Annotated in this window: 330 protein-coding genes, 4 tRNA genes and 4 pseudogenes; 144 read left to right on the top strand and 194 right to left on the bottom strand. The window is 62.7% G+C overall.

Annotation, left to right across the window (positions count from 1 at the left end; genetic code table 11):
- Positions 1–194: 194 nt before the first annotated feature.
- Positions 195–605: a VOC family protein gene (locus QM596_RS09490; RefSeq protein ID WP_003945103.1), complete on the top strand. Its 411-nt coding sequence runs from the start codon at positions 195–197 to the stop codon at positions 603–605.
- A 72-nt stretch (positions 606–677) separates the two neighbouring features.
- On the opposite strand, the gene QM596_RS09485 is transcribed toward QM596_RS09490, so the two are convergent.
- Positions 678–1,652, bottom strand: coding sequence for a sigma-70 family RNA polymerase sigma factor (locus tag QM596_RS09485; RefSeq protein WP_020970164.1), 975 nt, complete (start codon positions 1,650–1,652; stop codon positions 678–680).
- A 53-nt stretch (positions 1,653–1,705) separates the two neighbouring features.
- Positions 1,706–2,437 carry a GNAT family N-acetyltransferase gene (locus tag QM596_RS09480; protein WP_020908411.1) on the bottom strand — a complete coding sequence of 244 codons (732 nt, stop codon included), beginning with the start codon at positions 2,435–2,437 and terminating at the stop codon, positions 1,706–1,708.
- 216 nt (positions 2,438–2,653) lie between these two features.
- On the opposite strand from QM596_RS09480, the gene QM596_RS09475 reads away from it, so the two are divergent.
- Both QM596_RS09475 and QM596_RS09470 read left to right on the top strand, forming a co-directional pair.
- A complete protein-coding gene (locus QM596_RS09475) occupies positions 2,654–3,424 on the top strand; it encodes an HD domain-containing protein (RefSeq protein ID WP_021344949.1) in 771 nt (256 codons plus the stop codon).
- 508 nt (positions 3,425–3,932) lie between these two features.
- Positions 3,933–9,416 (top strand): ATP-binding protein, encoded by a 5,484-nt coding sequence (locus tag QM596_RS09470; protein WP_283308790.1) that lies wholly within the window; start codon positions 3,933–3,935, stop codon positions 9,414–9,416.
- A 69-nt stretch (positions 9,417–9,485) separates the two neighbouring features.
- On the opposite strand, the gene QM596_RS09465 is transcribed toward QM596_RS09470, so the two are convergent.
- From QM596_RS09465 to QM596_RS09455, 3 genes are read right to left on the bottom strand one after another with little or no spacing between them, the layout of a single operon-like run.
- Entirely contained in the window at positions 9,486–9,767 is a 282-nt protein-coding gene (locus tag QM596_RS09465) for a hypothetical protein (protein WP_283308742.1), read from the bottom strand.
- Between the two features lie 11 nt (positions 9,768–9,778).
- On the bottom strand, positions 9,779–13,885 hold the full coding sequence (locus tag QM596_RS09460; RefSeq protein WP_283308741.1) for a cation-translocating P-type ATPase: 4,107 nt from the start codon (positions 13,883–13,885) through the stop codon (positions 9,779–9,781).
- An 11-nt stretch (positions 13,886–13,896) separates the two neighbouring features.
- Positions 13,897–14,322 (bottom strand): hypothetical protein, encoded by a 426-nt coding sequence (locus tag QM596_RS09455; protein ID WP_020908416.1) that lies wholly within the window; start codon positions 14,320–14,322, stop codon positions 13,897–13,899.
- A 183-nt stretch (positions 14,323–14,505) separates the two neighbouring features.
- On the opposite strand from QM596_RS09455, the gene QM596_RS09450 reads away from it, so the two are divergent.
- Positions 14,506–15,453: an aldo/keto reductase gene (locus tag QM596_RS09450; RefSeq protein WP_007732210.1), complete on the top strand. Its 948-nt coding sequence runs from the start codon at positions 14,506–14,508 to the stop codon at positions 15,451–15,453.
- Between the two features lie 2 nt (positions 15,454–15,455).
- Here QM596_RS09450 and QM596_RS09445 read toward each other — a convergent pair whose 3' ends face one another.
- Both QM596_RS09445 and QM596_RS09440 read right to left on the bottom strand, forming a co-directional pair.
- A complete protein-coding gene (locus QM596_RS09445) occupies positions 15,456–16,226 on the bottom strand; it encodes a hypothetical protein (protein ID WP_019749294.1) in 771 nt (256 codons plus the stop codon).
- A gap of 136 nt (positions 16,227–16,362) precedes the next feature.
- On the bottom strand, positions 16,363–17,592 hold the full coding sequence (locus QM596_RS09440) for a hypothetical protein (RefSeq protein WP_283308739.1): 1,230 nt from the start codon (positions 17,590–17,592) through the stop codon (positions 16,363–16,365).
- 104 nt (positions 17,593–17,696) lie between these two features.
- Between QM596_RS09440 and QM596_RS09435 the strand changes: the two genes are divergently transcribed.
- A complete protein-coding gene (locus QM596_RS09435) occupies positions 17,697–19,043 on the top strand; it encodes a DUF5691 domain-containing protein (protein WP_283308737.1) in 1,347 nt (448 codons plus the stop codon).
- A gap of 58 nt (positions 19,044–19,101) precedes the next feature.
- Here QM596_RS09435 and QM596_RS09430 read toward each other — a convergent pair whose 3' ends face one another.
- From QM596_RS09430 to QM596_RS09410, 5 genes are all read right to left on the bottom strand, one after another.
- On the bottom strand, positions 19,102–20,232 hold the full coding sequence (locus QM596_RS09430; protein WP_069146303.1) for an acyl-CoA dehydrogenase family protein: 1,131 nt from the start codon (positions 20,230–20,232) through the stop codon (positions 19,102–19,104).
- An 8-nt stretch (positions 20,233–20,240) separates the two neighbouring features.
- Complete coding sequence (locus QM596_RS09425; RefSeq protein WP_007736177.1) at positions 20,241–21,416, bottom strand: acyl-CoA dehydrogenase family protein; 1,176 nt, start codon at positions 21,414–21,416, stop codon at positions 20,241–20,243.
- Positions 21,417–21,523: 107 nt separating this feature from the next.
- A complete protein-coding gene (locus QM596_RS09420; protein WP_020970172.1) occupies positions 21,524–21,970 on the bottom strand; it encodes a hypothetical protein in 447 nt (148 codons plus the stop codon).
- A 67-nt stretch (positions 21,971–22,037) separates the two neighbouring features.
- Positions 22,038–24,572 carry an ABC transporter permease gene (locus QM596_RS09415; RefSeq protein ID WP_019749299.1) on the bottom strand — a complete coding sequence of 845 codons (2,535 nt, stop codon included), beginning with the start codon at positions 24,570–24,572 and terminating at the stop codon, positions 22,038–22,040.
- A gap of 4 nt (positions 24,573–24,576) precedes the next feature.
- Positions 24,577–25,350, bottom strand: a complete 774-nt coding sequence (locus QM596_RS09410) for an ABC transporter ATP-binding protein (protein WP_092763254.1) — start codon at positions 25,348–25,350, stop codon at positions 24,577–24,579.
- Between the two features lie 260 nt (positions 25,351–25,610).
- On the opposite strand from QM596_RS09410, the gene QM596_RS09405 reads away from it, so the two are divergent.
- The 4 genes from QM596_RS09405 (at position 25,611) to QM596_RS09390 (ending at position 30,244) form a co-directional block, all read left to right on the top strand.
- Complete coding sequence (locus QM596_RS09405) at positions 25,611–27,173, top strand: long-chain-fatty-acid--CoA ligase (RefSeq protein WP_283308735.1); 1,563 nt, start codon at positions 25,611–25,613, stop codon at positions 27,171–27,173.
- Positions 27,174–27,195: 22 nt separating this feature from the next.
- Positions 27,196–27,606: a YchJ family protein gene (locus tag QM596_RS09400; protein ID WP_020970175.1), complete on the top strand. Its 411-nt coding sequence runs from the start codon at positions 27,196–27,198 to the stop codon at positions 27,604–27,606.
- Between the two features lie 56 nt (positions 27,607–27,662).
- Positions 27,663–28,253 carry an AMIN-like domain-containing (lipo)protein gene (locus QM596_RS09395; protein ID WP_283308733.1) on the top strand — a complete coding sequence of 197 codons (591 nt, stop codon included), beginning with the start codon at positions 27,663–27,665 and terminating at the stop codon, positions 28,251–28,253.
- A gap of 92 nt (positions 28,254–28,345) precedes the next feature.
- The gene (locus tag QM596_RS09390) at positions 28,346–30,244 is read left to right on the top strand and encodes an ABC transporter ATP-binding protein (RefSeq protein ID WP_283308732.1); all 1,899 of its coding nucleotides are present in this window, start codon (positions 28,346–28,348) and stop codon (positions 30,242–30,244) included.
- Between the two features lie 102 nt (positions 30,245–30,346).
- Here the strand turns inward: QM596_RS09390 and QM596_RS09385 are convergent, their stop codons facing one another.
- Complete coding sequence (locus QM596_RS09385) at positions 30,347–32,122, bottom strand: DEAD/DEAH box helicase (protein ID WP_003945121.1); 1,776 nt, start codon at positions 32,120–32,122, stop codon at positions 30,347–30,349.
- A gap of 102 nt (positions 32,123–32,224) precedes the next feature.
- Here QM596_RS09385 and QM596_RS09380 point away from each other — a divergent pair, with 102 nt between their 5' ends.
- The 4 genes from QM596_RS09380 to QM596_RS09365 all read left to right on the top strand — a co-directional run bounded on the left by QM596_RS09380 (position 32,225) and on the right by QM596_RS09365 (position 36,486).
- The gene (locus QM596_RS09380) at positions 32,225–33,052 is read left to right on the top strand and encodes a carbon-nitrogen hydrolase family protein (protein WP_060939475.1); all 828 of its coding nucleotides are present in this window, start codon (positions 32,225–32,227) and stop codon (positions 33,050–33,052) included.
- Between the two features lie 55 nt (positions 33,053–33,107).
- A complete protein-coding gene (locus QM596_RS09375; protein WP_283308731.1) occupies positions 33,108–33,734 on the top strand; it encodes a phosphoribosyltransferase in 627 nt (208 codons plus the stop codon).
- A gap of 126 nt (positions 33,735–33,860) precedes the next feature.
- Positions 33,861–34,559, top strand: a complete 699-nt coding sequence (locus QM596_RS09370; protein WP_283308730.1) for a DUF8548 family protein — start codon at positions 33,861–33,863, stop codon at positions 34,557–34,559.
- 139 nt (positions 34,560–34,698) lie between these two features.
- Positions 34,699–36,486: an AMP-dependent synthetase/ligase gene (locus tag QM596_RS09365; protein ID WP_283308729.1), complete on the top strand. Its 1,788-nt coding sequence runs from the start codon at positions 34,699–34,701 to the stop codon at positions 36,484–36,486.
- A 56-nt stretch (positions 36,487–36,542) separates the two neighbouring features.
- Here QM596_RS09365 and QM596_RS09360 read toward each other — a convergent pair whose 3' ends face one another.
- The 3 genes from QM596_RS09360 to QM596_RS09350 all read right to left on the bottom strand — a co-directional run bounded on the left by QM596_RS09360 (position 36,543) and on the right by QM596_RS09350 (position 39,685).
- Complete coding sequence (locus tag QM596_RS09360) at positions 36,543–37,538, bottom strand: NAD-dependent epimerase/dehydratase family protein (RefSeq protein WP_283308788.1); 996 nt, start codon at positions 37,536–37,538, stop codon at positions 36,543–36,545.
- A 78-nt stretch (positions 37,539–37,616) separates the two neighbouring features.
- Positions 37,617–38,987, bottom strand: coding sequence for an FAD-binding oxidoreductase (locus QM596_RS09355; protein WP_283308728.1), 1,371 nt, complete (start codon positions 38,985–38,987; stop codon positions 37,617–37,619).
- A complete protein-coding gene (locus tag QM596_RS09350; protein ID WP_047888039.1) occupies positions 38,984–39,685 on the bottom strand; it encodes a FadR/GntR family transcriptional regulator in 702 nt (233 codons plus the stop codon). Before QM596_RS09350 ends, QM596_RS09355 begins: the two co-directional genes overlap by 4 nt.
- Before the next feature lie 92 nt (positions 39,686–39,777).
- Between QM596_RS09350 and QM596_RS09345 the strand changes: the two genes are divergently transcribed.
- Positions 39,778–40,395 (top strand): cysteine hydrolase family protein, encoded by a 618-nt coding sequence (locus tag QM596_RS09345; RefSeq protein ID WP_042952418.1) that lies wholly within the window; start codon positions 39,778–39,780, stop codon positions 40,393–40,395.
- Positions 40,396–40,400: 5 nt separating this feature from the next.
- Here the strand turns inward: QM596_RS09345 and QM596_RS09340 are convergent, their stop codons facing one another.
- Positions 40,401–41,042: an alpha/beta hydrolase gene (locus QM596_RS09340; protein ID WP_080910917.1), complete on the bottom strand. Its 642-nt coding sequence runs from the start codon at positions 41,040–41,042 to the stop codon at positions 40,401–40,403.
- 83 nt (positions 41,043–41,125) lie between these two features.
- Between QM596_RS09340 and QM596_RS09335 the strand changes: the two genes are divergently transcribed.
- On the top strand, positions 41,126–44,569 hold the full coding sequence (locus tag QM596_RS09335) for a TM0106 family RecB-like putative nuclease (protein WP_283308725.1): 3,444 nt from the start codon (positions 41,126–41,128) through the stop codon (positions 44,567–44,569).
- A gap of 28 nt (positions 44,570–44,597) precedes the next feature.
- On the opposite strand, the gene QM596_RS09330 is transcribed toward QM596_RS09335, so the two are convergent.
- Positions 44,598–45,773: an amino acid deaminase/aldolase gene (locus tag QM596_RS09330; protein ID WP_020970184.1), complete on the bottom strand. Its 1,176-nt coding sequence runs from the start codon at positions 45,771–45,773 to the stop codon at positions 44,598–44,600.
- A gap of 70 nt (positions 45,774–45,843) precedes the next feature.
- Complete coding sequence (locus QM596_RS09325; RefSeq protein ID WP_020908434.1) at positions 45,844–46,491, bottom strand: TetR/AcrR family transcriptional regulator; 648 nt, start codon at positions 46,489–46,491, stop codon at positions 45,844–45,846.
- Positions 46,492–46,569: 78 nt separating this feature from the next.
- Between QM596_RS09325 and QM596_RS09320 the strand changes: the two genes are divergently transcribed.
- Positions 46,570–47,883 carry a D-arabinono-1,4-lactone oxidase gene (locus QM596_RS09320; RefSeq protein ID WP_080910913.1) on the top strand — a complete coding sequence of 438 codons (1,314 nt, stop codon included), beginning with the start codon at positions 46,570–46,572 and terminating at the stop codon, positions 47,881–47,883.
- A 3-nt stretch (positions 47,884–47,886) separates the two neighbouring features.
- Here the strand turns inward: QM596_RS09320 and QM596_RS09315 are convergent, their stop codons facing one another.
- From QM596_RS09315 to QM596_RS09300, 4 genes are all read right to left on the bottom strand, one after another.
- Positions 47,887–48,852, bottom strand: a complete 966-nt coding sequence (locus QM596_RS09315; RefSeq protein ID WP_283308722.1) for an adenosine deaminase — start codon at positions 48,850–48,852, stop codon at positions 47,887–47,889.
- 7 nt (positions 48,853–48,859) lie between these two features.
- Positions 48,860–49,621 carry a crotonase/enoyl-CoA hydratase family protein gene (locus QM596_RS09310; protein ID WP_019749317.1) on the bottom strand — a complete coding sequence of 254 codons (762 nt, stop codon included), beginning with the start codon at positions 49,619–49,621 and terminating at the stop codon, positions 48,860–48,862.
- A gap of 35 nt (positions 49,622–49,656) precedes the next feature.
- Positions 49,657–50,850 (bottom strand): class I adenylate-forming enzyme family protein, encoded by a 1,194-nt coding sequence (locus tag QM596_RS09305; RefSeq protein WP_283308721.1) that lies wholly within the window; start codon positions 50,848–50,850, stop codon positions 49,657–49,659.
- 93 nt (positions 50,851–50,943) lie between these two features.
- Complete coding sequence (locus QM596_RS09300; RefSeq protein ID WP_031332045.1) at positions 50,944–51,744, bottom strand: enoyl-CoA hydratase/isomerase family protein; 801 nt, start codon at positions 51,742–51,744, stop codon at positions 50,944–50,946.
- Between QM596_RS09300 and QM596_RS09295 the strand changes: the two genes are divergently transcribed.
- Positions 51,743–53,143, top strand: coding sequence for an FAD-binding oxidoreductase (locus QM596_RS09295; RefSeq protein WP_283308719.1), 1,401 nt, complete (start codon positions 51,743–51,745; stop codon positions 53,141–53,143). The genes QM596_RS09300 and QM596_RS09295 overlap by 2 nt on opposite strands.
- Here QM596_RS09295 and QM596_RS09290 read toward each other — a convergent pair.
- A complete protein-coding gene (locus QM596_RS09290; RefSeq protein WP_019749321.1) occupies positions 53,103–54,587 on the bottom strand; it encodes a DHA2 family efflux MFS transporter permease subunit in 1,485 nt (494 codons plus the stop codon). The two genes, QM596_RS09295 and QM596_RS09290, sit on opposite strands and share 41 nt — an antisense overlap.
- 2 nt (positions 54,588–54,589) lie before the next feature.
- Complete coding sequence (locus QM596_RS09285) at positions 54,590–55,213, bottom strand: PadR family transcriptional regulator (protein ID WP_019749322.1); 624 nt, start codon at positions 55,211–55,213, stop codon at positions 54,590–54,592.
- 144 nt (positions 55,214–55,357) lie between these two features.
- On the opposite strand from QM596_RS09285, the gene QM596_RS09280 reads away from it, so the two are divergent.
- Positions 55,358–56,047, top strand: coding sequence for a GNAT family N-acetyltransferase (locus QM596_RS09280; protein WP_283308717.1), 690 nt, complete (start codon positions 55,358–55,360; stop codon positions 56,045–56,047).
- A 35-nt stretch (positions 56,048–56,082) separates the two neighbouring features.
- On the top strand, positions 56,083–57,117 hold the full coding sequence (locus QM596_RS09275) for a glutathione S-transferase family protein (RefSeq protein WP_020970189.1): 1,035 nt from the start codon (positions 56,083–56,085) through the stop codon (positions 57,115–57,117).
- 10 nt (positions 57,118–57,127) lie between these two features.
- On the opposite strand, the gene QM596_RS09270 is transcribed toward QM596_RS09275, so the two are convergent.
- Positions 57,128–57,538, bottom strand: a complete 411-nt coding sequence (locus QM596_RS09270; protein WP_019749325.1) for a VOC family protein — start codon at positions 57,536–57,538, stop codon at positions 57,128–57,130.
- A gap of 154 nt (positions 57,539–57,692) precedes the next feature.
- Between QM596_RS09270 and QM596_RS09265 the strand changes: the two genes are divergently transcribed.
- The 5 genes from QM596_RS09265 (at position 57,693) to QM596_RS09245 (ending at position 68,065) form a co-directional block, all read left to right on the top strand.
- Positions 57,693–58,442 carry a hypothetical protein gene (locus tag QM596_RS09265; RefSeq protein WP_080910925.1) on the top strand — a complete coding sequence of 250 codons (750 nt, stop codon included), beginning with the start codon at positions 57,693–57,695 and terminating at the stop codon, positions 58,440–58,442.
- A gap of 68 nt (positions 58,443–58,510) precedes the next feature.
- Positions 58,511–59,512 (top strand): ABC transporter ATP-binding protein, encoded by a 1,002-nt coding sequence (locus QM596_RS09260; protein ID WP_283308787.1) that lies wholly within the window; start codon positions 58,511–58,513, stop codon positions 59,510–59,512.
- Positions 59,509–60,282: an ABC transporter permease gene (locus QM596_RS09255; protein WP_019749328.1), complete on the top strand. Its 774-nt coding sequence runs from the start codon at positions 59,509–59,511 to the stop codon at positions 60,280–60,282. Before QM596_RS09260 ends, QM596_RS09255 begins: the two co-directional genes overlap by 4 nt.
- Before the next feature lie 36 nt (positions 60,283–60,318).
- Positions 60,319–64,128 (top strand): ABC transporter ATP-binding protein, encoded by a 3,810-nt coding sequence (locus QM596_RS09250; RefSeq protein ID WP_283308715.1) that lies wholly within the window; start codon positions 60,319–60,321, stop codon positions 64,126–64,128.
- Between the two features lie 175 nt (positions 64,129–64,303).
- A complete protein-coding gene (locus QM596_RS09245) occupies positions 64,304–68,065 on the top strand; it encodes a multifunctional oxoglutarate decarboxylase/oxoglutarate dehydrogenase thiamine pyrophosphate-binding subunit/dihydrolipoyllysine-residue succinyltransferase subunit (protein WP_019749330.1) in 3,762 nt (1,253 codons plus the stop codon).
- Positions 68,066–68,164: 99 nt separating this feature from the next.
- Here QM596_RS09245 and QM596_RS09240 read toward each other — a convergent pair whose 3' ends face one another.
- Positions 68,165–68,794, bottom strand: coding sequence for a TetR/AcrR family transcriptional regulator (locus QM596_RS09240; protein WP_019749331.1), 630 nt, complete (start codon positions 68,792–68,794; stop codon positions 68,165–68,167).
- A gap of 71 nt (positions 68,795–68,865) precedes the next feature.
- On the opposite strand from QM596_RS09240, the gene QM596_RS09235 reads away from it, so the two are divergent.
- The 3 genes from QM596_RS09235 to QM596_RS09225 all read left to right on the top strand — a co-directional run bounded on the left by QM596_RS09235 (position 68,866) and on the right by QM596_RS09225 (position 72,289).
- Positions 68,866–70,440, top strand: coding sequence for a flavin-containing monooxygenase (locus QM596_RS09235; protein ID WP_019749332.1), 1,575 nt, complete (start codon positions 68,866–68,868; stop codon positions 70,438–70,440).
- Positions 70,437–71,267 carry an SDR family NAD(P)-dependent oxidoreductase gene (locus QM596_RS09230; RefSeq protein ID WP_113683136.1) on the top strand — a complete coding sequence of 277 codons (831 nt, stop codon included), beginning with the start codon at positions 70,437–70,439 and terminating at the stop codon, positions 71,265–71,267. The genes QM596_RS09235 and QM596_RS09230 overlap by 4 nt, the downstream gene beginning before the upstream one ends.
- An 80-nt stretch (positions 71,268–71,347) precedes the next feature.
- Complete coding sequence (locus tag QM596_RS09225; protein WP_019749334.1) at positions 71,348–72,289, top strand: alpha/beta hydrolase fold domain-containing protein; 942 nt, start codon at positions 71,348–71,350, stop codon at positions 72,287–72,289.
- A 51-nt stretch (positions 72,290–72,340) separates the two neighbouring features.
- Here the strand turns inward: QM596_RS09225 and QM596_RS09220 are convergent, their stop codons facing one another.
- On the bottom strand, positions 72,341–73,225 hold the full coding sequence (locus QM596_RS09220; RefSeq protein WP_283308712.1) for an ABC transporter substrate-binding protein: 885 nt from the start codon (positions 73,223–73,225) through the stop codon (positions 72,341–72,343).
- Positions 73,226–73,428: 203 nt separating this feature from the next.
- Between QM596_RS09220 and QM596_RS09215 the strand changes: the two genes are divergently transcribed.
- Genes QM596_RS09215 through QM596_RS09200 form a run of 4 tightly spaced genes read left to right on the top strand, consistent with a single transcriptional unit; the run spans position 73,429 to position 76,891 of the window.
- Positions 73,429–74,367: an ABC transporter substrate-binding protein gene (locus tag QM596_RS09215; protein ID WP_019749336.1), complete on the top strand. Its 939-nt coding sequence runs from the start codon at positions 73,429–73,431 to the stop codon at positions 74,365–74,367.
- 4 nt (positions 74,368–74,371) lie between these two features.
- The gene (locus QM596_RS09210) at positions 74,372–75,517 is read left to right on the top strand and encodes an ABC transporter ATP-binding protein (protein ID WP_020908449.1); all 1,146 of its coding nucleotides are present in this window, start codon (positions 74,372–74,374) and stop codon (positions 75,515–75,517) included.
- A 4-nt stretch (positions 75,518–75,521) separates the two neighbouring features.
- Positions 75,522–76,205 carry an ABC transporter permease gene (locus QM596_RS09205; protein WP_019749338.1) on the top strand — a complete coding sequence of 228 codons (684 nt, stop codon included), beginning with the start codon at positions 75,522–75,524 and terminating at the stop codon, positions 76,203–76,205.
- A complete protein-coding gene (locus QM596_RS09200; protein ID WP_003945081.1) occupies positions 76,202–76,891 on the top strand; it encodes an ABC transporter permease in 690 nt (229 codons plus the stop codon). Before QM596_RS09205 ends, QM596_RS09200 begins: the two co-directional genes overlap by 4 nt.
- Positions 76,892–76,960: 69 nt before the next feature.
- Here the strand turns inward: QM596_RS09200 and QM596_RS09195 are convergent, their stop codons facing one another.
- From QM596_RS09195 to QM596_RS09180, 4 genes are all read right to left on the bottom strand, one after another.
- Positions 76,961–78,154: an NAD(P)-dependent malic enzyme gene (locus QM596_RS09195; RefSeq protein ID WP_060939465.1), complete on the bottom strand. Its 1,194-nt coding sequence runs from the start codon at positions 78,152–78,154 to the stop codon at positions 76,961–76,963.
- Between the two features lie 419 nt (positions 78,155–78,573).
- Positions 78,574–78,948 carry a hypothetical protein gene (locus QM596_RS09190; RefSeq protein WP_020908450.1) on the bottom strand — a complete coding sequence of 125 codons (375 nt, stop codon included), beginning with the start codon at positions 78,946–78,948 and terminating at the stop codon, positions 78,574–78,576.
- Positions 78,949–78,951: 3 nt separating this feature from the next.
- Positions 78,952–79,566 carry a MarC family protein gene (locus QM596_RS09185; RefSeq protein WP_164490628.1) on the bottom strand — a complete coding sequence of 205 codons (615 nt, stop codon included), beginning with the start codon at positions 79,564–79,566 and terminating at the stop codon, positions 78,952–78,954.
- Positions 79,563–80,417 carry a PHP domain-containing protein gene (locus tag QM596_RS09180; protein WP_283308710.1) on the bottom strand — a complete coding sequence of 285 codons (855 nt, stop codon included), beginning with the start codon at positions 80,415–80,417 and terminating at the stop codon, positions 79,563–79,565. The genes QM596_RS09185 and QM596_RS09180 overlap by 4 nt, the downstream gene beginning before the upstream one ends.
- 169 nt (positions 80,418–80,586) lie before the next feature.
- Here QM596_RS09180 and QM596_RS09175 point away from each other — a divergent pair, with 169 nt between their 5' ends.
- Complete coding sequence (locus QM596_RS09175) at positions 80,587–81,657, top strand: magnesium and cobalt transport protein CorA (protein WP_019749341.1); 1,071 nt, start codon at positions 80,587–80,589, stop codon at positions 81,655–81,657.
- A gap of 133 nt (positions 81,658–81,790) precedes the next feature.
- Complete coding sequence (locus QM596_RS09170; protein ID WP_007736117.1) at positions 81,791–82,237, top strand: SRPBCC family protein; 447 nt, start codon at positions 81,791–81,793, stop codon at positions 82,235–82,237.
- A gap of 25 nt (positions 82,238–82,262) precedes the next feature.
- On the opposite strand, the gene QM596_RS09165 is transcribed toward QM596_RS09170, so the two are convergent.
- Complete coding sequence (locus QM596_RS09165) at positions 82,263–82,847, bottom strand: suppressor of fused domain protein (protein WP_019749342.1); 585 nt, start codon at positions 82,845–82,847, stop codon at positions 82,263–82,265.
- A gap of 71 nt (positions 82,848–82,918) precedes the next feature.
- Here QM596_RS09165 and QM596_RS09160 point away from each other — a divergent pair, with 71 nt between their 5' ends.
- Together QM596_RS09160 and QM596_RS09155 are read left to right on the top strand one after the other, a co-directional pair.
- Positions 82,919–83,617, top strand: coding sequence for a metallophosphoesterase family protein (locus QM596_RS09160; protein WP_283308786.1), 699 nt, complete (start codon positions 82,919–82,921; stop codon positions 83,615–83,617).
- A complete protein-coding gene (locus tag QM596_RS09155) occupies positions 83,607–84,470 on the top strand; it encodes a hypothetical protein (protein ID WP_003945080.1) in 864 nt (287 codons plus the stop codon). The genes QM596_RS09160 and QM596_RS09155 overlap by 11 nt, the downstream gene beginning before the upstream one ends.
- Here QM596_RS09155 and QM596_RS09150 read toward each other — a convergent pair.
- Both QM596_RS09150 and QM596_RS09145 read right to left on the bottom strand, forming a co-directional pair.
- Positions 84,463–85,569 (bottom strand): winged helix DNA-binding domain-containing protein, encoded by a 1,107-nt coding sequence (locus QM596_RS09150; RefSeq protein ID WP_283308709.1) that lies wholly within the window; start codon positions 85,567–85,569, stop codon positions 84,463–84,465. The two genes, QM596_RS09155 and QM596_RS09150, sit on opposite strands and share 8 nt — an antisense overlap.
- A 10-nt stretch (positions 85,570–85,579) precedes the next feature.
- Positions 85,580–86,845: a sensor histidine kinase gene (locus QM596_RS09145; protein WP_283308708.1), complete on the bottom strand. Its 1,266-nt coding sequence runs from the start codon at positions 86,843–86,845 to the stop codon at positions 85,580–85,582.
- A gap of 126 nt (positions 86,846–86,971) precedes the next feature.
- On the opposite strand from QM596_RS09145, the gene QM596_RS09140 reads away from it, so the two are divergent.
- Positions 86,972–87,208, top strand: a complete 237-nt coding sequence (locus QM596_RS09140) for a hypothetical protein (protein ID WP_202022982.1) — start codon at positions 86,972–86,974, stop codon at positions 87,206–87,208.
- A 3-nt stretch (positions 87,209–87,211) separates the two neighbouring features.
- Here QM596_RS09140 and QM596_RS09135 read toward each other — a convergent pair whose 3' ends face one another.
- The 6 genes from QM596_RS09135 to QM596_RS09110 all read right to left on the bottom strand — a co-directional run bounded on the left by QM596_RS09135 (position 87,212) and on the right by QM596_RS09110 (position 93,308).
- Positions 87,212–88,381, bottom strand: coding sequence for an ABC transporter ATP-binding protein (locus QM596_RS09135; RefSeq protein WP_084325868.1), 1,170 nt, complete (start codon positions 88,379–88,381; stop codon positions 87,212–87,214).
- Positions 88,382–88,385: 4 nt separating this feature from the next.
- Positions 88,386–89,216, bottom strand: a complete 831-nt coding sequence (locus tag QM596_RS09130; protein WP_019749348.1) for a carbohydrate ABC transporter permease — start codon at positions 89,214–89,216, stop codon at positions 88,386–88,388.
- 1 nt (position 89,217) lies between these two features.
- Positions 89,218–90,099, bottom strand: a complete 882-nt coding sequence (locus tag QM596_RS09125) for a carbohydrate ABC transporter permease (protein ID WP_044480569.1) — start codon at positions 90,097–90,099, stop codon at positions 89,218–89,220.
- Positions 90,100–90,179: 80 nt separating this feature from the next.
- Positions 90,180–91,517 carry an ABC transporter substrate-binding protein gene (locus QM596_RS09120; RefSeq protein ID WP_029538448.1) on the bottom strand — a complete coding sequence of 446 codons (1,338 nt, stop codon included), beginning with the start codon at positions 91,515–91,517 and terminating at the stop codon, positions 90,180–90,182.
- A gap of 227 nt (positions 91,518–91,744) precedes the next feature.
- Complete coding sequence (locus QM596_RS09115) at positions 91,745–92,239, bottom strand: general stress protein (protein WP_003945065.1); 495 nt, start codon at positions 92,237–92,239, stop codon at positions 91,745–91,747.
- Between the two features lie 106 nt (positions 92,240–92,345).
- Positions 92,346–93,308: an HpcH/HpaI aldolase/citrate lyase family protein gene (locus tag QM596_RS09110; RefSeq protein ID WP_019749351.1), complete on the bottom strand. Its 963-nt coding sequence runs from the start codon at positions 93,306–93,308 to the stop codon at positions 92,346–92,348.
- A 72-nt stretch (positions 93,309–93,380) separates the two neighbouring features.
- On the opposite strand from QM596_RS09110, the gene QM596_RS09105 reads away from it, so the two are divergent.
- The 5 genes from QM596_RS09105 (at position 93,381) to QM596_RS09085 (ending at position 98,913) form a co-directional block, all read left to right on the top strand.
- On the top strand, positions 93,381–94,667 hold the full coding sequence (locus QM596_RS09105; RefSeq protein ID WP_019749352.1) for a magnesium transporter MgtE N-terminal domain-containing protein: 1,287 nt from the start codon (positions 93,381–93,383) through the stop codon (positions 94,665–94,667).
- Complete coding sequence (locus QM596_RS09100) at positions 94,664–95,206, top strand: DUF1003 domain-containing protein (protein WP_003945067.1); 543 nt, start codon at positions 94,664–94,666, stop codon at positions 95,204–95,206. Before QM596_RS09105 ends, QM596_RS09100 begins: the two co-directional genes overlap by 4 nt.
- 115 nt (positions 95,207–95,321) lie before the next feature.
- Entirely contained in the window at positions 95,322–96,743 is a 1,422-nt protein-coding gene (locus QM596_RS09095; protein WP_283308707.1) for a lytic transglycosylase domain-containing protein, read from the top strand.
- A gap of 145 nt (positions 96,744–96,888) precedes the next feature.
- Entirely contained in the window at positions 96,889–97,752 is an 864-nt protein-coding gene (locus QM596_RS09090; protein ID WP_003945171.1) for a lytic transglycosylase domain-containing protein, read from the top strand.
- Between the two features lie 24 nt (positions 97,753–97,776).
- Positions 97,777–98,913 carry an Mrp/NBP35 family ATP-binding protein gene (locus QM596_RS09085; RefSeq protein WP_003945178.1) on the top strand — a complete coding sequence of 379 codons (1,137 nt, stop codon included), beginning with the start codon at positions 97,777–97,779 and terminating at the stop codon, positions 98,911–98,913.
- Between the two features lie 63 nt (positions 98,914–98,976).
- Here the strand turns inward: QM596_RS09085 and tatB are convergent, their stop codons facing one another.
- From tatB to sigE, 4 genes are all read right to left on the bottom strand, one after another.
- Positions 98,977–99,369, bottom strand: a complete 393-nt coding sequence (gene tatB, locus QM596_RS09080) for a Sec-independent protein translocase protein TatB (protein ID WP_003945177.1) — start codon at positions 99,367–99,369, stop codon at positions 98,977–98,979.
- Positions 99,370–99,443: 74 nt separating this feature from the next.
- Positions 99,444–100,922 carry a S1C family serine protease gene (locus QM596_RS09075; protein WP_046378902.1) on the bottom strand — a complete coding sequence of 493 codons (1,479 nt, stop codon included), beginning with the start codon at positions 100,920–100,922 and terminating at the stop codon, positions 99,444–99,446.
- Between the two features lie 97 nt (positions 100,923–101,019).
- On the bottom strand, positions 101,020–101,379 hold the full coding sequence (locus tag QM596_RS09070) for a hypothetical protein (protein WP_020970204.1): 360 nt from the start codon (positions 101,377–101,379) through the stop codon (positions 101,020–101,022).
- Positions 101,380–101,431: 52 nt separating this feature from the next.
- Entirely contained in the window at positions 101,432–102,028 is a 597-nt protein-coding gene (gene sigE, locus QM596_RS09065; RefSeq protein WP_029255812.1) for an RNA polymerase sigma factor SigE, read from the bottom strand.
- A gap of 330 nt (positions 102,029–102,358) precedes the next feature.
- On the opposite strand from sigE, the gene QM596_RS09060 reads away from it, so the two are divergent.
- Positions 102,359–102,994, top strand: coding sequence for an O-methyltransferase (locus tag QM596_RS09060; RefSeq protein ID WP_007736091.1), 636 nt, complete (start codon positions 102,359–102,361; stop codon positions 102,992–102,994).
- Here the strand turns inward: QM596_RS09060 and glgC are convergent.
- Positions 102,991–104,205, bottom strand: coding sequence for a glucose-1-phosphate adenylyltransferase (gene glgC, locus QM596_RS09055; RefSeq protein ID WP_003945185.1), 1,215 nt, complete (start codon positions 104,203–104,205; stop codon positions 102,991–102,993). The genes QM596_RS09060 and glgC overlap by 4 nt on opposite strands.
- Before the next feature lie 132 nt (positions 104,206–104,337).
- Between glgC and glgA the strand changes: the two genes are divergently transcribed.
- Complete coding sequence (glgA, locus tag QM596_RS09050; protein WP_070386685.1) at positions 104,338–105,510, top strand: glycogen synthase; 1,173 nt, start codon at positions 104,338–104,340, stop codon at positions 105,508–105,510.
- A gap of 6 nt (positions 105,511–105,516) precedes the next feature.
- Here the strand turns inward: glgA and QM596_RS09045 are convergent, their stop codons facing one another.
- From QM596_RS09045 to dapE, 10 genes are all read right to left on the bottom strand, one after another.
- A complete protein-coding gene (locus QM596_RS09045; protein WP_020970207.1) occupies positions 105,517–106,356 on the bottom strand; it encodes a putative RNA methyltransferase in 840 nt (279 codons plus the stop codon).
- Between the two features lie 115 nt (positions 106,357–106,471).
- On the bottom strand, positions 106,472–106,639 hold the full coding sequence (locus QM596_RS09040) for a DUF3117 domain-containing protein (RefSeq protein WP_003945169.1): 168 nt from the start codon (positions 106,637–106,639) through the stop codon (positions 106,472–106,474).
- A 151-nt stretch (positions 106,640–106,790) separates the two neighbouring features.
- Positions 106,791–107,360 carry a DNA-3-methyladenine glycosylase I gene (locus QM596_RS09035; RefSeq protein ID WP_283308706.1) on the bottom strand — a complete coding sequence of 190 codons (570 nt, stop codon included), beginning with the start codon at positions 107,358–107,360 and terminating at the stop codon, positions 106,791–106,793.
- Complete coding sequence (locus tag QM596_RS09030; protein ID WP_020908467.1) at positions 107,360–107,737, bottom strand: DivIVA domain-containing protein; 378 nt, start codon at positions 107,735–107,737, stop codon at positions 107,360–107,362. The genes QM596_RS09035 and QM596_RS09030 overlap by 1 nt, the downstream gene beginning before the upstream one ends.
- Before the next feature lie 32 nt (positions 107,738–107,769).
- Positions 107,770–108,711: a glucosyl-3-phosphoglycerate synthase gene (locus QM596_RS09025; RefSeq protein WP_019749363.1), complete on the bottom strand. Its 942-nt coding sequence runs from the start codon at positions 108,709–108,711 to the stop codon at positions 107,770–107,772.
- Entirely contained in the window at positions 108,708–109,607 is a 900-nt protein-coding gene (gene folP / locus QM596_RS09020; RefSeq protein WP_037249509.1) for a dihydropteroate synthase, read from the bottom strand. Before folP ends, QM596_RS09025 begins: the two co-directional genes overlap by 4 nt.
- 30 nt (positions 109,608–109,637) lie before the next feature.
- Positions 109,638–111,410 carry a long-chain-acyl-CoA synthetase gene (locus tag QM596_RS09015; RefSeq protein ID WP_019749365.1) on the bottom strand — a complete coding sequence of 591 codons (1,773 nt, stop codon included), beginning with the start codon at positions 111,408–111,410 and terminating at the stop codon, positions 109,638–109,640.
- Between the two features lie 112 nt (positions 111,411–111,522).
- Complete coding sequence (locus QM596_RS09010; RefSeq protein WP_020908470.1) at positions 111,523–112,080, bottom strand: LOG family protein; 558 nt, start codon at positions 112,078–112,080, stop codon at positions 111,523–111,525.
- Positions 112,074–112,877 carry an LOG family protein gene (locus QM596_RS09005; RefSeq protein ID WP_003945176.1) on the bottom strand — a complete coding sequence of 268 codons (804 nt, stop codon included), beginning with the start codon at positions 112,875–112,877 and terminating at the stop codon, positions 112,074–112,076. Before QM596_RS09005 ends, QM596_RS09010 begins: the two co-directional genes overlap by 7 nt.
- Before the next feature lie 16 nt (positions 112,878–112,893).
- Positions 112,894–113,964: a succinyl-diaminopimelate desuccinylase gene (gene dapE / locus QM596_RS09000; RefSeq protein WP_021332795.1), complete on the bottom strand. Its 1,071-nt coding sequence runs from the start codon at positions 113,962–113,964 to the stop codon at positions 112,894–112,896.
- A 49-nt stretch (positions 113,965–114,013) separates the two neighbouring features.
- Between dapE and dapD the strand changes: the two genes are divergently transcribed.
- Positions 114,014–114,967: a 2,3,4,5-tetrahydropyridine-2,6-dicarboxylate N-succinyltransferase gene (gene dapD, locus QM596_RS08995; RefSeq protein ID WP_021332794.1), complete on the top strand. Its 954-nt coding sequence runs from the start codon at positions 114,014–114,016 to the stop codon at positions 114,965–114,967.
- Entirely contained in the window at positions 114,967–116,349 is a 1,383-nt protein-coding gene (locus QM596_RS08990) for an amino acid permease (protein ID WP_020908472.1), read from the top strand. Before dapD ends, QM596_RS08990 begins: the two co-directional genes overlap by 1 nt.
- 9 nt (positions 116,350–116,358) lie before the next feature.
- Here the strand turns inward: QM596_RS08990 and QM596_RS08985 are convergent, their stop codons facing one another.
- Together QM596_RS08985 and QM596_RS08980 are read right to left on the bottom strand one after the other, a co-directional pair.
- Positions 116,359–117,117 carry an ABC transporter permease gene (locus QM596_RS08985; RefSeq protein WP_020908473.1) on the bottom strand — a complete coding sequence of 253 codons (759 nt, stop codon included), beginning with the start codon at positions 117,115–117,117 and terminating at the stop codon, positions 116,359–116,361.
- On the bottom strand, positions 117,117–118,106 hold the full coding sequence (locus tag QM596_RS08980; protein ID WP_205907607.1) for an ABC transporter ATP-binding protein: 990 nt from the start codon (positions 118,104–118,106) through the stop codon (positions 117,117–117,119). Before QM596_RS08980 ends, QM596_RS08985 begins: the two co-directional genes overlap by 1 nt.
- Before the next feature lie 211 nt (positions 118,107–118,317).
- Between QM596_RS08980 and QM596_RS08975 the strand changes: the two genes are divergently transcribed.
- Positions 118,318–119,538, top strand: a complete 1,221-nt coding sequence (locus QM596_RS08975) for an HNH endonuclease (RefSeq protein WP_283308703.1) — start codon at positions 118,318–118,320, stop codon at positions 119,536–119,538.
- Between the two features lie 15 nt (positions 119,539–119,553).
- On the opposite strand, the gene QM596_RS08970 is transcribed toward QM596_RS08975, so the two are convergent.
- The 8 genes from QM596_RS08970 to QM596_RS08935 all read right to left on the bottom strand — a co-directional run bounded on the left by QM596_RS08970 (position 119,554) and on the right by QM596_RS08935 (position 128,741).
- Complete coding sequence (locus QM596_RS08970) at positions 119,554–121,155, bottom strand: substrate-binding and VWA domain-containing protein (protein WP_031331081.1); 1,602 nt, start codon at positions 121,153–121,155, stop codon at positions 119,554–119,556.
- A gap of 213 nt (positions 121,156–121,368) precedes the next feature.
- Positions 121,369–122,781, bottom strand: a complete 1,413-nt coding sequence (locus tag QM596_RS08965) for an acyl-CoA synthetase (protein ID WP_283308784.1) — start codon at positions 122,779–122,781, stop codon at positions 121,369–121,371.
- A gap of 12 nt (positions 122,782–122,793) precedes the next feature.
- Entirely contained in the window at positions 122,794–123,474 is a 681-nt protein-coding gene (locus QM596_RS08960) for a rhomboid family intramembrane serine protease (protein ID WP_020908478.1), read from the bottom strand.
- Between the two features lie 64 nt (positions 123,475–123,538).
- The gene (dapC, locus tag QM596_RS08955) at positions 123,539–124,642 is read right to left on the bottom strand and encodes a succinyldiaminopimelate transaminase (RefSeq protein WP_283308702.1); all 1,104 of its coding nucleotides are present in this window, start codon (positions 124,640–124,642) and stop codon (positions 123,539–123,541) included.
- 5 nt (positions 124,643–124,647) lie between these two features.
- Positions 124,648–124,971 carry a ferredoxin gene (fdxA, locus tag QM596_RS08950; protein ID WP_003945248.1) on the bottom strand — a complete coding sequence of 108 codons (324 nt, stop codon included), beginning with the start codon at positions 124,969–124,971 and terminating at the stop codon, positions 124,648–124,650.
- A gap of 146 nt (positions 124,972–125,117) precedes the next feature.
- Positions 125,118–125,876: a hypothetical protein gene (locus tag QM596_RS08945; RefSeq protein WP_283308701.1), complete on the bottom strand. Its 759-nt coding sequence runs from the start codon at positions 125,874–125,876 to the stop codon at positions 125,118–125,120.
- Entirely contained in the window at positions 125,876–128,434 is a 2,559-nt protein-coding gene (locus tag QM596_RS08940; RefSeq protein WP_283308783.1) for a bifunctional FO biosynthesis protein CofGH, read from the bottom strand. The genes QM596_RS08945 and QM596_RS08940 overlap by 1 nt, the downstream gene beginning before the upstream one ends.
- A gap of 118 nt (positions 128,435–128,552) precedes the next feature.
- Complete coding sequence (locus tag QM596_RS08935) at positions 128,553–128,741, bottom strand: Rv3202a family protein (protein ID WP_003945217.1); 189 nt, start codon at positions 128,739–128,741, stop codon at positions 128,553–128,555.
- A gap of 82 nt (positions 128,742–128,823) precedes the next feature.
- Here QM596_RS08935 and QM596_RS08930 point away from each other — a divergent pair, with 82 nt between their 5' ends.
- Together QM596_RS08930 and QM596_RS08925 are read left to right on the top strand one after the other, a co-directional pair.
- On the top strand, positions 128,824–129,327 hold the full coding sequence (locus QM596_RS08930; protein WP_020970221.1) for a PH domain-containing protein: 504 nt from the start codon (positions 128,824–128,826) through the stop codon (positions 129,325–129,327).
- On the top strand, positions 129,324–130,895 hold the full coding sequence (locus QM596_RS08925; protein WP_283308700.1) for a PH domain-containing protein: 1,572 nt from the start codon (positions 129,324–129,326) through the stop codon (positions 130,893–130,895). Before QM596_RS08930 ends, QM596_RS08925 begins: the two co-directional genes overlap by 4 nt.
- Here QM596_RS08925 and QM596_RS08920 read toward each other — a convergent pair.
- The 6 genes from QM596_RS08920 to typA all read right to left on the bottom strand — a co-directional run bounded on the left by QM596_RS08920 (position 130,855) and on the right by typA (position 137,252).
- Positions 130,855–131,700, bottom strand: a complete 846-nt coding sequence (locus QM596_RS08920) for a uroporphyrinogen-III synthase (protein WP_019744520.1) — start codon at positions 131,698–131,700, stop codon at positions 130,855–130,857. The two genes, QM596_RS08925 and QM596_RS08920, sit on opposite strands and share 41 nt — an antisense overlap.
- Positions 131,701–131,751: 51 nt before the next feature.
- Positions 131,752–132,168 carry a hypothetical protein gene (locus QM596_RS08915; RefSeq protein ID WP_019744521.1) on the bottom strand — a complete coding sequence of 139 codons (417 nt, stop codon included), beginning with the start codon at positions 132,166–132,168 and terminating at the stop codon, positions 131,752–131,754.
- 93 nt (positions 132,169–132,261) lie between these two features.
- Complete coding sequence (locus tag QM596_RS08910) at positions 132,262–132,420, bottom strand: hypothetical protein (RefSeq protein ID WP_019744522.1); 159 nt, start codon at positions 132,418–132,420, stop codon at positions 132,262–132,264.
- Positions 132,421–132,527: 107 nt separating this feature from the next.
- The gene (gene mshB / locus QM596_RS08905; RefSeq protein ID WP_205906508.1) at positions 132,528–133,412 is read right to left on the bottom strand and encodes an N-acetyl-1-D-myo-inositol-2-amino-2-deoxy-alpha-D-glucopyranoside deacetylase; all 885 of its coding nucleotides are present in this window, start codon (positions 133,410–133,412) and stop codon (positions 132,528–132,530) included.
- A complete protein-coding gene (locus QM596_RS08900; protein WP_019744524.1) occupies positions 133,409–135,193 on the bottom strand; it encodes an ABC transporter family substrate-binding protein in 1,785 nt (594 codons plus the stop codon). The genes mshB and QM596_RS08900 overlap by 4 nt, the downstream gene beginning before the upstream one ends.
- Positions 135,194–135,344: 151 nt before the next feature.
- Positions 135,345–137,252: a translational GTPase TypA gene (gene typA / locus QM596_RS08895; protein WP_019744525.1), complete on the bottom strand. Its 1,908-nt coding sequence runs from the start codon at positions 137,250–137,252 to the stop codon at positions 135,345–135,347.
- Between the two features lie 324 nt (positions 137,253–137,576).
- Here typA and QM596_RS08890 point away from each other — a divergent pair, with 324 nt between their 5' ends.
- Complete coding sequence (locus tag QM596_RS08890; protein WP_019744526.1) at positions 137,577–137,753, top strand: hypothetical protein; 177 nt, start codon at positions 137,577–137,579, stop codon at positions 137,751–137,753.
- Here QM596_RS08890 and QM596_RS08885 read toward each other — a convergent pair.
- The gene (locus QM596_RS08885) at positions 137,731–138,156 is read right to left on the bottom strand and encodes a (deoxy)nucleoside triphosphate pyrophosphohydrolase (RefSeq protein WP_024487314.1); all 426 of its coding nucleotides are present in this window, start codon (positions 138,154–138,156) and stop codon (positions 137,731–137,733) included. The two genes, QM596_RS08890 and QM596_RS08885, sit on opposite strands and share 23 nt — an antisense overlap.
- Positions 138,157–138,172: 16 nt before the next feature.
- Here QM596_RS08885 and QM596_RS08880 point away from each other — a divergent pair, with 16 nt between their 5' ends.
- The 3 genes from QM596_RS08880 to QM596_RS08870 all read left to right on the top strand — a co-directional run bounded on the left by QM596_RS08880 (position 138,173) and on the right by QM596_RS08870 (position 139,970).
- Entirely contained in the window at positions 138,173–138,475 is a 303-nt protein-coding gene (locus QM596_RS08880) for a 4a-hydroxytetrahydrobiopterin dehydratase (protein ID WP_019744528.1), read from the top strand.
- A 271-nt stretch (positions 138,476–138,746) separates the two neighbouring features.
- Positions 138,747–139,490, top strand: coding sequence for an Rv1157c family protein (locus QM596_RS08875; protein ID WP_029255827.1), 744 nt, complete (start codon positions 138,747–138,749; stop codon positions 139,488–139,490).
- A 78-nt stretch (positions 139,491–139,568) separates the two neighbouring features.
- Positions 139,569–139,970, top strand: coding sequence for a hypothetical protein (locus tag QM596_RS08870; RefSeq protein WP_021332779.1), 402 nt, complete (start codon positions 139,569–139,571; stop codon positions 139,968–139,970).
- Here QM596_RS08870 and QM596_RS08865 read toward each other — a convergent pair.
- Positions 139,961–140,425 carry a MarR family winged helix-turn-helix transcriptional regulator gene (locus QM596_RS08865; protein WP_024487315.1) on the bottom strand — a complete coding sequence of 155 codons (465 nt, stop codon included), beginning with the start codon at positions 140,423–140,425 and terminating at the stop codon, positions 139,961–139,963. The two genes, QM596_RS08870 and QM596_RS08865, sit on opposite strands and share 10 nt — an antisense overlap.
- Before the next feature lie 80 nt (positions 140,426–140,505).
- Between QM596_RS08865 and QM596_RS08860 the strand changes: the two genes are divergently transcribed.
- Together QM596_RS08860 and QM596_RS08855 are read left to right on the top strand one after the other, a co-directional pair.
- On the top strand, positions 140,506–141,951 hold the full coding sequence (locus QM596_RS08860) for an MFS transporter (protein ID WP_283308699.1): 1,446 nt from the start codon (positions 140,506–140,508) through the stop codon (positions 141,949–141,951).
- 235 nt (positions 141,952–142,186) lie between these two features.
- Positions 142,187–142,687, top strand: coding sequence for a nuclear transport factor 2 family protein (locus QM596_RS08855; RefSeq protein ID WP_283308698.1), 501 nt, complete (start codon positions 142,187–142,189; stop codon positions 142,685–142,687).
- On the opposite strand, the gene QM596_RS08850 is transcribed toward QM596_RS08855, so the two are convergent.
- The gene (locus tag QM596_RS08850) at positions 142,674–143,456 is read right to left on the bottom strand and encodes a DUF1906 domain-containing protein (protein WP_069146332.1); all 783 of its coding nucleotides are present in this window, start codon (positions 143,454–143,456) and stop codon (positions 142,674–142,676) included. The genes QM596_RS08855 and QM596_RS08850 overlap by 14 nt on opposite strands.
- Positions 143,457–144,344: 888 nt before the next feature.
- Here QM596_RS08850 and QM596_RS08845 point away from each other — a divergent pair.
- On the top strand, positions 144,345–144,575 hold the full coding sequence (locus QM596_RS08845) for a PLD nuclease N-terminal domain-containing protein (RefSeq protein ID WP_029255832.1): 231 nt from the start codon (positions 144,345–144,347) through the stop codon (positions 144,573–144,575).
- On the opposite strand, the gene QM596_RS08840 is transcribed toward QM596_RS08845, so the two are convergent.
- The 8 genes from QM596_RS08840 to QM596_RS08805 form a co-directional block, all read right to left on the bottom strand.
- Complete coding sequence (locus QM596_RS08840) at positions 144,563–145,504, bottom strand: antibiotic biosynthesis monooxygenase (RefSeq protein WP_283308697.1); 942 nt, start codon at positions 145,502–145,504, stop codon at positions 144,563–144,565. The genes QM596_RS08845 and QM596_RS08840 overlap by 13 nt on opposite strands.
- A gap of 1 nt (position 145,505) precedes the next feature.
- A complete protein-coding gene (locus QM596_RS08835) occupies positions 145,506–146,906 on the bottom strand; it encodes an amidohydrolase family protein (protein WP_283308696.1) in 1,401 nt (466 codons plus the stop codon).
- A 69-nt stretch (positions 146,907–146,975) separates the two neighbouring features.
- Entirely contained in the window at positions 146,976–147,674 is a 699-nt protein-coding gene (locus tag QM596_RS08830; protein ID WP_020908494.1) for a CPBP family intramembrane glutamic endopeptidase, read from the bottom strand.
- A gap of 168 nt (positions 147,675–147,842) precedes the next feature.
- Positions 147,843–148,805, bottom strand: coding sequence for an ABC transporter substrate-binding protein (locus tag QM596_RS08825; RefSeq protein ID WP_223257893.1), 963 nt, complete (start codon positions 148,803–148,805; stop codon positions 147,843–147,845).
- Between the two features lie 110 nt (positions 148,806–148,915).
- Positions 148,916–149,395 (bottom strand): VOC family protein, encoded by a 480-nt coding sequence (locus tag QM596_RS08820; RefSeq protein ID WP_042952467.1) that lies wholly within the window; start codon positions 149,393–149,395, stop codon positions 148,916–148,918.
- 85 nt (positions 149,396–149,480) lie between these two features.
- Positions 149,481–150,467 (bottom strand): alpha/beta hydrolase, encoded by a 987-nt coding sequence (locus tag QM596_RS08815; protein WP_020908496.1) that lies wholly within the window; start codon positions 150,465–150,467, stop codon positions 149,481–149,483.
- Entirely contained in the window at positions 150,464–151,468 is a 1,005-nt protein-coding gene (locus tag QM596_RS08810) for an alpha/beta hydrolase (RefSeq protein WP_283308695.1), read from the bottom strand. Before QM596_RS08810 ends, QM596_RS08815 begins: the two co-directional genes overlap by 4 nt.
- Before the next feature lie 333 nt (positions 151,469–151,801).
- Positions 151,802–151,933, bottom strand: coding sequence for a hypothetical protein (locus tag QM596_RS08805; protein WP_255246888.1), 132 nt, complete (start codon positions 151,931–151,933; stop codon positions 151,802–151,804).
- Between the two features lie 271 nt (positions 151,934–152,204).
- On the opposite strand from QM596_RS08805, the gene QM596_RS08800 reads away from it, so the two are divergent.
- Together QM596_RS08800 and QM596_RS08795 are read left to right on the top strand one after the other, a co-directional pair.
- Positions 152,205–153,326, top strand: coding sequence for a winged helix DNA-binding domain-containing protein (locus tag QM596_RS08800; protein ID WP_283308694.1), 1,122 nt, complete (start codon positions 152,205–152,207; stop codon positions 153,324–153,326).
- A 114-nt stretch (positions 153,327–153,440) separates the two neighbouring features.
- The gene (locus tag QM596_RS08795; protein ID WP_003945198.1) at positions 153,441–155,138 is read left to right on the top strand and encodes a fumarate hydratase; all 1,698 of its coding nucleotides are present in this window, start codon (positions 153,441–153,443) and stop codon (positions 155,136–155,138) included.
- A gap of 60 nt (positions 155,139–155,198) precedes the next feature.
- Here QM596_RS08795 and QM596_RS08790 read toward each other — a convergent pair whose 3' ends face one another.
- From QM596_RS08790 to QM596_RS08760, 7 genes are all read right to left on the bottom strand, one after another.
- Positions 155,199–155,549 carry a hypothetical protein gene (locus QM596_RS08790; RefSeq protein WP_283308693.1) on the bottom strand — a complete coding sequence of 117 codons (351 nt, stop codon included), beginning with the start codon at positions 155,547–155,549 and terminating at the stop codon, positions 155,199–155,201.
- Between the two features lie 53 nt (positions 155,550–155,602).
- Positions 155,603–156,166, bottom strand: a complete 564-nt coding sequence (locus tag QM596_RS08785; RefSeq protein ID WP_283308692.1) for a mismatch-specific DNA-glycosylase — start codon at positions 156,164–156,166, stop codon at positions 155,603–155,605.
- Between the two features lie 20 nt (positions 156,167–156,186).
- Positions 156,187–157,515 carry a WS/DGAT domain-containing protein gene (locus QM596_RS08780; RefSeq protein WP_283308691.1) on the bottom strand — a complete coding sequence of 443 codons (1,329 nt, stop codon included), beginning with the start codon at positions 157,513–157,515 and terminating at the stop codon, positions 156,187–156,189.
- A gap of 32 nt (positions 157,516–157,547) precedes the next feature.
- Complete coding sequence (locus QM596_RS08775) at positions 157,548–158,042, bottom strand: SRPBCC family protein (protein WP_019744550.1); 495 nt, start codon at positions 158,040–158,042, stop codon at positions 157,548–157,550.
- 75 nt (positions 158,043–158,117) lie between these two features.
- The gene (locus QM596_RS08770; RefSeq protein ID WP_019744551.1) at positions 158,118–158,483 is read right to left on the bottom strand and encodes a VOC family protein; all 366 of its coding nucleotides are present in this window, start codon (positions 158,481–158,483) and stop codon (positions 158,118–158,120) included.
- Entirely contained in the window at positions 158,480–158,866 is a 387-nt protein-coding gene (locus QM596_RS08765; RefSeq protein ID WP_019744552.1) for a phage holin family protein, read from the bottom strand. Before QM596_RS08765 ends, QM596_RS08770 begins: the two co-directional genes overlap by 4 nt.
- Before the next feature lie 40 nt (positions 158,867–158,906).
- Positions 158,907–159,872 (bottom strand): L-lactate dehydrogenase, encoded by a 966-nt coding sequence (locus QM596_RS08760; protein ID WP_019744553.1) that lies wholly within the window; start codon positions 159,870–159,872, stop codon positions 158,907–158,909.
- 107 nt (positions 159,873–159,979) lie between these two features.
- On the opposite strand from QM596_RS08760, the gene QM596_RS08755 reads away from it, so the two are divergent.
- On the top strand, positions 159,980–160,849 hold the full coding sequence (locus QM596_RS08755; protein WP_031331067.1) for a PE-PPE domain-containing protein: 870 nt from the start codon (positions 159,980–159,982) through the stop codon (positions 160,847–160,849).
- A 95-nt stretch (positions 160,850–160,944) separates the two neighbouring features.
- Positions 160,945–162,009, top strand: a complete 1,065-nt coding sequence (locus QM596_RS08750) for a glycerophosphodiester phosphodiesterase family protein (RefSeq protein WP_070796100.1) — start codon at positions 160,945–160,947, stop codon at positions 162,007–162,009.
- Positions 162,010–162,309: 300 nt separating this feature from the next.
- Here the strand turns inward: QM596_RS08750 and QM596_RS08745 are convergent.
- A tRNA-His gene (locus tag QM596_RS08745) sits at positions 162,310–162,382 on the bottom strand.
- 188 nt (positions 162,383–162,570) lie between these two features.
- Here QM596_RS08745 and QM596_RS08740 point away from each other — a divergent pair.
- Entirely contained in the window at positions 162,571–163,533 is a 963-nt protein-coding gene (locus QM596_RS08740) for a pseudouridine synthase (protein ID WP_283308689.1), read from the top strand.
- Between the two features lie 16 nt (positions 163,534–163,549).
- Here the strand turns inward: QM596_RS08740 and ychF are convergent, their stop codons facing one another.
- Both ychF and QM596_RS08730 read right to left on the bottom strand, forming a co-directional pair.
- The gene (ychF, locus tag QM596_RS08735) at positions 163,550–164,629 is read right to left on the bottom strand and encodes a redox-regulated ATPase YchF (RefSeq protein ID WP_019744568.1); all 1,080 of its coding nucleotides are present in this window, start codon (positions 164,627–164,629) and stop codon (positions 163,550–163,552) included.
- Between the two features lie 70 nt (positions 164,630–164,699).
- Complete coding sequence (locus QM596_RS08730; RefSeq protein WP_113683162.1) at positions 164,700–165,203, bottom strand: CD225/dispanin family protein; 504 nt, start codon at positions 165,201–165,203, stop codon at positions 164,700–164,702.
- A gap of 89 nt (positions 165,204–165,292) precedes the next feature.
- Here QM596_RS08730 and QM596_RS08725 point away from each other — a divergent pair, with 89 nt between their 5' ends.
- The 3 genes from QM596_RS08725 (at position 165,293) to QM596_RS08715 (ending at position 169,467) form a co-directional block, all read left to right on the top strand.
- Complete coding sequence (locus QM596_RS08725) at positions 165,293–166,870, top strand: FMN-binding glutamate synthase family protein (protein WP_283308686.1); 1,578 nt, start codon at positions 165,293–165,295, stop codon at positions 166,868–166,870.
- Positions 166,871–166,981: 111 nt separating this feature from the next.
- Positions 166,982–169,264, top strand: a complete 2,283-nt coding sequence (locus QM596_RS08720) for a carbon starvation CstA family protein (RefSeq protein ID WP_019744571.1) — start codon at positions 166,982–166,984, stop codon at positions 169,262–169,264.
- A gap of 2 nt (positions 169,265–169,266) precedes the next feature.
- On the top strand, positions 169,267–169,467 hold the full coding sequence (locus QM596_RS08715; protein ID WP_019744572.1) for a YbdD/YjiX family protein: 201 nt from the start codon (positions 169,267–169,269) through the stop codon (positions 169,465–169,467).
- 6 nt (positions 169,468–169,473) lie between these two features.
- Here the strand turns inward: QM596_RS08715 and QM596_RS08710 are convergent, their stop codons facing one another.
- The gene (locus QM596_RS08710; protein ID WP_019744573.1) at positions 169,474–169,878 is read right to left on the bottom strand and encodes a hypothetical protein; all 405 of its coding nucleotides are present in this window, start codon (positions 169,876–169,878) and stop codon (positions 169,474–169,476) included.
- Between the two features lie 152 nt (positions 169,879–170,030).
- Here QM596_RS08710 and QM596_RS08705 point away from each other — a divergent pair, with 152 nt between their 5' ends.
- Complete coding sequence (locus QM596_RS08705) at positions 170,031–171,224, top strand: AI-2E family transporter (protein ID WP_003945249.1); 1,194 nt, start codon at positions 170,031–170,033, stop codon at positions 171,222–171,224.
- Here QM596_RS08705 and QM596_RS08700 read toward each other — a convergent pair whose 3' ends face one another.
- Both QM596_RS08700 and QM596_RS08695 read right to left on the bottom strand, forming a co-directional pair.
- A complete protein-coding gene (locus tag QM596_RS08700) occupies positions 171,225–174,203 on the bottom strand; it encodes an AAA family ATPase (protein WP_283308682.1) in 2,979 nt (992 codons plus the stop codon).
- Complete coding sequence (locus QM596_RS08695) at positions 174,200–175,375, bottom strand: exonuclease SbcCD subunit D (RefSeq protein ID WP_020908513.1); 1,176 nt, start codon at positions 175,373–175,375, stop codon at positions 174,200–174,202. Before QM596_RS08695 ends, QM596_RS08700 begins: the two co-directional genes overlap by 4 nt.
- Positions 175,376–175,592: 217 nt before the next feature.
- Between QM596_RS08695 and QM596_RS08690 the strand changes: the two genes are divergently transcribed.
- The gene (locus QM596_RS08690) at positions 175,593–176,549 is read left to right on the top strand and encodes a DUF6542 domain-containing protein (protein ID WP_283308679.1); all 957 of its coding nucleotides are present in this window, start codon (positions 175,593–175,595) and stop codon (positions 176,547–176,549) included.
- Positions 176,550–176,616: 67 nt separating this feature from the next.
- Here QM596_RS08690 and QM596_RS08685 read toward each other — a convergent pair whose 3' ends face one another.
- Positions 176,617–177,630, bottom strand: coding sequence for a 4-hydroxy-3-methylbut-2-enyl diphosphate reductase (locus QM596_RS08685; protein ID WP_003945273.1), 1,014 nt, complete (start codon positions 177,628–177,630; stop codon positions 176,617–176,619).
- 153 nt (positions 177,631–177,783) lie between these two features.
- Here QM596_RS08685 and QM596_RS08680 point away from each other — a divergent pair, with 153 nt between their 5' ends.
- Genes QM596_RS08680 through QM596_RS08670 form a run of 3 tightly spaced genes read left to right on the top strand, consistent with a single transcriptional unit; the run spans position 177,784 to position 179,866 of the window.
- Complete coding sequence (locus QM596_RS08680) at positions 177,784–178,383, top strand: lipid droplet-associated protein (RefSeq protein ID WP_259121096.1); 600 nt, start codon at positions 177,784–177,786, stop codon at positions 178,381–178,383.
- Entirely contained in the window at positions 178,380–179,645 is a 1,266-nt protein-coding gene (gene xseA / locus QM596_RS08675; RefSeq protein ID WP_003945258.1) for an exodeoxyribonuclease VII large subunit, read from the top strand. Before QM596_RS08680 ends, xseA begins: the two co-directional genes overlap by 4 nt.
- Complete coding sequence (locus tag QM596_RS08670; RefSeq protein WP_019744579.1) at positions 179,642–179,866, top strand: exodeoxyribonuclease VII small subunit; 225 nt, start codon at positions 179,642–179,644, stop codon at positions 179,864–179,866. Before xseA ends, QM596_RS08670 begins: the two co-directional genes overlap by 4 nt.
- Positions 179,867–179,887: 21 nt before the next feature.
- Here the strand turns inward: QM596_RS08670 and QM596_RS08665 are convergent, their stop codons facing one another.
- Positions 179,888–180,457: a DUF4245 domain-containing protein gene (locus QM596_RS08665; RefSeq protein WP_029255848.1), complete on the bottom strand. Its 570-nt coding sequence runs from the start codon at positions 180,455–180,457 to the stop codon at positions 179,888–179,890.
- 180 nt (positions 180,458–180,637) lie between these two features.
- Between QM596_RS08665 and glpX the strand changes: the two genes are divergently transcribed.
- On the top strand, positions 180,638–181,672 hold the full coding sequence (glpX, locus tag QM596_RS08660) for a class II fructose-bisphosphatase (protein ID WP_019744581.1): 1,035 nt from the start codon (positions 180,638–180,640) through the stop codon (positions 181,670–181,672).
- Positions 181,673–181,773: 101 nt separating this feature from the next.
- Positions 181,774–183,177, top strand: coding sequence for a class II fumarate hydratase (locus QM596_RS08655; protein WP_019744582.1), 1,404 nt, complete (start codon positions 181,774–181,776; stop codon positions 183,175–183,177).
- A gap of 49 nt (positions 183,178–183,226) precedes the next feature.
- Here the strand turns inward: QM596_RS08655 and QM596_RS08650 are convergent, their stop codons facing one another.
- Complete coding sequence (locus QM596_RS08650; RefSeq protein ID WP_020908517.1) at positions 183,227–183,946, bottom strand: NADPH-dependent F420 reductase; 720 nt, start codon at positions 183,944–183,946, stop codon at positions 183,227–183,229.
- A gap of 59 nt (positions 183,947–184,005) precedes the next feature.
- Positions 184,006–184,461 (bottom strand): nitroreductase family deazaflavin-dependent oxidoreductase, encoded by a 456-nt coding sequence (locus tag QM596_RS08645; RefSeq protein WP_283308675.1) that lies wholly within the window; start codon positions 184,459–184,461, stop codon positions 184,006–184,008.
- Between the two features lie 340 nt (positions 184,462–184,801).
- On the opposite strand from QM596_RS08645, the gene QM596_RS08640 reads away from it, so the two are divergent.
- The 5 genes from QM596_RS08640 (at position 184,802) to QM596_RS08620 (ending at position 189,626) form a co-directional block, all read left to right on the top strand.
- Entirely contained in the window at positions 184,802–185,368 is a 567-nt protein-coding gene (locus QM596_RS08640; RefSeq protein WP_003945239.1) for a TetR/AcrR family transcriptional regulator, read from the top strand.
- A 97-nt stretch (positions 185,369–185,465) separates the two neighbouring features.
- Positions 185,466–187,037: an MFS transporter gene (locus QM596_RS08635; RefSeq protein WP_283308781.1), complete on the top strand. Its 1,572-nt coding sequence runs from the start codon at positions 185,466–185,468 to the stop codon at positions 187,035–187,037.
- A gap of 97 nt (positions 187,038–187,134) precedes the next feature.
- A complete protein-coding gene (locus QM596_RS08630; protein ID WP_020970255.1) occupies positions 187,135–188,748 on the top strand; it encodes a serine hydrolase in 1,614 nt (537 codons plus the stop codon).
- 17 nt (positions 188,749–188,765) lie between these two features.
- Positions 188,766–189,191: a limonene-1,2-epoxide hydrolase family protein gene (locus QM596_RS08625; RefSeq protein ID WP_019744587.1), complete on the top strand. Its 426-nt coding sequence runs from the start codon at positions 188,766–188,768 to the stop codon at positions 189,189–189,191.
- Positions 189,192–189,221: 30 nt separating this feature from the next.
- Positions 189,222–189,626: a carboxymuconolactone decarboxylase family protein gene (locus QM596_RS08620; protein ID WP_019744588.1), complete on the top strand. Its 405-nt coding sequence runs from the start codon at positions 189,222–189,224 to the stop codon at positions 189,624–189,626.
- Positions 189,627–189,686: 60 nt separating this feature from the next.
- Here QM596_RS08620 and phoH2 read toward each other — a convergent pair whose 3' ends face one another.
- The 5 genes from phoH2 to QM596_RS08595 form a co-directional block, all read right to left on the bottom strand.
- Positions 189,687–191,054 carry an RNA 5'-3' helicase PhoH2 gene (gene phoH2, locus QM596_RS08615; protein ID WP_003945274.1) on the bottom strand — a complete coding sequence of 456 codons (1,368 nt, stop codon included), beginning with the start codon at positions 191,052–191,054 and terminating at the stop codon, positions 189,687–189,689.
- A 275-nt stretch (positions 191,055–191,329) separates the two neighbouring features.
- Positions 191,330–192,046: a helix-turn-helix transcriptional regulator gene (locus tag QM596_RS08610; RefSeq protein ID WP_007726367.1), complete on the bottom strand. Its 717-nt coding sequence runs from the start codon at positions 192,044–192,046 to the stop codon at positions 191,330–191,332.
- Positions 192,047–192,072: 26 nt separating this feature from the next.
- Positions 192,073–193,506 (bottom strand): amidase, encoded by a 1,434-nt coding sequence (locus QM596_RS08605; protein WP_019744590.1) that lies wholly within the window; start codon positions 193,504–193,506, stop codon positions 192,073–192,075.
- Positions 193,507–193,658: 152 nt separating this feature from the next.
- Positions 193,659–194,966 carry a serine hydroxymethyltransferase gene (glyA, locus tag QM596_RS08600; RefSeq protein ID WP_020970258.1) on the bottom strand — a complete coding sequence of 436 codons (1,308 nt, stop codon included), beginning with the start codon at positions 194,964–194,966 and terminating at the stop codon, positions 193,659–193,661.
- A gap of 76 nt (positions 194,967–195,042) precedes the next feature.
- Complete coding sequence (locus QM596_RS08595; RefSeq protein WP_283308673.1) at positions 195,043–196,239, bottom strand: DUF885 domain-containing protein; 1,197 nt, start codon at positions 196,237–196,239, stop codon at positions 195,043–195,045.
- Positions 196,240–196,411: 172 nt separating this feature from the next.
- Between QM596_RS08595 and coaA the strand changes: the two genes are divergently transcribed.
- The gene (gene coaA / locus QM596_RS08590) at positions 196,412–197,344 is read left to right on the top strand and encodes a type I pantothenate kinase (RefSeq protein WP_003945270.1); all 933 of its coding nucleotides are present in this window, start codon (positions 196,412–196,414) and stop codon (positions 197,342–197,344) included.
- 6 nt (positions 197,345–197,350) lie between these two features.
- Here coaA and QM596_RS08585 read toward each other — a convergent pair whose 3' ends face one another.
- Positions 197,351–198,118, bottom strand: a complete 768-nt coding sequence (locus QM596_RS08585) for an isoprenyl transferase (RefSeq protein ID WP_003945211.1) — start codon at positions 198,116–198,118, stop codon at positions 197,351–197,353.
- A 172-nt stretch (positions 198,119–198,290) separates the two neighbouring features.
- Here QM596_RS08585 and trhA point away from each other — a divergent pair, with 172 nt between their 5' ends.
- On the top strand, positions 198,291–198,959 hold the full coding sequence (gene trhA, locus QM596_RS08580; protein WP_020970260.1) for a PAQR family membrane homeostasis protein TrhA: 669 nt from the start codon (positions 198,291–198,293) through the stop codon (positions 198,957–198,959).
- Here the strand turns inward: trhA and QM596_RS08575 are convergent.
- Genes QM596_RS08575 through mca form a run of 3 tightly spaced genes read right to left on the bottom strand, consistent with a single transcriptional unit; the run spans position 198,926 to position 202,162 of the window.
- Positions 198,926–200,953 (bottom strand): thioredoxin domain-containing protein, encoded by a 2,028-nt coding sequence (locus tag QM596_RS08575; protein WP_283308672.1) that lies wholly within the window; start codon positions 200,951–200,953, stop codon positions 198,926–198,928. The two genes, trhA and QM596_RS08575, sit on opposite strands and share 34 nt — an antisense overlap.
- A 19-nt stretch (positions 200,954–200,972) precedes the next feature.
- Complete coding sequence (locus QM596_RS08570) at positions 200,973–201,287, bottom strand: hypothetical protein (protein ID WP_007726381.1); 315 nt, start codon at positions 201,285–201,287, stop codon at positions 200,973–200,975.
- Complete coding sequence (mca, locus tag QM596_RS08565; RefSeq protein WP_020908526.1) at positions 201,284–202,162, bottom strand: mycothiol conjugate amidase Mca; 879 nt, start codon at positions 202,160–202,162, stop codon at positions 201,284–201,286. Before mca ends, QM596_RS08570 begins: the two co-directional genes overlap by 4 nt.
- Positions 202,163–202,465: 303 nt before the next feature.
- Here mca and QM596_RS08560 point away from each other — a divergent pair, with 303 nt between their 5' ends.
- Together QM596_RS08560 and greA are read left to right on the top strand one after the other, a co-directional pair.
- Positions 202,466–202,891, top strand: coding sequence for a DUF4307 domain-containing protein (locus QM596_RS08560; RefSeq protein WP_029536816.1), 426 nt, complete (start codon positions 202,466–202,468; stop codon positions 202,889–202,891).
- Positions 202,892–203,118: 227 nt separating this feature from the next.
- Entirely contained in the window at positions 203,119–203,613 is a 495-nt protein-coding gene (gene greA, locus QM596_RS08555) for a transcription elongation factor GreA (RefSeq protein WP_007726385.1), read from the top strand.
- Between the two features lie 86 nt (positions 203,614–203,699).
- Here greA and QM596_RS08550 read toward each other — a convergent pair whose 3' ends face one another.
- Entirely contained in the window at positions 203,700–204,800 is a 1,101-nt protein-coding gene (locus QM596_RS08550) for a C40 family peptidase (protein WP_051636488.1), read from the bottom strand.
- A 205-nt stretch (positions 204,801–205,005) separates the two neighbouring features.
- Between QM596_RS08550 and QM596_RS08545 the strand changes: the two genes are divergently transcribed.
- Positions 205,006–205,251: a hypothetical protein gene (locus tag QM596_RS08545; protein WP_153211881.1), complete on the top strand. Its 246-nt coding sequence runs from the start codon at positions 205,006–205,008 to the stop codon at positions 205,249–205,251.
- Complete coding sequence (locus tag QM596_RS08540; RefSeq protein WP_283308671.1) at positions 205,248–206,042, top strand: FAD:protein FMN transferase; 795 nt, start codon at positions 205,248–205,250, stop codon at positions 206,040–206,042. Before QM596_RS08545 ends, QM596_RS08540 begins: the two co-directional genes overlap by 4 nt.
- A gap of 6 nt (positions 206,043–206,048) precedes the next feature.
- On the opposite strand, the gene ilvA is transcribed toward QM596_RS08540, so the two are convergent.
- The 3 genes from ilvA to QM596_RS08525 all read right to left on the bottom strand — a co-directional run bounded on the left by ilvA (position 206,049) and on the right by QM596_RS08525 (position 209,950).
- A complete protein-coding gene (gene ilvA, locus QM596_RS08535; protein WP_230544056.1) occupies positions 206,049–207,212 on the bottom strand; it encodes a threonine ammonia-lyase in 1,164 nt (387 codons plus the stop codon).
- A gap of 135 nt (positions 207,213–207,347) precedes the next feature.
- Entirely contained in the window at positions 207,348–208,520 is a 1,173-nt protein-coding gene (locus QM596_RS08530) for a cystathionine gamma-synthase (RefSeq protein WP_007728802.1), read from the bottom strand.
- Between the two features lie 44 nt (positions 208,521–208,564).
- Positions 208,565–209,950, bottom strand: a complete 1,386-nt coding sequence (locus tag QM596_RS08525; RefSeq protein WP_003943292.1) for a cystathionine beta-synthase — start codon at positions 209,948–209,950, stop codon at positions 208,565–208,567.
- Positions 209,951–210,021: 71 nt separating this feature from the next.
- Between QM596_RS08525 and QM596_RS08520 the strand changes: the two genes are divergently transcribed.
- A complete protein-coding gene (locus tag QM596_RS08520; RefSeq protein ID WP_502943371.1) occupies positions 210,022–210,993 on the top strand; it encodes an SGNH/GDSL hydrolase family protein in 972 nt (323 codons plus the stop codon).
- A 121-nt stretch (positions 210,994–211,114) separates the two neighbouring features.
- Positions 211,115–212,332 carry an acetyl-CoA C-acetyltransferase gene (locus tag QM596_RS08515; protein ID WP_019744600.1) on the top strand — a complete coding sequence of 406 codons (1,218 nt, stop codon included), beginning with the start codon at positions 211,115–211,117 and terminating at the stop codon, positions 212,330–212,332.
- Between the two features lie 66 nt (positions 212,333–212,398).
- Here the strand turns inward: QM596_RS08515 and QM596_RS08510 are convergent, their stop codons facing one another.
- The 8 genes from QM596_RS08510 to QM596_RS08475 form a co-directional block, all read right to left on the bottom strand.
- A complete protein-coding gene (locus QM596_RS08510; RefSeq protein WP_283308669.1) occupies positions 212,399–213,154 on the bottom strand; it encodes an enoyl-CoA hydratase/isomerase family protein in 756 nt (251 codons plus the stop codon).
- A gap of 120 nt (positions 213,155–213,274) precedes the next feature.
- Positions 213,275–214,126 carry a Bax inhibitor-1/YccA family protein gene (locus tag QM596_RS08505; RefSeq protein WP_283308668.1) on the bottom strand — a complete coding sequence of 284 codons (852 nt, stop codon included), beginning with the start codon at positions 214,124–214,126 and terminating at the stop codon, positions 213,275–213,277.
- 177 nt (positions 214,127–214,303) lie between these two features.
- A complete protein-coding gene (locus QM596_RS08500) occupies positions 214,304–215,440 on the bottom strand; it encodes a class I SAM-dependent methyltransferase (RefSeq protein ID WP_283308667.1) in 1,137 nt (378 codons plus the stop codon).
- A 73-nt stretch (positions 215,441–215,513) separates the two neighbouring features.
- Positions 215,514–216,200: a nitroreductase gene (locus QM596_RS08495; protein WP_020908534.1), complete on the bottom strand. Its 687-nt coding sequence runs from the start codon at positions 216,198–216,200 to the stop codon at positions 215,514–215,516.
- Between the two features lie 68 nt (positions 216,201–216,268).
- Positions 216,269–217,174: a TIGR03619 family F420-dependent LLM class oxidoreductase gene (locus QM596_RS08490; RefSeq protein WP_283308666.1), complete on the bottom strand. Its 906-nt coding sequence runs from the start codon at positions 217,172–217,174 to the stop codon at positions 216,269–216,271.
- Positions 217,175–217,177: 3 nt separating this feature from the next.
- Positions 217,178–218,029, bottom strand: coding sequence for an SDR family NAD(P)-dependent oxidoreductase (locus tag QM596_RS08485; RefSeq protein ID WP_021332745.1), 852 nt, complete (start codon positions 218,027–218,029; stop codon positions 217,178–217,180).
- Positions 218,030–218,075: 46 nt separating this feature from the next.
- On the bottom strand, positions 218,076–220,451 hold the full coding sequence (locus tag QM596_RS08480; protein WP_283308665.1) for a putative bifunctional diguanylate cyclase/phosphodiesterase: 2,376 nt from the start codon (positions 220,449–220,451) through the stop codon (positions 218,076–218,078).
- Positions 220,444–222,747: a putative bifunctional diguanylate cyclase/phosphodiesterase gene (locus tag QM596_RS08475; protein ID WP_283308664.1), complete on the bottom strand. Its 2,304-nt coding sequence runs from the start codon at positions 222,745–222,747 to the stop codon at positions 220,444–220,446. Before QM596_RS08475 ends, QM596_RS08480 begins: the two co-directional genes overlap by 8 nt.
- Positions 222,748–223,044: 297 nt before the next feature.
- On the opposite strand from QM596_RS08475, the gene QM596_RS08470 reads away from it, so the two are divergent.
- The 6 genes and pseudogenes from QM596_RS08470 to QM596_RS29780 form a co-directional block, all read left to right on the top strand.
- On the top strand, positions 223,045–223,722 hold the full coding sequence (locus QM596_RS08470; protein ID WP_007728823.1) for a TerD family protein: 678 nt from the start codon (positions 223,045–223,047) through the stop codon (positions 223,720–223,722).
- A gap of 290 nt (positions 223,723–224,012) precedes the next feature.
- On the top strand, positions 224,013–224,207 hold the full coding sequence (locus QM596_RS08465; protein ID WP_046378942.1) for a hypothetical protein: 195 nt from the start codon (positions 224,013–224,015) through the stop codon (positions 224,205–224,207).
- Between the two features lie 548 nt (positions 224,208–224,755).
- Positions 224,756–225,442, top strand: a complete 687-nt coding sequence (locus QM596_RS08460) for a DUF8020 domain-containing protein (protein ID WP_060939524.1) — start codon at positions 224,756–224,758, stop codon at positions 225,440–225,442.
- A gap of 759 nt (positions 225,443–226,201) precedes the next feature.
- Positions 226,202–226,300, top strand: a pseudogene (locus QM596_RS29785) (DUF2510 domain-containing protein); the annotation flags it as partial.
- A 36-nt stretch (positions 226,301–226,336) separates the two neighbouring features.
- Positions 226,337–226,957 carry a DUF4352 domain-containing protein gene (locus tag QM596_RS08455; RefSeq protein ID WP_283308663.1) on the top strand — a complete coding sequence of 207 codons (621 nt, stop codon included), beginning with the start codon at positions 226,337–226,339 and terminating at the stop codon, positions 226,955–226,957.
- A 127-nt stretch (positions 226,958–227,084) separates the two neighbouring features.
- Positions 227,085–227,297 (top strand): annotated as a pseudogene (locus QM596_RS29780) (site-specific integrase); the annotation flags it as partial.
- A gap of 14 nt (positions 227,298–227,311) precedes the next feature.
- Here the strand turns inward: QM596_RS29780 and QM596_RS08445 are convergent.
- A tRNA-OTHER gene (locus QM596_RS08445) sits at positions 227,312–227,396 on the bottom strand.
- 238 nt (positions 227,397–227,634) lie between these two features.
- Between QM596_RS08445 and QM596_RS08440 the strand changes: the two genes are divergently transcribed.
- Complete coding sequence (locus QM596_RS08440) at positions 227,635–228,108, top strand: hypothetical protein (RefSeq protein ID WP_230814211.1); 474 nt, start codon at positions 227,635–227,637, stop codon at positions 228,106–228,108.
- 107 nt (positions 228,109–228,215) lie between these two features.
- Here the strand turns inward: QM596_RS08440 and QM596_RS08435 are convergent, their stop codons facing one another.
- Positions 228,216–228,719: a DUF6301 family protein gene (locus QM596_RS08435; protein ID WP_502943370.1), complete on the bottom strand. Its 504-nt coding sequence runs from the start codon at positions 228,717–228,719 to the stop codon at positions 228,216–228,218.
- Between the two features lie 359 nt (positions 228,720–229,078).
- On the opposite strand from QM596_RS08435, the gene QM596_RS08430 reads away from it, so the two are divergent.
- The 7 genes from QM596_RS08430 (at position 229,079) to QM596_RS08405 (ending at position 234,090) form a co-directional block, all read left to right on the top strand.
- The gene (locus QM596_RS08430; protein WP_230814214.1) at positions 229,079–229,366 is read left to right on the top strand and encodes a hypothetical protein; all 288 of its coding nucleotides are present in this window, start codon (positions 229,079–229,081) and stop codon (positions 229,364–229,366) included.
- A gap of 243 nt (positions 229,367–229,609) precedes the next feature.
- On the top strand, positions 229,610–230,188 hold the full coding sequence (locus QM596_RS08425) for a hypothetical protein (protein ID WP_283308660.1): 579 nt from the start codon (positions 229,610–229,612) through the stop codon (positions 230,186–230,188).
- Between the two features lie 157 nt (positions 230,189–230,345).
- Positions 230,346–230,675, top strand: coding sequence for a DUF2510 domain-containing protein (locus tag QM596_RS08420; protein ID WP_230814216.1), 330 nt, complete (start codon positions 230,346–230,348; stop codon positions 230,673–230,675).
- A 49-nt stretch (positions 230,676–230,724) separates the two neighbouring features.
- Positions 230,725–231,159 carry a hypothetical protein gene (locus QM596_RS08415; RefSeq protein ID WP_283308658.1) on the top strand — a complete coding sequence of 145 codons (435 nt, stop codon included), beginning with the start codon at positions 230,725–230,727 and terminating at the stop codon, positions 231,157–231,159.
- A 274-nt stretch (positions 231,160–231,433) separates the two neighbouring features.
- Positions 231,434–231,985 (top strand): DUF4365 domain-containing protein, encoded by a 552-nt coding sequence (locus QM596_RS29775; RefSeq protein ID WP_502943369.1) that lies wholly within the window; start codon positions 231,434–231,436, stop codon positions 231,983–231,985.
- A 118-nt stretch (positions 231,986–232,103) separates the two neighbouring features.
- On the top strand, positions 232,104–233,138 hold the full coding sequence (locus tag QM596_RS08410; protein ID WP_283308656.1) for a hypothetical protein: 1,035 nt from the start codon (positions 232,104–232,106) through the stop codon (positions 233,136–233,138).
- A gap of 352 nt (positions 233,139–233,490) precedes the next feature.
- Entirely contained in the window at positions 233,491–234,090 is a 600-nt protein-coding gene (locus tag QM596_RS08405; protein WP_283308655.1) for a DUF4236 domain-containing protein, read from the top strand.
- 238 nt (positions 234,091–234,328) lie between these two features.
- Here the strand turns inward: QM596_RS08405 and QM596_RS08400 are convergent, their stop codons facing one another.
- The gene (locus QM596_RS08400; RefSeq protein WP_283308654.1) at positions 234,329–234,832 is read right to left on the bottom strand and encodes a hypothetical protein; all 504 of its coding nucleotides are present in this window, start codon (positions 234,830–234,832) and stop codon (positions 234,329–234,331) included.
- A 1,528-nt stretch (positions 234,833–236,360) separates the two neighbouring features.
- Here QM596_RS08400 and QM596_RS08395 point away from each other — a divergent pair.
- Positions 236,361–236,798 carry a hypothetical protein gene (locus tag QM596_RS08395; RefSeq protein ID WP_283308653.1) on the top strand — a complete coding sequence of 146 codons (438 nt, stop codon included), beginning with the start codon at positions 236,361–236,363 and terminating at the stop codon, positions 236,796–236,798.
- A gap of 435 nt (positions 236,799–237,233) precedes the next feature.
- A pseudogene (locus tag QM596_RS08390) lies at positions 237,234–237,488 on the top strand (tyrosine-type recombinase/integrase); the annotation flags it as partial.
- A gap of 15 nt (positions 237,489–237,503) precedes the next feature.
- Here the strand turns inward: QM596_RS08390 and QM596_RS08385 are convergent.
- From QM596_RS08385 to QM596_RS08360, 6 genes are all read right to left on the bottom strand, one after another.
- Positions 237,504–237,577 (bottom strand) — tRNA-Leu (locus tag QM596_RS08385).
- A gap of 34 nt (positions 237,578–237,611) precedes the next feature.
- Entirely contained in the window at positions 237,612–238,577 is a 966-nt protein-coding gene (locus QM596_RS08380) for a Ppx/GppA phosphatase family protein (RefSeq protein WP_283308652.1), read from the bottom strand.
- On the bottom strand, positions 238,574–239,119 hold the full coding sequence (locus QM596_RS08375; protein ID WP_020908542.1) for a DUF501 domain-containing protein: 546 nt from the start codon (positions 239,117–239,119) through the stop codon (positions 238,574–238,576). The genes QM596_RS08380 and QM596_RS08375 overlap by 4 nt, the downstream gene beginning before the upstream one ends.
- Positions 239,116–239,847: an FtsB family cell division protein gene (locus QM596_RS08370; RefSeq protein ID WP_283308651.1), complete on the bottom strand. Its 732-nt coding sequence runs from the start codon at positions 239,845–239,847 to the stop codon at positions 239,116–239,118. The genes QM596_RS08375 and QM596_RS08370 overlap by 4 nt, the downstream gene beginning before the upstream one ends.
- 20 nt (positions 239,848–239,867) lie before the next feature.
- Entirely contained in the window at positions 239,868–241,154 is a 1,287-nt protein-coding gene (gene eno / locus QM596_RS08365; RefSeq protein ID WP_019744628.1) for a phosphopyruvate hydratase, read from the bottom strand.
- 214 nt (positions 241,155–241,368) lie between these two features.
- Complete coding sequence (locus QM596_RS08360) at positions 241,369–242,181, bottom strand: lytic transglycosylase domain-containing protein (protein WP_029255866.1); 813 nt, start codon at positions 242,179–242,181, stop codon at positions 241,369–241,371.
- A gap of 140 nt (positions 242,182–242,321) precedes the next feature.
- Between QM596_RS08360 and efeU the strand changes: the two genes are divergently transcribed.
- From efeU to efeB, 3 genes are read left to right on the top strand one after another with little or no spacing between them, the layout of a single operon-like run.
- On the top strand, positions 242,322–243,224 hold the full coding sequence (gene efeU, locus QM596_RS08355; protein WP_283308780.1) for an iron uptake transporter permease EfeU: 903 nt from the start codon (positions 242,322–242,324) through the stop codon (positions 243,222–243,224).
- Positions 243,225–243,238: 14 nt separating this feature from the next.
- Complete coding sequence (efeO, locus tag QM596_RS08350) at positions 243,239–244,369, top strand: iron uptake system protein EfeO (RefSeq protein ID WP_019744631.1); 1,131 nt, start codon at positions 243,239–243,241, stop codon at positions 244,367–244,369.
- Positions 244,370–245,650 carry an iron uptake transporter deferrochelatase/peroxidase subunit gene (gene efeB / locus QM596_RS08345; protein ID WP_283308650.1) on the top strand — a complete coding sequence of 427 codons (1,281 nt, stop codon included), beginning with the start codon at positions 244,370–244,372 and terminating at the stop codon, positions 245,648–245,650.
- A gap of 15 nt (positions 245,651–245,665) precedes the next feature.
- On the opposite strand, the gene QM596_RS08340 is transcribed toward efeB, so the two are convergent.
- A complete protein-coding gene (locus QM596_RS08340; protein ID WP_283308649.1) occupies positions 245,666–246,943 on the bottom strand; it encodes a DUF7159 family protein in 1,278 nt (425 codons plus the stop codon).
- A 330-nt stretch (positions 246,944–247,273) separates the two neighbouring features.
- On the opposite strand from QM596_RS08340, the gene QM596_RS08335 reads away from it, so the two are divergent.
- Together QM596_RS08335 and QM596_RS08330 are read left to right on the top strand one after the other, a co-directional pair.
- The gene (locus tag QM596_RS08335; RefSeq protein WP_283308648.1) at positions 247,274–248,917 is read left to right on the top strand and encodes a serine aminopeptidase domain-containing protein; all 1,644 of its coding nucleotides are present in this window, start codon (positions 247,274–247,276) and stop codon (positions 248,915–248,917) included.
- Positions 248,914–250,146: a lipase family protein gene (locus QM596_RS08330; RefSeq protein ID WP_283308647.1), complete on the top strand. Its 1,233-nt coding sequence runs from the start codon at positions 248,914–248,916 to the stop codon at positions 250,144–250,146. Before QM596_RS08335 ends, QM596_RS08330 begins: the two co-directional genes overlap by 4 nt.
- Here the strand turns inward: QM596_RS08330 and QM596_RS08325 are convergent, their stop codons facing one another.
- From QM596_RS08325 to QM596_RS08295, 7 genes are all read right to left on the bottom strand, one after another.
- Positions 250,147–251,478: a glycoside hydrolase family 71 protein gene (locus QM596_RS08325; RefSeq protein WP_283308779.1), complete on the bottom strand. Its 1,332-nt coding sequence runs from the start codon at positions 251,476–251,478 to the stop codon at positions 250,147–250,149.
- A gap of 308 nt (positions 251,479–251,786) precedes the next feature.
- Entirely contained in the window at positions 251,787–253,568 is a 1,782-nt protein-coding gene (locus tag QM596_RS08320; RefSeq protein ID WP_283308646.1) for a tyrosine-protein kinase domain-containing protein, read from the bottom strand.
- Entirely contained in the window at positions 253,565–254,980 is a 1,416-nt protein-coding gene (locus QM596_RS08315) for a hypothetical protein (protein WP_283308645.1), read from the bottom strand. The genes QM596_RS08320 and QM596_RS08315 overlap by 4 nt, the downstream gene beginning before the upstream one ends.
- Positions 254,977–255,780, bottom strand: a complete 804-nt coding sequence (locus QM596_RS08310; RefSeq protein WP_283308643.1) for an SGNH/GDSL hydrolase family protein — start codon at positions 255,778–255,780, stop codon at positions 254,977–254,979. Before QM596_RS08310 ends, QM596_RS08315 begins: the two co-directional genes overlap by 4 nt.
- Entirely contained in the window at positions 255,777–257,213 is a 1,437-nt protein-coding gene (locus tag QM596_RS08305; protein WP_283308642.1) for an oligosaccharide repeat unit polymerase, read from the bottom strand. Before QM596_RS08305 ends, QM596_RS08310 begins: the two co-directional genes overlap by 4 nt.
- Positions 257,210–258,514 (bottom strand): MATE family efflux transporter, encoded by a 1,305-nt coding sequence (locus tag QM596_RS08300; protein WP_283308641.1) that lies wholly within the window; start codon positions 258,512–258,514, stop codon positions 257,210–257,212. The genes QM596_RS08305 and QM596_RS08300 overlap by 4 nt, the downstream gene beginning before the upstream one ends.
- A gap of 192 nt (positions 258,515–258,706) precedes the next feature.
- Positions 258,707–259,969: a hypothetical protein gene (locus QM596_RS08295; protein WP_283308640.1), complete on the bottom strand. Its 1,263-nt coding sequence runs from the start codon at positions 259,967–259,969 to the stop codon at positions 258,707–258,709.
- 380 nt (positions 259,970–260,349) lie between these two features.
- Between QM596_RS08295 and QM596_RS08290 the strand changes: the two genes are divergently transcribed.
- From QM596_RS08290 to QM596_RS08265, 6 genes are read left to right on the top strand one after another with little or no spacing between them, the layout of a single operon-like run.
- Positions 260,350–261,741 carry a glycosyltransferase family 4 protein gene (locus tag QM596_RS08290; protein WP_283308639.1) on the top strand — a complete coding sequence of 464 codons (1,392 nt, stop codon included), beginning with the start codon at positions 260,350–260,352 and terminating at the stop codon, positions 261,739–261,741.
- A complete protein-coding gene (gene gmd / locus QM596_RS08285) occupies positions 261,738–262,775 on the top strand; it encodes a GDP-mannose 4,6-dehydratase (protein ID WP_060939758.1) in 1,038 nt (345 codons plus the stop codon). The genes QM596_RS08290 and gmd overlap by 4 nt, the downstream gene beginning before the upstream one ends.
- Positions 262,772–263,752: a GDP-L-fucose synthase family protein gene (locus tag QM596_RS08280; RefSeq protein ID WP_029255880.1), complete on the top strand. Its 981-nt coding sequence runs from the start codon at positions 262,772–262,774 to the stop codon at positions 263,750–263,752. The genes gmd and QM596_RS08280 overlap by 4 nt, the downstream gene beginning before the upstream one ends.
- Positions 263,749–264,285: a DapH/DapD/GlmU-related protein gene (locus tag QM596_RS08275; protein ID WP_029255881.1), complete on the top strand. Its 537-nt coding sequence runs from the start codon at positions 263,749–263,751 to the stop codon at positions 264,283–264,285. The genes QM596_RS08280 and QM596_RS08275 overlap by 4 nt, the downstream gene beginning before the upstream one ends.
- Positions 264,282–265,403: a glycosyltransferase gene (locus QM596_RS08270; RefSeq protein WP_029255882.1), complete on the top strand. Its 1,122-nt coding sequence runs from the start codon at positions 264,282–264,284 to the stop codon at positions 265,401–265,403. Before QM596_RS08275 ends, QM596_RS08270 begins: the two co-directional genes overlap by 4 nt.
- Positions 265,404–265,436: 33 nt before the next feature.
- Positions 265,437–265,991: a YdcF family protein gene (locus QM596_RS08265; protein ID WP_029255883.1), complete on the top strand. Its 555-nt coding sequence runs from the start codon at positions 265,437–265,439 to the stop codon at positions 265,989–265,991.
- Between the two features lie 14 nt (positions 265,992–266,005).
- Here QM596_RS08265 and QM596_RS08260 read toward each other — a convergent pair whose 3' ends face one another.
- The 11 genes from QM596_RS08260 to QM596_RS08210 all read right to left on the bottom strand — a co-directional run bounded on the left by QM596_RS08260 (position 266,006) and on the right by QM596_RS08210 (position 280,573).
- Positions 266,006–267,487: a sugar transferase gene (locus QM596_RS08260; protein WP_283308638.1), complete on the bottom strand. Its 1,482-nt coding sequence runs from the start codon at positions 267,485–267,487 to the stop codon at positions 266,006–266,008.
- 320 nt (positions 267,488–267,807) lie between these two features.
- Entirely contained in the window at positions 267,808–268,644 is an 837-nt protein-coding gene (locus tag QM596_RS08255; RefSeq protein WP_020970287.1) for a nucleoside triphosphate pyrophosphohydrolase, read from the bottom strand.
- Positions 268,645–268,651: 7 nt separating this feature from the next.
- A complete protein-coding gene (gene mfd / locus QM596_RS08250) occupies positions 268,652–272,278 on the bottom strand; it encodes a transcription-repair coupling factor (protein WP_031331022.1) in 3,627 nt (1,208 codons plus the stop codon).
- 128 nt (positions 272,279–272,406) lie between these two features.
- Complete coding sequence (locus QM596_RS08245) at positions 272,407–274,992, bottom strand: glycosyl hydrolase 2 galactose-binding domain-containing protein (protein ID WP_283308636.1); 2,586 nt, start codon at positions 274,990–274,992, stop codon at positions 272,407–272,409.
- A gap of 2 nt (positions 274,993–274,994) precedes the next feature.
- Complete coding sequence (locus QM596_RS08240) at positions 274,995–275,981, bottom strand: DUF1839 family protein (protein ID WP_019744648.1); 987 nt, start codon at positions 275,979–275,981, stop codon at positions 274,995–274,997.
- Positions 275,981–276,937 (bottom strand): amino acid--[acyl-carrier-protein] ligase, encoded by a 957-nt coding sequence (locus QM596_RS08235; RefSeq protein WP_283308635.1) that lies wholly within the window; start codon positions 276,935–276,937, stop codon positions 275,981–275,983. The genes QM596_RS08240 and QM596_RS08235 overlap by 1 nt, the downstream gene beginning before the upstream one ends.
- A complete protein-coding gene (locus QM596_RS08230; protein WP_283308634.1) occupies positions 276,934–278,124 on the bottom strand; it encodes an acyl-CoA dehydrogenase family protein in 1,191 nt (396 codons plus the stop codon). Before QM596_RS08230 ends, QM596_RS08235 begins: the two co-directional genes overlap by 4 nt.
- Positions 278,121–278,363 (bottom strand): acyl carrier protein, encoded by a 243-nt coding sequence (locus QM596_RS08225; RefSeq protein ID WP_003946296.1) that lies wholly within the window; start codon positions 278,361–278,363, stop codon positions 278,121–278,123. Before QM596_RS08225 ends, QM596_RS08230 begins: the two co-directional genes overlap by 4 nt.
- Positions 278,356–278,802, bottom strand: a complete 447-nt coding sequence (locus QM596_RS08220; RefSeq protein WP_060939765.1) for a holo-ACP synthase — start codon at positions 278,800–278,802, stop codon at positions 278,356–278,358. The genes QM596_RS08225 and QM596_RS08220 overlap by 8 nt, the downstream gene beginning before the upstream one ends.
- 286 nt (positions 278,803–279,088) lie before the next feature.
- Positions 279,089–279,730 (bottom strand): ScbR family autoregulator-binding transcription factor, encoded by a 642-nt coding sequence (locus QM596_RS08215; RefSeq protein WP_003946317.1) that lies wholly within the window; start codon positions 279,728–279,730, stop codon positions 279,089–279,091.
- A gap of 189 nt (positions 279,731–279,919) precedes the next feature.
- A complete protein-coding gene (locus QM596_RS08210; protein WP_019744652.1) occupies positions 279,920–280,573 on the bottom strand; it encodes a TetR/AcrR family transcriptional regulator in 654 nt (217 codons plus the stop codon).
- A gap of 154 nt (positions 280,574–280,727) precedes the next feature.
- Here QM596_RS08210 and QM596_RS08205 point away from each other — a divergent pair.
- From QM596_RS08205 to QM596_RS08180, 6 genes are all read left to right on the top strand, one after another.
- A tRNA-Gln gene (locus tag QM596_RS08205) sits at positions 280,728–280,798 on the top strand.
- Positions 280,799–280,888: 90 nt separating this feature from the next.
- Positions 280,889–282,337 (top strand): bifunctional UDP-N-acetylglucosamine diphosphorylase/glucosamine-1-phosphate N-acetyltransferase GlmU, encoded by a 1,449-nt coding sequence (gene glmU / locus QM596_RS08200; RefSeq protein WP_080909203.1) that lies wholly within the window; start codon positions 280,889–280,891, stop codon positions 282,335–282,337.
- A gap of 91 nt (positions 282,338–282,428) precedes the next feature.
- Entirely contained in the window at positions 282,429–283,409 is a 981-nt protein-coding gene (locus QM596_RS08195) for a ribose-phosphate diphosphokinase (RefSeq protein WP_020970292.1), read from the top strand.
- Between the two features lie 239 nt (positions 283,410–283,648).
- The gene (locus QM596_RS08190; RefSeq protein WP_024487329.1) at positions 283,649–284,305 is read left to right on the top strand and encodes a hypothetical protein; all 657 of its coding nucleotides are present in this window, start codon (positions 283,649–283,651) and stop codon (positions 284,303–284,305) included.
- 78 nt (positions 284,306–284,383) lie between these two features.
- On the top strand, positions 284,384–285,964 hold the full coding sequence (locus tag QM596_RS08185; RefSeq protein ID WP_019744656.1) for an SLC13 family permease: 1,581 nt from the start codon (positions 284,384–284,386) through the stop codon (positions 285,962–285,964).
- Positions 285,964–286,851 carry a cyclase family protein gene (locus QM596_RS08180; RefSeq protein ID WP_283308632.1) on the top strand — a complete coding sequence of 296 codons (888 nt, stop codon included), beginning with the start codon at positions 285,964–285,966 and terminating at the stop codon, positions 286,849–286,851. The genes QM596_RS08185 and QM596_RS08180 overlap by 1 nt, the downstream gene beginning before the upstream one ends.
- 3 nt (positions 286,852–286,854) lie before the next feature.
- On the opposite strand, the gene QM596_RS08175 is transcribed toward QM596_RS08180, so the two are convergent.
- Positions 286,855–288,060: a PQQ-dependent sugar dehydrogenase gene (locus QM596_RS08175; RefSeq protein ID WP_283308631.1), complete on the bottom strand. Its 1,206-nt coding sequence runs from the start codon at positions 288,058–288,060 to the stop codon at positions 286,855–286,857.
- Positions 288,061–288,168: 108 nt separating this feature from the next.
- On the bottom strand, positions 288,169–289,710 hold the full coding sequence (locus QM596_RS08170; RefSeq protein WP_283308630.1) for an HNH endonuclease signature motif containing protein: 1,542 nt from the start codon (positions 289,708–289,710) through the stop codon (positions 288,169–288,171).
- A gap of 96 nt (positions 289,711–289,806) precedes the next feature.
- Between QM596_RS08170 and QM596_RS08165 the strand changes: the two genes are divergently transcribed.
- On the top strand, positions 289,807–290,151 hold the full coding sequence (locus QM596_RS08165; protein ID WP_283308629.1) for a DUF4288 domain-containing protein: 345 nt from the start codon (positions 289,807–289,809) through the stop codon (positions 290,149–290,151).
- Between the two features lie 12 nt (positions 290,152–290,163).
- Here the strand turns inward: QM596_RS08165 and egtD are convergent, their stop codons facing one another.
- From egtD to QM596_RS08140, 5 genes are all read right to left on the bottom strand, one after another.
- Complete coding sequence (gene egtD / locus QM596_RS08160) at positions 290,164–291,135, bottom strand: L-histidine N(alpha)-methyltransferase (protein WP_070795938.1); 972 nt, start codon at positions 291,133–291,135, stop codon at positions 290,164–290,166.
- The gene (gene egtC, locus QM596_RS08155) at positions 291,132–291,878 is read right to left on the bottom strand and encodes an ergothioneine biosynthesis protein EgtC (protein ID WP_020908572.1); all 747 of its coding nucleotides are present in this window, start codon (positions 291,876–291,878) and stop codon (positions 291,132–291,134) included. The genes egtD and egtC overlap by 4 nt, the downstream gene beginning before the upstream one ends.
- Position 291,879: 1 nt before the next feature.
- Positions 291,880–293,187: an ergothioneine biosynthesis protein EgtB gene (egtB, locus tag QM596_RS08150; RefSeq protein ID WP_279163671.1), complete on the bottom strand. Its 1,308-nt coding sequence runs from the start codon at positions 293,185–293,187 to the stop codon at positions 291,880–291,882.
- Positions 293,184–294,407: an ergothioneine biosynthesis glutamate--cysteine ligase EgtA gene (egtA, locus tag QM596_RS08145; protein WP_283308627.1), complete on the bottom strand. Its 1,224-nt coding sequence runs from the start codon at positions 294,405–294,407 to the stop codon at positions 293,184–293,186. Before egtA ends, egtB begins: the two co-directional genes overlap by 4 nt.
- Before the next feature lie 78 nt (positions 294,408–294,485).
- Positions 294,486–295,760 carry an APC family permease gene (locus QM596_RS08140; RefSeq protein ID WP_283308626.1) on the bottom strand — a complete coding sequence of 425 codons (1,275 nt, stop codon included), beginning with the start codon at positions 295,758–295,760 and terminating at the stop codon, positions 294,486–294,488.
- A 14-nt stretch (positions 295,761–295,774) separates the two neighbouring features.
- Between QM596_RS08140 and QM596_RS08135 the strand changes: the two genes are divergently transcribed.
- Together QM596_RS08135 and QM596_RS08130 are read left to right on the top strand one after the other, a co-directional pair.
- A complete protein-coding gene (locus tag QM596_RS08135; RefSeq protein ID WP_283308625.1) occupies positions 295,775–296,956 on the top strand; it encodes an aminotransferase class V-fold PLP-dependent enzyme in 1,182 nt (393 codons plus the stop codon).
- Positions 296,957–297,038: 82 nt separating this feature from the next.
- The gene (locus tag QM596_RS08130) at positions 297,039–298,499 is read left to right on the top strand and encodes an FAD-dependent oxidoreductase (protein ID WP_283308624.1); all 1,461 of its coding nucleotides are present in this window, start codon (positions 297,039–297,041) and stop codon (positions 298,497–298,499) included.
- Here QM596_RS08130 and QM596_RS08125 read toward each other — a convergent pair.
- Positions 298,496–299,701, bottom strand: coding sequence for a GAF domain-containing protein (locus QM596_RS08125; RefSeq protein ID WP_030244335.1), 1,206 nt, complete (start codon positions 299,699–299,701; stop codon positions 298,496–298,498). The two genes, QM596_RS08130 and QM596_RS08125, sit on opposite strands and share 4 nt — an antisense overlap.
- A 290-nt stretch (positions 299,702–299,991) precedes the next feature.
- On the opposite strand from QM596_RS08125, the gene QM596_RS08120 reads away from it, so the two are divergent.
- Both QM596_RS08120 and pth read left to right on the top strand, forming a co-directional pair.
- Positions 299,992–300,600: a 50S ribosomal protein L25/general stress protein Ctc gene (locus QM596_RS08120; RefSeq protein WP_020908579.1), complete on the top strand. Its 609-nt coding sequence runs from the start codon at positions 299,992–299,994 to the stop codon at positions 300,598–300,600.
- 105 nt (positions 300,601–300,705) lie between these two features.
- Positions 300,706–301,278, top strand: a complete 573-nt coding sequence (gene pth / locus QM596_RS08115) for an aminoacyl-tRNA hydrolase (protein WP_003946229.1) — start codon at positions 300,706–300,708, stop codon at positions 301,276–301,278.
- Between the two features lie 3 nt (positions 301,279–301,281).
- On the opposite strand, the gene QM596_RS08110 is transcribed toward pth, so the two are convergent.
- Complete coding sequence (locus tag QM596_RS08110) at positions 301,282–302,916, bottom strand: fatty acyl-AMP ligase (RefSeq protein WP_020970304.1); 1,635 nt, start codon at positions 302,914–302,916, stop codon at positions 301,282–301,284.
- A 353-nt stretch (positions 302,917–303,269) separates the two neighbouring features.
- Here QM596_RS08110 and QM596_RS08105 point away from each other — a divergent pair, with 353 nt between their 5' ends.
- Entirely contained in the window at positions 303,270–304,874 is a 1,605-nt protein-coding gene (locus QM596_RS08105; protein ID WP_135000451.1) for a peptide chain release factor 3, read from the top strand.
- The gene (gene pnuC, locus QM596_RS08100) at positions 304,874–305,524 is read left to right on the top strand and encodes a nicotinamide riboside transporter PnuC (RefSeq protein WP_283308621.1); all 651 of its coding nucleotides are present in this window, start codon (positions 304,874–304,876) and stop codon (positions 305,522–305,524) included. The genes QM596_RS08105 and pnuC overlap by 1 nt, the downstream gene beginning before the upstream one ends.
- Before the next feature lie 92 nt (positions 305,525–305,616).
- Here pnuC and QM596_RS29710 read toward each other — a convergent pair whose 3' ends face one another.
- Positions 305,617–305,808, bottom strand: coding sequence for a hypothetical protein (locus tag QM596_RS29710; protein WP_306294056.1), 192 nt, complete (start codon positions 305,806–305,808; stop codon positions 305,617–305,619).
- Between the two features lie 55 nt (positions 305,809–305,863).
- Here QM596_RS29710 and QM596_RS29705 point away from each other — a divergent pair, with 55 nt between their 5' ends.
- Positions 305,864–306,172 (top strand): hypothetical protein, encoded by a 309-nt coding sequence (locus QM596_RS29705; RefSeq protein WP_283301934.1) that lies wholly within the window; start codon positions 305,864–305,866, stop codon positions 306,170–306,172.
- 15 nt (positions 306,173–306,187) lie between these two features.
- Here the strand turns inward: QM596_RS29705 and QM596_RS08090 are convergent, their stop codons facing one another.
- The 7 genes from QM596_RS08090 to QM596_RS08060 form a co-directional block, all read right to left on the bottom strand.
- Positions 306,188–306,862 (bottom strand): pyridoxine/pyridoxamine 5'-phosphate oxidase, encoded by a 675-nt coding sequence (locus tag QM596_RS08090; protein WP_283308618.1) that lies wholly within the window; start codon positions 306,860–306,862, stop codon positions 306,188–306,190.
- Positions 306,863–306,887: 25 nt separating this feature from the next.
- Positions 306,888–307,388 carry a nuclear transport factor 2 family protein gene (locus QM596_RS08085; RefSeq protein ID WP_020970307.1) on the bottom strand — a complete coding sequence of 167 codons (501 nt, stop codon included), beginning with the start codon at positions 307,386–307,388 and terminating at the stop codon, positions 306,888–306,890.
- Between the two features lie 97 nt (positions 307,389–307,485).
- Positions 307,486–308,127, bottom strand: coding sequence for a TetR/AcrR family transcriptional regulator (locus tag QM596_RS08080; protein WP_019744674.1), 642 nt, complete (start codon positions 308,125–308,127; stop codon positions 307,486–307,488).
- Between the two features lie 21 nt (positions 308,128–308,148).
- On the bottom strand, positions 308,149–309,885 hold the full coding sequence (locus QM596_RS08075; RefSeq protein ID WP_283308615.1) for an ABC transporter ATP-binding protein: 1,737 nt from the start codon (positions 309,883–309,885) through the stop codon (positions 308,149–308,151).
- Entirely contained in the window at positions 309,882–311,771 is a 1,890-nt protein-coding gene (locus QM596_RS08070) for an ABC transporter ATP-binding protein (protein ID WP_283308613.1), read from the bottom strand. The genes QM596_RS08075 and QM596_RS08070 overlap by 4 nt, the downstream gene beginning before the upstream one ends.
- Positions 311,768–312,757 carry an ABC transporter substrate-binding protein gene (locus tag QM596_RS08065; protein ID WP_283308612.1) on the bottom strand — a complete coding sequence of 330 codons (990 nt, stop codon included), beginning with the start codon at positions 312,755–312,757 and terminating at the stop codon, positions 311,768–311,770. Before QM596_RS08065 ends, QM596_RS08070 begins: the two co-directional genes overlap by 4 nt.
- A gap of 55 nt (positions 312,758–312,812) precedes the next feature.
- Positions 312,813–314,195, bottom strand: coding sequence for an MFS transporter (locus tag QM596_RS08060; RefSeq protein ID WP_283308610.1), 1,383 nt, complete (start codon positions 314,193–314,195; stop codon positions 312,813–312,815).
- A gap of 84 nt (positions 314,196–314,279) precedes the next feature.
- Here QM596_RS08060 and QM596_RS08055 point away from each other — a divergent pair, with 84 nt between their 5' ends.
- Both QM596_RS08055 and QM596_RS08050 read left to right on the top strand, forming a co-directional pair.
- Positions 314,280–314,918, top strand: a complete 639-nt coding sequence (locus QM596_RS08055) for a TetR/AcrR family transcriptional regulator (RefSeq protein WP_283308608.1) — start codon at positions 314,280–314,282, stop codon at positions 314,916–314,918.
- Positions 314,919–314,989: 71 nt separating this feature from the next.
- Positions 314,990–315,964: an ABC transporter substrate-binding protein gene (locus tag QM596_RS08050; protein ID WP_283308606.1), complete on the top strand. Its 975-nt coding sequence runs from the start codon at positions 314,990–314,992 to the stop codon at positions 315,962–315,964.
- A gap of 1 nt (position 315,965) precedes the next feature.
- Here the strand turns inward: QM596_RS08050 and QM596_RS08045 are convergent, their stop codons facing one another.
- Genes QM596_RS08045 through QM596_RS08025 form a run of 5 tightly spaced genes read right to left on the bottom strand, consistent with a single transcriptional unit; the run spans position 315,966 to position 320,935 of the window.
- On the bottom strand, positions 315,966–317,006 hold the full coding sequence (locus QM596_RS08045) for an ABC transporter substrate-binding protein (protein WP_197941884.1): 1,041 nt from the start codon (positions 317,004–317,006) through the stop codon (positions 315,966–315,968).
- Complete coding sequence (locus QM596_RS08040; RefSeq protein WP_044479581.1) at positions 317,003–317,854, bottom strand: ABC transporter ATP-binding protein; 852 nt, start codon at positions 317,852–317,854, stop codon at positions 317,003–317,005. Before QM596_RS08040 ends, QM596_RS08045 begins: the two co-directional genes overlap by 4 nt.
- Before the next feature lie 23 nt (positions 317,855–317,877).
- Positions 317,878–318,927: an iron-enterobactin ABC transporter permease gene (fepG, locus tag QM596_RS08035; protein WP_019744683.1), complete on the bottom strand. Its 1,050-nt coding sequence runs from the start codon at positions 318,925–318,927 to the stop codon at positions 317,878–317,880.
- On the bottom strand, positions 318,924–320,051 hold the full coding sequence (locus QM596_RS08030; RefSeq protein WP_020970315.1) for a Fe(3+)-siderophore ABC transporter permease: 1,128 nt from the start codon (positions 320,049–320,051) through the stop codon (positions 318,924–318,926). The genes fepG and QM596_RS08030 overlap by 4 nt, the downstream gene beginning before the upstream one ends.
- On the bottom strand, positions 320,048–320,935 hold the full coding sequence (locus QM596_RS08025; RefSeq protein ID WP_020970316.1) for a siderophore-interacting protein: 888 nt from the start codon (positions 320,933–320,935) through the stop codon (positions 320,048–320,050). Before QM596_RS08025 ends, QM596_RS08030 begins: the two co-directional genes overlap by 4 nt.
- Before the next feature lie 258 nt (positions 320,936–321,193).
- On the opposite strand from QM596_RS08025, the gene QM596_RS08020 reads away from it, so the two are divergent.
- Positions 321,194–322,852: an ABC transporter ATP-binding protein gene (locus QM596_RS08020; RefSeq protein WP_021345123.1), complete on the top strand. Its 1,659-nt coding sequence runs from the start codon at positions 321,194–321,196 to the stop codon at positions 322,850–322,852.
- Positions 322,849–324,606 carry an ABC transporter ATP-binding protein gene (locus QM596_RS08015; protein ID WP_283308602.1) on the top strand — a complete coding sequence of 586 codons (1,758 nt, stop codon included), beginning with the start codon at positions 322,849–322,851 and terminating at the stop codon, positions 324,604–324,606. The genes QM596_RS08020 and QM596_RS08015 overlap by 4 nt, the downstream gene beginning before the upstream one ends.
- Before the next feature lie 43 nt (positions 324,607–324,649).
- Here the strand turns inward: QM596_RS08015 and QM596_RS08010 are convergent, their stop codons facing one another.
- Complete coding sequence (locus tag QM596_RS08010; RefSeq protein WP_003946247.1) at positions 324,650–325,474, bottom strand: helix-turn-helix domain-containing protein; 825 nt, start codon at positions 325,472–325,474, stop codon at positions 324,650–324,652.
- A gap of 139 nt (positions 325,475–325,613) precedes the next feature.
- Between QM596_RS08010 and QM596_RS08005 the strand changes: the two genes are divergently transcribed.
- Positions 325,614–327,104, top strand: coding sequence for an acetyl-CoA acetyltransferase (locus QM596_RS08005; protein ID WP_283308601.1), 1,491 nt, complete (start codon positions 325,614–325,616; stop codon positions 327,102–327,104).
- Between the two features lie 66 nt (positions 327,105–327,170).
- On the opposite strand, the gene QM596_RS08000 is transcribed toward QM596_RS08005, so the two are convergent.
- Positions 327,171–328,409, bottom strand: coding sequence for an HNH endonuclease signature motif containing protein (locus QM596_RS08000; RefSeq protein WP_283308600.1), 1,239 nt, complete (start codon positions 328,407–328,409; stop codon positions 327,171–327,173).
- Between the two features lie 218 nt (positions 328,410–328,627).
- Here QM596_RS08000 and QM596_RS07995 point away from each other — a divergent pair, with 218 nt between their 5' ends.
- A complete protein-coding gene (locus tag QM596_RS07995) occupies positions 328,628–329,047 on the top strand; it encodes a TetR/AcrR family transcriptional regulator (RefSeq protein ID WP_020970320.1) in 420 nt (139 codons plus the stop codon).
- On the opposite strand, the gene QM596_RS07990 is transcribed toward QM596_RS07995, so the two are convergent.
- The 4 genes from QM596_RS07990 to QM596_RS07975 form a co-directional block, all read right to left on the bottom strand.
- Complete coding sequence (locus tag QM596_RS07990; protein WP_003946255.1) at positions 329,044–330,852, bottom strand: ABC-F family ATP-binding cassette domain-containing protein; 1,809 nt, start codon at positions 330,850–330,852, stop codon at positions 329,044–329,046. The genes QM596_RS07995 and QM596_RS07990 overlap by 4 nt on opposite strands.
- On the bottom strand, positions 330,852–331,787 hold the full coding sequence (locus tag QM596_RS07985; protein ID WP_024487798.1) for a 4-(cytidine 5'-diphospho)-2-C-methyl-D-erythritol kinase: 936 nt from the start codon (positions 331,785–331,787) through the stop codon (positions 330,852–330,854). Before QM596_RS07985 ends, QM596_RS07990 begins: the two co-directional genes overlap by 1 nt.
- An 81-nt stretch (positions 331,788–331,868) precedes the next feature.
- Positions 331,869–332,645: an ABC transporter permease gene (locus QM596_RS07980; RefSeq protein WP_020908602.1), complete on the bottom strand. Its 777-nt coding sequence runs from the start codon at positions 332,643–332,645 to the stop codon at positions 331,869–331,871.
- A gap of 37 nt (positions 332,646–332,682) precedes the next feature.
- Complete coding sequence (locus QM596_RS07975; RefSeq protein ID WP_283308598.1) at positions 332,683–333,678, bottom strand: ABC transporter ATP-binding protein; 996 nt, start codon at positions 333,676–333,678, stop codon at positions 332,683–332,685.
- A 96-nt stretch (positions 333,679–333,774) separates the two neighbouring features.
- On the opposite strand from QM596_RS07975, the gene QM596_RS07970 reads away from it, so the two are divergent.
- Entirely contained in the window at positions 333,775–334,743 is a 969-nt protein-coding gene (locus tag QM596_RS07970; protein WP_060939755.1) for a helix-turn-helix transcriptional regulator, read from the top strand.
- A gap of 97 nt (positions 334,744–334,840) precedes the next feature.
- Here QM596_RS07970 and QM596_RS07965 read toward each other — a convergent pair whose 3' ends face one another.
- Positions 334,841–335,044, bottom strand: coding sequence for a cold-shock protein (locus QM596_RS07965; protein ID WP_003946232.1), 204 nt, complete (start codon positions 335,042–335,044; stop codon positions 334,841–334,843).
- A 314-nt stretch (positions 335,045–335,358) separates the two neighbouring features.
- Here QM596_RS07965 and QM596_RS07960 point away from each other — a divergent pair, with 314 nt between their 5' ends.
- Genes QM596_RS07960 through QM596_RS07950 form a run of 3 tightly spaced genes read left to right on the top strand, consistent with a single transcriptional unit; the run spans position 335,359 to position 338,751 of the window.
- Complete coding sequence (locus tag QM596_RS07960; protein WP_003946267.1) at positions 335,359–335,568, top strand: heavy-metal-associated domain-containing protein; 210 nt, start codon at positions 335,359–335,361, stop codon at positions 335,566–335,568.
- A 7-nt stretch (positions 335,569–335,575) separates the two neighbouring features.
- Complete coding sequence (locus QM596_RS07955) at positions 335,576–336,490, top strand: DUF8832 domain-containing protein (RefSeq protein ID WP_020908605.1); 915 nt, start codon at positions 335,576–335,578, stop codon at positions 336,488–336,490.
- The gene (locus QM596_RS07950; protein WP_151531999.1) at positions 336,490–338,751 is read left to right on the top strand and encodes a heavy metal translocating P-type ATPase; all 2,262 of its coding nucleotides are present in this window, start codon (positions 336,490–336,492) and stop codon (positions 338,749–338,751) included. Before QM596_RS07955 ends, QM596_RS07950 begins: the two co-directional genes overlap by 1 nt.
- Before the next feature lie 58 nt (positions 338,752–338,809).
- Here the strand turns inward: QM596_RS07950 and rsmA are convergent, their stop codons facing one another.
- From rsmA to QM596_RS07935, 3 genes are read right to left on the bottom strand one after another with little or no spacing between them, the layout of a single operon-like run.
- Entirely contained in the window at positions 338,810–339,709 is a 900-nt protein-coding gene (rsmA, locus tag QM596_RS07945) for a 16S rRNA (adenine(1518)-N(6)/adenine(1519)-N(6))-dimethyltransferase RsmA (RefSeq protein WP_003946263.1), read from the bottom strand.
- Between the two features lie 9 nt (positions 339,710–339,718).
- The gene (locus QM596_RS07940) at positions 339,719–340,846 is read right to left on the bottom strand and encodes a resuscitation-promoting factor (RefSeq protein WP_020908607.1); all 1,128 of its coding nucleotides are present in this window, start codon (positions 340,844–340,846) and stop codon (positions 339,719–339,721) included.
- Between the two features lie 33 nt (positions 340,847–340,879).
- Positions 340,880–342,004, bottom strand: coding sequence for a resuscitation-promoting factor (locus QM596_RS07935; RefSeq protein ID WP_019744700.1), 1,125 nt, complete (start codon positions 342,002–342,004; stop codon positions 340,880–340,882).
- A gap of 236 nt (positions 342,005–342,240) precedes the next feature.
- On the opposite strand from QM596_RS07935, the gene QM596_RS07930 reads away from it, so the two are divergent.
- Positions 342,241–343,689 carry an amino acid ABC transporter substrate-binding protein/permease gene (locus QM596_RS07930; protein ID WP_019744701.1) on the top strand — a complete coding sequence of 483 codons (1,449 nt, stop codon included), beginning with the start codon at positions 342,241–342,243 and terminating at the stop codon, positions 343,687–343,689.
- Entirely contained in the window at positions 343,686–344,453 is a 768-nt protein-coding gene (locus QM596_RS07925; RefSeq protein ID WP_019744702.1) for an amino acid ABC transporter ATP-binding protein, read from the top strand. The genes QM596_RS07930 and QM596_RS07925 overlap by 4 nt, the downstream gene beginning before the upstream one ends.
- 36 nt (positions 344,454–344,489) lie before the next feature.
- Here the strand turns inward: QM596_RS07925 and QM596_RS07920 are convergent, their stop codons facing one another.
- Together QM596_RS07920 and QM596_RS07915 are read right to left on the bottom strand one after the other, a co-directional pair.
- Positions 344,490–344,915 carry a DUF6578 domain-containing protein gene (locus QM596_RS07920; protein WP_113683217.1) on the bottom strand — a complete coding sequence of 142 codons (426 nt, stop codon included), beginning with the start codon at positions 344,913–344,915 and terminating at the stop codon, positions 344,490–344,492.
- Between the two features lie 189 nt (positions 344,916–345,104).
- Complete coding sequence (locus QM596_RS07915) at positions 345,105–345,932, bottom strand: TatD family hydrolase (RefSeq protein WP_133727881.1); 828 nt, start codon at positions 345,930–345,932, stop codon at positions 345,105–345,107.
- 21 nt (positions 345,933–345,953) lie between these two features.
- Between QM596_RS07915 and metG the strand changes: the two genes are divergently transcribed.
- Together metG and QM596_RS07905 are read left to right on the top strand one after the other, a co-directional pair.
- Positions 345,954–347,552: a methionine--tRNA ligase gene (gene metG / locus QM596_RS07910; RefSeq protein WP_070385507.1), complete on the top strand. Its 1,599-nt coding sequence runs from the start codon at positions 345,954–345,956 to the stop codon at positions 347,550–347,552.
- An 81-nt stretch (positions 347,553–347,633) separates the two neighbouring features.
- Positions 347,634–348,881, top strand: coding sequence for a DUF2786 domain-containing protein (locus QM596_RS07905; protein WP_202022975.1), 1,248 nt, complete (start codon positions 347,634–347,636; stop codon positions 348,879–348,881).
- Here the strand turns inward: QM596_RS07905 and rsmI are convergent.
- Positions 348,878–349,708 (bottom strand): 16S rRNA (cytidine(1402)-2'-O)-methyltransferase, encoded by an 831-nt coding sequence (gene rsmI, locus QM596_RS07900; protein ID WP_021332320.1) that lies wholly within the window; start codon positions 349,706–349,708, stop codon positions 348,878–348,880. The two genes, QM596_RS07905 and rsmI, sit on opposite strands and share 4 nt — an antisense overlap.
- A 74-nt stretch (positions 349,709–349,782) precedes the next feature.
- On the opposite strand from rsmI, the gene QM596_RS07895 reads away from it, so the two are divergent.
- Complete coding sequence (locus QM596_RS07895) at positions 349,783–351,291, top strand: dolichyl-phosphate-mannose--protein mannosyltransferase (protein ID WP_019744708.1); 1,509 nt, start codon at positions 349,783–349,785, stop codon at positions 351,289–351,291.
- A gap of 54 nt (positions 351,292–351,345) precedes the next feature.
- Here the strand turns inward: QM596_RS07895 and QM596_RS07890 are convergent, their stop codons facing one another.
- From QM596_RS07890 to QM596_RS07875, 4 genes are all read right to left on the bottom strand, one after another.
- Positions 351,346–352,980, bottom strand: coding sequence for a BCCT family transporter (locus tag QM596_RS07890; RefSeq protein ID WP_283308592.1), 1,635 nt, complete (start codon positions 352,978–352,980; stop codon positions 351,346–351,348).
- An 84-nt stretch (positions 352,981–353,064) separates the two neighbouring features.
- Positions 353,065–353,496: a DoxX family protein gene (locus QM596_RS07885; protein WP_283308590.1), complete on the bottom strand. Its 432-nt coding sequence runs from the start codon at positions 353,494–353,496 to the stop codon at positions 353,065–353,067.
- 48 nt (positions 353,497–353,544) lie between these two features.
- Complete coding sequence (locus QM596_RS07880; RefSeq protein WP_020970329.1) at positions 353,545–353,904, bottom strand: GntR family transcriptional regulator; 360 nt, start codon at positions 353,902–353,904, stop codon at positions 353,545–353,547.
- 25 nt (positions 353,905–353,929) lie between these two features.
- Entirely contained in the window at positions 353,930–354,613 is a 684-nt protein-coding gene (locus QM596_RS07875) for an SDR family oxidoreductase (protein WP_020970330.1), read from the bottom strand.
- Positions 354,614–354,707: 94 nt separating this feature from the next.
- Here QM596_RS07875 and arsC point away from each other — a divergent pair, with 94 nt between their 5' ends.
- Positions 354,708–355,061 (top strand): arsenate reductase (glutaredoxin), encoded by a 354-nt coding sequence (gene arsC / locus QM596_RS07870; protein ID WP_020970331.1) that lies wholly within the window; start codon positions 354,708–354,710, stop codon positions 355,059–355,061.
- A gap of 10 nt (positions 355,062–355,071) precedes the next feature.
- Here arsC and arcA read toward each other — a convergent pair whose 3' ends face one another.
- Positions 355,072–356,289, bottom strand: a complete 1,218-nt coding sequence (gene arcA / locus QM596_RS07865; RefSeq protein WP_019744713.1) for an arginine deiminase — start codon at positions 356,287–356,289, stop codon at positions 355,072–355,074.
- A 99-nt stretch (positions 356,290–356,388) separates the two neighbouring features.
- Here arcA and QM596_RS07860 point away from each other — a divergent pair, with 99 nt between their 5' ends.
- Both QM596_RS07860 and soxR read left to right on the top strand, forming a co-directional pair.
- Entirely contained in the window at positions 356,389–356,877 is a 489-nt protein-coding gene (locus QM596_RS07860) for a heme-binding beta-barrel domain-containing protein (RefSeq protein ID WP_020970333.1), read from the top strand.
- A gap of 5 nt (positions 356,878–356,882) precedes the next feature.
- Positions 356,883–357,362, top strand: coding sequence for a redox-sensitive transcriptional activator SoxR (soxR, locus tag QM596_RS07855; RefSeq protein WP_019744715.1), 480 nt, complete (start codon positions 356,883–356,885; stop codon positions 357,360–357,362).
- On the opposite strand, the gene QM596_RS07850 is transcribed toward soxR, so the two are convergent.
- The 3 genes from QM596_RS07850 to QM596_RS07840 form a co-directional block, all read right to left on the bottom strand.
- Positions 357,348–357,830 (bottom strand): DUF2505 domain-containing protein, encoded by a 483-nt coding sequence (locus tag QM596_RS07850; RefSeq protein ID WP_172933042.1) that lies wholly within the window; start codon positions 357,828–357,830, stop codon positions 357,348–357,350. The two genes, soxR and QM596_RS07850, sit on opposite strands and share 15 nt — an antisense overlap.
- Before the next feature lie 48 nt (positions 357,831–357,878).
- Entirely contained in the window at positions 357,879–358,724 is an 846-nt protein-coding gene (locus QM596_RS07845; protein ID WP_019744717.1) for an SDR family oxidoreductase, read from the bottom strand.
- A 142-nt stretch (positions 358,725–358,866) separates the two neighbouring features.
- A complete protein-coding gene (locus QM596_RS07840) occupies positions 358,867–359,010 on the bottom strand; it encodes a hypothetical protein (RefSeq protein WP_162267916.1) in 144 nt (47 codons plus the stop codon).
- Between the two features lie 492 nt (positions 359,011–359,502).
- On the opposite strand from QM596_RS07840, the gene QM596_RS07835 reads away from it, so the two are divergent.
- Positions 359,503–359,919: a helix-turn-helix domain-containing protein gene (locus tag QM596_RS07835; RefSeq protein ID WP_003946231.1), complete on the top strand. Its 417-nt coding sequence runs from the start codon at positions 359,503–359,505 to the stop codon at positions 359,917–359,919.
- 42 nt (positions 359,920–359,961) lie between these two features.
- On the opposite strand, the gene QM596_RS07830 is transcribed toward QM596_RS07835, so the two are convergent.
- Both QM596_RS07830 and QM596_RS07825 read right to left on the bottom strand, forming a co-directional pair.
- Positions 359,962–360,963 (bottom strand): hypothetical protein, encoded by a 1,002-nt coding sequence (locus QM596_RS07830; RefSeq protein WP_060939738.1) that lies wholly within the window; start codon positions 360,961–360,963, stop codon positions 359,962–359,964.
- Positions 360,960–361,460: an ImmA/IrrE family metallo-endopeptidase gene (locus tag QM596_RS07825; RefSeq protein ID WP_003946241.1), complete on the bottom strand. Its 501-nt coding sequence runs from the start codon at positions 361,458–361,460 to the stop codon at positions 360,960–360,962. The genes QM596_RS07830 and QM596_RS07825 overlap by 4 nt, the downstream gene beginning before the upstream one ends.
- Positions 361,461–361,638: 178 nt before the next feature.
- On the opposite strand from QM596_RS07825, the pseudogene QM596_RS07820 reads away from it, so the two are divergent.
- Positions 361,639–362,113 (top strand): annotated as a pseudogene (locus QM596_RS07820) (hypothetical protein); the annotation flags it as partial.

The following is a 362,113-nucleotide window of genomic DNA, read 5'->3' as shown; positions in this document are numbered from 1 at the left end:
TGGACAAAGTTACGCGAAGATCAACACAACACCAAATCGCCAGGTCAGAGCACTGACGCGGGTTAACAGCCGATAGTTTCCTCGAATTTTTGCCTCTCGCGATGACTTTCTGCGCCCACTGCGGTCTGTATGAGCAGGAACCAACAGGAACCGAAGCGTTCAGTAATCAGTCAACCGACTTCAAGGAGCACCCAATGTCTCGCCTTCTCTTCGTCAACATGCCGGTCAAGGACGTCGCCGCTACCCGGGCGTTCTTCAGCGGCCTCGGCTTCGAGTTCAACGACATGTTCAGTGACGAGAACACTGTCTCGATGATTGTCAGCGATTCCGCCACCGTCATGTTCCTGAACGAACCGCGTTTCGGGGACTTCATCGCCGACGACATCTGTGACACGTCGAAAGCTCGAGAAGCACTGATGTGCGTGTCAGCCGACAGCAGGGAAGAAGTCGACACCTTCGTCGACGCGGCGATCGCTGCCGGCGGTAGCAAGTGGATGGAGCCCCAGGATCACGGCTTCATGTACGGACGCGCGTTCCGCGACCTCGACAATCACGTCTGGGAGGTCATGTGGATGGACCCGGCTGCGACTGTTCCCCAGCAGTAACGCAGAACAACAGCAGTAACGAGTAGGCGCGCGGGTCCCTCCATACCGGAGGGCTCGCGCAACTCCTTGCCCCTACAGCTCTGCAGGCAATCCGAACCGTGCGAACAGACTCAGATCGAAGAAACACGTGACGTGCGAGATCCCGGACTCGGTGACATCGAGAACGTGCAACTGGAAAGCACGGTGAACCCCATCGGGCTCGCGCATATAGAGGCCGAACGCCGGCTGGCCGTTGGCGGCGGTCGGTAGCAGCCGCATCGCTCCTGGTCCGTCCGCCGGGCATTTGGTTCCGATGAGCTGCCCGATTGCCTCGGGGCCCTGGTACCAGCCCTCGAACGGAGGCATCTCCCAGATGGCTTCACGCGTGAACAGCTCAACGATGGCCTCGACGTCGTAGCTCTCGAAGCTGTGCACGTAGTCGCGAAGCAACTTCCGGGCAGCCTCGGTAGTCGGTTCCACGAGATCGTCCTCAGTGGGCCCGATGTGATTGATCTGCGCGCGAGCCCGCTGCAGCAGGCTGTTCACCGCAGTGGTTGTGGTGTCCAGCGCCTCCGCAACTTCTGACGCCTTCCACTGGAGAACGTCACGCAGAACCAGAACCGCACGTTGGCGGGCGGACAAGTGCTGCAGCGCGGCAACCAGCGCAAGCCTGACCGAATCGCGATTGACGACCATGACGGCGGGATCATTGACGTCGCCCAACGCAGAATCCGCGATCGGTTCCAACCAGGCAATCTCGTTGCGCTCGATCAAATCGTCGGCCGGGTCCGAACTAGGTGCACCGAGGCCGGTCGGGAGTGGACGCCTCGATCTCCCCTCCAGCGCGGTCAGGCACGTGTTCGTCGCGATGCGATAGAGCCAGGTCCTGAGCGACGACTGGCCTTTGTAACCTTCGAACCCGCGCCAAGCCCGGATGAACGTCTCCTGGACCTGGTCTTCGGCGTCGTGAATCGACCCCATCATGCGATAGCAGTGCGCCAGCAACTCGCGGCGGTACGGATCGGCAAGAGTGAGGAAATCACTGTCCAACGCCTGATCGACTGTCATTTGTTCAGACTAGTGGCCGAGCGCCCGAAACACAGGCGTCGGCGAGAATTCGATCAGGCCGGCGCCTGCACCGCGGTCAACCGGGATCTCTTCCGCAGAACGAACCCCAGCGATTCGTAGAGTCTGATCGCATTCGTATTCGATTGCACTGCATGGAGAAACGGCAGCTCGCCGCGTTCGCGAATCCCGGCAGCGACGGCACGGATCAGCGTCGTACCCAGGCCTCGACCTCGGAAGTCGCTGTCGGTGCACACCGCACTGATTTCCGTCCATCCCGGAGGGTGCAACCGCTCCCCCGCCATGGCAACAAGTCTTCCGTCGACGCGAATGCCGTAGTAGCTCCCCATCTCGACGGTACGAGGAAGAAACGGTCCGGGCTTGGTGCGCTCGATCAACGCCAGAATTTCGGGGACGTCGCCCCTTCCGAGAAGTTCGACCGATGGATCAACGGAGACTTCGAGTGCTGAACCGTCCATCTGCACCGAGCCGAACTGATCCACAACGCGCCACCCTTCCGGCGGCTGATGATCAAATCCTCGTAAACCTACTGTGCCGCCTGGACCTACGAGTGTGCGTAGGTTCTCCCAGTCTTCGGCGTCCAACTCGGGCGGATGACCGACAAACGGAGCGACTGTCGGGTCGTATCGCGCAACTCTCCCCGCCCAGTGAGCGAATTGCGCATGATGTCCGCGAAGACCTTGTCGCACAGGATCGTCCAGTGGATGGATGTCGACATCCGTGTCAACCGTCTCGACAAACGACGCCAGGGTCGCCTCCGTGGTCATCGAACCTCTTCCTACCCAAGTCTGCCAGTGATGGAGGCGACCGAAACTCCCCGCCCACCTCGATCACAACGCTAGGAACACTTACTGTCGTAGTCGCCGGATAGAATCAAGATGATTCTGACTTCCGCCCCACGCCCGGTGACGACCACGGTTCGAGGGCAGATTCTCATAAAGACTTTCGTCGCGACACCTACACCAAACGAAAGGCTGTTCGCCATGAGCCACTCCGACCCGATCAGATCCGCATTCGACCAGCTACCCCTGAAGGAAATGGACGCCGCGACGCTGGTCTTCGCGATCGAGAGCGCCGTCGACGAGATGGCACTCCCGGGTGAAACCTTGCGACTCGCCATGGAGGTCGCGACCCTCGCGCACCTCGATCAGTTCAGAAAGAACGGGATCAAGTCCGACGAGGATCCCTACATCGTTCATCCCCTACGAAATGTGTTGCGGCTGCTTCGGTACGGGTGCTCCGATGTCGAGATCCTGAGCGCAACCGCGCTTCACGACACGGTCGAGGACCGACCACACGCCGTCATCGCACTCCTCGGTGGCCGGACTGCGGACGACATGTCTGCATCCGAAGCGCAAGAACGTGCGTCAACACTCATCGCCTCGCACTTCGGCCACAGAATCTCCGAACTTGTTGAGGCAGTGACCAATCCAATCGACTACCCGCACGACAACACCACCGGCTACCAGGATCACGTCATCCGCGCGATCGCGGATCCCGCAGTGTTCCTCGTGAAGTTCAGCGACTTCGTCGACAACGCGGGAAGCGTGAAGTACCTGAGCGAGACCGACAGGCTGAGGCTGGTCACGAAGTACGAACCACTCGTGGAGCACTTCAAGCGGGCTTCGCTTGCTCTCGCCAACGCATTGCAGCTCCCTCCCGCAGGACTCGACGCGATCGCACAGCACATTGCAACCATCGAAGGCGATTTCTCGAATACGGTCCGAGGGGACATAGAAAATACTCGCCAGTAGTACCGATCAGTAATAATCGAGCAATCGGGAGAATTCTCCGAATACGCGATTTTGTTACCAGTGAGTATTCACTTTCTTGCCAATTTCATTACCATCGTGATCCGTGTCACAGGGTCGAATTCCATTGCACTGCAATGATTTAACGCCATACGTGTAACCGTGGTTCACGTTGACTAATATTCTTCAATTCGCCCAGGTGACATGAGCGTCGACATACTGCATTCTTAGATAAACCAGGGATTCCCTGGAAGCAGACACAATATGTTGCTGATTCGTGATTGGAGCGGTTCTGAGTCCACGCCTGCAGGGTGGCGTACAAGGCACGCCGTGCCTGAGCGCAGGGGACTCTACGAACCGGAAGGGCAATCACTTGCCGACGCGCAACCGGGGGAAACACAGCGCATCGCGGCGTAGTTCACGAACCAGGTAATCCGGGTATGTGGGACACGGTCGGCTCATATCGCAACGTACGTGACGAAGAATCTCATCAAGGACGGTGGCAGTGACAATGTTCAAACGAATCGCAGTGGTCAATCGAGGTGAGGCCGCGGTCCGGCTGATCAGGGCTGTACGCGAACTGAACGCCGAACACGACTACGGCATTCGCGTCATTGCACTGCACACCGAGGCCGAGCGCCGCGCCATGTTCGTCCGCCAGGCAGACGAGGGTGTGACCCTGCGCAGCAGCGGCACCGGCAGCCCGTATCTCGACTACGCCGAACTCGAGCGAGCACTCCTCGCGGCCAAGGCCGACGCAGTCTGGGTCGGCTGGGGCTTCGTGGCCGAGGATCCCGCCTTCGCCGAGATCGTCGCGAAACTGGGCATCACGTTCATCGGCCCGAGCGCCGACGCGATGCGCCTGCTCGGCGACAAGGTTGCCGCCAAGATCCTGGCCGAGAAGGTCGGCGTACCTGTCGCCCCGTGGAGCGGCGGACCGGTCGAAACGCGCGCCGACGCTCGTCGTCATGCTCAGTCCATCGGATATCCCCTGATCATCAAGGCCCGAAGCGGCGGCGGTGGACGCGGTATCCGCAAGGTCTGGGCCGAAGACGAACTCGAAGTTGCACTCGAGCGCACGCAGGGCGAAGCAGAGCGGTCCTTCGGCGACCCCGTCGTCTTCCTCGAACGGCTTGTCACCGATGCACGCCACGTCGAGGTACAGGTCATCGCCGACAACCACGGCAATGTCTGGGCTCCGGGCGTTCGCGACTGCTCGATTCAGCGTCGCAACCAGAAGGTCATCGAAGAATCCTCTTCCCCCGTCCTGACCGAAGAACAGTCTGACCACCTCAAGAAGGTGTCCGCCGAACTGGTCAAGGCAGCCGGATACCAGGGCGCAGGCACGGTCGAATACCTCTACCAGCCCGAGAACAAGCTCTTCACGTTCCTCGAGGTCAACACCCGTCTGCAGGTCGAGCACCCGATCACCGAGGTCACAACCGGAATCGACCTCGTCAAACTGCAGATTCTGGTCGCCAGTGGTGACGAATTGGTCGGTGACTGCCCGCCCGCATTCGGCCACGCCGTCGAAGCCCGCCTCAACGCCGAGGACGCGGACAACGATTTCGCGCCGGCACCCGGCACGGTTCAGCTCCTCAAGTTCCCGCTCGGCTCCGGCATCCGGGTCGACACCGGCATCGCTGCCGGGGACGTCATTCCGCCCGACTACGACTCGATGGTCGCGAAGGTCATCGCCTGGGGCCGCAACCGCTCCGAGGCACTTGCGCGCCTGCGTACCGCCCTTCGTGAAACCACAGTCGTACTCGACGGCGGCACCACCACCAAGTCGTTCCTCCTCGATCTACTCGATCGCGACGAGGTCATCTCCGCATCCGCGGATACCGGCTGGCTCGACCGCACAGGCGCCCTGACCGGCACCACTCGCCGCGCGGACGTCGCACTGATCGCCACCGCCATCGATGCTTACGACGCCGAGGAGTCCCTCGAGCGTGCGGCCTTCCTCGCCTCGGCACGCGGCGGCCGTCCCCGCGCCAACCACGCGATCGGCCGTACCGTCGAGCTCAACTACCAAGGTCAGGCATACAAACTGACCGTCGGGCGTATCGGCCCGCACCGCTACCGCGTCGACGGAGACGCCGGCGACATCGAGGTCGACGTCGATCGTCTCGGTGACTTCGAGTCACGGCTGGTGATCGGTGATCGGCGCTTCCACGTCGTTTCCGTCGTGAGCCCGGCTCGCTATCTCGTCGAGGTCGACGGCATCAGCCACCAGATCAGCCAGGACGACGCCGGAGTGGTCCGCGCACCGGCGCCCGCCGTCGTGGTGGCCGTACCGGTCGCGGTCGGCGACGACGTCGAAGCCGGCTCCACCCTGGTCGTGCTCGAATCCATGAAGATGGAGACCGCAGTTCGCGCACCGTACGCGGGCAAGGTGCGTGAAGTTCTCGCTACCGTCAACTCTCAGGTCGATGCCGGCGCGCCGCTCCTGCGCGTCGACCAGGTCAGCGAGGAAGCTGTCACAGAGAAGGCTCCGCGAGTCCAATTCGATCTTCCGGCAGCAACTTCCGGTTCCGACGCCCGCGACGACGCATTGGCACAGCTCGAAGCACTGACCGCGATGATCAGTGGCTACGACGTCAGCGGTAAGCACGCAAACGCTGTTCTGGCCGAGTACGACGCACTTCGCAGCGCACTCGAATCCGAGGACCGCGAACTGGTACAGGCCGAACTGGCTGTGCTGACCACCTTCGCCGACATCTGCGAACTCTCGCGCAACAAGCCCACCTCGGGTGAGTCCGCGAAGGACGAATCCGTCCACAGCCCCCGCGAGCACTTCCACACCTTCCTGCACTCACTCGACTCCGAGCGCGAAGGTTTGCCGGCGTCGTTCCGCACGAGACTCGAACGGGCACTTCGCCACTACGACGTCACCGATCTGGAAGATCGCCAGGCCGTCGAGGAAGCGGTGTACCGACTCTTCCTGGCTCTGCAGCGCATGGAAGCCCAGATCCCGGTCATTGCAGCACTTCTCGAAGGCTGGCTGGTCGGCGACAAGGCTCCCGGTTGCTCGGCTCAGGAGCTCAACGAGGTTCTCGATCGACTCATCGTCGCGACGCAGGTCCGCTACCCCGTCATCGGCGACGTCGCCCGCAACCTTCGCTTCCGGTTCTTCGACGAGCCGCGCATCCGCAAGGTTCGCGAAGACGTCTACGACGGAGTACGCGGCAACCTCGCCTACCTCGAAGAGCAGCCGGACGCTGCCGATTTCGACGAGCGAATCGCCAACCTCGTCGCCACTCCCGAACCGCTCCTGGACCTGTTGGGTCGAAAGATCGGCCTTGGCAACCGCGATGGCGGCCCTCTGCTCGAGGTCATCACGCGTCGCTACTACAAGATTCACTCCTTCGAAGACGTCCGCGTTTTCGAGCACGTCGACCGCCGTTTCGTGACCGGTAACTTCGACCTCAAGGGCGACGGGCTACATCTGGTCTCGACGGTGGCCGAATTCGACGCTCTCGGAACGGCTCTCGACGATGTCGCCACAATCGCGCAGGATGCTCCATCCGGTCGCGGCCTGGTAGTCGACATCTACCTCGACTGGCCGAATCAGCCCGCCGACGGCGACACGCTCGTCGAGACGCTGCGCACCGAACTCTCGCGCAACGAGACGATCACCCGGTCCCGCCGCGCGACTGTGATCATCTGCAATCCGAATGGGGAGCCGGTCCGCTGGGTCACCTTCCGCCCGATCGACGGTGAACTGGTCGAGGACAACATCATCCGCGACATGCATCCGCTCACGGGTCAGCGTCTGGACATGTGGCGCCTGAAGAACTTCAACGGCAAGCGTCTGCCGGCTCCGGAGAACACCTACCTGTTCCACCTCTCCGCCAAGGAGAACCCGAAGGACGAGCGCCTGATCGCTCTCGCGGAAATCCGTGACGTGACACCGCAGCTCGACGACGAAGGCCAGATGGTTGCGCTTCCGGCCATCGAGCGCACACTTGCCGCGTGCCTCGACGGCATCCGCCGTGCGCAGTCTCAGCGCGGCGACAAGCGTCGACTGGCAGCCAACCGCGTCGTGCTCTACGTGTGGCCGGTCGCCGACGTTCCCAGCGAACGCTTCTCCGTGATCGCTCAGAACGCAGCCCGACTGACCGTCGGCGCCGGGCTCGAAGAGATCACACTCATCACCCGCCTGAAGGACCGAAAGGGCGGCGCGCCCAAGGAAGTTGCGCTGCGATTCTCCTACCGCGCAGGTGCCGGTGTGGTCATCAACAAGACCACGCCTCCCACTGAACCGCTGCTCCCCCTCGACGCGTACGCCCAGAAGGTCCAGAGTTCGCGGGCACGCGGCACGGTGTACCCGTACGAGCTGATTCCGCTCCTGACCGGCACCAAGGGCACCTTCGTCGAGCACGACTTCGACGAAGCGGGCGTCCTCTCACCTGTCGAGCGTCCGTACGGGCTCAACAAGGCCGGCATCGTCGTCGGCCTCGTGAACACTCCGACGCCGCGCTATCCCGAGGGAATGACCCGTGTCGCGCTCTTCGGTGACCCCACCAAGGCGCTCGGTACCGTGGCCGAGGCCGAATGCTCACGCGTGGTCGCTGCCATCGACCTGGCCGAGAAGTTGAACGCTCCGGTCGAGTGGTTTGCGCTGTCCTCGGGTGCCACCATCTCGATGGAGAGCGGCACCGAGAACATGGACTGGGTCTCCCGTGGCCTGCGCCGGATCATCACCTTCACCCAGAACGGTGGCGAGATCAACATCGTCGTCACGGGAATCAACGTCGGCGCTCAGCCCTACTGGAACGCCGAAGCCACCATGTTGATGCACACCAAGGGCATTCTGGTGATGACCCCGGACAGCGCGATGGTGCTGACCGGCAAGCAGTCTCTCGACTACTCCGGTGGCGTGTCGGCCGAGGACAACTTCGGTATCGGTGGCTACGACCGCGTCATGGGCCCCAACGGCCAGGCGCAGTACTGGGCCCCCGACCTCACTGCGGCGTGCGAGATCCTGTTCCGTCACTACGCACACTCGTACCTCGCTCCCGGCGAACGGTTCCCGCGTCGCGCAGCGACGACGGACCCCGTCGATCGCGACGTGCGTAGCTTCCCGCACACCCACCCGTCGAGCGACTTCGAGACGGTCGGCGACATCTTCTCCTCGGCGAAGAACCCGGATCGCAAGAAGCCCTTCGACATTCGCACCGTGATGCGTTCGGTGGTCGACCAGGACCACTCGGTTCTCGAGCGTTGGGCCGACATGGCCGGCGCCGACACCTCGGTCGTTCTGGACGCGCACCTCGCCGGACATCCGGTCACAGTGGTGGGCATCGAATCCCGCGCGATCCCGCGTAAGGGTCACTTCCCCGCCGACGGTCCCGACACCTGGACGTCGGGAACGCTGTTCCCGAACTCGTCGAAGAAGACGGCCCGCGCGATCAATGCTGCGAGCGGCAACCGTCCGATCGTGGTGCTGGCCAACCTGTCCGGCTTCGACGGTTCACCGGAGTCACTGCGCAACATCCAACTCGAGTACGGCGCCGAGATCGGCCGCGCCATCGTCAACTTCGACGGACCGATCGTGTTCTGCGTCGTTTCCCGCTACCACGGCGGCGCGTTCGTCGTATTCTCCGGTGCGCTCAACGACAACATGGAAGTTCTTGCTGTCGAAGGTTCGTTCGCCTCGGTACTCGGCGGCGCCCCCGCCGCCGCAGTGGTCTTCACCCGTGAGGTGAACACCCGCACCAACAACGACCCGAAGGTGCAGCAACTGGAAGCAGACTTGGCAGCAGCCAAGGACGACACGGAGAAAGCACACCTGCGCGTCGAACTGAACGCTCAGCGCATCGCCGTCCGCTCCGACAAGCTCGGCGAAGTGGCATCCGAATTCGAAGCGATCCACAACATCCAGCGGGCCCGAGAGGTCGGCTCGGTGGATGAGATCGTCCCTGCCGCAGAACTGCGTCCGCAGATCATCGCAGCAGTCGAACGCGGCATGAAGCGCGCACTCGCGCAGTAAGTTTCTCCGCACGTCGAGCGGTCCCGCGAAATGCGGGGCCGCTCGATTTGTGTCCGCACCGCGCTGGCTTCAGACGCCCTCGAGCGCCTCTCCGATCTCTTCGAGGACGTGATTGTGCTGCTCTGTTGCGAGCAGATGCCCCGCCGCGATGGTGACTGCCACGGGCCACTCGATGATCTCGAACGCAACCATCAGTCCCATCGCCGCAAAATAGGCGATCTGCTCGGGTCTCGGAACCGGAATGGCACCGACGATCGGTAGCTCCAACTCGAAGCTCCGAGCCGAACGCACGGATTCCACTACCGCGCGGTGATCGACGGGGTTCGTGTGGTCGACGGTGTTCTGGGACATGTCACGATTCCTCAGGATTCATCTCGGGTCGCCCGGGAGTTCGGCGACGTGTCACTTCCAGCAGCGACGCTCACAAGCGTGTCCGATTCACCGGTTTCCGCTTCTTTGATTTCCGCTTCGCTGATTTCCACGCTGTCGCGAGCGCTGACTCCCCCGGTTCGGGAGGTGTACGCGGTACTCGTCCGCGTCGGGATCTTGCGAATCGTCGACTGACCTTCCGCGCTCTCCTCAGTTCCAGTCTCCTCAGTTGCGGCGATCCGCTCCAACACCCGCGGAGCCAGCGCCGCCAGCAGCGTCGCTGCCGACGCACAGCCCACTGCTTGGCCCCACCCAATCGGACCGAGCGGCGTGCAACCGAGAAATTGGCTCACCACCGGTGTGCTGACGAGCGTCGCCAGCGCCGCAGCGGACCCGGCAACGGTTGCGACCACCAGCGGACTGCGCGATTCGAGCAGCGTCTGCCCCAGTTGGGTGCCCACCAGGGCAACCAACGCCACCGTCGACGCTCGCCGCCTCCTGCCGCTCGTCCGGGCCAGAAGCCACGCTGCCAGCGCACCGATTGCCGTGGCACCGCCGCGGACAGCGATCGTCTGCCACAACGCATGAGTGTCCATCTGTTCGGACTTCTCGGATCCGTTCTCGGACGGGGTGCTCACCGCAAGCGCAGCAGCGGGCAAGGCGTCCGTCATCAGATTGACCAGTAGCAACTGCCTTGCGTTGAGCGGTGATTCGCCGGACAGCGCAGAACCGACCAGAGCGAATGCGACTTCACCCGCGTTGCCTCCGAGCAAAACCCCCACCGCTGATCTGACCCGCCGCCACAATTGACTGCCCTCGTCCAATGCGTCGGTCAATCCGCCGACACGGCCGTCGAGGAGCACGATGTCTGCGGCGCCGCGCGCCGGATCGCTGTCAGTCGACGCCACCCCGATTCCCACGCTGGAAACTCGGATCGCCGCAGCATCGTTCGCGCCGTCACCGACCATGGCGCACACGCGCCCGTCAGTCTCCAACGCTTGCACGATCTCGACCTTCTGCTCGGGTGTCACGCGCGCAAAGACGCTGCTGCCGCGGACGGCGTTCCGTCGTTCTGCGCGAGAGAAGTTCTCCCAGTCCGGACCGGTGACCACGTCCTCACGCGCCACATCCATCCCCAGTTCGGTGGCGACCGCCGCCGCTGTTGTCGGATGATCCCCGGTCAGCACGCGCACTTGCTGTCCGTTGCCTTGAAGTTCTCGAACAAGTTGCGTTGCTTCGGGTCTCAGCGTGTCCGAGAGTCCGAGAAGGCCGACCGCTTCCAACCCCTCGGAGCAACACTGTTCGAGAAATTCCGAGTCCTCCGCAGCGCGTCGCGCATCGTGTTCCGACAACTCGCGCTGTGCGACGGCAACCACCCGCAGTCCGCGTCCGGCCATGCTCTGAACGTGGCTCGCCGACACAGCATTCGGATCCCGCCCTGCCTCCGCCACGAATTCCGGTGAACCCTTCAGTGCGATCCGTCTGCCCAGTAGGGCTGCCGAGTACGGCCGCCCAGACCTGAACGGAACGAGGTTGAGCGCGTCGGCATCACCGAAAACCCGAGCCTCGTCCAGAGCTTGTTCGGCTGCATCGACGACGGCGGCGTCCGTCGAATGAAACACGCGATCGTCGCGACTTCCCAGAGCACTGCGCGCCGCAACTTCCAAAATCTCACTTTCGCCCCAACCGTCGACGCGTTCGACCGCGGCCACCCGTAGCTTGTTCTCACTGAGGGTTCCGGTCTTGTCGAAGCAGACCACGTCGACACGCCCGAGCGCTTCGATCGAACGTGGAGCACGCACCAACACTCCTGCTGCAGTGAGCCTTCGAGCTGCCGCCTGCTGAGCCAGGGTCGCAACCAGAGGCAATCCCTCCGGCACGGCGGCCACGGCAACGGCCACGCCTCCGGTGACGGCGCGGCGCAGACCGGTACCACGAATCAGACCCGCGACTGTCACCAACGCTCCGCCGCCGATACTGGCCGGCAGAGTCGCCCTGGTGAGTTCGCGCAGTCTGTTGGTCAGGCCCACAGCAGGTCCGGATCGGGATACACCGACATCGGCGCGCCTGGTCACCGTTCGAGCTCCGGTGGCCGTGACCACGCCACGACCGGAGCCGGCAAGCACTGTTGTCCCGGCATAGGCCATGCACCTTCGCTCGGCCAGGGGCATCCCAGGGGTCGGGTCGGTCTGCTTGTCGACGGGCATGGACTCCCCCGTCAACGACGACTCGTCGACTTCCAGCGATTCGGCGATCAACAGTCGACAATCGGCGGGCACGATGTCCCCGGACTCGAGGGCCACGACGTCACCGAGTTCGAGCGCGTCTGCCGCAGTCTCGACCTCGCCAATGTTGGTTACTCGCCGAGCTACCGGTTCCTGAGTCCGCAAAAGTCGCTGCACTGCCCGTTCCGAATGAAGTCGTTGAACAGCGGACATCGCGGCATTGCCGACCAAAACCGAACCGACCAGGACGGCGTCTACCGGTGAACCGAGGACTGCACTGGCCGCCGAGCCGGTTGCCAACACCGGCGTGAGTGGATCCGCCAATTCTGTTCGCAACGCCGACAATCCGTCACGGATCAACCTGAAGCGTGCGGGCGCTCGCACACGAGCGTCGGCGCGCTGCGGCGTATGCCGGACGGATTCGGCGAGTTCGCGAACGACAGAATCACCGTCCATCTCATGCCAGCTATCGCTCGGAGCACCGACAGGGGCGGGAGCCTGAATCACAGATCGGGACAGGGTGTATCCGGTCCACAGTCCCGCGGCCGAACCAGCCGTGACCGGCCCCGGCCCAGCCCCTCGAATTCCCGGAAGCATAATCAAGGCACCCAATGCCGAAGAACCCGAGGAGAGTTCGACGCCGCGCCTCGTCGCTGTTCGGGCAGCCGAGAGCGCATGGACGACCCGCCACGCCCCGGCCAAGTCGGTGTGGATGTCGGCACTCACGTGCTCGCCACTCGGTGGTGAAATCCCGATGCGTAGCACTGCCTGCCCCGCTATCGCCCTACTCGACACGATCGCAACTGTCCGACCCTCGGCCACCAGTGCCGAGAGAGCTTCGCGCAGGCCGGCTTCGGGAGTCGATGGCGCCGGATAGAGCTCGTCGAATCCGCTTCGCAGTGATCCGAGCCCGTCGTCGTCGATCGTGGCCGCTGCGACTCCGCTCGCGCGTATCTCACCTATCAGTGATTCCGCCAACCCTTTTCGCACCGGTCTTACGACAACTTCGGCGCCGTCGATGCGGTGTCTGCCGACCCCGAGCGAGCCGGCGTCAAGCGCTTCCCTGGCATGTGCCCACACCACGACGCGGTCCGACTCGGACACCTCTCGTATGTCGGAAACCCGGAGCGCGTCTTCGAAAAGGACACTCGGATCGACGAGGACGGTATCGACACGATCGAGCATGCGTAGAGCCGCGGGGTCCGAAACGGCGACGTGGTGCGTCCGGCACAGACCGTATGACAAACCAGCAGCGAACGATTCGCGCGATATCCGAAGCGGCCGCGGCGCCGAAACCTTGATGCTCGTCGCAACGGTGTCACCGCCGGCAGACACGGTAGCCAGTGCAGCCCCAGCCGCCAGCTGAACCCCAGCGATCCTGTCGGCATAACGCTCCCCCGGACCACTCGGGTCACGCCTCGTGGAAGAACCGCGAGCGCCAGGTTCGAGTGGCCACACCAGCCGAGAGTTTCGCGCCGCCAGAGTTTCGCGCAGCAGCATCGTCCGCAGCCCGAAATCCACGCCCAATGACGCAGGCGCATAGGTCAGAACATCCGCGAACGACGTCGCCGACTCCAATGCGAAGTCGGTGAGCGAACGGCCAAGGCGCTGTTCGATTCGCCGACGCACCCGGGGTTGATAATTGATCGCCGACGCCGCCGCCGAGACATAGGCGGAACCCGGCATTCGCGGCACACGAAGAATCGATCCCGCTGCTGCAGGAATCATCCCGACGCCCGCCAGCGCAAGAGTGCCAGTCCGCAGCGCCACGTCACTGACAGCGGTTCGCGGAATCGTCGAACCACCGACCAACGCCAGACCCGACAACGCCAGGCGCGGCGGCAAAGTTGCCACCGACACCGCACGCCGGGCCATCGCTGAGAACATCAGGAAGTGGATCGAGTGTGCGAAGAACTGTGAGTTCGATCCTGCGACCGACTGGCCGCCTTGTGGGAGTTTCCGCTCGATTCCTTCTTTGCCGGTTCCGTCTTGGTCGCGCGCCCAACCGCCTTGACCGCACGATCGGGCCGCGCGCTCTTGCGATCCCATTCGTGAAGTACCAGGGCCGTGCCGCCGACCGCCAAGAGCACCGGCCACTCCACCAATCCCGCCGCGCCGACGGCGGCCATCGTGAGAACCGCGGTCGGCGTCGAGGAACTACCCGCACGAATTCCGTCTCGGACGCCCTCCGCCGTTCCGCGTATCCCGCCCGTCACTCCACCGATCACTCCACCACCGACGGCTCCAGCCACCGTCGTCGTTGCGTCTGCCACACCACGAACGACGCGGGTGGCTTCGTCGACAATCATCATCGGACGCTCCTATCAGCAGTCCATCGAAGAATTCAGTATTTGAGGCCATACCCAACACCGACGGCGGCAATCAGGATCCGATACATTTTTCGGCGAACCTGGCGAGGGCGCGCCATCGTCAGCGCCGTGAGAGGGTACGGTGCGGGATGCAGCGACCACCTTCATCGACGGGAGTTCCACACAGTGGCGATCATCGGAAATTCGGACCTCGACATCTTCCGACTTAGCTTGGGCGGCAACCCTTTCGGATGGACAGCAGACGAGAAGACGTCCTTCGAGATCCTCGACTCGTTCGCCGAAGCCGGTGCAAACTTCATCGACACCTCCGACTCGTACACGGCGTCGGCTCCCGGCAATTCCGGCGGGGAATCCGAAACGATCATCGGGAAGTGGATCACCGATCGGGGACTGCAGAACGACATCGTCGTCGCCACCAAGGTGGGTAGCCATCCCGATTTCAAGGGATTGAAGGCCGACAACATCGCGGCCGCAGCTGAGGCGTCGCTGCAGCGCCTGCAGACGGACTGCATCGATCTGTACTACGCACATTTCGACGACCCGCAGACTCCGCTTGAGGAAACTCTCGAAGCCTTCAATGCGTTGGTCGTCGCGGGCAAGGTTCGCTATCTCGGAATCTCCAACTACAGCCCCGACCGCGTCCGGGAGTGGCTGCGGATCACCGAGGAGAACGGTTACGCCGCGCCCATCGCGCTGCAACCGCACTACAACCTGGTGCACCGCAAGTCGTACGAACCCGAACTCGCGCAGATCGCCACCGACAACAACATCAGCGTCTTCCCGTACTTCGCTCTCGCTTCCGGCTTCCTGACCGGAAAGTACAAGACCCGCGCGGACATCGAAGGCAGCTCCCGCGAACGGCTGACCGCCGGATACTTCAGCGACGCCGGACTCGACGTCGTCGCGGAACTGGCAACAATCGCGCAGGCACACGACAGCGAGATCTCGACCGTCGCGCTGGCCTGGCTGCTGACTCGACCTGGCATCACCGCACCGATCGCGAGCGTCAGCCGGCCGGAGCAGCTCCCGGCGCTACTGGACGCCCCGAATCTGGTGCTGTCGTCGAATGAACTGGACACTCTCGAACGGGTGTCGGCGGCAGTCGGCGCCTGAAATCAGGCAGTTTTGAGATGAGCGCCGAGGGCCGTGTTGTTGATCGTCCAAAACGACCAGCCGTCATGGCTCTCGGTGTCGCCTGAAATGTGACCGGTCACGGCATTGGCGGCCGCGGTCGGATCAGGGAATCGGCGGCCTTCCATCGGTCCGCGCATGATCTCGACGACCTCGGTGCTTTCGTCGAAGCGTCCGACCCAGCGGTATCCATGGCAATCAGCCGTCATCTCGAGGCGATTGTCGACAACTTCGATCTCCTCGACACCGCTGGCGCGACGCTTCTTCGCGGCGACCGGCGACGTCTTGCGCTTGGTCGCAACCGGGGCCTCCACGTAAATGCTCGGATCCTTGACCGCGGCCAGGCCCAGCGCATCCCAACGATCGTGACCGTGTACGACGCGTCCGCGCGGAATCGCGTGATGTCCGGTGCGATTGCGTCCGGGGCTGTCCATGATCCACAGGTCGACCTCGGCACGGATGTCGTCCGCGACCTCGTTGGAGGGCAGCATGAAGAACTCGTGCGGGTCTGCAGCCAGGTCGACGAACACCCAGAACTCGGAGCGCGTGTCGTCGCTCTCGAGCGACTCGTCCTGACGCCTGGCCTGCCAGTCACCGTCGAGCTTGGAACGCACTCGGACGATTCGGCTGATGCCGTCTGCGCCCGTCACCTCGACGGGATTACGACGTGAGTGCGTGAGGCGGACAGCCTTGCCCCCACGCTGCGTAGCTTCGGAAATGAACGCATTGATGCCGCGGCTTGCGGTGTCTTCCATGATCGACCTGTCTCGAGCGGGTACGCCCGCATCACCGGATCGGCATCGGGGTCGAGCAAAGAGCGAATTCTCGGCCTGTTCTTCGATCGTGCGGCCGGTCAGTACCTTCGACCTTACAGCTCCGGCGACAGCCTGACTACGGCGCCCGACGCTCGTTCCCGGAGGTCAGCAGTGCAATGTCCCCGTAAAGAGCCGCCCGGTGAGCGAACATCAGTTCTTCCACACCGTCGAATTGATCCCCGACGTAGTGCGTGTTGGCAGCCGAAAGTTCACGTGAACCAGAGCGCGCGAGTAGGTCGTCGATCCGGCTGTCGAGGCTCGCTGCATGCGCAACCGCGCGCTGCGAACTCAACTGATCCTCGGCCCGTGCGACCAGGTCACCGATCCGCGCGAGCGCCGCGACGCGCTCGACCAGCTGGTCCCAGACCGTGCCGAGTGCTTCCCTTCGCGAAGCGATTCCGGCTCGGGTTCCCTCGTCGCGTGCCAGCGCAGCCGCGTCGTCCAGCTCTGCGAGTATCGAACGCAGCGCTACGGTATCGACCGCGATCTGCGTGATCTCGTCTGCCAAGTCCAGTTGATTACGTTGAATGACGAAGTGATCGGAATGCCACGCGCTGGAACTCTCGATCCGGTCGAAAAGATTCCCGGCGAGGTAAAGCAGTGCGTCGTACTCACCGGCGCGTCCTTCGGGTTCGGAATCGACCAGTCCGTCGAGGACTTCCGCGATGCGTCTTCCGGCATCGGCGATGACACCGGTTCCCTGGACCTTCCCGAACTGGGCGGCGAGTTTGTCGAGTGCTGCGTTTCCACTGCTGGCCACGACACCGAGACCCACCGGCAGCTTGGCTGGAACCGGCGTACAGGTGAGCCCGGCAAAGAGAGCCTCGCGCTGCTCGACGTCGAGATGGAGACCGTCGCGGCGGTCCTTGCGGATGGCACGGACGCTGCTCGCGAAATGACGATTGGAATGCACGATCGCCGATCGCATCGACTGAACGCGCTTGTCCAGCGTGTGCACCCGCCGTTCGAGGACAACCTGAACGGGACCGATGCGTGTCGCGAGCAGTCGACGCCTGGTGCGGGCCAGCTCGTCGGTGAGATACCTCAACTCCGAAAAGCCGCCGATCTCGGGGAACGAACGTCCGACACCGCGCCGGTTCGCCAGGATCGACCGCGTCGACTCGTCCGCATAGCCGCCGGCGATCAGCAGTGCGACATCGTCGGACAACTCCGGCCGGTTCGACTCGACGGTCCCCGCCGCACACCACTCCCTGACTCGGGTGGAGATGAGCGTTCGCCGTTCGGTCACCGACGCCACGACAAAGACGTCGCCATTTCCGTCTGCCATCTCACGGCCATCCGTCATCTCACGCCTCCTGCTGGGTGCCGGTTACCACTGTTCCAGAATCTGCCGACACGCGCCCGACCCCTGCTCCCGAAGTCGACGCACCTCTGCCATACCGTAGGCGGGTGACCTCCCTGCGATCAGACGCGCAAGCAGGTCACTCGCGCGCACCGCGGACTCCTCCAGCGGTTCAACCACTACTTCCCGATCTCGCGATCGAACAACTCCAGTCGTTGTTGCAGGTACGTTCCTGGACTCTCGCGGAATGGTTCGCGATGGCCGACCAACGCGGATTCCTCGCGCCCGCGGCCAGTGTTCCGCTCTTCATGGAAGCCGCGCTGAAGTATCCCGAGCACCGCGAGGCGCTCCTTCGCCTCGCCGGTCGACGCGGGCAGTACCTGGCGGAGCAGAATCCCGATTGGGCCCAATTGCGGCGGATCGGGTCACGCCGGGACGAACTGTGGCTATCGCCCGATCCGAACGACCGTACGGCCTGGTTCGATTACATACGTACGGTCGACCCGGAACTGGCGAGCGAGGAGCTCGAGATCGCCTGGGACGACGAGCCCACCGCAAACCGCCTGCACTTCCTCGATCACCTCGAGGTCGGACTGGGTGAACACGATCACACCCTCCTCGAGCGTGCACTCGACGATCCAGCCGTGCGGGTTCGTGAGCGTGCAATTCAACTACTACGGCAACTCCCCCGATCTCCTTTTGCCTCTCGCATGGTCACTCGGGCTAAGTCGTGGGTCCGGCTCGAAACGAAGCCGTTGCGACCGCGCCTTGCCGTCCGGTTGCCAGGCTCGCTCGACGACCACGCATTTCGTGACGGCATCGAAGACGTCCACTACAAGAACAAAGGCATCCGGCGCTGGTGGTTACGGCAAGTCGTGACCGCCACTCCACTGACGCTGTGGGAATCGATGGCCGGTTCGCCACGCGAGGCCCTCACCATCCCCATCGAGAAGCAATGGCGCACCGTGATGATCGAATCATGGACTGCCGCAACAGTTCTTCAGAAGAACACAGCGTGGGCGTCGGCATTTCTGGAGCGGGACGGGCGCACGACCGACCGGAGAATCGTCGCCATCGCGGACCCACGCGAGCGCGTCGAATACATCGTTGCCGGCCACGCGGACGAATACCTTCTGGGCGTCGACGGCAGCGCACTACTCGACGGCATCGACCGTCCATGGCCCCTGGCCGTCGCCGAAAAGTTGTTGAACGCCTTGGAGAACGAAGCGATGGAGCATGCTGCTACGGGTGAGGACTTGGGCATTCACTCGCGGCACAGTCACTTTTCCACTCTGCGAAGCGTGCAGGCGCGCTTCCCTTTCGACGCCGTACCGCTTCTGCAGGACGCGGCGGCACGAACGAGTGACCCCGGGTGGCAACAAGCATTCACCGACAGCGCCGTCAACATCGAGCAGCGCCAACTCCGCTTGGACGTTCTACGTAATCACCACTGAACGACAAAGGGGCCGCATCCCTCGAACAGAATGCGGCCCCTCTGTCGATGGTGAAAGATCAGACCACGCTGACCATCTCGTGATCAGCCACACCGGCGGCCAACACCCGGAGGTGATCTTCGGTGCTGCCGAGGGTGTGCTCGATGGCGACGAGACGGCTCACGTAGTGACCCACCGGGTACTCCGCGGTCATACCGATGCCACCGTGCATCTGGATCGCTTCCTGGCCGATGAGCCGAGCCGAACGCCCGATCTGCAACTTCACCCGCGAAGCGATCACCGGATCGACGACGCCGTCGGCAAGGGACATCGTTGCGTACAGACTCATGCTGCGTGCCAACTCGAGCGAGACGTACAGGTCGGCGGCGCGGTGCGTCAGCGTCTGGAACTTCGCGAGCGGAACTCCGAATTGCTTACGCGTCTTCAGGTATTCGGTGGTCAGGCGTAGCGCCTCTTCCATCGCTCCGACAGCCTCGGCACACAGAGCAGCCTGCTCACGGATCTGAGCGGCCTGGATCAGAGCAGAAGCGTCACCGCCCTCACCGAGTGCTTCGGCTGGAGTATCGGTGAACTCGATCTGCGCCCCGCGCAAACCGTCGTGAGTGGCGTAGGACTTGCGTACCAAGCCCGAGGCATCACCCTTGACGAGGAACAGTCCGACGCCGCCATCGGGGAGCGCAGCGCTCACGACGAGGATGTCCGCCGTCGCGCCGTGCCCGACCGGATTCTTGATGCCGGTGACGGTCCAGCCGCCGTCGACCTGCGCCGCCGCGGTGGCCCGTTCGGTTGCCGGCCAACGGATTCCGGGTTCCTGATCGGCGAAGGCGAGGAACGTGGTGCCCTCGGACACTCCGGGAAGAATCGACGAGCGCTGCTCTGCACTGCCCCCTTCGGCTATGAGCCCGCCCGGCGTCACGACCGCGTCGAGTAACGGTTCGGGTGCCAAGCGTCGACCGATCTCGGTCATGACCGCACCGATTTCCACCGGGCCCGCGTCCATGCCGCCGTCGTCCTCGGAGAACGTCAGGCCGAGCAAGCCGACCTCGGCCAACTGCTTCCAGACCTGCGGACTCCACCCTGGATCGGAGTCGATGATCGCGTTGCGCTTTTCGGCGTCGTAGCTACGCGAGAGGAGGTCCTTGGTGGTGTCGCGGAGAAGCTTCTGTTCGTCGTTCAGTTCGAAGTCCATGCCACGCCTCACAATCCGAGGATCGAGGAGGCGATGATGCTGCGCTGCACTTCGCTCGATCCGCTGTAGATGGATACCTTGCGGTAGTTCAGGTACGTCGGGGCAGTGTGCTGCGCCCAGCTCGCGGAGGCGATGTCGCTGCCCGCGTCGTACGGCAGTGAATCAGGGCCGGCCACGTCCATCAGCAATTCGACGCTCGCCTGCTGCAATTCGGAGCCACGAAGCTTGAGCAGAGACGACGCCGGGTTCGGCTGGCCGTCAGCGGAACTGGCGACCACCCGGAGCTGAGTGAGCTCGAGGGCAAGCAATTCGTTTTCGAGTTCGGCGAGGCGAGCAGCGAAGAGCGGATCTTCGAGCAGGGTCCCGTTACCGACCTTGACCTCGGCAGCGCGTGCCTTGGCCTGGGCCAGACGAACCTTCGAGAAACCGACGCGGGTGACACCGGTGCGCTCGTTGCCGAGCAGGAACTTGGCGTAGCCCCAGCCCTGGTTCTCTTCACCGACCAGGTTCTCTCCCGGAACGCGGACGTCCTCGAAGAACACTTCGTTAACCTCGTAGCCGCCGTCGATCAGCTTGATCGGGCGGACCGTGACTCCAGGCGTCTTCAGGTCGACCAGAATGAACGAGATACCTGCCTGGCGCTTGGGCGCATCGGGATTGGTACGCACGAGGCAGAAGATCCAGTCGGCGTACTGTCCCAGCGTCGTCCAGGTCTTCTGACCGTTGATGACCCAGTCGTCGCCGTCGCGGACCGCGCGGGTCTTGAGCGAAGCGAGGTCGGAGCCGGCCTCGGGTTCGGAGAATCCCTGGCACCACCAGATGTCGAGGTTCGCGGTCGCGGGAAGGAACTTCTCCTTCTGCTCCTGCGAGCCGAAGGCTGCGATGACCGGACCGACCATGTTGGCGTTGAACGCCAACGGTTCGGGGACCGACGCAAGCTGAAGTTCGTCGAGCCAGATGTTGTGCTGGACCGGGGTCCAGTCCTTGCCGCCCCACTCGACCGGCCAGTGCGGTACCGCCAGACCGTGAGCATTGAGGATCTGCTGCGCCTCGACCATACGGTCGCGCCCCAACTCCTCGCCGTGGGCGTACGCCTCCCTGATGTCCGCGGGGATTTGCGTACGGAAGAACGTCCGCATCTCGTCGCGGAACGCTAGTTCCTCGTCGGTCAATGCCAGGTTCATCGGGATTCCTTCGCACTCGAAACCGGATTCATGTTCGGTTCGACCGTACCCCGACGACACTGGAGGCGGAACAGGTACCGCGAAAGACGGCACTCGGAACCGAGCTACTACACGGTTTTGAGGACCAGCAGGTAACCCCCGCCCGCGGCGTCGATGCTCGTTTCCACGTTCAGCGACGGAGCCAAACGTGACAACCGGTCGATCAGCCAGTCCGACGCTTCCTGGGCGTCGTCTTTGCCGGGGCAGCGAGCGACGGCGACGCGGCCACCCTTGCGCTCGAGTTGCTCCACGACCCCGATGATCGGAGCGGGATCCACGACGAACAGCCGATCCGGCCATTCCACAACAGGTTTGACCGCACCCTTCTTGGTGTTGCATGCGCGGTGCGCCAAGCGTTCGACGCCACCTTTTGTCTTGCCACCCTTTTTTGCGGTGTTGATGCTGTCGATGCTCGGGCCGCGCGGATCATTGACGGACATGTCGGGATCGACCGGTTCGTCACACAGCCAGCAGCGCCAGGATTCACGTTCGCCGACTTCTTGAAGGGTGCTCATGTGGCAACGGTACCGTGCGCACTTTCGGCTGCTTCCGCTACCAAAAGTGCGCACGGGGCCGAAGGCCCTACATGTCTGCAATCGCCTCCAGCGGCTTCGTCTTGGCCGCTCGGTTGGCCGGCCACAGCGCCGCCAAGACACCGACCACACCCGAGCCGATCAGCATTCCGACCACCTGACCCCACGGGATCGTGATCTTGTCGAGGCCCTGATCCGCGAGAGTGCTCACGAAGGCCCAACCGAACGCGATGCCGAGAACAACTCCGACCGCCGCGCCGTACACCGCGATGAGCACCGACTCGAGGTAGATCGTGCGTCGCATCTGTCCGCGCTGCATGCCGACAGCTCGCAGCATTCCGATTTCTCGTCGCCGCTCGACCACCGACAGCGCCAAGGTGTTGATGATGCCCAGGATTGCGATCACGACCGCGAGTGCAAGCAGTCCGTAGAGGATCGCCAACAAGGTGTTGATCTGCTGGCCCTGAGTTCCCTTGAACTCCTCACGATCCTGCACCTGGACGACGACGTACTTCTCCGTGGCCGTTTCCAGCTCGGATCGCAGCGTAGTCAGATCCGCACCAGGCTTCGCCTTCACCAGCACCACGAAGTCCGGGAGACTCTCGGCCGGCATCAGTTTCCGGTACGCCTCGTCCGAGACGATCCACGAGCCGATCAGCTGGTTGTCCTCGAACACTCCCGCGACAACGGTCTGGTACTCGACGCCGCCAGGACCGGTCAACGTCTGGGTCGAGCCGACAGTCCAGCCCTTGTCATCCGCAGTCGACTTCGAGACGAGCATGTTGTTGCCGGTCAGATCGACAGTGCCCTCGAGGATCTTGTACTCGAGCACGCCTTCGATCGGTCCGTCGAACGAAGCACCCTGCTCGTCCTCACCGTCGACCTTCGCGCGCACCCCGTGCAAGGACGTGGCGCTCTGTACGTCGGGTACCTGCCGGACCGCGTCGGCCGCACCTCGCGGCACACCGATCGCGTTGGGACCGGTCAGGATGTAGTCGGCCGAGACACCCACGTCCACAAGAGCATTGATGCTCGCCTTGGCCGAGGAACCGAACACTCCGATGACCGTCACCAGCATCAGACCGAGAGTCAGCGCGAATGCCGTTGCGGCCGTACGGCGAGGATTACGCACCGCATTGGTACGGGCCAATCGCCCGATGGCGCCGAACGGCTTGGCGAACACGGCACCGAGCGCGCCGACGATCGGTCGCGACAGCGCCGGAGCCCCGAGAAGAACCGCGATGATCAACGAGAACGCACCGAGTCCGACTATCAACGCAGCCCCACCACCGGTACCGCGAGAGCCGAACACGAGCAGTGCCACACCGATCACGCCGAGAATCGCACCGATCAACGTCCGCACTCGCAGTGAGTCACCGGTAGAGGCGAACTCCTCACGCATGGCCGCTACCGGCGGGATCTTCGACGCACGACGAGCCGGGGCGTAAGCGCTGAGCGTCGTGACGACGACGCCGACTACCAACGCGACGATGATCGTGCGGGCACCCACCTGGAGCGGGCCTTCCGGCAGACCGACGTCGAATGTGTTGAGCAGACTGCGCAATCCGTAGGCGAGACCGATACCGCCGAGCAGACCGATGATGCTGCCGATGAGTCCGACCACGAGCGCCTCGGTGACCACCGAACGGCCGACCTGCGCTCGGCTCGCACCGATCGCACGCAGCAGCGCCAGCTCACGAAGACGCTGCGCCACGATCATCGAGAAGGTGTTGTAGATGATGAACGTTCCGACGAGCAGAGCAATCGCGCCGAACGCCAACAGGAAGTAGTTGATGAAGCTCAGCGCCGAGTCGACCTCGGCCTTGGTCTCCTCACGAACCTGGTCGCCGGTCTGCACCTTGAGATCGGGGAAAACCTGCTCGACGCGTTGCTGTAGTTCCGTCTGCGACACCCCGTCGCCCGCGACGTCGATGTACTCGACGTGTTGGCCGTCGGTGAATAGTCCACGGGCCTGCTCGTCGGTGAAGAGCGCGCCGATGAACCCGCCGGTGTCACTGCCCGCCCCCTCGTAGATGCCGGACAACGTCACGTCCACGATTCCGCGGGCCGGTGCCAGAACCTTGGCGGAGTCCCCCACCTTCAGTCCGGCTCGCTCGGCGGCGCTGGTGTTCAGCGCGACCTGACCGGTCTGCGTCGGAGGCGCGCCCTCGACGAAGGTGTCGGGTTCGGCAATCGCCTGGCCCGGCGGTAGGTAGGACTGCCCGATACTCGGCGCGCCGCCGGTCTGAACAGCGCCGCCGTCTGCGTTGATCAGGACGATCTGTCCACTGACGGCCGGGGCTACCGCTCGGACGCCGTCGACCGCCGCAAGTTTGTCGACATCCTCCACCGGAACACCACTGGTGTTGCGTTCTTCCATCGATACCCGGACGTCGACGCCCTGGGCGGTGTTCTCGAAGATCGAATCGAAAGTCTTCTGGAGGGTGTCGGTGAAAACGAACGACCCCGCGACAAAAGCCGTGCCAAGCACCACGGAGAGAACCGTCAGCGCAAGTCGCACCTTGTGTGCCGCCAAGTTGCGCAGGGAAACCTTGCGCATCGGCGAGTTGCTTACCGAAGCCATGTGCTCAAGCCCCGGCTTCCACGTTCACGACCGCCTGCGGAGCGTCCAGACGCTTCATCCGGTCGAGGACCGAATCCGCCGTAGGCTCGCGCAATTCGTCGACGATCTTGCCGTCCGCGAGGAACACCACCCGGTCGGCATACGCCGCTGCCCGCGGATCGTGCGTCACGATCACCACGGTCTGGTTGAACTCGTCGACGGCCGCCCGCAGGATCGAGAGCACCTCCCCGGAGGACTTCGAATCGAGGTTTCCGGTCGGCTCGTCGCCGAAGATGATCTCCGGCTGACCCGCCAGGGCACGCGCACACGCCACACGCTGCTGCTGACCACCCGAGAGCTCTCCCGGCCGGTGATCGAGGCGATCCCCGAGACCCAGCTTGGTCAGGACGCTGTTCAGCCAGGTCTGGTCCGCTTTGCGTCCCGCGATGTCGAGCGGCAACGTGATGTTCTCGAGCGCCGTCAGCGTCGGCACCAGGTTGAACGCCTGGAAAACGAAACCGATGCGATCGCGTCGTAATTGGGTCATCTGTTTGTCGGAAAGCGTCGTGAGTTCCGTGTCGCCGATGAGAACGGAACCCGAACTTGCGGAATCCAGACCGGCGAGGCAATGCATCAGCGTCGACTTACCGGAACCGGACGGCCCCATGATCGCCGTGAACTCACCGCGGGCGAAATCTGCGGACACCGAACTGAGTGCGTGCACCTGGGTATCTCCGGTGCCGTAGGTCTTGGACAGGCCGACTGCGCGGGCCGCGACATCCTGGGCGTGCGAACTCATGATCGCCTTTCCTGTTCACTTCGGTACTACTTGTGGGCGTGACGGGCGCCCGTGAAAACACGGACGCCCGCAATGGTTGGTTCCATCCTGTCGGGTGTCGGGCGCGCTCGCCATCGGGGACCACCCTGATATCTGCAGCCGAGCCGGTCAGGGTCGCGGGAATGTGCTCTTTCTGCTTGTGCGCATTGACGAGAAACAGCGATACGAAGACCGGGCGCACATTAACCTTGTGACACCAATCACACGAGAGAGGCGGCCGAATGTCCGACGCCACCGCTGGAATCATTTTCGATCGGCTAGAGCACTGGGCGACGGTCAAGCCTGATCAAACAGCGATGACCTTCCAAGGGACCGAATACACGTGGGCCCAGTGGCGAGACCGCATCTTGCGTATCGCCGCCGCCCTCGCTGAATCCGGCATCGGCGCCGGCGACACTGTCGCGTTCGTCGACAAGAATCATCTGTCCTGCCTCGAAGTCACCTACGCCGCCTCACTGCTCGGCGCCGCGAATGTCATTCCCAACTGGCGACTTTCGGGCGAAGAGCTGGATTACGTCCTCGCGGACTGTGGCGCTCGCATTCTGTTTGTCGGCAGCGAACTACTCCCCCAGATCGTCGCCATGCGCGACCGCTTGACGGCCGTCGAATCGATCTTCGCCGTCGGCGGGGAACACGACGAGTTCGAACCGTGGATCGACGAGGTCGCACCGCTGCACTCCCGCCCCGGGGTGAGCCCCGATGCCACCGCTCTGGTTCTCTACAGTTCCGGGACGACCGGTCGGCCCAAAGGCGTACAGCTCACGCATCGAAACCTGTTCGCGCACAGCAACAATGTGCTCGAAATCCTGCCGGCCCACGAGGATCACCGATTCTTGATCGCGATGCCGATGTTTCACGTCGGCGGAACGTGCTACGCCATCATGGCAATTCACACGGGTGGGCGCTGTTACTTCACGAGAGAAGCCGACGGACCGTCGATCTTCGCCGGTCTCGCCGCCGGAGCCAACATCGCCTTTCTCGTCCCACCGGTCATTGCCGGAGTCCTGGCCGCAGGCGAGCAGGCCGTCGCCGCCTTCAAGGCATTCAAACGCATTACCTACGGCGCCGCCCCCATGCCCCTTCCGTTGTTGCGAGCAGCACTCGCGGCTTGGCCGGACACCGAATTCGTCCAGGTCTACGGCATGACCGAAATGGCAGGTGTCATTACCGCGTTGATGCCGGACGTTCACCGCGACGAGTCGCAGGTCGAGCGCATGGCATCAGCAGGCACGGCGATCCCCGGCGTCGAGATGCGTGTGGTGGACCCCGTCACGCTCGAGGACGTGCCCACCGGAACGACCGGCGAACTGTGGTGGCGATCCGAACAGTGCACCCCCGGATACCTGGGCAAGCCCGAGGCGACGGCCGAAACGATTACCGCAGATGGGTGGCTGCGTAGCGGCGACATGGGCCGCGCCGACTCCGACGGCTTCGTCTTCATCGAGGACCGCCTCAAGGACATGATCATCACCGGCGGCGAGAACGTCTACTCCCCCGAGATCGAACGAGTACTGGTGGAGCATCCGGCAATCGCCGAGGTCGCGGTCATCGGCGTTCCCGACGACCGTTGGGGTGAAACCGTCAAGGCAGTCGTGGTTCTCACTGCCGAAGCGCAGATCGACGAAGCCGAACTGATCACCTACACACAGGAACGCCTCGCAAAGTTCAAGTGCCCGACCAGTATCGACGTCGTCGAGATCCTTCCCCGCAATCCCACCGGAAAGATCCTCAAGCGCGACCTCCGCAAACCGTACTGGGACAACCGCGAACACAAACTGGTCTGAGTTCGCGTGCTGTAATGGGGCGGTGACTTCGCGCCGCCCCACCACACCCAATCCGACCGATCCGTGCCCGTGCGGCAGCGGCAACGCGTTGGCCGAATGCTGCGGAAAGTACATCAGCGGCGAAGCGCACGCACCGACTGCCGAAACCCTGATGCGTTCGCGTTACACGGCCTTCGCTGTGATGGACGACGAATATCTCACGCAGACTTGGCATCCCGACCATCGCCCCACCGAACTCGATCTCGACCCCGACCAGACATGGCTCCGGTTGGAGATCCTGGACACCGAACGGGGCGGGCTGTTCGATTCCGACGGCGTCGTGGAATTTCGCGCTCACTACACATTCGGGCGCGAGCGGGGAATGCTCCACGAACGCAGTCGATTTGCGCGAACAGAGGGTAAGTGGCTCTATGTCGACGGCGATATCGGTTAGGTAACTGCGGGCACCGCCGCCGCGGATCCCGATAACGCGAGCCCTACGATCGAGTCATGACAACGAACCGGACGAGATCATTTGCCGCTGTCGCTGCCATCGCAGTGGGCGTGAGCCTGACTGCCTGTTCGCAGGACGCGGAGACCACTCCCACGGCAGCCACCTCGGCCGTCACCTCGACCTCGAGTGCAGCAGCGTCGACCACAGAACCAGTCCCGACGGACAGCTCCGACAAGACGTCGGCTGCGGGAACCGAATCCAAGCTCACCGTCGTCGACATCCGAGTGGGCGAGCACGACGGATTCGATCGCGTCGTCTACGAAATGGGCGGAACCGGCACACCCGGATGGCGCGTCAAGTACGTCGACGCGGCGACACAGGAAGGCAGCGGTAAGCCCGTGGACATCAAGGGTGCCGCAGTGATCCAGGTCCTGATCGACGGTTCCGCCTATCCCTTCGACAGCGGAGTCGAGCAGTACTCCGGCCCCAACCCGGTCCCCGGCGTCGGCGGAGTCGTGAACGAGGTCAACGGGTCCAACGTCTTCGAGGGAGTCACCCAGTCGTTCATCGGCGTGACCGAGAAGCAGCCGTTCACGGTCACGACGCTCAGCGACCCTCCGCGAGTGGTGGTCGACGTGGCCCGCTGAGGCCGCACTTGACCTGAAGTTTGGTTGAGGTTCTACCTTCGTGTCGTACCGGCCACGTAATCTTCGTGGCCGGCGACCGGAGGGGCGAAGTCATGAGTATGGAAGTCACCGCGTGGAACGCGATGTACAACGCGATGCACGCGCAAGAAGATCGACGCCCGTTCTCGAAGGCGACACTGAAGCGGATCGCGACGTTCGCAGTTCCACAGAAACGCAACCTCAGCTGGTACCTCGTACTGAGTGTCGTCACTGCTGCGCTTGCCGTGGCAACACCCGTCCTGGCCGGGCGCGTGGTCAACGCGATAGTCGGCGGCGACGCCGTCGACGTGGTCGTCAAACTTGCCGCCCTGATCGCACTGGTTGCACTTCTCGAAGCCGCTCTGGGCCTGTTGACCCGGTGGCTCTCGGCCAGCATCGGCGAAGACCTGATCCTGCATCTGCGCACCACCGTCTTCGATCACGTCCAGAAGATGCCCATCGCGTTCTTCACCAGAACTCGAACCGGAGCACTGGTCAGCCGTCTCAACAATGACGTCATCGGCGCTCAGCGCGCCTTCAGCGACACCTTGTCCGGAGTGGTCAGCAACCTGGTCACCCTGGTGATCACGCTGATCGTCATGCTCGGGATCTCCTGGCAGATCACCGTCCTCGCGCTGCTACTTCTCCCGATCTTCGTCATCCCCGCACGGCGCATGGGCGCAAAACTTGCAGCACTCAATCGTGAAGCAGCCAACCATAATTCGCTCATGAGCACCCAGATGACGGAGCGGTTCTCCGCTCCCGGCGCGACTCTGGTCAAGCTGTTCGGCCGCCCGTCGCAAGAGTCGGCGGAGTTCGCGGTTCGCGCCAGGCGTGTGCGCAACATCGGAGTCCGGACCGCAATGCTGCAGTCCGTCTTCGTCACAGCGCTGACCCTGGTCTCGGCCCTTGCTCTTGCCCTCGTCTACGGACTCGGCGGCTTCTACGCGCTGCGCGGACAATTGGACGCAGGCGCCGTCGTGGCGATGGCACTGTTGTTGACGCGGCTGTACTCACCGTTGACCGCACTGGCCAGCGCCCGGGTCGATGTCATGAGCGCCCTGGTCAGCTTCGAGCGGGTATTCGAGATTCTCGATCTGGCACCGCTCATCACCGAGAAGCCCGATGCACGCACGGTGCCGGATGGCCCGGTGTCCGTCGAGTTCAAGAACGTCACTTTTGCGTACCCATCCGCGGACAAGGTGTCACTAGCTTCTCTGGAGGAAGTCGCGATCCTCGACACCCGCGGCGGCGAGGACGTGTTGCACAACCTGTCGTTCCGCACCGAAGCAGGACAGATGGTCGCCCTGGTCGGCACGTCCGGTGCCGGAAAGTCGACCGTGGCGCAGATGATTCCCCGCCTCTACGACATCGACTCCGGTGCGGTCGAGTTGGGCGGCGTCGACGTCCGCGACCTCAGTGCCGATTCCATTCGCGAGACCGTCGGCATGGTCACGCAGGACGGGCACCTGTTCCACGAGAGCCTTCGATCCAACCTGCTCCTTGCGCGACCGGATGCCACCGAAGAAGATCTGCGCGAGGTTCTGGAGCGAGCACGGCTCACCGACCTGGTTGCGTCGCTGCCCGACGGACTGGAGACCGTGGTGGGTGAACGCGGTTACCGCCTCTCGGGCGGCGAGCGTCAACGCCTCACCATCGCACGACTGCTCCTGGCCCAGCCTCGCGTCGTCATCCTGGACGAGGCCACCGCGCATCTCGACTCGACGTCGGAAGCCGCGGTTCAGGAAGCACTCGGCGAAGCACTCGCCGGGCGGACTGCGGTGGTGATCGCTCACCGGTTGTCGACGATCCGTTCCGCCGACCTGATCCTTGTCGTCGAAGCAGGCCAGATCGTCGAGCGCGGCAACCATGAGGAACTGCTCGCGCACGGTGGCCGCTACGCCGAGTTGTACCGTACGCAGTTCGACACCAACGCCCGGAAGAACGGCGCCCTCGCACCGACGCCGATCTGATACCGCGCAGCGCCTTGCCCCCCACACACAGAAACAGGCGCTGTCCTCCTCGCGGAGGGCAGCGCCTGTTTCAGTCTTTATGTCAGTCGTTGAAGCTGTAGGTCAGTCATTGTAGCGATCGCGTCCGCCACCGCGGCGGTCGTCACGTCCACCGCGATCGTCCCGGCCACCACGGTCGCCACGGCCACTCGGACGTCCCTGCGGCGGGCCGAAATCAGGCTGCAGCTGGATCAGGACGCCGGAGATGCGTGTGCGACGCAAAGCTTCGAGAGTCTCGTTGGAGAGGTCGGCCGGCAGCTCGACGATGCTGTGATCCGGGCGAATGCTGATGTGCCCGAAGTCGCTTCGACGAAGTCCACCCTCGTTGGCGATGGCACCGACGATGGCACCCGGAACGACGCGGTGACGCTTGCCGACTGCAATGCGGTATGCAGCCAACTCCTGGCCCTCGGGTCCACGCGAGCGAGGAGCCGGGCCGTCGTCGAAACGACGAGGGGGACGCGGTTCACGCGGCTCGCGCTCACGGCGCGGCGGTGCCGGCGGCTCGGGAGAAAGCAAGAATGCTTCGCCGTCGCGCGACTGCAATGCCAGAGCGGCAGCAATGTCGATGAGCGGAACATCGTGTTCCTGGTCGTAGTCCTCGATCATCTTGCGGAACATCGCGAGATTCTCCGAGGCCAGGCTCTCGGTGATGGAGTCACCGAACTTGGCCACGCGCTGGGCGTTGACGTCGTCGACACTGGGAAGCTGCATCTCCGCAAGCGGCTGACGCGTCGCCTTCTCGATGGACTTGAGCAGATGACGCTCACGCGGAGCGACGAACAGCAACGCGTCACCCTGACGACCGGCGCGGCCGGTACGACCGATGCGGTGAACGTACGACTCCGTGTCATGCGGGATGTCGTAGTTGACGACGTGGGAGATTCGATCGACGTCGAGGCCTCGAGCGGCAACGTCGGTCGCGACAAGGATGTCGAGGGCGCCGTTCTTGAGCTGACCGATGGTCCGCTCACGCTGTGCCTGGACGATGTCGCCGTTGATCGCGGCGGCCGAGTGCCCGCGGGCCCGCAGCTTCTCCGCCAGGTCTTCGGTGGCCTGCTTGGTACGGACGAAGATGATCATCGCCTCGAATGCCTCGACCTCGAGGACTCGGGTCAGTGCATCGAGCTTGCGCTGATGAGCAACCTGAATGTAGCGCTGCGTGATGTTCGAGGCGGTCGACGTCTTGGACTTGACGGTGATCTCTACCGGATTGTTCAGGTACTGCTTCGAGATCCGGCGAATCGAGCCGGGCATCGTTGCGGAGAACAGGGCGACCTGCTTGTCGCCGGGGGTGTCGCGGAGGATGCGCTCGACGTCCTCCTGGAACCCCATCTTGAGCATCTCGTCGGCCTCGTCGAGAACGAGGTACTTGAGATTGGTCAGATCCAGGGTGCCCTTTTCGAGATGGTCGATGACACGACCCGGGGTACCGACGACGACGTGTGCGCCGCGGCGCAGGCCCGACAGCTGGACGCCGTAGCTCTGGCCACCGTAGATCGGCAGCACGTTGAGTCCGGGGATGTGCGCGGAGTACTTGCCGAATGCCTCGGCAACCTGAAGCGCCAGCTCACGCGTGGGAGCAAGCACCAGCGCCTGGGTCTGCTTGATCGACGTGTCGATCCGCGACAGGACTGGAACTGCGAAAGCTGCGGTCTTGCCGGTACCGGTCTGTGCGAGACCGACGACGTCCTTGCCTTCGAGCAGCGGCGGAATGGTGGCAGCCTGAATCGGCGAGGGCGACTCGTAGCCCACGTCTGACAGTGCCTTCAGTACCCGATCATCGATGTCGAGGTCGGCAAATGTTGGGGGTTCGGGGTCACGCTCAATATCACTCATTTGACCAGCAGTTTAGCGGATAGAGTATAGACACGACGACATACCGGGGGTGCATTTACGACAGATCCACCCTCCCAGCGGGTTTCGCCTAGCGTATGGAGCATGACCGAAGCCACCGTTGCCACCCCCGCCCAGACCGTTGTCGCGATTGCCCAATTCGCCCCGGGGACGGACAAGAAAGCCAACCTCGAATCACTGCGATCACTGGCTTCCGATGCAGCAGCACGGGGCGCGAAAGTTGTCGTGGCGCCGGAATACTCGATGTTCACCGCACCGAAGACGGATGAACGACTGATCGAGTCCGCGGAGGACCTGGACGGCGAATTCGGTTCGGCATTGGCGGCGGTCGCCGCGGAGTTCGGAATCTTCCTCGTAGCGGGAATGAACGAGCGGATCGACGACGTGAGCAGAATCTCCAACACCCTCGTCGCGATGGACCCGAACGGCGAACTGGTGGCGACCTACCGGAAGCTGCATCTCTACGACGCATTCGGTTACCAGGAGTCGGCCGTGATCCGTGCCGGCAACATCACGGAACCGCAGACTTTCGGGTGCGACGGCCTGACCTTCGGCCTCCAGACCTGCTACGACCTGCGCTTCCCGGAAGTCACCCGGCGCATCGTCGACGTCGGCGCGGACATCCTGCTCCTGCCCGCCCAGTGGGTGCCCGGGCCACTCAAGGAAGACCACTGGACCACTCTCGTACGCGCCCGGGCCATCGAGAACACGATGTACATCGCAGCGGCTGACCAGAGCGCGCGCGGCGGCGCGGGTGCCAGCATGATCGTCGACCCGATGGGCGTCGTGATGTGTTCACTGGGCGAGCAGGTCGGGGTTGCCGCCGCGACTGTTTCGGCCGCTCGCATCGCCGAAGTACGCGAGAAGAATCCCGCTCTCGCGCTGCGGAGGTTCACAGTCTCGTCGCGGTGACCTGCAGCGGGTAGCGTCGAACAGGTCGGGGTTCGAGCTTCTCGAGGACAACGCAGTGACCCAGTATCGGGATCGATCTTCCGCCGGCAAATTTCTGGCCGGGCGGCTCGAGTCTTTGCGTCTCGACAAGCCTGTCGTTCTCGGACTCCCACGCGGCGGAGTACCGGTCGCAGCCGAGGTGGCTGCGGCACTGAACGCTCCGCTGGACATTCTGGTGGTGCGCAAGCTCGGCAGTCCGTACAACCCGGAACTGGCGATGGGCGCCATCGGTGAGGGTGGCGTGCGGGTCCTCAATCACGACGTCATCGCAGCGGTTCGCGTCTCGAAAAGAGAACTCGCCGCCGTCGAACGCGACGAACGAACCGAATTGGAACGGCGAGCGCGGCTCCTGCGCGAGGGACGGACCCCGGTTTCCCTCCACGGATGCACCGCAGTGATCGTCGACGACGGAATGGCCACGGGTGCGAGTGCCGCCGTTGCCTGCCGCTGCGCGCGCACCGCGGGTGCTGCGTCCGTCATCGTCGCTGTCCCAGTTGCCTCCCCTGAAGCAATGAGAGTGATCGCGTGCTCAGCCGATCGGGTCGTCTGCCCCTTCGTTCCTGCCCTACTGGGCGGCGTCGGTGCTGCATTCGAGGACTTTCATCAACTCAGCGACGACGAAGTGCTGACCTTCCTCGCCTGAGAGGACGCCCCTCCAGCCTGAGCGCAGTCCAAGAGATCTCTGAGAATTTGTGATGTGTGCAACATTTCGCTCCTCGGTGCCGATAGCCCAAATGGAACAAAAAGAATTCGGCTTTCTGGAGGAACCGTGACCATCTCGTCCGATACCGTCGACGCCGTCGCAGCTGCGTGCCGTGACCGCCTGGGCGACCCTTCCGCCTGGGTTGCGTCAGACGCTTATCGACAGAGCCTCGCCCTGTGCATCATCGAATCCGTTCAGTCCACGTCGGGTCACAGCGAAGTGACCGTCGTAGATCGCTACCTGGCCTACCGGAAAGCCCGCGAAGACAAACCCGTCACGGACGGCGCACGCGAACTACTCCGCACCTTCGAGGAAGCCGGGAGTTCGGACCAGTGGGCAGGCAAGATCGGCTCGTACAAGCGTCGCTACACGGCGACGGGTGTCCCGATCGAGGCACGTCACATCCAACAGGTCGCCGAGAAACTCCATCACTTGCGGATCAACAGCGTCGAGGACCTGCTCTCTGCTGCCGATTCCGACAACGCTCTCGATGCGGTTCACCTTGCCTGGGTGGACGCCTGCGGAGACGGTTCCGAAGTGACCTGGGCACACCTGTTGATGTTGGCCGGAATTCCACACACCGATCTGGGTACCGCTGCCGACACGTTCATCAGCGCAACACTCGGCACCACCGAGTTGCCAGGAGACACCTCGGAGATCCTTGCAGCTACTGCAGAGCAACTCGGAGTGGATCCGGACCGATTGGACTACGCAATTCGCCGGTGGTTGTCCGTGCACGGCCGCATGCTCCAACACGTCGCCTGAGTACCTGTAAACAGGCGGTCACACTAAACTGCAGGTCAGCGCCCGACCAGTTCTACCGAATAGTAACGACAGTGCAAAATGACGACTAATGTGATGCAATGCACATCAGAAATGTCAGTAGTCACTGGAGGGGTCAATAGTGCGCGAGTTCTCAGTTCCACAGTCGTTCTCAATTCCGGAGAACGTATCCATGGCCGACTCCGTGTTCCGTCACGCCGAAGAAGACCCCACATTCGTGCCGTTCAAGAGGCCGTCGAACGGTGGATGGGTCGACGTCACTGCAGCTGAATTCGCGAAGCAGGTCTCCGCAGTTGCCAAGGGCCTGATCGCTTCGGGCGTCGAGCTCGGCGACCGCGTCGCTATCCTGTCAGCAACTCGCTACGAGTGGGTCGTTCTCGACTACGCCATCTGGACTGCCGGCGGATGCACCGTCGCGATCTACGAGACCTCCTCCCCTGATCAGGCGCAGTGGATCCTCGAGGATTCCGCGACAACACTTCTGGTCGTCGAAACAGCCGAGCACGCGGAGACTCACAAGGAAGTCACCGACGGTGCAGAAGCCCTCCGCGAGGTTCTGGTCATCGAGTCAGGTGCTATCGACGAGCTGTCCAGTCGCGGTTCGGCAATCACCGACGAAGAACTGCACACTCGTCGTCACCAGGTCACCGCTGCCTCGCCCGCGACCCTGATCTACACCTCCGGAACCACCGGACGCCCCAAGGGTGTCCAGCTGACGCACTCCAACTTCTACGCCGAGTCCAACGCCTGCCGCCTGGCGATGCCGGAGTCGATGGTCCCCGGCAAGAAGACGCTGATGTTCCTGCCGCTCGCCCACGTATTCGCGCGAGCGATCTCCTTCGGCGCTTTCGACGCCAAGGTCACCGTCGCCCACACGTCGGATCTGACGACGCTCCTCGAGCAGTTCGCCGGTTTCAAGCCCAACTTCATCCTCTCGGTACCGCGCGTGTTCGAGAAGGTGTACAACTCGGCTCGCCAGAAGGCAGTCGACGGCGGTAAGGGCAGCATCTTCGACAAGGCTGCCGCCACTGCCATCGAATACAGCGAGTCCCTCGAAAAGGGTGGACCCGGGCTGGCACTCAAGCTCAAGCATGCGGTATTCGACAAGCTCGTCTACTCGAAGTTGCGCGCAGCTCTGGGCGGCGAGTGCGAGCGTGCAGTCTCCGGTGGCGCAGCCCTCGGCGCGCGTCTCGGCCACTACTTCCGCGGCGTCGGCATCCCGATCTACGAGGGCTACGGACTCACCGAGACCAGCGCCGCAATCACCGTCAACACCTCGAGCGCGCAGCGCGTCGGCACCGTCGGCAAGCCGATCAACGGCCATGCAGCACGGATCGCCGAGGACGGCGAACTCCTCCTGCAGGGCCCGGTCGTCTTCGCCGGCTACTGGCACAACGACAAGGCGACGGCCGAATCGATCGTCGACGGCTGGTTCCACACCGGCGACCTCGGATCGATCGACAACGAGGGCTACGTCTCCATCACCGGGCGCAAGAAGGAAATCATCGTCACGGCCGGAGGTAAGAACGTCGCACCGGCAGGCCTCGAGGATTCCCTGCGTGCGCACGCTCTGATCAGCCAGTGCCTCGTCGTCGGCGACGGTCAGCCGTTCATCGGTGCACTGATCACCCTCGATCCGGAGACTCTGCCCGGTTGGGTCGAGCGCAACGGCCTGCCCGCCGGCACCGCGATCGCGGATCTGGTGAAGAACGCCGACCTGATCGCCGAGATCGACTCGGCCGTTGCCGACGCGAACAAGAAGGTCTCCAACCCCGAGCAGATCAAGAAGTACACGATCCTCGAGGTCGACTTCACCCAGGAGACCGGTGAATTGACGCCGACGCTCAAGCTCAAGCGCAACATCATTCACGAAGCTCACAAGACCAAGATCAGCGACCTGTACGCCTGATCGATCGTCTTTCACGAGTCTGGCCCGGTTCGAATGCGAACCGGGCCAGACTCGTTTCACTCACCGGCGGAGAGTAGTTCCTTTTCGATCTCGGATGGAAGGCCGTGCACCGCACGATCCTCCCGCTGGGTCGGCAGAGTTTCCCGTTGCATCCATTCCCAGGTATCGCGCACGGTGTCTTCGACGGGACGGCACCGCAACCCTGCCCGCGCCGCCTTGGCAGTGTCGGCTTCGAGGAAACCCGCGAACTCGCCCTCTTGCGGGACCCAACACGGCAGTTGTGTCCACGGTTGCACTCCCGCTGCTGCAAGTCGGTCCTCGTCGATCCACACCAACTCCGCACCCGAACCGGTGGCGTCCACGCACGCCTCGAGGAGCCCGGAGGTAGTGGTGTGCCCGGACGCACTGATGACGTCGTACGTCCCGCTGATTTCGGCCGCCAGTCCGGACAGGACAAACGATGCGATGTCGCGGGCATCGACGTACTGCAACGGTCTGGTCGGCGCTCCGGGAGCAACGACGCGTCCGCTCTCAGCGATGCGCTGCAACCACCACGGCAACCGCCCGATGTCCTCGTGCGGGCCGAGGATCAACCCTGCCCTCGCGAGCAGCGCGTCCGGGAAGGATTCCAGGACAGCGAGTTCGGCCCCGCGTTTGGCGGACGCGTAATCGCTGTAGTCATCGGACGTCGCAGATGCGGCAACCACCGGCGAGCCCTCGTCCACGTGCAAGCCCCATTGGTAGACGGATCCACTGGAGATGTATGCGTACCGGTCGACGTGACCGTGCAAGACGCGTGCATTCTCACCGACCACTCGGGGGCTACCCGACCAGGTGTCGACGACAAAATCCCATCGACGATCACCGAGCGCCTCAACCATCGCTCGCTGATCGGTGCGATCCGCGAACAGAACCTCCGCGGTAGGTGGTGGCGCTCCGGTGAGCCCCCGATGGAGCACTGTCACTTCCCAGCCCCGCGCCAGGGCGTCGTCGACGAGGGCACGGCCGAGGAACCGTGTTCCTCCGAGCATCAGCAGCTTCATGACGGCCATCGTCACTCGAAAAGCGTCGTGCAGCAACAAGTTCGTCTGGTAGCGCAATTTCCGACGAGTGAGGGTCGGACGAAGCGCTCAGATACCCCGTCCGGGATTGAGAATGCTCTTCGGATCGAATGCGGCCTTCACCGCAAGCATCAACTGGCGTTCGGTCTGGCCGACCATATCTGCCATGTACGGCGCTTTGAGAACCCCGATACCGTGTTCACCGCTGATCGTTCCGCCCAACGCCAGTGCGCCGGCAACGATATCGTCGAAAGCTCCGCGCGCACGATCCTGCGCTCCCGATTCGGCAGCGTCGAACACGATGGTCGGGTGAAGATTGCCGTCGGCGGCGTGGCCGAAGGTTCCGATCGTGACACCGTGGCGATCGGCCGCTTCACGAATGCATTCCAACATGGACGGCAACGCTGGCACCGGCACCGCGACGTCGTCGAGAAGTACCGTGCCCAACGCCTCGAGAGCTGGCAACGCCATCCGGCGGGCGGCAGTGAACTCTTCACCTTCCACGGGATCGTCGGTGTGGAAAACCTCTCGAGCCCCGGCACTTTCGCACGCCGCGGCGCAGTCCGCTGCCTCGGCGGCCGCCGACCTACCGTCGCACTGGATGAGCAGCATCGCCCCGGCCGATTCGTCCAACCCCATCTTCGTCAGCCGATTGACCGCGCCGATGGTGACGTCGTCCATCAACTCCATCTGACACGGTTCGGCCACTGCCGACACGGCGAGGACGGCATCGATCGCGGACTCCGCGGAATCGAAGAAGGCGACGACGGTGGTCGCCGCAGTGGGCGCCGTACGCAACCGCATCGTGGCTTCGACGATGACCGCGAGCGTTCCCTCCGAGCCCACGAGCAGATGTGTCAGGTCCAGCCCCGCAACATTTTTGCGCGTCCGTGCACCGGTACGGATCACACGCCCGTCGGCGAGTACCGCCGTCAGGGCCGCGACGTGATCACCGGTGACGCCGTACTTGGCGCAACAGATGCCGCCTGCATTTGTCGCCAGATTGCCGCCGATACTCGAGATGGCCCGGCTTCCCGGATCCGGTACGTACCAAAGACCCTGCTGTGCAGCAGCTTCCGCCAGGTCACCATTGATCACTCCGGGCTCCACCGTGGCGGTGCGCGCGGCAGGATCGATCTCGAGAATGCGATCCATGCCCGCGACGCTCAAGACGATGCACCCGTCGAGCGCATTGGCAGCGCCGGCCAACCCGGTACCTGCCCCTCGTGTCACCACCGGAACGGAGAGTTCGTGCGCCACTGTCATAACCGCGACGACGTCGTCGACCGTCTTCGCCTTGACCAGCGCGGCGGGCCTTCCGGCTGCAGTGAGCAGTGATTGATCCCGGACGTACGCGCCCATCCTGTCGGGATCGGTTGTCGCCCTGTCCCCCAGCGCTGTCTGCAAGCGTTCGCCCAACAGATCGATACTCGTGGTCATTCCGTTCGTCCTTCGTAGAATCCGCGCACATGGCGCTCGACCAAATCGGCGGCCTCGTCAGCTGCGCCGCGCTCGATCGCGTCGGCGATACCCTCGTGCTCGGCCAGCAGTGCGCCGAGCGTGGCCGCCGAGTTCTCGCGCGAGTCCAGTTCGCTCAGCAGGTAGCCGGCGATGCTGTCGCGGAGAACCGTCATGACCAACCCGAACGCCTTGTTCCCGCCCGCTCCGGCGAGCGCAACGTGAAAGTCGACGTCGGCGTCGTGGAATGCGACCGAGTCGTCGGCCCGGGTTGCGATGCGCATTCGCTCGATCGCAGCCCGGGCGTCGTCTGGCACGGCGGTGACGGTTCGTAGCGCAGCAGCTTCGAGCAGCACTCGCAATTCGACAAGATCGCCGAGCGGAACCGCGCCCACTTGCAGTGCCGTACTGAGAGCGGTGGCCGCAGAATCGGCCGTGTGCTCGTGCGTCACCCGAGGCCTGGCAGTAGAAGTGGTGTCCGCGCCGGTCAACAATCCCTGTGCTTGCAGGACACGAAGTGCCTCGCGCACCGTCGATCGACCCACCGAGAAGGTCTGCGCGAGTTCCTGTTCGGTCGGCAACGCCTCGCCGACGGGAAGCGAGCCGTCGAGTATGGCAGCACGGATTCTTCCCGACACGGCAAGGCTGAGCGGCATGCGCGACAACGGAGTCGTATCCATGCCGCGACGCTACCACCCCTTGCCTGCTTGTCTGACAAACTGTTTAATTGAGGAGATTCGTGACCCGGACCACAACAGACAAGGTGTCGACCATGACCGACAAGCTCGAATTGGATCCAGCAACCACAGCCGTCGTGCTCATCGAGTACCAGAACGACTTCACCACCGAGGGCGGTGTTCTTCACGAGGCCGTCGCTCCGGTCATGGAATCGAACGGACTCCTCGCGAACACCACTGCGCTGGTCGATGCGGCTCGGGCGGCAGGTGTCACCGTGATGCACGCACCGATCACCTTCGCCGAGGGATACAACGAAATCACCTCGCATCCGTACGGCATCCTCAAGGGCGTCGTCGACGGCAAGGCTTTCGTGAAGGGTTCCTGGGGAGCTGCGATCGTCGACGAACTCGCCCCGAAAAACGGCGACATCGTCATCGAGGGCAAGCGCGGACTCGACACTTTTGCCAGCACAAACCTCGATTTCATTCTGCGCAGCAAAGGAATTCGCACGATCGTTCTCGGCGGCTTCCTGACCAACTGCTGCGTCGAATCGACCATGCGCACCGGATACGAGAACGGTTACCGGGTCATCACACTCACCGATTGCGTGGCAGGCACCTCGGTCGCCGAACACGAGAACGCAATCACCTACGACTACCCGATGTTCTCGCACCCCGTCACGTCGAAAGAGGTGCTCGGCGCGCTCTCCTGAGAGGACTACCTGGAATGCGCGAGAAGGAATTCACGGCTGACGTTGGTGACACTGGCGTGAACCTTCTCGTGCAGCAGGTCGTGACCGGCGTCCTCGAACTCGCGCATCTCGACGTTGCGCAGCGTCCGCGCCCAATCCCGGACGGGATCGACCGGGGCGATCCGGTCGTCGGTACCGTGAACGACCAGGACTGGGATGCCCGCGTCGGAGAGTTCCGCCCACCCGTGTTGCTCCACCGCGCTGCGCGGAATGCCGCACAACACCGCGGACGCGAATTCGTGATCGCGATGAGCCAGCACCGTCAGCGCAGTCACAGCACCTAACGAATGACCCATCACCGCCTGCGGAACGTCGGGCAGTTCCGCCAAGGCGATGTCAGCCAGCGCGGCTGCATCGGCAGCAAGATCGGAGAGCGGAGCCCCGACTCCCGGATCACCCTCCGACAAACCGTGCCCGGTGTGATCGATCGCCCACACGTCAATCCCCGACGCCGTCATTGCGCCCGCGAAACGGTGATACTGCCCGCTGTGCTGACCGAGGCCGTGCAGAAAGACCAAAGACACAGTGGGCACTGCGCCCCCTGCCGCCGGCCAATGCCGAAAGTGCACCTGACCGGTTCGTCCGTCGAAGAAGGGCATGCTCGTCATTCTGCACTCTCCTACGGGTATCCGCGGGCGGTGGGCGATTACTGGTGGGTTGCCTTGTCGGTGAGCGATGGCACAATCTCCGTGTGTTCCTACTCGATGATCAGATCGTCTACAGCGCCAGCGACCTCTCGGCCGCGGCCTCGTGCGAGTTCGCACTGTTGCGACAACTCGACGCCCGAACCGGTCTGATCTCAGCCGAGGCGGCCGAGGCGGATCCGATGCTCGAGCGGACGTCGAGCCTCGGCGACTCGCACGAGCGCGAACAGCTTCAGAAGTTCATCGATCAACACGGAGACGGCGTCGTCGTCATGCCGCGACCGGAACACTCACGCGCAGGCCTGACCGCCGCCACGTTGGCCACCGTCGAGGCAGCCCGATCGGGCGCGCCAGTCATCTATCAGGGAACCTTTTTCGACGGCCGATTCCTCGGGTTCTGCGATTTCCTCGTCCGCGAAGGCAACACCTACGCGGTCTACGACAGCAAGCTCTCCCGGCACGCCAAGGTGTCGGCACTTCTACAACTCGCCGCATACGCGGATGCGTTGGAGCGCAATGCAATTGCCGCCTCCGATCAGGTTCATCTACTGCTCGGCGACGGCAGCACGTCGTCGCACGACATCGGAGACATCGCGCCGGTATTCGCAGCACGCAGAGCTGAACTCGAACGAGTCCTCGACGAGCACCGTGCTGAGGGGAAACCGACACAGTGGCTCGACGATCGGTACCTGCGTTGTGGTCGATGCGACACCTGCAGCGTCGAAGTCGAAAGCCATCGGGACCTGCTGCTGGTTGCGGGCGTCCGCGGCAATCAGCGTGAACAACTGATCGTCTCGGGGATCACGACAATTGACGAACTCGCCGCGAGCACCGGCCCTGTCGAGGGAATTCGACGGGAAACACTCGACAAACTCCGTGCACAGGCCGCGGTTCAACTTCGTCAGGAACAATCCGGCGACGCCGAATTCGAGGTCTACGAACCCTCGGCGCTCGGAGGACTACCCGTCCCCGACGACGGCGACATCTTCTTCGACTTCGAGGGCGATCCGCTCTGGGCCGAGGACGGATCCACCGACTGGGGGTTGGAATACCTTTTCGGTGTGGTCGAAGGACCGGCGGACGACTACGTGTTCAAGCCGTTCTGGGCACACGATCGCGACGGTGAACGCCAGGCACTCCTCGACTTCCTCGACTACGTCACCGCGCGCCGAGAAGCTCACCCCGGCATGCACATCTATCACTACGCCGCGTACGAGAAATCGGCGCTGTTGCGCTTGGCCGCACGTCACGGTGTCGGCGAGCAAACGGTGGACACGCTGCTCAGCGAGAACGTGCTCGTGGACCTGTACCCGATCGTCCGTGCCTGCCTGCGGATCGGACAACGCTCGTACAGCATCAAGAAACTCGAGCCGCTATACATGGGTGAGCACGGCCGCGACGGCGACGTGACCAATGCCGCCGCTTCGGTTGTCGCTTATGCCGACTACTGCCAATTGCGCGACGGCGGACAAGCCGACCAGGCCAGGGAACTTCTTCAGGGCATCTCCGACTACAACGAATACGACTGCGAATCCACTCTGCGCCTGCGCGATTGGCTTGCCGAGCGCGCCGCAGAACACGGCGTCGAACTTCGTGAGCCGACCGGGCAGATCAAGATTCCACTCGAGGAGCTCACCGAATCGGAGATCGCGCTCCGCGAATTCGCAGGACACAAGGCAGGTTCGGCGCGTACCCCCGATCAGCAGGCAGCTGCTCTACTGGCTGCTGCGGTGGGGTACCACAATCGTGAGCGGAAGCCGTACTGGTGGGCCCACTTCGACCGATTGGTCACACCGATCGAAGACCTGGTGGACATCCGCGACGTCATGGTGGTCGAACAGTCCGAAATCGAGGCGGACTGGCACAAGAGCACCCCACGTCAGAAGAAGTTCCGTCGACACATTCAGCTGACCGGAAGTTTCGGCACCGGAACGTCTTTGAGCCCGGGCAGTGATCTGTTCGCTCTCTACGCAACCCCCTCCCCCGATGCTGTTGCCAGCGAGAACCCCACCCAACGCGGCACCAGCAGCGTCAAGGTCACGGCCGTGGTCAAGTCCGAAGGACTCGACGTGGTCACCGTCGAAGAACTGCTCGGCGGTGACGAATACCTCGATGCTCCAGTCGCATTGGCACCTGGTCGTCCGATTCCCACCGGACGCATGGAGAAGTCCATCGCCGCTGCCGCATCCGGCGCCAGCGAGATCCTGCCCGAACTGCCACCCGTAGCAGCGGTCGACATTCTCCGGCGCAGCACCCCGAGGACACGCTCGGGTTCACCGCTCCCGCCCGTCGGCACCGACAACAACTACGCGGACGCCATCACCGCCGCACTTCTCGACCTCGATGATTCCTACGTGGCAGTACAGGGTCCCCCTGGTACGGGCAAGACCTACACGGGTGCTCGTGTCGTCAAGACACTGATCGAACAACATCAGTGGCGAATCGGAGTGGTGGCTCAATCACATTCGGTGGTCGAGAACATGCTCGGCGGCATTCTGAAGGCCGGAGTGGACCCTGCGCTGGTCGCGAAGAAGGGCAGCCGCAGCAAGACCGCAGAATGGCAGGACATCGCTTCCGAAGAATATGCGGGATTCATCGCAGAGGCCGAAGGCGTCGGCTGCGTCATCGGCGGCACTGCGTGGGACTTCGCGAACACCGATCGTGTTCCAGCGGGCAGCTTGGACCTGCTCGTGGTGGATGAGGCGGGCCAGTTCGCGCTCGCCAACACCATTGCCGTCGCGATTTCCGCGCGAAACCTGTTGCTGCTGGGCGATCCGCAGCAGTTGCCGCAGGTGAGCCAAGGTACTCACCCCGAACCTGTCGACGAATCGGCGCTCGGTTGGCTCGCCGAGGGACACGGCGCACTGCCACCCGAACTCGGCTACTTCCTCGAGAAGACTTGGCGGATGCACCCGGATCTGTGTGCGCCCGTGTCCGCATTGTCGTACGAGGGCAAGCTGCATTCCCAGGAAACCGTGAGTGCGGCAAGAAAACTCGACGGACTCGCTGCCGGAGTGCACACGGTGTTCGTCGATCACCGCGGCAATTCCACGTACTCCCCGGAAGAGTCGCAGGAAATCGTTCGCCAGATCCAGGGCCTTCTCGGTACGCCATGGACCGATCCGAGCGAGTTCGAGGGAACCCGGCCCCTGGAGCAGTCGGACATCCTCGTGGTCGCGGCATACAACGCCCAGGTCGGTACCGTTGAGCGCGATCTCACCGAAGCCGGTCTCACGGAGGTCGAGGTCGGGACCGTCGACAAGTTCCAGGGCCGCGAGGCCGCGGTGGCAATCGTGTCGATGGCCGCATCTGCCGTCGAGGACGTCCCGCGAGGAATGTCGTTCCTCCTGTCGCGGAACCGCCTCAATGTTGCTGTCTCCCGCGGCAAGTGGTGCGCGATCATCGTCCGATCACACGCGTTGACGCAGTACATGCCGAGCACGCCCGCAGGGTTGGTGGAGCTGGGCGCGTTCATGAGGTTGACGAGCTAGCCAAATATTTTCACACCCAAAGCCTGTCCTACCCGAAACACTGCCCTTCGCCGCGGTAGGTGGGAACCGAGGTTCGGGTGCCGTCGGCTTCGACCACATACACGCGGTCGAAGCGCTCGCACAGCTCGCCGGCCTTGGCGTGACGGAACCATACGCGGTCGCCGATCGCGATGTTTCCGGCTTCCTTCCCGGTGACCGGCGTCTGGACTTCGCCGGCACCTTCGTTGCGGAGCAGTTTGAGACCAGCGGGCCAGACCGGTGACGGAACGCGGGTGGCTCCGGCAGGTCCCGACGCGATGTATCCGCCGCCGAACAGGGTCGTGACGGACGGCGTCGGCTTGCGCACGGCCGACAGTGCGAAGAACAGCGCCGGATCGGGACGGAAGGCGCGGTAGCGGTCGAACAGGGTCGGTACGTACAGTCCGGAGCCTGCTGTTACCTCGGTCACCACAGGATCGGCCGAGCTGACCTCCAGCGATCCCGTACCGCCGCTGTTGACGATCTCGAGTGCACCCACGGCATCGGTGACGGCCGCGACCACAGCGCCCCTTCTGGACGCCAGTTCGCGGGCAGAGGCCTTCTTGACCCAACCGATCGGAGCGCTGGTGTCCGGGAGGCCGGCGATCTGGGCTTCGTAGAACATCACTCCGACGACGGAGAATCCGCGCTGACGAGCACGCGCCGCGAGTGCGGCGACCGCGGCAGGTTCGCGCAGCGGCGAGCGTCGTACGCCTAGATGGATCGGACCGATCCGCAGTGACGCATCGACGTCGAGACATACCCGGACAGGCGCATCTCCCGTCGACGCCGAACGAATGAGATCCAACTGCGCATCGTCGTCGACCATCAAGGTGATCGATTGGAGGGCGGTGTCATCGGCAGCGAGATCCGCGATGGCGCCACGATCGGCGGTCGGGTATCCCATCAGGATGTCCCGTGCGCCGAGCCCGACCAGCCACAGAGCCTCGCGCAGTGAGTACGCCATGATTCCGCGGAACCCGCCGGATGCAGTCAGTGTGTCACCGAGAGTTTCAGTCAGAACCGTACGACAACGAACCGATTTGCTCGCCACTCGCACCGGGGTTCCACCGGCGCGGCGCACCAGGTCGGCTGCATTACTGCGCAGTGTGGTCAGATCCAGAGCAGCCAGAGGCGGGTCGAGTTCTCGCGTGGCAGCAGTGAGTCGATCGAGGGTCCTGGTCACAGATGATCCAATCGTCGCGGCGTGCGACCAGTCAATCACCAATCCTGGACGTATGTCCAGGATGGCGGTTCTACTGAGGCGCGACCACTGCTTTATTGGCGATTACCTGAACCATTTCTCCGAACTCGGCGATAGTCGCGTCGGAGTCACGATCGACCAGCCATCGCAGAACAAGGCCGTCGATCATTGCAAGACTCAGTCGCGCAATCGAACTCAACGGCTCCGTCCACACCGTGCCCGATATCTTGGCGCACTCTTCGAGAAACGACACCGCGAGCTCATCCATGATTCGGTACTGCTCAAATGCAACTGCCCCAGCACGTTCGGCTCCGAGATTGCGACTACGCAGTGCCTGCGCGGTAATTTCGTAGGTCAACAACTGGCGATCCGGGGTTGCTTCGATGGTCGGCCACATTCCGGTCAGGCCGATATGCAGCAATTCCCTGAGCCCCTGCACGCCACTGAGATCCGGCGCATGGCGGACCTGCGCGAACGCATACTGCATCGACGCGCTGAGCTGCAGAATGAGCGTTTCACCCATTGCCGCGATCAGCGCTTCCTTGCTCTCGAAGCAGTAATGAACGACGCCGAGCGATACGCCGGCCTCCTCTGCCACCGCCCTTACCGTCACAGAACTGACACCGCGCTGTTCCGCAATAGACAAAGCGGACTCGACCAATTGTGTGCGGCGTTCGTCCGCCGGAAGCCTGTTCAGCATCCAATGATCGTAGAACGCAAATGACAAAATCTTCGCGCAATACTTGCCTGGACGACCGTCCAAGTACATTATTGCGTAATGGCTTCGGACACTTGGCAGAACTGGGCGGGCACTCAAAGTGCCGCGCCGCGTCGCTTTGCGACGCCGACAAATACCCGTGAACTTTCGTCGTTGGTCGCCGAGGCCGCGGCGCGCGGCCAACGTGTGAAGGCCGTCGGCGCCGGCCATTCGTTCACCGGTGTCGCGGTCACCGACGGTATCCTCGTCAGCCTGGACAACTTGAGCGGAATCGACTCGATCACGCCGACCGACGACGGTGCGCTGGTCACTGTTTTTGCAGGCACTCGCCTTCATGCTCTCAACGAGGCCTTGTGGCAACGCGGATATGCGATGGCCAATCTCGGTGACATCGACGTCCAGTCACTGGCCGGCGCGACGTCCACCGGCACACACGGCACCGGCGCACGATTCGGCGGTATCGCCACACAGATTCGCGGAATCGAGATCGTTCTCGCCGACGGATCCGTCGTTACCGCAAGCGCTGACGAAAACGTCGAATTGTTCGAAGCAGGCCGCCTCGGATTGGGCGCAATCGGCATCATTTCGAAGATCACTCTCGCCTGCGTCCCGCGATTCACACTTCGCGCAATCGAGGAACCCGACACGCTGTCTCACATACTGGACACCCTCGAGAGCGATCGTCTGGGCTTGGACCACTTCGAGTTCTACTGGTTTCCCCACACCGACCGTGTCCTGACGAAGAGCAATACGCGACTGCCCGGAGATACCGAACCCGATCCAGTGGGCAAGGTCCGCGCGTTCGTCGACGACGAACTCCTCTCGAACACACTCTTCGAAGGTGTCAACCGCGTTGCCACCCTGGCACCGGCCGCGATCCCGAGAATCAACAACGTGTCGTCTCGATTGCTCGGCGCCCGGGAGTTCACCGATCGCAGCTACCGAGTATTCGCGTCTTCGCGCCGGGTGAAGTTCAAGGAGATGGAATACGCGATTCCCCGCGAACACGTCACCGAGACACTCCACGAAATCGACCGCTGGATGAAGAAGTCCGGAACTAACGTCGCGTTCCCCGTCGAAGTACGTTTTGCTGCCGCCGACGACCTCTGGCTCTCGACTGCTCACGGACGCGACACCGCATACATCGCCGTACACCAGTACCACCGACGACCCGAAACCGAATACTTCGCCGCAGTGGAAGCCATCGCCCGCGCCGTCGACGGCCGGCCGCATTGGGGAAAAATGCACAACCGGACCGTCGACGACCTGCGTCCTACGTACGACCGACTCGACGACTTTGTCGCCGTGAGAGACAAGTACGACGCGAATCGTGTGTTCGACAACGAATACTTGCGTCAGGTACTCGGCGACTGACGGTCAGCGCCGCAGCAGTTCCGCTTTTCGTGCATCGCTCGCAAACGAGGCTTTGATCGAGTTCCGGGCGAGGGTGTCTCGCTCGGCCTCGGTCAGACCCAAGGCTCGGCCCACTTCGGTGAAATTGTCGTCGACGTATCCCCCGAAGTAGGCCGGGTCGTCGGAGTTGACCGTGACGATCAAACCCATCTCGAGCATCGATCGAAGCGGATGATCCGACAGCGAATCGAACACCCGCAGACGAACGTTCGACAACGGGCAGACCGTCAGTGGAATCTCCTCGTCGACCAGACGCTCGATCAGGGCAGGATCCTCGAGTGCCCGGACTCCGTGGTCGATCCGCTCGGCGCCGAGAATGTCGAGTGCCTGCCAGATGTACTCGGGCGGTCCCTCTTCACCGGCGTGAGCGACAACGTGCAAACCCTCGGCACGCGCACGGGCGAACACGTCCTCGAACAGTGACGGTGGGTTGCCTACCTCTGCGGAGTCGAGTCCGAGCCCGACGATCGGAGCCTGCAGGCGAATTATCTCGGAGAAGATCTCCTCGGCGTCCTTGACGGGCTGATCTCGGAGGATGGCGGCGATTGCCGCGCTGCTGAGCCCGAACTCGCGCTCGCTCGATGCCACCGCATCCATGATCCCGTCCAGGACCTCGGTCAGCGGAACACCACGGACTACGTGCGCCTGTGGATTGAAGAAGAACTCGGCATGCGCGACGCCGGCCGCAGCCGCCCGGCGGAAGTACGCTCGCGTCAGGTCGGCAAAATCCTCCGCGGTGCGCAGGACGGCCATGTTGGCGAAGTAGAGATCGAGGAACGACTGCAAGTCGGTGAACTCGTACCTCGACTTCAGATCGTCGATGTCCTTGTACGGCAGATCCATTCGATTGCGCTCGGCAAGTCGGTAAATCTGTTCGGGCTCCAGAGAACCCTCGATGTGCATGTGCAGTTCTGCGACAGGTGTAGCCATGTCGGTGTTACCGCCCCTTCCAGACCGGGGCGCGCTTCTCGGCGAACGCCGTCGCACCCTCGCGTGCATCTTCGGATGCGAACACCGGCGCCATGACCTGCAACTGCTTCGCGAAAGCTTCGTCGTCGGACCAACCGCCGGCCTTGACGATGATCTCCTTGGTGACCGCTACCGCGAGCGGTCCGTTGCGGGTGATTCGATCAGCCAGCTCCAGTGCGCCGTCGAGCGCCTTGCCCGGTTCGGTCAACGTGTTCACGAAGCCGTAGCGGTATGCCTCCTCGGCGGTGAAACTGTCGCCGGTAAGCGCCAGTTCCAGAGCCTTCTGGTACGGAATCCGCTTGGGCAGGCGCAACAATCCGCCGCCACCTGCAACCAGTCCTCGCTTGACCTCCGGGATACCGAACTTCGCTTCGGACGACGCCACCACCAGGTCGGTGGCAAGCACGAGTTCCGTGCCGCCTGCCAACGCGAAGCCCTCGACCGCCGAAATGATCGGCTTACGCGGTGGCCCTTCCGTGAATCCGAGACCGCGTCCCGGCACGAGGACGTTCTCGCCGGCCACGAATGCCTTCAGATCCATACCGGCACAGAAGTTTCCGCCGGCTCCTGTCAGCACGGCCAAGGACAGATCGTCGTCCGCATCGAGCTCTTCGACCGCGGCGGCCAACGCGTGACTGACCGCCGAGTTGATGGCGTTGCGCGCCTCGGGCCGGTTGATGGTGATGATCAGTGTCCGCCCGCGCCGCTCGGTGAGAACCTCGTCCGCCATGATGTCCCTCTCGTTTGTCGACCACGCTCGCGTGACTACGCGACGTTGCGTTCGACAATACGGACGAAGCCATCGGGGTCGATCTGCGCGGTGTCGTGAGTGCAGAACCACCCCTGGGTGAACCTCGTCGAGGTCGCTTGCGGCGAGTTCCAATACCGACGCGTGACACTCGGCCCACGGCACAGCAACTCACCGAAACCACCTGGCGCATCCGGGCCGTACAACGCCACTTCCATTCCACCGAAAGCGATTCCGACGCTTCCGAGGTGGGTGGGCGCCGACTCGGTTGGCAGAATGAGACCAGCCCCACAGGTTTCGGTTTTACCCCACCCGATCACATGCCGAGCAGCCGGGAACAGGGTCAGCAGCTTGGATTCCTGTTCGGCCGTGATCGGCGACCCGCTGCAATCGATCCACTGCACCGACCTCGAACCGGCACGCGCCGCCGGTCCGAGCGTGAGCAACCGTGGCTCGAGCAAGTCCTCGGGCCGCCCGGTCACGATGTCGACGGTATGCACACTCTCACGCCAGAAGTCCCCGGCGAGGACCACCGTTCCACCGACCACCAACGTCGCGAGCACGTGCACGAACTGCCGCACCGACTTGAAGTCGTTGTCCACCAGCAGATTCCGCACACCTTCGACGCCGTAGTCACGCGAGTGCAGAATTCCGACGATGGCAGAAAGCACGTTCTCGTTGCTCAACTCGACGCCAAGCATCTCGCCCGAAGAATCCGCGGTGTACGCGAGGACCGCCATCTCGTCCGGGGCGGCGCCGTCGTCGATGAACGGAACACCGTGCGGGAGTTCCCCGTCGAGCACCAACACCGAGCCACTGTCCGCGATGACGAAGTCCGCCGCGTCATCACTCAAGTGCACACCGACGGAGACCGGAACACCGCCGGCGAGGATGACGCCGAGGCACGCCTCCATCCACCTCACCCCAGCGGGGACACGAATGGCCACACGGTCACCGATCTCGACGCCTCGCGACTTCAGCCCTCCCGCGACCCGCGACGCCTCGGCCCACAGCTCCGCAAAGGTGACCTGCTCGCCGTCGACCTCCTCGACCGCGACGCGTGAGGAGAACCGATGGACGGCGATGTCCAGTAGTTCGGACAACGACGGGTCCAGTTGGCTGTACCGAAGCACCCCGTCACCGGCGCGGGTGACGCGGGCGTCGGCGAGGAGCTGATTCGAACACGGGTATTCCACAAGCGTCGACCGCATCGATACCTCCACGTCACTGACAACCCACCGGCCATTCGACTATATGACGTGGATCACAGTTCGTGGAGGTCTCTGGCGATAATCGTCGCAAACTTACTTTCCGGAGTAGACCGCTTTGCCCGGTCCGACGTCGAGGAAACTGCGGACAGCGCCGCGTAGGTCATCGGTGGCGAACAGCGCACCGGACACTCCGGGAGTCACCGAATCCGCATGAGCGATCCCGCCGGAACGCCAGGCCGCGACGATCTGCTTGGTGGCGTCGTGGGCTCGCGTGGGTCCGTCCGCCAGCCTGGTCGCCAGGGCACGCGCCGCAGCATCGACATCGTCGTGAACTGCATTGACGACGCCCCACGAGTGCAGGGTTACGGCGTCGTAGAGATCGCCGGTCATGACCAACTCCCGAGCTCGTCCGGAACCGGCACGCTCGGCCAAACGCTGCGGTCCACCCATGGACGGCGTCAGACCGACCACTGTCTCGACCAGTCCGAACTTCGCCTTGGGCGCCGCGAGGATGATGTCGCAAGCCAAGGAGATCTCGAATGCAGCAGTCAGCGTCAACCCGTGCGCCGCATAGATCACCGGGCACGGCAATGCCTCGAGCGGATGGCAGATCTGGGCGAACAGTTGGCGCCACAACTCCGCGCCCTGCTCCGGGTCGAGGCCGTCGAACACATGGACGTCGACGCCGGCCGAGTTGACCTTGCCCTCGGCGCGCAGAAGCACCGCGCGCGGTGGGTTTTCGGTCAGCGTCGCAACATCGGCGATGACCGCGTCGAACATGGCCTGATCGAACAGATTGAGTGGTCCGTGTGCGAACGTCAGGACAGCCACCTCGGCACCACCATCGGTGGTGAAGCGCTCGAGACGGGTGGGATGCGATTCGGGAGCAGTCATGCCGCCACACTGCCACATCGAACCGGCCTACGATCGTCGGGTGGACGGTCTGAGAAATGCGCTCGCGGACGTTGTGGGACACCGGTTCGTCGTCACCGACGCCGACGTGTTGGCGACCCGTTCCACCGATCAGACAGGGCGGTACACGGGCCGTGCCTGCGCCCTGGTCCGACCGGCCGATACAGCCGAAATCGCTGCACTGCTGAACGTGTGCCGCTCCCGCGGTGTACCGGTCACCGTTCAGGGCGGGCGAACGGGCCTGGTCGCCGGCACGGTGCCAGAACACGACGACGTCCTGCTCTCCACCGAACGCCTCGCGGCGATCGGCGACGTCGATCTTGCCGCCGGGCGGATCACCGTCGGGGCGGGAGTGACACTCGCGCAGGTACATTCCGCGGCGGCCGCCGCCGGTTTGAAGTTCGGTGTCGACATAGCCTCGCGGGACACTGCGACGATCGGCGGCATGGTGTCCACCAATGCCGGTGGCCTGCACACAGTTCGATACGGGAACATGGCCGAACAGGTGCTCGGACTCGAGGTGGTACTCCCCGACGGAACAACGGTGCGCCGGTCCCCGAAAGTGCTGTCGGACAACTCCGGATACAACCTGCCCGCGCTGTGGGTCGGTAGCGAAGGAACTCTTGGTGTGGTCACTTCCGTCGACCTGAAATTGCGGAAGATACCGACCTACCGCGTCACGTCGCTGACCGGTTTCGACACACTCCAGGACGTCGTCGAGGCGGGGCGAGTCTTGCGCGCTCTCGACGGCGTCGACGCACTCGAATTGTTGGACGGGCGCGGTCTCGAACTGGCCGCACGCCATTTGAACGCCGCGGTTCAGACGGGGCGACCGTGGTACCTCCTCGCCGAGGTGTCCGCGGCCCACGATCCGCTGGAAGACCTGGCCGAGCTGCTCGAACGCATCGGCCCACCGCAGACCCCGGCCGTGGCGGTCGACGCCCCCGGCTCGACGCGCTTGTGGGCGGCCCGCGAATGCTTCGCCGAGGTGGTCGGATTGTTCGGTCCCCCACTGAAATTCGACGCGGCGCTACCGCTGGACTCGCTTGCCACCTTCACCGAGGACGCAACGGCGGTGATCGCGAGCCGAGCGCCCGAGGCAATTCCGATCCTGTTCGGACACGTCGCCGAGGGAAACATCCACCTCAACGTCCTGAACTGTCCGAACGCCGACACCGTGTATCGCAGTGTCCTCGAACTGGTTCGCGATCACGGCGGAAACGTCAGTTCCGAGCACGGGGTGGGCTCGCTCAAACGCAACTATCTGGACCTGGCCCTCTCGGCGCAGGACATAGCCACGATGTGGGCGATCAAGCGAGCCCTTGACCCGAGCGACTATCTCAATCGCGCAGTGATGTTTCCCGACGCGCTTCGGCACTGACGGCCATCGCGTCGTCGTGCGCGTCCCCGCGTAAAGGCCGGGCGAAGCACACCGACGCGACGAAACCGATGAGCAGCACACCCGCAGGTAGCCAGATCGACTCCGACATCGCCGTGCTGAACGGTTCACGGACGAACTCTGGGAGGTGACCCACGCCGGCTTCCGAACTGCCGCCGGTCAGTCCCTGAGCCGCCAATCGTGCAGTGATCAGAGCGCCGATCGCAGCGCTGCCGAGAACCGCACCCACCTGCCGGGTGGTGTTGTAGACGCCGGCGCCCGCGCCCGCCTGCATCGGAGGCAGGTTGTGTGTGGCGGTGGCCGCGAGCGGAGACCAGATGCACGCGTTCGCGAAGCCGATCAGGCCGATCGGCAGGAGCAGTTCCCAGATCGCGACGTCGGGAGACATCACCAGTGCCAGCCAACCCAAGGCGACGGCGAACAGCAAGAAGCCGGTGCCGGCGATGTAGCGCGGATGTGTCTTGTCGACGAGCTTGCCGATGATCGGGGCGAAGATACCGGTCAGCACTGCCATCGGAACGAGCAGCAACGCCGACTGCGTCGGGGAGAGGCCACGAACTGCCTGTGTGTAGAACATCAGCGGAAGGACCATCGACGTGATCGCAAAGCCCATCGCGGTGATGGCGACATTGGCGAGTGAGAAGTTGCGATCCTTGAAGAGTTCCAAGGGAAGCAAGGGTTCGTTCTTGTTGCGCGACTGGTAGAACACGAACACCGCGAGCAACACCACACCGGCGCCGATCAGGCTCCAGACGAATCCGTTCCAGTCGTACGAACTGCCTTCCTGGATTCCGAACACCAGAAGGAACATGCCTGCGGCACTGAGAATCACGCCGGGGATGTCGAACTTGTGCTCGCTGGTCGGCAACGACGGAACGAGCTTCCACGCGAGCAGGAAGGCGATGACACCAACCGGGACGTTGACGATGAAGATCCATTCCCAGCCGAGATTGTCCACCAGGACGCCACCGGCAAGCGGACCCACCAGGGTGGCAACACCGGCAACGGCGCCCCACAGACCCATTGCGGCGCCACGCTTGTTCGGCGCGAACGTGCGTGTGATGACGGCCATCGTCTGAGGCGTCATCATTGCAGCACCAAGACCCTGGAAAGCCCTTGCGACGATGAGCATCTCGACGCTGCCGGACAGACCGCACCACAGTGATGCGCCGGTAAACAGTACGAGGCCGATCATGTACAGGTTCTTCGGACCGAACCTGTCACCGAGTCGGCCCGTGACGAGCAGCGGCACCGCGTACGCCAGCAGGTACGCGCTGGTGACCCAGACGACCTTGTTGATGTCGGTGCCGAGGTCCTCCATGATCGCGGGGTTGGCGACAGCGACGATGGTGCTGTCCACCAGAATCATGAAGAACCCGATACACAGCGCCCACAGCGCGTGCCAGGGATTGACCTGCTTTTCCATCTTCAGTCCTTAGGTAGTGCGGACGAGCCTGCGGAGCCGGCCAGCCGGTCGAGAAGTTCTTGTGAGAGCCAGGGCATTTCGCCGCTCTCGATGTCTGTCACCAACGCGCCGATCCACTCTCTTTCGGCGACGGTCAGTGCGTGGGCGTAGTCCGCGCCCACCGTGAAGATTCGTGGTTTCTCCGCGGCCTTCACCGCTTCGTAGTCCACCTCGAATTTCGCAATCGTCTTGTCGAGGTGCGCGAGACGGATCCGAAGCATCTGACACGCAGTCGATGCGGAGAGGTTGTGCATCTCGGCAAGCGCGAGTGGCAACCGCGGATACTCCCGCACCGGAACCGCCAACATCTCGCGTAGTTGATGTTCGAGGGCATCACGGCCGCGGGCAGTGATCTCGTACGTCGTCCGCTCCGGGCGGTTGCCCTCACGATCGGTCCCGATCGAAGCCAGAAGTTCCTGCTTCTCCAACCGGGAAACCGTGTGATAGAGCGATCCCGGCTTGATTTTCACCAGCTGATCGCCCCGCCGCACCGAGGCGAGTTGGTACATCTCGTACGGGTGCATCGAACGCTCGGACAGCAGGCCCAGCACGGTGATTCCCAAAGGCGTCAGTGACACGTCACCCATGAGTCCCCCTCCCTGACAAGCCGTAGTTGACTGACGAGCCGCAATTGACCATTTCTTGACTATTCCACCCGAAATAGTCCACATGGAATATACGACCTCTGTCCGTCTCGATCAACCCGTTCGAATCGGACTAGCCTGTAGCGAGTGGACGATCATCACCTCGACATCATCCGACTTGCCTGGGCGCGTGAGCTGGGACTCGGCGACTCGGCACTGCGTCCGGCGCACACGGCCCGCGTCGTCGGCGACGACATCCACGTTCTCGATCTGGCAGGCTCCGGTGCGATCGTCGGGCCACAGTGGTTCATCGAGCGCACAGAGGGCATCTCCGTCGACGCACTACTGCAACCGACACGTCTCCTCGAGATCGCCGGCGATCACGGCGGGCGAATCACCGGTCCCGTCGATCTCGCTTTCCTCGGCGACTACACGGACGCGCCACCCGACGAGCAACTGCTGATTTCCCACGAGGTCGACGACGCCCTCGCCGTCGCTGCGCTGTGCCCACCCGACGACAGCACCACGGCCGACCTCGAGAACCGGACGCGGTGGTTCACCGCCGTCACCGATTCCACCGAGGTGCTCGGATGCGCGGCATACTCCGAATTTCAGGGATTCGTGGCAGATCTCACGACCCTGACTGCTCCTGCGCATCGCCGTCACGGAATCGGCTGTGCAGTAACGTTTCTCGCCGCGGAGGACGCTCTCGATTCCGGGTTGATCCCGCAGCTACGCACGAGTCGCGGCAGCGCGATCGCCGCGACGCTTCCACGTAAAGCCAAATTCGACGTTCTGGGGGCATACGCTCGGGTACACGTGCACCTGCCCAGTTGACACTCGAAATGACACTCGAACGAGAGGGACCGCAGATGAGTACGGAAGACGGCGCGAGCGAACCGACATTCGTCGAAGAGGGTCGTGAATTCAAACGCGACACCAACTACATCCCGACCCGGATCACCGAGGACGGTCGCGACGGTTACCCCGTCGAACCGGGGCGATACCGGTTGATCGTGGCACGTGCCTGCCCGTGGGCAAACCGCGCCATCATCGTCCGCCGTCTGCTCGGCCTCGAAGACGTACTGTCGATGGGCATCTGCGGTCCGGTTCACGACAAGCGAAGCTGGACTTTCGATCTCGACCCGGGCGGCGTCGATCCCGTACTGAAGATCCCGCGACTACAGGACGCGTACTTCGCCCGAGATCCCGAATACCCCAGGGGAATCACGGTGCCCGCCATGGTGGAGATCGCGACGGGCAAGGTGGTCACGAACGACTACCCACAGATCACCCTCGACTTCTCGACGCAATGGAAGAAGTACCACCGCGAAGGCGCACCGGATCTGTACCCGGAGCCTCTGCGAAACGAAATCGACGAAGTGGCCGAGTACGTGTTCCGCGACGTCAACAACGGCGTCTACCGCTGCGGTTTCGCCGGTTCACAGCAGGCGTACGACGAGGCATACGACACGCTGTTCGCCCGCCTCGACTGGCTCACCGAACGTCTTGCCCGGCAACGCTTCCTGGTGGGAGACACCATCACCGAGGCCGATGTGCGCCTGTTCACCACGCTTGTGCGATTCGATCCCGTCTATCACGGCCACTTCAAGTGCAACAGAAGCAAACTCAGCGAGATGCCGGTGCTGTGGGACTACGCACGCGATCTGTTCCAGACTCCCGGATTCGGTGACACCATCGACTTCACACAGATCAAAGCGCACTACTACATCGTGCATTCCGAGATCAATCCCTCCGGAATCGTGCCCAAGGGACCGGAATTGACGCACTGGCTCGAACCGCACGGCCGCGAACAGTTGGGTGGCCGACCGTTCGGGGACGGCACACCGCCTCACCCGCCCATCCCGTCGGAAGTGGTTCCAGCAGAGCACTGGGCCACCAGATAGGTCGCGGCGGCTACTCCCCTGCGTACGTGCCGAAACTCCAGTACACACCTTCGGGATCACGGCAGGTGAACCCCCGCGAACCGTAGTCCTCGTCACGCAATCCCTGCGTGATCGTGGCGCCCGCCGCGACAGCGCGTTCGTGGAGTGCATCAGCTGCGTCCGCGTCGTCCACGACGATGTACACCGAACCGATTCCAGGCGGCAGGCCGGCGATCGCCGAATCGGTGCGCGGCGAACCCAGCATGATGCCGCCACCGCCCGGCCAGTCGAGTTGGGCGTGGTCCACCACGTCTCCCTCGCCGTAGACGACCTTCTCCACGAAACCGAAGGTGCTCACCAGAAAGTGGATTGCAGCCCGGGCGTCGAGGTAGCGCAGTGTCGGCCAGATGGTCGTCGAACGAGATTCCGAAGTGGCGGTCATAACACTCGAACTCCTGCCTGGGAAAACTCACGAAGAAAACCGAGTCTCGTACGAGCCTATGGCCCCTGCGATCACCGCCGCTACCGAAAACTTCACCTATTCTCGAGATACGGTCCACCTCGCTTCAGAGGAGGACAACTGTGGAGGGGCAGCAATGAGCAAGTCGACGAACAACGACAGCGGGCGTATCGAGAAGGTCCTCGTTTCCGTTCTCGACAACGGAAGCCGCCTGCAAGCGCCCGCAGTGGCCAAATACGTCAACCACGTCCGTAAGGCGCACCCCGACGAGTCACCTGCTCAGATCGTCGAGCGGATGGAGAAGATGTTCATTCTCGCCGTGACCGGAAGCGGCAGTGCCGTCGGCGCCACGGCCGCGGTGCCGGGCGTCGGAACAGTCGCGTCCATCGCTGCAGTCGGTGCGGAATCGGCTTTCTTCCTCGAAGCGTCGGCGCTGCTCACATTGGCAATAGCGTCTGTCCACGGAATCTCCGTGCAGGATCATCAGCAACGACGTGCCCTGGTACTGGCAGTCGCACTCGGCGAATCCGGCATGGAGATCGTCCAGAAGGCCACCGGGATCACGGCCAAGAACTGGGGAACGGCAATCACGAGCAAGATTCCCGGACCCACGATGAGGGGAATGAACAGCACCCTCGTGCGGAAATTCGTGACCAAATACGCCGCCAAGCGCAGCGCACTGATCCTCGGCAAGCTCGTTCCCGCCGGAATCGGTGCGGTCATCGGCGGTGCGGGTAACCGAGCCATCGGCAAGGGCGTCGTCAAGAATGCGCGCGAAGCCTTCGGACCGGCACCGGCCAGGTGGACCGATCACCTGATCGTGATGCCTGCCGACGATGCCGCAGTGCTTCCCCAGACGCAGACACGCCGGGCCATCCGCAGATAGCCGTCCGGGCCGTAGGCTCGCATCACGTATTCGCCGCCGACCCGGGAGCAGCATTGACGAACACCGCAATGGGATCCTTCTCTGCCCCCATCGAGATTCGTGGGTTGACGAAGACGTTCAAGGCGGCGCGCGCGGTCAACGACCTGAGCTTCGACGTTCAGGCGGGCTCGATCACCGGGTTTCTCGGCCCGAACGGTTCGGGCAAGACGACCACGTTGCGGATGCTCCTCGGACTGGTGTCACCGACGTCGGGATCGGCCACGATCAACGGCACCCCGATGCGTTTGCTGCCCAACCCGGCCCGGACCGTCGGCGCAGTACTCGACGTCGGCAGTCTCCATCCGAAACGAACGGCGCTCGGACACCTCGAGATCTACGCGGCCGCTATCGGCATACCGACTCAGCGCGCAGCGCAGGTTCTGGACATGGTCGGTCTGAGTTCGGTCGGAGCCCACAAGACCGGCACCTTCTCACTCGGGATGCGCCAACGCCTGATCCTTGCCACCGCGATGCTCGGTGATCCCGAGATCCTCGTCCTCGACGAACCCGCGAACGGACTCGACCCCGAAGGCATGGCGTGGCTACGTCAGTTCCTGCAGACCTTCGCCGGTTCCGGCCGAACGGTTCTGATCTCGAGCCACGCGCTTCGTGAAGTGGAAGCGACCGTCGACAGCGTGGTCATCGTCAGCGCCGGCTCACTCGTCTACCAAGGGACCATGGACGAACTTCGTCGCTCCCAGCGCAGTCGACTGCTCGTCTCGTGTTCCAACCCAGCGCTCCTCGCCACGGCATTGGCCGCTCGCGGAATCATCGACGCCCAGATCACGCAGGACGGACGGCTCGCCGTGGGCGGCACCGACACGTCGGTGCTCCCACCTGTGGCATCCGCCGCCGGTGTCACGATCTTCGGTGTCGCGACCGAAGGCGCAGATCTCGAGCAACTGTTCCTCGCGATGACAACACCGCAGTACGCGGTTCCCCAGGTCGGATACCACCGCCCACCCGGTCCCGGTTCCGGACCGGGCTATTACGGCCCTGCCGCATACGGACCTTCCGGAGGACACAGATGACCACGCTCGTGCGCGCGGAGACACTCAAAGTTCTCACCCTGCGCTACTGGTGGGCACTGGCCATCGCACCGGTCGTCGTGGCCGTGCTGATTGCTGCCTCGACTCGGACGTTCGTCGAAGTCGTGGCCGATTCGGCCGACACCACTTTCGACGTCGATGTCGTGTCCACCGGCGTCAGCCTCGGTGTCTCCAACACGCTTGTCCTGGTGTTCGCGGCCGTCTTCGGAGCACTCACCGCCGGATCCGAATTCGGCTACAAGACTCTCACCACGACGTTCCTCACAGCTCGCGGCCGCGACGGAGTTCTCGGCGCAAAACTTGCCGTCGTCGCGGTATTCGCCGTCGGCTACGCATTGGCGGTCGAAGTAGTCAGCATCGGCGCGATGTTGCTCTTCGGCCGGGACTTCAGTTTCACCACCGATCTCTTCGCCATCTGCGCCGCAGGCATTCTGGCGTGCGCGCTGTGGGCACTGCTCGGCGCCGGGGTGGCCCTGCTCACCGGTTCGTCGATGGCCGGTGCCCTCTCGGTCATCCTGTGGTTCGTCTTCGGTGAATGGATCGTCCGCGCCGTGCTGCTCGCGATGGATCTCGGTGGGATCGGGGCCGCGCTTCCGGTGTCGGCCACGATCGGCACCATCGTCAATGCGGCACCGTCGATCGACGTCGACGCGTTTGCGTCCTGGCCGAGCGGCCCGATGATGCTGGCCGCTTGGGTAGTTCTGTTCTGCGGGCTCGGTTGGCTACGGACCAGGACCCGCGACATCACCTGAAAAAGCTGTCTGGGGCCGGGTCTACCGTGGATCTCGATGAACACGATCAACACGGACAGTCCGGTAGCTGGAGAGGTGGATCGAGCTCCGGGCTGGATCCGCCGCTTGGCCCACGCATGCTGGTTGCACCGAAGAGTTGCGATCGGCGCGCTACTCGTTACGGTCATCGCCTCTGCGATCGACATCTCGTTTCCTCTCCTGACCCGCTATGCGCTCGACGCCGCAAGCCAGGAGAACCCGGGCAAGGTGATCGGGTTCGTCGCGATGGCGATCGCGTTGCTCTCGATCGTCCGCTTCGCGTGCCAGTACGGCCGACGGATGCTTGCCGGCCGACTCTCGCTCGACGTTCAACACGACTTGCGGCTCGCCCTGCTCGGTTCGCTGCAACGCCTCGACGGACGGGGGCAGGATCAGATCCGCACAGGCCAGGTCGTCTCCCGGTCCATCACCGATCTGCAGCTCGTCCAGGGTTTGCTCGCGATGGTGCCGATGTCCGCAGGAGCGCTCCTGCAATTCGTGCTGGCGATCGGCATCATGGCGTGGCTCTCGCCGCTGTTGACTCTCGTTGCTGTCGCCGTCATCCCAGCAGTAGGGCTGGTGGTGTTCCTGATGCGACCGATGCTCTTCGCCGCAACATGGTCCGCGCAGCAGCGGGCCGCCGACCTCGCCCAACACGTCGAGGAAACCGTCACCGGCGTTCGCGTCGTCAAGGGATTCGGGCAGGAACAACGAGCCGTCGACCAGCTGGAGAAACATAGCCGCACGCTGTACTCCGAGCGCCTTCGCGCCGCGTGGTTGAACGCGAAATTCGCGCCAACCATGGCCGCCTTGCCCCAGCTCGGGCAGGTGGGAGTGATCGCTCTCGGCGGGTATCTCGCACTGCACGACAAGATCACCGTGGGAACGTTTCTCGCGTTCGCCACCTACATCGTGACGATGACCGGAGTCACCCGAACTCTGTCGTCGGTCATCGTCATGGCGCAGCTGGCGCGCGCCGCTGTAGAGCGTGTCTACGACGTCATCAACGCTCAGCCGGACATCGCCGATCCAGACCATCCGGTGGACCTGCCCGACGGTCCTCTCGGAGTCACCTTCGACGACGTGGCATTCGGATTCGACACCGAACGCGACGTCCTGACCGGGCTGAACCTCCGCATAGAACCGGGCGAGACCGTCGCCGTCGTGGGTCCGGCCGCGTCGGGCAAGACCGCGTTGTCCTTGCTTCTCCCCCGGTTCTACGCACCGACTTCGGGTGCGGTGACCGTCGATACCGCCGGCGAGACGTTCCCCATCGGCGAACTGCGCAGTGAGCAGCTTCGTGCCGCCGTCAGCCTCGTCTTCGACGAGCCCTTCCTGTTCTCGGACACCATTGCCGCCAACATCGCACTTGGCCGCGAGGACGCCTCCGACGAGGACATCCGCGACGCAGCAGCACTGGCACAGGCAGATTCGTTCATCGAGGCACTCCCGGACGGATACGACACCGTTGTCGGTGAACGAGGTCTGACGCTGTCGGGCGGCCAGCGTCAGCGCATCGCACTTGCCAGGGCACTGCTCGTCGACCCACGGATCCTGGTCCTCGACGACGCGACCTCCGCAGTCGATGCGGCTACCGAAGCCGCGATCTTCGACGCGTTCCGGGCCAGACGGCGCCAGACCACGCTCATCCTCGCTCACCGGCGGTCCACCCTGACGCTCGCAGACCGGGTCGCGGTTCTCGACGGCGGACGGATCATCGACTCCGGAACCGTGGACGAACTGGAAGCGCGATGTCCGCTCTTTCGTGCGCTGTTCTCCTCGCCGCCGGAACTACCGGCCGAACTCGACGATGTCGACTCCGATGCTTTCGGACGTGACCGCAGGAAGCCGACAACCGAGCAGTTGTGGCCGCAGGCACCGGAATCCGAAGCCGACAGCACAGCCGCTACGACGCAGGGTGCGGGCGGACCGATGGCCGGAGCGCTCAGCGGAATCGCGGTGACGCCGTCCCTGCGGGCAGCAGTCGACGCTCTCCCACCCGCACGCGAAGACCCCGGAATCGCTCCTGAGAGCCTGCGCGAATCGAATCCACAGTTCTCACTCCGACAGATCTTGACGCCGGTCCGCTGGGTTCTACTGGCGGTTGTCGTGTGCCTTGCCCTGGACTCCGCAGCGGCGATCGCATTTCCCTCCCTCGTCAGATACGCGATCGACCACGGAGTCGTGACCGCGGACAGCAGCACGCTCTGGATAGCGACGGCATTCGGCGCCCTCCTGGTCGCCGCGGACTGGGTCGTCGTCGCGGTCATGACGGTGCTCACCGCCCGGGCCGGCGAACGCGTGTTGTTCGGGCTCCGCGTGCGCAGCTATGCACACCTGCAGCGCCTGGGCCTGGACTACTACGAACGTGAATTGTCCGGGCGCATCATGACGCGCATGACCACCGACGTCGACGCGCTGTCGTCGTTCATCCAAACCGGCATGTCGACGGCGATCGTGAGCGTCCTGACCGTCGGCGGAATTTCGATCGCACTCCTGGCGACCGACGTGACGCTCGGGCTGGTGGCGCTGGCCGTCATCCCACCGCTCGTGGTTGCGACCGTGATCTTCCGCAAGATCTCCTCGGTTGCCTACAGCCAGTCCCGCGAACGGATCTCGCTCGTCAATGCCGACTTCCAGGAGAACATCGCCGGTCTGCGAGCGGCTCAGGCCTACCGCCGCGAAGAAGGTGCGGCGCGTAGGTTCGCAGAACGCTCCGAAAGCTACCGCCGATCGCGGATGCGGTCGCAGCGAGCCATTTCGATCTACTTCCCGTTCATCTCGTTCCTGTCCGACCTCGCGTTGGCCGCAGTGGTGTTCGTCGGCGCGCACCAGATCGCCAACGGGTCGACGTCACCCGGCGTACTGATCGCGTTCGTGCTCTACCTCGGCCTGCTGTTCGGACCGATTCAGCAACTCTCACAAGTGTTCGATGGTTACCAACAGGCAAACGTCGGATTGCAACGAATCGGTGACCTTCTGCGTACTCGGAGTTCGATCGAAACAGCCGACAGCGAGGATCTGATCGCGATCTCCGGACGGCTCGACGGCGCCGTTTATCTCAACGGGGTCGGGTTCCGGTACTCGGGTGCGGACGTCGACGCCCTCTCCGATTTCGATCTGCAGATTCCGCCGGGCACGACGGTTGCCCTCGTCGGCAGAACCGGTGCCGGGAAGTCGACGGTGGTGAAGTTGCTCGCCCGCTTCTACGACCCGACGTCCGGATCCGTCGACGTGGACGGAACCGACATCCGGAACTTCCACCTCTCGCAGTACCGACGTCGCCTCGGCGTGGTCCCGCAAGAGGCGCATCTGTTCACCGGCACGGTCGCCGACAACATCGCGTACGGGAGGCCGTCGGCGTCGCACGCGGAGATCGAGGAAGCGGCGCGTTCCGTCGGCGCACTGAATTCGATAGCCGACATGCGTGGAGGCATGAATCATCCCGTCGGCGAGCGCGGCCAGGGGCTCTCGGCGGGCCAACGCCAACTGATCGCATTGGCCCGTGCCGAACTGGTCGACCCGGACCTTCTGCTCCTCGACGAGGCGACCGCGACGCTCGATCCCGCGACCGAACGAATGGTGCTCGAAGCAAGTCGGTCGGTCACCCGGAAACGGACTTCCGTCGTCGTAGCTCACCGCCTCGCGACTGCTGCCCGAGCGGACCTCGTTGTCGTAGTTGACCGGGGACGTATCGTTGAATACGGCCCGCACGATGTTCTGCGGTATGCCGGTGGTCACTACTCGGGACTCTGGGATGCATCGCAGGCGCGTGAGGGGAATAATCTGACGTCGAGAACTGTCATCGAAGGCAACCCCGTCGCGTGACAGTCGGCACGGATTTGTACCGCCGAGAGGTAGTGCGCGATCGCAAGATCACGGACTTCCGTGAGACAGCTCACAAATTGTGTGCCGCACAATTGCTCGTCACACGCTCGGGCTAATCTCATATATATAGGCGCTCTGATCGGGTACCGAAATAGAAACGAGGCGAACACCTGCCGTGAGCAGCAGTTCTACATCCCAATTCGGACAGAACCAGTGGCTGGTTGACGAGATGTACCAACGCTTCCAGGACGATCCGTCGTCCGTGGATCCCAGTTGGCACGAATTCTTGACCGATTACTCGCCGGACTCGGCGAACACGGGAGGTGGAAACGGGACTGCCTCGAACGGCAACGCGGCTGCACCCGCCGCTGTTGTAGCTCCGCCTGCTGCTCCCAAGGCCACGCCTCCCGCCCCCAAGACCGCACCTCCTGCGCCGCCTGCCAAGGCTGCCGCACCGGCCCCCGCGAAGACGGCAGCGCCCGCCGCGAAGGCCGCCCCCGCCAAGCCTGCAGCAGCCAAGCCTGCGGCCGCTCCCGCGAAACCCGCTCCCGCCGGCGGAGCCGAGGAAACCAAGGTTCTCCGCGGCGCCGCAGCAGCAGTCGTCAAGAACATGTCGCTCTCGCTCGAGATTCCGACAGCAACCAGCGTGCGTGCCATCCCCGCGAAGCTGATGTTCGACAACCGCATCGTCATCAACAACCACCTCGCACGTACCCGCGGCGGCAAGATCTCGTTCACCCATCTCCTGGGTTACGCGATCGTCCAGGCAGTCAACGCGTTCCCCAACATGAACCGGCACTTCGCCGAAATCGACGGCAAGCCGAACGCGGTCACCCCCGAGCACACCAATCTCGGACTCGCGATCGACCTTCCCGGCAAGGACGGCAACCGCTCACTGGTTGTTGCCGCCATCCGGAACACCGAGTCGATGAACTTCGTCCAGTTCCACGCGGCGTACGAGGACATCGTCCGACGCGCCCGTGAAGGCAAGCTCACCGGCGAAGACTTCACCGGCGTCACCATTTCGCTGACCAACCCGGGCGGCATCGGCACGGTTCACTCCGTTCCTCGCCTGATGAAGGGCCAGGGCGCCATCATCGGTGCCGGCGCGATGGAATACCCCGCCGAGTTCCAGGGCGCCAGCGACGAGAAGCTGGCCGAGATGGGCGTCGGCAAGTTGATGACCCTCACCTCGACCTACGATCACCGCATCATCCAGGGTGCCGAGTCGGGCGATTTCCTGCGCACGATCCACAACCTGCTGATCAGCGACGAGTTCTACGACGAGATCTTCCACGCGCTCGGCAACCCGTACGAGCCGGTGCGTTGGCGCAAGGACGTGCCGGAAGGCGCTGTCGACAAGAACACCCGTGTTCTCGAACTGATCGCTGCATACCGTGACCGCGGCCACCTCATGGCCGACACGGACCCGTTGCAGTTCGTCAAGGACAAGTTCCACAGCCACCCCGACCTCGACGTCATCAGCCACGGCCTGACGTTGTGGGATCTGGACCGCGAGTTCAAGGTCGGCGGCTTCCACGGCCAAGAGAAGATGAAGCTGCGCGACGTGTTGAGCGTGCTGCGCGACGCGTACTGCCGCCACGTCGGCGTCGAGTACACGCACATCCTCGAGACGGATCAGCGTCAGTGGATCCAGGACCGCGTCGAGGGCCATCACGCCAAGCCTTCGGTCGCTCAGCAGAAGTACATCCTGAGCAAGCTCAACGCCGCCGAGGCCTTCGAGACGTTCCTGCAGACCAAGTACGTCGGCCAGAAGCGCTTCTCGCTCGAAGGCGCCGAAGCCGTCATCCCGATGATGGACGCCGTGATCGACCAGGCCGCCGAGCACCAGCTCGACGAGGTCGTCATCGGAATGCCGCACCGTGGCCGTCTCAACGTGCTCGCCAACATCGTCGGCAAGCCGTACTCCAAGATCTTCACGGAGTTCGAGGGCAACATGAACCCGGCAGCCGCTCACGGCTCCGGCGACGTGAAGTACCACCTGGGCGCCAGCGGAACGTACATCCAGATGTTCGGTGACAACGACATCGCTGTCTCCTTGACCGCAAACCCGTCGCACCTCGAGGCCGTCGACCCGGTTCTCGAAGGCCTGGTCCGCGCCAAGCAGGACATCCTCGACAAGGGCGAAGAAGGCTTCACCGTCCTGCCGCTCATGCTGCACGGTGACGCTGCATTCGCCGGTCAGGGTGTTGTCGCCGAGACGCTCAACCTCTCGCTGCTTCGCGGTTACCGCACCGGTGGCACCGTGCACATCGTCGTGAACAACCAGGTCGGCTTCACCACCGCTCCGGAACATTCACGCTCGTCCGAGTACTGCACCGACGTCGCGAAGATGATCGCCGCACCGGTCTTCCACGTCAACGGCGACGACCCCGAGGCTTGCGTCTGGGTTGCTCAGCTGGCCGTCGACTTCCGTGAGAAGTTCGGCAAGGACGTTGTCATCGACCTCATCTGCTACCGCCGTCGCGGTCACAACGAGGGCGACGACCCGTCGATGACCCAGCCGGCCATGTACGACGTCATCGACACCAAGCGCAGCGTTCGTAAGAGCTACACCGAGTCCCTCATCGGCCGCGGTGACATCTCGCTCAAGGAAGCCGAAGACGCACTTCGCGACTACCAGGGCCAGCTCGAACGGGTCTTCAACGAGGTCCGTGAACTCGAGAAGTTCCAGCCCGAACCGTCCGAGTCCGTCGAACTCGACCAGACTCCCCCGGCTCGCCTGACCACGGCTGTCGCTCCCGAGGTCCTCGAGCGCATCGGTGATGCGTTCGTCAACGTCCCCGACGGCTTCACCGTTCACCCGCGCGTCAAGCCGGTTGCCGAGAAGCGCCGCGAGATGGCTCGTGAGGGACATGTCGACTGGGCGTTCGCAGAATTGCTAGCGTTCGGCTCGTTGGCCGAGCAGGGTGCCTTGATCCGCCTCGCGGGTCAGGACTCCAAGCGTGGAACGTTCACGCAGCGTCACTCGGTCCTCATCGACCGCAAGACCGGCAACGAGTACAGCCCGATCGCCAAGATCGCTGCCGACGCCGAAAACGGCGGCAAGTTCATGGTCTACGACTCCGCACTCACCGAGTACGCAGGTCTGGGCTTCGAGTACGGCTACTCGGTGGGTAACCCCGACGCTCTGGTCCTGTGGGAAGCGCAGTTCGGTGACTTCGTCAACGGCGCGCAGACCATCATCGACGAGTTCATCTCTTCGGGTGAGGCCAAGTGGGGTCAGCTCTCCGACGTCGTGCTGCTCCTGCCGCACGGTCACGAGGGTCAGGGTCCGGACCACACCTCCGGTCGCATCGAGCGTTTCCTTCAGCTGTGTGCAGAAGGCTCGATGACCGTTGCGGTTCCGTCGACTCCGGCCAGCTACTTCCACCTGCTGCGTCGCCATCACCTCGACGGCATCCGCCGTCCGCTGGTGGTCTTCACGCCCAAGTCGATGCTGCGTAACAAGGCTGCAGTCAGCAACGTCGAGGACTTCACGACGGGCAAGTTCCGTTCCGTCTTCGAGGAGCCTGCATTCGAGAGCGGCGAAAGCGCCCGCGAATCGGTCAAGCGGGTTCTGCTGGTCAGCGGCAAGCTGTACTGGGAGCTTCTGGCGAAGAAGCACAAGGACGAGCGTGACGACATCGCAATCGTGCGCATGGAGCAGCTCTACCCCGTGCCGAAGCGTCGTCTCAAGGAGACCCTGGACCGTTACCCGAATGCGGATCAGTTCCGTTGGGTTCAGGAAGAGCCCGCAAACCAGGGTGCGTGGCCGTTCCTCGGACTGGCTCTGCCGGATCTTCTGCCGGAGACCTTGACCGGCATCAAGCGCATCTCGCGTCGTCCGATGTCCGCTCCCTCTTCGGGATCGAGCAAGGTGCACGCGGTGGAGCAGCAGGAGATCTTGGACGAGGCGTTCCTGCCGACCAACTGAGCAGTGGCGTTCCTGCCGACCAAGTAAGCAGTGGCAGTACCCAAAGGCCGGGCCCCACATTCCGCAAGGAGTGTGGGGCCCGGCCTTTCTGCGTTCACGTCAATTCGATTGCAGCAGACCCAGATCCGGCCCGGCATCGAAGCCGACGGCGGCCAGTGCCAACGCGGGCAACGACTGAACCGTCAGGTCGATCAGTTCCTCGCGGGTGATTGCGGGCGCGCGGAGCCAACTGATGGTGGCTTCCTCGACAAACGCGATCCAACCTCGAACGGCCAACTCCACCTGAGGCGTTCGAGTCAGGCCGATCTTGGGGAGCTGATCGAGGGTTCTCTTGGCCATGATGTCGCGAGTCTGCTCGAACACCTCACGCATCTGGGGATCCCCGCTGGCGGTCCCCCGGAGCAGCGAGACGTAGGTATTGCGGTTCTCGGTCACGTAGTCGACGTACGACGCCAGCACCGAGCGGAGGGTGAGCATCGGATCGTCCGACTGACTCGGCTCGGTGCGCTGGAGCATCTGTTCACTGCTGTGTCGGACGATGGCGAGATGGAACTCGCTTTTCGACGCGAAGTAGTGGAACAGAAGCCCACGCGACACCCCCGCTTGATCGGCGATGTCCTCGACGGAAATCTGCTCGAGCGGCCGTTCGGCCAGCATGCGCGCCCCGAGGTCGATGAGTTGCGCTCGGCGTTGCGCAGGGTCGAGCCGCGTTCGCTTTACTGCGTCCATGCCCAATAGACTACTGAATATCCGTCAATAAGCTATTGACCGTGACTCAATAAAGGCATATCGTTCCCTACATGAGTCTTCCAGTTACAGATACCTCAGCACCTGCCGCGGATACTCGCCACGTCGGCACACTGATCATCGGCAGCGGTTTCGCCGGTCTCGGTGCGGCGATCAAACTGGCACAGGCCGGCATCACCGACTATGTCGTTCTCGAGCGCGGCAACGACGTCGGTGGAACCTGGCGTGACAACAGCTACCCGGGCGCCGCGTGTGACGTGCCGTCGCATTTGTACTCGTACTCTTTTGCACTCAATCCGGAGTGGACGCGCTCCTTCTCCACCCAGCCCGAGATCTACAAGTACATCCAGTCGGTGGCCAACCGCCACAAGGTGCTCGACAAGCACATCTTCGACTGCGACGTTCTCTCAGCCCGATGGGACGAGTCGTCGGCTCAGTGGCACGTCAGCACCAACAAGGGTGAATTCGTCGCAAAGATCGTCGTCTCGGCCGTCGGCGCACTGTGTGAGCCTTCACTTCCGGACATCAAGGGCATCGACGGATTCAAGGGCGAGATCTTCCACTCCTCGCGCTGGAACCACGATGCCGATCTGACGGGCAAGCGCGTGGCCGTCATCGGAACCGGCGCCTCCGCCATCCAGATCGTGCCCGCTATCGGCAAGAAGGTCTCACACCTCGACGTGTACCAGCGCACGGCGCCGTGGATCCTGCCCCGCGCAGACCGCGAGTACACCAAGATCGAGCACCTCGCGTTCAAGTACCTTCCCGGCTTCCAGAAATTGTGCCGCACCGGTATCTACTGGATGCGAGAGACGCAGGTCGTCGGCCTGGCCAAGGCGCCGGTCTTCATGAAGCCGCTGCAGTTCGCCGCCGAGCGTCACCTGAAGGCTCAGATCAAGGACAAGGATCTTCGTAAGAAGGTCATGCCCAACTTCCAGATCGGCTGCAAGCGCATGCTGATCTCGAACAACTACTTCCCCACCCTCGCCCAGGACAATGTCGACCTGGTGACCGAAGGCATCGAGGAGGTCACCGCCAACGGGATCGTCTCGAAGACCGGCACCACCCGTGAGATCGATGCCATCGTCGTGGCGACCGGATTCCACGTCACCGACTCCCCCACCTTCGCGGGAATCTTCGGCAAGGACGGACGCTCGCTCGCCGAGGTCTTCGAAGAGACCGGCATGCAGGGATACAAGGGCGCGGCAGTTGCCAACTTCCCCAACATGTTCTTCCTGGTCGGCCCCAACACCGGCCTCGGACATTCGTCGATGGTCTTCATGATCGAGTCGCAGATCAACTACCTGGTCGACGCGATCGCCACCATCGACAAGTACGACATCGGCACCATCGAGGTGCGCAAGGACAAGCAGGACAAGTACAACAAGGACCTGCAGGCAGCTATGTCCAAGAGCGTGTGGAACAACGGCGGTTGCGCCAGCTGGTACATGGACAAGCACGGAAACAACACCACCCTGTGGCCTGGCTTCACCTTCCAGTTCCGCAATGCCACCAAGCATTTCGACCTCGCGGCATACCGCAGCGTCGCCACCTCGGATCTCGGCGCCGTCGGCACCGCGACCACTTCACAGATCGACCTCGACGACGAGAAGGCAGTAGCACAATGAGTGATTTTGCAGGCAAGGTCGTAGTCATCACCGGAGCGGGATCGGGCATCGGTCGCGCACTCGCACTGAACCTGGCCGGCCAGGGCGCCAAGTTGGCGATCTCCGACGTGGACACCGTCGGGCTCGCCGAGACAGCACGTCTGGTGGAGGCCATCGGCGCCGCGGTGAAGTCGGACCATCTCGACGTCACCCAGCGCGAGGCGGTTCTCGAGTACGCCGACGCGGTTGTCGCCCATTTCGGCAAGGTCAACCAGATCTACAACAACGCCGGAATCGCGTACCACGGCACCTTCGAGAAGTCCGAGTTCAAGGACTTCGAACGTGTCATGGACGTCGACTTCTGGGGAGTTGTCAACGGCACCAAGGCATTCCTTCCCCACGTCATCGCCTCCGGTGACGGGCACATCGTGAACGTGTCGAGCCTCTTCGGTCTGCTGTCGATGCCGGGTCAGAGCGCCTACAACTCGGCCAAGTTCGCCGTTCGCGGTTTCACCGAGTCGCTTCGCCAGGAAATGCTGATCGCCAAGCACCCGGTGAAGGTGACCTGTGTGCACCCGGGCGGAATCAAGACCGCCATCGCACGCAACGCCACCGCAGGTCCGGGCGAAGATCTTGCGGTCTTCTCCGAGTTCTTCGACCGCAAGCTCGCGCGCACCACTCCGGAGGACGCCGCCAAGACGATCGTCAACGGTGTTCGCAAGAGCAAGCCGCGAGTTCTCATCGGGATGGACGCAATCGCACTCGACGCCTGGGTTCGCCTCGTAGGATCGGGCTACCAGCGCATCGTCGCGATCGTCGCCGGCCGAATGATGCCCAAGTCCAGCTGAGTTCGTTTCACAGCGTCGTTCGTTTCACAGCGTCGTTCGTTTCACAGCGCAGTTCGCATAAAGAGTCAGGAGCCCTGCCGGTGAGCACGTTCACCCTTCCGCTGCCCGTGGTCGCATTCTTGTTGAAGCCGTACTTCCGTCTGGCTTTCAACTCGCGGCTGCCGTATCGGATTCAACGTCTGTTGCTCGAGGCCGGGGCACCGCTACAGCAGGTTCCAGCGGGCGCCGTCGTGCGCCCGCTGGAGCTGGCTTGCCGACCGGCTGAGAAGATCACCGTCGGCGCAACCGAGCGCCCCACCGCAGTTCTCTACCTGCACGGCGGGGCGTACACGCTGGGTTCGCTGGCCACACACCGTTCTCTCGCAGCTCATCTCGCCCGTGAGTCGTCCAGTGCGGTCTTCACCTTGGACTACCGTCTCGCGCCGGAGAATCCGTATCCCGCCGCTCTCGACGACGCGGTCTCAGCCTTCATGCAGTTGGTCACCGAGTTCGACTATTCGGAAGACCGCGTTGCCATTGCCGGCGATTCGGCCGGTGGCGGTTTGGCCGCGGCGACCGCTCTGCGTCTGATCGAGCGTCACGGCGTGACCCCCGGCGCGCTCGCACTGATCTCGCCGTGGGTCGATCCCGGCGATCGGGGTGCTACCAAAAAGGCCGACCTGGTGGTCAACACAGCTTGGTCCTTCGATGCCGCCGACGCTTACCTTGCCGGCGGCGACCGTACTGATCCTGGCTACGCGCCGATGCACGGCAAGCTCGACGGGTTGCCGCCCACCAGGATTCACGTCGGTTCCGAGGAGGTCCTCTACCCGCAGATCATGACGTTCACCGACAAGCTCTCCGCTGCCGGCGTCGACGTGTCCCTGGTGGAGTACGCACGACTGTGGCATGTGGCTCACGCACAGGCGTCACTGGTGAAGGAAGCAGCAGACGCCGTTGCCGACCTCGGCCAGTTCATCGCATCGAAACTGATTCGTGCCAAGGATGATTCGAGTTCAGCAGTGGGATCGAACAGTCACTGACGGGTGGCCCACTCCGTCCATGTCACTGACGGGTGGCCCACTCCGTCCATGTCACTGACGGGTGTCCCACCAGGTTCGTGCCACTTCCGAGGCTGACGCCTTGCCGGTCCGCACCTGCTCGATCATTGCGGCGAGATCGGTGGTGGACAGTTCACCCGCAACGACGCTGAGCGCCTTGACAGCCGAATCTCCCAGTGCGCCCGCCCGAAAGAGCGGAACGACATTCTGCGCAGCCAGAACGTGATTCGAATCAGCGAGCACTGTGACGGCGTCGGATTGTGCCAGCGCTGACAGCGTCGTGGTTCCGAATACCTGTGCACCGGGTACGTCTGCCGGCGTTGCCTGATCGACGCCGGCGAAGACACACTCGGCGCCCTCGGCCAACTGTTCCACTGCCCCGTCCTCGACGAATCTCGCGGAGACGAGCGGCGTCGCCGCGGCGCACGAAGGAGCAAAGGCTTCTATCGTCTTCACTCCCAACGACTGTGCGTATGCGGTGTCGAGTGCGAGGACCGCACGATCTTCGGCCATCGCATAGTCGGAGACCGAAAGACCCTCCGGCAGAGAGCGACTCAAGGCTTCGAAGACGTCGTCGGCCTTGCGGGCCGGGGATGACGGGTCGTAGTGATCGAGCAGCGCACCGGTGAACTCGGGCACCAAGGTGACTCGCGCTGCGTCCAGAGCCTCGAGTGATTGGGTTCTGCCTCCACCCACCGATTCGACGCGAGCCGACAGACCGGAGGATGAGAGCACCGTCGAATACACCTCGGCCAACACCGAACTCTCCACTGATGCGTCAGCAGCCACCACGATCTGGTCACGAGACTCCGCTCCGGCGCTCTCTACCACCGAATCACCGTTTGCGCATCCGCTGAGAATTGGCAGGACCATCAGTGCTGCAACAACAGTCGAATACTTCGTGCGTGTGCTCTTCACCGAAATCCTCACATCCAATCCCATGGATCGAAAACCGTGCCATGTCGGTACCTATCGTTACACTTGTCGGGCGATGCGCGGTAACCAGTCCTGACGCAGCCACTCGGTGGCGGCGCCGTCGAAGCCACTCGGGTGGCTTCGCCACAAGGGGATGGTTTCCGACGCCCGAAACACGGGACGCCCGAAAAACCGGAAGGACGCTCATGCGCACCTCACGATTTCGTTCCAACCGTTGGCTCGTAGCCGCGGCAACCGTTGTCTCTCTGACTGCACTGACAGCGTGCGGTAGCAGTGACGGTGACTCCAACAGCGATCCCAACGCGGTTGTCGTCGGCTCCGCCAACTTCACCGAATCCGAGACGATCGCCAACATCTACGCCGAAGCACTGCGTGTCAACGGGTTCGATGTGTCCACGTCGTTCAACGTCGGCAGCCGTGAGGCGTACATTCCGGCGCTCAAGGACGGGTCGATCAGCGTCATTCCGGATTACACGGGAAATCTCCTGCAGTACTTGGATCCCGACAGCACGGCCACCAGCTCCGCTGATGTCCTCGCCGCTCTTCCCGCAGCTCTCGGGTCGGAATTGGCCATTGCGACGCCTGCATCCGCCGAGGACAAGGACGCCGTCGTCGTCACCAAGGAAACCGCTGACAAGTGGAACCTGAAGACGATCGCCGATCTGGCTCCGCATTCCGCCGAGGTCAAGTTCGGCGCTCCGGCCGAGTTCCAGGAACGTCCAGCCGGATTGCCCGGTTTGAAGTCCAATTACGGTCTCGACATCTCGGCAGCCAACTTCGTCCCGATCGCCGACGGCGGTGGACCGGCAACAGTGAAGGCTCTCTCGTCCGGCGACATCACGGCGGCAAACATCTTCACGACGTCTGCCTCCATCCCGGCAAACAACTTCGTGGTTCTCGAAGACCCGAAGAACAATTTCCCGGCTCAGAACGTGGTGCCGGTGCTGCGCGCGTCGAAGTCTTCCGACAAGTTGAAGACAGTCCTCGATGCGGTGTCCGCCAAGCTCACCACCGAAGAGTTGTTGGCACTCAACGTCCAGGTGTCCGGCGACACCAAGACGGAGCCGGCAGCGGCGGCCAAGGCGTGGGTGACGGCGCAGGGCCTCGACAAGCCGGTCTCGTAGTCACGTGATCACATTCGAGGGCGTCACCAAGCAGTATCCGGACGGCACCACCGCCGTCGACCGTCTCGATCTCACCATCGAGGCCGAGTCGTTCACGGTGTTCGTGGGGCCGTCCGGGTGCGGCAAGACGACGTCGATGCGCATGATCAACCGGATGATCACACCGACGTCGGGCAAGATCTTCGTCGACGGTCGTGACATCGCCCAGACCGACGCGGTGAAGCTGCGTCTCGGCATCGGGTACGTCATCCAGAACGCCGGCTTGCTTCCGCATCGCACCGTGATCGACAACGTCGCAACAGTTCCGGTACTGCGCGGTGAGTCCCGCCGCGCAGCGCGCAAAGCCGCGTTGGGGGTACTCGAACGAGTCGGTCTGGACATCTCCCTTGCCACCCGCTATCCCGGGCAACTCTCGGGTGGGCAGCAACAACGTGTGGGAGTTGCGCGAGCATTGGCTGCCGATCCGCCGATCCTGTTGATGGACGAGCCCTTCAGCGCCGTCGACCCGGTGGTGCGTGAGGATCTGCAGACCGAAATGCTCCGTCTTCAAAGCGAACTGAAGAAGACGATCGTCTTTGTCACCCACGACATCGACGAGGCAGTCAAACTCGGTGATCACATTGCCGTCTTCGGTCCCGGCGGGCGGCTTCAGCAGGTTGCGGCACCTCGCGACGTGTTGGCCGCACCGGCAACGGACTTTGTCGCCGGATTTGTCGGACGCGATCGCGGATATCGGGGATTGTCGTTCCGCGCTGCCGACGAGGTTCCGTTACACCCCGTACGCACGGCCGTCGAGAACGAATTGAAGGCTCTGCGTCTCGAATTGGGCGAGTGGGTTCTCGTGGTCACGGACAGCGGAAGTCCGCAGGGATGGATCGACGTGACCGGCGTCGAAGGCCTGCGCTCGGGACGCACTCTCGCGCAGTCGACGTCGGCCGGTGGTTCGTTGTTCTCCCCCGGCGGTGATCTACGCCAAGCACTCGATGCGGCAATCTCGTCCCCTTCCGGTATCGGCGTTGCCGTCGACGGCGAGGGAGCGGTCATCGGCGGGATCCTCGGGTCCGAAGTCGTGGCGAAATTGGCAGATCAGCGTCGACGCGAGGACGAGGAACGCAACCGAGTCGCCTTCACCGAGGGATTCGGGGCGTAGCGGCATGCGCTGGCTCATCGACAATTTCTCGACGGTCGTGGACTACTCGAAGACCCATCTGTATCTGGCGCTGCTGCCCTTGTTGATCGGTCTCCTGATTGCCGTTCCGGTCGGAACAGCGATCCGCAACGTCAGATGGCTGCGCCGAATCACGTTGACCCTGGCGAGCATTGCGTTCACGATTCCGTCGCTCGCGCTGTTCGTCACCATCCCCCAACTGTTCGGACTCAAGACCCTTGATCCGCTCAACGTCGTGATCGCACTGAGCGTCTATGCGACGGCACTGCTCATCCGGGCCGTGCCCGAAGCACTCGATTCGGTGCCGGACAACGTCATCGACGCTTCCACCGCCGTCGGGTTCACACCGCTACGACGCGCTCTGACGGTCGAGTTGCCGTTGGCACTGCCGGTGATGATCGCGAACATCAGAGTTATTGCCGTTACCAATATTTCGCTGGTTTCGGTCGGATCGCTGATCGGAATCGGCGGGCTGGGAGTTCTGTTCAAACAGGGCTACGACCGCGACTACCCGGACCAGATCGTTGCCGGCATCATCGCGATTGTCGTGCTGGCCCTGGCGCTCGACCTGATCCTGTATCTGATCGGCCGATTCCTGACCCCGTGGACCAGAACATCGACCTCGTCGAAGGTCCCCGCCGTCGTGGCTGCCGAGGGGGAACCCGTATGAGCATCTTCACCGGAGCCTGGGACTTCATCGTCGATCCCGGAAATTGGAGCGGCGACACCGGAATCGGCACCCGCATCCTCCAGCACCTCTGGTACAGCGTTCTGGCCGTGGCACTTTCGGCTGTGATCGCGGTGCCCATCGGATTACTCATCGGCCATCTGCGTCGCGGTGAGATCGTGGTCGTCAGTCTGGTCAACGCACTGCGGTCGCTGCCCACTCTCGGCCTGCTGACCTTCCTCGTTCTTCTCATGGGACTCGGGGTGATGCCGCCGATTCTCGCCCTCGTCATCCTCGGCATTCCCCCACTACTCGCCGGCACGTACGCCGGAATTGCCAGCGTCGACCGCGGCGTCGTCGAGGCCGCGCGGGCGATGGGTATGACCGAACTCCAAGTGCTCTTCCGCGTCGAGATACCCAATGCGCTGCCATTGATTCTCGGCGGACTGCGTAACGCGACACTGCAGGTGATTGCCACGGCAACGGTCGCCGCCTACGTCAACCTCGGCGGCCTCGGCCGGTACATCTTCGACGGTCTCGCGCTCTACAAGTACGACCGAGTGGTCGTCGGCGCAATCCTGGTCGCGGTTGTGGCTCTGGTCGTGGACGGCCTACTGGCGCTGGTGGTCTGGGCATCGGTTCCCGGGACCGGCAGGCTGCGCCGAACACCCGACCTCACTCGTCTGTAGATCGGTACACACGAAAGCCCCGATCGGAACCTTGTGTGCGGGTTCCGATCGGGGCTTTCGTAGTCCCTCTTAGCTGGTCACGCCCTCAGCATGCGCTGCGGCCGCGACGGCTTCCGCTACTGCGGGTGCCACGCGAGGGTCGAGTGGGCTGGGGACGATTTTGTCCGCCGCCAACTCGTCGCCGACCACCGACAGGATTGCCTCGGCGGCAGCGAGCTTCATACCTTCGGTGATGCGACGGGCGCCGGCGTCGAGCGCGCCCTTGAACACACCGGGGAAGGCGAGAACATTGTTGATCTGGTTCGGGAAATCACTGCGACCCGTAGCCACGATCGCCGCGTACTTCGACGCGGTTTCGGGGTGAATCTCCGGGTCCGGGTTGGAGAGCGCGAACACGATCGACTCGGGAGCCATCGAAGCGATGAGCTCCTCGGGGATCTTGCCCGCCGAGACACCGAGGAACACGTCGGCACCTTCGAGAGCCTCGATGGCACCACCGTGCAGGTCGCGGGGATTGGTGCGGGCCGCGAGTTCTGCCTTCACGTCGTTGAGGTCGCTGCGCTCACCCGAGATGATGCCCTTCGAATCCAGCACGATGACGTCGCTGATTCCGGCGGCGAGCAGGATGTTCGCGCAGGCAACACCCGCAGCGCCGGCGCCGGAAATGACGACCTTGAGTGCGGTGATGTCGCGGCTCTGAACCTTGACGGCGCCCTTGAGGGCAGCGAGGACCACGATGGCGGTTCCGTGCTGATCGTCGTGCATGACGGGGCAGTCGAGGGCTTCGATGACGCGCTTCTCGATCTCGAAGCAACGTGGCGCCGAAATGTCCTCGAGGTTGACCGCGCCGAAGCTCGGGCGCAGACGGATGAGCGTCTCGACGATCTCGTCGGGATCCTTGGTGTCGAGAACCAGCGGAATGGAGTTCAGTCCGGCGAAGTTCTTGAACAGTGCCGACTTGCCCTCCATGACGGGCAGCGACGCGCGGGGGCCGATGTCGCCGAGTCCGAGAACCGCGGTGCCGTCGCTGACCACGACGACGAGTCGGTTGGTCCACGTGTATCGATCGGCGAGGGTTTCGTCTGCAGCGATGGCGCGGCTCACCTGAGCAACACCCGGCGTGTAGGCGATCGAGAGGGCCCGCTGCGTATCGAGCGGCGCGGTGGTCTCGACCGAGAGCTTGCCACCGACGTGAGCGGCAAAGATTTCTTCGTCGGTCAACTCGACCTTGGGTACGTTGATGGCTTCAGTCACGAGGGACACGATGACACTCCTGATTAGTCCAGCCTCAAGCGGGGCTGGGTTACTGGGAAGTAATCCTTCGGACCGCTGCGAAACTACGTTCACAACGGTCAGAGATCATTTCTTCCGCGAACGACTACTGAGAAGAAGAGCATTCGGCGTGCGCGAGAAAGTGGGCCGCAATACATCCGAAGCGTCATGGTGTGGGGCGGGTGAGCCCTGGCGTATCCATGCAATCTAGGTTTCGGGAGAAATTCTGACGAAACCTGCACTTCGGGGCCGGGCTGTGGCGCCGCCTCGAAGTAACTCCAGTTTGCCACCAGAGTCGGATCACAATCAAATCCTCCAAGCGGTCGGATTCCTCACCACACTCGAACCCGAGCCGTCATCCCCACCGTGTCATCCCACCCAGTCATCCCCACCGTGTCATCCCCACCGTGTCATCCCCACCACTGCGTCACCAACAACAGCCCCGCCACCACGAGCACGACCACCGATCCGGCAACCGCCGCGATACCCCGCCTGCGGTCGCACCAGATCTGCGCGGCCAAAGCAACCACCGAGGCCGCAATGTGCGCGGTGATCGACGTTGTTCCCGGACCCGGGAATCCGCGGTTGCCGCCCAGATATGCCGAACCGATGATCACGAGTGTCAAGACCACGATTCCGGCCGCCACGGTGCCGCTCAGGGCGCGTAGAGCGCGAACCAGCAGCCATTGTCGTTTGTCGGCGGGATAGTCGTAATCGTCTTCGTACTGATAATCCTGATAATCCTGGTACCGGTAGTCGTCCTCGTACCTGTCGTCGTATGTCATCTCTTACGCTCCCGCGACGAATCCGCGGACTGATTCCGCAATGAGTTGAACTGCGATGGCGGCGAGCAAAAGACCGGCGATGCGTGCCAGCAGGCTGATGCCACCCTCACCCAGTATCCGGATCAGTGCCGTCGAGAAGCGCAGGACCACGAACAGCACGAGGTGGATGGACAGAATCGCCAACGCGATCGCCAGATACGACGCCGCTTCACCATCGGCCTGGGCGACAAAGACGATGACAGCCGCAATTGCACCGGGACCGGCCATCATCGGCGTTCCCAGAGGAACGAGTGCGACGTTGACGTCGTCGGCTCCCTGCGGACGGTTGGAGGCCTTCCCGGTCAGCAGTTCGAGTGCGATGAGAAGCAGCAGTAATCCGCCTGCGCCCTGCAACGCCGGAATGCCGATGTGAAGGTAGTTGAGTATCGCCTGACCGCCGATGGCAAAGACCGAGATGACCGCAAGGGAGACGGCGGGGGCCTGCCATGCCGCTCGGTTGCGATCTTCACGGCTCTTGCGGCCGACCAGTGACAAGAACACCGGGATGACTCCGGGCGGGTCCATGATCACGAACAGCGTGATGAACACGGTGAGGTAGAGCGTGGTGTCGAGCATCAGCGCCCAAGTACCTCCACGCCGGTGGCAGCCGAGACGAGTTTGTCGAACTCGGCCTCGTCCGTGAGCTCGTCGCCGAGTCCGATCGTCTTGTTCTCGCCGTGGTAGTCCGAGGATCCGGTGACTGCCAAGCCCAGGTCGACGGCCAGGCGGCGCAGGACGTCACGATCGTCGCTGCGATGGTCCGGGTGATCGACTTCGAGACCCCCGAGACCCAGATCGGCCAGATCACGGATGTGGTCGAGCGCAAGCAATCCGCCGCGCGAACGGGCACGTCCATGCGCAAGGACAGTTACTCCCCCGGCCGCTGCCACCAGTTCGACGGCGTACTCGAGCGGAGTGTCGTACTTGGGAACGTCGTATTGCCCTCGACTGGACAACAGGTCGGAGAAAGCCTCACTGATGCTCGACACCACTCCCGCTCGCATCAAGGCCGCTGCGACGTGCGGGCGTCCGACGGACGGACCGGCGTCAGCCAAGATCTGATCGGGATCGACGGGCAGACCGTCGCGCGCCATCATGGTTGTCATCACCCGGATACGTTCGACGCGTTCGGCGCGCAGCCGCTCACGTTCCTTGGCGAATTCGGGGTGCGTCGGATCGAACAGGTACGCCAGAAGATGAACAGCGACCGGCCAGCCACGCTCACCTCGACCTTCGCACGACATCTCCATCCCACGAACCAGGCTGACGCCGGCCGGCAAGGCGTGCGCCGCCTCGGCCCAGCCCGAAGTCGTGTCGTGATCGGTGATGGCGACGACGTCGAGTCCGGCGTCGGCTGCGGCGCGCATGAGGGCAGCCGGGGTATCGGTGCCGTCCGATGCGTTGGAGTGGGTGTGAAGGTCTATTCGCACTGTTCCAGTGTGTCAGCAATCGGCAACTTCATCGCGCTCCGGTGGGCGAGCCGGAAGCTGACGTACGATTACGCCGCAGCGGCAGCGCAATTCGATCACGTGTCGCTGCAGTGCCGTTCCCCTGCCGTTCCACTGCACTACAGACCGAGAAGGAGCGAGCGTGCCAACCATGCCGTCACTGCCGAATTGGTCGAACGGCAAATCGACGCAAGCCGATGCGCCCAAGATCCCCGTTCCGGCAGCCCGCGCGATCGTCGACTGCGCGGTCTACGTGGACGGCGTGCGGTTGCCGGGCAAGTACACGCACCGCGCCGCGTTGGCCGAGGTCCGTAGTCGAGACAACGCGTTCGTCTGGGTGGGCATGCATGCACCCGACGAAGGCCAGATGCAAGATGTCGCAGCAACTTTCGGACTCCACGAGTTGATGGTCGAGGATGCCGTCCATGCACACGAGCGCCCGAAACTCGAACGCTACGACGACGTCATGTTCCTGGTGCTGCGCACGGTCGTCTACGTACCGCACGAGTCCGTGGCGACGGCGAGCGAGATCGTCGAAACCGGCGAGATCATGGTGTTCGTCGGTCCCGACTTCGTGGTGACCGTCCGTCACGGGGATCACTCCGAACTGGCAAGCGTGCGCAAGTCACTCGAGCAGAATCCCGAGCGCCTCGCCATGGGCCCGTTCGCGGTGCTCCACGCGATCACCGACCACGTCGTCGACAGCTATCTCTCCGTCATTCAACTCGTCGAGCAGGACGTCGACAGCATGGAAGAGTTGGTGTTCAACCCGCGGAACACCGTTGCCGTCGAGCATATCTACCTGCTCAAACGTGAAATCGTCGAACTACGACGCTCGGTCACTCCACTCGGATTGCCGCTGCTCCAGCTCACCCAACCCGCGGGCGGCCTCGTCCCGAAGGAGATCCGGCGATACTTCCGTGACGTAAGGGATCACCACACGATCGTGGCCGAACGTATCTCGGAATACGACGAGGTGTTGAGTTCTCTCGTCGATGCCGCACTCGCGAAGATCGCGGTGCAACAGAACACCGACATGCGCAAGATCTCGGCTTGGGTCGCTATCGCCGCCGTGCCGACGGGCGTTGCCGGTATCTACGGAATGAACTTCGAGAACATGCCGGAACTCGGTTACAAGTACGGATATCAGTCCATCCTGTTCCTCATCGCGTCGGTGTGTGTCGGCTTGTTCTTTCTCTTCCGTCGCAACAACTGGCTGTGAACCTCGCACGCTGACTCCCTGTACTTGCCACCGTCGCAGGCGGACAATGGATATGGGTACGCATTTTCATTCCGTTCCCGAAATTCATTTTGCGACAAGCAAATTCAGATCCAGGAGAGATGGAGGAACAACCATGCCTACAGTCGAGCAGTCTGTAGAGATCGCGTTGCCACCCAAGGACGTCTGGGAGTACATCGCCGTCGCCGAGAACTGGCCCAACTGGGAGAATTCGATGGTCGAGTGCAAACAGATCACCGACGGCCCGATGGGCGTGGGAAGCCGTTGGCACGGTGTCTCGAGAATCCTGGGCAAGCGTCTCGAGTGGACATCCGAATTCACCGAGTACGACCCACCGAGATCGTCGAAATCGACGTCCGTCGAAAGTCCGGTCAGCTTCTCGCAGACCACGACCTGCGAAGAAGTCGGTGACGGCACTCGGGTCACCTACCGACTCGACAGCGAAAGCGGACTCGGCGGCGTATTCGGCAAGATGGCAGACCCGATCGTGACGAAAGCATTTTCACGGACCGTTCGGGTAAGTCTCGAGAACTTGGCGGACATCCTCGTGCACGCCGAATGATCTGACGGACAAAGCGCCGGCGCAGCTAGAGCGAGGCAGCGGAACGGTGCGGATCGCGAATGTCGATCCCCGCCTCGGTCCACGCTTCCCGCAGCGCCTCCGCGCCGCGCAGACGCACCCAGGCGGCTTCGGTACCGGTCAGGGGGACCACACCAAGGAAGCGCACCGGATCGAACGGCTCCGGCAGCGTCAGGTCGGCGATCCCGCTGTCACCGAGAAGCACCGCCGTGAACGCAGTGTCCTTCCACAGCGGCTCGCCCAGGTCCAACAGTGCGTCCTCGAGCAGCACGACCCCTTCGACGGACGGCGCCGCAGCCAGCACCGCGAGCGTCCTGGCCACACCCGACGCGACACCCGTGCCACCGCGCAGGGTGAGCACCAGCTCGGCGCGAGGACCGCGTGTGGGGTCTGCGACCAGTTCATTGGGGTCGCCCATCGGATGACGCGAGCACCCCAGTGTGACGTAGCGGACCAGGCCGTCGGGTGATTCGAAACGCAGCACGTCCAGCGGTTCGACACCGAGGAACGTCACTGAGGCCGCGGTGGGGTCCGGCCCCTCGATGCTGCTGACGAGATGGGCCCGGACGGAAGATACGACGCTGTCTGACACTCGTCCATCTAAACACCGTGCCCGCGAGGTTCGCAGCGCAGATACCTCGCGGTGGCGGTAGCGTCGTCGAAATGGTCTCCGTTCTCGCTGTCAGCGACGAGACCGTCGAATTCCTGTGGAGCAGTCAAGTTCGTTCACTCGGAGTCGACGTGATCCTGGGCGCGGGCGATCTGCCGTTTGCGTATCTGGAGTACCTGTCTGACCAACTGAATGCGCCGTGCGTGTTCGTTCCCGGAAACCACGACGTCGATCTGTCCGGATATTCGAACAAGAGATCCGGTTGGATGCGGGCAGGTATGCCGGCGCAGTGGCCCGGCCCGACCGGCGCAGTCAACGCCGACGGACGCATCGTGACCGTCGCCGGTCTGCGGATCGCGGGCCTCGGTGGTTCCATCCGATACAACACGGGTCCCAATCAGTGGTCCGAGCGCCAGCAGAGCCGACGCGCCCGCTCGCTCACCTGGCGAAACGCCTGGCAATCGAGGCTTCCCGGCGGCCGGGCGGGCGTGGATGTGCTGCTCACCCACAGCCCCGCCCGCGGTGTCGGCGACGCCGAGGATCGGCCACATCGTGGGTTCGAATGCTTCACCCCCTTGATCCGCACCCTCGATCCGACGGTCATGATTCACGGACACATCCACCCGCACGGGCGAACACCTCTCGATCTGGAGGTAGCCCGGACTATCGTGCTCAATACCGTCGGCTTCACGCTGATGGAGATTTCCCCAGGTACTCCGCCGACGATCGTGAGGCGCCGACATGGCTCGTGACACCGGATTTCCCACAGCCGACGCGGAAAACGACTTCGCTCGTCAGCGTCGACGCGCCGACGTTGCCCGTCTGGTCAGTTGGCTACGACGCGAACCGGACGACGTCAACGCGATCCTGCCGTTCGACGAGGTTGTCGCAGCGCTCGGCAAGGTTGGTGAGAAGTCTCTGGGTCTACAGGTCGTCACCATCGAATCGATAGTCGGAAGTGTCGACCGCACAGGTGATTTCGACAGGTACTTCCGTCCGACGTCCACTCATTCGCGCGCTCGTTGGGAGCGACTTGCGGTGGCGCAACGCCGCGGCGAATCGGTACCACCCGTTCAGTTGTATCGCGTCGGCTCCATGCATTTCGTGATCGACGGACACCACCGAGTGTCCATTGCTTGTGCGATGCACCAGAAGACAATCGACGCGTACGTCACCGAGATCATCACGCGTATCTCGCCGGAAGGCATCACTCAGCGCGCCGATCTGCTCATCAAGGACCATCGCCGACTCTTCCTCACTCGCGTTCCGCTGCAGGGCTCGCAACGCGAAGCCGTCCAGGTCACCGACCCGTGGGAGTACGCCGAACTCAGTGAGTGCGTGGAGGCGTGGGGTTTTCGGCTCATGCAGGAAAAGGGCGAGTTCCTCGGCCGAGACACGGTCGCCCGGCGCTGGTTCGGCGAGGAGTTTCTCCCCGTCGTGCGAATGCTGAGGGGCGCCGACATGTTGCCCGAGCACACCGACGCCGAAGCGTACTTGTGGATCGCCCGGGAGCGGTACCGACTGGTGCGGCGGCACATGTGGAATGACGAGATCGTGGCCGAACTACGCGATCGAGCACCGCGAAAGCACAAGCCTGCTACGTAGCGACAGCGAACCGCACCTCTCGGGTCGAGATCTTCGGGTGCATGAACTTCAGCAACGAACGCGCTTCTTTCTCGATGGACCCGAGCGCGGTCTTCGGTTGCTGCGCAAACAGAGTCGCGCTCAACTCGACCGTCTCCTTTGCCGGCGTCACCGTCGCGAATCCCACCACCTTTCCGCGCACCAGGATGGCGGGCTTGATGATGCCGTTGACGGTGAAGACGCGAGTTCGGTACTGCTCGTCCATGATTCGCGAGCGGTCGGCGTGCGAGAGCAGGATGTTGTCGAACGGAGCAAGGATTCTGACCGGCGGTGTTCCGGAGTTCGGTCGTGGCGCATCCGGCAGGTCGAACACCTCGGCCCCTTTCGCGTTGACAAAGTTGATCAGGCCGGGACGTAGCCTCTCGAAGACTTCGGCGAGTCTCGTGAGCCCCGACCACGCTTGCGCATCCTTCACGCTCGCGGGCCCGAAGGCAGCCAGATAGCGCAGCACCATCGCGTCGGGATCTGGAGTTGAACTCACCTCTGCGCCAAGCCAATTCTCCAAGGTCGTCAGTGCCGGCGCTCCGGATCGTCCCCACAGACCTCGCGGTGGGACCTGCACCATCGGCAGAAGCCCTCGAACTCCGTGCGCCAGTCCCTCGGCCGCGTGGCCGGGAAAGCGCTCTGCCAGTAGCGGTCTCATCTGCATCTGAGTGAGCGGCCCGTCCGCTACCAGGTCACGGCCCGCCTGCGCAAGCGCGTCGAGATCCAACCCGGTGAGCGCCGCACGCTGAGTGCTGTTGGTGTGGAGGTCGCGTTCCATGATCGTCTGAACCGTGGCACGGAAGGGACCCGCATCGGCGGCCGAGAGGGCAAAGACCGTGCCCCGCATGGCAACCAGCCGCACCACCTGGCGCTTCTCGACAAGGGTGGAGAGGTCTTCTGCCGCAAAGTTCTTCAGCCGCGCCCACAGTGCCAGGTAGGGCGGATTCGGCGCCTGGGCCTGCAGACCTGCCAGATGCTCGATCGCATCCAACGCGCTGACCTCGGCCCGCCGCAGCAGGAACTGCCGCGCCAGAGTCGCCAGGTTGAGCTCGCGATCGGTGATCAGTGCAGCCATCGACAACTCCTCAACGATCGTGGTCAGGGGCGGTGACGATCTCGAACGGTATCTCGACTCGCGCGAGCGTTCCGGACTCTTCACCCGGTCCGACCGAGAACGAGCCACCAGCGGCAACCACACGCAGTTCGTGCGAGAGCAGTCCGATGTGCCCGGCGGCCCGTCGTTGGGCAATCCGATCGGCGCTGATCCCCCGACCGTCGTCCGAGACCACGAGCACCGCACGGTGGTCCAGCCGCGCAAGCTCGATCCGGACGTTCTGCGCGCCGGCATGTTTGACGACGTTGCCCAGAAGCTCTCGGGTGGCGCCGAACAAGACCTCGTCCGCGGACGTGCGTAAATCGTCGTTCCAGCCCGAAGTGTCGACGTCGACCACCACTCCGCCGCGTCCCTGCGCCGAGCGCGCGAGGTCCCCGATCGCGCGGGCAAGACCAACGTGGACGAGAACTGTGGGATGCAGTTCCGAGACGGACGATCTCAGCAGCGTTGTCGCTTCACCGAGCGCTTTCCCGGCTCGCGCCAACGCGACGGGTTCCGCACTGCCTGCCAATTCGTCGAGATCCATCCGCGCCGCGAGAACGTACTGGAGCGCCCCGTCGTGCAATTGCTCGGACAGTTCTGTGCGCTCACGCTGCTCGAGCACCATGAGTTCGGCCAGAAGGCTCGTGCGATGCCCGACGAGGTGCCCGATGGTCAACACTCGCGACCTTTGAATCCGAGTCAATCCGATTGCGCCCGCACCCACCCCGGCCAAGGCCATGGTACTCAGCAGGATCGACGGCCACGGCTCGGAATTCGAAGTCATCGTTGCCCAACTGGAAGCAAAAAACACACCGATCGTGCAGGCAACGACGCCGACACACACGTCCGTCCGCAGTTGCGTACACGCAAGAACCGGAATGACGAAGAGCCCGTTGCTCAAGATGTCGGCGGTCCAACTCTGCTCGGCTGCGAGACCGGTCAGCAATGTCAGAGTTGCGAGCACGGCGAGGTCGACGAACAAGCCGAGCCAGATCATCGTCACCGGGCCGGTGCCGCCTTTGCGGATCCACAGCGCCACGGCTGCCGACCAGAGGGCATAGGCGCCCAGAATCGCGAAACACCATCCCGCGTCGTTCATCGGCGGGACGAAGATCAGTGTCAGGGCGATGAACAGCACCAGAGCGCCGCGCACCGTCAGTTGGAGGTACGCACCGCGGTAGGCGTGTTCGCGCATGATCCGTTCGAGGTCCGGGCCGCCGGGCAGGTGCTCGGTTCGTACCGAGGATTCGTTCATCTGTCCTCCTGTGCCGCCCATCCCAGTTCCCTGTGAATGAGCTTCGCACACGAGATTTCACAATCAACCCGCAATACCGTGAATGGCACAGCATTCACCGAACCTCGAAACCACGCAGGAGTGCTCATGATCTCGACCCGAGCAAGCAAGCGCCGCATCGCCACTCGATTTGCCGTCGCCGGCGCCCTGGCAGCGGCGCCGATCGCCGTGGTGGCCGGGACAGCGCAAGCCGCCCCGGCCTCCACCCATCACGAACAATTCGGCCGCCTGATCCCCCTACCCGAGCCGGCCGACGCTGCGCCCGGCCCCGAACAGGTACCGCTCCCCTGGGGCGCGACGTATTCGGTCACCTTGCCCGGGTAACGGTCACAGCAGCAGATTGGCTCCCGTACCGCCGTCGAACACTGCGATCTTGGCGGGATCGAACCACAGATCGATAGACCTGCCCTGGGCCACGTTGGACTCGGACGAGAGCCTGGCAACCAGTTGACCGCCACCAGCGACGGCCGTTCCCGAATCGGCGGCGAGTTCCTCGAGTTCACGAGAATTGACGGCGGGGCCACCAGCGAGGAAGTACGCGTACTTGTCGGAACCCATCGATTCCAGCACGTCGACGTCGACGGTGAACGTCCCACCGTGTGGCTTCTGCGATGCATCGACCAGCGCCACGTCCTCGAAATGTTCCGGCCTGATACCGACCACGACGTCCTTGCCCGAGCCGCTGCCCGAGATCTTCGACTGCGCCGCCGCGGGCAGGCGAACATCGCCGATCGGCGTGCTGACGCCGTCCGCCGTCAACTGTCCGGGGAAGAAGTTCATGGACGGGGACCCGATGAACCCCGCCACGAACAGATTGTTCGGACGATCGTAGAGTTCCTGCGGCGCACCGATCTGTTGCACGATTCCGCCGCGCAGCACGACTACCCGATCGCCGAGCGTCATCGCCTCGGTCTGGTCGTGGGTCACGTAAATCGTTGTCGTACCGAGTCGCTGCTGCAGACGGGCGATCTCCGTCCTCATCTGCACGCGCAGTTTGGCGTCCAGGTTGGAAAGCGGCTCGTCCATGAGAAACGCCTTCGGGCTGCGCACGATTGCGCGTCCCATCGCGACACGCTGACGCTGACCGCCCGACAGGTTCGCCGGTTTGCGATCGAGATGCTGGGTGAGGTCGAGCACCCGCGCTGCGTCGTCGACCTTGGCGTTGATCTCGTCCTTGGACATCTTCGCCAAGGTCAACGGGAACGCGATGTTCTGGCGCACCGTCATGTGCGGATACAGAGCATACGACTGGAACACCATCGCGATGTCGCGGTCCTTGGGGGCGCGTTCGTTGACGCGTTCACCCGCAATCCTCAGCTCGCCGGTCGAAATGTCTTCCAGCCCGGCAATCATGTTGAGAGTCGTGGATTTTCCACAACCGGAGGGGCCCACGAGAATGATGAATTCTCCGTCGGCGATGGTGATGTCGACATCACTGACCGCCTTGGCTCCGTCCGGGTACAGCTTGGTCACCTTGTCCAGCACGATCTCGGCCACAGGCTTATCCCTTCACTGCGCCGGAAGTAAGCCCGGCCACGATACGACGTTGGAAGAACAGAACAAAGATGATGATCGGAATGGTGATGACCATGGCGGCCGCGGCGATCGACCCGGTGGGCTCCTCGAATTGTGAAGCGCCGGTGAAGTTCGCGATGGCCGCAGGGGCGGTGATGGAGCGTTCGGTCGACGTCAACGAGATCGCGAACAACAGATCGTTCCAGCAGAAGATGAAAACCAAGATGCCCGCAGTGACGATACCGGGTGCGGCCAGTGGAGCCACCACCTTCCGGAACGCCTGACCCGGCGTCGCGCCGTCCATCTGAGCCGCCTTCTCGAGTTCCCACGGAATCTCTTTGAAGAACGCCGAGAGCGTATAGATCGCCAACGGCAACGCAAAGGTGATGTACGGCAGGATGAGTCCGGCCCAGGTGTCGAAGAGTCCGAGCCGTCGTTCGATGTCGAACAGCGGGCTCACCAATGAAATCTGCGGGAACATCGCGATCAGCAGTGCAACACCCACCAGCAGCTTCTTGCCCGGAAAATCCAGGCGCGCAATGGCGTACGCTGCCATGGTCCCGATCACCACGGCGATGACCGTCGAGATGAGTCCGATACCGATGGAGTTGATCAGAGCACTGGTGAAGGCGCTGGTGTCGAAGATTCCTCGGTAGTTGTCCAGGGTCCACTTCTCCGGAATGAACTTGCCGTCCTTGATCGTTCCGGCCGGTTTGAAGGACAGGCTGGCGATCCACAGGACGGGAACCAGCGCGTACAGCAAGACCAGAAGGTTGACGACGGACCAGCTGATCTTGAGTCTGGGAGTCACGGTCATGTCAGCGTCCTTCCGTATCGGATCCGGGAGCCGAAGCACCGAAAAGTTTGATGAAGATGAACGCGATCACGGCCACACACACGAAGATCAGCACGCTGATCGCGGATCCGATGCCCAGGTTGAATGCCTTGAACAGATTGTCGTAACCCAGAATCGACACCGACCCGGTGTCGTTCGCTCCCTTCGTCAGCACGTAGATGTTGTCGAAGATGCGGAATGCGTCGAGTGTGCGGAACAGCAGAGCGACGAGGATGGCGGGCTTCATCAGCGGAAGGATGATGCGTACCAACCGGGTCCACGCGCCGGCGCCGTCCACCTGAGCCGCCTTGAGAAGGTCATCGGGCACGAGCGCCAAGCCGGCCAGCAGGAGCAGCGCCATGAACGGCGTCGTCTTCCAGACCTCGGCAAGGACGATGATCGCGAGCGACGGGATCTGGTCGGTGAGCGGCGCACTGCCGTCGGGCAGGAGATTGGCGAGGTAGCCGGTCCCCGGCGTCCACGCGTAGTACCAGCTGTATGCCGCCGCGACGGTGACGATGCCGTACGGGATGAGCACAACGGTGCGGACGAGCCCCTTGCCCACGATCGTTCGGTGCATCACCAGTGCGATGGTCAGTCCGAGAACGAACTCGATGACGACCGAGACGACAGTGATCGACGTCGTCACCGCGAACGCTTGCCACCAGTAACCGTCGGTCAGCACCGACACGTAGTTGTCGAACCACACGAACTTTCGTTGATCCGGGAAGCGCAGGTCGTAGCGCTGCAAACTCAGCCAAACGGCGTAGACCACCGGATATGCGGTCACCGCGATCATGAGAATCGCGGCCGGGGCCACCAGCCAGAGACCGAGGCGACGCTCGGCCGCCTTTCCGTCCGACATCTTCGACTTCGCGGAGTGCTTCGGCTCCGGCGAGGGCGTCGCGACTGTTGGTGCAGCTCCCGAATTTTCGCTGTCGATCGTCACGGAATCAGCCCCTCGGAATTGACTGCCTTACGTACCTGCTCGGCAAGATCGTTCACGGTCGATTCCGGATCGATGTTTCCTACAGGGTTCAGCGTGGCAGTGATGAGCGTCGAAATACTCTGATAGGCAGGAGAAACCGGACGAACCGAAGCGGTGTCCAGGCTGTCGCGAACCTCACGCCACGCCGGGTACGCCTCCTGGAACGCCGGGTCGTCGTACAGGCTCTCGAGAGTCGGCGGAACGCCACCGGCTACCGCGTTGTTGCGCTGATTCTCCTCGTTACGCAGACAGGTGAGCGCCTCGAACGCGAGGTCCGGATGCTGGCTGGTCTTGGCCACCGCTACGTTGAAGCCGCCGATCGTGACCTCGGCCGGCTTACCCTCGATAACCGAGGGATACGGAGCGGCAAGGAAATTCCGTTCTCCGTTCACCGTGAGCACCGTGTTTCCGGTGTTCTCACTGGTGACGTTGCCCTTGTCGTCGATGTACGGCAGATCGCCCTTCTCGGCGTTCTCCATGATGCCGGGCAGCACGAACGGCCAGTTGACCTGGAAGGCAGATTTGCCGCTCTCCATACCCAGTCGCGACGACGCTTCATCCCCCTGCGAGATCGAGGGATCCGCACCCTTCGCGGTAGCGACGCGCTTCATGACGGTCAGCGCCTGCTGGGCAGCATCACCGTCGGCCACCGTCACGGTTGTTCCGTCGGGCCCCACCACCGATCCGCCGGCACTGGCGAGAAGGGTGTTGAACCAGACCATCAATCCTTCGTACTGCTTGCCCTGCACACCGATCCAGCTGGGGCGCCCCTCCGCGGCCAGGCCTTCGGAGATGTCGATCATCTGATCCCAGGTTTGGGGTGGTTGCCCGTCCGGCATCAAATCCTTTCGATACCAGAGCAATTGGGTGTTGGTGTTCAATGGCGCCGCATAGAGCTGGTCCTGCCACTTCGCCGACTCCAGCGGACCCTCGAGAGTCCCGTTGCTGACCTCGGCCGCCACGTCGTCAGGAAGCGGCAATGCCCATCCGGCTTCGGCGAATTCGGCAGTCCACACCACGTCGAGCGTCATCAGATCGAGTGACTTGTCATTGCCGGTCAGACGCCGGGCCAACTGAAGTCGCTGGTCGTCGGCACCCTTGGGCAGAGTTTTCTGCTCGACCCGGTACGCGCCGTTCGACGCCGCCGAACAATTGGCGGCAGCCTCCGCATACTGCTCGGCGCCGTCGGCGGCGGTGTAGAAGGACAGCACCACGCCGTCGTCATTGTCTGATCCACACGCACTGAGCAAGGGCGCCAACAACAATGTCGCCGCGCCGAGCAGCCCCACCCTCAATTTCTTCTTCTGCCCCGCCTGCAATCTCTTGTTCTGCACAGCCGTCCTCCTCGGGCGGCGAGACGGCGCAGTCGATTCGGCTGGCCGACGCACCACACATCGGCACTTTTGCCGGAGAAGGGACCTATTTCCTTGTCCGGCAAACGGTCACGGGAAGCGAGTACTGCCTCGCCCGCGTGTACATAAAGTAACCGAGATCACACAAGTTGGCAGCCCGAGCGAGAATGTCAGATGGCGAGCTTGGCGAGCAGGTCGCGCGCAGACTCCGCCGTCTTGGGCTCACACAGTACGTCGTAACGTCCGGCGACCAACTGCATCGTCGAGGCGAAGTCCCGCTGCCCACGCGTCGCGGCGTACGGGATGGTCGTGGAGATGACACCGAAGATGATGCCGCCCACGATGCCCGCGATCAGCGGAGCGAGGAACCCGCCGGTGACGATTCCGAGCACCAGGCCGAAGAAGACACCGAGCCAGGCACCGGAGACGATGCCACCACCGATCACCTTGGCCCACGTCAACCGGCCGAGAACGCGCTCGACCTGCATCAGGTTCACGCCGACGATCGTGACGTCCTGAACCGGGAATTCTTGATCGGAGAGGTAATCGACTGCGCGCTGCGCCTCGGCGTAGGTGGGATACGACCCGATGGGCCATCCCGAAGGCGGTGTCGGCAACGCTCCACGGCGCGACCCATTCGACGATTGACCGAGCGGATTGGACATGGCTGGCAGCGCTCCTCTTTTCGGGCACGTCATCCACGCGGATGACGCAAGTACATCTACCCCTATTGTGCCCTTTACAGACCTGATTCGTTCGGCTATGCGAGCGTCAGGCGTGTTCGGGCGGCGTGAATTCCGACGTGCGCGTCATCCCCGCGGCGCGGCCCTTGGCCGAAATCACCAGTGCCATCTTGCGACTCGCCTCGTCGATCATCTCGTCGCCGAGCATGACGGCGCCCCGCCCTCCTCCGGCGGCCGAGGTGTGGAACGCGTACGCGTCCAAGATGAGTTCTGCACGGTCGTAATCGGATTGGCGCGGACTGAACACCTCGTTGGCCGCCTCGATCTGCGTGGGATGCAGAACCCACTTGCCGTCGAAGCCGAGCGCTGCCGTCCGCGCCGCCGACCGAGCGAAAGCCTCGACGTCGCGAATCTGGAGGTACGGACCGTCGATCGCCTGGACGCCGTGTGCACGTGCGGCCATCAAGATGGTCATCAAGATGTGGTGATACGCGTCACCGCGGTCGTAGCCGTCCGGTTGCTCACCGACGACCAGAGTTCGCATGTTCAAGCTCGCCATGAAGTCGGCCGGGCCGAACACGAGTGCCTCGACGCGGGGGCTCGCGGTGGCGATCGCGTCGATGTTGGTCAAGCCGATCGCGTTCTCGATCTGCGGCTCGATTCCGATCTTGCCGACCTCGAGACCGTTGGCCTTCTCGACCTGCGTCAACAACAAATCGAGTGCCTGGACGTGACTCGCGTCGGGAACCTTGGGCAGCAGAATGGCGTCCAGATGCGCTCCGGCGCGGCCGACCACCTCCACGACGTCGGCATACGTCCATTCGGTCGTCCAGTCGTTGACCCGGACGACCTTGACCTGTTTGCCCCACCCGTCCTCGGCCAACGCGTCGCCGATCGACTCTCGTGCCGCCTGCTTCGCCAACGGCGCCACCGCGTCTTCGAGGTCGAGGAAGATCTCGTCGGCGGGCAATCCCTTCGCCTTGTCGATCATCTTCCGACTGCTGCCGGGAACTGCCAATACCGATCGACGGGAACGGTTGCGTGAAGTCATTGCGGACTGCCCTTCTCGATTTTCGGTGGCGCCGTTGCAGATTTTGACGCTGGACGAATTAGCCTTGCAATCATGGCAGCAGCAGGCAAGGTATTTGCAGCCAGGCTTGCCGGCCTGGTTGTACTCGGCCCGGACGGCGAATCGATCGGTCGTGTGCGCGACGTCGTCATCACGGTCCGTATCGGACGCCAGCAACCGCGGGTTCTCGGTCTGGTGATCGAAATGTTCACGCGCAAACGCATTTTCGTTCCGATGCTCCGCGTGACAGCCATCGAGCCGAGTGCGGTCACCCTGACCACGGGCAACGTCAGTTTGCGGCGCTTCAACCAGCGGCCGGGTGAAGTACTCGCGCTGGCGCAGGTACTCGATTCGCATGTGCGCGTGGACGACCCGGAACTCGAGGAGCTTCACGGCGTCGACACGATAGTCGTCGACCTCGGGATCGAATCGACGCGAACGCGAGACTGGGTCGTCTCGAAGGTCGCCGTTCGCGGCCATCGCGGACGCCTCGGTCGACGCGCGGCGATTCACATCGTCGACTGGCAGCACGTCGCCGGCCTCACCCAGAGCGATCTCTCGCTCCCCGGCCAGGGCGTAGCTCACCTCCTTCTGCAGTACGAAGGCATGCGACCCGCCGATGTGGCCAACGCCATGCGGGAACTGCCGGAGAAGCGCCGCCACGAACTGGCCGTGGCACTCGACGACGAACGCCTCGCCGACGTCGTGCAGGAACTGCCGGCGGACGACCAGACCGATCTGCTGATGCACCTGGAAGTCGAACGTGCCGCCGATCTACTCGAAGCGATGGATCCCGACGATGCCGCCGACCTGTTGGGCGAGCTGCCCGAGACCGAAGCCGAATCACTGTTGCAGTTGATGGACCCGCAGGATTCCGAACCTGTTCGACGCCTGCTCGAGCACTCCCCGGACACTGCCGGTGGCCTGATGACGCCCGAACCGGTGGTACTGACGGCCTCGACGACCGTCGCCGAGGCCCTTGCCCGCGCCCGCAACTACGACGTGACCCCGGCGCTGTCGAGCATGGTCTTCGTCGTACGTCCGCCGACCGCGACTCCGACCGGGCGGTATCTCGGCTGCGTCCACTTGCAGAAGCTTCTCCGCGAGCCTCCCGCCAGCCTTGTGGGCGGAATACTCGACACCGACATGCCCCGGTTGGCGCCGGACGACTCGCTGGCGTCGGTCACCCGATACTTCGCGACCTACAACTTGGTATGCGGGCCGGTCGTGGACGACGAGAACCACCTGATCGGGGCCGTGACAGTCGACGACGTGCTCGATCACCTCCTGCCGGAAGACTGGCGTGAGGATTACTCCGACGACGAGGAACTACTCCGATGAGCGAACGGGCGTCGAGCACGACCGCACGGCAACGACTGGAAACGCCTCGCGGAAGCCGCCGGTTCAATCTCGATTTCGACGTCGAAGCTGTCGGACGCGTCAGTGAACGCATCGCCCGCTTCCTCGGTACCGGGCGTTATCTCGCGATCCAGACGATCATCGTGATCGTCTGGATCCTGATCAACGTGTTCGCGGTGGCGCTGCAGTGGGACCCGTATCCGTTCATCCTGCTCAACCTCGCCTTCTCCACCCAGGCTGCCTACGCGGCGCCGCTGATCCTCCTGGCCCAGAATCGTCAGGAGAATCGCGACCGGGTCTCGCTCGAGGAGGACCGCTCACGCGCCGAGCAAACCAAAGCGGACACTGAATTCCTCGCTCGCGAACTCGCAGCGCTGCGCATCGCCGTCGGCGAGGTCGCCACCCGCGACTACCTGCGGCGGGAGCTCGAGGAGATCAAGTCGATCCTTGCCGCCGACGGCGAACCGACCCCGAAGAAGAAGCACCGTGACTCGAATACTGCGAAACAAAGTCACAACTAGCTGAGCGTTCGCTGAGTTTTGCTGCACGCACCGTGACCGATATGTAACGTAAGTCACAGCAGGATGGATTATCACGGTGGGTACTCCGAGGCGGGAGCACCAGCAAAGGGGAATCGTGCGAGTACGCGGAATGATTGCAGCATCCACACTGGTGGGGGGACTGCTTGTCGTAACAGGTCCAGCAGCCCTCACGGCCGGAAGCGCACCATCCGGCGGGTCGCAGGTCCCCATTGCCCTTGCAGGCTCCGCCTCCGTTGCGCAGCCGGACTCTGTCGACTTCCTCCCGACGCCCCGCACCGTCCGAACGCAACGATCGGCCCCACCCAGCGATACGGTCGCCGGCGCTCCGGCAGCGCCCCACGCTGCGGCCGTCGTCCTCACTTCTCTGGGCATCCCCGAGATCGTTCTGAACGCGTACCGATCCGCCGAACTGGTGATGATGACCGAGGCGCCGGGCTGCGGCATCCCCTGGCATCTCCTGGCCGGCATCGGACGCATCGAATCCGGTCACGCCAACGGCGGCAAGACGACCTCGGTGGGTACGACGGTCACCCCGATCCTCGGCCCCGTCCTCGACGGACGGTTGGCAGGCAACGAAGTCATTCGGGACACCGACAAGGGCGCGATCGACGGAGACCCGACCCACGACCGCGCTGTCGGGCCGATGCAATTCATTCCGGCCACCTGGGCCGGTTATGCCAGCGACGGCAACGGGGACGGAATCAAGGACCCCAACAACGTCTTCGATGCGGCGCTCTCGGCAGCGAAGTACCTCTGCAGCGGCGGACTCAACCTGCGCGATGTCGCCCAGGAGACCAAAGCTGTTCTGCGGTACAACAACTCGGCCGCCTACGCGGCAAACGTGATCATGTGGTCGACGGCATACAAGAACGGTGTCATTCCTTCCGGCCAGCTCCCGTACACCACCGGCATCAACACCGGCAGCTCGGCGATCAACGCCGCCGCCTCGGCAGACTCCGCCGCTTCGGCCGTTCTCGCCGCTGCTGCAGCTACCGACCCGGCGGCAGGCGACAAGGAATCTGCGTCGACGACTCCGACCACCACCCCCCCTCTCTTCCCAGGCCTGCCCGGCATGCCCGCGCTCTCACCCGAGATCCAGGCACTGATCCCGCCGGGAGTAACGCCGACCAGCCCCACTCCGGGACCCAACGCCGCCCGGAACGCGGCTCCCGGTCCGATCATCCCGCTCCCCGTCCTCACCTCACGGGGTCTCGTCTGGCCGATTCTGACGGCTGAGGGATGGCGCTGGCCCGACGACATGTGCGTGATCCTTCCGGATCCAGCAGCACTCGACGCCTTGCAGGACGGCATCCTTCTGCCGTGCACGGTCCCAGGAATGGCAGTAGCCGCCACGGCACCCGCCACCACCGACGCAGCGCCCGCGGAATCTTCGCCGCCGGCTGCCCCGTCGCCTGAGCCCGCTCCGTCACCCGCACCGGCCCCCGCACCGGAACCGGCCCCGGCTCCGGCATTCGCGCCGTTCTTCCCGGGCCTTCCCGGCATGCCCGCTCTGTAACCAAAAAATCACGAAAGAACAGTGCATATGCCCCAAACTGCCCTTCCAGATCACGGTTGAATAACGGAAGCGCAACAAATCAGGTAGCCTCGACTCCGTCAGTTGAACGGAAAACCTCCTCGCGGAGGTTCAGGAGGCATACACAGTGGGTCGGCACAGCAAGAAGACAGATTCGCACATCCGTCGAAATTCGGTCATCGCGCTCACCGGACTCATCCCTATCGGACTCGTCACCGCAGCCAACACGGCCGGCGCCGCTCCCAAGGTTCCGTTCTTCAACACCAGCTCCGCCGAAACGGTGGACACTGCCGCGCAAGCCACGCAGGAACCGCAAGCGCAGATTCTGCCCGCCGTCGAAGCAATCGCCGAGCCTGCTCCCGCCCCCGCGCCGGAACCCGCGCCGTTGGCTCCCGTGCAGGCGACTCCCCCGCTCCCAGCCTCCATGGCCGAGGGCGCACTCGGAATCCCGAGCGTGAGCGTCGCCGCATACCAGAACGCCGAGCGGATCCTCGCCGTCGAGAAGCCCAACTGCAACATGCACTGGACACTCCTGGCCGGTATCGGCCGCGTCGAATCCGGCCACGCCAACGACGGCAAGGACGCCGACGCGAACGGCAACCTCTACAAGCCCGTGATCGGCCTGCCACTCAACGGCAGCCTTCCCGGCCAGGCCGTCATCATGGACACCGACGGCGGCGCCCTCGACGGCGACACCGTCTACGACCGCGCGGTCGGCCCGATGCAGTTCATCCCGTCCACCTGGAACCAGTACGCCGGCGACGGCAACGGTGACGGAATCGCCGACCCCCAGAACCTTTTCGACTCCGCACTGACCACCGGCAAGTACCTGTGCGACGGCGGACTCAACATGCAGGACGTCACCCAGGTTGCCTCCGCGATCCACCGCTACAACAACTCGGCCGCCTACGTTGCCAACGTTCTGGCCTGGTCGCTCGGGTACTCCACCGGCATCGTGCCCGCCGCATCGGACCTGCCGCGCATCCACTGACCTACCTGGACTTACCATGGAGTCATGTCTGTACTGACCGAGTCCGACGTTCGCTCCGCGCTCGCGCGAGTTCTGGACCCAGAGATCCGCAAACCCATCACCGAGCTGGGGATGGTCAAGGGGATCTCCCTCTCCAGTGACAACAGCGTCGACATCGGCATCTATCTCACGACCGCCGGTTGCCCGATGCGCACCGAGATCACCGAACGCGTCACCAAGGCCGTCGCCGACGTCGCCGGGGTCGGTGCGATCCGCGTCGAACTCGACGTCATGGACGACGCCCAGCGGACCGAGCTCCGCAAGTCGCTTCGCGGCGATTCCGCCGAACCCGTCATCCCGTTCGCCCAGCCGGGTTCACTCACCCGCGTCTACGCCGTAGCCTCCGGCAAGGGTGGCGTCGGAAAGTCCAGTGTGACAGTCAATCTCGCGGCAGCAATGGCCGCGCGCGGACTGTCTGTCGGCGTACTCGACGCGGATATCTACGGTCACTCGATCCCCCGCATGCTCGGCACCGACGCCAAGCCCACTCAGGTCGAGCGCATGATCATGCCGCCGGTTGCACATGACGTGAAGATGATCTCCATCGCGCAGTTCACCCAGGGCAACACTCCTGTCGTCTGGCGCGGACCGATGCTTCACCGCGCGCTCCAGCAGTTCCTCGCCGACGTGTTCTGGGGCGATCTGGACGTGCTGCTTCTCGATCTGCCGCCAGGCACCGGTGACATCGCCATCTCGGTGGCTCAGCTCATCCCGAGCGCCGAGATCCTGGTCGTCACCACACCGCAGCAGGCCGCTGCCGAGGTCGCCGAGCGAGCGGGCGCCATCGCCCTGCAGACCCGCCAGCGCGTCGCCGGCGTCGTCGAGAACATGTCGTGGCTCGAACTTCCCGACGGCACCCGCATGGACGTCTTCGGCGAAGGCGGCGGGCAGACCGTCTCCGATCGCCTCACGAAGGCCGTCGGCGCCAAGGTTCCGCTTCTCGGACAGATTCCGCTGGACCCGTCCGTCCGCGAGGCAGGCGACGCCGGGACGCCGATCGTCCTCAGCGCTCCCGATTCACCCGCGGCCATCGCACTCAAGGACATCGCCGACAAGTTGGCCGTCCGTCAGCGCGGGCTGGCCGGAATGTCGCTCGGTATCAATACGGTTCGCAACTTGTAGAACCCCGCATGCGAAAGGGCGCCTGTCACCGATCGGTGAGAGGCGCCCTTTCGTATGTCGAATCTAGGTTGCGTCGAAGTCCACAGGAGGACGTTCGCCCGCGGTGAGTGGCTTGTCCTTCGACAGCGTCTTCGGCTCCTGCACTCCGCTCTGCGGCTTCTTGTCGAAGTTGCCTGTGAAGATGGAGTCGTCGCCGTCGAGGAGGTGCTGGGTGATCACAGCGCGCGGCGTCATTCCGCGCAGCTTGTTCAGATCTGCGAGTGGTTTACGCAGATCCTCGAAATCGGTGCCCAGTTCTTCCTTGAGCTGATTGGAAGCGCCCGAAGCATATTCGCGCACCTGCCTCAGGGACTTCGTGACCCAGGAGACCGCACCAGGAAGCCGCTCAGGTCCCAAGATGACCAGAGCCGCTACGAGGAGGATCATGAACTCGCCCCAACCGATGTTGCCAAACACAGGGTCAGCCTACTGTGTGCTCGCTCGGTGCGCGCATGTCCGGATCAACCTCACAGGAAGATCGCAGGGTCCGATCAGTCGGACACCGGCGTGACCGAAATGTCGACCTGCCGTCCGTCGCGGATCAACTGGACGTTGACCGGCTGATCGACGGTCGTCGCGTTGACCGCAACCACCAGTTCGTCGGCACTCGTCACCGGTCGGTCACCGACCTTGACGATGACGTCACCCTCGACGATTCCCGCACGTTGAGCTGGGCTGCCGTCGCGGACGTTGGCCACCGCAGCACCGCTGGTCGCGTCGTTGACCGCGGTGCGGGCATTCACGCCGATGTCGGGGTGATGAACCTTGCCGTCGCGAATGATGGTCTGCGCCACCTCGGTGACCGTATCGATCGGAATCGCGAAGCCGAGCCCGACCGAACCACCGGACTCGCTGAGCATGGCCGTGTTGATACCGATGACGCGGGCTTCGTCGTCGACGAGTGCACCACCCGAGTTGCCGTGGTTGATCGCCGCATCGGTCTGGACGGCGTCGATGACGGCGTTGGTGTCGGTGCCTTCACCCGACAAACGCAGAGGCCGGTTCAGCGCACTGACGATTCCGCGGGTGACGGTCTTGCTCAATCCGAGCGGTGAGCCGACGGCGACGACGTCGTCGCCGACCTGAACATCCTCGGATTTTCCGAGCTGAGCGACCGTCAGATTGTTGGCCGACACCTTGAGCACCGCGAGGTCTGTCTTGACGTCACGTCCGACGATCTGGGCGTCGGTCTTGGTTCCGTCGGAGAAGATCACCTGGATCTTCGCGTCCTGAGCGGGCGGTACGGCCGAGGAGATCACGTGGTTGTTGGTGACGATGTACCCCTCACCCGAGATGACCACACCGGAACCCGTACTGCCCTGGTCACCGACGGCGACCTGAATCGACACCACGGAAGGCAGCACTGCGTCGGCGACCTTCGCCACCTGCGACTCCGGCTGTTCCCCGCCGCCGGATTGAACCAGCGTGACACGTGAGCTGGTGAGTGAACTGCGATCGGCGGTGATGACAGTGGCGAGCAAGCCACCGACAAGAGCGATGACAAGTGCCATGCCCGCAAGCGCGGCCAGTGCGGAGGGGGCGACCTTGCGACCGAACAACAGCTCACGCACGTCGAGCTTCTGGGCGGGAGGCAACCGCACCGGCGCCTCGGACTCTGCAGGCTTGCCCAGCGAGACCTCGGATTCAGGATCGCGCCACGGATCACGCGGGGGTTCTTCGTCGGGTGTGTTGTTCGCCGACGCCTCGGGATCGCGACCGATCGACTCGGTGGCGTCTGCCGGTCGACCGAACGCTTCGGCCAGAACCGGGTCCGGATTCCCGATCACGACGTCGGAAGACGGGGTCGATCGCGTGGCAATCGGAGTGAACGAGCCCTCGACTCCACTCGGCCGACCGAACACCTGGCGCGAGGCCGGATCGATCTGAGGTCGGTACACCGGCCGGGGGTCGAGCACCGGCGCATCTGCCGGTCGATCCGCCGAACCGCTTGCCGAAGAATCCGAGCTCACTCCGGAGTGCCCCCTCTTTCCGTCAGTCACGTTGTCCAGTATCACTGATCCGTGCCGGGAAGCTGGCGCGCGGCGTCATTTGCGCCAGCGCGCGGTGTCATTTGCGCCAGCGACGGGACAACCGCTTGCTGATGGTGGAAAAGCCTGCGGGCTGATTGCCGACGGAACCGTCGGCGTTTTCCGAATTGGGTCCGGTGGTCGGACTGTTGCACGAGGGAATCTGACTGAGAAGTCCCACCAGGGACAACGGCATCGTCATCTCGCCGCTTCGACGCAGCGCACCACGTGCCTGCTGCTGAGCATCGACGGCCGCAGCGCACTCGGCGCAGATCGAGATGTGATGCGAAGCCCGCAAGTAGGCCTGCATTCGGAGTTCTCCGTCGACGTAGGCAGCGATTGCCTCGCTGGCCAGATGTTCGGTCGAACCGAACTGGCGATGTGCCCGCGCCTCCGTCATTCGTCCCTCCAGGTGATTGACCACGTCCCGCTCTGTAGCTCGAACCCGACCGTCAGAAACCGACGAGTTCGGATTCGGCTGCGCGCTGCGCTGCCAGATGATCACGAATCGCCTGTCGCCCACGATGGATACGGCTACGAACCGTTCCGAGCTTCACTCCCAGTGTGGCACCGATTTCCTCGTACGACAGACCTTCGATGTCACAGAGCACAACAGCGGCGCGAAATTCAGGTGCGAGTGAGTCGAGTGCGGCCTGCAGACCTGCGTCGAGGCGCGCGTCGTGGTAAATCTGCTCGGGGTCCGGACCGGGTGAGGGAACGCGGTCGTAGTCCTCGGGCAGCGCTTCCATACGGATGCGGTTGCGTCGGCGAACCATGTCGAGGAACAGGTTTGTGGTGATGCGGTGCAACCAGCCCTCGAAAGTTCCGGGCTGATAGTCGGAGAGCGAGCGGAACACCCGAATGAAGGTGTCCTGCGTCAAGTCCTCGGCGTCCTGGGCATCGCCTGACAACCGGTAGGCCAGGCGGTACACCCGGTCACCGTGCTGACGCACGAGTTCGTCCCAAGACGGCATGGAGGACTTCTCACCAGTTGCATCGAACACAGCAGTGCCGATCAATTCGGAATCCACAGCCGATTCCGTCGTCAAAACTTCCGACTCTCGAGGGCGAGGCTCGTCGTTGACCTGGTAAATAAGTTGATCCTCCTGCTCGGGATCGCGTAGTTCGATCACCGCGTTGTCCGAATCACGTAATGCGCGATATTCGGGAGAACCAGCCGTTGCTGTGATTTGTTCCCGATCACCGAGCTGCGAAAGACCAACTTGGTAAAAATCGATACCGCCGTGCGATCTTCGATCCGGCGATGTATACACCTTTTCTCATCGCGGTGTGCACGCCATATGAGGAGCCTGAGGGATTCCTGAGAATCCTGGTGACTGCGCGCCTTGCAGCGACAATCCGAACCGCCCGATAACCTCATGAGCGTGACCCACGCCGAACAGATACTCCGCCACGTCGAGGACGTAGTTTCCGAGGACGAGATTTTGACCGCGGCGCGAGATCGAGCGCTGGATCTCGGAGCCCATCCGGTGACGCCCGCCGTCGGTGCGACGCTCGCGATGTTCGCGAGGATGCTCGACGCGAAGACGGCCGTCGAGGTGGGTACCGGAGCCGGCGTGAGCAGCCTGTGGCTTCTGCACGGCATGCGCGACGACGGCGTCCTGACCACGATCGACAGTGAGCCCGAACACCAGCGGGCGGCCAAGCTGACCTTCCGCGAAAGCGGAATCGCTCCGGCACGCACTCGCCTGATCAACGGACGGGCTCTCGACGTACTTCCCCGGCTCGCGGACGGCGGCTACGACCTGGTGTTCGTCGACTGCGCCGCGATCGACCACCCCCACTACGTCCGCGAAGGTGTCCGCCTGCTGCGCTCCGGCGGTGTCATCGTTCTGCACAACGCCCTGGCCGACGGCCGCGTTGCCGACAGCTCCGCTCGCGACGCGACAACGGTTGCGGTCCGAGAAGCAGCAAAGGCCGTGACCGAGGACGAGCGACTCATTCGAGTCCTCCTCCCCCTCGGCGACGGCCTCCTCTGCGCGAGCAAGCTCTAGATCCAGACGCCCTTACCGATGGCGACGACGCCACCCTGACTGACGGCAAATCGTTCGCGGTCACGTTCGAGATCGACGCCGATGATTTCGCCGTCACCGACCACGACGTTCTTGTCGAGGATCGCGCGCCGCACGACGGCGCCCTTGCCGATGCGCACACCCGGCATCAGCACGCTGCCCTCGACGGTCGCACCGTCCTCGATCATCACGTTGGAACTGAGTACCGAATTGCGCACGGTCGCCGCGGACAGGATCGACCCCGCACCGACCACTGATTCCTGAGCGAGTCCGCCCTTCACGAACTTGGCGGGCGCGAGATTCTCGGTGGCGCCGCGGATGGGCCAGCGACGGTTGTAGAGATTGAAGATCGGGTGCACCGACACGAGGTCCATGTGAGCGTCGTAGAAGGCGTCGAGGGTACCGACGTCACGCCAGTAACCGCGGTCTCGATCGGTAGCGCCGGGAACGACGTTGTCCTTGAAGTCGTAGACCGACGCCTCACCCGCCGCGACCAAGGCGGGAATGATGTCTCCGCCCATGTCGTGGTCGGAATCGGAGTTCTCGGAATCAGCCCGGATGGCGTCCACGAGCACTTTGGTGGTGAACACATAGTTACCCATGGACGCGAACGTGGAATTTGGGTCGTCCGGTGTGCCGGGAGGATGGGCGGGCTTTTCCAGGAACTGCGTGATGCGTCCGGACTCGTCACTGTCGATGCAGCCGAAAGCGAAAGCCTCACTTCGCGGTACACGAATACCCGCGACCGTCACGCCTGCCCCGGATTCGATGTGGTGCTGCACCATCTGTTCCGGATCCATCCGGTACACGTGGTCGGCACCGAAAACCACGATGTACTCGGGGTCCTCGTCGTAAACGAGATTGAGCGACTGCAGGATTGCGTCGGCGCTGCCGGTGTACCAGCGCGGCCCGAGCCGCTGCTGGGCCGGGACCGGAGTGATGTACTCACCCGCGAACCCGGACAATCGCCACGTCTGCGAAATGTGACGGTCGAGTGAATGTGACTTGTATTGCGTCAACACACAAATACGCAGATATCCCGCGTTGACAAGGTTGCTCAACACGAAGTCGATAAGTCGATATGCACCTCCGAAGGGCACTGCGGGCTTCGCTCTGTCCGCGGTCAGCGGATACAAGCGTTTGCCCTCGCCCCCGGCGAGCACGATTCCAAGCACATGCGGCTGGCTTCTCACACCGCTAACCTATCCGCACTGGTGAACTCCCGCTAGCGAAGCAGTCCGAGAGGTCCGATCGTGTCCCCCTCCGAACGGTCGGGGATAACGCGATCGGTAGCCGGATCGACCACGGGCGGTTAGGTTTAGCGCGTGCGAGTCGCAATGATGACCAAGGAATACCCGCCGGAGATCTACGGCGGTGCAGGAGTACACGTAACCGAGCTCGTCGCTCAGATGAAGCGGTTGTGCGAGGTCGACGTGCACTGCATGGGCGCCCCGCGCGAAGGCGCGATCGTCCACTCTCCCGACCCCGCTCTCGCCGGATCCAACCCAGCCTTGACGACGCTCTCCACCGAGTTGCGGATGGCGGACGCCGCGGCCGGTGTCGACATCGTCCACTCCCACACCTGGTACACCGGACTGGCCGGGCATCTCGCGTCAGCTCTCTACGACGTGCCGCACATCCTCACCGCGCACTCACTCGAGCCCAGACGCCCGTGGAAGGCCGAACAGCTAGGCGGCGGCTATCGGATCTCGTCGTGGTCCGAACGCAACGCCGTCGAGCACGCAGACGCGATCATCGCCGTCAGTTCAGGTATGCGACTCGACGTCCTCGACGCGTACCCCGCCGTCGATCCGAGTCGCGTTCACGTAGTGCGCAACGGAATCGACACCGAGGTATGGCATCCCGGGGGATCTGCGCCGGGAGCGCCGTCCGCACTCGCGTCGATCGGCGTCGACCCCGCAAAACCCATCGTGGCCTTTGTCGGACGGATCACTAGGCAGAAGGGCGTCGGGCACCTCGTCGCGGCAGCACACCACTTCGACCCGGAGATTCAGCTCGTGCTGTGCGCCGGCGCTCCCGATACGCCGGAGATCGCCGCCGAAACGGAGAAGGCAGTGGCCGAACTCGCCAGACATCGGGGCAATGTCTACTGGGTGCGCGAGATGCTCCCGACCGAGCAGATCAGGGAAATACTTTCGGCAGCAACGGTATTCGTCTGTCCTTCGGTGTACGAGCCCCTCGGAATCGTCAATCTCGAAGCCATGGCGTGTGAGACCGCCGTGGTCGCTTCCGATGTCGGCGGTATCCCCGAGGTGGTCGCCGACGGCGTCACCGGACGACTCGTGCACTACAACGCCTACGAGCCGAACGCATTCGAGGAATCACTCGCTGCCACCGTCAATGCCGTTGTCGCCGACCGAGAAGGCGCCGACGCGATGGGTCGTGCGGGCAGAATCCGTGCTATCGACGAGTTCTCCTGGGCCGAAATCGCCAAGCAGACGCTCGAGGTCTACGCGGACGCCGTCACGAGACGCTGATCCGCGTCAGATCTTGCGATAGGTCGAGACCGTCGCCGACGCGGTGACGGTGCTCGGCTGCGGCAGCTTCGCCACGGCGGCAGCCAGATCGGCGGGCGTCAGGTGCCTCGCCGACGGTCCCATCCCCACCAAGTCGAGGACGTCCTGGTGTGAGAGTGACATCGTGAACTCGACCTCGTCGCTGCTCACGCGCTCGAACAAGCCGGCCATCGACGATTCGAGACGTTCCACCTTGCGATCGTCGACCTTGACCATCTCGAGAATGTCGATCAGCTCGCGCAGATGCCTGTCGGTGGGCGTCAGGACCACCAGAACGCCGTCATCGGCGAGAACTCGATGGGACTGCGGACCGTTGCGTGGAGCGAACACACAGAGCACGTGGGAGAGCACTCCGTCTCGAATCGGAAGTGGTTGCCAGACGTCCGCGACGATCGAGCCGATCCTTTCGTGGATCTTCGCCGCTCGCCGTGCCGCGAACTTGGACACGTCCAAGGCTATTGCCCGAGAATCAGGCAGCGAATCCACGACGTGTGCGAGGTATTGTCCTGTGCCTGCACCGATTTCGACGATCCGCGCAGGATCCGCCCCTGCCGTCGTCGCGCAGGCCCGGGAAACGGCATCCATCAGCGGGCCGAAGTGGCCGGCGCCGAGAAGTCGTGCACGCGCGGCGATCATCTCGGCACTGTCGCCGGTGAACTTCGTGGCACCGCCACTGATCAGGCTCACGTAACCCTGGCGAGCCACGTCGAATCGATGTCCGCGATCGCACTCGGCGGCGCCGTCCACCAATTCCAGCTCTGCGGCGCACTGCGGACAGGACAGTAGATCGACCACGGCGGCAAGCATTGATCCGTCCTTTCGGCTACCGGCGGTGCGCACACTTCAGGCCCCGTACCGAAACGGATACGGAGCCTGCGTGCAATCACGTGCTGTTGTTCGTACTGCTACAACCTGGACCCGACTAGCTGGTGACGTTCGTGAGTTCCACACCGAGCGCTGCAGCTTCATCCGGGGTCAGCTCGACGACGAGGCGTCCGCCACCCTCGAGTGGAACCCGCATGACGATTCCTCGTCCCTCTTTGGTTGCTTCGAGGGGACCGTCCCCGGTCCGGGGCTTCATGGCCGCCATCCTCTGCTCCCTCCAGATCTGCGCTGCATTGCTCTGCGCCTCGACTAACGGTGCGCCCCGCCAACAATCAGCGAGGCTCGTACCCTCCATTGTTCCCTATGGATGCAGGAACCGGGAATCTGAGTCACATTTAGGGGTGTTCAGTCGACCGTCACACCTGCGCCGGAACCCAGCAATCAGCCACGTGATCGTCGACCATTCCGGTAGCCTGCATGAGCGCATAAGCCGTGGTAGGACCCACAAACTTGAACCCGCGTCGCTTGAGTTCCTTAGCCATGGCAGTCGACTCGGGAGTGACCGCCGGAACCTCTGCAATTGATGTCAGTCGTCTGGTGCGTCGAGGCGGCGAGAACGACCAGAGTAACGAATCGAGGTCCAGATCGGGTGAATTCACGAGCACTCGGCCGTTGGAAATCGTCGCCTCGATCTTCGCGCGATTGCGGACGATCGCGGCATCGGAGAGCAATCTCTCCACATCCGCAACTCCGTACGCTGCGACCTTGTCCGGATCGAACCCGTCGAAGGCTTCGCGGAACGCCTCGCGTTTGCGCAGAATCGTGATCCAAGAAAGCCCCGATTGGAATGCTTCGAGGGCGAGCCGCTCGAACAGTTCGTCGCGCCCGTGCAGCGGACGCCCCCACTCCTCGTCGTGATAGTCGCGGTACAGCGAGTCACCGGGCGTCTCGACCACCCAGCCGCACCGAACCAGTCCGTCTGCCATCAGCCCTGGGAATCCTTCGCTTCGGATTCGGTCTCAGGCGCCTCCTGCGTTGCTTCGGCCTTGGCCGGAGCATCCACCTTCACCAGAACCTCGGACTTCTCGTCACGGCCCAGTTGCGCACGCAGAGAATCGATTTCCAACCCGAGGCGATGCAGGGCCCAATCCACTTCACTCGCCTTGTATCCACGCAACACCTGCTGAAAACGAAGAGCGTCGACATCCGCCCCGGTGACGTCCTCTGCCGGGAGTACGGTCGCCGTCGTGCCAGGAGGCAGCGGCGGCAGCTCTTCCGAGCGCCCGAACACAGCGCTGGCGGCGAGGAAGATCATCGCGCCGACCAGTGCCATGACAATCAGGTACAGGAGGATCGTCATCATGAACCGATACTCCCATACCCGAGTGTGAGCGGTCAGACCCCCGCGGTGCGCACTATCGAATTCATCGGGGGTCGATCGAGTAGCGAAACCTCAGTGGTCTCGGGCACGAAAGAATCGCCGTCGACCAGGAATTGGGTCAACCCGGCACCCGAATCCTCGATCCCGCACCGCCGGAGCATCGTTCCGATGATCTGCCGGCTCATCACGCCGAGGTCGGCGAGCGGCCGGTTGCGATGCTTGCGCACACCGAGATTGACCTGACCGATCGCCGCCAGCCCCAACGTGTCGTACGTGTCGAGCAGAAGGCCGATCTCGACGCCGTAGCCGGGCGCAAACGGAACAGCCGACAGCAGCTCACGGGTGCCCGCGTATTCACCGCCCAATGGTTGCAGTACCGACGTGAGTTCGGGCCGCAGCGCAGCCAACATGGGCCGCGCAACCAATTCCGTGACTCGTCCGCCGCCGTTGGCGTCCTCCGTGCCGCTCACGCGCAGCGGACGGCGGTAGTAGCCCTTCACCAGATGGATGCCGTCCACCGTGAGCAGCGGCCCCAGCAGTTTGGGCACGAACGCCGGATCGGGATTGATGAGATCGGAGTCGACGAATGCGATCAGATCGCCGGTCGTTGCGGCGACCGAACGCCACAGCACCTCACCCTTGCCCGCGGTCGGCGGGATGGACGGGACTGCGCTCTCACGACTGATCACCGTCGCCCCCGCCGCGCGAGCACGCTCGGCGGTACGGTCGGTCGAACCGGAATCGAGAACGATCAACTCGTCGACCAAACCACCGAGCAACGGGTGAATGGTGTCGACCACCGCAGCAACGGTGTCCTCTTCATTGAGCGCGGGCAACACCACCGAGACGGTTCGGCCACCCTTCGCCCGTTCGAGTTCGGCGACCGTCCAACTCGGATGGTCCCAACTGTTGGCTTCTGCCCATACGCGGGTCGGGCCCGCACCGGTGATGCTCATGCCAGACCTCGAACCGTACGTACCGGGGCACGGCGTCCTTGGATCGCAGCCACCATGTCGACTACTCGACGGGTGGACGCCACCTCGTGAACACGGAACACCCGGGCGCCGCCAGCCGCGGCCATTGCTGTCGCTGCCAATGTTCCCTCCAACCTCTCGGAAAGCTCCACACCAAGAGTCTCCCCGATGAAGTCCTTATTGCTCAGCGCCATCAGCACTGGCCACCCGGTGTTTACAAGAACGTCCACTTTTCGCAACAACTCGAGCCCGTGGAAGGTGTTCTTACCGAAATCGTGAGTGGGATCGATCAGAATCGCGTCACGCGGCACTCCGAGTGCCAGGGCGCGTTCTGCCGCCGACACGACCTCGGTGACCACATCTGCGACGACGTCGTCGTAGCGGACACGGTGCGGGCGGGTGCGCGGAACCGCACCACCCGTGTGCGAGCAGACGATCCCGGCACCAGTCTCGGCGGCAACCACAACGAGTTCCGGATCCGCACCCGCCCACGTGTCGTTGATCAGGTCGGCGCCTTCGCCGCGTGCCAACCGCGCGACGCCGCTCCGCCAGGTGTCGACGCTGATGATCAGCTCGGGGTACTTGGCTCTGATCGCGGCGACAAACGGAACCACCCGCCTGACCTCTTCGTCGGCGTCGACGAGGTCACCTGGCCCGGCTTTCACTCCCCCGATGTCCACCAGATCGGCGCCCTCGTCGACGGCCCTGTCGACGGCAGCCATCGCTGCCGAATCCGAGAACGTCGCGCCCTGGTCGTAGAAGGAATCGGGAGTGCGGTTGACGATCGCCATCACCAATGCACGGTCGACCGCGACCGGACGCCCACACAGGGTGGGCGCCGGACCTGGCTGCGCGGTCGAACCGGAGAGTGAAGACATGCCACTCATACTGGCATGACGGAACTCGGTCTAGCCCTTGGGTACCGAGCCCGCCGCGACCTTTCCGACGTATTCGTCGTACGAGTCCACGTAACCACCCTCGCGGCCTTCGAGAACGTGCAGAGTGTCGGCGCCGACGTCGTAACCCTCGTTGCGCAATTCCACCTTGCGCGACTTGAAAGTGCTGGTGTGTTCGAGTGAGTCGACGATGCGGATGAACAGCGGGACCGCGTAGTTGGGAAGCTTGCCGTAGAGGTGAGCTGCAACTTCGCTTCCCTCGAAGCTCTGCCCGTCCCGCAGCTTGACCGCCGCCATTCCCGCGCGACCGTCGGTGCCCGGAATCTCGACGCCGTAGACAACCGCTTCCTCGACGGCCGGGTGCGAACTCAGCGCGCCCTCGACCTCCGTGGTGGCAACGTTCTCACCCTTCCAACGGAAGGTGTCGCCGAGACGGTCGACGAAGGCGACGTGGCCCCATCCCTGCTTGCGCACCAGGTCTCCGGTATCGAACCAGGTGTCGTCGTCCTTGAATCCGCCGCGCACCAGCTTGCTGTTGCTCGCAGCTTCGTCGGTGTAACCGTCGAAAGGCGCTCGGTCGGTGACCTTCGACAGCAGGAGCCCGACCTGACCCGTGGACACCTTGCGAAGGCGACCGTCGGCTCCACGCAACGCTTTTCCGGTGTCCTCGTCGAACTCGACGACGGCGTGCGGCAACGGACAGATCCCGGCCGTCTTGTCGACGTTGAGTGCGTTGACGAACGCGATGTTGCATTCGCTCGCACCGTAGAACTCGGCGACGCGGGGAATGCCGAAGCGCTGGGTGAATTCGGCCCAGATCTCCGGGCGCAGACCGTTACCCACCATCAGCCGAACAGCATTGTCGCTGTCGGTCGGCTTGACCGGTTGGTTGAGCAGATAGCGGCACAGTTCGCCGATGTAGGTGAACGCGGTCGCCTTGTTGAGTGCGATGTCGTCCCAGAACCGCGAGGCGGAGAACTGACGTCCGATCGCGATTGTCGCACCGGACGCGAGCACCGAGGACAACGAGACCGTCAACGCATTGTTGTGGTAGAGCGGCAGGCAGCAGTACAGAGTGTCCGAGCCGCGCAAGCGCACGCCCATCAACCCGAGGCCCGACATCGACTTCAGCCAACGGAAGTGAGTCATCAAGCTGGCCTTGGGCATTCCCGTGGTACCCGAGGTGAAGATGTAGAACGCCTTCTCCTTCGCGAGCACCTCGGCGGTGACCGCCGGGTTGGCGGCATCAGCCGTCTTCGCCAGATCCGCGAGTTCACTGACGAGAAGCTGCTTCGGTCCGGTAAACCCCGCCGGCAAGGATTCGAGGGCCTCTTCGCACTCGTCGGCGACCACCAGGACGCGCGCGTCGAGCAGCGTAAGGCTGTGTGCCAGAACGTCGTCGCGCTGGTTGTAGTTCAACATGCCCGCAGCCGCGCCGAGTTTGACGGCGGCCAACGCGATCAGCAGGGCTTCGGGGGTGTTCTTTGCCAGCACTCCGACGACGTCTCCGCGATCGACTCCTCGTCCGCGGAGGACGTCGGCGTAGCGGTTCACCAGTTCGTTGGCCTCCGCGTAACTGGTCGCGTGGCCCTCGAACCGGATGAACGGGCGCGACGGGTGCGCGTGCGCGGCCTTCTGGAAGATCAACCCGATCGATTCCTTGGCCGAAGGCTTGCGGGTGAGCCCGGCGGCCCCCCGCGCCAGGATCGGCACCTCGGTGATCATCGACGGCAGTTTTGCCGCCAGATCCAGCAGGCCGACGGTCGAACGGGCTTCCGAACTCATGGCTCCCCTAACACGTATCCGGCGCCCATTCGGCCGCCCAGTCTGCGGCCACCTTACTTCACGGTAATAAAGCCCGCCATGCCCCAGGTCAGGGTTTCACGCAGGCGTCTGATCAGGATCTGACGCACGCGTCGAGCGCAGCCTCGACGTCCGTCCGCACCAACAGAGTGTCCAAAGCCTGACGCCCGACGAAGCCGGTCCCGTCGAGCTTGTTCAACCACTCGAGCAGGCCGGTGAAGTGCCCGACGGGATCGAGCATCACCACTGGCTTCTCGTGCATTCCGAGGTAGCCGGCGGTCCACGTCTCGAACAGCTCTTCCAGCGTCCCGATTCCGCCCGGCAGCGTGATGAACGCGTCGGCGTGATCTTCCATCAGCTTCTTGCGCTCGCGCATGGTGTCCGTGACGATCAGCTCGTCGGCATCGACGTCGGCTACTTCCTTGTGCACCAGGGCCTTCGGAATGACGCCGACGGTCCAGGCGCCCGCCGCGCGAGCGGACTCGGCGACAGCGCCCATCATCGAGACGTTGCCACCGCCCGAGACCAACTGCCATCCGCGTCGACCGATCGCGGTTCCCACCTCGGCAGCCAATGCCAGGAACGATTCGTCCACCGGACCCGACGCGCAGTAGACGCAGATCGAGTACTTCTTGTCGGAATCGGTCACCATTCTTCTTCTTTCCCCAGATCTGCGGCCTCGTCGACGCCCTTGTCGGCGTTGAGGACGATTCGTACTGCTTCTTCCACACTGTCGGTGACGTGCAGCAAGTTCACGTCGCCCTCGGAAATCTTGCCGTCACGCTCGAGGGTGCCGCGAATCCAGTCGACGAGTCCGGACCAGTACTCGGTACCGAACAGGACGATCGGGAAGCGCGTGACCTTGTGGGTCTGCACCAGGGTCAGTGCTTCGAACAGCTCGTCGAGTGTTCCGAAGCCACCCGGCAGGCAGATGAATGCCTGGGAGTACTTCACGAACATCGTCTTGCGTGCGAAGAAGTACCGGAAGTTGATTCCGAGATCCACCCACTCGTTGAGTCCCTGCTCGAACGGCAGCTCGATGCCGAGACCGATCGAGTATCCGCCCGCCTCGCTGCAACCGCGGTTGGCAGCTTCCATGACTCCCGGTCCACCGCCGGTGATGACGGCGTATCCGGCTTCGGCCAAAGCCGTTCCCAGCTCACGGCCGGATTGGTACTCGGGATGATCGACCGTGGTGCGTGCCGAACCGAACACCGTCACCGCACGCGGGACCTCGGCGAGTGCGCCGAAACCTTCGATGAATTCGCTCTGGATACGCAGCACACGCCACGGATCGGTGTGTACCCAGTCCGTGGGTCCGCGCTTGTCGAGCAAGCGCTGATCGGTCGTGGTCTTCTCGTCTTTGCGCTTGCGTCGAAGCTGAACGGGCCCGCGGTGCTTGATCGACGAGCTCTGCTTCTTCGAAGCCGAATTCTTCTCTGGTGCCATGCGGCAAGGCTAACGGTCAGGCCGACAGATACTTCCTCAGCACGGCCGCGACGTCGGTGATCTGCTGCACCGGAACGTGCTCGTCGCGCTTGTGTGCGAGGTTCGGATCACCCGGTCCGTAGTTCACGGCAGGAATGCCGAGCGCCGAGAACCTGGACACGTCGGTCCACCCGTACTTCGCACGGAACTGACCACCGGCCGCCTCGATCAGGGCGGCAGCGGACGGGTTCGCCAAGCCAGGCAGCGCGCCGGGTGAGGAGTCGGTGACCTCGAATCCGAGGCCCAGACCGTCGAACACTTCGCGCACGTGCGACTCGGCTTGCGCCTCGCTGCGATCGGGCGCGAATCGGAAGTTGACGTCCATCTCGGCTTCGTCCGGGACGACGTTTCCGGCGACCCCGCCAGAAATCCGCACCGCCGACAAACCTTCGCGGTAGCCGCAACCGTCGATGTCGACCGAGCGCGGCTGGTAACTCGACAACCGCTCCAACGCACCGCCGAACTTGTGAATGGCGTTGTCCCCCAGCCAGGACCTGGCCGAATGTGCGCGAGTTCCCGAAGCCGTCAACCGAACCCGCATCGTGCCCTGGCACCCGGCCTCGATGAAACCGGCCGTCGGCTCACCGAGAATTGCGACGTCGGCCGCGAGCCATTCCGGGATCTCACGTTCGATCCGTCCCAGGCCGTTGAAGGTTGCGGCGATCTCTTCGCAGTCGTAGAAAACCAGGGTCAGATCGTGGGCCAGGTTCTCGATGGTGGCCGCCAGGTGCAGAAAGACCGCATCGCCCGACTTCATGTCCACGGTCCCGCAGCCGTGCAGGATGTCGCCGTCACGCCGCGAAGGGACATTGTCCGCGATGGGCACCGTATCCAGATGTCCGGCGAGCATGACGCGACTGGGCAAACCACGCGAGGTCCGCGCCAACACGGCGTTGCCGTTGCGGATGATCTCGAAGCCCGAAGTCTGCTCACGCAGCGCATCCTCGACGGCCTGCGCGATGACGGATTCGTCGTGCGAGACGCTGGGGATGTCGACCAGGGCGGCCGTCAAGTCGATGGGGTCCGAAGCAAGATCGAGGATGCTCACACGCACCAGCCTAGGCCGGTGCACCCACCACCCAGTAATCTCTAGTCCCGTGAGCGCACAGGGAGCAACAGCAGTAGGTATCGCCAACGTGACCGCGGACGGAACCGTCCTCGACACCTGGTTCCCGGCACCGGAGCTGGGAACATTCGACAAGACCGGTACCGAGAACGTCGAGGGAACAGACATTCCTTCCGATCTTGCACTGCTGGCAGGCACTGACGACGCTCGCGAGGTCTCGCAGGTCGTCGTCCGCACCACCATCGCCGATCTCTCCACGGCGCCGGTCGACGCACACGACGTCTACCTGCGCCTCCACCTCCTCTCGCACCGTCTCGTCGCACCCCACGGCGTCAACCTCGACGGCCAGTTCGGCCTGCTCAGCAACGTCGTGTGGACCAACTTCGGCCCGTGCGCCGTCGAAGGCTTCGAGCAAGTTCGCTCACGTCTGCGCATCCGCGGCGTCGTGACCGTGTTCAGCGTCGACAAGTTCCCCCGCATGGTCGACTACGTCGTGCCGTCCGGAGTGCGTATCGGTGACGCGGACCGTGTCCGACTCGGTGCGCACCTCGCCAGCGGAACGACCGTCATGCACGAAGGCTTCGTCAACTTCAACGCCGGCACCCTCGGTAACTCGATGGTCGAAGGCCGCATCTCCGCGGGCGTCGTCGTCGACGACGGATCCGATGTTGGCGGCGGCGCCTCGATCATGGGCACCCTCTCCGGCGGCGGCAAGGAAACCATCTCCCTCGGCAAGCGCTGCCTCCTCGGCGCAAACGCCGGCCTCGGCATTTCGCTCGGCGACGACTGCGTCCTCGAAGCGGGCCTCTATGTCACCGCGGGCACCAAGGTCACCGGCCCGGACGGCACCGTCGTCAAGGCCAAGGAACTCAGCGGCAAGTCGAACCTTCTCTTCCGTCGTAACTCGGTCTCGGGTGCCGTCGAGGTCGTGCCGTGGAAGGGCACCGGCGTCGAACTGAACGCTGCTTTGCACGCCAACGACTGATGACTGACACCGACGTCTCCGACGGAACAACCACTGCTCTCGGCCACGGTCTCAAGGTCCGCCATCTGACGATGATGGGCCTGGGCTCGGCCATCGGCGCCGGCCTGTTCCTCGGAACCGGCGTCGGTATCGCCAAGGCCGGCCCGGCCGTCCTGATCTCCTACATCCTTGCGGGCGCCGTCGTGGTGTTCGTGATGCGCATGCTCGGTGAGATGGGAGCTGCGATCCCGGCGAGCGGTTCCTTCTCTCACTACGCGCGCCTGGGGATCGGCGAGTGGGCCGGCTTCGTGATGGGCTGGCTCTACTGGTTCATGCTGATCATGGTGCTTGGCGCCGAGATCACCGGAGCCTCGGCGATCGTGAACGACTGGGTGCCGTCGATCCCGCAATGGGTTGTCGCCCTGGTCTTCGTGGTGTTCTTCGCCGTGGTGAACCTGGCGAAGGTCAGCAACTTCGGTGAGTTCGAGTTCTGGTTCGCCGCAATCAAAGTCACCGTCATCATCGCCTTCCTCGTCATCGGCGTCCTGCTGGTGTTCGGCATCCTCCCCGATACCGATCCGGTCGGTACGAGCAATCTGTTCGGGCAGGGCGGCTTCATGCCCAATGGGTTGTCTGGCATTGCCGCAGGACTGCTCGTCGTGGCGTTCGCCTTCGGTGGGATCGAGATCGTCACCATCGCCGCAGCCGAATCCGAGAATCCGGAACGCTCCATCGCCGTCGCTGTCCGCTCCGTGGTGTGGCGCATCAGCGTCTTCTACATCGGTGCCATCTCCATCATGGTTCTGGTGCTGCCCTGGAACGACCCCGAACTCGAGAGCGGCCCGTTTGTGGCCGTCTTGAACAAGGCGAACATTCCGGGCGTTGCCGGGTTCATGGAACTCGTCGTAGTGGTGGCGTTGCTTTCCGCCTTCAACGCCAACATCTACGGCACCTCCCGGATGGCGTTCTCACTTTCGCGCCGCGGCGACGGACCCGCTTTCATGGCGAAACTGTCGAGCACCGGAGTTCCGACCAATGCCGTTCTGCTGTCTGTGTTCTTCGGCTTCGTCAGCGTCCTGCTCAACTGGCTGCTCCCCGACGACCTGCTCGGCATCCTGCTCAACGCAGTCGGCGCCGCGCTGCTCGTCATCTGGATCTTCATCGTCGTCTCGCATCTGCGACTGCGTAAACAACTCGAAGCGTCGGGCAAGCTGACAGTTCGTATGTGGCTGTTCCCGTATCTGAGCTACGCGACTCTCGCGATGCTTGGCGTCTTCGTCGTCCTCATGCTCTTCGACGCCGATGCCCGTGCACAGTTGATCTCGACCACCGTGTTGTTCCTCGTGATCGCGGCATTGGGTTTCCTGAACGCCCGCTGGCGTAAGCAGAATCAGCCCGCCTGATCCGTGTGCCTATGCATCCCGCCTGTTCACGACGACGATGCTGAGGCCGAATACGACGAGCACGAAGAGGGCGAAGTAGACCAGGCTGCCCCAGGGTCCCCAGTGGAAGTCGACGCTACCGCCGGAACCGAGAAAGTTGTTGGCGTTCATGAACGGCAGGAACGGCATGATCTTCTCGCCGATACTTCCGAACAGGTTGAAAAGATTCTCGATCAGCAAGGGCCACAACAGCAGTAATGCGATCGCACCTGCAGACTGCCGGAGCAACGCGCCCACTCCTACGGCTAGAACTACGCAGAAGAACGCGTAGATCGGTGTTCCGTAGACGACCCGCCAGTTATCGTCGCCAGACAGAGTCAGGAATCTTCCGGCGTCACCTGATGTGGCCTTCGTGAGAGCGAAAGCGCCGAACGACAATACGAGAGTCAGTACCGCTCCGAAACCACCGATGAGGCCCGCTTTGGCGATGAGCACCGAAGCGCGGTTCGGAACTGCCTGGAAGGTGGTGCGGATTGTCCCGAAGCGATATTCGCTGGTGATCGCGAGAGCCGCCATGATCATCAGAACCAACACACCGAAGCCGGTCACTCCACTGAGTGCCCCCGACACTGTCGGCATCATTGCACCGTTGGGGCTGCTGAGCGACGACTTGGCGCTGAGTCCGAAAACGGTAGCGAGTCCCAGCCCGAGCACGATGATGATGATCGTGCACCACAACGGTGATTTGGTCGTGGTGATCTTGATACGTTCAGCACTGAGAACAGCCATTACAGTGCACCTCCCATAGCCTGCTGTGTGTTTGCCTGCTGCGTACTTGCATGGTGTGCACCAGCACCCGGATCGATACCGGACGCGTGGTACTGGACATCGTCTCCGGTCAACTTCATGAACGCATCCTCGAGCGAACCCTGCTGAGACGCCAACTCGTACAACACGATTCCCTGCGAACCAGCCAAACCACCGATCACATCAGTCGTCGAATCCACGACCACCAACGCCGGCGCAACACCGGAACCGTCCTCACGCACCGTCAACCCCTGCGAGAGCAACACACTGCGCAACGCATCGAGCTGAGGACTACGCACGCGCACCGTCGACTCCGACGAACGATCCACGAACTCCGCCACCGTCGAATCCGAAATCAACCGACCCCGACCGATCACCACCAACTGCTCCGCCGTCAACGCCATCTCCGAGAGAAGGTGACTCGACACCAGCACCGTGCGACCCTCGGCCGCCAACCGCTGCATGAACTTACGAATCCAGACGATGCCCTCCGGATCGAGACCGTTGACCGGCTCGTCGAACAACAACACCTTCGGATCACCCAACAACGCACCCGCCAACCCGAGACGCTGCGACATACCCAACGAGAACCCGCCGGCCTTCTTGCCCGCCACCTCGGACAACCCGACCAACCCGAGCACCTCGTCCACGCGGGACTTCGGGATCCCGTTCGAAGCGGCCATCCACTGCAGATGCGCCCGCGCACTGCGATTGGGATGCACCCACTTCGCATCCAACAACGCGCCCACCGTCCGCAGCGGTGTCTTGAGCTCGCGGTACGGCTTGCCGTCGATCAACGCCGCACCCGACGTCGGCTGATCCAAACCCAGAATCATCCGCATCGTCGTCGACTTACCCGCACCGTTCGGGCCCAGAAAGCCCGTCACGATGCCCGGCTTGACCGTGAACGACAAATCGTCCACCGCTTTCGTCGGTCCGTAAACCTTGGTCAATCCCCTCAACTCGATCATGAGGACCAGTCAACCATGAAAACCGAACTGTCGGAACTTTCGGACGCCAACAGAGAAAGCCGTTGCGTGCGTTCACCGTCGGCGCTAGTATCGAATATATGTTCGATACTACCGGGGGGTAAAAGTGACGACGAAAGTATCTGAACAGGCGATATCCAAACAGACGATATCCGAAGAGACGATCGGACAATTCCGAGCGTCACTCGTCAGCATGGATCGTTCCATCGACAACGCAGCTCGCGTGGATCTACTACGCGCACTGGAAGAGCTGAAGGCCAGTTGCGCTGGGGCCCAGGCATTGCTGGCTGCCGATCTCGACACGGTAACCCGCAAGGACCGCGGCGAACGGGGAGTTCCGCGCTCGTACCAGGGCCGTGGAATCAACGCGCAGATTGCCCTCGCACGGCGAGAGTCGGCATGGTTCGGAACTCAGCATCTCAACCTGGCCCGCGCACTGAACGACGAGATGCCGCACACACTTCGACTACTCGTCCGTGGCTCCATCAGTGAGCATCAAGCGACAATTCTCATGCGTGAAACTGCGTGTCTCACAGTCCAGGATCGCGTTGCATTGGATCGCGAGTTCTGCTGCGACGCTGCAATCTTGGACGGATGTGGCACCCACCAACTGACAGAAAGAATCCGCGCACGCACTTCGGAAATAAACGCCGACAGTGTTGCCAGACGAGCACGCAAAGCCGTAAGAGACAGACGCGTGACGTCACGGCCTGCGCCCGACACGATGTGCTGGCTCAATGTCCTACTTCCCGCTGCCGCGGGTACCGTCGTATATGCCACGCTCGGCCGCGATGCAGATTCCGTACTTGCCGGCGGGGACGAGCGCACGCGAGCTCAGATCATGGCTGATCTCCTGGTGGAGCGGGTCACCGGAATCGGCCGCGCCACACCGACACCCGTCACGGTGAATCTGATTGTCTCCGACCAGTCGCTACTCGGCGACGGTTCCGACCCTGCCCACGTCCACGGGTACGGACCTGTTCCAGCAGCCATCGCACGTGAATGGATCACCTTGTCCGGCGAGGACTCCGAAACCATGACAACGGTTCGAAAGCTCTACGCACGCCCCGATACGGGCGCACTGACCGCAATGGAATCCACCGCGAGAACCTTCCCGAAGGGGTTGGCACGATTGATCGAACTCCGGGATCGAAGCTGCCGCACTCCGTGGTGCGACGCGCCGGTTCGCCACCGCGACCACATTCGCGATCACTCGAGGGGTGGCCTCACCAGCGCAGCCAACGGTGCCGGGCTGTGCGCGGCATGCAACTACGCGAAACAGGGCTCGGACTGGTCGGCCGAACCTGTACCAGGTACCCGGCACACCTTCACCACGACGACGCCTACCGGGCACCGATATTCGTCTGAGGCTCCGCCACTTCCGACGCCCTGGGCCGGTCCCGACGCGGCCTGAGGTCCTCGGCGTGGCTCACGATCCTCGGTGAGCCAGTGCGTTCACAAACACCTCGGAAATCTCCGAGGGGTCACGAGCGATGTACGTCGAACCGCCCGTCACGCGGGAGATATCGGCGAGCGCCGCCGCATCGGCGTCATCGGTGATGCCGATGGTGACGATGATGACCGGACGCGCCGGATCCTGCTCGCGTGCAAGAACATCGAGCAGCTGTTCACGGCTGATGCTGTCGGGATCTTCGTTGGCACCGTCGGTCAAGATGATGACGCTGTTGACCGCTCGCGGATCGTACGATTCCTGCACCTTACGGAAGGCGGCCAGCGTCGTGTCGTACAAACCGGTGGCGCCACGCTTGAGTTCGGTGAGCCGGTTCGCCTGATCAGCCATCAACTTTCGTTGAGTCACACCGTCGACGATGGTGTCGTAGCGCCTGATCGGTACCAATTCCTGAAAGTCCTGGGTTCCGTTCATACCTTGGGAGAACGCCCAGAGACCGGCAGCGACACTGTCCGGGAAGACCTGATTGCCGGCGAGAGCGGCAGCAGTGGTCAACTGCATGCGCGTCTTGCCGCCTGCTGCCGGGTAGTCCATCGACGCAGACACGTCGATCGCAACGAGTGTCCGGATCGGCTTGGCCATCAGAGCCCAAGCGCCCAGCGTTTGATCGGCCACCGACTGTTCGGAGACCGTCAAGGCCGTCACGTCACCAACACCACCTTCGACAGCTCCACCGCCGGAAGTACGGAAACCGCTGCGTGTCAGCACTTCCTGAGCAGATTCACTGTGCAACAGCTCAGCGATGGCGTCACTCTTCTTCGCTGCCGCGTAGTGCCGATCCGGTGCCGAGGCACTGACCACCAGGGGGTAATCCATGATCATGGTTCCCGTCGCCGGTACTGTCGCGGAAATCTTCGACTCGGCTTTCGTGAACTCGACTACCTGTTGCTCGGTCGAAACACCGACCTTCCCGGAGCTGACCAATTCGGTGAGCATCTTCTGCCCTACCGGCTGATCTTCGGTACGAACGCTCTCTGCTTGGGCATGGGGTACGAGGGCCGCTCGAACCGATTCGGAGGTGGCCCCGGTCTCCGCGAGGGCTCCGAGAATGGGCGCCGACGCAACCCCTGTGAACAACGGATTGCCCAGCGCGAGATCAGGAACCTGAAGCGCCGTGAGCCAACTGGCAAACTGCTCGCCACCGCCGGACGCGAGGACGACAGGCGAGGTGGCGATCGAACCGCCGGCGGCAGCGACCGGTCCCTTGGCCGTCAGTGCAGCTTTGCCGACCCACGCTGTCGAATCCGGTATCCACATGTCCGGTGCGTCCACGCCCTTGCCCAGGGTTCCCGCTACGTCGCCTGGCAACGCAGAGGTGACCGTGATCCGCGAACAGCCTGTCTGCTCCGGCGACGATTCTGCGAGGATCTCCGTGACTGCAGGCGCGATCGCAGGATCTGCTGCCAGCGAGTACTCGTCGACGCTCTCGCAGGAATCGGACTGTGTTGCCTTGAAGACCACCACCCCGGTAGCGACTACCGCGACGGCAACCAACCCACCCACTGCGTAGAACCCGATCGATCGCCCGCTGTCAGGACTCGAATGCCGTCCGCCCGCCATGAAATCTGCCCTTCCGAGGCCACTCGCACTAGGACATACCGACGGCATGCGTGCGACTGGAGCTATCCCTACCGGGCGGTAGTGTAGCCAAGAACACAGAAATTCCAACTAGCGCTGAATCGTCGGAGAACCGACGAGCCCATATTCCGGGACAGTCCGACCGAAGTCACGAACCTTCAAGCGTCACAGCGACTTTTCAGCAAACCGCTCTTCTCAGAAGAGCTCGCGCTTCTGGACCTTGCCCATCGCGTTACGCGGCAGAGTCTCGGCGAAGCGAACCTCACGGGGACGCTTGTGCGCCGACAACTCAGCCCCGACCAACTCGACCAATTCAGCTTCGGTGACCTCGGGGCTCCCGGGCTTACGGACTACGACGGCGATGATCCGCTGACCCAGATCGGCGTCGGGGACACCGATCACCGCAACTTCGGACACCGAAGGGTGCCCGAGGATGGCGGTCTCGATCTCGCCGGCGCCGACTCTGAATCCACCGGTTTTGATCAAGTCGATGGATTCGCGGCCGACGATTCGGTGGAACCCACCCTCGTCGATGACGGCGACATCACCGGTCTTGAAGTAGCCGTCCTCCGTCCAGGACTCGGCGGTTGCGTCTGGACGGTTCAAGTAGCCGTCGAAAAGCATCGGCCCACGTACCTGTAGACCGCCGATACTCTCGCCGTCGTGTGGCACGTCGTTGCCCTTCTCGTCACGAAGACGAGTCTCGACTCCGCGCAGCGGCACGCCGACCCACCCTGGGCGTCGCTCGCCGTCGAAACGTGTGCTCAGAGTCAGCATCGTCTCACTCATGCCGTATCGCTCGATGGGCGTCAATCCTGTTCGGTCCCGTAGCTTTTCGAAGACAGGCACAGGAAGCGGCGCACTACCGGAAACCAGAAGTCGGGCACCGGACAACGCGCGGGCAGCTTCTTCGTCTTCGGCGATACGCGACCAGACGGTGGGAACACCGAAGTAGAGGGAGCCTTTCGCCCGGGCGTAATTTTCCGGCGTCGGCTTGACGGTGTGGATCACCCGGCTGCCGATCCGGAGGGGGCCGAGGATTCCGAGGATCAGTCCGTGCACGTGGAAGAGCGGAAGCCCGTGCACGAGCGTGTCTCGCCACGTCCAGTCCCAGGCCTCGGCGAGCGCATCGATCCCGGCTGCGATGGCCGAGCGACTGAGCAGAACGCCCTTCGGTGCGCCAGTGGTACCGGACGTGTACAGGACGAATGCTGTGGACTGCGGTGCCGGTTCGGGATAGCTGTGCCACGAGCGAGCGTGCAACCGGACGGGAACTACCGGCAGAGTGTCGCAGTGGTCGTCCGTTTCACCGAGCCACGCCTGAGCACCCGAGTCACGCAGAATGTGCTCCCGCTCAGCCTTCCCCGAGTCCGGCGGGACCGGCACAACGGTGACACCGGCAATCAATGCCCCGACGACGGCGAGAATCGTTTTTGCTGTGGGAGTTGCCAATACGGCAACCCGATCGGCCTGCGCCACCCGTTCCGCGACCGAGGTCGCGGCACCGAGAATGGCACTCCGCGAGAGAACCGTGTCACCGATCGTCACGGCGTCGTCGAGGTCGTCACCGCGGGCGACAGCAAGGGGGTTCAGTGATCTCAGCAGCACCACGACAGCATCTCACAGCGCCGATGGTCGCAAACTTTCTCCTGCCCGACGCGCATCTATCGAGTGCGGAGGGAACAGCGTCACCAGCGCCGCCCCCAAGAGCGCCCCGGAAAGAACGGCGAATCCGTGCGCGTCGTCGACCGTCACCAGGGTTGCGCCGCCGACGACAATCACGGCCGTCAGAACAATCTCAGGCATTCGCGGGCGCACCAGAACACCGATCCCCGCGGCCGCCGCTGCCAGAGCAAGTGTGGCACCGGAGTTACCTGCGCCGGTCGACGGAAAGACTGCGGTGGTGAGCAAACCGAACAACAGTTGACCGAACAGGAAGAGAGCCCAGCCACGTGCGGCGCCCCAGAGCCGGAACGCAGGCGGTGCAACCACAGCCAGCGTCACGAGATTGGTGACGGTTCCTGCGACCCCTCCGTCCTGGACGAGCACGGAGGTCAGAATGCGCCACCATTGACCGTCGCGAATCAATGCGGGATCACGACGAAACATCTCGAGTAGTCCTGGTATCAGCGCCTGCAGGATGGACGGCACCGCAACCATCAGCCAGAGGAGAGCTGCCGAGAGTGGGAACTCTCCGAAAACTCGACGACTTTTCAACCACACGAGCATCAGTGCAACCGAGGCGACAACGACAGCAAAAATCAGTACCGCGTCCAAGCCGCCGGTCCCTGAGGTGGTCACAGCGCGACCTTACATCGGACCGATACCGACATCAGGGAACCTGACACCTGGGAAAGCACGCAGTTCAGGCGGAGAGGCGCTTTGCTGCCGCGGCGATTCGTTCGTCTGTTGCAGTGAGCGCGATCCGTACGTGCTTGCTACCGCTCGGACCGTAGAACTCACCGGGGGCAACGAGGATCCCACGATCGGCGAACCAACTGACCGTCGCTCGACATTCCTCGCCGCGCGTCGCCCAGAGGTACAGACCCGCCTCGGAATTGTCGACGGTGAATCCGGCGCCTCGAACAGCTTCGATCAACACGCTGCGACGCTCGCGGTACCGCTCGCGCTGGATGTTCTCGTGTTGGTCGTCGCCCAAAGCTGCGGTCATCGCCGCCTGGATCGGCAGCGGCAGGATCATGCCCGCGTGCTTACGCACCTCGAGCAGTTCCGACACCAAAGCCGGATCACCGGTGACGAACCCCGCGCGATAGCTCGCGAGATTGGACGTCTTCGAAAGCGAGTGGACCGCAAGCAAACCGGTCAGATCGCCGTCGTTGACACGGGGATCGAGAATGGAGAGTGCATCCGCTTCCCACGTCAATCCGAGGTAGCACTCGTCGGAGACGACGATCGCGCCGCGCTCGCGCGCCCAGGCCACGACCTTCTGCAAGTGCTCGAGGCCGAGCACTTTGCCGGTGGGGTTCGACGGCGAGTTCACGAAGATCATCGCCGCCGACTCGGGACCGAGCTTGTTCAAGCCGTCGGCGCGCAGGACGCGAGCGCCTGCCAGCTTCGCCGCGACCTCGTACGTCGGGTATGCCAACTCCGGAATGACCACCAGATCGTCGGCTCCGAGACCGAGCAATGTCGGCAGCCACGCGATCATTTCCTTCGTGCCGATCGCCGGCAGGACCGCTGCCGGATCGACGTCGGGAATGTTGTGACGGCGATCGAGTGACTCCGCTACGGCCTCGCGAAGTGCGAGCGTGCCGTGCGTCGTCGGATATCCGGGTATCTCGGCAACAGAAGACAAAGCCTCCTGGATCACCGGATCAACGGGATCAACCGGCGTTCCCACGGACAGGTTCACGATGCCGTCGGGATGAGAGTGCGCCTTCGCCGTGACGTCGGCGAGCGAATCCCACGGAAAATCAGGAAGCCCAGCGGCCACCGGAGTACGAGACAAGATCTCTATTCCTCACCCATGGGAGGCAGCGCCTTGATGAACGGCGTGTCGTAGTCGACCTTGCCGAGCTTGGCCGCTCCACCCGGCGAACCGAGATCGTCGAAGAAATCGACGTTGGTGCTGATGTACGCGTTCCACTGGTCCGGGACGTCGTCTTCGTAGAAGATGGCTTCGACGGGACAGACAGGCTCACACGCGCCGCAGTCGACACACTCGTCGGGGTGGATGTAGAGCATGCGTCCACCCTCGTAGATGCAGTCGACAGGGCATTCTTCGATGCACGCCTTGTCCATCACATCTACACACGGTTCAGCAATCGTGTAGGTCACTGCCGATCTCCCTGCCTTCCTGTCGTGCATCGCCGCCGCAACACGCAGTTGCAAGGGGCCGAAAATCCGATACGACTCTCACGTACCGCGGGAACAGCCTATTATCCCCCTGCCAACCGACTCTGAGCAGGCGGGGGTAACACATTTCAGCCTACTGCGGTGATGTTCCTCGACCGAATCGCGATCCACTTCTCCCCCGCAGCAGCTGCGCGGACCAAAGCGCCGCGCTCACCGAGATAATCCGCCACGACGCCGACCACCGGAATCTTGCCGAAAATCTCGTACGGTTTTGTCCGCGACGGCCGCTTGTGCAGCTCGTCCGTGATGGCACGAAAAGTCTTGGACGTGCGCCACAAGGTGCCGATGAGCGCGAACGGGCGCCAGGTCTCGTCGGCACCGCTGACCGACTTTTCGGCGAAATCCTCACCGGCGAGCAGATCTCGGGACTTGGTCTCACGCCGGCACAGCACCGACGCCAGGAGGTCCACCTGCTGATCCCGCTCCGTCACTCCGTGTTCACGGGCAACCGCAACGAGCACAACGGCCTGATTCGCGAATGCCAAGAGGTCCTGGATCGGCAGCCGATTGAGGAGGACGCCGAAGATGCCAGGGAACGCGACGGCAACGGTGTTGAGTGCACCCAACCGGGTCGTCCACCACTTCGAGCGCTGCTCGTCGGTCATCACCGACCACGCCGCCGTCCCGGGGAACTTGACGACGTCGAGGACCCAGGCCGCCGCGTCCAACACCATCGCTGCGGCATTTCGCTCGGGATCGGTCGGCTCGAAGGTCCGACGCTTGATACCGAGCGGATCACCGTAGGCGAGATCGAGAACCGGGTTGATCCCCCATACCGCTCGATCGAGAACCTCGACGACCTTGCGGTCCCCCAGAACATCGGCCATCAGGCAATCGCTCCTTCGCGTCGTGCATGTGTGGTGGTTCGTTCGCGCGCCGGGCGTCCGATTCCCTCGGCGATGGCGCGCAGTTCCGCGACGGTCTTCTCGGACCCGTGTTCGGAGCCTGCCATCCGCGAGATCGTCTCCTCCATCAGCGTCCCACCGAGGTCGTTGGCTCCGCCGTTGAGCATCATCTGCGTTCCGGTGATCCCGAGCTTGACCCAGCTGGTCTGGATGTTGGGGATGCGACCGTGCAGCATGATGCGTGCCAGTGCGTGCGCAGCGCGGTTGTCCCGGTTGGTCGGCCCTGGCCGTGAAGCGCCCGCCAGGTACAGCGGCGCGCTCTGGTGAACGAACGGCAGCAGCACGAACTCCGTGAATCCACCTGTACGGTCCTGGATTCCGCGAAGAACGTTCAGGTGCCCGACCCAGTGGTGCGGCTGATCGACATGCCCGTACATCATCGTCGAACTCGACCGCAGCCCCACCTCGTGCGCCGTGGTGACCACTTCGATCCACTCCGCCGTCGGCAGTTTGCCCTTGGTGAGGATCCAGCGCACCTCGTCGTCGAGGATCTCCGCTGCCGTACCGGGAATGGTGTCCAGGCCCGCCTCACGCAGAGCGGTCAGCCAATCCCTGATGCTTTCACCGCTGCGCGACGCACCGTTGACGATCTCCATCGGCGAGAACGCGTGGACGTGCATCGACGGCACGCGCTTCTTGACGGCCCGGACCAGGTCGGCGTAACCGGTGACGGGAAGTTCCGGATCGATACCGCCCTGCATGCACACCTCGGTCGCGCCGGCGACGTGCGCTTCCCACGCACGGTCGGCGACCTGCTCTGCCGACAGCGTGAAGGCGTCGGCGTCGCCCTTGCGCTGCGCGAATGCACAGAACCGGCAGCCCGTGTAGCAAATGTTGGTGAAGTTGATGTTCCGGTTCACTACGTAGGTGACGTCCTCGCCGACGGCTTCCTTGCGTAGCGCATCCGCCAGTGCCACAACAGCTTCCAGGCCCGGGCCCTCCGCCGTGGCAAGGGCCAGGTACTCGTCGTCGGAGCATCCGGCCGGGTCGCGTTCGGCACTGCGCAGCGCAGCCAGCAGATCGGTGTCGACGCGAATCGGAGCACTCAGCTCGAGGACCTGTTCGCGCACGGTCTCCCAGTCGCCGAACGCACTGCCCAGGTCACTGCGGGTCTCGGTGTTGCGCCCGTCCGTGTCGATCTCGGTATTGAGATCGACGCGTCCGCTCGATTCCCACGACTCGTCCGGTTCCTGCCACGGCCGACCCACCGGCTTGGTATCGGGCAGGGCGAGGCCGGTTTTGGGGTCCGCCAGTGCCTTCACGTGGCCCGCAATGCGCGGATCGATCCACGGAGCCCCGGCCAGGACATAGGCCGGCTGAGCCGCAGTGCGTTCGGTCAGGGTGAAGCCGCCTTCGGCGCTGATCTCCGCCAAGGTCTCGAGATTCGGCCACGGACGCTCCGGGTTGACGTGATCGGGAGTCAACGGTGACACCCCGCCCCAGTCGTCCACACCGGCGCCGAGCAGCGCGAGGCACTCGCTGTTCGAGACGAGATTCGGCGGACTCTGAATCCGCATCGTCGGCCCGAGCAGCAGGCGTGCGACGGCGATGGCCGCGAGAAACTCGTCGAGTCCTGCATCAGGGGTATCGCGCATCGCGGTATCAGGTTTGGCCAGGAAATTCTGGATGATCACTTCCTGGATGTGCCCGAACGCCTTCTGCGACTTGCGTATCGCCATGATCGATTCGGCACGCTCGAGGAAGTTCTCCCCGATGCCCACAAGAATTCCCGTGGTGAACGGGATGTTCAGTCGGCCTGCGTCGGTCAGGGTGCGTAGCCGAACCGCCGGGTCCTTGTCCGGGCTGCCGTAGTGGCATTCGCCCTTGTCGGTGAACAGGCGGGTTGCGGTCGTCTCGAGCATCATGCCCATCGACGGCGCAACGGGCTTGAGCCGCGAGAGTTCCTGCCAGCTCATCACACCGGGATTCAGATGCGGGAGCAGTCCGGTCTCCTCGAGTACCCGGATCGACATCGCCCGCACGTAGTCGAGGGTGGAGTCGTAGCCGCGTTCGTCCAGCCACTGCTTTGCTTCCGGCCAGCGTGCCTCGGGGCGATCACCCAGCGTGAACAACGCTTCCTTGCAGCCCAATTCGGCGCCTGCCCTGGCAATGTCCAAAACCTCGTCCGGCTCCAGGAACATGCCGTGCCCAGCGGCACGCAGTTTCCCGGGCACCGTGACGAACGTGCAGTAGTGGCACTTGTCCTGGCACAGACGGGTCAGCGGAATGAAAACCTTCCGCGAATACGTCACGGTGTTCGGCCGACCCGCTGCCAGCAGCCCGGCATCGCGAACCTTGGCTGCCGAGGAACACAGATCGGTCAGATCGGTTCCCCGCGCCTGCAGCAGCGTTGCCGCCTCGTCGACGTTCAGGGTTGCTCCATCGCGTGCGCGACGGAGAACTCGCCTCATCGCCGACGCTGACGGGCCGGGCGACGGACTGGACGAGGCGGACGCGGAAATACCTGGCATCGGAAGCATGGTGGGTTTGCCGGAGTCATCACCAGTTCGGTTCACCTAGCGATCATGCGCCATGTGGGACGACTAGTGCCACCCGGTGCCAGAAGTAGGAGGCCTTACCGCCCCGACACGGCCTCGATCACGACGGCCGGTAGTCGTCGTCGACCGCGACCTCGACTCGTTGATCCACCACGTCAGCCACTGGCGCGTCGAGTGGAATGTCGGTCAGATCGGGTTCTTCGGGGGCGTTCGGATCTACGGGTGTCGATTGTTCGAGCGCATCTGATTCCGGAGCCTCCGGGTCGAATGTCGCATCTTGTTCGGTCATCACGTGCTCCCTTCGCAGTCGCCACACTCCACGATAGGGCCGATGTCGACAGATCGCCCCTCACTCGACCAAAGTAGTGCCCATGACTGCCCCGCAACCGCTGACCATGGCCGACCCGTTATGGCGACCCAGCGCCAAAGCCCCGAGGCTGTGGGCAATCACTGCCTCGCTGTTCTGGGTACCCGTCATCGTCGCCGAAATCGTCTGTGCCGTCTTGATACCCGGAATCCCGTCCTGGGTGGTGGGCCTGGTCTTCGCAGTCACCGTCCTGTTCGCGGCCACCTACATTCTGATGGTTCCGGCGTGGCGGTATCGCGTCCACAGATGGGAAATCAGTGACACTGCGGTGTACACACGCACGGGGTGGTTCACCCAGGAACGACGGATCGCACCGATATCGCGCGTGCAGACCGTGGACACCGAACGCGGACCGATCGACCGCATGTTGGGTCTGGCAACCGTGACCGTCACTACGGCGTCGTCGGCCGGGGCTGTGAAGATCTCCGCGCTCGACCAGGAAATCGCCGACCGCACCGTGGCCCAGCTGACGGAGATCGCGGGCACCAACGTGGGAGACGCAACGTGAACGAGAAGCAGTTGGGCGACCCGACCGCGATCGAAATCCCGGTCGAGGCGGAAACGGCAGCTGCCGAGGCAGCCGAGGAGGAACAGCCATGGCTCCGCCTCGACCGCCGCATGCTTCTGGTGCACCCCGTCAACGAAGTCGTCAAACTGCTCCCGGTCCTACTAGTCTCCGTAGTTCTCGGCAGCCAATCCGGAAACCACTGGTGGGGACTCGGCGTCGTCACTCTGCTCGTCGTCTTCGGTCTGTTGCGGTACTTCACCACCACGTACCGAATCGGGCCCGTTCACGTACAACTGCGCACCGGGGTATTCCAGAAAAAGCTGCTCTCCGTCCCGCGTAGCCGCATCCGATCCGTCGACGTCGAGGCCGGGGTCATGCACCGACTGCTCGGGCTGTCGATCGTGCGCATCGGGACCGGCCAGCGCGCCGGGATCGGCCACGATTCGAACAAGTTCGAACTCAATGCCCTCTCGACTGCCCTGGTTCCGGACCTACGTGCCGCACTGTTGGCCGGCGCGCAACAGGCACGGCGACTGGAAACCCCGGGCACACCGGTCGAGAACATCGCCGAACCGGTCGACACCGAGATCGGTCACTGGGAGCCCAGTTGGGTTCGCTACGCTCCCTTTTCGTTCACCGGAGTCGCCATCATCGCAGCGATCATCGGCATCTCGTTCCAATACGGCATCGGCACTGCCGTCGCGAAATCGTCGGCAGTAAGCGACAGCTTCGACTCACTCGAGAGCCTCGGCATCGCGCTGATGGTCGTCATCGCACTCGTCGTGCTGCTGGTGCTGTCGAGTGCACTCGCCTGCGTCCAGTACCTGATCGCGTTCGGCAACATGAAACTCACCGACAGCGGCCGCATCCTGCATGTCAGTCACGGCTTGTTGAAAACTCGGCAAACCACACTCGACCGCGCCCGCCTCCGCGGCACGACGCTCAAGGAACCGCTTCTACTGCGATTGGCTCGCGGCGCGCGGCTCGACGCCATCATGACCGGGGTCAGCGCCGAGAAGAAGGAATCTTCGCTGCTGCTCCCGCAGGGACCACGCAGAGAAGCCGAGCGAGTGATGGCTACCGTGATCGGTGATTCACGCCAGGCGTCCGCCCCGCTGATCCCGCACGGGCCAGCCGCGCGGCGTCGCCGGTACACCAGGGCACTGTTTCTCGCGACTGTGGCGTTTCTGGTCTGCGTGGCGTGCACGGCTTCTGGTCTGGATGTACCGATCTACGCGTGGTTCGGGGTCGCCGTACTCGCCATCGCTGGCGTTGCCCTCGCCTACGACCGATACAACGGCCTCGGCCACGCAGTCCTGCCGGGATGGTTGATCACCCGAAGCGGCTCGCTCGATCGCCAGCGTCACAGCCTCGAATCCGAAGGTGTCATCGGATGGACGGTGCGCGAGACGTTCTTCCAGCGACGCGCAGGCGTGGCAACCGTCATCGCCGCGACGCCCGCAGGCACCGGAAGCTACGAGGTGATCGATCTCCCCGCCGAGAACGCGTGGGCATTGATCGAAGCCGTCACTCCGGGCGGTGGCGACGTTTGGGCAGGTCGTCGATGATGAGCCGCGCCAGCGAACCGAGACGCGATCGCTCCGGCTGGATGGTCGGAACACCGAGGAGTTCCAGCGGGGCGGCCGTCACCGGTCCGACGCAGTAGGTCGGTACCGGTCCGCGCATAGCTGCGACGAACCGCTCCAGCTCGCCCATCTCTTTTGCCGTGCTGAGCATCGAGGACACCGCGGGGGCACTGGTGAAGGTCAGTGCGTCGATTGCACCGGAACGAACTGCAGCGACCAACGCGCGGACTGGCGACTGATCCGGCGGCCGGATCCACCGATAGACCGACACCGGGGTGACAACCGCGCCGATGTCGGCGAGGGAGGCGCTCAGGTCCGTCAACGGCTCCCATTCGGTGATGGTGCCGTGCAACTGGACTGCGACGCGTAAGCCTGCCACTCCCTCGCTTCCGAGGTGCGCCAGAACTTCCTCGGACGACTCACCCGAAGGCGACCATTCCTCGCGCAGTCCGGCGCCCCGGATGGCGCCCGTCGCCTTGGGGCCGCGGGCGATGATGCGCGTCCGGGCCAGAGCTCCGAGGAACTCGTCGGTCAAACCCCACGACGCGACGGCGTCGAGCCAACCCCGAAAGCCGATTCCGGTGCTGATCACGACCAATTCCGGCGGATCGGCAATCAACGCGGACGTCTGAGTGCGCAAGTCGCGATCGTCCACCAACGGCAGCACATGGATCACCGGTGTCCGCACGATCTCCGCGCCTCGACGTTCGAGGAGCGTCGCAAATTCTTCGACACGCCGTTCTGCGGTCAAGGCGATAGTCGCGCCCGCCAGATCATCTTCAGCCACAGGCTGAGTGTCCCTTATGGATGGGTTACTTTCCTACGCGCGCGCCGAGAACTATTGCGAACTGAGGGTGGCAAGCCTGTTGATCGCTACTTTGAAAAGGAAAACCGCGGCCGGAGCGATTGCGCCGACCAGCAGTAAGAACGTCAGAGGGGACGAGAGCACCAGCACGTCGCCGCCCGGACCGCCGACCATGCACACCAAGAACCCGACGATCCAACCGGCGAGCGGCAATGCGGCCATACCCGGCGTCGTAACCGTGCGGGCGGCGATCACCAATACGAGGTTCGCGGTCGCTGCCACGAGAATGCTGATCGGAAATGCCGTCGTACCGAGATGAGTCGGCAAGAACAGGACGGACAACACTGCGCACAAGAACCCGTCGAAAATCAGGACACCGAGGATGATGGGGTCGAGCCACGACAGCGACGTTTCTGTCGAAGCGTCTGTGTTGTTCTCGGCCGTGATCATGGTTTTGATAGTGGTCTATCGACGGCCAACGCGCGAGCGCGGGGTCCCCTCCCGACAAGCACCCCGGCTCGCGCCCGAAAAGCACGAAGTCGATCAGGGAACCGGCGGGAACCCGAGCAGCGTCAGCAGATGACTTTGCTGATCTGCAAACGCGTAGAGCGATCCGTAATACATGTCGTGGTAGTAACCGGCCATCGGACGCAACGAATCGACGAAGGCGACGATCTGGTTCTGCAGGTCCCAGTTGTACATTTCTTCAGCCCCCAGGCTTTGCTGTTACCGAAAGGACCACCCATCCGGTGACACGCATCACACACCACTACGGCGTCGATCGCAATGCCTGTGAGCCGACGCCCAGGTCAGCTGTGCAGCCCGCCGAACAGATCGCGCTCGCGACCGTCCTCACCCACCGGACCGAGCGTGCCGGCAGCCAATACGAAATGCTCGACCGTCAGGATCGGTTGGACCACGTTGTTCGACAACGCGAACTCGGCTCCACTCGGGGCTACCGTCACCTGAGTGGCGTGGGCGCTCAATGCCCTCGCCTTCGCATCGATGACGCCTCGAACATCGATTGCCGTCGTCACGTCTGCGTCCTCGACGCTCGGCAATTCACCGGGCTCGGGCAGACGCCAGTTCTCCGGGAACTCGGAAATCGCCGCGATGCCGCGTTCTAGTCCGCTGCGCTCGGTCACGGTCCAGTAGAACTTCGGAGTCGACCACGGCTCGCCGGTCTCGGGATATGCGGTCGTTGCTGCAGCTTCCACGGCCGCTGTCGTGATCGCGTGTGCCTGGATGTGATCCGGGTGCCCGTAGCCTCCGTTGGGGTCGTACGTGATCACGACGTGCGGCCGAATCTCACGAATGACGGCGACCACCGCGCCGACTGCCTCGTCGAGTCGAGCATTGACAAAGGCACGGGGATTGGAGGCCGAAGGTGTGCCGATCATTCCGGAATCGCGATAACGACCGGCACCGGCGAGGAAGCGAGGAGCGGCACTGCCCAAAGCCGACAAAGCAGCGCTCAATTCGGCGATCCGGTAGCCCCCGAGTTGATCGGCCTCGGCAGCCACGAGCCCTGCCCACGCGTCACCGATCACTTCGCCTTCCTCCCCCAACGTGCAGGTGAGGACCGTGACGTCGGCGCCTTCGGACGCGTAACGCGCGATGGTGCCACCGGTGGTGATCGTTTCGTCGTCCGGATGTGCGTGCACCAACAGAAGTCGCTTCGCCGACGCGGTCACTTTGCCACCCTCACCCAGTCCGTAGCGTTTCCGAATATCCCCACCTGCACCGGCCCGTCGAGGACCACGCCCTCGACTCCGGTCCCGACTGCAACCAGCGCTCGGCTCTGCACGATCGGCAAAACCGCCGCAAGATCCCACAGCTTGGGTTCCGCATCGGCGATCAACGACCCGAGATCCCCGATGCCACTGAGCGCTTCGTCGATCCGACCTTGCAACGCCGGATCACACAGCCCGGACAGGTTGCTCGGAGCCTCGACGCTTGTCGTTCGGACAGGCTCCGGAGACTGCGACGGCGTGGGTGTGGGCACCGCCGAACCTGTCGCAGGAGTGGAAGGCGCTGTAGGGCAACTGAACCGGGAGGCCAGCGAAGTTGCGGTGTCAGCGCCTGCTCGGCTCCAACCGACGATCATGTCGACGCGTCCTGTAGTCAGATCCTCGCCGTAGAGCTCCTCCGGCGGCACCGATTCGACGGTCGCCAGGATCCCCACGTCACGCAATTCGTCGGCAGCGGTGTTTGCCACGGCGATCGCGATGTCGTCGTTTTCGGGAGCGCCGATCAGCAGCGTCAACTGAGCGCCGTCCCGGACGATCGATCCGACCGTTCCAGTGCCAGTGACGATTCCGGTTGGCGGTGCTGTCAAGTAACCGGCTGCGGTCAGCTCGCCGAGCGCCTGCTCTCTGGTCGGTTTCGGCGGCGCGGTTGGCGCATATCCCGGATCCGACGGCGCGAGGATCTGAGCTTTCACCGGGGCCGACGCCGATTCACTCCCGGCCGCCACTACGGCGAGCAGGTCCGGATCGAGCAGTCCCAGAACACCTTTACGCACCCGAACGTCCGCGAAGTTCTTGCTGCGCCCATTGACGTTGATGTCGAGAGTGCGCGGAACGTAGGAGAATGCCGTACTGACACCCGGGATTGCAGAAAGCTGAATATCCGTGGCACTACCCGAATGAACTTGCGCCACTTGAGCATCGTCGGTACGCAGTGCATCCGCCAACTGCGAAGCCGTTCCTCCGCGTCGCAGAACTATCTGATCCGGATCTGAAGGCTTGCCCCAGAATCGGTCGTTGCGTTCCAGCACGATTTCGTCTCGACCACGGTCGACCGAGCGCACGTGAAAGTGGGCTCCAGACACCGGAATCCCCTCACTCAAACCGGTGCTGAAACCGCCGGGAGTGTCCTTGATCAGGTGGGATGGAAGAATATCGGTGAACAACTCTCGCCACGCCGGATACGGCGCACGCATCACGACGTTGACCGTCTTGCCACCGCCGGACGAGTTCACGTCGTCGATCATCTGATAGCCGGCGGGGTTGACCACACCGGGAACCGAGATCATCTGCTGCCAGAGATAGCGAAAGTCCTCTGCCGCAATGGGAGCGCCGTCCGACCATTGGGCTTCGTTGCGCAGTTGGTAGCGAATAGTGAACGGAGCCTCTGACGTCACTTCAGCCGAAACGAGAAAAGAATCGTCGATCGCCCACTCCGTCGCACCAGGCTGCGTCGGCGAATTGATCGGGCGAAACGCACTGGGCAACACGAGGTTGCCGACTGCGGAGTTGACCGGCGACTGATCCGCGAGCAGGTGCGGGTTGAATCCGCCTCCTACCTCGTCGATCGCCACAGTGACCTGCTTCATCGCCGGAACAACCGGAGTCGGTGTGGGCTTGACGGTTTCGGTGCTCTCGACCGGAGGCGGCGGATCGGCCGTACACGCAGTCAGCGACAACGCCGTCACTGCCACTGCCAACGCCAGGTAGCGACGTCCTGAGGCCACAGACAATTCCTTCCGTACGGGGCCGCGTCGCCCCTTCGCACTCGATTTCCGGGCAGAACTTTCGCCCGGAAACCATGAAGGCGAATGTACCTTTCCGCCGAAAACTCGGCTGAAAGGCACATCCGCCTGTCAGGTGGTAACCGACGAAAGACTACAGAGCAGCCTTGTCGCGAGACTTGCTACGCGAACGCTCGCGAGCGCGCTCGGTTGCATTGAGATGCACCTTGCGGACGCGGACGTCCTCGGGGGTGACCTCGACGCACTCGTCGCCGGAGCAGAATTCCATGGCTGCTTCGAGCTCGAGCTTGATGGGCTTCGCGAGGGTCTCCATCACGTCTGCGGACGACTGACGCATGTTGGTCAGCTTCTTCTCGCGGGTGACGTTGATGTCGAGGTCTTCCTGACGGGGGTTGATACCGACGACGTGACCCTCGTAGGTGTCCGCGCCGGGCTCGACGAAGAAGGTTCCGCGGTCAGCCAGCTGGATCATGGCGAACGGCGTCACTGTGCCGGAACGGTCCGACACGAGAGAACCGGTGTGGCGTGCACGAATCTCGCCGGCCCAGGGACCGTACCCGTCGAAGACGGCGTTGGCGATGCCGGTTCCGCGGGTATCCGTGAGGAATTCCGTACGGAAGCCGATAAGACCACGCGAAGGAACGATGAACTCCATACGAACCCAGCCCTGACCGTGGTTCGACATCTGAACCATCTTGCCCTTGCGGTTGGCCAGAAGCTGAGTGATGGCACCGAGGTACTCCTCAGGGCTGTCGATGGTCAGCTCTTCGAAAGGCTCGTGGATCTTACCGTCGACAGTCTGAGTGACCACCTGCGGCTTTCCGACGGTCAGTTCGAAGCCTTCGCGACGCATCTGCTCGACGAGGATGGCGAGCGCGAGCTCTCCACGACCCTGGACCTCCCACGCATCGGGACGTCCGATGTCGAGGACCTTGAGCGAGACGTTACCGACCAGCTCCTGGTCCAGGCGAGCCTTGACCATGCGCGAGGTGAGCTTGTGACCCTTGACGCGGCCGACCAGCGGTGAGGTGTTGGTACCGATCGTGACCGAGATAGCCGGCTGATCGACAGTGATGCGAGGCAGCGCAACCGGGTTGTCGAGGTCGGCGAGCGTGTCGCCGATCATGATGTCCGGGAAACCCGCAACAGCGCAGATATCGCCGGCAAGCGCAACCTCGGCGGGAACACGCTCGACACCGATGGTGGTGAGCAGTTCGGTGATCTTGGTCTTGGTGATGACGGGCTCGCCGTCGACCTCGCGGCACCAGGACACGGTCTGGCCCTTGCGCAGCTCGCCGTTGTGGATGCGAACCAGCGCGAGGCGACCGAGGAATGCCGACGCGTCGAGGTTGGTGACGTGAGCCTGAAGCGGCGCGTCGACCGTGCCCTTGGGGGCCGGGACGTACTCCATCAGAACCTGGAACAGAGCGGTGAGGTCCTCGGCGTCGGGCGCCTGACCGTTCTCGGGCTGCACCGTCGAAGCCTTGCCCTCGCGGCCGGAGGCGTAGAGAACCGGCAGCCCGAGCGCAAGCTCGGCGGCTTCGGCGGCCTCGTCGGAGAGATCGGACGCGAGGTCCAGGAGCAAGTCCTGAGCCTCGGAGACAACCTCTTCGATGCGAGCATCGGGACGATCGGTCTTGTTGACAACCAAGATGACGGGCAGTGAGGCAGCAAGTGCCTTACGCAGCACGAAACGCGTCTGCGGAAGCGGGCCCTCGGACGCATCGACGAGCAGGACGACGCCGTCGACCATGGACAGACCGCGCTCGACCTCGCCACCGAAATCGGCGTGGCCCGGGGTGTCGATGACGTTGATGACGGTGACCGAACCATCCTCGTTGCGCTTGTGCACCGAGGTGTTCTTCGCGAGGATCGTGATGCCCTTCTCGCGTTCTAGGTCGCCGGAGTCCATGACGCGATCGACCAGCTCGGCGCGCTCCTCGAACGCGCCGGACTGACGAAGCATGGCGTCGACGAGGGTGGTCTTGCCGTGGTCGACGTGTGCGACGATGGCAACGTTACGGAAGCTGGTGGTGGTCACGCGATGGCTCTCCTGGCTGAGTTGATTCGGCCACGCGAAAGTCAAGTCGCACGGCTCTTCTGGTGGCCGCTGCACGAGTGTGTGATCCGAATCAGGGCACGAATCGCCTGAATAGGCACCGCGGCCTAGTAAATACTACTCGCTCCGAGCGGATACTCCTGCATTGTGCGGCCTCTATCACCGCCCCCACCAGCCAATAGTGATCTGCACCACGCTGAAGCGAGTAGGATTACGACCTGGAGAAACAGGGTATTTAAGGGTACGCTAACCTCGTTCCAAGAGCGGGCTCTCCGCCGTAATGAAACAGGAAAGCCGCAGCGTCACATGGGAAAAATCAAGGCAAGCAAGGTCTCGAAGCTCAAGCCGAAAAAGAAGTGCTGCCGGAAGAAGACACGGTGCATCAAGTGCCCCGTCGTCATCATGCGGATGAAGAAGCTCGAGAACGAGGGCGCATCCAAGAAGGAACTGAAAGCCGGTCTCAAGAAGGCCCGCGCGGCGTAAGCGCCCTCAACTCCTCGAGCAGTTCGGGGATCCAGGCTCGATCGTTGTCGACCAGATCCATCGACAAGAGTTCTTCGGCATCGACCCATGCCAACTGGGCGTGGTCGAGCGCGACCGGTTCGCCGGACACCAACTCCGCCCGGTACGCCCGCAGGACCAACCCGGCCGACAGTTGCACATCGACGCCGATTCTTGTTCCGCATCGAACCTCTACCGCAAGCTCCTCGCGCAACTCGCGGGCCAACGCAGCCTGCGGCGTTTCGAACTCCTCGACCTTCCCGCCCGGCAGTTCCCAGCGACCGGCCAACGCCGGCGGACTCGTCCGCTGCGCGAGGAGCAGCCTTCCCCCACGGAAGATCGCACCGGCGACAACTTCGCGATCCCTTGCAGGCACATCACTCATCGCACCATGATGGAGTATGGCCACTTTGTTGTCCGACTCCGCGATCCAAAGCGCTCTCGACGAACTGCCGGCCTGGCAGCTGTCGCCAGGCTCGATCACTCGTACCGTCGATTCCGCGACTTTCCCGGATGCGATCGCGCTTCTTCAACGCATCGCGGCAGTCGCCGAGGCCGCAGATCATCATCCCGACATCGACGTTCGCTGGCGAAAGGTCACGTACACGCTTTCGACACACTCGGCGGGCGGTCTCACGGAACTGGACTTCGACCTTGCCCGTCGAATTGACGTACTCGTCGACGATTCGGTCCGTTTCGCCTGATCTCCGAGTGAACAAACCTCGCAATCTGACGTAACAGTTGCATCAACTTTCACATAGATCACTTCAGTCACAGGTATGGTCGCCGTAAATCACGATCGAGGCCGGTCATGCCATAGACTCCCCCCGGTGCGTAGCTGCTCAGCAACTGAACAGCTGTACAACCCGGGGGCTCTGTACATAGAGTGACCCCTCGAGCCGTCAAACGCGGAGCTCGCCTAGGCGCCCGCGCGGTATGACTAAGGATGGGGAAACAGTGCTTCGAACCCGAGGTATGCGAAAGGCGTTCACCGCCGTCGCTATTGCCGCAGTAGCAGGACTGGCATTGCCGGCACAGGCAATGGCCGATCCGGCAGCACCGCCCGCACCCGAAAGTGTGCCGATCGAGTTCCTCGCATCGTTTGCGCCCGCCATCATCGGCGCCGCTGCAGGTCCGGCTGACGTCGCCGGCGGCCCGCAGCAAGCGTTGCTCGACCAAGCTCGCGCGATCCTGAACTCCCCCGGCATTCCGCCCGAGATCAAAGCCACCCTCGAGAAGGTCATCACCTTCCTCGACGGCAGCGGCGGCGGCGGACCGGAAATCCCGAACGAGAACGCCCCCGTCATCGCGCAGTTCCTCTACCCGACGCTTGGCAAGGGCTGCATCTCGGCCACCGCCGATTCGGTCGGAACCGCGCTTGCTGTTCCGGGCCCGGCTCACCTGCCTCCTCCCGGCCCCGCTGCCGGTCAGGCTGGATTCGTCTTCACCGCTCTCGGAACGGCTCCCGCCGTCGACGACCAGCCGGTGCCGATGACCGTGACGTGGGTCAACATCGACAACCAGCGCAGCGCCACCCAGAACCTGACCAACGCGTCGCGCATCAACCCGGATGGTCCCGCCACCTTGTCGGCTATTGCCGATACAGGTCCGGGACGCGTCCTCTCGGTGATCAGCGGTTCGCTGACCACCCAGCCGGAAGGCGCAGATCGCATCACCTGCAGCTTCCTCCCGACCGTGGGTATGTTCGCGGTCGCTTGATCGAAGTCTCGTGAAAGGGACCCGCCGAATTTCGGCGGGTCCCTTTTGCATCTCCGATCACCGTGATAGACCCGATAGATGGGACATCTACGAGTGGACATCACGCATGGCCGTCCAGACAAGGCATCGAGCCCAGACGACCAGTCGATACGGTCTCACAAGTCGAGTCGATCGATACTGTCCATCCGATCCGAGGGTTCCATTCTCTCGATCGGATCGGCGTACTCGATCCTGTCGATCGGTAGCGTCGGCTCTTTCCTCTCCATCGGAAGCATCGGGTCTACGGCGTCGGTGCTGAGTTCGGGCTCGTTCGCCAGCCTCGGGTCGGCACTGTCCGGCCTCTCACGCTGGTCACTGCTCTCCTGGCGTGGAAATCACGCAGCACCTGAGGAACATCCGAAACTTGTTGTCATTGCGCCGGAATCGGATTCGAGCGATCCGGATCGATCGCTGCGGTCCGTCTCGCACTCTCAGACCTGATTCGGTCGCGGCCAGTCGCGGCCTTCCAAGGACTCGACCGAGGTATTGAATTGCCGCAGTAGGTCACCGAGCGCGAGGCGCTGCTCCGGCGTCCACTCACGCAAGACCTTTTCGACGCCGGCCGTCGAATGTTCGCGATCTGCACGAAGTTTCGACAGACCCTGCACCGTCGGCCGAACCTTTCGCGCCAGCCCACCGTCCGGATCCTCCACTCGCTCCACCAAGCCCTGACGCCTCAGCGCGCCGATCTGCCGGTTGATGGTCGAGATGTCGAGCGAGAAGGCACAGGAGAGCTCCTTGAGGCTCATCGGTTGTTGCAATTCCAGTCGTCCGAGCAGTAGATACGCGGACCGGTCCAGATGAAGTTCCGCCCGTTGAGCGAGCGCGTGATAGCGCGAGAGCAGGGTCAACTCGTACTCGATATTCACCAGTTCGGGTTCCCGATCCACACTCATATTGTGCAGAATACACACGATGTGTAGCGTGCACACTGGGGCGAACGCACCGAAACCGAACACGCCATGGCGGGAGCCGAATGTCCGTTCACGCAGATTCGTCGAGCGTCGACGAGAAATCCCCGGACAAGAAAACCACGGCTACGAACTACGCCCCTTCTGGTCCCGTACTCACTGTCCTCGGGCTGTGCGGAATCGTCGTCGCCTTGATGCAGACGCTGGTAGTCCCCATCATTCCGCAGTTGCCTCACCTGCTGAACTCCACTCCCGCCGACACCTCGTGGGCGGTCACCGCAACGCTCCTCGCCGCCGCGGTGATCACGCCGATCAGCGGGCGCCTCGGCGACATGTTCGGCAAGAAACGAATGCTGCTCGTCAGTCTCGGGATGGTCGTTTTGGGCTCGGCCATCTGTGCGATCGCACCTTCACTGATCGTGCTCGTTGTCGGCCGCGCTCTTCAAGGAGCATCGGTCGGGGCAATTCCATTGGGCATAGCCATCATTCGTGATGTTCTTCCACCGAAGAAGGTGGCCGGAGCCATGGCGGTCATGAGCGCCACCCTCGGCGTCGGCGGTGCGATCGGACTGCCGATCGCTGCGGTGATCGCTCAGAATGCCAACTGGCACTTCCTCTTCGTCACTTCGGCAGCGTTCGGGCTGCTCTGCATCGCACTGGTTGCGTTCGTGATTCCCGAATCGACGGTACGACGCCCGGGACGCTTCGACTTCGTCGGAGCGTTCGGCCTCACCGTTGGTCTGATCACTCTGTTACTCCCCATCACCAAAGGCGGAACCTGGGGATGGGGCGACCCGAAAACCCTGGGCCTCCTGGCAGTTTCCGCTCTCAGTTTCCTCGTCTGGGGTTGGTGGGAACTTCGACGCAGCGCACCGCTGGTAGACCTCCGCGTATCGGCCCGGCCTCAGGTTCTTTTCACCAACTTCGCCTCGATCGCCGTCGGTTTTGCCATGTACGGCAATTCCTTGACGCTCCCCCAACTCCTCATGGCACCGACGTCCACGGGCTACGGACTCGGACTGTCCATGGTCGCAGCGGGACTCGCACTGGCCCCCGGTGGACTCGTCATGATGGCGCTCTCACCCGTCTCCGCTCGCATTTCGGCGTGGCGTGGCCCACGAATCACGCTGATGCTTGGCGCCCTCGTCATCGGATTGGGTTATGCCTTTGCATATTTCACGGTGTCGAGCGTCTGGCAGGTCGCCGTGGCCGGAATGTTCATCGGCGCGGGCGTCGGGCTCTCTTACTCGGCCATGCCCGCCCTGATCATGGGAGCAGTCCCCATCACGGAATCTGCAGCCGCGAACGGACTGAACTCCTTGATGCGATCGATCGGCACGTCGACGTCTGCCGCGATCGTGAGCGTCGTTCTGGCCGGAATGACCATCACCGTCGGCACCGCAGTGATCCCCTCGTTCGAGGCGTTTCGTGCCACGTTCCTGATTTCCATCGCCGCCGCCGCTGTGACGATGGTGTTCGCCGGGTTGATTCCCAAACAGAAAGTCACGTAAGGGAATCAACCCGGCAGAGGACTCACTTCTCCGAAGAGCCTTCGATGCTGCCAGTCTGCAACTTCGACAAAAGTGTGTAGATGAAATTGATGATGATCTCCACGTGGTGCCCTCTCACATAATGGGTCCCCGACCCGTCAACGACGGTACCGCAGAACTCTTCTGCATCGAATCACCGACAATCAATTCTGCAACGTGTTCTAATCTGAAGCGACGACAAACCGAGGAGCCCTTCATGACCTGGACGCGTACCGAACTCGAAGACGCCTTCGCGGGGTACCAGAACACCGTTGTCGAGTGCACTCGTTCCGGCGATTGGAACGCCTTCGCGGACATGTTCACCGAGGACGTCGTCTATGTGGAACACGCTTTCGGCACCCTCAATGGCCGAGAAGCTGTACGCAAGTGGGTCACTCGCACGATGACAGAGTTCCCGGGGCACCGCATGACCGAGTTCCCGGCCAACTGGTTCGTCGTCGACGAGCAGCGCGGATGGATCGTGTGCGAGATCGACAACCCGATGGAGGATCCGGGCGACGGATCCAAGCACGGAGCCGCCAACATCACGATCCTGCATTACGCCGGCAACGGATTGTGGTCTCGCGAAGAAGACGCCTACAACCCGATGAACTTCCTGTCGATGGCAAAAGCATGGTGCCTCGCCGCCGAAGCGGCGGGCCCCCTCCCCGATGACGCCAAGGCCTGGCTCGCCAAATTCGGCGCTATGGTGCGATAGATCCTGTCGGCAACGAGGAACCAACCGGTTGGGCCGGCCCGACCGAGCCGGCCAACGACCACTGCCCGTAGTCGCGAGTGAGGATCGAGTTCAGATCCACGCCGACGCCGTCGACCTTGCGCTTGTCGATCTCGAACTGGTGCAGGTTTGCCCTCGGGTGCACATATCCTGCGGGTGAACCCCAATTGTGCTGCCAGAACCAGGTTCCGACGCCGGCGCTGATCATTGCGTCGATCACGCGCGTGTTTCCGTAGATACCGAGTGCTCCGTTGCCAACGACCGAGGCCCACCCCTCGAGGTACGGCGAGATCAGTGTAGTGATTTCGGTACTGGTCGGGTTGTCGTCGATCGACGCGTAAATCGGCCGACCGGACGGCCCACCAGCCGCAGCGTGTAGTTCGAGGCCACGGGAAGCATGACGCTTGCCTGCCTCGCGAGCCCCGCGCCAGTCCGCCGTTCCGCCCTTGCCGAATTGATAGCAGGAAACGACTTGGAGTCCGGCCGCCGTCAACGCGTCGGTTTCCCGCGCCAGTACGGGCTTGCCGACCATCCAATCGGCTCCCGGGCGCCTATCCGAGACATATCGAATGGCGCCTGCATACCCGGCGGCCTTGATTGCCTGAGCGGACGGCACACCGGCGGCGTAATCGAGCAGGGTCCCCAGCGAACCGGCATTGGCCACCGACGTCGTACCGCTCAATGCAGCGAGTCCGGCAGCTGCCGATCCAGCCGCTGCGTACTTGAAGAGGTTTCTTCGCGAGACGTGCACAAAGCTCCGATCATCGGCGTGTCCCGCTGGAAGTGGCGGGCAGGCAAGCTATCTTCTTTCGCTCGCATTCCACCACAGTCACATCAACCCCGCCATGCACTTGGCCAACAATGCTCACATTGTCACCAAATTGGACGCTAGACAGATAGTCAGACAGACAACAGTGGCCCCCGAAGACATCGTCTTCGGGGGCCACTGAGTCGGCCTAGCGGCCGGAAGCTATCAGCTGAGCGAGGTGAAGAAGCTCAGAGCGCTGAAGAGATCAGACGCGTTGCTGAAGAAGTCGTTGAGGAAGGTGAAGGCATCCGAGAATTCTGCGCTGCTCATGCGATGTGCTCCTGTCGAAGATACGGTCCAGAGGATTGCCGCCACGTGAGTGGCTGCTGGCGATAAGAGTAGAGGTCTTCCGTTACTTCCGCGACACCAAATGTGTCCGGGACGTTACATTTCGACCCCTTCGGGACACGGACATACACACAGGTGACGCCCACCAGCAGTGATCAAACTGTCACCTACGGACGATTTATTGACGTATTCCGAACATCGTTCCCGATAACAGCTATCTCGCAGCATCAAACCTGTAGGCGGACCACAAGATTGGCAAGCCTTACTTAACAGAGGGGGCGTTGCTCCCGCTAGAGCGCGTACCAGCAGATTGGCCAAATCCCCCGCGGCAATGTGGCCACGCGAGCTTAGTCCGGGCGCAAACATTCAGCCACAGTTCGAGTTAGCGAGATCTTTACGCCGAAAACGACCATCCCGACTGACCGCGGGACCGTACCTAGCGGTCATCATGGTGACGCTATTCACACTGATTTGCGGAACTCCAGGCACCGATAGCAGCCCTATCTCGACACCAATCGGACGTTCGAGGGCACAGTGGAGTTCATGAACCTCACAAAAAAGAAATCCTGGAGTGAGCTGTCACCCGCGCAGCGCCGCGTCGCCGCCCTGCTCGCAACGATTCAGTCCCTGTTGGCGATCGCCGCGTGGACAGACCTGGCGCGACGCCCTGCCGATACGGTCAACGGCAGCAAGAAGAAGTGGGCGGCGATCATCTTCGTCAACTTCTTCGGGCCGCTCACCTACTTCCGCCGAGGCCGGATTCAGTCAAAGTAGTCCCAGAACTGCAGCCACTTCACGGAGGCGAAGAGCGTCAGAGTCACGACGTACACCGCAATTACCGCTGCGACACCGCGCCAGTTGGTGCGGGGAACGGCGCCGTCGACCGGGTCGAGCCAGTGGCGGAACCACCTGGTGACCGTCGGCATCAGGAACCACGTCATGGCGCCGACGCTGACTATCTGGCTCAACCACATCGACAGCCATGGAGGCGCTCCGATCCCGTCGAGCAGCGGACCGAGAAATCGTGACAGCGTCATCACTGTCGGATAGAGAACGAGCAGGATGATCATCGCCGTTTTCCAATTCGGCGTCGCACGGGTCTGCCCGTTCTCCGTGCGCAGAATGGTGCCGAACGGTGTCGACCGCGTGGTCTCGGTGAAGTCCTCGGCCAACTCGGCTCGCAGTTTCGGCAGTGCCGCGGCCCTTTCGGGCGACGCCATCCACACCGCCAACTGCTGTTCGGTCCGAAACCTGAGGACTGACTTCCACTGGGTGGAGTCGGTGACCGACCGCAACAACATCACCGACTCGTAGCCGGAGAATCGCAAACTGAGATCGATGAGATGGCGTTGCGTTCGCAGAAACTCGTTCTCCTTACCCACGACGACGACGTGGTCGTACACGCCGATACCGGGCGGCGGCAGAACTCCGTCGACGAGGACCAGATCACTCGTCTGTGCCAGAATTCCCGTTGCCGCAGCGGCTCTTTCGAGATCGCAGCGATCACTCGACTCCAGCCAACGGTGAAGATCGTCGGCACTGTCGAATGTGACAGACATGCCGTGCGACACCGGTTCCGGTTGATCACTGATGCCACAGCTCAGGTAGCCGTCGAATCGACCGGCGGTCTCGGCCGCACGCTCGACCCACGCCCGGAATCCCGAACTCGTTCGGTGATACCCGGTGATGGCGGTTGCGGACACGTCAGCCCGACACCCGGCGCCCTTGCACGTATACGTGCGCAATCGCGGGCTCGCGCATCGCCATCAGGAGGCCGAAGAGCGTCTGGTCGCGGGCGAGTATCGGATCATCCGAACGCGTTCCGTGGTTGACGAGCCCGGCGAGCGGCGGCCACCCGGAGGGATCGATCACCAGGAAGTCGGCCTCTTTGCCCTCGTCGAAGTTGCCGATCCGGTTCTCCATGTCCAGCGCGCGAGCACCGGCGAGTGTTCCGGTGAACAGCAGTTCGGCGGGGTGCATCGACACTCCGTCGTCGCCGGCTTCGGAGATATGAACCTTGAAGGCGTCGCCGAGGACTCGGGTGAGCAGGCACTCGTCCCCGCCGCCGAAGTCCGATCCGATCGCGATGTTGACCCCTGACGCAACGGTTCGCTTCCACGGCATGGTGCCTGAGCCGAGAAACTGCTGGGACGTCGGGCAATGTGCGATCGAGGTTCCGGTCTCGGCCATTCGTGCGAGTTCGGAATCCTGGCAGTGCACCGAGTGCGCGAGTATCGCGCGCGGACCCAGAAAGCTCTTTCCGCCGACCTGTGAGCCGGGGAGGAACTTGCCGTCATACGTGTCGAGATAGGTCTCGACCTCGTACTCGGCAAGTGTGGTTGCGACCTCGCCGGTTCCGGGCCGATTGTTCTCATTGAGGTGACTGTGGAAGTAGACGCCCCTGTCACGGACGGAGTCGTATAGCTCCCCCAAGTCTTTCAGCGTCCGTGTTGTCACCGCGAGGGAGAAGCGGGGAACCACTGCAACGTGCATGAGTGCGGTGTTCACGTCGCCGGTGTCGGCCGCGTGCCACTTGTCGATCTCCTCGCGGGTGAGTCTGATCGCGTCCTCTTCCGAGGTGATCAGCGCGGCAGCGGACGCCGGGCCGGTGGTCTGAATCCCGCGGCCGCTGACCACTCGAAGGCCGCGATTCAGAGTTTCACTGAACAATGCGTCCTGCGCGTGCGGGAAGGCCGATCCGAACACCATCGCGGCCGTCGTTCCCGTGGCGATTCGGCGAGCGCAGAAGGCCTCGGCAGCGTGCTGGGCGAACTCCGGATCAGCGAATCTCGATTCGGAGGGAAAGACGCACAGGTCGAGCCACTCGAGGAGTTGGCCGCCGCCGTACGCATCGCCGGCGTAGGTCTGCGGGAAATGAATGTGGGCATCGACGAATCCGGGCAGCAGGAAACCCGGTCGATGATCGTGAATTTCGCCGCCCGCGAGGTCTCCGGGGAGCGATTCGAATTCTCCGCAGTAGACGATCGTTCCGGCATCGTCGATCGCCAAGACGCCGTCGGGGATCGAGACGAGCGACTGCGCCGCATCCTCAACCGTCGGACGACCGGAAATGTGGAAGACATGGCCTCGATGAAGGTGCGTCACTTACTGAGCAAAGCACAAAACTACCCGGCGCCGCGCGGCGAATGCTGTCCTTTTTGTCAGATATTGGGATCAAGCAAGAGTTGCATGCCAAACAAGAGCCGCAGCCAGCGCACCTGCACCGTTCAACGACCAATGCAGAGCAATCGGCGCAATGAGACTGCCGCTGCGATGACGAAGCCAGGTGAATACGAGACCGGCCGCAGCGGTGGCGAGAACAGCTCCGAGGATACCGGCGACCTGGCCGACGACTCCGGTACCGAGAAAGCCGGACAGACCTTCGTTACCGCTGGTCAAACCCATTGACGACGCGATGTGCCACAGTCCGAACATCAGAGAACCGGCAGCGGCGACGCCGCGGAATCCACTGACCCGGTTCAACGTGCCGTGCAGGACGCCACGGAAAGCCAACTCTTCGGGAATGACGGTCTGCAGCGGGATCACGATCATCGACGCGATGATCGCGCCGGAAATTGTGGCGTAGCGATCCGCCATGAAGAAGGGGCGTGTGAGCGGAAGCAACGCGCCGACGGCGACAACGGTCAGGACCAGGCCGACGGCGGCAAGGGCGTACTTCGAACCCCGCCGGAGATCGCGAGGTGAGAGCCCCAATTCCGCCCACCCCATTCCCCGGCGCTTGGTGAGCGCCAACAGGACGAGAGCAGAGATGGGTACCGTCGCGATGCTTGCCCAGGCGGTGGTGAAATGCGCGATCAGATTGGTTCCCACCAGCACCACGATCACAACAGCGATATCCACGTATGCATGCATCCGCGGAAAACGAGGAGCGGTCGCTTCGATCGCCACTGGACCGATCTCCACTGGGCCGCCGCTCGTTAGCTGAAAGTTCACTTTGTCCAGTGTACCGGCGCACGAGAACTGCCCGCCACTGTTTGCGAACACGCTCACAGTGACGGGCAGGTCCCGAAACACCTCTGATCAGGCGCCGAGCGTGCTCGCAAACTTCGGAACGGCGTTGTCGATTGCGTAGGTCAACCCCGGTACCGAGCCACTCGAGAACGCATTGACTAGTGCCGGGTCATCGAGGATCAACAGATGTCCCTCCTGAGCCGACGGGATTGCGCGCAGTAGCGGATCGTTCGCAAACGCACTGCTGTCGAGGAAGATCGGAAACAGAACCGTGAGATCCGCGTCGAACAAGTTCAGGTTCTCGTTGGCGACCGGGATGTAGAAGTTTCCGGTGGCTTTTTCGGTGATCGCCGTCGGGATCGTGAAGCCGAGGCGCGTCATGAAGTCTGCGCGTGCGTCGCCGGGTACGTACGCGCCGTAACCATCGGAACTGTAGGCGCCGACGGCCGCTGTCTTACCCGCAAAGCTCGGATTGGCGGCAATTGCAGCGTCGAACTTGGCGTCGAGGCCGGACAGTAGCGCCTTTCCTTCTGCTTCCTTGCCGAGAGCCTTCGCGACGAGTTCGGTCTGCTGCTCGACCGTCGTCCCGTACGCAGTGGCCAGACCCGGGGGCGGCCCGACCGTCGGCGCGATGGCGCTGAGCTTGTCGTAGGTGGCCTGGGTGTTGTCGCTTCTCGTCCACAAAATCAGGTCCGGGTCGAGAGCAATGACGTCCTCGATGCTCAGGTCCATGGTTCCGAGGATCTTCGGGTCTGTGGTGAACTCGTCCGCAATCCAGGGTCCGACGCCCTTGCCACCGAACGCCATCCAGTCCGCGACACCGACCGGCTGTGTTCCGAGGGCAAGTGCCGTCTCGGCGTCCGACCAACCGAGCGCGACGACGCGCTGCGGGTTGGCCGGGACCTCGACGTCGCCGAACATGGTCGAGACGGTTGCTCCCGCCTCCGCGGGTGCGTCAGCGCTGTCACTGCTGCAGCCGGCAAGCCCGGCGACGGCGAGCGAGGCCGCCAAGGCGGTGACTGCAATCTTCATTCGAGAGACTTTGATTCGCATGGTTACCAGCACTCCTCCAACGCTCCAGCGAGAATTAGGGAAGGCTAGCATCAGCTAACGAAGACTGTCGCCCATCGGCCAGATCGTGTTCAGGATGCGCCTGCGGCCCGTTCGAGCTCCGCGATGTCGATCTTCTTCATCTTCATCATCGCGTCCGTGGCGCGTTGTGCCTTGGCCCGATCCGGATCCTTCATCAGTTCGAGAAGACGATTCGGGACTACCTGCCAGGACAATCCGAACTTGTCCTTGGCCCATCCGCACGGGCCCTCTTCCCCACCTTCGGTCAGCCTGGACCAGTAGTGATCGACCTCAGCCTGATCGACGCACGGAATCTCGAACGACACTGCTTCCGAGAACGTGAACATCGGTCCGCCGTTCAATCCGGTGAATCGCTGACCGCCGAGCTCGAAGCTGACGGTCATCACCGATCCCGCCGGCATTCCGGAAGGCGATCCCTCGACGTATCTTTCGATTCCCAGGATCTGCCCGGAACCGAACACCGAGATGTAGAAGTTCGCTGCTTCTTCTGCTTGGTTGTCGAACCACAAACAGGGAGTGATGGAAGGCACGTTCTGTCCTTGTCGATGAGGTTACGAATCAGGTGTACAGGGTTATAGACCCGGCCCGAAGCGGAAACTCATCGCAAGGAATTACTCAAGCCGACAACGCAGAGTCGAGCATCGGCCAGGAGCGAACGAGTTCGTCGCGCCAGTACGGCCAACCGTGCGTCCCCACCGGTTGAGCGCTGCGGGTGACATCGACTCCGCGATCGCGCAACACCTGCGTGATCTGGTCGGTGCACAGGTTCGATCCCAGTTCCATGACCCCGCCAACGACCAGTACCCGGCCCAGGGCAGGAGTATCGAGAGTTTCGTGCGGGCCTGGTAGTCCCGATCCCGAGGCGAGATACACCTTGGTGCCGCGCAGCTTGTCGGCATTGGCGAAAATGTCGTGCTCTTGCCAAGCCTCACTGCCGGCCGGACCCCACATCTGCTCCGAACGGGCATTTCCGTTGATGACCACAAGATCGGTCAACGCCTTGCCGAATCCTCCGACGGTTGTGTAGCAGCCGCTGTAGCCCGCGACCGCGTCGTACAACCCGGCCGAGCGTTGGGCCAGGATCAGCGCGGCCTCTGCACCCATCGAGATCCCGCCGATTGCGTTGTGCCCGTTGGTTGCGAACCTCGTGTCGATCAGTGAGGGAAGCTCTTTCGTCAGGAACGTCTCCCATTTCAGACGACCGAATTTCGGGTGGTCTTCCTGCCAATCGGTGTACATGGTGCCGGTTCCACCGATGGGGAGTACGACGTTCACGTTTTTGTCGGCAAAGAACGGGACGATATCGCCGTTAGCCGGAGCCAGCCAGTTGTTCTCTTCGATCTGCCCGGAATTGCCGTCCAGGAGATACAGCGTCCCGCGCGGTTCCGAGCGGTCGGCAGGAAGCAGCACTTTCACCTGCATGGTGCGCCCCATGGCGGGACTCGCGACGTCGAGAAGAACCAAGCGCGAAGACAGTTCGGTGACACTCGTTATCTTCGGGGTCTCGTCGGCGAGCGCGGTCGAGGGCAACGCAAGTAGTGAAATCAAGGCGAGCGCGCCGACGAGAACGACGCTTCGAAGGCTTGCTCGATGGGGCCTCACACGCCGAGCGACGCGGCGATCATCGGCCACGAGTCGTGTAAGTCGTCTTCCCAGTATCCCCATGAATGCGTTCCTGCCGGCTTGAAGTTGTAGCGAATGTTGTTCATACCCAATGCGTTCGTCCTGTCCGCAAGCTGGGTGGTGCAGTAGTGAGTTGCCGCCTCGATTCCGCCACCGAGTACAAGCTGCAACGCCAAATCTGTGACGTCGTTGTCGATCCGTGGATCGGCAAGCGTGTCGTACGGACCCGGAATCCCGGTTGCGGTAGTGATGTACATCGGGATTCGAGGTAGCTTGTCCGCGTTGACAACCGGATCGTGAGCCGGCCAACCCGGGCCATCGTACGGACCCCACATGTTCTCCGCGTTGCCACCACCCACTGCGACCACGAGTTTCACGAAGTCCTGACCGATGCCTGGACTCGTCATCGCACACCCGCTGAAGGACCCGACACTGTTGTACAGCGCGGGCGCCGCCATAGCCAGATCCAGTACCGACGTGCCTGCCATCGACAAGCCGGCAAGTGCGTTCTCGCCGGTCGTTCCGAACGTCGAATCAATGACTGGCGGTAGTTCTTCCGTCAGGAACGTGGTCCACATGTTGACCCCGTTATTGTTGCCGGATTTCGCGAGGCCGGGGTCCGGCCGCTCCCAATCGGTGTAGTAGCTGAATGCTCCACCGAGAGGGGTGACCACGTTGACGTGCTTGTCCGCGAAGAACTTCGGTGCATCGGTCCGCACCGACCACGTCGCGTCGTCTTTTCCTCCGTCCACTCCATTGAGTAGGTAGAGCGTCGGAGCGGGCGTCGAGGTATCAGCCGGCCGCAAGACCTGCAACGGAATGTCGCGCCCCATCGACGGTGAGTACACCGAGATGTCGACCAGCCTGCTGTCCACCGGCTGAGCGTGACCCGGTGCCGTGAGGAGCTGGAGCCCACATACTGCCGTGGCCAACGCCACGAAGACGCGGAAAACCGTTCGCAAAGCACGAGTCTCGATCATCCGGGTCACTCTCTTCGGCAGCGGAACCTTTCGAACGGTACCGGCTGAAAGAGGCAAACCCGACGTGATCGGAAAAACTCGATCCGGTCGACACGGAAAGGCTCACGCACCGAGTGCGTGAGCCTTTCTCGTCAGACGACGCTTACTTGGGCGTAACCGTGCCGCCGCTGAGCGTGGTCAGCGAATTGAAGAATGCGGTGCCGACGTTGTTGACAGCCGTGATGACGTTCCCCACGATTTCGAAGGATCCCATGAAAACTCCTACAGTTGTTTAGGTCTCGGTCACCCGAGCGGAAGTTGTGTGGTCGAACGATCCGATTCCAGCGAGCAGGATCAGAGGAGGGGCTTGAGGCTGCCCGTGTTCGTCTGAACCGAACCGATGAAGGTTTCGAACAACTGGTCGCCGGCACCGACCGAGCCGAGGCCCTTGAGTGCAAGTTCGACGATCGACATCAGTGAACCCATGTGAATCTCCTAGAGAAGTCAGAGGTCAGCTACCCAAAGCACCCGACAGTGCTGTGACAGCTGCGTCACATCTGTAATGTATCCGTGACGTGGGTAACAGTAATCATACGAACGACCAGTTGGCAAAGGATTCCGACAATGGGGTCATTATTTCGACTAATAAGGTCTGCTACTGAAAAAATTCCGGCCAATCGGTCGAATTTCACCGATTCTGTCGTCTCATCGATCAACCGCCCCAAATCCTGCGGTTACCCACCAGTAAACTGAAATCATGTCTAGCGCAACCTCACTCACGCAGGTAGCTAATTTCCGGTGGCACCGCCATCAACTCGACCGAGCGGCTGCCGGTGACGCCGATCACAGCGATTGCAGCATTCTCGATCTCGGGATTCAGAACACCGGACCTGACGGAGCCGCCTGGGCCCTGCGGATCCGCGGCGTCCGCGGCGACGTCACCGAGCTCGCTCTTGCCTGGACGTTGCGCGGCGCTCCCCACTATTACCGTCGGGGCGACCTGCCTGCCATCGCCGTCGCCACGTCGCCGTTCAGCGAAGCCGATGCAGCCAAGCGCATTTACGACGCGAATCGGCCCCTGAAGGCCGCCGGCATCCCGACGCTGAGTGCCCTGCAAACAGTTGCTACTGCGATGCGGGACATCGTCTCGAAACCAACCGTCAAGGGCGAGATGTCCGCGCAATTGACCACGCGAGTCACCGAGCCCTATTTGAGATTCTGCCGCCCGTGCAACGCCACTCATCTGTACGAGATGCCGTTCCGGCTCGCGGCACTTCAGGCAGGCCTCGAGCTACAGCCGGGCACATCTCCCCCAGTGCTCGAACGCATTCCGGGTTGGCGCCGACGCCCGTACACAGCCTCAGGTTCAGACGCCGATCCCCGCTTCGACGTGATTCGCGGGTATCTGCGCTTCTACGGCCCCGCCACTCCTGCTCACGTCGCGTCGTTTCTCGATGCCCCGGTCAAGGACGTCAAAGCCCACTGGCCCGTCGATGCCGAGGAGATCGAGGTGAACGGCGAGAAGCGGTGGATTCTCGAACAAGACCGCGAAGACTTGCTCGGCTCCCCCTCCGATTCGAGTACGCGCTTGCTCGGGCCTTTCGATCCGTATGTACAGCTCAAGGATCGGGAGACCCTGGTGCCCGATCCGGCCGCCCAGAAGACGGTGTGGCCGACCCTCGGGCGACCGGGCACGGTGGTGGTCGGCGGCACGATCACCGGACTGTGGCGACCGCGGGCGTCCGGAAAGAAGCTGAAGGTCGCGATCACCCCGTGGGGAACGTGGTCACGATCGGCCCGTGCAGCAGTGGCCGAGCAGGCCGAAATACTTGCCGAATTTCGCGGCGTCGAGCTCTCCGAACTGGTCGAAGTATCTTGATCGAGCCAGTGGCATCCGGATAATTCCAGCTCACACCCGCCCCGATTCGGAGAAGGAAACCCCCAACGATAACCTGAATGCGACCTTCGCACGCACCCTTGTTCAGGAGAGATGATGGCCGACTTCCTCTATGAGGACCTGTTGCCGATCGGTGATGACACCACCGAGTACCGATTGCTCACCACCGAAGGGGTGTCGACAGTCGAGGGACCGGACGGCCGCACCTTCCTTCAGGTCGAGCCGGAAGCGATGCGCTTGCTGACCGAAACGGCGCTGCACGACATCTCTCATTACCTGCGCACGGATCACCTGACGCAGCTCGCGAGCATCCTCGACGATCCCGAAGCGTCGAACAACGACAAGTTCGTCGCGCTCGACCTGCTCAAGAACGCCAATATCGCCGCTGCCGGCGTTCTGCCGATGTGCCAGGACACCGGAACCGCCATCGTCATGGGCAAGCGTGGACAGCACGTACTCACCCCCGGCGACGACGAGAAGTCCATTGCCCGCGGTGTCTACGACGCATACACGCGTCTGAACCTGCGCTACTCGCAGAACGCCCCCATCACGATGTGGGACGAGAAGAACACTGGCAATAACTTGCCCGCGCAGATCGAGCTGTACGCCGATACTGCTGCCGGACATGAGAACTCGTACAAGTTCCTCTTCATGGCCAAGGGCGGCGGCAGCGCCAACAAGTCCTACCTGTACCAGGAAACCAAAGCGATCCTGAACCCCGACTCGATGATGCAGTTCCTCGAGGCAAAGATCCGCTCGCTCGGTACCGCTGCCTGCCCGCCGTACCACCTTGCAATCGTCGTCGGCGGCACGTCGGCCGAGTTCGCGATGAAGACAGCCAAGTACGCGTCCGCGCACTACCTCGACGAGCTCCCCACCGAAGGCGCCATTACGGGCCGCGGCTTCCGCGATCACGAACTCGAGAAGAAGGTCTTCGAGCTCACGCAGAAGATCGGCATCGGCGCACAGTTCGGCGGTAAGTACTTCTGCCACGACGTCCGCGTCGTTCGACTCCCCCGCCACGGCGCTTCATTGCCCGTCGCCATTGCGGTGTCGTGCTCGGCCGATCGACAGGCGAAGGCCAAAATCACGCCGGAGGGCGTGTTTCTGGAACAGCTCGAATTCAACCCGGGCCGTTTCCTGCCCGAGGTCACGGACGCTCAGCTCGACGAAGAGACCGATGGCATTTCGGGTACCGGCAAGGGTGCTGCGGTCAAGATCGACCTCACCAAGCCGATGGCCGAGATCCTCGCCGAGCTTTCCAAGCACCCGGTGAAGACTCGTCTCTCCTTGACCGGTCCGCTCGTCGTGGCACGCGACATCGCACACGCCAAGATCAAAGAGCGTCTCGACGCAGGTGAAGAGATGCCGCAGTACCTCAAGGATCACCCGGTGTACTACGCCGGCCCAGCCAAGACGCCCGACGGTATGGCGTCCGGTTCGTTCGGCCCGACCACGGCCGGCCGTATGGACTCGTACGTCGAGCAGTTCCAGGCCGCCGGTGGCTCGATGATCATGCTAGCCAAGGGAAACCGTTCCAAGCAGGTTACCGACGCCTGCAACACCCACGGAGGTTTCTACCTCGGATCGATCGGTGGACCGGCGGCTCGCCTGGCACTCGACTGCATCAAGAAGGTCGACATCCTCGAGTACGCCGAACTGGGTATGGAAGCCGTCTGGAAGATCGACGTCGAGGACTTCCCCGCGTTCATCGTCGTCGACGACAAGGGCAACGACTTCTTCGCCCACACCGGTGAAGTGACCCTGACGATCGGCAAGCGTCCGGGCCTGTAGACGCGTCAACAGCAAAGAGCCCCGGCGAGTTTCGATCGCCGGGGCTCTTTTGTGTCTTTGTCAGGTCCAGAGCGCGGCCACGAATACGGTTACGATCGACAACCCGCCGACGACGTGCACCAGATTCGGATTGGGTTGCCCCTTCTTCTGCTTCGCCCCGGTGATCTCGGCCAGCGCCACGATCACCAGCGAAAGCACCAGCTTCACAGCGATTTTCGCGTGAATGTAGTTCTTGTCCAGCGCGCCTTCGCCCAAGCCGACGATGATCAGGCCGGACACGAACTGCATCCTGGCACCCCACACCATGACCTCGGTGATCGAAGGAGCCTTGAGGACGGTGAAGTAGCTACCGACCAGGGCAGCCATACCGAGTAGGTGAATCACTACAAAGATGTTGTAAAGAACAGACATACGACTACTCTATCCCGTACTTCGTTCCAGGCGAACGGAACTGAGAGTTCTTGTCAGAATATCCCGGCTTCGGCTGCAGCAGAACGGTATTTGGCGGCCAACGTATCCACCGTCTCGTGTGCGTTCAGCCCACTGGGATTGGGCACGATCCACAGAGCGGCACCTTCGAAAGTCTGATCCTGCCGCCCCGCCTTGGCTCGTTTGTCACCGAAAGCAGTGCGATAGGCGGTGATTCCGGCAAAGGCAACTACTTTCGGTTTGGTCGCACGCACGACCGCCCGCACCCGCACTCCCCCGGCGGCAAGCTCCTCTGCATTCAACTCGTCGGCTCTGGCCGTCGCGCGAACGGCGAGATTGGTGATACCGACGCCGCGATCGATCAGGTGCTGCGTATCGGCGTCCGACATACCCGCGGAGGGATCGATCGCACGCTCGATGATGCCTGCCCGCAGCAGTGCCGGATAGAACCGATTACCCGGCCTGGCGAAATGCGCGCCGGTCGCCGCCGTCCACAGTCCCGGATTGATACCGACGAACAACAGCCGACAATTCGACCCGATCAGATCCTCGATCTCGGCGTCTCGGAAAGACTCCAGCTCGGCGCGCGTGAATCCCATGCTGCCAGTACATCAGGCCGTCACGACAGTGCTTCGCGTACCTCGTCGATCGCGTCGTGCATCATCTGCTCGTACACGTCGATGTCCGGGATCGAGGCCGGACTGCTGGTGATGCTGACCGTCACCGTGTCCCCGATCCCGTGTACGCCGTGGGTCAAGGACATGACCGGTGACAAACTCGGGAAGCCCGCTGTGAACCGAACGACGCCGCCTCCGAGCACCAGATCCGCGTCACCGCGCGCGACACTCGACACCACGGTGTTGCCGGTGACCTCGTCGGGCACCGCCGTGAAATCGTATTGCTGCACGCCCCAACGGACCAGCGGGCCGGGAACCGCATTCAGCGCGAGATCCGACGCTGCGCTGGACGGATGGGATGCCCGTGCGCGGCGCTCGTCCATCGACTCCTTGATCAGTTGGGCTCGCTCACGGAGGTCATCGACATCCGGGAACAGTCCGACACCTGCATTGCGGAAGTGGTTGCGCGCCGTGGGTGTACCCGCCTTGGCGATGGTCACCTCAGCCCCCAGTTCCGGCGGTACCGAGCCGTCTCGCTCGGTGAGGTAATTCGCCATCGCTACCGAGATGGCTGTCATCGCTCCGACTGTGACGGATACGCCGTCGCCACGGAAATCTGCGCTGTCCCGCACGACCATGCGCACCAGTCGGTGAGATCCAGGCGGGATGTTGGAGCGCACCTTGGGACGGCTCGCCGCCTGCGGCGCAACAACTCCCGATTCGGTGTCCGCCTGCAGCTGTAACTGCGCTCGGTGCCCCGCCCGGCCGTCGCGGAACAGCGAAACAAGTTGGCCCGGAAGGCGCAGGGCGGCGCGGCCCAGAATCTCGGCTGATCCGCTACGCCGCACGTCCGTCTTCTGCTGCGCGGGCGGTTGCGGCGAGAACAGCTGGCGAGCAATCGCCGACGCGCGTTTGCCGTCCGCCAGAGAATGAGCGACCTGCAGAACTGCGATCAGCGCCGGGCCGCTACAACGCGGCGCGCCGGTGACGCCGTGGAACAGGTGAAGCGTCCACGGGGACTCACGCGGGTCGACGTGGTTTTCGAGAAGCTTTTCGATTCCGTGAATACACGATGGCCACGAGTCATCCGGCAGCTCATGCACTCTCACCAACGAGGCATCGACCGGCATGGGATCCCAGAGCGGATAGTCGAGATGCCACGGTGATTCACGAATCCGAACATTGAGATCCGGAATGAGCGACGCTCTTTCCACCACCGAGCGTCGTAACTCGTCGATCGACTGGCTCTGCCCGTCGAAACAGTAGAGCAGTAGTTGATCGTTGGGGATCTTCTCCGAAATCCAGAAGGTTTGGGCATCGGTGGGCGTCATCCGTAACACCGGGAGACGGTACCACCGGCTCGTCAGCCCTTTTCGGCAGCAGCTTTCAGCTGGGACAGGCCCTTCTCGAAATCCTTTCCGACGAGCTTGTCCATGCTGAAGATGAAACCGAAGATCTTGAAGAACAGATTCTTCTTTCCAGTCATCTTCCACGTCACCTGAACTTCACCGGCATTGGGAGAGGCTCCGGCATTCGGAGAGATGAGAAAGGTGGTGACGTTCTGTGCCTTGAACGGCTTGAGGAAGGCCAGGTCCAAAACTACGCGTTCGTCTGGGACGGATTCGGTGATCACCATCGAACCGGAACCTGCCTTCTTGTTTCCGGCCCAGGCGTACGAAGCCCCGACGCCCGCGTCAGGACCCGCGTACGTGCGCTGCATTGCCGGGTCGAGACCTTCCCAGGGCGACCACTGCGTCCACTGGTGGAAATCGTTGATCAACGCGAAGACGACCGATGCTTCTGCCTTGACGATCGTCGTACGTTCTACCAGGAATTCGTCGGAATTCTGCGAAGCCATCGTCGATCTCCAATTCTCGGGCGTGACAAGTGTTCGGAATTATCCACGGTCGACGAGATCGGGGCGAGTCGACACTCAGTCGCGCAGACACAGGCAGAAGTGGTGACCGACTGGGTCGCGGTAGACGCGGAAAGTCTGATGCTCCGGGATGCCGGTCACCCGCTGCGCACCCAGGCTGATCACCCAAGCCTCCGCGGGGTCGAGAGAATCGACGAGCAGATCCAGATGGATTCCGACGCCGGATGTCGGCCAGTCGACCGGAACAAAATCCGGAGCAAGCTGAAACGCGAGCCGCTCGCCGGCGGGTCCTTCGATCACGTGCCAATCATCTTCGTCCCGAACACTTTTCCAGTCGAGGACCTGGACGTAGAAGTTGGCCAATGCAGCCGGATCCGGGCAGTCCAAGACTGAGTAGTCCATACCGATGTTCGGACGCGTCACTGAGCCTTCTTCTCCTGAACTTTCTTACGCACGAACAACAACGGAAGCACCAGCGTCGCAAGTGCTGTTACCAGCCACACGACGACTGTTCCCAGAATCCACGTCGAGACACCGGAGATCGACAGATTGGAGAAGAGCGACGCCACCAACAGAGCGACAAACGTCGACACCAATCCGATTCCGCCGAGAAATGCTGGTGCGTGGCGCTTTGCCACTGTCGCGATGAACGGCGCCAGGACCGACTGCGCTATCGCAAAGATCACGACCGCAACGATGAATCCGGATGTGGGCGCCGAGAAGCCCGAAAGAATCAACGACGCAACAAGAAGCCCGACAGCGGCAGAACCCAGGAAGATCGCGGCGCGAATCAGGAAGCTGATCATTTGTTGATCCTATATGTCGGATATCGAGCAGAACAGATATTCACAATCCCAGAGATTCCTGCACCTCTCGCAATGTACGGGCAGAAGATCGGAGCCCCGAAGCCTCTTTTTCTGAAAGCGGTACCTCGAGGACTCGACCGGCACCCGCACGACCGACCATCGTGGGAAGGGACAGGCAAACGCGCTCGAGTCCGTGGACACCGGTCTGCAAGGTCGATACCGGAAGAACCCGTTGTTCGTCCCGCAACACGACTTCCGCGATGAATGCGCTCGACAATCCGATGGCGAGGTTGGTCGCACCCTTTCCTTCGATGATCTCGTAGGCACTCTCGACCACAGACTTCGCGACATTCGCGCGTAAGTCGGGGCCGAGGACGCCGCCCGACGGTCCCACGAACGAGGTTGCCGGCACTCCGCCGATGGTTGCGCTCGACCAGAGCGGAATCTCGGAGTCCCCGTGCTCGCCGACGATGAAGGCATGGACGTTCTCGACCGCAACTCCGAGTTCGGTGGCCAGCAGGAATCGCAATCGGGCCGTGTCGAGCACCGTCCCCGATCCGAAAATTCGGCTGCGGTACGACGGTCCCGCAGCCTGGATCGCTGCGTAGGTCGCCACGTCGACCGGGTTGGTGACGAAGAGTAGAACCGCGTCCGGTGACACCGCCAATAGTTGTTCGGTCAGAGTCTGTGCAATCTTGACGTTCACCGCGGCAAGTTCGAGCCGCGACTGGCCGGGATGCTGTTTTGCGCCCGCGGTGACGACGACCAAGTCGGATCCCGCGGTGACCGAGATGTCATCACCTCCCTCGACGGTGCACGGCGGTGTGAACTGGGTTCCGTGGTTGAGATCGAGAACTTCGGCGCGGACCTTTGCACTGTTGGTGTCGTAGAGGGCGAGCGCGTCGGCTGATCCGCGTATCAAGCACGCGTACGCAATCGCAGTGCCGACGCTTCCCGCACCGACAACGGACACTTTTCGCCTGGATGAACGATTCGGCGTCGTCATGGGTAAATGGTGCTCGCTCGATAACGATTTCGCAGCACAACGGATTGCCAGCCTCTTCTCAGGGTTTGGATGCCGGCCTCTCAGAATCGACGTGGATCATCGCTGGCATGGCTGAGGTAACCGTTCTTGCAGTTGGCGGCACCGGCGAATCCCACGTCGGCGACCACGGCGCGCGTGTGCGCGGACTCCTCAGTGCCGTCACCGACGAACTCGACAGTCGATTCGATTCTCGCTGGGTCGCCTATCCCGCGTCGTATGGCCCGGTCGCCGACGGCGGCCTGAGCTTTCGGCACAGCACCGCGATGGGTGTGAAGGCCCTCTCGACCGCAATCGCAGAGACAGACGGCCCAGTCATGCTGATCGGATACTCACAGGGATGCACCGTGATCCGCGCGGCTCTTCCGACATTTACTTCTCCGACGACTTCTCCGACGCTGAACGGCGCCAACATCATCGGAGTCGGACTGATCTCCGATCCACAACAACCGACCGGCGTCATCGAAGGTTGCGAGGGACACGGAGTTGCCGGCGACGGACCCGAAGTCCAGCCGTGGATTCCGGTCAAGTGGATCGGGCACCCACAGGACATGATCTGTAATGCCAGCGACGACAGCTACATTCGCGACATCGCAGACTTGACGCGCTGGATGTCCTTCTCCCAGGCACGCGTGTGGGCACAAAAAGTTTGGGAACTACTTCGTAGCAATGCTTTCCAGAATGCGCAGAAGACTCGTTTCAGTCCGAAACAGTGGCGCACCGATCTACGACGCATTCGCACCGCGTTCCTCGAAGTCCTCGGCTATCTGCCGACGCGGTTGAACCTGAACCGCTTTCAGCTGGAGAACCCTCGCGGCGGTAGACACATCAGCTACGCGATCGAACCTCTCGACGAGAGCGGACTGACCGGGTGCGAGCTTCTGGCGTCGTGGATGAAGGTCCAGGCAAACGGCGTCGAGCAGCGCGTTCACGCAGCCTGACTTTTACCGTTAGTTTACCTAACGAACCCCGGCGAGCCATTCGACGCCCTTACGTTCCTTTCATGCAACTGAGCAGAATATTGTCGTGTGCCGCCGTGACCGTCGCACTCCCCCTCACCGCCCTGGCGACCCCGGCCGGCGCATCGCCAACCGGCAGTCTCGACTGGTCCGGTTCGTTCGGTAGTTCAGCACCCCAGCCGGTTTCGACGTTCGACGTCCAAGCCCACCGCGGCGGGCTCGGCCTGTACACGGAGAGCAGCCTGGCCGCGTTCTCCAATGCTCTCGAAATGGGCGTCAGCACACTGGAACTCGATACCCAGATCACCGAAGACGGGATCGCTGTCGTCACGCACGATCGTAAGATCTCGAACAAGAAATGCCTCGACACCGAGCCCGCCACTACCGGCGACCCGGAGTTCCCGTACGTCGGCAAATTCGTCAACACGCTGAGCCTGCAACAGATCAAGACCATGGACTGTGGCACGCTCCCCCTTGCCGGATACCCTGAGCAGCAAAATGTTCCGGGAGCGAATATGCAGACACTCGAAGAAGTGCTCGCTCTGGTGAAGTCGTACAACGCACCCGGAATCAAGCTCAACATCGAGACCAAGGTGGAAGCGGGAGCGCCCCACGAGACCGCCCCGCGTGAGCAGTTCGTCTCTGTAGTCCTCGATACGATCCGGGCAGCCGGATTGTTGGACAGCGTCACCATTCAGAGCTTCGACTGGGGCTCGCTCATGCTCACCCGTCAACTCGCGCCGAGTGTGCCCGTGGTCGCGCTCACCAACGGTGACTTTCTCCAGGTAGGCAAGGACGGAGCGTCACCGTGGCTCGGCGGTCTGGACATCGATGATTTCGGTGGCGACGGCATCTCGGCGGTGGCAACCTTCGGCGCCTCCGCCTACTCCCCTGTCCAAGGAACTCCCCAGGGTGGAAAGGTCGGCGACCCCGGCTTCGCCTTGTACCCGACAGCCGACATGATCGCGAGCGCACATGCGCGTGGCATGAAGGTCATCCCGTGGACCGTCGATGATCCCGCCACCATGCACGCCCTCATAGACCTGGGTGTCGACGGAATCATCACCGATTACCCTGACCGTCTCCGCGCCGTCCTGTCCGAGCGCGGTATGCCGCTACCAGCGCCTGCGGTCAAGAAGTAACCTCCACCGCGCACCGAAGCAGGTACCTGAACAGGTACTTCGGCCGATGTCCGCGGGGTGTCGCCGGACGCATCCTGGACAGGTACTTGCTCGGGTGATCGGAGGTGAATTCTGATGATGTCTTTGAAGGATCAGTTGGACAACTGCGAATACCTACTTGCCGACGCGGAAATGGCGGGTGACTGGAATGCTGTTCGGCGATTCAGGGAATACCGGCTGAGGCTCGTTCGACAACTGTGCAGGCAAAGGGCTGCCGGTCTCTGCGCCTAGAGTCCTCACGTCAGCCGTATCTGAACTGAGTCCCTCTGGGCGGTTACGATCCGCCGTCGCCCGAGTCACAGTCGGGTGCTCTCACCAATTGAGCTACAGAAGGTATGGACCGCAGTGCTTTTCGACTGCGACCTTTCTCTGCCGAACCATACGGGCCCGCATCTCGCCTGCGCTACTGATTTTCCGACTCGACGATCTCTGGTGATCACCGGTCCGAGTTGGTCCCCACGTCCCCGCGGGGACGTCTCCGGCAAGGCCGCACCGAATCACCGCTGACCAGCAGTCGATGGGATGATTACCTGTGTGTCCATGTCCCCACCGCTGCCCGTCAAGAACGGGGTTGGCCCGACGCGCCTACGCATCCCGCTCTCTGGGCCGTGGACGACGATCGCCGAGTACGTCGTAGCCAAGTTCGACCATCTGGACGCCGAAAACCTGTATCGGCGGTTCGACGACGGCGAGTTCGTGGGTATCGACGGCCAGTCGATCTGCCGGAGCACAGAACTCAGCGCGCACCGGTTCATCTGGTACTACCGTGAGTTGCCGGCGGAGGACCCGGTGCCGTTCCGCGAGGAGATCCTGCACATCGACGACGATCTCGTCGTCATCGACAAGCCCCATTTTCTCCCGACCACCCCCAGCGGGCGCTACCTCCGCGAGTCGGCGCTCGTCCGATTGCGGGTCCGTCTCGACAACCCAGATCTGACCCCGATCCATAGACTCGACCGCGGCACCGCAGGGGTGGTGATGTTCTCGGCCCGCCCCGCGACGCGCGGCGCGTACCAGTCACTGTTCGAGAAGCGGCAGGTCACGAAGGTCTACGAGGCGGTGTCGGCGCGACCGTCCCGGTGGGGCCAGGATGCGCCAGCGCTCGACGTCCCTCTCGTTTACCGCAACCACATCGAAGCTCGACGCGGCGAGTTGCGGGTCGTCGTCGACGACAGCCGTGAACCCAACTCCGAGACCATGATCGAGGCGCGAGGGATGGGCGTGAGCGCCTCCGGACGTGCTGTGCTGCACACGGTTCTACGTCCGCAGTCCGGACGGATGCACCAGTTACGGGTGCATCTGGCAGCTCTCGGCGCCGGGATCCTGGGCGACCGGCGATACCCCGACCTGCTTCCCGACGCCCCGGACGATCATTCCCTCCCACTCCAATTGCTCGCGAGGGAACTCGAATTCACCGACCCGTTGACTGGGAGAGCGCGGCGGTTTGTGACACGTCGGACGCTCAGCGAGTTGCCCGTGGGGTGAGGACCAGAAGCCGGATTTAGACGTTGAAGCGGAACTCCACCACATCGCCGTCGGCCATGACGTATTCCTTGCCCTCCATGCGGACCTTGCCTGCAGCCTTGGCTGCGGCCATGGAACCCGCCTCGACGAGGTCGTCGAAGGACACGATTTCAGCCTTGATGAAGCCGCGCTCGAAGTCGGTGTGAATGACGCCGGCAGCCTGGGGCGCGGTGTCACCCTTGTGGATCGTCCAGGCGCGAGCTTCCTTCGGACCAGCCGTCAGGTAGGTCTGCAGTCCGAGGGTGTGGAAGCCGGTGCGCGCGAGAGCGTGCAGGCCCGGCTCGGTCTGACCGATCGAGTCGAGCATTTCCTGGCGGTCTTCCTCGTCGAGCTCGAGGAGTTCCTGCTCGACCTTCGCGTCGAGGAACACAGCGTCGGCCGGTGCGACGGATGCGCGCAATTCCGCAACCTTCGCTGCGTCGGTGAGCACTGACTCGTCGGCGTTGAAGACGTACAGGAAGGGCTTGGTGGTGAGCAGGCTCAGTTCACGCAGCAGCGAGAAGTCGAGCTTGTCCTTGACACTGAAGAGCGTCGTGCCCTCGTTGAGGAAGGCCTGAGCCTTGAGTGCCTCGTCGTGGGCCGGCTTGAGCTCCTTGTTCTTGCGAGCTTCCTTGTCCAGACGCGGGAGAGCCTTCTCCAAGGTCTGCATGTCGGCGATCACGAGCTCGGTCTCGATGACTTCGATATCGGAGGCCGGGTCGACCTTGCCGTCGACGTGGATGACGTCGTCGTCGGCGAAGACGCGAACTACCTGGCAGATGGCGTCCGCTTCACGGATGTTGGCCAGGAACTTGTTGCCAAGGCCTGCGCCCTCGGACGCGCCCTTCACGATTCCCGCGATGTCGACGAACGACACGGTCGCGGGGAGGATGCGCTCGGAGCCGAAGATCTCGGCGAGCTTCTGCAGCCGCGGATCAGGCAGCTCGACCAGGCCGACGTTGGGTTCGATGGTCGCGAACGGGTAGTTCGCTGCCAACACGTCGTTGTTGGTCAGTGCATTGAAAAGGGTGGACTTGCCGACGTTGGGCAGTCCGACGATTCCGAGGGTAAGGCTCACGGTCTGTGGATTCTACGGCCTCGCGGCGACGTGACGGGTACTCGCCCCACCGTCACGTCGCGGCAGGTGATCAGTTGTAGGTATACGAATCGACGGACGACACGATCGCAACCAGGAAGATGACGTAGAACGCGATGAACAGCACCCAGCAGATGACGGCTATGAGGAGCGAGATCTGCCCGAGCTTCTTCACCCGCTCGGACGCGTACTGCGCGCCCTGGTGATCGCCCATCGCCCACTTCGGGTAGATGTCGTGGAGATGGTTGAACGCGGCGAACGCGATAGGCCAGAAGAACAGGATCGACGCGACGGCCCATCCCGCGTTGGACTTCGGCGGACCGTACTGAGGCGCCGTGTACGTGGGTGCGGCGCTGTACTGCTGGGTCGCGCTGTACTGCTGACCGGTCGGATACTGCTGTCCGGCTGAGTACTGCGGGTCGGTCGGGTACTGCTGGCCCGTCGGATACTCCTGGCCTGCTGAATATTGCTGACCGGCTGAATACTGCTGGCCCGCCGGATACTGCTGCTCCTTCGGATCCTGCGGGTCGGTCGGATATTGCGGTTCGGTCATCATTCCCCCAAAGAGTCGGATTCGGTTCTCTATCGCAGAACCTAGTGGAGACTTACCGCTGCCGTGTCACAGTGGGCGCCTACGCTCTCGAGGTGACTCGGATGCTGATCGTGCTCTTGATATGGATAGTGGGTCTCGGCACCGCCGCGCTCGCAATTGTCGCCTCGCCCGGATGGTGGGTGATCGCTGTCGTCACTCTCGCGCTGGCGGCGATGGGCACCTACGACCTCACTCAGAAGTCCCACAGCATCCTCCGTAACTATCCGGTCCTGGGGCACGCGCGATTCCTCCTCGAGAAGATTCGACCGGAGATCCAGCAGTACTTCGTCGAATCATCCACCGATGGAATGCCATTCGATCGCGAAACGCGAGATCTGGTTTACGAGCGTGCAAAGGGAACACTGGCGGAGGAGCCCTTCGGGACCGAGCGCGACGTCAATGCGATCGGCTACGAGTTCATGACGCATTCGATTCGCGCACGGACCGCCCCCGACACCGTTCCGCGAGTTCGCCTCGGCGGACGCGATTGCACGAAGCCGTACGACATCGCTCTCTTGAACGTCTCCGCGATGAGCTTTGGGTCGTTGTCCGCCAACGCAATCGAGGCCCTCAACGCCGGCGCCGCCAAAGGCGGCTTCGCCCACGACACCGGCGAAGGCGCGATCAGTCCGTATCACCGCAAACACGGCGGCGATCTGATCTGGGAAATTGCCTCGGGATACTTCGGATGCCGAACCGAGGACGGCCGATTCGATCCTGACCGGTTTGCCGAGCGTGCCGGCCTCGATCAGGTGAAGGCCATTTCGATCAAGCTCTCGCAAGGTGCGAAACCCGGGTTGGGTGGCGTGCTTCCCGGAGTCAAGGTCTCCCCCGAAATCGCCGAAACCCGCGGGGTACCCGTCGGCCAGACCGTGATTTCGCCACCCGCGCACACCGCGTTCAGCACCCCGGTCGAACTGGTCGATTTCATCGCGACCCTGCGAAAACTGTCGGGCGGCAAGCCGGTCGGGATGAAACTGTGCGTCGGCTCGCGTCGTGAATTCCTCGGAATCTGCAAGGCGATGATCGAACGCGGCATCACGCCCGACTTCATCATCGTGGACGGTTCCGAAGGCGGCACCGGCGCTGGTCCGGTGGAATTCGAGGACCACATGGGAATGCCGTTGACCGAAGGCCTGATGCTCGTGCACAACGCCTTGGTGGGAACCGGTCTGCGCGCTCTCGTGAAAGTCGGCGCTTCCGGAAAGGTGGCGAGCGGCTCCGACATCGTCAAACGCATCATCCAAGGCGCAGACTTCACGATGGCTGCCCGCGCAATGATGTTCGCAGTGGGCTGCATTCAGGCCCAGATGTGCCACACAAACCGCTGCCCGGTCGGCGTTGCCACTCAGGATCCGGCACGCACCCGCGCACTCGACATCCCCGACAAGAGCGAGCGCGTCTACCGCTTCCAGAAGGCAACTGTCGCCAGCGCACAACAGATGATCGCGTCGATGGGCTTCGATTCGTTCGACCAACTGCAACCGGGAATGCTCAACCGCCGCGTCGACGGTCTCACCACGCGTACCTATGCCGACCTGTTCGACTGGCTGATGCCGGGCGAACTGCTCGACTCCCCGCCGCAGAGCTGGCTCACCGATTGGATCGACGCCGACGCTCACCGATTCTGACGCCGGTCGACTCCCGCGCCACAGATCGCGCGGATTCACCCGTCTGGTCCTACAGTGACAGATGGCCCGCTGTGACGGCGGCCACACTGCACTAGTGGACGGAGTTCGACGATGAGCTTGACGACTGCGCCGGAACCAAATGTCGAGTACCTGAAAACCGATCCTGACCTGCCACCTGTCGGCGTCATCGACAAAACACCCATTTCCACCACTGCGCGCGTCGTCTTCCTCGTTCTCGGACTGGTCGGCGCGGGCTCCTGGTACATGATTGCGATCGTCCGCGGTGAACACATCAGCGCCGTGTGGTTCGTGTTGGCCGCAATCTGTACCTATCTGATCGCCTACCGCTTCTATGCGCGGTTGATCGAACGCAAGATCGTCAAGCCTCGCGACGACGTCGCAACTCCCGCCGAAATCATGGAGAACGGCGCCGACTACATGCCGACCGACCGTCGGGTGCTGTTCGGTCACCACTTCGCGGCAATCGCCGGTGCCGGTCCCCTGGTCGGACCCGTCCTGGCGGCGCAGATGGGATACCTACCGGGAACGATCTGGATCATCGTCGGCGTGGTGTTCGCCGGGGCGGTGCAGGACTTCATGGTCCTGTGGATCTCGTCGAAGCGCCGCGGGCGCAGCCTCGGTCAGATGGCCCGCGAAGAACTCGGCCTCGTCGGCGGCGTCGCCGCATTGATCGGCGTGTTCGTCATCATGATCATCCTCATCGCGGTGCTCGGACTTGTGGTCGTCAATGCGCTCGCCGAGTCCCCGTGGGGAGTGTTCTCGATCGCGATGACCATCCCCATCGCCCTGTTCATGGGCGTGTACCTGCGGTATCTGCGGCCGGGCAAGGTTTCCGAAGTCTCCCTGATCGGCGTCGTCCTGCTTCTCCTGGCCATCGTCTCCGGTGGTTGGGTAGCCGATACCGGTTGGGGCGCAGACTGGTTCACACTCTCGAAGGTCACAATTGCGTGGCTGATGATCGCGTACGGATTCGCCGCTTCGGTGCTGCCCGTCTGGCTGCTCCTGGCACCGCGCGACTACTTGTCGACGTTCATGAAGGTCGGCACCATCGCGCTGCTGGCCATCGGAATTCTGGTCGCACGACCCGCGCTGAACATGCCTGCAGTGACGCCGTTCGCCTCCAACGGCGAAGGCCCCGCCTTTGCCGGTTCACTGTTCCCGTTCCTATTCATCACCATTGCCTGTGGCGCACTCTCGGGCTTCCACGCGCTGATCGCGTCCGGCACGACGCCGAAACTGCTCGAGAAGGAAAGCCAGACCAAGATGATCGGGTACGGCGGCATGCTGACCGAATCGTTTGTCGCGATCATGGCTCTGGTCACCGCCTGCATCCTCGATCAGCACCTGTACTTCGCACTCAACGCTCCCGCGGCGCTGACCGGTGGAACACCGGAAACCGCAGCCGAATACGTCAACAATCTGCCCCTCGGCACCGCCCCCATCACACCGGACGTGCTGACGCAGGCAGCCGAGGCCGTCGGGGAAGAATCGATCATCTCGAGAACCGGCGGCGCCCCGACGCTCGCGTTCGGCATGTCCGAAGTGCTCAGCGACGTCTTCGGCGGCGACTCGCTGAAATCGTTCTGGTACCACTTCGCGATCATGTTCGAGGCTCTCTTCATCCTCACCACGATCGATGCCGGCACTCGCGTCGCTCGATTCATGCTCTCGGACTCGCTCGGCAACTTCGGCGGTCCGGCAAAGAAGTTCAAGGACCCGTCGTGGCGCATCGGTGCGTGGCTGTGCTCGCTGATCGTCGTCGCTGCGTGGGGCGCGATCCTGCTCATGGGTGTCACCGATCCGCTCGGCGGAATCAACACGCTCTTCCCACTCTTCGGCATCGCCAACCAACTTCTGGCCGCGATCGCACTGACGGTGGTCATGACGATCGTCATGAAGAAGGGCCTGTTCAAATGGGCCTGGATCCCCGGCGTGCCATTGGTGTGGGACCTGGTCGTGACCATGACCGCGTCGTACCAGAAGATCTTCTCCGACAACCCCGCGATCGGTTACTGGGCTCAGCACAACGTGTTCAAGGATGCGAAGGCAGCAGGTGAGACGGCGCACGGTTCTGCGAAGACTCCGGAGGCCATCGATGCCGTCATCCGCAACACCTTCATTCAGGGCACGCTCTCGATCATCTTCGCGTCTCTGGTGATCGTCGTGGTCATCGCCGGGATCATCGTATGTGCCAAGGCAATCCGGGCCGGTGGGCTGCCGACCACCGAGTCCCCGGAGGAACCGTCGAAGATCTTCGGTCCCGCAAGCTTCATTCCGACGCCCGCGGAGAAGGAAATCCAGAAGGAATGGGACGAGCTCATCAAAGCCGGGAAGGTCCGGGCACCCGGCGCCGCGCACGGAGGTGGGCACTGACCATGACCATGACGGCAAAACTCACCACAGCGTTCCGCGGAACGCTGTGGTGGGTTCGCTCGGTGATGGGTGATCTCGACTATCAGCGCTACGTCGAGCACACCCGACGCCACCACGCCGACTCACCGGTGATCAGCGAACGAGAGTTCTGGCGCCGCCGGCATGCAGCAGCCGACGCCAACCCGGGCGCCCGCTGCTGCTGAATCCGGTCAGGGGCAGGTGGCCTTCGCGAGTTCGTAAATGTGGCCGGCCTGCTCGTCGGTGGGCTTGTTGCCGTTGTTCTCGGCCAGGTCGGTGATCTTGGACTTGACCTCCGCCTCGTCCGTGCCGTTGGCGACCTCGGTGCACGTGGTCGTCAAGATCTCCTCGATGTCTGCGTCGTCGCGGTTCTCCGCCAACGGTGCGTAAGCCCCACGGAAGGTGGCGACGAACAACGCCGTCTTGCCCTGGTCGATGGCGTTGCCCGCTGACTGCTTCGCCGTCTCGAGCGCCTGTTGCCCGCTCGTGACTGCCTCGCTGATCTTGTTCTGCGCGTTGTCCTGATCCTCGGTGCTACACGCGGTGAGCCCGAGAACGACGATTGCTGCTGCCCCGACTGCTGCTGCGATTCTCATGACGGAAATGTTAGTCCGCCTGGCATGCTTCAAAACACAGTATTGCATCGCAACACACGAGTTATCGCATGCAGTCGTTACGATCAGCTCAGCTAGATCACCGGATTCTCACATCGGCGAGGAGATCCCTGCGCCGACGGAAAGGACGATCAGTGAGCGAGCAAGACAAGGGGACGTCCGCAGGGGTGCGAAAGCGCGACCGCGGCGAGATCATCGGGCAAGGGGGTATGTGGCTCGCAAAGTGGTCGTTGGTGTTGGCATCGATTTCGCTGGGCGCCTGGATTTTCGGTTGGCTGATCGAAAAGCTCTGGGTCATCATCCTGCCGGTGGCTCTGGCAATCGTCGTTGCGACAGTCATGTGGCCGCCGACCCGCGGAATGATCAAGCGCGGTATGCCACCGGCCGCGGCAGCCGGCATCACCCTGGTCCTCTCGATCGGAATCTTGGCCGGTGTGATCGCAGGCATCGTTCCGTCAGTGGTCAGCCAGGCCCCCGAGCTCGCGAACAAGACCACCGAGGGCATCAATCAGGTTCAGGACTGGCTCCAGGGTCCGCCACTGAATCTGAAGGACGACCAGATCGACAACGCAGTCCATGCCGTCATCACGAAGGTGCAGGAAAGTGGAACCGCCATCGCTTCAGGCGTTTTCAGCGGTGTGAGCACGGCGAGCTCGTTGTTGGTCACGCTCGGTTTGGTCCTGATTCTCGCCTTCTTCTTCATCAAGGACGGACCGAGGTTCATCCCCTGGCTGCACGCTGTCGGCGGCGGCCGCGCCGGTCGGCATCTCGAAGAGGTCCTCACCCGCATGTGGGACACGCTCGGCGGATTCATCAGGACTCAAGCACTGGTGAGCCTGATCGACGCGGTCTTCATCGGCGCCGGATTGCTCATTCTCGGGGTCCCGCTGGCACCGGTGCTGGCAATTCTGACGTTCATCGGTGGATTCATCCCGATCGTCGGTGCGTTTGTCGCCGGCGCCCTGGCTGTGTTGGTTGCGTTGGTGGCAAACGGCCTCACCACCGCCATCATCGTGCTGATCATCATCCTGGCCGTTCAGCAGATCGAAGGAAACGTCCTTCAGCCTGTGCTGCAGAGCAAGTCGATGAAACTCCACGCCGTCATCGTGCTGCTTGCCGTGGCCGCCGGTAGCTCGCTGTACGGCATCGTCGGCGCCTTCCTCGCAGTGCCCGTCGCCGCTGTTGCAGCAGTTGTCATCCGCTACATCGGAGAGCAGATCGACGAACGCGCAAGCGACAACGAGCCGATGCCCGCCGGCGATGCCTCGGACATCCTCGAAGATCAAGACGACGACGCCGAGTCAGAGGTAGAGAACAAAAAGGCCTGATCAGCCCGCGATCACCTTCACCGAGGAGCCTGCACGTCCGCGAATGACGTGCAGGCGACTCGGGATTCGCTGCCTCATCTCGTCCACGTGACTGACGATGCCCACCACTCGTCCTCCGTCGCGAAGCTCGTCCAACACAGCCATCACCGAGTCGAGGGTGTCGGCGTCGAGGGTGCCGAATCCTTCGTCGATGAACATCGTGTCGAGAACGATTCCGCCGGACTCCGCCGCAACCACATCGGCGAGTCCGAGCGCCAAAGACAATGACGCCAAGAACGATTCACCGCCCGAGAGCGTCTTCGCCGAGCGAACGACGCCCGTGAAGTCGTCCCGGATGTCGAGTCCCAGACCGCCGCGGCGACCCCGAGATCCTGCCTCGTCACTGTGCACGAACTCGTACCGCCCCCCGGACATCCGCTGCAGCCGAACCGATGCCGACACGGCGATCTCTTCCAACCGCGAAGCGAGCACATACGCTCGCAGCGACATCTTGCGACTGTTCTGACCTTTACCGGCGATCACGTCTGCGAGGGCAGCGAGTTCGTCGTGCAGTTCACGCTCAGGTGCAACCGCCTCGTAGGCCTTCTCGAGTTGTCCGCTGAAACGTTCGAGATCCGACACACGGTTCTCGGCCAGGGAAGCGGCCGCAACAGCCGAGTTCACCACCTCGGCGCACTGAAGCGCGAGGCCGCGAGGGCCGTCCACGTCGACGGTCTCGACTTCACCCACCGCAACAACCTCGGGGTCGTCGAGGACAGTCCGGGCGGCAACCTCGAGGTCACGCGCCTTGGCGAGTTCCGTTTCGATCGCCGCTATTCGGGCAGGCGCTCTCACCCCTCCGATCGCAGCCTCGACCGAATCGAATCCGGCAGCGGCCGCCGCAGCGGCCAGTTTGGCCGACAGTTCCGCCGATCGGGCCTGCGCACGAACGGCGTCGTCGCGCATTTCGGACGCCGCCGTGGCAGCGGAGGCAAGGCCGTCAAACCGCGAGCGCCGAGCAGCGATGGTCGAATCTTCTCCCACCGCAGCAACGATCGCCGCTCGAATCTGCACGACCGTCGCTGACAGAGTCGTCCTACGCTCGGCAAGTGCCGCCAATTCGGCTGTCAGAGAAGCGGATTCCTGTTGTAGTTCGGTGTCACGCCCATTGAGTTGCGCAAGTTTTTGTGCCAGCACTCCAACCTGACCGGCAGAGTGTGTCGCCTCGTCGACGGCGTTCCGTGCCTCGGCGCGGAGCCTGTCGAGTTCTTCGGAATCGCCGTCTCCGCCGCGCGCGATCACCCGGTCGATGTCACGTTCGACGGTTACCTGGCGATCGGCCACCTTGCTGAGGGCTTTCTCGGCCGCACGCTCGGCCGCTGACGCGGCTTCCAGATCGGGCTCGGTGACCGTGACGACATCCGACTGAGCCAGCGCAGGGTGTTCACGCGAACCACACACCTGGCATGGGTCACCAGGCGCGAGTGAACTCGCCAACTCCGCCGCCATGCCCTCGATACACTTTTGCACGAGGTCGAGCCAGCGCCCGCGAGCACTCTGATGGGCGTCGCGCGCATCCAACACCTGCACACGAATCTTCTCGGCTTGTGCACGCAGAGAAACGATTTCATGGGCCGCTGTCGCGGCATCCGACGCTTTTACGAGTGCAGCCTCGAGGCCAGGCAGAGCCGCGTGAGCGCGTTGCGCATCCTCCAGTCGTTGGCCGGCCGAGCGCACCAGTTCTGGCAGTTGTGTGCGTTCAACCGCGATGGCATCGATGCGCTCGGACAGGGAGTCTCGCCGAACTCCGAGTTTCTCGATCTCGGCTTCTGCCGCATCGGCTCGTCGAGCGTCCTCCGCCATTGCGTCCAGGCGAACGATCTCGTCACGCCAGGTCCGGATCCGAGCTACGACGCGTTGACGCTCATCGTCGGTGGGTGGCCACACCTCCGGCACGAAAATCTCCGGACCGTCGAGTGCGGAGTAGGTCGACATCGCTGTGGTCATCGATTCGAGTGCGGCCGCGAGATGCAAGCCGGCAGCGTCCACATCGCCGGCGACAGCGGCCACCGGTAGTGCACGCTTGGCGGTCTCGAGTTCGGCGCCGATCACAGCTCTTTGGGAGGCGCCCGTATTGAATGCTGCGAGTTCAGCGGTCGCACGATTACGGCGAGCTACCAGATCTGCGGTTCGCTGCGCCGCCGACAGAACCCGATTAGCCTCGGCTGCTGCATCTTTCGCGGTCACCAGCTCCGCGAGACTTGCATCGCGGGTGTCCTGAGCCTCGGCGAGGAGTTTGCGCGACCATTCCAGTGGGTGTGCCTCGGCGCCCACCTCGAGTCCCGCAGCTGTCTCGACCTTCGCGAGCAGCAGTCGTACGGATTGCTCCCTGGCCGCGAGCGCGGTCGCACTTGCCTTTCGTTTGGCGTCGAACCATGCCTCGACGGAGACAAATCGCTTGGTGTCGAACAGACGCTCGAGCAGTTTGCCTCGCTCGTCGCTCTCGGCACGCAAGAATTTGGCGAACTCACCCTGCGGCAAGAGCACCACCTGGAAGAACTGATCAGCGCTCATGCCCATGAGGCGGTTGATTTCGTCACCGATGTCAGGGATGCGCGAAAGGTTTTCGCCGCGGCCGTCCAACCACGTCAGTGTGGCCTTTGCATTCTCTGTGATCGAACCGGTGCCACGCTTCTTCGGGCGCGAATACTCTGGACTACGAACAAGTTTGATTCTGCGACCACTGATGGTCGCTTCGAGTTCCACGCGCGGCACCGAACCGGCAGGCGCATGATCGGACAGTAGCCGTTTGCCCTCGTTGCGCGCACCCGGAACCCGCCCGTACAGGGCAAAGGAAACCGCGTCGAGGATCGTGGTCTTGCCCGCACCGGTGTCGCCGTGCAGAAGGAACAGCCCGTCTGCACCCAATCGGTCGAAGTCGACCTCGACAGTGTCGGCAAAGGGCCCGAAAGAGCTGACTTCGAGTTTGTGAAGCCTCACGCGGTTTCACTCAGTTCTACCGTGGACTCCTCGGCGCGCGCGGCAGCGCTGAGCGCTTCGGCCATCAACGTGACCTCCCGCTCGGATGGGTCACTACGCACGGCCGAGACAAAGCCACGGGCGATCTCCATGTCGGTTCGACCCCGTACCGCGTCGCGATACTTGAGATCCGATTGTCCTTCCGGCCTTTGCCATTCGAGGTGAACGGCAAAGGGGAAACGTGCCTGGAGCTGCCTCATGGCATCGACGGGACGAACCGGATCAGTGAGCAAAGCGGAGACGTAGCACTGCTCGGAATCGGCGTACTTCGACTCGGTGAGAAGTTCCTCGAGAGTTCCCGTCACCTGGCTCAGCCCTCGAATCACCGGAAGATCGAGGCGCTGCACCGACGACAGACCGGCTGCGTCGAGTTCGATCAAAAGCGCAGCCTTGCGGTGGCTGCGCTCACCGAACGAATACGGCAACGGTGAACCTGAGTAGCGGACGCTCTCCGAGAGCATCTGGGGCGAATGCAGATGCCCCAGCGCAACGTAGTCGACACCGGCAAACTCGCCCACTGCGACAGTCTCCACTCCGCCGACCGAAATGGAGCGTTCCGATTCAGACGCCTCACCGCCCACGACAAAGGCATGCGCGAGCAGTACCGACCGAGTCGACGGATCGGTAGCTGTTCGTTCGGCGAGGTCTCGCCGAACACGCGACATTGCCGCACCGAGGATGTCGGAATGAGTACGAGCCCGGGGCACGTCCAACTCGACGCGCGTGATCTCCGGCTCGAGATACGGAATCCCGTAAAACGCGACAGGTCCGAACTGATCACTGAGCATCACCGGAGTACCGATCTGGCCGACTCGGGTGATCAAGTGCAATCCGCCGGCAGCTGCAAAGGACGCCCCGGCACCGAGCCGCACCGCGGAATCGTGGTTGCCGGACGTGGCGACGATGACCGCTCCGGCCGCCCGGATTGCCTCGAAGCCTCGATTGCACACCGTGACCGCGTCGGAACTGGGAATTGAGCGGTCGTAGATGTCACCGGGCACGACCACGACGTCAACACCGTGTTCGCGGACGGAATCCGCGATGGAACCGAGCACACTAGCCTGATCGGCCAACAGATCGACGCCGTGAAACGTGCGACCTATGTGCCAATCGGAGGTGTGCAGAATCTTCATGAATCCGACGGTAGAGCAGCCCACCGACACTGCCGATCTCCCACGCTGACGGCTTCGACGATGTGCCCCAACCCACGAACGTCCGGTGACCCTGCACACAATCCGTCCGGTTCGTTTGGCGAAGAACCCGAAACCATCGCGCCATCGCGTCGATAAATGCGCCAGCCACGACCCGCACAAACACGGCCGACAACGCAAGAACCGCTAATGTCGTTATGTGTCTGCAACCCAACGTGCTCGCTCCGGGGTACCGCTGGACAAGCGATCGCTCATCGTGACCGTCCCCGGCCTGCCCTGGTGGGGAGTGATCCTGCTTGCTGCCGGTGTCACCGCCGTCGGCGTACTGATCGATGCAACCGGAGGCGGCGGCGAGCTCACCGCGGTGTTCTCGACGTTCTACTTCCTGGGCTGTCTCTTCGCTGTGGTTGCCGCTTCGAACAAGGCTCTTTTCACCGCGATGGCCCAACCTCCGTTGCTGCTCTTCGCTGCGGTGCCGATCGGGCACACGCTCATCGGCAAGGACAACAGCACCGCACTGCGCGACATCGCGATCAACATCGCGTACCCGTTGGTCAACCGCTTTCCGATCATGTTGGCCGCAACCGTCGTCGTGCTGATAATCGGCGGTTTCCGGTACTTCCTGCTCAATCAGCGTCCCACCGGGCCTGCGCGCTCGACCCGCTCCCGCCGCTCGGCGACCGCCACTCGAGAATCCTCTGCGGCTGCCACGCGAGAACAATCCGCGCCCCAGACCGGGCGTCGCCGCAGAGTCTCGGACGCGCCCGTCCCCGGGCCCCCGCGTCGCCGCGCCCCCGAGGTGGACGAACAGCCCGCTTACCGAAGCGCTCCCAGGCGCGAACCGATCGAAGACGATCGCCCGCTGCCGCCCCGGAGAAGCCCACTGCCACCCAGGGTCGATCGCACGCACCAACCGCCTACGCGTCGCCCTCAGCCGGACAGCAGACCGACAGCAGACGACGACTACCCGTCGTACGGTCGCCGCCGGGCGCCCGAGCCCACTCCGTCGCCCAGGCGTGAGGAGCGGATGGAGCCCTTCTTCGCTTCGGGTGACGACGTATCACCGCCGCTGCCCCCTCGCCGCCGCCCACCCGGAGTCGATCTTCCGGCGTATCCGCCGCCGCGAGTTCGGTATCGCGATCGCGAAGAGCCCTGACAGACGAGCCCAGCACCAAAAAATGCGGGGCACCTTCCAGATGGAAGGTGCCCCGGATTTTCTTGGTCTAGGACGTGCGCGCTGCTCGCAATTCACGGGGAAGAGCGAACACCAAGGTCTCGTTGGCTGTGGTGACGGGCTGAACGTCGTTGTATCCGTGCTCTGCAAGAAGTTCGATCACGCCGCGCACGAGCACCTCGGGCACTGATGCGCCTGACGTGATGCCGACGGTCTGGACACCCTCGAGCCACGCGAGATCGACCTCACGGGCGTAGTCGACCAGGTACGACGCGGCAGCGCCTGCACCGAGCGCGACTTCGACCAGGCGAACCGAGTTGGACGAGTTCCGTGAACCCACCACGATCACGAGATCGCACTCGGGAGCCATCGCCTTGACCGCGACCTGACGGTTCTGTGTGGCGTAGCAGATGTCGTCGGACGGCGGGTCCTGCAGATTGGGGAAGCGCTCACGCAGGCGCGCGACAGTCTGCATCGTCTCGTCGACGCTCAGTGTGGTCTGGGAAAGCCAGATGACCTTCGACTCGTCACGAACCGTGACCGCGTCGACCGAATCCGGCCCGTCGACGATGGTGACGTGATCGGGAGCCTCACCTGCGGTGCCCTCGACCTCCTCGTGGCCTTCGTGGCCGATGAGGAGAATGTCGTAATCGTCGCGAGCGAATCGCTTTGCTTCCTGGTGCACCTTCGTGACCAGGGGGCACGTAGCGTCGATCGTGCGCAGGTTCCGCTCGGCGGCCGAGTCGTGGACGGCCGGAGACACACCGTGCGCTGAGAACACGAGGAGTGATCCTTCCGGAACCTCGTCGGTTTCGTCGACGAAGATCACGCCTTGATCTTCGAGCGTCTCGACGACGTGGCGATTGTGGACGATCTCCTTACGCACGTAGATGGGTGCGCCGTGCTTCTCGAGCGCCTTCTCGACGGTCTCGACCGCGCGGTCGACGCCGGCGCAGTATCCGCGAGGCTCGGCGAGGAGCACGCGCTTGGCGCTGCCCTTGCGGGTGGACGGCGAATCAGCCGAGTGCGCGATACCGAGATTGAGAGGAACAGCCGAAGACATGTGACCAGCCTACTGGCACCTCGAACGTGAGACACTCCGGCAAACGTGAACACCTCGGTTTCGGGCTCCGATCGAAGGTTCCGAAGTAAACGAGTACGGCCGTCACAGGCAAGTCGGCTACCGATTGTCGGAGCTTTGCGGCAAGCTGTGGGAATGATCCGACCACCGTTCGTGGCGCGCGTTGCCGCGGGACTCGCCGTCACCGCGATGGAAGAGGCAAAGAAGTTGCCCACCACCGCTGTCGCCCTGCCGATGACCGCCGTGAGCCAGATGCTGCAGACAAGCATGCGCGTGCAGCAGTCGATCACCTCGTTGGCGATCAAGGGCGATCAGGCATTTGCACTGATCAACTGGTCTTCCGAGGACGAACAGCCCGAGTGGGCGGTCTTCGACGAGGACGCCGACGCTCCCGCAGACTCGGCGTCTTCCACCGGCGCGACCACCGCTGACACCCCGACCAACGCCGGACGCTTCGCGCTCTACTCGCTCGAGCCGACTGCCCCCATCGAGGAGCCCGCACCCGACGCCGAGTCCGAATCCGCGGCAGCTACGACGGACGGACCTGCCGAAGAGCCCGAGATCGTCACCGAACTCGACTACCCCAACCTCACACTCGCACAGCTCCGTGCGCGTATCCGGACGCTCAGCATCGACGAGCTGACCGCCGTCCTGGACTACGAGAATGCGACGCTCGCCCGCGCACCGTTCCAGACCATGCTCACCAACCGCATCACCACAGCCAAGGCAAAGTGACTTCCGCAACGCCCCCCGCTTCATCGCAGCGATCGTCCGGCGCCAGCAGCGCTGAGCAGCCGTGGCCGGTCCGCACGGTTTCCGCCAAGGTCGCCGGCTGGATCGATCGACTCGGCAGCATCTGGGTCGAAGGTCAGATCACACAGATCAATGCACGCCCCGGTACCCGAACGGCCTTTCTCGTTCTGCGTGATCCGTCGGCAGACATGTCGCTGTCGATCACATGCTCACCACAGTTGTTGCACAACTCTCCGGTGCCGTTGACCGAGGGCTCGCGTGTCGTGATGTTCGGCAAGCTCTCGTTCTACACCGGACGCGGAACGGTGTCGTTGCGTGTCACCGAGATTCGCGCCGTGGGTATCGGTGAGCTGCTGGCCCGCATCGAGAGACTGCGCGCCTTGCTCGCCGCGGAGGGCTTGTTCGATCCGAGACTCAAACGGCCTCTTCCGTTTCTGCCCGGCACGATCGGCCTGATCACGGGCCGAGCCAGCGCGGCCGAAAAGGATGTCGTCTCGGTCGCCCACCGTCGTTGGCCCGCAGTGGCTATCGCGGTGCGTAACACCGCGGTGCAGGGCCCGACTGCTGTTCCCCAGATCATCGAAGCGCTGAAGGAACTCGACGCCAACCCGGTAGTCGACGTCATCATCCTCGCTCGCGGCGGCGGTAGCGTCGAGGATCTCCTGCCGTTCTCCGACGAGGCGCTGTGCCGCGCCATCGTGGCCTGCACGACGCCGATCGTCAGTGCCATCGGCCACGAGCCGGACAGCCCGCTCAGTGACCACGTCGCCGACCTGCGCGCAGCCACACCCACCGACGCGGCCAAGCGCGTCGTACCCGATGCGGTTGCGGAAGCTGCTCTGGTTGCCGATCTTCGTGACCGCAGCGCTGCGGCACTGCGCAGCTGGGTCAAGCGTGAGTCTCATCTGATCGAACAGTTGCGCACTCGACCGGTCATGGCATCACCGCTGCTCGCGGTGGACCGTCGCGCCGAAGAGGTCGAAAGGCTCCAGGCCGCCGGGCGACGCGATGTGACTCGTTTGATCGACTCCGAGTCCCGAACGATCGAGCATCTGCGCGCCCGGCTCACCACTCTCGGCCCCGCCGCGACGCTGGCCCGCGGGTACGCAGTCGTGCAACGTGTTGTCGCCGACGGCGATCCGGAGGTTCTGCGCTCGGTCGAGGACGCGCCACCCGGAACCCAGATTCGAGTTCGACTTGCAGACGGCGCCGTTCGCGCCGCAGTGATGGGAAGAGAAAAATGAGCAACGCGACCGACACCGACACCGACATCAACGAACTCGGCTACGAAGCAGCCCGCGACGAATTGGTGAGCGTCGTGAAGATTCTCGAACAGGGCGGCCTGGACCTCGACGCGTCACTCTCATTGTGGGAGCGAGGCGAAGCGTTGGCCAAGCGCTGTGAAGAGCATTTGGCCGGCGCCAGGGCTCGCGTCGAAAAGGCTCTGGCCGAAGCGGACGAGTAACGTCCGCTCCGACCGGAAATCCTATGGCGTGATCGGCTGCGCTGCGCCGACCTTCTCGGCAAGAATCCGGAACTCGTCCGGCGTCGCCGCGCCCGTGAGCAACAGGCGAACATCCCCGACGTCCGTGACCCAGATCGACTCGACACCTTCGCCGCCGAAGACGTTCCACGTGTCGGCGCCGACGGTCTCGACTCCGGTCGCGAATCGCTGTCCACCGGCAACGTGTGACACCAACGGGAATTCCTCGGCGTTGCTCTGTGTCAGCTGAATGTAGCGACCGCTGGTCGTGATGAATCCCACAGTGCTCGAATCTCCGCCGCCGTCGCCGGAGATGATTTTGCGACTGCCGGAGTTCGGGGTCCACCCGTCCGGAACACCGGGATTACGGATGGGAAATCCGAGTTCCTTCGCGTCGTAGTTCAGAGCTGCGTCCACGTCGACGCTCGGGATAGGCCCCTGCGTCGGGCCGCCAGGACTGAACGTGCACTGGCTGGCGATGCCCGCAATGATGATGCAGAACAGCACCAACGGTACGAGAGACCAGACCATGTCTTTGTTGTCTTCGAGAATGCGGGGTTTCTTCGATGCCACACCCCCAGTATCCAGGTACTGCGCAGTAGATACGATTCCCGGTCCCCTTCGAGCGAGACAAAACGTCGCAGCGGCGACCCGACAGCGCACGTAGCCGCTCCCATCTGGGACAATGACGCCTGAAGAAACCACTGCGTCGACACACCCCGTCGACCGCGACCGCGCCAGGAGGCACCGCACATGACGGCCAGCAGCACTCATCGTGAGACCCCGGACCGTAACCTCGCACTCGAATTGGTCCGAGTCACCGAAGCCGGTGCTATGGCTGCCGGCCGCTGGGTAGGCCGCGGCGACAAGGAAGGCGGTGACGGAGCAGCCGTCGACGCTATGCGTCAGCTCGTCTCCTCCGTCTCGATGCGCGGCATCGTCGTCATCGGTGAGGGCGAGAAGGACGAAGCGCCGATGCTGTTCAACGGCGAAGAGGTCGGAAACGGCGACGGCCCCGACTGTGACTTCGCCGTCGACCCGGTCGACGGCACCACCTTGATGTCCAAGGGCATGCCCAACGCGATCTCCGTTCTGGCTGTTGCCGAGCGCGGCGCGATGTTCGATCCGTCGGCCGTGTTCTACATGGAGAAGATCGCTGTCGGACCGGATGCTGCAGATGTCATCGACATCAGCGCACCGATCGCCGAGAACATCAAGCGCGTCGCCAAGGTCAAGAAGGCGTCGGTCTCCGACATCACGATCTGCATCCTGGACCGCCCGCGTCACAACCAGCTGATCCAGGACGTGCGCGACACCGGCGCTCGTATCCGTCTGATCTCCGACGGTGACGTTGCCGGCGCCATCGCCGCAGCGCGTCCCGAGTCCGGCACCGACATGCTCGTCGGCATCGGCGGAACGCCTGAGGGCATCATCGCCGCAGCAGCCATGCGCTGCATGGGTGGATCGCTGCAGGGCAAGCTCGCACCCACCGACGACGAAGAGCGCCAGAAGGCCATCGACGCCGGTCATGATCTCGATCGGATCCTGACCACCGAAGATCTCGTCTCCGGCGAGAACGTCTTCTTCTGCGCCACGGGCGTCACCGATGGTGACCTGCTGCGCGGTGTCCGCTACTACGGCGGCGGCGCCAGCACGCAGTCCATCGTGATGCGTAGCAAGTCCGGCACCGTTCGCATGATCGACGCGTACCACCGTCTCGAGAAGCTGCGTGAGTACAGCTCCGTCGACTTCGACGGCGAAGAGGGCGCGGTTCCCCCGACGTTCTGATGGGCTCCGCCCCGTGAGCGGTTAGGGAGTCCCTGCACTCCTTAACCGCTCACGGGGGACGTAGTCCCCTACCCGCCCTCCAAAAGTGGCAATGTGGAGCCATGACGGAGAGCAACGATCAACAGTTCCGAATCGAACACGACACCATGGGCGAAGTTCGGGTGCCCATCGACGCACTGTGGCGGGCACAGACCCAGCGTGCAGTCGAGAACTTCCCGATCAGCGGGCGCCCACTCGAGCGCACCCAGATCCGCGCAATGGGCTTGCTGAAAGCAGCGTGTGCGCAGGTCAACAAGGACCTCGGACTGCTCGACGCGGACAAGGCCGACGCAATCATCGCCGCCGCGAACGAGATCGCCGAAGGCAAGCACGACGATCAGTTCCCCATCGACGTCTTCCAGACCGGCTCGGGAACCAGCTCGAACATGAACGCCAACGAGGTCATCGCGTCCATCGCGAAGGCCGCCGGCGTGGACGTACACCCCAATGATCACGTCAACATGTCGCAGTCCTCCAACGACACCTTCCCCACCGCCACGCACGTCGCAGCTACCGAAGCAGCGGTCACCGATCTTGTTCCGGCACTGGAACATCTGCATGCTGCGCTTGCCACGAAGGCGTCCGAGTGGAAGACCGTCGTCAAATCCGGACGCACCCACCTGATGGACGCTGTGCCGGTCACGCTCGGTCAGGAGTTCGGTGGCTACGCACGTCAGATCGAGGCCGGTATCGAGCGCGTCAACGCAACACTACCCCGCCTCGGCGAGCTGCCGATCGGCGGAACAGCAGTCGGCACCGGTCTCAATGCTCCGGATGGATTCGGCCCCAAAGTTGTTGCCGAGCTGGTCAAGTCGACAGGCGTCGACGCGCTGACTCCGGCGAAGAACAGCTTCGAAGCGCAAGCCGCGCGCGACGGACTGGTCGAAGCATCGGGCGCGCTGCGGACCATCGCCGTCTCACTGACGAAGATTGCCAACGACATTCGGTGGATGGGATCGGGTCCGCTGACCGGACTCGGCGAGATCGCACTCCCAGATCTGCAGCCGGGTAGCTCGATCATGCCCGGCAAGGTGAACCCGGTCCTGCCCGAGGCAACCACTCAGGTTGCGGCTCAGGTGATCGGAAACGACGCCGCCATCGCGTGGGGTGGCGCTGCCGGAGCGTTCGAACTCAACGTCTACATCCCGGTCATGGCACGCAACCTGCTGGAGTCGTTCACCTTGCTGGCCAACGTCTCTCGACTGTTCGCCGACAAGTGCGTCAGCGGACTGGTCGCGCACGAGGAGCACCTCAAGACACTCGCCGAATCGTCACCGTCGATCGTGACGCCCCTCAACTCGGCGATCGGTTACGAGGAAGCCGCAGCCGTCGCGAAGCAGGCGCTCAAAGAGAAGAAGACGATCCGCCAGGTCGTCATCGAGCGCGGACTCGTCCCGGACAAGCTGAGCGAGGAAGAACTCGACAAGCGTCTCGACGTTCTGGCGATGGCGAAGGTCAAGGACTGAACAAACAACAGAGTGGCGGTTTCCACTTCGGAAACCGCCACTCTTTTCCCTACACCGTAGTGGTTGCGCGCCACTCGTCGGTGCGATCGGGGCTCGCCTCGGCCAATGCCTTCAACGTCGCTTCTCGATCGAAGTCCTTGCCGTACACCGGAGTTCCCGGCTGCTGACGCCAGGAATCATCGATCGTTCCCGCATCGACAGGATCGAAGCCCAACTGATTGATCAGATCGAACACGACCTGCTTGTTCGCGTCGTCGTCGCCGGCGATGGGTAGCGCAATGCGCCCCTCTGCACCTTCGGGAAGCCCCTTCTCGAGGAGGTGCTTCCACCAGATTCCGTTGAACGCCTTGAATACCGGTACACCCAGGCGCTCCTGCACCCATCCGCTTTCGGTCTGTCCGTCCTCGATGGCCGAGATCAGACCGTCACGCTGTTGCGGGTAGTAGTTGTTGGTCTCGATGACCGGGGCACCGGCGACCGCACCGCTGAGGATCCCCGCCGGTAGATCGACCACGTTCTTCTGCGGGATGCTCACGATGACCAGCTCGGCGCCCTCGGCGGCCTCGGTGCTGCGGACTGCCTTCGCGCCCGTCTCCGCTTCCAGTTCTGCAAGGGTGTCCGGTGTCCGCGAGTTCGAGACGCGCACGTCGTGACCGAGCGCAGCGAGCCTACGTGTGAGCGTGCCACCGATCTGACCGGCTCCGATGATTCCGATGCGCATGACCCTGCTCCTTCGTCGTGTGTAGTGGCGATCGCGCCACCGCTGCATTCGTCAACGACGAGAACGCACCGGGTCATTCCGTACCGACTACTTCAACTCCCGTTGATTCAATCGGTTGACGGATCGAGTTCGAGCCTGATGCGAACACTGACCGGATCGGTCTGCAATCCGCGAAAGGCAGAGGCCGTCAGCGCCGATCTGAACTTCCCCGACGTGAATGTCTTCACCCGCGCCGGGACGTCGTCGTCCGGCATGATCTGGGCTTGTCCGTCCACCCACTCGCCGCGGCGACGGATCCGAACCTTCGGCGTCGCAGAGATATTGGCGCCCCAGCCCCTGCCGATGCCGTGCTGCGCGATGACCCACGCCTCGTCGCTGTCGTAGGTGATCGCAACGGGCACTCGGCGGGCCAGACCGGTTCGGCGTCCAACCGTCTCGATCTCGGTCATCAACGACGGCATCAAGCCGATCCGATTCAATCCGGTGACCAGCGGATTGGCGAAATACTTCCCGACTGCGACTTCGATTCTTCGTTTTCGTGCAACTGACGTCGGTACTGGCATGCCGTTTCCTCTCCTCCGGAGCTGACACTCGAAGCAACAGCTCTATACCGAACGATATAACCACTGATCCGGGAGTTTTGCCACCATGAATATCGATCAATACCCGCTACCTGCACACAACACTTGACTGTGTCTGTTGGTTACATCTAGTCTCAGATTCGTTCCTATACCGATCGACATACTGGGAGGCAGTGATGAACACACCTCGAGACACCTCGTTGCCATGACCGGCCCGCAGACGCGTTGTCCGATCGCCGCAGCGCGTCGCAAGTGGGGAGTACCAAGAGAATCAGCGGCACCAGATGAATCGAACAGCTCTGCGATTGCATACGATGGCGGGATGGCCGACTCCGATTCCCGCACTCTGATGCTGGTCGGCGCCATCAATGCCTTCCGTGAACACGGGATCGCGACGACGTCGCTCACCGAGATCGTCGAACGCTCGGGAGCTCCCCGCGGGTCGGTGTACCACTACTTTCCCGAAGGCAAAGGACAGCTGGCCGGCGAAGCAGTTGCCTACTTCGGCCGAGGCGTCAGCGCCGCCATCAGTTCGATGATCGCTCAGTCTTCCCCACCGGAGATCATCGACGCGGTTGTCACAATATTTCGAAACAGCTTGGTAGAGAGCGATTTCACCTCCTCCTGTCCGGTCGCAGCCGCGGCGGTGGAGGGCGCGTCGACGCCGGCGGCATTAACTGCTGCGGGCGAATCCTTCACCTCGTGGGAATCGCTTCTCACATCGTTCTTCTGGCAGCAGGGACAGCCGTCCGAGACTGCAGCACAGTGGGCAACCGTCGTGATCGCGTCGATCGAAGGCGCGACTCTGATGGCAAAAGCTCAGCACACCACCGCGCCTCTCGATCGGATCGGCGCGCACCTCAAGGCTCTGGTCTCGGCCCCGAGCTGACCAACCCCTCTACTTCCAACCGCTGCTGCCGTCCGCGCAGGAGCAGAGATGGCGTACAAACATGTCTCACACACTTGCACCGGCGCCCTCGGCGCCTATGATGACCAAGTCCCGTCGATTCACTGCGCTGATCTTCATCTGCCTCGCCGAACTCCTTGTCGTGCTGGACAACACAGTGGTCAACGTCGCACTGCCGACGATGAGCGTCGACCTGTTCGCCAGCGTCAGTGACCTGCAATGGATCGTCGACGCGTACACGTTGACCTTCGCCGGGTTCCTACTCACTTTCGGCCACCTGGGTGACCGCTTCGGACGCCGCCGAGTGATGATCATCGGTCTGATCGGCGTCGGCGCGATGTCGCTCGTCGGCGCTTTGGCTTCCAACCTCGAACAGGTGATCATGGCGCGCGCTGCTATGGGTGTCTTTGCCGCAGCGGTCTTTCCGGCCACCCTGGCCATGATCACGAACATCTTCACCGACGCCAGAGAACGAGCCATCGCCATCGCTGCCTGGACCGCAATGGCCGGCTTCGCGATTGCCATCGGCCCGACGGCAGGCGGTTGGCTTCTCGAGCACTTCTCCTGGCACTCGGTGTTCTGGATGAACGTTCCGGCTGCGTTGCTGGTCATCGTCGGTGTGCTGCTGGTTGTTCCGGAATCGAAGGCGCTTCACGTCGGCCGATTCGATTTCGTCGGAACAATCTTGTCGCTCCTCGGCATCGTCATTCTGGTGTGGACCATCATCGACGCGCCACATCGCGGATGGGTGTCGCCATTCAGCATCACGGGATACCTCTCTGCGACAGTGTTGTTGGCGGCATTCGTCGCATGGGAACTGCGCACCGATGCGCCGATCCTGAACATGAATCTCTTCCGAATCCGGCGGTTTTCATTCCCCGCCTTGGCTATTGCGGTCAGCTACTTCAGCATGTTCGGGTTCTTGTTCCTGATCACGCAGTACTTCCAGGGCGTTCGCGAATACTCGCCACTCGAATTCGGCATCCACTCTTTGCCTTTCGCCGCCGCTGTTGCGGTGGGCGCTCCCGTCGCCACCTTGGCGGCACAGAAACTCGGCACGACCGCAGTGATGGTGTTCGGCCTCCTCGTCCTCAGCGGCGGCATGTTCCTGGCCGGCCAGACGACCGTCGAGACGCCCTACCTCGGACCCGTCGTGATCTCGATGGTTCTCATGGGTCTGGGCCTCGCAATTGTCCAGGGACCGGCTACCGACTCCATCATGTCCTCGGTGCCCCTCGACGAAGCCGGCGCAGGCTCGGCAGTCAACGACACGACGCGGGAACTCGGTGGGACCCTGGGCGTCGCCGTCATCGGCTCGATCGTCGCCTCGTATTACACGTCCAAGGTGGCTCCGATCGTCGACGCCATTCCCGACGCCGTGATGTCGGCACAGGAGAAGGGCTTCGCTCGTGAGTCGGTGCTCAGCGTCATCGAGATCCGCTCGCGCGACATCAGTCCGCTCTTCGAGCAGCAGAAGGACAGTCTGATCTACACGATGAAGACCGCGTGCCTGGAAGGCTTCGCCATCGCGTCGTACTTCACGGTCGGCGCAGCACTGATCACCGCGCTGCTGGTCGCGTTGTTGCTCCCCTGGAAGCCGGTCACAGAAGGCTCCATTCTCAGCAGTCTGGCGACCAAGACCCCGAAGTAGCTACAAGGTTTCCCGATTTGTCCGTATCTCAGCCCGCCGTTCCCCGATACTGGATTGACCGAGTGGTACCGACGACAGCCCTGCTAGGGAGAATCTCGTGTCCATCACCAGTAGAAACAGCTCACGACTGTCGGCTGCGGCGGTTCCGGTAGTACTGACGGTCGCCCTACTCGCCGGATGCTCGTCCGATTCAGACACCACCTCAGCGCCCGGACCGGTCGTCAGCGACGCCAGCCCCGGTCTCGACGCCGGGGTGCCGATCCCGGACGGGCAAATCGACGACGCGGTCGGGAAGCTCGACGGCCTCGCGAACGATCTCATGGCAAGTTCGGGCGTCCCCGGCATGGCTGTGGCCGTGGTGCACGGCGGTAAGACTGTGTATGCAAAGGGATTCGGGGTTCGCGAGTTGGGTAAGAGCGCCGCCGTCGATGCCGACACCGTGTTCCAACTGGCATCGGTGTCGAAATCGGTAGGAGCCACGGTGGTCGCCCACGAAGTCGGAATCGGGACCGTCGACTGGGACACTCCGGTGATCTCGAAACTGCCGGGGTTTGCGCTTGCCGATCCGTGGGTGACCGACCACCTCACGATCTCCGATCTCTACACGCATCGGTCGGGATTACCGGACCACGCCGGCGACGGGCTGGAGGACCTGGGCTACAACCGGGCCCAGGTGCTCGAGAAGCTACGCCAACTACCGCTCAATCCATTCCGAATCACATACGAGTACACGAACTTCGGCGTCACAGCCGGCGCTGAGGCCGTTGCAGCTGCGGCGGGCACCGATTGGGAAACGCTGTCGCAGAACACGATCTACGGCCCGCTCGGTATGACGTCGACGTCTTCGCGGTTCGCCGATTACCAGGCCCGAGAAAATCGAACAGTGGGCCACATCCTCGAAGACGGAAAGTACAAGGTAGGGCCGGTTCGGGACGCCGACGCCCAATCCCCCGCCGGTGGAGTCAGCTCCTCGGCGAACGACATGGCCAAGTGGTTGGACATGGTGCTGTCCGGCGGTCAGTATCAGGGGCAGCAGGTCGTTCAGACGGATGCGCTCGTGCCCGCAGTGAACCCGGAGATCGTCTCGCGCCACGCGCAGCAGATCGGGGAACGCTCCGGCTTCTACGGCTACGGGTTCAACGTTTCCGACAGCGCCGCTGGCCGTGTCACCGCCAGCCACTCCGGCGCTTTCCTGGTCGGAGCCGGGACAAATTTCGTGACGATTCCCTCCGCTGACGTCGGCATCGTCGTTCTGACCAACGGCACGCCCACCGGCGTCGCGGAGACCTTGACCGCCGAGTTCGCCGATCTGGTGCAGTTCGGGAAGATCACCCGCGAGTGGCGCCCGCTGTACGAAGCGGCGTTTGCCTCACAAGCCGATCCCGAGGGCGAACTTGCCGGGAAGACACCGCCGACCTCCCCCGCGCCTGCCCCACCGACAAACCAATTGACCGGCGACTACGGCAACCCGTACTGGGGTCCCGCACTCGTGACGCAGCAGAACGGTGCGCTGACCTTGACCATGGGTCCCGCGGCGGTGACGTATCCGCTGACCCACTGGGACGGAAACACCTTCACGTTTCCGCTCAGCGGCGAGAACGCACCGGCCGGGACGGTCTCGAAGGCCACCTTCGACGGAAACTCGCTAACCTTGGAGTACTTCGATCACGATCATCTCGGTACCTTCATCCGGGCAACACCGGCCGAATAATCAGCCAAGGACACCCCATGAGTAGTTCGACAGCCACGGTGAACGCAATGTTCGCGGCCCTCACCGATTTCGACGTGGACGCCGCAGCCGAATTGATGACAGACGACATCGTCTGGCAGAACGTCTCGCTCCCCACTCTGCGAGGCAAGAAGACCGTCGTGCGAGCGCTTCGTCTGGTCACCAAGCCTTCACTGAAATTCGAGGCCGAGATGCACCACATCGTCGGCGACGAGTCCACGGTGCTCACCGAACGCACCGACATCCTGACCGTCGGGCCGCTGCGCATCGAATTCTGGGTGTGCGGAACTTTCGAACTGCGCGACGGCAAGGTCTCCGTCTGGCGTGACTACTTCAGTCTGCGAGACGTCGCGTGGGGTGTGGTGACCGCGGTCGGCCGTGCAGTCGTCGGGAGCGGGACACGAAGTAGGCTTGCTCCGGCCTGAAATCACCTGCCGAAAGCGAGCGAACCTGCCATGCCCGAGAACACCACGCCTGACTCCTTCGACGCCGGCTTGGCTGTGCGCACCGAAGTCATGGGGGCCGATTTTGTCGACGCCGCCTTCGAGCGCACCCGCGGCACCGACAGCGAAGAACTGCAGAACTTCGTGACGGCCAACGTCTGGGGTTCGGTATGGACGCGTCCCGGACTCGATCGCCGCAGCCGCAGTCTGATCAATCTGGGGATGCTGATCGCGCTGCGCGCGGAGAACGAACTCAAAGGCCACGTACGCGGAGCACTACGAAACGGCTTGACGCGCACCGAGATCGTCGAAACCGTGATCCACGCGAGCGCGTACTGCGGCGCACCGGCGGGGCTGGCGGCAATGCGTGTGGTGCAGGAAGTTCTCGACAACGAACTCGGACCGCTGCAAAACTGAACTACTGAAAACCCAAGAATCTCCCCGTGCAGACCGAAGTCCGCACGGGGAGATCGCTTCTCAGGAAGTAGGGCCGAACTCCTCGAGCATGTCGGTCACCAACTCGGCGATCGGCGACCGCTCACTGCGCGTGAGTGTGATGTGCGCAAAAAGCGGGTGCCCCTTGAGCTTCTCGATGACGGCCGCAACTCCGTCGTGCCTACCCACTCGCAGGTTGTCACGCTGCGCGACGTCGTGCGTGAGAACCACCCGCGAGCCGGTTCCCAGACGAGAAAGCACTGTCAGCAGAACATTTCGTTCGAGTGACTGCGCTTCGTCGACGATCACGAACGAATCGTGCAGCGACCGACCGCGAATGTGCGTCAGCGGCAGCACTTCCAGCATTCCGCGGGCGAGAACCTCTTCGAGAACCTCTGGCGAAGCCAACCCGTCGAGAGTGTCGAAAACGGCCTGAGCCCACGGGCCCATCTTCTCGCTCTCACTACCGGGAAGGTAGCCGAGTTCTTGTCCGCCAACGGCATACAGCGGACGGAAGACGACGACCTTGCGCTGGGTGCGGCGCTCGAGAACGGCTTCCAAACCTGCTGTCAGAGCCAAGGCCGACTTACCGGTGCCTGCCTTGCCGCCGAGAGAGATGATGCCGATGCTCTCGTCCATGAGGAGATCGAGCGCAATGCGCTGCTCGGCGGAGCGGCCGTGCAGCCCGAACGCCTCACGCTCACCGCGCACCAACTGAATGCGCTTGTCGGGAGTCACCCGACCGAGGGCGCTCGACGAGCCACCGAGCAGACGAAGACCCGTGTGACACGGCAGATCTCGTGCTTCGTCAAGGTCCAGGAAACCCTCGTTGAACAGCTCGTCGATGTCCGTCGAGGCGACGTCCAGCTCGGTCATGCCCGTCCATCCCGATGGCACGACGTCGTGAGCGTGGTACTCGTCGGCAGGTAGTCCCACCGCGCCTGCCTTCACACGAAGCGGTATGTCCTTACTGACGAGGACTACGTCCTTGCCCTCCGCCGCAAGGTTCAGCGCGCACGCCAGAATCCTCGAATCGTTACTGTCCGTGCGGAATCCGACGGGGAGGACCGCAGGGTCGGTGTGATTGAGTTCGACCTGCAGTGTCCCGTTCTCGGTGCCGATCGGTACCGGACGGTCGAGGCGGCTGTATTCGATCCGGAGATCGTCGAGCATGCGGAGCGATTCTCGGGCGAACCATCCCAGTTCGTGGTGGTGTCGCTTGCCTTCGAGTTCGCTGATCACGACCAGTGGCAGTACCACGTGGTGTTCGGCGAATCGAGTGACAGCCCATGGATCGGACAGTAGTACCGAGGTATCCAAGACGTACGTGCGAAGTGCATCTCCCGAATGATTCCCGGCTGATAGATCAGCCCGGGCCGAGTGGGCAGAGACGGAGCGTGATGCAGTCACGTTGGGCTCCTAGGTCTGCGCGGCACCCGCGCAAACTCAGCTCGCTGGGCCGGACGGCTCTGGTGTCAGGTGACGCTGTGTCAGCTGAAACAAGGGCCGGGCGCCGGCCCTCTCGTACTGAGTGTTTCAGTCACGATCAGAACCTCCCGCACAAGTAACTTCTGGTTACTCGTTACTGCCGACGGTACTGCGGATCGGACACTCGCGCCACGGAACGAGCCGCACATCTGGTGAACGCCAGGTAACAAAATGCCACTCGTGTGATTCAGCGTCACTCAGGACTCGATCAGACCCCACTTCGCGGCGCGCACCGCTGCCTGAACCCGCGAATTGGTTCCGGTCTTGACGAAGATGTTCTCGAGGTGGGTGGCGACAGTGCGACGGCTGACGAACAACTCCTCGGCGATCTCGACATTGCCCGCGCCCCTGGCCACCAATTGCAGTACTTGGATCTCCCGTGGGCTCAGATGGACACGATCGAGCGCCACCTGGTCCCCCACGACGCGCGAGCAGGCCGCGCTGGACGCCGCCACCACCTCGCGCACGCGATCGACGACGCCGGAATCCGCGAAGCTCATGTGCAGCAATCCGGTCACCTCACGGCCGGAGAACCCCAATGCGACCGACGCGCCCTCGGCGTACCCGGACGGCCGCAGAACATCGGTAACCATCTCGACCTGCTCGAATCGTGGCACGTCCTGCCAGAACACTGGCACGCCCGAAGCCTCGCGAATGATGCCGAAGAGATTGCGATCGGCGACGAAGTCGTCGAGCAGGAACTCGAGCACCCTGGCGTCGTATCCGGAACTCGCCAGAGCCCGATGTCGTCCGCTCGACGGGTCTCGGTACGTGACCGCCGCAGCCGAGTACGCGAGTCCACGTGCGCGAAGTTCTTCGGCGCACAGGCCGAGAATGCCGTACGCCCCGGCCGCCGGCGATCGCGGCGCGAACATGTCAGGTCCAGCGCCGCGATCAGGCAGTACAGACGTCATCACACCAATCTAGCCAATCGTGTGAGCTAGGCCACCACCAGTGAATCGGCCGGCTTCCTGTCCGCCCACGGACGCACCGCTTCGAAGTTCGCGGCAGTCCGCAGAACCAGTGCGTCCTGGCGGTGGCGTGCGGCGATCTGCAGCCCCACCGGTCGACCGTCGGCGGTGAATCCGGCCGGCACGGTGATCGCGGGGTTGTTGAGCATGTTGTACGGGTAGGTGAAGAGCCAATCGAGCAACTGCTCACGCAACGACGCACCTTCGAGCCACGACGGCGCGAACTGACTGAGCGGGAACGTGGCCGAAGCCAAGGTCGGCGAGACCAACACGTCGTAGTCGTTCATGAACGTGGTCCACGTGTCCCACATGACGCCGCGGAATGCGTCGGCCCGCCCGACGTCGACACCGGTGAGCCGCTCGGCCTCGTGCATGATCTCGATCAGGTTGTCGTCGACCTCGCCGCGCTGGTTCTCCCAGTCGAGCAAGTCGTATTCGGAAGCGAAACCGGGAACCCAGATGCCGTTCCACATCGACTCCGACGGATTTCCCCACTGCGGGGTCGCCTCGGTGATCTGGGCACCCAATTCCTCGAATGCCGCCAGCGCGTCGAGGCACACCGCCAGCACCTCCGGATCAACATGGCCGAGGCCGAGATTCGTCGACCACGCGACGCGAAGCCCCTTCACGTCGCCCTTCGCCGCTTCGACGTACGAGGTCTCCGCACGCTCGATCGAGAGCGGATCCGCATTGTCCGGCCCGGCCATGATGTCGAGCATCAGCGCGTTGTCGGCGACGGTCCTGGTGATCGGACCGTGGTACGCCCAGTTGTAGAACCGCCCGGCCAGAATGGTCTGCGGAATGACGCCGGTGGTCGGTTTGAGCCCGACGACCCCGCAGAGCGCCGACGGGATACGCACCGATCCGGCGCCGTCACTGCCCTCGGCTAGTGGCCCGAGGCCTGCAGCCACGGCAGCCGACGCACCGCCACTGGACCCGCCCGCGCTGTTGCCGAGCTTCCACGGGTTGTGCGTCGGCCCGTACAGGTGGTTGTCCGTGCCACCGTAGTAACCGCTTTCGGGAGTGTTCGTCTTTCCCAGGAACAGTCCGCCGGCGCCGCGCAGCCTGTCCACGACGACGGCATTTCCCGTCGCGATGTTGTCGGCCATCGGCTTCATCCCGAACGTGGTCGGCAGCCCGTCGACTGCCGTCAGATCTTTGATCGTGAACGGAACGCCGTGCAGCGGGCCGAGTTTCTCGCCCGATTCCTGTTGCCGTGAGAGTTCGGCCGCGTCGCGCGTGACCTGCTCGCGATCGAATTGCACTATCGCGTTGATCGACGGATTGACTGCGTCGACGCGCTGGATCATCGCTTCGGCAATCTCGTTGGGCGAGAGACTGTTCGACGCGACCGACGCCGCCATCTCGGTAGCGGAGAGCCAATGCAGATTCTGTTCGGTCATGGGGTTTCCTTCGCCGGAGGGGTGATGCTCTCAGGCTAGGAAGCGCCGAACTCGGCCACCATCGGTCATGTGACCGATGCCACAATCCGCGACTGGCAAAAAACCAGCGGCCCGGCCCCTCGAAAGGGACCGGGCCGTCGGTGAAGGAATACCTAGACGTTCTTGCTGAGCAGGCCCCAGTTCTCGAGACCGTCGTACAGCGGAAGGTCGAGGGCGAGCTTGGCGACGCGCGCACGCAGCGCCGGCAGATCCGCGTTGCCGGCCAGAGCGGTACCGATGATGTCGGCGACCTCGGTGAACTCGGTATCGCCGAATCCGCGGGTGGCCAACGCTGCGGTACCGATACGCAGACCGGAGGTGGTCATCGGCGGGCGGGGATCGAACGGAACAGCGTTGCGGTTGACCGTGATGCCGATTTCGTGCAGAAGGTCCTCACCCTGCTGGCCGTCGAGCTGCGAGTTACGCAGGTCCACGAGAACGAGGTGGACGTCTGTGCCGCCGGTCAGGACGCTGATGCCCTGGTCTGCGACGTCCTTGTTGCCCAGACGCTCGGCAAGGATGCGCGCACCGGAAAGGGTGCGTGCCTGACGATCCTTGAACTCTTCACCGGCAGCGATCTTGAAGGTGACTGCCTTGGCCGCGATGGCGTGCATGAGCGGTCCACCCTGCTGACCTGGGAAGACAGCGGAGTTGAGCTTCTTGGCCCACTCCTTCTTCGCCAGGATCAGGCCGGAACGCGGTCCACCGAGTGTCTTGTGGACGGTCGAGGACACGACGTCCGCGTACGGGACGGGCGACGGGTGCAGGCCTGCGGCAACCAGTCCGGCGAAGTGAGCCATGTCCACCCACAGGTACGCCCCGACCTCGTCGGCGATCGCACGGAACGCCGCGAAGTCCTGCTGACGCGGGTATGCGGACCAACCGGCAACGATGACCTTCGGCTTCTCGGCGAGGGCGATCGAGCGCACCTCGTCCATGTCGATGCGGTGATCTTCCTTGCTGACGCCGTAGGACGCGACGTCGTACAACTTGCCGGAGAAGTTCAGCTTCATGCCGTGCGTGAGGTGACCACCGTGTGCAAGGTCGAGGCCGAGCAGCTTCTCACCCGGGTTCATCAGTGCCATCAGAACAGCAGCGTTGGCCTGTGCGCCCGAGTGCGGCTGAACGTTCGCGAACTCTGCACCGAAGAGTTCCTTCGCACGGTTGCGCGCCAGATCCTCGATGACGTCGACGTGCTCGCAACCGCCGTAGTAACGACGTCCCGGGTAGCCCTCGGCGTACTTGTTCGTCAGGACGCTGCCCTGAGCCTGCAGAACCGAGCGGGGAACGAAGTTCTCCGACGCGATCATCTCGAGCGTGTCGCGCTGACGAGCCAATTCACCAGCCATCGCCTCGGCGACTTCGGGGTCGAGTTCGGCGAGTGATGCAGAGTTGACGTCGGAGCCGGGCACAGCGGTCATCGAGGAATCTCCAAGCTGGATGCGGAAACGAATGCGTCCAGTCTACGAAGTTCGCTCCCGCCGTCTCCACCCGGCACTAGGCAGCACGCAGAGAGCTGGGGACCAGCGGCTCGTCGAGCAGCCTGCGGAAGCGTTCGGTGCGCTCTGCGCCCACCGGCACCTCGTCCAGCCAGCCCCCGAGCAGCCGGTATCCCTCGACATACGTGCTGGTGTACGCCCGCCACAGCGGTGAAGACAGGAACTTGAGCGATTGGCGAGCGCGTTCCGGCGTCGACAGCGACCACCGTTCGAGGAACAGTGCCACGTCGTCGAGGCTGCGCCCCTCGTCGTGCAACATCAGAGCGGCATCCTGACGAACACTCAGCAGTTGCCCCGACGCGGAGGAGAGCCGTTGCGCCTTTTCCCCGTCGAAAGACAAGCCGAGATCGGCGTAGATGTCCTGCGCCCACAAGCCCCACTCCGGACCGACGATCGCTTCCAGCGCCAGATCTGCGAGGCCTTCGGCCATGATGCACTGCGGCGTGTTGACCAGGAACAGTGTCTGCTCGAGCTGACCCGAACCGACCAGACCGGCTTCCTTACGGCAATGCTCGGTGTGATGGCCGGGGTAGGACTCGTGCGCGATCAGCCGCGGCAGGTTGGCCATGAACTGCGGCAGATCCGAATTGATCGCAACCTTGGAGCGGTAGTCACCAAGGTAGTAGTTGAAGCCGGACCACGGCTTGTCCCCCACCACTTCGTATTCGACGGTTTCCGACGCCGGAAGCCCGAACGTGCCGCGGACCAGATCGCGCAGCGCACTCGACATTGCCTCGACGCACTCGTTCAGTCTCGCCGCGGGGATCTCGTCGGCCTTGCGATGCGCCTGCACTCGCTGCGCCAGCGGTCCCGGACCGGGCAGAACTTCACCCATCAACCGGTGCGCGTCGCTGTAGGCGTCCTCGTTTCCCTTTTCGATTCGTACGTCGAAGTACGCCTCCACCTCGTCCACGAAGCCGATGTCCTCACCCGCGAACTTGCGCCCGGAGCATTCCAGGGCGCGAAGGTGAACGTCGATGAAGTGAGCGCGCTCGGCATTCAGACCACTTCCGGCCAGCTCGCCCCGCAATTCACGTGCCGTGCGGGCAAGTTCACGCGGATCGGGCTTCGGGGCGCTCTCGATCTGCTTACGCAGCGCGGGGTCACCGGTGAACGCGTCGACGAACCCGTCTTCGAGACGGTCGAAACCCAGTCCGAGCAGCAGATATTGGCGAACAAGTGTGTCTGGATCCATAACGACCGAGCCTAGCCGCTCGCTCCGGAATGCCACCCGGCGAAAGTCCCGGACGTGGCACCGAGCACAATCCGACTATGCACTCGGATCGTGCGCACACGCGCCTGGCTTGCTCGCATAGCTGTTTCGTCCGCCGGGCCCCGGGTTCACTACATGCCGGTGAGCTGGGCTGATGGCGCGCACCAACGAATCGAGTCCCTACGTCGAGTTCGACCGCAAGCAGTGGCGGACACTGCGTAAGTCGACACCGCTGGTGTTGACCGAGGACGAGTTGTACGGCCTGCGTGGTCTCGGCGAGCAGATCGATCTCGAAGAAGTTGCCGAGGTTTATCTCCCCCTCGCACGTCTGATCCACCTGCAGGTGGCGGCACGCCAACGGCTGTTCGCGGCCACCGCGACGTTCCTCGGTGAGAAGCATCCCGATCGTCAGGTGCCCTTCGTCATCGGTGTCGCCGGTTCGGTCGCGGTCGGAAAATCCACGACTGCTCGTGTGCTGCAAGCTCTCCTGGCCCGCTGGGATCACCATCCGCGCGTCGACCTCGTCACCACGGACGGATTCCTCTATCCGACCAGGGAACTCCAGCGTCGGGGCATCATGCACCGCAAGGGTTTTCCCGAAAGTTACGATCGCCGCAAGCTGTTGCGCTTCGTCACCGAAGTCAAGTCCGGGGCGGAAGAGGTAGCGGCGCCGGTCTATTCGCATACGTCGTACGACATCATCCCGGGCCAGTACCACCTGATCCGCCAGCCTGACATCCTCATCATCGAGGGCCTCAACGTCCTGCAGACCGGCCCGCGTCTGATGGTCTCCGATCTGTTCGACTTCTCGATCTACGTCGACGCCCGCATCGAGGACATCGAAGCCTGGTACATCCAGCGGTTCCTCGCGCTACGCAACACGTCGTTCGCCGATCCGAACGCTCACTTTCACCACTACTCCGGCCTCTCCGACCGTGACGCGACCATCGCGGCGAAGGAGATCTGGAACTCGATCAATCACCCGAACCTGGTGGAGAACATTCTCCCCACCCGCCCCCGCGCAACCCTGGTGCTGCGCAAGGACGCCGATCACACGATCAACCGGCTCCGACTGCGCAAGCTCTGAGACGGCTCAGGCGCCGAACCGGCGGTGCCGCGCCGCGTAGTCACGCAAGGCTCGAAGAAAGTCGACTCGACGGAACTCGGGCCAGTACGCCTCGGTGAACCAGATTTCCGAATAAGCGCTCTGCCACAACAGGAATCCGGAGAGCCGCTGCTCGCCGGAGGTGCGGATCACCAGATCCGGATCGGGCTGTCCCGACGTGTACAGATGACCGTCGATGCCGTCGACCGTGACGGCCTGGATCAGTTCGTCTCCGCTCAGACCCGCACCGATCTTGTCACGCAGGAGCGATTGGACGGCGTCGGCGATCTCCTGACGTCCGCCGTATCCGATCGCGACGTTGACATGTGTCCCGGTTCGGCCACTGGTCCCCGCCGCCGCTTCCCGCAAGCGCCTGGACTGCTCGGGGGGCAGAAGATCGAGAGCACCGACGATCTGCACACTCCAGTTCTTGCCGGGCCCGGAGATCTCTTCGACGACGTCGGTGATGATTTCGAGGAGCGTGTCGAGCTCTTCCGGCTCGCGGCGCAGGTTCTCGGTCGAGAGCAGGTAGATGGTTGCCATCTCGATTCCGGCGGCGTCGCACCACTCGAGCAATTCGGCAATTTTGAGCGCGCCCATGCGGTGCCCGTGACTGACATCGGTGAAGCCGTTCTCGCGAGCCCATCGCCGGTTTCCGTCACACATCACGGCTACGTGCCGTGGGTGCGCGAGACCGTCGAGATGACTGAGGAGCCGTCGCTCGTAGATGCTGTACAGCAGTCCGCGCAGATTCACCGTGACATCACCATGGTGTCAAAGACTACGCCCGGCAGTGGCAGCCACATGCGAGCGCCGTCACGCTTTTTGTACGCGTCGAAAACCCGCAGGTAGGTTATGCTACTGGTGCGTAACCTACGGTACCGTAGGTTACGTAGTTCGCAACAGCACGGAACGAGAGGGGTTGCACATGACGGCATTCGGGCTCGACGAGCTTCCGGTCAAACCACGCATGCGCGGTTGGATCCATCTGTGGGCGCTCGGTGTCTCCGTCGTCGCGGGCATCGTTCTCGTCTCCGTAGCCGGCGCTCAGGTGGGCGCCAAGGCGGCTTGGGCAACCGCGATCTACAGCATCACGATCTGCGGCCTCTTCGGCATCAGCGCGACGTATCACCGCATCCAGTGGCAGACCGTCAAGGGCCGTACGTGGATGAAGCGTGCTGACCATTCGATGATCTTTCTCTTCATCGCCGGCAGCTACACACCGTTCGCCATGCTCGGCCTTCCCACCCACACCGGCAAGATCATTCTTGCGATCGTGTGGGCAGGTGCACTGGCCGGCGTTGCCCTCAAGATGCTCTGGCCCACCGCGCCGAAATGGGTGGGGGTACCGCTCTACCTTCTCCTCGGCTGGGCGATCGTTCCCGTCGTCGGTGAACTGACACACCAGGTCGGTGTGGCGCCGATGGTGCTGCTGCTCGTCGGCGGAATCTTCTACAGCGTCGGCGCAATTCTGTACGCGACAAAATGGCCCAACCCGTGGCCGACGACGTTCGGGCATCACGAGTTCTTCCACGCTGCCACCGTCATTGCAGCGATCTGCCACTACATCGCGGTATGGCTCGTCGTGTTCAACTGATTCGCCAGTTCCACCACCGTCGTCACCGGCCGATCACACACGAATCCCCGACAGATGTACGCGGCTTCACCGTCGTCGACAAGGGGGCGATCTGCAAGCAGCGGTGAAGAATCCGGCGCTCCGCCGACAACTACTGCACCGCCCGGGGCAAGCCGCCGGGCATCGGCCAACAGCGAACCTTCCCCGACGACGGCAACCTGTATCGGACCACGCAACGACGCTTCCGCCACTGTGAGCCAGTGTCCCGCCGACCGAGGCGCACGCTCGAGCGGCAGCGTGGCCCTCGCCAGCGCGTCCGCCGCGGCCTGGGCGTAACGAGAGGATCGATCGGCATCGGTCAACGCCGCCGCGGTCAACAGAGCCTCCGCGACGCTCGACACACCGGACGGCGTCGCGCCGTCCAACGGGTCTCGGGGCCGTGTGACGAGGGACTCCGCGAAATCGGCCGTGTCGAACCAGCTTCCCGGCTCGGCCGGATCGGCGAAGTGGTCGAGCGTGACGTCGAGCAACTGCTGCGCCGCATCGAGCCACCGCGCGAATCCCGTTGCCTGGTAGAGAGCCAGGAGGCCGGTGGCCAACATTGCGTAATCCTCGAGCACTGCCGTCGGGGTGCCGACAGCCCCGCCGAGGGAAGCCCGACGCAAATGACCGTCCACCAGGTGAAGGTCGAGAAGAGCGCCAGCGCACTCGGCCGCCGCCGCGATCCAGTCGGGTCGATCCAGGGCAAGTCCCGCTTCCGTCAAAGCCGTGACGGTCAACCCGTTCCAGGCCGTCACCACTTTGTCGTCGCGGCCAGGCTGTGGACGCTGAGCCCGGGCGGCACGGAGAGCGTCGGAGACCGTCTGCCAGCGCGACCAGTCGTCGGGGTCACGGAGCAATTGCAATACCGACGCACCCTCTTCGAAGGTTCCGGTATCGGTGACCCGGAACAAGTCCGCCGCCCACTGCCCGTCCTCCGCACCGAGTACCTCGACCAGCTGCGTCGGCGTCCATACGTACGTGAGGCCTTCGACGCCGTCGGTGTCGGCATCGAGAGCCGAAGCGAAGCAACCGTTCTCGGTCAGCAGATCGGAGAGCAAAAATCCTGCGGTCTCCCTGGCTATGCGGGTGGCCAGGTCCGATCCGGTCCGCCGCGCCAAGTGCGCGTAGAACCGCAGGAGCAACGCGTTGTCGTAAAGCATCTTCTCGAAGTGCGGAACCACCCACTCGGCATCGACCGAGTAGCGCGAGAATCCTCCACTCAACTGGTCGTAGATACCGCCACGTGCCATTGCTTCGGCAGTGCGCTCGATGCCGCCGAGGATCTCGCCCGAACCCGTTCGCTCGAACTGTCGGAGCAGCCCCTCCAGTAGTGCCGACGGTGGAAACTTCGGTGCCCCACCGAATCCCCCGCGCGGGATGTCCTCGTCACCGAGGATCGATCGACCCGCCGCGTTCAGCAACTCGGCGTCGATAGGCGCTCCGCCGTACGGAATTCCGCCAGACGCGCGCTGAAGTTCCGTGACGATCGACTGCGCCGCGTTGTCGACCTCGTCGCGCCGATTCGTGAAGGTGTCGGCTATCGCTTCGAGAAGCTGTGTGAACGACGGCATTCCGCCGCGAGGCGTCGGCGGGTAATACGTGCCGCAGTAGAACGGTGAACCGTCGGGAGTCAGAAAACAGGTCATGGGCCAGCCGCCCTGACCGGTCATCGCGACCGTCGCATTCATGTAGACGGCGTCGATGTCGGGACGTTCTTCGCGGTCCACCTTCACACAGACGAAGTTCGCGTTCATGACGGCCGCGATCTCGTCGTTCTCGAACGACTCGTGCGCCATGACGTGGCACCAGTGGCACGCCGAGTATCCGATCGAGAGAAGGATCGGCACGTTGCGCTCGCGCGCCCACTCCATCGCCTCTTCGCCCCACTGTTGCCAGTGGACCGGATTGTCGGCGTGCTGACGCAGGTAGGGGCTCGAGGACCCACCCAGGTTGTTCCGCAGCCGTGGGTCCATCGTCGCTACCTCATTCGTCTCAGGATTCTTGCTTCGGCTTCTTCTCGGTAGAGACGTTCGGTTCCGCCGGGCTCGGAGCTGTGATCGCTCCCCGGTCGGTGCCTTCGTCTGCCTGCTGATCGAGTTCGGGATGATCCGGTTCGAACGTTTCCGGCAGCTTCTTGAGCTGGCGATTCATCGACCGAACCAAGAGGATCACACCGATGAGCAGCGCAAGAATCACCAGCAGGCCGACCGGAGACGACTTTCCGAACTCCGGGCCGGATGGGTTGCTCGGGGTCTGAGCAAGAAATTGTGTGGTGCCGAGAACTACCTCGGCGGACAGAGCATTCACTTCTGAGCGTCCTCTTCGAGACCTGCGAACAGGTCGGTTTCCGGAATGGACGTGGTGACCCGCGTCTTGGCGAGCTCGAATTCCTCGGTGGGCCAGATCTTCTGCTGAATATCGAGCGGCACAGCGAAGAACGAACCGTTGGGATCGATCTGCGTCGCGTGCGCACGCAGAGCGTCGTCACGCTGGGGAAAGTAGTCGCCGCACGTGACCTGAGTGGTCACTCGGACCATCATGTCGCCGCGCTCGGTCTTCCACTTCTTGAGCCAGTCCGCCATCGGGAACGGCTCACCGCGACGCTCGTACTCCTCCTGGAAGAGTTCGAGGCGCTTACGAATGAATCCGTGCGAGTAGTAGACCTTCTTGATTTCCCACGGCTGACCGTCCTCGGGGAAGTACTCGGGATCGGCGGCGGCCTCGTAGGCAGCCATCGACACCTCGTGGCACCGGATGTGGTCCGGGTGCGGGTATCCGCCGTTCTCGTCGTACGTCGTGACGACGTGGGGACGGAACTCGCGAATCACCTTGACCAGAGCGCGCGTCGACTCTTCGAGCGGAACGAGGGCGAAGCACCCTTCGGGCAGCGGCGGAAGAGGATCACCCTCGGGGAGCCCGGAATCGACGAAACCGAGCCAGCGCTGCTTCACGCCCAGGATGCGAGCGGCCTCGGCCATCTCCTCCTGGCGAACTTCGCTGATTCGATCGCGGACACCGGGAACGTCCATGGCCGGGTTGAGAATGTCGCCACGCTCACCCCCGGTGAGCGTCAGGACCATCACTTCGTGGCCTTCGGCTGCATAACGGGCGGTGGTGGCCGCACCCTTGCTCGACTCGTCGTCGGGATGGGCATGGACGGCCATGAGCCGGAATCCGCTCACGTGTTCGTTCACCTCAACTTCACCTGTAGCCGTTGCCGGCAGTTCACTTGTAGCCGTTGCCGGCAGTTCACCTGTAGCCGTCACCGGCAGTCTTCGAGTCACACGCTGTGCACCGCTCGGATTACTCCGGGTGGTTGCCGTCAAACGTACCGACTGCCGACAAACCTACCGACGGCGCGACGGGACACGTCCTCTATAGTTCCACCCGAGAGTTCCTGGCGCAGCCGTGACCCCTTCGGTAATTCGGCGGGACACAGTCAGTTGCTGCACGACACGTGAACTCGAGTCTTCGAGAGCAGAGTGATGAGCAAACCGCTTCCCCAAGATCGGTACCCGAGCACAACTCGCACGAGCAGTCCCCGCAAGTGGATGGTGTGGGCTCTGACCGCACTCGTCATCGTCGTAGGCGGCGGAATCGCGTACTACGCGTACGGAAAATTTGCGGTCAAGGAAATCGAGACCGAGACCATCTCGTTCGACATCGCCAACGACTCCACGGTGAAGATTCGCTTCACCGTCACACGCGACGACTCGTCACGTGACGCGATGTGCATCGTGCGCGCTCGCTCGAAGGACGGATCCGAAACCGGACGACGTGAGGTCTACGTCCCGTCCTCCGAGCATCAGACCCTCGAGTTCAACACCGAGATCAAGACGTCCCAGCCGCCAGGCATGGCCGACGTCTACGGCTGTAGCTTCGACGTTCCGGAGTACCTGACCAAGAGCTGACCTCGGAACGCATCCACCCTGCCGGACGTTTGGCGCCGGACAGGGCGGGTAGTCATGCGTGATAGAATTGCCCGATACACGGTTCCGGGTGGAACCGTGTATTGCTGCATTGACGCAAGGTTTGACGGCAAGGTTGCATCCCTGGTGGTGCTTCCGAGTCGTTGTTCGCTGCTGTTGCAGCGATCGTCGAGGGAGCCCCCGGCTCCGACTACTAGGGAGTGATCGAGATGACCGAGACCCAGGTGACCTGGCTTACCCAGGAATCACATGACAGGCTCAAGAACGAACTCGACCAGCTCATCGCCAATCGCCCGGTCATCGCCGCCGAGATCAACGAGCGTCGCGAAGAGGGTGACCTGAAAGAGAACGGCGGCTACCACGCTGCCCGCGAAGAGCAGGGTCAGCAGGAAGCCCGCATTCGCCAGCTCCAGGAGCTGCTGAACAGCGCAAAGGTCGGCGAGGCCCCCACTCAGTCCGGTGTTGCACTGCCCGGATCCGTAGTCAAGGTCTACTACGACGGCGACGAGAGTGACACCGAGACGTTCCTCATCGCTACCCGCGAAGAAGGCGCACGTGACGCCAAGCTCGAGGTCTACTCCCCGAACTCACCGCTGGGCGGCGCGCTGCTCGAAGCCAAGGTCGGCGACACGCGTGAGTACAACCTGCCCAACGGCAGCACCATGAAGGTCACGCTGCTGAGCGCGGAGCCTTACCACAGCTGATCGGCTGTACCAGCTCTGAAAAGAAGCGCCACCCGACTCGGTCGGGTGGCGCTTCTTGCTCTGTCGGCGTTGCAGTTCCGGCCCACTCACACCACGCGGCGAGCCTTCATGCCGGCGAAGATCGGGCCGACCTTCACCACGTCACCGAATGTGGGTGCGTGAAGCATCTGTCCGTTACCGACATAGATCGCCACATGGCCGGGACCGCCTGCCTGCCAGTTGCCGAACAACAGGTCACCGGGCTGCGCCTGATCCAGCGGGACCTCGACGCCGACGCCCCACTGTGTCTCCGAGGTCCGGGGCAGAGTCACTCCGGTGGCCGCGTGGATCGCGTACGACGTCAGACCCGAGCAGTCGAACCCGCCCATCGAGGGCCCGTTGATGTTTCCGCCGCCCCACACGTACGGCAATCCGAGAAACTTCAGACCGGCCTCGACGACGCCGCCAACGGCAGCGGCGAGGTTGTTGTAGTCGAAGGGTGCGAGCATCAGAGCGAACGAGTCCTGCAACGATTTGATCTGTGCGACAAACGGAGCGGCGACCGCCTGCTCCGCGGGAACCTCGCCCGCCTTGTCGGCGGGGACGCCGCCCGCTTCGCGAACTGCGTCCGGCCCGACGTCGTAGGCAGCGAGCGCGAGGTCGACGGTATCGCCCTCGACCTCACCGGACTTCTGCCAGGACTGCGCTTGCTTCACGAGATCGCACAACCGGTATCCGGTTGTCATCACCGGATCGGCAACGCCCAGGATGTCCATCTTTCCGTCGCCGTCACCGTCCTTGCCGTATGCCGTCCACGCTGCGGTGGTGAAGCGGCCAGGCCCGCGCCCACCTTCCGGTGAGATGTCGGTATCGGGTCCGTACTTGAATCCGTTCTCGACCGAGTACAGCGAAGCGATCACCGCGGGCGTGATCTCCGAGCACAGAGCACCGGCCTTCTTGATCCACGGCGCGAACACCGCCACCGCTCCAACGGGCGCCAATGTCGCTCCCGGAAAGTTGGAGGGTACGGAAGGCACGATTCCCTCAGGTGTGTCCTGAGTTCGTGCCGGTCCGTTCCAGGCTGCAAGTGAGACTGCAGCATTCGAAGACTCGTTCTTCTCGACTTGTGCGGGCGCTCCGAGAGTTCCACTCATCACGCCCAGTGCGGTGCCGATCGACACAGCGATCGCCAGGACACCGACTGCCATCCGAACCTCCGATAAACCTCTGAAAATCTACGTACGTGGTCGTACCCGAAACTTGTCGGTGCGAACATCTACCCTTTCGAACATGCATTCGACACGGCTCAGTCTCGCGACTCCTGTAACCAATGTCTCATTTATCTCCGTGGGCGTTACGCAAATGACTACAGACACCAAGGCTTTTCTCAGGTTCGGCGTGCAAGCTGAGTGCATGAGCGACGATCGGCCACGACCCGCCCGGGGACGCACTACGGTGTATCGACCAGTTCGCCTCGCCCTCGCAGCCACGGCTGTGGCGGGAGCACTCGCAAGCGGCGGACTTTCACTCGTTTCTTCTCCCACTGCCACGGCACTCGCGCCGGACACCTCGGCTTCTCACACCAAGAATCCCGTAGCGAAGCGGCCCGTCGTGGTCGCCGGATTCGGAACCCCGGACGCCGTCTCCAACGGTTCGTGAGCACTCCGCGCTCGGCCTCCGAGTGGCTCACGTGGGGTGTGCAGGCCCGGGTCGTAGTCACCGACCCTGAGGTCCTTCCCTCCGCGGCCAGCCTGGTTCGCGGATACCTCACCGCTGCCGACGCTGCCACCAATCGAGATCGTGCCGACTCCGAGATTCGTACCTATGTCAGCGCCGCTAGCAACGTCGACGGCGTCGCCGTGACTCCGATGTTCGCGCACTTCCTCGAAGACGCGTTGGCCGTCGCACGACTGACCGACGGCAAACTCACGCCGACGGCCGGGTCGGCAGACCCTCACTCCTGGTGGAAGATCCGCGTCGAGAACAACCGCGTGTACAGCCCGGACGACGTCGTTCTCGATCTGTCCGCGACGGCCCGCGCCAGTTCAGCGGACCACTGCGCGGCATCGACCGCCACGCTTCTCGGGTGCGGAGTACTGGTCGGCCTCGGCGGGGACATCGCGGTTGCCGGCCCGGCGCCGGAAGACGGCTGGCAGATTCAGGTTCAAGACCTGCCCGGCGACCCGACGTGCCAGGTAGCGCTTCCTTCCGACTGCGGGATCGCCACGGCCAGCACCGTCAAACCACTACACCGCGAATCGACGGCGACGCCGATGTGGCGCACGGTGTCGGTGATTGCGCCCTCCTGCGCCCAGGCCGCCGCATTCAGTCGGGTTGCGGTCGGCATGGGCGGTTCGGCCGTCGACTGGCTACATCAACTCGACGTACCCGCCAGGCTGGTCGACCAGGAGTACCGCGTAACGGTTCTGGGCGGCTGGCCTGACGAGTAAGTCGCGTCAGTTCTGCAGTCGTACGGCGTAGCCGGCACGGTCGAAGGCGGTGAGAAGTTCCGCCTTGTTGTCCGGACCCCGCGTCTCGACGGTGAGGAAGACTTCCACTTCGTCGAGCGCGAGTTCGCCACCGGTACGGGAATGGATGACGTCGACCACGCTGGCGCCGTTCGCTCGAACCACTTCGAGCAACGAGACCAGTGCGCCCGGCCGATCGTCGATGGTGATGTGAACGCCGAGGAACCGTCCGGCCGCTCGCAGACCGTGCGAGATGACGTGCGTGAGCAGTAGCGGATCGATGTTGCCGCCGGAAAGCACGGCGCACACCTGCCCTGTCAGTCCCAGCTCCTCCGGAGAGCAGGTCATCAAGGCCGCAACGGCCGCAACGCCGGCCGGTTCGACGATGAGCTTGGCGCGTTCGAGGCACAGCAGGAGCGCTTTGGACAGCGCTTCCTCGCTGACCGTCACCACGGCATCGACATGGGCGGCAACTTCGGCGAACGGAACCTCGCCCGGGCAGCCAACGGCGATACCGTCTGCCATCGTGGACATCGACGCCAAGGCGGTCGGCTTCCCGGCTGCCAACGACGCCGGCCAGGCAGCCGCCGTCTCGGCCTGCACTCCGACAATGCGGACCTGCGGGCGTACAGCTTTGACTGCTGCGGCCACTCCGGCGATCAACCCACCGCCGCCGGTCGGGACGAGGATAGTACCGACCTCAGGCAGTTGCTCGAGGATTTCGAGCCCCACAGTCCCCTGCCCCGCCACGACGTCCTCGTGATCGAACGGGTGGACCAGAACCGCTCCGGTCCGGTCCGCGAATTCGCGAGCGGCCACGAGCGCGTCGTCGACAGTCGAACCGTGCAGGTGGACCTGAGCTCCATATGCCTTGGTGGCCACCAACTTCGGCAGCGGCGCACCCGTCGGCATGAAGACGGTCGACTTGATTCCCAGTTCTGTTGCAGACCAGGCAACTCCCTGCGCATGGTTACCGGCACTGGCCGCCACCACGCCCGCTGCCCGTTCCTCTGCGGAAAGATTGGCAATGCGGTTGTACGCACCGCGCGGTTTGAAAGAGCCGGTGCGCTGCAGGTTTTCACATTTCAAGCTCACGGCGAAGCCGGTGGTTTCGGACAACACTCGCGAGGCCACGACCGGGGTGCGTCGCATGACCGGGGCGAGCAGTTGCTGTGCAGCCTTTATCTGTTCGAGATTCACGCATGCCTCCAGAAAGTGCGCCTCCACACCCTCGTGAGGTGTGAAGGCGCACTGCAGATTCGAAGTCGAATTACTGTAGAGCGAAGATCAGGACAGCGCTTGCTCGATGTCGCCGACCAGATCGGAAGCGTCTTCGATGCCGACCGACAGGCGAACCAGATCGTCGGGAACCTCGAGAGCGGAACCGGCCGTCGAGGCGTGGGTCATCGCGCCGGGGAACTCGATGAGGGATTCGACGCCGCCGAGAGATTCTGCCAGCGTGAAGATCTCGGTGCGCGAGCACAGGTCGAGAGCTGCCGCCTTGCCGCCCTTGAGGCGGACGGAGATCATGCCGCCGAAGCGTCGCATCTGCTTGGCCGCGACCTTGTGGGACGGATGCGAAGCCAGGCCCGGGTAGATGACGCTGGCAACCGCGGGGTGGCCGTCGAGCAATTCGACGACCTTCTCCGCGTTGTCACTGTGACGCTCCATGCGCAGCGCCAGTGTCTTGATTCCGCGCAACGTCAGGAACGCGTCGAACGGGCCGGGAACGCCGCCGGATCCGTTCTGCAGGAACGCAAACGCGGTATCCAGTTCTTCGTCGTTGCAGACGAGAGCGCCACCGACCACGTCGGAGTGTCCGCCGATGTACTTGGTCGTGGAGTGCAGCGCGATGTCGGCACCGAGCTGCAGCGGCTGCTGCAGGTACGGCGACGCGAAGGTGTTGTCCACCACGATCTTTGCGTTGCCCTCGTGGGCGACCTCGGCAAGGAGCTCGATGTCACCGATATTGAGCAGCGGGTTCGTGGGCGTCTCGACCCAGACCAGCTTGGTGTTGGACTTCATCGCCGCGCGCACCGCATCGACGTCGGACACCGGAGCCGGGGTGTACTCGATCCCCCACTGCGTGAACACCTTGTCGATGAGACGGAAGGTTCCGCCATACGCGTCGTCGGGGATGACCAGGTGATCGCCCGGTCGAAGTACCGAACGGAGCAGGCAGTCGGTGGCCGCCATTCCCGAACTGAACGCTCGGCCGTAGGTTCCGGATTCGAGCGCGGCAAGGTTCGCCTCGAGCGGGCGACGGGTGGGGTTGCCCGTTCGCGCGTACTCGAAGCCACTGCGCATTCCACCGACGCCGTCTTGGGCGAAGGTGGAACTTGCGTAGATCGGCACGTTGACCGCGCCGGTCAGCGGATCGGGTTCGTAACCCGCATGCACCGCTTTCGTGGAGAAACCCTGCCAGCTGATGTTGTCGGCCTTGCTGCGTTGCTCACTCATGGTCCCCAGCCTAATGGCGCCGGCACCGGCGCAGGAATCCGTGCTCAGGAATCCGAACTCAGGAAACCCAGGAGATCGTGGCGCGTGATGACACCGACCGGCTTGCCGTCGTCGACGACCATGAGTGCGTCGGTGTCACCGAGCGCCTTCGTGGCAGCCGAGACCGGCTCGCCGGAACCGATGAGCGGGAACGGCTTGCTCATGTGCTTCTCGACGGAATCCGCAAGGTGCGCACGGCCTTCGAATACCGCGCTCAGCAGATCTCGCTCGGACACACTTCCGGCGACCTCGCCTGCCATGACCGGCGGTTCTGCACCGACGACGGGCATCTGGGACACGCCGTACTCGCGCAGGATCTCGATCGCGTCGCGCAGAGTCTCCGACGGGTGAGTGTGAACGAGGTCCGGCAGCTCGCCCGACTTCCCGCGCAGGACGTCGCCGACGGTGGGGACGTTGGTCTTGCCGTCGAGTGGGGTGCGCAGGAATCCGTACGACGCCATCCACTGATCGTTGAAGATCTTGGACAGGTAGCCGCGGCCGCCGTCCGGGAGGAGGACGACGATCAGAGCGTCGGGGCCTTCGCGCTTGGCTACTTCGAGGGCAGCGACGACGGCCATACCGCAGGAACCGCCGACCAGCAGTCCCTCTTCGCGGGCGAGGCGACGCGTCATCTCGAAGGAATCGGCATCCGAGACGGCGATGATCTCGTCCGGGATGGACGGGTCGTATGCCGACGGCCAGAAGTCTTCGCCGACGCCTTCGACCAGGTACGGGCGACCGGTGCCGCCGGAGTAGACGGAGCCTTCGGGGTCTGCGCCGATGACCTTGACCTTGCCGCCCGAAACTTCCTTGAGGTAGCGGCCGGTGCCGGTGATGGTGCCGCCGGTGCCGACGCCCGCGACGAAGTGCGTGATCTTGCCGTCGGTGTCGGCCCAGATCTCGGGACCGGTGGTCTCGTAGTGGCTCTCCGGTCCGCCCGGGTTGGAGTACTGGTTGGGCTTCCAGGCGCCGGGGATCTCACGGGTGAGGCGGTCGGAGACGCTGTAGTAGCTGTTCGGGTTGTCCGGTGCGACGGCCGTGGGGCACACGACCACCTCGGCGCCGTAGGCACGCAGGACGTTGCGCTTGTCTTCGCTGACCTTGTCTGGGCAGACGAAAACGCACTTGTATCCACGCTTTTGCGCCACGAGTGCCAAGCCGATTCCGGTGTTGCCCGAAGTCGGCTCGACGATGGTGCCGCCGGGCTTCAGTTCACCCGAAGCCTCGGCTGCGTCGATCATCTTGACGGCGATGCGGTCCTTGGAGCTACCGCCAGGGTTGAGGTATTCGACCTTGGCTGCCACCGTGCCGAAGTTTTCGCCCGTGACGGACGTGAGCTTGACGAGTGGGGTGTTGCCGATGAGGTCGACGACGTGTTCCGCGATGCGCATTCGTCCATGTTCCCAGATGAAAGAAAACGGTGCGCGCGGACGTCGGGCGAAGGTGGTGCAATCCGGCTAGATTGGCAAGTGTGAGTCGAACCGGACTGAAAGCGTCGGTGGCCACGGTGGTGGCCGGATCGAGTGCAGGCACGCTCTCCTGGTTGGGCTACAACTATCTGATGTCGCAGGCGGGGGCGGCCCGTGGGGTGATCGGTCGCAATATCGCCAAGCCACCCGAGGCGGACGGGGTGTACGCACCCGGCGCCGACAACCCGGAACTCTGGTGGCGGGCCGTGCCCTTCGATCTCCACTTGATGATCTTCGGCGATTCGTCGGCGGCCGGCGTCGGCGCACTGACGGCGTCGGAAGTTCCGGGTGTGCAGGTCGCGAAGCTGCTTGCGAGTGAAACCGGGAAGCGAATCCGTTTGAGCACCAAGGCCATCGGCGGCGCCACCTCACGCGGGTTGAGTGGGCAGGTCGACGCCATGTTCGTCGCCGGCCCTCCCCCGGATGCTGCCGTGATCCTGATCGGCGCCAACGACGTCACGGCCAAGAACGCAATTCATGCTTCGGCAAAACGCCTCGGCGACGCGGTACGACGGCTACGCGAGAGTGGCGCCGTCGTTGTTGTCGGCACCTGCCCGGATCTGGGGGTGGTCACTGCTATCCCACAACCACTGCGCTCCGTGGTGCGTGAATGGGGTCATCGTCTCGCGCTCGCCCAGGCGTCCGCGACCAGAAACGCCGGGGGTCATCCCGTTCCACTAGCCGACCTGCTGGCCAAGGAATTCCTGGCCTCGCCCGACACGATGTTCTCGGCTGATCGTTTCCACCCGTCGGCGGCCGGCTACGAACTCGCGGCGAAGCAGATCGTCCCGGTTCTCGCGTCGGCTCTGGGTGAGTGGCAGGGTGGCCCGCTACCCGAACTCCCCCATGTCTCTGAGGCGGCGCAAGCTCGCACCGTCGCGGCCCGACTGACGGCAGCGGCAACTCAGTGGAAAGCCTCCGCGAGACGCACCAAACCCGCAGTTCAGCGCCCCGACGTCAACTGAGTGAGACTGCGTGACCACCATCTGGGAGCGGCAACGTAAATTGTAAGTCGAAGCTGCATTCAACTTGCCCTGCTCGACGGCGTTTCAAGCCGCCCACGAGCAGTACACAAAAGGAGTTTTCATGCCCGAGGCAGTAATCGTCTCAGCAGTACGGTCGCCCATCGGCCGCGCAATGAAGGGTTCGCTCAAGGACATCCGCCCGGATGACCTCGCAACTCAGATGGTTGCCGCCGCGTTGGCAAAGATCCCCGAGCTCGACCCCACCGAGATCGACGACCTCATGCTCGGTTGCGGCCAGCCCGCCGGCCAGTCGGGCTTCAACATCGCCCGCGTCGTCGCCGTTCAGCTCGGCTACGACTTCCTCCCCGGTGTGACGGTCAACCGTTACTGTTCCTCCTCGCTGCAGACCACCCGGATGGCATTGCACGCCATCCGCGCAGGCGAGGGCGACGTCTTCATCTCCGCCGGCGTCGAGTCCGTCTCCAGTTTCATCACGGGCAACGCCGACGGCCTACCCAACACCAAGAACCCGCTCTTCGACGCAGCGCAGGCTCGTAGCGCCAAGCTCGCCGAGGGTGGAGTCGCCTGGACCGATCCTCGCGAAGAAGGCCTGATCCCCGACGTGTACCTGGGCATGGGCCAGACCGCCGAGAACGTCGCATCGGCCACCGGCATCACCCGCGAAGACCAGGACCGCTGGGCAGTTCGCAGCCAGAATCGCGCCGAGGAAGCCATCGCTCGCGGCTTCTTCGAGCGTGAGATCACGCCCGTCACGCTCGCCGACGGCACCGTCGTCTCCAAGGACGACGGCCCCCGCGCCGGCACCACCTACGAGGGCATCAGCGGCCTCAAGCCCGTCTTCCGCCCCGACGGCACCGTCACCGCCGGCAACGCCTGCCCGCTCAACGACGGCGCAGCCGCACTGGTGATCATGTCCGACACCAAGGCGAAGGCACTCGGCCTGACCCCGCTCGCTCGCATCGTCTCCACCGGCGTCTCGGGCCTGTCCCCCGAGATCATGGGCCTCGGCCCGATCCAGGCCGTCAAGAACGCCCTGAAGATCGCCGGCAAGTCGATCTCCGACATCGACCTGTTCGAGATCAACGAGGCATTCGCCGTGCAGGTCCTCGGATCCGCTCGCGAACTGGGCATCGAAGAGGACAAGCTCAACATCTCCGGTGGCGCGATCGCCCTGGGTCACCCCTTCGGTATGACCGGTGCCCGCATCACCAACACCCTGATCAACAACCTGCAGGAGCAGGACAAGACCTTCGGCGTCGAGACCATGTGTGTCGGCGGCGGACAGGGCATGGCAATGGTGATCGAGCGCCTCAGCTGATCCCCTGAGCACGTCGAAAGCGGCCGCCCGGCTTCTGCCGGGCGGCCGCTTTCGTGTGGTCGTGTTTCAGGTAGTCGTGAATTTCCGAGCAAAACTCCCCAACTCGCGAATCAACGCTCGTGCAGCGTCGTCCTCACGCTGCACAGCGGCGCGGGCTTCGTCGGCCCAACCGTGGCGGAGCAGTCGCTTGGCGGCAAGGACTGCCGGTCCGATGTTGGCGGCAATCTGCTCGGCACTCTCGCGGGCACGTGCCTGTACCTGGTCGGCCGGTACGGCGGCTGTCGCCAGTCCGTAGGCGGCAGCTTCGACGCCGCTGAGCCACCGGGCCGACAGGATCAGCTCGGCGGCTCGCTGCGTTCCGATCACCTTGGGCAGCAACCAACTACTGGCAGCTTCGGGAGCTGTACCCAGCGACGTGAACGGTGCCCGCAGGCGTGCGTTCTCGGCAACGTAGACGACGTCACAGTAGAGCAGCATGGTCAGGCCGATGCCGACGGCAGCGCCGTGCACCGCGGCGATCAATGGCTTCGGGAACTCCACCAGCGCAACGATCAGCGGCGCGAATGCATTGCCGAAGTCTGAATTGTCGGTGCCTGGTTCGGCGAGTGCGCGTAGGTCGACGCCACTGGAAAATGCCTTGCCTGCGCCCTCGACGATCACCACGGCCACGGCTTCGTCCGACGCCGCGTCGTCAAGCGCCTTGGTCAACGCTCGAAAGCCGGCCGCATCGAAAGCGTTCAGGCGGCTCGGATTGTTGAAGGTCAGCGTTCGCACTGCTCCGGCATCCGCCACCAGCACGGGTTCGGTGGTGTTTGTCGACATTCGCTCCCCTTCGCTCCAAACCAAGCAGTTGCTAGGTATCCAAGCACCGTAACCGCCCACAGACGACAAAAGAAGGGCCCCTCGCGGGGCCCTTCTTCGTGTTACGGAACGACTCGAGAACTAGTCGTTGTTGAAGTAGCTCAGCAGACGCAGGATCTCGACGTACAGCCAGACCAAGGTGACGGTGAGGCCGAATGCGACGCCCCAGGCTGCCTTCTCGGGCGCCTGTGCGCGGATCAGCTGATCAGCGGCATCGAAGTCGAGCAGGAAGCTGAAGGCTGCGATGCCGATGCAAACGAGGCTGAAGATGATGGCGACGGTTCCACCATCACGCAGTCCCAGTCCACCCTCGGTGAAGAAGCTCGCGACGAGGTTACCGAGCGCCAGAACGACAACACCGATCAACGCACCGATGATCATTCGCGTCAGACGCGGTGTCACCCGAATCGCGCCGGTCTTGTAAACCACGAGCATGCCGAAGAACACGCCGAAGGTGCCGAGGACTGCCTGCGCGATCAGTGCCGATCCGCCGACGCCACCGAATTGAATATCGGTGAACATGAACGACAGCGCACCGAGGAACAGACCCTCGGCGACGGCGTACGCCAACACGATTGCCGGGTTGTCCATCTTGCGGCCGAACGTCGCGACCAGAACCAGAACGAGGCCGACGAGACCGCCGCCGATGACCAGCGGGGTAGCGAGGTCGACGTTGTTGTTGACCAGGAAGTACGACACCAGTGCCGAGATCGTCAGCACACCGAGCGTGATGCCCGTCTTGGTGACGACGTCGTCGATCGTCATGGCCCGCGAGGTGGGACCGGTCTGGTACGGCTCGGCCGGAGCGTACTGCGGCTGACCGAACTGCTGGGTTGCCTGCGAGGCGCCCGCCGTCGCAGATCCGAACGAGGCGTATCCGTTGCCCTCTTGCTTGGGCAGATTGCGGAACACCGGGTTGCTGGTGGTGCGCACCGTGATCATCCCTTCATCGTGGTGGCCTACGACGGGTGCGTCGCGGGTTCGCCGTACGGATCCGAGTTTCCGACACGGTCCGTGTACCTAACTAAAAGTAAAGCACTCGTAATTTACAACGTCGAAGCTTCGGTTGTAGTTCCCGGCGCATTTCCGGAAGATCAACACTCTTCGATACTAGGACGGTTTGACCGACTTCATCACGATGAACTTCGCGTTCTTCGCCATCGCTTCGCTCGGTCCCACCGCGGCTTTCAGCGGTTCGCGATACCCCAGATGCGCGTTGTGAACAGTCCACAACTCGCCACCCGGACGCAGGACGCGACCGGCGGCTTCGAACATCTTGAGTGCTCCGCCGGTGTGCACCGCCGCGCCGACGTGGAACGGCGGGTTCAACAGAACCAGATCGGCACTCGCACTGGGCAACGAACTCACGGCGTCGTCGCGCAGGCCGCTCACCCGATCGCCGACGCCGTTTGCAGTTGCGGTCGCCAGAGCCGAAGCGACGGCTGCCGAGGACTGATCCGTTGCGATCACGTGGACATCCGGGAACTTACGCGCGATCGCCGCCGCGAGAATGCCGCTGCCACAACCCAGATCGATCACGTCGCTCAGCGGATCGACCGCAATCTTTCCGAGGTTCTCCAGGAGCAACCGGGTGCCGATGTCCAGGCTCGCACCGGCAAACACGGCGCCGTGAGCAACGACGTCGAGGTCGAACTCGTCGAGGCGTTCGGTCATCGGGAACGTGATGGCAACATCGGCCTTCGGTTCCGATGCCTTGAGTACGCGGGACTTCTGACGCCCACGCGAGGCGCTGACGTCGGAAAACGATTCGCCGAGAACCTTGTTCATCGCCGGGGTGATGTGCTTGTCACGCCCACCGGCGAAGACACGAACCGCCGGGTCGGCGTGGAGCGCGATCAGCTGAGCGATCTCGGCAAGTTCAGCGAGGCTACGCGGCAATTGCATGAGCACGACGCGGGCGCCGCTGAGCAACTCCTCGTCCAGTCCGTGGGAGGTGAAGGCGTCACTGAAACCGAGTTCGCGCGCATTGTTCGCGAGGGCCAACTCTCCGGTGAGCGGATCCTGGTGAACCCGCACGCCGGCGATTCCGTAAACGAGCGCAACACCGGCGGTCAGCGCACCGTAGTGATCGCCGATCACGACGACGGTGCCCGCCGGTGCCGCGGCCAGAGCGTCGGCGGCCTCGTCGAGGATCAGACGATCAGCCGCGTCGACGGCAAAGAGATTGGGTGCCTCGACATCGGGAAATCGGCGCAGACGATCGAACAGTTCGGGTGTGTCGGACATGCCACCAGTCTTTCAGGTGAATCAGCTCAACACTCAATCTCTGGAAGTGCAGGTGATCAGTTCGACATCCCCATCAGTTCGACATCCACTGCACGACGTTGTCGACGGTTTCGCGTTCGGTGCGGAATCCGTTCACCGGGTGGTCGGTATCGGGGTATCCGAACGAGATCGCGCACACGACCTTGCGAGTGTCGTCGATGCCGAAGTGCTCGTGAATGAACTTGGAGCTACCCGCGAGCGCCGCCTGCGGAATGGTGGCCACCCCCAGGCTCTGGGCCGCGAGCAGGAAGCTGTTCACGTACAACCCACAGTCGACAGCGCCGTAGGTGCCCAATGCCTCGTCGGTGGTGATGATCGCGACGTGGGGAGCGCCGAAGAGCTCGAAGTTCTTCATCGTCTGTGCCGCGGAACCGGCGCGGTCACCGTGCTCGATTCCGACGCTCGAATACAGCGCCATCGCACAGTCGAACCGACGCGACTTGTAAATGCCCTGGTACTCGCGGGGGAACTCGAAGTCCGACTCCTGGGCGTTGGCCATCACGTACTCACCGAGGCCGGCGCGGAATCGTTCGGTGCCCTCTCCTTCGGTGATCGCAACCTGCCACGGTTGCGTGTTGCACCACGAGGGCGTCTTCTGCGCCAGCCGAAGGATCTCCTCGATCACCTCACGTGGCACCTGACGGTCCTCGTAGGCGCGGCAGCTGATCCGGGCATCGAGCAACCCTTCCAGGCTCGTATCCACGACGATGCTCTCGGTCATGTGTTCTCTCCTCGATCAGGCTGCACTACAACACTTCGCACGATAGAACTATCGCTTCAACGCAATAGTCATCGGGTCACCTTTGCGAAGGCCGACACCAGCTCGCCGAACTCCGACATCGCCGTGTCCGGATCCGGATCAACAGCTGCCAGCGCAACCAGCACATCGGTAGCACCGGATTCGAGCAGCTGTTCGGCACCGATCATCGTCGCCGGGAGATCGATCGAACCGTCAGCCCCGCGAACGACGGTCAGTCGCCCACGGACCTGCAATTCCGCCGGATCGCGTCCGAGGTCCGCCATGGCCTTCCCGATGACGTCGATCCCTTCACGTAGGTCGTCGTCCGCGGCGCCCATGATCGGAATCCACCCGTCACCCCAGGTTGCGACGCGTCGTACGACGGCCTTGGATAGTGAACCGGATACCCAGATCGGTATTCCAGCGGCTGGACGGGGCGCGCAGTACACGTCGTCGAACTTCAGACGAGGAGTGTCGATGCTCGCCGGCGCCGAACTCCACAGGGCCCGGCACACAGCGAGAGCGTCGTCGAGCAACGGTCCTCGTTTACCGAAGTCCATACCGACGGCGTCGTATTCGCGTTCCTGCCAACCGGTTCCGACGCCAAGGTCGAGGCGGCCGCCGGACAGCAGATCGAGTGTCGCGGCAGTCTTGGCAAGTACCGCTCCCCCGCGAAGCGCCGCGATGACGATTCCGGTCCCCAAGCGGATTGTCTTCGTCTGTCCGGCAACAAAAGCCAGGACGGTCAGCGGTTCGAGCCAGTTGGCGTCAGGCTCGGTGGGGAACGCCGACCACGTGTATGCCGAGTTGTCCGGGCCCATCACCACATGATCGGTGACGAGGACCCGGTCGAAGCCGGCAGCTTCCGCGCTCTGACAGACTTGCACGAGTTTCCCGTAGGATTTCTCCGCAAGGGTGGTACCGAAATTGGGAACGTTCAGACTGAAAGTTGTCATGTGTCAAGCCTTTCGGGGCCGGTTGGTCCAGCCGCCTTCTTCGGTGGGGAACCAGCCTCCGGCAGCGTGCGAGCCGCCGTCGACGTGGATGACGGTTCCGGTGATGTATCTCGCCAGGTCTGAAGCCAGGAACAGCGCGGGGCCGGCAATGTCGACCGGCTGGCCCGGTCCACCCAGCGGCGCCCACCCCGGCCACTTGTCCCAGTCGTCGGCAGGGACGATCCTGCGATACGGCACCTGTACCGACTCGATCAGATCCGGGGCAATGGCGTTGACGCGCACTCCGGTTCGACCGATCTCCACACCAAGACTTCTGGTGAACTGCGTCAGCGCGGCCTTGTATGCCGAGTACATGGTGTGGCCCGGGATCGCTCGATGCGCCTCCACCGTCGTCAGGTTCACGATCGATCCACCGACTCCGCGATCGATCATGCCGGGAAGCAGGGCATGGGTCAGGCGCACGACGTGATCGAAATTGATGTTGCCCGCCTCGGACCAGAATCCTGGATCCGTACCGGTGAACGCTGTCGGCGGGTTCAGGAAATGACCCACATTGTTCACCAGAACGTCCGGCGCGAACTCGGTCAACGCGACGGGGACTTCCTGCGCACGCACGTCGTACTCGAGATGGTTGATCGAACCACCTGCAGCTGAGTCGAATTCGACCTCGCCCAGCGGTGCCATGTCCACAACCAGAACTGACGCGCCATGCGAGGCAAATGCTCGAACGATCGCTGCGCCGATTCCCTGGGAACCGCCTGTGACCACTGCCTTCTTACCCACCAACATCGGCCCTGGGAAGTACGCCGATCCGACCACCACGAAGACACCCTTCTGCAGTTCGATGTGAATCACTTCGGCGTACCGTCACACATCGATCGCCAAAACGGGCGCAAAGTTCTCACTCAGTGGTAGCCGCGACACCCAGCCTGCTCGGACCGCCTGGTCGCTCATTCAAATAGTCCGGAATCTCGGCTGCCCGTATCGGCATTCCCTCGAGGTACCCCTGGATCACGTCACATCCGCACTCCGTCACTATCGCGCGCTGCCTCTCCGTCTCCACGCCCTCGGCAACGGTGTCCAGCCCGAGAGATTTGGCAATCGCGATGACGGCTCGCAGGACAGCGAACCTCGAATTCGAGGGATCCGCGTCCAGCGGTGCGACGAACGCCCGATCGATCTTCAACCGATCGAGCGGCAGCCGGGCCAAGCTGGCAACCGAGGAGAACCCTGTACCGAAGTCGTCCATCGCAATCGCGATTCCGAGCGCCGAGAGCTGTACCAACACATCTCGGTCGGCGTCGTCGATGACCAGCGATTCGGTCACTTCGATCTCGAGTCGGCTGGGGTGGAGGTTCACCTCGTTCAGTGTCTGGCGTACCGATTCGACGTATCGACTCGAACGCAGTTGCACCTGAGAAACATTGACGGCAACCCGAATGTCCGCCGGCCACGTTGTCGCTGCCGTGCAGGCAGCCCGCAAAACACCTGCACCGATCGGCACGATCAAGCCAGTTTCCTCGGCGACCGAAATGAAGTCTCCCGGCGAGACGAGACCTGACGTCGGATGGTTCCACCGCAGCAGAGCCTCGAACCCGACAACAACTCCCGTCGCGGCTGAAACCTGCGGTTGATAGACCAACTCGAACTCTTCGTCGATCAACGCACGACGAAGATCCAACAGTGCTCTGGCCCTACCTGTCGCACGATCCCGCAAAGTCGCATCGAAGGCGCGGATCTGGTTCCGACCGCTCTCCTTTGCGTGGTAGAGCGCGAGGTCCGCAACAATCACCAGGTCTTCGAGGCTGTCGGCGTCGTCGGGCATCGAGCCGTACCCCAGACTGGCACGAATGCGAATCTGGTTGCCGACCAGTGAAAATGGTCGTTCGAATGAGTCGAGAATCGTTTGGAATCGTTCCTCGACCTCATCTGCACTCGCGATGTCGTCGAAGGCGATGGCAAACTCGTCACCCCCCAGTCGCCCACAGATCTCGTTCGATCGCAGAAGGCTGTGCAGCCTGCTCGCAACATCGCGAAGCACGTCGTCTCCGACGTGGTGTCCCAACCGGTCGTTGATCGACTTGAAGTTGTCCAGGTCCAGAATCGCCAACCACACTCTGCGTCCGTCCCGAAGCCTCGACGAGAGCTGAGAGTTGAAGCTGTACCGATTCTTGAGCCCGGTCAGCGAATCGACTTCCGCCAGTCGCAAGATATTTTGACGCTGGTGATAAGAGTGCGTGATATCGGATCCGACACCGCGCCACCCGTAGTCTGCCCCGTCGCCGCTGCCCGGGTGACCTGACATCGACCACCAGCGAGTATCGCCCCTTACGACAACTTGCATGGTGAGGTCCCGAAACGCCGTCCCGGCTTGAAAATTCGCGGTGAGAAGATCAAGGGACTTCCTGCCCGCATCTGTTCGAGATGCGCCGATCCCGATCAGGATCTCGTGCATGGTGCGGCCCCGAATCTGCGCTGCCGGTAAACCGACCTGCTCGGCAAATCGGTACGACACGGTACTGGCGATACCGCGCGAATCGGTTTCCCAGAGCCAATCCTGCGCTCCGTCTTCGAGATCGTTGAGCAACAATTCGACGAGATCTCGTTCGTCCTCGGCTATGAGTTCGGCGCGTAGCCGTCTCTCGAAGAGGTTGGCCAACAGCAAAGTTCCGCTGTAGAGCGAACCTACGAAGATGACCAGCACCCCGATCAGCACGAAACGCGATGTACCCGGTTCCGTCCAGAACGCCCCGGCCAGCCCGACTCCCACCAGGCTGATCCAGACGACAGTGATTCCGCGAAACATCATGGTGGGAAACACGCCGACCGCGATCCCACCGATCAAGGTCGAACTCAGCACCAATTCGTCACCAGGATCGAGCATCGGGAAGAGAACGAGAGCCAAGCATGCCAGGAGCACTCCCCAGACAATGATTTCGACTGTGAGCACCACCAATTCGGTGGTCTGGGACTCTGAGACTCCCATACCCGAGCGCCGGAGCCAATAGACACTGAACCCAGCGCTCGACAACAGCATGACACTCGACCAGGCGAAGCTGAACCATCCGGCATCCACCGGCAGGAGCACCACGATCGCTGACAACGCAACCGCTGCAGTCAGAAACGACCACGGAAGTACGCGCGCGGTGAACCGCAGGCGTCGATCGAGTAAGCGACGGCGATCGTAATCCGAGAGGTGTTGTTCCGTGCCGCTGCGACCGAGCTTGCGCACAGACGTCTCGACACGACGCCTACGGAGTACCGCCGGGTCATCCACGTCGGCCTGCTACCGCCGCTGCGACCGCGTCGACCGACATGACCCCGCCGGCGATGTATCCCTGAACAGTCCTCACCCCTGCAGCGGCCACGGACTTCAAGTCCTCCTCACCGTCGACTCCTGAGACGACGACCTCCATTCCCAGCGCGTCGACCAGATCCACGACAGCTTCGAGAATCGGCCGTCCACCAGGCGCTGCACCCGAAATGGAGCGTTCTATCCGGACTCTGGTGAACGGAAGGCCGGACAGTGATGCGAGCGAGGAGAATCCGGCACCGAACTCGTCCACGGTCAGCGCGATTCCCATGTCCGCGATCGCGTGCAATGCAGACTTGGACTCGTCGGTGATCGCCGAGGATTCGTTGAGTTGGAGCTCGAGCTGATGTGCGCCGGCGTCCGATCGTCGAAGCGAATCACCTATCGAGTCGACAAAGGAATCCGATTCGAGCTGACGCGTCGATACCGCGACGGCTACCCGCAGGTGATCAGGAAGACGCGACGCCGCCTCGCACGCCAGCTCGAAGATGGTCGTTCCTAGTGAATAAGCCAAACCGGTGTCGTCTGCGATGCTCATGAATTCGGCGGACGTCACAGCTCCGAGGCGGGCGTTGTGCCAGACCACGCGGACCTCCACGGCAACGATCTCGCGGGAGAGCACGTCGATCCTGGGCAGCAGCTCGAGTTCGAGGTCCTTCTCCGCGACGGTGTTTCCCAGATCTTCAAGCAGGCGGGCCCGCCGATCGGCCACGGACTTCATCGAGTCTCGATATTCACGCACGGCCCCGCGCCCGGATTCCTTTGCCGCGAACAACGCGAGGTCCGCAGCGCCCATCATTTCGTCGGCGGAGGACGGCAGTTCGGCGGGGAGGTAGTACCCGATGCTGCATCCGATCTCCAACCGCGTGCCGGCCACTGTGATCGGCTCATGCAGAGTTTCGATGTAGCGGCCGAGCAGAGTACGAACTTGCGAACTGTCACCTACATCGGTGAAAAGAATCGCGAACTCGTCTCCACCCAGACGTGCGAACAACTGTGACATTCCGCCGGCTTCGGACAGGCGATCCGCGACCTCTCGCAGAACCGCGTCGCCAACGGTGTGACCCAGTGTGTCGTTGACCGATTTGAAGTTGTCGAGGTCGAGCATGGCCAATGCGAGACCACTTTCGCTTGTGTACGGATCGCGCAGCAGTCGCTCGAGCTCGGTCCAGAAGCTGTGCCGGTTCGGCATGCCGGTGAGTGCGTCCACCCGACCCATCCGCACGATCTCGTCACTCTGCAGTTTCACTTCCGTGACGTCGGAACCGACTCCCCGCCAGACGAACTCGTCGGGCGCGCGGCCGGGGCGCGGGCGTCCGGAGATCTGCCACCACCGGATTTCACCGTGCACTCGGACCGGAACGAGCACGTCGACGAATGCGGTCTTCGTGTGGCGGGCTTTCTGCAACTCCATGAGCGCATCGATTCCGCCGGGGATCCGTAGGGTGCCCAACTCCATGAACAGGTCCTGCCACGCCGTTCCCTGCAACTCGGTGGAGTCCAGCCCCGCTTCGACCGCGAGCCGCGTCGGGATTCGGTTGAACTTGCCTTTCTGGTCCGTCTCCCACACGAAGTCCCCCGCGTTGCCTTCGAAATCCTCGAGAAGCATCTGCACAACCGATCGTTCCGACGCGGCGCTCAATTCAGCTCGGTAGCGAGATTCCAGGTTGCCCGAGACCACTATCGTGCCGCCGATCAGAGCTGCGCCGTAGGCGATCATTCCAATGAGAATTCGTTCGAACTCGGGCCCCGGTTGAAGCCAGAATGCCACCCCGAGGATGACCATATTGGACAGGATCCAGGTGACCCCCACCATCCGCAACATCGCGGTGGCCACGGCTCCGGCTCCGGTGATGGATGTGGTGACCGCTATCAGGATCAGGTCGCCGGAATCGTCCAGGATCGGGTACAGGACCAGGGCGAGCGAGGAATACAGGATCCCGACTACAGCAAATTCGATGATGAGAAACGCGTAGGACATCCGGTACGTGGGTGCGATCAGGTTGAAATGAATGGCGAGACCGACGCACATCCCCACCAACCCGATCACTCCGGACAGGAATGGCCACAGACGCGGCAACGGTCCGCTGTCCGGCGGAATCACATACAACGTCAGCCCGAGTGTGACGACGAGGTGGACAGCAGCGGCCCACGGCAGCACGCCGAAGGTGACGGCTATCTGCTCACGAGTGACGTCATCGCGCTGCGCGGGCGTCAATCTTTCTCTCTGGTGGGGTTGCAGAAGAGACAGGACCGACATCACTTACCTCCCGCTCCCACGACGCAATTCGAATCGGACGTCCGACTCAGCAATTCTCTCGTAATTAGGCACTGCGGTGTCAACCAGTACGTCCGACCTATTTCGGAGTCAGGTCTGCCCACAGACACAGTAATCAGCAAACTACTGGTCTGCCGGTAGTTGGTGCGGCAAGTTTGATGCCGATGGGTTGAAATCAGACATGAGGGACAATGGCCGGAGATCGCCGATCACGTCGGTGGAGATTCCTCGACGGGTAACACGATCGGACTCATTCGAGTTCAGACAAGGACTATCACGATGGCAATCGACTACACCCGACGTTCCGGCGAGTCCACTCCGTCGCAAGCACCGGTCAGCCTGAGCAAGATCACGCTCACCAAATCGGCACCGACGGTCAACCTCGCGAAGGCGGGTGAACGACAAGGCAATATGCGCGTGAACCTCAACTGGTCGCAGGGAGCACCACCGAAGAAGACCGGTTTCCTCGCCAAACTCGCCGGCGCAGGTTCTGGCGCGGTCGACCTGGACCTCGGATGCCTGTACGAACTTGCCGACGGGTCCAAGGGAGTAGTTCAGGCCTTGGGCAACAGTTTCGGTTCACTGACTTCTCCGCCCTACATCTCCCTCGACGGCGACGACCGAAGTGGTGCGAACACCGGCGGCGAGAACATGCACGTCAATCTTGGTGACCCAAGCGCTTTCCGGCGAATCCTGATCTTCGCGATGATTTACGACGGCGCCCCCAACTGGGCGGCCGTGGACGGCGTCGTCACCCTGTATCCCACCAACGGCCCCGAGGTGGAAGTGCGGCTCGATTCGGCCAGCAACCAGGAGCGGTTGTGCGCAATCGCTCTCATCCAGAGTTCAGGTCAGGGCGTGACGGTGACCCGCGAAGTTCAGTACATCAACGGCAGTCAGTCAGATCTCGATCGGGCCTACAACTGGGGAATGAAATGGGCGGCTGGACGAAAGTAGGTGTCGCGGGCGGGGTGTCCCCCATCCGAATGACAATGTCTGAATCGTCCACAATGTCGCAAATTACTGGATAGTGTCGAGAAGTGGGGTCGGACATGAGGGGTCACGCTCGACACCGATAGTGGGTCGGTGACGCTATGTGCTTGGCGACACCGACGTTCGACCGGAAAGGCCCTCGATTTCCCCCGAGATCGAGGGTCTTTTCGTATCTTGCGTCACTGTTCGGACCCCTTTTATTAGTTGATCGTTAAACTAGGCGTTCGTCCAACATGTACCGATGGAGAACGTGAATGTCCACGAATTCAGATCGACGCCCGCGCCTGCCCGTGAGAATCGCCTACCTCACCGCGGGAGTTCTCTTTGTCGCCGCCATGCTCCTGCTGGCAAGCGTCGTCAACCCTGACCGGGACCGCGATTTCTCCATGAACCACGTCCCCGCGGGGACGTCGGCGACTTCGGTCGTCGCCACCACTGACCTCGGCTAACGAAGGTACTGGTACGTAAGTGGCGCGCGTCACGAAGTGTGGGTACCTTCAACGCCAATGGTTCGCCGTAGGTCGGTATTGAGAGGGACGGCCAACCACTGCCCTGCCTGGTTGCCCCACCCAAGCAGGCAGGGCACCCCTTCAACTCCATCGACTTTTCTGCGGATCCACGCCGACGCACTCTGGCGTCCGGACAGTTTCACCGCAGCGCCTGCAGTAATGGGTCCGATGCCCGCCATTCTCGGTCGAGGCACAACCGCACACCTCCCAGCCGACGAGGCACGTATTGGCCGTCAGCGGGTGTCCGTTCGGACAGCGGTCCGGGGATCGCTCGGTTAACCGCATCTCCACATTTTCGCACACACGTTCGATGCCTTGGTACTGCACACTGCAAATTTGATTGCACCGGCCGCTTCCGGTCAGCCCGAGCGCAACTATCCCTTCTGTCACTTCGGTCTGCTTTAATACGAAGGCTTTGTCGGGGGTTTACCAATGTCCGAAGTTGTCGAGTTTCTGCGAGCACACGCAGGCGAACACGGGGTTGAACTATGGGTTTCTTCAAGAAGGCGGCTGTGACTGCTCTAGCGGTCGCTGCAGTCGGAGCATCAACGGGGATCGCATCAGCTGATCCGTCGACCGACGTGAATTACGAAGCGAAGATCGTCGACAAGTCGATCGTCACCACTATCGACGCCGGGCTGTTCAAGGTATCCGGCGACGGCCACTCCGTCGTCTTGCAGGACAGCAAGGGAGCCGACCTTGTTTCCCTGCCTCTCGCATACAACCTCGGGGATCTGCAGTTCCCCTTCGATCGCACGATCAGTGAAGACGGTAAGACCCTCACACTGACACCGATCACCGATTCGGCGAAGGCAACACCTCGACCCGAGAGTGCGCCTGCGGCAAAGGAATGGACGCCGGTAGCTTCGCCCGAGGAGAATGATCGGGCGATTGCGCACTTCCAGAGTCAGCTCGGTCTCGGCACTCAGGTCGGCAGCCTGCTCGGCACCATCGTCGGCGCCGGAATCGGTTGCGCTGTCGGTGCTCCGCTGGGCTTGACCATCGTCGGACTCCCCGTCGCTGCGGCACTGTGCCTGGGTGGCCTCGCAACAGGAGCCGGAATCGGCGGTGTCGCCGGAACGATCCTCGGTGGCGGCGGCGCGGCTGTCGTAGCCGGCATCGACCTCGTCAACACACTGAATGCGCCTGCAGGAACGACCGTCTGGGCCCAGTAGCCACTTGGTGGTCAGTCGTTGCTCCACGAAAAACCCCGCCCGTCCGAAGAGGACGAGCGGGGTTTTCCGATTCAATGTGCAGGCGGATCTACTTGGTGCCCCCAGTCGGACTCGAACCGACACTTGACGGATTCAGTTGCCCTTCTTGATATTTGTTTCAATTGGCCAGATTGGCGGGATCGGATTATCGCTGCAGGGCAAGAGATTTCAGCTTTTGCAGTCTTGGGTCGTTTGGAGAGTCGCGAAACTGCTGCGGACGCACTGCGGGGCAGAGAAGTAATGATTCCTGTTCCACTCGATCGATGACTAAGAAGATCTCGATCGAGATTCCACATAAGACAATCGAAGCGCTGACAGAAGTCATGCGCCCTGCGATCGCCCCTGGCCGTACGGCAGTCAATTTCAGAGTATTTCGGAACCCTCGGACACTTACCGCAGCAGAAGCATCCACCGGGGCCACTGTCATCTTTGGATGAGCGTCAATGAAACGGCCGTGTACATGCGCCGACACCCGAGACGGTTCTGAAGATGCTGGCGGACGAGCAAGCCAAGCCAGGATCCGGTCTCATGGGGTACCAGAAGTCCGCCCCGAACGGTGTGTCGCGGATCCACCGAGGTGATGTGGATTCGTGGATGAGGGGTGAGGGTTCACCTAAGTTGCCCTGCCAGCGCAGGAGGAAGTGAATCCGGCCGCCACTATTGTCCCAACTGTCTGGTATGTATTGCTGACACTTCCCCACTACGGGGCCGAGCAAGGACATGATGATGAACTCACAGCCCGGCTGGTATCCAGACCCACAAATTCAAGGCATCCAGCGGTACTGGAATGGATTGCAGTGGTCAGACGCCACTCGCCCGACCCCTAGGCCTGGAGTTCCTCAATTCCAGCCAGGCATGCCTCCGAAAAAGCCGATGGGCACCGGTCTGAAACTGCTCATCATTGGACTATCTATCCTCGGAATCGGCATCTTCATTTCGGCACTGAGCAGCAACGACAAGTCAACAACGACTGCCACCCGGATTACGTCCACCACTCGCGCGCCGGCATCCGTAGTCGACGAAGTGGCACCAGAAACGAAGTCCCCAACAACAACGACGAAGCACGAACAAGTCGCGACAGGGCTCGGCACCGAAGTGAGGGACGGAAAGTTCGGCTTTGTCGTCACCAAAGTCGAAACAGGACTCGCGACGATCGGAAAAGGATCATCGTGGTTCAGTGAAACAGCGGAGGGACAGTTCGTAGTTGTCTACGTCGACGTAACGAACACGTCGAACAAGTCGCAGTACTACGCCAGTTCGAATCAAGTTTTGATTGACGAACAGGGGCGAGAATTCACCAACAACTTTTCAGCGGAGTTCGGCCTCGAAGGGGACGACAAGGGTGCGGGCGACATCAACCCTGGCATCACCCGTTCCACCCGAGTGGTATTCGACATCCCAGTAGGCGCAGTCCCCGTCGCGATCGAAGTCCACGACTCGATGTTTTCTGGCGGAGCACGTATCAACTTCAACTAGATACGCCAAAGCGACACCCTATGGCCCCACCATACGGTGGGGCCTTCACTGCATGCAGACCGAAAAGTCCGGCGGTCGATGGATTTGACGGTCAGGTGGTCGACGACGATGGACACGACATCGCGGCGCCGGCGCGAACGTGAAGGTCGTTCAGCAGATACTCGGACACCGGATGGCCACACTCACGCTCGACCTGTATGGACACCTATTTGCCGACGATCTGGACATCGTTGCGGCGGCTCTAGATGCCGCTGCAACGGCAGTCACTAAATTTCCTGCGGACGCCCTGCGGACGGTTACCAACTCCATCCGCAGGCCATCCCTATTTTTGGTGCGTTGACCTGCAGTTTCGTGTGCCCCCAGTCGGACTCGAACCGACACTTGACGGATTTTAAGTTTGCTCTTCTCGACGTTTGCCAGAATTGGCAGAATTGGGGGCATTGGCAAACCGTTGAAACGCAACGTGATTCATCTTTATGCGCATTGTGTGATTGGCCGGTTTCGAGCATGCTGCGTACTCCCTGCGTACCGAAGTACGTTGGGCACCTAGATCAGTGTCTGACACCTATACGTTACGACCGGTCCGTCTGGTTTGATGTATGTGCATTTTACCTACCTTTTTGCCAGTCCAACGATTGGCCGATCGCATCCATTCAAACCAAGAGAAGGTCAGCTCGATGACGTATCCCTCAGCCCCCGACTCGGGACTCCCAGTGCCCGCCCCGCAACCCGTGTCAAATAGCAACAAACGCGTATTCATCATCGGTGCAGCGGTTATTGCCGTCATCGCGCTTGCGCTCATCGCGGTCTTCACCTTGCGAGATACCAGTCCTAAGACCTTCGAAATGAAGGGCAGTGTGGGGATCATCGACGGAGTCACCAAGCTGTCTGACAATCGTTGCGCAGGTAAGGGTGGATACAAGGACCTCTCGGAGGGTGCTTCGGTGACGATCGGTGATCAGTCAGGCAAGACTGTCGCAACCGGGTCGATCGCAAGCAGCGAGTACGTGAGCGGGGCCTGCATGTTGACCTTCTCAATTCAGGTCCCGGCCAAGCTGGACTTTTACCAGGTGGAGGTCTCGCACCGCGGAGTTGTGACCTACTCGAACGAAGAAGCACGTTCCGGCCCGTTCATGTCTATCGGCGGCTAGGTGTCACCAACCTGATGGCCGGGTACACCTAGTGCGAGCTGCGCAAGCTATCGATTTTCAGGAATGACAGCGAGTCGGGCCGGCCGCAGCCTCAACCGACCTCGCGTCTACTCATCTTCGGCGCTCTGCTCGATTTCGTCGCACCATTGCTGGTACGCAGGACTGACCAGATACACCCAGACCGATGAGACGCCGATTTGGGCCGTAACCACCAGGCCCGGAAGGTCCCAGCGCAGGCCGCGGGTCGGTTCGATCCACCAATCCGTGGGCCGCTGCCCCAGCAGTTCGAACATCCGGTCCACGAGTGCATTGAAAACTTCATCCAGCTCAGGCCCCAAGTCGCTCTGACCGAGAACCACATCACTGGCACGGAAGGAGATCTCATCGATCGATCGCGACAATTCGGTTGTCGATATGTCCGCGACGCCCACCCTCACATCGGGGCGATTGACTTCGAGATTGGTCACGGCTGCTGGCACCTGCTCATCGAGGCCGCTGAACTGCCAACCGACCTGACCGCAGAACGGCGGCAGGTCATTGACGGTCCACGTCCAGTCGAACTCAGCGGCCGCGCGCACCGCCTGGGCAGCGCGTTCGATATCTGCTCGCATCTTTTACAGCTCTCTCTCGTAGTCAGAGTTGGTGGTTCGGTAGTGGCCGTCAAGGCGGTCGTAGCCTCCCACATCACGACGGGGCCAAGTACTCACAGGTAAGTCATGCCGCGGAGTCGTTCTTCATCCGAGACGATCTGTCCGGGCGGCGGCGTTGCACGACGTTGACGCTGCGGGCCAGGAAGCGGAACGGTCGAAGAAATAATCGAGAAAATGTCGTGGAAGTACTCGGCGTCACAGGCTCGAATTATCATCTCTACCGCCCAAAACGTGTACTGCCCGGAGACGAAGTAGTGCCGCACCGCCAGGATGTTTGGCACTTTTGGTGCTAGATCTATCGACAGAGGAATCAGATTGAGATGAAGGTACTTCTCGGATTCATCGCAGCGTTCTTTCTAATTGTCTTCATCACGAACCATTGGCAGACGATGCTGTGGATCCTGCTGTGGGTTGTAATCGCGGCGTTTTTTATCCCCATGACGTACGAGGGTTTCAAGTTCGTGCGCGAGTACCGAGCTGACATGCGCAAAGTGAAGGCTGACTATTTCAAGGGCCTCGACGAGCGCACGAACCTGCAGCATCAGCAGTACCTCGCTGGTCGCGACGAAGGCGTCTACGGGGACTATCCGCCAGCGAAACTTGACTAGCCCATGCCTGACTAAGCCCTAACCGAAGTAACGGGCGTCTTTAGCACTAGGAAATTCGGCACGTTTGAGGCCGCTATCCCTGCTGCCCTACGACTGACCGCCGGCGCACAACAGAGCGACCCACTGAACCGGCGCCCCACTATTTGATTTGCGACTAAGAAGGTCCGTCGAATCCGTATGACCGGACTGTCTGGTATGTATTGCTGACACTTCCCCACTATGGGGCCGAGCAAGGACGCGACGATGAACTCACAGCCCGACTGGCGCCCAGACCAGCAGAAAACGAGTTCTCCAGCAGAGATACTCAGGTCACTCCGCGGATTGGCGGCGGTTGCGATCGTTGTGCTATTTGGCGCCATAGTCGCCGCCAACCTAGGTGACGATCAAGACAACTCCAGCACAGACCGACAACAGACGCGGTACCAGCAATCCGTCGACACAAGGAACAAACTCCACACCGACGCCACCCTGTCCGATCCATCGACCTACGAAGAAATATCAAAACGCGACTTCGAAGTGATCCTGAAAGACCTTCGAGCACAGGACGGACGTCGCATCGTTCTTTACGGTTCCATATGGCACTTCGACGGGGCGGTCGGCCTTGATCGATTTCTCGCGCACGTCGGAACGTCGACATCTTCGATAGGAAACACTGAGTCCGCGCACCTAGTTGGCGACCCTGCGATGCTTAAACCATTCGTCAAGGGCGACGATGTGAAGATGTTCGTGGTGGTCGACGGCGAATACTCCTATACCTCTAAAGCCGATGTCGAGATCACAGTCCCGCAGTTTCAGATAGGGATCATCGAATTCGCCGAATAGCTACCTCACCTGATGGGCGGCAGAACGCCTGCCCATCCACTGTTCCCCGTTGGCGATACTGCGACAGCTACAACCCTGTAAATAACAGGCGCCCTGGTCAATCATCCGGACTGTCTGGTATGTATTTGTCACCGAACTGTTGAGAGGACCCAGGGCAATGGGCATCATCCGCAAAACCATCAGCATCAGCACGGCCGGCGTAGTTCCATTCCGGAACACCGACGAGCGCACCGCGAAATACACGAAGCAGACCCGCAATGCTGCACGCGCTCAGGTCGTTCAGCAGGGTGTGAATCTAGACCTTCAGCGTCAGCAACTCGCCGCACTGAACCACGCGAACACTCGCGAAGAAATGCGACCGAACACCACACCCGCGAACTGGTACCCAGACCCCGGAAACCCCGGTTACATCCGGTGGTACGACGGCGCCCAGTGGACCTCCCACGTGCAGCCCGCGAACACCCCGCCCCCGCCGCCCAATTACTAATCAAAGACTCCGGTTCACCTTCGCCTGAAAGGCACACAATTCAATGAAGATGACGACTCGCGCTGCCCTTTGTTCGACGGCGGCAGCGCCCGTGCTCGCCCTAGGCCTCGCAACGCCAGCCACTGCCGCTGTTGTACCCAGCGAAGTGAACCTCTCGGTCACCTCGGTGCGGAATGCAGTAACCGTCACAATTGACAACGCATCAAGCCACTGGTTGCAGTGCACCGGGGTCGCAAAGCGAGACACCGCACCCGAGTACGTGTACCCGTACTACATGAACATTCAACCGAAGACCGTCGGCACCAGAATTATCGACATGGCCAATGGCGACTATCACGCAATGTGGAAATGTGAGATCGCCGAGGGCGACCTCGGCGCACACGGTCAATGGGGCACCCCCGGATATGCAATTCCGTCCACGCATGAGGACTACGCGTTCGAGGTTGGTGCACGAGCAGCAGGGTCGCTCCCGTTCGGCAGCTAGCTAACAAATGAGAAGGCCCCACCGTTTGGTGGGGCCTCTGTTGCGTTTGAGACCGGTAAGTACGGTTCAAATGATGCTGGCCAGTTGCGGCATGCGATGATTCCCGGACCACAAAGATCAGCCCCGGCGGATGCGGCAAACACCCCCGAGGCCCGGCCGACAGGTGAAGTGTCGACGTGACAAATTCTACGCGTTCTCTCGCTCGCGGGCGTAGTCATCGCCACGGGCCGGCGCCCTACTTCAGAACTTTCGTGCATCGGGCGAGCGGCAAGGTATGACTCATCCGGCACCACTCCACTTGCCAGGCAAGTTGACGAACTACTGGACCAACTATGGCGGAGACCTAGAGGTAAGTAGTCGAAAATCGCGGTACAGTCTCGCCTTCATCAGCTCACTCTGCGCGCAAGCAGGCCTCAGGGTTAGCGAGACGCGGCAAGACGAAGACGTGCATGCCATCGACATGAGCGTCGAATACCCCGAAAGTTCTGTGCGCCTGCAACTTAAGTGCTCAAGTAGCATGCAGATGACGCGCAAATTCGAGACTATCTCGTGCGACCAGTACTGGATAGATCGCTGGCGAGACAATGCTGGACCTGTTTTCATCGTCCTCGTTGTCGTTCCTGACAACCACTACGACTGGATCGCGGACGAAGATCGGTCGACCCTGCATAGAACCCACGCATACTGGGCCCAGTACGACCCCAACTCGACTCGAAAATCTGTTCGAGTCTATCAAGAAAATCGGGTTACACTAGACACTCTTCTGACTTGGCGAAATGCCATGCGCCTGCGATTCGGATTGGAGGCAATCGGTGTCGGAGCATGACGAAACTTTGAGTGCTGACCTGTCGTCCTACTTGTCACTCAGAGGCTGGAATCGGATCACCTCCGGCCCTGCGGGTTCAATGTGGCGTAGCCCGACCGTCAGCCAAGACGATCCCCGTATGATCGCTGTACCATCACTACTCTCGCGGACCACTTACGAATTCTCTAGCGTACTAAATAGGATCGCAGAATTTGAGCACCGGGATCGACCAAGCGTTGAAAAGTCGATCATCTATTTTGGCTTCGACATTGCACATCTCCGCGCCGCGAATGATTATTTGATCAGCGATTCGATTCCACTTTCCGCGGGCGCCAAGATGACCGAATCTGCAAGAGTCATGGTTCGCTCCAGCGCAACGACCGCACAGGGAACTCGCCCCGAGATTCGGGGAAATTACTCAAAGGTCGGTGATTCGTACGCTGACCAAACAAGGATGGGTCACACAGAAGAAGGGTCCTATGTCATTCCTGTGATGATTCGTGTCGGTGACGCGTCCGAATTGGCTGGAGCGGAAGAACCGTTTCCAGGCATGGATAATCGATCGCTGAATATCGAGTCTCCCGAGCGGCGAATCACACGCACATTTTCAGAAGCGCTTCGGGCCGTCGTCGACAATATCGTTGAGCCAGCACGCGAACCGCGACAGTCGGACGTACTTGGGCTCGTCGAAGCAGGGGCCACGCGGGAGTTCGTCCAAGCTTTGTCCAATGTGGTTTCACATCCGGCAGTAGCCGAATTCGAAGCACGTTTCAGTTGGGCACTATCACAGCCCCCATCGGCTGACGCGGCAAAATCCAAGATCTGCCCCGCCGAGGCGGCACCGCTTCTAGACATCGCCGCAAAACTCATGAAATCTGCACCAAAGACCGAGGCTGAGTCAATTTCTGGGCAGATCGTGCAGGTTAGACGAGAGCCCGACTCCCCATTTATTCACGTGAGTTTATCTACTGTTCGAAATTCCAGGGCCACCGAGGTTCGAATCACACAACCATCGAGCATGCATGATACAACGCTCGATTGGTGGAAAGGGCGACTGACTGTGACCGCTCGAGGCTTGGTAGAAAGAAACTCGACGGGGCTTTTCATTCGCTCACCACAACGTTTTGGGCCGCTATCGCAAGGGTTTCACCACTTTTCAAATTTCATCCAATAACATCTCAGCCCGTCGATCACACCCCAACGCTTCACTTGGCAATTGAAGGACTTTCGTACACTGCCAACCCAGGCAGGTCGAGTACTACGACCGCTAACGCCGCTCACTGTGTTTTCCAGACGTAGTCGACGCGGTGTGGGTCGAGTCCGTCGCAACCCCTTCGGTCGGTGGGTTTGACGGTGAGGTTGGCCTCGACTAGCGAGGAACGATCCATCCGTCAGTTGGTCATTTCGGCTCCCCGCGGACCGAAACCGACCAAAATTCCTGTTGTGTCCAGTATTTCTGGTTGGATATCGAGATGTACGTGAGAATGAGCGCGACTGCGCGGGTTGACAGACAGGGAAGATGACACATGGTCGGCTTTCGGAAATCTAAGAAGTTCGGCCCTGTCCGAGTGTCTGTATCCACCAAGGGTTTTGGGATCAGCGCCGGCAGTGGACCTGTGCGAATTGGCCGCGGTGCCGACGGCAAAGTTCGCCGAACCGTGAGGGTTCCCGGTGCAGGTATCTCGGACACGAAGGTGATCGGCGGCAAGCAGTCGACGAAGAAGCCCAGCGGGTCGGCCGGACGGGAGTCTCGAGCGACCGGTGCTGCCAATAACTCAGATACAGCGATAGGGATCGCAATCATCGTCGGCGTGATCGTCGCGATCGTTCTACTCATCAATTTCTGGCGACAGATTCTACTCATCTGCGGAATTGCGCTCGCAGGTTGGATTTGCTTTGTCATCTTTCGGAAAATGTGGCGGTCTCGCCAAGATCGTCTAGCGGCCGAGCAAGCCGACGATGAACGCATGGCTCAGCGAGCGCAGGAGCAGCACGAGCAGTACCTTCAGGGTGAAGACGCTGGAATCTATGGCCGCTTCACGCCCGCCGACCCGGACAACCCCAAGCATCGAATACGTCAACTGCCGCGCTCCCCGAAGGAATGGCGCGACGAGAAACGTCACTAACCGGTCGGAACCCTCCACACGTACACTGCGTCCCGCAGAATCGGGAGCTTAAGGGAAGACCAGCTCGGCCTCGCAAAACTGGCGTATTGCAAGTGAGAATTGGATAGCATTTTGCTGCTGCGGCAATTCTGAGTGGTCAGTTCAGCCGCGCACGGCCTGCCCTCCGGCTGCTGATTCGCCGGGGGTGGGCCCCTCCATTGAGTTGCATATCGCCGTCTGATGCTGCGTGGAGGCCCGCTTAGGTGTTCTCGACGAATACTGTGGGCGGGCCATCTGGAAAACGGATAACTCCGTTCACACGCACGGGAATCGGGGGTCCTGCTAAGTCTCCGGCAGTCCGGCGTCGAATCTCGTCGAGAATCTGCTTGTTCGACAATTGCTGCAGTGACATTCTTGTCGGCGACAACGGCACGTTTTCTTCTTCAGTCATGAACCCGGCGGCAATCAACACCTCCTGCACAGGCGCATCGAACAACGCTGCGACGCGCCGCAACACTTGCGGGGTCGGTGATCGCGAGATCCTTGTCCACTGAAGCATCTGCGATGGATAGACACCCAGCGCCCGAGCTGCTTCGTCGTGCAGGTGTCGCGAGTGCTCGAACTGCAGCGACTTCGCTGCCGTATCCATCAGAAAGAAAACGTTCGTCCGGTTCTGTACTCTGCGTGATGGCTGTTGACGCTTCACGGATGTTGACATGCCAAGCGCGGTGGCCTCGCCTTGGCGGTAGCTCGGCGGGGTCACCGTCGCTCGACAAGCGATGGGTGGACCCGTGTCGCTATAGGGTTGAGTGGTGGCTCCCAATCTCCCCCTGAGGTTGGGGGCCACCTTCGTTCGTTCGGTGGATTTCCGTCCGATTTGCGTGTTTGCCTGATGCTTGCCGAATACGTTCAATGAGTCGGATTCAATCGAGGGGTCGAATCCGACATGCGGTTGGTCATTCGTGTTGTGTGCTCAACACGGGTGGCGTTCGACGGGACCCGGTCACAACATGGCCAGGCCGGGTCCCCAACGCCAACGCCGGACTGACCCGATCCCAGCCGTTGTGTGCAGCAAGGTGAGGGTCGTCTCATCCATTTGGCGGATTTATGAGCAATCTGCACGATTGATTCGTCCTGGCGGAATATGTTTCGATGTGTCGAATTCGCCGGGCGAGCGATCACGGAATGTCGCGCCTTATGCGAATTCGACACACATTGACTCACAGGCTTCGACCCTGGCCGGTCGCCTGATGGGCCAATCCGAGCGCGTCGGCCCCCGACAGTTCAGACGCGCCGACCCGCCGGGGTGAACGCGCAGACACCTCGGCGGGTCCCTTCGGGTTTACAGCCCGAGCGGCGAGGGCACTACCGTTTGGCCCGCCGGAACGACATCGCCGTGTATGACCGGCGGGTCTCCCGCAGGGCAGCGGAAAGGTCCGTTGAAGCCTCCGTAATGTTCACATGACATGCGAAGTCCGGAATCCCGAAATGGATTGAACGGCTATACATGTCGGCGAAAACCAACAGGCAGCTCCCGACGGCTGTGTGCTCAACCGCCGGGAGCCTAAGTCGTGCGATCCAAGGTCCGTGTTCACTCTCGGATCCGCGAGTCCCGACCTTCAAACCTTTTACCCCAGGTATTTGGATTGCAAACACATCACAATATTTTCGCTGAAACGAGCGATATGTCAGCGAGCGACCTACCTTGGAAAGTGCGGGGTTAGTCATGAGGGGGCGGCTCGGCACCGATAGTGGGTCTCCGTGTTGTGTGCTCAATGCGGATGACGATCGACCAACCCCCGGCCCGTGTGCTTCCTAGGTCGGGGGTTGACCGTCTATACGAGCCGCACTACCAGCGGTGCGGCGGTTTGATGTCGGATTCAATCGCCGCCGCAAGCGCTCGCCTACCGGGGTGTCACTCCCCAGGTGTGAGTTCACTGAAGTGCGGGTGGTTCCGGCCCGACACCACTTCGGGTTTGCGTGCTATCCGGATTGCACTTTGCTCCCCGGTTAACAACCGTCCGGTTTGTCTGGTTGGATACCCCCATGTACAAGACATTCGTGGAGGTACCGGCCGTTGCAGGATTGGTGCTGACTAGTTGCGGGTCGGACGACTCGGGAAAGGCAGAAGCGGAGCCGCTCACTGGCGATGCATTGTTTCTGTCGAGCCTCGAGAATCAGGGCCTCACCGGTGAGTATGACGACGAGACTGCAAATGGCCTCGCGCGGACGTTCTGCACCACGAGTACCAACGGGGTAAACCCGGTCGTGTCGATCGTGAAAGGCAATACGTGTTCGGCTTCTATGTGACGGCGCTGTTCGTCAGCGGAATCGGCGTGATCGTTTTGGCGCTGGTGACCTCCGAACTGAACCCCGGCCGCCGCGTTGTCAACGGTCTCATCGGCACCGCGTTCTTGAGCTACGGCATCTACCTGGCCGTGTTCTTTCACAGTGGCGAGTACCGAATCTTCCTGTGGGTCTTCATCCTCCCGTTCATCCTGCTGGGCCAGGCGATGCGCACCGTCGAGGTCCCCGCGCCTCCCGGGGCGTCCTCCCCCGACCTCGACGCCCACCTCGTCGACCCCGCCCCGGCACCGGCTCCGGCTCGTACTGCCGCCACCCGCGAACGCATGGCCGCGGCCAAGTCTGCCCAACTCGAGGCCCTTCGCGCCAAGCATGCCGCCAAGAGCGATGAGTTCGACGATCACGCGCCGTCTACGCCTGCCTGACGAGAGGCATAGCGGCGGCAACGAAACCATCAATGGTCTGCTCCGCCAATATCTTCCCCGCCACCTCGGCCGACCGCGCGGCCCGACGCACATACTTTGACGAACTTCGGCGACTCGCCCGAGACCCGTCGAAGTAGCGGGGCGTGTCTTGCTAATCTGCGCTGCATCTCGACGGGAGGGGCGCTTTGCTGCGTCACGCAACAAGTAAGGTCAGCGTACTTCCATTGAAGGTGCGGTCAGCGGCACTAGCGCCAGTTCCAACAACCGCCCCCCTGGCCGCCACGGTCATCCCCTCCTGAATTGTCATGGCCGAATAGGGAGCAATCGTCTCCGCCTGAACTTCCTTGTAGACAATGCCATTGAACAGAAGTGATACCCAGGGTTGATAGCCCCACCAATTGCGCGTTGCAGTGAGAGCAATGGCACCATAGCCACCCTCACGAGTTGCGCCACACTGCAGCATCGTTGGCGATCGCCGCCGGCGCCAATGTGAAGGTCGTCCAGCAGCTCCTCGGGCACAAGACTGCGACCCTCACACTGGACCGCTACGGGCACCTGTTCGCGGACGATCTCGATACCGTAGCGGCCGCTCTCGACGCCGCCGCGGAGGCTTCGAGTAAATCTCCTGCGTACCCTCTGCGTACCCGAGAAGGTTTCGAGGGTCGGCCTGAACTGCACATAGTGCGTTGAGCTGCACCGATATTGTGCCCCCAGTCGGACTCGAACCGACACTTGACGGATTTTAAGTCCGTTGCCTCTGCCAATTGGGCTATGGGGGCCTTGACGCACCCGACTGGTCGGGTGCGTCGGGAATCAGACTATCGGGTGGGTCTGAGCTATCGACATCGCGATGCCGTCGAGGATGTCGTGTTCGCTGACAACCAGTTCGGTGATCCCGGCTTTGGCTTCGAATGTCTGAGCCAGCACCGTGGTGATGATCGCTCCGCCGCCGATGACGTCCACCCGCCCCGGATGCATCGGGCCGAAGGCGGCGCGATCAACCCGAGGCATGGCGGTAAGTCGCTCGCACACCTCGAAAAGTTGCTTGAACGGAATCCTCGACAGGTGCACCTTCTCGGCGTCGTACTCCGGAAGTTCCTGAGCAATCGCGGCCAGCGTCGTCATGGTTCCAGCGACACCCACCCAGGTGTGCGCCTTCTCGACGGGCACGGCCTCGAATGCCTCGGCCAATTTCGCGGTCGCAAAAGCCGTCGCCTCGGAAACCTGCTCTGCCGTAGGCGGATCCGACGGTAGGCACCGCTCAGTGACGCGCACACAGCCGATGTCGGTGGAGTACGCAGCCTGGACGCCCGACGCGTCGCCGAGGACAACTTCGGTGGACCCGCCGCCGAGATCGACTACCACAAAGGGGCCCTCGGACGGATCAAGTTCTCCCACAGCACCACCGAACGAGAGTCGCGCCTCTTCGTCGCCGGTGATCACCTCCGCTCCGGATCCGGGAATCACCGCACCGAGCACGTCCCGCGTCATCGTGAAGAAGTCTTCCCGATTCGCAGCGTCGCGAGTAGCCGACGTCGCGACCATCCGAACGGCGGTTGCTCCGGCATCGGCGATCATCGACGCGTACTCGACCAGCGCGACCCGGGTGCGTTCGATGGCCTCGGGCGCGAATGTCCCTGTCGCATCAACACCTTGACCCAGTCGCACGACGCGCATCTCGCGCCGGACATCCACCAGACGACCGTCGGGGCCGACGTCGGCGATCAGCAGTCGAATGGAGTTGGTACCGCAATCGACTGCGGCAACACGGCGAGTCACCGGTCGGCGGTGTCGGCGTCGTCGATGCCAGGCCAGTCCGCGGGAATTGCAGTTCCGCGGAGCTTTCCGTGGCCGGCCAAGGCAACGGACTCGTCACCGAGCGGATTGACGCCGGGACCCTTGGCAAGCGAATGCGCCATCAGCACGTGCAAGCACTTGACGCGATCCGGCATCCCGCCACCGGCAAAGTCGGTTCCGAGAGATTCGATCGCGTCCCGCTCGGCAAGGTACGACTCGTATGCCCGTCGGTAGGCCGCGGCAAGTTCCGGATCCTGGGTCAGGCGTTCAGTCATTTCACGCATGACACCGGCGGATTCCTGACGGCTCGCTTCGGCAGTCAGTCGCGGGTCGGTGAGGTAGTACAGCGTCGGGAACGGTGTTCCGTCCGGAAGTTTGGGGGCAGTCTTGACGACGCCGGGCTGACCGTCCGGGCTGCGGTACGCGATCTCGATCACTCCGCGTGGCTCACGGCCCAATTGAGCGGCAACGGCGTCGAGATCCGCTTGTGAAACCTGTGGGGAATTTTCGGACGTGTTGCTCACCCGGTGGGTACTCCTTGTTCTTCTGGCTCTATCGGCGCCAACGGCATCGGGGCCGGTGTCGTCGTCTCGGGAACCACTGGCGGTTCCGAAATCGTTTGCCACAGATCGCGATACCACGGACCTGTCAGCGGTGTTTCCTTTTCCTGCTTCTTCTCGGGTTCCTTGTAGTCGCCGGGAAGCTGAACCTGGAACGGGGTCTCGCCCGGTTTGACGTACCGAAGGCGTTCTCGTGCAAGAGCTTCGATGTACGCAGGGTCGTCGAAGCGCGCGTTCTGGCCCTGCAGTTTTCGCAGTTCTTCCTCGAGTACCTGACGTTCGGCCGCCACCTGCGCGGCATCCGAACGCTGGCTGATGTACGTACGCAGCGGCACTGCCAGTGTCAGCGCCAGCACGAGCACAACCATCGCGAGCACAACGGCCCGACTGGTGGACAAGCCGAAAATGGTGTTGTCCGACTTCGGAAGCCGAGACCAGAACTTGTTGGTTCCGCTCTTCCCCCGGGCCGACTTCGACCCACGCGCCGACGCTTTCTCGGCGGAGACCCCCGATTGCGCGGGGTCTGTCGCAGCGGAATCAACTGCTGCCGGATCGACCGAAGATGCCGGTTCCGACGCGCGTGGGCGTCGAGCACTGTCACGACGCGCACGCGACGGTGTGTCCCCACGACGGGAACCACGACCCCCCGGACTTCCGCCGGGGGATCGTGGCTTACCGCGCTGTGCAGACACTACTGAATCTTAGATTTCCGTCAGGCCTCGAAAGCGAAGCGCGGGAACGCAACCTCGCCGGCGTAACGTGCTGCGTCGCCGAGGTTCTCCTCGATACGCAGCAGCTGGTTGTACTTGGCAACGCGCTCGCTGCGGGCCGGAGCACCGGTCTTGATCTGACCGCTGCCGACGGCAACCGCGAGGTCGGCGATGGTGGTGTCCTCGGTCTCGCCGGAACGGTGGCTCATCATCGTCTTGTAGCCGTTGCGGTGAGCGAGATCGACGGCGTCGAGGGTCTCGGTCAGAGTGCCGATCTGGTTGACCTTCACCAGGAGTGCGTTTGCCGCACCCTTGACGATGCCTTCTTCGAGGCGCTCGGGGTTGGTGACGAAGAGGTCGTCGCCGACGAGCTGGACCTTGTTGCCGATCTGATCGGTGAGTGCGACCCAGCCGTCCCAGTCGTCTTCGTCGAGCGGATCCTCGATGGAAACGAGCGGGTAGGCGTCGATGAGCTCGGCGTAGAACGCCGCCATCTCGGCCGCGGTGCGGTTCTTGCCCTCGAACTTGTAGCCGGTGCCGTCGGTGTAGAACTCGGTGGCGGCGACGTCGAGAGCGAGCGCGACGTCGGTGCCCAGCTTGAGGCCGGTCTTGTTCACGGCGATCGTGATGAGGTCGAGTGCTTCCTTGGTGCCCGCGACGTCGGGAGCGAATCCGCCTTCGTCACCGAGACCCGTGGAGAGGCCCTTCTCCTTGAGGACCGACTTCAGGGAGTGGTAGACCTCGGCACCCCAGCGCAGCGATTCCTTGAAGCTCGGTGCGCCGATAGGAGCAACCATGAACTCCTGGACGTCGACACCGGTGTCTGCGTGCGCGCCACCGTTGAGGATGTTCATCATCGGGACAGGGAGAACGTGAGCGTTGGGGCCACCGACGTAGCGGAACAGCTCGAGGCCCGAGGACTCGGCAGCGGCGCGAGCCACGGCAAGCGAGGCACCGAGCAGAGCGTTTGCGCCCAGACGCGACTTGTCCGGGGTGCCGTCTGCGTCGAGCAGCGCCTGGTCGACCGTGCGCTGCTCGGTTGCGTCGATGCCGATGATGGCCGGAGCGATCTCGCCGAGCACAGCCTCCACGGCCTTCTCGACGCCCTTTCCGCCGTAGCGTGCGCCACCGTCGCGCAGTTCGACGGCTTCGTGCTCACCGGTGGAAGCACCGGACGGCACCGCAGCCCTGGCGAAACTTCCGTCTTCGAGCAGAACCTCGACCTCAACCGTGGGGTTGCCACGTGAATCAAGGATCTCGCGAGCTCCGACCTGCTCAATACTGGCCACTGTGTGGTTCTCCTTCGAATGGGCTTCGCATTGGGGCACGCTCTGCGTGCTTGACACTTGGGCTCCGACCCCTCCGGTCGAAAGAGGACCACGATCGCGGCTGGGCCTCTGCAGTGCCAGCACCTCTGTAGTGCCAGCACACAGCCTAACCGCACGGGCCGAAGGCTTCTTTATCGACGCGCGGTCACGGGCCCGACCTGCGGATCGATCGCCGTCAGTCCGGCCGTACCCCGACTGAATACGCCGACGCACGATCACGAACGAGCGCGAGATAGTCGCCCGAGAGGTTGTACGCCATGAGCGCCTGCTGCCACCCGGCAGCGGCAGTGAGGTCTCCCCCGCGTGCACACAGGTAACGAGCGGCGGTGAGGGCAGCGTCGTCGATGTTGTCCGGGTCCACCCGGCCGTCGCCGTTGGCGTCGACTCCCCATTTGAGCCACGTCTCAGGGATGAACTGCATGGGCCCCATCGCACGGTCGTGCACTGGATCGCCGTCCATCGCCCCGCCGTCGGTGTCGGGGATCTCGGCAACTCCCGGGCCACCGTCCAGAGGGATTCCCCGAATGGCCGGGGCGACCTGGCCGAACGCATCGACCGACGAACCGTCGTAGGTCCCGTGTCGGCTCTCGACGCTGCCGATACCGGCCAATGTCGTCCACCCGATACCGCAGCTGGGAAGCGTCTCGGCCATGACCGCAGCGGCGTACCCGTATGCCTCGAGTGCCGTCGTCCCGATCCCGATGTCGTCCGACAATCCCGCGGCCCAGTCGGCGAGTTGATCAGCACTGCGGCCGGGGGCATTGATGTCGATCGGCGGCGTCGGAGAGCCGGTACCTGGGGGTATGCCCTCCGGAATGGCTACTTTCGGTTCGTTCGATCCACACGCCACGATGCCTGCGCCCAGCAAGGCTGTTCCGGCAGCTACTGCGGCTACGACTCTCGAGAGACGCCGGGGACTTCTGCGGGCTGCGGGAGTTCGGTACACCCTTCCATCATCCACATGCGAGCGAAGTACTCCCGAATCCATTGGTAAAGAACAGCAAAAGTACAGGTCAGGGCGTGGTTCACCACCGATTGTGGAGTATCTTCTTCTGAGTTAAGGCTGGCCTAGCCTCATACGTTCGGCAGAAGCTGTCGCACTCACTCAGTCAGGAGTCGCCCGTGCCCGTGTCGGTACTCGCTGCCGCGAGCACACCATCAGTTGCCACCCAGTTATTCGGTAGTGGCCTGATCGGTCTGCGCGAAGGCCTCGAAGCGGGCATCGTGGTGATGATTCTCGCTGCCTACCTCGTGAAAGCTCAGCGCAGGGATGCACTCAAATGGGTGTGGCTCGGCGTCGCGATCGCCGTCGCAATGGTGGCGATCATCTTTTTCGCGATCCACTACGGAACGTCGACGGTCGACGGCCTGACCGCAGAGATCATCGCGGGCGTTGCCTCCCTGGTCGCCGTCGTCATCGTCACGATCATGGTCCTGTGGATGCGCACGGCTGCGAAGAACATTTCCAGCGATCTGAAAGCGGGGATGGAGAAGGCGTTGATCGCCGGCCCCGTCGCCATCTTGTCGCTGTCGTTCTTCGCGGTCGGTCGTGAAGGCGTCGAGACAGCGTTGCTCATGGTCGGATACGCCGAGAACACCGCAGGCAGCTCCTGGCCGTTGGTCGGACTGCTCCTCGGAATTCTCCTGGCCGCCGTCTTGACCGTCGCCATGTACTTCGGCGCCCTCCGTCTCAACCTGACGACCTTCTTCCGGTACACGGCGATCTTCCTCATCGTCGTAGCCGCCGGAATCCTCTCGTACGGTGTTCGCGCTCTACAGACCGGAAATGTGCTTCCGGGCGGTTCGAATCTCGCGTTCAACCTGACGCCCGGCTACGACCCGTCGACCTGGTACGGCACCGTCCTCGCCGGAATCTTCAACTTCCGCCCGGATCCGACGGTCCTCCAAGCCGTCGCGTGGGTCGTCTACCTCGTAGTCGTCCTAGCACTCTTCCTGCGTCCCCTTCCGTCGAAGCCAACCGAGCCGACGGCCCCGCCTGCGCACGACACACACGTTCCCGAAAAATCCTGAGAGGCATTGCCGACATGCGTAAATCCACCCTCGTACTGGCCACGGCTGCGGTACTTCCCTTCTCCCTCGCCGCGTGCACCGAGAAGACGACGGCGAGCGACGGCGACATCGTCGTCACGGCCACCGACGATTCGTGTGACGTCAGTGCCACCACCGGGACCACTGGCAGTTCGACGTTCCAGGTGACGAACAACGGCTCGAAGGTCACCGAGTTCTACGTCTTCGCCGAGGGTGATCGAGCGATGGGCGAAGTCGAGAACATCGGCCCCGGCCTTACCCGACAGCTGATCGTCTCCCTCCCCGAGGCTGCGACCTATCAACTCGCGTGCAAGCCGGGCATGGTCGGAACCGGCATCCGCCAGGACTTCGTCGTCACGGGCGATTCGCAGGCGGCCACCGACGAGAGCGGACAACTAGCCGAAGCTGCCGACGGTTACCGGCGGTACATCCGCAGCCAGATCGTCGCGCTGCAGGACACCGCAGCTCAGTTCGTCGCCGCCGTCCAGTCCGGCAACGTCGACCAGGCGAAGGCACTGTTCCCGATCGCACGTACCTACTACGAGCGCATCGAGCCCGAAGCCGAGAGCTTCGGCGAACTCGATCCCAAGCTTGACCTGCGCGAAGCGGACCTGGAGCCCGGTCAGGTCTGGACGGGATTCCACCGCCTCGAGAAGGATTTGTGGGTCACCGGACTTCAGCCGGATACCAACGCGGTCGCCGATCAACTGCTCGAAGACATTCAGTATCTTGCCGACCAGGTGAACGCCGAGGACTACACGATCGATCCAACCAAGATCGCCGGCGACGCCCAAGGACTGCTCGACGAGATCTCGACTTCCAAGATCACCGGAGAGGAAGACATCTTCTCGCACACCGACCTGTGGGACTTCCAGGCCAACGTCGACGGCTCACAAGCGGCGATCGCGGCACTGAACCCGATTCTGCAGGAACGTAATCCCGAGCTCGCCCAGCGCATCGCGGACCGATTCGCCGACCTCGACGCCGCTCTGGCGCAGTTCCGCGTCGGCGACGGATTCGTGTACTACGACACCGTCACCGAGGCGCAGCGTCAGGAACTCTCGCGTAAAATCGATGCTCTGTCCGCCGAGGTCAGCCAGGTCCAGGAAGTAGTCGCGGGACAGTAGATGACTGATTCACCAGAAGGCACACCCGCTGCGGAAAACGCAGCACCGCGCGCAGTCTCACGGCGCCGACTGTTCGGCGCCGTGGGGGCCGGCGCCGTCCTGGCCGGTGCCGGTGCCGTCATCGGGCGGGTGACCGCCGACGAGAATTCCGGCACCGATCACGCAGACGTGGTGGCATTCCGCGGCGAGCATCAAGCAGGCATCACGACGCCGGCCCAGGATCGCATGCACTTCGTCGCTTTCGATGTGACGACGAAGTCGCGCGACCAACTGATCACGCTGCTGCAGACGTGGACGGCGATGGCCGAACGAATGACGGCGGGTCAGGAAGCAACCGAGGACGGAGCGACCGGCGACGGTCCGTACGCGCCACCGAGCGATACCGGTGAGGCACTCGATCTCGCGCCGTCGCAACTCACCCTGACCATCGGATTCGGACCGTCACTTTTCGACGACCGTTTCGGGCTCGCAGACAAGAAACCTGCTGCCCTGCTGGATCTCCCCCACTTCCGCGCGGACAACCTCGATCCGAATCGCAGCGGGGGCGACATCGCCATCCAAGCGTGCGCCAACGATCCCCAGGTTGCCGTCCATGCGATCCGCAACCTCGCGCGAGTCGCTTTCGGGACCGCGTCGGTCAAGTGGTCACAACTCGGGTTCGGGCGAACGTCCTCGACCTCGACGACGCAGGCGACACCACGAAATCTGTTCGGGTTCAAGGACGGAACAGCCAACATCAAGGCGGAAGATCCAAACGCACTCGCCCAGCACGTCTGGGTTGATCCCACTGACGATCAGGCCTGGATGGCAGGCGGCTCATTCCTCGTCGCCAGACGAATCCGCATGCTGATCGAGCAGTGGGATCGCGCAGTACTCAAGGAACAGGAAGCCGTCATCGGCCGCTCCAAACGCAGCGGAGCGCCACTCGGCGGCAAAGACGAGTTCGACGAACTTGATCTCGATTCCAAAATGGGCCACGACTTCGTCATCCCGGAGGATTCACACGTGCGCCTGGCCTCTGCCGAGGAACTCGGTGGGATTCAGATCTTGCGCCGCGGATACAACTTCACCGACGGCTCCGACGGCTTCGGCCACCTCGACGCGGGACTGTTCTTCGTTGCGTACTGCCGGAATCCGGTCGAGCAATTTGTTCCGATGCAGCAGAACCTTTCACGGCACGATGCGCTGAACGAATACATCCAACACGTCGGTTCTGCCGTCTTCGCGTGCCCCGGCGGTCTCGCCGACGGCAAGGACTGGAGTTCCCAGTTGTTCACCTGATGCGCGTCTCCGGGTTCAGTATCTCCACGAACGCACCAAATTGACCGGTGCCCGATTCCGCTCGGTCAGTGGATCGATTGTCTTGGTCGTGGTCGGCGGCAACAACTCGGCGGTAGGTACCGGCGCGACAATCTCCGTTGTTTTGGTCAGCGGTGGTTCCGCCTGCGCAGGATCCGAGAACGGGCGCAGCACCGCCCACGCGAGGAAGCTGGTCAGTGCAACCAGCGAGAACCCAACGCCCACAAGGATTTGCATTCTCCCAAGCCCACTAGAGGGCAGCGAATCCGATTCCGTGCCTTCCTCGGTTTCACCGACACTGCGCACAACGGCCTGATCGGAAGACATGTCTACCGCATCCGTTGCGATTTCCGAGTCGGAGACGCCCGAAACCGAGACTTCCGAAACCGCGACTTCCGAAACCGCGACTTCCGAGCTGAGGTGCTCCTGATGTAAGACCTCGGCTATCAATGCTGCACCCTTGGCCGAGGCGAGCTCGGGCTCGGCCGGCCTGATCACCGGTACCGAAAACTCCCGCTCGAGTATCTTCTCCACCAGTGAAATTCGGGCGCCTCCTCCGACGAGAACCAAAGCGTCAGGGACACACCGGGCTCGAGCCGCAACTTCTCGGATCACCATCAGCGTGTCTTCGACTTCCCGCGTGACAACCGAATCAAAACGGATGCACATGGATTCGGGAACGGGCATCACCTGCGCACGACGGGAGCCACTGGCGAGGTATTCCTTGACTTCGCGGGCGTCGAACGCTGCATCAGCGTCGAGGGTTGCATCAGCCGTGGTTGCGGAGAGCAACTCCACGACTACCCCGTCGAGTCTGTCACCAGCGAGCGCCGTCGACCGCGTGGACGCGATAGTTGTCGCGGTTCCGATCTCGATCATCGAGACAGTCACCCCGGTTCGACCGATATCGAGAACTGTCAGTGACCGAAAACCTTCGGCCGCACCCGAAGTCCGTGCCAGCGCGACAACGGCCACCGCTTCCGAGACCGTGACAGCACCCTCGATACCTCGGGCACGCAGTTCTGATTCGAGCGCCACGTTCTGCCGCTCGTCAGGAACCGCGATGACCATCCGTGACGTGTCCCCGCGAACCGCAGCAACTAGGTGAATCGCGGCTGTCCTCACCGGAGAGGCGTCGTATGCGTCTACCGTCCGAGTCAGGAATCGACCGCTCGCGGATCCGGTTTCCGGCTGAGAGTCGGCCCGAACAATACGAACCGATGCAGCGCCCAACGACGCACCGAACACTGGATCCATCGCTGTACGCACCCCCATATCCAACTCTTGCACTGCTTATTCGTCGCAAAACATACTTGCGGTATGTTATCCGTAGCGGGAAGTTTACCGGATCCTCGGGAACCCGGAGAACTACGCGAAACTGGCAGGCTGAATCAATGTGTGGAGAGGTCCTTGAACAAGTCGATGGCCAACATGACAAGCGCGATGTCCGCACTACACGTCCCTCATCTCACCCCGCTGGAGACCACCCCTCGACACTTCCGCCACCGCCAGACACCGACCGGGATTCGCACGATTGACACTTGGATTCCAGGCCCAGGCGATAGGGCTCTGTTCGCCTCGCTTCACCTGCCTTCGGATGGTGCCGTGCGCGGCGCCGTCGTCATATGTCCACCCCTTGCGAAGGAACACATCAGCGCTTACCGGGGACTACGCCAACTCGCCCAAGAACTTGCCGAGTACGGATTCCTCGCGCTTCGTTTCGACTATGCAGGGCAGGGTGATTCATCCGGCTGCCAGGATGACCCGCTCGCAGTTGCGCAATGGCAAGCCAGCGTTGCGGCAGCCGTTGCGTACGCGCGGCGCGCGGGCATCGAGTCCGTTGCCGTCACAGGTTTGCGCGCAGGGGCACTGATCGCGGCGGCCACCGTCGATACGCTTGGCGACCTACGTGCGATGGTCTTGTGGGATCCGGTCATATCCGGTCGGTCCTACGTTCGCGAACTGACTTCGCTGTACCGCGTTTCGGTCAACGACGACCCTCACCACGACGATTGCACATCCATCGTCGGCGGCGTGCTTGATTCCGCTGCGGTGAAAGACCTTTCCGGACTCGACCTCAGCACCTTCGATCCGGGTTCCTCGACGAAGGTCCTCGCCGCGATTCGCCCTGAATTCGCTGCTTCGCCCCGCACTGTTCGGATGCTCGAGCGATCCGGCGCAGACCGCATGTTCGTCGAACGCCAGAATCAGTTCGTATCCCCCAGCAGTTTCGTACTCTCGGTGCCAACGCACGACATCAAACAGATTTCGAGTTGGGTGTCACGTCAATTCGGCGAGGACAAGACTGTCGTCGATCCAGAGATCACGTCGGCGGCGCATGTCGCGACGGCTGACGACGGCGAAGAAATCTGGGAAACCTTGGAAAGACGGTCCGCCGGATCACTCTTTGCAATCTCCACCGCCTCCCGCACGACTACGAGTCACGCTGCCACTGCGGTCTTTCACAGCACCGCGAACGAACACCGGATCGGGCCGGCCAGGCTGTGGGTCGAGTCCGCTCGAACTCTCGCAGCGCACGGCATCCGCTCGGTTCGCTTCGACAGGATGGGCACAGGAGACAGCGGAACTGTCCTCACCGACGAGAACACCCCCATCGTGTCTCCGGAAGCGCGCCGTAATGTGTTGGATCTGATTGACACTCTCGACGTACCGCCGTCCCGCCGGATGCACGTCGGAATGTGTTCCGGCGCATGGATGGGTGCCTACGTGGCAAGCCAGCGCGGCGCACGGTCCGTGGTGCTTCTCAACATCGTGAATTGGTCGATTAACAATCGACGACCACCAGTGAAGAAAGCACATGTCGATGCAATGGAGTCTGACGTTGCAAACCGAATTTTCTTCGTGGCCAGAACAATTCGCAATGCCGGACGACGAGCCCAGCGGTACGTGCCTTACCCGGTGTGGCTCGGTCTCGGCTTCCTCGGACTGGTCAACGCCCCTGAGTCGATGCTTCGCACCTTGACCCGCCGCGGGACGAAGACCGCAGTGTCCCTCGCGCCTGAAGACGAAGCGTGGTTCGAGGCGAACAGAGGCAGACAAGGTGTCACGCGTCTTTCGAGCTCGAAGAATCCCCCGCACGTCTTGTTCTCAGGCTCCGGTGATCACAACCTGTTCCATCGCAGTTCTCGAGAACGCGTCGGCCGGTTGATAGTTGCCTCTGCACTCGATGCGTTCGGAGACCGAAGACTCGCCGTGTCGAAGCACGACAAGGAGGGACTCGGAGCATGATGTGCACGTCTACCCGGGACGGAATTCGAACGTCGTCCTACGTATTCGTAGTCGTTGCAGCGACAACCGCGGCGCTTCTGACCGGTTGCGCCTCCGACACAGCGCCCGCCGAACCGGCTCCGACGTCCGCACCTCTTCCCTCGATCAGCGCCGACGCCGTCGCGGCCAGAGGCAAACTCGAAAGCACGTCCGCGTTCGACAACGTCGATCCACTGATAGCCGGAGTGGGCGCGACTGCCCACCAGATCACGTACCGATCAACTTCAGGCACGGACGGAAGCTCAACGATCGTCTCTGGAGTCGTCTTCGTTCCGGAAGGCGATCCACCACCCGGCGGGCGGTCTGTCGTCACCGTCGGTCACGGCACAACGGGAGTGACTGCGGAGTGCGGACCTTCGATGCACCCGGATCTCCTGGGCTACGCGAGTACGATCGTCCCTTTGATGAAACTGGGATTCGTCGCAGTCATGACCGACTACCAAGGGTTGGGTCCGGCAGGCGGCATCAACCCGTACCTCGATCCGAACACCAGCGCGTTCAACCTGATCGACGGAGTTCGCGCGGCGCGAGAAATGGTCCCGGACACGTCTGGGAAATGGGCAGGACTCGGCGTGTCGATCGGTGGGCAAGCTACATGGGCGGCGGCAGAGTTGTCCGGTTTCTACGCGCCCGAATTGAATTTTGTCGGATCGGTAGCGCTGGCTCCGGCCGCAGATCTTTCCAAGCTCGCCGACTTGGCCCAGTCGCAGTGGCTGACGCATGAACAGCAGATCATGATGTCGTACGTAGTATCTGGGCTGACCGTCGCTCGACCCGGCACCGATCCAGGCAACTACCTACACGGTGCGCTGTCGAGTAACTCTGAGATGTGGTTGGCATGTGCGGGCCCGGCGTTGAAAGAACGCGGCGAACAAGCATCACGACTGAATCCCGCCGATACCCTGCCGAGCTCCGACGAGGCCGGAGCAGTCCTGCGCGACTGGCTCACATCGATCGCCCTTCCGCAGCGTCCGGCCGGAGGACCACTCCTGGTCATCAACGGCGACGCTGATCAGACGATCCGCCCGCAGTGGGTGCAAGAGGCCGTCGACAATGCCTGTGCGTTCGGCGATTCGGTGCAGCACATCGTCAGGGCAGGCCAAACTCACAACAATCTGGATCCGGGGTCCGAGACCGCAGTCTGGCTCCAAGCGCGCTTCAGAGGCGAGCCACCGCCGTCGGACTGCTGACTATCGTCGAAAACTCGAATCGACCAGGTACTCCATGTTCTGAACCGCAGGAGTGGATGCGACGTCGGCATGTGTCTTCGCCGAAGACACTTCCGTCCCGTTCCGAACCACGCTGACCGAGACGGCGCCGACCGCCGATGGAACCGTGCAGATGTCCATCCCTGTATCGGCCCTGCACGTGGTCGTCGTACCGCCGACCGTAACTTTCACTTCGGCACCATCGACCAAGAAGGTCAAAACCTCGATCGTGTCGCGAACCGGGGACGACCCCGCACGCAGAATCATCGGCGATACCGAGGGTAGTGCGGGTTGCGCGGACGACAGCTGGTTCCGATAGGTGACGTACGCGATATCACGTGTAATCGCCGGTGCCGTTCCGGTCTTGAACCAGTCGACAAAATATGCGTTCAAATCGAGCAGCGCACGACCGTGCCCCTCGCTCGGTGCAAACGCCGTACCTTCGCTGTAGTCGTTCCACGAAATTAGTTGCACCCATTCGCTATCCGATTCGCGCGCAATCTGCCAGGTGTTTCGGAGATTCCCAGTGTTCTGCGCTTCGTCGAAAACCGATTGGCTGGGACGCGCATCCTGGAACGAGACCGACTGCATCCATACCTTGCCGAGAGCGTGCGCTCGGTTCACCTGATCCAGCGGCGAGCCGATCCCGGTGTCCGTCACTGGGTTGAAGGAAGGGTTACGTCCGCCCCACGTCGACATTCCGTAGCTTATCGACGCGAATGAATCCATATTCGTGGTGGAGTTCAGGAAGAGTGGAACGAAGGCCACCTCGATCCCGTAGCGGGCCTTCATGATTTCGAGAAACTGCGACCACCACGCCGGGTCGTGTTTCTCGGCAAGAAACGGCGAAATCACCACCCGGTCGTCCGTCAATCGAAAAACCGACGGCGATGACGCATACTGCGACAACTCGCCTGCCAGATTCGCGGGGTCCAATGTGCCGAGTTCGCCGTTCATATCCGGCATCAGCATTATTTCGAACGCAGGATCAACCGCAGCCGAAGCGGCGAGAAGTTCGGACGGAACGGACGAAGACCACAACGGGTTCGACGACTTCGTCAGAATGTCAACCGAGAAGCCACTGATTCCCGCGTCGATTGCCTGCCGCACTTCATCTTCGAGATCTCGCTGCCTCCACTGTGGGTCAGCTGAAACAGGCCGTGGTTGCGGCCGGTCTCGAAGAAACCCTCCGAATGCGGCGTATGAACCTCGTTCACCATTCGGATTGAGATACTGAGTGGCGTAATAGTCTTCGCCCGACGGTAGGTTGTCGATCGAAAGGGGATACGGCGGGAAGTAGTGCGCAAAGACCATTTTGCCGGTCGACTGTCCGTTGTCCGGAAGCTCGACGGCGGGATGTGATGAAACCGCCGCGTCAACCCTCGCGTTTGGGTCCACTCCATCAGAGAGCCTGAGGCCGGCCGCTACGAGAAGCGCTGACGACACCAGCGCAATGCCGATTGCAACTGCACGAAATTTCCTGCCCCGCGAACCTTCGATACTCACCCGTTTCCGTTTTCGAGCATCGGCGTTCACCGAATCAGCCACCCCTTCTCACACACGGCCTTACGCCGCAATGTCCGGTGACGTTGACATCCCGAACCTGGAAATCGAATTCCAATTCAATTCTGCTGCAAAGAATCCGAAGCTTGCGTGGGGTGACTCGACATGGAATCGGAATCGCCGCTTTCACCAGGTGATCTTACCTGCCGCTCATCGGTCGGCAACTCGTCGCTCGACCGGTTTACCTTCGGCGCGACTTTCGTCCGGAGCATCGAGCGCGGGATCGCCACCGTGGGACTGTCCAGATCACTCCGCGTGTAGCGCTCTTCGGTCTCTGCCGGCTCCCATTCGTCGAAATCGATTCGCACACCGTCGGCAATAGATTCACCGGAATCGGCCGAATCATGCTTGTCCACTTCATTCTTCCCCGTCGAGCCCATGCCCGGTTCTGTATGGACCGAATGCGCAGCGGCTCCCCGTTCGACGGGAGGCCACGCGCCGACTCGGTCATTCGATGCATCATTCACCGGAGGCTCGCTCGGCGAAGGCTTGTCGACCACGCTCACTCGGCTGCGGCCCTTGACCGAGCCACTACGTCCGGCACCCGTCAGCACAGCACCCAACAAGTTCGCGCCGGCAGCGCGCAGAGTGGCCACTGCCCCTTCCACCTCGTCCACCGACGAAATACTCTGTGTTGAAACAAGAACCACACCGTCGACGACTGAGCCGATCACAGTCGAATCGGTATAGAGCGATAAAGGTGGGCCCACGACGATCGTGTATTCGAAATTCTCGGTGACCTCCAAAAGCACCTCGCGTGCTGAGACCGATGCGATGGCGTCACCGGAATCGGATCGTATCGAGCCGGCGGGCAGCAGGGTCAATGTGCGACCAGGTACCTGAACGAGCGCGTCCACGAGCGGAATTGCGCCGGCAAGAACGTCGGAAAAGCCGGCTGCCGGTTTCATCCCCAAGTATGAATCCAAGCTCGGCGACCTCAAGTCACCGTCCACCAACAGTACTCGACGTCCCGCTTCGGACAGGACAACCGCGAGATCGGCTGCGATGCACCCCGCAGGCTCCGAGTACCGAGGCGAGGCGATAAGGACCGAACGGATCGCGTCGGCACTCGGGCCGGCGAACTCGATACCTGTCCTGAGCTTGCGTATCGACTCGGCATAGGCGGTCGCGCCGTCGGCGGGGAATGTCAACGCGTGAGATCCCCGCGAAGCCGATTCCGGAACTGTCGCCAAAATCGGTACACCCGCAACGGCCGAGAGCATGGAAGCGCTTCGAACGGATCGATCGAGCCGCCCGAGGAGCACCCGGACGCCGACGCCGACGACCAGGCCACCGACGAGGCCGAACAGGGACGTCATCACGAGATTCGAACCCCCACTGGCATCTTCAGCGTTCGCCTCGGTGACCACCTGGACAGACGTATTCGGACGTCCACCACCGTTAGGGGTCTCCAACTGCCCGACATATTGTGCAAAATTCTTCGCATACGCATTGGCGATACCAGCCGATCCTTCGGCCGTCGAATCCGTGACAGAGACCTGCAAGAGCACAGTTTTCTCCACTGCTGCCGCCGAGACCTGCGAGGCCAACTCGTGTCCGCTCATTGGAAGACCCAGGTCGTCGATCACCTTGACCGCGAGATCGTCGCTCGAAAACAATTGGGCATAGGTCGCCGCTCGTTGTTGAGAAAACAGATCGCCCTGATAGGCACCGGCCGAGTCGGCGCTGATCGGCGAGCCGATGAACAGCACAGTTGTCGACGTGTACGAAGACGGACTCGAAATGGCCATGAAAGCACCGAGGATCAAGCCGAACACCGCGAAGACAGGTATTGCCCACCCCCGCCTCAGGATTCGCGCGGCAGAGCTGAGTGCATTCATGTGTTCGCCTTTCTTGGAGACCGCTGTGTGCGTGTGTCTCCGTCGCGCCGTGGCGTGTGACTTGCCACCGAGTCAGTTGTTTCGGGCCGACCGCCGGGCAACACTGCCCCTCGCTGCCCTCGGCGTGTGGTGGTCAGGAGGACCGAACCTTCGATTTTCGCACCTGCGATTTCCAGATCGTGAATCTTCGTCATCAAGTCCTGCCTGTTCGTCGAATGAGACTGAACGACAAGGATTATCGAACGACACACCTTGGCCAATCGACTCGAGTCAGCGTACTGCGTCCCGCCGGAGTCGAAGACAACCACAACGTCGAACCTGGCACTCAGATCTCGCAACATGCGTCCGAACGACTCCGACTCGAAGACTCGCTCGGGAGTTTCGGTCGGCGAACCGCTCCGGAGGAGAGTCGGCTGCAGCGGTGTCGAGATCAGAACATCGTCGAGGACGCTGTCCGACATGACGATGTCGGTGACCCCCAACTCGATATGAGCACGCGAGGATCGGAAGTTGCAGTCGACGAGAACCACCGAATACCCCAGAGCGCAAGCAGCATCGGCGATACCGCCAGCTGCGAACCTGCTGATCTCCCCCTCGTCGGCAGCGGTCACGAGCACAGGTGATGCCGGCGTGCCTGACCCGATGAGATCTCGGTTGAACTGCAGTCTCTCGAAAGAACTTCTCGATGCCGACTGAGCACCTTCCTCGGCGGACAGTCCCCTGTCACCGAGGTACGGGATGGACTCGAGCACAGGTAGACCCGTCCAGGCCACCAATTCGTCGACACCCTGAACTGCTCTCGACCTCGCAGCAGCCAAGATCACACCAGTCACTCCAACCATCGATCCGACGACCAACCCCAGAAGAAGGTTCGGAATCGTCTGCGGGCCAGACGGGCTCGTCGGTGCTGACGCCGTGACGACAGTCAGCGGCTGAACCGTCGGGATCAAAGTCCCACTCGGCGTCTCGAGCCGCCGGATCGTCTCGTTCATCTCATCCGAAGCCGCGTTCGTCAGTTGCAGCGCCCGATCTGCACTGTCGGCGGTCCCAGAGATTTCGAGCAACACGGTGTCGGGCACAACGCGAACCGAAATGCTCTCGACGTCACGAAGACCACTCTCGCCCAGACGACTTGCGACACGGGCCGAGAAGTCGGCACCTTCCGCCAGACGCGTGTACGTACCGGCTCGTTGCTGCGAGAACTCGTCACCTTGGAAAGGGCTCGAATCGGCATTGCCCAGAGTGGTCGGTGTTCCCCACCCTGGCGTGGTGAGAAAGAGTTCGGTCGAGGACTTGAAAGTGGTCGGCGTGAGCATTGTCAACAGAACGCCTACCAGCAGGCCGAGCACTGTCGAGATGCCGACGACAATCCACCTGTCACGAAGGACTTCGAAGAAACGGGACGGGTTCATCGGAGAATCCCACCGTTGGGCGCGCCGTCGCGAATCACACCGGAGGCAGTCAGCGATTCCACCAGCTTCTGAGCAATCACTGCATTCCCCACTGCATTCGGATGTACACCGTCCTCGAATTTCAGTGATTCGAGGTCGACGTCGGCGTACCAACCGTCTGCAACGGGATCGATCACGGTCGCGGCAACCGATTCCCCGTAACTTCGCAGCGCTGACACGAATTGCTCGTATCCTTCGTACGGCACTGGTGTGACGTATGTCGGCACGATGATCACCAGACGCGCATCCGGCCATGCATCCCGGACGGCGTCGATGTACGACGTCATGACGGGAAACAAATCCATCGGACTCATGTGCAGATCGTTTCGCCCACCGTCCACGAAAATGATGTCCGCTCGATACCGCTCGATCGACACCGGTAGTCGATTCGCGAATCGTGTTGTAGTTCCCTGATACTCCGGTGCGCCGTCGTTGGTGAAACCGGTGCTTCCCTGTGCATCGACATTGCAGTCCCACCCCATCCGGACGCAGATGATTCTCGGGTACGCCCCGAGCCCGATTCCGTTGATGCCCGCAGTGAAGCTGTCGCCGAACCACATCGATGCCGGCGCTGTGTCCGCCGGCAACTGAGGAACCGTGGTCGCTGCGGTGAGGGCGGACCGGCCGTTTTCGGCAGCCGAATTCTGACGCACGGCCAGCGCCGTCGCACAGACGACCAATACCACCAGCAGAACAAGACCCACGAGTTCCAGCGGGCGACGGCCAGAGATTCTCGACGAGAATCGGCTCGTCCGAGTCATCGAGTCGCCTCCCGTCGTGAGACGAAGAATGCACAGCCGATGATGACGAGGAAGTACGACATCGCTTGCAGCAGTGACCCTCTGAGAAGAATGATCAGGTAGAAGGGCAGGATGCAGGCAAGAATCGTCGGCGCCCTGGACTGGCGCAGCGACAGTTCGATTCTTCTGTCCTGAATCCCCGCGATCAGGCCCAGAGCAACCATTCCGGCTATCAACGCGATCCACCCACCGTTGACGAACAACTCGGACCACAACGGCGCAGAAAGGTTCTTGACCGTGTAGTTGCGGCTCTCCGCGAGCAGGATGCCCGTGTCCGTAGCTTTGCCGGGCCAGATGGTCCGCGGAATCCAGAAAAGAACAACTCCGAGTGCCTGCTTGCCATCGGTAACCCCGTGCGTATTCACAAAGTTTACGGTGTTGTTGACCTGTGCAAATGCGTCGTAGTCCGGAGACGTGAGCGATTCGAGTGGCGAGCTTGTCTTGAACTGTGCCGACGTGCTGTACCTGAACGCATCGGCGAGCGGAAAGACCAGAACAAGTGCCGCCACGGCAAGCAGGGCAACCACACGGAATCGAACGCGGGTCGCGAAGAGTCCGAAAAGTGCCGCCACGGCGAGTGCTGCAGTACCGAACAGATACCTCGCACTCGAGATCGGATTGAACGTCAACAACAGCACGGCTCCGAGCACGATGGCGCAGAGAAGAAACAGACGATCCGCTCCGGGATTCTGATCACGGTATTTGACCACCGCGATGAATGCGACGAGCAAGGACATCATCGCGACGGCGCCGATGATGCTGGCGACCGTGGATTGCCCCAGCGACGCACTCGCCTGCTCCACCACGGCACTTCGGCTCGACAGAAGCGTCCCTACACCGAGTTTCTTGATGTAGTACGCGTTGGCGACCAGGGCACAACCGGCAAGAATCAAAACCCGAACGGGATCCACACGCACGCTCGTGGCGTTTCCCCATCGCGTGTCTCTGATTCGACGCCAGACCGCACCGGAGAACACTAATCCCACCAGGAAGCCGACGATCCCCAGAAGGACGATCGAGACCGCCGTCGAGTTGAGGGACGGATCCACTCGCGGCGTCGTAGGAGGAATCTCTCGCAGGCGGAGCTGAGCAAGCGGGGCAAGACCCATGAAGACATAGGTGAAGACCCAGAACGACATCTCGACGAGCCGACGAAAGCCCTCGCCGACAATCCACGCGTAGCGCAATCCCGAAATCGTGGTGACGGCAAGTACCGCCATCCACACGCGCCCTGGGGGTGTCGGAGTGAACTCAACGACTGCGAAAGGCACGATGATCACCATGATCACTGCGGTCCAGATCGCAATCAGTGGTGGCATCAACGAGTCTCGCCGATTGACGTCGAATTCCGCGAACTCGTGAGGCTTTGTCCGCCCGCTGGAAATTGTTTTCACGTGGTCGTCCCGGCCAGTGCGCCTGTTCGTGTTCGGCGCAGGTCGCCGGGTTCGGAACGATCAACAGTGGACGGCACGATCACAGGGCTTTCGCGGCCAGAGTGCTTCCGTTGGGCAGCAACCACCAGGCAGACTGCGACCAGGATGGATGAGAGCGCCAGTCCGATCGCGACTCCGACCGCGGTTCCAGTGAAGGCTGCAGCCGCACTGCAGATGACAATTGCCGTGAGACTCTGGACGATTCGCAGTTTGAGCAGTCGTCCACTGGCTCCTTGAGTGCGGTAAAGATTGTAAACGCCCGCTATCCAACAGATCGCCGCGTACTCGAGTCCGAGAAACGGCAGGACATGGCGCGCCTCGGCCCAGGACTCTCCGAGAACGACCCGGCCGAGTGCATCTGGAAGGAAGGGAGCGGCAAATCCGATCGTTGCCGCCATCGCGGATGTGAGCCACGCTGCATAGCGCAGTGTGCTCCACACCTGGCGCGCGGTGTGGCCGGCCCGAACGGATTCGGGAATGACGATCAGTGGTAGCGAGCTGATCAGCACGGCGAACGGACCCAGGACGGTCACTGCTCCGCGCAAAGACGCGGCAGCCACCGTTCCGATGAAGGCTGTGGACACCGCGACGATCACGATTGCGGCCAGTTGGTCGATACCGCTCTCGAATCCGAACCGGATTCGATGGGTCCAGAACGACGTCCACCAGCGATACAGACCAGTCAGTCGCGGTAGCGTCTGTACGCGAATCATCAGGTAAACGAGTGCAAGCGCTCCGGCGAGGGACCACAGCCAGATCATCTCAGCGATCGAAAGTGCCTCTGGTCGAAGCCAAGTCACGACAAGCACACCGAACGCCACACTGGCCCACAACGCGTCGCTGAAGAACGCATGTTCCGGTTCTCCCATCGACATCGCGGTGAACCGCAAGGCATCCTGCGCGAGGACAACCGGTGCGGCGACGGCGTATGCAATCCCCACCTGCGGTTCGTGCAGGAAAACAGAGACTCCGAGGGCAACGATCCCGACTACGATTCCGAAGAAGGCCGCACCCGAGATCGCATGTCTGCTCTCCGTGCGAATCCTGTTGCGGCTGTATGCACTCATCAACAGCAGCGGTGTGCCCACTGCGCCTCGAACGAATCCGAGCGCAGCCGTGAGGATGGAGAAAACGAGGATCGCCAGACCGAACTCACTCACGGACGACGGGCCTGCCATCGCGAACAGAATCAACGCGTTGCTGACACTGGACAGCACCTGATCACCCGCGCTGAACAGCACGCGCAGTTTGAGACCCGCCACGTCTCTCACCTCCCCCCTTGCGCTCGCTGCATTCCGAGACTTCGATGTTCCGCGACCGAGATTTCAAGACCGAGATCAATTTGAAACCATCGGTCGGCTCAGTTCACTCAAAACAGTCTATAGGATTGTTTACTGCGAAGTAGCCGAGGAGTACGAAGTGCCTGCAGACGCACCGTGGGACGCAGGCTTCCGCTATCGCTCGCCGAAGTGAAATCCTGTTTCCATCGTGACGTCGGCACCCGACAGGCCAGCGGCAGTCTTCACCGCCGCCATCAATGAGGCCTTCGCGACATGTCCACCGGAATGACTGAACGTGCAATCGGAGACGTTCCCAGTCGCCCGAATGTTGATCGACAGCGCGTTCGGGGCGTAGGTCTGCATGCCACCGGAGTACACGAGTCGGCCATCCAGCTTCGCATACGGTCGATCGGCTGGGAGACGAAAACACGACATACTGGTGGTCAGAGGCTGTTCCACAATCTCGTCACCTTCGCCGGCCCCACCGCTGGATCCGTGCCTGTAGTCAGCTGCGCGCGCGACCACCTCGCCTACTGATCGACGGATCAGCGCCTCACCCGACCGAATTCGCGACGACAGTTCACGCGCTACGTCCGCAGGGTCATCGACCGACCAATCGGCCCGAAATGGTATGTGACTGAACGCATTCCCATCGGTGAGCCCGAGAACCGGGGAATACGAGCGAAGGTCCGCCACCACGTGATGACTCTCGTGAGCCCCACGTCCCAACGCGGCGAGTAGTGCGCAGTAGAAGTAGACCGACGGCAATTTGCGATCAGTACTGCCCTCGAGCCGAGCGAAATACCACCACGCGCGTGAATCCAATGCATCAATGCCCGACTCGTCCGGGCGAGCAACAGGACGCGGAACCTCGTTCCGCATACCGACAATCTGCCGTATCGCGCCGAAAGATGCTTTGGGACGAGCGACGGACATCCGAAGTCCGCCCTCGACGATCCTGCGCGCAGTCAACGGCCGCCGGTCCTGACGATCGGGCGCACAGTCAGGACTCAACCCACTCAATGCCAGAAAGAGTCGTTCCGACTTCGGCATGAACACGGTCTCGTCACCGAATCGGTGCGAGTAGATCAGTCCGAGCATTCCGGCACTTACGACCAACACGATTGTCGACGGGTCGACGAGGCGACTGTTGTGGAAGAAACTCACGAAGACCTTGTTGAATTCGTCGACATCGACGGTGTCGAACTCGTCGGGGAGATCGCCTGCCACGTCGTCGAGCACCAGATGCTCGGGTTCGATTTCGGATTCATCGACTCGGCGCACCAGCACGACGCGCACACGGATGTCGTCCGCGGGATCGAAAACATTGCTGATCCACACCGAAATCGCGTCGTCGACTACTGACGGTACAACTGTCGCAAACGCCTGCTGAGTATTGCAGCAGTAGATGTTCCCCCACGGATCAGACCTCATCATTTCCCCTCCGCCGCCGAATACACAACAAACCGCAAGACGGTCAAAGTGCGATCGAACATTCACGCAGACCATTGCATGAGCACAGAATTGCACATGGTGCGAGAGCGCAGAATCTGGACCCGCCCGGACGCACACCACCCACCTCGACGCAACTATCACCAGAATCACATCCACCCAGTTATTTTTCGGCTAAATCAGTCGTCCAGACGGTGTGCATGTCGGAATCCACCAGGGCGATTCGCCCATTTTGTCGAGTCCATCCAGCTGACCAGGTTGATAAACCGCCCTACTGGCGCTTAAATAGCTTGAATAAAACCGTTTGACTGTTTAACGCGCATTTTCCCAACCGGAGGTTCGTCATCAGTACACAGACCGACCAGATGCACGAGCACCCTGTCGACGATTCGGCGATTCCCGAGTTACCGACAAGTGCCACTGTCGGCTCGCTGAACATCACAATCCTCGGCATCAACTACGCGCCGGAAACCACGGGGATAGCTCCGTACATGACGGACCTTGCCGAATCGCTCGGTGAGCGCGGACACGAGGTGCACGTTGTCACCGGGTACCCGCACTATCCGGCATGGGAAATCGACGCTTCGTATCAGGGACGGTCGATAGACGAGGTCGTGAACGGCGTTCATGTTCACCGACGCCGCCACTTCGTGCCGAACCCACCGAACGCATTGGGACGAATCAAAATGGAGCTGAGTTTCGGCGCACGTGCCGCCAGCTCCGGGTGGAACACACCTGATGTGATCGTGTGTACCAGTCCGGCATTGCTGGCCACTGCGATGGTCCTCGGACGTGCTCGGCTGACGCCCAAACGTCCGGCAATCGGGGTCTGGGTCCACGACTTGTACGGACAAGGCGTCGTGGAGACCGGCGCGATGACAGGCCGCAGTGCCCGCGCAACGTCGAAGCTCGAGGCGGCTGTCGTGAAGTCCGCCGACGGAATCGCCGTCGTCCATGACCGTTTCGTCGACCACGTCGTCAACGAACTTCACGTCCCACGCGAACGAGTCACCGTCGTTCGGAACTGGACGCATGTGGCACCGATCGATGTGGACGATCTCACCGCCGCACGCACCAGATTCGGGTGGTCGCCCGACGAAACCATAGTTCTGCACACCGGAAACATGGGCGTGAAGCAAGGTTTGGAGAATGTGGTGGAGGCGGCTCGACTCGCCGACGAGCAGAATCTGCCCATCCGATTCGTTCTGGTCGGCGACGGCAATCAGCGACCGAACCTCGAAGCCGCGGCAGTGGGAGTCAATCGAATCGACTTCGTCCGTCCACTCGACGACCAGGACTTCCGTACTGCCATGGCCGCCGCTGACGTTCTACTGGTCAACGAGGCACCCGGAATCGTCGGGATGGCAGTGCCGAGCAAGTTGACGTCGTACTTCAGCAGCGGTACCCCGATCGTCGCCGCGACCGACGTGGCATCCACGACTGCTGACGAGATCCGTGCTTCCGGTGCCGGCGTCGTCACGCAGAACGGCGATCCCGCCGGCCTGCTCACCGCGACCCTACAACTCGCGGGCGACGCGGAGACCTCCGCCAGACTTGGCGCCGCCGGGGTCCGGTACTGCGCTACCGCGGTCGGTAAAACCGCGTCCATCGACAAATGCGAACAGTGGATCCGCGACCTGGTGGCCGGCCGGAGTCAGCACGCGAGCCACTCGGAACAACACGTCACACATCTCGACGCACATCTCGACTCGGATCCGAAGACGACGAACACAGACAAGGCAGCTGACGCTCGATGACCAAACGCGCACTCATCACAGGGATCACCGGACAGGACGGTTCCTATCTGGCAGAACTGTTGTTGGCCAAAGGTTATGAAGTACACGGATTGATCAGACGCGCATCAACTTTCAACACGTCACGCATCGATCACCTCTATCAGGACCCTCACGAACAGGGCGCACGGCTGTTCTTGCACTACGGTGACCTGTCCGACGGCGCACGACTCGTCACGCTCTTGTCGAAGATCGCACCAGACGAGGTGTACAACCTCGCTGCGCAGTCGCACGTGCGGGTCAGCTTCGACGAGCCCGAACACACCGGCAACACAACCGGAATCGGGTCTATTCGTTTGCTCGAAGCAGTCCGCATGACGGGATTGCAGTGTCGCTTCTACCAGGCTTCGAGTTCGGAAATGTTCGGAGCCAGTCCACCTCCACAGAACGAGGACACCCCGTTCTATCCTCGGTCGCCGTACGGTGCCGCAAAGGTGTACTCGTATTGGGTCACCAGGAACTATCGCGAGGCCTACGGAATTCACGCAGTGAACGGGATCCTCTTCAATCACGAGTCACCCCGCCGCGGTGAAACATTCGTCACGAGAAAGATCACGCGTGCAGTCGCACGGATCCAGGCCGGGATCGAAGATTCGCTGTACCTGGGCAATTTGGACGCGGTAAGGGACTGGGGCTACGCACCCGAGTACGTCGAGGGTATGTGGCGGATGCTTCAAGTCGACGAACCAGATGACTACGTGTTGGCCACTGGAGGAAACTTCACGGTCCAGGATTTTGTCGTGGCCTCATTCGAACACGTTGGTCTCGACTGGCAGAAGTACGTCAAATTCGATCCTCGTTACCTTCGCCCGACAGAGGTGGACGCTCTGGTCGGCGACGCAGGCAAAGCCGAGGACAAATTGGGCTGGAAAGCGACAGTACAGACCCCAGAATTGGCTCGAATCATGATGGACGCCGACATCGCAGCATTGGCACATGCCGGCACACCGTGGATCGACACGCCACATCTCCCTGATTGGAAGATCTCGCTCTCATGATCACGACGAAATCGATTGCACCTCTTGATCGCAGCGCCCCGACATACATCGCCGGACACAAGGGGCTAGTGGGATCCGCGCTCTGGCGCAAGCTCGAGCAGAGTGGCTTCACCGACCTGATCGGCCGCACATCTGCCGAACTCGATCTGCGAAACCGCGCAGACGTGTTCGCCTTCTTCGAAGCCACCACACCGTCGTGCGTTGTCTTGGCTGCCGCGAAGGTCGGGGGAATCGTCGCGAACAACACATATCCGGTCGACTTCATCTCCGACAACCTCCAGATCCAGACCAACGTGCTCGACGCAGCGCTGCGGCACGGCGTGCGTCGATTGCTGTTCCTCGGGTCCTCGTGCATCTACCCGCGCCTGGCACCACAGCCGATCACCGAAGATCAATTACTGAACGGCCATCTCGAACCGACCAACGACGCATATGCGATCGCCAAGATTGCGGGAATCATCCAGGTCCAGGCCGTTCGCAGGCAGTTCGGGTTGCCCTGGATCTCGGCGATGCCGACAAGCCTGTACGGACCCGGCGACAACTTCTCGGAGAATGTTTCGCACGTACTTCCTGCGATGATCCGCCGTCTCGACCAAGCCAAGAAGGATGGAGTTGAATCCGTCACGAACTGGGGTTCTGGGAGCCCACGTCGAGAATTCCTCCACGTGGACGACTTGGCCGACGCACTCCTTCACCTACTCGACACCTTCGACGAGTCCGGACACATCAACGTCGGTACCGGTCACGACGAAACCATCAAAGATCTCGCAAACATTGTGGCCGAAGCAGTCGGATACGAAGGCCGAATGGACTGGGACACAAGCAAGCCCGATGGTGCACCGCGCAAACTACTCGACGTGTCCACACTGATGGCCACCGGTTGGCAACCACAGATCTCAACCCGCGAGGGCATCGAGTCGACCGTTGCCTGGTATCGCGAACACGTACGGGACTCGTCTGCAGCGGTCCGACTGTGAGCACAATCCGCACTCTGTCCGGATTCACCGGTGCCGGATACGACAAGGGACGCGGTCCGCTGGTTCAAATCTCCTGGCTCGTGATTTCCGGTGTACTGCTTTCTCATTGGTGGTGCCCCAACGGGATACGCGTTGCAGTTCTCCGGCGGTTCGGTGCAGACATCGCCGACGGGGTCCTGATTCGGCACCGCGTCCGTATCCACTGGCCGTGGAAGCTCACGGTCGGAGCAGACTCGTGGATCGGCGAGGGAACCTGGATACTCAATCTCGAACCCGTCACGATAGGGGCGAACACGGCTATCTCGCAGGATGTCCTCCTGTGTACGGGCAGTCATGATCACCGAAGTCCCACATTCGAGTTCGACAATGCCCCCATCGTCATCGGCGACCAGGCATGGATCGCCGCCCGCGCGACGATACTCCGAGGTGTAACGATCGGGGACAACGCAATCGTCGGCGCGACGGCTTTGGTGACGTCCGATGTTTCCGCCGGAACCACGATGTTGGCGCCACGGGCCGGCGCTGCACGATGAAGATACTGCAGATCGTCACTCTCTTCTCACCGGACGCCGCTTACGGAGGGCCTATCAGGGTCGCCCTCAATCAGTCGAAAGCATTGCAGGACAATGGCCATGACGTAACTATTGTCGCAGGTGAGCGTGGGTACGCGGTGCCCCCGACACGCGAGCAGGGTATCGCTCTGAAATTGTTTCCGGCGCGAACCGTGATCCCCAAGATCGGGTACGCGGGAATCGGCGCGCCGTCGATGCTTGTGTGGCTTCGCAAGCACATCCGAGAATTCGACGTCGTGCACATTCATCTCGCGCGCGACCTGGTGACCCTTCCTGCCGCCAAGTTGGCTCTTGCATACGGCATTCCAGTTTTCGCACAGACTCACGGGATGATCGACGAGACAGACAAGCTGCTGGCAAGACCGTTGGACGCCGCTCTCACGATCCCGGTCCTCAAACGCGCACGGACAGTGTTCTATCTCACCGAACGAGAACATGCAGACCTGCAGTCCGTTGTCGGAGACGGTCGCCTCAACTTGGTGGAACTCAACAACGGGATTCCGGAGGCGGAAGACCTCGAGTCGCCGCCTGTGGACAGATGCGACCCGCCCGAGGTCCTGTACCTCGCACGATTACAGGCAAGAAAGCGACCCCAGGTCTTCGTCGAAGCCGCAAAAGAGTTGTTGGACAGCGGACACACGGCGCACTTTTCGATAGTCGGACCGGATGAGGGCGAAGCAGAAGCCGTAAACCGACTGATCGACCGCTCCGGGCACAGCAGTGTCATCCGGTACGAAGGCCCACTTCCGTTCGACAAGTCTGCCGCACGATTTCGTCAAGCCGCGGTATACGTCTTGCCCTCCGTGAACGAGCCGTTCCCAATGTCCGTACTCGAAGCGATGGCCGCTGGACTGCCCGTCGTCGTCACCGACACGTGTGGCCTCGCACCACTGATTCGCGACGGTCGCTGTGGCCTCGTGATCGACAACGCCACCGAGTCACTGACTGCGGCGATCTCGTCGCTCTTGAAGGATCCCGTCGTCGCAGCAGAGATGGGCGCCCGCGCGCGAAATGTTGCTCGCGAACGACTAGGAATGCCTGCCGTTCGTGCGGTGCTCGAAACCCAGTACGGGCTCTGAGCGGCTCCCACATCTGCACTACAGGAAGTAATTGTGAAATCCACTCGCCCCAAGGTCCGTCGACGCATACTCGTTCTCAGCGGGATTGTCGGCGGACTTACTGCAATCACTGCCGCCGGCTGGCCGGTCTACGTCGATCCGGTGATCGACACACCCGAAATGGCCGACGCGATAGTTGTTCTCGGCGGTGATCACGACGGCAGAGAAGAGTACGGACTGTCCTTGGCCGAGCAGGGCTACGCGCCCCAGATCATCTTTTCGAATCCGTATCGAAGCAATGATCCGAAGATCAACGCGATATGCGAGGGAACCTACGACTTCGAGGTCAGCTGTTTCAAGCCAGATCCGTCGACCACGCGTGGTGAAGGACAGGAGATTCGGCGTCGTGCAGAGGCACAGGGATGGAAGCGCGTCATCGTTGTGACCTTCGTTCCCCATGTCTCTCGCAGTCGCTACATCATCAACCGCTGCTGGGACGGTGACATCGACGTAGTCGCGGACCCCCGACCACTTCCGGTCTGGGTCTGGGCCGCGAACTACGTGTGGCAAACCGCCGGGTATGTTCGCGCCCAGTTCCAGGAATGCTGACCGCCTCTGGCCGGTCAGTACGCTCCGTCACTCCTGAGCACTGCGGATACGGTCTTGGTGATGATCGAGATATTCTGCGCCGCAGACCAATTCTCCACGTAGGAAGAGTCCAGTCGAACAGATTCTTCCCACGAGAGGTCACTGCGACCACTTACCTGCCAGAGACCGGTGATGCCAGGCTTGACCAGCAGGCGCCGGGCAACCTCGTCGTCGTACATCTCGACCTCGCGCCGCAACGGCGGCCGCGGACCGACAACGCTCATCTCGCCGCGAATGACGTTGAAGAACTGTGGTAGCTCGTCGATGCTCAATCGACGAAGGATCTTGCCGACGGACGTGATTCGTGGATCCTCCCGCATCTTGAACAACACGCCTCCCGCGCCTTCGTTGTCCCCCATCAGATCGACAACCTGCTGATCGGCGCCTTCCACCATGGTACGAAACTTCAACATAGGGAACGGTTTCCCGTTGATGCCGATGCGTTCTGCCTTGTAGAACACCGGGCCTTTCGACGTGAACTTGACCGCAGCGGCGGCGGCGACCATGACCGGCGCCACGAGGAGGATCATCAGCATCGAGAACGCCGCGTCGAAAACAGCGGGCGCAAGCCGGTTGGCGCCCTGGTAGCGCGGTCGCGCAACGTGAATCAACGGGAGTCCTGCCGCCGGGCGAAACATCAAGCGAGCCTTCGACACGTCAGCTACGACCGGTGAAACCACCATGTCGACGCCCTCGGCTTCGAGGTCCCACATCAGCTTCCTTATGCCCACCTGCCCGAGGTCTTCGGTTCCGGTGACGATGACGGTGTCTGCGCCGCTTGCGCGCATCGCCTCGACCACCTCGAACTCGTTGCCCAATACCGGGACCGCTGCGCCGTCGACGACGATGTGATCGTCCAGCGCGGTCGCCCGACGCGGAATACACGCTCCCACAACGTCGTAGCCTGCCGAGGAGTCCCGCACGAAGGCTCGCGTAGTAGCAACGACGGACGCGTGTCCACCGACCAACAGCACCGAGTTGCGGCAATCCCCGCTCGCACGCTTCTTTCGAATGTCGCGTCGCCAGAGGTAGCGCCCGAGAAGCAGCGCAGCGAGCCCGACGGGCAGTGCGATCATGAGATAGCTACGCGCGATTCCTACGCCGAGAATGATCCCGGCCAGTGCGCCCACTCCGAAGACTTGGCCGGTAGCGAGCAGCACCTTCTCGTACTCGTCGCTGCCCTCGCCCAGCATCGACTGATGACGGCTGCGTCCGCGTGCGAGCGCGATCATCCACAGCCCTCCCAGCGCTGCAGACGCAATCACCTTGAGTGGTGTCAGCCACTCGATCGGATGCGGCCACATGCTGCCGATCTGTGCGAGCGCGATCACGAACAGAACCGTGATCGAATCGCTCACGGCAATCCGCTTCCGGTATGCCCGACGCCAGTCGGTGCCGACATGAGCGGAATCCTGCAATGCTGCCGACCGGCTCTCCACCTCAGCATGAACGCTCATTTGCCATCAGTCCTTCTAGTCATTCGAATGACTTCAGCGGGTCGAACGGATTCAGCGGATCGCTGATCGGTAGCCACTGCGAGCCTCCAGGTACGGCAACACCCCGCCGGTTGCCGTACCTCGCTGCTCGCAGTGCAGAAACGAACCGTCATCGGACCCCCCTACATAACTGCCGATCAAGGGCCACTTCGTGCGATAAAACGACCCAGTGTTGCTCATTTCGTACGTAAACATACCTTAGGTTTGTTTCAACTGCACTCACCGAGTCCAGGCTATTTTTCGGTTGCCAGATGATTACCGGGCAATTACGTCAAAGTGGGCTAATCCTCCACGTTTTGGAAACGTCTTCCCTCACGAATCCGAATGTCGGCGATCAGCATGTCCAGGGCGTCCAGGAGTGCAGTGTCGGCTCGTCGGCACTGTTCGATCAAAGCTTCCAGATCAGCTTCATCGGCGCTTTCGACCACACCGGCTTTGGCGGCCCGGCTCAGTACTTTTTCGGCGAGGAGCAACGGCGGCTGCGACCGAGCGATGCCGTCCATTGACGACGCGCGCGCCTTCTCGGCAGCCTTCAAAGCGTCCCACGCCCGCTCTTGCTCAGCGATGTCGACCACTCCGGAACTGACCAGGTGCGGGCTGCGGTGCACAAGTTTCGCGATCAATGCGCCGGCCACGTCGTCCAATTCGAAAACGTCGTGAGATTGAGCGATCCGCGAGTGGAACAACACCTGGAGCAACAGATCGCCGAGTTCCTCACGGAGATCGCTCTCGTCGTCGCTTCGAATCGCGTCTAGTACCTCATAGGTCTCCTCGACGAGGTAAACCGAGAGGCTCTCGTGCGTCTGGGTCGACTCCCAACCGCCGCGATTCCACAACCGGTCCATGATCGACGCCGCTTCCACCAGTCGATCGCCGTGAATGGGTTCGGCGCGAATCATCTTTACCCCAGCGGCAGACAACGCCTCGATCTTCGGCTCGGCGGTGTCCATCATCACAGTCACCGCGGCGCCGGGCGTCGTGGCCGGCAGTGCGCCGCGTACTGAGTCGGGAACGTCCGGGTCGATATCGATCGCGCCGGACAGGAACGGGAGCGCCTCCAGCGGAAAGACATGCGGCCGCAAAGGATCGAGCAGTACGACGACGGGCGATTCGTTCACCGTGTGCTCACGCCTCGACCAGGACGGCACCGGCAGCGCGCCCGTCTATCGCCAGGATGAAGTCCGCGATGTACTGAAGTAGTTCGACGTCCCGCAGGCGATCCGAGCCGACTCCGCCGGTGCGAGGCAGCGGGAGTTGCACGAGCCCGGTCGTTGCCCGGTACTGCGCGCTCGGATAGATCCTCTTGAGCCTGATCTGCTTGGAATCGGGCAGTGACATCGGCGAGATCTTGAGCTGAGTTCCGGTGACGGCGACTTCCTCCAGTTGGTACTCGCGGCAGAGCAGTCGAAGCTTGGCCACCGAGATCAGCCGTCGAACCTCTTCGGGCAGTGGGCCGTAGCGATCGACCAGTTCTTCGACTACGGCAGCGATGCCGTCGGAATCAGTTGCCGCAGCGAGCTTGCGGTACCCCTCCAACCTGAGCCTGTCACTGGTGACGTAGTCGGGCGGGATGTGCGCGTCCACCGGTAGGTCGATCCGGACTTCCTTCGTGCCCTCGTCCATGGTGATCGGTTTGCCGTCGGCTGCAGCCCGGAAGGCTTCGACCGCCTCACCGACCAGCCTGACATACAGATCGAACCCGACGCCCGCGACGTGGCCGGACTGCTCTGCGCCCAGAACGTTTCCGGCTCCACGGATTTCGAGGTCCTTCATCGCGACTGCCATACCAGCGCCGAGGTCCGAATTCTGCGAAATCGTTGCCAGCCGATCGTATGCCGTTTCCGTCAAAGGCTTTTCGGCCGGGTACAAGAAGTATGCGTATCCACGTTCACGACTACGCCCGACGCGTCCGCGAAGCTGATGCAACTGCGAGAGGCCAAGCGAGTCCGCACGTTCGACGATCAGTGTGTTCGCGTTCGAGATGTCCAGACCGGTTTCGATGATCGTGGTACAGACCAACACGTCGAAGTCGCGTTCCCAGAAGCCCTGCACGGTCTTTTCGAGAGTGTCCTCGTTCATCTGACCGTGCGCGACGACGACGCGAGCCTCCGGGACGAGTTCACGGATCTTCTTGGCCGCCTTGTCGATCGAGCTGACACGGTTGTGTACGTAGAAGACCTGACCGTCGCGCAGAAGTTCACGCCGGATGGCCGCGGCAACCTGCTTGTCCGCATACGCGCCGACGTAAGTGAGGATCGGATGACGTTCTTCCGGCGGTGTGAGGATCGTGGACATCTCGCGGATCCCGGCCATGCTCATCTCGAGAGTACGAGGAATCGGGGTAGCCGACATCGTCAAGACGTCGACGTGGGTGCGTAGTGCCTTGATGTGTTCCTTGTGCTCGACTCCGAATCGCTGTTCCTCGTCGACGATCACAAGCCCGAGGTCCTTCCAGCGAATACCGGTCTGCAGCAACCGGTGAGTACCGACGACGATGTCGATCTCGCCTTCGGCCATGCCGGCGATGATTTCCTTCGAGTCCTTGGCGTCGGTGAAACGGGACAGCCCTCGCACCTTCACCGGGAACGACGCCATTCGTTCGGTGAATGTCTGAAGATGTTGCTGTGCAAGCAGAGTCGTCGGGACCAGTACCGCCACCTGCTTGCCGTCCTGGACTGCCTTGAACGCGGCACGAACGGCGATCTCCGTCTTGCCGTACCCGACGTCACCGATCACCACCCGGTCCATCGGAACCGGCTTCTCCATGTCGGCCTTGACCTCACTGATGACGGTCAACTGGTCGATGGTCTCGGTGAAGGCGAATGCGTCTTCGAGTTCCTTCTGCCACGGCGTGTCCGGGCCGAACGCATGCCCCGGGGCCGCCTGACGCGCAGCGTAGAGCTGAACCAACTCACCCGCGATCTCACGAACCGCCTTGCGGGCCTTACGCTTGGTGTTTGCCCAGTCGGATCCACCGAGCTTGCTCAGCGCAGGCAACTCTCCACCGACGTACCGGGAGAGTTGATCGAGCGATTCCATCGGGACGAACAGACGATCACCCGGGTGACCACGCTTGCTCGGCGCATACTCGATGACCAGGTATTCACGACGCGCCCCGCCGATGGTGCGTTCGACCATCTCGACGAACCGGCCGATACCGTGCTGATCGTGCACGACCATGTCCCCGGCAGACAGCGCGAGGGGATCGACCTGATTCCGGCGCTTGGCCGGCAAGCGCTTTCCGTCGCCGACCGCAGCAACGCGGTTGCCCGTCAGATCGGACTCGGTGACGATCACCATCCCCGGCGTCGAGTCGTCGCCGGCGAGTACCAGTCCGTCGTGCAGAGACCCGCGGAGCACCGCGACCTGTCCGCGGGCAGGGGTCGCTCCGCCGTCGAGCATCTTTGCGGGCACTTCGGCTTCACCGAGTCGCTCGACGACTCGGCTTGCGGTGCCGGCGCCTGCCACCACGATCGCCGCGCGACCGCCCGTGCTCACGTGTGCCCGGAGGCTGACGAACAGCTCGGCCAAGAGGTCGTCGGAACCACGTACCTGCGGTGCCGCCTGAACCGGGATTTCCAGTTCTTCACCATTTCCCGACGCCAGCGGGCTGACCGTCCACCACGGACGGCCGGCAGCTTCGGCAGATTCGCGAACATGACGAAGCGACCGGTATGCGGAGGCACCGAGATCGACTCCCCCGCCGTTGAGGATCGACGTGTCGAGCGGTGCAGCGCCGCCGATCGACGCCGCCGTCCACGATGCTTCCAAGAATTCCTGGCCGGTGCGCACCAGATCGGTGGCGCGGGTGCGCACCTTCTCCGGATCGCACAGAAGGATGTGCGCCCCTACCGGAAGGACATCGGAAAGTAGTTGCAGTTCACCGGGTTTGAGAACCGGAAGCAGAGCTTCCATCCCCTCGACGGGGATGCCTGCCGAGATCTTGTCCAGCATCTCGACCAACGACGCGTCAGCCTGATTCTCAGCAGCGAGTGCCGCAGCTCGATCGCGAACATCAGCTGTCAGAATCAGCTCACGACACGGCGGCGCGATCACGGAATCGACGTCGACGTCCGGTAGCGAACGCTGATCGGCGACAGAGAAGTACCGAAGCTCCGATACCTCGTCACCCCAGAATTCGATACGTACCGGATGATCCGCCGTCGGCGAGAACAGGTCGAGAATGCCGCCGCGGACCGCGAACTCACCACGCTTTCCCACCATGTCGACACGGCTGTACGCCATCTCCACCAGACGAACCAGAACAGAATCGAAATCGATCTCGGTGCCGACGCGCAACGTGATCGGCTCGATCTCGCCAAGACCCGGCGCCATCGGCTGAACGAGAGAGCGCACCGTGGTCACGATCACCCGAAGAGGCGAGCCGTACGAGGCGTCGTCTGGTCTGGCGAGTCGGCGCAGTACCTCCACCCGTCGCCCGACGGTGTCCGCGCTCGGCGACAGTCGCTCGTGCGGCAATGTTTCCCACGACGGGAACTGCGCGACGCCTCCACCGAGCATCTCGGTGAGTTCTGACGTCAGATCGTCGGCTTCGCGACCGGTGGCCGTCACCAGCAGCACCGGAGTGCGCGCGGCAAGTGCAGCGGCGATGAATGGTCGAGCCGGCTTCGGCGCCACGATGTCCAGGGCAGGCGCACCGATCGAGTCGATCACTGGAGTGAACGCGGCGTCTGCGAGGGCGACCTCGGCGAGTCCAGCGAGCGCAGTCTGGGCAGAGGACAAGGAAGTCAACGAACGCGCTCCTGAACAGTGATGACGGGTTGCGGACGCACAGCCCGAGCGCAAGATCTCCACCGAGGCAGAGTTGTGCGCCGGTTCGATTCTATCGGTGCGCGATCTCGCAGCGCAGTCCGATCCGTTCAGTTTCCCGTAACGCTCGGCTTCTTCGTCGTCCGCTTGGCCGGTGAAGATCGGGTGGCCGGGGCGCTCGGCGGTGCCACGGCCACGCTGGTGTGAGAGTTGAGCGCCCGAACCCGGCCGATTACCTTCGTTGCCTGGCTGGTTCTCCGTAGACGTACAGTCCTGCGACCGTTCGGCGCGAGGTGGAACCAGGAGTCTTCGGGCTCGAAGCCCTGCAGTTCGAGGGCAACGTATTGGGCGGAAGCATCCGTCGAGACGTCGACTACCCACTGTTCGTCGCCGACGTTGCGCGCCGTGGCGACAAGTCCGACCGACCGCTCGAGGGGCCGTGCCGGGCTCCCCAGGAGGTGCACCACTTCGTCCACCATCTCTCCGTCTTCGTCTTCGAGTGTGACGGTGACGGCGTCGTATGTCCGCGCCCCGAACTGAAAGACGTGAGTGAGGTCGGTGAAACGGCCGACAAGGCTGTCCACGGACCAGGTCAGACTCGAGTGCGATTCCACCTTGACCGGTAGCGCGACGTCGACTGGGACGACACCTGACCGACTGTGCGCTCGAAACCTGATCTCGCCGACGACAGGTTCGGCAGTCTCGTTGATCGCGTCGAGCCTCAATCCGTCCATACCGTCGTCCGTGACGAGGAGCGCGATCGGTTTGGCGCTCCTACGGAGCACGAACCACGGAGCCTTGGGGCTGCCGCTCCAATCGAGGACCCCCCATCCCGGTCCGGGCTCCAGGTCTCGCAGTGCGAGTGTCAAGGCGCCGTCGCACCGAGAATCCGGGCGACGCCAGTAGCCGAGCGTCGAGGCGAACGCCTCACATACGGCTGCTCGCCCCAGGTCGAGATAGCGTTCCGGGTCGGACCACCGGACTTCACGAGCGTCTTCGCCGAAAAGCGCGTGGACGTAGTGATCCCGAACATCCTCGAAATCCCACGACGATCCGTTGTCCCGCGGCACCGCGGCTTTCCATGCCGGGTGGTGCCCTGCGACGGCGAGCGAACCGAATTCGTTCTCGATCACGGCATTCGACGGTGGAATCGAAAATGCCAGTGATTCGGTCGCAAAACGTACTCGCGCGCTGAGCACGTCGGCCAGTGGACGACGATAGGCACCCACCCCGAAGTAGTGAGCGACCCCGCTTCCGACATGCGTTGCCAATTGCTCTCCCCCGCGAGGCGCCGAGGGCGACGACGTCACGTATTCGAGTTCAGGTGCCACCGCCGAGATCAGCTCCGGCAGTCTCGAATGAATGAGCGGGATGTGTTGATCGACCAAACCCAGCATGGTCGGCTGCTGTTCGGTCTCGCTACCGCCGCAGAACACTGCCAAAGCGGGATTTCCACGCACTCTGTGCAAGAACGCGGTGACCTCTGCTGCAACGAGTTCGAAGAATTCGTCGGTGTCGGGCGGATCAAGAGTCGCCAACATCATGTCCTGCCACACGAGAATGCCCAGTCGCGCGCATTCCTCCCAGAAGTGGTCGCTCTCGTAGACCATCGTCCCCGGGATTCGAATCATGTTCAGGCCCGCCTCAGCCAGGCGTTCCAAGACACGAGTGGTGCCGGCGTCGTCTTGAAGCGAGATCGGGTCGGTCGGCACCCACACCGAACCACGGCAGTACACCCGGATGCCGTTGACATTCAAACGGAATCCACCATCGGATCTGTCGGCCTCCACCGTCCGGAAGCCCACTGAACCGAGATGCTCGGAGACTCCGACCGTTTCTATCGTCACCGGATACGTGCGAGGAGCGCCATGAGTGTGCGGCCACCACAACTGCGCGTCCGGCACTTCGACGACGCCGGACACCTCGAGGAATCCGTCCGGTCCGGCAATTACAGCCAACTGTCGCGAGTGTTCGCCGACGCGCACGGTCACGTGCTCCAGCGAGGCCGGCAATCCGGTGAGCCGAGCACTGACGGCAACGTGACCGGTTGTGCCGTCAACACTCGCGTGCTTGACAGCCGAGACTACGGCGGCAACTCCCTTGTCCAACAACCGGATACCCCGCCACGGTCCCACCGGTACCGGAACGCCACTGAATACGGGAGCCATACCGAGCATCGTGGTTCGGATCCACCGAAGACCCTGTTCACGAACCATCGACGAGCGCCAACGTCCTCGAGGACGCCTCGATCTCAGAATCGCGGACAGAGAATGAAAATGAATAGCGACCTGGACGCGTTTACCAGCGCCGACTACGGCCGGAATGCTCACTTCCCCAGGCGTGAACATGGATTCAGTGGACGCGACATGGACGCCGCCGATCCAGACATCGGCAAACGCCGTCACACCGTCGAACTGGAGCAGCCACGACCCCTCACCGGTCGTGGCCACGGTAGTCACGAACCACCAGTCCGATGATGAAACCGACGACGATGAAACCGACGACGATGCAACGGACTTCGTGCGTCCGGCGTCCGTTTGCGCCGCCTGTATCGCACCAACGACTGTCCCAGGCACAGACGCTGCGACCCACTCGGTCACGGTTTCGAGGGCATCCGGATCAGATATGGATCCGGGTTCGGTTGCAGCGCATCGCCATATCGCGCCGGCCAGCAGGTCTGCTGACGAACGAGGCACTGTTAGACCAACCTCAAGTGTCGATGCGAGTCGACGCCGACTGTGTCGGCAACGACTTCCATCGCCCTCTTCCACGACACGGCCATCTCGTCGAGTTGCTCACGCGGGTCCACCGCGCGGCCCCTGGAGGCACGCGCCATCTGAAACTGCACGCTCTTGGCCCCGGACGCCACTTTTCGGAAGTCTGGCGCAGCTTCGCCTGTCCCGGAGAAACCTGCAGTGTCCAAAAACTCGCTGGCGTCGGCTGCCAGCTCCGCGCTGGCACCACACTGACGAAGTAGCCCGAAGGACCAGAGGTGAAAGGCATCCATGCCCGCCCCCTGCACCCATTCGAGGTCGTCGATCACCCGGCGTCCCAGCTCTCGCACGGGATTACCCGCCGCTCGAACCGCTACGTTCCGCCGAGCCACTTCGGCGATGTTTCCGGCGTTGGTCGCGTGAACCGGATTCAACCTGATCTGTTCGACGTAGGGCACGAACGAAGGAAGTGAGGAACGATCGAGATCGAAGACACCGGAGAAATCGTCGCCTCGCAGCAAGTAGTACCCGCTGTTGTGGAAGTATTCGAGCTCGCCGGCAACGCGATCGATCCGATTGGGCACGATCGTGGTCTTGGTGTGCCCCTCGTGATAACTCGTTCCAAGAGTGTCGGGAAGCCAGTATCCGTCGACTTCAACCGTCGACAGCATCCCAACCGCGAGGTTGTCCTCGACATGGATCAGCGGGGCCCGCCAGACGTTCATCTCGGCGACTTCGATTCCGTACAGCGCGTAGATGTCCTCGGCCTTGAGCTTGAGGAACGTCCACTGAGTCCCGTCGAACCGCGATGAGAAGGCACATGCCAATGCCGGGACGGGGTCCAATCCCAGCGAATGCAACACTTCGATCCACAGATCCGTATAGCAGTTGGTCTGCGCCCACACACGGTCGTCCTGGTGCAACGAATGGGGTTGGTAGCGATCAGGTGAAATGTCGATGAGCCGTGACATCAGATGCCCATTCGTTCACGAACGGAGGTTGGCCACGCAGCCACATCAAGGCCATGAGTCCGCAACAAGGACAACGCGATTCGCTCCATCCCGAAGCCGACGCACGAGCTGTGCGCCACCTCCCCCTCCGCCGTTCGGATGTCGAAGTTGACACCGAAATGGTCGAGATGGTTGTTCGAGGACACGATCGCCGTGCCCTCGTCGAGATCTCCGTAGAGCCGAACCGTCAGTTCCGTCTTGAGATTCTCTTCACGCTGGTTGGCTGCAAGCATCTTTCCGGCGCGTCCGAAGAAAGGATCATTGGCAATCACCGGGGTGGCGTCGAGTTCGAGCCGGCCGAGCACCTCGAGCCCCCGCTCGATCCAGTGCTCGCGATGCGCTCGCGCTGCCGCGGCGTCACCGATCGTCACGAACTCGTGCATCCGAAACGCTTGCATGCGAGCCGGATCGATCGCCGGTTCGTGCCGGAAGCAAAAACCGTAGATGTCCAGCAGCACCCCGCCTTCGGGGAGAACTCCGGTGTATCGCGCATAGGCAGGATGGCACGCTGCGGAGACGAGCATGGTCTCGGTCGGTTCGAGGTGGCGATCCCACGATTGTCCGTCGGCGCGATCGGCCAGCAGTCGCGCGTGATCGCGATTGGAACCAGCGAAGGTGTTGATGGCGCCGGTGAGGTTGGGAAACGAAGCGATGTAGTCGGTGCGCTCGAAACTGCTACGAGGGAACACCGGCGGGAACCGCAGCCGAGTCGCGGCGTCGCCTGGCCCCGCTGCAACCACCACTCGGTCGATACCGTCGACGATGTCCTCGAACAAGCCGGAACGCCCGTAGAGTCCCGGTACCTCTGTCTCGACTAATAGTCCTTCGACGAGCAGCTCGCGTTGAAATGCAGCCCGAGCCCGATCCAGATCGGTCTCGCCTGTCACAGTCTCGGTTGTCACATTCTCCGTCGTCATAGCGTTCCCCGGTATCCGATAGCCATGTGCGCTGAACCTGCCATGATTCGATCGTTGTTCACCATCACCGCTGCGCCGTGCGCGTCACGAAGGTGCCGACCGAGCGAAAATTCGGTGTCCTCGCGATATCCCGAGATGCCACAGATCAGCATTGTCTGCCCCACGATTTCCACCACCGCGGTGGAGGCTGTGACTTTCAGGTTGTTCATCGCGAGCGAAAAGCCCACCGCTCCTGTCGCCTCGAAATCGGCGGCGCCTTCCGCAGCGTGGACTGCGCGGTCGTACCTGCGTGCAGAGGCGTCGACGAGATCGGCGAATTGTTGTGCCGAAGCAGCAACTTCGGCGAGCCGCAGCGCTCCAGGGGAAGTGACTCCGGGCTGCTTGCGGGCGGCGGCACGCACGTACTTGCGTGCCTTCTCGACTGCAGCGTCGGCAATTCCCAACCACACCGAGCTCCAGACGACGTGCGAGACCGGAAGCATCGTATGGGTGGAGATATCGGAATACGGTACGTCGGCGACCATCTCGGGCGTCGAGGTGGCCCGAAGGATGTAACCAAGACTGCAAGTTCCCCTGAGTCCCAGCGTGTTCCACTCGGTGGTGCGTTCGAGCGTCAGGTCTGGGGTACGACACACAACGAGAACCTGATCGTTCGGCTGACTCTCCGGGGTTCGCCGAGCCGTCACGACTATCGCGTCGGAGTGTTCGCCGTACGAAATGACAGGCGCGTTCTTGATCAACAGCAGATGACCGCCCAAGTCTTCGACCGCGCAGTAACTCCGGCTGACGTCACCACCGATTCCCAGCTCAGTGGTTGCCGATGCCAACAGCAGTTGCTTGTCGACCGTTTCTTCGACAAACCCGCGTAGCGCTTCGGTGTTGCCGTGCTTGACCAACGAGTAGATTTGCGTCTGATGCATCGCGAAAATCATTCCGCTTGCTGCACAGCGTGTTCCGATCACACGGGCGATCTGCGACACTTCATGCAGCGAGAGTCCTTCGCCGCCTAGTTCCCTCGGCACAGCTACCGACAGCAGCCGTTCGCTTCGCATGGCGTCGACAGCTTCACGCGGAAACCTTGCCTCGGCATCGACTTCGTCGGCCCACGCCGCTGCAACTTCGTCGGCCAACCGTGTGGCCCGCTCGAGGGCCGTCCCGGTGGCGCACTGCGATTGCGGAGCGTTCATGCAGCACCCAACTCCGTCAACGCACCCTCGATCGCCTTGACGCTTGCGAAAGTACTCTTCCGCAACAACTCGTCAGGAAACTCGATGTCGAACGAATCCTCCAGCGCTAACATGACATTCACGCTCGCGTGCGACGTCAAACCCAACTCGTAAAGATCGGCCTCTCCATCGATCGTGCTCACGTCGACTGCCAGCCGACCGTGCTCGACGAGCACTTTCCGAATTGCCTGATCAATCATCAGCGATGTCGTCCTTCTTTTCGATGCGAGCGCCCGAGCGTGTTGCGATCACCATTGCGATGGCCACGTCCGCTTCGTGCGAGATAGATACTTGAAAATCGTGCAGATCCTGGGCCTGCGCGAGTTCCGCGGCATTACCGGACAGCGTCACCCCACAGCCACCCCACTCGGCCCGAGTGATTTCGATGGAATTCCACGGAACGGGGACGTCACCGGGCCGCAGTACCTTCACAACAGCCTCTTTGGCGGCGAAGCGTGCAGCCAATCGTTGATCCCGTGCCGGCCCGGCGCACGTCTGCAATTCGTGCGGGGTGAAGGTCCGATCGAGATACCTCCGCCCGAAGAGTTCGATACTTCGAGTGACATCTACGACGTTCACTACGTCACAGCCGATCCGCGGGCCGATATCGAGCATCGGCGTCGGCGCAGTGTCACCCATCTGTTGACTCCCCATCTGGGGTCGTACACGCCGGGCAGCCCCCTATGCTGCCCGGTGCGCCGACGCCGTCACCCTGCCCTGACAAACCTTCATTCTCAGCAATTCTTCAGCTACCGGTAGAACATACCGCAATCCGAAGATGATGGGCAAGATCAGACTTCCAGATTCCCATCCACACTATAAACATACTCTTAGTTTGTTTCGAATGCAGAACAAAGAGAACAATGTCGCTACCAGGACATTTGCAGCAAACTGGCCAAAGGAGCAGTACGGAGAGCCAGTGATTTCAGTGATCGCTGGCAAGGCGGCGGGCCGCGAATTGCCTGAAGTACTCCACTTTCGATTCCGGGACCACGATCGGAAGTATCAGGTTCCACGATGCCTTCATGGAGTCCGAAAGCTCACGAACGGTCCCGGTCGCGGCTGCCATCAGCCGAACTCCGGACGCCACTTCCAACAGGAAACGAGCGATGTCAGCAGAATCCGCGTCCGAACGCAGATCACCTTCGTCTGCCGCACGGCTGGCAAGTTCACGGTAAATGTCGAGCCACACGTCCAGAGTCGCCGGCCCGGAGCCCCGATAGTCCCCGATCTCGACCAACAAGCGGAACGTCGCTCTAACCATGGCGTCATGCGCACCGATGTCGACGATGACCGACGAAATACCGATCAGCGACTCGAGTGCGGGAGTGCGACGGTCCAACCAGAGCTCACATTTTGCGTCGAAACGCGCCGAACCCTCGTCGATCACCGCCCGCGCGAGTTCTTCCTTGGACCCGAAATGGAAGTACAGCGCGCCTTTGGTCACCTGCGACTCAGCGATGATCTCGCTCAAGCTGGCATTGGCATAACCCAGGCGCAAGAACACACCCGCTGCTCCGCGCAGCACCGAATCACGGGTGGCTTCTGCCCGTTCTTGCCTCACCATCGATCCGGCCTCCAATCACCACACATCGAACGAATCCTTGGTCTTACCCGTTCACAGCGTCAAAATGGAAGGCACGGTTCGGCATTCAACCCACCCTGCAAACAAATGAGACATTTGCCCATCAAACGATCGTGATACAGCGAACACAGCTTAGACCGCGATCCATCTCTGCGCGGCAGGCGCGCCTGGTTAACCCTCCAATTGTGGGTCGGCTTCCAGATTCGTCAGCCCATTCCAACACAAATTCACGAGGTGAGCGGCGACAACTTCCTTCGACGGAGTCCGTTCGTCGAGCCACCAAGTAGCCGTAGTGGACACCATGCCGACAAGCGCCTGTGCGTACATCGTTGCTAGTCCGGGGTCGAAACCGCGTCTGGAGAAGTCCCCCGCAAGCAGGTAGCCCACCTGACTGATCGCATCGTTGAGCAAGCTCGAATACGTCCCACTGGGCGCGACGACGGACGAATCGCGCACGAGTATCCGAAATCCGTCAGTGTGCTCTTCCACGTAGGTGAGCAAAGCCAACGCAACCCGCTCGACTCGAACTCTCGAGCGATTTTGCGAGAGCGACGACGTGATCATCTCAAGGAGTCGCGACATCTCCCGGTCCACTACTACGGCGTACAGCCCCTCCTTGCCTCCGAAGTGCTCGTACACGACCGGCTTGGACACGTTTGCTCGCTGGGCGATCTCCTCGATCGACGTCGCTTCGTATCCCCGTTCGGCGAACAATGCCCGCCCGATCTCGATCAGTTGTTGCCGACGTTGGGTACCGGTCATCCGGATCCGTGTCACTCGTTCGGGAACTGGATCCCCGCCACCCGAACCGGACACCGCCGCCATTGTCTTCCTCTCGCCGACACACAAATTACTGCTGTGGACGCTCAGCCTATCGGGACTTCGGGGACCCAATCAGAGGAGCGGTTCGACCTACGGCGGGTCGGCATGCGATTATTCTTGCGCGCGTTCGGCCGCAAGGCTCGGCAATGCGTGGCAATCCGCCGTGGTGTAATGGCAGCACCTCTGATTTTGGTTCAGATAGTTCAGGTTCGAGTCCTGGCGGCGGAGCTGGTGAACAACATGCATTTTCCGAGCGGAAATGCGTGTCTTGATCGACAGTTTGATCGACAGTTTGATCGACAGAGGGAGCTCAAACCAGTGCAGACCGCCGTGATCGTTCTCGCAGCGGGTGCCGGTACACGAATGAAGTCGAAGACTCCCAAGGTCCTCCACACTCTTGCCGGACGCAGCATGCTGGCACATTCGCTTCACGCGGCAACCTCACTGAACCCCACGCACCTGGTTACCGTCGTCGGTCACGATCGTGAGCGTGTCACCGAAGCAGTCAACGCAGTCGCGGGTGAACTGGGCCGGCCCGTCACCGTCGCCGTTCAGGACGAGCAGAAGGGCACCGGGCACGCCGTCAGTTGCGGACTCGAGGGTCTGCCGGCGGACTTCGCCGGAACCGTACTCGTGACGGCCGCCGACGTGCCGCTGCTCGACGGCAAGACCATCGCAGACCTCCTCGCTCAGCACACTGCCGCCCCCGCGGCTGCGGTCACGGTGTTGACGTCGACTGCCCTCGACCCCACCGGCTACGGACGGATCCTTCGCACGACGGACGGCGAAGTCAACGCCATCGTCGAAGAGAAGGAAGCCACCGATTCGCAGCGCTCGATCACCGAGGTCAATTCAGGTGTCTACGCCTTCGACTTCGAGACTCTGCGCGATGCGCTGGCGTCTCTCGACTCCAACAACGCACAGCACGAGTTCTATCTCACTGATGTGATCATGATCGCCCGTCGCGCGGGCAAGCGTGTTCGCGCGCAGCACATCGCGGATTCGGTTCTCGTCGCGGGCGCCAACGACCGCGTGCAGCTCTCGACGCTCGCCCGCGAGATGAACCGTCGGATCCTCGAGACGTGGATGCGTGCCGGCGTCACCGTCGTCGATCCGGCGAGCACGTGGATCGATTGCGGCGTGCACATCGCACAGGACGTGACGCTCCTGCCCGGAGTTCAGTTGACCGGCACAACGTCGGTGGGCGAGGACGCCGTGATCGGCCCCGACACCACCTTGGACAACGTGAGCGTCGGGGAGCGCGCGCAAGTCGTCCGCTCCCACGGGACCGACTCCGTGATCGGAGCCGACGCGACCGTCGGTCCTTTCGCCTACCTGCGGCCGGCTACACGCCTCGGTGACCACGGGAAGATCGGCGCATACGTGGAAACGAAGAACGCGGACATCGGCGAGCATTCGAAGATTCCGCATCTTACCTACGTCGGCGACGCCACCATCGGCCATCACAGCAACATCGGGGCTTCGAGCGTCTTCGTCAATTACGACGGCGTGAACAAGAGCCGTACTGTGGTGGGGTCGCATGTGCGAACCGGCTCCGACACGATGTTCGTCGCCCCGCTCACCGTTGGTGACGGCGCATACACCGGGGCCGGAACCGTTCTGCGAAACGACGTACCGCCAGGGGCGCTTGCCGTCTCGGGTGGTTTGCAGCGCAACATCGAGGGCTGGGTCCAGAAGAATCGTCCCGGCACGCCCGCGGCCGATGCTGCAGCAGCAGCACAACCTGACGGCCCTGCAACAACCTGACAGCCCTGCAACAACCTGACAGCCCTGCACTACCTGACAGCACAGATCACCACCAGATCGACCGGCAAGTACAAAAGGATGGCATGAACCAGTGACTGCGAATTGGATCGACAACCAGAAGAACCTGATGTTGTTCTCGGGTCGCGCACATCCCGAGTTGGCGGAGCAGGTGGCGAAGGAACTCGACATCAGCGTCACCCCGCAGACCGCGCGTGACTTCGCGAACGGTGAGATCTTCGTTCGATTCGAAGAGTCGGTTCGCGGCTCCGACGCGTTCGTCCTGCAGAGTCATCCGGCACCGCTGAACACGTGGGTGATGGAGCAGCTCATCATGATCGACGCTCTCAAGCGTGGATCGGCAAAGCGCATCACCGCCGTTCTTCCGTTCTACCCGTACGCCCGCCAGGACAAGAAGCACCGCGGACGCGAGCCGATCTCCGCTCGCCTGATCGCTGACCTGCTCAAGACTGCCGGCGCCGATCGCATCATCACGGTCGACCTTCATACCGATCAGATCCAGGGCTTTTTCGACGGCCCCGTCGATCACATGCACGCACACAGCCAGTTGGCCAACCATATTCGCGCGGGCTACAACCTCGAGAACATCACGGTGGTCTCCCCCGACTCGGGCCGCGTTCGCGTCGCCGAGAAATGGGCCGACTCGCTCGGCGGAGCGCCGCTGGCGTTCATTCACAAGACGCGCGATCCCTTGGTACCCAACCAGGTCAAGTCCAACCGCGTCGTCGGTGATGTCGAAGGTCGCACCTGCATCCTGATCGACGACATGATCGACACCGGCGGAACCATCGCCGGCGCGGTCAAGGTACTCAAGGAGGCCGGAGCGGGTGACGTCGTCATCGCTGCAACCCACGGCGTCCTCTCCGACCCTGCTGCCGAGCGCCTGTCGACGTGTGGCGCAAAGGAAGTTGTTGTCACCAATACACTTCCGATCGACGAGTCGAAGAAGTTCCCGACGCTGACGGTGCTGTCCATCGCACCGCTGCTGGCTCGCACCATCAAGGAAGTTTTCGAGAACGGTTCTGTGACTTCGCTGTTCAACGGCAGCGCCTAGTCTCACGCTGCTCTACGGGCGCGTACCTGTGACTTCACGGTCACTGGTACGCGCCCGTCGTCGTCTTCGTGAACACCACAGAAACAGACCACCCGGTCATCATGAAACCACCTGTGGGACACACGAATACCACCGAATACGGCATTCAGCATGATCTTGATCACGCCCACGACCAGAAACCCAGGTCGATGTTGGGGCGGTGTTCACCGCGCCGCAATCTTCGCCTAGTGTGGCTCGTCGTGATCGACGCGCAAACCCTGGAATCCCGGCCCGAATCTCATTCCCTGAATTCATCAGTTCCGACGATCCGGCGGTGGCGCCCAGGATCTTGTGTCTGGTGCGGAGACGACAACTCCGTGGACATGTTCCGCAACGAACCCCGCTGTGGAAAATGTCGTGAAAACGAAGGCATCATCGACGACGCGAAGCGCTTCCTCGGTATGTACGGTCTGCGCCCGCTCGGCGGCACGCTGCAGTCCGACGACGACGAAGAACGCGAGTACCGCGTCAACGCTCGCGAGGCTCGCCGAGTTCTGAACGAGATCCGCATGGACGTCCTTCCCGATGCGGCCGCCGTTCGCAAGGCGATTCGGCCCCGTGCCGCAACGGTTGTCGCCGACACGTCACCCGCACGGGCTTCCCGCCCCGCCAGCACGGGCACAGCGACGCGCGTTGCCGCTCCGGTCAAGACGGACACCGTGGACATCGACACGCTCCAGGCTCGCGTCCTAGGGCTTCTCGATCAGCTCGGTTCGATCGACGAGCAGATCAAGGTCGCCGAACTCGCACAGGGGTTGCCGGCGCGCGCGCGACTGAGCGATCTGAACAAGCAGAAGGCCACGGTTCTTCGCACGCTGGCCGCGCTCGAGAAGGCTCGCATCGCCGCCTCCAACTAATTCCTTCGCGTCCGTCCCACGGCCCCGTCTCCCTTGCGAGACGGGGCCGTTCTGTATGAGCAGGTACCTTTACGAATCGTGAATGACATCACCATCACCTTTGTCGTGCTTGCACTGGTCGTGGCGCTGTTCGTGATCGGCCGAATCCCGGTCGGCATCATCGCGATCGGCACTGCCCTGGCGCTCTACGCCACCGGTGTCATCACGATGGAGCAGGCGCTTGCCGGATTCGGCGATCCCACGGTGGTGTTCATCGCCGCGCTCTTCGTCGTCAGCGAAGCCCTCGACGCCACCGGTGTCACCACGTGGGCGGGCGAGAAACTACTGGCGAAAGTCGGCGAATCCCGTGTCCGCCTCTTGAGTGCGATCATGTTGCTGGTTGCCGCGTTGACCGCATTGATCAGCGTCAACGGAGCCGTAGCCGCGCTGGTGCCGATGGTGGTCGTCTTGGCAGTGCGTCTCGGTAAGTCGACGTCACAACTGCTTCTGCCGTTGGCATTTGCCGCCCATGCCGGTTCGATGCTCACCTTGACCGGAACACCAGTCAACATCATCGTTTCGGAAGCCGCCGAGGAATCCGGGGCCGGTGCTTTCGGGTTTTTCAGTTTCACCTTGGTCGGTGCGCCGCTCGTATTGGGAACGATCGCGATCGCCGTACTTCTCGGTCCTCACGTCCTCCCCCATCGTGCGGGGACGTCGATGTCGCCTGACCTGAGCCGGCATGCCAAGACCCTCGCGAAGCAGTATCAGTTGATGGGCAAGGATGCGCCGTCCGCAGAGCCCTTGATCACCAAGCACGACGGTGTGGTCGAAGTGATAATCCCGCCGCGCTCGGAAATGATCGGCGACAGGGCTTTTCCCGGCATGGTGACCGACAGTGGCGATCTGGTGATCCTCGCGGTCCAGCGTGCCGGTGAGGACTGCGGCCCGAAGGGCGTCAAGTTGGCGGCAGGTGACACGCTCCTCCTGCAAGGCAGCTGGGACGATCTCGACACCCACACCGCGGTCGATCCGAATGTCCTCGTGGTCGACGCACCTGGTCAGATCCGTAAGCAGGCAGCGCCGTTGGGAACTCGCGCGGTCATCGCCCTCGTCGTCGTCGCGGCGATGGTCGTGTTGCTGACCTTCGGATTGGTGCCGTCGGCGATAGCCGGACTCCTCGCGGCGTGTGCGATGGTTTTGTTACGAGTGATCAGCGTGGAGCAAGCGCATCGGTCCATCTCGTGGACCACGTTGATTCTCGTCGGCGGAATGATCCCGCTCTCGACCGCGATCCAGCAGACCGGCGCAGCCGAGAAACTCGCTCATGCCTTCGTCGACGTCGTCGGTGGTGCAAGCCCGTATGTCGTCGTCGCCGGACTCTTCGTCGTGACGGCGACGCTGGGTCAGCTGATCAGCAACACCGCGACCGCGCTGATCATCACGCCGATCGCCATCTCGGTCGCCGGCGAACTCGATATCTCGGTGCTGCCCCTTCTGATGACGGTGACTGTCGCTGCCGCAGCCTCCTTCCTGACACCCGTCGCCACTCCCGCGAACATGATGGTGATGGGACCTGGCGGATACAAGTTCGGCGACTACTGGAAGCTCGGACTCCCGATGTTGTTGTGGTTTCTGGTAGTTGCGACGGTGTTGATCCCAGTGATCTGGAGTTTCTGATGTGCTCACCGAAGGTGTTGTCGGAGGTATACGAATCGATCGGACGAGAGGGCAGGAAAGTCAGCCGACGATCGATGTTCGCGGCGCTCGGCACTACTGCGCTCGGTGCGACCGTCGTGGCCGGCGCGGTGCAGCCCATCGCGTCGGCAGCGCCATCGGGTCGGACCATCGTCGATCTGACCCATGTACTGACGCCGGATTTCCCGGTGTGGCCGGGCGCGCGCTCGTTCGAGATGAGGAACCTGGCGAAGATCGCCGACGCCGGCGGGTCCATGGGCTCGCTCGGGTCCTCTGGTTTCGGCGGAAACTTCTACCTCAACGAACTCCGCCTCGAGGAACACACCGGTACGCACATCGACGCGCCCGCGCACGCCAGTGCGGACGGAATCACCGTCGAGAAGATTCCGGTCGCCGACCTCGTCGTACCGATTGCGGTCGTCGATATCAGCGCCCGAGCTTCCGTCGACCCTGACGCGTTGCTCACCCGCCAGAACATCCTCGATTGGGAAGCCGTCCACGGGACGATCTCTCCTCGCAGCCTGGTGGCGATGAACTCGGGCTGGGATACCCGGGCCGGTGCCGGCGGAGCCTTCACGAATCGAGATGTACACGGCGTGCAACACACTCCGGGATTCGCCCCCGAAGCGATCGACTTTCTCGTCCGCGAGCGCAACATAGTGGCCGTGGGTTCTGACACTCTCAGCATCGACGCGGGCCGAAGCACCACCCACGGGGCTCACCGAAGCGCTTTGGGCTCAGGAAAGTACGCAGTCGAAGCCCTCGCGAACCTGTCCGCACTTCCGGCCGTCGGCGCCACGGTGATGGTGGGAGCGCCGACGCATGCGGGTGGTTCGGGTGGTCCGTGCCGGGTCATCGCCTGGTATTGAAGATCAGGGCGTTGGCGTCACCCGCAGCACCTTGTCGCCTGCTCCGTTGTCGGTGGTCACCAGGAGCGAGCCGTCCGGCGTCGGAGTCACCGAGCGCAAGCGCCCGAACTGGTTCACCAATCCGAAGGTCTGCGCGTCGACCGAGCGTCCGTCGGCACTGAGGCGGAGGAAAATCAGTTCCTTGCTCTTGAGACCACCTATTACGAGCGCACCGTCCCAGGCACCCCACGCGGCTCCGCCCGTGAAGGCAGCGCTGGCGGTAGCCAACGTGGAGCTACCCGAACGCCACACCGCCGCAATTGCTCCCGGCACTCGCACCGGATCGGTCATCGGCACGGATTCGTCGTACGTTCCGGGAAGCCGATCCGGGCGGTAGCCGTAATTTCCGCCGGGGGTAAGCAGATTGACTTCGTCGTCGACGCTTGTGCCCTGTTCAACCGAGTAGACCCGGCCGGTTCCAGGTTGCACGGCCAAGCCTTGGACGTTGCGATGCCCGAGCGTGTAGACGGGGCTGCCTGCATTCGGATTCCCCGCTGCTGGAGATCCGTCGGCGTTGATGTGCAAGACCTTGCCGCCCAACGAATTCGGATCCTGCGGAACGCTCGGCGTCGCGGTGTCACCCGTCCCGACGAACAGCGTTCCGTCCTGCGCCGCCAGAATTCGGCAACCCCCGTGACGCCCGGACGAGACCGGGATTCCTGGCAATACGGTTCCGGTTCGAGTGAGGGCGGTCCATCCGGCGTCGACGGTCCACGAGATCACTCGAACGTCCGTGACTCCCCCAGCGCTGAATCCCTGGCAGGTGTAGAGGGTGCGCGACTGAGCGAAGTCACGGGCAAGCGCGATGCCCATGAGCCCGGTTTCGGACTGAGCGTAGAGATCCGAAAGGTCAGCAGAGACTGGACCTGTCGTGTTGTCGCCTCGGCGAACGAAGAATCCGCCGGACCGTTCCCCGGTCAGGATCGCGCCGTCCGGGGCTGCCACGACGTCCCAGGGGTGGTCGAGTCCGTCGACGAGTGTGGCGACCGACAGCTGCGGGAGGGTGTTCTCGATGGGGATGTCCGGGTCGTCGCCGCCCAGCGATCCGGTACTGCCGTTGCCGAAACTGCCGGGGTCGAAGGGGAAGGGTTGAGCCACGCTCTGCGTTACCGGCATCACCAGTACTGCAGTCAGGGCCACGGTCAATGCGGCGAGCTTCGGATGACGCACGCGTTCTCCTCGGGTCGGAAACCGTTCTGCGCCTCACTATAAACAGACAAACACCATTTTTCGGGCCCTCTCGCTATACCCGCAGGCCACAGGAGAAACGAAACCCCTTCAGAAGTCGGCAAACTCCGGCAAGGCGTTCGCCAGTGGGGACGCGTTGCGTCTTGATGCAGATCGTGCCTTCCGCCAACCGGGCACACTCCAGTCCAGGAGGTATTCAAGATCCGCTTCCACTCCCCTGTCCCGAAGTCCGAAACGTCGTTCCAGCGCATCGTCGTCCGCCAAATGCAGTCTCGCCGCGTCGGGCACTCTCAGTTCGGGGTCACAGAATGGGCCTACGGGCGCGGTAACCGTCCGTCGTCCTGAGGGATCTTTCCACTCCAGAAGACCACCTCCGATTTGCTTCACTGTCCACCTGCCAAACGTCTTCAGTCGGTGATGTTTTCGACACAGACAGGCCAAGTTCCGTTCTGCAGTAGGCCCTCCCTGAGCGGGGTTGCCGTGATCGAACGGCACCGTGTGATCGATATCGCAACTATCAGAACGCACAACACAATTCGGAAAACGGCACGTGCCGTCTCGCGTCCTTACAATCGTCGCCAACGCCGCGGACGGCTGGTACGTGGATTCACTGCGCCGCGAACCACTGTTCCTTCTCGAGCGATTACCCCTTGCCGCAGCGGGCAATATCTCCGGTGAGCGCATCGACCGACCCACGTCGAGCACCGGTCCGACTGCCCCCGCAGTCGAACAATGTTGCACCTCGGACGGTGCAAGGGTGAGGACTCTCTGCCACGTGGCGTCCGCGGCGATCGCGCGCGCAAGGTCGGCATCGATGTGGCCGTACCCCTGCAAATAGCCTGGCAGGTTGTCGAATCCGAGCAGGGTGGAAGCGTTGACACCCACAAGAATTGTCGCAATCGGGAGCGCGGAGGTCTTCGTATCATCCCTACGGGTGCAATCGCCGTCGCACTGACAATCCAACGACGTCTTTCCTTCCGCCAATGCGATCAGTGCATCGGCACGACGTTGCCCGAAAGTTCTCGGATCGGAACCACACACCTGCATCGACATCGCACGGAGTCTGGTGGCCAAAGTCTGAGCGCCGACCGCTGGAAGCATTCCGTCCAGAGTCGACATACCGTCGTGCGACGCGCACGTTCGAACGTCCCGATCCGCCTCCGCACGAACTCGCCTGGCACGCACCCCATCAGGGTCGTACCGAGCAATGAGACCTCGTGCGCGCGCCTTCAACTTGTTACCGGTTGCACGGCAGGCACCGTCCACGAGGAGTCGCTCGATCTCATCGAGCGCGTGCTCGGAAACGTTGGCGAGAGCTTCGGACAGTGCCGTCGCTTTGGCCAGATCGATGTCACCGCAAGCAAAAGCGGCCGCCACCCGCGGAAGCCGCCAGCGCAGGTCACATCCCAGTGCAATCATTTTCTGCGCGGCGTACTCCGTAATGCTCAGTATCGACGCGATCTCCACGTGCGCGAATTGACCCCGAAAAGCCTCATTGACTCCAACCGCGGCATCCTCCTCACAGCGGTCCAGGTACAGCGCAGTGACCGCGTCGATCTCGAGGAAGTGGGCGCGCGCGATTTCCGCATGCTGCCGAAACAGCGCGCCCGCGGAAGTCTTCGATTCGAACATATGAGCGATTCTACGGGCGCCCACCGACAAGTTTTTGCGGAATCCCGGGGTATTCACCGATACCTTTTGCGCTCCGATGTCACTACGTTCAATCGCATGACTCAGCATCCGACACGAGATCAACCGTACTTCGGCATAGCGATATTCGAGTTGGGGAAGAATGGCGGGGTCGGGTGCTTCTACCGAGAGGACTGTTATCTCATCTGGGCTGGCGACCCCGCTGAGGCGCAGTCAAAATTCGAGCGCAAGGCCGGCGAGCAGGAGTATCCGCTCGGCGCGAGCGATGACCAGTCCTATGTAAAACTCGCGCATCTCGTGGATCTTGCGCCGGTGTCCGACGCTGTCCATACTGGCACCGCCGATCTCTACTCTCGACACTTCTCAAATATTGCCGCCTACAGAACTTTTGAGACACTTCTAGGAGGAGACAGCATCCTCTGACAAGCGCTCGCTTCACGCCCGCTGCGCGCACAACAACGCGAAGCGCTGATCCTGATCTGTCCACACCTTCCGTACCCCGAAGCCCGCGGACGCGAGCTCCGCGGCAATCCCGTCCTCGGTGAACTTCGCCGAGATCTCGGTGCGCAGCTGCTCGCCCGCCGCGAAGGTGATCTCCAGATCCAGGTCGTCGATATGCACCGAGAGTTCACGAAGTGCTTCCAACCGCATTTCGATCCACTGGTTCTCGGCATCCCAGAGCGCGACGTGACGGAAGTCTTCCAAGGGAAAGTTCGCTCCCAGTTGCTTGTTCAGGACCGCGAGAACGTTGAGGTTGAACTGGGCAGTCACGCCGGCAGCGTCGTCGTAGGCGGGCACGAGAACCGCCGGATCGATCACCAATCCCACCCCCAGGATCAGGTTCTCCCCCGGAGCGAGCACCGCTGCGATCCCCGAGAGGAACTCGGCTCGTTCTGCGGGAACGAGATTACCGAGAGTTCCGCCGAGAAAAGCGACCGCGCGCCGTCCACCACCGGGCAAATGATGCAGCGAACCGGTGAAGTCGCTGACCACTCCGAGCACGTCGATTCCGGGAAACTCGGCACCGACTTGCTGCGCCGCGCCTTCGAGGGCCGTCACCGAAACATCCTGCGGTACATACGTTCGCAGAGTTCCGCGAGCCGTCATCGAGTCGAGGAGTAACCGCGTCTTCTCCGAGGAACCTGAACCCAGTTCGATCAGGATCTCGGGTTCGGTCAACGCCGCGATCTCGTCGGCGTACTGCGTGAGCAGGCCGCGTTCGGTACGGGTGGGGTAATACTCGGGTAAGGCCGTGATCTCCTCGAACAGTTCACTTCCACGCGCGTCGTAGAACCATTTGGGCGAGAGCCACTTCGGCGTTGCGCTGAGCCCTTCCCTGGCCTCGGCTCGCAGTGCGTCGACCGATTCGGCCGGTGTCAGATAAACCTCGAGCGTAGGGGTTTTCATTTTTCTCCCATCGGGATCGGGGTGATGATCACATGGCCGGGACGCGCGCAGACGATGTGCCGGTCCGGCACCTGCTCCCAGTCCGGGGATCGATCGAACGGTTCGGAAACGATCAGGGCCCGCGACTCGTCGACCCGCGTGTACAACGTGTGGCCCCACGCCGTGGCCCACAGTTCCTGCCCGTCACCGAACAGGAGGTTCAATCGTGAATCCGGCGCCGCCGCAGCCACATCGTGAACGAGGCTCGTCACGGCGACCTCCGCGGGCTTCGACTTCAACCGATGCCGAAGCACTGTCCACAACAAGGCAGCATCCGTCGGGGCGGGCATCTTCAGCAGTTCGACGGCCGGAACTTCTGCCGCCAAGTCGGCAAGTGATCCAGGCCAACCGGATACCGCTCCGTTGTGACTGAAAGCGTAGGTTCCGTCGACGAACGGTGCGCAGGCACCGATCTCGACGGCCATCCCCTCCGTCGCGGAACGCACGGCGGCGAGGACGGCTCCGGAACCGATGTGGGACAACGTCTCGTCGACGGTCGGGTCCGACCAGATCGGCGAGATACTGCGGTACCGTCCCTGTCTTCCACCGTTCCACCACACCGCACCGAATCCGTCGGCATTGATGGTCCCGCCGCCGCGCATCTCGCGAGGTGCCCACGACTGTCGCATCAGTGAGTTCTCGCCGTCGTGGATGAGTTCACGAACCGAACGTGGCGGCCCGAGATACCCGAGGTGCCGACACATGTCAGGGTCTACCCGAAATCGTTCTGGCGCAACGAAAACCCGAGAAGATCTGGCGCCTGATCGGATGGTCCCAGTTACGGAACGTCCCACGACAGGCAACGCTGTCGGTCCCGAACGATCCCCCTCGCAACACCTTGTAGTCGCCGCCGAAGAATACCTCCGAGTACTCCCGATACGGGAAAGCCCGGAAACCCGGATACGGATGGAAACCCGAAGACGTCCACTCCCATACGTCGCCGATCAACTGCTCGACACCCGCTGCTGACGCCCCTGCTGGGTAAGAGCCGACGCCGGCGGGGCCGAGATGGCGTTGACCGAGATTGGCGAGATTCTCGTCTGCGGAGACGTCCCCCCAGGGGAACCGTCGTGATCTTCCGGATTCCGAATCCCAGCGCGCGGCCTTTTCCCATTCCGCCTCGGTGGGAAGCCGTTTGCCTGCCCAGCTGGCGTAGGCCTCGGCCTCGTAGTAGCTCACATGCACGACCGGCTTGTCCGGCGGAACCGGAGCCTCGACGCCGAAAGTCTCGTGCCACCAACCCGAATTGTCGTGTTCCCAGAACAGGGGTGCACGAAGTTTCGCGTCGACGCGATGCCGCCAACCGTCGCGAGACCACAGTTCCGGTCGGGAATACCCGCCGTCCTCGATGAATTCGACGAACTGCCCGTTGGTGACCGGGAATCTGTCGATCGCGAAGTCGGTGACATAGACCTGATGCGCAGTGCGCTCGTTGTCGAGTGCCCACGGTTCGTCGTCGGTCCCCATGACGAAGGGGCCGGCCGCGATGGTGACCTCGTCGAGTTCCGGCATGCGGGCCGCTTGCGGAGCGGGAGTCGCAACGAGTGCCGTGGGCCCCGAACGCAATTGGTGGGTCGCGAGCATGGTCTCGGCGTGTTGCTGCTCGTGCTGCGCGATCATCCCGAAGGCAAAACCGTCCACGTCGAGTTCTGTACGACCGAACGTGCTGGCTTCGAGCACATCCCAGACCTTCCCACGGACCGTACGTACGTATTCGCGCGCCTCGGCCGGGTTGAGCAGGGGAAGTGTAGGTCTCGACGATCTCAAATGCTTGAAAGCGTCGTACAGCTCGTCTATGTCGCTACGCACCGGATCGCGACCACCGACATCACGCACCAACCAGAGTTCCTCTTGATTACCGATGTGCGCCAGGTCCCACACGAGTGGACTCATCAACGGGGAATGCTGAGCGATCAATTCGGTATCGTCGACGCAGTCGGTGAGCAGCGTCGACCGCTCACGCGCTCGCAGAAGTACGGCCTCGACCGCTTCCTTGGTGATCTCCCCCGTCATGTGTCGCTCTCACCGGGCACGATTGCGCGACAACACCGTTCGGCTGCGGCATCGAGAAGACGAACGAACTGCGGCTCTGGCGCGTACGACGCGGCGAGCGACATCAGAGAGGTTGCAGCCGAACGCAGTTCGACATCGTCCAATCCGTACTCCGCCGCGTCTCGCCACCGCCCGGCCGTAGATGCTGCAGCATCACTGGCCTCCCTCATCACGGCAGGCCCGGACAGCAACGCGTCGATCGCTGCTACCGGTACTCGCCACAGATCTCCCGGCTGCGCATCGATGTAGCGAACCTCCAGATGCCCGACGGCGCGAACCGGCGGGAACAGCGTGGACAGGTGATAGTCCAAGTCTGCCCAGACGGGTCGGCGTCCGATCTCGGCATCCACAGCGCCGTCTATCCAGTCTCCGAAAGTGGCACCCCGCGGAGCCGTCCAATCGTCACCCTCGTTTCGCACACACATCAGCGGAACATCGAGCGCCCAGCCGGCGTAGTCCTGCACTTCCGGGACTGCGACCGTTCGCCAGGAATCGAGTTCGAGCCACGTCCGCATGCGTTGGGACGCCCAATCTCCCTTCGGAACCCCTTGCAAGCGTGGAGAACACGCAAACGCTGCGATGAGAGCCGGGCCCATGTCCCCGAGGAGCCGCCAACGCTGGGCGATGGACTCCGGGCTGCCGCCGGCATCGACACTGATCTGTACTGCCGCGGTATTGCACATCATCAAGGTGCCGTACGGTCCTATCCCGGCGAAGCGGGATTCCATTGCGCAATAACGCGGCAGCCGGAGAATCCGGGAAGGTGGGCGGGCGACGTCGGCCGCCGCCGAACTGATTTCGATGGAGTACGGCGCGAGGAGTGTTTCGAGAGTACGACGGTCGTCGTCGAGGCAGTCACACAGTTCGCGAGCGGACGTGCGCGGCGCTGAGGAGAGTTCTATTTGTCCGCCAGGTTCTACGGTGACGAGGCTGCCACGCGAAAGCGGTGCCGCCGGTGAATCCGGGTCGATACTGGTGGGTGCATGTCGCCCGAGTGCCCTTGCCAGAGTCGCGGCTGACGGCCTCTCTCCACCGGGAACGTGGCTGGTCAGCCACTCGAGCTCAGCTCCTACCAAGCGGGGTGGCCCCTGTTTGAAGCACACACCACCGACGTAGGCCTCGGCCGCAGGACGCGAATCCACCTGCGTGGTCTGTGCTGCTGTCAACGCTGCTGTCACCATTCGACTTCCCCTTCGGGCGGTCTTCGCGGTCGCTACCGACGATAGAACGCCAACGTCCGAGATGCACCCTTTGTGGTGTTACGTGTCGTTGAATTTCTTCAGTCGTATCCACCGGTACCCACAACCGGCCAGAACAACACCTACCCCGGAAACAACCGCGATCCACGGAAGTGTGACCACCAGAACGACACAACCAGCCGCGCCGACCGCTTGCAGCCACTTCGGATACATCCGGTCCACCCCGCGCTGGCTGTACGCACTCACGTTCGCGACGAGGTAGTAGAGCAGCACTCCGAACGACGAAAAGCCGATCACCCCACGAAGATCGGTTGTCGACACCAAAACGATCACGACAGCACCGACCACAAGTTCCGCATGGTGAGGTACCTCGAACCGTGGGTGGACTGCTGAGAGGGCAACCGGCAGATCACGCTCGCGTGCCATCGCCATCGCCGTACGGCTCACCCCCGCGATCAGAGCCAGCAGCGCCCCCGCCGATGCCGCCGCGGCACCGATCACCACTACGGGAACCGCCCAGTTCCACCCGGTCGCGCCCACTGCATCGGCCAAGGGCCGTGCCGAGTTCGCCAGCCGATCAGGCCCCATCGTCACCAACAGCACCACCGCTACCAGTGCATACAGGATGACGGCGACGGTGAGAGCAATCAGGATCGCCCGCGGAATCGTGCGGCGCGGATCGCGCACTTCCTCCCCCAGCGTTGCGATCCTGGCGTAGCCGGCGAAGGCGAAGAACAGCAGCCCCGCCGATTGCAGGATTCCGTACCACGACCCGAACGCGAGATCCGGGAGCTCGCGCACTGCACCAGGACCGACGACGGCAACCAGCAGCGCTACGCACAGTGCTGTCGCCGACACAGCGACGATCACCCTGGCCATGTGCGCCGTCCGCGTCACTCCGCGGTAGTTGACTGCAACCATCGCCGCCACCACCAATACCGCGACGGGAACACGCCAGGCGGTAGGCGCAACATACGTCGCGAAAGTCAGGGCCATTGCCGCGCAACTCGCGGTCTTCCCGATCACGAACGACCAGCCTGCGGCAAACCCCCACCAGGGTCCGAGCTGCTCACGTCCGTAGACGTAGGTCCCACCCGACATGGGGTATCTGGCCGCAAGCTGCGCCGACGACGTCGCGTTGCAGAATGCGATGAACGCTGCAATCGCCAGGCCCACAAGCAACCCGGTACCGGCCACCGCGGCAGCGGGCGCGAACACCACGAAGACTCCGGCGCCGATCATCGCGCCGAGGCCGATCACTACGGCATCGACCGTGCCCAGCCTTCGCTCCATCGGGACAGCTTCGTTCACAGGTAGTTTGAACCACACCGACATGAACGGAAGGTGCCATGTTCGATCTCGACACGATCCGCCGCGACACTCCCGGATGCCTCGACAAGGTGTTCCTCGACAGCGCGGGATCCTCGCTCCCACCCGAGCCGGTGCTGACCACGATGATCGAGCACCTGCGACGTGAAGCCGACGTCGGCGGATACGTCGCAGCTGCTCGTCAGAGCGGCGCCCTGGCTGCTGTTCCGCATTCGCTGGCCCGGGTCATCGGCGCTCAGGCAACCGATATCGCGTTGACGGACAGCGCGACCCGCGCGTGGAACGACTTCTTCGCCTCGGTTTCGCTCGGACCTGGTGATCGAATCCTCATCAGCGGAGTCGAATACGCGAGCAACGCCATCGCCGCGCTGGGGCGGGCGCGTTCGACCGGCGCCCACGTCGAGATCATCCCGAGCGATCAGTACGGACGCATCGACCTCGATGCACTCGAGAACATGCTCGACGATCGGGTTCGCCTCGTCTCCGTCGTCCACGTCCCCACCAACGGCGGCCTGATCAACCCCGTCCGCGAGGTCGTCGAATTGGCCAGAGCCCATGGCTCTCTCGTTCTGCTCGACGCGTGCCAGTCCTTCGGCCAGTTGCCCATCGACGTCACCGAACTCGGCATCGACGCCCTCAGCGCCACCGGCCGCAAGTGGCTCCGCGGGCCACGCGGAACCGGATTCCTGTACGTCCGCCCCGGACTCGTCGACGCGCTCGAACCCGCTGCGATGGACCTGCACGGAGCGGAATGGACGAGCGAGAACAGCTTCGTCCCCGCACCGGACGCAACACGATTCGAACTCTGGGAGACGAGTGTCGCTGCGCGCCTGGGTCTTGGCGTCGCCGCCGATTATCTGCTCTCGATCGGCACCGACACGGTGTGGGCACAGATCGAATCCAGAGCAGTCGCGCTGCGGCAAGGGCTGGCATCGATTCCCGGAGTCGACGTCCACGATCGAGGGACCCAGCTGAGCGGCATCGTTTCCTTCACCGTCGAAGGTATTTCCGAGCACCTCGTGCGGGATCAGCTTGCAGCACAGAACATCACCGTCACCGTCAGCGGTCGCGGGTCCACGCTCCTCGACATGGATGCACGCGGGCTCGACGCCGTGGTTCGCGCATCGCCGCACTACTTCGTCAACGAAGCGGACCTGGACGCATTCCTTAGCGCGGTCAGGAGATTACAAACCTCCCGTTGACCGGGACCACACCTGATCCGCGGAAGTCGAAACTGCAACTGTGTGGCGATCAGTAGTTTCGTCTTCCGAAAGGACGCTTCGCATGGCCGACTCGACCGTCAGACCGATCTCCGCTGCAGACATCACCACCTGGGACTACGAGGCCGACGTCGTCGTCGCGGGATACGGCATCGCCGGCGTCACCGCTGCGATCGAAGCAGCGCGTGCGGGCGCCGAGGTGCTCGTCCTGGAGCGGACGGGCGGTTGGGGCGGAGCCGCGTCACTGGCTGGTGGATTCATCTACCTGGGCGGTGGAACGCCGTTGCAGAAGGCGTGCGGGTTCGAGGACTCGGTCGAGAACATGAAGACGTTCATGAAGGCAGCGCTCGGCCCCGGAACCGACGACACGAAGATCGACGCGTACTGCGAGGGCAGCGTCGATCACTACAACTGGCTCGTCGACGCCGGCGTCCCGTTCAAGGAATCGTTCTGGGGTCAGCCCGGCTGGGAACCGCCGTACGACGACGGCCTCATGTACTCAGGCGGCGAAAACGCCGCACCGTTCAACGCGCTCGTCGATCCCGCGCCCCGCGGACACGTCCCGCAGATGAGCGAGAAGAAGACCGGCGAGCAGGGCGGCGGCTACATGCTGATGAAGCCACTCGTCGAGACGGCCGAAAAGCTCGGCGTCCGTGCAGAATACGATCTGCGTGTCCAGACTTTGGTGGTCGACGGCGATCGGGTCGTGGGAGTTGTCGCCAAGCGCTACGGCAAGGACGTCGCGATTCGTGCCCGCAAAGGCGTCGTGCTTGCGATGGGCAGTTTCGCGTACAACAACGAGATGGTGCGCTCGAACGCACCGCGTATTTTCGGCCACCCGGCGGCCTCCATCGAAGCGCACGACGGCCGCGCAATCCAGATCGGTCAGGCCCTGGGCGCCGACACCGCACACATGGACGCCACCGAGGTCGCGTTCTTCTGCGACCCACAGTTGATGGTGCGCGGGATTCTTGTCAACGGCCGTGGTCAGCGATACATCCCCGAAGACACCTACCCGGGCCGCATCGGACAGGCAACACTGTTCCAGCAGGACAACCAGGCATTCCTCGTGATCGACGAAGCTGCGTACGAGGAAGGCATGAATGCCGAATCGTCCAGTGCGCAGTTGCGGGCGCAGCCGACCTGGGTGGCGGAAACCGTCGAGGAACTCGAAGCCGAGATGGGGCTTCCCGCCGGATCGCTGCAATCGACCGTCGACCTCTACAACCGTCACGCGGCTGAAGGGTCCGACCCGGTGCTCGGCAAGAAGTCCGAGTGGGTCAAGCCGATCGTCGGCCCGTTCGCGGCAATCGATCTACGTGGCCGCACAGGCGGATTCACGCTGGGAGGATTGAAGACAACCGTCGATTCCGAGGTTCTGCACGTCTCGGGTGCGCCGATCCCCGGACTGTTCGCAGCGGGGCGCTGCACGTCCGGTGTCTGCGCAGGTGGTTACGCCAGCGGAACCAGTCTCGGCGACGGCAGCTTCTTCGGACGTCGTGCCGGAATCAGCGCAGCGCGCTAGGTCACCACAACCCGCACGCCGTCGGCAAAGCGGTACGGCTGAGTCTGCAGAACCGCGCCGAGGTGTTTCCTCAATCTGGACACCTCGGCGCGCACTGCCACCACATGCTCGCGATCACCGAAGAGCACTTCGCTCAGGCCTGCGGCATCCACGCCAGCCGATCCCACAGCTGCCAGCGCACGCAAGATCTGAGCGTGACGCGGCGAAAGCGCGCGCGTCCAGTTTGCATCACCACGCACCGTCACCTGCGGCGATGCACCGAGGGACAGCTCGAGCTCGATCACCGGCCCGCCGACGCCGGTGCGCAACAGCCAGCCGTCACCGAGCGGCTCAGGCAGACACATCCCAAGACCTGGCACGACGACGGGCTTGCCCGCACTGGGTGCCGCCACGCGGTCAGGTGCGGCAATCCCGCTGGCGCCGGCCACCCAGCCGAACTCGTCGACCACCAATGCCGGACCCGTGCCCGCCGCGAACAATGGCGCCGCCCGCGAGCGCAGGCGATCGAGCTGAGCTGCATGCTCGCGCCACAGCGTCGCCTCCGCGAGGCGAACCGCGGTGCGAACCAGCGCGACAGTGGTGGGATGCACCGAGGCTGCTGACCCGCTGATGTCCACCACACCCAGGATCTCGCCTGTCCGGGGGTCGTGCACAGGTGAGCCGGTACATGACCAATTGTGATGCGTCGGCGCATAGTGCTCGGCCGAGAAGAGTTGCACCGCAGAATCTTCGATCAGCGCGGTACCGATCGCGTTGGTACCCACCGACTGCTCCGACCAGCGCGCGCCTTCGGCGAACCCGAGTGCGTCCGCCGCACGTTTGACGGTCTTCGCCCCTTCGCGCCAGAGCAGGACACCGTCGGCGTCGGCAACGACCACGATGAAGCCCGCGTCCTCGGCGACCTCGGTGAGCGTGGTTCTCAGTTCGGGCAGAACGCTGCGCAGCGCGGTACGCGAACGCCTCGACTCCAACTCGGAGAAATCGGCGACAGCGGACGCGCCGCAATGATCGGGCGCGAGCCCACCCGCAGCCACCCGCGACCACGACCGCGCCACGACGGTCCGCGGCTGCGCCGGTGGTTCCTGCCCCGAGAGAACTGCGTCGTGCACCCGGCTCAGTAGGCGCGCATGTTGCGACAGGTCGGTACCCGGCACGACGGCACCGAGCCGACTGCCTTCGGGAGCGCTCCCCACGGTGGTCACTCCGTCAGGCTACCGCTTTCGATGTGACGCGAACCACGTCCACGCGGCCAGGTCCCCACCACCTGCGATTAGCGGCGGGGAGCAAACTCCGGTAACGTATCCAAAGTTGTCTCGGCGAGGGTGAATCGCAGCAGTTCCACACGTTGCAGGTTTACCGTGATCGACGCGGCTACGGCTCAGCTCGAGCGTTTCGCTCCTGGCCGTGTGCGCGCCTGTCCGCCTTGCCGCAGGCAAAACCACACGTCAGTAAACCGAGCACGAACCCCGTGAGTTGTAGGAGCCGTTTCATCATGTCTGAAGAAAACAACCTCGTCGCCGTCGTCCGCACCGAATTCGGCAAGGGCGCAGCTCGCCGCGCACGTCGCGACGGCCAGGTCCCCACGGTTCTGTACGGCCACGGCGAAGATCCCCGCCACCTCAACGTGCCGGCTCGCGACTTCGCTCGCATCCTCCGCGCACAGGGCACCAACGCCATCCTCACCCTCGACATCGAGGGCACGGAGCAGGTTGCACTGACCAAGTCGGTCGTCGTGCACCCCATCCGCAGCTACATCGAGCACGCTGACCTCCTCGTCATCAAGAAGGGCGAGAAGGTCACCATCGACGTTCACGTCGTAGTCGTCGGTGACGCTGCTGCAGGCACCATGGTCGCGCAGGATGCATCGACCATCTCCATCGAGGCAGACGCCCTCCACATCCCCGAGCAGATCGAGGTCTCGGTCGAGGGCCTCGAAATCGGCACCCAGATCCTGGCAAGCCAGCTCGAACTGCCCGCCGGCTCCGTCCTGCAGGCTGACGCCGACACCCTGATCGTCAACGTCGTTGCTGCACCGACCGAGGCTGACCTCGAAGAGGGCGCAGAAGCTCCCGCCGCCGACGAGGCTGCAGAAGAGGCCTGATCCTCTCGGTTCCAACAGAACTCACTGCGCGCGGCGCGTCATTCCGATTCGGAGTGACGCGCCGTTCGTGCGTAGCAGGAAAAACAAGCCAGAAAGTAGCGTCCGTTGAGCACAGATACCGCCCTCGTCATCGGCCTGGGTAATCCCGGCCCGCAGTACGAGAAGACCCGGCACAACGTCGGCTTCATGGTCGCCGGCACCCTTGCCGGGCGCATGGGCGGAAAGTTCAACGTACACAAGAAGAGTGGCGCCGAAATCGTCGAAGGTCGCCTCGCCGGACGACGCGTGATTCTCGGAAAACCACGCTCGTACATGAATCTCTCGGGTGGCGCGGTCGCCGGTCTCGCGCGATTCTTCTCGGTCGATGCCGCGAACATCATCGTCGTCCACGACGAACTGGATCTCGATTTCGGGACCATCAGACTCAAACTCGGCGGCGGCGAAGGCGGACACAACGGTCTGCGGTCCATTTCGAGTTCGTTGACCACCAAGGACTACCTGCGCACGCGCGTCGGGATCGGTCGCCCGCCGGGCCGCATGGACCCGGCGGACTACGTTCTCAAGCCGTTCTCGTCCACGGAGCGAAAAGAACTCGATCTCGTGTGCGAAGAAGCTGCGGATGCAGTCGAGCTACTGCTCGAACTCGGGCTCGAAGCCGCACAGAACCGCTTGCACTGACAGTCAGTTACCCAGCAGGGCAGCCGAATTGGCGCGGCGGAGCTTTCCCGACGACGTCTTCGGAATACTGCCGGGGCCCAGAACCGCAACGGCGCGAGGCCGGACACCGACGTCGGCAACCACGGCGTGGACCACTTCGCGCTCGATGCGCTTGACCTCTTCCGGATCTTCGAAAGCGTTGGTCTCGACGGCGACCGCAAAGCTCTCACGCTTCTGGCCGGCATCGAGACGGATTGCGACGGCATTTCCCGGGCGCACACCGGCAACGCTTCCGGCCGCCCGTTCGATGTCTGTGGGGTACACGTTCCGGCCGCCCATGATGATGACGTCCTTGACTCGCCCGCACACCACGACCAGTCCTTCTTCGGTGAAGTACCCGACGTCACCGGTATCGAGCCAACCGTCGGAGTCCTGCGCCGGCTTGTGACCTTCCACCGTGACGTAACCAGGGGTCACTGCCTTGCCGCGAACCTCGATGATTCCGACGCCGCGGGCCGGAAGCACCTGGCCGTCGCGGTCGACGATGCGTCCCTCGAGGTCAGGCACCATCTTTCCGAGTGTGGCGAGGGCACGAGCGTTGGGGCGATTGGACGGCACCGCCCGAGACATCGACTCGAGGAAGTCGGGATCGACGTAGTCGAGGACCTGACCTTGATCGGGATCCGGAATCGACACGGCGAGCGTGGTTTCCGCCATTCCGTACACGGGAGCGAGCGCGGTCGGGTTCAAACCGAAACGCGCACCGGCCTCGGCGAGGGCATCCATCGTGTCGGGATCCACCGGTTCGGCGCCGTTCCACATGTATCGGACGCTGGACAGGTCGACTGCCCCGTCTTCTGCCTGTGCGAGTCGACGAGCCAAGAGCGAATACGCGAAGTTCGGTGCGGCGGTGACAGTTCCGCCGTACTTGCCCATGAGTTCCGCCCACAGCACCGGGGTGCGCAGGAAATCCATCGGCGTGATGCTGATGACCTCGGCGCCCACCTGCATCGGAACCGTGAGGAAGCCGACCATGCCCATGTCGTGGAAGAGCGGAAGCCAGCTCACCATCACGTCGTCCTCGATGGAGAACTTGATGCGGTTGATCATCGCGTACGCATTTGTGTAGAAGTTCTCGTGCGTGATCTGCACGGCCTTGGGCGAACCGGTGGAACCTGACGTCAACTGTTGGAGTGCGATATCCGATTCGGCCGTCTCCACGGGATCGATCGAGGTTCCGCCACGAAGCTCGTCCACCGTCACGACGGTGATGCCACGCTCTTCGAGGAGCGGCTTGGCCGCGTCGAATGGTGCACCCAGAATGACGGCTTTTGCGGAGATCATGTCGATCACCGTCTCGGTGTCCTGAGCCCAGATGCCCAGATCCGTTCGGGGGGTCGGCTGATGCAGCATCGTCACCGACGCACCGCGCATCCACGTCGCCTGGCAGGCAGGCGCGATGTCGACGGGCTGTCCGGCGAGAATGCCGATCGCGACGCCGCGATCGATGCCGACCTCGGCCAGGCCACCGGCCATGCGCCGAGCTTCCTGGTGGATGTCGCCCCAGGTCTGACGGAAAGCGTTGTCGGGCTCTCCCGTCACCAGGCCGCGGTCGGTGACTGCGGCGGTCGCGTACATCTCTTCGGTGAACTTGCTCAACGCAACTCCTCGGTCAGTGTCACTCTTCGATTCAGTGCAACTCTTCGCAGGACACAAATGGCTGTGTGTTCGAACACACACATACATTGATAATCAGCGATCGTTCGCCGAGTGTTACGCCGCAGTGGCTACTGCCTCGTGGTCTGCGAGTATCCTTTCTCTGTTGTGCTGCCGCACTCTCCACCTGTCCGCGCACCGGCACGTCGCCGGCACCGACGCCCACTTCGAGAGGTTCTTCGTTGACTACCCCGTCCGACTCGACCGTCCCTTCCGACTCGACTGTCCAGTCCGACACCGAAGGCCCCGATTCAACCGAGAGCGGGTCGGTCGCGGTCACGACGACGACCAAGGGCTTGTCCGCCGAGGCGGAGCGTCGCCGCACCTTCGCCGTCATCTCGCATCCTGACGCCGGTAAGTCGACACTCACCGAAGCGCTGGCACTGCACGCGAAGAAGATCTCCGAGGCAGGTGCCGTCCACGGCAAGGCCGGCCGCAAGTCGACGGTCTCTGACTGGATGGAGATGGAGAAGGCCCGCGGCATTTCCGTCAGTTCCACCGCACTGCAGTTCAACTACCACTCGTCCGAGACCCCGGACGAGCAGATCAACGTCATCAACCTCGTCGACACCCCCGGTCACTCCGACTTCTCCGAGGACACGTACCGCGTCCTGACCGCCGTCGACGCAGCCGTCATGCTCATCGACGCTGCCAAGGGCCTCGAACCGCAGACGCTCAAGTTGTTCCAGGTGTGCCGTCACCGCGGCATTCCGGTCATCACGGTCATCAACAAGTGGGACCGCCCCGGCCAGACTCCTCTCGAACTGCTCGACGAGATCAGCGAACGCATCGGCCTCACGCCCACTCCCCTGTACTGGCCCGTCGGCATCGCCGGCGACTTCCGAGGACTGTTGCGGCGCGGCGAAGACGGTGAGGCTCGCGAGTACGTCCGCTTCACCCGTACCGCAGGCGGCGCGAAGATCGCCCCCGAAGAGGTCATGGACGCCGACGCGGCGCTCGCCAAGGAAGGCTCCGAGTGGGAGACCGCGGCCGAGGAGAGTGAACTGCTCTCCGCTACCGGCCAGGACCACGATCAGGAGATGTTCCTCGCCGGTCAGACGTCCCCGGTGATCTTCGCGTCCGCGATGCTCAACTTCGGTGTCCGCCAGATCCTCGACACTCTCGTCGAATTGGCGCCGCCGCCGCGGGGCCGCGAAGACCTCAGCGGCAAGCCGCGCGAGGTCACCGATCCGTTCAGTGCGGTCGTCTTCAAGGTGCAGGCCGGTATGGACACCGCGCACCGTGACCGTCTGGCGTTCATGCGCATCGTCTCCGGCGTGTTCGAGCGCGGCATGGTTGTCACACACGCTCAAACCGGCAAGCCCTTCACGACCAAGTACGCGCAGACGGTATTCGGCCGTGAACGTTCCACCGTCGAATCCGCGTTCCCCGGCGACGTCGTCGGCCTCGTCAACGCCACCGCACTCGCACCCGGCCACACGCTGTACACCGAGAAGAAGGTGGAGTTCCCGCCGATCCCGTCGTTCGCGCCGGAACACTTCTCGATCCTGCGCGCCGAAAGCGCCGGCAAGTACAAGCAGTTCCGCCGTGCAGTCGATCAACTCGATTCCGAGGGCGTCGTCCAGATTCTCCGCAACGACATCCGCGGCGACGCCTCCCCCGTCATGGCTGCTGTCGGCCCGATGCAGTTCGAGGTCGTCGCAGCGCGCATGAAGGCCGAGTTCAACGTCGAGGCCAAGATGGAACCACTCGGCTACGCATTGGCCCGCCGTACCGACGCCGCGTCCGAGGTCGAACTGAACCGTCAGCGCGGTGTGGAGGTCTTCACCCGATCCGACGGTGTCCTGCTCGCCCTTGTCAGTGACAAGTGGCGCCTGCAGTACATCCAGAAGGAACTCCCGGATCTGACGCTCGAACCCCTCGTCGCTGCTGCGGACTGATGAGCCTGATCGAGGCGCTGTTCGACGCTGAACTGCACATCGGCAGCGCCACGATTCTCTGGCGAGAGATCATCGGAAACGCGTTCGGGATAGGCTCCGCGATCGCGGGCGCGCGACGCTCGGTATGGGCGTGGCCTGTCGGTATAGCCGGAAATGCCTTGTTGTTCACGGTCTTCATGGGCGCACTTTTCCACACGCCGCAAGAGCTCAATCTCTACGGCCAGGCCGGCCGTCAGTTGTTGTTCATCACCGTCAGCGCCTACGGGTGGACCCAGTGGCGACGTGGGGCACGTGACTCCGGTCGCGCAGTCCTGCCCCACTGGGCGACAACTCGCGAGCGAGTCGCCATGATCGCCGTCATGGCAAGCGGCACAATCGCTTTCGCCTGGATATTCGACCTTCTCGGCTCGTACGGAGCGTGGGCGGAGGCCTGGATCTTCACCGGCTCGATCCTCGCGACGTACGGGATGGCACGCGGCTGGACCGAGTTCTGGCTCATCTGGATCGGCGTCGACGCTGTCGGCGTTCCCCTTCTATTCCGGGCCGGGTACTACCCGTCGGCGATCCTCTATCTGGTCTATGCATTCTTCGTTCTGTGGGGCTTCGCGATGTGGCTGCGCATTCAACGCCGAACTCCACAAGGGGTGTAACAGTAAACGGACTCCTGGTATGTTTGCGTCGATTAAGCAAACCAGCGGTCTGTTTACGGGCATCAGGAGCGAACAATGGAAGACAAGAATTCTCACGGAATAACGGGCCCCAACGGTTCCGGCAACGGATCGAGAGCCAGTAGTTCCGCGAGTAATGGTTCTGCGAGCAACCTTCCCACGGGTAACGGTTCTGCGAGCAACCTTTCCACGAGCAACGGTTCCAGCAGTGCCACCGCCACAGCGGATTTTCTGTCGACCGCACCCAAGCAATCGGATGCATTCACGTTTCCGCTTCCTACCCGAACCACGGCCGCACACAGCAGCGGAGAGGACCTTTCAGTGCCAGCTTCAACACGCGAATCATCGAGGACACTCGAGACTCGGAGTCGCACCGTCGTACGGCGCGACGCGATGGGCGTAGCCGCCGTTCGAGTGGCCGGTCGACTCACCCACACCGAACTCATCGCGAATCAGGCCTCACCCTCGAGCACGCATTCCTCCGATCCCACGATGGATCTGGACGAGTTGCTCACGATGCTCGGCAGCTACCTGTTGTCCTCGGGGTTCGAACATCCAGAAATCCACGCCAAGCTCGGTGGACAGTCGATCGTCGTCAACCTCGTATCGCCGGAGATCAGCGCCAGCTGAGCTCGACCCAGCTGTTCAGGGCCACAGCACTGCTCGTGTCCATGCTCGGTCCGAGCCGCGCCGGTACAACCATCGCTGATGCCGACGCCCGGAGTCTGCCTGCCAGAACTCGACAGACTCCGGCTCGAGGCACCACGCACGCCAGTCCTTCGACACGAACCCCGGGTCGTCACTGATTCTTGCTTCCGCAGCGGCCACCGATGTGTCGTACGCCCCTAAGTCTTCGAGCACCTCGCTCTGCTTACTTGCCGTCGCCACCGCTCTCGCAGTGACGGAGCGTTCGACGAAGTCTCGGCTTCGAAGTGCGTCGTCGCCCTCGCGAACCAACCCGCGAATCCGGACCTGCTGGCCCGTCTCACGCCAGTAGAAGGCGAGCGACGCTCGCGGATTTTCTTTCAGCTCAATGCCTTTCGGCGAAGCAGCTGAACCAGAAAACCAGAACCCGCCCTCGGTCACGTCCTTGAGGATGAGGAAGCGGGAATCGGGCATACCGTCACTGTCGACGGTCGCGAGCGCACACACGTGTGGCTCGACGACGCCGAAGGCCACGGCCGCACGGAGCCAGTCGAGGAACAGCTCTCCCGGCTTTTCCGGAAAATGTTCAGGCTCGGGCGGCGGAGTTCCGGTCAGTGCGGGGATACCGCGAATCCACGTCCGTACGTCAGGCAGCGAAAAATCTGCATCAACCATGAGCCGACTCTAATCGCGGACGGCCTCAGGAGACGTTGCGAACTACCGAGTCGCCGAACGAGGGTTGCTGCAGCAGTGCCCACTTGTTGGACGTCAATCGGAAACTCGGCATGTCGGCGAGCGCCACCACCGATTCCCAGGTCCGCTCGTAGCTCGTGTGGGAGATTCGCCATTCACCGTCGCTGCAGCGGGTGTATCTGTCGTGATAGAAGGCCGATCCGCGAAGAAGCATGCCGTCTTCGGGGATCACCACAGTGTCCGCGAGGCACCAGATCCCGGTTGCGGTGTCTCCGTCGACGTCGATCTCGGGTTGCCCGCACTGATGTTCAGTGATGACGTGTGATCCGAGGGTGTTCTCGAGGAAGGAGACGAACGAATCTCGGGAATCGAAACTGAGTTGTTCTCCGTAGATCGCGGTGGCGTCGACGGTCAGAGTGTCGGCAAATTCGACCCACGATTTGGTGTCCAAGGCGCGTGCGTATCGGTACTTGAGTCTTTGGATGAGAACAATCGCTTCGAGATCCATGATCCCCGCCTCCCGGTGCAGCAACCACCCGTCCTATGTGTGCACATTAGCCTGTATCACGCCGAAACGGGCATTACTCTCAAAGCTAGTAGAAATGTCAGCCGATAACACGCTTTTCCAGGCCGTCGAGCATGATCGTGATCTTCTCGTCCAACCAGCCTCGCCCGTGCCACGTCGATTCGTCGCCGATCCCCTCGACCAATGACTCCGACGCATTCCAACTCTCCTGATACGCCTGGCGCGCAGAACGCGAATCCGCGGAGCTCACGGTCTTGTCCATTGCCGCCATCATTGCGAACTGCGTCATGGTCACCTCGGAGATGAAGTCCACCGCCAGGACCGCGTCATGTGGTGTGAAGCCCTGCGCAGTCAACGAACCGACCAGTTTCTCCACGATCTCGATTATCGCCGGTGGCGTGCCCGGAACTGCGAGACCGACCTGGGCTAGACCTGGGTAGCGCTCGAACGAGGACCACAGAACGTCGCACAAATCCGTCAGAAACTCACGCCACGGACGATCCGTGTCCGGCCATACAGTCTGACGCACAACGTGATCCGCGCAAGCCCGCAGCAGCGCTTCACGGTCCGCGAAGTAGCGATAAAGTGCAGAATGGCTGACGCCCAGACGTTTTGCCACACTCGGCATGGTCAATTCACTCAGATCACCAGCCAGGGCGGCCTCGACGATGTCCACTGTCGACAACGTCGGCGGCCGCCCCGTCTTCTTTCCGGTTTGCATTCTGCTCAGCCTGCCACCTGCTCAGCCCGCTACCAACCGCCATCCCGACGCACGGTGGCGCTGGTTCCAGAACGCGGCGTAGTTCCCACCGGCTGCGAGCAGAACTTCGTGGGTTCCCACTTCGACGATCGATCCGTCGTCACCGAGCACGATGATCTGGTCTGCGGCCACGACGGTCGACAGCTTGTGCGCGATCACGAGCAGTGTGCTTTCACTGGCGAGTTCCTGCATCGCACGCTGTACATGGGCCTCGTTCTCGGGATCGAGCGCGGCCGTCGCCTCGTCGAGCAGAACGATAGGTGCGCGTTTGAGGAGTGCGCGCGCGATGGAGACCCGCTGCCGCTCTCCACCGGACAGTGCCGTCCCACCCTCACCGACGCGGGTGTCCCAACCCCGCGGAAGTCGCTCGACGATTTCCGCGACGCCCGCGATCCGAGCCACGTCGAAGACGTCATCGTCCGTGGCTTCGAGGCGACCGAGGCGGATGTTCGCGATCAACGTGTCGTCGAAGAGGTACACGTCCTGGAAAACCAAGGACAGTTGCGACATCAGATCGGCACTCGTGAGGTCCCGCACATCGACGCCGCCGACACGCACCACCCCCGAGTCGACGTCGTAGAAGCGCGAGATCAGCCGGGTGACGGTGGTTTTGCCAGACCCTGACGGACCGACCAACGCCGTCAGCGACTTCCGCGGCACCTCGAAGGAGATGTCCCGCAGCACCTGCCCACCGTCCGCGTAGCCGAAGTCGACGGCGTCGAACTGCACGGCCGTCTCCCCCGTCGGCTGCCCGCTGGTATCGGGTTCTACCAATGGTTCCACTTCGAGGATCTCGGACATCCGACGGATTTCGTTGCGTGCCATTCTGATTGCACCGCCGAACTCGCCGATCTCACCCAGCGGTTGGATGAACCGTGCGGTCAGGCCGAGTAGCGCGATCAACGTGACAGGGTCGATGTCGCCGCCGAGCGCGAGGAATGCACCCAGGATGATCACGGCAGAGAAGACGAATTGCAGGGCGATCCCGTTGACCACGGACCCGATCACCACGAACCACAGTTGTGAACGACCCGCAGTGTGTTGCGCTTCGATCGCGTCGTCGAGCGGTTCGTACACCCCGTGTGTGCGTCCGAAAGCACGCAGGACCGGTTGGCAACGAGCGTATTCGAGCACTCGATTGTTCGATTCGACGGCTGCGGCATGTGCCCGATCGTCGGCCTTGGCAGTCATCGTCGAGGCAAATCTTGCTGCCGCGAACAGAATCGGAACGCTGACCATCAGTGCCAGCCCGAGCCGCCAGTCGAAGAACAGCATGCACACGACAATGGTTGCCGGGCTGGCAATTCCGGAGATGATCGGTGTCATGAGGTGCGCAGCCGCCCCCATCACCGAGATGGTGCCCTTGCTGGCAACCTGCGAAACCTGGCCGAGTCGGCCGGCGCCGAACCAGCCGAGGGGCAGAGTGACGAGATGATCTCCCAGGCGCAGATGCATAGTCCTCAGCAGCGTGAGGGCCGACTCGAATCCCTTCATCGCCTGCAGGTAATGCGCAATCGAACTGATCCCAGCGCACACGGCCATAGCTGCGAGCCACCGAAGGAAACTGCCCCAGTCCTGATCGAACAGTGCCTGCACCGCCGGGACCAGTAGCGCCACTGCCAAACCTTGCATCACGCCGTACAACACTGCCCACACCAGGAACTCGCGATAGCGGCCCTGATTCTGCGGGCCGAGTATCCGGAAGAGGTCGCGAATCATGAGTTGGCCTTTCCTGCTGCGTCAGACGTACCAGCGATGCTGTCGGCCCGACTGTGTTCAATCGAGTCGGCCCGACTGTGACTCGCCCACATCCGGGCATAGGTTGAACCACTCGCCACAAGCTGATCGTGCGTGCCCTTCTCCACGATCCGTCCGGCGTCGAGGACCACGATCTGATCGGCACTCACGATCGAAGCCAATCGGTGCGCGATCACCAGCACGGTGCGGCCGACCGTCAAGCGCGACAACGCCTCCTGGATATCGGCTTCGGACTCCGGATCGGCGAAAGCGGTTGCTTCGTCGAGCACGAGAACAAGAGTGTCCGCGAGAATCGCACGCGCTATGGAGACTCTTTGGGCTTCACCACCCGAGAATCTGGCGTCGACCCCGACTACGGAGTCGTAGCCTCTCGGGAGCGCTTCGATTCGGGTGTCGATCTGCGCGGCTGCGGCAGCGGCCTTCACCTCGGCCAAAGTCGCCTGCGGTCGGGCAAGCCGAATGTTGTCGAGCACGGTCGCTTCGACCAGCTGCACGTCCTGCAGAACGAATCCGACGTGGCGGTACAGCTCGTCGGTCGCCACGTCCCTGACGTCGGCACCACCGATGGCCACGGATCCGGCACGCACGTCGTGGAACCTCGGAACCAGCGTTGCCAGCGTCGACTTACCCGAACCCGAAGGTCCGACCAACGCCGTCACCGTGCCCTCCGGCAGTGTCAGATCGATGTCGGTCAGAACGTCGGCGCCGTCGTCGTAGGCGAAAGAAACTCCGGAGAATCGAACTTCGTTCCCCACGGGACTTTTCGGATGATCGGTTTCCGGCAGCGCCTCGGTCGAGAACAGCGCAATCAGTCGCGCCGCAGCGGCGGCTGCCTCTCGGCGAGCCTGCATACCGAAACCGATGGTCGTCACCGACACCGGAATCACCATCGCGACAAGAGAACTGGTCAGCACATCGATGGGTGACACCCATCCGGAGTGGACGAACCACGAGCCGAGGCCAAGGTTGACCACCAGCACTACCGGTGCGCTCAATGCAATCGAGGCCAGCGCCTCGGTCCGGAGCATCGGGCGAACCCAGCCCTCGTACGAGAGTGCAAATGCCTTGGCGGCGTCGCGGTACCGGGAGTGTGACTGCTTGTCCTGACCGAAGGTCTTGACCACTGCGATACCGGTGACGAACTCGACGATGGTGTTGCTGATGGCCGCGATGCCCTCATTCATCCGGCTCATCTTGACGGCCATGTCCTTGGTCATCGTCGCGTAGGCGATCATGTAGATCGGGAGCGTGGCAATCGCGACCAATCCCAGACGCCAGTCGATCGAGATCACGTAGCCGAGTCCGACGAGCGGCACTGCGATGGCTCCGGTGGTCTCGACGGCGCTGTGCGCAACCAGGTAATGGAGATCGGAGATGTCGTTCTGCGCGGCTTTGCGCACGGTTCCGGACGAGTGGGAGGTGAACCAGCCCAGGGGAAGTCGACCGAGAGTCGCTGCGATTCGACGCCGCAGCACCGCCTGCAGATTCACATCGGCGAAGTGCGTCACGATCAACGCACCGCCTCCGAAGAACGCACGCATACCCAGACCGAAGACGACCACCCACACGATCGTCCAGACACGGGACGAGTCGACGTCACCGCCCACGATCAGCGTCTTACCCAGTTCGGCGATGGCCACGTACGGCACGATGGCGGCGACCGCGGCGATCACCTGCATCACCATCGCGATGGTGGTCCGCGTGCGCACTGGAGCAAGGAGTTCGCGAAGCGCGCTCTTGTGCTCCGCCGCTTCAGCTTTGGCTTGCGAGGCTTCGGCCGCCGCTCCTTGTGATACGTCGGCCTCTTCAGATGAAATGTCTGCTTTCGTGGCCTGTGTCGTCGTCATTTCGAGAACGCCTTCCATCGGGTAACTGCGTCGGCGTCGGATGCGATGCGTCCTTGGAGCTCCGCGCCGGTGAGTGTGCGATCGGCAAGTGCCTCGAGGTCTTCGAGGATCCAGTAGACCGCGAAGGGATAACTGCCGAACCAGAGTTCGCCGCTGACGTCTGCCGTGCGCCCGGCCTGCACCGCAGGGATCTCGTTGAACAACGGATTTGCGTGTACCAGTGCGCCGTCGTAGATGTTTCCCGAGGTCACGACCATCGCGTCCGCCGCGTGCTGCCCGACCTCCTCGCCCGACACCGAAGACGTGGCAACACCTGTGTTCGGTCCGATCTTCGCGTCGAGTTCGGCTTGTGGACGCCTGAAACCGGCTTCCTCGATGATCGAGGACATCGGCGACTGTGGGATGACGGTGTAGATGCCGCCGGAGAATCCCACCAGCACGGACAACGTCTGCGGTTGCGCCTCGACCGTTCCGGATACTTCGGCAAATCTGGTCTCGAGCCTCGACACGATTTCGCGAGCTTCGGACTCTCGACCCAGAGCAGTCGCCGCGGTATTCAGAACTTCGCGCCACGGCGCCGCATAGGCGAGCACCGTCGTCGGGGCAATCTCGTTGGCCTGAGCCGTGATCGACGTCAGCGACCCGACGTCACTGAGCAGGATTCTGTCAGGATCGACTGCTGCGATCTGTTCGACGTCGGGTGACTCGAAGAACGTCGGTTTGTCGATGACCTCTACGCCCTCGCTCTGCAAGATCTCCTTCGCCGCCTGTGATTGCAGGGTGGCAAAGACCGTATCGGGCTTGACCCCGAGCGTGAGCGCGTTGAGTGCTGCGAACTCGTCCAGTGCGAGCAACTTCTGTGGCGCAGGCGCGGCAGAGGACTCGTGTGCCGCTGCGTCGGCGTCATCGACGCCCGAGGAGCAACCGACAATGGCCGTTGCTGTCGCTGCGAGTGCCGTTGCTCGCAGGCCCCACTGCTGCCGCATCCTTCTCTCCCTGCTTTAGTTACACACTGTCTCGATTAGGGGAGCCTACAATAACTCAAGCCGTTTGTGCAGCCCTCGCCACCGGAAGTGCAAACGCCGGCAGACACGCGACAACGCTGATGACTGCGCCCATCACGAACGCCGCTCCGAACGAATCACCGGAAATACCGATCGCCAGGACTGCTGTGGTTACCGGCGCACCCACCGCCGATCCCACGGTCCTGATCACGCTGTTGACACCACTGGCCGCTGCCATCTCCGATGGCGGCACGATCGAAGCAACCAACAGAGCACAGACCGCGAACCCCACGCCGTTCCCCAACCCGACGAGGGAGAAGAACAGCACGATCGCAACCACCGAACTCGGCCAGATTGCAAGTCCGATCGCGCCCGTCGCCATGAGTGCCAGCGCTGTCACCGCCGGTACTCGCGGCCCGTATCGCCGCGCGAGAGCCGGCGTCAAACGCCCGCCGAGAAAGACGAGTACAGCGGCAGGCAAGAGCGCCAACCCGGTCTGCACGACAGTGAATCCGCTTCCGTACGTGGACGTGTCCGGCGCCTGGAGGATCCGCGGCAGGCAGAGGTAGAAGATGTACGGCACGAACCCGAACACCAGAGTGAGTGCGCTGGTGATCATCATCGGTTTGTCCCGAAAGACTCGCATGTCGACAATCGGCGCGTCGTGGCGGGAATCGACGGCAATCAGTGTCGCGAACGAAACGAACGCGATCACAACCAGACCCCAGAATCCGAGCGACAGAACTCCCCAGTCGGAGGCTTTGGTGATCGCCAGGAGCAGGCTCACCAACCCGAACGCGAGTGCTCCGGCACCGGCCCAGTCCGTCGGCATACCCGGCCGGCGATGCGAACCCGGAACCACGGCCACCACCGCGACCAATGCGAGCACGATCAAGATCCCGGTGATCACGAACAACCACTGCCAACTGAGATACTCGAGAATGACACCGCCGATCACCAGTGCACTTCCGGCACCGATTCCCAAAGTCCCAGCGAGCCAACCTATCCCCGAAGACAACTCGGGGCCCACAACCGTTCTCCGCAGTACTGCCATCGCGAGCGGGAAGCTCGCCATACTCACTCCCTGGACGGCCCGAACGACCAGCAGCACCCCGATGTTCGGCGCTGCCGCGGCGGCGAATGTGGCGAGGGCAAAGATGATCAGAACGATCACCAGAACTCGCTTGTCGCCGAACCGGTCACCCATTGCCCCGACGATCGGAGCCATCACCGCGGCCGCCAACAGATAGGACGTAAGAATCCACCCGGTCACCGCCACGGACGTGTCGAAATGCTCACCCAACACCGGCAACGCCGGTACCAGCATGGTCTGCATGAGCGAGTAGACGAGTACCGCTCCAGCCAGGGCTGCGATCACCCGGCTCCCGGATCGCGTGGGCGCCTCTGCCAAGGTCGTCATCGACACCTTCCTCCAATCATGAATCGAATCGGAACGGAACACTCCGTTCCGATTGAGTAAACCATGCATTGCTAGCCTGTGGGAATGGCGAAAGAGAATGCGAGCCTCCCCGGACGCGCCCGAGAAGCCGCAGACAACGACGTCACCGTGCTGCGAGCAGCGCGCGAGATTTTTGCCGAACAGGGTTGGAATGCACCGGTATCGGCGATTGCCGCACGGGCCGGAGTGGGCGTCGGCAGCATCTATCGCCGATACCGAGGCAAGGAGGAACTGGCGCAATCCCTGCGCGTCTGGGCGATCGATCACCTCGCCACCCTTGCCCGAGAGTGCGTGAGCACCGCGAAAACCGATGAAGCCGTATTGAAGACGTTCTTCTCGCGATATCTCACCGAATCGGTGGGACCGCTCATTCCGGTCCTCGGCGGCAGGTTGCCTGAACACGCCGAAGTCACTCGTGCCGCCGAAGAATTGGAGGCCGCACTGCAATCCATGGTCGACGTCTGCGTCGACGCTCGCGAAGTCCCGCCCGGCTTCACTGCTGCAGACGTCATGCTCATGACAGTGCATCTGCGGCCGACTCTGCCGATCGAGGGCGATCGAGCCACCGAAATACACACGCGTTATCTCGATTTCATGCTCGACGGACTTCGTGGCGGAACACCTCAACCATCGATCACTCCCCCATCCTGGAGCGAATGGCTTCAGATGTGGCAGGGCACCTGACCCGAAGAACACCCGAACGCAATATCAGGTTAGGCTTACCTAGCTTAGTTCGCCATGTTCGGAAGGTTTTCATGAAACTCACCCGCCGGTTCGCCGGATTCGCCGCACTACCCGCCGTCGCCGCACTCCTACTCACCGGTTGCGGAAGTAGCGACGCATCACCTTCTACCGAGACCAGATCTGCCGACCAGTCCTGGAGTTACACAACGGGATACGGAAACACGATCACCCTCGATCACGCCCCGGAGCGGATCGTCGTCGACGCGTATTCCGCAGCGGCGCTGTGGGACTACGGTATTCGGCCGGTCGGCATCTTCGGTTACGGCGTCGGCAATCCCGACGTTACAGACCATGCCGACGAGTCGACCATGACGGTCGTCGGCCGTGAAGGGGAACTCAGCGCGGAAGCACTTGCGGCACTGGACCCCGACCTCGTCATCGGGTACGGCAACAGTGACGACCCGACGCGATGGACTTGGTGGGACGAGCCGATGGGCAACACCGTCAACAATGTTGCACCGTTTGTCGGCGTCAAGTTCTCCGGAGCCCCGACACCGGACGTGTTGAGCGAATACGCCGCACTCGCCGAAGCTCTCGACGGGAACACCGACACAGCCGCAGCACGCGAGGGCAAGGAAGCATTCGAATCCGGTGCAGAGCGAATCCGAACTGCCGCGGCCAAGGTCGACGACATCGAAGTCCTCGCCCTGAACGGTGACAGCTCCGAGTTGTACGCAGGCACAACGGCGCTCGCCCAGTTCGGTTATCTGAAAGAACTCGGCGTGAAGTTCACCGGACCGGGAGGCGACAAAGGCTGGGCCGATCTCAGCTGGGAGCAGGTCCCGGATTACCCGGCGGACATCGTGTTCCAGTTCGCGAAGTCGGCAGAAGCATTCGCAGCATCACCCGTGTTCGTCAAGCTGCCCGCGGTGACCGCGAACCAGGTGATCGACTTCGACGACAAGCGTCCCAACACCTACGCCAATTACGGCGCCTGGTTCGAGCAGGTTGCACAACTACTCGACCAGGCCCGCAACGTCGCCTGAATTACTGCCCAGCAGTGATTCGCCCGGCCGCTTCCTCGAGAACGTCGAGGAAGATGGCCGCGGTGAGCGCAAATCCTTGGTTGTATCGCGCGTCGCTGGTCAACACGTTGCCCGCTTGAACTGCAGGCAACCGATGCCACGTCGGCTGCGTCTTGATCGCGTCGAGTGCTTCCTGATCGCGAGCTTGGGCGATGATCACATCCGCCGGTGCCAAGGTGTCGAGTTGCTCGAACGACAACTCGAACGAGTTCTCTGCATTGTCGTCGTCACGGAAAAGCACGTCCAGGCCGGCATCGATCGCAACACTGATCCGCAGATTCCGCTGATGCACAAGGAATCCGGTCGGCGTCTGAACGCCGAATACGATCTTCTTTCCGCCCAGCTTCTCCTGCAACATGGGTCGCAGTCTCGCGAGCTTGTCGTCGTACTCCGCGATGGAAGCCTCGGCGATTGCCACACGGTCGAGTTGGCTCGCCTGCGCCATCAGCGCACCTCGCCAGTCGACCGGGTGTCCGGCGATCGGTTCGACGTCGTCGCCGACGACCAACAGTGGCGCGATGGAAGACAAGCGCTCGGTGCCGTACCAGTCACTCGTATAGCCGATCGCAGTGATGACGATCAGATCAGGCTCGAGAGCGAGCAGAGCCTCGAAATTGGTGGAGAAGTCGCCCGCGACGTTGACGAAGCTCGCGTCCTCGATGGTGCGGCCGGGAAACTGGAATCCTGCCTTGGCATCGGGGAACCAGAAGTTCCCCGAACCGACGATCGGGTAGTCCATCATCATCGCGAATTCGAGGTCGACGCGTCCGTCAAGCACCACAACGCGCTTGGGGTCGCGGGGAACGTCGCCGCTGAACTCGCCCCACGTGTACGGGAGAGTGTCACTGGCCGAGTCCGACTCGGCATCCGAAGTTCCACACGCACTCAGCGCCAGTGCTGCAGCCACACCGGCTGCGCCACCGAAGAATCGGCGCCGTGAAATGCGTTCGACGATCTGAGCCCACTCCGAATCGGTGACCTGCGTATCCAGGACGAGTGTCATACCTTTGCTCCTTCGATGTTTCGCTGACGCTCGCGTCCCAGCGGAATGACAAGTGGTGTGTGGGAAACCGGATCGTCGATGATGCGGCACGCCATGCCGAACACCTCCTGCACCAGTTCTTCGGTGATGATCTCCGCGGGCGGGCCTTCGGCGACCACGGCGCCGTCCTTCATCGCAATGATGTGAGTTCCGTAGCGGCACGCGTGATTGAGATCGTGAAGCACAGCCACCAGCGTGTGCCCGTCGTTCTCGTTCAGATCGCGGCACAACTCCAGAAGCTCGATCTGATGGGCGATGTCGAGGAACGTCGTCGGCTCGTCCAGCAGCACCAACGGAGTCTGCTGCGCGAGAACCATCGCGACCCAGACACGTTGGCGCTGACCACCGGACAGTTCGTCGACCGGCCTGGCAGAGAGATCCGTGACCTTGGTTGCCTCCATCGCCTTGATGACGGCGGCCTCGTCCTCTCGCGACCACTGACGGATCAGCTTCTGATGCGGATAACGTCCTCGCGCAACCAGATCGGCGACCTTGATACCGTCCGGGGCGATCGACGTCTGCGGCAGAAGCCCGAGCCGCCTCGCAACTTCCTTGGCCGGGTACGACGTGATCGCTTTGCCGTCGAGAAGAACCTTGCCGGTGGTCGGCTTGAGCAACCGGGACAACGCACGCAGAAGTGTCGACTTGCCGCAGGCGTTGGGACCGACGATGACGGTGAAGCCACCGTCGGGGATCTCGACATCGAGGTGCTCCGAGATGACGCGCTTGTCGTACCCGATCGTGACGTCCTCGGCGCGAAGCCGATTCGTCTTCTCAGCCACGACGCCCGCCGCACTTGCCTCGTTCACGCTGTTCCTCGTTCCTTCACCGATCACTGCTTACGGGCCTCTCGCGCGAGAAGCCATACAAAATAGATGCCACCGATGGAGACGGTGACGACGCCGACCGGCAACTGTGTCGGTGCAAAAGCTCGCTGCGCCACCCAGTCGCTGACCATCAACAACGCGCCACCCATTGCTGCCGACGGCAGCAGGGTCACTCCGGCACTACCGGTCAATCGCCTCACCAATTGCGGAGCCGCCAGCGAGACGAACCCGATCGGTCCGGCCGCTGCTGTCACCATGGCCGTCAGAGCGACACCCAGAACAACCAGGGAAAGCCGCGTGGGTTCGGCCCGGACACCGAGCGCCTTGGCGGCGTCGTCGCCCATCTCGAGCATCTGCATCCGCCTGCCCAACACCAGGATCAGCGGAACGAGGATGGCCAGCACGACGACCACCGGCCACACCTGAGTCCAGCCGAGACCGTTCAACGAACCGGCACCCCACACTGCCGCGGCCATGGCGTCGTCAAGCTTCGCCTTGAGAATCATCCAGGTGTTGACCGAGCCCAACATCGCACTGATGGCGATACCGACGATGATCAACCGGAATCCCTGCACACCACGCTTGTACGCAAGGAGGTAAACAACTGCTGCGGTCGCGATTCCGCCCACCAGAGCACCGACTGCGATCTCGTAGTAAGTACCACCGATGAGGAGGATGACCACAAGAGCGCCCGTGTACGCACCGGAGTTGAAACCGATGATGTCTGGGCTACCCAACGGGTTCCTGGTGAGCGATTGGAAGATCGCACCGCTCATGCCGAGTGCCGCGCCGAGCATCAGCGCCAACAGAACTCGGGGCAGACGCCATTCCACGACGACCATGTGGATACGCGCGGGCGCTTCGCCGAACAGTGCGCCGAGGACGTCCCCGATCGGCACCTGGTAGTCACCACTACCGAGGGCGATGACGCCGATCGCCAGTGCAAGCGCAACGAGGATGAGGCAGACCGTGACCGTGCGGACGTCGATCCGCGCGGACCAGCCTTCTTTGGGTGAGCGCACCACCGTGGTGGGGCGCCCGAAATCGATGCTCACAGACCGCTCACCTTGCTTCGACGCACCAGCATGATCAGCACCGGAGCTCCGATGAATGCCGTGACGATGCCGACCTGAAGTTCACCCGGGCGCAGCACGATTCGGCCGACGACGTCGGAGAAGAGAAGCAGAATCGGCGAGCACACCAACGTGTACGGGAGAATCCATCGCTGATCCGGTCCGACGAACCATCTCGCGACGTGCGGAACCATCAAACCGACAAATCCGATCGGGCCGGCCGCAGCTGTCGCTGCGCCACACAGCAAGGTCACCGCGATGACGCCGAGGATACGAGTACGAGTGATGTTGGCACCGAGCGAACGTGCCAGATCGTCACCCAAGGCCACCGCGTTGAGTTGGCGCGCCAACGCGAGCGCCAGGAAGAGCCCGATGAGAATGAAGGGGGCAACGGCCAGAACGATTTCCAAGGAACGTCCGCTGAGTGAGCCGGCATTCCACTGACGCATCTGGTCGAAGGCGGTCGGGTTGAGCAAGGTGATGCCGGACGAGATGCCGCCGAGCACGGAGCCGATGGCAACACCGGCCAGCGTCAGCCGAATGGGCGTCGCACCACCTCGGCCGATCGAGCCCAGTGTGTAGACGATCGCCGTGGCTATCACCGCTCCGAGGAACGCGAACCAGATGTACGACCAGATGCTGGTCAGGCCGAAGACCGCGACGGCGACAACCATCGCAAAGCCTGCTCCGGCATTGACACCGAGAATTCCGGGGTCAGCCAAGGGATTTCGTGTCATCGCCTGGATGAGGCCACCGGCCACGCCGAGCGCCATGCCGACTATCAGACCGAGCAGAGTACGCGGCAGCCGCAGGTCACGGATGATCACGTGATCGTTCGAGTCGTCGTAGTTCACCAGCGCGTCGATCACGGTCCCGAACGGAATGGTCTTCGATCCCACCGCAATGCTCAGAAGGAGCACGGCGGCAAGCACCACCAGGCACACCAGAAGACCCGCCATACGACGAGAGTTGGTCGATACCAGGCCGTCCGGTTGCTTCTGCTTCTCTTGCAGCGACTCGTCGATCAGTTCTTCGGTGTGTTTGTCGACGGCTCTCTCGTCAGCCGCACTCTGGTCGACGGCACTCTTGTCTAATCCAACGGTCACAAGCCGGCGCTCTCTAGAGTCTTCTCGACCTCGTCGCGGATCTCTTCCTCGTCGCGGTCCGATTCCCAGGCCGCATCGAGTGCCGCGCGGACACTCTCGTCGAGGGCCTCGTACTTCGCGTTCCAGACCTCTGCCTTGTAGGTCCAGTAGCCGATGACCTTGTACTGCTCACCCGGCAACTTGAGTTCGTGGCGAAGGTACTTGCGGATGTCACGGAGCATCGTGCTCTCGCCTGCAACCCACACGTATCCGAGTTCGGTGGGCAGGTTCATCGCGCGAACCGCGTCCGGCAGCTTCGACGGTGCAACACCGTTGCCACTGCCGACCAGCCAGATGAACTCGACGTCGGCGTCCGAGGTGATCTGCTGCTTGTGCGACTCGTCCACCACCTCGACGATCGCCTTGGCCGACATACCGGCCGGCAACTGTTCGATCAGACGACCGAGTGCGGGGAGTCCGGTTGCGTCGGCGACGAACACCTGCCAGCGTGCGTCGGCCGGCGGCTCGTAGAGGCCACGAGACTCGCCGATCGCCAACTTGTCACCGATCTCGGCTTTCTGCGCCCAGTCGCTGGCGATTCCGCCCTCGTGAACGACGAAGTCGATTGTCATTCGGCTGGTTTCGGCATCGAACCGTCGCACGGTGTACGGCTGGCACGGGGATGGTTCCTCGCCCTCCGGGTACCGCCAACCGCGCGGTGCGTCCGGATCTTCCGCCGGTAGAACGAACTCGCCTGTAGCCGGGACCGGGAAGTGAAGGCGCAGGTATTCGTCACCGGTACCGGTGGTTTCGAAGGCGGTCAGCTCCTCCCCTCCGAACACGATACGAACCATTCCCGGGGTCACGTACTCCTTGTGAAGTACCTCGCCGAACACAAGACTCACAACAATCTCCAACATCGATGGAACATGAACCGGACCCGAACACGAGGATCAAATCCGACTTCCGGACATAGTTAACCCGCGCTAAGTAAGGTAGACCTTAATTTATTGCAGTGTTGTCGATGAGTCGATGCCTTCTCCGCTGCAACGGGGCCAACTACTATCGCAATTCGGCCAACGCAATACATATGGCCTGTTCACGACAAGTATTGGCACCGGTGTGACTTCTGACTACCGCCCACGATCCCTAGCGTGGACCCAGTGCCTTCGACACCACTTCTTTCGGCCGAGACAAACGGTCCCCCAACCGGCCCGGCGATCACGCCGCGCCAGGTAATCACACGCGCGATCGCTTCCGAAGGTCGCGGAGCCAAACTGGCGGCGGCGTCCGTCGGCTTCACCGGCCACCAGGTCGCGGAAGCGTTGGTGCCGGTGGTGATCGGTGCGGTGATCGACCGTGCTGTGGCGACCAGCGATGCCGCCGCACTCGGAAAGTGGATCCTCGTTCTCGGCATTCTCTTCACCGGCTTGTTGCTCAGTTGGCGCTTCGCGGCACGCATCTCCGATTCCGTCACCGAGCACGGTGCGCATCGCTTGCGGATGGACATCGCGCGCCGAGGCCTCGATCCGCACGGCATGTCGCCGCGGCGCATGCCTGGCGAGGTCTACTCGATTGCAACATCCGACGCGGGTTCGGTGGCCGGATTCACCCACACGCTGAGCACAAAACTTGCGGCCGCCTGCGGAGTGCTGACCGCCGCGATTTCGCTTCTGGTGATCTCGGTGCCACTCGGCCTGCTCGTCATTCTCGGTACGCCCCCGGTGCTGGCTCTCATGCAGGTGGTCAGTCGGCCGCTCGAACGCCGAGCCGAAACCGATCAATGGCAGGGCGCCAAGGCCGGTGCACTGGCCGCAGATCTGCTCTCCGGACTCCGAATCCTCTCCGGCATCGGCGCCGGAGATGCTGCAGCGCAGCGGTATCGGGGAGCCAGCCGGACTTCGCTGGAAGCAACCCTTCGCGCACAGAGATACCAAGCGATGTACTCCGCCGCCAATGTTGCGATCGCCGGCGCTTTCCTCGCGGTCATCGCGTACGTGGGTGGACGGATGGCAGCGTCCGGGAGCATCTCGGTCGGTGAATTCGTTGCCGTGGTTGGTCTGGCACAGTTCCTTCGCGGTCCGTTGATCGACATCATCTACTTCGGCGCCGGCCTGGCACGGGCGCGTGCTTCCGCCAACCGCGTCGCAGCACTTCTCGGGACCACCGAGGCTGTGACTCCCGCGGGTGAACCTGTGCCCCTGAATCACTCCGAGTTCCTGACGCTGCGCGACGTCGTGTTGGCCGGAGCGTCACCAGTCGATCTCGACGTCAAACGCGGCGAGATCATCGGCATCGTCACCGAGAATGCGGCGTGGGCGGATGCGTTGGTCGACGCACTGGCGCGTCGAATCGAGCCTTCGAGCGGAACAATTCATCTCGGCGACAACGCCATTCACGAGCTGCACATCGACGAACTTCGCACTCACGTTCTGGCAGCACCGCACGACGCGGCACTGTTCATAGGAACAGTCGGCGACAATATCGACGCCCTCGCACCGATCGGTCGCCGCAACGACGAGGCCATCGCCGCGGCCGCCGCAGATCAAGTGATCTCGGCACTGCCGCTCGGCCTCGCCACCCGAGTCACCGAGCAAGGGAATTCTTTGTCCGGCGGACAGCGTCAGCGCATCGCGTTGGCGAGGGCACTGGCAAGCGAAGCGCCCGTCCTGGTGCTGCACGATCCCACCACTGCCGTCGACTCCGTCACCGAAGCGCGCATTGCTCGCGGGATCGCCGAGGTACGCGGGGCGCACGCCACAATACTTCTGACCAGCAGCCCCGTGCTGCTCGATATCTGCGATCGGGTGATCGAGCTGTGAACGAACTACTCCCCACCGCAACACCGAAACAAGCGCGCCGCGCGGCACTTCGGTTGATGGGACCCCACCGGATTTCCGCGATCGCAGCAGTCGTCACCCTGACCGCCGCGACCGCGATCGGTCTGCTCACACCGCTGGTCCTCGGCGCCATGGTCGACGCCGTGACCGACGGAGACGGCGACGCTGTCTCTCGCATCGGCACACTGACTCTCGCGTTGGTCGGCATCGCGGTTGCCTCGTCCCTTCTCGTCGGAGTGAGCAACTACCTGCTTGCCGGTGTCGGTGAACGTGTTGTCGCCGACCTGCGCGAAGAAGTTGTCGTCCGGGTTCTCGATCTTCCGCAGAGCGACGTCGAACGCGCCGGGCGCGGAGACCTGGTCTCCCGCATCACCGGCGACGTGCGGTTGGTGACTCGGGCCGTATCCGAAGCACTTCCGGTTTTTGCCACCGCGGCACTGACCATCGTGTTGACCCTGATCGGATTGGGTAGCCTCGATTGGCGATTCGCTGTCGCAGCGGTGATCGCGGCACCCATCCAGATCCAGGCGCTGCGCTGGTACCTCTCGAGGTCTGCACCGGTCTACCGCGAGGAGAGGGAGGCAGAAGGTGCACGTGCGCAACAGCTCCTGGACTCGCTGAGCAACTCCGACACCGTCGGATCGCTTCGCCTGGCCCAGCCGCATCTCGAACAGATCGAATCTCGATCGATGGCCGCCGTCCGCCTGAGCTTGTTGACCACGCGTCTACGCACCAGATTCTTCGGCCGGCTCAACATCGCGGAGTTCATCGGACTGTCCGCTGTGCTGATCACAGGCTTCTGGCTGGTGAAGGACGGTCAGATCAGCATCGGCGCCGCCACCGCCGCCGCCCTGTTCTTCCACCGCCTCTTCGATCCGGTGGGCGCGGTTCTCAGCGTGTTCGACGAATTACAGGAAGGCACAATCGCGTTGGCTCGCCTGGTCGGAGTCACCCTTGCGCCCGTGCCATCCGCACCGACCGATCCGCAGGAACCTGTCGACAGCTCGGCGTCTTTGGAACGCGTCACATTCTCGTACCGAACCGGCGACGCTCCGGTTCTGCGAGACATCCACATCACCCTTCCGGCAGGAACCGTCACGGCACTCGTCGGCGCTACCGGAGCCGGAAAATCGACAGTCGCAAAACTGGTCGCGGGGACCTACGAACCGACCGAAGGCGTCGTGAAGATCGGGACGGTGCCCCGGAACGAACTGCCACCGTCGACCTCTCGGAGCGCGGTGGCCCTCGTGACTCAGGAGGTCCACGTCTTTGCCGGCACGTTGGCCGAGGATCTGAGGCTGGCCGACCCGTCGGCAACCGACAGCGACATCATCGCAGCGCTCGAAACCGTCGGCGCCTCCGATTGGCTGCGGGCACTTCCGGACGGACTCAAAACCGTCGTCGGAGACGGTGGACACCGGCTGACCGCAACACAGGCACAACAACTTGCGTTGGCAAGAATCGAATTGTTGGATCCGCCGCTGCTGATTCTCGACGAGGCGACCGCCGAAGCGGGCAGCGCCGGAGCCAAGGTCCTCGACGATGCCGCTCTGGCTCTTACCCGGGGTCGCACTGCTGTCACAGTGGCACACCGACTCTCACAGGCCGTCGACGCCGATCAGATCCTGGTGATGGACGACGGCCGTGTCGTCGAGCACGGCTCTCACGACGAGTTGGTCAACCTCGGGGGTCGGTACGCGGAACTGTGGGAAGCGTGGTCCGCGCCGCGGCGTTGACCGCGACGGTTGCACCGGGCACTTCCGCCCGGTGCAACCCAACTCAAGCGTGCAGGAGATACGGCACCGATTCGGGAGCCACACTCCCCTTGTTCATCATGCTGCCGGGTGTCCGGCCGGTGACCCGGCGGAACACTGCGACAAAAGCACTCGGAGTTTCGTATCCGACCCGCCTACTGACAACCGAAACCGGCACGCCAGCAGCCAGGTACGTCAGTGCCGCGCGGACACGAACCTGAATTCGCCACTGTGCAAAGGTCATTCCCGTGCCCTGAGCGAATACACGCGTCAGCGTACGGACGCTACCGCCAGCCGTCAGCGCCCATTCGGAAAGCGACCGCTGGTCTGCCGGATTAGCGACCAATGCTTCGGCAACGAACAACGCTCGCGGATCGGTCGGCATCGGAACCTCCACCGCAGCAACTTCGAGCGGCTGCAACATGTCGAAGGCCACCCGCTCGGCGCGACTGCGCGCCTCGTCGGGCATGTTCCGCCGATGCATGTGCAGGAGTACCTCACGCAGGAGAGCGCTGACACCGAACAAGCCCGGAACACCCGACGGCGCGGCGTGCGCCTCAGGCCGGAAGTACGTGCAGAAGAACTCGGTACCTGGGCCCGCCTTCACGGCATGCAACGCCCCGGCAGGCAGCCACAGTCCGGCCGAAGGCGGCACCTCCCAGGTGATGCCGTCAGCGACAACCGTGAGCATTCCACCGGAGTTTCCCCAGATCAGCTCATGTTCAGGATGACGATGCGGGGCCCACTGCCGCTGATGAGAGAGCTTCAGAGTCACCGTTGTCATCGAGTAGGGGTGATCGATGGAACGCGGCCCCACGGGCACCGAAATTCTCTCTGCCACAGCTGTCATGAAGACGAGTATAGGACTTTCGTTAGGCATACCTAAATAGGAACCCGAAAATTGTTGACTGTGACCCCAGAGTTACACATACCAGAGTCCCCGATATCGTGACTGCAACTCCCGGCTACGGGTCGGCAACGAGAGGTACATGATGGTTGACGCATCACGAATCCCGGTCATCGTCGGCGTCGGCGATCTGCGCTGGAATCCTGCCGACGGGCACCGCGAACCTCTTGACTTGATTCACGACGCCACCGTCGCCGCGTTGAACGACAGTGGACACGCTGAACTGGGAACACAGATCGATTCCGTGTTCGCGATCAAGACGGTCAGCTGGTCGTACGACGATCTCCCCGGGCTGCTTGCCTCACGATTAGGCGCGACCCCCACGGTCACCTCTACCTCGCCGATCGGTGGCCACTGGCCCGCGGCACTCCTCGATCGGATCGGCGCGGCCATCGCTCGCGGTGAATCCTCGGCTGCTCTGCTCGTGGGCGGCGAATCGCACGCCAGCAGCACCGCGCTGCGAAAGTCCGGAGTCGCTCCCGACTCGATCGGGTGGACAGCCGCGCCCGGTGGGCCTCCCGGATTCGATCCGGCCGACCTGGGAAGCCCTGAAATGCAGCGCGCCGGTTTCATCGTGCCGACGCGCGTCTACCCGCTCTTCGAGAACTGTTTCAGTGCTGCCGAGGGCCACGGCGCCCACGAATCGCTCGCCTGGTCCGCGAAGATGTATGCCGCATTCTCGGAGCTGGCATCGAAGAATCCCGCCTCCTGGACGTCGGAGATCCGATCGGCAGACGAGATCGGCACCGTCGGACCTGGCAATCGGATGGTCTCCGAGCCGTACCCGCTGATGCTCAACGCCATGCCCTTCGTCAATCAGGCTGCGGCCGTTGTCGTCTGCTCGTTGTCGACCGCCCGCGAGTTCGGGATCGATGAAAGCAAACTGGTGTACCTCTGGGGCGGCGCTGGTGCGAGTGATCCGTTGGACATCCTCAGCCGCAACAGCTTCGACAGCTCGGCCGCGATGCATGACGCCGTACATCGCACACTCGATGGTGCCGGAGTCGGCGCCGACGCACTCGACATCGTCGATGCCTACAGCTGCTTCCCGATCGTGCCCAAGCTGTTGATCCGCGAACTCGGACTTCCCGATACCGCGATCCCAAGCGTCACCGGAGGTCACTCGTTCTTCGGCGGACCGCTCAACAGCTACACCCTGCATTCCGTCGCTGAAGTCACCAGGCGAATTCGCGACGGCGCGAACCTTGCCCTCGTCCACGCCAACGGTGGATTCCTCACATACCAGCACTGCGTACTGCTGTCGGCCGCCGCTCATGCCGACGGGTACGTCGGTGATCCCGACGCGCGCGCTTTGACCGCGGAGCCTCCGGAACTGATCACCGATTACCAGGGCACTGCAGAAATTGTCACTGCCTCTGTCGAATACGGTCGCACCGGGGAGCCTGAGATCGGGTTCGTGATTGCAACAACGCCGGACGGCGGCCGCGTCGCCGGTCACACCGGTCCCGAGAATGCCGCCGAACTGACCCAGCTTCGCGGTGACAACCCGGCGGTGATCGGGCGGACCGTCAATATCAGCGACGACAACGGGAAGCTCACGCTCACGTTCTGACGGTCGACAGCCGTGAGCACCGGGGCATGTTTGTGCCCCGGCGCTCACGTCTTCAGTTGTCGCGATTCACGCCGCGGTGGGCGGACTGTTCCCGCCGATCGGATGCTGGTGCGGATCAACCGACATCGGTGGGTAGAACACCGTCTTCCGATCCGGTCCGATCTCCACCCGCCACTCCGTGTGGTGCATCGTCCGATGATGGTGACCGCACAACAAGATCAGATTGTCGAGATCTGTTGGGCCACCATCATTCCAATGAACAATATGATGAGCATCGCACCACCCCGACGGCGTCCCGCACCCCGGAAACGCACACCCGCCATCCCGAACTGCCAACGCCCGCCGCTGCGGCACCGTTGCTGTTCTCGCTTCCTTGCCGCAGTCGAGCGGAACACCGTTCTCGTCCAGGAGGATCCGGGTGACGGTGCAGTCGCAGGCGAGCATCCGGGCGGTGTCGATGCTGATCGGGCCCACCCAATCGGTCCACGCGAATCCCAGTTCATCGGTGGACGGCAGGAGGTCTTTCAGAACTTTCAGGTCGGTCATGTCTTTCGCGGACGCGGTGACCGTGATGTGCGGTTTCACTCCGCCTTCGATCGGACCCAACCCCGCCCGCTCGTACCGGCGCAACAGTTCGCAAAACCCATCCGCCCGCCGTAATGCAGGAGTACGGGTGTCCTTGACACCGTCCCTCTCCGGCGTCGGCGCCGACAGACTCGACAACAACGTGATCAGACGGGCCCCGTTGACCGCATCCAGATCGCCCTTCACCGTCACTCTGCCGTACAGGCCTTTCGAGGCGTAGAACTCGTTACGTTCGGAATCTTCGCCGACCGGGACCCCGTCCTCACGCTTGCCGTACTGCTTCTCGATTCGGCGGATCGCCGCCCGCACCGCATCACAATCCGCGATGTTCTTCGACGCCAACGACAACAAAATCCCGCGAGCCTTGTCCACATCCGCCAGGGTCATGTTCTTCGGCGGATGCTGACAAAACGACGCCACCTGACGGGCTTTCAACGCATCCACATCACCGCGATGAAACGCATCGCCCACCACGGGTTCGAGCATCAACAACCGCGCCAACCCGACCAGCAGACTGCACTCACCGATCTCGAGATTCGTCGAACCATGCAACCACTGCGCGATCGCCCGAAAACCCTTCCCGCCGAGCACCTCACGGGAAAACATCTCCACGATCAGCAACACCATCCGCGACTGCAACTCGTGCCGGGCGCGCACCAGATCGAGAACCTCACTCTTGAGGTCCTCGCCATCCAGCTGCCACGCATCCCGACTGTTCATGCTCAAAGTTTAATCGAACATATTTTCGATAGCCAGAGACAAAGCGGACAACTTCGGGAACATGAAGACTCGAGACCTGTTGAAGTACATCAACATTCACCTAGTCGTCCAATATCACGCGATAGAAGACATACCCCGCAAAACACACAATCGCAACAACACACAGCACGAGCAGGATGTCGAAAAAGACGGGCCGGGTTGGGTTTCGAGCCTGGTCGATGAGAGGCGTCGAAGACGAGGCGGGCGTGCCACACGGCAGCGCACGGCACTACTTCGCAAATCAACGTGGACTGATAGTCGAGGTGGTGCGACACCTTCTGGACGGCGATCTTCCTCGCCCAGGCGAGACGCCGAAGCAACAAGTGGCCCGGTGGCTGGGGCCTGAATCCGGCCGCACCCGGGCGCGTTACGAACTGATCATCGCGTCATTCCACGATCCCGACCTCGCAGTGGAACTGGTGCGTGGTCGGGATCGGTTTGTCGACATCTTGGTCGAACGCGGCATGACATCGTCCGATGCAACGGAGTTGGTCGCAGCACTGGACGGGATCGTGCTGGACGCACTGCTACGCGAGCAAGCACCGGAGAGTGTGGATCCAGAGCGAATCTTCAAGAAGTTCGGAGCGAAATTCCCCTAGCCGTCCAGCTCGGCGAACAGCTCCATCCACTGCTCCTCGGCGGCTTCCTTGTCCGCGATGACCTGCTTGAGTTCAGCCCCGAGCTTCTGCAGCTTGTCCGGGTCGGTGGCTGCGTCGGCGAGGGAAGCGTGCAGCTTCTTCTCGCGGTCGTCGAACTTCGCAATGGATCGCTCGAGCTTCGAAAGTTCCTTGCGTGCAGCGCGATCCGCGGCACCGTCGCGGACCTGCTTGCTCTTCGACGCACCACTCGCGGTCGAGGCCACTGACGGGTTGTCGCCATCCCCCATCGCTGCGCGTCGACGCAGGTAGTCCTCGATACCACCCGGCAGGTTGGTGAGCTTGCGGTCACCGAAGAGAGCCCAGGTGGTGTCACAGATGCGCTCGATCAGGTACCGGTCGTGCGAGATGACCACCATGGTGCCCGCCCAGCCGTCGAGCAGATCTTCGAGTTGTTGAAGCGTGTCGATGTCGAGATCGTTGGTGGGCTCGTCGAGAAGCAGAACGTTAGGCTCGGCCATGAGGACACGCGTCAACTGCAGACGGCGTCGCTCACCACCGGACAGATCACCGACGGGGGTACGCTGACGCGCCGGCGTGAAGCCCAGCCGCTCAGCCAGCTGACCGGCTGATACTTCCTTGTCCCCCAGCGTGATTCGCTCGGCTACGTCCTTGACCGCGTCGAGTACACGCATGTCGGTCGGCAGATCGTCGAGTTCCTGCTTGAGCCAACCGATGTGGACGGTCTGCCCCTGAATGCGCTTGCCTGCTGCGGGCTCGAGTTCACCGGCCAGCGTCCGCAGCAGAGTCGTCTTGCCCGAGCCGTTGACACCGACCAGGCCTACACGCTCCCCCGGAGCGAGCCGCCAGGTCAGATCCTCGACGAGTACGCGGCCGTCCGGGGTCTCCAGACGCGCGTCTTCGAGTTCGATGACAACCTTGCCGAGTCGACGCTGGGCGAAGGACGCAAGTGCCACCGCGTCACGAGGTGCCGGAACGTCGGCGATCAAGGCCTCCGCGGCCTCGATGCGGTACTTCGGCTTCGATGTACGGGCCGGCGCACCGCGGCGCAGCCATGCGAGTTCCTTGCGCGCAAGGTTGCGTCGACGCTCTTCGGAAGCGTCGGCCTGACGCGAACGCTCGGCGCGGGCGAACACCCAGTCGTTGTAGCCACCCTCGTAGCTTTCGACGCCGCCACCGACAACCTCCCAGGTGCGGGTGGCGACGGTGTCGAGGAACCAGCGATCGTGGGTCACGACGACAAGCGCGCTGCGACGCGAGACGAGGTGCTCGGCCAACCATTGAACACCTTCGACGTCGAGGTGGTTGGTCGGCTCGTCGAGCACCAGCAGATCGAGGTCCTGAACCAGAGCCGCAGCGAGAGCCACGCGGCGACGCTCACCGCCGGACAGGCCGTCGACCTTGGCGTCCAATGCGGACCGCTCGCCGCCGGCGCCCAAGTTGTCGATGCCGATACCCGAGAGCACCGAACGAATTCGAGCATCGCCGGCCCACTCGTGCTGAGCCACTCCGAGCGGCCCCAGGACTACTTCACCGACCGTGGAGCCGGGAGGCAACACACCGCGCTGCGTCACGACGGCCATGCGCAATCCGCCGACGCGGCTCACGCGTCCCGAATCCGGCTGCTCCACACCCGCGAGGACTTCGAGCATGGTCGTCTTGCCGCCACCGTTGAGGCCGACGACACCGATGCGCTCGCCTTCCTCCACGCCCAGGGAGACCCCGTCGAGCAACGGCTTGACGCCGAAAGACTTCGACACGTTTTCCAGATTGATCAGATTCGCCATCAGTGCTGTCCCTTTGCCGCGTTGTCGAGTATTCGTGCTCCGGGAACGGGTCCGCTCGCCACGCGAACGGTGCGGCACACCCCCGCTCCCGCAAGTTCTGCGCTCACTTCAACCGCGGACTGTGCGTCGGCGCAGAGAAAGGCGCACGTCGGTCCGGAGCCGGAGACGATGCCGGCCAAAGCTCCGGCTTCGACACCCGCTCGCAGCGTCCGTCGTAGATCCGGGTTGAGTGAGAGTGCTGCCGCCTGCAGATCGTTTCCGAGCAGCGGAGCGAGCACATGAGGGTCACCGGTGGTGAGCGCGTGAATCAACTCGTCAGCGGTACCCAATCGATTCGGTGTGCCTTCGGCGCGAAGCTTGTCGAGTTCCCGGAAGACAACCGGCGTGCTCAAGCCTCCCTTGGCCAGCGCCAACACCCAGTGAAAGGTGCGGCGCGTCAAGACGGGGACAAGTTGTTCACCGCGACCGGTTCCGAGGGCAGTGCCACCGTGCAGCGAGAACGGAACGTCACTCCCGAGACGTGCCGCGAAGGCGTCGAGATCAGGCCGCGAGAAGTCGAGTTTCCACAACGAATTGAGCGCAACCAACGCGGCTGCCGCGTCGGCGCTCCCGCCGGCCATACCGCCTGCGACGGGAATGCCCTTCTCGATGACGATCTCGACATTCGGGGCCACGCCACCCTCGGCCGCCAGCATCTCGGCGGCACGCCACACGAGATTGGTGCGATCGGTCGGTACGGCCGCGGCGTCGTCGCCGATCACCCGCACGGTCAAGGTGTCCGCAGGCGCCACCGTGACGGTGTCTGCCAGCGACAATGCCTGAAAAACGGTCGTCAGTTCGTGATAGCCGTCGTCTCGCAGGTCCCCGACGGCAAGGTGGAGATTCACCTTGGACGGGGCCCGGACAACTACGGGGCGAGGAACGACGGAGAGCACAAGGAACAACAATAGGCGCTGCGAACACCTGGGCGAAAACCTGCGACCGCCGCATCCCATCCGACAGCAAGCACACCCACGCTATTTCACCGCGCGCACGCCTATCCCCAGGCCGACCACAGCCACGCTGACGGCAGCGAAGATTCCTGCCAGAACGCTGCTCGACGCGAAGTCACCGGCAAAGAGTGCCCGCTCGGCGTCTACGACGTAGCCGAGCGGATTGATGTTCACGAGGACCTTCATCCAACCTGGTGCGTCATCGAGTGGAAGCATGGTTCCCGACAGGATCAGGAGCGGGAACATCAGCGTCTGCTGAACGACCCAGAACATCCAATCCTGCTCCCGCACAGCCAGAGCGAGAGCGTACGAGAGCGCACCGAGTCCGACGCCGAACACTCCCAGCAGGACGATTCCGAGCGCAGCGCCCGCTGCATTGACGTCCAATCCGAGCGGTAGCGCAACAAGGATGATCAGAATCGCCTGCGCGGCAAGCGGAACCATCTCCTTGCATGCTCTCCCGATCAACAACGACGAGCGTCTGAGCGGAGTCACCAACATTCGCTCGTGGGATCCCTGCTGCATCTCCATCAAAAGGTTGGAACCGGTCATCGTCGTGCCGAAGATCGCGATCATCACCAATACACCGGGGATGAACCAATTCCATACGCCGTCACCGGTACCCGGGACCCCTTTGAGCAGAGGCCCGAACAGGGCCAACAGGATCAGCGGCTGGATGAGGCTGAAGATGACGCTGACCGGGTCACGCAACATCGGTCGCAGTTCACGGCCCATCACGATCGCGCTGTCTCGAACAATGTTGCCGTGCGCGCTACGTGGGGTATCGAGTGTGATTGTCATGGCGGATTCCTCTTCGTCGTAGTTCTTCGTCGTAGTTCTAGGAAGCAACCGCGGCGGCGCTCTCGCGCAGGCTGCGGCCGGTGAGAGTGAGGAAAACGTCGTCGAGAGTCGGCCTGGTGATGTCGGCAGTGACTGCGCGGGCGCCGCGGGCATCGGCTTCACGCAGCAATACCGGAAGCGTCGAATCACCCTCGCCGGCACGGATACTCACCGAGCTTGCCTCGACCGTGACGTCACGCACAGTGACAAGTTGCTCGGCCACCGACGCCGCGATGGCGGCCGCTTCGGCGTTGTCGAACGTGAGCAACAAATGATCTCCGGCAAGATCGGCCTTGAGTGCGGCAGCGGTGTTGTCCGCGATGACAGTGCCTTCGTCGATGACGATGACCCGCTCTGCCATCGAATCCGCTTCTTCGAGGTAGTGCGTGGTCAGCACGATCGTGGTGCCCATCTCGCGCCGCAACCGCAGGATGTGGTCCCAGAGGTTGGCCCGACTCTGCGGGTCCATGCCCGTGGTCGGCTCGTCGAGGAACAGGAGTGGTGGGCGATGGACCAGGCCCAGAGCGATATCGAGCCGCCGTCGCTGCCCGCCGGACAGCGTACTGACCTTTCGAGTACCCAATTCGGTGAGTTCGAGATCACGCAGCAATTCGTCGGCCCGGACCTGCGAGTCGCCCTTGGGCATTCCGTAGCACAACCCCTGCGTCACCAACTCGTCGCGAACCCGCTGGTTGTGGCCGGCTCCGTTCCCCTGTCCGACGTATCCGAGGCTGGAGCGCACCTCGTTTCGTGCCGCAGCGATGTCGAATCCTGCGATCCGCGCAGTACCGGAAGTGGGCTCGAGCAAGGTGGTCAGCATGCGCAACGTCGTCGATTTTCCGGCACCGTTCGGCCCAAGCAAGGCAACCAACTCGCCCTCCGCTACGTCAAGAGTGACTCCCTTGACCGCTTCCACGAGCTTCTTGCCCTGGGCGAAGTGCTTGGTGAGCTCCTTCGTCTCGATCATCGGTCTGCCGTCGTTGATGCGACTCATGATGTGCCCCAATTTCTTCTCGACTGGTCGGATGAGGACCAACCTAAATTCAATTGAGGACGCATTGGGTCCTAAATGTTTGGCAGACTTCTTGCCATGAAGGAGACATCGGCTCGCCTACTGCGGTTGCTGTCACTGCTCCAGACACGTCGAGACTGGTCCGGTGCCGAACTCGCAGACAAGCTCGCGATCACCCCGCGCACAGTCAGACGTGACGTGGACCGCCTCCGCGATCTCGGCTACCCGGTCGACGCGACGGTCGGCGTCGGCGGTGGATATCGCTTGGGAGCGGGCGCGGAGATGCCCCCGCTACAGCTCGATGACGAAGAAGTGCTCGCGGTGGCGCTCTCTTTGCAGTCCGGAGCGACCGGCTCTGTGGTCGGCATCGGCGAGGCTTCGATGCGCGCGCTGGCGAAGCTGCGGCAGATCATGCCGTCGAGGCTGCGACACCGTCTGGAGTCGCTGTCGATCGACGTCGTGCCACGCGAGCCCGCCGCGAGCGCAGTCGATGCGTCGGTACTGTCCGCCATCGCGTCCGTATGCCACAACCACGAGCGTTTGAGATTCGACTACAGCACTCACGACGGCACCCAGAGCCGACGCGAGGTGGAACCGTACAGGCTCGTGCGGTCGGGCGTTCGGTGGTATCTGGTGGCTTGGGATCTATCTCGCGAAGACTGGCGGTCGTTCCGCGTCGACCGGATGGAACCCAAGATTCCCACCGGTCCGCGGTTCACGCCGCGGGAACTACCAGCCGGTGGTGCGGCAGACTTCGTTTCGCGCGGCGTCGCCCGGGCTTATTCCTCCACGCGCGCAACAGTTCTACTGCATGCACCCATCGAGCAGATAGCGCCCATGGTCAGTGAGCAGTGGGGATCAGTGGAGTCCACCGACGAAGGGCGTTGCGTCATAGTGCTTTCGGGCACTTCCCTACGGTCGATCGCAATGTGGCTCAGGGCTTTCGACGTCGATTTCACCGTTGTGAATCCACCCGAACTCCGCGAGGAATGCCGCGCGATCGCAGCAGAAACCGCAGTGGCCGCTCAGCGTTATCTCGATGCGTGAGAGCACTTTTCACCCAAAATGCAACAAGACCCCAACTCCGAAGAGTTGGGGTCTTGTCAGTACGTCATGCGTCGGTTGCCCGACTCACATGGACGTCTTAGACGATGGTAACGCCGGTGGCCTGCGGGCCCTTGTTGCCCTGACCGATCTCGAACGCCACGCGCTGGTTCTCCTCGAGAGTGCGGAAGCCGCCACTCTGGATCTCGGAGTAGTGAACGAAGACGTCAGCACTGCCGTCTTCGGGAGCGATGAAGCCGAACCCCTTCTCGGAGTTGAACCACTTCACGATGCCCTCTGCCATGTAAATCTCCTCTAACACAGTGTCAACAGGCAGTCGCTTCGACCGCCCGGGTCACTTACTACGACCGTTCTGAGACAAATCCGTGGAGGATGTCCAAACGCTCGCAACCTAACCATTTGCGAGCGTGGAAACACAAACACAAACACTTACGACCAACACAAGTAGACCACACATCCGCCCTGTTGTCTTCCCTGAGGCCTTCGTCACTGCCCAACCCGTTGACAGACATACCCCCTGGGGGTACCTTCAGTCCCAGGGAGATACCTACACCGGGTATCCGTAAAATGAGTTTTACACAAGCGAAGGGATCTGCGATGACCACCGCCGAATACACCGTTTCCGGAATGACCTGCGGACACTGCGTCGGATCCGTCAAGGAAGAGATCGGCAACATCGCGGGCGTAACCGCGGTGGATGTCGAATTGGCGAGCGGACGCGTCGTTGTCACCAGCGATGCCCCCGTCTCCGCAGCCGACGTCGTCGCAGCAGTCGACGAAGCCGGCTACGCAGTCGTACCAAGCTGAGTCAGCCGTGCGCACCTCGACAACACTTGCCACCTACGCCGTAGGGTTGGTCGCCGTCTTCGGCGCCGCCCTCGGCGTGGGGGCCGCAATCGGAAGCCCGATAGACATGTCCACTACCCAGCACAGCACTCACGAATCAACCGCTGAATCGATGCCAGGCATGGATTCGGCGACACCCGCAGGGCTCGAAGTCTCTTCCGGCGGATACACACTCACCGACGTGACCGCACCCGGTCGAGCTGGGGAGCCGGGAACCTTGACCTTCCGGATTCTCGACAGCACCAACAAGCCCGTCGTCGATTTCGACCTCCTGCACGAGAAGAAGCTCCACCTCATCGTCGTCCGAAACGACACCAGCGAATTCCGCCACGTACATCCTTCTCTCGCCGCAGACGGCACCTGGTCGATCGACTGGACCTGGCCCGTCGCCGGCACCTACCGAGTCTTCGCGGACTTCGATCCCACCGACGGCACCCAACTGACACTCGGCCGAAACTTCGACGTGGCAGGCGAATTCACTCCTGCGCCGCTGCCCGCGAAGAGCGCGACCGCAACCGTCGACGGATACACCGTGACTCTCGACGGTGATCTGACCACTGCCGGCGGCCCGATCACGCTGAGCGTTGCTCGCGACGGAGCCCCGGTCACCGATCTCGATCCGTACCTCGGTGCCTACGGTCATCTTGTTGCGCTTCGCACCGGCGACCTCGCCTACCTGCACGTTCACCCCGAGGGTGAACCGGGCGACGGCGTCACTTCTCCCGGTCCTGACGTTTCCTTCCACGCACAGGCGCCGAGCGAAGGCACATACCGACTGTTCCTCGACTTCCAGCACGAGGGCGTGGTTCGCACCGCCGAATTCACTGTTGATGCAGGCACTTCCGCCGCTTCAGTTCCAGACAATCACGAGGGAGGGCACTGATGACGTCACCGACTGCGGTCGACAATGCTGCCAACTCGAGCAGCGTCGAACTCGCGATCACCGGAATGACCTGCGCCTCCTGCGCGTCACGAATCGAGAAGAAGCTCAACAAGATCGACGGCGTCACAGCCACCGTCAACTACGCGACGGAAAAAGCCAAGGTCACCTTCCCGGACGGGGTACCCGTCGAAGATTTGGTCACTGCCGTCGAGAATGCCGGTTACGCTGCCGCGCTCCCGAAACCGCCCAGCGCGCCAGACACCGTCGACCCGGATGCGGAAACCCCGCAGGATCGTGATCTGCGCGAGCTTCGTACCCGCCTGATCATCTCGACTCTGCTCTCCGTGCCGGTCATCGCGATGGCGATGATTCCTGCGTTGCAGTTCGACAACTGGCAGTGGCTCTCCCTCACGCTGGCCGCACCGGTCATCGTGTGGGCGGCCCTTCCCTTCCACCGGGCTGCCTGGGTCAACCTGCGTCACGGCGCCGCAACGATGGACACGCTCATCTCGCTGGGCACCATCGCAGCGTTCGTCTGGTCGCTCTACGCACTGTTCTTCGGCACCGCGGGCGAAGCGGGAATGAAACACGCGTTCAGACTGACGGTCGACCGGATGGACGGCAGCGCCAACATCTACCTCGAGGTTGCCGCGGGCGTCATCACGTTCGTGCTCGCCGGACGCTACTTCGAGCACAAGTCCAAGCGCACGTCCGGCGCCGCACTACGCGCGCTCATGGAACTCGGTGCAAAAGACGTCGCGGTACTGCGAAACGGCGTCGAAGTACGAATCCCCGCCGAAGAACTGGCAGCGGGCGACTCCTTCATCGTTCGGCCCGGCGAGAAGATCGCCACCGACGGCATCATCACCGAAGGCCGCTCAGCCGTCGACATGAGCATGTTGACCGGCGAATCCGTGCCGGAGGAAGTCGGTGTCGGAGACACCGTCGTCGGGGCCACCGTCAACGTCGGTGGAACGTTGACCGTCGAGGCCACCCGAGTCGGGAGCGACACCCAACTCGCCCAGATGGCGGCGCTGGTCGAAGACGCACAGAACGGCAAGGCCGAAGTTCAGCGCCTCGCCGATCGAATCGCCGGCATCTTCGTACCGGTCGTCATCGCGATTGCCGTTGCGACACTGGGCTACTGGCTCGGTACCGGCAACCCCATCGAGATGGCATTCACCGCTGCGGTCGCCGTCCTGATCATCGCGTGCCCCTGTGCTCTCGGATTGGCAACGCCCACAGCTCTGTTGGTGGGCACCGGCCGCGGAGCCCAGATGGGAATCCTCATCAAGGGACCCGAGGTGCTCGAATCGACGCGCGCAGTCGACACCGTCGTGCTCGACAAGACGGGAACCGTCACCACCGGTCAGATGACATTGCTGGACACCGTCGTGGGCGAAGGAACAACCGTCGACGAGGTGCTTCGGCTGGCCGGCGCCCTCGAACATCGCTCCGAGCACCCCATCGCCGCAGCGATCGCGAAGGGTGCGACCGAAGCCGTGGGCGAATTGCCTGCCGTCGAGGATTTCGTGAACGTCGCCGGTCGCGGCGTGCAGGGAATGGTCGACGGTCATGCCGTTGTCGCCGGCCGAGACGCGCTGCTCGCCGACTGGTCGATGCCGTTGCCGGAAAATCTCCGTGACGCGAAAGCTGAAGCAGAGAAGGCCGGGCGGACCGCAATCGCGGTGGGCTGGGACGGCAAGGCGCACGGCATCCTCGTAATCGCCGACGCGGTCAAGGACACGAGCGCCGAAGCAATCGCGCAGTTGAAGGCACTCGGCCTCGAACCGGTTCTGCTGACCGGCGACAACGCCACCGTTGCCCGCACCGTGGCGGATCAGGTCGGGATCAGCACCGTCTTCGCCGAGGTCATGCCGGCGGACAAGGTCGACGCCGTCAAGAAGCTGCAGGCGGAAGGACGCGTCGTAGCCATGGTCGGCGACGGCGTGAACGACGCGGCGGCCCTGGCTCAGGCCGATCTCGGTCTGGCGATGGGCACGGGTACCGACGTTGCGATCGAGGCCAGCGACATCACCCTGGTGCGAGGTGACCTGCGGTCGGCAGCCGATGCAATTCGACTGTCCCGCAAGACGCTCAAGACCATCAAGGGCAACCTGTTCTGGGCATTCGCCTACAACACGGCTGCGATCCCGCTGGCTGCGGCCGGCCTGCTCAACCCGATGCTCGCTGGTGCCGCAATGGCATTCAGCAGTGTGTTCGTGGTGAGCAACAGCCTGAGGTTGCGGCGGTTCAAGTAAGGGGGCAAGCCCCTGTGCGCGGTTAGGGAGTCCCTGCACTCCTTAACCGCGCACGGGGCTATTCGCCTCCAGCCAGCCGAACGAAGGCTGCTGCGTCGAGCATCTCGCCACGCGTCTGTGGCTCGATGCCGGCAGCGAGGAGCCGTCGCTCGGCCTCGGCAGGCGAACCTGCCCACCCGCTGAGCGCGGCACGCAAAGTCTTGCGGCGCTGCGCGAATGCGGCGTCGATCGCCGCAAAAACCTGCTTGCGGTGTTTCTCGTCCATCGGCCACGGCGGCTCCGCGTACCGATCGATACGAACCAGTCCGGATTCCACCTTCGGCACCGGCCAGAACACGTTGCGTCCGACGGCACCGGCGCGGCGAACCTCGCCGAAGAAGTTGGCCTTGACGCTGGGAACGCCGTAGATCTTGCTTCCCGGATCAGCCGCCAGGCGATCGGCAACCTCGGCTTGCACCATCACGAGTGCGGTCCGCAAACTCGGAAGCGACGCGAACAGATGCAACAGCACCGGCACCGCCACGTTGTACGGCAGGTTCGCGACAAGCGCGGTCGGCTCGCCGGGAATCTGTGAAGGCAGCACACGCATCGCGTCCGCTTCGACGACGGTCAGTCGATCGGCCAACTCCGGCGCTCGCTCGGCCACCGTCTTCGGGAGGCGAGCCGCGAGGTTGGGATCGATCTCGACCGCGATCACACGATCGACGACGTCCATCAGCGCCATCGTCAGCGAACCGAGACCCGGCCCCACCTCGAGAACGACATCGTCACGAGTGACGCCTGCCGTGGTGACGATGCGTCGCACGGTATTGGCGTCGTGAACGAAGTTCTGCCCCAACTGTTTCGTGGGCCGGACACCGAATTCCTCGGCAAGAGCGCGCACCTCGACCGGACCGAGCAGGGCTGCCTGCCCGCGCGGAGTAGCGATGGGTTCGTTCGATTGTTCGGCGTCTGACACCAGTAGAACTTATCCCAGTCCGAGGCGACCCGAGCACGACGGCCATGCGCCCCAGCCCTGAGTGCGCTGCGTTTGCGTCGCGATCGCGATCTGCTCTTCACGGGTTGCGAGGTCGGCGCGAGGCGCATACTTCAACCCGCCCTGCCGTTCCCACGTGTTCTGGTCGAACTGCACGCCGCCGTAGAAACCGTTGCCGGTGTTGATAGCCCAGTTGCCGGTGGCCTCGCACTGTGCGAGCGCGTCCCACGTCGAACCGTTCTCCACGGGCGGCACCTCGGTGCCCGGCTTCGTTCCCACGCGCACGACCTTCGGCTGCGCCGGTGTGGTGATCGTCTCCGATACCTGTGTACGTCCGGCCTCGACACCGTTGACGAGATTCACGGCGAACGTCACGTCACGCACGCCGGGAACGCCCGGGTTCTCGACGATCGTGCGACTCTGGTTCATCGTCGGATCCTCGATGCGCTGATCCGGCGGATCGAGCGGCAAGGTCTCGACTTTGTTCTCGGTGCGGTTGCGCGTCACCGTGACCTCGAGGCCCTCGGTCAGCGGAGCGTCGGCGGCGGGAACCACCGTGTCCGACTGCTCGAGCGGAGTGCCGTTGGCCGTAAGGAACTCGCCCACCGTCGGTGCCGCGATACGCACGTCGGCCGCCGCGTTTGCGCCGTCGACCAGTTTTGCGACGACCGGTGTCAAGACGTCGAGCGCGGCGCCGTCGAGCGGGAGACGCTGCGAGCGCGACGCCGACACGTGCACATCCGCTGAGACATCCAACTGCTTGAGCGCGTCGTCGACGGTCAAGGCAGTGGTCCAGAGCTTCTGTGGCTGACCGTCGACCGTCAGCGTGATCTCACGAGCACGACGGAGCACCACGGTGTCGCCGTCGGACAGCGACGCGTCGGCCGCGGGAGCAACCGCGTCCTTGTCACCGATCGGGTAACCCGCGTCCTCGAGAGCGCCGTCGACGTTGGTCGACATGGTGCTCAGGTGAATCTGCTCACCGTCGACGTCGAGAGTGATGGTCTTGTGCCGGACGACGGCCAGAACGCCACCCACGAGAACCGTCAGGAGAAGAGCGGCAATCGCCGAGTACAACAACGGCGACCTGGTCGAGTTGATCTTGGCGAACGGTGACATGGGTTCCTGAGTTCTGTGTGGAGTGTCGGCGCGTCAGCGCAGGCCCAATTTGCTGGTGCAGGACGGCCACGCACCCCAGCCCTGACCGGCGCGGACCTTCTCGCCGATCGCGATCTGCTGTTCACGTGATGCGAGGTCGGCGCGCGCTGCGTACTGACCGCCGCCGAATGCTTCCCAGGTGCTCTGGGTGAACTGAAGTCCTCCGTAGAAACCGTTGCCCGTGTTGATGGCCCAGTTTCCGGTCGCTTCGCACTGAGCAATGGAGTCCCACGTCGACGCGTTGGACACAGCGGGCGCGGACGTCTGCTTGGTTCCGACCTTCACCACTGCTGCGACCGGTTCCTTGATCACGGTCGCGGACAGTTCGGTTCGTCCAGCCTCGACGCCGTTGACGGTCTTGACCTCGACGGTGGCCGTGCGCTCGCCGGCAACACCCGGGTTTTCGACGACGGTCTTGTCCTTCTCGAGCTCGGGATCTTCGACCTTGTTCTCGGGCGGCGCGATCGGCTGCGTCTCGACGCGAGTGTCCGTGCGGTCGCGGGTGACCTGAATTGTCAAGCCGTTGGTAACGGGTGTGTCAGCGGTGGGAACCACCGAGTCGGCCTGCTCGAGCGGCGCATTCTTGGCCGCGAGAAGATCACCGACGGTTACGGCGGCGAGCTTGATCTCGGCCGCCGGAGCACCACCGTCGCTGACGCTGACGGTCTTCGGGCTGACGACGTCGAGCTCGGTGCGTTCGAGGGGCAGACGATGCGAGCGCGAAGCCGAGACTGCGAAGTCGTCGGAAACATCTACCTGCTTCAATGCCTCGTCGACCGTCAATGCGGTGGTCCAGATGGTCGTCGGCTGACCGTCCACGGTCAGCGCCAACTCACGGGCACGGCGCAGTACGACGGTATCGCCGTCGGACAGCGAGGAATCGGCGCTCGGAGCGAGCGCGTCCTTGGGATCGACCGGGTATCCGGCGTCCTCGAGAGCTGTACCGACGCTGCTCGACATCGTGGACAGCGAAATCATGTCGCCGTCGACGTCGAGGGTGATCGTCTTGTGCCGAACCACGGCGAGCGCACCTCCGACGATGAGCGTCAGAAGCAACGCACCCACCACTGAATAGAGAAGTGGTGACTTCGTGGAGTTGATCTTGGCAAAAGGCGACACAGGAAATCCCAAGGCAGACGACGTTCGATCACAATACGGTAACGACCGAGCGTTGCATCGGCAACCAAATCACAACGAAATGCGACTTTTGTCACGGAACGGCAACGGCGTGTCGTGTGTTCTGCACTTTCCGGCTCCGATACCCGTGTATCGATTCAGCTCTGGGCGCAGTATGTTCTCGTCTGGTTCAAAGCAGTCCGGCGATCCCGGGCGCGACAGAAGAAAGCTGGGCGATAGTGCGAAGAAGATTCGACAGACCACGTAATGCCAGGTGGCCGATCCTGGCCATCCTGCTGGCGCTGATCGCAGCGCTGTTCGCCCCCGGAATCGCGAGCGCGCAACCCGGTCGCACCTACACGATCGCCACCGATCTGACATTCGCCCCGTTCGAATTCGAGAACGAAGACGGCAAACTCGTCGGCATCGACATCGATCTCCTCAACGCGATCGCCGAGGACCAAGGTTTCAAGGTCGACATCAAGCAGCTCGGCTTCGACGCTGCGCTTCAGGCCGTGCAGGCCGGGCAGGCCGACGGCGTCATCGCCGGCATGTCCATCACCGACGCCCGCAAGCAGGTTTTCGACTTCTCCGACCCGTACTTCGAGTCGGGCGTGCAGATGGCGGTCCTCGAGACCGACAACGACGTGAAGGCGTACGAGGATCTGAAGGGCAAGCGCGTCGCCGTCAAGAACGGCACCGAGGGCGCCAGCTTCGCCGAGTCCATCAAGGACCAATACGGCTTCACCACAGTCTATTTCGCCGACTCCGCCAGCATGTACGACGAGGTCCGCACCGGAAACTCCGTCGCAGTCTTCGACGACTACCCCGTCCTCGCCTACGGCATCACTCAGGGCAACGGCCTCAAGACGGTCACCGAAAAAGAGGTGGGTGCGAGCTACGGCTTCGCAGTCAACAAGGGCCAGAACGCCGAACTGCTCCAGATGTTCAATGCTGGACTGCAGAACCTGCGCGACGACGGCCAGTACGACGAAATCGTCTCGACCTACCTCGGCCAGGGCGCGTCGACGTCGGACAACTCCATCATCGGCTTGATCAAGAGCACCTATCCCCAGCTCCTCAAGGGCCTGTGGTTGACGATCGTTCTCTCGGTCGTCTCGATCGCGATCGCTCTGGTCCTGGGTGCGATCTTCGGTCTCTGCCGCGTGTCCACCAACATGTTCGTCCGAGGTATAGGCACGACCTACGTCGACATCTTCCGCGGCACACCGCTGTTGGTGCAGGCGTTCTTCATCTACTTCGGCATCCCGGCAGCCCTGCATTTCCAGATGTCCGCCTTCACCGCAGGCATCATCACGCTATCGCTCAACGCCGGCGCGTACATGGCTGAAATCGTCCGCGGCGGCATCTTGTCCGTCGACAAGGGACAGATGGAGGCGTCACGAAGCCTGGGCATCAGCTACATGAAGTCGATGCGAAAAGTCATCATGCCGCAGGCAATTCGCACGATGATCCCGTCGTACATCAACCAGTTCGTCATCACCCTCAAGGACACGTCGATCCTGTCGGTCATCGGACTCGCCGAGCTCACTCAGACAGGGCGCATCATCATCGCGCGCAACTTCCAGTCGTTCAACATGTGGCTGATCATCGGCGTCATGTACTTCATCATCATCATGGCGCTCACCAAGCTGTCGAACCGCCTCGAGAAGAGGATCAACAAGTGACCGAAACAGCCGTCAACATGGGCAAGTCCGACACCGAGGTCAAGATTTCGGTCAAGGGACTGAAGAAGTCGTTCGGCGACAACGAGGTCCTCAAAGGCCTCGACGTCGACATCAAGAGCGGTGAAGTGGTCTGCGTCATCGGGCCTTCCGGTTCGGGTAAGTCCACCTTCCTGCGCTGCCTCAACCGCCTCGAAGACATCACCGCCGGCTCCGTGCGCGTCGACCAGTTCGACCTCACGAACAAGGACGTCGACATCGACAAGGTGCGCCAGCACATCGGGATGGTGTTCCAGCACTTCAACCTGTTCCCACACATGAGCGTCGTCGAAAACGTGATGCTCGCCCCGGTGCAGACCGGGCGATCGACCAAGGATCAGGCTCGCGAGATCGCCGTCAAACTGCTCGGCCAGGTCGGTCTCGCGGAGAAGGCAGATGCCAAGCCCGCCAGCCTGTCCGGTGGGCAGAAGCAACGCGTGGCCATTGCCCGCGCACTGGCGATGAGCCCGGACATCATGCTCTTCGACGAGGCCACCAGCGCTCTCGACCCGGAGATGGTGGGAGAGGTTCTGCAGGTGCTTCGTGACCTCGCCAAGCAGGGCATGACCATGGTCGTCGTAACCCACGAAATGGGCTTCGCCCGTGAGGTTTCCGATCGAGTCATCTTCATGGCCGATGGATACATCGTCGAAGAAGGCAAGCCGGAGAACCTGTTCGGCAACCCCCAGCAGCAGCGCACCCAGGACTTCCTGGCGAAGGTCCTGTAGGGGCAAGCCCCCTGTGCGCCTTTTTGGTAGTGGGGACTACCGGAAAGGCGCACGGGTGGTGGCCAATTCGACAACCAGCCCGGTCTCGATCCGATTCTGCGGCTCGAAGTCGAAGTCGCCGAACCTTCGGAACCACCGAGGACTGGCCTCGACCCTTCGATAGTTCTCACTACCTGCGACGGGCAACCACATGCGTGGACTTCCGACCTCTGCGTAGGTCGTCGTCACCACGAGAATCCCGAGCACCACACCCGTGGTCACGACTCCAGACGCCGGCATCCCGCCGTGAACCCAACCGTCGAACGCGTCGTCCTGCGATCGCGGTGCCAATGTCCACGAGCATGATTCACCGACCACCGGAAACGGCCCGCAGCACTCGACTTCGACCGCGTCGACATGAACGCTGACGATCTGGACCGAAGAGTCGACCGGCGTCGGCTCAGCGAAGCTGTGCGCCTTCATTCCCTCCCGGGATTCGAAAAATTCGCCGCGCTCGAGCCGGATCGCGAGGACTGCTCGGCTGTGTGTTCGACGTCGTCGGGATAGACGTCGGAGGGATAGATGGAGTCATTCATCTGAATACTCCGCGCAGTAGACGGACCGGGACACGACGATCCCGGGCGCGGAGTTACCTGTCGAACCAGAATAGCGTCAGATCTTGTAGACGCGCTCCGCTGTCGCCGTGGACGCTGCCGCCAGCGTCTGCGGATCCTCGCCGCGGATGTCTGCGAGTGCACGCACTGTGTATGGCAGGCAGTACGACTCGTTGGGCGCACCGCGGAACGGGTGCGGCGTCAAGAACGGCGCATCCGTCTCGACGATCAGCTGATCCGACGGCACCAACAACGCGGCCTCACGCAGCGCCTTCGCATTCTTGAAACTCACGGTTCCCGAAAAACTCAACACGTACCCGGCGGCGATGCACTCCCGCGCCATCTCCGAATCCGAGGAGAAGCAGTGGAACACCACTGTCTCCGGCGCGCCTTCCTCGTTCAGCACCCGCAGCAAGTCCTGGTCGGCTTCGCGGTTGTGAATCATCAGCGTCTTACCGAGACGCTTCGCGAGGTCGATGTGCCACCGGAAGCCGTCGACCTGCTCCTCGATCGTGGCGCACCCTTCGAGCTTGCCTGGCCAGTAGAGATCCAGCCCGGTCTCCCCCACCGCGACGACCCGCGGATCGGACGCCAACCGTTCGATCTCGGCCCTGGTGTCGGCATCCAGGACGTTCGCCCTGGTCGGATGGATTGCGACGGCTGCGTAAACCCTCGAATCCCAGTTCGCAGCGTCGACGGCAAAGCGTGCAGCATCGAGGTCGTCGGCCACCGTGACGACCCGTCCGACGCCGACGGCCTCGGCTCGATCGACTATTTCGGCCACGGTCGCAGCGTCGTGTGCGCCGCACGCGTCGAGGTGTGTATGGGCGTCGATCAGAGGCGACAAGGGCTCAGGGGCATCGGGGGCGGGACGGTCTTTGCTCACGCCCGATAGAGTAAGCCCACCATGACTGTGCCTGCCTCACCCTCCCAGACCCCGCGCCCGGACTCCGCCGCCCCGGAAGGCGCGGAACGATCGCCGTTCTACATCACGACAGCGATCGCGTATCCCAACGGCGCTCCGCACATCGGCCACGCGTACGAGTACATCTCCTCGGACGCGCTTGCCCGCTTCAAGCGTTTGGACGGTCATGAAGTGTTCTTCATGACCGGTACCGACGAGCACGGTCTGAAGATGCAGCAGACAGCGATCAAAGAGGGCATCGACGTACGCGAACTCGCGGCTCGCAACTCCGACGTGTTCCAGAACCTCGACAAGGTCCTGAACGTCTCGTACGACCGGTTCATCCGCACCACGGACGCTGATCACCAGGTCGCCAGCAAGGCGATCTGGGAGAAGATGGCCGCATCGGGCGACATCTACCTCGACACGTACTCGGGTTGGTACTCGGTTCGGGACGAGGCCTTCTACACCGAAGCCGAGACCACGCTTCTGGAGGACGGCACCCGTCAGTCCACCGAGACCGGCACCCCGGTGGAGTGGACCGAGGAGTCGAACTACACCTTCCGTCTCTCGGCGTACGGGGAGCGTCTCCTCGCGCTGTATGAAGAGCACCCCGAATTCATCGCCCCCACGACTCGCCGCAACGAGATCGTCAGCTTCGTCAAGGGCGGCCTCAAGGACATCTCGATCTCGCGCACCACGTTCGACTGGGGCGTCAAGGTGCCGGGCGACCCGGACCACGTCATGTACGTCTGGGTAGACGCCCTCACCAACTACCTGACGGGCGTCGGATACCCGAACGTCGATTCGGAGGAGTTCAAGAAGTTCTGGCCCGCGAGCCTGCACATCATCGGCAAGGACATCACGCGGTTCCACACCGTGTACTGGCCGGCATTCCTCATGTCTGCCGGCATCGAACTGCCGGAGCGGGTGTTCGTCCACGGCTTCTTGTACAACAAGGGCGAGAAGATGTCGAAGTCCGTCGGCAACGTCGTCGACCCCATCGCGATGGTCGATCAGTACGGCCTCGACGCGGTCCGCTTCTTCTTGCTCCGCGAGATCTCGTACGGTCAGGACGGCAGCTACAGTCACGAAGCGATCGTGACGCGCATGAACGCTGATCTCTCGAACGAACTCGGCAATCTCGCGCAGCGTTCGCTGACGATGGTCGCGAAGAACTGCGACGCCCAGGTACCCACCCCCGGCGAGTTCACCGAGGACGACCTGGCGATGCTGGCATCGGCGGATGCCCTGCTTGCCAAGTGCCGCAGCGAGTTCGACGTGCAGGCTCTGCATCTCGCACTGGAAGCCATCTGGGGCGTTCTCGGCGAGACCAACCGGTACTTCTCCAAGCAGGAACCGTGGGTTCTGCGTAAGACCGATCCGGCACGCATGGCGACGGTTCTGTACGTGACGCTCGAAGTGGTCCGTATCGTCGGGCTTCTCGTTCAGCCGGTGATGCCCGACGCGGCGTCACGCATCCTCGATCTGCTCGGCCAGAGCGAAGAGAACCGGCAGTTCGCCGACATCGCGGTTCGCATCGACGCCAACCGGAAACTGCCTGCTCCGGCGCCAGTTTTCCCCCGCTTCGTCGAGGAATGAGCTAAGCGAGAGTGCCGCACGTGGGGTCCGAGATATCCGGTTACAGGCGGATGTGTCGGACCCCACGTGCACACTCCAGCCATGACGACGAATAGAACATACATTCGAACCAGCGCTTCGGCGCAGACACTGCCATGGAACGGAGCGCGGGTGTCCACTCAGGAGGTCAGCCCTCAATCCGTTTCCGCGGTGCGAGATCTCGTTTCCGAACTGTCCGCGGCGTACGACCGCGGATGGCAGCCGGCGGATCTGATTCATCTGGCGCGTCGAAGCAAAGAAGCGTCCGACGCCGATCTCGCCGCCACCACCATCCTGTTCGATGCGAAAGCGTCGCGCGCCTCCGATCGCGCACCGCTCGAATGGGTGGGGCAGTTGCAGACGATCGGCGAGCAGTATGCGAAGTCTCGACGCATCGCTTCTCGAATCACCGTGGACGACGACGTTTTTCGCTCCCTCGCGGCCGGCCTTCTGTTCCAGGATCCCTACTTCCTTGTTTCGCAGATCGTCGACGTTGCGCGATCGTGGATGCGCCTACCTCAGTGGACGGTGTTGCTCGCGCCACCATCCACCTGGCCGTCGCAACGGACCGACACCAGCTATGCCGGCGTCGGCGATACCGAGGTCGACGCCAAGGTACTCAAGCGAATTCGTGGATTACTCGCCAAAGCGGAAGCCACCAACTTCGCGGAAGAAGCCGAGATTTTCACCGCGAAGGCTCAGGAGTTGATGACCCGGTACGCCATCGATTCCGCGCTGCTCCACTCTCGCGCCGGGGTCACCGACACATCCGTGAATGCCCGACGCATTCACATCGAGAACCCGTACGTGAAGGAAAAGGTTCACCTCCTGACCGAGATCGGCGAATCGAATCGAGTCAGGACTGTCTGGTTCAGCGACATCGCACTCGCGACCGTCGTCGGCACTCCGGTCGACCTTCAGCAAGTCGACATGCTGTTCACTTCCTTGCTCGTACAGGCAACCCGTGCAATGCAATTCGCCGACTCGAGCAATCGTGGCGGCTCACGCACCACCTCGTTCCGCAAGGGATTCCTGGCCGGGTTCGCCAGCCGCATCGGACACCGTCTGCGAGACGCCGGCACCAAAGCCACCGCCGAAGCGGCCGACGCGGCATCGATGGACGTCGCGGATCTTCTGCCGATCCTGGCCACCACTTCCGAGGCCGTCGACGCCGAATTCGATCGATTGTTCCCGACAACCCGCAAAACTCGCGGACGGTCCGTCGACGCCGAAGGCTGGCACGCCGGCCAGGCTGCAGCCGACGACGCCAACCTGCGTCCCGGCGCACCCGCCGTGAACCGCTCCCGCTAGTCCTTTCGAGCGGCCAGGACCGTCTCGTACAACTCACGCTTGGAGACTCCGGCCGTTGCGACCAGAGCACACGCGTCCTTCAATCGTGCTCCCCCCTCAACCAGCCTTTCCACCTCGTCGACCAGATCGGCAGGATCAGATGCCACCAGCACTGCGCCTTCGAGCACCACCGTGATCTCTCCGCGAACGCCCTCGGCCGCCCAAGTAGCTAACTCTCCGAGAGTGCCGCGCTTCACTTCCTCGTAGGTCTTGGTCAATTCCCGGCACACGGCCGCGCGGCGATCGGGCCCGAGAACTTCCACCGCATCTGCGAGGCAGTCCGCAAGGCGATGGGGTGCTTCGAAGAACACACACGCTCGCTGCTCGGTTGCCAGGGCCGAAAGCCAGGTCTTGCGCTGCCCCTGCTTTCGCGGTGGGAACCCGTCGAAGCAGAACCGCTCCACCGGCAAACCCGAGAGTGCCAGCGCCGTCGTGACCGCCGACGGGCCCGGGAGACACGTGACGGCGAGGTTCTCGGCTACGCAGGCGGCAACGAGGCGATATCCGGGGTCGCTGACCGACGGCATGCCTGCATCGGTGACCAGCAGGACGGTCTTGCCTTCGGCCACGTCGGCGACCAACGCGGGCAGCCGCGAAATCTCGACCTGATCGTAGAAACTGACGATCTTCCCGGTGATGGTTACCTCGAGCGCGGACGCCAGAGACTTGGTGCGTCGTGTGTCCTCCGCAGCGACGACGTCGGCGGTTGCGAGAGCAGACCGAAGACGCGGGGATGCGTCACCGACATCTCCCATGGGTGTTGCGGCGAGTACCAAACGACCAGTCATACCTGACAGCCTACGATTGCCAGGTGACTGTGCAGACGGACGAGCGGCCAACGCCCGCCACGAGCGATCGGGTAGTGCGTAGTCCCGGCCCGCTGGTACCGGATCCTGATTTCGGCCCGACCGACAGATTGCGCGGCTGGATCGTCACCGCTTTCATCACCGCCATCGCGGCGATCACCCGCTTCACGATGCTCGCCTACCCGACCGACGCCGGCACACCTGTATTCGACGAGAAGCACTACGTTCCGCAGGGCTGGCAAGTTCTGACCGGCGGTGGCATCGAGGACAATCCCGGTTACGGATTGGTGGTGCACCCGCCGATCGGTAAGCAGATGATCGCGATCGGCGAAGCACTCTTCGGTTACAACGGTTGGGGGTGGCGATTCTCGTCAGCCCTGGTCGGGACGCTGATGGTCCTGCTGATCATCCGGATCGTCCGCCGCATGACGCGGTCCACGCTGATCGGGGCGATTGCCGGAATCCTGCTCATCGTGGACGGCGTCACCTTCGTCTCCTCACGCCTCGGGATGCTCGACATCTTCCTGGCATTCTTCGTCCTCGCCGCCCTCGGATGCCTGGTGGTCGATCGCGACCAAGTCCGCGAACGAATGGCGAAGGTGTACGAGGAAGGTCGAATCGGCGATTCCGCCTGGGGTCCACGGCTGGGTTTCCGGTGGTGGAGGTTCGGCGCCGGCATCCTGCTCGGTCTGGCATGCGGAACCAAGTGGTCCGGCATGTACTTCATTCTGTTCTTCGGATTGCTCAGTGTTGCCTTCGACCTGTCAGCGCGCCGCGCATACCGCGTGCAGCGCCCCTGGGTCGGCACCGCAGTTCGCGACATCGGTCCGGCTCTGTATGCGCTGGTGGTCATTCCGCTCGGTGTGTACCTCGCGAGCTACTGGGCCTGGTTCACCAGCGAGACCGGCGTGGACCGTCACGCCGTCGGTAACGAGATCGGTGAGGGCGGCACGTGGAGCTTCATTCCCTCCGCACTGCGTTCACTCTGGTACTACAGCGGAAACGTTCTCCAGTTCCATGCCGGTCTGACCAACTCCGCCGGAAACCACCACCCGTGGGAGTCGAAACCGTGGACGTGGCCGATGGGGCTACGACCGATGCTCTACTACTACGCCGACGGCGAGCAGGTCACCGGTTGCGGGGCCGCCAGCTGCGTCAAGGCCGTGATGCTGATCGGCACACCGGCGATGTGGTGGCTGGCACTACCGATGTTGGCGTGGGCGATCTGGCAGACGTTCGTACGCAGGGACTGGCGATACGCCGTGGTCCTGACGGGCTACGGCGCCGCTTACCTTCCGTGGTTCGCGACGCTCGACCGCCAGATGTACTACTTCTACGCAGTTGCACTCGCCCCGTTCATGGTCATGGGATTTGCGCTGGTCCTCGGCGATGTTCTGGGCAAGGCGAGCGCGTCCGTCGAGCGTCGTACCACCGGACTTCTTGCGGTCAGTCTGTACATCGGTCTGGTCGTGGCCAACTTCGTCTACCTCTGGCCGATACTCACCGCCATGCCGATCACGCCGGAATCGTGGCAGAACCATCTGTGGCTGCCTAGCTGGAAATAGTGGGACAGACGAAGGAGGCACCGAACCTGGTTCGGTGCCTCCTTCGTTTCACGATTACTCTGCCGGCTTACCGACGCGACGTCCCCGCCTCGGGCGTAGGAGAGCACGTTTCTGCTCTTTCGCCGCAATGATGATCGGGTCGTGCGAAAGATCCTTGTACAGCGAGAAGCACAGTCCGATCATGACCAGCACGAACGGCGCCGCAGCGATGATCGTCATGGTCTGCAAGCCGTCGAGCGCTTCGGAGCCACCGGTCCACAGCAGAAGCGCCGCGACGCCACCGGTCAACATGCCCCAGAAGACCACAACCCAGCGACTCGGTTCGAGCGTTCCGCGCTGCGAGAGCGTCCCCATCACCATCGACGCAGCGTCTGCGCCGGAAACGAAGAACACTGCCACGAGCAGCATGACGAGGACAGTCGTCACTCCGGCCAACGGCAGATTGTCGAGCATGCCGAACAGTTGAGCCTCTTCCGAGCCTCGGCCGGACAAGCCGATTCCGTCACGTTCCTCGCCGATGCCTGCGCCGCCGAAGATCGCGAACCAGAGCAAGCTGACAGTCGTGGGAACGGCGATGACGCCGACGATGAACTGGCGGATCGTGCGGCCGCGGCTGATGCGTGCCAGGAACATGCCGACGAACGGCGTCCAAGACACCCACCATGCCCAGTAGAAGATCGTCCACGACGAAAGCCACGCGCCCGTTTCAGGATTCGACGATGCACCCGTGCGGGCGGACATCTGGGCGAGGTCGGAAACGTATGCGCCAATGGTCGTCGGGAGCAGATTGAGAATCAGCACGGTCGGCCCGAGAACGAACACGAACAGCGCCAAGATCAGCGCGAGCACCATGTTGATGTTGGAGAGCCACTGAATTCCCTTGGCCACACCGGAAACTGCCGAAGCGACGAATGCCAGGGTCAGCACCGCAACGATAGCCACGAGCAGGAATACGCCGGCTTCTTCCATCCAGCCGACTACCTCGAAACCGGAGCCGATCTGAAGTGCGCCGAGCCCCAAAGATGCTGCGGTACCAAAAAGTGTGGCAAAGATCGCCAGGATGTCGATGACCTTGCCGATCGGCCCTTCGGCCTTGCGACCGAGCAACGGAATGAAGGCCGAACTGAACAGTTGCTTGCGTCCTCGGCGATACGACCCGTATGCAATGGCAAGGCCCACAACGGCATACATCGCCCAAGGATGAAGACCCCAGTGAAACATGGTGGTGGCCATGGCAGTTCCGACGCCACCGTCGGTGCCGGGAGGCGGAGTCACGTAGTGCGCAAGCGGTTCCGCGACACCGAAGAACATGAGGCCGATCCCCATGCCGGCGCTGAACATCATCGCGATCCAGCTGACGGTTCGGAACTCGGGCTTCTCACCGTCCTTGCCCAGCGGAATGTCGCCGAATCGACTGACCGCGAGGTAGATGGAAAACAGCACGAAAGCCGAAGCTGCGAGTACGAAGAGCCAGCCGATGTTCGTCACCAACCAGCCGAGAACACTTCCGGTTACCGAATCGAGGTTGTCGGGAGCTACGAGGCCCCACACGACAATAGCCAGCACCGCTGCGGCCGCCACGGAAAACACCACGTAGTCGGTCCGAACGCCTACTCGAGTAAAGCCCGTCTCCGGGCGCTCTTCGTTGGCCCCGGAATCTTGTTCGGATCGATCAGATTTCGTCACCATAGATGACTACGTTCGTCACTTTATGGGCCAAAAGCAAGCCGGAAGGCGGGCCCAACGTCCGTTGAACCCGCCTTCTCACCCCGATCAAGCTGCGGTTTTAACCCAACCGTTGCCCTTGCCGATCAATCCGTCGATGCTGATGCGTCCTGCGCCGATCACAGCGATCAAGAGCGATCCGACACCGAGTGCGACGACGAGTTCGTAGCCACCGTTGTCGATGAAGACACCCTTGTCCGCGTGCACGATGAAGAACGCGCCGACCATGTCGAGGAACAGCAGCGCGCCGACGAGCGGGGTCAACAGACCCGCGATGAGCAAGATTCCGCCGCCGAGTTCGATGGATGCAGCCAGAACCGCAGAAATCTTGGGGAGCGGGGCGCCCATCCCTTCGAACGCAGCCTGCGTTCCGGCGATCTTGTAGGTGAAGAACTTCTGCCAGCCGTGGGCGATGAAGATGATCCCGAGGCCGACACGGGCGATGAGGAGTCCGAGGTCACGAGCAATCGACGAATTCATGAGCCAAGACTGACAGCTTTAAGTTGAAGCGTCAACTTAAACATTGTGTCATGCACCTCTCAATGCCGACTCCACCATGGCGACGATCTCACTGTCGGAGTACCCGAGCGAGCGGACCCTATGCGCAAACGCGGTCGCCGCCTGCTCGGCCTGCGCCTGCACCGGATCGGTCCCCGAAGCGATGAATGTCCCTTGCTTTCCCCTCGTTTCGATGACGCCCTGATCGCTGAGCGCGCGATAAGCCTTCGCGACGGTGTTGGCCGCCAATCCCAGCTCCGAGGCCAACGCTCGCACCGTCGGGATCTTGGTTCCCGCGATCAATCCGCCACCGTGAACCTGCTCGATAATCTGTTGCCGCAGTTGGTCGTACGGAGCTGTGGAGGAATCGTGTTCGATTGCGATCTTCATCGTCACCCTCGTCATATCTTCTCGGTCACAAGCCCTCGATCGCCTCGCGGATCGTATGCGGGCCGGAGGTCAGAACCAATGTCTTGCCGACGCTGGACGGCGCATCGATGAGCGCTTCGACGACCGCGGCTACATCGGCTCGAGGCACAGAGCCTCGATCGACGGGCGGCTGCGCAAGCAATACTTCGCCGGTCGGGTCGTCGTCCGTCAGAAGGCCTGGCCGAAGAATCGTCCAATCCAGCGAAGACCTTGTCTTCAGGTCTTCCTCCGCTGCCGTCTTCGCCCGCAGGTAGGCGGCAAAAACCTCGTCGGTGTTCTCCGGTATTTCGTCACCAGCACCCATGGCGCTGATCTGAATGAACCGACGCACTCCCGCTTTCTCGGCGGCATCGGCCAACAGCACCGCCGCAGCTCGGTCGACGGAGTCCTTGCGCTCGATCGAGCTACCAGGTCCGGCGCCCGCGGCGAAGACCGCGACGTCGGCACCGTCGAGTACCTTCGCAACTTCCTCGACCGTGGAGGATTCCAGATCGATCACCACGGGGAACGCGCCGAGTGTGCGGACCGCACCCTCGTGCGCGGAGTTGCGGATCAGCGCTACCGGCCGATCACCATGTCCTGCCAGCAGGTACGTCAGGTGCTGCGCGATCTTGCCGTGCCCGCCGGCAATGACCACGCGTCGTTCGTCCACACTTCGATGTTCCGTCATCGTTTTCTCCTCACACGTCGGTACTTCAAGTGCAGCACTCCGGAGCGGCCCGTTGTTCCCCTGTTTGTCCCACGAGTTCGGACGCAGAGGCACAATGACGAACATGGCATCTGCAACCATCTTCCACAATCAACGGTGCAACACCTCGCGGACCGTTCTCGGGCTCATCCGGGAAGCCGGCATCGAACCCACCATCGTCAAGTACCTCGATACTCCGCCTACCCGATCCGAGCTGGAAAAACTCATCGCCGACGCCGGCCTCGAGCCCAGTCAAGCGGTTCGCAAGCGCGAAACGCAGTACAAGGACCTCGGACTCGCCGACGCTTCCGAATCCGAGATCCTCGACGCGATGATCGAGCACCCAATTCTGATCGAACGCCCATTCGTCGTCACTGACAAGGGCACGGTGCTCGCGCGTCCGGCAGCCAAGGTGGAAGAGATTCTCTGACGTCTACCGCTCACAGCGGATCGCGGGCGATCGGGCAGGACATGCAGCGAGGTCCACCGCGACCGGAGCCCAGTTCGGAACCCGCGATTCGCAAAACCTCGATACCCGAGGCCTCCAGCCTGGCATTCGTTTCGACGTTGCGCTCGTAAGCGACGACGACGCCCGGTTCGACGGCCAACGTGTTGTTGCCGTCGTCCCATTGCTCACGCTCGGCAGTGACCGTGTCGAGTCCGGTGTCGATCACTCGAAGTTTTCCGATTCCCATGGCGTCGGCTGCCGCTTCGAGGAACGGCGTCGCACCGCGAATACTCACCCCGTCGTCTTCCTTGCGAAGGGTGAACGCTGCCAATGTGTCCTGAATGGCCGGATACATGACGACCGCGTCGGCCTCGACCATGGTGCAGACCGTGTCGAGATGCATCGACGCTCGGCGTTGCTCGATCGGAACAACCAACACCGTGTGGGCGAGACCGTCGTCGAACACGCTACGCGCCAATGCTTCTGCGCCGGCGGGTGACGTACGTTCACCGACACCGATCGCGATCACCCCAGGCGCGAGAAGCAGCACGTCACCTCCCTCGACAGGAGCCGTGTGCGACTCGTACGCGCGGCGCACTCCCTTGAATCGAGGGTGATGCGCGTAGACCAGATCCGTGATCGAGGATTCGCGAGCTCGCGCTGACAACGCCAAGGACGTGATGATGACCCGTGGCCCGACCCAGAACGACGAATCGCGGGTGAAGAGCAAGTTGGGCAGCGGGTCGATCACGAAGTCACCGCCGTGATGCATCCTGCGCACCAACGAGGTCGAGCCGGCGTCGATCGGCAGCTCGTCGAACGTCATTCCGGCAGTAAGGATCGACGACAGCTCCTTCGGTTCTACCTTTCGCAGGTACGCAGCCAGGTGTTGTCCGAGCGCGTGGCCGATCTTGCGTGCGTCGACGGCGGCCGCGATTCCCTGGATCCTCGCTGCGCCACTGACCTCGAGCGCCTCGGTGAGGAGATCGGACAAAAGCAGTACCTCGACGCCACGCTCACGAAGGACGGTCGCAAACTGATCGTGTTCTTCCTGCGCGCGGTCCACCCACGGCAACGCGTCGAACAGCAGCTCGTCGTTGTTGCGCGGAGTCAATCGTTTCAACTCGTCGCCCGGACGATGAAGAATGACCGATCGCAATCGGCCCACCTCGGAATCGACACCGAGGGGGACGGAGCCAGAAGCGTTCATGAGTGAACACTAATCCCGTAGGCCCCACCCAGCAGGGATGAGCAGCTGCCATATCTTCCCGCGTAACGTCTGATCCGACGCAGGCGAGAGGACCACGCAATGAGTAGTACGGATCAGGCGGCGCTGGGTGGCGCCGGAATCGACAGGTTCACCGGGCGCTGGGTCGGCGCTGGAGCCGGACATTTCCCCACCATCGACGACTTCGAGTACTCCGAGGAGATCGAGTTCGCTCCGACACCGAAACCGTTTGTCACCTACTCGTCGCGCACTCGAGGGCTCCCCGACGGCCGACCACTTCACATGGAATCGGGATACCTGCGCCCGACACCTGGTGGTGAGCTCGAACTGCTGGTCAGCCAGCCCACCGGATTTGTCGAGATCCATCGCGGCACCGTCGACTCCGAAGGCACTCTCGCCTTGACCCGTCTCACGCTCGCAGCATCGCCCGACGCAAAACCGGTTCACGACGTCCGGCGAGTCATGCGCGTCCAAGGCGACACCCTGACCTACGACTTGTGGATGGCGCACGGCGACACCCCGCTGACGCATCATCTCCACGCCACCCTCCACCGGGCGACGGACCGGTAGTCGCCATGGAGATGCCGTCGTGGAAAGCCAAGGAACTTACGCCCGGCCAGCTCTCCGAGCGCAGCGGTGTCGCCGTCTCGGCCCTGCATTTCTACGAACGAGAAGGCCTCATCGTCAGTCGCCGGACCAGCGGCAACCAGCGTCGATACCAACGAGACACGCTTCGACGCGTCGCCTTCATCCGAATCTCGCAACGCGTCGGCATTCCGCTGTCGGAAATCCGGGAAGCCCTCGGCACACTTCCTGAAGGCCGTACCCCGAACCGCGCAGATTGGGAACGGTTGTCGACCGGATGGCGGCGCCACCTCGATCTCCGCATCGAGCAACTGGAACGACTACGCGACAATCTCACCGGTTGCATAGGTTGCGGGTGTCTCTCACTGGAGGGATGCGCCCTCGCAAACCCTCACGATCAACTCGCTGCCGCCGGCCCAGGTGCACGCGTTCTGGAGGTGGATTTCGGCGCCGACTCAGGCGAGAAATGACTCGACAGCGTCCCGATCGCGCCCCAGCAAGTCCTCGACGGTCTTCTTCAGCAACTTCTCGATCTGGCCGCCGATAATCGGCATCTTCACTTCGGCCGTCCCGTCGACGACCAGTCGCGTGCGGGACTCGGCGGCGGTGAGGTCGAGCGTCGTCTCGATTCGTATCGGCAGTCCGTGCGCGATCCCGGTGACCGACCCTGCGGCCTTCCCGTCAGACAGAGGCCCCCAGTGGTCGACCCGTTTCAGACCCAGTCGACTCGGCGCAACCTTGGCGACCAGGGTCGGGAGGGAGGCAGAGTCGATTTCCTCGGACACGGATACTTCGATCGATCCGTCTCCAACTTCGATGTCCGAGGTGGCATAAAGGTCTCCGAGTCGGACTTTCCAATAACTCGGGTCAGTCAAAGTTCGATGCACGTCGTCGATCGGATATTTGAATTCGATATCGAAGTGAAAACTCTTCGGCATGACTTTGGTCCCTATTCGACTAGATAAAAGTCCCGTCGGAGTTAATGCTCATCGCTTGAGCAATTTACTGAACTGGTCGTTCGCTTTTTGCATCACGAACTCGTAAGGCGGGGCGAATTTGCGGGCCCACCAGTATCCGAATCGAATGTCATTGGACGTATACACGAGGTACGTGTTCTTCTCGATTCCCCGCAGAATGCACGAGGCCACCTTCTCCGGGGAGACCGCGCGCTTCTCGAACCGGTGCGTGAGCTTTTTGACCCGCGGGTCATCCCGGTCGATACCCGCGATCTCCACGGTTCCCACCAAAGGCGTCTTCACCCCACCAGGCACAACCAGACTGACGCCGATTCCGTGCCGCTTCAGATCGAATCGCAGCACCTCGGAGACCCCACGAAGGCCGAACTTGCTCGCACTGTAAGCGGCATGCCACGGCAGTGCCAAGAGCCCAGCGGCCGAAGACACATTGACCAGGTGCCCACCCTTGCCGGCGCGGATCATGGGCGGAACGAACGTCTCCATGACATGGATCGGTCCCATCAGGTTGACGTCAACCATCGACTTCCAGTGCCGATGCTCGAGGTTCTCGATAGTTCCCCACGCTGAAATGCCGGCGATATTCATGACGACATCCATCGGAGAGAATTGAGTGTGAATCTCGGTACCGAATTTCACAACCTCGTCGTAATCCGAGATATCGAGTGCCTTGGCCAAACTGACCGTGCCGCCTCCGGCACCAACCATTGCGGCAGTCTCTTGCAATCCACGGTCGTTGATATCAGTGAGAAACAATTCGGCTCCGGCCTCGGATGCCCGCAGTGCAGTTGCGCGTCCTATCCCACTACCAGCGCCGGTGATCAGGCATTTCTTACCCTCGAGCGACCTTACTGACATGGATCGACACTCCCCCGCACTCGTACTGTGGACATGCGGGAAAGTCTACGCACGCGTTGTGCGGCCGCCCCGAAACACGCATTGCGGCCGTGAGCATGCCAGAACCCACGACCTCGGCGGCAGCCGCCGAACCCACCGACAGCTACAGACGCTGAGCCATCTGCTCTTGATAGCCCCTGACCGTACGGTCGAGTTCTTCCGCCGCTACATCGTCCCCACGCTTGCGTGCGTCGTGGGCTCGATCCTGGATTTCACGGATCGCGCGGCGCAGTTCGTCATCGCTCATCGTGTGTTTCATATCACAATTCTGCACCTACGCAGGGGGTTTAGCTAGCGCAGATTGCATTCCGGCAAACCGTTCAAGGTTCAACCCCGAAGTGATTCGAGCAACATCGCGAACAGTCGCCATAATTGCAACCGCATCGCTCCACACCATCACTGAACTGCGGTTTTCCTTTCGGAACACATATGAAAAACCAGGCTAACGCTTAGCTAATATCGCCAAAACGGGTGAAAGGTTTGATACTGGGCACATTAACCAAGTAATGGAAGGTTCGAATAGCGCGACCGTAGCTGCACAATCTTCGTGCGGCCGATACTCAATGTGCGCTGAGACATAGCTGAGCACTCAATGGCCGAACGAATCGAATCTCGGACACATTTGACAACTGGTCCACTAAACAGACTACGGTGAGCTACCGATCGGTTATCCGCGTGATACCGTAGGATTCACTGAACGGACAATTGCTAGCTAGAGAGGATTACGGGGCGGTTCACAATGGCTGACTTTGCAGAACGATTGAACAAACTGTTCGACAGTGTTCATCCTCCGGGGCGCAAACCCCACACCAACGCCGAGGTTGCGGCAGCGCTCATCGAAGACGGCCATCAGATCTCCAAGCCGTACATCTCGCAGCTTCGCTCGGGACAGCGCACCAACCCCTCGGACGAGACAGTCGCTGCGTTCGCCCGGTTCTTCAAGGTGAAGCCCGACTACTTCTTCAACGACATCTACGCTGCCAAGATCGATCACGACCTCGAACTGCTCTCGCAGCTCCAAGGTTACGGCCTTCGCCGCCTCTCGAGCCGCGCATTCGACCTGTCGGAAGAATCGCAGAATCTGCTCACCACGATGGCTGAAAAGCTCCGCGCGAGTGAGGGTTTGCCAGAGGTTCCGCCCGACGCGTCACGCTGATGCAAATGTGCTGAAGCACTGAATTGACATGGAGTAGGTCGACTACGAACGTCGACCTACTTTTGTCGTTTCATCGAGTTCCTTCGCCAACAACAACACCCATCGGCGCGCCGACATCTTCTCAGGTGGCGCAATCCATCTGGTGTCCAACACATCCGAGGCCAATGGATCCGCGATCCACCCCGCAAGTATTCCTGCATGGGCGGTAACTGCCCGGGGCGGTTCCTGACCACCGACGTCGAACATCCCGGCGCCGGACTGTATGTACATCGCATCCATGATCTGAGCGATCATGTCCGATGCCCGGAGTACTGACGTACTTCCGGCACTGTCCGCGTCGACAACCTCGGGGAATCGCTTGACGAGAAGCGCGTGCATCCGCCGCAGCCGGTACAGATCTCGTCGGGCACGTAACCAGGTCTCGAGAAGCACCCACGTGATGCCCAGCGCTATCAGAACACTCGAGGCAGCGATGAACCACACCCCTGCGCCCGTCCAGATATCCGATTCGAGTGCGCTGGTGCCACCGATCGATTCGACCAGCATCACGACGACCACGACAAGCAAGACCGACGAACCTGTCACGATCAATGCGATACCGCGACCCAACGGCGCCCAGGCAACGTGCCGTAGCCCCGTCGAAATGACAAGGGACAGAGCGACAATGATAAAGATCAGGGCCGGCGCTGGGTATCCGAAAAGAACCGCGATCGCCACCAGGAGCCCCACCGAGTACAGCACCGTGGCGAGGCCGCGCATAGCTGGACGCGACATCACCGGCCAGGCAGACACGGCGCCGACTGCACTGGCCGCAGACAACGCGGTCCACAAGACGATGACGATCATCGCTGCGGCATGTTGCTCCGGCGCAATTCGATCGACGATGTCCCACACCGCAGGCACCATGACCGTCGACGACAATGCGACCGAGAAGCCTGCGAAGACCATCGACATTCGCAACGGCGTCGCGGTGCGCGCGACAACTCGACCCAGTCTCGCGCCGGCTGCAACCCAGACGAGAAGGGCCACAGCCCAAAAGATCATCCGATCGCCTCGTCGTACCGCAACACCGACAGCGGTGTCCCACGGCCACTCATCGTTCGCAGACGCATGATCAACATCGAAGCGAACGTCTCGGCTTCCCACTCCGCGATGTCATCCATCGGCACGGGTTCGTTGCGCCGCAGAGAACGTTGACTCAACATGTAGGCGATCAAATCGTCACTGACCTCGAGCGTCGCCTCGGCGATCTCGGCACCTTCGTGACGAAACACTATGTGCCCCAACTCATGTGCCAGAGTCCGCTCGACATTGGGTAGTCCGGGAGCCAAGACGATGACGTCGTGGTCGTCGTAGGCCCGGCGTTGACCGCACACTCCGGTGGCGAGCGGGGTTTCCAGATCGATCTCGATCGGGCGCCCACGCTCTCGGGCGACTGTCTGCACCACCGTAAGCAGTGACACAGCCTCCGACGACGCTGCTGCGTCACATACGGCATCCACCGCGGCCAGAACGCGGCGATGTGAACGTCTGTCCGGCACGACTCACGCACCTCCCTGTGATCCGGGTGCCAGGAATTCGGCACGTGCGGCAGCCAAACGTGCCTTCTGCAACGATGCTCCGCGGAAAGTCATTGCTCCCGCACCCGCCGCTACGACTGCCATTCCGCCCACACCGCCTGCGACGGCGGCAGCGTTGAGAATCGGCGGAAGGCCTTGAGTGAACGCCGTCGGGAATGCCTGCGGGTTCTCACTGGGACTCGCGACGTTCGGAGCGTTCGACGGTACCTGGGGAGCTACGGGTGCCGGTGCGGCCAGAACCTCGGGCGCGGACGGTGCTGCGACTGCGCCCGGCGCAGCGTTCGCCGGTCCACCGGCAGAGGGTGCAGGTGCTCCGCCGCCCGCTGACGGCCCCTGCGGATCAGACGGTCCAGCCGGCGGAACCGCGGCCTCCGAGGATGGCTCGGAACTCGACTGCGACTCGGAAGGGGACTGCGTCGTCTCGGAGGCTGCTTCGCTAGATGAACTCTCAGTCTGCGAAGTTGCGTTGGTCGCAGGGGAAGCGCTGCTGCTCGGACGTTGCGACGCCGAAGGGTTGGTCGAGGCCTCAGTTGTCGTGGGCTCAGTCGTCGTGGTCGGCTCAGTCGTCGTGGTCGGCTCAGTCGTCGTGGGCTCAGTCGTCGTGGGCTCAGTCG

It is taken from the genome of Rhodococcus sp. IEGM 1406 (genome assembly GCF_030056745.1).
Taxonomy (GTDB): domain Bacteria; phylum Actinomycetota; class Actinomycetes; order Mycobacteriales; family Mycobacteriaceae; genus Rhodococcus_F; species Rhodococcus_F erythropolis.
Note: the sequence above shows the minus strand (reverse complement) of the source record. Positions and strands in the feature narration are given on the sequence as shown.

Coding starts and splice junctions, on each gene's coding strand:
- QM596_RS08845 (WP_029255832.1), top strand. CDS start 144,345: ATGAACCTCACAAAAAAGAAATCCTGGAGTGAGCTGTCACCCGCGCAG.
- glpX (WP_019744581.1), top strand. CDS start 180,638: ATGACGGCCAGCAGCACTCATCGTGAGACCCCGGACCGTAACCTCGCA.
- gmd (WP_060939758.1), top strand. CDS start 261,738: ATGACCAAACGCGCACTCATCACAGGGATCACCGGACAGGACGGTTCC.
- QM596_RS08425 (WP_283308660.1), top strand. CDS start 229,610: ATGAACTCACAGCCCGACTGGCGCCCAGACCAGCAGAAAACGAGTTCT.
- QM596_RS09130 (WP_019749348.1), bottom strand. CDS start 89,216: ATGACCGTGACTCCCAGACTCAAGATCAGCTGGTCCGTCGTCAACCTT.
- QM596_RS08325 (WP_283308779.1), bottom strand. CDS start 251,478: ATGGTCTTTGCGCACTACTTCCCGCCGTATCCCCTTTCGATCGACAAC.
- QM596_RS09405 (WP_283308735.1), top strand. CDS start 25,611: ATGTCCGACGCCACCGCTGGAATCATTTTCGATCGGCTAGAGCACTGG.
- QM596_RS08915 (WP_019744521.1), bottom strand. CDS start 132,168: ATGATCACGGCCGAGAACAACACAGACGCTTCGACAGAAACGTCGCTG.
- QM596_RS08530 (WP_007728802.1), bottom strand. CDS start 208,520: ATGAGTGAGCAACGCAGCAAGGCCGACAACATCAGCTGGCAGGGTTTC.
- QM596_RS08215 (WP_003946317.1), bottom strand. CDS start 279,730: ATGGTGAGGCAAGAACGGGCAGAAGCCACCCGTGATTCGGTGCTGCGC.
- QM596_RS08050 (WP_283308606.1), top strand. CDS start 314,990: ATGAAACTCACCCGCCGGTTCGCCGGATTCGCCGCACTACCCGCCGTC.
- QM596_RS08315 (WP_283308645.1), bottom strand. CDS start 254,980: ATGAACCCGTCCCGTTTCTTCGAAGTCCTTCGTGACAGGTGGATTGTC.
- QM596_RS08785 (WP_283308692.1), bottom strand. CDS start 156,166: ATGGGATTCACGCGCGCCGAGCTGGAGTCTTTCCGAGACGCCGAGATC.
- QM596_RS08605 (WP_019744590.1), bottom strand. CDS start 193,506: ATGACCGAACAGAATCTGCATTGGCTCTCCGCTACCGAGATGGCGGCG.
- arcA (WP_019744713.1), bottom strand. CDS start 356,289: ATGAACGCTTCTGGCTCCGTCCCCCTCGGTGTCGATTCCGAGGTGGGC.
- QM596_RS09315 (WP_283308722.1), bottom strand. CDS start 48,852: ATGGCTACACCTGTCGCAGAACTGCACATGCACATCGAGGGTTCTCTG.
- QM596_RS08935 (WP_003945217.1), bottom strand. CDS start 128,741: ATGACCGAACAAGATGCGACATTCGACCCGGAGGCTCCGGAATCAGAT.
- QM596_RS07990 (WP_003946255.1), bottom strand. CDS start 330,852: ATGGCGAATCTGATCAATCTGGAAAACGTGTCGAAGTCTTTCGGCGTC.
- QM596_RS08670 (WP_019744579.1), top strand. CDS start 179,642: ATGAGCAACGCGACCGACACCGACACCGACATCAACGAACTCGGCTAC.
- ilvA (WP_230544056.1), bottom strand. CDS start 207,212: ATGCGACGCACCCCGGTCGTGGCCTCGCGAGTGTTGTCCGAAACCACC.
- QM596_RS08430 (WP_230814214.1), top strand. CDS start 229,079: ATGAAGGTACTTCTCGGATTCATCGCAGCGTTCTTTCTAATTGTCTTC.
- QM596_RS08045 (WP_197941884.1), bottom strand. CDS start 317,006: ATGACACTCGTCCTGGATACGCAGGTCACCGATTCGGAGTGGGCTCAG.
- QM596_RS07995 (WP_020970320.1), top strand. CDS start 328,628: ATGAGAGGCGTCGAAGACGAGGCGGGCGTGCCACACGGCAGCGCACGG.
- QM596_RS08055 (WP_283308608.1), top strand. CDS start 314,280: ATGGCGAAAGAGAATGCGAGCCTCCCCGGACGCGCCCGAGAAGCCGCA.
- QM596_RS08170 (WP_283308630.1), bottom strand. CDS start 289,710: ATGTTCGAATCGAAGACTTCCGCGGGCGCGCTGTTTCGGCAGCATGCG.
- QM596_RS09385 (WP_003945121.1), bottom strand. CDS start 32,122: ATGAGTGATATTGAGCGTGACCCCGAACCCCCAACATTTGCCGACCTC.
- QM596_RS09115 (WP_003945065.1), bottom strand. CDS start 92,239: ATGTCCAATCCGCTCGGTCAATCGTCGAATGGGTCGCGCCGTGGAGCG.
- egtB (WP_279163671.1), bottom strand. CDS start 293,187: ATGACGGGGGAGATCACCAAGGAAGCGGTCGAGGCCGTACTTCTGCGA.
- QM596_RS08230 (WP_283308634.1), bottom strand. CDS start 278,124: ATGAACGCTCCGCAATCGCAGTGCGCCACCGGGACGGCCCTCGAGCGG.
- QM596_RS08470 (WP_007728823.1), top strand. CDS start 223,045: ATGGCAATCGACTACACCCGACGTTCCGGCGAGTCCACTCCGTCGCAA.
- QM596_RS09200 (WP_003945081.1), top strand. CDS start 76,202: ATGAGCATCTTCACCGGAGCCTGGGACTTCATCGTCGATCCCGGAAAT.
- QM596_RS09030 (WP_020908467.1), bottom strand. CDS start 107,737: ATGATGACGATCCTCCTGTACCTGATTGTCATGGCACTGGTCGGCGCG.
- QM596_RS08720 (WP_019744571.1), top strand. CDS start 166,982: ATGAGCTTGACGACTGCGCCGGAACCAAATGTCGAGTACCTGAAAACC.
- QM596_RS09160 (WP_283308786.1), top strand. CDS start 82,919: ATGGTCTCCGTTCTCGCTGTCAGCGACGAGACCGTCGAATTCCTGTGG.
- QM596_RS08260 (WP_283308638.1), bottom strand. CDS start 267,487: ATGAGCGTTCATGCTGAGGTGGAGAGCCGGTCGGCAGCATTGCAGGAT.
- QM596_RS08065 (WP_283308612.1), bottom strand. CDS start 312,757: ATGCGGCAGCAGTGGGGCCTGCGAGCAACGGCACTCGCAGCGACAGCA.
- QM596_RS08220 (WP_060939765.1), bottom strand. CDS start 278,802: ATGGGTGACACTGCGCCGACGCCGATGCTCGATATCGGCCCGCGGATC.
- QM596_RS08710 (WP_019744573.1), bottom strand. CDS start 169,878: ATGAGAATCGCAGCAGCAGTCGGGGCAGCAGCAATCGTCGTTCTCGGG.
- QM596_RS09190 (WP_020908450.1), bottom strand. CDS start 78,948: ATGACATACGACGACAGGTACGAGGACGACTACCGGTACCAGGATTAT.
- QM596_RS08885 (WP_024487314.1), bottom strand. CDS start 138,156: ATGAGTGATGTGCCTGCAAGGGATCGCGAAGTTGTCGCCGGTGCGATC.
- QM596_RS09470 (WP_283308790.1), top strand. CDS start 3,933: ATGTTCAAACGAATCGCAGTGGTCAATCGAGGTGAGGCCGCGGTCCGG.
- QM596_RS09430 (WP_069146303.1), bottom strand. CDS start 20,232: ATGGACTTCGAACTGAACGACGAACAGAAGCTTCTCCGCGACACCACC.
- QM596_RS07905 (WP_202022975.1), top strand. CDS start 347,634: ATGACGACGAATAGAACATACATTCGAACCAGCGCTTCGGCGCAGACA.
- QM596_RS09425 (WP_007736177.1), bottom strand. CDS start 21,416: ATGAACCTGGCATTGACCGACGAGGAACTAGCGTTCCGCGACGAGATG.
- QM596_RS09105 (WP_019749352.1), top strand. CDS start 93,381: ATGGCAGCAGCAGGCAAGGTATTTGCAGCCAGGCTTGCCGGCCTGGTT.
- QM596_RS08880 (WP_019744528.1), top strand. CDS start 138,173: ATGGCCACTTTGTTGTCCGACTCCGCGATCCAAAGCGCTCTCGACGAA.
- QM596_RS09355 (WP_283308728.1), bottom strand. CDS start 38,987: ATGACCACGAGTATCGATCTGTTGGGCGAACGCTTGCAGACAGCGCTG.
- QM596_RS08980 (WP_205907607.1), bottom strand. CDS start 118,106: ATGATCGAGTTGAGGGGATTGACCAAGGTTTACGGACCGACGAAAGCG.
- QM596_RS09240 (WP_019749331.1), bottom strand. CDS start 68,794: ATGGACGCAGTAAAGCGAACGCGGCTCGACCCTGCGCAACGCCGAGCG.
- QM596_RS07860 (WP_020970333.1), top strand. CDS start 356,389: ATGAGTAGTACGGATCAGGCGGCGCTGGGTGGCGCCGGAATCGACAGG.
- QM596_RS08460 (WP_060939524.1), top strand. CDS start 224,756: ATGGGTTTCTTCAAGAAGGCGGCTGTGACTGCTCTAGCGGTCGCTGCA.
- QM596_RS08760 (WP_019744553.1), bottom strand. CDS start 159,872: ATGACGACGCCGAATCGTTCATCCAGGCGAAAAGTGTCCGTTGTCGGT.
- QM596_RS08085 (WP_020970307.1), bottom strand. CDS start 307,388: ATGGATCTCGAAGCGATTGTTCTCATCCAAAGACTCAAGTACCGATAC.
- rsmI (WP_021332320.1), bottom strand. CDS start 349,708: ATGACTGGTCGTTTGGTACTCGCCGCAACACCCATGGGAGATGTCGGT.
- QM596_RS08005 (WP_283308601.1), top strand. CDS start 325,614: ATGATGGTTGACGCATCACGAATCCCGGTCATCGTCGGCGTCGGCGAT.
- QM596_RS08180 (WP_283308632.1), top strand. CDS start 285,964: ATGTGCTCACCGAAGGTGTTGTCGGAGGTATACGAATCGATCGGACGA.
- QM596_RS08730 (WP_113683162.1), bottom strand. CDS start 165,203: ATGATGACCGAACCGCAATATCCGACCGACCCGCAGGATCCGAAGGAG.
- QM596_RS09395 (WP_283308733.1), top strand. CDS start 27,663: ATGACAACGAACCGGACGAGATCATTTGCCGCTGTCGCTGCCATCGCA.
- QM596_RS08360 (WP_029255866.1), bottom strand. CDS start 242,181: ATGGATTCGGGAGTACTTCGCTCGCATGTGGATGATGGAAGGGTGTAC.
- QM596_RS08340 (WP_283308649.1), bottom strand. CDS start 246,943: ATGGGGGTGCGTACAGCGATGGATCCAGTGTTCGGTGCGTCGTTGGGC.
- QM596_RS08805 (WP_255246888.1), bottom strand. CDS start 151,933: ATGGGTTCACTGATGTCGATCGTCGAACTTGCACTCAAGGGCCTCGGC.
- QM596_RS08860 (WP_283308699.1), top strand. CDS start 140,506: ATGTCCGTTCACGCAGATTCGTCGAGCGTCGACGAGAAATCCCCGGAC.
- QM596_RS08800 (WP_283308694.1), top strand. CDS start 152,205: ATGTCTAGCGCAACCTCACTCACGCAGGTAGCTAATTTCCGGTGGCAC.
- QM596_RS08060 (WP_283308610.1), bottom strand. CDS start 314,195: ATGACGACCTTGGCAGAGGCGCCCACGCGATCCGGGAGCCGGGTGATC.
- QM596_RS08625 (WP_019744587.1), top strand. CDS start 188,766: ATGAGTAGTTCGACAGCCACGGTGAACGCAATGTTCGCGGCCCTCACC.
- QM596_RS09380 (WP_060939475.1), top strand. CDS start 32,225: ATGACCGAAGCCACCGTTGCCACCCCCGCCCAGACCGTTGTCGCGATT.
- QM596_RS08410 (WP_283308656.1), top strand. CDS start 232,104: ATGATCGCTGTACCATCACTACTCTCGCGGACCACTTACGAATTCTCT.
- QM596_RS09035 (WP_283308706.1), bottom strand. CDS start 107,360: ATGGCAGACGGACTGGTTCGGTGCGGCTGGGTGGTCGAGACGCCCGGT.
- QM596_RS08295 (WP_283308640.1), bottom strand. CDS start 259,969: ATGATGAGGTCTGATCCGTGGGGGAACATCTACTGCTGCAATACTCAG.
- QM596_RS08075 (WP_283308615.1), bottom strand. CDS start 309,885: ATGATTCGCGACCTCTTCCGGATACTCGGCCCGCAGAATCAGGGCCGC.
- QM596_RS08495 (WP_020908534.1), bottom strand. CDS start 216,200: ATGACCGAGAGCATCGTCGTGGATACGAGCCTGGAAGGGTTGCTCGAT.
- QM596_RS08560 (WP_029536816.1), top strand. CDS start 202,466: ATGAGCAAACCGCTTCCCCAAGATCGGTACCCGAGCACAACTCGCACG.
- QM596_RS08715 (WP_019744572.1), top strand. CDS start 169,267: ATGACCATGACGGCAAAACTCACCACAGCGTTCCGCGGAACGCTGTGG.
- egtD (WP_070795938.1), bottom strand. CDS start 291,135: ATGAAAACCCCTACGCTCGAGGTTTATCTGACACCGGCCGAATCGGTC.
- QM596_RS08855 (WP_283308698.1), top strand. CDS start 142,187: ATGACCTGGACGCGTACCGAACTCGAAGACGCCTTCGCGGGGTACCAG.
- QM596_RS07845 (WP_019744717.1), bottom strand. CDS start 358,724: ATGTCAGTAAGGTCGCTCGAGGGTAAGAAATGCCTGATCACCGGCGCT.
- QM596_RS08930 (WP_020970221.1), top strand. CDS start 128,824: ATGACTGCCCCGCAACCGCTGACCATGGCCGACCCGTTATGGCGACCC.
- QM596_RS08475 (WP_283308664.1), bottom strand. CDS start 222,747: ATGTCGGTCCTGTCTCTTCTGCAACCCCACCAGAGAGAAAGATTGACG.
- QM596_RS07950 (WP_151531999.1), top strand. CDS start 336,490: ATGACGTCACCGACTGCGGTCGACAATGCTGCCAACTCGAGCAGCGTC.
- QM596_RS09175 (WP_019749341.1), top strand. CDS start 80,587: ATGCCGTCACTGCCGAATTGGTCGAACGGCAAATCGACGCAAGCCGAT.
- QM596_RS09260 (WP_283308787.1), top strand. CDS start 58,511: ATGGGATCCTTCTCTGCCCCCATCGAGATTCGTGGGTTGACGAAGACG.
- QM596_RS09480 (WP_020908411.1), bottom strand. CDS start 2,437: ATGACCACGGAGGCGACCCTGGCGTCGTTTGTCGAGACGGTTGACACG.
- QM596_RS09485 (WP_020970164.1), bottom strand. CDS start 1,652: ATGACAGTCGATCAGGCGTTGGACAGTGATTTCCTCACTCTTGCCGAT.
- QM596_RS08330 (WP_283308647.1), top strand. CDS start 248,914: ATGATGTGCACGTCTACCCGGGACGGAATTCGAACGTCGTCCTACGTA.
- QM596_RS07970 (WP_060939755.1), top strand. CDS start 333,775: ATGAAGGAGACATCGGCTCGCCTACTGCGGTTGCTGTCACTGCTCCAG.
- QM596_RS08680 (WP_259121096.1), top strand. CDS start 177,784: ATGATCCGACCACCGTTCGTGGCGCGCGTTGCCGCGGGACTCGCCGTC.
- QM596_RS08465 (WP_046378942.1), top strand. CDS start 224,013: ATGTCCACGAATTCAGATCGACGCCCGCGCCTGCCCGTGAGAATCGCC.
- QM596_RS08740 (WP_283308689.1), top strand. CDS start 162,571: ATGATTACCTGTGTGTCCATGTCCCCACCGCTGCCCGTCAAGAACGGG.
- QM596_RS08225 (WP_003946296.1), bottom strand. CDS start 278,363: ATGATTGATCAGGCAATTCGGAAAGTGCTCGTCGAGCACGGTCGGCTG.
- QM596_RS09150 (WP_283308709.1), bottom strand. CDS start 85,569: ATGGCTGCACTGATCACCGATCGCGAGCTCAACCTGGCGACTCTGGCG.
- pnuC (WP_283308621.1), top strand. CDS start 304,874: ATGAGCCTGATCGAGGCGCTGTTCGACGCTGAACTGCACATCGGCAGC.
- QM596_RS08310 (WP_283308643.1), bottom strand. CDS start 255,780: ATGACTCGGACGAGCCGATTCTCGTCGAGAATCTCTGGCCGTCGCCCG.
- QM596_RS08610 (WP_007726367.1), bottom strand. CDS start 192,046: ATGACGTCTGTACTGCCTGATCGCGGCGCTGGACCTGACATGTTCGCG.
- QM596_RS08000 (WP_283308600.1), bottom strand. CDS start 328,409: ATGAACAGTCGGGATGCGTGGCAGCTGGATGGCGAGGACCTCAAGAGT.
- QM596_RS09235 (WP_019749332.1), top strand. CDS start 68,866: ATGAGTCTTCCAGTTACAGATACCTCAGCACCTGCCGCGGATACTCGC.
- QM596_RS07920 (WP_113683217.1), bottom strand. CDS start 344,915: ATGAAGGCGCACAGCTTCGCTGAGCCGACGCCGGTCGACTCTTCGGTC.
- QM596_RS08595 (WP_283308673.1), bottom strand. CDS start 196,239: ATGGATCCAGACACACTTGTTCGCCAATATCTGCTGCTCGGACTGGGT.
- egtA (WP_283308627.1), bottom strand. CDS start 294,407: ATGGTGACAGCAGCGTTGACAGCAGCACAGACCACGCAGGTGGATTCG.
- QM596_RS08120 (WP_020908579.1), top strand. CDS start 299,992: ATGTCTGAAGAAAACAACCTCGTCGCCGTCGTCCGCACCGAATTCGGC.
- QM596_RS08490 (WP_283308666.1), bottom strand. CDS start 217,174: ATGACAACTTTCAGTCTGAACGTTCCCAATTTCGGTACCACCCTTGCG.
- QM596_RS08650 (WP_020908517.1), bottom strand. CDS start 183,946: ATGCAGCGGTGGCGCGATCGCCACTACACACGACGAAGGAGCAGGGTC.
- QM596_RS08235 (WP_283308635.1), bottom strand. CDS start 276,937: ATGACGACGGAGAATGTGACAACCGAGACTGTGACAGGCGAGACCGAT.
- QM596_RS08240 (WP_019744648.1), bottom strand. CDS start 275,981: ATGTCACGGCTCATCGACATTTCACCTGATCGCTACCAACCCCATTCG.
- QM596_RS08280 (WP_029255880.1), top strand. CDS start 262,772: ATGATCACGACGAAATCGATTGCACCTCTTGATCGCAGCGCCCCGACA.
- QM596_RS09290 (WP_019749321.1), bottom strand. CDS start 54,587: ATGGAAAAGCAGGTCAATCCCTGGCACGCGCTGTGGGCGCTGTGTATC.
- QM596_RS07960 (WP_003946267.1), top strand. CDS start 335,359: ATGACCACCGCCGAATACACCGTTTCCGGAATGACCTGCGGACACTGC.
- QM596_RS09125 (WP_044480569.1), bottom strand. CDS start 90,099: ATGTCGGACGGAAAGGCGGCCGAGCGTCGCCTCGGTCTCTGGCTGGTG.
- QM596_RS08865 (WP_024487315.1), bottom strand. CDS start 140,425: ATGAGTGTGGATCGGGAACCCGAACTGGTGAATATCGAGTACGAGTTG.
- QM596_RS08090 (WP_283308618.1), bottom strand. CDS start 306,862: ATGGTTGATGCAGATTTTTCGCTGCCTGACGTACGGACGTGGATTCGC.
- QM596_RS08780 (WP_283308691.1), bottom strand. CDS start 157,515: ATGACGCCCACCGATGCCCAAACCTTCTGGATTTCGGAGAAGATCCCC.
- QM596_RS09415 (WP_019749299.1), bottom strand. CDS start 24,572: ATGGCTTCGGTAAGCAACTCGCCGATGCGCAAGGTTTCCCTGCGCAAC.
- QM596_RS08165 (WP_283308629.1), top strand. CDS start 289,807: ATGACTCAGCATCCGACACGAGATCAACCGTACTTCGGCATAGCGATA.
- QM596_RS08945 (WP_283308701.1), bottom strand. CDS start 125,876: ATGGCCGATGTTCTGGGGGACCGCAAGGTCGTCGAGGTTCTCGATCGA.
- QM596_RS09205 (WP_019749338.1), top strand. CDS start 75,522: ATGCGCTGGCTCATCGACAATTTCTCGACGGTCGTGGACTACTCGAAG.
- QM596_RS09140 (WP_202022982.1), top strand. CDS start 86,972: ATGATCTCGACCCGAGCAAGCAAGCGCCGCATCGCCACTCGATTTGCC.
- QM596_RS08620 (WP_019744588.1), top strand. CDS start 189,222: ATGCCCGAGAACACCACGCCTGACTCCTTCGACGCCGGCTTGGCTGTG.
- QM596_RS08575 (WP_283308672.1), bottom strand. CDS start 200,953: ATGGACCCACGGCTGCGGAACAACCTGGGTGGGTCCTCGAGCCCCTAC.
- QM596_RS08080 (WP_019744674.1), bottom strand. CDS start 308,127: ATGCAAACCGGAAAGAAGACGGGGCGGCCGCCGACGTTGTCGACAGTG.
- QM596_RS09340 (WP_080910917.1), bottom strand. CDS start 41,042: ATGACGAGCATGCCCTTCTTCGACGGACGAACCGGTCAGGTGCACTTT.
- QM596_RS09275 (WP_020970189.1), top strand. CDS start 56,083: ATGAGTACGGAAGACGGCGCGAGCGAACCGACATTCGTCGAAGAGGGT.
- QM596_RS08830 (WP_020908494.1), bottom strand. CDS start 147,674: ATGCATGCATACGTGGATATCGCTGTTGTGATCGTGGTGCTGGTGGGA.
- QM596_RS09255 (WP_019749328.1), top strand. CDS start 59,509: ATGACCACGCTCGTGCGCGCGGAGACACTCAAAGTTCTCACCCTGCGC.
- QM596_RS09025 (WP_019749363.1), bottom strand. CDS start 108,711: ATGAGCATCACCGGTGCGGGCCCGACCCGCGTATGGGCAGAAGCCAAC.
- greA (WP_007726385.1), top strand. CDS start 203,119: ATGACCGAGACCCAGGTGACCTGGCTTACCCAGGAATCACATGACAGG.
- efeO (WP_019744631.1), top strand. CDS start 243,239: ATGCGTAAATCCACCCTCGTACTGGCCACGGCTGCGGTACTTCCCTTC.
- QM596_RS08695 (WP_020908513.1), bottom strand. CDS start 175,375: ATGAAGATTCTGCACACCTCCGATTGGCACATAGGTCGCACGTTTCAC.
- QM596_RS08870 (WP_021332779.1), top strand. CDS start 139,569: ATGGGACATCTACGAGTGGACATCACGCATGGCCGTCCAGACAAGGCA.
- efeB (WP_283308650.1), top strand. CDS start 244,370: ATGACTGATTCACCAGAAGGCACACCCGCTGCGGAAAACGCAGCACCG.
- QM596_RS08130 (WP_283308624.1), top strand. CDS start 297,039: ATGGCCGACTCGACCGTCAGACCGATCTCCGCTGCAGACATCACCACC.
- QM596_RS09215 (WP_019749336.1), top strand. CDS start 73,429: ATGCGCACCTCACGATTTCGTTCCAACCGTTGGCTCGTAGCCGCGGCA.
- QM596_RS07885 (WP_283308590.1), bottom strand. CDS start 353,496: ATGAATTCGTCGATTGCTCGTGACCTCGGACTCCTCATCGCCCGTGTC.
- QM596_RS07980 (WP_020908602.1), bottom strand. CDS start 332,645: ATGACAATCACACTCGATACCCCACGTAGCGCGCACGGCAACATTGTT.
- QM596_RS07840 (WP_162267916.1), bottom strand. CDS start 359,010: ATGAGCGATGACGAACTGCGCCGCGCGATCCGTGAAATCCAGGATCGA.
- QM596_RS07835 (WP_003946231.1), top strand. CDS start 359,503: ATGGCTGACTTTGCAGAACGATTGAACAAACTGTTCGACAGTGTTCAT.
- QM596_RS09320 (WP_080910913.1), top strand. CDS start 46,570: ATGGCTTCGGACACTTGGCAGAACTGGGCGGGCACTCAAAGTGCCGCG.
- QM596_RS08655 (WP_019744582.1), top strand. CDS start 181,774: ATGACGGAGAGCAACGATCAACAGTTCCGAATCGAACACGACACCATG.
- QM596_RS09440 (WP_283308739.1), bottom strand. CDS start 17,592: ATGACGGATGGCCGTGAGATGGCAGACGGAAATGGCGACGTCTTTGTC.
- QM596_RS08755 (WP_031331067.1), top strand. CDS start 159,980: ATGGCTGAGGTAACCGTTCTTGCAGTTGGCGGCACCGGCGAATCCCAC.
- QM596_RS08510 (WP_283308669.1), bottom strand. CDS start 213,154: ATGTCGACAAACACCACCGAACCCGTGCTGGTGGCGGATGCCGGAGCA.
- QM596_RS09110 (WP_019749351.1), bottom strand. CDS start 93,308: ATGACTTCACGCAACCGTTCCCGTCGATCGGTATTGGCAGTTCCCGGC.
- QM596_RS09070 (WP_020970204.1), bottom strand. CDS start 101,379: ATGACGGAGGCGCGGGCACATCGCCAGTTCGGTTCGACCGAACATCTG.
- QM596_RS08825 (WP_223257893.1), bottom strand. CDS start 148,805: ATGAAGATTGCAGTCACCGCCTTGGCGGCCTCGCTCGCCGTCGCCGGG.
- QM596_RS07975 (WP_283308598.1), bottom strand. CDS start 333,678: ATGAGTCGCATCAACGACGGCAGACCGATGATCGAGACGAAGGAGCTC.
- QM596_RS09145 (WP_283308708.1), bottom strand. CDS start 86,845: ATGAACGAATCCTCGGTACGAACCGAGCACCTGCCCGGCGGCCCGGAC.
- QM596_RS08975 (WP_283308703.1), top strand. CDS start 118,318: ATGGATCGTTCCATCGACAACGCAGCTCGCGTGGATCTACTACGCGCA.
- QM596_RS07875 (WP_020970330.1), bottom strand. CDS start 354,613: ATGACGGAACATCGAAGTGTGGACGAACGACGCGTGGTCATTGCCGGC.
- QM596_RS09420 (WP_020970172.1), bottom strand. CDS start 21,970: ATGAGCACCCTTCAAGAAGTCGGCGAACGTGAATCCTGGCGCTGCTGG.
- QM596_RS07890 (WP_283308592.1), bottom strand. CDS start 352,980: ATGGTGACGAAATCTGATCGATCCGAACAAGATTCCGGGGCCAACGAA.
- QM596_RS09285 (WP_019749322.1), bottom strand. CDS start 55,213: ATGGGTGACGTGTCACTGACGCCTTTGGGAATCACCGTGCTGGGCCTG.
- QM596_RS29775 (WP_502943369.1), top strand. CDS start 231,434: ATGACTCATCCGGCACCACTCCACTTGCCAGGCAAGTTGACGAACTAC.
- QM596_RS09060 (WP_007736091.1), top strand. CDS start 102,359: ATGAGCGTGACCCACGCCGAACAGATACTCCGCCACGTCGAGGACGTA.
- QM596_RS09350 (WP_047888039.1), bottom strand. CDS start 39,685: ATGGATACGACTCCGTTGTCGCGCATGCCGCTCAGCCTTGCCGTGTCG.
- QM596_RS09045 (WP_020970207.1), bottom strand. CDS start 106,356: ATGCTTGCCGCCGTGGTCGATCTACTGTCCTGTCCGCAGTGCGCCGCA.
- QM596_RS09465 (WP_283308742.1), bottom strand. CDS start 9,767: ATGTCCCAGAACACCGTCGACCACACGAACCCCGTCGATCACCGCGCG.
- QM596_RS08210 (WP_019744652.1), bottom strand. CDS start 280,573: ATGGCGGCGGTGTCCGGTTCGGGTGGCGGGGATCCAGTTCCCGAACGA.
- QM596_RS09005 (WP_003945176.1), bottom strand. CDS start 112,877: ATGGCACCAGAGAAGAATTCGGCTTCGAAGAAGCAGAGCTCGTCGATC.
- QM596_RS07850 (WP_172933042.1), bottom strand. CDS start 357,830: ATGCCGAAGAGTTTTCACTTCGATATCGAATTCAAATATCCGATCGAC.
- QM596_RS08140 (WP_283308626.1), bottom strand. CDS start 295,760: ATGTCGGTGTGGTTCAAACTACCTGTGAACGAAGCTGTCCCGATGGAG.
- QM596_RS08435 (WP_502943370.1), bottom strand. CDS start 228,719: ATGCGAGCAGATATCGAACGCGCTGCCCAGGCGGTGCGCGCGGCCGCT.
- QM596_RS08405 (WP_283308655.1), top strand. CDS start 233,491: ATGGTCGGCTTTCGGAAATCTAAGAAGTTCGGCCCTGTCCGAGTGTCT.
- QM596_RS08270 (WP_029255882.1), top strand. CDS start 264,282: ATGAAGATACTGCAGATCGTCACTCTCTTCTCACCGGACGCCGCTTAC.
- coaA (WP_003945270.1), top strand. CDS start 196,412: ATGGCGCGCACCAACGAATCGAGTCCCTACGTCGAGTTCGACCGCAAG.
- metG (WP_070385507.1), top strand. CDS start 345,954: ATGACTGTGCCTGCCTCACCCTCCCAGACCCCGCGCCCGGACTCCGCC.
- QM596_RS09230 (WP_113683136.1), top strand. CDS start 70,437: ATGAGTGATTTTGCAGGCAAGGTCGTAGTCATCACCGGAGCGGGATCG.
- QM596_RS09040 (WP_003945169.1), bottom strand. CDS start 106,639: ATGGCGGCCATGAAGCCCCGGACCGGGGACGGTCCCCTCGAAGCAACC.
- QM596_RS09295 (WP_283308719.1), top strand. CDS start 51,743: ATGCCGCCACACTGCCACATCGAACCGGCCTACGATCGTCGGGTGGAC.
- QM596_RS09410 (WP_092763254.1), bottom strand. CDS start 25,350: ATGAGTTCGCACGCCCAGGATGTCGCGGCCCGCGCAGTCGGCCTGTCC.
- QM596_RS09170 (WP_007736117.1), top strand. CDS start 81,791: ATGCCTACAGTCGAGCAGTCTGTAGAGATCGCGTTGCCACCCAAGGAC.
- QM596_RS09265 (WP_080910925.1), top strand. CDS start 57,693: ATGAGCAAGTCGACGAACAACGACAGCGGGCGTATCGAGAAGGTCCTC.
- QM596_RS08970 (WP_031331081.1), bottom strand. CDS start 121,155: ATGGCGGGCGGACGGCATTCGAGTCCTGACAGCGGGCGATCGATCGGG.
- folP (WP_037249509.1), bottom strand. CDS start 109,607: ATGTCTTCACTCTCCGGTTCGACCGCGCAGCCAGGTCCGGCGCCCACC.
- QM596_RS09390 (WP_283308732.1), top strand. CDS start 28,346: ATGAGTATGGAAGTCACCGCGTGGAACGCGATGTACAACGCGATGCAC.
- QM596_RS07965 (WP_003946232.1), bottom strand. CDS start 335,044: ATGGCAGAGGGCATCGTGAAGTGGTTCAACTCCGAGAAGGGGTTCGGC.
- QM596_RS08550 (WP_051636488.1), bottom strand. CDS start 204,800: ATGGCAGTCGGTGTCCTGGCGATCGCTGTGTCGATCGGCACCGCACTG.
- soxR (WP_019744715.1), top strand. CDS start 356,883: ATGGAGATGCCGTCGTGGAAAGCCAAGGAACTTACGCCCGGCCAGCTC.
- QM596_RS08500 (WP_283308667.1), bottom strand. CDS start 215,440: ATGTCCGACACACCCGAACTGTTCGATCGTCTGCGCCGATTTCCCGAT.
- QM596_RS08525 (WP_003943292.1), bottom strand. CDS start 209,950: ATGCGCATCGCGGAACACGTCGTCGACCTCATCGGCAACACCCCACTC.
- QM596_RS07940 (WP_020908607.1), bottom strand. CDS start 340,846: ATGTCACCGTTCGCCAAGATCAACTCGACCAGGTCGCCGTTGTTGTAC.
- trhA (WP_020970260.1), top strand. CDS start 198,291: ATGACGGCATTCGGGCTCGACGAGCTTCCGGTCAAACCACGCATGCGC.
- egtC (WP_020908572.1), bottom strand. CDS start 291,878: ATGTGTCGGCACCTCGGGTATCTCGGGCCGCCACGTTCGGTTCGTGAA.
- arsC (WP_020970331.1), top strand. CDS start 354,708: ATGACGAACATGGCATCTGCAACCATCTTCCACAATCAACGGTGCAAC.
- QM596_RS08790 (WP_283308693.1), bottom strand. CDS start 155,549: ATGTCTGTTCTTTACAACATCTTTGTAGTGATTCACCTACTCGGTATG.
- QM596_RS08440 (WP_230814211.1), top strand. CDS start 227,635: ATGACGTATCCCTCAGCCCCCGACTCGGGACTCCCAGTGCCCGCCCCG.
- QM596_RS08985 (WP_020908473.1), bottom strand. CDS start 117,117: ATGGCTGTTCTCAGTGCTGAACGTATCAAGATCACCACGACCAAATCA.
- QM596_RS09010 (WP_020908470.1), bottom strand. CDS start 112,080: ATGGTGACCGATTCCGACAAGAAGTACTCGATCTGCGTCTACTGCGCG.
- QM596_RS09475 (WP_021344949.1), top strand. CDS start 2,654: ATGAGCCACTCCGACCCGATCAGATCCGCATTCGACCAGCTACCCCTG.
- QM596_RS08070 (WP_283308613.1), bottom strand. CDS start 311,771: ATGACGACGACACAGGCCACGAAAGCAGACATTTCATCTGAAGAGGCC.
- QM596_RS09300 (WP_031332045.1), bottom strand. CDS start 51,744: ATGACTGCTCCCGAATCGCATCCCACCCGTCTCGAGCGCTTCACCACC.
- QM596_RS08135 (WP_283308625.1), top strand. CDS start 295,775: ATGTTCGATCTCGACACGATCCGCCGCGACACTCCCGGATGCCTCGAC.
- QM596_RS08635 (WP_283308781.1), top strand. CDS start 185,466: ATGATGACCAAGTCCCGTCGATTCACTGCGCTGATCTTCATCTGCCTC.
- QM596_RS09305 (WP_283308721.1), bottom strand. CDS start 50,850: ATGCGGTCGACGCTTGTGGAATACCCGTGTTCGAATCAGCTCCTCGCC.
- QM596_RS08810 (WP_283308695.1), bottom strand. CDS start 151,468: ATGATCGAGACTCGTGCTTTGCGAACGGTTTTCCGCGTCTTCGTGGCG.
- QM596_RS08685 (WP_003945273.1), bottom strand. CDS start 177,630: ATGTCTTCGGCTGTTCCTCTCAATCTCGGTATCGCGCACTCGGCTGAT.
- QM596_RS09310 (WP_019749317.1), bottom strand. CDS start 49,621: ATGGCGGACGAGGTTCTCACCGAGCGGCGCGGGCGGACACTGATCATC.
- QM596_RS09085 (WP_003945178.1), top strand. CDS start 97,777: ATGTCTGTACTGACCGAGTCCGACGTTCGCTCCGCGCTCGCGCGAGTT.
- QM596_RS09100 (WP_003945067.1), top strand. CDS start 94,664: ATGAGCGAACGGGCGTCGAGCACGACCGCACGGCAACGACTGGAAACG.
- QM596_RS08320 (WP_283308646.1), bottom strand. CDS start 253,568: ATGAATGCACTCAGCTCTGCCGCGCGAATCCTGAGGCGGGGGTGGGCA.
- QM596_RS09155 (WP_003945080.1), top strand. CDS start 83,607: ATGGCTCGTGACACCGGATTTCCCACAGCCGACGCGGAAAACGACTTC.
- QM596_RS08890 (WP_019744526.1), top strand. CDS start 137,577: ATGGGAAAAATCAAGGCAAGCAAGGTCTCGAAGCTCAAGCCGAAAAAG.
- QM596_RS08640 (WP_003945239.1), top strand. CDS start 184,802: ATGGCCGACTCCGATTCCCGCACTCTGATGCTGGTCGGCGCCATCAAT.
- glyA (WP_020970258.1), bottom strand. CDS start 194,966: ATGACCGCTGTGCCCGGCTCCGACGTCAACTCTGCATCACTCGCCGAA.
- QM596_RS08775 (WP_019744550.1), bottom strand. CDS start 158,042: ATGGCTTCGCAGAATTCCGACGAATTCCTGGTAGAACGTACGACGATC.
- QM596_RS08795 (WP_003945198.1), top strand. CDS start 153,441: ATGGCCGACTTCCTCTATGAGGACCTGTTGCCGATCGGTGATGACACC.
- QM596_RS09455 (WP_020908416.1), bottom strand. CDS start 14,322: ATGATGATTGTCGACGAAGCCACCCGCGTCGTTCGTGGTGTGGCAGAC.
- QM596_RS08515 (WP_019744600.1), top strand. CDS start 211,115: ATGCCCGAGGCAGTAATCGTCTCAGCAGTACGGTCGCCCATCGGCCGC.
- QM596_RS09490 (WP_003945103.1), top strand. CDS start 195: ATGTCTCGCCTTCTCTTCGTCAACATGCCGGTCAAGGACGTCGCCGCT.
- QM596_RS08645 (WP_283308675.1), bottom strand. CDS start 184,461: ATGCCAGTACCGACGTCAGTTGCACGAAAACGAAGAATCGAAGTCGCA.
- QM596_RS08765 (WP_019744552.1), bottom strand. CDS start 158,866: ATGATCAGCTTCCTGATTCGCGCCGCGATCTTCCTGGGTTCTGCCGCT.
- QM596_RS08420 (WP_230814216.1), top strand. CDS start 230,346: ATGGGCATCATCCGCAAAACCATCAGCATCAGCACGGCCGGCGTAGTT.
- QM596_RS08545 (WP_153211881.1), top strand. CDS start 205,006: ATGAGCGACGATCGGCCACGACCCGCCCGGGGACGCACTACGGTGTAT.
- QM596_RS08940 (WP_283308783.1), bottom strand. CDS start 128,434: ATGCTTCCGATGCCAGGTATTTCCGCGTCCGCCTCGTCCAGTCCGTCG.
- QM596_RS07880 (WP_020970329.1), bottom strand. CDS start 353,904: ATGAAGATCGCAATCGAACACGATTCCTCCACAGCTCCGTACGACCAA.
- QM596_RS07830 (WP_060939738.1), bottom strand. CDS start 360,963: ATGATCTTTTGGGCTGTGGCCCTTCTCGTCTGGGTTGCAGCCGGCGCG.
- QM596_RS08290 (WP_283308639.1), top strand. CDS start 260,350: ATGCACGAGCACCCTGTCGACGATTCGGCGATTCCCGAGTTACCGACA.
- QM596_RS09270 (WP_019749325.1), bottom strand. CDS start 57,538: ATGACCGCCACTTCGGAATCTCGTTCGACGACCATCTGGCCGACACTG.
- QM596_RS08010 (WP_003946247.1), bottom strand. CDS start 325,474: ATGACAGCTGTGGCAGAGAGAATTTCGGTGCCCGTGGGGCCGCGTTCC.
- QM596_RS08415 (WP_283308658.1), top strand. CDS start 230,725: ATGACGACTCGCGCTGCCCTTTGTTCGACGGCGGCAGCGCCCGTGCTC.
- QM596_RS08990 (WP_020908472.1), top strand. CDS start 114,967: ATGACTGACACCGACGTCTCCGACGGAACAACCACTGCTCTCGGCCAC.
- QM596_RS09460 (WP_283308741.1), bottom strand. CDS start 13,885: ATGGCCCGGCGTGCGGTGTCGGTGGCAACTTTGCCGCCGCGCCTGGCG.
- QM596_RS09325 (WP_020908434.1), bottom strand. CDS start 46,491: ATGCTGAACAGGCTTCCGGCGGACGAACGCCGCACACAATTGGTCGAG.
- QM596_RS09360 (WP_283308788.1), bottom strand. CDS start 37,538: ATGGCCGTCATGAAGCTGCTGATGCTCGGAGGAACACGGTTCCTCGGC.
- QM596_RS09015 (WP_019749365.1), bottom strand. CDS start 111,410: ATGAGTTCGGAAGCCCGTTCGACCGTCGGCCTGCTGGATCTGGCGGCA.
- QM596_RS09445 (WP_019749294.1), bottom strand. CDS start 16,226: ATGGAAGACACCGCAAGCCGCGGCATCAATGCGTTCATTTCCGAAGCT.
- QM596_RS08910 (WP_019744522.1), bottom strand. CDS start 132,420: ATGTACAACTGGGACCTGCAGAACCAGATCGTCGCCTTCGTCGATTCG.
- QM596_RS09250 (WP_283308715.1), top strand. CDS start 60,319: ATGAACACGATCAACACGGACAGTCCGGTAGCTGGAGAGGTGGATCGA.
- QM596_RS08455 (WP_283308663.1), top strand. CDS start 226,337: ATGCCTCCGAAAAAGCCGATGGGCACCGGTCTGAAACTGCTCATCATT.
- QM596_RS08875 (WP_029255827.1), top strand. CDS start 138,747: ATGCGAAAGGCGTTCACCGCCGTCGCTATTGCCGCAGTAGCAGGACTG.
- QM596_RS09345 (WP_042952418.1), top strand. CDS start 39,778: ATGACCGACAAGCTCGAATTGGATCCAGCAACCACAGCCGTCGTGCTC.